This window comes from Variovorax sp. 160MFSha2.1, from assembly GCF_048305075.1.
Classification (GTDB): domain Bacteria; phylum Pseudomonadota; class Gammaproteobacteria; order Burkholderiales; family Burkholderiaceae_C; genus Variovorax; species Variovorax guangxiensis.
Window position 1 is genome coordinate 3,504,289 of the sequence record NZ_CP157624.1, and the last position, 450,280, is coordinate 3,954,568.

General features: G+C 67.8%; 417 protein-coding genes, 8 tRNA genes, 1 pseudogene and 2 riboswitches (2 of these 428 running past the window's edge). Of the genes and pseudogenes, 193 read left to right on the plus strand and 233 right to left on the minus strand.

Annotation, left to right across the window (positions count from 1 at the left end):
- The 3 genes from ABL838_RS15835 to ABL838_RS15845 form a co-directional block, all read left to right on the plus strand.
- On the plus strand, positions 1–1,774 hold the 3' portion of the coding sequence (locus tag ABL838_RS15835; protein ID WP_418121126.1) for a M48 family metallopeptidase. It extends 86 nt beyond the left edge of the window; 1,774 of the gene's 1,860 nt are visible here — the last part of the coding sequence; its start codon lies beyond the left edge, outside the window; the stop codon is at positions 1,772–1,774.
- Positions 1,775–1,852: 78 nt separating this feature from the next.
- Positions 1,853–3,151, plus strand: a complete 1,299-nt coding sequence (locus ABL838_RS15840; RefSeq protein WP_369662263.1) for an MFS transporter — start codon at positions 1,853–1,855, stop codon at positions 3,149–3,151.
- A gap of 166 nt (positions 3,152–3,317) precedes the next feature.
- Complete coding sequence (locus ABL838_RS15845) at positions 3,318–3,479, plus strand: HHHH-motif protein (RefSeq protein ID WP_165909549.1); 162 nt, start codon at positions 3,318–3,320, stop codon at positions 3,477–3,479.
- Between the two features lie 70 nt (positions 3,480–3,549).
- Here the strand turns inward: ABL838_RS15845 and ABL838_RS15850 are convergent, their stop codons facing one another.
- The gene (locus tag ABL838_RS15850) at positions 3,550–4,170 is read right to left on the minus strand and encodes a pyridoxamine 5'-phosphate oxidase family protein (protein ID WP_418121127.1); all 621 of its coding nucleotides are present in this window, start codon (positions 4,168–4,170) and stop codon (positions 3,550–3,552) included.
- Positions 4,167–5,333: an MFS transporter gene (locus ABL838_RS15855; protein WP_418121128.1), complete on the minus strand. Its 1,167-nt coding sequence runs from the start codon at positions 5,331–5,333 to the stop codon at positions 4,167–4,169. The genes ABL838_RS15850 and ABL838_RS15855 overlap by 4 nt, the downstream gene beginning before the upstream one ends.
- 77 nt (positions 5,334–5,410) lie before the next feature.
- Between ABL838_RS15855 and ABL838_RS15860 the strand changes: the two genes are divergently transcribed.
- Positions 5,411–6,301 carry a LysR substrate-binding domain-containing protein gene (locus tag ABL838_RS15860; RefSeq protein ID WP_184637767.1) on the plus strand — a complete coding sequence of 297 codons (891 nt, stop codon included), beginning with the start codon at positions 5,411–5,413 and terminating at the stop codon, positions 6,299–6,301.
- Here ABL838_RS15860 and ABL838_RS15865 read toward each other — a convergent pair.
- Positions 6,298–7,155, minus strand: a complete 858-nt coding sequence (locus ABL838_RS15865) for an NmrA family NAD(P)-binding protein (RefSeq protein ID WP_369662261.1) — start codon at positions 7,153–7,155, stop codon at positions 6,298–6,300. The two genes, ABL838_RS15860 and ABL838_RS15865, sit on opposite strands and share 4 nt — an antisense overlap.
- 131 nt (positions 7,156–7,286) lie before the next feature.
- Between ABL838_RS15865 and ABL838_RS15870 the strand changes: the two genes are divergently transcribed.
- Both ABL838_RS15870 and ABL838_RS15875 read left to right on the plus strand, forming a co-directional pair.
- Positions 7,287–8,222: a LysR substrate-binding domain-containing protein gene (locus tag ABL838_RS15870; RefSeq protein WP_418121129.1), complete on the plus strand. Its 936-nt coding sequence runs from the start codon at positions 7,287–7,289 to the stop codon at positions 8,220–8,222.
- Between the two features lie 57 nt (positions 8,223–8,279).
- Positions 8,280–9,506 carry an MFS transporter gene (locus ABL838_RS15875; RefSeq protein WP_418121130.1) on the plus strand — a complete coding sequence of 409 codons (1,227 nt, stop codon included), beginning with the start codon at positions 8,280–8,282 and terminating at the stop codon, positions 9,504–9,506.
- Here the strand turns inward: ABL838_RS15875 and ABL838_RS15880 are convergent.
- From ABL838_RS15880 to ABL838_RS15895, 4 genes are all read right to left on the minus strand, one after another.
- Positions 9,503–10,039, minus strand: coding sequence for a methylated-DNA--[protein]-cysteine S-methyltransferase (locus tag ABL838_RS15880; RefSeq protein WP_418121131.1), 537 nt, complete (start codon positions 10,037–10,039; stop codon positions 9,503–9,505). The two genes, ABL838_RS15875 and ABL838_RS15880, sit on opposite strands and share 4 nt — an antisense overlap.
- A complete protein-coding gene (locus tag ABL838_RS15885; RefSeq protein WP_418121132.1) occupies positions 10,036–11,274 on the minus strand; it encodes a YbfB/YjiJ family MFS transporter in 1,239 nt (412 codons plus the stop codon). Before ABL838_RS15885 ends, ABL838_RS15880 begins: the two co-directional genes overlap by 4 nt.
- Positions 11,275–11,340: 66 nt before the next feature.
- Entirely contained in the window at positions 11,341–14,421 is a 3,081-nt protein-coding gene (locus tag ABL838_RS15890) for an FAD-binding and (Fe-S)-binding domain-containing protein (RefSeq protein ID WP_418121133.1), read from the minus strand.
- A 5-nt stretch (positions 14,422–14,426) separates the two neighbouring features.
- Positions 14,427–15,146, minus strand: a complete 720-nt coding sequence (locus tag ABL838_RS15895) for a GntR family transcriptional regulator (protein ID WP_418121134.1) — start codon at positions 15,144–15,146, stop codon at positions 14,427–14,429.
- Positions 15,147–15,266: 120 nt separating this feature from the next.
- Between ABL838_RS15895 and ABL838_RS15900 the strand changes: the two genes are divergently transcribed.
- The 3 genes from ABL838_RS15900 (at position 15,267) to ABL838_RS15910 (ending at position 18,370) form a co-directional block, all read left to right on the plus strand.
- Positions 15,267–16,508: a pyridoxal-phosphate-dependent aminotransferase family protein gene (locus ABL838_RS15900; RefSeq protein ID WP_418121135.1), complete on the plus strand. Its 1,242-nt coding sequence runs from the start codon at positions 15,267–15,269 to the stop codon at positions 16,506–16,508.
- An 83-nt stretch (positions 16,509–16,591) separates the two neighbouring features.
- Positions 16,592–17,569, plus strand: coding sequence for a Bug family tripartite tricarboxylate transporter substrate binding protein (locus ABL838_RS15905; protein ID WP_126020094.1), 978 nt, complete (start codon positions 16,592–16,594; stop codon positions 17,567–17,569).
- Between the two features lie 30 nt (positions 17,570–17,599).
- Entirely contained in the window at positions 17,600–18,370 is a 771-nt protein-coding gene (locus ABL838_RS15910) for a fumarylacetoacetate hydrolase family protein (RefSeq protein ID WP_418121136.1), read from the plus strand.
- On the opposite strand, the gene ABL838_RS15915 is transcribed toward ABL838_RS15910, so the two are convergent.
- Positions 18,319–19,281 carry a LysR substrate-binding domain-containing protein gene (locus ABL838_RS15915; RefSeq protein WP_418121137.1) on the minus strand — a complete coding sequence of 321 codons (963 nt, stop codon included), beginning with the start codon at positions 19,279–19,281 and terminating at the stop codon, positions 18,319–18,321. The genes ABL838_RS15910 and ABL838_RS15915 overlap by 52 nt on opposite strands.
- Positions 19,282–19,374: 93 nt before the next feature.
- On the opposite strand from ABL838_RS15915, the gene ABL838_RS15920 reads away from it, so the two are divergent.
- Both ABL838_RS15920 and ABL838_RS15925 read left to right on the plus strand, forming a co-directional pair.
- Entirely contained in the window at positions 19,375–20,565 is a 1,191-nt protein-coding gene (locus tag ABL838_RS15920) for an MFS transporter (RefSeq protein WP_418121138.1), read from the plus strand.
- Positions 20,566–20,608: 43 nt separating this feature from the next.
- Positions 20,609–21,133 (plus strand): N-acetyltransferase family protein, encoded by a 525-nt coding sequence (locus ABL838_RS15925; protein WP_418121139.1) that lies wholly within the window; start codon positions 20,609–20,611, stop codon positions 21,131–21,133.
- A 10-nt stretch (positions 21,134–21,143) separates the two neighbouring features.
- Here ABL838_RS15925 and ABL838_RS15930 read toward each other — a convergent pair whose 3' ends face one another.
- Both ABL838_RS15930 and ABL838_RS15935 read right to left on the minus strand, forming a co-directional pair.
- Positions 21,144–23,909: a diguanylate cyclase domain-containing protein gene (locus ABL838_RS15930; protein WP_418121140.1), complete on the minus strand. Its 2,766-nt coding sequence runs from the start codon at positions 23,907–23,909 to the stop codon at positions 21,144–21,146.
- A 154-nt stretch (positions 23,910–24,063) separates the two neighbouring features.
- The gene (locus ABL838_RS15935) at positions 24,064–25,509 is read right to left on the minus strand and encodes a PLP-dependent aminotransferase family protein (RefSeq protein WP_418121141.1); all 1,446 of its coding nucleotides are present in this window, start codon (positions 25,507–25,509) and stop codon (positions 24,064–24,066) included.
- Between the two features lie 108 nt (positions 25,510–25,617).
- On the opposite strand from ABL838_RS15935, the gene ABL838_RS15940 reads away from it, so the two are divergent.
- Positions 25,618–26,058, plus strand: a complete 441-nt coding sequence (locus ABL838_RS15940) for a carboxymuconolactone decarboxylase family protein (RefSeq protein ID WP_184637741.1) — start codon at positions 25,618–25,620, stop codon at positions 26,056–26,058.
- A 6-nt stretch (positions 26,059–26,064) separates the two neighbouring features.
- On the opposite strand, the gene ABL838_RS15945 is transcribed toward ABL838_RS15940, so the two are convergent.
- A complete protein-coding gene (locus ABL838_RS15945; RefSeq protein WP_418121142.1) occupies positions 26,065–26,475 on the minus strand; it encodes a PaaI family thioesterase in 411 nt (136 codons plus the stop codon).
- Positions 26,476–26,506: 31 nt separating this feature from the next.
- Positions 26,507–27,220, minus strand: a complete 714-nt coding sequence (locus ABL838_RS15950; RefSeq protein WP_418121143.1) for an FMN-dependent NADH-azoreductase — start codon at positions 27,218–27,220, stop codon at positions 26,507–26,509.
- A 99-nt stretch (positions 27,221–27,319) separates the two neighbouring features.
- Here ABL838_RS15950 and ABL838_RS15955 point away from each other — a divergent pair, with 99 nt between their 5' ends.
- Positions 27,320–28,246 (plus strand): LysR substrate-binding domain-containing protein, encoded by a 927-nt coding sequence (locus tag ABL838_RS15955; protein WP_418121144.1) that lies wholly within the window; start codon positions 27,320–27,322, stop codon positions 28,244–28,246.
- Positions 28,247–28,378: 132 nt separating this feature from the next.
- On the plus strand, positions 28,379–29,902 hold the full coding sequence (locus tag ABL838_RS15960; RefSeq protein WP_418121145.1) for a serine hydrolase domain-containing protein: 1,524 nt from the start codon (positions 28,379–28,381) through the stop codon (positions 29,900–29,902).
- Between the two features lie 57 nt (positions 29,903–29,959).
- Here the strand turns inward: ABL838_RS15960 and ABL838_RS15965 are convergent, their stop codons facing one another.
- Positions 29,960–30,160, minus strand: a complete 201-nt coding sequence (locus ABL838_RS15965; RefSeq protein WP_126020114.1) for a hypothetical protein — start codon at positions 30,158–30,160, stop codon at positions 29,960–29,962.
- A 189-nt stretch (positions 30,161–30,349) separates the two neighbouring features.
- On the opposite strand from ABL838_RS15965, the gene ABL838_RS15970 reads away from it, so the two are divergent.
- A complete protein-coding gene (locus ABL838_RS15970; protein WP_418121146.1) occupies positions 30,350–31,066 on the plus strand; it encodes a hypothetical protein in 717 nt (238 codons plus the stop codon).
- A gap of 10 nt (positions 31,067–31,076) precedes the next feature.
- On the opposite strand, the gene ABL838_RS15975 is transcribed toward ABL838_RS15970, so the two are convergent.
- The 3 genes from ABL838_RS15975 to ABL838_RS15985 all read right to left on the minus strand — a co-directional run bounded on the left by ABL838_RS15975 (position 31,077) and on the right by ABL838_RS15985 (position 32,825).
- Complete coding sequence (locus tag ABL838_RS15975) at positions 31,077–31,349, minus strand: general secretion pathway protein GspL (protein WP_240650500.1); 273 nt, start codon at positions 31,347–31,349, stop codon at positions 31,077–31,079.
- 21 nt (positions 31,350–31,370) lie between these two features.
- Positions 31,371–31,619: a hypothetical protein gene (locus ABL838_RS15980; protein ID WP_126020122.1), complete on the minus strand. Its 249-nt coding sequence runs from the start codon at positions 31,617–31,619 to the stop codon at positions 31,371–31,373.
- A 303-nt stretch (positions 31,620–31,922) separates the two neighbouring features.
- Positions 31,923–32,825, minus strand: coding sequence for a LysR substrate-binding domain-containing protein (locus tag ABL838_RS15985; RefSeq protein WP_418121147.1), 903 nt, complete (start codon positions 32,823–32,825; stop codon positions 31,923–31,925).
- A 135-nt stretch (positions 32,826–32,960) separates the two neighbouring features.
- On the opposite strand from ABL838_RS15985, the gene ABL838_RS15990 reads away from it, so the two are divergent.
- Complete coding sequence (locus ABL838_RS15990) at positions 32,961–33,629, plus strand: FMN-dependent NADH-azoreductase (protein ID WP_418121148.1); 669 nt, start codon at positions 32,961–32,963, stop codon at positions 33,627–33,629.
- Between the two features lie 10 nt (positions 33,630–33,639).
- Here the strand turns inward: ABL838_RS15990 and ABL838_RS15995 are convergent, their stop codons facing one another.
- From ABL838_RS15995 to ABL838_RS16090, 20 genes are all read right to left on the minus strand, one after another.
- Positions 33,640–34,545, minus strand: a complete 906-nt coding sequence (locus ABL838_RS15995; RefSeq protein ID WP_126020128.1) for an SDR family oxidoreductase — start codon at positions 34,543–34,545, stop codon at positions 33,640–33,642.
- An 81-nt stretch (positions 34,546–34,626) separates the two neighbouring features.
- Positions 34,627–35,565 (minus strand): glutathione S-transferase family protein, encoded by a 939-nt coding sequence (locus ABL838_RS16000; RefSeq protein WP_369662239.1) that lies wholly within the window; start codon positions 35,563–35,565, stop codon positions 34,627–34,629.
- A gap of 32 nt (positions 35,566–35,597) precedes the next feature.
- Positions 35,598–37,241, minus strand: coding sequence for an isovaleryl-CoA dehydrogenase (locus tag ABL838_RS16005; protein ID WP_418121149.1), 1,644 nt, complete (start codon positions 37,239–37,241; stop codon positions 35,598–35,600).
- A 103-nt stretch (positions 37,242–37,344) separates the two neighbouring features.
- Positions 37,345–38,361: an NADP-dependent oxidoreductase gene (locus ABL838_RS16010; RefSeq protein ID WP_418121150.1), complete on the minus strand. Its 1,017-nt coding sequence runs from the start codon at positions 38,359–38,361 to the stop codon at positions 37,345–37,347.
- Positions 38,362–38,391: 30 nt separating this feature from the next.
- Entirely contained in the window at positions 38,392–38,853 is a 462-nt protein-coding gene (locus ABL838_RS16015) for a PaaI family thioesterase (protein WP_184637720.1), read from the minus strand.
- Between the two features lie 138 nt (positions 38,854–38,991).
- The gene (locus tag ABL838_RS16020; RefSeq protein ID WP_418121151.1) at positions 38,992–39,789 is read right to left on the minus strand and encodes an SDR family oxidoreductase; all 798 of its coding nucleotides are present in this window, start codon (positions 39,787–39,789) and stop codon (positions 38,992–38,994) included.
- A 28-nt stretch (positions 39,790–39,817) separates the two neighbouring features.
- Complete coding sequence (locus ABL838_RS16025; RefSeq protein ID WP_019652558.1) at positions 39,818–40,120, minus strand: Dabb family protein; 303 nt, start codon at positions 40,118–40,120, stop codon at positions 39,818–39,820.
- 11 nt (positions 40,121–40,131) lie between these two features.
- Entirely contained in the window at positions 40,132–40,395 is a 264-nt protein-coding gene (locus tag ABL838_RS16030) for a hypothetical protein (protein WP_184637718.1), read from the minus strand.
- The gene (locus ABL838_RS16035) at positions 40,395–42,248 is read right to left on the minus strand and encodes an acyl-CoA dehydrogenase (protein WP_418121152.1); all 1,854 of its coding nucleotides are present in this window, start codon (positions 42,246–42,248) and stop codon (positions 40,395–40,397) included. Before ABL838_RS16035 ends, ABL838_RS16030 begins: the two co-directional genes overlap by 1 nt.
- A 170-nt stretch (positions 42,249–42,418) precedes the next feature.
- A complete protein-coding gene (locus tag ABL838_RS16040) occupies positions 42,419–43,594 on the minus strand; it encodes an acetyl-CoA C-acyltransferase (RefSeq protein WP_369662235.1) in 1,176 nt (391 codons plus the stop codon).
- A 55-nt stretch (positions 43,595–43,649) separates the two neighbouring features.
- A complete protein-coding gene (locus tag ABL838_RS16045; RefSeq protein ID WP_418121153.1) occupies positions 43,650–45,125 on the minus strand; it encodes a M20 family peptidase in 1,476 nt (491 codons plus the stop codon).
- 39 nt (positions 45,126–45,164) lie between these two features.
- Positions 45,165–47,270, minus strand: coding sequence for a 3-hydroxyacyl-CoA dehydrogenase NAD-binding domain-containing protein (locus tag ABL838_RS16050; protein ID WP_126020152.1), 2,106 nt, complete (start codon positions 47,268–47,270; stop codon positions 45,165–45,167).
- Between the two features lie 266 nt (positions 47,271–47,536).
- Entirely contained in the window at positions 47,537–48,232 is a 696-nt protein-coding gene (locus tag ABL838_RS16055; protein ID WP_126020154.1) for an ABC transporter ATP-binding protein, read from the minus strand.
- A 1-nt stretch (position 48,233) separates the two neighbouring features.
- Entirely contained in the window at positions 48,234–49,004 is a 771-nt protein-coding gene (locus ABL838_RS16060; RefSeq protein WP_369662233.1) for an ABC transporter ATP-binding protein, read from the minus strand.
- Positions 49,001–50,329 (minus strand): branched-chain amino acid ABC transporter permease, encoded by a 1,329-nt coding sequence (locus ABL838_RS16065; protein ID WP_418116496.1) that lies wholly within the window; start codon positions 50,327–50,329, stop codon positions 49,001–49,003. The genes ABL838_RS16060 and ABL838_RS16065 overlap by 4 nt, the downstream gene beginning before the upstream one ends.
- A gap of 4 nt (positions 50,330–50,333) precedes the next feature.
- A complete protein-coding gene (locus ABL838_RS16070) occupies positions 50,334–51,287 on the minus strand; it encodes a branched-chain amino acid ABC transporter permease (RefSeq protein WP_126020162.1) in 954 nt (317 codons plus the stop codon).
- 79 nt (positions 51,288–51,366) lie between these two features.
- Complete coding sequence (locus ABL838_RS16075) at positions 51,367–52,599, minus strand: branched-chain amino acid ABC transporter substrate-binding protein (RefSeq protein ID WP_126020164.1); 1,233 nt, start codon at positions 52,597–52,599, stop codon at positions 51,367–51,369.
- 199 nt (positions 52,600–52,798) lie between these two features.
- Positions 52,799–54,028: a branched-chain amino acid ABC transporter substrate-binding protein gene (locus ABL838_RS16080; RefSeq protein ID WP_369662231.1), complete on the minus strand. Its 1,230-nt coding sequence runs from the start codon at positions 54,026–54,028 to the stop codon at positions 52,799–52,801.
- Positions 54,029–54,171: 143 nt separating this feature from the next.
- Complete coding sequence (locus tag ABL838_RS16085) at positions 54,172–55,815, minus strand: 3-(methylthio)propionyl-CoA ligase (protein WP_418121154.1); 1,644 nt, start codon at positions 55,813–55,815, stop codon at positions 54,172–54,174.
- A gap of 114 nt (positions 55,816–55,929) precedes the next feature.
- Positions 55,930–57,687 (minus strand): carboxylesterase/lipase family protein, encoded by a 1,758-nt coding sequence (locus ABL838_RS16090; protein ID WP_418125870.1) that lies wholly within the window; start codon positions 57,685–57,687, stop codon positions 55,930–55,932.
- 279 nt (positions 57,688–57,966) lie between these two features.
- Here ABL838_RS16090 and ABL838_RS16095 point away from each other — a divergent pair, with 279 nt between their 5' ends.
- The 6 genes from ABL838_RS16095 (at position 57,967) to ABL838_RS16120 (ending at position 62,726) form a co-directional block, all read left to right on the plus strand.
- Entirely contained in the window at positions 57,967–59,004 is a 1,038-nt protein-coding gene (locus ABL838_RS16095; protein ID WP_126020449.1) for an AraC family transcriptional regulator, read from the plus strand.
- Positions 59,005–59,067: 63 nt separating this feature from the next.
- Positions 59,068–60,549: a protein adenylyltransferase SelO gene (locus ABL838_RS16100; protein ID WP_418121155.1), complete on the plus strand. Its 1,482-nt coding sequence runs from the start codon at positions 59,068–59,070 to the stop codon at positions 60,547–60,549.
- Positions 60,546–60,956, plus strand: coding sequence for a peptide-methionine (R)-S-oxide reductase MsrB (gene msrB, locus ABL838_RS16105; RefSeq protein WP_126020174.1), 411 nt, complete (start codon positions 60,546–60,548; stop codon positions 60,954–60,956). Before ABL838_RS16100 ends, msrB begins: the two co-directional genes overlap by 4 nt.
- Before the next feature lie 26 nt (positions 60,957–60,982).
- Positions 60,983–61,528 (plus strand): septation protein A, encoded by a 546-nt coding sequence (locus tag ABL838_RS16110; protein WP_019652541.1) that lies wholly within the window; start codon positions 60,983–60,985, stop codon positions 61,526–61,528.
- Positions 61,525–61,803, plus strand: a complete 279-nt coding sequence (locus ABL838_RS16115; protein ID WP_369662227.1) for a BolA family protein — start codon at positions 61,525–61,527, stop codon at positions 61,801–61,803. The genes ABL838_RS16110 and ABL838_RS16115 overlap by 4 nt, the downstream gene beginning before the upstream one ends.
- Before the next feature lie 137 nt (positions 61,804–61,940).
- Positions 61,941–62,726, plus strand: a complete 786-nt coding sequence (locus tag ABL838_RS16120; protein ID WP_184637698.1) for a peptidylprolyl isomerase — start codon at positions 61,941–61,943, stop codon at positions 62,724–62,726.
- A gap of 118 nt (positions 62,727–62,844) precedes the next feature.
- Here the strand turns inward: ABL838_RS16120 and purL are convergent, their stop codons facing one another.
- Positions 62,845–66,816, minus strand: a complete 3,972-nt coding sequence (gene purL, locus ABL838_RS16125) for a phosphoribosylformylglycinamidine synthase (protein WP_418125871.1) — start codon at positions 66,814–66,816, stop codon at positions 62,845–62,847.
- Positions 66,817–66,972: 156 nt separating this feature from the next.
- Between purL and map the strand changes: the two genes are divergently transcribed.
- From map to ABL838_RS16175, 10 genes are all read left to right on the plus strand, one after another.
- Positions 66,973–67,797, plus strand: a complete 825-nt coding sequence (map, locus tag ABL838_RS16130) for a type I methionyl aminopeptidase (RefSeq protein ID WP_093195007.1) — start codon at positions 66,973–66,975, stop codon at positions 67,795–67,797.
- A 22-nt stretch (positions 67,798–67,819) separates the two neighbouring features.
- Complete coding sequence (locus tag ABL838_RS16135; RefSeq protein ID WP_418121156.1) at positions 67,820–70,426, plus strand: [protein-PII] uridylyltransferase; 2,607 nt, start codon at positions 67,820–67,822, stop codon at positions 70,424–70,426.
- Between the two features lie 28 nt (positions 70,427–70,454).
- Positions 70,455–71,492: a sensor domain-containing diguanylate cyclase gene (locus tag ABL838_RS16140; RefSeq protein ID WP_126020186.1), complete on the plus strand. Its 1,038-nt coding sequence runs from the start codon at positions 70,455–70,457 to the stop codon at positions 71,490–71,492.
- A gap of 257 nt (positions 71,493–71,749) precedes the next feature.
- A complete protein-coding gene (gene bcsD / locus ABL838_RS16145) occupies positions 71,750–72,223 on the plus strand; it encodes a cellulose biosynthesis protein BcsD (RefSeq protein WP_418121157.1) in 474 nt (157 codons plus the stop codon).
- Positions 72,220–72,669, plus strand: coding sequence for a hypothetical protein (locus ABL838_RS16150; protein WP_418121158.1), 450 nt, complete (start codon positions 72,220–72,222; stop codon positions 72,667–72,669). Before bcsD ends, ABL838_RS16150 begins: the two co-directional genes overlap by 4 nt.
- A gap of 2 nt (positions 72,670–72,671) precedes the next feature.
- The gene (gene bcsQ / locus ABL838_RS16155) at positions 72,672–73,484 is read left to right on the plus strand and encodes a cellulose biosynthesis protein BcsQ (protein ID WP_184637691.1); all 813 of its coding nucleotides are present in this window, start codon (positions 72,672–72,674) and stop codon (positions 73,482–73,484) included.
- The gene (gene bcsA / locus ABL838_RS16160) at positions 73,481–75,649 is read left to right on the plus strand and encodes a UDP-forming cellulose synthase catalytic subunit (protein ID WP_184637689.1); all 2,169 of its coding nucleotides are present in this window, start codon (positions 73,481–73,483) and stop codon (positions 75,647–75,649) included. Before bcsQ ends, bcsA begins: the two co-directional genes overlap by 4 nt.
- The gene (gene bcsB, locus ABL838_RS16165) at positions 75,646–78,009 is read left to right on the plus strand and encodes a cellulose biosynthesis cyclic di-GMP-binding regulatory protein BcsB (RefSeq protein ID WP_418121159.1); all 2,364 of its coding nucleotides are present in this window, start codon (positions 75,646–75,648) and stop codon (positions 78,007–78,009) included. The genes bcsA and bcsB overlap by 4 nt, the downstream gene beginning before the upstream one ends.
- Positions 78,010–78,016: 7 nt before the next feature.
- Positions 78,017–79,279: a cellulose synthase complex periplasmic endoglucanase BcsZ gene (gene bcsZ, locus ABL838_RS16170; protein WP_418121160.1), complete on the plus strand. Its 1,263-nt coding sequence runs from the start codon at positions 78,017–78,019 to the stop codon at positions 79,277–79,279.
- The gene (locus tag ABL838_RS16175; RefSeq protein WP_418121161.1) at positions 79,255–83,655 is read left to right on the plus strand and encodes a cellulose synthase subunit BcsC-related outer membrane protein; all 4,401 of its coding nucleotides are present in this window, start codon (positions 79,255–79,257) and stop codon (positions 83,653–83,655) included. Before bcsZ ends, ABL838_RS16175 begins: the two co-directional genes overlap by 25 nt.
- A gap of 177 nt (positions 83,656–83,832) precedes the next feature.
- Here the strand turns inward: ABL838_RS16175 and ABL838_RS16180 are convergent, their stop codons facing one another.
- Together ABL838_RS16180 and ABL838_RS16185 are read right to left on the minus strand one after the other, a co-directional pair.
- Positions 83,833–85,188 (minus strand): putative bifunctional diguanylate cyclase/phosphodiesterase, encoded by a 1,356-nt coding sequence (locus tag ABL838_RS16180; protein WP_418121162.1) that lies wholly within the window; start codon positions 85,186–85,188, stop codon positions 83,833–83,835.
- A 142-nt stretch (positions 85,189–85,330) separates the two neighbouring features.
- Entirely contained in the window at positions 85,331–85,678 is a 348-nt protein-coding gene (locus ABL838_RS16185) for a hypothetical protein (protein WP_126020453.1), read from the minus strand.
- Positions 85,679–85,875: 197 nt separating this feature from the next.
- On the opposite strand from ABL838_RS16185, the gene ABL838_RS16190 reads away from it, so the two are divergent.
- From ABL838_RS16190 to ABL838_RS16200, 3 genes are read left to right on the plus strand one after another with little or no spacing between them, the layout of a single operon-like run.
- Positions 85,876–86,553 (plus strand): HAD family hydrolase, encoded by a 678-nt coding sequence (locus ABL838_RS16190; RefSeq protein WP_418121163.1) that lies wholly within the window; start codon positions 85,876–85,878, stop codon positions 86,551–86,553.
- A complete protein-coding gene (pgm, locus tag ABL838_RS16195) occupies positions 86,550–88,205 on the plus strand; it encodes a phosphoglucomutase (alpha-D-glucose-1,6-bisphosphate-dependent) (RefSeq protein WP_418121164.1) in 1,656 nt (551 codons plus the stop codon). Before ABL838_RS16190 ends, pgm begins: the two co-directional genes overlap by 4 nt.
- 6 nt (positions 88,206–88,211) lie before the next feature.
- Positions 88,212–88,631, plus strand: coding sequence for a PPC domain-containing DNA-binding protein (locus tag ABL838_RS16200; protein ID WP_418121165.1), 420 nt, complete (start codon positions 88,212–88,214; stop codon positions 88,629–88,631).
- Here ABL838_RS16200 and ABL838_RS16205 read toward each other — a convergent pair.
- The 4 genes from ABL838_RS16205 to ABL838_RS16220 form a co-directional block, all read right to left on the minus strand.
- Positions 88,597–89,958 carry a homoserine dehydrogenase gene (locus tag ABL838_RS16205; RefSeq protein WP_418121166.1) on the minus strand — a complete coding sequence of 454 codons (1,362 nt, stop codon included), beginning with the start codon at positions 89,956–89,958 and terminating at the stop codon, positions 88,597–88,599. The genes ABL838_RS16200 and ABL838_RS16205 overlap by 35 nt on opposite strands.
- Before the next feature lie 270 nt (positions 89,959–90,228).
- Complete coding sequence (locus ABL838_RS16210; RefSeq protein WP_418121167.1) at positions 90,229–91,284, minus strand: amino acid ABC transporter permease; 1,056 nt, start codon at positions 91,282–91,284, stop codon at positions 90,229–90,231.
- Positions 91,281–92,270: an amino acid ABC transporter permease gene (locus ABL838_RS16215; protein ID WP_418121168.1), complete on the minus strand. Its 990-nt coding sequence runs from the start codon at positions 92,268–92,270 to the stop codon at positions 91,281–91,283. The genes ABL838_RS16210 and ABL838_RS16215 overlap by 4 nt, the downstream gene beginning before the upstream one ends.
- Positions 92,267–93,301, minus strand: a complete 1,035-nt coding sequence (locus tag ABL838_RS16220) for an amino acid ABC transporter substrate-binding protein (RefSeq protein WP_418125872.1) — start codon at positions 93,299–93,301, stop codon at positions 92,267–92,269. Before ABL838_RS16220 ends, ABL838_RS16215 begins: the two co-directional genes overlap by 4 nt.
- A gap of 170 nt (positions 93,302–93,471) precedes the next feature.
- On the opposite strand from ABL838_RS16220, the gene ABL838_RS16225 reads away from it, so the two are divergent.
- Entirely contained in the window at positions 93,472–93,867 is a 396-nt protein-coding gene (locus tag ABL838_RS16225) for a DoxX family protein (RefSeq protein ID WP_126020222.1), read from the plus strand.
- An 11-nt stretch (positions 93,868–93,878) separates the two neighbouring features.
- Here the strand turns inward: ABL838_RS16225 and def are convergent, their stop codons facing one another.
- The 5 genes from def to smc form a co-directional block, all read right to left on the minus strand.
- Positions 93,879–94,418, minus strand: a complete 540-nt coding sequence (gene def / locus ABL838_RS16230) for a peptide deformylase (RefSeq protein ID WP_369662212.1) — start codon at positions 94,416–94,418, stop codon at positions 93,879–93,881.
- A gap of 46 nt (positions 94,419–94,464) precedes the next feature.
- Positions 94,465–94,869: a hypothetical protein gene (locus ABL838_RS16235; protein ID WP_184637664.1), complete on the minus strand. Its 405-nt coding sequence runs from the start codon at positions 94,867–94,869 to the stop codon at positions 94,465–94,467.
- Between the two features lie 127 nt (positions 94,870–94,996).
- On the minus strand, positions 94,997–97,084 hold the full coding sequence (ligA, locus tag ABL838_RS16240) for an NAD-dependent DNA ligase LigA (protein WP_418121169.1): 2,088 nt from the start codon (positions 97,082–97,084) through the stop codon (positions 94,997–94,999).
- A gap of 24 nt (positions 97,085–97,108) precedes the next feature.
- The gene (locus tag ABL838_RS16245; protein ID WP_126020229.1) at positions 97,109–98,212 is read right to left on the minus strand and encodes a cell division protein ZipA C-terminal FtsZ-binding domain-containing protein; all 1,104 of its coding nucleotides are present in this window, start codon (positions 98,210–98,212) and stop codon (positions 97,109–97,111) included.
- Between the two features lie 18 nt (positions 98,213–98,230).
- Positions 98,231–101,746 carry a chromosome segregation protein SMC gene (gene smc / locus ABL838_RS16250; protein ID WP_418121170.1) on the minus strand — a complete coding sequence of 1,172 codons (3,516 nt, stop codon included), beginning with the start codon at positions 101,744–101,746 and terminating at the stop codon, positions 98,231–98,233.
- Between the two features lie 171 nt (positions 101,747–101,917).
- On the opposite strand from smc, the gene ABL838_RS16255 reads away from it, so the two are divergent.
- The 5 genes from ABL838_RS16255 (at position 101,918) to ABL838_RS16275 (ending at position 105,879) form a co-directional block, all read left to right on the plus strand.
- Positions 101,918–102,643, plus strand: a complete 726-nt coding sequence (locus tag ABL838_RS16255) for a hypothetical protein (RefSeq protein ID WP_369662209.1) — start codon at positions 101,918–101,920, stop codon at positions 102,641–102,643.
- Between the two features lie 62 nt (positions 102,644–102,705).
- Positions 102,706–103,032, plus strand: coding sequence for a helix-turn-helix domain-containing protein (locus ABL838_RS16260; RefSeq protein WP_418121171.1), 327 nt, complete (start codon positions 102,706–102,708; stop codon positions 103,030–103,032).
- Entirely contained in the window at positions 103,029–104,342 is a 1,314-nt protein-coding gene (locus tag ABL838_RS16265; protein ID WP_184637656.1) for a type II toxin-antitoxin system HipA family toxin, read from the plus strand. Before ABL838_RS16260 ends, ABL838_RS16265 begins: the two co-directional genes overlap by 4 nt.
- Positions 104,343–104,396: 54 nt before the next feature.
- Positions 104,397–105,089 carry a mobilization protein gene (locus tag ABL838_RS16270; RefSeq protein WP_126020235.1) on the plus strand — a complete coding sequence of 231 codons (693 nt, stop codon included), beginning with the start codon at positions 104,397–104,399 and terminating at the stop codon, positions 105,087–105,089.
- A gap of 79 nt (positions 105,090–105,168) precedes the next feature.
- A complete protein-coding gene (locus tag ABL838_RS16275; RefSeq protein WP_369662208.1) occupies positions 105,169–105,879 on the plus strand; it encodes a DUF4339 domain-containing protein in 711 nt (236 codons plus the stop codon).
- A 28-nt stretch (positions 105,880–105,907) separates the two neighbouring features.
- On the opposite strand, the gene fabG is transcribed toward ABL838_RS16275, so the two are convergent.
- From fabG to ABL838_RS16325, 10 genes are read right to left on the minus strand one after another with little or no spacing between them, the layout of a single operon-like run.
- Complete coding sequence (gene fabG, locus ABL838_RS16280) at positions 105,908–106,639, minus strand: 3-oxoacyl-ACP reductase FabG (protein ID WP_184637652.1); 732 nt, start codon at positions 106,637–106,639, stop codon at positions 105,908–105,910.
- The gene (locus ABL838_RS16285) at positions 106,636–107,118 is read right to left on the minus strand and encodes a hydroxymyristoyl-ACP dehydratase (RefSeq protein ID WP_418121172.1); all 483 of its coding nucleotides are present in this window, start codon (positions 107,116–107,118) and stop codon (positions 106,636–106,638) included. The genes fabG and ABL838_RS16285 overlap by 4 nt, the downstream gene beginning before the upstream one ends.
- Positions 107,115–107,885, minus strand: a complete 771-nt coding sequence (locus ABL838_RS16290; RefSeq protein WP_369662205.1) for a class I SAM-dependent methyltransferase — start codon at positions 107,883–107,885, stop codon at positions 107,115–107,117. Before ABL838_RS16290 ends, ABL838_RS16285 begins: the two co-directional genes overlap by 4 nt.
- Positions 107,882–108,706: a polysaccharide deacetylase family protein gene (locus tag ABL838_RS16295; RefSeq protein WP_206169447.1), complete on the minus strand. Its 825-nt coding sequence runs from the start codon at positions 108,704–108,706 to the stop codon at positions 107,882–107,884. The genes ABL838_RS16290 and ABL838_RS16295 overlap by 4 nt, the downstream gene beginning before the upstream one ends.
- 17 nt (positions 108,707–108,723) lie before the next feature.
- Positions 108,724–111,138 carry an MMPL family transporter gene (locus tag ABL838_RS16300; protein ID WP_418121173.1) on the minus strand — a complete coding sequence of 805 codons (2,415 nt, stop codon included), beginning with the start codon at positions 111,136–111,138 and terminating at the stop codon, positions 108,724–108,726.
- A complete protein-coding gene (locus tag ABL838_RS16305) occupies positions 111,138–111,782 on the minus strand; it encodes a LolA-related protein (protein ID WP_418116538.1) in 645 nt (214 codons plus the stop codon). The genes ABL838_RS16300 and ABL838_RS16305 overlap by 1 nt, the downstream gene beginning before the upstream one ends.
- Complete coding sequence (locus tag ABL838_RS16310; RefSeq protein ID WP_418121174.1) at positions 111,754–112,776, minus strand: acyl-CoA synthetase; 1,023 nt, start codon at positions 112,774–112,776, stop codon at positions 111,754–111,756. The genes ABL838_RS16305 and ABL838_RS16310 overlap by 29 nt, the downstream gene beginning before the upstream one ends.
- Entirely contained in the window at positions 112,776–114,488 is a 1,713-nt protein-coding gene (locus tag ABL838_RS16315) for an AMP-binding protein (RefSeq protein WP_418121175.1), read from the minus strand. The genes ABL838_RS16310 and ABL838_RS16315 overlap by 1 nt, the downstream gene beginning before the upstream one ends.
- Before the next feature lie 28 nt (positions 114,489–114,516).
- On the minus strand, positions 114,517–115,161 hold the full coding sequence (locus ABL838_RS16320; RefSeq protein ID WP_126020253.1) for a hypothetical protein: 645 nt from the start codon (positions 115,159–115,161) through the stop codon (positions 114,517–114,519).
- Between the two features lie 4 nt (positions 115,162–115,165).
- Positions 115,166–115,477, minus strand: a complete 312-nt coding sequence (locus ABL838_RS16325) for a phosphopantetheine-binding protein (protein WP_093194980.1) — start codon at positions 115,475–115,477, stop codon at positions 115,166–115,168.
- A 100-nt stretch (positions 115,478–115,577) separates the two neighbouring features.
- Here ABL838_RS16325 and ABL838_RS16330 point away from each other — a divergent pair, with 100 nt between their 5' ends.
- A complete protein-coding gene (locus ABL838_RS16330) occupies positions 115,578–117,104 on the plus strand; it encodes a helicase HerA-like domain-containing protein (protein WP_418121176.1) in 1,527 nt (508 codons plus the stop codon).
- A gap of 31 nt (positions 117,105–117,135) precedes the next feature.
- Here the strand turns inward: ABL838_RS16330 and ABL838_RS16335 are convergent, their stop codons facing one another.
- The 3 genes from ABL838_RS16335 to ABL838_RS16345 all read right to left on the minus strand — a co-directional run bounded on the left by ABL838_RS16335 (position 117,136) and on the right by ABL838_RS16345 (position 118,749).
- Complete coding sequence (locus ABL838_RS16335; RefSeq protein WP_418121177.1) at positions 117,136–117,777, minus strand: NrsF family protein; 642 nt, start codon at positions 117,775–117,777, stop codon at positions 117,136–117,138.
- Positions 117,774–118,364: a sigma-70 family RNA polymerase sigma factor gene (locus ABL838_RS16340; protein ID WP_418121178.1), complete on the minus strand. Its 591-nt coding sequence runs from the start codon at positions 118,362–118,364 to the stop codon at positions 117,774–117,776. Before ABL838_RS16340 ends, ABL838_RS16335 begins: the two co-directional genes overlap by 4 nt.
- Before the next feature lie 76 nt (positions 118,365–118,440).
- Positions 118,441–118,749 (minus strand): hypothetical protein, encoded by a 309-nt coding sequence (locus ABL838_RS16345; RefSeq protein WP_184637634.1) that lies wholly within the window; start codon positions 118,747–118,749, stop codon positions 118,441–118,443.
- A gap of 135 nt (positions 118,750–118,884) precedes the next feature.
- On the opposite strand from ABL838_RS16345, the gene ABL838_RS16350 reads away from it, so the two are divergent.
- From ABL838_RS16350 to ABL838_RS16405, 12 genes are all read left to right on the plus strand, one after another.
- Positions 118,885–120,204, plus strand: coding sequence for a GTP cyclohydrolase II (locus tag ABL838_RS16350; protein ID WP_206169448.1), 1,320 nt, complete (start codon positions 118,885–118,887; stop codon positions 120,202–120,204).
- The gene (locus ABL838_RS16355) at positions 120,201–121,616 is read left to right on the plus strand and encodes a URC4/urg3 family protein (protein WP_418121179.1); all 1,416 of its coding nucleotides are present in this window, start codon (positions 120,201–120,203) and stop codon (positions 121,614–121,616) included. The genes ABL838_RS16350 and ABL838_RS16355 overlap by 4 nt, the downstream gene beginning before the upstream one ends.
- Positions 121,617–121,660: 44 nt before the next feature.
- A complete protein-coding gene (gene upp / locus ABL838_RS16360; protein WP_093194973.1) occupies positions 121,661–122,293 on the plus strand; it encodes a uracil phosphoribosyltransferase in 633 nt (210 codons plus the stop codon).
- A 95-nt stretch (positions 122,294–122,388) separates the two neighbouring features.
- The gene (locus ABL838_RS16365; protein WP_418121180.1) at positions 122,389–123,393 is read left to right on the plus strand and encodes a BMP family protein; all 1,005 of its coding nucleotides are present in this window, start codon (positions 122,389–122,391) and stop codon (positions 123,391–123,393) included.
- 155 nt (positions 123,394–123,548) lie between these two features.
- The gene (locus tag ABL838_RS16370) at positions 123,549–124,433 is read left to right on the plus strand and encodes a 5'-methylthioadenosine/S-adenosylhomocysteine nucleosidase (protein ID WP_418121181.1); all 885 of its coding nucleotides are present in this window, start codon (positions 123,549–123,551) and stop codon (positions 124,431–124,433) included.
- The gene (locus tag ABL838_RS16375) at positions 124,424–126,073 is read left to right on the plus strand and encodes an ABC transporter ATP-binding protein (RefSeq protein WP_418121182.1); all 1,650 of its coding nucleotides are present in this window, start codon (positions 124,424–124,426) and stop codon (positions 126,071–126,073) included. The genes ABL838_RS16370 and ABL838_RS16375 overlap by 10 nt, the downstream gene beginning before the upstream one ends.
- Positions 126,073–127,137, plus strand: coding sequence for an ABC transporter permease (locus ABL838_RS16380; RefSeq protein WP_418125873.1), 1,065 nt, complete (start codon positions 126,073–126,075; stop codon positions 127,135–127,137). The genes ABL838_RS16375 and ABL838_RS16380 overlap by 1 nt, the downstream gene beginning before the upstream one ends.
- Positions 127,134–128,057 carry an ABC transporter permease gene (locus tag ABL838_RS16385; protein WP_418121183.1) on the plus strand — a complete coding sequence of 308 codons (924 nt, stop codon included), beginning with the start codon at positions 127,134–127,136 and terminating at the stop codon, positions 128,055–128,057. Before ABL838_RS16380 ends, ABL838_RS16385 begins: the two co-directional genes overlap by 4 nt.
- Complete coding sequence (locus tag ABL838_RS16390; protein ID WP_418121184.1) at positions 128,057–128,527, plus strand: hypothetical protein; 471 nt, start codon at positions 128,057–128,059, stop codon at positions 128,525–128,527. The genes ABL838_RS16385 and ABL838_RS16390 overlap by 1 nt, the downstream gene beginning before the upstream one ends.
- A gap of 23 nt (positions 128,528–128,550) precedes the next feature.
- A complete protein-coding gene (locus tag ABL838_RS16395; RefSeq protein WP_418121185.1) occupies positions 128,551–129,006 on the plus strand; it encodes a hypothetical protein in 456 nt (151 codons plus the stop codon).
- 30 nt (positions 129,007–129,036) lie between these two features.
- The gene (locus tag ABL838_RS16400) at positions 129,037–130,323 is read left to right on the plus strand and encodes an amidohydrolase family protein (RefSeq protein ID WP_418121186.1); all 1,287 of its coding nucleotides are present in this window, start codon (positions 129,037–129,039) and stop codon (positions 130,321–130,323) included.
- Positions 130,324–130,396: 73 nt separating this feature from the next.
- Positions 130,397–131,281: an alpha/beta hydrolase gene (locus tag ABL838_RS16405; RefSeq protein WP_418121187.1), complete on the plus strand. Its 885-nt coding sequence runs from the start codon at positions 130,397–130,399 to the stop codon at positions 131,279–131,281.
- Here the strand turns inward: ABL838_RS16405 and ABL838_RS16410 are convergent.
- Complete coding sequence (locus ABL838_RS16410) at positions 131,278–132,102, minus strand: NAD-dependent protein deacetylase (RefSeq protein ID WP_260319259.1); 825 nt, start codon at positions 132,100–132,102, stop codon at positions 131,278–131,280. The genes ABL838_RS16405 and ABL838_RS16410 overlap by 4 nt on opposite strands.
- A 122-nt stretch (positions 132,103–132,224) precedes the next feature.
- On the opposite strand from ABL838_RS16410, the gene ABL838_RS16415 reads away from it, so the two are divergent.
- Positions 132,225–132,647, plus strand: coding sequence for a GFA family protein (locus ABL838_RS16415; protein WP_418116559.1), 423 nt, complete (start codon positions 132,225–132,227; stop codon positions 132,645–132,647).
- Between the two features lie 13 nt (positions 132,648–132,660).
- Here ABL838_RS16415 and ABL838_RS16420 read toward each other — a convergent pair whose 3' ends face one another.
- The 8 genes from ABL838_RS16420 to icd form a co-directional block, all read right to left on the minus strand.
- On the minus strand, positions 132,661–133,224 hold the full coding sequence (locus tag ABL838_RS16420; RefSeq protein ID WP_240650511.1) for a GNAT family N-acetyltransferase: 564 nt from the start codon (positions 133,222–133,224) through the stop codon (positions 132,661–132,663).
- The gene (locus ABL838_RS16425; protein WP_418121188.1) at positions 133,211–133,666 is read right to left on the minus strand and encodes a DUF3574 domain-containing protein; all 456 of its coding nucleotides are present in this window, start codon (positions 133,664–133,666) and stop codon (positions 133,211–133,213) included. The genes ABL838_RS16420 and ABL838_RS16425 overlap by 14 nt, the downstream gene beginning before the upstream one ends.
- Before the next feature lie 27 nt (positions 133,667–133,693).
- A complete protein-coding gene (locus tag ABL838_RS16430; protein ID WP_418121189.1) occupies positions 133,694–134,428 on the minus strand; it encodes a CatB-related O-acetyltransferase in 735 nt (244 codons plus the stop codon).
- A 24-nt stretch (positions 134,429–134,452) separates the two neighbouring features.
- On the minus strand, positions 134,453–135,892 hold the full coding sequence (gene sbcB, locus ABL838_RS16435) for an exodeoxyribonuclease I (protein ID WP_418121190.1): 1,440 nt from the start codon (positions 135,890–135,892) through the stop codon (positions 134,453–134,455).
- The gene (gene cls / locus ABL838_RS16440) at positions 135,893–137,338 is read right to left on the minus strand and encodes a cardiolipin synthase (RefSeq protein ID WP_418121191.1); all 1,446 of its coding nucleotides are present in this window, start codon (positions 137,336–137,338) and stop codon (positions 135,893–135,895) included.
- Positions 137,339–137,452: 114 nt separating this feature from the next.
- Positions 137,453–139,774: an ATP-dependent Clp protease ATP-binding subunit ClpA gene (gene clpA, locus ABL838_RS16445; RefSeq protein WP_126020299.1), complete on the minus strand. Its 2,322-nt coding sequence runs from the start codon at positions 139,772–139,774 to the stop codon at positions 137,453–137,455.
- 67 nt (positions 139,775–139,841) lie between these two features.
- Positions 139,842–140,201, minus strand: coding sequence for an ATP-dependent Clp protease adapter ClpS (gene clpS / locus ABL838_RS16450; protein WP_126020469.1), 360 nt, complete (start codon positions 140,199–140,201; stop codon positions 139,842–139,844).
- Positions 140,202–140,450: 249 nt separating this feature from the next.
- Positions 140,451–141,710, minus strand: coding sequence for an NADP-dependent isocitrate dehydrogenase (gene icd, locus ABL838_RS16455; RefSeq protein ID WP_126020302.1), 1,260 nt, complete (start codon positions 141,708–141,710; stop codon positions 140,451–140,453).
- Between the two features lie 219 nt (positions 141,711–141,929).
- On the opposite strand from icd, the gene ABL838_RS16460 reads away from it, so the two are divergent.
- From ABL838_RS16460 to ABL838_RS16470, 3 genes are all read left to right on the plus strand, one after another.
- Complete coding sequence (locus ABL838_RS16460; RefSeq protein ID WP_126020304.1) at positions 141,930–142,253, plus strand: cell envelope biogenesis protein TolA; 324 nt, start codon at positions 141,930–141,932, stop codon at positions 142,251–142,253.
- A gap of 152 nt (positions 142,254–142,405) precedes the next feature.
- Entirely contained in the window at positions 142,406–142,606 is a 201-nt protein-coding gene (locus ABL838_RS16465; protein ID WP_184637613.1) for a hypothetical protein, read from the plus strand.
- A 98-nt stretch (positions 142,607–142,704) separates the two neighbouring features.
- Positions 142,705–143,172: a DUF192 domain-containing protein gene (locus ABL838_RS16470; RefSeq protein ID WP_418121192.1), complete on the plus strand. Its 468-nt coding sequence runs from the start codon at positions 142,705–142,707 to the stop codon at positions 143,170–143,172.
- Between the two features lie 82 nt (positions 143,173–143,254).
- Here ABL838_RS16470 and ABL838_RS16475 read toward each other — a convergent pair whose 3' ends face one another.
- Together ABL838_RS16475 and xseA are read right to left on the minus strand one after the other, a co-directional pair.
- The gene (locus ABL838_RS16475) at positions 143,255–143,836 is read right to left on the minus strand and encodes a superoxide dismutase (protein ID WP_019652466.1); all 582 of its coding nucleotides are present in this window, start codon (positions 143,834–143,836) and stop codon (positions 143,255–143,257) included.
- A gap of 49 nt (positions 143,837–143,885) precedes the next feature.
- Positions 143,886–145,199, minus strand: a complete 1,314-nt coding sequence (gene xseA, locus ABL838_RS16480) for an exodeoxyribonuclease VII large subunit (protein ID WP_369662440.1) — start codon at positions 145,197–145,199, stop codon at positions 143,886–143,888.
- 313 nt (positions 145,200–145,512) lie between these two features.
- On the opposite strand from xseA, the gene ABL838_RS16485 reads away from it, so the two are divergent.
- From ABL838_RS16485 to adk, 6 genes are all read left to right on the plus strand, one after another.
- Positions 145,513–146,145, plus strand: a complete 633-nt coding sequence (locus ABL838_RS16485) for a MotA/TolQ/ExbB proton channel family protein (RefSeq protein WP_126024055.1) — start codon at positions 145,513–145,515, stop codon at positions 146,143–146,145.
- Positions 146,146–146,156: 11 nt separating this feature from the next.
- Complete coding sequence (locus ABL838_RS16490) at positions 146,157–146,582, plus strand: ExbD/TolR family protein (RefSeq protein WP_371287180.1); 426 nt, start codon at positions 146,157–146,159, stop codon at positions 146,580–146,582.
- An 84-nt stretch (positions 146,583–146,666) separates the two neighbouring features.
- Positions 146,667–147,605 (plus strand): tetraacyldisaccharide 4'-kinase, encoded by a 939-nt coding sequence (lpxK, locus tag ABL838_RS16495; RefSeq protein ID WP_418125874.1) that lies wholly within the window; start codon positions 146,667–146,669, stop codon positions 147,603–147,605.
- Positions 147,586–147,768, plus strand: coding sequence for a Trm112 family protein (locus ABL838_RS16500; RefSeq protein ID WP_007836935.1), 183 nt, complete (start codon positions 147,586–147,588; stop codon positions 147,766–147,768). The genes lpxK and ABL838_RS16500 overlap by 20 nt, the downstream gene beginning before the upstream one ends.
- Positions 147,765–148,538 carry a 3-deoxy-manno-octulosonate cytidylyltransferase gene (gene kdsB / locus ABL838_RS16505; RefSeq protein ID WP_369662185.1) on the plus strand — a complete coding sequence of 258 codons (774 nt, stop codon included), beginning with the start codon at positions 147,765–147,767 and terminating at the stop codon, positions 148,536–148,538. Before ABL838_RS16500 ends, kdsB begins: the two co-directional genes overlap by 4 nt.
- Before the next feature lie 137 nt (positions 148,539–148,675).
- A complete protein-coding gene (gene adk / locus ABL838_RS16510; RefSeq protein ID WP_418121193.1) occupies positions 148,676–149,332 on the plus strand; it encodes an adenylate kinase in 657 nt (218 codons plus the stop codon).
- Positions 149,333–149,395: 63 nt separating this feature from the next.
- Here the strand turns inward: adk and ABL838_RS16515 are convergent, their stop codons facing one another.
- The gene (locus ABL838_RS16515) at positions 149,396–150,361 is read right to left on the minus strand and encodes an asparaginase (RefSeq protein ID WP_418121194.1); all 966 of its coding nucleotides are present in this window, start codon (positions 150,359–150,361) and stop codon (positions 149,396–149,398) included.
- Between the two features lie 73 nt (positions 150,362–150,434).
- Between ABL838_RS16515 and lexA the strand changes: the two genes are divergently transcribed.
- The 9 genes from lexA to ABL838_RS16560 all read left to right on the plus strand — a co-directional run bounded on the left by lexA (position 150,435) and on the right by ABL838_RS16560 (position 159,672).
- On the plus strand, positions 150,435–151,118 hold the full coding sequence (lexA, locus tag ABL838_RS16520; RefSeq protein WP_126024049.1) for a transcriptional repressor LexA: 684 nt from the start codon (positions 150,435–150,437) through the stop codon (positions 151,116–151,118).
- Positions 151,119–151,266: 148 nt separating this feature from the next.
- Positions 151,267–151,644, plus strand: a complete 378-nt coding sequence (locus ABL838_RS16525) for a hypothetical protein (protein WP_418121195.1) — start codon at positions 151,267–151,269, stop codon at positions 151,642–151,644.
- 124 nt (positions 151,645–151,768) lie between these two features.
- On the plus strand, positions 151,769–152,776 hold the full coding sequence (locus tag ABL838_RS16530) for a D-2-hydroxyacid dehydrogenase family protein (protein WP_093202278.1): 1,008 nt from the start codon (positions 151,769–151,771) through the stop codon (positions 152,774–152,776).
- Positions 152,773–153,930, plus strand: coding sequence for an MFS transporter (locus ABL838_RS16535; RefSeq protein WP_418121196.1), 1,158 nt, complete (start codon positions 152,773–152,775; stop codon positions 153,928–153,930). Before ABL838_RS16530 ends, ABL838_RS16535 begins: the two co-directional genes overlap by 4 nt.
- Positions 153,931–154,080: 150 nt before the next feature.
- A complete protein-coding gene (locus tag ABL838_RS16540; RefSeq protein ID WP_418121197.1) occupies positions 154,081–155,601 on the plus strand; it encodes a 3-hydroxyacyl-CoA dehydrogenase in 1,521 nt (506 codons plus the stop codon).
- A gap of 33 nt (positions 155,602–155,634) precedes the next feature.
- A complete protein-coding gene (locus ABL838_RS16545; RefSeq protein WP_126024045.1) occupies positions 155,635–156,417 on the plus strand; it encodes an oxepin-CoA hydrolase, alternative type in 783 nt (260 codons plus the stop codon).
- Between the two features lie 77 nt (positions 156,418–156,494).
- Complete coding sequence (locus ABL838_RS16550; protein WP_093202289.1) at positions 156,495–157,214, plus strand: Crp/Fnr family transcriptional regulator; 720 nt, start codon at positions 156,495–156,497, stop codon at positions 157,212–157,214.
- A 50-nt stretch (positions 157,215–157,264) separates the two neighbouring features.
- Positions 157,265–158,371 (plus strand): phosphotransferase, encoded by a 1,107-nt coding sequence (locus ABL838_RS16555; RefSeq protein WP_418121198.1) that lies wholly within the window; start codon positions 157,265–157,267, stop codon positions 158,369–158,371.
- Positions 158,372–158,400: 29 nt separating this feature from the next.
- Positions 158,401–159,672 (plus strand): acyl-CoA dehydrogenase family protein, encoded by a 1,272-nt coding sequence (locus ABL838_RS16560; RefSeq protein WP_019652449.1) that lies wholly within the window; start codon positions 158,401–158,403, stop codon positions 159,670–159,672.
- 70 nt (positions 159,673–159,742) lie between these two features.
- On the opposite strand, the gene ABL838_RS16565 is transcribed toward ABL838_RS16560, so the two are convergent.
- From ABL838_RS16565 to ABL838_RS16585, 5 genes are all read right to left on the minus strand, one after another.
- Positions 159,743–160,246 (minus strand): GNAT family N-acetyltransferase, encoded by a 504-nt coding sequence (locus ABL838_RS16565; RefSeq protein ID WP_184637594.1) that lies wholly within the window; start codon positions 160,244–160,246, stop codon positions 159,743–159,745.
- A complete protein-coding gene (gene glmM, locus ABL838_RS16570; protein ID WP_184637592.1) occupies positions 160,243–161,580 on the minus strand; it encodes a phosphoglucosamine mutase in 1,338 nt (445 codons plus the stop codon). The genes ABL838_RS16565 and glmM overlap by 4 nt, the downstream gene beginning before the upstream one ends.
- On the minus strand, positions 161,577–162,398 hold the full coding sequence (gene folP, locus ABL838_RS16575; RefSeq protein WP_418125875.1) for a dihydropteroate synthase: 822 nt from the start codon (positions 162,396–162,398) through the stop codon (positions 161,577–161,579). Before folP ends, glmM begins: the two co-directional genes overlap by 4 nt.
- Before the next feature lie 125 nt (positions 162,399–162,523).
- Positions 162,524–164,443 (minus strand): ATP-dependent zinc metalloprotease FtsH, encoded by a 1,920-nt coding sequence (ftsH, locus tag ABL838_RS16580; protein ID WP_019652445.1) that lies wholly within the window; start codon positions 164,441–164,443, stop codon positions 162,524–162,526.
- A 166-nt stretch (positions 164,444–164,609) separates the two neighbouring features.
- The gene (locus tag ABL838_RS16585) at positions 164,610–165,278 is read right to left on the minus strand and encodes an RlmE family RNA methyltransferase (RefSeq protein WP_418121199.1); all 669 of its coding nucleotides are present in this window, start codon (positions 165,276–165,278) and stop codon (positions 164,610–164,612) included.
- 34 nt (positions 165,279–165,312) lie between these two features.
- On the opposite strand from ABL838_RS16585, the gene ABL838_RS16590 reads away from it, so the two are divergent.
- Together ABL838_RS16590 and ABL838_RS16595 are read left to right on the plus strand one after the other, a co-directional pair.
- Positions 165,313–165,792: a YhbY family RNA-binding protein gene (locus tag ABL838_RS16590; protein WP_093202307.1), complete on the plus strand. Its 480-nt coding sequence runs from the start codon at positions 165,313–165,315 to the stop codon at positions 165,790–165,792.
- Between the two features lie 41 nt (positions 165,793–165,833).
- Positions 165,834–166,553: a glycosyltransferase gene (locus ABL838_RS16595; RefSeq protein WP_418121200.1), complete on the plus strand. Its 720-nt coding sequence runs from the start codon at positions 165,834–165,836 to the stop codon at positions 166,551–166,553.
- Between the two features lie 79 nt (positions 166,554–166,632).
- Here the strand turns inward: ABL838_RS16595 and ABL838_RS16600 are convergent, their stop codons facing one another.
- From ABL838_RS16600 to rpsB, 21 genes are all read right to left on the minus strand, one after another.
- A complete protein-coding gene (locus tag ABL838_RS16600; protein WP_418121201.1) occupies positions 166,633–167,058 on the minus strand; it encodes a DUF4149 domain-containing protein in 426 nt (141 codons plus the stop codon).
- Between the two features lie 11 nt (positions 167,059–167,069).
- On the minus strand, positions 167,070–167,546 hold the full coding sequence (gene greA / locus ABL838_RS16605; RefSeq protein WP_019652440.1) for a transcription elongation factor GreA: 477 nt from the start codon (positions 167,544–167,546) through the stop codon (positions 167,070–167,072).
- Positions 167,547–167,614: 68 nt separating this feature from the next.
- Positions 167,615–168,484 (minus strand): Kdo hydroxylase family protein, encoded by an 870-nt coding sequence (locus ABL838_RS16610; RefSeq protein ID WP_418121202.1) that lies wholly within the window; start codon positions 168,482–168,484, stop codon positions 167,615–167,617.
- A 14-nt stretch (positions 168,485–168,498) separates the two neighbouring features.
- Entirely contained in the window at positions 168,499–171,747 is a 3,249-nt protein-coding gene (carB, locus tag ABL838_RS16615; RefSeq protein WP_418121203.1) for a carbamoyl-phosphate synthase large subunit, read from the minus strand.
- Entirely contained in the window at positions 171,740–172,933 is a 1,194-nt protein-coding gene (gene carA / locus ABL838_RS16620; RefSeq protein WP_184637582.1) for a glutamine-hydrolyzing carbamoyl-phosphate synthase small subunit, read from the minus strand. Before carA ends, carB begins: the two co-directional genes overlap by 8 nt.
- A 142-nt stretch (positions 172,934–173,075) precedes the next feature.
- Positions 173,076–173,861, minus strand: a complete 786-nt coding sequence (locus tag ABL838_RS16625; RefSeq protein WP_369662174.1) for a TrmH family RNA methyltransferase — start codon at positions 173,859–173,861, stop codon at positions 173,076–173,078.
- Between the two features lie 10 nt (positions 173,862–173,871).
- Positions 173,872–174,597: a ribonuclease HII gene (gene rnhB, locus ABL838_RS16630; protein WP_260319257.1), complete on the minus strand. Its 726-nt coding sequence runs from the start codon at positions 174,595–174,597 to the stop codon at positions 173,872–173,874.
- A complete protein-coding gene (gene lpxB, locus ABL838_RS16635) occupies positions 174,569–175,717 on the minus strand; it encodes a lipid-A-disaccharide synthase (RefSeq protein ID WP_126024032.1) in 1,149 nt (382 codons plus the stop codon). The genes rnhB and lpxB overlap by 29 nt, the downstream gene beginning before the upstream one ends.
- A gap of 10 nt (positions 175,718–175,727) precedes the next feature.
- The gene (gene lpxA, locus ABL838_RS16640) at positions 175,728–176,516 is read right to left on the minus strand and encodes an acyl-ACP--UDP-N-acetylglucosamine O-acyltransferase (protein WP_418121204.1); all 789 of its coding nucleotides are present in this window, start codon (positions 176,514–176,516) and stop codon (positions 175,728–175,730) included.
- Positions 176,517–176,550: 34 nt separating this feature from the next.
- Entirely contained in the window at positions 176,551–177,024 is a 474-nt protein-coding gene (fabZ, locus tag ABL838_RS16645; protein ID WP_184637576.1) for a 3-hydroxyacyl-ACP dehydratase FabZ, read from the minus strand.
- Positions 177,021–177,998 (minus strand): UDP-3-O-(3-hydroxymyristoyl)glucosamine N-acyltransferase, encoded by a 978-nt coding sequence (lpxD, locus tag ABL838_RS16650; protein ID WP_418121205.1) that lies wholly within the window; start codon positions 177,996–177,998, stop codon positions 177,021–177,023. Before lpxD ends, fabZ begins: the two co-directional genes overlap by 4 nt.
- A 14-nt stretch (positions 177,999–178,012) precedes the next feature.
- Complete coding sequence (locus ABL838_RS16655) at positions 178,013–178,564, minus strand: OmpH family outer membrane protein (protein ID WP_126024027.1); 552 nt, start codon at positions 178,562–178,564, stop codon at positions 178,013–178,015.
- Positions 178,565–180,997 (minus strand): outer membrane protein assembly factor BamA, encoded by a 2,433-nt coding sequence (gene bamA / locus ABL838_RS16660; RefSeq protein WP_126024025.1) that lies wholly within the window; start codon positions 180,995–180,997, stop codon positions 178,565–178,567.
- A gap of 38 nt (positions 180,998–181,035) precedes the next feature.
- Complete coding sequence (gene rseP, locus ABL838_RS16665; protein WP_418121206.1) at positions 181,036–182,409, minus strand: RIP metalloprotease RseP; 1,374 nt, start codon at positions 182,407–182,409, stop codon at positions 181,036–181,038.
- A gap of 27 nt (positions 182,410–182,436) precedes the next feature.
- Positions 182,437–183,627 (minus strand): 1-deoxy-D-xylulose-5-phosphate reductoisomerase, encoded by a 1,191-nt coding sequence (ispC, locus tag ABL838_RS16670; protein ID WP_184637569.1) that lies wholly within the window; start codon positions 183,625–183,627, stop codon positions 182,437–182,439.
- Positions 183,624–184,469: a phosphatidate cytidylyltransferase gene (locus ABL838_RS16675; protein WP_418121207.1), complete on the minus strand. Its 846-nt coding sequence runs from the start codon at positions 184,467–184,469 to the stop codon at positions 183,624–183,626. The genes ispC and ABL838_RS16675 overlap by 4 nt, the downstream gene beginning before the upstream one ends.
- A gap of 18 nt (positions 184,470–184,487) precedes the next feature.
- The gene (gene uppS, locus ABL838_RS16680; protein ID WP_418121208.1) at positions 184,488–185,210 is read right to left on the minus strand and encodes a polyprenyl diphosphate synthase; all 723 of its coding nucleotides are present in this window, start codon (positions 185,208–185,210) and stop codon (positions 184,488–184,490) included.
- An 8-nt stretch (positions 185,211–185,218) separates the two neighbouring features.
- Positions 185,219–185,779: a ribosome recycling factor gene (gene frr, locus ABL838_RS16685; RefSeq protein ID WP_126024017.1), complete on the minus strand. Its 561-nt coding sequence runs from the start codon at positions 185,777–185,779 to the stop codon at positions 185,219–185,221.
- 11 nt (positions 185,780–185,790) lie between these two features.
- A complete protein-coding gene (pyrH, locus tag ABL838_RS16690) occupies positions 185,791–186,513 on the minus strand; it encodes a UMP kinase (protein ID WP_093202350.1) in 723 nt (240 codons plus the stop codon).
- Between the two features lie 96 nt (positions 186,514–186,609).
- Positions 186,610–187,533: a translation elongation factor Ts gene (tsf, locus tag ABL838_RS16695; protein ID WP_418116585.1), complete on the minus strand. Its 924-nt coding sequence runs from the start codon at positions 187,531–187,533 to the stop codon at positions 186,610–186,612.
- An 80-nt stretch (positions 187,534–187,613) separates the two neighbouring features.
- Positions 187,614–188,366 (minus strand): 30S ribosomal protein S2, encoded by a 753-nt coding sequence (gene rpsB / locus ABL838_RS16700; RefSeq protein ID WP_126024014.1) that lies wholly within the window; start codon positions 188,364–188,366, stop codon positions 187,614–187,616.
- Positions 188,367–188,572: 206 nt separating this feature from the next.
- On the opposite strand from rpsB, the gene ABL838_RS16705 reads away from it, so the two are divergent.
- Positions 188,573–189,895 (plus strand): amidase, encoded by a 1,323-nt coding sequence (locus ABL838_RS16705; RefSeq protein WP_418121209.1) that lies wholly within the window; start codon positions 188,573–188,575, stop codon positions 189,893–189,895.
- Positions 189,896–189,951: 56 nt separating this feature from the next.
- On the plus strand, positions 189,952–191,205 hold the full coding sequence (locus ABL838_RS16710) for a D-amino acid dehydrogenase (protein ID WP_418121210.1): 1,254 nt from the start codon (positions 189,952–189,954) through the stop codon (positions 191,203–191,205).
- Here the strand turns inward: ABL838_RS16710 and ABL838_RS16715 are convergent.
- Positions 191,195–191,623, minus strand: coding sequence for a hypothetical protein (locus ABL838_RS16715; RefSeq protein WP_418121211.1), 429 nt, complete (start codon positions 191,621–191,623; stop codon positions 191,195–191,197). The genes ABL838_RS16710 and ABL838_RS16715 overlap by 11 nt on opposite strands.
- A gap of 54 nt (positions 191,624–191,677) precedes the next feature.
- Between ABL838_RS16715 and ABL838_RS16720 the strand changes: the two genes are divergently transcribed.
- A complete protein-coding gene (locus ABL838_RS16720) occupies positions 191,678–193,138 on the plus strand; it encodes an NAD(P)H-hydrate dehydratase (protein ID WP_418121212.1) in 1,461 nt (486 codons plus the stop codon).
- A 6-nt stretch (positions 193,139–193,144) separates the two neighbouring features.
- On the opposite strand, the gene ABL838_RS16725 is transcribed toward ABL838_RS16720, so the two are convergent.
- Together ABL838_RS16725 and rnr are read right to left on the minus strand one after the other, a co-directional pair.
- Complete coding sequence (locus ABL838_RS16725) at positions 193,145–193,909, minus strand: SDR family oxidoreductase (protein WP_126024007.1); 765 nt, start codon at positions 193,907–193,909, stop codon at positions 193,145–193,147.
- Between the two features lie 57 nt (positions 193,910–193,966).
- Entirely contained in the window at positions 193,967–196,237 is a 2,271-nt protein-coding gene (rnr, locus tag ABL838_RS16730; RefSeq protein WP_418125876.1) for a ribonuclease R, read from the minus strand.
- A gap of 81 nt (positions 196,238–196,318) precedes the next feature.
- Between rnr and ABL838_RS16735 the strand changes: the two genes are divergently transcribed.
- A tRNA-Leu gene (locus ABL838_RS16735) sits at positions 196,319–196,403 on the plus strand.
- A 209-nt stretch (positions 196,404–196,612) separates the two neighbouring features.
- Positions 196,613–196,697, plus strand: a tRNA-Leu gene (locus ABL838_RS16740).
- 81 nt (positions 196,698–196,778) lie between these two features.
- Here ABL838_RS16740 and rimO read toward each other — a convergent pair.
- From rimO to ABL838_RS16770, 6 genes are all read right to left on the minus strand, one after another.
- Entirely contained in the window at positions 196,779–198,185 is a 1,407-nt protein-coding gene (gene rimO / locus ABL838_RS16745) for a 30S ribosomal protein S12 methylthiotransferase RimO (RefSeq protein ID WP_126024005.1), read from the minus strand.
- Positions 198,186–198,251: 66 nt separating this feature from the next.
- The gene (gene phaR, locus ABL838_RS16750; RefSeq protein ID WP_019652414.1) at positions 198,252–198,812 is read right to left on the minus strand and encodes a polyhydroxyalkanoate synthesis repressor PhaR; all 561 of its coding nucleotides are present in this window, start codon (positions 198,810–198,812) and stop codon (positions 198,252–198,254) included.
- 74 nt (positions 198,813–198,886) lie between these two features.
- Positions 198,887–199,255 (minus strand): hypothetical protein, encoded by a 369-nt coding sequence (locus tag ABL838_RS16755; protein ID WP_126024001.1) that lies wholly within the window; start codon positions 199,253–199,255, stop codon positions 198,887–198,889.
- A 168-nt stretch (positions 199,256–199,423) separates the two neighbouring features.
- Positions 199,424–199,500, minus strand: a tRNA-Val gene (locus tag ABL838_RS16760).
- 48 nt (positions 199,501–199,548) lie between these two features.
- A complete protein-coding gene (locus ABL838_RS16765; RefSeq protein WP_221297509.1) occupies positions 199,549–201,738 on the minus strand; it encodes a RelA/SpoT family protein in 2,190 nt (729 codons plus the stop codon).
- 74 nt (positions 201,739–201,812) lie between these two features.
- A complete protein-coding gene (locus ABL838_RS16770) occupies positions 201,813–202,808 on the minus strand; it encodes an alpha/beta fold hydrolase (protein WP_418116591.1) in 996 nt (331 codons plus the stop codon).
- 26 nt (positions 202,809–202,834) lie between these two features.
- Here ABL838_RS16770 and ABL838_RS16775 point away from each other — a divergent pair, with 26 nt between their 5' ends.
- Positions 202,835–203,605 carry a 3-hydroxybutyrate dehydrogenase gene (locus ABL838_RS16775; protein WP_184637550.1) on the plus strand — a complete coding sequence of 257 codons (771 nt, stop codon included), beginning with the start codon at positions 202,835–202,837 and terminating at the stop codon, positions 203,603–203,605.
- Positions 203,606–203,667: 62 nt separating this feature from the next.
- On the opposite strand, the gene ABL838_RS16780 is transcribed toward ABL838_RS16775, so the two are convergent.
- On the minus strand, positions 203,668–204,378 hold the full coding sequence (locus tag ABL838_RS16780; RefSeq protein WP_418116593.1) for an SIMPL domain-containing protein: 711 nt from the start codon (positions 204,376–204,378) through the stop codon (positions 203,668–203,670).
- Positions 204,379–204,455: 77 nt separating this feature from the next.
- Positions 204,456–204,851 carry a hypothetical protein gene (locus ABL838_RS16785; protein ID WP_418116594.1) on the minus strand — a complete coding sequence of 132 codons (396 nt, stop codon included), beginning with the start codon at positions 204,849–204,851 and terminating at the stop codon, positions 204,456–204,458.
- Between the two features lie 137 nt (positions 204,852–204,988).
- Between ABL838_RS16785 and ompR the strand changes: the two genes are divergently transcribed.
- Positions 204,989–205,720, plus strand: a complete 732-nt coding sequence (ompR, locus tag ABL838_RS16790; RefSeq protein ID WP_007837017.1) for a two-component system response regulator OmpR — start codon at positions 204,989–204,991, stop codon at positions 205,718–205,720.
- A 74-nt stretch (positions 205,721–205,794) separates the two neighbouring features.
- Positions 205,795–207,219, plus strand: coding sequence for a sensor histidine kinase (locus ABL838_RS16795; RefSeq protein WP_126023995.1), 1,425 nt, complete (start codon positions 205,795–205,797; stop codon positions 207,217–207,219).
- A 21-nt stretch (positions 207,220–207,240) separates the two neighbouring features.
- Here the strand turns inward: ABL838_RS16795 and ispF are convergent, their stop codons facing one another.
- Together ispF and ispD are read right to left on the minus strand one after the other, a co-directional pair.
- Positions 207,241–207,732: a 2-C-methyl-D-erythritol 2,4-cyclodiphosphate synthase gene (ispF, locus tag ABL838_RS16800; protein ID WP_418121213.1), complete on the minus strand. Its 492-nt coding sequence runs from the start codon at positions 207,730–207,732 to the stop codon at positions 207,241–207,243.
- The gene (gene ispD / locus ABL838_RS16805) at positions 207,729–208,451 is read right to left on the minus strand and encodes a 2-C-methyl-D-erythritol 4-phosphate cytidylyltransferase (protein WP_369662102.1); all 723 of its coding nucleotides are present in this window, start codon (positions 208,449–208,451) and stop codon (positions 207,729–207,731) included. Before ispD ends, ispF begins: the two co-directional genes overlap by 4 nt.
- Positions 208,452–208,570: 119 nt before the next feature.
- On the opposite strand from ispD, the gene mfd reads away from it, so the two are divergent.
- Genes mfd through ABL838_RS16820 form a run of 3 tightly spaced genes read left to right on the plus strand, consistent with a single transcriptional unit; the run spans position 208,571 to position 213,839 of the window.
- Entirely contained in the window at positions 208,571–212,053 is a 3,483-nt protein-coding gene (gene mfd / locus ABL838_RS16810) for a transcription-repair coupling factor (protein ID WP_418121214.1), read from the plus strand.
- Entirely contained in the window at positions 212,050–212,760 is a 711-nt protein-coding gene (gene serB / locus ABL838_RS16815; protein ID WP_369662100.1) for a phosphoserine phosphatase SerB, read from the plus strand. Before mfd ends, serB begins: the two co-directional genes overlap by 4 nt.
- Positions 212,757–213,839, plus strand: a complete 1,083-nt coding sequence (locus ABL838_RS16820) for an Ldh family oxidoreductase (RefSeq protein WP_418121215.1) — start codon at positions 212,757–212,759, stop codon at positions 213,837–213,839. Before serB ends, ABL838_RS16820 begins: the two co-directional genes overlap by 4 nt.
- 7 nt (positions 213,840–213,846) lie before the next feature.
- Here the strand turns inward: ABL838_RS16820 and ABL838_RS16825 are convergent, their stop codons facing one another.
- Positions 213,847–214,170: a DUF6172 family protein gene (locus ABL838_RS16825; RefSeq protein WP_126023987.1), complete on the minus strand. Its 324-nt coding sequence runs from the start codon at positions 214,168–214,170 to the stop codon at positions 213,847–213,849.
- A 62-nt stretch (positions 214,171–214,232) separates the two neighbouring features.
- On the opposite strand from ABL838_RS16825, the gene ABL838_RS16830 reads away from it, so the two are divergent.
- Positions 214,233–214,460: a hypothetical protein gene (locus ABL838_RS16830; protein ID WP_126023986.1), complete on the plus strand. Its 228-nt coding sequence runs from the start codon at positions 214,233–214,235 to the stop codon at positions 214,458–214,460.
- 15 nt (positions 214,461–214,475) lie between these two features.
- Here the strand turns inward: ABL838_RS16830 and ABL838_RS16835 are convergent, their stop codons facing one another.
- Positions 214,476–215,663, minus strand: a complete 1,188-nt coding sequence (locus ABL838_RS16835) for a PLP-dependent aminotransferase family protein (RefSeq protein ID WP_418121216.1) — start codon at positions 215,661–215,663, stop codon at positions 214,476–214,478.
- 120 nt (positions 215,664–215,783) lie between these two features.
- Between ABL838_RS16835 and nth the strand changes: the two genes are divergently transcribed.
- Together nth and ABL838_RS16845 are read left to right on the plus strand one after the other, a co-directional pair.
- The gene (gene nth / locus ABL838_RS16840) at positions 215,784–216,431 is read left to right on the plus strand and encodes an endonuclease III (protein ID WP_369662097.1); all 648 of its coding nucleotides are present in this window, start codon (positions 215,784–215,786) and stop codon (positions 216,429–216,431) included.
- Between the two features lie 19 nt (positions 216,432–216,450).
- Complete coding sequence (locus ABL838_RS16845) at positions 216,451–217,308, plus strand: Ivy family c-type lysozyme inhibitor (RefSeq protein ID WP_418121217.1); 858 nt, start codon at positions 216,451–216,453, stop codon at positions 217,306–217,308.
- A gap of 20 nt (positions 217,309–217,328) precedes the next feature.
- On the opposite strand, the gene ABL838_RS16850 is transcribed toward ABL838_RS16845, so the two are convergent.
- A complete protein-coding gene (locus ABL838_RS16850; protein WP_126023980.1) occupies positions 217,329–218,891 on the minus strand; it encodes a methyl-accepting chemotaxis protein in 1,563 nt (520 codons plus the stop codon).
- 149 nt (positions 218,892–219,040) lie between these two features.
- On the opposite strand from ABL838_RS16850, the gene ABL838_RS16855 reads away from it, so the two are divergent.
- Positions 219,041–221,803, plus strand: a complete 2,763-nt coding sequence (locus tag ABL838_RS16855; protein WP_418121218.1) for a LuxR C-terminal-related transcriptional regulator — start codon at positions 219,041–219,043, stop codon at positions 221,801–221,803.
- 18 nt (positions 221,804–221,821) lie between these two features.
- Here the strand turns inward: ABL838_RS16855 and ABL838_RS16860 are convergent, their stop codons facing one another.
- The 4 genes from ABL838_RS16860 to ABL838_RS16875 all read right to left on the minus strand — a co-directional run bounded on the left by ABL838_RS16860 (position 221,822) and on the right by ABL838_RS16875 (position 225,729).
- Entirely contained in the window at positions 221,822–222,379 is a 558-nt protein-coding gene (locus ABL838_RS16860; protein WP_418121219.1) for a histidine phosphatase family protein, read from the minus strand.
- Positions 222,376–223,170 carry an adenosylcobinamide-GDP ribazoletransferase gene (locus ABL838_RS16865; protein ID WP_418121220.1) on the minus strand — a complete coding sequence of 265 codons (795 nt, stop codon included), beginning with the start codon at positions 223,168–223,170 and terminating at the stop codon, positions 222,376–222,378. The genes ABL838_RS16860 and ABL838_RS16865 overlap by 4 nt, the downstream gene beginning before the upstream one ends.
- 61 nt (positions 223,171–223,231) lie before the next feature.
- Positions 223,232–224,272, minus strand: a complete 1,041-nt coding sequence (gene cobT / locus ABL838_RS16870) for a nicotinate-nucleotide--dimethylbenzimidazole phosphoribosyltransferase (protein WP_418121221.1) — start codon at positions 224,270–224,272, stop codon at positions 223,232–223,234.
- Positions 224,269–225,729 carry a cobyric acid synthase gene (locus ABL838_RS16875; RefSeq protein ID WP_418121222.1) on the minus strand — a complete coding sequence of 487 codons (1,461 nt, stop codon included), beginning with the start codon at positions 225,727–225,729 and terminating at the stop codon, positions 224,269–224,271. Before ABL838_RS16875 ends, cobT begins: the two co-directional genes overlap by 4 nt.
- Between ABL838_RS16875 and ABL838_RS16880 the strand changes: the two genes are divergently transcribed.
- Entirely contained in the window at positions 225,689–226,111 is a 423-nt protein-coding gene (locus tag ABL838_RS16880; protein ID WP_260319256.1) for a hypothetical protein, read from the plus strand. The genes ABL838_RS16875 and ABL838_RS16880 overlap by 41 nt on opposite strands.
- 61 nt (positions 226,112–226,172) lie before the next feature.
- Here ABL838_RS16880 and ABL838_RS16885 read toward each other — a convergent pair whose 3' ends face one another.
- The 4 genes from ABL838_RS16885 to ABL838_RS16900 all read right to left on the minus strand — a co-directional run bounded on the left by ABL838_RS16885 (position 226,173) and on the right by ABL838_RS16900 (position 233,439).
- Entirely contained in the window at positions 226,173–227,678 is a 1,506-nt protein-coding gene (locus tag ABL838_RS16885; protein WP_418121223.1) for an efflux transporter outer membrane subunit, read from the minus strand.
- A 32-nt stretch (positions 227,679–227,710) separates the two neighbouring features.
- Positions 227,711–230,989, minus strand: coding sequence for an efflux RND transporter permease subunit (locus ABL838_RS16890; RefSeq protein ID WP_418121224.1), 3,279 nt, complete (start codon positions 230,987–230,989; stop codon positions 227,711–227,713).
- Positions 230,990–231,155: 166 nt separating this feature from the next.
- Positions 231,156–232,406: an efflux RND transporter periplasmic adaptor subunit gene (locus ABL838_RS16895; RefSeq protein ID WP_418121225.1), complete on the minus strand. Its 1,251-nt coding sequence runs from the start codon at positions 232,404–232,406 to the stop codon at positions 231,156–231,158.
- Positions 232,407–232,554: 148 nt separating this feature from the next.
- On the minus strand, positions 232,555–233,439 hold the full coding sequence (locus ABL838_RS16900) for an alpha/beta hydrolase (RefSeq protein WP_184637512.1): 885 nt from the start codon (positions 233,437–233,439) through the stop codon (positions 232,555–232,557).
- A 204-nt stretch (positions 233,440–233,643) separates the two neighbouring features.
- Here ABL838_RS16900 and ABL838_RS16905 point away from each other — a divergent pair, with 204 nt between their 5' ends.
- Positions 233,644–234,558: a LysR family transcriptional regulator gene (locus ABL838_RS16905; RefSeq protein ID WP_126023969.1), complete on the plus strand. Its 915-nt coding sequence runs from the start codon at positions 233,644–233,646 to the stop codon at positions 234,556–234,558.
- 199 nt (positions 234,559–234,757) lie between these two features.
- Positions 234,758–235,495: a flagellar brake protein gene (locus ABL838_RS16910; protein WP_418121226.1), complete on the plus strand. Its 738-nt coding sequence runs from the start codon at positions 234,758–234,760 to the stop codon at positions 235,493–235,495.
- A gap of 15 nt (positions 235,496–235,510) precedes the next feature.
- On the opposite strand, the gene ABL838_RS16915 is transcribed toward ABL838_RS16910, so the two are convergent.
- From ABL838_RS16915 to ABL838_RS16995, 17 genes are all read right to left on the minus strand, one after another.
- Entirely contained in the window at positions 235,511–235,975 is a 465-nt protein-coding gene (locus ABL838_RS16915; RefSeq protein WP_126023967.1) for an OsmC family protein, read from the minus strand.
- A gap of 53 nt (positions 235,976–236,028) precedes the next feature.
- Positions 236,029–236,583, minus strand: a complete 555-nt coding sequence (locus ABL838_RS16920; protein ID WP_418121227.1) for a GNAT family N-acetyltransferase — start codon at positions 236,581–236,583, stop codon at positions 236,029–236,031.
- A gap of 36 nt (positions 236,584–236,619) precedes the next feature.
- Positions 236,620–237,348, minus strand: a complete 729-nt coding sequence (locus ABL838_RS16925; RefSeq protein ID WP_184637503.1) for an LrgB family protein — start codon at positions 237,346–237,348, stop codon at positions 236,620–236,622.
- Entirely contained in the window at positions 237,349–237,702 is a 354-nt protein-coding gene (locus ABL838_RS16930) for a CidA/LrgA family protein (RefSeq protein ID WP_418121228.1), read from the minus strand.
- 40 nt (positions 237,703–237,742) lie between these two features.
- Positions 237,743–238,759: an aminotransferase class I/II-fold pyridoxal phosphate-dependent enzyme gene (locus ABL838_RS16935; protein ID WP_418121229.1), complete on the minus strand. Its 1,017-nt coding sequence runs from the start codon at positions 238,757–238,759 to the stop codon at positions 237,743–237,745.
- Positions 238,756–239,724, minus strand: a complete 969-nt coding sequence (gene cbiB / locus ABL838_RS16940) for an adenosylcobinamide-phosphate synthase CbiB (protein ID WP_418121230.1) — start codon at positions 239,722–239,724, stop codon at positions 238,756–238,758. Before cbiB ends, ABL838_RS16935 begins: the two co-directional genes overlap by 4 nt.
- Before the next feature lie 21 nt (positions 239,725–239,745).
- A complete protein-coding gene (cobN, locus tag ABL838_RS16945; RefSeq protein ID WP_418121231.1) occupies positions 239,746–243,717 on the minus strand; it encodes a cobaltochelatase subunit CobN in 3,972 nt (1,323 codons plus the stop codon).
- A 38-nt stretch (positions 243,718–243,755) separates the two neighbouring features.
- Positions 243,756–244,112, minus strand: coding sequence for a DUF2149 domain-containing protein (locus ABL838_RS16950; protein ID WP_418121232.1), 357 nt, complete (start codon positions 244,110–244,112; stop codon positions 243,756–243,758).
- A complete protein-coding gene (locus ABL838_RS16955) occupies positions 244,109–244,582 on the minus strand; it encodes a MotA/TolQ/ExbB proton channel family protein (protein WP_418121233.1) in 474 nt (157 codons plus the stop codon). Before ABL838_RS16955 ends, ABL838_RS16950 begins: the two co-directional genes overlap by 4 nt.
- The gene (gene bluB, locus ABL838_RS16960) at positions 244,582–245,265 is read right to left on the minus strand and encodes a 5,6-dimethylbenzimidazole synthase (RefSeq protein WP_418121234.1); all 684 of its coding nucleotides are present in this window, start codon (positions 245,263–245,265) and stop codon (positions 244,582–244,584) included. The genes ABL838_RS16955 and bluB overlap by 1 nt, the downstream gene beginning before the upstream one ends.
- Positions 245,266–245,273: 8 nt before the next feature.
- Positions 245,274–245,843: a cob(I)yrinic acid a,c-diamide adenosyltransferase gene (cobO, locus tag ABL838_RS16965; protein WP_019652373.1), complete on the minus strand. Its 570-nt coding sequence runs from the start codon at positions 245,841–245,843 to the stop codon at positions 245,274–245,276.
- A gap of 169 nt (positions 245,844–246,012) precedes the next feature.
- On the minus strand, positions 246,013–246,798 hold the full coding sequence (locus ABL838_RS16970; RefSeq protein WP_418121235.1) for an ABC transporter ATP-binding protein: 786 nt from the start codon (positions 246,796–246,798) through the stop codon (positions 246,013–246,015).
- The gene (locus ABL838_RS16975) at positions 246,795–247,823 is read right to left on the minus strand and encodes a FecCD family ABC transporter permease (protein ID WP_418121236.1); all 1,029 of its coding nucleotides are present in this window, start codon (positions 247,821–247,823) and stop codon (positions 246,795–246,797) included. Before ABL838_RS16975 ends, ABL838_RS16970 begins: the two co-directional genes overlap by 4 nt.
- Entirely contained in the window at positions 247,820–248,689 is an 870-nt protein-coding gene (locus ABL838_RS16980; protein ID WP_418121237.1) for an ABC transporter substrate-binding protein, read from the minus strand. The genes ABL838_RS16975 and ABL838_RS16980 overlap by 4 nt, the downstream gene beginning before the upstream one ends.
- The gene (locus ABL838_RS16985; protein WP_418121238.1) at positions 248,686–249,285 is read right to left on the minus strand and encodes a bifunctional adenosylcobinamide kinase/adenosylcobinamide-phosphate guanylyltransferase; all 600 of its coding nucleotides are present in this window, start codon (positions 249,283–249,285) and stop codon (positions 248,686–248,688) included. The genes ABL838_RS16980 and ABL838_RS16985 overlap by 4 nt, the downstream gene beginning before the upstream one ends.
- Positions 249,263–250,684 (minus strand): cobyrinate a,c-diamide synthase, encoded by a 1,422-nt coding sequence (locus ABL838_RS16990; protein WP_418121239.1) that lies wholly within the window; start codon positions 250,682–250,684, stop codon positions 249,263–249,265. Before ABL838_RS16990 ends, ABL838_RS16985 begins: the two co-directional genes overlap by 23 nt.
- Complete coding sequence (locus ABL838_RS16995; RefSeq protein WP_418121240.1) at positions 250,669–252,585, minus strand: TonB-dependent receptor domain-containing protein; 1,917 nt, start codon at positions 252,583–252,585, stop codon at positions 250,669–250,671. Before ABL838_RS16995 ends, ABL838_RS16990 begins: the two co-directional genes overlap by 16 nt.
- Positions 252,586–252,681: 96 nt before the next feature.
- Positions 252,682–252,938, minus strand: a riboswitch (cobalamin riboswitch).
- Between the two features lie 54 nt (positions 252,939–252,992).
- Between ABL838_RS16995 and ABL838_RS17000 the strand changes: the two genes are divergently transcribed.
- The 5 genes from ABL838_RS17000 to ABL838_RS17020 all read left to right on the plus strand — a co-directional run bounded on the left by ABL838_RS17000 (position 252,993) and on the right by ABL838_RS17020 (position 256,990).
- The gene (locus ABL838_RS17000) at positions 252,993–254,714 is read left to right on the plus strand and encodes a ClcB-like voltage-gated chloride channel protein (protein ID WP_418121241.1); all 1,722 of its coding nucleotides are present in this window, start codon (positions 252,993–252,995) and stop codon (positions 254,712–254,714) included.
- Between the two features lie 115 nt (positions 254,715–254,829).
- Positions 254,830–255,054 (plus strand): DUF904 domain-containing protein, encoded by a 225-nt coding sequence (locus ABL838_RS17005; RefSeq protein ID WP_418121242.1) that lies wholly within the window; start codon positions 254,830–254,832, stop codon positions 255,052–255,054.
- The gene (locus tag ABL838_RS17010; RefSeq protein ID WP_126023951.1) at positions 255,051–255,377 is read left to right on the plus strand and encodes a cell division protein ZapA; all 327 of its coding nucleotides are present in this window, start codon (positions 255,051–255,053) and stop codon (positions 255,375–255,377) included. Before ABL838_RS17005 ends, ABL838_RS17010 begins: the two co-directional genes overlap by 4 nt.
- A 281-nt stretch (positions 255,378–255,658) precedes the next feature.
- Positions 255,659–256,486, plus strand: coding sequence for a sulfite exporter TauE/SafE family protein (locus ABL838_RS17015; protein ID WP_126023950.1), 828 nt, complete (start codon positions 255,659–255,661; stop codon positions 256,484–256,486).
- Positions 256,487–256,564: 78 nt separating this feature from the next.
- Positions 256,565–256,990 (plus strand): universal stress protein, encoded by a 426-nt coding sequence (locus ABL838_RS17020; RefSeq protein ID WP_126023949.1) that lies wholly within the window; start codon positions 256,565–256,567, stop codon positions 256,988–256,990.
- 17 nt (positions 256,991–257,007) lie between these two features.
- Here the strand turns inward: ABL838_RS17020 and ABL838_RS17025 are convergent, their stop codons facing one another.
- Complete coding sequence (locus ABL838_RS17025; protein ID WP_418121243.1) at positions 257,008–257,979, minus strand: helix-turn-helix domain-containing protein; 972 nt, start codon at positions 257,977–257,979, stop codon at positions 257,008–257,010.
- Positions 257,980–258,167: 188 nt separating this feature from the next.
- On the opposite strand from ABL838_RS17025, the gene ABL838_RS17030 reads away from it, so the two are divergent.
- Positions 258,168–259,178, plus strand: coding sequence for a carbon-nitrogen hydrolase family protein (locus tag ABL838_RS17030; protein WP_418121244.1), 1,011 nt, complete (start codon positions 258,168–258,170; stop codon positions 259,176–259,178).
- 17 nt (positions 259,179–259,195) lie between these two features.
- Positions 259,196–260,269 (plus strand): phenylacetaldoxime dehydratase family protein, encoded by a 1,074-nt coding sequence (locus ABL838_RS17035; protein ID WP_418121245.1) that lies wholly within the window; start codon positions 259,196–259,198, stop codon positions 260,267–260,269.
- A gap of 6 nt (positions 260,270–260,275) precedes the next feature.
- Here ABL838_RS17035 and ABL838_RS17040 read toward each other — a convergent pair whose 3' ends face one another.
- The 8 genes from ABL838_RS17040 to ABL838_RS17075 form a co-directional block, all read right to left on the minus strand.
- The gene (locus ABL838_RS17040) at positions 260,276–261,814 is read right to left on the minus strand and encodes a malonate--CoA ligase (RefSeq protein ID WP_418121246.1); all 1,539 of its coding nucleotides are present in this window, start codon (positions 261,812–261,814) and stop codon (positions 260,276–260,278) included.
- 23 nt (positions 261,815–261,837) lie between these two features.
- The gene (locus tag ABL838_RS17045) at positions 261,838–262,626 is read right to left on the minus strand and encodes an enoyl-CoA hydratase/isomerase family protein (RefSeq protein ID WP_126023944.1); all 789 of its coding nucleotides are present in this window, start codon (positions 262,624–262,626) and stop codon (positions 261,838–261,840) included.
- Positions 262,623–263,609 (minus strand): Bug family tripartite tricarboxylate transporter substrate binding protein, encoded by a 987-nt coding sequence (locus ABL838_RS17050; protein WP_126023943.1) that lies wholly within the window; start codon positions 263,607–263,609, stop codon positions 262,623–262,625. The genes ABL838_RS17045 and ABL838_RS17050 overlap by 4 nt, the downstream gene beginning before the upstream one ends.
- Positions 263,610–263,714: 105 nt before the next feature.
- Positions 263,715–265,181: a malonyl-CoA decarboxylase gene (locus ABL838_RS17055; RefSeq protein WP_184637462.1), complete on the minus strand. Its 1,467-nt coding sequence runs from the start codon at positions 265,179–265,181 to the stop codon at positions 263,715–263,717.
- A 28-nt stretch (positions 265,182–265,209) separates the two neighbouring features.
- Entirely contained in the window at positions 265,210–265,878 is a 669-nt protein-coding gene (locus tag ABL838_RS17060; RefSeq protein WP_184637460.1) for a GntR family transcriptional regulator, read from the minus strand.
- Between the two features lie 138 nt (positions 265,879–266,016).
- Entirely contained in the window at positions 266,017–266,850 is an 834-nt protein-coding gene (lgt, locus tag ABL838_RS17065; protein WP_126023940.1) for a prolipoprotein diacylglyceryl transferase, read from the minus strand.
- Between the two features lie 56 nt (positions 266,851–266,906).
- Complete coding sequence (locus ABL838_RS17070; protein ID WP_126023939.1) at positions 266,907–267,176, minus strand: hypothetical protein; 270 nt, start codon at positions 267,174–267,176, stop codon at positions 266,907–266,909.
- Positions 267,177–267,208: 32 nt separating this feature from the next.
- Positions 267,209–267,982, minus strand: a complete 774-nt coding sequence (locus ABL838_RS17075; protein ID WP_418121247.1) for an SDR family oxidoreductase — start codon at positions 267,980–267,982, stop codon at positions 267,209–267,211.
- A 129-nt stretch (positions 267,983–268,111) separates the two neighbouring features.
- On the opposite strand from ABL838_RS17075, the gene ABL838_RS17080 reads away from it, so the two are divergent.
- Entirely contained in the window at positions 268,112–269,053 is a 942-nt protein-coding gene (locus ABL838_RS17080; RefSeq protein ID WP_418121248.1) for a LysR family transcriptional regulator, read from the plus strand.
- Here ABL838_RS17080 and ABL838_RS17085 read toward each other — a convergent pair.
- Positions 269,050–270,009: a LysR family transcriptional regulator gene (locus ABL838_RS17085; protein ID WP_184637454.1), complete on the minus strand. Its 960-nt coding sequence runs from the start codon at positions 270,007–270,009 to the stop codon at positions 269,050–269,052. The two genes, ABL838_RS17080 and ABL838_RS17085, sit on opposite strands and share 4 nt — an antisense overlap.
- Before the next feature lie 103 nt (positions 270,010–270,112).
- Between ABL838_RS17085 and ilvD the strand changes: the two genes are divergently transcribed.
- Entirely contained in the window at positions 270,113–271,807 is a 1,695-nt protein-coding gene (gene ilvD, locus ABL838_RS17090) for a dihydroxy-acid dehydratase (protein ID WP_418121249.1), read from the plus strand.
- Between the two features lie 10 nt (positions 271,808–271,817).
- On the opposite strand, the gene ABL838_RS17095 is transcribed toward ilvD, so the two are convergent.
- Together ABL838_RS17095 and ABL838_RS17100 are read right to left on the minus strand one after the other, a co-directional pair.
- On the minus strand, positions 271,818–272,651 hold the full coding sequence (locus ABL838_RS17095; RefSeq protein ID WP_418121250.1) for a DUF3592 domain-containing protein: 834 nt from the start codon (positions 272,649–272,651) through the stop codon (positions 271,818–271,820).
- Positions 272,652–272,709: 58 nt separating this feature from the next.
- On the minus strand, positions 272,710–272,964 hold the full coding sequence (locus tag ABL838_RS17100; RefSeq protein ID WP_126023933.1) for a TIGR04438 family Trp-rich protein: 255 nt from the start codon (positions 272,962–272,964) through the stop codon (positions 272,710–272,712).
- 105 nt (positions 272,965–273,069) lie between these two features.
- On the opposite strand from ABL838_RS17100, the gene ABL838_RS17105 reads away from it, so the two are divergent.
- Positions 273,070–273,384 (plus strand): c-type cytochrome, encoded by a 315-nt coding sequence (locus ABL838_RS17105; RefSeq protein WP_126023932.1) that lies wholly within the window; start codon positions 273,070–273,072, stop codon positions 273,382–273,384.
- A 12-nt stretch (positions 273,385–273,396) separates the two neighbouring features.
- Here the strand turns inward: ABL838_RS17105 and ABL838_RS17110 are convergent, their stop codons facing one another.
- Entirely contained in the window at positions 273,397–273,897 is a 501-nt protein-coding gene (locus ABL838_RS17110; protein WP_126023931.1) for a LapA family protein, read from the minus strand.
- A 149-nt stretch (positions 273,898–274,046) separates the two neighbouring features.
- Positions 274,047–276,047, minus strand: coding sequence for an acetate--CoA ligase (acs, locus tag ABL838_RS17115; RefSeq protein WP_418121251.1), 2,001 nt, complete (start codon positions 276,045–276,047; stop codon positions 274,047–274,049).
- Between the two features lie 163 nt (positions 276,048–276,210).
- On the opposite strand from acs, the gene ABL838_RS17120 reads away from it, so the two are divergent.
- Positions 276,211–276,846, plus strand: coding sequence for a YqhA family protein (locus ABL838_RS17120; protein WP_418121252.1), 636 nt, complete (start codon positions 276,211–276,213; stop codon positions 276,844–276,846).
- A 6-nt stretch (positions 276,847–276,852) separates the two neighbouring features.
- Here ABL838_RS17120 and ABL838_RS17125 read toward each other — a convergent pair whose 3' ends face one another.
- The gene (locus ABL838_RS17125; RefSeq protein WP_184637444.1) at positions 276,853–277,785 is read right to left on the minus strand and encodes a LysR family transcriptional regulator; all 933 of its coding nucleotides are present in this window, start codon (positions 277,783–277,785) and stop codon (positions 276,853–276,855) included.
- Between the two features lie 122 nt (positions 277,786–277,907).
- Between ABL838_RS17125 and ABL838_RS17130 the strand changes: the two genes are divergently transcribed.
- Positions 277,908–278,525 carry an NAD(P)-dependent oxidoreductase gene (locus ABL838_RS17130; protein WP_418116653.1) on the plus strand — a complete coding sequence of 206 codons (618 nt, stop codon included), beginning with the start codon at positions 277,908–277,910 and terminating at the stop codon, positions 278,523–278,525.
- Positions 278,526–278,645: 120 nt separating this feature from the next.
- On the opposite strand, the gene fumC is transcribed toward ABL838_RS17130, so the two are convergent.
- The gene (gene fumC, locus ABL838_RS17135) at positions 278,646–280,043 is read right to left on the minus strand and encodes a class II fumarate hydratase (protein WP_126023926.1); all 1,398 of its coding nucleotides are present in this window, start codon (positions 280,041–280,043) and stop codon (positions 278,646–278,648) included.
- Positions 280,044–280,554: 511 nt separating this feature from the next.
- Here fumC and proV point away from each other — a divergent pair.
- The 7 genes from proV to ABL838_RS17170 all read left to right on the plus strand — a co-directional run bounded on the left by proV (position 280,555) and on the right by ABL838_RS17170 (position 289,562).
- Complete coding sequence (gene proV / locus ABL838_RS17140) at positions 280,555–281,817, plus strand: glycine betaine/L-proline ABC transporter ATP-binding protein ProV (RefSeq protein ID WP_418121253.1); 1,263 nt, start codon at positions 280,555–280,557, stop codon at positions 281,815–281,817.
- Positions 281,818–281,838: 21 nt separating this feature from the next.
- Positions 281,839–283,020, plus strand: coding sequence for a glycine betaine/L-proline ABC transporter permease ProW (proW, locus tag ABL838_RS17145; protein ID WP_418121254.1), 1,182 nt, complete (start codon positions 281,839–281,841; stop codon positions 283,018–283,020).
- A 17-nt stretch (positions 283,021–283,037) separates the two neighbouring features.
- Entirely contained in the window at positions 283,038–284,060 is a 1,023-nt protein-coding gene (gene proX, locus ABL838_RS17150) for a glycine betaine/L-proline ABC transporter substrate-binding protein ProX (RefSeq protein WP_418121255.1), read from the plus strand.
- Between the two features lie 64 nt (positions 284,061–284,124).
- Complete coding sequence (locus ABL838_RS17155; protein WP_418121256.1) at positions 284,125–285,678, plus strand: fumarate hydratase; 1,554 nt, start codon at positions 284,125–284,127, stop codon at positions 285,676–285,678.
- A 1-nt stretch (position 285,679) separates the two neighbouring features.
- Positions 285,680–286,474: a glutamate racemase gene (gene murI, locus ABL838_RS17160; RefSeq protein ID WP_418121257.1), complete on the plus strand. Its 795-nt coding sequence runs from the start codon at positions 285,680–285,682 to the stop codon at positions 286,472–286,474.
- An 8-nt stretch (positions 286,475–286,482) separates the two neighbouring features.
- On the plus strand, positions 286,483–287,268 hold the full coding sequence (locus ABL838_RS17165; RefSeq protein ID WP_418121258.1) for a hypothetical protein: 786 nt from the start codon (positions 286,483–286,485) through the stop codon (positions 287,266–287,268).
- An 89-nt stretch (positions 287,269–287,357) separates the two neighbouring features.
- The gene (locus ABL838_RS17170) at positions 287,358–289,562 is read left to right on the plus strand and encodes an Ig-like domain-containing protein (RefSeq protein ID WP_418121259.1); all 2,205 of its coding nucleotides are present in this window, start codon (positions 287,358–287,360) and stop codon (positions 289,560–289,562) included.
- Between the two features lie 10 nt (positions 289,563–289,572).
- Here the strand turns inward: ABL838_RS17170 and ABL838_RS17175 are convergent, their stop codons facing one another.
- From ABL838_RS17175 to tig, 9 genes are all read right to left on the minus strand, one after another.
- Positions 289,573–290,877, minus strand: a complete 1,305-nt coding sequence (locus tag ABL838_RS17175; RefSeq protein WP_418121260.1) for an MFS transporter — start codon at positions 290,875–290,877, stop codon at positions 289,573–289,575.
- Between the two features lie 41 nt (positions 290,878–290,918).
- Positions 290,919–291,560, minus strand: a complete 642-nt coding sequence (locus ABL838_RS17180; RefSeq protein WP_126023918.1) for a DUF6806 family protein — start codon at positions 291,558–291,560, stop codon at positions 290,919–290,921.
- 19 nt (positions 291,561–291,579) lie between these two features.
- A tRNA-Leu gene (locus ABL838_RS17185) sits at positions 291,580–291,671 on the minus strand.
- 100 nt (positions 291,672–291,771) lie between these two features.
- Positions 291,772–291,845, minus strand: a tRNA-Cys gene (locus ABL838_RS17190).
- Between the two features lie 63 nt (positions 291,846–291,908).
- A tRNA-Gly gene (locus ABL838_RS17195) sits at positions 291,909–291,984 on the minus strand.
- 61 nt (positions 291,985–292,045) lie between these two features.
- Complete coding sequence (gene lon, locus ABL838_RS17200) at positions 292,046–294,487, minus strand: endopeptidase La (RefSeq protein ID WP_184637425.1); 2,442 nt, start codon at positions 294,485–294,487, stop codon at positions 292,046–292,048.
- Positions 294,488–294,510: 23 nt separating this feature from the next.
- A complete protein-coding gene (gene clpX / locus ABL838_RS17205) occupies positions 294,511–295,776 on the minus strand; it encodes an ATP-dependent Clp protease ATP-binding subunit ClpX (RefSeq protein ID WP_126023916.1) in 1,266 nt (421 codons plus the stop codon).
- A 107-nt stretch (positions 295,777–295,883) separates the two neighbouring features.
- Positions 295,884–296,492 carry an ATP-dependent Clp endopeptidase proteolytic subunit ClpP gene (gene clpP / locus ABL838_RS17210; RefSeq protein WP_126023915.1) on the minus strand — a complete coding sequence of 203 codons (609 nt, stop codon included), beginning with the start codon at positions 296,490–296,492 and terminating at the stop codon, positions 295,884–295,886.
- 115 nt (positions 296,493–296,607) lie between these two features.
- On the minus strand, positions 296,608–297,924 hold the full coding sequence (tig, locus tag ABL838_RS17215) for a trigger factor (protein ID WP_184637423.1): 1,317 nt from the start codon (positions 297,922–297,924) through the stop codon (positions 296,608–296,610).
- Between the two features lie 270 nt (positions 297,925–298,194).
- On the opposite strand from tig, the gene ABL838_RS17220 reads away from it, so the two are divergent.
- Positions 298,195–299,205, plus strand: a complete 1,011-nt coding sequence (locus ABL838_RS17220; RefSeq protein WP_418121261.1) for a tetratricopeptide repeat protein — start codon at positions 298,195–298,197, stop codon at positions 299,203–299,205.
- A 79-nt stretch (positions 299,206–299,284) separates the two neighbouring features.
- On the opposite strand, the gene ABL838_RS17225 is transcribed toward ABL838_RS17220, so the two are convergent.
- The 4 genes from ABL838_RS17225 to ABL838_RS17240 form a co-directional block, all read right to left on the minus strand.
- A tRNA-Leu gene (locus ABL838_RS17225) sits at positions 299,285–299,371 on the minus strand.
- Between the two features lie 104 nt (positions 299,372–299,475).
- On the minus strand, positions 299,476–302,634 hold the full coding sequence (locus ABL838_RS17230; RefSeq protein ID WP_369661998.1) for an efflux RND transporter permease subunit: 3,159 nt from the start codon (positions 302,632–302,634) through the stop codon (positions 299,476–299,478).
- Entirely contained in the window at positions 302,631–303,830 is a 1,200-nt protein-coding gene (locus ABL838_RS17235; protein ID WP_126023911.1) for an efflux RND transporter periplasmic adaptor subunit, read from the minus strand. The genes ABL838_RS17230 and ABL838_RS17235 overlap by 4 nt, the downstream gene beginning before the upstream one ends.
- Positions 303,831–303,947: 117 nt before the next feature.
- Positions 303,948–305,792 (minus strand): potassium transporter Kup, encoded by a 1,845-nt coding sequence (locus tag ABL838_RS17240; RefSeq protein WP_418125877.1) that lies wholly within the window; start codon positions 305,790–305,792, stop codon positions 303,948–303,950.
- Positions 305,793–305,943: 151 nt separating this feature from the next.
- Here ABL838_RS17240 and hpnC point away from each other — a divergent pair, with 151 nt between their 5' ends.
- The 4 genes from hpnC to ABL838_RS17260 are packed head-to-tail and all read left to right on the plus strand — an operon-like array spanning position 305,944 to position 309,277.
- On the plus strand, positions 305,944–306,858 hold the full coding sequence (gene hpnC / locus ABL838_RS17245) for a squalene synthase HpnC (RefSeq protein WP_418121262.1): 915 nt from the start codon (positions 305,944–305,946) through the stop codon (positions 306,856–306,858).
- Positions 306,855–307,694 (plus strand): presqualene diphosphate synthase HpnD, encoded by an 840-nt coding sequence (gene hpnD / locus ABL838_RS17250; RefSeq protein WP_126023909.1) that lies wholly within the window; start codon positions 306,855–306,857, stop codon positions 307,692–307,694. The genes hpnC and hpnD overlap by 4 nt, the downstream gene beginning before the upstream one ends.
- A 2-nt stretch (positions 307,695–307,696) precedes the next feature.
- Positions 307,697–308,959, plus strand: a complete 1,263-nt coding sequence (gene hpnE / locus ABL838_RS17255; protein ID WP_418121263.1) for a hydroxysqualene dehydroxylase HpnE — start codon at positions 307,697–307,699, stop codon at positions 308,957–308,959.
- A 9-nt stretch (positions 308,960–308,968) separates the two neighbouring features.
- The gene (locus ABL838_RS17260; RefSeq protein WP_184637411.1) at positions 308,969–309,277 is read left to right on the plus strand and encodes a hypothetical protein; all 309 of its coding nucleotides are present in this window, start codon (positions 308,969–308,971) and stop codon (positions 309,275–309,277) included.
- 12 nt (positions 309,278–309,289) lie between these two features.
- Here the strand turns inward: ABL838_RS17260 and ABL838_RS17265 are convergent, their stop codons facing one another.
- Positions 309,290–309,931, minus strand: coding sequence for a LysE family translocator (locus ABL838_RS17265; protein ID WP_418116667.1), 642 nt, complete (start codon positions 309,929–309,931; stop codon positions 309,290–309,292).
- A 130-nt stretch (positions 309,932–310,061) separates the two neighbouring features.
- On the opposite strand from ABL838_RS17265, the gene ABL838_RS17270 reads away from it, so the two are divergent.
- Positions 310,062–310,367 (plus strand): NIPSNAP family protein, encoded by a 306-nt coding sequence (locus tag ABL838_RS17270; RefSeq protein ID WP_126023905.1) that lies wholly within the window; start codon positions 310,062–310,064, stop codon positions 310,365–310,367.
- 3 nt (positions 310,368–310,370) lie between these two features.
- Here the strand turns inward: ABL838_RS17270 and ABL838_RS17275 are convergent, their stop codons facing one another.
- A complete protein-coding gene (locus tag ABL838_RS17275; RefSeq protein ID WP_418121264.1) occupies positions 310,371–311,102 on the minus strand; it encodes an HAD family hydrolase in 732 nt (243 codons plus the stop codon).
- Between the two features lie 15 nt (positions 311,103–311,117).
- Between ABL838_RS17275 and hemH the strand changes: the two genes are divergently transcribed.
- From hemH to ABL838_RS17290, 3 genes are read left to right on the plus strand one after another with little or no spacing between them, the layout of a single operon-like run.
- On the plus strand, positions 311,118–312,155 hold the full coding sequence (gene hemH / locus ABL838_RS17280; RefSeq protein WP_418121265.1) for a ferrochelatase: 1,038 nt from the start codon (positions 311,118–311,120) through the stop codon (positions 312,153–312,155).
- Complete coding sequence (locus tag ABL838_RS17285; protein ID WP_418121266.1) at positions 312,152–313,000, plus strand: class I SAM-dependent methyltransferase; 849 nt, start codon at positions 312,152–312,154, stop codon at positions 312,998–313,000. Before hemH ends, ABL838_RS17285 begins: the two co-directional genes overlap by 4 nt.
- Positions 312,997–314,100, plus strand: a complete 1,104-nt coding sequence (locus ABL838_RS17290) for a hypothetical protein (RefSeq protein WP_418121267.1) — start codon at positions 312,997–312,999, stop codon at positions 314,098–314,100. The genes ABL838_RS17285 and ABL838_RS17290 overlap by 4 nt, the downstream gene beginning before the upstream one ends.
- Positions 314,101–314,107: 7 nt before the next feature.
- On the opposite strand, the gene ABL838_RS17295 is transcribed toward ABL838_RS17290, so the two are convergent.
- The 12 genes from ABL838_RS17295 to ABL838_RS17350 all read right to left on the minus strand — a co-directional run bounded on the left by ABL838_RS17295 (position 314,108) and on the right by ABL838_RS17350 (position 325,200).
- Entirely contained in the window at positions 314,108–314,671 is a 564-nt protein-coding gene (locus tag ABL838_RS17295) for a thioredoxin family protein (RefSeq protein ID WP_369662432.1), read from the minus strand.
- Positions 314,672–314,804: 133 nt separating this feature from the next.
- Positions 314,805–315,311: a DUF1993 domain-containing protein gene (locus ABL838_RS17300; protein WP_418121268.1), complete on the minus strand. Its 507-nt coding sequence runs from the start codon at positions 315,309–315,311 to the stop codon at positions 314,805–314,807.
- A gap of 65 nt (positions 315,312–315,376) precedes the next feature.
- Positions 315,377–316,267, minus strand: coding sequence for an alpha/beta fold hydrolase (locus tag ABL838_RS17305; protein ID WP_418121269.1), 891 nt, complete (start codon positions 316,265–316,267; stop codon positions 315,377–315,379).
- A complete protein-coding gene (locus ABL838_RS17310; protein WP_126023899.1) occupies positions 316,264–317,331 on the minus strand; it encodes a branched-chain amino acid ABC transporter permease in 1,068 nt (355 codons plus the stop codon). The genes ABL838_RS17305 and ABL838_RS17310 overlap by 4 nt, the downstream gene beginning before the upstream one ends.
- Positions 317,332–317,347: 16 nt before the next feature.
- Positions 317,348–318,331 (minus strand): branched-chain amino acid ABC transporter permease, encoded by a 984-nt coding sequence (locus ABL838_RS17315; RefSeq protein ID WP_126023898.1) that lies wholly within the window; start codon positions 318,329–318,331, stop codon positions 317,348–317,350.
- Between the two features lie 154 nt (positions 318,332–318,485).
- Positions 318,486–319,214, minus strand: coding sequence for an ABC transporter ATP-binding protein (locus ABL838_RS17320; RefSeq protein ID WP_184637393.1), 729 nt, complete (start codon positions 319,212–319,214; stop codon positions 318,486–318,488).
- Positions 319,211–319,975, minus strand: a complete 765-nt coding sequence (locus ABL838_RS17325; RefSeq protein ID WP_184637390.1) for an ABC transporter ATP-binding protein — start codon at positions 319,973–319,975, stop codon at positions 319,211–319,213. The genes ABL838_RS17320 and ABL838_RS17325 overlap by 4 nt, the downstream gene beginning before the upstream one ends.
- Before the next feature lie 49 nt (positions 319,976–320,024).
- Positions 320,025–321,476 (minus strand): fibronectin type III domain-containing protein, encoded by a 1,452-nt coding sequence (locus ABL838_RS17330; RefSeq protein WP_418121270.1) that lies wholly within the window; start codon positions 321,474–321,476, stop codon positions 320,025–320,027.
- Positions 321,477–321,670: 194 nt separating this feature from the next.
- Positions 321,671–322,861 carry a substrate-binding domain-containing protein gene (locus ABL838_RS17335; RefSeq protein WP_126023894.1) on the minus strand — a complete coding sequence of 397 codons (1,191 nt, stop codon included), beginning with the start codon at positions 322,859–322,861 and terminating at the stop codon, positions 321,671–321,673.
- 132 nt (positions 322,862–322,993) lie between these two features.
- Positions 322,994–323,281 carry a hypothetical protein gene (locus ABL838_RS17340; protein ID WP_418121271.1) on the minus strand — a complete coding sequence of 96 codons (288 nt, stop codon included), beginning with the start codon at positions 323,279–323,281 and terminating at the stop codon, positions 322,994–322,996.
- On the minus strand, positions 323,278–323,613 hold the full coding sequence (locus ABL838_RS17345; protein WP_184637382.1) for a hypothetical protein: 336 nt from the start codon (positions 323,611–323,613) through the stop codon (positions 323,278–323,280). The genes ABL838_RS17340 and ABL838_RS17345 overlap by 4 nt, the downstream gene beginning before the upstream one ends.
- Before the next feature lie 54 nt (positions 323,614–323,667).
- Positions 323,668–325,200, minus strand: a complete 1,533-nt coding sequence (locus ABL838_RS17350; RefSeq protein WP_184637380.1) for a sigma-54 interaction domain-containing protein — start codon at positions 325,198–325,200, stop codon at positions 323,668–323,670.
- 135 nt (positions 325,201–325,335) lie between these two features.
- Between ABL838_RS17350 and ABL838_RS17355 the strand changes: the two genes are divergently transcribed.
- Genes ABL838_RS17355 through ABL838_RS17370 form a run of 4 tightly spaced genes read left to right on the plus strand, consistent with a single transcriptional unit; the run spans position 325,336 to position 331,893 of the window.
- Positions 325,336–326,034 carry a TetR/AcrR family transcriptional regulator gene (locus ABL838_RS17355; RefSeq protein WP_240650744.1) on the plus strand — a complete coding sequence of 233 codons (699 nt, stop codon included), beginning with the start codon at positions 325,336–325,338 and terminating at the stop codon, positions 326,032–326,034.
- On the plus strand, positions 326,031–327,551 hold the full coding sequence (locus ABL838_RS17360; protein ID WP_184637378.1) for an efflux transporter outer membrane subunit: 1,521 nt from the start codon (positions 326,031–326,033) through the stop codon (positions 327,549–327,551). The genes ABL838_RS17355 and ABL838_RS17360 overlap by 4 nt, the downstream gene beginning before the upstream one ends.
- On the plus strand, positions 327,548–328,756 hold the full coding sequence (locus ABL838_RS17365) for an efflux RND transporter periplasmic adaptor subunit (RefSeq protein WP_418121272.1): 1,209 nt from the start codon (positions 327,548–327,550) through the stop codon (positions 328,754–328,756). The genes ABL838_RS17360 and ABL838_RS17365 overlap by 4 nt, the downstream gene beginning before the upstream one ends.
- A 20-nt stretch (positions 328,757–328,776) precedes the next feature.
- Positions 328,777–331,893, plus strand: a complete 3,117-nt coding sequence (locus ABL838_RS17370) for an efflux RND transporter permease subunit (protein ID WP_184637374.1) — start codon at positions 328,777–328,779, stop codon at positions 331,891–331,893.
- A gap of 84 nt (positions 331,894–331,977) precedes the next feature.
- On the opposite strand, the gene ABL838_RS17375 is transcribed toward ABL838_RS17370, so the two are convergent.
- From ABL838_RS17375 to ABL838_RS17385, 3 genes are all read right to left on the minus strand, one after another.
- Positions 331,978–333,501, minus strand: a complete 1,524-nt coding sequence (locus ABL838_RS17375; RefSeq protein WP_126023886.1) for a tripartite tricarboxylate transporter permease — start codon at positions 333,499–333,501, stop codon at positions 331,978–331,980.
- Positions 333,502–333,590: 89 nt separating this feature from the next.
- Entirely contained in the window at positions 333,591–334,127 is a 537-nt protein-coding gene (locus ABL838_RS17380) for a tripartite tricarboxylate transporter TctB family protein (protein WP_184637372.1), read from the minus strand.
- 106 nt (positions 334,128–334,233) lie between these two features.
- The gene (locus ABL838_RS17385) at positions 334,234–335,193 is read right to left on the minus strand and encodes a Bug family tripartite tricarboxylate transporter substrate binding protein (RefSeq protein ID WP_126023884.1); all 960 of its coding nucleotides are present in this window, start codon (positions 335,191–335,193) and stop codon (positions 334,234–334,236) included.
- 136 nt (positions 335,194–335,329) lie between these two features.
- Here ABL838_RS17385 and ABL838_RS17390 point away from each other — a divergent pair, with 136 nt between their 5' ends.
- The 4 genes from ABL838_RS17390 to ABL838_RS17405 are packed head-to-tail and all read left to right on the plus strand — an operon-like array spanning position 335,330 to position 338,768.
- Entirely contained in the window at positions 335,330–336,013 is a 684-nt protein-coding gene (locus ABL838_RS17390; protein WP_126023883.1) for a response regulator transcription factor, read from the plus strand.
- On the plus strand, positions 336,010–337,452 hold the full coding sequence (locus tag ABL838_RS17395) for a sensor histidine kinase (protein ID WP_418121273.1): 1,443 nt from the start codon (positions 336,010–336,012) through the stop codon (positions 337,450–337,452). Before ABL838_RS17390 ends, ABL838_RS17395 begins: the two co-directional genes overlap by 4 nt.
- A 19-nt stretch (positions 337,453–337,471) precedes the next feature.
- Positions 337,472–337,909 carry an RNA-binding S4 domain-containing protein gene (locus ABL838_RS17400; RefSeq protein WP_126023881.1) on the plus strand — a complete coding sequence of 146 codons (438 nt, stop codon included), beginning with the start codon at positions 337,472–337,474 and terminating at the stop codon, positions 337,907–337,909.
- A gap of 52 nt (positions 337,910–337,961) precedes the next feature.
- Positions 337,962–338,768: a PPK2 family polyphosphate kinase gene (locus ABL838_RS17405; protein ID WP_126023880.1), complete on the plus strand. Its 807-nt coding sequence runs from the start codon at positions 337,962–337,964 to the stop codon at positions 338,766–338,768.
- 53 nt (positions 338,769–338,821) lie between these two features.
- On the opposite strand, the gene ABL838_RS17410 is transcribed toward ABL838_RS17405, so the two are convergent.
- Positions 338,822–339,490: a hypothetical protein gene (locus tag ABL838_RS17410; protein WP_418121274.1), complete on the minus strand. Its 669-nt coding sequence runs from the start codon at positions 339,488–339,490 to the stop codon at positions 338,822–338,824.
- 141 nt (positions 339,491–339,631) lie between these two features.
- Here ABL838_RS17410 and ABL838_RS17415 point away from each other — a divergent pair, with 141 nt between their 5' ends.
- Together ABL838_RS17415 and ABL838_RS17420 are read left to right on the plus strand one after the other, a co-directional pair.
- Positions 339,632–339,976, plus strand: a complete 345-nt coding sequence (locus tag ABL838_RS17415) for a c-type cytochrome (RefSeq protein WP_126023878.1) — start codon at positions 339,632–339,634, stop codon at positions 339,974–339,976.
- A gap of 102 nt (positions 339,977–340,078) precedes the next feature.
- Positions 340,079–342,022: an ATP-binding protein gene (locus ABL838_RS17420; protein WP_418121275.1), complete on the plus strand. Its 1,944-nt coding sequence runs from the start codon at positions 340,079–340,081 to the stop codon at positions 342,020–342,022.
- Here the strand turns inward: ABL838_RS17420 and ABL838_RS17425 are convergent.
- Complete coding sequence (locus tag ABL838_RS17425) at positions 342,010–343,734, minus strand: acyl-CoA dehydrogenase family protein (protein ID WP_418121276.1); 1,725 nt, start codon at positions 343,732–343,734, stop codon at positions 342,010–342,012. The two genes, ABL838_RS17420 and ABL838_RS17425, sit on opposite strands and share 13 nt — an antisense overlap.
- A 281-nt stretch (positions 343,735–344,015) precedes the next feature.
- Between ABL838_RS17425 and ABL838_RS17430 the strand changes: the two genes are divergently transcribed.
- Positions 344,016–344,855: an AraC family transcriptional regulator gene (locus ABL838_RS17430; RefSeq protein ID WP_126023875.1), complete on the plus strand. Its 840-nt coding sequence runs from the start codon at positions 344,016–344,018 to the stop codon at positions 344,853–344,855.
- Here ABL838_RS17430 and ABL838_RS17435 read toward each other — a convergent pair.
- Positions 344,848–345,042, minus strand: a complete 195-nt coding sequence (locus tag ABL838_RS17435) for a hypothetical protein (RefSeq protein WP_418116681.1) — start codon at positions 345,040–345,042, stop codon at positions 344,848–344,850. The genes ABL838_RS17430 and ABL838_RS17435 overlap by 8 nt on opposite strands.
- An 83-nt stretch (positions 345,043–345,125) precedes the next feature.
- Between ABL838_RS17435 and ABL838_RS17440 the strand changes: the two genes are divergently transcribed.
- The 10 genes and pseudogenes from ABL838_RS17440 to ABL838_RS17485 form a co-directional block, all read left to right on the plus strand.
- Entirely contained in the window at positions 345,126–346,118 is a 993-nt protein-coding gene (locus ABL838_RS17440; RefSeq protein ID WP_418121277.1) for a class I SAM-dependent methyltransferase, read from the plus strand.
- A 67-nt stretch (positions 346,119–346,185) separates the two neighbouring features.
- Positions 346,186–347,001 carry a hypothetical protein gene (locus ABL838_RS17445; protein WP_126023873.1) on the plus strand — a complete coding sequence of 272 codons (816 nt, stop codon included), beginning with the start codon at positions 346,186–346,188 and terminating at the stop codon, positions 346,999–347,001.
- A gap of 35 nt (positions 347,002–347,036) precedes the next feature.
- Complete coding sequence (locus ABL838_RS17450; RefSeq protein ID WP_126023872.1) at positions 347,037–347,342, plus strand: DUF1330 domain-containing protein; 306 nt, start codon at positions 347,037–347,039, stop codon at positions 347,340–347,342.
- A 97-nt stretch (positions 347,343–347,439) separates the two neighbouring features.
- Positions 347,440–348,360, plus strand: a complete 921-nt coding sequence (locus ABL838_RS17455; RefSeq protein ID WP_126023871.1) for a DMT family transporter — start codon at positions 347,440–347,442, stop codon at positions 348,358–348,360.
- A gap of 51 nt (positions 348,361–348,411) precedes the next feature.
- Complete coding sequence (locus ABL838_RS17460) at positions 348,412–349,137, plus strand: alanyl-tRNA editing protein (protein WP_418121278.1); 726 nt, start codon at positions 348,412–348,414, stop codon at positions 349,135–349,137.
- Positions 349,138–349,167: 30 nt separating this feature from the next.
- Positions 349,168–349,785 carry a Rieske 2Fe-2S domain-containing protein gene (locus ABL838_RS17465; RefSeq protein WP_418121280.1) on the plus strand — a complete coding sequence of 206 codons (618 nt, stop codon included), beginning with the start codon at positions 349,168–349,170 and terminating at the stop codon, positions 349,783–349,785.
- A 278-nt stretch (positions 349,786–350,063) separates the two neighbouring features.
- A complete protein-coding gene (locus tag ABL838_RS17470; RefSeq protein WP_418121282.1) occupies positions 350,064–351,170 on the plus strand; it encodes a Leu/Phe/Val dehydrogenase in 1,107 nt (368 codons plus the stop codon).
- Positions 351,167–352,309 carry an acetylornithine deacetylase gene (gene argE, locus ABL838_RS17475; RefSeq protein WP_184637353.1) on the plus strand — a complete coding sequence of 381 codons (1,143 nt, stop codon included), beginning with the start codon at positions 351,167–351,169 and terminating at the stop codon, positions 352,307–352,309. Before ABL838_RS17470 ends, argE begins: the two co-directional genes overlap by 4 nt.
- Positions 352,306–353,661, plus strand: coding sequence for an MFS transporter (locus tag ABL838_RS17480; RefSeq protein ID WP_418121284.1), 1,356 nt, complete (start codon positions 352,306–352,308; stop codon positions 353,659–353,661). Before argE ends, ABL838_RS17480 begins: the two co-directional genes overlap by 4 nt.
- Positions 353,662–353,708: 47 nt before the next feature.
- A pseudogene (locus ABL838_RS17485) lies at positions 353,709–354,131 on the plus strand (class I tRNA ligase family protein); the annotation flags it as partial.
- Positions 354,132–354,384: 253 nt separating this feature from the next.
- Here the strand turns inward: ABL838_RS17485 and ABL838_RS17490 are convergent.
- Positions 354,385–354,975: a recombinase family protein gene (locus ABL838_RS17490; RefSeq protein WP_418121285.1), complete on the minus strand. Its 591-nt coding sequence runs from the start codon at positions 354,973–354,975 to the stop codon at positions 354,385–354,387.
- A gap of 131 nt (positions 354,976–355,106) precedes the next feature.
- Between ABL838_RS17490 and ABL838_RS17495 the strand changes: the two genes are divergently transcribed.
- Positions 355,107–355,358, plus strand: a complete 252-nt coding sequence (locus ABL838_RS17495; protein ID WP_418121287.1) for a hypothetical protein — start codon at positions 355,107–355,109, stop codon at positions 355,356–355,358.
- Here ABL838_RS17495 and ABL838_RS17500 read toward each other — a convergent pair.
- The 9 genes from ABL838_RS17500 to ABL838_RS17540 all read right to left on the minus strand — a co-directional run bounded on the left by ABL838_RS17500 (position 355,355) and on the right by ABL838_RS17540 (position 361,394).
- Positions 355,355–356,248, minus strand: a complete 894-nt coding sequence (locus ABL838_RS17500) for a rolling circle replication-associated protein (protein WP_418121289.1) — start codon at positions 356,246–356,248, stop codon at positions 355,355–355,357. The two genes, ABL838_RS17495 and ABL838_RS17500, sit on opposite strands and share 4 nt — an antisense overlap.
- A gap of 637 nt (positions 356,249–356,885) precedes the next feature.
- Positions 356,886–358,082: a zonular occludens toxin domain-containing protein gene (locus tag ABL838_RS17505; RefSeq protein ID WP_418121291.1), complete on the minus strand. Its 1,197-nt coding sequence runs from the start codon at positions 358,080–358,082 to the stop codon at positions 356,886–356,888.
- Positions 358,083–358,092: 10 nt separating this feature from the next.
- Positions 358,093–358,416 carry a DUF2523 domain-containing protein gene (locus tag ABL838_RS17510; protein ID WP_418121293.1) on the minus strand — a complete coding sequence of 108 codons (324 nt, stop codon included), beginning with the start codon at positions 358,414–358,416 and terminating at the stop codon, positions 358,093–358,095.
- A gap of 6 nt (positions 358,417–358,422) precedes the next feature.
- Positions 358,423–360,033: a virulence factor TspB C-terminal domain-related protein gene (locus ABL838_RS17515; RefSeq protein ID WP_418121295.1), complete on the minus strand. Its 1,611-nt coding sequence runs from the start codon at positions 360,031–360,033 to the stop codon at positions 358,423–358,425.
- Between the two features lie 2 nt (positions 360,034–360,035).
- A complete protein-coding gene (locus ABL838_RS17520) occupies positions 360,036–360,254 on the minus strand; it encodes a major capsid protein (RefSeq protein WP_418121297.1) in 219 nt (72 codons plus the stop codon).
- A gap of 1 nt (position 360,255) precedes the next feature.
- A complete protein-coding gene (locus ABL838_RS17525) occupies positions 360,256–360,462 on the minus strand; it encodes a hypothetical protein (protein WP_418121298.1) in 207 nt (68 codons plus the stop codon).
- Positions 360,455–360,652, minus strand: a complete 198-nt coding sequence (locus tag ABL838_RS17530; protein WP_418121299.1) for a hypothetical protein — start codon at positions 360,650–360,652, stop codon at positions 360,455–360,457. The genes ABL838_RS17525 and ABL838_RS17530 overlap by 8 nt, the downstream gene beginning before the upstream one ends.
- Positions 360,652–360,957: a hypothetical protein gene (locus tag ABL838_RS17535; RefSeq protein ID WP_418121300.1), complete on the minus strand. Its 306-nt coding sequence runs from the start codon at positions 360,955–360,957 to the stop codon at positions 360,652–360,654. Before ABL838_RS17535 ends, ABL838_RS17530 begins: the two co-directional genes overlap by 1 nt.
- A gap of 89 nt (positions 360,958–361,046) precedes the next feature.
- Positions 361,047–361,394: a hypothetical protein gene (locus ABL838_RS17540; protein ID WP_418121301.1), complete on the minus strand. Its 348-nt coding sequence runs from the start codon at positions 361,392–361,394 to the stop codon at positions 361,047–361,049.
- 65 nt (positions 361,395–361,459) lie between these two features.
- Here ABL838_RS17540 and ABL838_RS17545 point away from each other — a divergent pair, with 65 nt between their 5' ends.
- Positions 361,460–361,840 carry a hypothetical protein gene (locus tag ABL838_RS17545; RefSeq protein ID WP_418121302.1) on the plus strand — a complete coding sequence of 127 codons (381 nt, stop codon included), beginning with the start codon at positions 361,460–361,462 and terminating at the stop codon, positions 361,838–361,840.
- Here the strand turns inward: ABL838_RS17545 and ABL838_RS17550 are convergent.
- The 6 genes from ABL838_RS17550 to cysS form a co-directional block, all read right to left on the minus strand.
- Positions 361,808–361,900 (minus strand) — tRNA-Ser (locus tag ABL838_RS17550). The two genes, ABL838_RS17545 and ABL838_RS17550, sit on opposite strands and share 33 nt — an antisense overlap.
- 27 nt (positions 361,901–361,927) lie before the next feature.
- On the minus strand, positions 361,928–363,196 hold the full coding sequence (locus ABL838_RS17555; protein ID WP_418121303.1) for an aspartate kinase: 1,269 nt from the start codon (positions 363,194–363,196) through the stop codon (positions 361,928–361,930).
- Positions 363,197–363,251: 55 nt separating this feature from the next.
- Positions 363,252–364,229, minus strand: a complete 978-nt coding sequence (gene tilS / locus ABL838_RS17560) for a tRNA lysidine(34) synthetase TilS (RefSeq protein ID WP_418121304.1) — start codon at positions 364,227–364,229, stop codon at positions 363,252–363,254.
- A 15-nt stretch (positions 364,230–364,244) separates the two neighbouring features.
- The gene (locus ABL838_RS17565) at positions 364,245–365,228 is read right to left on the minus strand and encodes an acetyl-CoA carboxylase carboxyltransferase subunit alpha (RefSeq protein ID WP_418121305.1); all 984 of its coding nucleotides are present in this window, start codon (positions 365,226–365,228) and stop codon (positions 364,245–364,247) included.
- Positions 365,229–365,379: 151 nt separating this feature from the next.
- Positions 365,380–366,030, minus strand: coding sequence for a DNA-3-methyladenine glycosylase family protein (locus ABL838_RS17570; protein WP_176666692.1), 651 nt, complete (start codon positions 366,028–366,030; stop codon positions 365,380–365,382).
- A gap of 17 nt (positions 366,031–366,047) precedes the next feature.
- The gene (gene cysS / locus ABL838_RS17575; protein WP_418121306.1) at positions 366,048–367,424 is read right to left on the minus strand and encodes a cysteine--tRNA ligase; all 1,377 of its coding nucleotides are present in this window, start codon (positions 367,422–367,424) and stop codon (positions 366,048–366,050) included.
- Positions 367,425–367,640: 216 nt separating this feature from the next.
- Here cysS and ABL838_RS17580 point away from each other — a divergent pair, with 216 nt between their 5' ends.
- From ABL838_RS17580 to ABL838_RS17605, 6 genes are all read left to right on the plus strand, one after another.
- Positions 367,641–368,231, plus strand: a complete 591-nt coding sequence (locus ABL838_RS17580; RefSeq protein WP_126023859.1) for a tetratricopeptide repeat protein — start codon at positions 367,641–367,643, stop codon at positions 368,229–368,231.
- 76 nt (positions 368,232–368,307) lie between these two features.
- The gene (locus ABL838_RS17585; protein ID WP_418121308.1) at positions 368,308–368,901 is read left to right on the plus strand and encodes a peptidylprolyl isomerase; all 594 of its coding nucleotides are present in this window, start codon (positions 368,308–368,310) and stop codon (positions 368,899–368,901) included.
- 50 nt (positions 368,902–368,951) lie between these two features.
- Positions 368,952–369,464, plus strand: coding sequence for a peptidylprolyl isomerase (locus ABL838_RS17590; RefSeq protein WP_184637337.1), 513 nt, complete (start codon positions 368,952–368,954; stop codon positions 369,462–369,464).
- Between the two features lie 40 nt (positions 369,465–369,504).
- Positions 369,505–370,281 carry a UDP-2,3-diacylglucosamine diphosphatase gene (locus tag ABL838_RS17595; protein WP_418121309.1) on the plus strand — a complete coding sequence of 259 codons (777 nt, stop codon included), beginning with the start codon at positions 369,505–369,507 and terminating at the stop codon, positions 370,279–370,281.
- 17 nt (positions 370,282–370,298) lie between these two features.
- On the plus strand, positions 370,299–371,090 hold the full coding sequence (locus tag ABL838_RS17600) for a zinc-dependent peptidase (protein WP_184637333.1): 792 nt from the start codon (positions 370,299–370,301) through the stop codon (positions 371,088–371,090).
- A gap of 94 nt (positions 371,091–371,184) precedes the next feature.
- Positions 371,185–371,781: a hypothetical protein gene (locus ABL838_RS17605; RefSeq protein ID WP_418121310.1), complete on the plus strand. Its 597-nt coding sequence runs from the start codon at positions 371,185–371,187 to the stop codon at positions 371,779–371,781.
- Between the two features lie 88 nt (positions 371,782–371,869).
- On the opposite strand, the gene ABL838_RS17610 is transcribed toward ABL838_RS17605, so the two are convergent.
- Together ABL838_RS17610 and ABL838_RS17615 are read right to left on the minus strand one after the other, a co-directional pair.
- On the minus strand, positions 371,870–374,725 hold the full coding sequence (locus ABL838_RS17610) for a DUF349 domain-containing protein (protein WP_418121311.1): 2,856 nt from the start codon (positions 374,723–374,725) through the stop codon (positions 371,870–371,872).
- Between the two features lie 223 nt (positions 374,726–374,948).
- Positions 374,949–378,776, minus strand: a complete 3,828-nt coding sequence (locus ABL838_RS17615) for a DUF748 domain-containing protein (RefSeq protein ID WP_418121312.1) — start codon at positions 378,774–378,776, stop codon at positions 374,949–374,951.
- A gap of 670 nt (positions 378,777–379,446) precedes the next feature.
- Here ABL838_RS17615 and ABL838_RS17620 point away from each other — a divergent pair.
- The 3 genes from ABL838_RS17620 (at position 379,447) to nrdR (ending at position 382,220) form a co-directional block, all read left to right on the plus strand.
- Positions 379,447–380,283: a lytic transglycosylase domain-containing protein gene (locus tag ABL838_RS17620; RefSeq protein ID WP_126023851.1), complete on the plus strand. Its 837-nt coding sequence runs from the start codon at positions 379,447–379,449 to the stop codon at positions 380,281–380,283.
- A 41-nt stretch (positions 380,284–380,324) separates the two neighbouring features.
- A riboswitch (ZMP/ZTP riboswitch) is annotated at positions 380,325–380,448 on the plus strand.
- Between the two features lie 41 nt (positions 380,449–380,489).
- Positions 380,490–381,734, plus strand: coding sequence for a serine hydroxymethyltransferase (gene glyA / locus ABL838_RS17625; protein WP_126023850.1), 1,245 nt, complete (start codon positions 380,490–380,492; stop codon positions 381,732–381,734).
- Between the two features lie 42 nt (positions 381,735–381,776).
- Entirely contained in the window at positions 381,777–382,220 is a 444-nt protein-coding gene (nrdR, locus tag ABL838_RS17630) for a transcriptional regulator NrdR (protein WP_007836918.1), read from the plus strand.
- A 30-nt stretch (positions 382,221–382,250) separates the two neighbouring features.
- On the opposite strand, the gene ABL838_RS17635 is transcribed toward nrdR, so the two are convergent.
- From ABL838_RS17635 to ABL838_RS17660, 6 genes are read right to left on the minus strand one after another with little or no spacing between them, the layout of a single operon-like run.
- Positions 382,251–382,712 carry a type IV pilin protein gene (locus tag ABL838_RS17635; protein ID WP_418121313.1) on the minus strand — a complete coding sequence of 154 codons (462 nt, stop codon included), beginning with the start codon at positions 382,710–382,712 and terminating at the stop codon, positions 382,251–382,253.
- A gap of 10 nt (positions 382,713–382,722) precedes the next feature.
- Positions 382,723–385,863, minus strand: a complete 3,141-nt coding sequence (locus ABL838_RS17640; protein WP_418121314.1) for a pilus assembly protein — start codon at positions 385,861–385,863, stop codon at positions 382,723–382,725.
- Positions 385,864–385,914: 51 nt separating this feature from the next.
- Positions 385,915–386,622, minus strand: a complete 708-nt coding sequence (locus tag ABL838_RS17645; RefSeq protein ID WP_126023847.1) for a pilus assembly PilX family protein — start codon at positions 386,620–386,622, stop codon at positions 385,915–385,917.
- Positions 386,619–387,428: a PilW family protein gene (locus ABL838_RS17650; RefSeq protein ID WP_418121315.1), complete on the minus strand. Its 810-nt coding sequence runs from the start codon at positions 387,426–387,428 to the stop codon at positions 386,619–386,621. The genes ABL838_RS17645 and ABL838_RS17650 overlap by 4 nt, the downstream gene beginning before the upstream one ends.
- A complete protein-coding gene (gene pilV / locus ABL838_RS17655; protein WP_418121316.1) occupies positions 387,425–387,967 on the minus strand; it encodes a type IV pilus modification protein PilV in 543 nt (180 codons plus the stop codon). Before pilV ends, ABL838_RS17650 begins: the two co-directional genes overlap by 4 nt.
- Complete coding sequence (locus ABL838_RS17660) at positions 387,964–388,467, minus strand: GspH/FimT family pseudopilin (protein ID WP_418121317.1); 504 nt, start codon at positions 388,465–388,467, stop codon at positions 387,964–387,966. Before ABL838_RS17660 ends, pilV begins: the two co-directional genes overlap by 4 nt.
- Positions 388,468–388,674: 207 nt before the next feature.
- Between ABL838_RS17660 and ribD the strand changes: the two genes are divergently transcribed.
- From ribD to ABL838_RS17715, 11 genes are all read left to right on the plus strand, one after another.
- Positions 388,675–389,796 (plus strand): bifunctional diaminohydroxyphosphoribosylaminopyrimidine deaminase/5-amino-6-(5-phosphoribosylamino)uracil reductase RibD, encoded by a 1,122-nt coding sequence (gene ribD, locus ABL838_RS17665; RefSeq protein ID WP_418121318.1) that lies wholly within the window; start codon positions 388,675–388,677, stop codon positions 389,794–389,796.
- A gap of 44 nt (positions 389,797–389,840) precedes the next feature.
- Entirely contained in the window at positions 389,841–390,494 is a 654-nt protein-coding gene (locus tag ABL838_RS17670; protein ID WP_184637311.1) for a riboflavin synthase, read from the plus strand.
- Complete coding sequence (ribBA, locus tag ABL838_RS17675) at positions 390,491–391,648, plus strand: bifunctional 3,4-dihydroxy-2-butanone-4-phosphate synthase/GTP cyclohydrolase II (protein ID WP_126023841.1); 1,158 nt, start codon at positions 390,491–390,493, stop codon at positions 391,646–391,648. Before ABL838_RS17670 ends, ribBA begins: the two co-directional genes overlap by 4 nt.
- A 4-nt stretch (positions 391,649–391,652) precedes the next feature.
- Positions 391,653–392,120: a 6,7-dimethyl-8-ribityllumazine synthase gene (gene ribH / locus ABL838_RS17680; protein WP_126023840.1), complete on the plus strand. Its 468-nt coding sequence runs from the start codon at positions 391,653–391,655 to the stop codon at positions 392,118–392,120.
- On the plus strand, positions 392,117–392,671 hold the full coding sequence (gene nusB / locus ABL838_RS17685) for a transcription antitermination factor NusB (RefSeq protein ID WP_418116701.1): 555 nt from the start codon (positions 392,117–392,119) through the stop codon (positions 392,669–392,671). Before ribH ends, nusB begins: the two co-directional genes overlap by 4 nt.
- Before the next feature lie 52 nt (positions 392,672–392,723).
- Positions 392,724–393,920 carry a pyridoxal phosphate-dependent aminotransferase gene (locus ABL838_RS17690; RefSeq protein ID WP_418121319.1) on the plus strand — a complete coding sequence of 399 codons (1,197 nt, stop codon included), beginning with the start codon at positions 392,724–392,726 and terminating at the stop codon, positions 393,918–393,920.
- Positions 393,917–394,375: a YbgC/FadM family acyl-CoA thioesterase gene (locus tag ABL838_RS17695; protein WP_126023838.1), complete on the plus strand. Its 459-nt coding sequence runs from the start codon at positions 393,917–393,919 to the stop codon at positions 394,373–394,375. The genes ABL838_RS17690 and ABL838_RS17695 overlap by 4 nt, the downstream gene beginning before the upstream one ends.
- Positions 394,372–395,094 (plus strand): protein TolQ, encoded by a 723-nt coding sequence (tolQ, locus tag ABL838_RS17700; protein WP_126023837.1) that lies wholly within the window; start codon positions 394,372–394,374, stop codon positions 395,092–395,094. Before ABL838_RS17695 ends, tolQ begins: the two co-directional genes overlap by 4 nt.
- A gap of 15 nt (positions 395,095–395,109) precedes the next feature.
- Positions 395,110–395,547 carry an ExbD/TolR family protein gene (locus ABL838_RS17705; protein WP_184637307.1) on the plus strand — a complete coding sequence of 146 codons (438 nt, stop codon included), beginning with the start codon at positions 395,110–395,112 and terminating at the stop codon, positions 395,545–395,547.
- A 3-nt stretch (positions 395,548–395,550) separates the two neighbouring features.
- A complete protein-coding gene (locus tag ABL838_RS17710; protein WP_126023835.1) occupies positions 395,551–396,468 on the plus strand; it encodes a cell envelope integrity protein TolA in 918 nt (305 codons plus the stop codon).
- A gap of 87 nt (positions 396,469–396,555) precedes the next feature.
- On the plus strand, positions 396,556–398,286 hold the full coding sequence (locus ABL838_RS17715) for a peptidoglycan D,D-transpeptidase FtsI family protein (protein WP_126023834.1): 1,731 nt from the start codon (positions 396,556–396,558) through the stop codon (positions 398,284–398,286).
- A gap of 16 nt (positions 398,287–398,302) precedes the next feature.
- On the opposite strand, the gene ABL838_RS17720 is transcribed toward ABL838_RS17715, so the two are convergent.
- The 3 genes from ABL838_RS17720 to dnaE all read right to left on the minus strand — a co-directional run bounded on the left by ABL838_RS17720 (position 398,303) and on the right by dnaE (position 403,472).
- Positions 398,303–399,259: an IS110 family transposase gene (locus ABL838_RS17720; RefSeq protein WP_418121320.1), complete on the minus strand. Its 957-nt coding sequence runs from the start codon at positions 399,257–399,259 to the stop codon at positions 398,303–398,305.
- Positions 399,260–399,448: 189 nt separating this feature from the next.
- Positions 399,449–399,850 (minus strand): YgiW/YdeI family stress tolerance OB fold protein, encoded by a 402-nt coding sequence (locus ABL838_RS17725; protein ID WP_418121321.1) that lies wholly within the window; start codon positions 399,848–399,850, stop codon positions 399,449–399,451.
- Between the two features lie 103 nt (positions 399,851–399,953).
- Positions 399,954–403,472 (minus strand): DNA polymerase III subunit alpha, encoded by a 3,519-nt coding sequence (gene dnaE, locus ABL838_RS17730; protein ID WP_126023832.1) that lies wholly within the window; start codon positions 403,470–403,472, stop codon positions 399,954–399,956.
- A gap of 112 nt (positions 403,473–403,584) precedes the next feature.
- On the opposite strand from dnaE, the gene ABL838_RS17735 reads away from it, so the two are divergent.
- From ABL838_RS17735 to ABL838_RS17755, 5 genes are all read left to right on the plus strand, one after another.
- On the plus strand, positions 403,585–404,370 hold the full coding sequence (locus ABL838_RS17735) for a sulfurtransferase (RefSeq protein ID WP_126023831.1): 786 nt from the start codon (positions 403,585–403,587) through the stop codon (positions 404,368–404,370).
- Between the two features lie 36 nt (positions 404,371–404,406).
- Complete coding sequence (locus ABL838_RS17740; protein ID WP_418121322.1) at positions 404,407–405,123, plus strand: response regulator; 717 nt, start codon at positions 404,407–404,409, stop codon at positions 405,121–405,123.
- The gene (locus ABL838_RS17745; RefSeq protein WP_418121323.1) at positions 405,074–406,663 is read left to right on the plus strand and encodes a sensor histidine kinase; all 1,590 of its coding nucleotides are present in this window, start codon (positions 405,074–405,076) and stop codon (positions 406,661–406,663) included. The genes ABL838_RS17740 and ABL838_RS17745 overlap by 50 nt, the downstream gene beginning before the upstream one ends.
- A 154-nt stretch (positions 406,664–406,817) precedes the next feature.
- On the plus strand, positions 406,818–407,348 hold the full coding sequence (locus ABL838_RS17750) for a tripartite tricarboxylate transporter TctB family protein (protein WP_418121324.1): 531 nt from the start codon (positions 406,818–406,820) through the stop codon (positions 407,346–407,348).
- A 4-nt stretch (positions 407,349–407,352) separates the two neighbouring features.
- Positions 407,353–408,921 carry a tripartite tricarboxylate transporter permease gene (locus tag ABL838_RS17755; protein WP_418121325.1) on the plus strand — a complete coding sequence of 523 codons (1,569 nt, stop codon included), beginning with the start codon at positions 407,353–407,355 and terminating at the stop codon, positions 408,919–408,921.
- 89 nt (positions 408,922–409,010) lie between these two features.
- Here the strand turns inward: ABL838_RS17755 and ABL838_RS17760 are convergent, their stop codons facing one another.
- From ABL838_RS17760 to ABL838_RS17775, 4 genes are all read right to left on the minus strand, one after another.
- Positions 409,011–409,934, minus strand: coding sequence for a pirin family protein (locus tag ABL838_RS17760; protein WP_418121326.1), 924 nt, complete (start codon positions 409,932–409,934; stop codon positions 409,011–409,013).
- Positions 409,935–409,957: 23 nt separating this feature from the next.
- Complete coding sequence (locus ABL838_RS17765; RefSeq protein ID WP_184637280.1) at positions 409,958–410,509, minus strand: flavodoxin family protein; 552 nt, start codon at positions 410,507–410,509, stop codon at positions 409,958–409,960.
- Between the two features lie 36 nt (positions 410,510–410,545).
- Positions 410,546–410,965 carry a DoxX family protein gene (locus tag ABL838_RS17770; RefSeq protein ID WP_184637278.1) on the minus strand — a complete coding sequence of 140 codons (420 nt, stop codon included), beginning with the start codon at positions 410,963–410,965 and terminating at the stop codon, positions 410,546–410,548.
- Between the two features lie 111 nt (positions 410,966–411,076).
- Positions 411,077–411,778 (minus strand): pirin family protein, encoded by a 702-nt coding sequence (locus ABL838_RS17775; protein ID WP_126023823.1) that lies wholly within the window; start codon positions 411,776–411,778, stop codon positions 411,077–411,079.
- Positions 411,779–411,938: 160 nt separating this feature from the next.
- Between ABL838_RS17775 and ABL838_RS17780 the strand changes: the two genes are divergently transcribed.
- The 8 genes from ABL838_RS17780 to ABL838_RS17815 all read left to right on the plus strand — a co-directional run bounded on the left by ABL838_RS17780 (position 411,939) and on the right by ABL838_RS17815 (position 420,577).
- Complete coding sequence (locus ABL838_RS17780) at positions 411,939–412,892, plus strand: LysR substrate-binding domain-containing protein (RefSeq protein ID WP_418121327.1); 954 nt, start codon at positions 411,939–411,941, stop codon at positions 412,890–412,892.
- Positions 412,893–413,032: 140 nt separating this feature from the next.
- Positions 413,033–414,151: an NAD(P)/FAD-dependent oxidoreductase gene (locus ABL838_RS17785; protein WP_418121328.1), complete on the plus strand. Its 1,119-nt coding sequence runs from the start codon at positions 413,033–413,035 to the stop codon at positions 414,149–414,151.
- A gap of 17 nt (positions 414,152–414,168) precedes the next feature.
- Complete coding sequence (gene gluQRS / locus ABL838_RS17790) at positions 414,169–415,140, plus strand: tRNA glutamyl-Q(34) synthetase GluQRS (RefSeq protein ID WP_418121329.1); 972 nt, start codon at positions 414,169–414,171, stop codon at positions 415,138–415,140.
- A complete protein-coding gene (gene trmB / locus ABL838_RS17795; protein WP_418121330.1) occupies positions 415,140–415,907 on the plus strand; it encodes a tRNA (guanosine(46)-N7)-methyltransferase TrmB in 768 nt (255 codons plus the stop codon). The genes gluQRS and trmB overlap by 1 nt, the downstream gene beginning before the upstream one ends.
- 45 nt (positions 415,908–415,952) lie before the next feature.
- On the plus strand, positions 415,953–416,414 hold the full coding sequence (locus ABL838_RS17800) for a helix-turn-helix transcriptional regulator (protein ID WP_126022129.1): 462 nt from the start codon (positions 415,953–415,955) through the stop codon (positions 416,412–416,414).
- 34 nt (positions 416,415–416,448) lie between these two features.
- The gene (locus tag ABL838_RS17805) at positions 416,449–416,859 is read left to right on the plus strand and encodes a VOC family protein (protein WP_126022128.1); all 411 of its coding nucleotides are present in this window, start codon (positions 416,449–416,451) and stop codon (positions 416,857–416,859) included.
- A 17-nt stretch (positions 416,860–416,876) separates the two neighbouring features.
- A complete protein-coding gene (locus ABL838_RS17810) occupies positions 416,877–419,318 on the plus strand; it encodes an ATP-binding cassette domain-containing protein (RefSeq protein ID WP_418121331.1) in 2,442 nt (813 codons plus the stop codon).
- An 86-nt stretch (positions 419,319–419,404) separates the two neighbouring features.
- Positions 419,405–420,577 carry an ABC transporter substrate-binding protein gene (locus ABL838_RS17815; RefSeq protein ID WP_418121332.1) on the plus strand — a complete coding sequence of 391 codons (1,173 nt, stop codon included), beginning with the start codon at positions 419,405–419,407 and terminating at the stop codon, positions 420,575–420,577.
- Positions 420,578–420,593: 16 nt separating this feature from the next.
- On the opposite strand, the gene ABL838_RS17820 is transcribed toward ABL838_RS17815, so the two are convergent.
- Complete coding sequence (locus tag ABL838_RS17820; protein ID WP_418121333.1) at positions 420,594–421,316, minus strand: Crp/Fnr family transcriptional regulator; 723 nt, start codon at positions 421,314–421,316, stop codon at positions 420,594–420,596.
- A gap of 128 nt (positions 421,317–421,444) precedes the next feature.
- On the opposite strand from ABL838_RS17820, the gene ABL838_RS17825 reads away from it, so the two are divergent.
- The 10 genes from ABL838_RS17825 to ABL838_RS17870 all read left to right on the plus strand — a co-directional run bounded on the left by ABL838_RS17825 (position 421,445) and on the right by ABL838_RS17870 (position 432,915).
- On the plus strand, positions 421,445–422,038 hold the full coding sequence (locus ABL838_RS17825) for an HD domain-containing protein (RefSeq protein ID WP_369661929.1): 594 nt from the start codon (positions 421,445–421,447) through the stop codon (positions 422,036–422,038).
- A 158-nt stretch (positions 422,039–422,196) separates the two neighbouring features.
- The gene (locus tag ABL838_RS17830) at positions 422,197–422,964 is read left to right on the plus strand and encodes a class II aldolase/adducin family protein (protein WP_126022123.1); all 768 of its coding nucleotides are present in this window, start codon (positions 422,197–422,199) and stop codon (positions 422,962–422,964) included.
- 129 nt (positions 422,965–423,093) lie between these two features.
- A complete protein-coding gene (locus ABL838_RS17835) occupies positions 423,094–423,972 on the plus strand; it encodes a bile acid:sodium symporter family protein (RefSeq protein WP_418121334.1) in 879 nt (292 codons plus the stop codon).
- A 7-nt stretch (positions 423,973–423,979) separates the two neighbouring features.
- A complete protein-coding gene (locus tag ABL838_RS17840; RefSeq protein WP_418121335.1) occupies positions 423,980–424,906 on the plus strand; it encodes a LysR substrate-binding domain-containing protein in 927 nt (308 codons plus the stop codon).
- 77 nt (positions 424,907–424,983) lie between these two features.
- On the plus strand, positions 424,984–426,411 hold the full coding sequence (gene tcuA / locus ABL838_RS17845) for an FAD-dependent tricarballylate dehydrogenase TcuA (protein WP_418121336.1): 1,428 nt from the start codon (positions 424,984–424,986) through the stop codon (positions 426,409–426,411).
- A complete protein-coding gene (gene tcuB / locus ABL838_RS17850; RefSeq protein ID WP_418121337.1) occupies positions 426,395–427,621 on the plus strand; it encodes a tricarballylate utilization 4Fe-4S protein TcuB in 1,227 nt (408 codons plus the stop codon). Before tcuA ends, tcuB begins: the two co-directional genes overlap by 17 nt.
- Before the next feature lie 26 nt (positions 427,622–427,647).
- Positions 427,648–428,439 carry a class II aldolase/adducin family protein gene (locus ABL838_RS17855; protein WP_418121338.1) on the plus strand — a complete coding sequence of 264 codons (792 nt, stop codon included), beginning with the start codon at positions 427,648–427,650 and terminating at the stop codon, positions 428,437–428,439.
- Positions 428,440–428,479: 40 nt separating this feature from the next.
- Positions 428,480–429,472, plus strand: a complete 993-nt coding sequence (locus ABL838_RS17860; RefSeq protein WP_418116728.1) for a Bug family tripartite tricarboxylate transporter substrate binding protein — start codon at positions 428,480–428,482, stop codon at positions 429,470–429,472.
- A 7-nt stretch (positions 429,473–429,479) separates the two neighbouring features.
- Positions 429,480–430,463 carry a D-2-hydroxyacid dehydrogenase gene (locus ABL838_RS17865; RefSeq protein ID WP_418121339.1) on the plus strand — a complete coding sequence of 328 codons (984 nt, stop codon included), beginning with the start codon at positions 429,480–429,482 and terminating at the stop codon, positions 430,461–430,463.
- Between the two features lie 124 nt (positions 430,464–430,587).
- A complete protein-coding gene (locus ABL838_RS17870; protein ID WP_418121340.1) occupies positions 430,588–432,915 on the plus strand; it encodes a glycoside hydrolase family 3 N-terminal domain-containing protein in 2,328 nt (775 codons plus the stop codon).
- A 32-nt stretch (positions 432,916–432,947) separates the two neighbouring features.
- Here ABL838_RS17870 and ABL838_RS17875 read toward each other — a convergent pair whose 3' ends face one another.
- The 10 genes from ABL838_RS17875 to urtA all read right to left on the minus strand — a co-directional run bounded on the left by ABL838_RS17875 (position 432,948) and on the right by urtA (position 441,990).
- On the minus strand, positions 432,948–433,307 hold the full coding sequence (locus ABL838_RS17875; protein ID WP_369661921.1) for a hypothetical protein: 360 nt from the start codon (positions 433,305–433,307) through the stop codon (positions 432,948–432,950).
- Positions 433,308–433,492: 185 nt separating this feature from the next.
- Complete coding sequence (locus ABL838_RS17880) at positions 433,493–434,788, minus strand: aspartate carbamoyltransferase (RefSeq protein ID WP_418121341.1); 1,296 nt, start codon at positions 434,786–434,788, stop codon at positions 433,493–433,495.
- Positions 434,789–434,922: 134 nt separating this feature from the next.
- A complete protein-coding gene (locus ABL838_RS17885; RefSeq protein WP_126022109.1) occupies positions 434,923–435,273 on the minus strand; it encodes an alpha/beta hydrolase in 351 nt (116 codons plus the stop codon).
- A gap of 152 nt (positions 435,274–435,425) precedes the next feature.
- Positions 435,426–435,770 carry a zinc ribbon domain-containing protein gene (locus tag ABL838_RS17890; protein WP_126022108.1) on the minus strand — a complete coding sequence of 115 codons (345 nt, stop codon included), beginning with the start codon at positions 435,768–435,770 and terminating at the stop codon, positions 435,426–435,428.
- A gap of 20 nt (positions 435,771–435,790) precedes the next feature.
- Positions 435,791–437,023, minus strand: coding sequence for a formamidase (gene fmdA / locus ABL838_RS17895; protein WP_369661917.1), 1,233 nt, complete (start codon positions 437,021–437,023; stop codon positions 435,791–435,793).
- A 24-nt stretch (positions 437,024–437,047) separates the two neighbouring features.
- Positions 437,048–437,749, minus strand: coding sequence for an urea ABC transporter ATP-binding subunit UrtE (gene urtE / locus ABL838_RS17900; protein ID WP_126022106.1), 702 nt, complete (start codon positions 437,747–437,749; stop codon positions 437,048–437,050).
- A 1-nt stretch (position 437,750) separates the two neighbouring features.
- On the minus strand, positions 437,751–438,494 hold the full coding sequence (gene urtD, locus ABL838_RS17905; protein WP_126022105.1) for an urea ABC transporter ATP-binding protein UrtD: 744 nt from the start codon (positions 438,492–438,494) through the stop codon (positions 437,751–437,753).
- Between the two features lie 19 nt (positions 438,495–438,513).
- On the minus strand, positions 438,514–439,704 hold the full coding sequence (urtC, locus tag ABL838_RS17910) for an urea ABC transporter permease subunit UrtC (RefSeq protein WP_418121342.1): 1,191 nt from the start codon (positions 439,702–439,704) through the stop codon (positions 438,514–438,516).
- 28 nt (positions 439,705–439,732) lie between these two features.
- On the minus strand, positions 439,733–440,647 hold the full coding sequence (gene urtB, locus ABL838_RS17915; RefSeq protein WP_418121343.1) for an urea ABC transporter permease subunit UrtB: 915 nt from the start codon (positions 440,645–440,647) through the stop codon (positions 439,733–439,735).
- Between the two features lie 77 nt (positions 440,648–440,724).
- Positions 440,725–441,990, minus strand: coding sequence for an urea ABC transporter substrate-binding protein (urtA, locus tag ABL838_RS17920; RefSeq protein WP_369661914.1), 1,266 nt, complete (start codon positions 441,988–441,990; stop codon positions 440,725–440,727).
- A 253-nt stretch (positions 441,991–442,243) separates the two neighbouring features.
- Here urtA and ABL838_RS17925 point away from each other — a divergent pair, with 253 nt between their 5' ends.
- From ABL838_RS17925 to ABL838_RS17935, 3 genes are all read left to right on the plus strand, one after another.
- Positions 442,244–445,645: an ATP-binding protein gene (locus tag ABL838_RS17925; RefSeq protein WP_418121344.1), complete on the plus strand. Its 3,402-nt coding sequence runs from the start codon at positions 442,244–442,246 to the stop codon at positions 445,643–445,645.
- Positions 445,623–446,519, plus strand: a complete 897-nt coding sequence (locus ABL838_RS17930; protein WP_369661912.1) for a response regulator — start codon at positions 445,623–445,625, stop codon at positions 446,517–446,519. The genes ABL838_RS17925 and ABL838_RS17930 overlap by 23 nt, the downstream gene beginning before the upstream one ends.
- 90 nt (positions 446,520–446,609) lie before the next feature.
- Positions 446,610–447,380 carry a TIGR04325 family methyltransferase gene (locus ABL838_RS17935; RefSeq protein WP_369661911.1) on the plus strand — a complete coding sequence of 257 codons (771 nt, stop codon included), beginning with the start codon at positions 446,610–446,612 and terminating at the stop codon, positions 447,378–447,380.
- 15 nt (positions 447,381–447,395) lie between these two features.
- Here ABL838_RS17935 and ABL838_RS17940 read toward each other — a convergent pair whose 3' ends face one another.
- Positions 447,396–447,917: a hypothetical protein gene (locus ABL838_RS17940; RefSeq protein ID WP_418121345.1), complete on the minus strand. Its 522-nt coding sequence runs from the start codon at positions 447,915–447,917 to the stop codon at positions 447,396–447,398.
- 75 nt (positions 447,918–447,992) lie between these two features.
- Here ABL838_RS17940 and ABL838_RS17945 point away from each other — a divergent pair, with 75 nt between their 5' ends.
- The 3 genes from ABL838_RS17945 (at position 447,993) to ABL838_RS17955 (ending at position 450,071) form a co-directional block, all read left to right on the plus strand.
- Positions 447,993–448,892, plus strand: a complete 900-nt coding sequence (locus ABL838_RS17945) for an SPFH domain-containing protein (RefSeq protein WP_418121346.1) — start codon at positions 447,993–447,995, stop codon at positions 448,890–448,892.
- A 39-nt stretch (positions 448,893–448,931) separates the two neighbouring features.
- Positions 448,932–449,138 (plus strand): hypothetical protein, encoded by a 207-nt coding sequence (locus ABL838_RS17950; protein ID WP_126022096.1) that lies wholly within the window; start codon positions 448,932–448,934, stop codon positions 449,136–449,138.
- Positions 449,139–449,219: 81 nt separating this feature from the next.
- Positions 449,220–450,071 (plus strand): substrate-binding domain-containing protein, encoded by an 852-nt coding sequence (locus ABL838_RS17955; protein ID WP_418121347.1) that lies wholly within the window; start codon positions 449,220–449,222, stop codon positions 450,069–450,071.
- 10 nt (positions 450,072–450,081) lie between these two features.
- Here the strand turns inward: ABL838_RS17955 and ABL838_RS17960 are convergent, their stop codons facing one another.
- Positions 450,082–450,280, minus strand: the 3' end of a protein-coding gene (locus tag ABL838_RS17960; RefSeq protein WP_418121348.1) for an alpha/beta fold hydrolase. Its footprint extends 698 nt past the window's final position; the window shows 199 of its 897 coding nt (coding positions 699–897); its start codon lies beyond the right edge, outside the window; it ends in the stop codon at positions 450,082–450,084.

A 450,280-nucleotide genomic window follows, 5' to 3' on the forward strand; every position in this document is an offset into this window, starting at 1 on the left:
GCTCGCTTTCACCGAATACGCGCTGCGCTCGCAGGACGCGGAGTTCCTGCAGGCGATGGAAAACCGCATCGCCAAGGATGCACGGCTGTCCGCCGCCGACAAGGCCGAAGCCACCGCGTTCTACCGCACCCACCAGCTCTCCAGGGCCTGCGACGCCACCGCCCCCGAAGACAGGAACTTCCACGACAAGGTGTGCAGCCCCTATTCGATGCAGTGGCAGTTCCACTGGGCCGACCGCGCCGCCATCTGGACCATCGTGCTCGGCGCCGCGCTGCTCGCCGCGGCGCTGGTGCTGGGCGCACTGGCCTTCGCCAACCGGGGCCTGCGCTACGCCAGCTTCGTCGCGGGCTGGCGGCTCATGACGGTGTCGTGCGCGGTCGAGGTGGTGCTGCAGAGCGCGATGCTGGTATGGCTGTCGTTCTGGCTCACCGCGTACTTCTGGCACAGCTACTACGTCAAGCTCATCGCGCTGGCGGGCATCGCAGCGGGCGCGGCGGTGTTCTATGCGATCTACACGCTGTTCAAGAAGCTGCCTTCGGGCAACGAGATCGAGGGCGAGCTGGTCTCGCAGGCCGACGCGCCGCGCCTGTGGGAGCGCATCCGCCAGCTCGCCGGCCGCGTGAAGACGGCACCGCCCGACCAGATCGTGGCCGGCATCGACACCAACTTCTTCGTGACCGAGGCTCCCTGCGAAGTCAAGGGCCGCACGCTGCATGGGCGCACGCTCTTCGTGAGCCTGCCGCTCTTGCGCGTGCTCGACCAGACCGAGGCCGACGCGGTGCTCGCGCACGAGCTCGCCCACCTCGGCGGCGGCGACACCCGCAGCAGCGCGGCGCTGGGCCCCAAGCTGCTGCAGTTCGACCAGTACACCTGGAAGATGCGAAGCGGCGGCCTCACCATCGTGGCGCACTACCTGCTGCGGCTGTACCGCATGATCTTCGCCTTCGCGCTGGCCCGCGACAGCCGCGAGCGCGAGTACAGGGCCGACCGCGTGGCCGCCGGCCTCACGGCGCCGCACGCGATCGTGCAGTCGCTCATCAAGATCTCGGCCTACGCGAGCTACCGCAACGACGTGGAGCAGAAGCTCTTCGAGCAGGACCGCGAGCACGACGGCGCGCTCGGCATCGCCCGCTTCGTCGCCGACGGCCTGCCGCCCTACGCCAACTCCGAAGCATTCATCGAGGCGATGAAGACGGCCGGCGTGCCGCACCCCTACGACAGCCACCCGCCGCTGCTGGAGCGCATGCGCAACGTCGGCCACCACGTGCCCGAGAGCGCCTACGGCGGCATCGTCGCGACCGCGCCGCAGACCTCGTGGGCCGACGAGATCGAGACCGCCGGCGCCATCGAGCAGCGCCTGTGGAGCGAGTACGAGCAGCGCTTCGTGCAGAACCACGAGCTGAGCCTGGCCTACCGCTACGAGCCGGCGACGGAGGAAGAACGCGCCGTGGTGCTGCGCCACTTCCCGCCTGTGGGCTTCGAACTGAAGAACGGCGAGCGCGTCGACATCAGCTACGAGGGCATGCACCCCAGCGCGGACGGCGGTTCCACCATTTCGTGGGACGAGGTCAAGAGCCTGACCTACAAGGACGGCAGCTTCGGCGACACCCTCATCGTCACCCACCACGACAAGGGCATGCTGGGCGCCCGCACCACCAAGGTGAAGCTATCGGGCCTCGGCAAGCAGAAAGAGAACTTCAAGGGCGTCGTCGGCCACTACTGGCGGCGCCACCAGATCATGAGGGCCCAGCAACAGCAGCAACAACAAGCGTGACGCCGGCGGCCGCGGCCGCTCCCCCCTTTCCTCCGACCAGCCTCCACAAAACCATCCAACACAGGAGACAAACCAACCATGAATCCCGTCGAACAGAGAACCATCTCGAAGATCAGCTGGCGACTGCTGCCGCTTCTGATGGTGAGCTACTTCATCGCCTACCTCGACCGCGTGAACCTCGGCTTCGCCGGCGCGGCCATGTCCAAGGACCTGGGCTTCACCGCCGCCGTGTTCGGCAGCGCGGCCGGCATCTTCTTCCTGGCCTACTTCCTCTTCGAGGTGCCGAGCAACATGGCGCTGGAGCGCTTCGGCGCGCGCCGCTGGATCGCCCGCATCATGTTCAGCTGGGGCATCCTCTCGGCCGCGCAGGCCTGGGTGGGCGGCTCGACCAGCTTCAATGTCGTGCGTTTCCTGCTGGGCATCGCCGAGGCCGGCTTCTTCCCTGGCGTGATCTTCTACATCACGCTGTGGTTTCCGGCGGCGTACCGGGCGCGCATCGTGGGCTGGTTCATGTTCGCCATACCCATCTCCACCGTGATCGGCTCACCCATCTCGGGCTACATCCTCAACATGGACGGCATCGGCGGCATGCACGGCTGGCAGTGGCTGTTCATCCTGGAGGCGGTGCCCTCGCTGGTGCTGACCTTCTTCGTGCTGATGTACCTGCCCGACGGCCCGAAGGACGCCAAGTGGCTCACCGACGAGGAGCGCAACTGGCTGCAGCGCACGCTGGACGCCGAGCGCGCCAACCGCGAGTCGATCAACAAGATCTCGTGGAAGCAGTCGCTGCTGAACCCGCGCGTGATCGGCCTGGGCTTCGTTTACATGGGCATCACGGTGCCGCTGTACGGCCTGAGCTTCTTCCTGCCGCAGATCATCAAGGGCTTCGGCGGGCTGGGCAACGTGGAGATCGGCTTCATCAATGCCTTCCCGTACCTGGTGGGCGCCATTGCCATGCTGTTCTGGACGCGGGCATCGGATGCGCGCAAGGAGCGCAAGTGGTTCCTGCTGATTCCGCTGGCCTGCATCTTCCTGGGCCTGGTGCTGGCCGCCCAGACCTCCGCGCCGGTGCCGAAGATGGCCGCCGTGACGCTGGCCGCCTTCGGCATCTTCAGCGCCCTGCCCACCTTCTGGACGCTGCCCACCGCCATCCTCAGCGGTACCGCCGCCGCGGCGGGCATCGCGTGGATCAACTCCATCGGCAACCTGGGCGGCTACATCGGCCCGACCATCTTCGGCACGCTGAAGGACAGGACGGGCAACGACTTCTACGCGGTGCTCTTCCTGGCGATGCTGTCGGCGGTGGCCGTCGGGCTGGTGCTGATCATCGGGCACGACGCGCGCACCGAACAGGCGGCATCGCCTGGAAGGGCCTGATCGAACAACGCTGCCCGGGCGCTATTCCATGTGCCGCAGTTGGTGAGGTTTTTCACGCGCCGCGCAGCACAAACGTCATCTGAATGTTGCCCACAGCCGTTTTGCAAGGGCGCCCATTCAGCGACGCATTTCCCGTCCATCGATGTCATTGCCTAGAAAGAACGCCATGAAGACCAAGCATTTCATCCTCTCCAGCATCCTCGCTTTCGCAGGCCTCGCCCTGCTGGCACCGGCCGCCTCCGCCGCGCCGTACCACCATCCCAAGAAGCACAAGGTGTGCAAGTGGGACGCGCGCCATCACCACCGCGTCTGCCACTGGGTGCGCTGATCCGCCCCATCGGTCCACGGACCGCAGGAAAGAGCCCGCTTCCGCGGGCTTTTTTCGTCATGGCGCCGGCTCAGTAGAGCGTCGCTCGCTGCCGCGCCGGCAGCTCCCGGTCGTAGGCTTCCCCGTCGAAGGCGGATTCGGTCAGCGCCGACAGGATCGCGCCCGGCGTCGGCACCTCTCGCCTTGCATCCGTCGGCAGCGGCGCCCACAGCTTCGAACGCTGGATCGCCCGCGCGCAGTGGAAGAACACCGTCTCCACCGTCACGCGGATCACGCATTGCGGCAGCTTGCCTTCCATGGCGAAGCGCTCCAGCAGCGCCGGCTCGACCGAGATCTGCGCCCTGCCGTTCACCCGCAGCGTCTCGCCCACGCCCGGGATCAGGAAAAGCAGCGCCACGCGCGGGTCGGCCACGATGTTGCGCAGGCTGTCGATGCGGTTGTTGCCGCGCCGCTCGGGCATCAGCAGCGTCTTCTCGTCCTGTACCACGACGAACCCCGGCGGGTCGCCGCGCGGAGAGGCATCGAGCCCGCCCGGGCCGATGGTGGCGAGCACCGCGAAGGGCGAAGCGGCGATCAGCGCCTGGTAGTTCGGGTGCAGGTACGGCACCTGCTTCTTGAGTGAGGCGTCGCCGGGCACCCCGAAAAGTGCTTCGAGCTGGGAGACGGTTCCGATGGTGTGAGAGGTCGTCATGCACTTCCTTGCTGGATGTTGGTCGATTGTGTCGACGCGCCCCAGCCGCAGGCCAGCGCCGCGAGCGCAAGCAGCAAGGCGGCCACGCCGTAGATCCAGGGCGGCGAGGCGACCGGCAGCAGCAGCCCTGCGATCAGCGGCCCGGCACCGGCGCCGATGTCGCGCCATACCGAGCGCGCCGCCAGCGCCTGCACGCGCTCCGGCCCCGGCGTGCGTCGCGCCACGATGGGCGGCAACAGCGGCAGTTGCAAGGCGCGCAGCACCACGATCAGCGCCGCGCAGCTCCATAGCCAGCCGAGGCCGAAGCCCATGAGCGCGATGGCGGTGACCAGCGACAGGCTCACCAGCAGGCGCTCGGCGCCGAAATGCTCGGCCATGCGCCCGCCGACCGGGCTCAGCAGGATCTCCGCGAGATAGCGCAGCGCCATCAGCACGCCGGCCACGATCACAGCGCCGCCCGGCAGCAGGTCCTTGCCCAGGTAAGAGAGACCGACGATGAAGAGCCCGTCGAGCGCCAGCCCTTCCATGAACGACCAGCCGTCGAGGCTGTTGGGCAGCTTGAAGCGCTTCACCGGCTTGGCCACTGGATGCGGCGCCGACGGCAGCCGCCGCGTGACGAAGCACGCCAGCAGCGAGAACACCGCGAGGACGCCGAAGATCGCGCGCGGCCCTGTCCACTGCGCCAGCAGCGCCCCCAGAGGCAGCGCGAGCACCGGCCCCATCGCGATGAAGGCGCGAGAACGCCCGTTGCGCCGCGCGGCGCCCACCGGATCGGCCGTGGCCAGCGCCTGCGTCGACAGGTTCAGCGCCGCGAAGCACAGGCCCCACATCAGCCGCAGCGGCAGCAGCGCCCAGAAGCCCGAGAGCGTGGCGTAGCCCAGGCCGCACGCAGCAGCAGCCACCACCGCGATGGTGCAGGTCAGCCGGTCGCCGTTGCGGGCATAGAAGCGGGCGACGAAGCCGTAACCGGCGATGCGCACCAGCCGGTTGGCCGCGAGCAGCATGCCGGCCTCGGCCAGCGTCACGCCGAACTCCCTGGCGTACATCGGCAGCAGCAGGTAGAGCACCACGTCGGCCGGCAGCGAGAGGCCGAGGGCCATCGCCGCATGGCGGGAATTCAGGTCGGTTGGGGAAGTCTGGGGAGCGGGTGCGGAGCGTGACATCGAGCCTCGATGGTGAGGCGGCGGCCGCCCGCCGACAAACGACATTAACGACCGTCATGCGTGAGAAAATCGCACGCATGCCGCTTCGAGAGCCTCCCCTGAACGCCGTGCGCGCCTTCGCCGCCGCGGCACGCCACCTCAGCTTCACGCGCGCGGCGCTCGAACTGCACGTCACGCACAGCGCCGTGAGCCGGCAGATCAAGAGCCTCGAGGAGTTCCTGGGCATCGCGCTCTTCGAGCGGCGCATCCGGCAGGTGGCTCTCACGGCCGAGGGCCAGCAGTTCTTCGCCGAGGTGCAGCCGGCGCTCGCGCAGATCAACGCCGCCGCGCGGGCGCTGCAGTCGCAGGGACCGGCGCGCGCCGTGCGCATCAACGTGCGGCCCTCCTTCGCGGTGCGCTGGCTCATTCCGCGCCTGCCCTCCTTCGTCGAGCGCTTTCCGGAGATCGAGCCGCAGGTCGTCACCAGCACCGTCATGCCCGAGGAGGCCATCGGCAGCTTCGACATCGCGGTGCGCCGGGGCCTGGAAGGCTGGCCCTCGTCGATGGAGGTGCAGCCCTTTCTCGAAGATGAAGTGCTGGTGGTCGGGGCCCCTGCGCTCTTCAAGACCCACCCGCTGCCGGACCTGCGCGCCCTCGCCTCGCACGTGCTGCTTTCGGCCCGCACGCGCAAGGACGACTGGGACGCCTGGAAGAAGCAGGTCGGCGCCCCCCGCGCCCGCCCGGCGGGCCGGCTGCAGTTCGACCACCTGCACTTCGTGCTGCAGGCGGCGGTCGACGGACTGGGCATCGCGCTGGCGCCGACATCGCTGGTGTCGCACGACCTCGCCTCGGGCCGCCTGCAGTCGCCGCTGCCCACGCTGCGCATGACGCTGGAGCGCTACTACTACGGCCTCGCGCCCGATGCTGCGCCGGAAGCGGGCTATGTGGCCGAGTGGTTCGAAGAGATGCAGGCGCGGCAGGCTGCCTAGCCGGCAAGGGAGCGGATCACCTCCGCCACGCCCACCCTGCCCTTGCGCACGCTCGCATCGTTGCTCTCGAAGCGGATCCATCCCTCATTGAAGCCATCGAGCATCTGGATGCGCGGCACCGGGTCGCGCATGCCCTGAGCGCGGAAGATCGCGCCCCAGTTCTCGCGCGGCACCGCTTCGGCGTGCACCGGACGGCCCAGCACCTGCGTGAGCGCGGCGGCAATGTCGTGCTGAGTCAGCCGCTGGGGGCCTTCGAGCTCGACCACACGCGGCAGTTCGCCCTCGTGCAGCAGCAGTTCGGCGGCGACGCGGCCCACGTCGGCCGTCGCCACCATCGGCACAGCACGGTCGAGCGGCTGCAGGTAGCTGGAAAGCAGGCCCTGCTCGCGGGCCTGCGCGATGTCCCAGCGCAGGTTCTCCAGGAACCACGCGGGCCGCAGGAAGGTGACGGCGAAGGGCAGCGTGCGCAGCGCCTCTTCCAGCAATGTGCGCTGGCTCAGCAGATTGGGCTGCGCGGCCTGCGCACCGACGGTCGACAGGCACACCACGCGCGGCGGCCGCGCGGTTTCCAGCGCCTCGCGTATCGCCGCGTTCTCGGCCCTGACCTCGGGAAAGCCCGGCTCGGGGTCGAAGTTCGGCGGCGGCAGCACGAAGACGCCGGCCGTGCCGGCGAAGGCGCGCGCCAGTGCGGCGGCATCGTTCATCTCGGCGACGGCCACTTCGCAGCCGAGCCCGGCCCAGACAAGGCCCTTGCCTTCGTCGCGCACGACCGCGCGAACGCGCTGGCCCTCTGCCAGCAAGGCACGCGCGACGGCGCCGCCGACCTGTCCGGTGATTCCGGTGATTGCGTACATGGGATTTCCTTTTCTTCACTTGATCGATTGATTGGCTGACGCATGCGACGGCACGATCGTAGGAAGAACCGATCTTTGAGTGAAGCGACCTCAGTGCATATCATTCATGACACCTGATCACGAATAAGAAGATGACTCTCGACGGACGCCTCCTCTCCAACGTCAGCGTGCTGGCCGCCGTGGTCGAAGGCGGCAGCTTCGCCAGCGCCGCCAACGCGCTCGGCCTGACTCCTTCGGGCGTGAGCCGCGCCATCGCCCGGCTCGAAGGCCGCGTCGGCATACGGTTGTTCGACCGCACCACCCGCTCACTGAGCCTCACGGACGAAGGCCGGCAGCTCTACGCCAACATCAATCCGCTGGTGCTCGGCATCGAGGACGCGGTGACGATCGCTTCGGGTGCGTCCGGCGCGGTGCGCGGGCGCCTTCGCGTGAACACCGATGCATTCACGTCCCGCCTGCTGCTGGCGCGGCACCTGCCGCGCTTTCTCGCGCGCCATCCCGACCTCACGCTGGAGCTGATCGCACGCGACCAGCTCGGCGATCTCGTCGCCGAAGGCTTCGACATCGCGGTGCGCTTCGGCGAGCCGCCGTCGTCGTCGCTGGTGGCCCGCAAGCTGATGGATTCGCGCGTGGTCACCGCCGCAACGCCGGCCTACCTCGCGCAACACGGGCGCCCCGCGAAGCCGACGGACCTTGCCGACCATGCCTGCCTGCAGGTGCGCAACCCGGTCACCGGTCAACCCTACGCCTGGGAGTTCCAGCGCGGGCGCAAGCTCCTGAAGGTGCCGACCACCGGAAGGCTGCTGCTCACCGATCCAGGCACGGTGCTCGAAACCGTTCTCGCCGGCATCTGCGTCGCGCAGATCAAGGCGGTGGGCATCCAGCCGCAGCTCGACCGGGGCGAGCTGGTCGATCTGTTTCCAGACTGGCCCGACGAGCGGCTCCCGCTCTACGCGCTTTATCCGTCGCGCCACTTGCCGGCCGCGAAGGTCCGGGCCTTCATCGATTTCGTGATGGAGGTTGTCTCGCCAGCTTCCGAGCCAGCTGCGAAGAAGCCGCGGCGTTGACGCTCGCGCGTCCGGAAACGGCCAGCCGCGAAGGCCCGCCGCCAGCACGATGAGGGCATGACTCGAACAACGCCCCTCCCCCACGCATTTCAAAACCTCGCCTGGTCCAACCTAGCCGCGCAGTCCGCCGAACAGCTGAGCCTCGCGGCGGTGCCGCTGGTGGCGGTGCTCGCGCTAGGCGCGGGGCCTGGCGAGATCGGCTTCCTCGCGGCCGTGCAGACCCTGCCCTTCCTGCTGGTCTCGATGCCCATGGGCCTGCTCGCGGACCGCATGTCGCGGCGGCGGCTGATGGTCTGGGCCGAGGGGCTGCGGGCGGTGTCGCTTCTCGTGTTGCTGGCGATGGTGTTCGCGTCGAAGCTGAGCATCGGCTGGCTGGCGGTGCTGGGATTTCTGGGCGCAGTCGGCACCGTGGGTTTCAGCGTCGCGGCACCCGCGCTGGTGCCGGCGCTCGTGCCGAGGGACGCACTGGCAACGGCCAACGGGCGGCTGGAACTGGCGCGCAGCGCGGCCTTCACCGCCGGACCTGCGCTCGCGGGTGCCCTCGTGGCCTGGGCCGGCGCGTCGGCCGCGTTCGTGCTGGCAGCAGTGCTTTCGGCGGCTGCCGTGGCCCTGCTGCTGCGCCTCGCCGAGGCACCGCGTGCCCCTTGCGCCAGCCGGCATCCGCTGCTCGAAGTACGCGACGGCGCGCGCTTCGTCTGGCAGCACGAGATGCTGCGCCCGATGCTGCTGACCGGCGCGGTCTTCAACATCTCGTGGTTCGTGCTGCAGGCGGGCTACGTGCCCTACGCCGTGCGCGTGCTCGGCCTCGGCGCGCAGGCGGTGGGCTTCACACTGGCGATGTACGGCGCAGGCATGGTCGTCGGAGCGCTGCTGACTCCTCGCGTGGTGGCGTGCCTGCCCTTCGGCCGCGCGATACAGGTCGGCCCCTCGGTCGCGGTGTTGGCTGCAGCAGCAATGGCGGCCACGCTCGTCGTGCCGACCGCGACGCTGGCGGCGCTCTCGTTCTTCCTGTTCGGCGCGGGGCCGATGGTCTGGGTCATCACATCGACCACGCTGCGCCAGAGCGTGACGGCAGCCACGATGCTGGGCCGGGTGTCGGCCGTGTTCCTCACGATCAACGCCGGCGCCCGGCCGATAGGCGCGGCGCTGGGCGGCATGGTCGGCGCCGCATGGGGCGAGCCGGCCTGCCTGCTGCTGGCGCTCGCGGGATTCGGGCTGCAGGCGGCGATCATCTTCGCGTCGCGCATCGCGACGCTGCACCGGCTGCCGGTGCCTGCTGCCTAGAAAAGCGACGCCATTCCGTTCGGCCGCGCATCCTCGATGTCGAGCATGCGCAGCTTGGTCAGCGCGCCGCCGCCGGCCGAGAAACCGCCCGGCTTGTTGCCCGCCGCCAGCACGCGGTGGCACGGCACCACGGGCGCGAAGGGGTTGTGGCCCATGGCCTGGCCCACGGCGCGCGACAGGCCCTTGTCGCCCAGTTCCTCGGCAATCTCGCCGTAGGTGCGGGTCTGGCCCGGTGGAATGCGCCGCGCGATCGCGTAGATGCGCTGGTGGAATTCGGAGACGCCGCTCATGTCCAGCTCGATGTGGCTCAGGTCGTCGTGCACGCCGCGCAGAAGGCCCTGGATGGCGTCGACGGCACGCTGCGCCATTTCGTTCGGCGGGCCTTCCTGCAGATCGGGAAATCGCTGCCGCATGCGCGCGCGCGTGGCGGGCTCTCCGTTGTCGGCGGGCAGCTGCACGCCGACCAGCCCGTGCGGGCCCCATGCCAGCGCGCACATGCCGATGGAAGTTTCGAACAAGGCAAAGCCGCTCATCGCGATGTCTCCCTTTGCAGCGAATGCTGGCGCGATGCGAGTACCGCGCCGAGCCACAGGGCCGTTGCCGAAGCCACGAGCCCGCGCGCCAGTCCGCCCGGACCGTCCGAGATCCAGCCCGTGACTGTCGGCCCGACGATCTGCCCCAGCGCGAAGATGATGGTGAAGGCGCTGATGCCCTGCGCCCAGCGCGAAGACGGCAGGTTGTGGCGCACCAGCGCGGTGGTCGAGGCCACCACCGACAGGAACACCGCGCCAAAGAGCACGCCCGAGATCAGCGCCACCGGCGCCGACGAACTCAGCACCGGCAGCAGCGTCGCCACGCCCAGAAGCCCGTTGAGCAGTGCCTGCGGCTGCCCCCCGTGATACCGGTCGAGCAGCCCTGCCCACAGCCTGGAAGACGCCACGCATGCGATGCCCAGCAAGGCATAGAACAGCGTGACGAAGCCTGCGCTGGCGCCCTGCTCGCGCAACAGCGCGATCACGAAGGTCATGTAGCCGATATAGCCCATGCCGAACAGGGCATAGCCGGCAAGCGCCCAGCCGAAGCGATGCAGCGCGACGGGCGGTGCCGAGCCCGCCGCGGCGGCGGGCGCCGCGGGCGCAGCAGACTGCTGTTCCGGCATCGCACGCCCCGCCCAGGCCAGCAGGCAGGTGGCCGCCGCGCTCGCAACCGCCAGCGCCCACCACGCCCAGGCCCATCCGTGAGGCACGCCGGCCGCCGCGCGCAGCACCTGCGGCACGAGCAAGGCCGACAGCAGGATGCCGAAGCCGGTGCCCCCGTAGTAGATGCCCAGCAGCAGACCTCCGCGCGCGGAGCCCGCATCGCTGAGCCGGGCCGCGAGCAGCCCGCCCGCAACGAACACCCAGGCGCTGGCCACGCCCGCCAGCAGCCGTTGCAGCAGCAGGGCCGACGCATCGGTGACGAAGCCGCTGCCCGCCATGAACACGCTGGCCAGCACCGCACCGAACACCAGCAGCCGTGTCGCGCCGAAGCGCCGCATCAGCGCCGGCGTGCCCAGCGCACCGACGAGATAGCCGACCGCGTTGGCCGTGTTCATGCCCCCAGCCAGCGCGTAGCTCCAGCCCAGGTCCGCGCGCATGGGCGGCAGCAGCAGCGCGTAGGCGAAGCGCGTGATGCCGAGCGACACAGCCGCGCCCATCGACAGCGCGAAGGCAAGCCGCAGCGTGGGCTGGGCGGAGATGGGGGATGGAGAAGCGAGCGTCGTCGGCATTGGCGTGGCGGGCGGCAGGCGGGCCTATTCTGCGGCAGCCGCCGCGAGCCTGCAGGCGCCGGCCGCTCAACCCGCTTCGGCCGCCGGGTCTGTATGCAGCAGGTGCCGCTCCAGCAGCACCGCCACGTGCACCGCCTCGCGCTGCGCCCCGTCGCCGATCTGGTGGCGGCAGCTGGTGCCGTCGGCCACCACGATGGCACCCGGCTTCGCGCGGATGGCGGGCAGCAGGCTGGCCTCGGCCATCTTCATCGACACCTCGAAATGGCTGGCCTCGTAGCCGAAGCTGCCGGCCATGCCGCAGCAGGAGCTTTCGATGAGCTCGGGCTGTGCGCCGGGAATGAGCTTGAGTACCTCCATCACCGGGCTCACCGCGCCGAAGGCCTTCTGGTGGCAGTGGCCGTGCAGCAGGATGGGCGCCTCGGCGGGCTTCAGCGGCAGCTCGAAGCGGCCCTGCTTCCGCTCACGGGCGATGAATTCCTCGAACAGCAGCGCATGCTTCGCCACCAGCTCGGCCTTCTCGCCGAAGCCCATCACCAGCGCCTCGTCGCGCAGCGTGAGCAGGCACGAAGGCTCGAGTCCGACGATGGGCACGCCCGCGCGCGCCAGCGGCAGCAGCGCGTCGATCAGCGCCTCGGCCTTGCTCTTGGCCTCGTCGACCATGCCGCTGGCCAGGAAGGTCCGGCCGCAGCAGTGATGCCCGCCTCTGCCCTTCTCGACCGTGTACAGCACATAGCCCGCCGCCTGCAGCACGCGCGCGGCCGCGAACGCGTTCTCGCTCTCGAAGGTGCCGTTGAAGGTGTCGACGAACAGCACCGCCGCCTTGCCGCCGCGCCGCGCGATCGACAGCGCCACCTCGCGTTCGACGAACAGGCCCGGCTCGTTGGCACGCGCACGCCAGAAGGTGTCGCCGCGCCACTCGGGCAGCGAGCGCTTCGCCGAGAAGCCCAGCAGCTTCTCGCCCAGCCATGCGGCGCCGGGTACGCTGTTGCGCAGGTTCAGCAGCCAGGGAAAGCGGCTGGCCTTGTGGGCGTAGTCGGGCAGGTTCGCCACGAGCCTGTCTTTCAGCGTGTGGCCGTGGCGCTTCTTGTAGTGGTCGAGGAACTCGACCTTCATCTTCGCCATGTCCACGCCGGTCGGGCAGTCGCGCTTGCAGCCCTTGCAGCCCACGCACAGGTCCATGGTTTCGTGCATGGCCTCGCTGGTGAAGGCGTCGGGGCCGAGTTGGCCCGACAGCGCCAGCCGCAGCGTGTTGGCCCGGCCGCGCGTGAGGTGCTGCTCGTCGCGCGTCACGCGGTAGCTGGGGCACATGGTGCCGGCGTCGAACTTGCGGCAGTGGCCGTTGTTGTTGCACATCTCCACGGCCTTGGCCAGGCCGCCGGTGCTGTCGCCGCCGGTGCCGGGCGCCGTGGTCTCCTCGGTCACGGGGTCGGCGTCGACGTTCCATGCGGACCAGTCGAGCACGGGCTTGAGCTCGATGCGGCGGTACGGCTTGGGCGCGGTGGGCGGCGCGAAGCGGAACAGCGCGCCGTCGTCCATGCGCGGCGGGTCGATGATCTTGCCGGGGTTGAACAGGTCGATCGGGTCGAGCTTGCGCTTGATCGCGCGGAAGGCCTCGTTGATGGCCGGGCCGAACTGCCATTCGATCCACTCGCCGCGGCACAGGCCGTCGCCGTGCTCGCCGCTGAAGGCGCCCTTGTACTTGCGCACCAGCTCGCTCGCCTCCTCGGCGATGGCGCGCATCTTCGCGGCGCCGTCGGTGCGCATGTCGAGGATCGGCCGCACGTGCAGCGTGCCGACCGAGGCATGCGCGTACCAGGTGCCACGGCTGCCGTACTTGGCGAACACCTCGGTCAGCGCGTCGGTGTACTCGGCCAGGTGCTCCAGCGGCACGGCGCAGTCTTCGATGAAGCTCACCGGCTTTCCGTCGCCCTTGAGGCTCATCATGATGTTGAGGCCGGCCTTGCGCACTTCCCAGAGGTTCTTCTGCCGCGCCTCGTCGGGCATCTCGACCACGCTGCCGGGCAGGCCGAGGTCGCCCATCAGCTCGACGAGCCGCTTCAGCTGCGCGAGCAGCGAGGCCTTGTCGGCGCCCGAGAACTCCACCAGCAGGATGGCCGCCGGCTTGCCGATCAGCGCAGTCTCGACCGTCGGCTTGAAGGCCGGGTTGGCCAGGCTCAGCTCGATCATCGTGCGGTCGACCAGCTCCACCGCCGTGGGCCCGAGCTTCACGATGTGCTGGGCCGAGTCCATGGCCGCATGGAAGGTCGGGAAGTTGACGATGCCCAGCACCTTGGCGCACGGCAGCGGCGCGAGCTTGAGCTTCAGGCTGCGGGTGTAGGCCAGCGTGCCTTCGGAGCCGATCAGCAGGTGAGCGAGGTTCACGCTGCCGTCGGCCGTGTAGGGCCGCTCGCTCTGGTTGTCGAAGATGTCGAGGTTGTAGCCCGCCACGCGCCGCATGACCTTGGGCCAGTTCTCGGCAATCGCCTCGCGGTGCTGCCGCGCGAGGCTGCGCACGAACTGCGCGATGCCCGCCGCGCGCACGCCCAGCGACCCGACGGTGCCGAACTCGACCAGCTCGCCGTTCGACAGCCACGCGCTCGCGCCGAGCACGTTGTGCACCATGTTCCCGTAGGCGATGGAGCGCGAGCCGCAGGAGTTGTTGCCCGCCATGCCGCCCAGCGTGGCCTGCGCGCTGGTCGATACGTCCACCGGATACCAGAGCCCGTGCGGCTTGAGTTGCGCGTTCAGGTGGTCGAGCACCAGGCCCGGCTCGACGGTGGCCGTGCCCTCCTCCACGTTGACGTCGAGCACGCGGCGAAAGTGCTTGCTGTTGTCGATCACCAGCGCGGCACCGGTGGTCTGCCCGCACTGGCTCGTGCCGCCGCCGCGCGCGAGCACGGGCACCTTCAGGTCGCGGGCAATGTCGATGGCGGTCGCGATGTCGCGCTCGTTCGTGGGCACGAAGGCGCCGACAGGTGTGATCTGGTAGATCGACGCGTCGGTGGCGTAGCGGCCCCGCGAGGCGTCGTCGAACAGCACCTCGCCCTGAGTCTGCGAGCGCAGGCGGCGCGCGAGCAGCTCGCAGGTGTCGTTGGGCGGAAGAACGGTTCCGGCTGGCTGCATGTGGCTGGCGGGGTCGATGCGCATGGTGATCAGGTCGCTTTGGCAGGCTTGGCCGATCTGGCCGGCTTGGTGGGTGGATAGATCTCGCCTGCGCGCAGCAGCTCCAGCACGGTGTCGCGCTTGCGCAGCACGTGCGACACCAGCACCTTGCGCATGGCCTCGGCGTCGCGCTTCGAGAGCGCGTCGATCATCTGCTCGTGCTCCTCGACCGCATGCTTCCACTTCGCCTCGTTCTGGTTGGTGCGAAAGCGCAGCGACTGCACGCGGGCGTTGATGGAGCGGTAGGTGTTCGACAGCACCGGGTTCGCGGCGGCTTCGTTGATCGCCGTGTGGATGCGCGCATTGAGCCGGTAGTAGCCCGAGAGATCGCGCCGCGAGAAGCAGGCCAGCATCTCGTAGTGCAGCGCGCGCACCTCGGCCAGTTCCTCGTCGGTGATGCGCCGGGCGGCCAGTTCGCCCGACATGCCCTCGAGCATGGCGAGCACCTCGAAGGTGTCGAGCACATCGGCCTCGGTGAGCTTCACGGCCACCGCGCCCCGGTTGGGCAGCAGATCGACCAGCCCTTCGGCCGCGAGCAGCTTGATGGCCTCGCGCAGCGGCGTGCGCGACACGTTCAGCTGCAGGCACAGCTCGCGTTCGTTGAGCTTGGCCCCGGGCGCGATGAGCCCTTCGACCAGCATGGTGCGCAGGCGCGCGGCCACCTGGTCATGCAGCGCGAGCCTGGAGATCTCGATGATTTCGGCGGTCATGGTTTTGTCCCTTGAATGCATTTTGAATGCAAAAAAGACGACCTACAACTCGGGTTAATCAGGGTAAACCATCAAGAGAAAATGAATTTTGAATGCAAAACTGGATGCAAAGGAGAGTCCATGCTGCAACTCGACATCCATCCCACCGGCCGCCACTTCCTCCAGATCCCCGGTCCAAGCCCGGTGCCCGACCGCATCCTGCGGGCCATGAGCCTGCCCACCATCGACCACCGCGGGCCCGAGTTCGGCACGCTGGGCCTGAAGGTGCTGGGCGGCATCCGGCAGATCTTCAAGACGAGGCACCCGGTCGCGATCTATCCCGCCTCGGGCACCGGCGCCTGGGAGGCCGCGCTCGCCAACACGATGAGCCCCGGCGATCACGTGCTGATGTACGAGACCGGTCACTTCGCCTCGCTGTGGCAGAAGATGGCCACGCGCCTGGGCCTTTCCACCGAATTCCTCGCCTGGCAGGGCACCGACGCGCAACTGCCCCACGCACCGAGCTGGCGCCGCGGCGTGCAGGCCGACCTCATCGAGGCCCGCCTGCGCAAGGACACCGAGAAGAAGATCAAGGCCGTGTGCGTGGTGCACAACGAGACCTCCACCGGCGTCACCTCCGACATCGCCTCGGTGCGCAAGGCCATCGACGCGGCGGGCCACCCCGCCCTGCTGATGGTCGACAGCATCTCGGGCCTGGCCAGCGCCGACTACCGCCATGACGAATGGGGCGTGGACGTGTGCGTCAGCGGCTCGCAGAAGGGCCTGATGCTGCCGCCGGGCATCAGTTTCAACGCGCTGTCGCCGCGCGCGCTCGAAGCCGCGAAGGCCGCGAAGCTGCCCAAGGCCTTCTGGGCCTGGGACGAGATCATCGAGATGAACAAGGACGGCTACTGGCCCTACACGCCCAACACCAACCTGCTCTACGGCCTCTCGGAGTCGCTGGACATGATCCTCGGCGAAGGCCTGGACAACGTGTTCGCGCGCCACCAGCGCTGGGCCGCCGGTGTGCGCGCGGCCGTCAACGCCTGGGGCCTGCCGGTCCAGTGCGCCGACCCGGCCGTGTATTCGCCCGTGCTCACCGGCGTGATCACGCCAGAGGGCGTGGACGCCGACGCGCTGCGCCGGCTGATCCACCAGCGCTTCGATCTCTCGCTGGGCACCGGCCTGGGCAAGCTCAAGGGCCGCATGTTCCGCATGGGCCACCTGGGCGACAGCAACGACCTGACGCTGGTGGCCATGGTCGCCGGTGTCGAAATGGGCATGAAGCTCGCGGGCATCAAGCTGGCAGGCAGCGGCGTGCAGGCCGCCATGGACCACTTCTCGAGCCACACGGCACCGGCCGCGCTGCAGAAGGCCGCATAGGCACGCAGCGCCATCGGCGCTGCACAGGTATACGGCGCGGCCGGCGCGCATCGGATTCCCCACCCACGACGGAGACAAGGAAGATGCAGAGACGTTCGTTGATCCAGGCTGCGGGCGCCGCGGCCGCCACGCTGGGCGTGCCCCGGCTCTTCGCGCAGGAGTGGCCCACGGGGCCGGTGCGCATCGTTGTCGGCTTTCCGCCCGGCGGCGGCACCGACGCGCTGGCCCGCGTGGTCGCGCAGAAGCTCACCACGATGTGGGGCCAGCAGGTGATCGTCGAGAACAAGGGCGGCGTGGCCGGCGTGCTCGCGGCCGACTACGTGGCGCAGCAGCCCAGCGACGGCAGCACGCTGCTGATGGCCCACATCAACAGCCACGCGCTCGCGCCCAGCCTGCAGCCCAAGCTGCGCTACAACGTAGAGCGCGACTTCGTGCCCATCGTGCTGGTGGGCGTCACGCCCAACCTGCTGATCGCCAACCCGGCGCAGAAGGCGCTCTCGGTGAAGGACATCGTCGCCGCCTGCAAGGCCGCGCCCGGCACGCTGAGCTTCGGCTCGGCCGGCGCAGGCTCGGCGCAGCACCTGGCGCTGGAAATGTTCAAGCTGCAAGGCGGCGTCGATGCGCTGCACGTGCCCTACAAGGGCAGCGGCCCGCTGCTGGCAGACCTGATGGGCGGGCAGATCCAGTACAGCTTCGAGACCATGACCGCCGCCACGCCACACGTGAAGAACGGCCGCGTGCTCGCCGTGGCGCAGACGCGCACCAAGCGCGCCAAGGGCCACCCCAACGTGCCGACCATGCAGGAGCAAGGCTTCCAGGGCTTCGAGGCAACCACCTGGTACGGCCTCGCCGGCCCGGGCAAGCTGCCCGCGTCCATCGCGCAGAAGGTGAACCGCGACGTGAACACCGTGCTGGCCATGCCCGACGTGCAGGAGCGGCTGGACACCTACGGCGCGGAGGACGGCGGCGGCTCGCAGGACAAGTTCAGGCAGTTCATCAGCACGGAGATTGCCAAGTGGGCGAAGGTGGTGAAGGACGGCAACGTGCACGTCGAGACCTGAAGGGCCTGCTTTGCTGAGAAGATCCGGAAGATGAATCCATCCCAGACCGCCCTCACCGATGCACTCGTAGCCGCGCGCCGCGGCAACCGCACCCTCGACGCCACGCCCTGGCTCGACACACTCGAAACCGCGGCACAGGCCTATGAAGTGCAGGACGCCGTTGCGTCGGCGCTCGGCTGGTTCGAGAGCCAGCCCGTGCCCCGCGCATGGAAGTCGGGCGGCGGCTCGCGAAGCGCGACGCTCACGCATGCGCCGCTGCCGCCTGAAGGCGTACGGCAGAGCCCGGCGGATTTCAGCGACCTCGTCTTCCACACGCCCGGCATCGAGGCCGAGATCGCCCTGCGGCTCGGCCACGACGTGACGCCCGCGCGAGCTGCGACGCTCGACCACGAAAACTCGGCAGCGCTGATCGACGCCATGGCGGTTTCAGTGGAAATCGTCGATGCACGCTGGCAGGACCTCCCCTCCACGCCCGCCCTGCTGCGCCTGGCCGACTCGCAGGTGCACGGCGCGCTCGTGCTCGGCGAGTGGAAACCTTTCGCCGCCGTCGACTGGGCCTCGCAGCGCTGCGAGACGAAGATTGGCAATGCCGAAGTGGTAGTGCGCGAAGGCACGCACCCCCTGGCCGATCCGGCGTGGCTGCTGCCGATCTGGCTGCGCCACATCACGCGCAACGGCCGGACGGCACCGGCCGGCACCGTCGTCACCACGGGCTCATGGGTGGGCGTGCTGCCCTGCCGGCGCGGCGATCAGGTGACGGCCGAGTTCCCCGGCATCGGCGCCGTGCGCTTGATCGTGTAGCGCCCGCCTCCCACGCCCGAGCAGGCCACCAGGAAGTCGAGCACCGCCCGCACCCGCGCGGGCAGCGTGCCGGCCTTGCCGATGTAGACCGCGTGGATCGGCTCCACCTCGGCCGGATTGAATTCCTCCAGCAGCGGCACCAGCCGGCCAGCGTCGATGTCGTGCTGTATGTGATACAGCGACAGCCGCGCCACGCCCGCCCCGGCGATGGCCAGCTGGCGCAGCGTTTCGCCGTCGCCCGCGCGCACCGGGCCGGCAACGGGCAGCCACTGCATGCGGCCGTCCACGCGCAGCGGCCAGTCGGGCGTGTTGCGGCGGTAGCTCCAGCCAAGGCGGTTGTGCGCCTGCAGCTCCTGCGGCGTGCGCGGCGTGCCGTACTTGGCGAGGTAGTCAGGTGCGGCGACGATGGCCTGGCTGGTTTCACCCAGCCTGCGCGCCACAAGGTCCGACGCCGGCAGCTGGCCCCAGCGGATCGCGATGTCTGCGCGCTCGTCCATCAGGTCGACGATGCGGTCGGTCAGCGCGATGTCGAGCGTGATCTGCGGGTGCATCTCGAGCAGCCGCGGCACCAGAGGCACCAGCTTGTGGTGGCCGAACGAGACGCTGGCGTTGATGCTCACCCGCCCGCGAGGCGCGGCGCCGGCCGAGGCGCAGCGCTCGGCCTCGTCCATGTCGGCCAGCACGCGCAGGCTGCGCTCGTAGAACTCCGTGCCCTCGGGCGTGAGCTGCAGCTTGCGCGTCGAGCGGTGCACCAGCTGTATGCCCAGGCGCAGCTCGAGCCGCGCCACCAGCTTGCTCACGGCCGAAGGCGTCATGCCCAGCAGGCGCGCGGCGGACGAGAAGCCGCCCGACTCCACCACCTGCACGAAGGCTTCCATTTCGCCGGAGCGGTTGACCTCGATGCGCGGCATGGCTCCTCCTCAGTTCTGTGACTTCAAGTCACAAGTCTATGTAGCCGTGGCATTCTAGTCATCGATGGCATTCGTCCTCACAGTACAGCCATCATGCCAATCGCTCTACTTGCCCTCACCGCTGGTGCCTTCGGAATAGGCACTACCGAGTTCGTCATCATGGGCCTGCTGATGCAGGTCTCGACGGATCTTCACGTCTCCATCACGGCCGCCGGCCTGCTGATCTCGGGCTACGCCCTAGGGGTCGCGGTCGGCGCTCCCGTACTCACCATCGCCACCCGCAAGCTGCCGCGCAAGACGGTGCTGCTCGCGCTGATGGCGATCTTCACGCTCGGCAACCTCGCCTGTGCCCTCGCGCCCAACTACGAAATGCTGATGGCCGCGCGCGTCATCACCTCGCTGGCGCACGGCACCTTCTTCGGCGTCGGCTCGGTGGTCGCCACCGGGCTGGTGGCGCCGGAACGCCGCGCCTCGGCCATCGCGATCATGTTCACCGGCCTGACTGCCGCCACGCTGCTCGGCGTGCCCGCCGGTGCATGGCTGGGGCTGCATTTCGGCTGGCGCTCTACCTTCTGGGCCGTGACGGCGATCGGCGTGCTGGCCTTCGCGGTGCTCTCGGTGTTCGTTCCCCGCGTCAAGGAAGAGGCCAAGGCCGCGCCGCTGCGCGAGGAGCTGGGCGTGCTTGCGCGTCCGCAGGTGCTGCTCGGCCTGGCGATGACGGTGCTCGGCTTCGCTGGTGTGTTCGTGGTCTACACCTACATCCAGCCGCTACTCACCCAAGTCACCGGCCTGTCGGAATCGGCCGTGTCGCCGATCCTGCTGGTGTTCGGGGGCGGCCTCGCGGTCGGCAACCTGCTCGGCGGCAAGCTGGCCGACCGGGCGCCGATGGCCGCCGTGTTCGGCACGCTGGTGGCGCTGGCGGTGGTGCTCGGCGCAATGCAGTTCACCATCGGCACGCCTTTCACCGCAGTGGTGTTCGTCGGACTGCTGGGCGTGGCCTCCTTCGCCACCGTGGCGCCGATGCAGCTGCGGGTGCTGGAGAAGGCTTCGGGCGCCGGTCAGAACCTGGCTTCGAGCCTGAACATCGCGGCCTTCAATCTCGGCAACGCACTTGGTGCCTGGGTCGGCGGCGTGGTGATCGACCATGGCCCCGGCCTGCGCGCGCTGGGCTGGGTGGCCGCGCTGCTCACGCTGGTGGGCCTGGCCATCGCGCTGTGGAGCCGCGCGCTCGACAGGCGCGAGCCGCGCGACGCGCTGGCCGACTGCGCTTCGGCCCGGGCCTGAGCTCTTCTTCTGGGGGAGCGCGAGAGCACAATCGCGCGGCCCCATGCCCCGCAGCACTCGCCTCCACATCCGCCCCGCCATCGCCGCCGACGCTCCCGCGCTGGCGGCTTTGTCCATCCAGGTCTGGCTAAGCACCTATGCGACCGAAGGCGTGAATGAGCTGCTCGCGCGCTACGTGCTGGACGAGTTCACGCCGGCCGCGTTCGCCGCACGGATGAACGATTCGGACAACGCCTTGCTCGTCGCCGAGGCCGGTGGCCATCTCGCCGGCTACGCCCAACTGCGCTTCGGCGCGCCGCAGGAGCTGTTCCCCGCCGCCAGCACCGAGCTCTGCACTCTCTACGTGCAGGAGCCCTTCACCCGCTCGGGCGTAGGCTCCGCCCTGTTGCTCGAGGCCCGCGCCACGGTGCGCAGCCGCACGGGCAGCGATGCACTCTGGCTCACGGTCAACGTCCGCAACCGCCGCGCCTGCGCCTTCTACGAGAAGCACGGTTTCACCCGCAAGGGCACGGCCTGGTTCACGCTGGGCGACGGTCGCCACGAGAACCACGTGCTGGGCGTCTCCTGAATCCTGCCGGTCAGTGCTCCAGCCGCGTCGGCGAGCCGCTGTGCGAGCCGCCGGACTGCATGAAGAACGCGAACCTGTCGCGCCCCGCCGCCTTGGCGTTGTAGAGCGCGACGTCCGCGCGTGCCAGCAGTTCCTCGGCCGTGGCCGACGAGCCGCTCGCGCGGTGGAAGGCGATGCCGATGCTGGTCGTCACGTCGACGCGCTGGCCGTCCACCACGAAGGGCGGCGTGTGGACGCGGTCCACGATCTTCTCCGCGACGATGGCGGCCGCCTCCGGCGTGCCCAGCCCCTCCAGCACCAGCACGAATTCGTCGCCGGCCAGCCGCGCGACCATGTCTGTGCCGCGCACGCAGCCTTGCAGCCGCCGCGCGTATTCGGAAAGCACGGCGTCACCCACCGCGTGGCCCATGGTGTCGTTGATGGCCTTGAAGTGGTCGATGTCGAGGAACATCAGGGCCATCGCATGGCCGGTGAGCTGGCTGCGCAGCACCGCGTCGGGCAGGTACTCGTTGAAGGCCAGCCGGTTGGGCAGGCCGGTGAGCGTGTCCAGCCGCGCCAGTTCGATGAGCTTGTGCTCCACCACCTTCAGCGCCGTGATGTCCAGCGCCAGCGAGAAGATGCCGTGCGTCACGCCGTCGGTGCGCACGTCGGGCACGTAGATGACCTGCGTGATGCGCTCGCTGCCGGCGCGCTGCATGCGCGCCTCGAACTCCACCCGCTCGCCCGCCAGCGCGCGCGCCAGCATCGGCTGGCGCGACACGTACACCTCGCGACCCGACACCTCCTGCACGTGGCGCCCCAGCACCTGCGCCGGATCGAGCCCGAGCCACTCGCGGCTGGTGGCGTTGGCGAAGGTGATCTTCTCCTCGCGGTCGATGTAGGTGATGAGCGCCGGCATGTTGTCGGTGATGGCGCGCAGCCGCAGCTCGCTCTCGGCCTGGCGCAGCTCTGCTTCCTTCAGCGCCGTGATGTTGAAGGACATCAGGTAGAAGCCCACCACTTCGCCGCGCAGGTTCTTGTCGGGAATCAGGTTGACCTGGAAATAGCCCTGGCGGCCGTGCAGCGGCGCGCGCACCGGAAAGCGCACCTTCTTGCCCGAGAACATGACCGGAAGGTACGGTTTGAGCTGGGAATAGATCGTCCTGCCCAGGGCCGAGCGCAGCGTGGTGCCCTGCAGCGCCGACTTCTCGCCCAGGCCGGCCATCTGCCGCGCGCGGATGTTCGCGAAATGGCAGTTCTGCTGGCGGTCGAAGTAGCCGACCAGCGCCGGGATGCTGTCGGTCACGTCGCGCAGGCGGGTTTCCTGTTCGCTCAGCGCGCGGCGGATGTTGACCTCCTCGGTGATGTCGAAGGTCATCGAGAACACGCCGCACACCCTGCCCTGGGCGTCGAGGTCGGGAATGTAGTGCGCCTTGAAGGTGCGGTCGCCGATGCCCAGCGCCGGGTCGCCCGATTTCTCTAGGATCACGGTCTCGCCGGCCAGCGCGCGCATGAAGTGCGGCTCCACGACCGCGAAGTCGGCCGGGCCGCGCACGTCGGGCATCAGGCGGCCGACGAGCGGCCCGTTGCCGCGGTGCAGCGCCCGCACGTGTGCATTGACGAAGGTGTAGCGCAGCGACGCGTCGACGTGCGACACCATCGCCGGAATGCTGTCGGCAATGATGCGGACCTGCGCCTCGCTGTGGGCCAGGCTGCGCTCGATGGCGCGCCGCTGCTCCATCAGCTCGTCGAAGGTGCGCGAGAGGTCGCCGATCTCGTCGGCGGCGTAGCGCCGCTGCGCCACGGGCGTCCCTTCGTCCCCGCCGGAGGGCGCCTGCTGGGTGGACTGCATGTGACGGTGCAGTTCCGCCAGCGGGGTGAGCTGCCGGCGCACCACGGCCAGCGTCAGCGCGCCGGCGCACAGCGCGAGCGCGAGCGCGCCGATCCAGGCACCGCGCTCGATGGCGTTGATGCTCGCGAAGGCCTCGCTGCGCGGATACATCGCCCCGACGATCCAGTTCGCCTGCACCATGCGGTCGAAGGCGTAGAGGCTGGGCACCCCGGCCTCGTTGACGCCTTCGCTGGAGCCCTGGAAGCCGGCCATCGCGCGGAGGATCTGGGCGTCGCCGCCGCTGCCGTTGGGCTGGACGTGATTCAGGATGCGCGAGGCGTTCGGGTGGTCGACCACGATGCCGTCCACCGTGGTCACGAACAGGTAGCCGGTCTTGCCGAACTTCACGTCGGCGAGCGTGCCCAGCACGCTGCGGTCCTTCAGGTTGATGGCGCCGGAGATCACGAAGCGCACCTGCCCGGTGCTGTCGAACACGGGCTCGGTGATGGCCACCTGCGCCAGTCCGTTGAGCCGGTTGCGGTAGGGCTCGGACACCAGGCCCGTCCTGGAGGCGACCGTCTGCTGGAAATAGGGCCTGTCCTTGACGTTCACCTTGCCGATCGCCTGCGCGCCGTTGAGGTTGGCCACGAGGTTGCCGTCCATGTCGAGGAAGGCGACGTTGTCGAAGGCCTGGCGCAGCGAGGGATGCTTCTCCACGAAGGTCTGCAGCGCCGCCGTGCCCTGGAAGTCCTGGGCCTCGACGCTGCCGCTGAAGGTCTGCAGCAGGATGCGGCGGCTGCCGAATTTCTGGTCGATCGCGTCGGCGATGGCGTCCACCCGGGCGAACTCCTCGGACGCGATCGAGGCGCGCATGCTGCTCTTGACAAAGTGCAGGGCGAAGGTGGCGATCGCGAAGGTGGCCAGCAGGACCACCGCCGCCACGCCCAGGCTCAGGCGTGTGTGCAATCCGAACCGGAATTTCGAGGGACCTGTTTGATTCATTGAACTTGCTCGGGGCCGGTACGTTGCCGGCGGCGCGAATGTTTCCCGTCTCTGAGTATCGGTGGGTTCGGGTTGCGGCGGAAGATACCGGGTTTACGCGGCGCGGGCGCCGCCGGATTCATTCCATTTGCAACAGCACGTCTCGTACCCGGTCCAGCGACGGGTCGATGTCGGCCTCGCCGATGGCGCCGAACCCCAGCATCAGCCCCGCCCGAGGGGGCGAGAAATGGAAGAACGGCGCCAGCGGATACAGCCCCACGTCGACCCGGCGCGCCAGCCGCACCAGCTGGTCCATGTCGATCCGGTCCCCTTTTTCGGGCCTGCACAGCGCCGCCATGTGGATTCCGGCCGAGATCGGCACCAGCTCGAACCACGGCGAAAGATCTTCCGCGAAGCGCCGCACGATGCGCTCGCGTCGCGGTGCATAGGCTGCGTGGCAGCGCCGGATGTGCCTGTTGAGGTCGCCGTCGGCGATGAACTTCGCCAGTGCCGACTGCGCCGGCGTCGCGGTGTGGCAGTCGCTCAGGTACTTGGCCGTGGCGGCTGCCTCCAGCACGTCGGGCGGCGCGAGCAGGTAGCCTAGCCGAAGATCGGGCGCCAGCGTCTTCGAGAAGGTGCCGACGAAGACCACGCGGCCGTTGGCATCCATGCCGTGCAGCGAGTCGGCCGGGCGGCCCTCGTAGCGGAATTCGCTGTCGTAGTCGTCCTCGATGACGATGGCGCCCAGTTCGTCGGCCCGCTTCAGCAGTGCCTTGCGGCGCGCCTCGCTCATCGGCATGCCCAGCGGGAACTGGTGCGCGGGCGTCACGTAGATCAGCCGCGTTCCGTCGGGAATGCGCTCAACCACCAGCCCTTCGCCATCGACCGGTATGCCCACCACCTTCGCGCCCTGCCCGGCCAGCAGCAGCCGTGCCGGCGGATAGCCCGGCTCCTCCATCGCGACCGTGCTCCCCGGCTCGACCAGCACCCGCGCGACCAGGTCCAGCGCCTGCTGCGCGCCGTTGGTCACGAGGATGTCGGCCGCGACGCAGCGCACGCCCCTGGAAAAGCTCGCGTGCCGCGCGATGGCGTCGCGCAGCTCCGGCAGGCCCTCGGCCTCGCCGTACAGCCCGCGCGAGCGGGCGCCCTGCCGCAGCGCATGCAGCATGCAGCGGCGCCAGTCCGCATGCGGAAAAAGATCGCGCGCCGGCGCACCGCCGATGTATTCGTAGCGCGCGCTGCCAGCCGGCGCGGGGTGCCGCAGCGGTGTGCTCATGCCGCGCCAGTGCTCGACCATGGCGCCCCCGGCCAGCGCCCGCGTGGCTGCCGCGCCCGGCTTGCGCGCCGCGTCCCGGGCCACGAAGGTGCCGCTGCCGACGCGGCCCGTGAGCAGCTTTTCGAAGCTCAGGCGGGCGTAGGCCTCCGACACCGTCTTGCGCGACAACCCCAACTGCTGGGCGAACAGCCGCGACGGCGGCAGCTTCTCGCCCGCCGCAAGCCGGCCGCTGCGAATGGCCTCCTTCAACTGCCGGTACAGCTGGCCGGCCAGGCCCTTGTCGCCTTCGATGACGACGTGCAACTCCATGGGATTGGTCTCCTGCGAATGCCCCGGATTGGCCGCCTGCGGCGACGCCCCTCGCTCCTAGCATCGAGGCTGCATTGAACCACTCAACCCATTGAAGGAGCCCGCGCCATGCAATCCCGCCTCGACTTCTACAAGGCTTCTCCCGACGCGCTCAAGGCCATGATCGGCTTCGAAGCGGCCATCGGCAAACTCGGCCTGGAGCCGAAGCTGCTCGACCTGGTCAAGCTGCGCGCTTCGCAGATCAACGGCTGCGCCTACTGCATCGACCTGCACTCGGCCGACCTGCGCAAGGCCGGCGAAACCGAACGCCGCCTGGCCACCCTGTGCGTGTGGCACGAAACGCCGCTCTTCACCGGGCGCGAGCGCGCAGCGCTGGCCTGGACCGAAGCGCTGACGCAGGTGTCGCTCACCCACGCGCCCGACGAGGCCTACGAAGCGCTGGCCGCCCATTTCAGCGAGGCGGAACGTGTCAACCTGACGATGGCGATCAACGCCATCAACAGCTGGAACCGGCTGTCGATCGGCTTCCGCAAGCAGCTGGCGGACTGAGCGGGATCAGCCCTTCACGATGCGCGCGCTGGCCGTGGAACGCGCCACAATACGGCCGTCGGCATCGCTCAACCGGGCTTCGAGAAAGGCGATCGTCCTGCCCCGCTGTACCACGCGGCCCTCGCCGTACAGCAGGCCGGGCTTCGCGGCAGCGAGGAAGGACACGCTGAGGTCGATGGTGACCGAGCAGGTCTCCTCGCCGTTCAGCACCCACAGCGCCGGCCCCATCGTGTCGTCGAGCATCGCGGCCAGGATGCCGCCCTGCACCGCGCCCGCGGGGTTGAGGAAGGCGTCGGTGGCGACGAAGCTCAGGCGGATCGAGCCCTCGGCTCTGTCGAAATCCAGCACGCGCTGGCTGAAGAGTTCGGCGGTGGGTGGACGCGGAAAGCGCTCCAACCGGGGGGCGTCGGGCACCATTTTTTTCGCTCCGGAAGTGGAGCGAGAAATCCTAGGCCGTGGCTGCTGACAGCGTGGTGTCAGCAGACTCCAGCAGCGCATCCACCAGAGCGTCCACCCGTTGCTCCGCGCGCCGAATCGACTGGGCGAGCTGCTCGCCGCCGAACTCGTCGGACTCCACCGCTGCCTCGTATACCTCCGTGATGCCGATGTAGCCCAGCGCCGAGCGCACGCTGTTCTCGGTGTGGTTGAGATGCGCGATGCGCCCGCCCGCGTCGTAGCCGTGGTCGCCGCGCGCGCCCAGCAGCACCACGCGCTTGCCCGCGTCCGCCAGCATCGGCCAGTACGGCACCGCGCCGCGCGAGCGGTCGAATCCGAAGGTGCGGCCCACGCGCACGATGTTGTCGATCCACGCCTTGAACTGCGCGGGCGCGCTGAAGTTGTACATGGGAAGGCCCACCACGATCAGGTCGGCCGCGACGAGCTGGTCGACCAGCCGGTCGCTCTCGGCGAGCACCTGCGCCATCCAGGGCTCGCGCGCGGCGGGCGGCGTGAAGGCCGCGTGGATCCAGCGGCCGCTGACGTGCGCGGGCGGCTGCTGGCCCACGTCGAGGTAATCGACGCGGTCGCCGGGCCGCGCCTCGAGCCAGCGTTCGACGAAGCGCGCGGAAAGGCGGCGCGTGTGCGAGCCGTGCAGGTCGGTGTCGGAACGGCCCGGCCGGGCGCTGGCGTCGATGTGGAGGATGTTCATGGTCGCGTTCGTCATGGATGAGTTTCCTTCTTTCGTTTCGCGCTGCCAGAATGGAGCGCAGGCCTTGAATCTAGGTTTCAAGAGCCAGCTTCACAAACGATCATTTCTCCACCGATGAACGAGATTGGCTCACCTGTCCGCACGCCGCGCCGTCTGCCTGCGCTGCTCTCGCTGCGCGCCTTCGAGGCCGCGGCCGCACACCTGAGCTTCCAGCGGGCTGCGCAGGAGCTCTCGGTGACGCCATCGGCCATCAGCCACCAGGTGCGCGCGCTCGAAGACGCGCTGGGCCAGCCGCTTTTTCGCCGCCTCACGCGCCAGCTTGCGCTGACGCCTCCTGGCCAGCGCCTCTTCGACGACCTGCGCACAGGCTTCGACCTGCTGGAGGCCGGTGTCGACAGGCTGCGCCGCCCTTCCGCCTCGCAGGCCGTGACCCTGAGCACCAACACCGCCTTCGCCGCGCGCTGGGTACTGCCGCGCATGGATGCCTTCCGCAAGGCCTGCCCCGGTGTGGAACTGCGGCTGCATGCGAGCGACACGCTGGTCGACCTGGCGCGCGGCGAGGCGGACATCGCGGTGCGCTCCGGCAACGGCAACTGGCCGGGGCTGGTGTCGCGCGAGCTGATGCCCGAGCGCTACGCGCCGCTGTGCAGCCCGATGCTCGGCCTGAAGGACGCGGCCGATCTGCCGAAGCACCGGCTGATCCACTGCGACTGGCAGCCGCAGGCGCTCGCCCCAGCCGTGTGGCCGCGCTGGTTCCGCGAAGCCGGCATCACGCCGCCGAGGGGGCGCGCGATGAAGGCATCGGGCCTGTCGTTCTCCGACGAGACGCACGCCATGCTGGCCGCGCTCGCCGGGCACGGCGTGGCGCTACTGAGCCTCACGCTCTCGGCCGAGGAACTCCGCAGCGGCGCGCTGGTGCAGCCCTTCGGGCCTGTGCTGGACACGGGCAGCTACTTTCTTGCCGTTGCGAACGGCAGGGAAGACGAGCCGGCGTTACGCGCCGTGTGGGAGTGGATCGCATCGCAGGCCACCGCAGCCTGAGCGGAATCTGAAGACCGGGCTTGCAGTCTGTTACCGGTTTCGCGCAGACTCCGGCAACAACTAAGCGAGGAGCCCCCTATGAAGAGGTTTGCCGGCGTGCCCGTTGCCATTGCGACAGGCGCGCTTCTTGTAATGGTTTTGGCCTCATGCGGAGGCGGCGGTGGGGGCGGCGGCGGAGGTGGAGGAATAGGCATAGGACTGGGCACCGGCGGCACCACGCCGCCCGCCACGAACACACCCGAACTGCCGGCGCGTGAAGCCCTCATCGCGCGCGCCAGGAGCTACGAACTCGACACGCCGTACGTGCCGCCGCCGGGCGATCCGCTGGAGCACAACACCTCGGGTTACGCCAAGGCGATGTGCTCGGCGGCCTTCATCACCGGGCTCGACCCCGCCGTCGCGGCCGAGAGCGTGGGCTACTTCACCGGCCCTTACGCGCAGCGCAAGAAGGTCGGCACGCCGGTGGTCGACCGCGCGAAGAAGGAAGTCCGCATCACCATTCCCAACGGCCCGACGCTGACGGCCCGCTACTACGGCTCGCAGGGCTGCATCACGCTGCCGCCGGGCAGGGACGACGTGTTCTTCACGCCGGTGGCGGTCAAGAGCGCCCTGCCCGACGCGTCGACCCAGGCATGGCCCATGGGCGACGTCATGCCTGGCGGCACTCCGCCCGGCATCGACACCGCGAAGGTGAGCCAGGCGGTCGACGCGGCCTTCGAGCTGCCCGAGGCCCACACGGCGGCTTTCGTGGTCACGCACAAGGGGCGCATCGTCGGCGAGCGCTACATGAACGGCATCGGCCCGGGCACGCCGCTGGAGTCGTGGTCGATGGGCAAGAGCGTGACCGCGACCATGATGGGCGTGCTGATGAAACAGGGCGAATACCAGCTCGACCAGCGCGCGCCCATTCCGGAATGGCAAGGCGCGGACGACAAGCGCAAGGAAATCAGGATCTCCGACATCCTCCACATGTCGAGCGGCCTGCGCATCAAGGCGCCCGACGATCCGGACTTCGACCCCAACGGCACCTACCCCGACCACGTCTACTTCTACACGGGCCGCATCAACATCTTCAACTACGCCGCCACGCGGCCGCAGCAATGGCCGCCCAACACCATCGGCCGCTATCGCAACACCGACCCGGTGCTGGCGAACTACCTGATCCGGCTGGCCGTGGAAAAACGCGGCGAGGAATATCTGTCGTTCCCGCAAAGAAACCTGTTCGACAAGATCGGCATCCGCACGATGACGCTGGAGACCGACCCCTACGGCAACTTCATGGGCCAGGGCTACGACTTCATGTCGGCACGTGACTGGTCGCGCCTGGCCAACCTGTACCTGCAGGACGGCGTGTGGAACGGCGAGCGCATCCTGCCCGAGGGCTACGTCAGGTTCGTGAGCACGCTCGCGCCGACGTGGGCGGCCGACAAGCGCCCGATTTACGGCGGCTTCTTCTGGCTCAACGGAACGAGCACATGGCCGGTGCCGACCTCGGCCTACTACATGCTCGGCGCCGGCGGGCAGGTGGTGCTGATCGTTCCCTCGCACGACCTCGTCGTGGTGCGCCTGGGTTTCGACAAGGGCGAAAGCTCGTCGGTCCCGAGCCTGCGCAAGGCGCTGTCGCTGCTGATGCAGGCGGTGCCCGCGTCGTCGTGAAATGAAGAAAGGCCTCCCGAAGGAGGCCTGCAACTCGAGCTGGTGTCCGGCTTCGTCTCAGCGCGTCTTGCTCAGCAGCGTCGGCACCACATAGCCATCACGGTAGACGGCCTCGATGGTTCCGTTGACCGTGTCGGACGGATGCGCGGTCACGAACTTTTCCTCCGTCACGCGGTAGACCACCATGGTGCAGGACGAGTGCTTGCTCAGGGTGCGGGCCACGCCTGTGGCCTGCCTCAGGGTCGGATACGTCTCCATGGGGTGCTGCCTCCTCGTCTGCTTGATGTTGCTCCAAATGTTAACTCTTTGGTACTCAAATATTCCTAAGGGTATTTTCCGAGCGCCAACAACGCGGATTTTCCTCATGGCGTCCTCCGGGGGAACCGGATGATCCCGTCATTGACAGTCCAGGCGACAGGCGCGACGTGCTTACTACACTGCCCACCGATGAACCAGGCGCTGATCTCCTTCTTCCACAGCGGCGGCGACCGCCTCCGCAGCCGCAGCGTGAGCGAGGTGGTGCTGACCGGCATGGTGGACGTGCCCATGCCTCCCGCTCGCCTGCTCGCCGACTGGGACCGGGAGATTTCCTCGCAACTCGCGCTGGAGCTCGGAGACGTGGAGCCCCTGCCCCTCGCACGGGCCCGCGCGCGCTGGCCGGACTACCGGCTCTGCGTCCAGGCCGCGTCCGACTGGGCGCAGGCGCAGAGCCTGCCCGGGGTGCTGGCCTCCAGCGACATCGCCCTGATGGCCTGCCGCGGTGCGAAGTACCACCACGACGGCACCCGGTACGGCTTCGCGGCGTTCTGCAATCTCTTCATGAGCGAGGACAAGGGACTGGACCTGCACTTTCCCTTCGCGGACCGGCGCATCCCGCTGAGGCGAGGCACGGTGGTGATCTTCGACACCGGCCAGCCTCATGCCGTGATCCGGCGCGGCAGCAGCGGCTTCGACGCGGCCGACTTCGCGGAGGGCACGGATTGCAACCTGGTCTTCCTGACATGGGAGCTGCCCATCGAGGATGCCTCCGTGGCGAAGGCGCTGCGGATCGAGTTCGACGTGGCCGCACAGAACGCGGCGCAACCCGACGAGGAGTCGCTCATGCTGGGCGGCAAGCCCGCCGTCGTGCACCCGGCTTCCGGCCAGTGGATGAGCAACGACTGACCGGCTTCGCTCAGCGCTCCTGCGGACGAGCGGCAGCGCCGGCGGCAAGCTCGGCCAGGCATTCCCTGACCGCCTGAAGCGGCGTCCTCTCATGGCAGCGTGCCGCGGCCTCGCGCGCGACGGCTTCGCTCAGGCGCCGCTCCTGCGCGGCCTCGACCTGCAGTTCGACAATCCATTTCATGAGCACGGCCAGCACGATCAGCAGCCCGATCGCAGCGCCGATGAAGGTCAGGCGCCAGCTGCCGATGCGAAGGATGGGAGCCGTGCCAGGCTTGCCGGCCATGGTTTCTTCCCGCCCGGGCATCTAGCGCGGCAGGCCCGGAAAGACCCACATGCTCAGGCCGAGGATCAGCCCGATCCCAAGGAACACGATGGCGGCCGTGGTGAACACCGATGCCGCCACGATGTTCTGGACGAACAGCGCCATCAGCACGAACCCCACTGCGGCGGCGAAGCACATCACGACCGGCAGCAGCGCCCTGAGCGCCGCGCCGCGCCCGGGCACCGAGGTTGGTTCGTCCGGGCTGCCTTCGCGCAGGAACGGGGTTCGCATGACTGTCCTCCTCTTCGCGATATCTCGCGTATATGCATGGGGTCCGCTGAAGAAGGCCGGCTGCTTCGGGGCAACCTTTTCTGACCTTCATCAAAGAAAGTGTCCGAAGGTTAAGGAAAGGATCCGGCCGGGCTAAGGGATTACTGCGCGAACCTCGCGCGCGAGAAGAGGCCCGGCGAACAAAGCTCGACGGCCTGCGTAATAGTTAACAACCGGTACACCGCAAGGCATCGCCCGATCCTCGCGCAGACTCTAGAAGCCCGGACCGGCCGCCACCAGTGTCGAAAGTCATTGCACGCGAAGTCAGCTATTCGCGCCGGGCGGCTGAAGCTCCCTCACCCACTCGAACACCGCCGCCACGGCGGGTTCGTCGCGCCGGGCCTGGGGGCAGACGAGATGGAACGGCAACCCCGGCAGTTCCGGGCCGAAGGGCTGCACGAGATTGCCCGCGCGCAGTTCGTCCGCGATCAGCGCCAGGCTCATCAGCGCGACGCCCTGCCCCTGCAGCGCGGCCCACACCGTGTGCGTCTCGTCGGAGAACACCGGCCCCGCCGATACGTCGAGGCCCGGCACCTGCGCTTCCTGCTGCCACGCGGCCCATGTGCCGGGCTGGCTCTTGCTGCCGGGCACCGTGAAGTGCAGCAGCGTGTGCCGCGCCAGCTCGTCGGGCCGGCGCAGCTTGAGCGCGGGGCTGCACGCGGGCGCGAAGACGTTATCGAACAGCTTTTCAGACACCATGCCCGGCCACTGCCCGCGTCCGTAGCGGATCGCGAGGTCGGCCGTGACGCCATCGAGCGCCACCGCGTCGTGCGACGCGTGAATGCGCAGGTCGAGCCGCGGATGCAGCGCGCGCAGCGTGCTCACGCGCGGCAGCAGCCATCGCGCCGCGACCGCCGGGGTGGTCGACAGCGTGATGGCCATGCGCTCAGGTGGCGCTCGCAGCCGTGCGACGGCGTTCGCCATCGCGTTGAACGCTTCGCCGAGCACCGCCTGAAGTTCCCTGCCCTGCGGCGTGAGCACCAGTTGCCTCGGCTGGCGGATGAAGAGCGCCACGCCCAGCGAATCCTCCAGTTGGCGCACCTGGTGGCTGATGGCCGTGGGCGTCACCGAGAGCTCGTTGGCCGCGAGCTTGGCGCTGCAATGCCGCGCCGCGGCTTCGAAGGCGCGCAGCGCCGCCAGCGGAGGGAGTTGGCGAAGGTTGGCCATGGATGAATTTATTTTTCAGCAACGCAAAGAAATCATCGTTTGTCGCCTTAGCGGTGCGCCGATAAATTTCTCTCCATGCCAGGCAGACAGCTGAATTCTCTTCATCCAACCTTTCATGTCAAAGAGGACTGCACCATGACCACACTGCTCCACATCGACGCCAGCGCCCGCCCCGGCCGTTCGGGCACGCATGTCCACGGCTCGCATTCGCGCCGCCTCAGCCATCACTTCGTGACGACCTGGCGGGCAGCCCGTCCGGACGACGAAGTGATCTACCGCGACATCGGCGCCGCGCCGCCCGGCAACGTCACGGGCGAGTGGATCGCCTCGGGCTATACGCCGGCCGGGCAGCGTGAGCCGTGGATGCACGCGGTGCTCGCCGAAAGCGACGCACTGATCGACGAGCTCCGCCGCGCCGACGTGCTGGTGATCGGCGCGCCCATGTACAACTTCGGAATGCCCGCGCCGCTGAAGTCGTGGATCGACAACATCGTGCGCATCGGCTCGACCTTCGACTTCGACCGCGCCCGCGAGAACCCGTACGTGCCGTTGCTGGCCGAGCGACACCGCCGCACGGTGTTGCTCACCTCGTGCGGCAGCAGCGGCTACGGCCCGGGTGGATTCCAGGCGCAGATGGACCTGCTCACGCCGGGCATCGCGAGCCCGCTGGCGCTGCTCGGGCTCAACGAAGTGCACAGCGTGGCGATCGAGCACGCTGAAGACCACGGCAACCTGCTCGACCGCTCCATCGCCAGCGCGCTTGCCCGTGTCGAAGCGCTCGTGGCCGAACTGCAGGCCGGCTGAACGCCCCGGCTCAGGCCGAGCGCAACTGCTCGCGCAGCTTCTGGCCGATTTCGGGCCGCTCCAGGAACGGGTCGGCCGGATTGGTGATGGAGACGATGTTCTCCATGCGGCTGCGCACGTTGCCCAGCGCCTTCGGATGGCTGAACACGTAGAACTGGTTGTCGCTGATGGCTTCGAACACCTTGGCGGCCACTTCGGCAGCCGTGATCTTGCCGCTGCTCACAGCCTTGTTGCTCATCGCCTGGCCGATCAGCTGGCTCTTGGTGAGCTCGCTTTCCTTCGGCGCGTTCGGACGGTTGCGCTCGCTGCTGGTGATGCCGGTGGGCACGAAGTACGGGCACAGCAGGCTCGCGCCGATCTGGTCGGTGACGAGGTTCAGGTCCTGGTACATCGTCTCGGTAAGGCTCACCACCGCGGCTTTCGCGGCGTTGTAGATGCCCATGTTGGGCGGCGTGAGCAGGCCGGCCATGCTGGCCGTGTTGGTCACGTGGCCGCGGTAGGACGGGTCCTTGGCCGCAGCCTCCAGCATCATCGGCACGAACAGGCGTACGCCATGGATCACGCCCCACAGGTCCACGCCCAGCACCCATTCCCAGTCGGCCACGGTGTTCTCCCACACCAGGCCGCCGGCGCCCACGCCCGCGTTGTTGAAGACGAAGTGCGGCGCACCGAAGCGCTCCTTCACGGCAGCGGCCAATGCCTCCATCTGGGCCGCGTCCGACACATCGACCTTGCGCGCCAGCACCTGCACGCCGGCCGCTTCCATCTCGGCCTGGGCCTTGTCGAGCGCATCCTGCTGCACATCGACCAGCACGAGGTTCATGCCGCGGGCGGCGCCGATGCGCGCGCACTCCAGGCCGAAGCCCGAACCCGCGCCGGTGAGAACGGCGGTCTTGCCCTTGAAGTCCTGAATCATTGGGTGCTTTCCTTTGGTTGACTCTGTGCCGTCTATTGGACCGCTTCAAGCGGAGAACGGCTGTCGTTCGCGTGACGCGAGTCAGCCCTCGGCCTTCTTCAGCACATACCCGATCCGAGGAAAGTGCACATGCACCGTGCCCGCGCGCTCGCTGCTGCGCTCCAGCGTGTAGTGCGTGCGCGTGGCGGCCACGAGCGTGCCGGGCGTCTCTTCGAGGCCGAAGCTCTCGGCGCGGATGGTGACTGCGGTGCCCAGCGGAATGCCGTGGTCGTCCTGGAAGGTGCTGTCGGTCAGCAGTGAATGCGGCGTCGAGGCCTTCGCCACCGCGATGGCTTCTTCGCTCGAGAACTTCTCGGGCACGTCGTGGCCGATGGCGGCCATGCGGTCCATCCAGTCGATCACCGCGGGCGTGAGGTCGAGGATGGTGCGGACCGACTCTATGCGCCGCGTGTACCACAGCGGGTGGTAGGCCGAGAAGTCGGCGATGCTGGGCACCTCGCCGAGCAGATAGGGCTTCTCGTCGAGCATGTCCGACAGGCGGCGCAGGTACGACTTGTAGGCGCTGGTGGCGTCGGCCGGGCGCAGGCGGGTCATGTTGCCCGCGCTCATCTTGCCGCGGTCCTCGCCGAAGGCCTTCGCGGCTTCGGGCGGCGCCTTGGCAAACACTTCCGCCGCGCCCCTGGGCTGCAGGTTCCAGGCCATGGCGGCCCAGAAGAGCGTGGTGTCGGCCCACTGCGCGAGGATGCGCGACATGCCTTTTTCAGGCTCCGGATAGAGCGTGGGTTCGGGCCGCAGATGCTCGAGCACGTCGGCGATGAGCGCGCTGTCGCAATAGATGTCGGCGCCGATCTGCAGGAACGGCGTCTTGCGGTAGCCGCCGGTGAGCACCTCCACGTCGGGCTTGGGCATGATCGGCGGGATGAAGACCGACTTCCACGGCAGCTTCTTGGCGCCGAGGATGAGGCGCACCTTCTCCGAGAACGGCGAGGTGAGGTAGTGATGGAGGATCAGGTCGGCCATGGTGTTTCCCGTGGGTTGTCGTTCGTGTTGCGTCAGCGCGGCTGTGCGCGCTGGATGATGGCGTCGAAATCTGTGCCTGCGCCCAGCGTGCCGAAGGCATTGCCCCAGTCGCCGGCCAGGCGCGATGCGCAGAACGCGCCGGCCACTGCAGCCGGCGCCGTCTGCACCAGCAGCGCGGCCTGCACGGCCAGCGCCACGTCCTGCGCGAGACGGCGGGCCTCGGCTTCCGAAGCCATCGCCTCGATGCGCGCCGGCAGCGCATCGGCCAGCCGGTCGAGCGCGGCGTGATGTCCGCGCGCAGGTGCGAGTTCCTTCGCCAGCGTGGCCACCGCGTCGCCCTTGCGCAGGCCGCGCAGCAGGTCGAGCGCCATGATGTTGCCCGCGCCTTCCCAGATGGAGTTGAGCGGCATCTCGCGGTAGATGCGGGCCATGATGCCTTCGCCGCCCTCCTCCACGTAGCCGTTGCCGCCCAGGCATTCCATGGCTTCCTGCGCGAAGGCGCTGCCGCGCTTGCAGATCCAGAACTTGGCGACCGGCGTGAGCAGCCGGGCCATCAGGCGCTCGTGCTCGTCGGACTGGTTGTCGAAGGCCCTCGCGAGGCGGATGGCGAGCGCGGTGGCGGCCTCGCTCTCCAGTGCGAGGTCGGCCAGCACGTTCTTCATCAGCGGCTGTTCGATCAGCGCCTTGCCGAAGGCCATGCGCTGCGTGGCGTGATTGAGCGCGATGGCCAGCGACTGGCGCATCAGCCCGCTGGTGCCCAGCGCGCAGTCGAGCCGCGTCATCGTGCCCATCTCGAGGATCTGCGGGATGCCGCGCCCCTCCTCGCCCACGAGCCATGCGATGGCGCCATGGAACTCCACCTCGGAGCTCGCATTGGCCTTGTTGCCCAGCTTGTCCTTCAGCCGCTGGATGCGGATGGCGTTGCGCGAGCCGTCGGGCAGCACGCGCGGCAGGAAGAAGCACGAGAGCCCGGCGGGCGCCTGGGCCAGCACCAGGAAGGCATCGCACATCGGCGCCGAGAAGAACCACTTGTGGCCGGTGATGGCGTAACGCTCGCCCCAGGCGTCGCCGGTGCCGTCGCGCACGGCCTGCGTGGTGTTGGCCCGCACGTCGGAGCCGCCCTGCTTCTCGGTCATGCCCATGCCCATGGTCACGCCGGGCTTGTCGCTGAAGGGCTTGAGCGCCGGGTCGTACCAGAGGCTGCCGAGCTTCGGCGCCCAGTCGGCATGCACCGCCGCGTTGCCGCGCAGCGCGGGTGCAACGGCATATGTCATGGAGACGGGGCAGAGAATCGACGGCTCCAGCTCGGTGAAGAGCATGAAGCCAGCCGCGCGCAGCACGTGCGGCGAGGCCGATGTGCCGGTCCACGGCGTGCCGTGCAGCCCGGCGCCCACCGCGGCGCTCATCAGCGCGTGATAGCTCGGATGGAACTCCACCTCGTCGATGCGCCGCCCGAAGCGGTCATGCGTGTGCAGCTCGGGCGTGTGGATGTTGGCGAGCCGTGCATGCGCCTGCATGCCGGCCGAGCCGAGGGTTGCGCCCAGTTCGTGCAGCTGCGCGGTCTGCAGCGCGGGCGCGTTGAACTTCAGCGCATCGCGCAGGGGCCGGTTGGTGTCGAAGAGGTTGTAGTCCACCAGCGGCGTGGGCTGGTTGAAGACCTCGTGCGTCGAGTCCATTCGAATACCTCCGTGCTCTGCACTGCGGTGCGCGCTGGCTTGGGGCGGCCCGGCGCGGCGCGCATGGCCGGCCTCCTTGCCGTGCGTTCAGCTCATTGATGCATCAGATCAGCTTAACCAGTTGCTTGCCGAAGTTCTTGCCCTTGAGCAAGCCCAGGAATGCCTCGGGCGCAGATTCGATGCCCTGCGCGATCGACTCGCGCGGCTTGAGCTTGCCAGTGGCCACCAGCGTGCCCAGCTCGGCCAGCGCCTCGGGCCACACTTCCATGTGCTCGCTGACGATGAAGCCTTCGATCTTCATGCGGTTGATGAGGATCAGCGCCGGGTTGGCCAGCGGCAGCGGCTGGCCGTCATAGCCCGCGATCATTCCGCACAGCGCCACGCGGGCGAAGGCGTTGGCGCGCAGCAGCACCGCGTCGAAGATGTAGCCGCCGACGTTTTCGAAGTAGCCGTCGATGCCCTTCGGGCAGGCTTCCTTGAGCGCGGTGCTCATCGACTTCACATCGGGGTGCTGGCGGTAGTCGATGCAGGCGTCGAAGCCCAGTTCGTCCGTCACGTACCTGCACTTGTCGGCGCCACCCGCGATGCCGACCACGCGGCAGCCGCGCGCCTTGGCCAGCGCGCCGAAGGCACTGCCCACCGCGCCGCTGGCGGCTGTGACGACCAGCGTTTCGCCGGCCTTGGGCGCGATGATCTTCACCAGCCCGTACCAGGCGGTCACGCCCGGCATGCCGACGGCGCCGAGGTAGTGCGACAGCGGCACGTGCGTGGTGTCGACCTTCTTCAGCGCGCCGGGCTGCGAGGCATCGACCACGCTGTATTCCTGCCAGCCGCCGAAGCCCACCACCTTGTCGCCCACGGCGTACTTGGGGTGCTTGCTTTCCACCACTTCACCGACCGTGCCGCCCTGCATCGTCTCGCCCAGCGGCTGCGGCTGCGCGTAGCTCTTGGAATCGTTCATGCGCCCGCGCATGTACGGGTCGAGGCTCATGTAGTGGTGGCGCACCAGGACCTGGTTGTCCTTGAGTTCGGGGGTCTGGGCCGTGACGAGCTTGAAGTTGCTGGCGATGGCCTCGCCCTCGGGGCGGTTGTCGAGGTGGATCTGCTTGTTGGTGGGCATGGAAGGCTCCGGGGGAGAAATAGGGTCGGGTCAGTCGGTCGAGGGCGGGCGCATCTCGTTGGCGCTGGCCGGGCCGGTCGGCAGCCGGCGCTTCACGTACTTGAAGGTACCGGTGGCGTGGGCGCACACGCGCTCCTGCTCGTCGTAGATTCTGGCCTCGGTGAAAGCCAGCGTCGCCGTCCTGTGAATGAGCGTGCCGCGCGCGTGCAGCGGGCCGACCGAGGGCTGCATGAAGCTGGTCTTCATCTCGATGGTGACCACGCCCATCTCGGGCGCGATGCTGCGCGCGGCAGCGGCCATGGTGATGTCCAGCAGCGTCATGCAGGCGCCGCCGTGCGTCACGTCGAAGGTGTTCAAGTGCTCGGGCTTGGCGGTGTAGAGGATCTCCGATTCGCCGTTCTCGAACTTCGTCAGCTCGAAGCCCAGGTGGCGCGCGAAAGGGATGCGGCTCGTGTACGAGCGGAAATTGATGTCGTCGGTTTGATCGGTCATTTCAGTTTGCCAGCCTCCTGCACCTCTGCGCGGCCCGTTCGCGGGCTCCCGCGGAACCGGCTTCGCCGGGCCGCAGGGTGCGCCCCCTCGAGGGGGTGTCCGAGCCACACGAAGTGGGCGAGGCTGGGGGTGGTCATTTCAAGCTGCGCCGAGCACCACGCTCACGCCGCCGTCCACCGCCAGCCACTGGCCGGTGACGTGCTTGCCGGCGTCGCTCGCGAACAGCAGCGTCGGGCCCTTCAGGTCCTCCTCGTCGCCCAGGCGGCCCAGAGGCGCCTGCGCGGCCATCTTCTCCTCGCCCAGCGACTTGATGAGGCCGGCGGCCATCTTCGTCATGAAGAAGCCCGGGCAGATGGCGTTCACGTTGATGTTGTACTTGCCCCATTCGGCAGCCAGCGTGCGGGTGAAGCCGATGACCGCGGTCTTGGAGGTGTTGTAGGCCAGCGTCTGCATCTCGGGCGGGTTGCCATTGAGGCCGGCGATGGAGGCGATGTTGATGATGCGGCCCGATTTCTTCGGGATCATGTAGCCGTTGGCGATCTGCTGCGACAGGATGAAGTAGCCCCGCACGTTGAGGTTCATCACCTTGTCCCAGGCCTCGACCGGGTGGCTTTCGGCCGGAGAACCCCAGCTGGCGCCCGCGTTGTTCACAAGGATGTCGACCGCGCCCATGCGCTGCAGGGTCTCGTCGGCCAGGCGGCGGGTGTCTTCCTCCTTCGAGCAGTCGGCGGCGATCCAGCGCGCGTCGATGCCGGCGGCCTGCAGCTCGGCGGCCGCCTGCTCCAGGTCGTCGGCCTTGCGCGAACTCAGCATGATCTTCGCGCCGGCCTCGCCCAGCGCGTGGGCCATCTGCAGGCCCAGGCCGCGCGAGCCGCCGGTGACGAGGGCGGTCTTGCCGGTGAGGTCGAAGAGTTTCTGGACGGTGCGTGCGGTCATGGCTTGTCTCCGGGGTTCGGGTTGTGTTTCAGATCGTGTAGTCCATGCACTGGCGGGCTTCGCGGACCGCGCCGATGAATGGCTTCAGGGCCACGTGCTGCGGATGGTCGGCATAGGCCGCCAGGGCGGCGGCGTCGGTGAATTCCGAGTACAGGACCAGGTCGTAGGTGGCTTCCAGTCCGGGCTGGGCGATCGCCACCTCGAAGCGCAGCGTGCCGGGCGACAGCTTCGCGCAGGCGTCGAGCAGCGCCTTGGCCTTGAGCAGGTTGGTGGCCTTGTCGGCGCCCTCGGCGTGCTCCTTGAACTTCCACATCACGATGTGCTTGAGCATGGCGGGCCTCGTTACTTGCTTGAAGGGGTGTTGGGAAGGCGCGAGCGCACGTAGATCAGCACGAAGCCAACCAGCGCCACGATGCCGCCGGGAACGGAGATGGACCAGCCCAGCGCGGCATCGGTGCGGCCGGTGGCGATGCCCAGGATCACGACGAACAGGCCGCCGTAGATCAGGATCCAGATCCATTTCTCCAGCCGCGCATGCGGCTTCGGCGGCTTGGCGGCGGGGGTGTTGCTGCTGGGGGTGGGGTTCGGCGAATCGGTGGTGGCCATCAGAAGGCGTCCTCGGGCAAAGCTGTACAGGTCGGATCACGGGTTTCGACCACGTTGAGCCATGCGCCGATTTTCGGCAGCTCGTAGTGGAAGAAATAGTCCGTGGCGCCGATCTTGCCAGCTGTTACCGCCCTCGCCTTTTCCGCGTCGGTTTGCAGGGCCTTGCCCGCGACGTCGAGCCAGATCCAGGCCAGCACCGTGTGGCCGAAGGCCTGCATGTACGGCACCGCATTGGCCAGCGCGTCGGCCGGGTCGCCGGTGGACCAGGCGGCCTCGGTGGCGCTGCCGATGCGCTGCAGCGCGGCGCCCAGCGCCTTGGCGTGGCCAGCCAGCGCCGGCACCTTGGCCGCGCGGCCGATGGTGTCGGTCATGCGCGCGGCCAGCAGCTGCAGGCCGCGGCCCTTCTCCATCAGCACCTTGCGGCCGAGCAGGTCGGCCGCCTGGATGCCGTGGGTGCCCTCGTGGATCATGTTCAGGCGGTTGTCGCGCCAGTACTGCTCCACCGGAAAGTCGCGCGTGTAGCCGTAGCCGCCGTGCACCTGGATGGCCAGCGAATTCGCCTCCAGGCACCACTCGCTGGGCCAGCTCTTGGCGATGGGCGTGAGCACCTCCAGCAGCAGCCGCGCGTCGTCGGCGGCGTGCGCGTCGCCGGTCTTCTGCTCGTCGACCAGCCGGGCGCAGTACAGCTCCAGCGCCAGCGCGCCCTCGCAGTACGCCTTCTGGGCCAGCAGCATGCGGCGCACGTCGGCGTGTTCGATGATGCGCACCTGCGGCGCGGCCGAATCCTTGGCGACCGCCGTGCCGGCGGCTTCGGGTTTCTTCACCAGCCGGCCCTGCGGGCGGCTCTTCGCGTATTCGAGCGAGGCGTGGTAGCCGGCCATGCCGAGCATGGTGGCCGCCGTGCCGACGCCGATGCGCGCCTCGTTCATCATGTGGAACATGCAGTGCAGGCCCTTGCCGGGCTCGCCGACCAGGTAACCCACCGCGCCGGCCTTGCCGTCGACCGGGTACCTGCCCTCGCCGAAGTTCAGCAGCGTGTTGGTGGTGCCGCGCCAGCCCAGCTTGTGGTTGAGGCCCGCGAGCGCTACGTCGTTGCGCTGGCCCGTGAGATTGCCCTGGGTATCGACCATGCGCTTGGGCACGATGAAGAGCGATATGCCCCGCGTGCCGGGCACCAGCCTGCCGTTCTCGTCGGGAATCTTCGCCAGCACGATGTGCACGATGTTCTCGGTCAGCTCGTGGTCGCCCGCCGAGATCCACATCTTGTTGCCCGTGAGGCGGTAGCGCGGACCCAGCGGATCGTTCTGGAAGTCGTCGCCGTCGGGCACCGCGCGCGTGGCCACGTCGCTCAGCGACGAACCCGCCTGCGGCTCCGACAGGCACATGGTGCCCGCCCAGCGGCCCGAGAACTCGTTCTTGGCGAAGACCTCTTTCTGCATCTCGGTGCCATGCACCATCAGCAGGTTGGCGTTGCCGCTGGTGAGCATGTTCGAGCCGATGCTCACCGAGGCCATCGCGAAGAAGCTGTTGGCCGCGGCCTGCAGCGTGTAGGGCAGCTGCATGCCGCCGATGTCGTAGTCCTGTGCCGCGCTCATCATTCCCGACTCGACGAAGGCCTTGTGCGCATCGTGCGTGGCCTGCGGCAGCACGACCTTCTCGCCGTCGAAATGCGGCTCCTGCGTGTCGACCGTGCGGTTGAACGGCGCGTACTTCTCGCGCGCGATGCGCTCGCAGGTGTCGAGCACCGCGTCGAAGGTCTCGCGCGAATGGTCGGCGAAACGCTCGCGCTGGTTGAGGGATTCGGCGTCGAGCCAGTCGTAGAGCAGGAAGTCGAGGGTGGGACGAAGGCTCATGAAATTCTCCAGGGGGTCGGGATCGGACAGCCGAACGCAGAACAGGTACAAAAAATACGCAGAAGTCGCAGAGAAAAACCAATCAAATTCTGGTTTCTCTTCTGCGACTTCTGCGTAACCTTCGCGACCTCTGCGTTCGGAAGTCCGAATTCAGCGGCTCAGGTGGAAGCTCAGAGCACCTCGAACACGCCCGCGGCGCCCATGCCGCCGCCGATGCACATCGTGACCACGACCTTCTTCGCGCCGCGGCGCTTGCCTTCGATCAGCGCGTGGCCCGTCAGGCGCTGGCCGCTCACGCCATAGGGGTGGCCCACGGCGATGGCGCCGCCGTTCACGTTCAGGCGGTCGGCCGGAATGCCCAGCTTGTCGCGGCAGTAGATCACCTGCACGGCGAAGGCTTCGTTCAGCTCCCACAGGTCGATGTCGTTCACCGTGAGGCCCAGGCGCTTGAGCACCTTCGGAATGGCGAAGACGGGGCCGATGCCCATCTCGTCGGGTTCGCAGCCGGCCACTGCGAAGCCGAGGAAGCGGCCCATGGGCTTCAGGCCCTTCTGCTGCGCGTACTTCTCGTCGACCACCACGCAGGCGCCGGCGCCGTCGGAGAACTGGCTGGCGTTGCCGGCCGAGATCAGGCCGCCGGGCAGCGCCGGGCGAATGCCGCTGATGCCTTCCTTGGTGGTGCCTGGGCGGATGCCTTCGTCGTTCTCGACGGTGACTTCCTTGGTACGCAGGCCCATCACGGGGTCGGCTACGCCGGCCAGCACGGTGATGGGGGCGATCTCGTCCTTGAACTTGCCGGCTTCCAGCGCGGCGGTGGCGCGCTGCTGGCTCTGCGCGCCGTATTCGTCCATGGCGTCGCGGCCGATGTTGTAGCGCTTGGCGACCTGCTCGGCCGTCTGCAGCATGTTCCAGTAGATCTCGGGCTTGTTCTTCACCAGCCACGGGTCGGCCAGCATGTGCTTGTTGGCTTCGTTCTGCACGCACGAGATGCTCTCGACGCCGCCGGCCACGTAGACCTCGCCTTCGCCCGCGATGATGCGCTGGGCTGCGGTGGCGATGGTCTGCAGGCCCGAGGAGCAGAAGCGGTTGATGGTCATGCCCGAGGTGGTGATCGGCAGGCCGGCGCGCAGCGCGATCTGGCGCGCGATGTTGGAGCCGGTGGCGCCTTCGGGCGTTGCGCAGCCCATGAGGACGTCGTCGACCGATGCGGGGTCGATGCCGGCGCGCTGCACGGCGTGCTGCACCGCGTGGCCGCCCAGCGTGGCGCCGTGCGTCATGTTGAAGGCACCCTTCCAGCTCTTCGCGAGCGGCGTGCGGGCAGTGGAAACGATGACGGCGCTGGTCATGGTGAGGTCCTTTGAAGCAGATGGAAGGGAAAAGAGGTTGCGTAAGCAGGTGTCGTCATTGCGCCGGAGCAGCGTTGGCGTTGCTCAGGAGCTGGCGGTAGAAGCCGATCATCTCGCCATAGTTCGAGATGGCCAGGCGTTCGTTGTTGCCGTGGAAGCGCGCGAGGTCTTCGTTCTTCATGCGGAACGGCGAGAAGCGGAAGACGGCGTCGCTCACGATGCTGAAGTGGCGCGAGTCGGTGGCCGCGGTCATGAGGCCCGGGGCCACCACCGCATCGGGAAAGCTCTGGCGCACGGCCTGTTCGATCGCGCGGTAGCCGGTGCTGTCGGTCGACGACACCGGTGACGGCTCGGAGTTGCCCGGGTAGGCCTTGATCTTGATGTCGTCGTTGCCCAGCGCCTTGCGCAGATGCGCCTCGGTGCTGGCGATGGTGTCGCCCGGCAGGATGCGGAAGTTGACGGCAGCCTCGGCGCGGCCGGGCAGCACGTTGTCCTTGTTGCCCGCGCGCACGATGGTCAGCGCGGTGGTGGTGCGCAGCATGGCGTTGCTGCTGGGGCTCTTCTCGAGGACGCCGCGCACCAGCGGCTCGGTGAGCCACAGGTTGGAAAGCATCACGCGGTTGACGCCGCTCATCTCGGGCGCGAGCGCGCCGAACATCTGGCCGGCCACGCCCTTGATGCCCCCGGGCATCGGGTTGGCTTCGAGCCGCGCCAGCGCCGCGCTCATGCTGCCGATGGCGCTGTGCTGCGGCGGCATCGACGAATGGCCGGGCGCGGTGTCGAGCGAGAGGAAGAAGGTGGCGTAGCCCTTCTCCGCCAGGCCGATGAGCGCCGCCGGCTGCTTCAGGCCCGGCAGCACGCCGTCGAGCACCAGAAGGCCCTCGTCGAGCACCCAGTCGAGGCGCACGTTGCGCGACTTGAGCAGTTCGGCGATGGGCAGCGCGCCGCGCAGGCCGCTCACCTCCTCGTCGTCGCCCATCACGAGGTAGACGGTCTGCCTAGGCTTGAAGCCGCTGCCGATGAGCAGTTCGATGGCCTCCATCTGCGCAAACAGGTTGCTCTTGTTGTCGAGCGTGCCGCGACCCCAGATGAAGCCGTCCTTGATCTCGCCGGAGAACGGATCGACCGTCCATGCCTTCTCGGTACCGGGCGCGATGGGCACCATGTCCTGGTGCGCCATGAGCGCTACGGGCCTGGCCTGCGGATCGGTGCCGGCCCAGGTGTAGAGCAGCGCCTTGTTGCCCACCACTTCCTTCTTCAGGGTGGCGTGCACCTTCGGGAACTGCTGCTCCAGGTAGGCGTGCAGCTTGTCGAACTCGGCCGCGTTGGCGGCCGGGTCGTCGAGGCCCGATACCGTGCGGAACGTGATCGCCGTGGACAGCCGCCTGGCGGCCGCCTGCAGGTCGATGTCCAGCTTGGGCGCGGGCGCCACCGCCAGCTGGCGCGACGGCGTGGTCCAGGTCTTGACCGCCACGGCGGCCGCAAGCAGCACAACTGCCAGCAGCAGCCCGAGGAAGATGCGTTTCAACATTGGCGGTCTTGGTCCCGGCTCAGGTTCTGCGCGTCGTCATCAGCCGAAGGACTTGCCTTCTGCCACCAGCTTCTGGATCAGCGGCGCGGGCTGCCAGAACTCGGCATCGTCGCGCGGATTCTTGGCGAAGCGCTTCATCGTCTCGGCCACGTTGTACAGGCCGACCTGCGACGCGTAGTGCATGGGGCCGCCGCGGTAGATCGGGAAGCCGTAGCCGGTGAGGTACACCATGTCGATGTCGCCCGACTTGGAGGCGATGCCGTCTTCCAGGATGTGTGCGCCTTCGTTGACCAGCGCATACACCAGGCGCTGCACGATTTCTTCGTCGGAGATCTTGCGCGGCGTGATGCCCAGCTCCTTGCGGTGGTCCTCGATCATCTTGTTGACCAGCTCCGACGGGATGGCGTCGCGCTTGCCGGCCTGGTAGTCGTACCACCCTGCCCCGGTCTTCTGGCCGAAGCGGCCCAGTTCGCAGAGCTTGTCGGCCGTGCGGCTGTACTTCATGTCGGCGCGCTCGACGGCGCGGCGCTTGCGGATCGCCCAGCCGATATCGTTGCCGGCCAGGTCGCCCATGCGGAACGGGCCCATGGCGAAGCCGAACTTCTCGATGGCCTTGTCCACCTGCTGCGGCGTGGCGCCTTCGTCCAGCAGGAAGCCGGCCTGGCGGCTGTACTGCTCGATCATGCGGTTGCCGATGAAGCCGTCGCAAACGCCCGAGACCACGGCCGTCTTCTTGATCTTCTTGCCGATGGCCATGACGGTGGCCAGCACGTCCTTGGCGGTGGCCTTGCCGCGCACCACTTCCAGCAGCTTCATCACGTTGGCGGGGCTGAAGAAGTGCATGCCGACCACGTCCTGCGGACGCTCGGTGAACGACGCGATCTTGTCGACGTCGAGCGTGGAGGTGTTCGATGCCAGGATCGCGCCCTTCTTGGCGACGCGGTCGAGCTCCTTGAACACCTTCTCCTTCACGCCGATTTCCTCGAACACGGCCTCGATGATGAGGTCGGCGTCCTTCAGCTCGTCGTAGCTGAGCGTGGTGCTCAAGAGGGCCATGCGCTGCTCGTACTTGTCCTGCTTGAGCTTGCCCTTCTTGACCTGGGCTTCGTAGTTCTTGCGGATGGTTGCGATGCCGCGGTCGAGCGCTTCCTGTTTCATCTCGAGGATGGTCACGGGAATGCCCGCGTTCAGGAAGTTCATCGAGATGCCGCCGCCCATGGTGCCGGCGCCGATCACGCCGACCGACTTGATCTCGCGCTTGGGGGTGTCCTCGGGCACGTCGGGGATCTTGCTCGCGGCGCGCTCGGCCATGAACAGGTGGCGCAACGCCAGCGACTCGGGCGTGAACATCAGCGAGGTGAAGATGCGGCGCTCTTCGGCCATGCCGGCGTCGAACTTCATCTTGGTGGCGGCCTGCACGGCATCGACGCACTGCAGCGGCGCGGGGTAGTTCTTCGACATGCCGCCAACCATGTTCTTCGCAAACTGGAAGTAAGCATCGCCCTGCGGGTGCTTGCACGGCAGGTTGCGCACCAGGGGCAGCTCATCGCCCGTCTTGCCGGCCACGCTCTTGGCGAAGGCCACGGCCTCGTCGAACACCGATTCGGCCGAGGCGGCCAGCTTGTCGAACAGCTTCTGGCCGGGCACCGATGCGAGCAGTTCGCTCTTGACCGGTTCGCCGCTGACGATCATGTTCAGGGCCGTCTCCACGCCCAGAACGCGCGGCAGGCGCTGTGTGCCGCCCGCGCCGGGGATCAGGCCCAGCTTGACTTCGGGCAGCGCGACGTTGGTGCCGGGAGCGGCCACGCGGTAGTGGCAGCCCAGGGCCAGTTCGAGGCCGCCGCCCATGCACACCGAGTGGATGGCAGCGACGATGGGCTTGGGAGAAGCTTCGAGCGCAAGGATCACGCTCAGCAGGTTGGGCTCCTGCAGCGCCTTGGGCGTACCGAACTCCTTGATGTCCGCGCCGCCCGAGAACGCCTTGCCGGCGCCGGTGATGACGATGGCCTTGACGGCGTCGTCGGCATTGGCCTTGGACAGGCCGTCGGTGATGCCGATGCGCGTCGAGAAACCGAGACCGTTGACCGGAGGATTGGTCATGGTGATCACGGCGATATCGCCGAGCACTTTGTATTCAGCCGTCATGCTGCGTTCCTTGGTGTGTGAAGAAAAAGAAGAAAAAGCACGAGTGTTCTTTTTCGGGGGATTCTAGGCGTTTCGCGCGGCCCAACAATGGCACGCAGTCGCTGTAGAGACAAGGGCCGTGGATGCGGGAACGGGTACCGAACGCAGAAGACGCAAAGATTTCGCAAAGGACGCGAAAGGGAAAGCAGATCATTTTTTCTGACTTGCTTTCGCGTCCTTCGCGAAACCTTCGCGCCCTCTGCGTCCGGAAATCCGCATCCAGCGGCCTAGACCTCCAGCCACTCCTTTCGGGTGGTGGCGTCGGCGCGCAGGCCGGCGGGGGTGCCGTCGAAGACGATGCTGCCGTGGCCCATGACGAGCGCACGGTCGGAGATTTCCATCGCGATGGTGAGCTTCTGCTCGATCAGCAGCACCGAGATGCCCTTGTCCTTGAGCGTGCGCAGGTACTGCCCCACCAGCTCGACGATCTTGGGCGCGAGGCCCTCGGTGGGCTCGTCGATGATGATCAGGTCGGGGTCGCCCATCAGCGTGCGGCACAGCGTGAGCATCTGCTGCTCGCCGCCCGAGAGCACGCCGGCCTCGGTGTGCTGGCGCTCCTTCAGGCGCGGGAACATGCCGTACATGTCGTCGAATGACCAGCGGCTGCCCTTGCCCGAGCCCTTCTGCCCCAGCAGCAGGTTCTGGTGCACCGTGAGCTTGGGGAAGATGTCGCGGTTCTCCGGCACGTAGCCGATGCCGCAGTGCGCGATCTCGTAGGCCTTTCGGCGCAGGATGTCCTGGCCCTTCCAGTGCAGGCCGCCCTCGGCATGCACCAGGCCCATGATGGCCTTGGCGGTGGTCGAGCGCCCCGAGCCGTTGCGGCCCAGCAGCGCGACGATCTCGCCCGGGTTCACGTCGAAGGAAACACCATGCAGCACATGGCTCTTGCCGTAGTAGGCGTGGATGTCTTGAAGCTTCAGCATTTCAGTGTCCAGCCCCTTGTGCATCGGCGACGGCGGAGCCCAGGTAAGCCTCCTGCACGCGCGCATTGGCGCGGACGGCAGCCGGCGTGTCGAAGGCGATCACCTCGCCATACACCACCACCGCGATCTTGTCGGCCAGCCCGAAGACCACGCCCATGTCGTGCTCCACCGTCAGCAGCGTCTTGCCGACGGTGACGTGCTTGATGAGCGAGATGAAGTGCGAAGTCTCCGTCTTGCTCATGCCGGCCGTGGGCTCGTCCAGCAGGATCACGCTGGCGCCGCCCGCGATGGTCACGCCGATCTCCAGCGCGCGCTGCTCGGCGTAGGTGAGGTTCACCGCGTGCACGTCGCGCTTCTTCTCCAGGCCGATCTGGCGGATGAGTTCTTCCGTGCGCTCGTTGGCGTCGTCGAGGTTCGAGAGAAAGCGCAGGAAGGTGTACTTGTAGCCCAGGCTCCACAGTACGCCGCAGCGCAGGTTCTCGAAGACGGTGAGCTTCGGGAAGATGTTGGTGATCTGGAAGCTGCGCGACAGCCCCATGCGGTTGATCTCGTACGGCTTCATGCCGTCGACGCGCGTGCCGTTGAGCAGCACCTCGCCGCTGCTGGGCGCGAGCCGCCCGCTGATCAGGTTGAAGAGCGTCGACTTGCCCGCGCCGTTCGGCCCGATGATGGCGATGCGCTCGCCGGCCTTCACGGCCAGGTCGACGCCTCGGATGATGTCGGTCTTGCCGAAGCTCTTGCGCAGGTTCTTGAGTTCGAGTGAATAGGTCATGCCGTCTCCCGCCGCTTGATCTCGGCTTCGATTTCTTCCTGCGCATGGCCCCAGACCTTCGCGAAGCGCCGGCGCACCACTTCGAACACGCCCAGGCCGACAGCGAACAGGACCACGGCGACCACCCAGGCCATGGCCGAGGATGTGTCGAGCTGCAGGCCGGCGAACGGCACCACCGGCCCGAGCGCCGCGTTGAGCTGCATGTGATAGATCATCTCGACGATGGCCGCCGCACCCGCGAGCATGATGGCCGCGCCGACGAGAAGGCCCACGTACAGCAGGTAGAAGCGCTTGATCTTGCCGAACAGCGCCACGCGCACGTTCATCATGATCAGGCTGGCCACGCCACCGGGCGCGAACATCACCATCAGCAGGAACACCAGGCCCACGTACAGCAGCCAGGCCTTGCTGAGCTCCGACAGCAGCACCAGCGCGAACACCAGCAGCGCCGCGCCGATGATGGGCCCGAAGAAGAAGGTCGCGCCGCCGAGGAAGGTGAACAGCAGGTAGCTGCCCGAGCGCAGCCCGTTGAGGCTGTCGGCCGCGTTCACGATCTCGAAGTTGATGGCCGCCAGCCCGCCGCCGATACCGGCGAAGAAGCCAGCGATGATGAAGGCGTAGTAGCGCACGCGCTGCGTGTTGTAGCCGATGAACTCCACACGCTCCGGGTTGTCGCGCACCGCGTTCAGCATGCGCCCGAGCGGCGTGCCGGTGAAGGCGAACATCAGCCCGGTGCAGATGAAGCAGTAGACGGCGATCAGGTAGTACACCTGGTTCTGCGGACCGAAGTTGAGCCCGAAGAACGAGGCGCCGTACACGCGGTTGGTGGTGATGCCGCCCTCGCCGCCGAAGAAGCTGGGGAACATCAGCGCCATGGCTGCCACCAGCTCGCCCAGGCCCAGCGTGATCATCGCGAAGGTGGTGCCCGACTTCTTGGTCGACACGTAGCCGAAGAGCGCGGCGAAGAACATGCCGCCCAGCCCGCCCACGAGCGGAATGAGCACCAGCGGAACCGGCAGCTTGCCCGCGCCGGCCAGGTTCATGGCGTGGATGGCGATGAACGAGCCCATGCCCACGTACACCGCATGCCCGAAGCTGAGCATGCCACCCTGCCCCAGCAGCATGTTGTAGCTCAGGCAGATGATGATGAGATAGCCGATCTGCGACAGCATGGTCAGCGCCAGGCTGCTGGTGAAGATCATCGGCGCCACGATCAGCAGCAGCGCGAAGAAGGACCAGATCAGGATGCGGCCGATGTTCAGCGGCTTGAACCGGTAGTAGCGCACCGGCGTGGAGGTCGAAGCGGTTGTCGTTGCGGTGTTCATCGCGTCAGTCCTCCCGCGTTCCGAGAAGACCCTTGGGCCTGAAGATGAGGATCAGCACCAGGAAGAGGTACGGAAGGATCGGCGCGACCTGCGAGATCGTCAGCCTGAGCAGCTCGTAGCCGAAGGTCTGGTCGGTCACCGCCACGCCGAAGGCCTGCAGGCCGGTGGCGAGCGACTGGTCCATGGCCACGGCGAAGGTCTGCACCACGCCGATGATCAGCGAGGCCAGGAAGGCACCGGCCAGCGAGCCCATGCCGCCGACCACCACCACCACGAAGATGATGGAACCCACCGACGCGGCCATGGCCGGCTCGGTGACGTAGGTGTTGCCGCCGACCACGCCGGCCAGCCCCGCCAGCGCGGCGCCGCCGCCGAACACCAGCATGAAGACGCGCGGCACGTTGTGGCCCAGCGCCTCGACCATCTCGGGGTGCTTCAGCGCCGCCTGGATCACCAGGCCGATGCGCGTGCGCGTGAGCAGCAGCCACACCGACACCAGCATCAGCACCGCCACCAGCATGATGAACGAGCGCGACTTGGGGAACTGCGTGCCGTAGAGCGTGAAAAGCGGCCCCTGCAGCGCCGACGGGAGGCCGTACGGCACCGTGGAGCGGCCCCACACCAGCTGCACGACTTCGAGGATCAGGTACGAAAGACCGAAGGTCACCAGCAGCTCGGGCACATGGCCGAACTTGTGGACGCGGCGCAGGCAGTAGCGCTCGAAGGCGGCACCCAGCGCGAACACCAGCACCGGCGCGATGACCAGCGCAGGCCAGAAGCCGACGATGCCCGACAGCGTGTAGGCGAAGTAGGCGCCCAGCATGTAGAAGCTCGCGTGCGCGAAGTTGAGCACGCCCATCATGCTGAAGATCAGCGTGAGGCCTGAGCTCAGCATGAACAACAGCAGGCCGTAGCTCACGCCGTTGAGCAGCGAGATGACGAAGAATTCGACGTTCATCGGTCTTTCGTGTCAGTTGAAAAAGAAAAAGGCCCGAGTGTTGAAGTCGGGCCTCGACCGCGTTGGCGCGTTCCCGGAATCAGGAGGGACGCTTCATCTGGCAGGAGGTGGGCGTGCTCGCCACGTAGGCGTCGTAGAACTTCACCGGCACCAGCGTGTAGCCGGTGTTCTCGGGGCTGTAGGGGTACTTGGCGGTGGCCTTCTCCCAGCGGGTGATGTACAGGCCCTGCTGCGCCTGGTGGTCGGTCTTGCGCAGCTCGATGTCGCCGTTGAAGCTCTTGAACTTCAGGCCTTCCATCGCGGCCGCGACCTTCACCGGGTCGGTCGACTTGGTCTTCACGAAGGCCTCGGTGAGCGCCTGGAACACCGTGTAGATGTCGGTGGTGTAGAGGTCGTCGTTGAACTTCTTCTTGAAGTCGTCGGCGTACTTCTGCATGTCGCCGCCCATGTTGTAGTGGGCGTAGCCGACCTGGTAGACCTTGCCGTCCGAAGCCGCGCCCATGGCGGTCGGCGTGCCGGTGGTCACGGCGTAGTAGGTGTAGAACTTGACGTTCAGGCCCGCATCGTTGGCCGCCTTGATCAGCAGCGCCAGGTCGGAGCCCCAGTTGCCGGTGATGACGGTGTCGGCGCCCGAGGCCTTGATCTTGGCGATGTACGGCGCGAAGTCGCGCACCTGGGCCAGCGGATGCAGGTCGTCGCCCACGATCTGGATGTCGGGACGCTTGTGCTTGAGGTCTTCCTTCGCGAACTTGGAGACCTGCTGGCCGTGCGAGTAGTTCTGGCCGATGATGTAGACCTTCTTGATCTCCGGCTGGTCCTTCATGTAGGTGGTCAGCGCCTCCATCTTCATCGACGTGTCGGCGTCGAAGCGGTACTGCCAGTAGCTGCACTTGCTGTTGGTCAGGTCGGGGTCGACGGCGGCGTAGTTCAGGTAGAGCGCCTCCTTGCCCGGGTTGCGCGCGTTGTTCTTCTCGAGCGCATCGATGATGGCGAGCGCCGGGCCGGAGCCGTTGCCCTGCACGATGTAGCGCGCGCCCTGGTCGAGGGCCGAGCGCAGCGCGCTGGTGGTCTCCTGCGGGCTGAGCTTGTTGTCGATGCCGATGATCTCGAACTTCACGCCCGCCGCGTTCTTCTTGTTGAACTCCTCGGCGAAGAACTGGAAGGTCTTGAGCTGGTTGGTTCCGACCGCGGCCATGAGGCCCGACAGCGGATCGAGCCATGCGATCTTGACGGTTTCGCCCTTCTGGGCAAAGGCACCGGTGGCGGTGGCAGCGATGACGGCTGCGGCGGCGATTTTCAGAGCGAACTTCAATCTATATCTCCTGGTCAAACCGATTCAAAACGCCGCACGAGAGTACAAGCGTTTGCAGCCCCTCCCCTCAGGGAATGCCCGTAAGAGGGGTGCCGCAAAGGCCCGTTTCTATCGCGCATGCGACACCGCGTTTCTCCAATTTGCTACCCGCCGGTAGACAGCTGCTACCGATGGGTAGGAAACGCGTTCACAAAGACGCCTAGGGGCGCTTCATCTGGCACGACGTGGGCGTGCTCGCCACGTACGATTCGAAGTACTTCACGGGAACGTTGGTGTAGCCGGTGTTCTCCGCGTCGTACGGGTACTTCGCGCTCGCCTTCTCCCACCTCGCGATGTAGAGGCCCTGCTGCAACTGGTGGTCGGACTTGCGCATCTCGACCTCGCCGTTGAAGCTCTTGATCTTCATGCCCTCCAGGGCCGCCGCCACCTTCACCGGGTCGGTCGACCTGGTCTTGACGAAGGCGGCATCGAGCAGCGCGAACACGTGATAGATCGACGACTGGGTGAGGTCGTCGTTCATGCGCTTCTTGTAGCCCGCGAGCAGCTGCTGGATCTCGCCGCCCATGTTGTAGTGGGCATAGGCCACGGTGTAGACCTTGCCTTCCGAAGTGGCGCCCATCGCCGTGGGCGTGCCCGCGCCCGGCGCGTAGTAGGTCAGGAACTTGACGTTCAGCCCCGAGTCGTTGGCTGCCTTGATGAGCAGCGAGAGGTCGGAGCCCCAGTTGCCGGTGATGACGGTGTCTGCGCCAGATGCCTTGATCTTCGCGATGTAGGGAGAGAAGTCGCGCACCTGCGCCAGCGGATGCAGGTCGTCGCCCACGATCTGGATGTCGGGACGCTTCACCTTCAGGTCTTCCTTGGCGTACTTCGACACCTGCACGCCGTGCGCGTAGTTCTGCCCGAGGATGTAGACCTTCTTGATGTCGGGCTGGTCCTTCATCCAGGTGGTCAGCGCCTCCATCTTCATCGACGTGTCGGCGTCGAGCCGGAAGTGCCAGTAGCTGCACTTGCTGTTGGTCAGGTCGGGGTCGACCGCCGCGTAGTTCATGTACAGCAGCTCCTTGCCCGGGTTGCGCGCGTTGTTCTTCTCGATGGCGTCGATGATCGCGAGCGCGGGGCCGGAGCCGTTGCCCTGCATGATGTAGCGCGCGCCCTGGTCCTGCGCGGAACGCAGGGCCGCGGTGGTCTCCTGCGTGCTGAGCTTGTTGTCGATCGCGATGATCTCGAACTTCACGCCCGACTGGTTCTTCTTGTTGAACTCTTCGGCAAGGAACTGCGTGGTCTTCAGCTGATTGGTGCCCACCGCCGCCATCAGGCCCGACAGCGGGTCGAGCCAGGCGATCTTGACGGTCTCGCCCTTCTGGGCGAACGCCGCGGCAGCGCTCACCAGCATTGCACAGGCAGCTACAGACTTGATGGCAAATTGCATGAAGAGTCTCCAGTGTGAAAGGCGGACCGCCAGCGTACAAGCGGCCTTTTTTTCGCCGCACAGGGATTGCCCGCAAGCAGGGCCGCCGGGGCCGCCTTGCTATCGCGTATGCGACAGCGCGGCGCTCGCGGCGGGCCCGGCGGTCATGCCGTGGGCAGCTTGTAGTCCTTGAGCAGCTCCCGCAGCTTCGTCTTGAGGATCTTGCCGGTGGCGCCCAGCGGGATGGCCTCGACGAACACCACGTCGTCGGGGATCTGCCACTTGGCGGTCTTGCCCTCGTAGAACTTCAGCAGCTCCTCGCGCGTGACCTCCGCGTTGGGCTTCTTCACGACGGCGATGATCGGCCGCTCGTCCCACTTCGGGTGGAACACGCCGATGCACGCGGCCATGGCCACGCCCGGGTGCGCGACGGCGATGTTCTCGATGTCGATGGAGCTGATCCACTCGCCGCCGGACTTGATCACGTCCTTGCTGCGGTCGGTGATCTGCAGGTAGCCCTCGGCGTCGATGGTGGCCACGTCGCCCGTGGGGAACCAGCCGCGGTTGCGTTCATCTGGAATGAGCGGATCGCCGCCCTCGCCCTTGAAGTACTCCTTGACGATCCACGGGCCCTTGACCAGCAGGTCGCCGTAGGCCTTGCCATCCCAGGGCAGCTCCTTGCCGTCGCCGTCGACGATCTTCATGTCGACGCCGAAGATGGCGCGGCCCTGCTTCATGCGGATCTGCAGCTGCGCGTCGGCCGGCAGCGACAGGTGCTTGTTCTTGAGCGTGCACAGCGTGCCCAGCGGGCTCATCTCGGTCATGCCCCAGGCGTGCAGCACCTCCACGTTGTAGATGTCCTGGAACGCCTTGATCATGGCCGGCGGGCAGGCCGAGCCGCCGATCACCGTGCGGTTGAGCTTGCTGAACTTCAGGCCGCCCGCCTGCATGTGGCCCAGCAGCATCTGCCACACGGTGGGCACGCCGGCGGCGAAGGTCACGCCCTCGGCCTCGATGAGCTCGTACACCGACTTGCCGTCGAGCGCCGCGCCGGGGAACACCAGCTTGCAGCCCACCAGCGCCGCCGAGTACGGAATGCCCCACGCGTTGACGTGGAACATCGGTACCACCGGCAGCACCGAGTCGCGCGCCGACAGGCGCATCACGTCAGGCAGTGCAGCGGCATACGCATGCAGCATCGTCGAGCGATGGCTGTAGAGCGCGGCCTTCGGGTTGCCCGTGGTGCCGCTCGTGTAGCACATGCTCGAGGCGGAGTTCTCGTCGAAGCTGGGCCATTCGTAGTCGGTCGGCTGCGAGCCCATCCAGCTTTCGTAGCTCACGAGGTTGGGCACGCCGCTGTCGGCCGGCAGCTTGTCGGCATCACACAGTGCAACCCATTTCCGGATCGTGGGACACCGCGCATGCACCGCCTGCACCAGCGGCAGGAACGTGAGGTCGAAGCACAGGATCTGGTCTTCGGCATGGTTGGCGATCCACGCGATCTGGTCGGGATGCAGCCGCGGGTTGATGGTGTGCAGCACGCGGCCGCTGCCGCTCACGCCGTAGTACAGCTCCAGGTGGCGATAGCCGTTCCAGGCCAGGGTGGCGATGCGGTCGCTGAACAGCAGCTGCTCGCCATCCAGCGCGTTGGCCACCTGCCTGGCGCGCGATGCGATGTCGCGCCACGTGCAGCGGTGGATATCGCCTTCGACACGGCGCGAGACGATCTCGCCGTCGCCGTTGTGGCGCTCGGCGAACTCGATCAGCGACGAGATCAGAAGCGGTTGGTCTTGCATCAAACCCAGCATCTACGGACTCCTATGTGAAATGACTTCTTCAAAGCTCGGGAACAACGCATTCACGCAAGCTTCGGCCATTTGCACAATGACACAAACCCGCACTGCACGATTGAACGAAGCGGCTCATTGCATGAGCGTGATCTTGGTGGCCGTGGGAGTGGCGTCGAGCAGCAGCTGCGAGGGCCAGGGCGCCCAGGTTGCACCAAGTTCGGGCGTGTTCGGGTCGCCCGTTCGCATGAAGGCGCCCACGCTGGCCATGACCGCGTTCGACAGCGCCAGCCGCCCCTTTTCGTTGGCCTTGCCGCGGATCACATTCGACAGCACCGAGGGACCGAAATTGCCGAACACGAAAGGCAGGTCGAAGGCGTGTGCCGCGCCGTAGACGTCGTTCCAGGGGGAGGCTTCCTGGGCCCAGTCGAGGCGGTAGTGCCAGATGTTCGACTGGCGCGTCTTCATCGTGTCGAGCAGGTTGTCGCGGTTGGCTTCGAACAGGCCCTTGGTGATGAGCGCGGTGGCCGCGTTGTAGCCGGTGCCGGCCTTGTCCACCGGAAGGTAGAACGGGTCGATGATGTCTTCCACCTTGAGCGTGGGCGCCGCATCGGGGTCGAAGCTGAACATCATCGAGAAGCGCTGGGCGTCGTTGACGATCCACCCCGGCTTCGGGAAGCCGATGGTGCCCAGCAGCGACGCGAACAGCTTGCCCTCGTCGCGCGTGTTGCCCGAGAGCATCGGCACCTTCGCGTACTGGTCGGCGGCGATGGCGCCGATGGGGTCGGTCGGGATCACCGTGCCGTCGGGAATGGGCCCGACCGCGCCGAGGCCGGCGGCGACCACGGTGGTCAGCAGCCTGCCGCCGTCCTGAGCGCGCAGGTACTCGGCGATCTGCGCCGGCGTGCGGGTGGCGATGTAGTTCTTGGCGGCCGTCGCATCGGCCGCGGTGCCGTCGGCGACGAGCAGCTTCTCGAGGATGGATTCGCCCTGCGCCAGCGAAGCAGATGCCGGCGACAGCGAAGGCAAGGTGCCCGGCGGCAGGTTGCTCGCGAGCGAGATGCCGCCGCTCATCTCGAAGGCCTTGTGGAACAGGCCCTTGGCCATCGGCGAAGTCATCACCGACAGCAGGTTGGTGGCGCCTGCCGATTCGCCCGAGAGCGTGACGTTGCCCGGGTCGCCCCCGAAGCTGGCGACGTTGTCGCGGATGAAGCGCAGCGCCGCCATGTTGTCGAGCAGCGCGAAGTTGCCCGAATCGTCGCCCTCGCTGCCGCCCGGACGCAGCTGCGGCACGTTCAGGAAGCCCAGGATGCCCAACCGGTAGCTGGCGGTGATGACCACCGCGTTGGCGGCCTTGGCCAGCGCGGCGCCGTCGTACAGCGGGTCTGCCGTGTAGCCCGAGATGTTGCTGCCGCCGTGAATGAAGAGCAGCACCGGCAGGTTCTTCTCTTCCGTGGCCGGGCGCCAGATGTTGACGAACAGGCAGTCCTCGCTGCCCGAGGGCTTGCCCAGCATGGTGCCGATGGTCTCGTCGTAGGTGTTGTTGGCGCCGGGGCTGAAGATGCGGCCGATCTGCAGGCAGGCATTGCCGAACTTTGAGGCCGGGCGGATGCCGCTCCAGGGCTCGGGCGCCGCAGGCGCGCGCCAGCGCAGTGCGCCGACTGGCGGCTTGGCGAACGGAATGCCTTTCCAGAACCAGGTGCCGGTCCTGGCGCTGTCGTCCACGCCCTCGACCTTGCCGGCAACGGTCTGGCGGACCATGGGGCCATCCGCCGCGGGCGGGGCCGGCGCCGGAGCCGGTGCGGGCGGCGGGCCCGGAAGGAAGGCGAAGCCGGACGAGCCGGAGCCGCCACCGCCGCAGGCCGAAAGAGCCGCCAGGGCGGCCGCGGCCATCGCCAGGGCGACGGCCCTGGCCGTTGCCGTCTTCTTTACCGCCGCCGGACCCTGCCGGTCGCGTGCGTTCGTCTCTGTCTCCATGTTTCTTGTCTCCACACCGGGTTAATCGGAATTCCTGGTCTGACGCGCCGCGCCCATACTCCGGGGCCGCCGAACGCGTAAAAAAATTCTAGAAACCGGCACGGTTTTCATCGCTATCGCAACAAAGCCAAACGAATGACTTCAGGAGCCTCCACGCCACTGCGCCAACGCGGCACCCAGCGCCGGCCGGGCTGCATGCCGCAGCCGGAGCTGCGCACCAGTTCGGCCGCGTGGCTCGAGGGCGTCCTGTCGATGTTCGAGGCCGAAGGACTGGATGTGCCCTCGCTGCTGTGCGAAGCCGGCTTCGACCCCGACTCGCTGCACCGGCAGAACGCGCGCATCCCGGTCGATGAGATCTCGGTGCTCTGGCAGCTCGCGGTGGCCCGCGCCGGCCGGCCCACGCTGGGCCTGCACCGAGACCTGGCTTCCACACACAGCAAGCTGGGCACGGTGGGGCATGCGATGTCGTGCAGCTCCAGCCTCGAATCGGCGCTGGTGCGGCTCACGCGCTACATGGCCGTTATTTCGGACGCCACCGCCTTCTCTCTGCACCCCGATCCGCGCGGCTGCTGGATGGTGATGCGACACACCGGCGGCAGCCTGCCCATTCCGCGCCAGCGCGTCGAATACGCCCTGCTGACCGTGCTCATGCAGTGCCAATGGCTCACGCGGCGCGAGCTGCAGCCGCTGGCGATGGAGTTCGTCTACCCCGCCCCGGCCGACGACCGCCTGCACCGCGAGGCCTTCGGCTGCGAGATCCGGTTCAACGCCGAGGCCAACCGCCTGCTGCTGTCGGCCGCCGACATGGCCACGCCGCTGCCCACCTTCCACGAAACGCTGGGCGAGATGCAGGAGCATCTGCTGGACGATCAGCTCGATCTGCTGGGCCAGACCACCACCAGCACGCTGGTGTGCGCCGAGATCGCGCGCCGCCTGCAGCACGGCGAACCGCGCCGGCAGGACGTGGCCTCCGGCCTCGGGCTGGCCGAGCGCACGCTGCAGCGGCGGCTGCAGGAGGAGTCGGTGTCCTTCCAGTCGCTGCTCGACCGCACCCGCCGCGAGCTGGCCAAGCAGTACCTGGCCGAAGACCGCCACACGCTGACCGACGTGGCCGACATGCTGGGCTTCGTCGATACCAGCAACTTCTTCCGCGCCTGCAAGCGCTGGTTCGGCGTGCCGCCGGCGCAGTACCGGGCCCGCCTCTGGGACACCCCCGCCGCCCTCGCGGCCTGACACCGGCCGGCCCCCGATGGCCCGCCCGGCCAGGGGTTACGCGCGGTGCCGGACAATCCGGGCATGAGCTTGCTTGCTGAAGACACCGAGGCCGCGGACCTGGGCTTGCGCTGGAAACCGGGTTTCGCCGCCCTTGGACCGGCCTTCCTCACCGAACTGCGCCCCACGCCCCTGCCCGATCCCTATTGGGTAGGCCGCAGCGAAACCGTCGCCCGCCAGCTCGGGCTGCCGGCCGGCTGGCACGAATCCGGCGCCACGCTGGCGGCCCTCACCGGCAGCCTGCCCGTTACAGGCACCCGCCCCTTCGCCACCGTCTACAGCGGCCACCAGTTCGGCGTGTGGGCCGGGCAGCTCGGCGACGGGCGCGCCATCATGCTCGGCGAGACCGAAGGTGGTCTCGAAGTGCAGCTCAAGGGCGCCGGGCGCACGCCCTATTCGCGCGGCGGCGACGGCCGCGCGGTGCTGCGCTCGAGCATCCGCGAATTCCTCTGCAGCGAGGCCATGCACGGCCTGGGCATCCCGACCACCCGGGCGCTGTGCGTGACCGGCTCCGATGCCCCCGTGTACCGTGAGGAGATCGAAAGCGCCGCCGTCGTCACCCGCGTGGCGCCCAGCTTCGTGCGCTTCGGCCACTTCGAGCATTTCGCGGCCAACCAGCGCAACGACGAACTGCGCGCTCTGGCCGATTACGTCATCGACCGCTACTACCCCGCCTGCCGCACCACCGAGCGCTTCGGCGGCAACGCCTACGCCGCCTTCCTCGAAGCCGTGAGCGAGCGCACCGCCGCCCTGCTCGCCCAATGGCAGGCCGTGGGCTTCTGCCACGGGGTGATGAACACCGACAACATGAGCATCCTCGGGCTCACCATCGACTACGGCCCGTTCCAGTTCCTCGACGGCTTCGACCCGCGCCACATCTGCAACCACAGCGACACCAGCGGGCGCTACGCCTTCAACCAGCAGCCCAACGTCGCCTACTGGAACCTCTTCTGCCTGGCGCAGGCGCTCCTGCCGCTGATCGGCGACCAGGAAGTGGCCGTGGCCGCCCTGGAGTCTTACAAGACGGTGTTCCCGAACGAGTTCGAAGGCCGCATGCGCGCCAAACTGGGCCTTCCTGAAGCAGCCGAGGGCGACCGCGCGCTGATCGAAGGCGTGCTCAAGCTGCTGGCCGCCGGCAAGGTCGACTACACCATCTTCTGGCGCCGGCTCTCCAACTACATGGCCGACGGCAACCTGGAGCCGGTGCGCGACCTCTTCCTGGATCGCCCGGGCTTCGACGCCTGGCTGCTATCGTTTTCGCAGCGCCATGCCGCCGCCGACAGGGCCCGGGCCGCGGAACTGATGCGCCGCTCCAACCCGAAGTTCGTGCTGCGGAACCACCTGGGACAGCAGGCCATCGAAGCGAGTCAGCAAAAGGACCACTCGGGTGTGGCAGTCTTGCTGGCTCTGCTGCAGACCCCATTTGAAGAACATCCCGGCGCCGACGCGTATGCCGGGTTCCCGCCCGACTGGGCCTCCACGATCGAAATCAGCTGCTCATCATGACCACTCCCGTACAGAAAACCGACGCCGAATGGAAAGCCCTGCTCGCTGAAAAAGGCGCCGAGCCCGCGGCCTTCGAGGTGACGCGCCACGCGGCCACCGAACGCCCCTTCACCGGCAAGTACGAGGCGCACTGGGAAGACGGCACCTACCACTGCATCTGCTGCGGCGCCAAGCTCTTCGAGTCGGCGACCAAGTTCGACGCCGGCTGCGGCTGGCCCAGCTTCTCGCAGGAAGCCGTGCCGGGCGCCATCCGCAACATCATCGACCGCTCGCACGGCATGGTGCGCACCGAGAATGTCTGCGCCAATTGCGGCGCCCACCTGGGCCACGTGTTCCCCGACGGCCCGACCGAAACCGGCCTGCGCTACTGCATGAACTCGGCGTCGCTCGACTTCCAGAAGAAATAAGAGAAAAGAAACAGGCAACCCGCTCGATGAAACTGATCCTCGACTTCTTCCCGATCCTGCTCTTCTTCATTGCCTACAAGATGGGCAACATCTACACCGCCACCGGCGTGCTCATGGCCGCCACGGTGGTGCAGATGGCGATCATCTACGCCACCGAGCGCAAGCTGCAGGCAATGCAGAAAGCCACGCTGGTGCTGATCCTGCTGTTCGGCACGCTCACGCTGGCGCTGCACGACGATCGCTTCATCAAGTGGAAGCCGACGGTGCTCTATGGCGCCATGGCGCTGGCGCTCGCGGTGGCGCTGTGGGCGCTGAAGAAGAACTTCCTGAAGATGCTGCTGGGCTCGCAGCTGGAGCTGCCCGACCGCATCTGGGGCCGGCTCAACGTGGCCTGGATCGGCTACTGCGTCTTCATGGCCGTCATCAACGGCTACGTGGCGGCGTACTTCACGACCGAGGCCTGGGTCAACTTCAAGCTCTGGGGCTACGTGTTCCCCATCGTCTTCCTGGTGGCGCAGGGCCTGTACATCGCGCCGCACCTGAAGAACGAAGAAGACAAGCCCGCGGCATGACGAGCACGGCCGCCCCCCTTCCCACCACGGCCGAACTCGAGGCGGCGCTGCGCAAGGCGCTCGCGCCGACCGCGCTCGAGGTGATCGACGAAAGCGCCGCCCACGCGGGGCACGCCGGTGCCAACGCCGAGGGCCGGGGCACCCATTTCAGGGTGCGCATCGCCTCCCCCCTGTTCGACGGGAAGCCGCGCGTGGCGCGGCATCGGCTTGTGTATGATGCCCTCCACGTTTTCATCGCACAGGGTCTGCACGCCATCGCCATCGAGGTGCTCTGAGTCAGTCGTCCAACGCATCGCTCGCACGCCGCGCCCGCACCGGCAGCTGCTTTCTCCCTTTCTTCCCTCAATCCCCTGCTTTCATTACCGCGCAACTCCTACACGCGCATTTCCTTCCCAGCTCGACCATTCATTCCATGAAAAAACAAATCTTGCAGGCCGTCGCGGCCGCAGCGCTGCTCGGTGCCATCCCCATGGCGGCCCTGGCGCAGAACGCAGCCATCGTGAACGGCAAGCCGGTGCCCAAGGCCCGCATGGACGTCCTGGCCCAGCAGCTGGCAGCCGCCGGCCGCCCGGTGACGCCCGAGATGCAAGGCCAGCTGCGCGAGGAAATCGTGGCGCGCGAAGTGTTCATGCAGGAAGCCCAGAAGCAGGGCCTGGATGCCACCGAGGACTACAAGAACCAGCTCGAACTCGCCCGCCAGGCCATCCTGATCCGCGCCCTGTTCGAGAACTACCGTAAGACCAACCCGGTCGCCGACGCCGACGTGAAGGCCGAGTACGACAAGTTCGTCGCTGCCAACGGCGGCAAGGAATACAAGGCCCGCCACATCCTGGTCGAGACCGAAGACCAGGCCAAGAAGATCATGGCCGACCTGAAGAAGGGCGCGAAGTTCGAGGACATCGCCAAGAAGCAGAGCAAGGACCCGGGTTCGGGCGCCAACGGCGGCGACCTCGACTGGGCCAACCCCGCGAGCTTCGTGCCCGAGTTCTCGGAAGCCATGATCAAGCTCAAGAAGGGCGAGACCACCCCTGCCCCGATCAAGACCCAGTTCGGCTGGCACATCATCCGCGTCGACGACATCCGCCAGGCTCAACTGCCGAAGCTGGAAGAAGTGAAGCCGCAGATCACGCAGCAGCTGCAGCAGCAGCGCCTGCAGAAGTACCAGGAAGACCTGCGCGCCAAGGCGAAAGTGGAATAACCCCCAGGCCCTGCGGCCCGGCAACGCCGGTTCCGCGGTGTTCTGAAAATGAAAAAGCGGCCTTCGGGCCGCTTTTTCGTGGGCGCCCGGAGCGCCCGGGGTGGCGAAGAGCCAGGCCTCAGCCCACCCAGCGGCGCGCATTGCGCCAGATCTGCATCCAGGGGCTCAGCTCGCTCTTGTCGCCCGAGGTCCAGCTCATCTGGATGTTGCGGAACACGCGCTCCGGATGCGGCATCACTGCGGTGAAGCGGCCGTCCGGCGTGGTCACGGAGGTCAGGCCGTCGGCGCTGCCGTTCGGGTTGAACGGGTACTGCTCGGTCGGCTTGCCGTGGTTGTCGACGAAGCGCATGGCGGCGATGGCCTTGTCGGCGTCGCCGCGGTACTTGAAGTTGGCATAGCCCTCGCCGTGCGCCACCGCGATCGGCAGGCGGCTGCCGGCCATGCCCGCGAAGAAGATGCTGGGCGACTCGAGCACCTCGACCATCGACAGGCGCGCCTCGAAGCGCTCGCTCTGGTTGGTGGTGAAACGCGGCCAGGCCTCGGCGCCCGGGATGATGTCGGCCAGCTCGGCGAACATCTGGCAGCCGTTGCACACGCCCAGGCCGAAGGTGTCGGCGCGGCCGAAGAAGGTCTTGAACTGCTCGGCCAGCTTCGGGTTGAAGGTGATGCTGCGGGCCCAGCCGATGCCGGCGCCCAGCGTGTCGCCGTAGCTGAAGCCGCCGCAGGCGACCACGCCCTTGAAGTCGGCGAGGTCCGCCCTGCCCGTCTGCAGGTCGGTCATGTGCACGTCGAAGGCTTCGAAGCCGGCCTTGGTGAAGGCGTAGGCCATCTCGACGTGCGAGTTGACGCCCTGCTCGCGCAGGATCGCGACCTTGGGGCGCGACTGCAGGATGGCCGGGGCAACGGGTTGTTGCGCGTTCGGCAGGAACACGTGCATGCCCGGGTCGGCCGGATCGCCGGCCGCGGCGTGTTCGGCATCGGCGCAGGCGGGGTTGTCGCGCTCGCGGGCGATCTTCCAGCTGACCGAGTCCCACACCTGCTGCAGGTCGTGCAGGCTCGCGCTGAACACGGACTTGGCGTCACGCCAGACTTCGATCTTGCCCTTGCCCGCGTCCATGGTGGAGCTGGCCGGACGGGTCTTGCCGACGAAGTGGCTGTGGGTGCTCAGGCCGTGGGCGCGCAGCACCTGCATGACGTCGTTGCGCTCGGCGGTGCGCACCTGCAGCACCATGCCCAGCTCCTCGTTGAACAGCGCCTTGAGCGTGAGCTCCTCGCGGCGCGCGCTGACCTGCTGCGCCCAGTTCTTGGCGTCGCCGGTCTCCATGCGGCTGTCGGAGATGCCGTCGCCTTCGGTAACCAGCATGTCGACATTGAGCGCCACGCCGACGTGGCCGGCAAAGGCCATCTCGCAGGCGGTGGCAAACAGGCCGCCGTCGCTTCGGTCGTGCATCGCGAGGATCTTGCCGTCCGCGCGCAGCGCGTTCACGGCATTCACCAGCGCCACGAGTTGCGCCGGGTCGTCGAGGTCGGGCACCGTGTCGCCGCTCTGGTCGAGTGTCTGCGCGAGGATGCTGCCGGCCATGCGGTGCTTGCCCTGGCCCAGGTCGATCAGCACGAGGGTGGTGTCGGCCTCTTCGGCGTCGAGCTGCGGCGTGAGCGTGCCGCGCACGTCAGGCAGCGTGGCGAAGGCGCTGACGATCAGGCTCACGGGCGAGGTGACCTTCTTCGCTTCGCCGCCGTCCTTCCACTGCGTGCGCATCGACAGCGAATCCTTGCCCACCGGAATCGACACGCCCAGCGCCGGGCACAGTTCCATGCCGACGGCCTTGACGGTCTCGTACAGGGCGGCGTCTTCACCGGGCTCGCCGCAGGCGGCCATCCAGTTGGCCGAGAGCTTCACGCGCGAGAGTTCGATGGGCGCGGCCAGCAGGTTGGTGATGGCCTCGGCCACCGCCATGCGGCCGGAGGCCGGCGCGTCGAGCGCGGCCAGCGGCGTGCGCTCGCCCATGCTCATGGCTTCGCCTGCGAAGCCCTTGTAGTCGGCCAGCGTCACGGCGCAGTCGGCCACGGGCACCTGCCACGGGCCGATCATCTGGTCGCGGTGGCTCATGCCGCCCACGGTGCGATCGCCGATGGTCACGAGGAAGCGCTTGGAAGCCACCGTCGGGTGCGAGAGCACGTCGATGGCCGCCTTCTGCAGGTCGACGCCGGTGAGGTCGAGCGGCTTGAAGCTGCGCGCCACGGTCTTCACGTCGCGGTGCATCTTCGGCGGCTTGCCGAGCAGCACGTCCATGGGCATGTCGACGGGCTGCACCTCGGCGCCTTCATCGGCCACCAGCAGCTGGCGCTCTTCGGTCGCCACGCCGACCACCGAGAACGGGCAGCGCTCGCGCTCGCAGAAGGCCTTGAACTGTTCGAGCGATTCGGGCGCGATGGCCAGCACGTAGCGCTCCTGGCTTTCGTTGCACCAGATTTCCTTCGGCGCCATGCCCGACTCCTCGAGCGGCACTGCGCGCAGGTCGAAGCGCGCGCCGCGGCCGGCGTCGTTGGTGAGCTCGGGGAAGGCGTTGCTCAGGCCACCCGCACCCACGTCGTGGATCGCGAGGATGGGGTTGGCCGCGCCCTGCTGCCAGCAGTGGTTGATGACCTCCTGCGCGCGTCGCTCGATCTCGGGGTTGCCGCGCTGCACGGAGTCGAAGTCGAGCTCGGCCGCGTTGGCGCCGGTGGCCATCGAGCTGGCGGCGCTGCCGCCCATGCCGATGCGCATGCCGGGGCCGCCGAGCTGGATCAGCAGCGAGCCGGCGGGGAACTGGATCTTCTTGGTCTGCGCCGCATCGATGCTGCCGAGCCCGCCCGCGATCATGATGGGCTTGTGATAGCCGCGCTGCACGGTGTCGACGTCGCTCGCCACGGTCTGCTCGTACTCGCGGAAGTAGCCCAGCAGGTTGGGGCGGCCGAATTCGTTGTTGAACGCGGCGCCGCCCAGCGGGCCCTCGGTCATGATCTGCAGCGGGCTGGCGATGTGCTCGGGCTTGCCGTAGCTGCCCTCTTCCGGCCAGAGCTTCGAGACGGTGAAGCCGGTCAGGCCGGCCTTGGGCCTGGAACCACGGCCGGTGGCGCCCTCGTCGCGGATCTCGCCGCCCGCGCCGGTCGAGGCACCCGGGAACGGCGAGATGGCCGTGGGGTGGTTGTGCGTCTCGACCTTCATCAGCACATGGCTCAGGGCGCTATCTTTTTGATAGCTCTGCGAGCCGCTGGCGGGCACGAAGCGCTCGATGGCTGTGCCTTCCATGATCGAGGCGTTGTCGGCGTAGGCCACCACCGTGTGCTGCGGGTTCAGCTTCTCGGTGTTGCGGATCATCGAGAACAGGCTCTGCGGCTGGGCCTGTCCGTCGATGGTGAAGTTGGCGTTGAAGATCTTGTGGCGGCAGTGCTCGCTGTTGGCCTGCGCGAACATCATGAGCTCGACGTCGCTGGGGTTGCGGCCCAGGCGGGTGAAGGCGTCGACCAGGTAGTCGATCTCGTCCTCGGCCAGCGCCAGGCCGAAGCCGGTGTTGGCCGCCACCAGCGCGGCGCGGCCGCCGCCCTGCACGTCGACCTGCGCCATCGGCTGGGCCGGCAGCTCGCTGAAGAGGCTGGCGGCCTGCTCGACCGTGGCCAGCACCGATTCGGTCATGCGGTCGTGCAGCGGGACGGCCACGGCCGCCAGCTGGTCGCCGTCGAGCACGGGGGCCTTGCCGATCAGCGGGGCCTTGAGCTTCAGGTGGTACTGGGTGACGCGCTCGACGCGCCGCAGGGCCAGCCCGCAGTTGTGGGCGATGTCGGTGGCCTTGGAGGCCCAGGGCGACACGGTACCCAGGCGCGGCGTGACCACCACGCTGGTGCCCGCCTTGGCCGGCGCCTCGAAGGGGTCGCCGTAGGTCAGCAGCGCGGCGAAACGCTCGCGGTCGGCCTGGCCGAGCGCCGCGTCTGTCACCACGAGGTGCACGAAACGGGCCGAGATGCCCTCGATGCGCGGCTCGATGGCCTGCAGCTTCGGCAGGAGTTGGCGTGCGCGGAAGTCGCTGAGTGCGCTGCCGCCCTCGAACATGGTTACGACAGGAAGGGCTTGAGGTGCGGGCTGCGTCACGGTCGATGGGGCCTCGGGGGCCGCGTTGGGAAATCAAGGAATCGAGGCGGATGGCCGCTGACTGGGGTCATCCGCGTTAACCCGGGATTTTAGCCGGGCCAATGGGATAATTCGGCCATGAGCATTAACTACAAAGACGCTGCAGGCATCGAAGCCATGCGGGTCGCATGCCGCCTGGCCTCCGAGGTGCTGGACTACCTCACTCCCCTCATCAAGCCCGGCATCACGACCAACGATGTCGACCGGCTGGCTGCCGAGTACATGGTCAAGCAGGGCACCACCTCCGCCACGGTGGGCTACATGGGCGCGAGCAGCGTCCCGTTCCCGAAGTCGCTGTGCACCTCGGTGAACCACGTGGTGTGCCACGGCATCCCGAACGACAAGCCCCTGAAAAAGGGCGACATCATGAATGTCGACGTCACCGTCATCAAGGACGGCTGGTTCGGCGACAACAGCCGCATGTACGTGATCGGCGACGCCTCCATCGCGGCGAAGCGCCTGTGCAACATCACCTTCGAGGCCATGTGGCACGGCATCCTGCAGGTGCGCCCCGGCGCGCACCTGGGCGACGTGGGCCATGCGATCCAGAAGTTCGCCGAGGGCCAGGGTTTCTCGGTGGTGCGCGAGTTCTGCGGCCACGGCGTGGGCCAGCGCTTCCATGAAGAGCCCCAGGTGCTGCACTACGGCCGCCCGGGCACCATGGAAGAACTCAAGCCCGGCATGATCTTCACCATCGAGCCGATGATCAACGCCGGCAAGCGCGACGTGAAGGAAGACTTCAAGGGCGGCCAGTACGACGGCTGGACCATCGTCACGCGCGACCATTCGCTGTCGGCCCAGTGGGAGCACACCGTGCTCGTCACCGAGACCGGCTACGAGGTGCTGACGCTGTCGGCCGGAAGCCCGCCGCTGCCCTCTTTCGTCACCGCCACCAAGACCTGACGCGCAGACGCACCCCCTCGCCGTGATCGAAGCAGCCAACATCGACGTGGCGACGCTGCGCGAAGCCTATCGCGCGAAAAAGCTCGCCCTGTTCGACACCCTGCGCTTCGCGCGCGCCCCGACCCGCAGCGTCCACACGGTGCTGCGCCAGCTCTCGGCGCTGGCCGACGAAACGCTGTGCACCCTATGGCGCGACGCTGGCTTCGGCGACTCGCTCACGCTGGCGGCCGTGGGCGGCTTCGGGCGCGGGGAGCTGTTTCCGTATTCCGACGTCGACGTGCTGCTGCTGCTGCCGCCCGAGGGCGAGGCCGACGGCATCGAGCCGGCCCGCATCGAGGCCTTCATCGGCCAGTGCTGGGACGCCGGCCTGGAGATCGGCTCCAGCGTGCGCACCGTCGAAGAATGCCTGGCGGAGGCCGAGAAGGACGTCACCGTGCAGACCTCGCTGCTCGAGGCGCGCCTGATCGCCGGCAACAAGAAGCTCTTCACCGCCTTCCGCCGCCGCTTCTCGCGCGCCATCGACCCGCAGGCCTTCTTCGTGGCCAAGTCGCAGGAAATGCGGCACCGCCACCAGAAGTTCGACAACACGCCCTACGCGCTGGAGCCCAACTGCAAGGAATCGCCCGGCGGCCTGCGCGACCTGCAGACCATCCTCTGGATGACCAAGGCCGCCGGCTACGGCAGCCGCTGGGACGACCTGGCCAAGAATGGCCTGGCCACGTCCTTCGAGGCGCAACAGATCAAGCGCAACGAGGCACTGCTTTCGCTGATCCGCGCCCGGCTGCACGTGATCGCCAACCGGCGCGAGGACCGCCTGGTGTTCGACCTGCAGACCGCTGTGGCCGCCAGCTTCGGCTACGAGAGCGAATCACAGCGCAAGTCGAGCGAGGCGCTCATGCGGCGCTACTACTGGGCCGCCAAGGCGGTGTCGCAGCTCAACCAGATCCTGCTGCTCAACATCTCCGAGCGGCTGCAGCCCAGCGACGAGCAGCACACGCCGATCAACGAGCGCTTCTACGAACGCGCCGGCCTGATCGAGATCGCCAGCGACGACCTCTACGAGCGCGAGCCGCACGCGGTGCTCGAGACCTTCCTGCTCTACCAGAAGACCATCGGCGTGAAGGGCCTGTCGGCGCGCACGCTGCGCGCGCTCTACAACGCGCGCCACGTGATGGACAGCAAGTTCCGCAACGACCCGGTCAACCACCAGACCTTCATGCGGATCGTGCTGCAGCCCTACGGCATCACGCACGCCTTCAGGCTGATGAACCAGACCTCGGTGCTGGGGCGCTACCTGCGGGTGTTCCGCAGCATCGTGGGGCAGATGCAGCACGACCTGTTCCACGTCTACACGGTGGACCAGCACATCCTGATGGTGCTGCGCAACGTGCGGCGCTTCTTCATCGCCGAGCACGCCCACGAGTACCCGTTCTGCTCGCAGCTCGCGGCCGGCTGGGACAAGCCCTGGATCCTGTACGTGGCCGCCCTCTTCCACGACATCGCCAAGGGCCGCGGCGGCGACCACTCCACGCTGGGCGCGCGCGACGTGCAGCGCTTCTGTAAGCAGCACGGCATCGCCCGCGAGGACGCGAAGCTCATCGAATTCCTCGTGGCCGAGCACCTGGTGATGAGCCAGGTCGCCCAGAAGCAGGACCTGAGCGATCCGGAGGTGATCGGCGCCTTCGCCAAACGCGTGGGCAACGAGCGCTACCTGACCGCGCTCTACCTGCTGACGGTGGCCGACATCCGCGGCACCTCGCCGCGCGTGTGGAACGCCTGGAAGGGCAAGCTGCTGGAAGACCTGTACCGCTACACCCTGCGCGCGCTGGGCGGGCGCATGCCCGACCCCGATGCGGAAGTCGAGTCGCGCAAGCGCGAGGCCCTGGTGCAGCTCGCCCTGCATGCCCAGCGTTTCGAGGCGCACAAGGCCCTGTGGGACACGCTCGACGTCGGCTACTTCATGCGCCACGACGCCGGCGAGATCGCCTGGCACGCCAAGCAGCTCTCGCGCTTCGTGCCGCCGCCGAACGTGCCGGCCGACCCCAAGGCAGCACCCATCGTCAGGGCGCGCCTGTCCCCGGTGGGCGAAGGCCTGCAGGTGGTCGTGTACACGCCCGACCAGCCCGACCTGTTCGCGCGCATCTGCGGCTACTTCGACCAGGCCTCCTTCAGCATCCTGGACGCCAAGGTACACACCACGAGCAACGGCTACGCGCTCGACACCTTCCAGGTGGTGACCACCTTCCTGCCGGACCACTACCGCGACCTGATCAGCATGGTCGAGTCGGGCCTGGCGCAAACGCTTACCGAGGCCGGCGCGCTGCCGCCGCCCAGCATGGGCCGGGTGTCGCGCCGGGTGCGCAGCTTTCCGATCAAGCCGCGCATCAGCCTGCTGCCGGACGACAAGGCGCAGCGCTGGCTGCTCAGCATTTCGGCCAGCGACCGCGCGGGCCTGCTGTATTCGGTGGCGCGGGTGCTGGCGCGCCATCACCTGAACCTGCAGCTCGCCAAGGTCACGACGCTGGGCGAGCGGGTGGAAGACACCTTCCTGATCAGCGGCCCCGAACTACAGGGCCAGAAGACGCAACTGGCCATCGAAACAGAATTGATGGAAGCACTGGCCTCCTGACACCCCGGGAGCCCTCAGAATGTCGGCCATGGAATTCCTGATCGAACAGCTATCCGAAACCGTCTCCTCGGCCACGACGCTGGAAGACCTCGCGCGCCCGATGCTCGAAATGCTCGAGGCGGCAACCGGCCTTGAATCGGCCTACCTCACGGTCATCGAGCCCGACAAGGCCCGCCAGCACATCCTCTTCGCCCACAACGCGGGCGAGCTGACCATTCCCGAAGGCGCCTACGTTCCCTGGGGCGACACGCTGTGTCGCCATGCGCTGGAAGAAGACCGCATCTACGCCGACGATGCCGGCGGCTGCTGGGGCGATGCCGATGCGGCCCGCGAACTGGGCATCCAGACCTGCGCGAGCGCACCCGTCAGGCTCGACGGCGGCGGCCTGCATGGCGCGCTGTGCGCCGCCAGCGCCCGGCAGATGCCCCTGCCGGCCATCGCCGAGCCGGTACTTCGCCTGTTCGCAAAGCTGATCGCCCAGCAGGTGGACCGCGAGCAGATGGTCGCCAGGCTCGACAAGGCCGGCATCGAACTCTCGGCCAATGCAGCGACCGACGTACTTACCGGCCTGCCGAACCGCCGCGCCCTGGTCGACGCGCTGCAGCGCATGCTGGCGCAGGGTGCGCGCAGCGCCCAGAGCGTGCTGGTCGGCTTCATCGACATGGACGACTTCAAGAAGATCAACGACGCGCACGGCCACGCGGTCGGCGACGAGTTCCTGGCGGCCATGGCGAAGCAGCTGTCGAACTGCGTGCGCGCGAGCGACATGCTGGCGCGATTCGGCTCCGACGAGTTCGTGGTGATCGGCCTGGGCCCCGGCCTCGGCGAATCGCCGCGTACCGGCGCGATGGCGCTGGGCGACCGGCTTGCGGAAAACACCAAGGGCGAACTGCGGCTCAGGAACCTGACCATCGACTACGCGGGCGCCAGCGTCGGCGTGGTGGCGGTCGATCCGCGCACCACCTCCGCCGAGGAGGCCCTGCGGCAGGCCGATGCCGCCATGTACGCGGTAAAGCACGGCCGCCGCACCATGTTCCAGCACGCGGGCGAAGCCCTCTCGGACTGACCCCGGGCCGAGTCGCGACGCGGGCGCACGGCAGCGTCGTCCGCGCCTGTCTCCGATGACGGCGGGGACGAAAGCGCACTTCACCAGAAACTTGAATCCGATCGCGCCCGCGCGACGTATGGAAGTCGACCCGACGAAGGTCGCGGTTCGAGCTCGTCCCCGAATTCAGACAGTTGGCCAGCTCAAATTCAGTTCTTTCGTACTAATTAGTTCACATTCATTGTCAATAGTTAACTGATCCAAGAGAATGCCTCGGCATGGAAACTGGTGCGACGTTTATTGACTATTACGAAAAGAAATCCTGCAGCGCCCAATGGTTGGAATTCAACCGCGGCATGGCCGCCGAGCTGAGCGCCGGGTTGCCTCCGGAAGATCTGAGGCAGCTTTTCTTTCGCATCGGCCAGCGTCTCGCGCAGGCCCTGCCGATCCCCCGCTGCCACACGCTCGAGGAGTTGCAGGACCAGTTCAACGCCCGCTGGGACGGCATCGACTGGGGCTTCGCCGTGCTGAACGAGGAAGCCGACGGCGTCGCCATCACCCACGCCTGCAGCCCTGTGGCCGCCGCCTTCGGGCCCGGATCGACCGACTGGAGCGTCGGTTTCTTCGAAGGTGCCTACCAGACCTGGTTCGAGGCGCAGCACATGCCCTCCACACTGCGCGTGCAAGCGTTGCAGCCCGAGGTCCAGGCCGGGCCGCGCATCGATCTGCGCCTGTCGAGGGCAGGCGCATGAGCACCGAGGAACACATGCCCGAGGACATCGCCGGCCTGTTCGGCAAGTTCGGCGGCAACGGCAACGGCTACAAGGAATTCGCGCCGCCCGACGCCGAGGCGCCGCGCGTGTGGCCACTGCTGTCGGGCGAGAAGATCACCCATCCGCCGGCGGTCACGGCTGCCGCCCCGGTCGCTGCGCCCGCACTGGCGCCCGCTCCAGTTCCGGTCGGCGCGGCAACGCCCCTGCACGCGCCCTCGCCCGCACCGTTGGTCGCCGCTCCAGTCGCCCATGCACCAGCCGCGGTCCCGGTCTTCGCACCCGAGCCCGCACCGGCTCTGGGCGCCATCGCCTCCGGCCCGGGTTCCGCTGCGACACCGCTCGAGCAACTTTTCGCACGTCTGGCCGCGCCGCAGAAGGCAGCCGTGGCGCAGGGTCCCATGTCACGCTGGCGAAGGCCGACGTGACGATGGTTGTCATCCCCGTAATCTCCTCCAAGGGCGGCGTAGGCAAGACGACGATTGCCGCCAACCTCTGCACCGCGCTCGCGCAGCGCGGCAGGCAGGTGCTGGCCATCGATCTCGATCCGCAGAACGCGCTGCGTTTCCACATCGCCAACGAGCCGCAGGCCTGCGACAGCGGCCTGGTCGAGGCTGCCACCGGCCTGATGCCGTGGGCCCGCGCCATCCGTCCCGCGCACGGCGGCGTGATGCTGCTGCCCTTCGGCGACGTCGACGACGAACGCCAGATCGCGTTCGAGCAGCAGCTGGCCCGGTCGCCCGGCTGGCTCGGCGACACGCTGGAACGCTTCGGCCTGCCCGCCGGGACGCTGGTGGTGCTCGACACCCCGCCCGGCCCCTCGGTCTACCTGCAGCAGGCGCTGCGCGCGGCCAGCTTCGGCGTGGTCGCGGTGCTGGCCGATGCGGGCTCCTTCGCCACGCTGCCCATCGTCGAGCGCATGCTCGACAAGTACGCCCGCCCGCGCGGCGGCTACCTCGGCACCGGCTACGTGGTGAACCAGATCGACCCGGGCAAGCGGCTCAACCACGATGTCTTCGAACTTCTGCGCCAGCGGCTGCGCCCCGAGCTGCTGGGCATGCTGCACCTGGACCAGGCGGTGCCAGAGGCGCTGGCCTCGGCCGCGCCGGTGCAGCGCTACGCGCCCATGAGCCAGGCGACGCAGGACATCGACGCCTGCGCCGAGCGCCTGCTCGAACGCCTAGACACCGCGCGCCAGGCGGCGTCCTTCCCGACCCTGCGGACCACGGAAACGAACCGATGAAACACGCCCAGTCCGCCGCGCCGGCCCAGCCGGAGCCCCGTCCGGCGCCGGCCATCCTGAAGCTGCTGCCGGTGCGCATCCTCGGCTGGATCGTGGCGCTCACGATGCTGCCCGCGCTGATCATCGCGCCGATGACCTTCGAGCAGCAGATCGTGCTGTCCGTGGGCATCTTCGTGGCGGCGCTCGTCACCAACCGCTTCCGCGGGCGCTTCGCCAGCCTGGTTCTGATCTTCCTGTCGGTGGTGGTGTCCTCTCGCTACACCTACTGGCGGGTGACCGAGACCATGTTCATGGACAACCTGCTCGACCTGGTGCTGGGCGTCGGCCTGCTGATGGCCGAGCTCTACGCCTTCGTGGTGCTGCTGCTGGGCTACGTACAGACCGCCTGGCCGCTGGAGCGCAAGCCGGTGCCGCTGCCGGAGGACCCGGCCGAGTGGCCGACCATCGACCTGTTCATTCCGACCTACAACGAATCGCTGTCGGTGGTTCGCTCCACGGTGCTGGCCGCGCAGCTGATCGACTGGCCGCGCGACAAGATCAAGATCTTCGTGCTCGACGACGGCCGGCGCGAGGAATTCCGCGTGTTCTGCGAACAGGTCGGCGTGACCCACGTCACGCGCGACAACAACCGCCATGCCAAGGCCGGCAACATCAACGCCGCGCTGAAGAACACCACCGGCGAGTTCGTCGCGATCTTCGACTGCGACCACATCCCCACGCGCTCGTTCATGCAGATCGCCATGGGCTGGTTCGGACGCGACCCCAAGCTGGGCATGGTCCAGCTGCCCCACTACTTCTTCTCGGCCGACCCCTTCGAGCGCAACCTCGACACCTTCGGCACGGTGCCCAACGAGGGCGAGCTTTTCTACGGCCTGATCCAGGACGGCAACGACCTCTGGAACGCCACCTTCTTCTGCGGCTCCTGCGCGGTGCTGCGCCGGACCATCGTGGAAGAAGTGGGCGGCATCGCGGTCGAGACCGTCACCGAAGACGCCCACACCGCGCTGAAGATGCACCGCCTGGGCTACAACACCGCCTACCTCGCGCTGCCGCAGGCCGCGGGCCTGGCAACTGAAAGCCTCTCGGGCCACGTGGGCCAGCGCATCCGCTGGGCGCGCGGCATGGCGCAGATCTTCCGCATCGACAACCCGCTGTTCGGGCGCGGGCTGCACTGGGCGCAGCGCCTGTGCTACGTGAACGCGATGCTGCACTTCCTGTACGGGCTGCCGCGGCTCATCTACCTGACGGCGCCGCTGGCCTACCTGTACTTCGGCGCGAGCGTGATCCACGCCTCGGCCTCGATGATCTTCGCCTTCGCGCTGCCGCACATCCTGCACGCCAACCTGACCAACAGCCGGATACAGGGGCGATTCCGCTACCTGCTGTGGAACGAGGTCTACGAGGCGGTGCTGGCCTGGTACATCTTCCGCCCGACGCTGGTGGCGCTCATCAACCCCAAGCTGGGCAGCTTCAACGTGACGGCCAAGGGCGGCCTGATCCAGGAAGAGTATTTCGACAGCACCATCGCCAAGGCCAGCCTGGTGCTGCTCGCGCTGAACTTCGTGGGCGTGTGCCTGGGCGTGTGGCGGCTGACCTGGGTCGACTCGCAGCACATCGCCACCGTGTGGCTGAATCTCGCCTGGACGGTCTACAACCTGATGATCCTGGGAGCCTGCGTGGCCGCGGCCAACGAGTCGCGCCAGCTGCGCGGATCGCACCGCGTCGAACTCAACCTGCCGGCCACGCTGTACTTCACCGATGGCCGCTCCCTGCGCTGCAACACCTTCGATTTCTCCAGCGGCGGCCTGGGCCTCGAGCTCCCGCAGGACCTGAAGCTGGACCTCGAAACGCCGGTAGAGGTGGCGCTGTACCGCAACGACCAGGAATCGCGCTTCGCCTCCACCGTGCGCTTCAGCAGCGGCAAGCGCCTGGGCCTGAGCTTCGTGCCGATGAGCTTCGCGCAGGAACGCGCGCTGGTGCAGTGCACCACCGCCCGCGCCGACATCTGGGCCGCGCGCTGGGGCAACCACCCGCGCGTGCCGATCCACCGCGTGCTCGGCCACATCATCAGCATCAGCGGCACCGGTTTCCGAGACATGTTCAGCCATTACTACCGTGCGGCCGCCTCGCGGCTGCGTCCCGTCAAAGCGAAGGAATCCACGTGACGACCCACGTGACGCCCAACCAGCGTGCGCATCGCCGCGCCGAGCATCCCGTCAGCGTGGCTTCGTCCCCGTTCGTCTCCCGCGCCGTGGCCCTCGCCGTGGCCCTCGCCGCCACCGGCACGGCCTTCGCCCAGCCCCGGCCGGCCGAGCCCCAGGCTGCGGCCGCCGCTGCCGCCCCGCAGGCGGCGCCGGCTCCCATTGCTGCCGCGGCACCTGCCGGCGGCGCGGTGCGCGAACTCAACCTCACGCAACTCGGCATCGACTACGCGGTTCAGCTGCGCGGCATCAGCGGCACCGTGGGCATCCCGTTCAACGTGCGCGCCGACGAGCTGGTGACGGCCGCCTCGTTCAGGCTGAACTACGCCTACTCGCCCTCGCTGATCCCGGAGCTCTCGCACCTGAAGGTCACGGTGAACGACGTGCTGGTGGCCACGCTGCCGGTGCCCACCGCGGGCGCGGGCCGGCCGCAGACGGCCGACATCCCGATCGACCGGCGCCTGATCACCGAGTTCAACCGCATCAACGTCGAGCTCATCGGCCACTACACCCGCGAGTGCGAGGACCCGGCGCACACCAGCCTGTGGGCGCGTATCGACGCCACCAGCACGCTGAAGCTGACGGTGGCGCCGCTGAAGCTGGTCAACGACCTGGCCGCCCTGCCGCAGCCCTTCTTCGACCGCCGCGACGTGCGCCGCGCGCGCATTCCCTTCGTGTTCGGCACCGCCGCCTCGGGCCCGGTGCTGGAGGCCGCGGGCGTGGTGTCGTCGTGGTTCGGCGCGCTGGCCGACTACCGCGGCGCGACCTTCCCGGTGTCCGGCGGTGACCTGCCCACCGGCCACGCGGTGGTGTTCGTCACGCCCGATTCGAGCATTCCGGGCCTCACGCTGCCGGCCATCCGCGGACCGGGCCTGGCGATCGTCGACAACCCGCGCGACGCCAACGGCAAGCTGCTGCTGGTGATGGGCAGCACGCCCGCCGACCTGCGCACCGCCGCCGCCGCGCTGGCGCTCAACGCCAAGGCCTTCGCGGGCGCGACCGCATCGATCACCGCCTTCCAGGAGCCGCCCGCGCGCAAGCCCTACGACGCGCCGCGCTGGGTGCCGAGCGACCGTCCGCTGCAGCTGGGCGAACTGGCCACGGCGGCCGACCTCTCGGTGTCGGGCTACAACCCCGACGTGGTCCGCGTGAACCTGCAGCTGCCGCCCGACCTGTTCACCTGGCGCAGCCGCGGCATTCCGCTCGACCTGCAATACCGCTACACGCCGCGCGTGCGACCCGACCAGTCGACGCTGAACGTCAACGTCAACGAGAACTTCGTGGGCGGCCTGCCGCTGCGCTCGGCCAACCCGGCCGGCGACCGCTGGTGGAACCCGCTGGCGGTGAAGCTGATGCCCGACGGCACGCTGGCCGAACGCAAGGAAATCATCCTGCCGCCGCTGGCCATGGGCCCGCGCAGCCAGTTGAGGCTGCACTACTACTTCGAGCCGGTGGGCGGGCGCTGCGTGCCGCAGCTGGACAACGTGCGCGGCTCGATCGACCCGACTTCGAAGATCGACGTGTCGGGCTTCCCGCACTTCATCGCGATGCCCGAGCTTGCCGCCTACGCCAACGGCGGCTTCCCGTTCTCGCGCATGGCCGACCTGTCGGACACCGCCGTCATCCTGCCCGACCAGCCCAGCAGCAGCGACACCGAAATGTTCCTCGGCCTGCTCGGCCAGATCGGCCGCTCCACCGGCTACCCCGCGCTGCGCGTGAAGGTGGGCCGCTCGGGCGAGGCGCCGCAGTGGGCCGACAAGGACCTGCTGGTCATTGGCAACCTGCAGAACCAGCCGCTGTTCTCCCAATGGGCCGACCGGATGCCGCTCAAGCGCAACGGCACCGCGCCCGAGCTGAAGCTCAACAGCTGGATCGACAACGCCATCGACTTCGTGATCGGCGCACGCACCCGCGAGGACCTGCCGGGCTCGATGCAGATCTCGGTGAGCGCCGACGGCCGCGACGCGGTGCTGGCCGGCTTCCAGTCGCCGCTGCAAAGCGGCCGCAGCGTGGTCGCCGCCATCACCAACAGCGAGTCGAAGGACGCGCTGCTCAACGCGCTGATGACGCCCGAGCTGCTCAAGAGCGTGCAGGGCAGCATGACCATCGTGCGCGACACGCAGGTCAACAGCGTGCTGGGCCAGGACACGTATTACGTCGGCCGCCTGCCGCCCGTCGCCTGGGTGCAGTGGCACCTCTCGCGCAGCCCGCTGATGCTGGCCGGGCTGGTGATCGTGCTGGCGCTGCTGGGCGCGGCCGTGTCGTACGCGGGCCTGCAGCTGCGCGCGCGCCGCCGGCTGTCGGTGAAGGCCAAGGGGAAGTAAGGAACTCATGCGACGCTCGAACACGGCGCCCCCACCCGAGCGGCTTGCGAGCCGGCGTGCCCTGCTGGGCGCGGCCGGGCTGGCGCTGGCGCTGCCTCGGCTGGCCGCTGCAGCGCCCACCGCAGCGCCCCCGGCGCCTGCCGCTCCTCCAGCAGCCGCGCCTGCCTGCCACCCCGCCACCGACTGGGCCGCCTTCGCCGCGCGCCACATACAGCCCGACGGCCGGGTGATCGACTTCAACACGCCGCAGCAGCAGTCGACCTCCGAAGGCCAGTCCTACGGCCTGTTCTTCTCGCTGATCCACAACGACCGCGCCACCTTCTCGCGCGTGCTGGCGTGGACCGAGGCCAACCTCGCGGGCGGCAGCCTCGCAAAGCAGCTGCCGGCCTGGCAATGGGGCCGCAAGCCCAGCGGCGGATGGGGCGTGCTCGACGCCAACGCCGCATCCGACGCCGACCTGTGGATCGCCTATTCGCTGATGGAAGCCGGCCGCCTCTGGAACGATGCCGCCTATCGCACGCTCGGCCGCGAGGTGCTGGCGCTGGCGGTGCGCGAGGAGATCATCAACGTGCCGGGCCTCGGGCGCATGCTGTTGCCCTGGCCCAAGTCGGTGGCGAGCGGGCCGCTGTGGCGCCTCAACCCGAGCTATGCGCCGCTGCAGCTGCTGCGCTACTTCCAGCAGGCCGACGCGGCAGGCCCGTGGAACGAGGTCATCGACAACACGCTGCGCATGTTCGGCGCCGTCACGCCCAAGGGCTTCGCGCCCGACTGGTGCGCCTGGTCGCAGGATTCGCGCTCTTTCGTTGCCGATCCACAGAAGGGCGTCACCGGCAGCTATGACGCCATCCGCGTTTACCTCTGGGTGGGCATGCTTTCCGAGCGCGACCCGGCGCGCAAGATGCTGCTGCTGAGCCTGCGCGGCCCGCGCCAGGCACTCGCCGAGAACCACGCGGTGCCCGAGTACGTCGACACCGTCACCGGCCAGGTCCGCGGCATGGCGCCGCTGGGCTTCTCGGGCGCAATGCTGCCCTACCTCAAGGCGCTGGACGCCGCCGACGCCCTGGCCGACCAGGTCGCCCGTGTGCCCGGCGGCCGTGCGGCGCCTCCCGCACCCAACGCAACGACGCCACCCGTGGCGCCCTTGCCGTACTACGAACAGTGTCTGTTGCTTTTCGGACAGGCGTGGCTCGACGGCCGCTATGAATTCGGCCGCAACGGCCAGCTGCAAACCTCATGGAGAACGCTATGCCGTCCCAATCGACCGGCCTGAAGCCCCGGCGCTCGCTCGGCGTCGCCCCCGGCTCGCGTCCTTTCCCGAGCCCTTTTTCGCTCTCGCCGCAATCCCGTCAATGGACGGCCTGCCTCGGCATGCTCGTCGCGCTGTGCGCCGCCAACCCCGCTCACGCGCAGGCAGACGCCAGCGCCGCGCTGATCGAGCAAGGCAACTACTGGCAGGCCCAGGGCCGTGCCGATCTCGCCGAGGAAAGCTGGAAGAAGCTGCTGAGCGTGCAGCCCCAGTCGACCGACGCGATGTACGGCATGGCGCAGGTCGAGCTCTCGCGCGGCAACTCCGAGGCCGCGCGCGGCTGGATCGCCAGGCTGCGCACCGCGAACCCGAACGACAGCCGCCTCGCCCGCCTGCAGCAGCAGTCGCAGCAGCCTGCCGGCGCGCAGAGCACGCTGCAGCGCGCCCGCACCGCCGCGCGTGCCGGCCGTGCCGCCGAGGCGGTGGAGTTGTACCGCAGCCAGTTCGACAACCGCCCGCCGCCCGAGGCGCTGGCACTCGAGTACTACCAGGTGCTGGCCAGCACGCCCCAGGGCGCCGACGAAGGCCGCCGGGGCCTCGAACAGCTGGTGAAGGATCACCCGGAAAACACCAGCTACAAGCTCGCGCTGGCGCAGCAGAAGACATACAGCGAATCGACGCGCCGCGCCGGTATCCGTGAGCTGGTCGAGCTGACCAGGCAGCCAGCCGTTGCCGGCGCCGCGCGCGCCGCGTGGCGGCAGGCGCTGATCTGGCTCGACGCCCGCCAGCCCGACGTTCCGCTCTACCAGGAATACCTGAGCAACAACCAGACCGACGCAGCCGTGGCCGCGCGGCTGGAAAGCCTCACCACCGCCAAGGCCGCGGCCACCAGCTCGCCCGGCGTTCCGGTGGGCGAAGGCTTCAAGGCGCTGGACCGCGGCGATGCGAGCACCGCCGAGCAGCGCTTCCAGCAGGCGCTTCGCACCAAGGCCGACGACACCGAGGCGCTGGGCGGACTGGGCCTGGTGCGCCTGCGCCAGGAGCGTTTCGCCGAGGCGCAGGAGCTGCTGGAGCGCGCGGTGCGCGGCGGCGGCAGCAAATGGAATTCGGCGCTGCAGAGCGCCAGCTACTGGGTGCTGGTCGGGCAGGCCAGGGCCGCCCAGGGCAAGAACGACCTGCGGGGCGCGCAGTCGCTCTACGAACGCGCGGTGCGCATCGATCCGCGCGAACCCGTGGGCCAGAACGCACTGGCCGACCTGCGCGCCGCCGCGGGTGACTACGCGCAGGCCGAACAGGGCTACAAGCGCGTGCTCGAAAGCCGTCCGCAGAACACGCAGGCGCTGCGCGGGCTGATCTCGGTCTACGGCCAGACCGGCCGCCCCGACGAGGCGCTGGCCCTGTCGCGCCGCCTCACGCCCGAGCAGGCCACGCAGCTGGGCGGATTGCGCGACATCCAGGTCGAGCAGGCGCGCAACCGCGCCCGCCAGCAGGCCGATGCTGGCGATACGGCCGGCGCGCAGCGCACGCTGGAAGACGCGATGCTCGCCGCGCCCGACAGCCCCTGGGTGCGGCTGGACCTCGCCAATCTCTACCGCAAGCGCGGCATGGTGTCCGAAGCGCGCGGCGTGATGGAGGGCCTGCTGATGTCGCAGCCCGACATGCCCGACGCGCTCTACGCCAGCGCCCTGCTCGCCTCCGAGACCGGCGACGCGGCAGCGGGCATCCAGTACCTCGAACGCATTCCCGCCGGCTCGCGCACGCGCGACATGGCGGCACTGCAGCGCCGCCTCTGGGCGCAGCAGCAGGCGGCACGCGCGCAGGCGCTGGCACGCCAGGGCCAGGTGGATGCAGCACGCGGCGTGCTCGCGCAGGCAGAGTCGGCGCTCAGCGCCGACATGCCGGCCGAGCTCTGGGGCCAGCTCGCGGGCGCCTATGCCGAGATCGGCGACGCGCCGCGCGCCCTGGCCATGAGCCGCCAGCTGCTGGCGCGCTCGCCCACGCCGAGCACCGGCGACCGGCTGCTGTACGCCTCGGTGCTGCTCAAGACCAGGCAGGACATCGAGCTGTCGGCCGTGCTGCGCCAGCTGGCCACCACCAACATGACGGCCAGCCAGCGCGCCGACTTCGACAACCTGCGCATCGCCTTCGCGCTGCGCCAGACGGATTCGCTGCGCGAGGCCGGCAACCTCGAAGCGGCCTACAACGCGATGGCGCCGGTGCTCGCCGAGCGCCCGGACGATCCGCAGGCGCTGGCCGCGCTGGCCCGCCTGTACTCGGCGGCGCGCGACGAAGGCCAGGCGCTCGCGCTCTACCAGCGCGTGCTTCAGCGCAACCCGACCGATCTCGACACCCTGCTCGCCGCCGCGGCCAGCGCCAGCGCACAGCGCGACCACAGCTCGGCCGAGAACTACGTGATGGCCGCGCTCAAGCAGGCCCCCGACCAGTCGCGCGTGCTCGCGGCGGCCGGCCGCGTCTACCGCAACGCGGGCGAGAGCCGCAAGGCCGAGCAGTACCTGCGCGCGGCGGTCGAGGCCGAGCGGCAGGTGGCGTCGGGCGGCTTCGCGCCCGGCGGCATGGCGGCCTCGCCGTTGCCGCCGGCCAATCCCTTTGCGGGCATGACGGGCGGCGCACCGAGCGCGGCCGTGCCGGCCAGCTATCCGGCAGCCAACGGCAATCCATTCACTCAGGCGCGCATGCAACCGGCGTCCTATCAGGCATCTCCGGTGCCGGCGGGTTACCCGGTCGCGCAGGCCTATCCGGCGGCGAACCAGGCGTATCCGGCCTATCCCGCGGCTGCGGCACCGAATGCCTATCCGCCTGGCGCCCTGCCTTGGAATCCCGGCGCTGCGGCGTCGAACGCCAAGGGCCGCACGACGGCGGCCAAGTCGTCGTCGACGCGCACGGCGCGCAATGCCGCGGCGAATCCGAACAACGTGCCACAGGCCTCCGCGTACATCGCGCAGCCGGCGCAGCAGCCCCTGCCGCAGTACCCGGTGCCCGGCACGCAGCAGGTCGCGCCGGTCTACATTCCGCCGGCGCAGCAGCCCGGCGGCTATCCGGCTCCCGGCTATCCGCAGGCGAATGCCGCGTATGCGCAGGCCAACACGCCGCGCGCGGACACCGGCTGGAATGCGCCGCCGCGCAGCGCGCCCGCGGCGAGTTCGGTGGCCGCCGAGCTGCAGGAGCTCGAATCGCAGCGCGCCGTGAGCCTCACGGCGGGCACGGTGTACCGCAACCGCGCCGGCGAGGCGGGGCTGAGCCGGCTGTCGGACTTCCAGCTGCCGATACAGGCGCGCTTCCCGGCGGGTGAAGGCAAGATCGTCGTGGGCGTGACGCCCACCGTGCTCGATGCCGGCACGCCCGCGAGCGACTACGCCACCGGCAGCCGCTTCGGCGGCGGCCCCAGCGCCGCCCTGAACTCGCTGAGCACCGGCGCCACGCCCGGCCAGCAGAACGCGGCCGGCGTCGGCCTCAACGTGGGCTACGAGGGCAAGAACATCGATGCCGGCATCGGGACCACGCCGCTGGGCTTTCCCACCACCAACGTGGTCGGCAACGTGACCTTCAAGGGCAGCATCGGCGACTCGTGGAACTACAAGGCCGATCTCTCCCGCCGCGCCGTGACCGACAGCGTGCTGTCGTTCGCGGGCGCCAAGGACGAGCGCACCAATGAGCGCTGGGGCGGCGTGGTCGCCACCGGCGTGCGCGGCGACATCGGCTACGACGACGGCACCTACGGCGTGTACAGCTACCTCGCGGCGCACGGCATCACCGGGCGGAACGTTCAGAGCAACTCGCGCGTGGAGACCGGCGGCGGCGCCTACCTGCACCTGCTGAACAACCCGGGCTCCAAGCTGACCGTGGGCATGAACATCGGCCTGATGGGCTACCAGAAGAACCTGAGCTACTACACCTACGGGCAAGGCGGCTACTTCAGCCCGCAGAGCTTCGTGAGCGTGGCCTTCCCGGTCGACTGGAGCGGGCGCAGCGACAGGCTCTCGTGGCGCCTGAACGCCTCGCTGGGTGTGCAGTCGTTCACCCAGAAGTCGTCGCCCTACTTCCCGACGGACCCGTCGCGCAATGCGGCCGCATCGAGCGCCGCCTACCAGGCGCTGGCGCTGGGGCTGAGCAGCTCGGCCTACAACAACACCTACGCCAGCAGCTCCAAGACCGGCCTGGCCTACAACCTGGCCGCGGTGGTGGAGTACCAGCTGGCGCCGAAGATGTTCCTGGGCGGGGCGCTGGGGTTCAACAATGCACAGAACTACCGGCAGTTCACCGGCAGCGTCTACCTGCGCTATGTGTTCGGCGGCTCCAGCAGCATCGGCGTGCCCGGCTACGGCACCGGAAGCGGCACCACGCTGAGCCCGATGACATCGCCCTACACGCCGCTGCTCTAGGGCCTGTTCACACTATTTCCGGGCTCGCGTTGGTGCTCCAACCCTGCGGGAAGGGCCGCCAGGGCGGGCCACTCGGCGTTGCGCTCCTAGCGTGTGCGCATGCACACACGTCGTCGCGCGCCTTGATTGGCCCGCCCTGGCGGCCCTTCGCGACCCCGGAAATAGTGTGAACAGGCCCTAACCGGGGAGGCCCAGGGTGGGCCACCCGTCGCGGCCCCACAGCGGGGCGCGCTCGTATTGGGTCACCCACGGCGCCACGTCCTTGGCCGCCATCGGCTTGCTGATGCCGAAGCCCTGTCCCAGCGTGCAGCCCATGGCCAGCAGCGCCTCGCCCTGCTTCACCGTCTCGACGCCCTCGGCCACGGCCGTGAGGCCCAGCGCGTGAAGCAGCGCGATGATGCCCTGCACGATGGCCCGGTCCTGGCTGTTGTCGAGCATGCCGCGCACGAAGGACTGGTCGATCTTCACCGTCGACACCGGCAGCTGGCGCAGGTAGGTCAGCGACGAGTACCCGGTGCCGAAGTCGTCGATGGTGACGCCCACGCCGAGCAGCTTGCAAGCTTCGACGAACAAGGCGACGTTCGCGAACTGGCTGATGGCCGTGGTCTCGAGGATCTCGAGTTCGAGCATGCCCTCGCCCTGCTTCGGAAACTGCGCGAGGTGCCGTGCGAGGCGCTCGACGAAGTCCCAGCGCATCATGTGGCGCGGCGCCACGTTCACGCTCACCGAGATCTGCAGGCCCGCGAGGCGCCACTGGTGCGCCTGCCACAGCGCGGTGGCGATGGCCCAGTCGCCGACCTGCTCGACCAGCGCGTCGTCTTCGATCAGCGGAACGAACTGCGAGGGCGGCATCAGGCCGCGTTCGGGGTGCTGCCAGCGGATCAGCGCCTCGACGCCGACCACCACGCCGCGCAGCATGTCGACCTTGGGCTGGTAGACAAGGAAGAACTCGCCCTGCAGCAGCCCTTCCTGGATGCGCTGGCGCTCGCGCACCACCTGCTCGTCGGCGCGTGCCTGCGGGGCGTCGAAGTAGTGCACCTTGCCGTCGGCCGCGCGCTTGGCGAAGAAGGCCGCGTGCTGCGCCTGGCGCAGCGCCGTCTCGGGGGGCGGGCCGTTGCTGTCGAGCAGCATGGCGCCGATGCTCGCGTCGATGCTGGCCGACTGGCCGCGCCAGTCCCAGGGCTCGGCGAGCGATGCCTGGATGCGCTCCAGCACCTGCGCGCACTGCGAGGTGCCGAGGCCGGCGAACAGGGCCGCGAACTCGTCGCCGCCCACGCGCGCCATCACGCTCTCGCGCGGCAGCTCGGCCTTGATACGGCGGGCCACTTCCTCCAGGGCCGCATTGCCCGCGACCATGCCCAGGCGCGAATTCAGCTCGGCGAAGCGGTCGACATCGATGTAGCAGACCGCGGCCAGCCGCTTGCCGGCCCGGGCCCAGTCCGCCATCAGCGGGCGCAGCACCTCATCCGGCGGGAGGCGGGCCGATCCGTCGTAATACGACGGCAACGAGACTGTGGGTTGCTGGTTCGACAAAAGACTGGAGCTCCGGAAGTCGCGGGCTATTGTTCTCCCAATTGGGACTGATCCACCCTTTGCAGCGAAGATTTGTTACCGGTACGTGTTTGCACCACAACACCTTCGTATACATCACGGTGGCGTGGTCCGGCGAAGTCCGCTAGCCGCAGTACGCGCCGACCACCCGGCCGGTGGGCTCGACCTGCACGTTGAGCCGCATCATGTCCTGCGCCGGGTCGGCCGGCTCGGTCGCGAGCACGCTGCGCGCCATGCGGGCGCCGGCGCGCTGGCGCATTTCCTCCAGCAGCTGCTGGGTGATGCGCAGCCCCAGTCCGAAGCGCACGGAGGCCGCCTGGCAGGTCTCGGGCGGCGTGACGAAGCTCGGGGGTTCGGGCACTTCCGAAGTCAGGGGCCGGTCGGCGGGGGGCGCCTGGCAGGCGGCCAGGGCGAGGCAGAGGCCCAGGGCAGCCATGCCGGGCAGGTGTCGACCGTTCGCGTGGATGCGCATCTTTCTTGCTCCTTCGTCGTTCTTCATGCTGTGCGGAAGCTTATTCAACTCCGGGGGCGGCCCTGTGGCACAGGTTAAGCCAGCGGGCCTCGATGCATCAACTAAATCACGGGGGCGCGGCCCGGCGTCGCATTCGAGGGGTATGCTGAAAGCAACGCGCGCAGCCCATTGCAGTCAAGGCCCTCGGGCACGAACCCATGACACAAACCCCTGCCACGGTCTTCCTGATCGACGTCGACAACACCCTGCTCGACAACGACCGCTTCATCGCCGATCTCCATGCCCGCCTCGACGAGGCTTTCGGCGCCGAGGTCGCCAACCGCTACTGGACGGGCTTCGAGAAGCTGCGCGACGAACTCGGCTACGTCGACTACCTCGGCGCGCTGCAGCTCTTTCGCGCCGGCGCGGGCCGCAGCGGCATGAGCGACCCGCAGCTGCTGCGGATGTCCGGGTTCGTGGTCGACTACCCCTTCGCCGACAGGCTCTACCCCGGCGCGCTCGAAACGCTGAAGCACCTGCGCCGCCACGGCCCCACCGTGATCCTCTCGGACGGCGACGTGGTCCTGCAGCCGCGCAAGGTGCAGCGCTCGGGCCTGTGGGAGGCCACCGAGGGCCGCGTGCTGATCTACGTGCACAAGGAGGAGATGCTCGACGCCGTCGAGCAGCACCACCCCGCGCGGCACTACGTGATGATCGACGACAAGCTGCGCATCCTCTCGGCCATGAAAGCCATCTGGGGACCGCGTCTTACAACCGTCTTCGTGCGGCAAGGGCACTATGCGCTCGACGCCGGGGCCAACGCGGCCTACGCACCCGCCGACATCACCGTCGAGCGCATCTCGGATCTCATCAACTTCGACTTCCCGTCCACATGAGCCAAGCAAGCAACCCTCTCGCGGGCAAGCCCGCCCCCATCGAACTGCTGGTCGACGTGCCGCGACTCGTCTCGGCCTACTACACCGGCCGGCCCGATCCGGCGGTGCCTTCGCAGCGCGTGGCCTTCGGCACTTCGGGGCACCGGGGCTCTTCCTTCGACGATGCCTTCAACGAGTGGCACGTGCTCGCGATCAGCCAGGCCATCTGCGATTACCGCAGGCAGAAAGGCATCGACGGGCCGCTCTTCCTCGGCATCGACACGCATGCGCTCTCCACTCCGGCCTTCGGCAGCGCGGTCGAGGTACTGGCGGCCAACGGCGTGGAGCTGATGATCTCGAAGGACGACGAGTACACGCCGACCCCTGCCGTGTCGCACGCGATCCTGGTCTACAACCGCGGCCGCACCTCGGGGCTGGCCGACGGCATCGTCATCACTCCCTCGCACAACCCGCCCGAGAGCGGCGGCTTCAAGTACAACCCGCCCAACGGCGGCCCGGCCGGCACCGACATCACCTCGGCCGTGGAGGCCGCGGCCAACAGGATGCTGGCGAACGGCCTGGAAGGCGTGAAGCGCATGCCGCTCGCGCAGGCGCTGCGCGCATCGACCACGCACCGCCACGACTACCTGAACAGCTACGTCGAAGACCTGGCGCAGGTGCTCGACATGGAAGCGATACGCGACGTGAACATCGACCTGGGCGTCGATCCGCTGGGCGGCGCCGGCGTGCGCTACTGGCCCGCCATCGCCGAGCGCTACAAGCTCAAGCGCCTGAACGTGCTCAGCCGCGAGGTCGACCCGACCTTCCGCTTCATGTCGCTCGACTGGGACGGCCGCATCCGCATGGACCCGTCGTCGCCCGACGCGATGCACAAGCTGATCGAGCTGAAGGACCGCTTCGGCATCGCCTTCGCCTGCGACACCGACCACGACCGTCACGGCGTCGTCGCCGGCAGCACCGGGCTGATGCAGCCCAACAGCTACCTCGCGGTGATGATCGACTACCTCTACACGCACCGCCCGAACTGGCCCGCGCAGGCGGCCATCGGCAAGACGGTGGTGAGCAGCCAGATGATCGACCGCGTCGCCACCCGGCTCGGGCGAAGGCTGCACGAAGTGCCGGTGGGCTTCAAGTGGTTCGTCGACGGGCTGGTCGATGCCTCACTGGCCTTCGGCGGCGAGGAAAGCGCCGGCGCGACCTTCCTGCGCAGGGACGGCTCGGTGTGGACCACCGACAAGGACGGCATGGTGCCAGCCCTGCTGTCGGCCGAGATCGCCGCGCGCACCGGACGCGACCCCGGCGAGCGCTATGCCGAGCTGACGCAGGCACTGGGCAAGCCGGTGTCGAACCGGGTGGACGCGCCGGCCACGGTCGAGCAGAAGAAGCGGCTGTCGAGCCTGTCGCCGCAGCAGATTCGCTCCACCGAGCTGGCAGGCGACAGGATCGTCGAGGTGCTGAGCCATGCGCCGGGCAACGGCGCGGCCATCGGCGGCGTGAAGGTCGTGACCGCCAACGGCTGGTTCGCCGCGCGGCCCTCGGGCACGGAGAACATCTACAAGATCTATGGCGAGAGCTTCAAGGGCGAGGAGCATCTCGCGCGCATCCTCGAGGAGGCGCAGCAGGTCGTGGACGGCGCGCTCTCCGGAAACTGAAGCCGCATGCGAACGCTGGTGCTGCGGCTGAGCCCGGGCGACGACCTGCGCGCTTCGCTCGATTCGGCGCTGGGCCGAAGCGGGAGCGATGCGGCCTTCGTCGTCTCGGGCATCGGCAGCCTGAGCGGCGCGAGCATCCGGTTCGCGGGTGCGCCGACGCCGGCCCGCATCGAGGGCGACCTGGAAATCCTCACGCTGGCGGGCAGCCTGTCGCCGGACGGATCGCATCTGCACATCAGCGTGTCGGATGCCGAGGGCCGTGTCTCCGGCGGGCATGCGGCGCCGGGGTGCGTCGTGCGGACCACGGCCGAGATCCTCGTCGCCGTGCTGCCCGACTGGCGATTCGCGCGAACGCTCGATCCGCTCACCGGCTATGCCGAGCTGAGCCCGCTCAGCCTTCCAGCGACTCCACGCGCAGGGTCGTGACCGCGCCCGCCACCTCGGCGCGCGCCTGCAGCGCATGCACGGCCAGGTCGAGCGTGCCCTGCTCCACCGGGCCGGTCAGCACCAGCACCTGAGACCCCGTGCCGGGCCGCTCGGCCGCCAGCGCGACCTGGCGCACCGGCACTTTCTGCTCCGCGAGACTGGCCGCGACGGCCTGGATCTGATTGACCGCATGCACCGGCACGCGCAGGTAGTGCGATGTGTGGACGGCTGCGCGCGGCAGCACGGCCAGCGCGTTGGTCGCATGCGCATGGACGCCAAGGTGCGGCACGTGCTGAGCGGCATGGACGCCATCGAGACGCGCCACGTCGACCAGGTCGGCGATCACGGCGGAAGCCGTCTGCTCCGAGCCGGCGCCCGCGCCGTAATACATCGTGAGGCCGGCTGCGTCGCTCTTCACCATGACGGCGTTCATCGAGCCATTCACCTGCGCCATCAGGTGCGTGGCCGGCACGAGCACCGGCTGCACGCGCAACTCGACGCCGGCCGCCTGCCGGCGCGCGACGCCGAGCAGCTTGATGCGGTAGCCCAGCTGCTCGGCGCAGGCCACATCCACGCCCTGCAGCGCGGTGATGCCCTCGACCTGCGCGTCGGCAAAGCGAAGCGGCATGCCGAAGGCGTTGGCCGCCAGCAGGGTCAGCTTGTGGGCCGCGTCGATGCCCTCGATGTCGAAGCTGGGGTCGGCCTCGGCATAGCCCAGCGCCTGGGCCTGCGCGAGCGCGGCGGCGAAGTCCAGGCCCTCGTCGCGCATCTTGCTCAGGATGAAGTTGGTGGTGCCGTTGATGATGCCGGCCACCCATTCGATGCGGTTGGCGGCAAGGCCTTCGCGCAGCGCCTTGATGATGGGGATGCTGACGGCCACGGCGCCTTCGTAGGCCACGATCACGCCCTTCTCGCGCGCGGCGGCGAAGATTTCGGCGCCGTGCACGGCCAGCAGCGCCTTGTTGGCCGTGACCACGTGCTTGCCGTGCGCGATGGCGGCCAGCACCCAGTCGCGCGCCGGGCCGGTGCCGCCGGCCACTTCGACCACCACGTCGACGTCGGGATGCGTTGCGACCTGCATCGCGTCGGCCGTCAATGCGACGCTGTCTCCCACGATGCCGGCGGCGCGCTCCAGGTTGCGCGCGGCGACCATCACCAGCTCGATGGACCGACCCGCACGCGCGGCGATCTCGGCCCGGTTGCGCGCCAGCACGCGGAAGGTGCCCGAGCCCACGGTGCCGATGCCGATCATCCCCACGCGCAGGGTACGAATGGCCGCATGGCGGTGGTGCAAGGGCTCTAGGGATTCAACGGGATCGCGGTACATGGACAACTCCTGACGAAAAAACAAAACCCAGCTGCCAGAGCTGGGTTCATTCGTTCGGGGAGAGAGCGATACACCAGGTGGCTGCCGGAACGGCCACCTGCGCGTGCTCAGGTGGCCGCGGTGGTAATGGTGGTAATCATTCGGGCAACGACCATCGCCTGCGCGGAGGCAGGCAGCATCATGCGGCCCATGGGGGCTGCGAAGGATGCGAAGGGGAAACGTTGGCTCGACATGAAGCCACGAGTGTACAGGAGCCGGCGGCGCCACCGGTCAGGGCGCGGCCGACAGCCGCTTTTCGAGCCACACGCTGTAGCGCGAGAGCCCGAAACACAGCAACCAGTAGACCGCCGCGATGAAGAGATAGCCCTCGAGGTAAAACGGCCGCCAGGTCGGGTCGCCGCCCAGCGCCAGCCCCAGCGCACCCGTGAGCTCGAAGAGCCCGACCACGGTGACCAGCGAAGTGTCCTTCAGCGTGCCGACCACGTTGTTGGTCAGCGCGGGCACGACGAGCCGCAGCGCCTGCGGCAGCACGATGTCGCGCTGCACCGGCCAGCGGCCGAAGCCCAGCGCCATCGCCACTTCGGTCTGCCCGCGCGGCACCGCCTGCAGGCCGCCCCGGATGATCTCCGCAAGGTACGCGGCCACGAAGAGCGCCAGGCCCGCGAGCACACGCACCAGCACGTCGGGCTGCCATCCGGCCGGCCACAGCAGCGGCAGCAGGAACGAGGCCATGAACAGCACCGAGATCAGCGGCACGCCGCGCACCAGCTCGATGTAGCTCGCGCTCAGCGTGCGCACCACCGGCCAGCCGGAGCGCCGCCCCAGTGCCAGCAGCAGCGCGAGTGGAAAGGCCAGCGCCAGCCCCACCACGGCGAGCCCGATGGTCAGCGGCAGGCCGCCCCAGCGTCCGGTGGGCACATGGCTCAGGCCCAGTACGCCGCCGCGCATCAGCAGCACGAAGAGCAGCAGCGCGACGACCCACAGCGGCACCAGCCACCAGCGCCAGCTGCGCGGCCAGGCGCTGAGCATCGTCACGGCCGACAGCACGATCACCGCGACGGCGGGACGCCACTGTTCCTCGTACGGAAAACGCCCGAACAGCATCGGCCGCCACTTCTCGGCCACCACGCCCCAGCAGGCGCCATGCTGCACGGCGCGGCAAGCTTCGGCATCGGGCCGGAACACCGCGTGCACGATGCCCCATTCGACGGCGTGCAAGCCGATCCAGGCGAAGAGCGCCACCAGCAGCAGCGTCGCAACCGCGCGCAGCGGCGAACCCCAGAGTTCGCTGCGCCATGCGATGGGCTCCCGCGCGGCATTCCTCATCGCCAGCCCCGCAATGCGACGCGCGCGTTGTAGCGGTTCATGCCCAAGGAGATCACCAGCGACAGCAGCAGGTAGACCGCCATGATGATCGCGATGCACTCGAAGGCCCGGCCGTTCGTGCCGATGGTGGTGTTGGCCACCGATACAAGTTCCGGATAGCCCACCGCCACCGCCAGCGACGAGTTCTTGGTGAGGCTCAGGATCTGGTTGGTGAGCGAAGGCACGATCACCCGCAGGGCCTGCGGCAGCACGACGATGCGCAGCTGCTGCACCGGCGACAGCCCCAGCGCCTGCCCCGCCAGCACCTGCCCCTGGGGCACCGACAGGATGCCCGCGCGCACGATCTCGGCCACGAAGGCGGCCGAATAGAGGCTCAGGCCGGCCACGATGGTCACGTATTCCGGGCTCAGCGCCGCGCCACCGCTCACGCCGAAATCACCGCGCTCTGGAAGCTCGAAATGCAGGCCGCCCTCGCCCATCATCGGCCACGGCACGCTGAGGCCGCCCTTGCTCAGCCATACGCCCGGGAGCAGCCGTACCGGCTCCGTCGGATCGGGCAGCAGGTTTGCCATCGCGAAAGCCAGCATCAGCAGCTGCACCAAGAGCGGCACGTTTCGCACCAGCTCGACATACGCGGTACAGATGCCGCGCAGCAGCACATGCGGGGCCAGCCGGCCGATGCCGATCAGCGTGCCCAGCACCACCGAGAAGATGGCCGCCGGCACCGCCGCGCGCACCGTGTTGATCAGCCCCGCGAGGAAGGCGCGCCAGAATGGCTGGCTGGCATCGAAGTCGAGCCAGCCTTCGCTGATGGAAAAGCCAGTGGGCTCGGTCAGGAAGTCGAAGCCCGATCGCACGCCGCGGGCACGCAGCACTTCGAGCGCGTGGTGCACCACCCAGACGGCACCGGCCACCACGGCCAGCACCAGCAGGGCCTGGACGGCCCAGGCCAGCCAGACCCCGCGGCGCGAGGCCCGGTCGTTCATCGAACGGGGGGTGCGTAGATCAGGCCGCCCTTGCTCCACAGGTTGTTGGAGCCGCGCGGCAGCTTCAGCACCGACTTGGGCCCGACGTTGCGCTCGAAGATCTCGCCGTAGTTGCCCACGGCCTTGATGGCGCGGAAGGACCAGTCCTTGTCCAGGCCCAGCAGCTTGCCGAGGTCTTCACCGCTGCCCAGCAGGCGCTGCTGTGCCGGGTCCTTGCTGCTGGCCTTGAGCTCGTCGGCGTTGGCCTGGGTGATGCCGAACTCCTCCGCCTCGATGAGCGCGTTCGGCACCCACTTGGCGATGGCGAACCACTCGTCGTCGCCGCGGCGCACCAGCGGCGCCAGCGGCTCCTTGGAGATCAGCTCGGGCAGGATGATGTAGTCGTCGGGGTTGGTCGCTTCCTTGTTGCGCAGGCCGGCCAGCGCCGAGGCGTCCGTCGTGAAGGCCTGGCAGCGGCCCGAGAAGAAGGCCTTGAACGAGGCCTCGAAGCTCTCGAACACCACGGTCTTGACCGGAATGCCCAGCGCGCGGAAGTAGTCCGACACGTTCTTCTCGTTGGTGGTGCCCGACTGGGTGCAGATGGTGGCGTTCTTCAGCTGCCTGGCGCTCGTCACCTTGAGCTTCTTCGGCACCAGGAAGCCCTGGCCGTCGTAGTAGGTGATGGTGGTGAAGTTGAAGCCGAGCGAGGCGTCGCGCGTGAGCGTCCAGGTGGTGTTGCGCGCGAGGATGTCGATCTCGCCGGCCTGCAGGGCCGAGAAGCGCTGCTGAGAGTTGAGCGGCACGAAGTCGACCTTCTTGCCGTCGCCGAGCACTGCCGCCGCGATGGCGCGGCAGGTGTCGACATCCAGCCCCGACCAGTTGCCCTGCGTGTCGGGCGCCGAGAAACCGGCAACGCCGTTGGTCACGCCGCACTTGACGGTGCCGCGCTGCTTGACCGCGTCGAGCGTCTTGCCGGCAAAGGCCGGAGCAGCGAAGGCCATGGCGGCGATGCAGGCGCCTGCGAGCAGTGCCGGGCGGAATCGTTTGTTCATCATTGGTGTTCTCCTCAACAACGGTAAGCAAAAGGCAGTGTACGGGCCGACGCCGGACTCTGCCAAAGAACTCCGGGTTGGATGCATATGCGCCGCACAAGGCTGGATCGACAGGCCCAGGGTTCACTACCATACGGCCCTTCAACAACCACTCAATGGGAATCCACACAATGGTCAAATCCGACGACACCGGCAAGTTCATCCTGCGCGTTTCGCTTGGCGTGCTGATCCTGCTGCATGGCATCGCCAAGCTCCAAGGCGGCGTCGGCTTCATCTCCGGCATGCTGGCCCAGCACGGGCTGCCGGGCGCATTGGCCTACCTGGTCTACGTCGGGGAAGTGGTGGCGCCGGTGCTGCTGATCGTCGGCCTCTACACGCGGCCTGCGGCCTGGATCGTGGCCATCAACATGGTGGTGGCGATCGCGCTGGTCCATACGAAGGAACTGGGCGCACTCGGCAAGCAAGGCGGCTGGGCGCTCGAACTGCAGGGCATGTTCCTGGCCGCGGCCCTCGGCCTCGCTTTCATGGGTGGCGGCCGCTTCGCACTGAGCAGCAAGTACAACTGAGCCGACCCGGCTCAATCGTCGTCGGCAGCATCGAGGCCCGGGAACAGCACCTCGGTGTAGCCGAAGCGCGAGAAATCGCGCACCCGCATCGGGTAGAGCTTGCCCAGGAGATGGTCGACTTCATGCTGCACCACGCGCGCATGAAAACCGGTGGCGACCCGCTCGATCGGATCGCCATACGGGTCGAACCCGGAGTAGCGGATGTTGGCGAAGCGCGGCACCACGCCGCGCAGGCCCGGCACCGACAGGCACCCTTCCCAGCCCTCCTCTTCATCGTCGTTCAGCGGCGTGATGATGGGGTTCAGCAGCACGGTGCGCGGCACCGGTGGCGCATCGGGATAGCGCGGATTCACGACGTCGGTGCCGAAGATCACTAGCTGCTGGTCGACGCCGATCTGCGGCGCGGCAAGGCCGGCGCCATTGACAGCATGCATGGTCTCGAACATGTCGCGCACCAGCATGTGCAGCTCGTCGGTATCGAAGGCGGCGACCGGCTGCGCGATGCGCAGCAGCCGGGGGTCGCCCATTTTCAGGATTTCGCGGATGGCCATGGCGGGATTATCGCGATGGCTCCGGTTCTCCACTCCCGACGGGGAATCAGGGAGGGGTCTGAGTCTTGGAGTCGGGAGAAGTCCACAGTCGCGCGTTGCCGCGCGGTGGTGTGGGGATCGAACCCGGACCGCCACCAGCGATCGGCGGCCGGGGCGGCACCACCACCGGCGGAGCTACCGGCCGGCCACCGCCACCCCAGACCGGCGGGCGTGCCGGATAGCCCGGACGGTCGTAGTAAGGCCTGTCGTAGTAGCGCGGACGCCGCTCGTAGTAGGCCCCGCCGTTGATGTAGACCGGTGCCGGCACCACCACAGGCGCGGGCTCGCTGTAGTAAGGCCCCGACGAATAGCCCCCGCCGTAGTAGGGATCGGCGGGCACGCCCACGCAGCCCGACAGCAGCACGACGCCGCCGACTGCAGCAAGAGCACCGAGAACTCGAATTTTTTTCATGAGGGACTCTCCTTGTGGCCTTCAATTAGCTTTCAACGCCAGGTTTTAGACCCTGTTGACTGCGCTCCGATGAAGTCGCGTAACGGCCGGTAAAGAGGACTGGCCGCCTTTGCCGACTGCACCCCGTTCAGGCCGCCAAAACGCCATTGGCGAGGATCTCCAGCATACGCGCCTCGTCGATGATCTCCACGCCGGCTTCGCGCGCCTTCTCGAGCTTGCTCCCGGCCTCTTCGCCGGCCACCAGGTAGTGGGTCTTCTTGCTGACCGAGCCGGACACCTTGGCGCCGGCCGCCTCCAATTTATCCTTCGCTTCGTCGCGGCTCAGCGTAGGAAGGGTGCCGGTGATGACGAAGGTCAGTCCCGCCAGCGGCTTCGGCGCCCTGGCGGCCGGCTCGCCCTCTTCCCAGGCCAGTCCGCAGGCGCGCAGTTGCTCGACCACCTCGCGGTTGTGCGGCTGGTCGAAGAAGGTGCGCAGGCTCTGCGCGACCACCGGGCCGACGTCGTTCACCTCGAGCAGCTGTTCTTCGGTCGCGTCCATGATCGAATCCAGCTTGCCGAAATGCTTGGCCAGGTCCTTCGCGGTCGACTCGCCCACGTGCCGGATGCCCAGCCCGAACAGGAAGCGCGGCAGCGTGGTCTTCTTCGAGGCTTCGAGGGCATCGACGAGGTTCTTCGCCGACTTCTCCGCCATTCGATCCAGTCCCGCCAGCGTGGTGAAACCCAGCTTGTAGAGGTCGGGCAAGGTGCGGATCAGGTTCGAATCCACGAGCTGTTCGACCAGCTTGTCGCCCAGCCCGTCGACGTCCACTGCGCGGCGCGCCGCAAAGTGCAGGACGGCCTCCTTGCGCTGCGCCGCGCAGAACAGGCCGCCGGTGCAGCGGTAATCGACCTCGCCCTCCTCGCGCACGGCTTCCGAGCCGCACACGGGGCACTTGTGCGGCATCGTGAAGACGGCGCCGCGCTGCTCTTGCGGCTTGGCCAGGCTGTCCGGTGCCACGCCGACCACCTCGGGAATCACGTCCCCCGCGCGGCGCACGATCACCGTGTCGCCCACGCGCACGTCCTTGCGGCGGGCCTCGTCCTCGTTGTGCAGCGTCGCGTTGGTCACGGTCACGCCGCCGACGAACACCGGCGCCAGCTTGGCCACCGGCGTGAGCTTGCCGGTGCGCCCGACCTGGATCTCGATGCCGACCACCTCGGTCAGTTGCTCCTGCGCCGGGTACTTGTGGGCCACGGCCCAGCGCGGCTCGCGAGAGACGAAGCCCAGCTGCCGCTGCAGCTCGATGCTGTCCACCTTGTAGACCACGCCGTCGATGTCATAGGGCAAGGCGTCGCGCTGGCGTCCGATGTTCTCGTGAAACGCTATGAGTTCGATAGCACCGGTAGCCCGAGCAGTCTGCGTAGCCACGGGGAAGCCCCATTCATGGAACTGCTGCAGCCAGTCGAATTGCGTCGGCCAGTCGGGCCCGCCCTCGGCCACCGGCGTGACCTCGCCCAACCCATACGCAAAGAAGCTCAGGGGCCGCGCCGCCGCGATCGCCGGATCGAGCTGGCGCACCGCACCGGCCGCCGCATTGCGCGGATTGACGAACACCTTCTCGTTCTTCTGCCCCTCGGCGATCTTCTGGCGCTGGCGTTCGTTCAGCGCGTCGAAATCCGCGCGCTTCATGTAGACCTCGCCGCGCACCTCGACCACCGGCGGCGCCTTGCCGTTGAGGCGCAAGGGAATCTCGCGCACCGTGCGGATGTTCTGCGTGACCTCCTCGCCCACCTCGCCGTCGCCGCGCGTCGCGGCCTGCACCAGCACGCCGTTCTCGTAGCGCAGGTTCATGGCCAGCCCGTCGAACTTCAGCTCGCAGACGTAGCTCACCTGCGGGCCGTCCTCGGCCAGGCCAAGCTCGCGGCGCACGCGCGCATCGAAGGCGCTGGCGCCGCCGGGCGTGATGTCGGTTTCGGTGCGGATCGACAGCATCGGCACCTTGTGGCGCACCTTGACGAAGCCGTCGAGCACCTTGCCGCCCACGCGCTGGGTCGGCGAATCGGGCGTGCGCAGATCGGGAAACTCGGCTTCGATGGCCTGCAGGCGCTGGAAGAGCTTGTCGTACTCCGCGTCCGGCAGCTCGGGCGCGTCGAGCACGTAGTAGAGATGGGCGTGCCTGTGGAGCTGTTCGCTCAGTGCGGCGGCTTCGCGTGCCGCTTCGTCGCGCGTCGTCATGGTGTCTCCCGGGGAGGAATCGGATTAGCTGAAGAGCCGCCGCGCCAGCGGAGAGCCCGCCGCAAGGTCGCGCCCGTCGAGCGTGTCGTAGAGCTGTTCGAGGTCGGCGCCGATCACGTCCATGGTCTCGTCGCGCAGCAGCTGGCCGTCGCTGTCGGTGACCACGCCGTCCATCTCGCGCGCCAGCGTGGCGGCGGCTTCGCGCATGCGGCGGAAGGGTTCCTCGGCACGGTCGACCTGCGGCACGTCCAGGCTCAGGCTGAGTTCGCGGATGGCCGACTGGGCCGGATCGTCGGCCAGCGCGGCCTGGGTGTCGAAGGCCAGCCCGAGGATCGGCGGCAGGCCCGCCTCGCTGGTCGGCAGCACCATGCGGCCCGGGATGATGCCGGCCACGAAACCGAGGCGCGCGGCGTTCTGCTGCACGTAGCCCGGGCTCCAGGCCGCATGCAGCGCGCGCAGCACGAAGCCCAGCTGCGCATCGTGCGCGCTGGCGAACTGGTCGAGCTCGCGGGCGCGCGCCACCTCGTCGAGCATCTCGGGAAACTCGGGCGCGCCGTTGACGGCATCGGCAAAGGCCTGGGCCTTGACCACGAACTCGGAGTACTCGATCTCGTTGAGCGCCCCGGTGCGGTTGGCCAGCTGCACGCCGACCTGGAAGGCGCTGTAGCGCTGGCCGGGCACGGGCGGCTCCCACTGGCCGGTGTGTTCGTTCAGGCCCTCGATGGCCACCGGCTTGCTGCCCGCGCGGCGCGTGGGCGGCATGGCGGCGATGGCGGCGTCGCCCGAGGCCAGGCCATCGAGCGAGATCGGCGCGATCACGTCGATCAGCGGATCGAGCCCGCCGCGGCGCTCGGCCGCGGGCGCTGGCACGCCGCTGGGCGCAGGAAGATCGGGGTCGAACAGCGGCTCATGCCGGTCAGAGCCCTGCACCTTGTTCGGATCGGCGTGCAGCACCGGCTCCACGCCGTCATCGCCAGCGGCCAGCGCGCGCTCGGCCTCGTCGAGCGCAACGTCGACTGCATCGGGTTGGCGGGGCGCGTTGCGGCGCGACATCATGGCCTCGTAGCCGACAACGGCCGCGAGAACGAGGCCGCCGAAGATTGCCAGGGCGAGTGTGAGATTGCTCATGGATCGTTGCCGCCCGGCTTATGCGGCTTCGACCATCGAGACCGCCGACTCCATGTCGACAGCCACGATGCGCGACACGCCCTGCTCCTGCATCGTCACGCCGATCAGCTGTTCGGCCATTTCCATGGCGATCTTGTTGTGGCTGATGAAGAGGAACTGGGTTTCGCGGCTCATGGCGGAGACGAGTTTGGCATAGCGCTCGGTGTTGGCGTCGTCCAGCGGCGCGTCCACTTCGTCGAGCAGGCAGAAAGGCGCCGGGTTCAGCTGGAAGATAGCGAACACGAGCGCAATGGCCGTGAGCGCCTTCTCGCCGCCCGACAGCAGGTGAATGGTCTGGTTCTTCTTGCCCGGGGGCTGCGCCATCACCTGCACGCCGGAATCGAGGATCTCGTCGCCGGTCATCATGAGCTTGGCGTTGCCGCCGCCGAAGAGCTCGGGGAACATGCGGCTGAAGTGCTCGTTGACGATCTTGAAGGTGCCGCCCAGCAGGTCGCGCGTCTCGGCGTCGATCTTGCGGATGGCGTCTTCCAGCGTGCCGATGGCTTCGTTCAGGTCGGCAGACTGGGCGTCGAGGAAGGTCTTGCGCTCGCTGGCAATGGCCAGTTCGTCCAGCGCCGCCAGGTTCACCGCGCCGAGCGCGACCACCTCGCGGTTGAGGCGGTCGATTTCGCTCTGCAGGCCGGTGAGCTTCACCTTGTCGGCTTCGATCGACTGCTCGACGGCTTCGAGATCGGCACCGGCGTCGTCCAGCAGCTGCTGGTATTGCTCGACGCCCAGGCGCGCGGCCTGCTCCTTGAGCTGGAACTCGGTGATGCGCTGGCGCAGCGGATCGAGCTCGCGCTCCAGCTGCAGGCGGCGTTCGTCGCTGGCGCGCAGCTTGAGCGTGAGGTCGTCGTACTGGCTGCGCGCCGAGCCCAGTGCGGCTTCGCGTTCGAGCTTGAGCGACAGCGCGTCCTGCAGGCCGGCCTGCGCGGCGGCGTCGGACAGGCGGCTCAGCTCGGCGCGGGCGCGCTCGTCCTCGTCGGTCAGCGCGACGGTCTGCTGCGCGGCGGTCTCGATGGAGCGGTTGAGTTCGGCACGGCGTGCTTCGAGTGTGCGCTGCGAGAAGGTGGCCTCCTGCGCCTGGCGCTCGAGGCTGCGGTGCTGCTCGCGGCTGGCGGCCAGCGCGCGGGTGGCCTCGATCACGCGTTCGTCGAGCTCGGCATGGCGTTCCTGGCTGTCGGCCAGCTGCATGTCGAGTTCCTCGAAGCGGCCTTCGGCGGCAATGCGCCTTTCCTGCAGCTCCTCGAGTTGCGCATCGACTTCGCCGATGTCGGAAGCCAGTTGCTGGCTGCGGGCGCGGGTCTGCTCGGCCAGCTGCGTCATGCGCAGCGTCTCGACCTGCAGCTCGTGCGCGCGCGACTGGGTTTCGGCGGCTTCGCGCCGTGCCGTGACGAGGCGCGAGGCGGCATCGGCATACGCGGCTTCGGCGCGGACCAGCGCGGTACGCGCTTCCTCGGTGATGAGTGTCTGGGCGCGCAGCTGGCGCTCCAGATTCTCCATTTCCTGCTGGCGGGCCAGCAGGCCTGCCTGCTCGGAATCGGGCGCGTAGAAATTGACGCTGTGCGCCGACACGGCATGGCCGCTGCGCACATAGATGACCTCGCCCGGCTGCAGCGAGCCGCGCTGGGCCAGCGCTTCCTCGAAGCTCGCGGCGGTGTAGCAGCCGTGCAGCCAGTCGTTCAGCAGGGCCTGCTGGCCTGCATCGTTCAGGCGCAGCAGGCTCGACAGGCGCGGCAGCGCGGCCGAGCCCTCGGGCGTGCTGGCGGCCGGCGGGCTGTAGAAGGCCAGCTTGGCTGGCGGCGCGTCGTTGCCGAAGGCGCGGACCATTTCCAGCCTGCTGACCTCGAGCGCACCCAGGCGCTCGCGCAGTGCCGCTTCGAGCGCGTTCTCCCAGCCCTGCTCGATGTGGATGCGGCTCCACAGGCCCTGCAGGCCGTCGAGGCCGTGCTTGGTGAGCCAGGGGGCCAGCTTGCCGTCGGTCTTGACCTTTTCCTGCAGCGCGCGCAGCGCCTCCAGGCGGGCCGAGAACTCGGCGTGGCGGGCGCCCTCGGTGTTGACGGCCTGTTGCTTCGTGCGGCGATCGTCGTCGAGCTGCGGCACGGCTTCGAGCAGCTCCTGCAGGCGCGCATCGGATTCGCTCGCCGCCTCCTGCGCCATCGCGTACTGCTCCTGCATGTCGAGCAGGCGGGCCTCGTCGGGCGCGGCCAGTGCGTTCTGGTCGGCGCGCAGGCGTTCGCTGCGCTGCATGAGCTGGCGGCTCTGTTCCTCGATGTTGCGCTGGTCGGCGGCCAGCACCTGGATCTGCTGCTGCACCTGCGACACGGTCGTGCGCTGGGCGTTGGCTTCGTCCTGCGCGCGCTGCACGGCCTCTTCGAGCTCGGGCATGCGCGCATCGTGTTCCTCGAGCTGTGCGGCCAGCATGACGGCCTGCTCCTCGGCATCGACGCCCGCGCCGGCCAGGGTCTCGATCTCGGCTTCGGCTTCCTCGCGGCGGCGGCCCCATTGGCCCATCTGCTCGCGCAACTGGACGAGGCGCTGCTCGACGCGCTGGCGGCCCTCGACCACGAAACGGATCTCGCCTTCGAGCCGGCCAACTTCGGCGCTGGCCTCATAGAGCTTGCCTTGCGCCTGGTTGACCTGGTCGCCGGCGCCGTAGTGGGCCTGGCGCACGGTTTCGAGCTCGGCCTCGATGTGGCGCAGGTCGGCCGTGCGCGATTCGAGGTCGTTGATCGCGCGCTCGGAATCGGCCTTGATCTTCGCCTGGTCGGCGTTGCTCTCGCTGCGCTTGAGGAACCACAGCTGATGCTGCTTCTTCGTGGCATCGCCCTGCAGCGCGTTGTAGCGGGCGGCCACCTCGGCCTGCTTCTCGAGCTTCTCGAGGTTGGCATTGAGTTCGCGAAGAATGTCTTCCACTCGCGTGAGGTTCTCGCGCGTGTCGCCCAGGCGGTTCTCGGTTTCGCGGCGGCGCTCCTTGTACTTGGAGACGCCGGCGGCCTCCTCGAGGAAGAGGCGCAGCTCCTCGGGCTTGGATTCGATGATCCGGCTGATCGTGCCCTGCCCGATGATGGCGTAGGCGCGCGGGCCGAGGCCGGTGCCCAGGAACACGTCCTGCACGTCGCGGCGACGCACCGGCTGGTTGTTGATGTAGTAGCTGCTGGTGCCGTCGCGGGTCAACACCCGGCGCACCGCAATTTCGCCGAACTGGTTCCACTGGCCGCCGGCGCGGTGGTCGGCGTTGTCGAACACCAGTTCCACGCTCGAACGGCTGGCCTGCTTGCGGGTCGTCGTGCCGTTGAAGATCACGTCCTGCATCGACTCGCCGCGAAGCTCCGAGGCGCGCGATTCGCCGAGCACCCAGCGCACCGCATCCATGATGTTCGACTTGCCGCAGCCGTTGGGCCCGACGACGCCCACCAGTTGGCCCGGCAGCATGAAGTTGGTGGGTTCGGCGAACGACTTGAAGCCCGATAGCTTGATGGAATTAAGACGCACGACTTGTCGGCCTGCCTTGGCTGTAGAGCCAAGGTATTGATTTGTAAGGAAAATTGCACGGGCCCGCAGCTTGCAGCAGGCCGCCGCCCCAGCCGTGGATGATAACGTCAGGGCATGCACGATTCCCCGGTTTCACCCCTCGCCGCACGATGGGCCCGCCGCCCGGCACGCATGGCCACCCGGCTTGCCGTTCTGCTCGCCGCTCTGGTCGGCATGGCCGGCTGTTCGTCGATGCGCGACACCGAGCGCGCCGAGCCCTACACCAATCAGGAATGGCTGCAGTCCGGCGCCAACCGCATCGCCAACCTCTCGCTGCGCGACAACCTGCAGTCGGTGCGGCGGGTGCAGAGCACGCTCTACAAGCGCAACCCACGCGAATGGCGCAAGTCGGCCGCCAGCATGGACGAAGCCACCCAGCGCGCCTGGGACGCCGTGCTCAAGGGCCCGCCGCTGCCCGAACTCAAGGGCGCCAGCGGCATCGACGCCATCCGCATGGCCTTCGACACCACGCCGCAGGGCTACCAGGGCGACCGCGTCGCGGCGCTGGTCTACGGCTGGGCCACCATGCTCAAGCAGGCCAACGGCGACACCTGGGACCAGACCATGCTCGACGGCGTCAACGCCGAAAACAGCTTCCGGGCCGCGCGCAACTTCGAGATCTCGCTGTGGCTGATCTCCTCCAAGACCGGCCCCGACGGCCAGCCACTGCTGCTGGCCACCGAGATCAGCGACCGCGGCCGCAATCTCGTGGCCGACCGCGAACTGTCGAAGGTGGTGGCGCGCCTCGACCTCATGGCTGCACAGGCGGACGAGAAATACCGCCGGGCCGCGCTCGACTTCGGGCAGAACTGGGTGATGGGGGTGGTCATGCCCCTGTTCACGCTGGTGCCCAAGTAGCGTGATGATGGTCATTCCCGGAAACATATTTCCCAAAATATGATTTACGGTAATATGTTTCCATGAACAAGCAGGACCTCGTCAACGCACTCATCGCTCGTCGAGAGACTTCCGGAGTCTCGAACGCCGAAATCGCCCAGCGCAGCGGCCTGACCGAGCGCTCGGTGCGCAATGCGCTGAGCCTGCATGGCAATCCGCAGCTCTCGTCCCTGCTCGCGCTGGTCGATGCATTGGGTCTAGAACTCCAACTTGCGCCCAGGGGCTTTGGCCAGGCGGTCGCGGCTGATCCCGGTTATCGCCCCGTGGCCACCCGCATCGGCCACGCAGTGGCCAAGGTACCGCCTGAATCGGCCTCGGCGAAAGCCAGGCCCCGGGGGCGGCGGCCATGAACGTCAAGATCCTTGAGATCTCGCTCGGTGCGCGCCGGTTCGGAAAGCTGTTCCAGTACGCCGATCTTTGCCGGTTCGTCGCGGAACCCGAGATCGTGGTCGATCCGCCTGCCGAGATCCTTTCGCTTTCGATGCTCGCGAGCGATCCTGCCGCCCAGTCAGCCCTGTGGAGCGACGTCAAGAATCCGCTGTTCAATGCCCAGGGCGGACAACTGCCCAGCTTCTTCCAGAACCTGCTGCCCGAGGGCGTGCTGCGCAGCCACATCGCGCAGCTGCGCGGCTGCCTTGAAAGCGATCATTTCGAACTGCTGGCAGCCTGCGGCGGCGACCTACCCGGCGCCGTCAGCGCGAGGCCGGTGTCCGTGGACCGAAGCACGCTGCAGCGGCTCGTCACACAGGACCAGGACGCGCTGGAGATGTCCGTGGTCGAGTTGCCGATGCCGCAAGGCATTTCGGTGTCGGGCGTGCAGCCCAAGCTGGGCCTGCGCCGCCAGGGCGGCCGCTACGTCGCCCGCACGCGGGCCGGCGCGAGCACCCGTGTCATCGCCAAGCTGCCGGTGGCGGGCAGGCCGCACATGCCGCAGCTCGAAATGCTGTCGCTGCAGATGGCCGGCGCTGCGGGCGTCGAGGTCTGCCATGCCGAACTCGCCCCTCTTTCGGCCATCTCGGCCGAACACAGCTACGCGCTGCCCGACGAGCCCGAGTTCCTGGCGGTCACGCGGTTCGACCGCGACGGCGCCCGCCGCATCCATTTCGAAGACTTCGCGCAGGTGCTCGCCATCGACCCGATGCACAAGTACGGCGCGAGCTATCTCGACATGGCACTGGCGATGCGCGCCTTTGCGTCTCTGGGCGACGAAGCGGTGCTCGAACTCGTGCGGCGCCTTGTGGTGAACGACCTGCTGGGCAACCCCGACGCGCATCTGAAGAACTTCGGCGTGCTGTACGCAGACGCCGTCGCCCCGAGCTTCGCGCCGGCCTACGACATCGTCGCCTACGCGGCGATACAGGGCGTCGAAGGGCATGCGCTGCCGCTGCTGCCTCCTGCTGCGGGCGCAGCCGCCAGGCGATCTGCCATGTTCACGCCTTCGAGCGTGCGCGCATTCTGCTTTTCCAGCGGAATGCACGAGCCACTGGTCCGGCGCACGATCGCCGACACGACACGGCTGGCGCGCGACGCATGGCCCGCGATGATCGAGGCTTCCGCGCTTCCGGCCGCCTGGAAGAAGCGGCTGGCGCAGCGTCTGCAGGCGCACCCCTTGCTTGAGGCCGTTGCAAAAGGTGGCAGATCGAAAAAGACAGCCCCCTAGAATGGCCCGGCCCTCCCCCTCTCTTCCTCAACCCATGCGAGGCAGCAGCAACTCATGAGCTCCATCAACTTCATCGGCGGCGAAAAAGGCGGTGTAGGCAAGTCGGTCACCGCGCGGGTGCTGGCCCAGTACTTCATCGACCACAGCCGGCCCTTCACCGGCTTCGACACCGACCGCTCGCACAGCTCGTTCACCCGCTTCTACGAAGGCTTCGCCTCGCCGGTGGTGGTCGACAGCTTCGAGGGCCTGGACACGGTCGTCAACGGCTTCGAGACCAACCCGCAGCAGAGCGTGATCGTCGATCTCGCGGCGCAGACGCTGGCGCCGCTGGCGCGCTGGATCAAGGAATCGGACCTCTTCGACGTGTTCGCCGAGATCGGCGTCACCGTCAACTTCTGGCACGTGCTGGACGACGGCAAGGACTCGACCGACCTGCTCGGCACGCTGATCGACACCTTCGGCAACCGCCCCAACTACATCGTGGTGCAGAACTACGGACGCGGCAGCGACTTCGGCATGCTGCTGGGCTCGCAGTCGCTGTCGAAGGCCACCGCGAACGGCGCCCGCGTGATCGCCCTGCCGCGCCTGCACGACGCGAGCATGCGCAAGATCGACGCGCAGAACACCAGCTTCTGGAAGGCCGTGAACGACCGCGACGGCCCGCATGCGCTGGGCCTGCTGGAGCGCCAGCGGGTGAAGTCGTGGCTGGCCACGGCCTACGCGGCCTTCGACACGCTGCCCCTTTGAGCCTTCGCCCGGTCGGTCGAGGCTGCGCGCGCTCGGACAGACCTTGCATCCCATAAGAACAGAAAGAGGGAGATTCGCCTTGCACATCCACGTCAACCGGAACGGCCAGGCCTTCGGCCCCTACGAAGAGAGCGAGGCCAGGGCGCTCTATGCCCGGGGCAACATCGCCGCCACGGACATGGTCTGGCGCGAGGGCATGGCCGAATGGCAGACGGCCCTGCAGATGTTCGGCGAACGGGCGACGCAGCCCGGTGCGCCTGCCGCCGTCTCGCCACCTCCCTTGCCGCCGCAGCAGGTGCCCGCGGTGCCGGGCTACGCCGCGCCGCCGTCCTCCTACGGAAAGCAGACCGTGGTCCCGCGACAGGACCTGCCGCCCAGGCTGCATTGGGCGCTGGTCCTGTTGTTCACGGTGCTGAGCTTCGGCATCTTTGCCCTCGTCTGGCCGTTCATCCAGTCGACCTGGGTGCGCAAGATCGATCCTCGATCCAATGCGACCCTGTACCTGATCGGCTACATGATCCTGGCGGTCATCGGGGGCCTGATGGACAGCGCCTCCGACTCCTCGGGCAACCAAGGGCGTGACCTGCTGCTGCAGATCCTGTCGTACGTGCTCTTCTATTGCGGGTGCTACTCGATGAGGCGCTCGATGATCGAGCACTACAACAATGTCGAGCCGATCGGACTCAGGCTCTCCGCAGCCATGACCTTCTTCTTCGCCATCTTCTACCTGCAGTACCACATGACGCGGATCGCCAGGTGGAAGGCGACCGGAGACATCACGCCGCAGTAGCCGCCGCCGTGTTCCGGAGCAGGGTCCCTTAGATCATCCCGCCGTTGATCGAGATCACCTGCCCCGTGATGTAGCCCGCATCCTCGCTCGCGAGGAACGAGGCCAGCGCCGCCACTTCCTGCGGCGTCCCGGCGCGCTTCACCGGCACCATCTGGTTGATGACGGCGGGGTCGAACACCGCATCGGCCATCGGCGACGAGATGATCCCCGGCGCGATGGCGTTCACCGTCACGCCGCGCGAGGCCACTTCGAGCGACAGCGCCTTGGTCGCGCTGTTCAGCGCGCCCTTGGCCGCGGCGTAGTTGACCTGCCCCCTGTTGCCTGCGATGGCCGCCACCGACGAGATGTTCAGGATTCGCCCCCAGCGCGTGCGCATCATCGGCAGCAGCAGCGGCTGCGTGACGCGGAAGAAGCCGTTGAGCGACACGTCGATCACCTTGTGCCACTGGTCGGCGCGCATGCCGGGCAGCACGGCGTCGTCGTGCACGCCCGCGTTGTTGACGAGGATCTGCACCGGCCCGCCTTCGAGGATGCGCGCGCAGGCGGCTGCCGAAGCCTCGTCGCTGCACAGGTCGAAGACGTGGCATTCGGCCTTGCCGCCCGCGGCCGCGATCGATGCCGCCAGTTGCTCGACCGCCTCGGGCCGCGAATTGGCGTGCAGCAGCACCGTGGCGCCGTCGCGCGCCAGGCGCTCGGCCATGGCGGCGCCGAGCGCGCCGCTGGCGCCCGTGATCAGTGCGCGTTTTCCTTCGAGGCTCATGGAGACGGCGTGCTTTCTTGTGCTGCCGCGGCGAGCGGCGTGTTCAGGACCACCACGGCGCGGCCTTCGGCCAGCATGCGGCCGTCCTCGGCCGCAACCGTGAATTCATAGAGGATCTGCCGGTCGTCGCCCGACAGGCGCCGGGCCCCGACTTGCAGGGCGCCGGCCACGTCGTCCAGCCGCGCCACCGCCAGCTTCACGTTGCGCGCGCTCGCGAGAAAGCCGGCCGACGGCGCGCTGCCCTCCTCTGCCAGCAGGCCGCCATGCAGGGCCATGGCCTGTGCGGCGTATTCGATGGCGTTCGGCGCCAGCAGCCCGCTTTCGGTGCGCAGAGGGTTGTCTGCCTGCGCGTGGGTGGTGGTGGTACAGCGGATGGAGTCGGTGTCCCAGCCTTCGAGCCGCTCCAGCAGGCACATGCTGCCGCTGTGCGGAATGCGCAGGGCGATGCCCGCGCGGTCGAGCGTCTGTGGCGCGGTCAAGCGGCCGGCTCCAGGTCGGCCACCAGTAGCACGTTGGCGAAGGGAGTGCCTTCGCTCATCGGAATGCTCTGCACGCGGAAGCCCAGGCGGTCCAGCACAGCCGTCCACTCGGCCAGCGGACGGCCCCAGGTCGGCGAGACCTTGTGGCCGCGGATGCGCGTGACCGTACGGTCCACCCACTGGCTGATGGCGAAGCCGCGCCGGCTGGACGCATCGCCCACGCGCAGCAGCAGCCGCGCGTGCGGGTTGCCGCCACGGCGCAGTGCGTCGCGCACGCGCAGCAGCACGCCCTCCTGCGCTTCGAGGTTGACGTAGTGCAGCACGTCGAGGATCACGACGAGGTCGCACTCGGGCAGATCGGCCTTGCACATGTCGGCGCAGACCAGCCGGGGCGTGGGCTCCAAGTGGCCGATGGAGGCCTCGGCGCGCGCCACGTCCTTGGGCATGAGCTCGATGCCGGTGTAGTCTGCGCCGTGCGGCGTGGCGTCCCACGACGAGGGCCAGCGGCCCTGCTTCTGCATCGCGCTCATCGAGGCCAGCAGGCTCGCGAAAAGGCCCTGGCCGCAGCCGATGTCGACCACGCGCTGGTGCTGCGCGCCGAAGAGCCGGCGTTCGAGGAGCCCGCGGAACACCGGGTCGCGTCCCAGCTTGCCGCGCGCGAAGTGCCAGGCGAAGTTGCCACCCTTCTTGTACGGAATGGTGGCGGCCTCGTGCAGTTCGCGCCACGCGACCTCGGTCGAAAGCGAAGGCGACATCGTGGCGTTCATGGTTTCAGCCCTTCCGGCAGGGTCACGGAGCGCAGTCCATCGGCGCGCAGGCGTTCGAGCAACAAGGGCAATACCTCCAGCAAAACAGGTTGTCCCGCAGCGGTGCGCGCGGCGTTGCCGTCATGCAGCAACAGGATGTCGCGCGCCTGCAGGTTGCGGCTCAGGCGCGCCATCACCTTGGCGGCGTCGCCCTCGCGGGTGTCGAAGCCGCGCCGCGTCCAGCTCACGAGCGAGAGGCCGAGGCGGTGCAGCACGGGTTCCAGGAACGGGTTGCGCAGGCCGGCCGGCGCGCGGAAACAGGTCGGGCGCTGGCCGGTGACCTCGGCGAGGATGTCCTGCGCCCGCGCGATTTCGGCCGCGAACCCGCGCGGCCCGAGAAACGAGAAGTTGTGCCGGTGCCGCGCCGTGTGGTTCTGGATGCTGTGGCCACGCGCGACGATCTCGCGCGCCAGCGCCGGCTGCGCCAGCACGCGCTCGGCGATGCAGAAGAAGGTGGCGCGCTGGCCGTGCGCATCGAGCAGGTCGAGCACGCGTGGCGTGACCTCGGGCTCGGGGCCGTCGTCGATGGTGATGGCGACTTCGCGCCGCGCCGCGGCCGCCTCTGGCAGCCGGGTGACGTTCGGGCCCAGCAGGCTGCTGCGCGGCGTGAGGCCGGCGCCGGTGATCAGCGCGTGGTTCAGCACGATCGCGCCCACGGCCCACGGCAAGGCGCCCGGCACCAGCACGCCCGCGCCGATGGCTGCCACGTGCCAGGCCGCGCTGGCGCGGATGGCCGGCGGCCAGGGCCAGGATTCGTTGGTGGATGCGGGAGCGGAAGACATGGCGCCGGATTTTCCCCTCATGCGCCGCGCGAAGCCTTCGAAGGCCCCACTCGCCGCGCGAAAGCCGCCGACAGCAGCAGCGCCAGCAGCGCCCCCGGAGCGACCACCCGGCCGATGGACGACAGCGCCGGAATGTCGGAGATCGCGATCAGCCCGAAGGACACCACGGTCGTCAGGTTGGCCAGCATCAGCGAGGCCAGCGTGTCTTCGTCGGCCCTGCCGGTCGTGCGCAGTTGGTCGAAGAAGAGCGCGTAGTTCGAGCCCACCGCCACGATCAGCAGCAGCCCCACCAGGTGCAGGATGCCCAGCGCCGCCTGCAGCACGGCCATGCCGCCCAGCGTGAGCACCACCGCGAACAGCAGCGGCTGGCACACGGCCAGCAGCCGGCGCCACGAGCGCAGGTAGATGCCGAGCAGCACCACCACCGCCAGCGCGCCGAGCAGCACCTGCACGAAGGCCTCGTGCAGGTAGCGCTGGTACAGGCTGGCCAGCTCGCGCCCCACGTCGACCACCTGCACTTCGGGCAGACCCGCCAGCGCCGCTTCGAGGCGGCCCTGGTCGAACTTCGCGCCGGGGTGCAGCACAACCAGCGTGCCCCAGCCGCCGCCAGGGCGCTGGTACATCAGCGTGTTCAGGACCGGCCCCAGCGGCCCCTCGGCCAGTTCGGCGCGCTGCACCGGCGGCAGCTTGCGCGCGGCCTCGATGTCGGCCAGGAAGGGCTCGAGCCGCGAGGCCGGCAGCGGCAGGCCCTTGGTGGCCTCGGCCAGATTGGCGCGCAGGGTCGCGGCATCGGGCAGGCCCGCGATGCGCGCGAGCTGCACTTCCATGCTCGGCAGCACGCGGGTGACGGTCTCGTAGCCGACCAGTTCGCCGCTGTCGACCAATGCATCCAGCTTCGCGGCGGCCGCCTCGGTGTGGCGCAGCGCGGCCTGCTCGTCGTCGCCGAAGGCGACCACCAGCACGCCGCCGTCGCTGGCGCCGATGTCGTTGCGCAGCATTTCGTCGAGCTGCTGGGAAGCCTTGGGCACCGGGCTCATGGCGCCAAGGTCCGCGCGCCACAGGTGGCCGCCCTGCCACAGCACCAGCGCCAGCGCCGCCACGCCCAGCGCTGCCAGCGGCCATCGCAGGCGCGGCAGGCCGCGTACCAGCGCGCCTGCCAGCTGCGCCATGTAGCGGCGCATGCCCATGCCGGTGGCGCCATCGGGCGCCAGCACCGGCAGCACGTAGCGCGTGGCCAACGCGGCCGAGACGAGCCCGGCGATGGAGAACACGCCCAGTTGCGCCAGCCCCGGGAAGCCCGAGAACACCAGCGCCGCGAAGCCGCACACCGAGGTCAGCAGCCCCAGCCGCACGGTGGGCCAGTTCAGGTCGCGCCAGCGCTGCCAGCCGGTACCGGCCACCGCGCCCGCGCCGACCTGGCGCGCCTGGATCAGGTAGTAGATGGCGTAGTCGACCGTCTCGCCGATCAGGGTGCTGCCGAAGCCCAGCGTAAGGCCGTGCACCGAGCCGAACACCAGGCTCACGCTCGCGGTGCCGATCACCACGCCGGTGGCCACCGGCAGGAAGGCGATGACCAGCGCGCGCGGCGAGGCGAAAGCCAGAAGCAGCAGCCCGCCCATGACGATGCCGCCCACCACGGCGAGATGGATCGCCTCGGTCTTGATCTTGTCGCGGCTCATCACCGAGAACACCGGCGGGCCGCTCAGCAGCAGCTTGGGAGCCTCGGCGCCCATGCCGCGCGTCGCAGCCTCGTAGGCCGAGTGCACGCGGGCGATGGCGACGGCCTGCGCATCGAGGTCGCTGCCGGCGGCGCGCGTGGTGGCGATCATCAGCGCGCGCGGCGCGGTGCGCGACATCCACACGCCGTCCTCGCTGCGCGGCGAGCTGGCCGGCACCAGTTCCATGGCGATGCGCTGCGTCTCGCCGGTCGGGTCGCGGTCGAGGAAGGGCTTGATCACGTTGCCGGCCGGCGTGCCCAGCATCGACAGAGTCTCGTTGATCGCGTCGCGCAGGCCCTCGACGGTGAAATGCCCCGGGTTCATGCCCGGCGAGAGCTGGTAGCGGTGCTGGAACACCCAGGTGCCGCTGTCGCTCCAGTCGCTCACGTCGCCGTTCTGCACCAGCTCGAAGAGCTTGCTCTCGCGCATTTCCTTCGCAACCGCGCGCGACACGGTGGCCCGCTGCGCCGAGCTGCCGCCTTCGATGCCCAGCATCAGCGTGCGCGAGGCGACGCCGCTTTGCAGCTGCTCGATCAGCACGCGCTGGCGCACGTCGGGGCTCTTGGGCAGGAAGGCCGAGAGATCGGCGCCGATCTGCGTGCGCGCGATGACCACCACGCCGCACAGCAGCACCAGCAGCCATGCCAGCAGCACGGCCGCCCTGCGCCTCCAGGCCGGCGGACCGCCCGCCTGCTGCAGCTGCCCCGGCTGCATCACGGCGTGGTGCGTCCGGGAGCGCCGGCCGGCGCTGGAGCCGGCCCGGGGCCGGCGGCGCCCGGCGTGATGTTCATGACCGAACGGTCGCCGCCGACGAATTCCATCTCGAGCCCCAGCACGTCGCTCGCGCGGCCGCTGATGCGCATGCTGCGCACCTGGGCGGCAAGGCGGCTGTCCAGCGGCGCGAGGTCGAGCGTCCACCTGGCGGCGGAGCCCGACACGGTGCTGCGGAAGTAGCGTTGCAGCGTGGCGCCGTCGCCCGTCAGCGTGCCGCGCATCGCTTCGACCAGGCCGAGCAGCTCGGGCATGCTGTCGAGCGCCAGCGTGCGGTTGCGACCGCCGCGCGACAGCGTGAGCGTGTTGCCTTCGACCGCCATCGTCTCGACGCGCGGCGACAGCGTGCGGCGCACCAGCTTGTCGGGCGCGTCGAAGCTCAGCGTGCCGCTGGCGTCCAGCGGGCCTTCGAGGCCGTGCACAAAGCGCTGCTCGGTGAAGCGGGCCTCCCCGCTCTTCTGCTTGGCCAGCAGCGTCATCAGTTCGGGCAGGTCGAAGGCCGCCCAGGCCGGCACGGCGCAGAAGGCCAGCGCGAGCACGAATGCCCTGCAGAGCCGGTCAAGCCGCATCTTCGAGCCAGAAATCATGGAAATTGAACCAGTTGTAGGGGTACGCACGGCACATCGCCTCCAGGCGCGCCACGTAGGCTTCGACCGCCGCGCGGATGCGCTGCTCGCGCTCCGCCGGGCTGGCTGCCCGCTCGCCGAAATCGGCCAGCGGATCGAACCGGACATCGTAGCGCGCGCCGCCGTCGTAGAGACCCGCCATGAAGAACACCTTGCGGCGCAGCAGCGCGGCCAGGCGGAAGGGACCGTCGTTGAAGACGGCGGGCTGCCCGAGAAAAGGCAGCACGATGTTGTTGCCGCGCTGGTGCGCGGGCTGTTCCTCGCCGCCGGGCAGCGTGCGGTCGGCCAGCATGCCGCCCATGCCGCCGCTGTCGAGCCAGTCGCGAAGCTCCAGCATCGAATGCGGCCGGCCCAGCGCGATGACGTGGGGGCGCAGCTCGGGCACCGCGATGGCGTTGAGGATGCCGGTGATGCGCCGCGCGTTGTCGGGGTACATCAGCATCGCGACGCGCAAGTGGCGCTGGTGCGTCTGCTGCTTGCAGGCGCCCAGCGCCTCGAAGCTGCCGACGTGGGCGCCGAGCAGGAAGGCGCCCCGCCCGTTCGCCATCTCAAGGTCGAGCGGCTCGTTGCCCCGGATCTTCACCTTGAACAGGTCCATGCGCCCGCGCAGGAAATACACGCGGTCGAGCACCGTCGAGGCAAAGGCATGCAGCAGCCGGAAGCCGTCGACCCAACCCGCCTGCGGCCCGATGGCGCGGAACAGGTAGCGCTTGATGTGCCGGCGCTGCGCCGGCGCGAACAGCAGGAAGTACAGGGCAATGGGCGGCAGCAGCAGCCGCGTGATGTGCCGGCCGAACACCAGCGCCATCATCACGATGAAGCGCAGCGCGAGCATGTTGCTGCGCTCCGGCGCGCGTGCCCAGTCGCCGCCCTCGCCACGCTCCCCCTTGGGTTCCGCCTGGCCGTTGCGGGAAGCCTCGTCCAGGGCGCGCCTCTCGACGTCGGTGTGCTTCATCAGTCCGACTCTTGCACGCCGGTCCAGCGGCCGGTGACAGCCACCACGCCGTCGCAGCGAACGTCGAATCGCACGCCGTGGGAGGCGCCGGCCTCAGGGTTCAGTTCGATGGAGAGCACGGCGCCGGGCCGCACGGGCGCGAGGAACTTGGCCGCGGCCAGCGTGGGATGCCCGCCCAGCCGAGTGACCAGCGCCGGCACGCGGCGGATGGCCTCCATCACCTCGGCCAGCACCAGCGCGCCGGGCAGCAGCGGCTGGCCCGGAAAATGGCCGGCGAACACGGGGTGATCGGCCGGCACCGCATGGGCCATCTGCACCGGCGTATCGTCTTCCGCGAGCTGCGCCAGCGCGAATTCGCGCAGTGCCCGCACGGTGAGCTTGCCCGTGCCCTCGCGCGGGAAGGACTTCACCTGCACCACGCGGCGCGGCACGAAAACCGCCTCCAGCCGCTGGCGCAGCGCGGCGATGATCTCGCCCGCCGACAGCGTGGGCGCGACCACGAAGGCCACCGGCCGCACCACGCCGTCGGCCACCTCGTCGGGCAGCCAGAAGGCGCCGTCGTCCACGCCGGGGATGCTGTTGAGGTGGAAATTCAGGTGCGCGAGCGAACTGCGCCGGCCCGCCACGTGGATCAGGTCATTGGCGCGGCCGAAGAGCCGGAAGCGGCGCTCGTCCAGCAGCTCGAGCACGTCGGCCATGGGCGTGGGCTCGGGCATGAAGTCGCCGCTGAAGATGAAGCGCTCGGGCCCGCCGTCGGCCGAAGGCTCGGCATGCACGCGGATCTCGCCGAAGGTTTCCCAGATCTCGTTGTCGGTGGTGCGGCGCGTGGCGACCTGGCCCGACTCGGTGCTGCCGTAGATCTCGAGCAGCACGCCGCCCATCGCCTGTTCGGCCTGCTGCGCGAGCTGCGGGGACAGCGGCGCGGTGGCCGACAGGATCAGGTCGACCGGCGGCAGCTCGATGCCCGAGAGCAGCAGCGTCTTGAGGTGGAACGGCGTGGTCACCAGCGCGCGCGGGCGCGGCACCGAGGCCAGCGTCTTCGCGACGTCGGCCGGGAAGAACGGCCGGCCGCTCTCGAAGGCCGCGCCCCCCAGCATCGCCAGCAGCACCGACGACTCCAGGCCGTAGCTGTGCTGCACCGGCACCGTGGCGACCAGGGTCAGGCCTTCGAGCGTCGGGCGCTCCAGCACCCGGCACAGGCGCTTGACAGCCACGGCCACGTCGCCCACCAGCGTGCGCCAGGTCTTGGCGTGCGGCTGGGGGACGCCGGTAGAGCCCGAAGTCAGCAGGCTCGCGGCGTGCATGCCCGCGTCGATGCGCGGCACGTCCACGGGGGCATCATCCGCGGGGCCGGCCAGTCCTTCGAGCAGCAGGCGCTCGATACCCGGCGTCTGAATGTGCGAGGCGTCGGTGTGCGCGAAAAGCGGCGAGCCGTGCGATTCGAGCAGCCGCGAGATCGTGTCGGGCCGCGCGTCGGGCGGCAGCATGCTCGCGCGGCCGCGCACCAGCGCCGCGCCGAGGCTCACCGCGAAGGCATAGCGGTCGCCGCAGAGATTGACGGCATCGCCCTCCGCGGGGAGCGTGGGAGCGAAGCGGGCCACGTCGGCCAGGAACTGGCGCGCGCTCACGGGAACGCCCGCGCGCCATGCGAGGGGTGCGTCGGGGTCGCGGTTCGCGAGCAGTGGCAGGAATCGGTTGTCGTCTGTCGTCACGCGGGCGGGGCCTGTGTCAAGGCCTGTTTCATTGGCCGCCGGGGCTGCTGTCAACCGACGACGTGCCATAGAACGCGCGCACCGCGTCCACGAGGCGCGTGCGTTCGAATTCGGGATGCAGCCGGTAGCGCACCAGGTGCTCGCCCACGAAGAGCAGCGTCACCATCACCGGCGACAGCACGTTGGCGAACAGCGACCAGTCGGAGAACGGCCGTGTCAGGTAGATGATGACCGAGGCCAGCACCATCACGGCGAAGAAGCCGGTCCAGATGCGCGTGAGCTGCGTGGTGTAGGAAAGCATGTGGCCGCGCAGCGGATGCACGCGCTGCGCGAACTGCGTGATCAGGGGCAATCCCTTGCCGCGCAGCGTGGAGCCGAACCAGCCGCACAGCGCGCCGTTGATGGCCACGTGCTGCATCACGTACAGCCGGTTGGGGTCGCCCGCCTCGCCGAGGAAGACGAGCGAGAAGCCGCCGATGCCCACTGCAGCAGCAATGGCGACGCCCCAGCGGCCGAACCAGCTGCCGGCCAGGCCCATGGCTGCGAGCCACAGCGGACCGAGCAGCACGACCACCGCCCACGGCTGGGTCGCGTGGAACAGCGTCATCCAGTGGGAGAGGCCGGCATATGCGACCCCCACCACCAGCAGGAGCGCTATTCGCCATCGGGACATGGGATCAGGTGGCTACGCGATGCTGGGCCACGTGTGCCGCGAGCGTGCGCAGCGACTGGAAGATCTGCTGGTTGCGTTCGTCGTCGGAACGCAGCTGGAAGCCGTAGCGGCGCGAGACTTCGAGCGCCACTTCGAGGATGTCGATGGAGTCGAGGCCGAGACCTTCGCCGTACAGCGGTTCGGTCGGCACGATGTCCTCGGGAGCGACCTCGAGATTCAGCGCGTTCACGAGCAGCACGGCCAGCTCTTTTTCGATCGGCGACTGTTCGGAGGCGTCGCCGTTGGCGGGAATGGGGGGCTGGGCAGTCGATGACAAAAAAACCTCCTAAAACTTTTTCCTGAACCACCGTGCGGGCCGTGGATTATAGGAGTGCCGGTTGATTAGACTGCCCGCTTCCCATACGACGGAGCGCCCCATGGCCGACCCTCTTCTGATCGCACGGCACGACACCATCGAGTGCAACCTCCTGCCCGGCCTGGCCAACCGCCATGGCCTCATCACCGGCGCCACCGGCACCGGCAAGACCGTCACGCTGCAGACCATCGCGCAGAAGCTTTCCTCCATCGGCGTGCCGGTGTTCATGGCCGACGTCAAGGGCGACCTGACCGGCATCAGCCAGAAGGGCAGCATCGGCGACAAGCTGGCCGCCACGCTGAAGGAACGCGGCATCGAGCTGCCCGAGCCCGCGGCCTGCCCTGTCACGCTCTGGGACGTGTTCGGCGAACAGGGCCACCCGGTGCGCGCCACGGTCTCCGACATGGGCCCGCTGCTGCTGGGCCGCATGCTCGACGTGAACGAAACGCAGGCCGGCGTGCTGAACCTGGTGTTCAAGATCGCCGACGACAACGGCCTGCTGCTGCTCGACCTGAAGGACCTGCGCGCGATGCTGCAGTACGTGGGCGAGAACGCGAGCCAGTTCACCACCCAGTACGGCAACATCAGCGCCGCCAGCGTGGGCGCCATCCAGCGCGGGCTGCTGCAGATCGAGACCCAGGGCGGCAACAAATTCTTCGGCGAGCCGATGCTCAACATCGCCGACTTCATGCAGACCGTGGGCGGCAAGGGCGTGGTCAACGTGCTCGCGGCCGACAAGCTCATGAATTCGCCGCGGCTGTACGCCACCTTCCTGCTGTGGATGCTGTCGGAGCTCTTCGAGCAGCTGCCCGAGGTCGGCGACCCCGAGCAGCCCAAGCTGGCCTTCTTCTTCGACGAGGCCCACCTGCTGTTCAACGAGGCGCCCAAGGCGCTGGTGGAGCGCATCGAGCTCGTGGTGCGGCTGGTGCGCTCCAAGGGCGTGGGCGTGTATTTCGTTACGCAGAACCCGCTGGACATTCCCGACACCGTGCTGGCCCAGCTCGGCAACCGCGTGCAGCACGCGCTGCGCGCCTTCACCCCGCGCGACCAGAAGGCCGTGAAGGCGGCCGCCAGCACCATGCGCCAGAAGCCGGGCCTGGACATCGAGACCGCCATCACCGAACTCGCGGTCGGCGAGGCGCTGGTGAGCCTGCTCGACGAAAAGGGCCGCCCCAGCGTGACCGAGCGCGTGTTCGTGCTGCCGCCGGCCAGCCAGCTCGGCCCGATCACGCCCGAGCAGCGCAAGGCGCTGATCGACGGCTCGCTGGTCGCGGGCATCTACGAGAAGTCGGTGGACCGCGAATCGGCCTACGAAAAGCTAAAGGGCCGCGCCGAAAGCGCGCCGGACGCCCCTGCCCCTGCCCCTGCCGCGCCGGGCGCCGCCAAGGGCACCGCCGAATCCTCGGGTTCGGGCATGGGCGGCATGCTCAACGACATGCTTTTCGGCACCACCGGCCCGCGCGGCGCCAAGCACGACGGGCTGGTGCAGACCATGGCCAAGTCGGCGGTGCGCACCATGGGCACCTCGGTGGGCAAGGAGATCCTGCGCGGCGTGCTGGGCGGGATCTTCGGCAGCAAGAAGCGCTGAGAGCCCAGGAACCGGCCCGCCTGACTGCTGCCTACCAGCGCAGCAGGCGCGGCCCCAGCAGCGCCCCCACCAGCACGGGCACCGCGATCCCGCTCACGTACCACACGGCGAGGAACGGCGCGGTCAGCTCCATGCAGTGCAGCGCATAGACCGAGGCTCCCACGCCACCTGCCAGCGCGCCGACCGCCGCGCCCGCCAGCGCGGGCCGCGTGGGCGCCATGCCCTTGAGCGCGAACAGGGCGGCCGCGAACACCGGCAGCGCCATCAGCCCGATGCTCGCCGCGCAGATGCGCCACGACTGCCCCATCAGCGCCGGCATGCGATCGTCGGCCGGCATGGTGAACCAGGCTATCGCCGCCAGCAGCCACACCCCGAGCACCGGCAGCACCGCGCCCATCCAGGCATGCCGGGGCTTCACGCCCGGCCGCGCGAGCCGTTCGGCGGCCACGAAGCCGGCGGCCGCGATGCACAGCGGAAACAGCACCTTGACCCAGAACATCGGCCAGAACATGGCCTGCACGATGTCGTGCCGCACGCCGTAGCCGGAGAGCAGGATCGCGAACGAGAACGGAAGCCCCAGCAGCACCGCCAGCCAGATGCGCGAACTGGCGCGCCGGCGCGAGACGGCCACCTCGCCGTTGGCCAGCATCGAGACGAGGTCGTCGGTCTTCATGCCGCAGCCCCCCAGCCATTTCCGAAGCGGGCGGCCAGCGCCTTCAGCCCCCTGTGGATGCCGACCTTGACGGCCGATTCCGACATGCCGGTCAGGCTCGCGGCCTCGGCCACCGAGCGGCCCTCGATCTTGACGTGCACGATCGGCAGGCGCTGGCGATCCGGCAGGGTCTCGAGCAGGCCGCCGAGGTCGCGCTTCGCGTCACTGGCCTCCTGCGCCGATTCGGCGAACACGGCCAGGTCGTCGTCCAGCGGCTCATGCAAATCTTCGCGGGCCGACTTGGCGCGCAGCAGATCGATCATCTTGTAGCGCGCGATGGCGTGCACCCAGGCCGTCAGCGGCTGGTCGCTCTGGTAGGTATGGCGCTGGTTGTGCATGGCGAGCAGGCATTCCTGGACGAGGTCTTCCACTTCATCGGGCCAGCCAAAGAGGCGCTTGCCCAGAAAGGCGCGCAAATGCGCGCTGAGCTGCAGCAGGAAGTCGCGGTAGGCCTTCGCGTCGCCGTCGAGGCCGCGGAGGAACAGGCCACGCAGCGCCGCTTCCACGTCGCCGGGGTTCTTCCTGCTGCCTACGGTGTTTCGTTCCATCGGGCTGGCTGGTTACAGCCTTGTCGAAAAAGTTCCGGCCGATTGTGCCGGGGCCGGCGGCGCCGGCAGGGCTGCTTCAGGGTTGCTTCAAGCACTGCTGGATGATCGGGCCGATTCGCGCCCCGACCTTTTCCTGGTCCTGCAGGTCGGCCACGGAGGTGTCCTTCATGACGCTGTCGGCCGCGCAGGTGCACAGCTTCTTACGCTCTTCCTCCGACTTGTTCCCGCGCTCGCCCGCGCTCTTGACGCAGCTGCCGATGAAGCTCTCCCGGAAACTGGCCCTGAAGGCGGTATCGAAGCCTTCGGAGAAACCCTCCTTGGCCTTGTCGCAGCCGCTCAGGCCGAGCAGGCCCAGGGCGAGAAATACGCAGGGAAGCACACGCATCGTTCTTTCCTCCATCGCATCCGGTCCATCCGCCGTCCCCGCGCATTGTTCCCCATTCGCGCCGCGGCTCGCGCGTGGCCCGTTGCTTGCAAGCCGCACGCCTGATCGGTACATTGCATTTTTTGAGGGCCACCAATGTCTGCTGACAGCACAACGATCCCTTCCGTCCCCGGCGGCGCCACCGGCGCGATGCCCCTCCCCCCGCTGCACCCCTCCACGTCGACCGGCCACATCCGGCTGACCTCGCACGCCGGCGGCTTCGGCGCGCTGCCCATCCGCTGGGGCGCAGCCACGGCAGCGGAGCGGGGGCCGGTGGTCGGCACCACCACCAAGCGGGCGCACCGCAACGTGATCGGCACGCACAGCGGCTCCTACAGCGTCTACCGGGCGCTCGCGGTGGCGGCCGGCGCGCTCAAGCGCGAGCACAAGGCCGACCTGACCAACACCGCGCCCACCGACACGATCGGCCCCTATCCGCAATGGAGCGAGCCGGGGCGCATCGTGTCGCTGGACCCCTGGGGCGCGCAGGTGGCCGAGGTGTTCGCCACTGAACTGGCGGCAGGCTACGACATCCGCCCGACCATCGCGATCACCAAGGCGCACGTGATCCTGCCGGAGGTGATCGAGGCGCTGCAGAAGGGCCGCCTCAAGGCCGACGGCAAGTTCCTCACCGCAGGCGGCGCCGCGATGGTGACCAAGGCCGCCATCGAGCCCGTGTGGTACCTGCCCGAGGTGGCGCGCCGCTTCGGCTGCTCCGAAACCGACCTGCGCCGCACGCTCTTCGAGGAAACCGGCGGCATGTACCCCGAGCTGGTCACGCGCTCCGACCTCGAGGTGTTCCTGCCGCCCATCGGCGGGCAGACGCTCTACATCTTCGGCAACCCGCGCGACCTGGCCAACCCCGAGGTCGAGCTCACCGCGCGCATCCACGACGAGTGCAACGGCTCGGACGTGTTCGGCTCCGACATCTGCACCTGCCGGCCTTACCTCACGCACGCCATCGAGGAATGCATCCAGGGCGCGCAGCGCGGCGGCGTCGGCCTCATCGCCTACTCGCGCAAGGAAGGTCGGGCGCTGGGCGAGGTGACCAAGTTCCTGGTCTACAACGCGCGCAAGCGCCAGGTGGGCGGCGACACGGCCGACCAGTACTTCGCGCGCACCGAGTGCGTGGCCGGCGTGCAGGACATGCGCTTCCAGGAGCTGATGCCCGACGTCTTCCACTGGCTCGGCATCAGGAAGATCCATCGGCTGGTGTCGATGAGCAACCTGAAGTTCGACGCGATCACCGGCTCGGGCATAGAGATCGGCGAGCGCGTGAACATTCCCGATGAACTGATTCCCGCGGACGCCCGCGTCGAGATGGACGCCAAGATGGCGGCGGGCTATTTCACGCCCGGCCCGGTGCCGGACGCCGAGGAACTCAAGAAGGCCAAGGGCCGGGGATTGAGCGAATGAGCAAGAACAGCAACAGCAGCAACGACGACCCCAACCTGCCGGTCGACGGCTCCGGCAGCCTGCCGCCCGGCGGCGCGGGCGAGGTCGATCCGTCCATCGAATTCAACGCCGACACCGCCCACCCATCGGGCGCGGCCACGCTGCTGCGCACCACCGCGGCCATCCGCCAGCGCGCGAACGCCCTGCTGGCGCGCGCGCGGCGCGGCGAATCGCAGTGGTTCCGCATCGGCGGCGACGACGCGCTCGAGGACGCGGCGCGCACTGTGGCCGAGGTCACGCGCGAGCGCTATCCGTGGGACACCATCCCGTACCACAGCCGCTGGCGCCACTTCGAGGCCGGCGGCGTGAACCGGGTCGAGGAACTCGACAGGCTGCTCGGCAAGGTCGACGCACGCCAGCGCGCCAGCGCGCACATCGACCTGGTGCTGGTGAGCGTGCTGCTCGACGCCGGTGCCGGCGCCGGCTGGCACTACACCGAATCGGCCACCGGCCAGCGCTTCACGCGCTCCGAGGGGCTGGGCGTGGCGAGCTTCCACGCGTTCACGAGCGGTCTCTTCTCGTCCGACCCCGACCGGCCTTTCCAGGTCGACGCGGCCGGCCTGCGCGGCCTGGTCACCGAGCGGCTGGGCGACGCCTTCCAGGTGAGCGAGGTCAATCCGCTGGTCGGCCTCGCGGGCCGCGCTGTGTTGCTGCGCCGGCTCGGCGAGGCGATGAGCGAGCAGCCCGAGACCTTCGGCGACGAAGGCCGGCCCGCCGGCATGTTCGATGCACTGGTGGCGCCTTTCGGCGCGGCCACGCCGCCCACCGCCGAGATCACGGCGCACCAGATCCTTTCGCTGCTGCTGGAGACGCTCTCGCGGATCTGGCCAGCGGCCAACGCGGTCGACAGCATCGCGGCCGACGGCAGCGACAACGCGGGCGGCATCGGCTCGGGCGACCCGGCGTTGGCGCTCGGCGACTGCTGGCGCCACAGCGCCGTGCGCGGCCCCGGCCTCACCAATGGCTGGATGCCCTTTCACAAGCTCTCGCAGTGGCTCACGTACTCGCTGCTCGAACCCTTCGAGTGGGCCGGCGTGAAGGTGCGCCACCTCGACGCGCTCACCGCCCTGCCCGAGTACCGCAACGGCGGCCTGCTGATCGACAGCGGCGTGATCGTGCCGAAGGACCCGGCCTTCCTCTCCCGCACCTGGAAGGTGGGCGACGAATTCATCGTCGAATGGCGCGCGCTCACCGTGGCGCTGCTCGACGAGGTGGCGCCGCGCGTACGCAAGGTGCTCGACCGCACCGAGGAGGAGCTTCCGCTGGCCTGTGTGCTCGAAGGCGGCACCTGGGCTGCGGGCCGCGCGCTGGCACAGCGCTTGCGTGACGGTGCTCCGCCCCTGCTGATCGAGAGCGACGGCACCGTCTTTTAGACTCTCGGGTTCCCTGTCTTTCAGCAACGCCACAAAGAACTCCAATGAGCAGCAACGTCCACCTCCTCGACCACCCCCTCATCCAGCACAAGCTCACGCTGATGCGCCGCAAGGATGCCTCCACCAACAGCTTCCGCCGGCTCCTCAACGAAATCAGCATGCTGATGGCCTATGAGGTCACGCGCGACATGCCGATGCAGGACATCGAGGTCGAGACCCCGCTCGAAACGATGCAGGCCAAGGTCATCGACGGCAAGAAACTTGTGCTGGTGTCCATCCTGCGTGCCGGCACCGGCATCCTGGACGGCATGCTCACCGTGGTGCCCGGCGCGCGCGTCGGCCACATCGGCCTGTACCGCGACCCCAAGACGCTGACGGCCGTGGAGTACTACTTCAAGATGCCCGGCGAGATGGAGAACCGCGACGTGATCGTGGTCGACCCGATGCTGGCCACCGGCAACTCGGCCGTGGCGGCGGTCGAGCGGCTGAAGGAGCTCAACCCCAAGTCGATCAAGTTCGTCTGCCTGCTGACCTGCCCCGAGGGCGTGGCGACGATGCAGAAGGCGCACCCGGACGTGGCGATCTACACCGCAGCGATCGACCGCGAGCTAAACAGCCATGGGTACATCCTCCCTGGCCTCGGTGACGCCGGCGACCGCATCTTCGGCACCAAGTAACCCCGCCCTCCAGCGCACACGCCATCGTCCGGTGGCCGCGGGCTGCCGGTGAGGCGGCCCCACAAGAAGATTTCCATACCTCGAGGAGAAGTACCGTGACCGCACGCCGTCAATTGATCGTCCGTTCCGTCGCCGTTGCCGCAGCGCTTGCCGCGGTTGGTGCCCCGGGCCTCGCGCTCGCGCAGGCCAAGCTGAAGGTGGCGGCGGTGTACACCGTGCCCTTCGAGCAGCAATGGGTGGGCCGCATCCACAAGGCGCTGAAGGCGGCCGAGGCGCGTGGAGAGATCGAGTACAAGGCCACCGAGAACGTGAGCAACGCCGACTATGAGCGCGTGATGCGCGAGTACGCCACCGGCGGCAACCAGCTGATCCTGGGCGAGGTGTTCGGCGTGGAGGCCGCGGCGCGCAAGGTGGCGAAGGACTTCCCCAAGGTCGCCTTCCTGATGGGTTCGTCGCTCAAGCCGCAGGCGCCCAACTTCAGCGTGTTCGACAACTACATCCAGGAGCCCGCCTACCTCAGCGGCATGGTGGCCGGCGGCATGACCAAGAGCAACCGCATCGGCATGGTCGGCGGCTTCCCGATTCCGGAGGTCAACCGGCTGATGAACGCCTTCATGGCCGGCGCGAAGGAGACGAACCCGAAGGTGGAATTCAGCGTGAGCTTCATCAACAGCTGGTTCGACCCGCCGAAGGCCAAGGAAGCGGCCTTCGCCATGATCGACAAGGGTGCCGACGTGATGTACGCGGAGCGTTTCGGAGTCTCGGATGCCGCCAAGGAAAAGGGCAAGCTCGCCATCGGCAACGTGATCGACACCCAGAGCCAGTACCCCGACACGGTGGTGGCATCGGCCCTGTGGAACTTCGAGCCGGCCGCCGACCGAGCGATCAAGCTCGTGAAGGAAGGCAAGTTCGCCGCCGAGGACTACGGCATCTACGCGCAGATGAAATACAAGGGCTCCGAACTCGCGCCGCTGGGCACCTTCGAGAAGAAGGTTCCGGCCGACATCGTCGCGAAGGTGAAGGCCAAGCAAGCCGACATCCTCTCGGGCAAGTTCACCGTGAAAGTGGACGACTCGCAGCCGAAGTCCACCGCAAAATGAAGTACACCCCCAGGCTCTGCGCACTTCGTGTCGCCTCTCCTACCCCCTTGCAGGGGGCAACACCTGCGGCCCGGCAAAGCCGGTTCCGCGGTGTTCCCCGAACAGTCAGAGGCGTTCTTGCCGCCGCGGTACTCGGTATTTCGCTGACCGGCTGTGTGGGTGTCTACAAGGGCGGCGCCGTCGCCATCAACAGCAGCACCCGGCTCGACGATACGCCGCGCATCGCGGTGCTGTCGGCCTTCGAGCCGGAACTGAAACTGCTGCTCACGCGCCTGCAGGGGCCGGCGAAGCACAGTGTGAACGGGGTGGAGTTCACCACCGGCACGCTGGAAGGCAAGCCGGTCGTGCTGTTCCTCTCGGGCATCAGCATGACCAACGCCACGATGAACACGCAGCTGGTGCTCAACCGCTTTCACGTGACCAACATCGTGTTCAGCGGCATCGCCGGTGGCGTGAACCCGTCGCTGCACGTGGGCGACGTCACCGTGCCGGCGCAATGGGGCCAGTACCTCGAGGTGCTGATGGCCCGCGAAACCGCGCCCGGCAAGTACAGCGCGCCACCCTTCATCACCGACGCCACGCTGCCCAACTTCGGCATGATGTTCCCGCGCCCGGTCGAGGTTCGCTCGGCGGCGCACCCCGAGATCCAGCGCAAGTTCTGGTTCGAGGCCGACCCGAAGATGCTGGAAGTGGCACGCAGCATCCGCAACGTCGATCTGGCCAACTGCAGCGCCGGCAAGTGCCTGCCGCGCAAGCCGCAGCTGGTGGTAGGCGGCAACGGCGTCTCGGGCCAGGCCTTCATGGACAACAAGGCCTACCGCGAATACACCTACAAGACCTTCCAGGCCAACGTGCTCGACATGGAGACCGCCGCCGTGGGCATGGTCGCCTACAGCAACGGCGTGCCCTTCATCGCCTTCCGCTCGCTCAGCGACCTCGCGGGCGGCGGCGACGGCGAGAACGAGATGGGCACCTTCATGGGCATCGCGGCGGACAACTCCGCCAAGGTCATGCTGGCCTTCCTGGCCGCGTGGAAGTGACGGCACCTGCGTCGCCGCTCCCTCCGGCGGGGGGAGCAAGTGCCACCGTCCTGCGCCTGCAGGGCATCACCAAGCGCTTCGGCAGCCTCGTCGCCAACGACGCGGTCTCGCTCGACCTGAAGACCGGCGAAGTGCTCGCGCTGCTTGGCGAGAACGGCGCGGGCAAATCCACGCTGATGTCCATTCTTTTCGGCCACTACGTCGCCGACGAGGGCGGCATCGAGGTCTTCGGCTCGCCGCTGCCGCCGGGCAACCCCAAGGCCGCGCTGGCGGCCGGCGTGGGCATGGTGCACCAGCACTTCACGCTGGCCGACAACCTGAGCGTGCTCGACAACGTGATGATGGGCACCGAGCCGCTGTGGCGCCCGGTGTCGCGCCGCGCCGCCGCGCGCGAGCGGCTGCTCGACGTGGCGAGGCGCTTCGGCCTGCCGGTGCAGCCCGACGCGCTGGTAGGAAGCCTCTCGGTCGGCGAGCGCCAGCGCGTGGAGATTCTCAAGGCGCTGTACCGCGGAGCGCGCATCCTCATCCTCGACGAGCCCACCGCCGTGCTCACGCCGCAGGAGGGCGAGGCGCTCTTCGCCACGCTCGCGCAGATGGTGGCGCAGGGGTTGTCGGTGATCTTCATCAGCCACAAGCTCGACGAGGTGCTGCGCGTGTCGCACCGCATCGCCGTGCTGCGCGGCGGCAAGCTGGTGGCCGAGGCACGCACGGCCGACACCACGCAGGCGCAGCTCGCGCTGTGGATGGTCGGGCATGCGGTCGAGGCGCCGCAGCGCCGGCCCGCGAAATCGGTGGGCGATGCCGTCTGCGTGCTCGACCACGTGAGCACCGCGGCCTCCGCCAAGGGCGACGGGCGCGACCGGCTGCGCGAGGTATCGCTGACGCTGCGCGCCGGAGAGATCACCGCCATCGCCGGCGTTTCCGGCAACGGACAGGTCGCGCTGGCCGAGCTGCTCTGCGGCACGCGCCGTGCAAGCTCGGGCACGGCGCAGCTGATGGGCCGAGCGTTGCCGCCCTCGCCTGCCCGGCTGGTGCAGCGCGGCGTCGCACGCATCCCCGAAGACCGCCATGCGGTCGGCGTGGTCGGCGACCTGCCGGTATGGGAGAACGCGGTGTCGGAGCGGCTGCGCAGCCCCGTGTTCTCGCGCTGGTCGTGGATCGTGAAACGCGCCGCCGCCCGCCTCCATGCGCGGCGCATCGAAAAGGCCTTCGACGTGCGCGGTGCCGGCCTCATGGCGCCGGCTCGCTCGCTCTCGGGCGGGAACATGCAGAAACTGATTCTTGGACGCGCACTGCTGGCGCCCGAACAACCCGAGCTGGACTCCAGCCAGGACAAGGCCGACAGGAAGCATCCGAACCGCGCGCCGCGCCTGATCGTCGCCCACCAGCCCACCTGGGGCCTGGACATCGGCGCTGTCGCCTACGTGCAGCAGCAGCTGATCGCCGCGCGCGACGCAGGCGCCGCCGTGCTGGTGATTTCCGACGACCTCGACGAAGTACTCGCGCTGGGCGACCGTGTGGCCGTGATGCACGGCGGCCGCCTGGGCGAAGCGCGCCCGGCCTCGGCCTGGACGCGCGAGGCGATCGGGCTGGCCATGGCCGGTGCGACAGCAGCTCCCGCCAAGGGAGCCCCGTCATGATGCGGCTCGAACGACGCCACGAAACCTCGCGCACGGCGCTGGTGCTCGCCCCCATTGGCGCGATCGTCTTCACGATGGCGATCAGCGCGCTGCTGGTGCGGTGGGCCGGCGCGCCGGTCGGCCGCACCTACGCGCTGCTGCTGCAGGGCGGCTTCGGCTCGGTGTTCGCGTGGAGCGAGACGCTGACGCGCGCGATCCCGCTGATCCTTACCGGGCTGGCGGCCACCGTCGCTTTCAAGGCGCGGCTCTTCAACATCGGCGCCGAGGGGCAGCTCTACGCGGGCGCGCTGGCTGCCGTGGCAGTGGGCGGCATGCACGGCGGCACCGGCTTCGAGCTGTCGCCGTGGCTGCTGTTTCCCTTGATGATGCTGGCCGCCGCCATCGCGGGCGCGCTGATGCTGCTGGGCCCGGCGCTCATGAAGAACAGGCTGGGCGTGGACGAGGTCGTGACCACGCTCTTGATCAACTTCATCGTGCTGCTGGGCGTGTCGGCGCTGCTCGACGGGCCGATGAAAGACCCGAGCGCCATGGGCTGGCCGCAGAGCGTGTCGCTGCAGTCCGACCTGGAGCTCGGCAAGCTCGTCGCGCAGACGCGGGTGCACACCGGCCTGCTGTGGGCGGTGTCGCTGGCGGTGATGGTGTGGGCCATCTTCAAGTACACGGTGCTGGGCTTCGACATCCGCGCCGTGGGCGCGAACGCGCGCGCCGCCGCCTTTGCGGGGGTGCCGGTGACGCGCACGGTGGTGATGGTGGCGCTGCTCTCGGGCGCGCTGGCTGGGCTGGCGGGCGCCATAGAGGTGGCGGGCCGCACCAGCTACGTCACGCTCGACATGTCACCGGGCTATGGCTACACCGGCATCGTCATCGCGATGCTGGCGGGGCTGCATCCGCTGGGCGTGATCGCAGCCGCCGTATTCGTGGCGGGCGTGCTGGTCGGCGCCGACACCATGAGCCGCGCGGTGGGCGTACCGACCTACATCGCCGACGTGATCGTGGCGGCCTCGCTGATCGCGGTGCTGGTGGCGACGCTGCTCACGCAGTACCGGGTGAGGATGACGAAATGAGCGACCTCCTCGACATTCTTTCCAACGCCGCATTCTGGGTCGCGGTGCTGCGCATCGCCACGCCGCTCATCCTCGGCACGCTGGGCGTGCTGCTGTGCGAGCGCGCGGGCGTGCTCAACCTCGGCATCGAGGGGATCATGGTCGCGGGCGCCTTCACCGGCTGGCTCGCGGTGTACGCGGGCGCGCCGCTGTGGGTGGGCGTGGGCGTGGCCGCGCTCGCGGGCATGGTGTTCGGGCTGCTGCACGCCTTCCTGACCGTGGGGCTGGCGCTATCGCAGCACGTCTCGGGGCTGGGCATCACGCTGCTGGCGACCGCGCTGAGCTACTTCGGCTATCGCGTGAGCTTTCCGAAGGTGAACACGCCGCCCACCATCACGCCCTTCTCGCCGATGGACTGGCTGCCCATCCCGATCCTGAACGCGCAGACCGCGCTCACCCTGTTCGCGCTGCTGCTGGTGCCGGTGGTGGGCTGGGTGCTGTACCGCACGCCGCTGGGCCTGGCGCTGCGCATGGCCGGCGAGAACCCGCAGGCAGCCGAGAGCCAGGGCGTCTCGGTCGCGGCCACGCGCACCGGCGCCATCGTCGCGGGCTCGGCGCTGATGGGCATGGCGGGCTCCTTTCTCACACTGTCGGCCTTCAACGCCTTCTTCTTCAACATGGTGAACGGACGCGGCTGGATCTGCGTGGCGCTGGTGGTGTTCGCGTCGTGGCGGCCGGGCAAGGCCCTGCTGGGCGCGCTGCTGTTCGCCTTCTTCGATGCGCTCCAGCTGCGGCTGCAACAATCCGGCGACGCCGTGCTGCCCTACCAGATCTACCTGATGCTGCCCTACCTGCTGTCGATCCTGGCGCTGGTGCTGGTGGCACGCAAGGCGAGCTACCCGCAGGCGCTGATGAAACCGTACCGCAAGGGGGAACGCTGATGACGACCACCCGGACCGCCACCGCCGCGCGAGGCGCCGTGTTCGCGGCACTGCTGGCGCTGGGCGGCACGAACGCCGCCCGCGCACTGGGCATGAACTACGGTTACGAGGCTTTCAGCACGGCCGACGCGGTGACCTGGGTGCAGATGTGCGGCACCTGGGGCAAGGACCACCAGGGCACCTACCGCGTGGTGCACGCCGAGCAGTACGCCCAGTCGTTCCTCTACGTGCAGTGGATGAGCCGCGACGCCAACGGCAGCCTGCGCGCAGAGCACACGGTCGCCATCGCCGAGCTGGACAACGACCACGCGGAAATCTCCCTGTCCGACCTCACCTGCCGCGCCACGCCGCGCGGCATCGTCGTCACGGCAAAGGCGGATTCGGGCCACGACGAGAAACTGCGCCGCGTGACCATCGAGGTCGGGCCTGCGCCAGGGCAGTACCGGTACCGGGCGCAGAACACGCGCTGAGACGCTGGCATCCGGGCGGTGAGGTGAACACGGCACTCCATCTGGACACGACGAACGGCTGTCTCTCGGCGGCCGGCGTCGTTGCCTGTACCGACACCCGCGCCGACAGCCTGCCAGACTCTTTCGCACGGACGGCCCAGGCCGTGCTTGTCGAAGGCCGGCTCGTCGACTGCGTCTTCGCAAGCGCAACCACGACATCCGGCGACATGGCCGTGCAGCTCATGTTGCGTTTCGAAGAACTGCTGTTGGTCAGTTGCTCCCTCACTCTCACGACGCCCGCCCTGCGCAAGCTCGAGGAAGCCGACTTCTACGGCAGCGTAGACCAGCGCTATCGCTTCCACGAGCGCTGGCTGGCCTCCATGGGCGTTTCCGGCAACCCGGCGGCATTTCCCTGGGGCCGTGCCGGCGTCGCCCGCGACCGCAGCGACAACGTGTACATCTACATCCACAACCGGAACAACCGCTGGGCTCTCCGATAGCCTCGCGAGGAACAGGAAAAGGCCCCCACGATGCTCGACCTCCTCATCACCAACGCCACCCTCCCCGACGGCCGCACCGGCATGTCGGTCGCCGTGCAGGGCGGACGCATCGCCGAAATCACTCAGGGCCTGGATGCGCCGGCACACGAAACGCTCGACGCGCAGGGCCTGCTGCTCGCGCCCCACTTCGTCGACCCTCATTTCCACATGGACGCCACGCTGAGCTACGGCCTGCCGCGCGTCAACCAGAGCGGCACTCTGCTCGAGGGCATCGCGCTATGGGGCGAACTCAAGCCGCTGCTGACGGCAGACGCGCTGATCGAGCGCGCACTGGCGTACTGCGACTGGGCGGTGGCCAAGGGATTGCTGGCCGTGCGCTCGCACGTGGACACCAGCGACCCAAGCCTGCTGGCAGTCGATGCGCTGCTCGATGTCAAGCGCAAGGTTGCGCCGTATCTCGACCTGCAGCTGGTCGCCTTTCCGCAGGACGGCGTGCTGCGCTCGCCCGGCGGCGTCGAGAACCTGGAGCGCGCGCTCGACAAGGGCGTGGACGTGGTCGGCGGCATTCCGCATTTCGAGCGCACCATGGCCGAGGGAGCGGCGAGCGTGAAGCTGCTGTGCGAGATCGCCGCGGCGCGCGGCAAGCTGGTCGACATGCACTGCGACGAGTCGGACGACCCGCTTTCGCGCCACATCGAGACGCTGGCCTTCGAAACCCAGCGCCTCGCGCTGCAGGGCCGCGTGACCGGCTCGCACTGCACCTCGATGCACTCGATGGACAACTACTACGTGAGCAAGCTGCTGCCGCTGATCGCGCAGAGCGGCGTGTCGGTGGTGTCCAACCCGCTCATCAACATCACTCTGCAGGGCCGCCACGACACCTACCCCAAGCGCCGCGGCATGACGCGCGTGCCCGAACTCATGGCGGCCGGCGTGAACGTCGCCTTCGGCCACGACTGCGTGATGGACCCCTGGTACGGCATGGGCTCGGGCGACATGCTCGAAGTGGCGCACATGGGCCTGCACGTGGCGCAGATGACGAGCCAGGACGGCATCCGCCAGTGCTTCGAGGCGGTGACGACCAACGCGGCGCGTGTGATGCACCTGGAGAACTACGGCCTCGAGGCCGGCCGCGACGCCAGCTTCGTGCTGCTGCAGGCGCGCGACCCGGTCGAGGCGATCCGCCTGCGCGCCGCGCGGCTCAAGGTGTTCCGCAAGGGCCGCCTGCTGGCCGAGACGCCGGCCGCCACGGCCAGCCTGCACCTTCCGGGCCGGGGCGCCTCGACGAGCTGGATGGCGCCGAAGCACGCCGGTTGAACCCTAGGGCCAGCCCTGCTACAGGGCCGGCGCGCGAAAATCCTGCCCTCATCGGTCCACCGGGAGCCTTTTCATGAAGCGTCTTGCACGGATCTGCGCGACCTGGCTGCTGGCGCTGGCGTTCGCGCCGGCCAACGCGCAGCAGCCCGGCGGCGAAACGGCCGCGCCGCCCGCCGGGGTGCGCCTGCTGGCAGACCAGCCCTACGGCCCCGATCCGCGCCAGCGCATGGACGTCTACCTGCCGCAGAAGGCGCAGCAAGGCGCGCCGGTGCTCGTGATGGTCCACGGCGGGGCCTGGATGTTCGGCGACAAGGCAGCCGCATCCGTGGTCAACCGGAAGATCGGGCACTGGGTGCGCGAGCAGGGCTTCATCCTCGTTTCGGTGAGCTACCGCTTCGTGCCGCAGGTCGACGTGATGCAGCAGGCGCAGGACGTGGCGCGTGCCGTCGCCACCGCGCAGGCGAATGCACCGTCGTGGGGCGGCGACGCCGGCCGCTTCGTGCTCATGGGCCATTCGGCTGGCGCGCACCTCGTCGCGCTGCTCAGCGCATCGCCTTCCATCGCGCGGCAGCAAGGCGCCCGCCCTTGGCTCGGCACCGTGGCGCTCGACAGCGCGGCGCTGGACACGGCCGCGCTGATGCAGCGCCGGCACATGCCCTTCTACGACCGCGTGTTCGGCAGCGACCCCGCCTTCTGGCGCAGCGTGTCGCCCTCCGACGCGCTCGCACCTGGCGCGCCGCCGATGCTGCTGGTGTGCTCCACGCAGCGCCGCGATGGCTCGTGCACGCAGGCGCGGCAGTTCGCGGCACGCATCGGGGCAACGGGTGGCCGTGCGGAGGTGGTGCCGGAAGATCTTTCGCACGCGCAGATCAACGACGAACTGGGGCAGCCCGGCGCATACACCTCGGCGGTGGATGCCTTCGTCCGCTCGCTGACCGGGACGCCCGGCCGGAGCTAGGCCAGCTGCCGCGCGAGCGTCGTCAGCGCCTCGCCGACAGGCTGCTCGACCTTCAGCGAAAGCAGCGCATCGGCCCGCGTGCGCCCCAGGTTCACCGCCGCCACCGGCTTGCCTGCCGCGGCGGCCGCCTGCACGAAGCGGAAGCCCGAATAGACCATCAGCGAAGAGCCGGCCACGAGCACCGCATCGGCCTCTTCGAGCGCGGCGAAGGCGGCTGCGACGCGCTCCTTCGGCACGCTCTCTCCGAAGAACACCACGTCGGGCTTGAGCAGGCCACCGCAGTGCGGGCAGGCGGGCACGTCGAAAGTGGAGAAATCGCGGCCTTCGAGGTCGGCGTCGCCGTCGGGTGCGGCGCGGGCTTCCAGCTCGGCCCAGCGCGGGTTGCGCCGCCGCAGTTCGAGCTGCAGTTCGGAGCGCGGCGTGCGCCGCTCGCAGCCCATGCAGCGCACGGTGTCGATGCGCCCGTGCAGGTCGACGGTGCCGCGGCTGCCGGCCGCGTCGTGCAGGCCGTCGACGTTCTGCGTGAGCAGCAGGCCGACGCGCCCCGCGTCGCCCAGCTTCGCCAGCGCGCGGTGCGCGGCGCCGGGCCGTGCGCCCGCCATGGTCGGCCAGCCGATCAGGCTGCGCGCCCAGTAGCGCTTGCGCGTGGATTCCTCGCCCATGAAGGCCTGGTAGGTGACGGGCGACGGGCGCTTCCACTCGCCGTCGAGGTCGCGGTAGTCGGGAATGCCCGATTCGGTGCTGCAGCCTGCGCCGGTGAGCACGAAGAGCTTGCGGTGGCGCGTGGCGAAGTCGGCCAGCGCGGCGGAATTGGCGTCCATGCGGGCGAGCATACGTGGGCGCGCCGTGGGCCGCTCGCGCCGGGGATTGGCGGCAGCCGGCATTGCGTACGGCAGCCTGCGTTCCTAGGATGGCGGTCTTTCCCTCGAAGGAGCCAGTTCGCATGATGAAAGTACAGGGCGCCTGCCATTGCGGCCGGATCAGCTACGAAGCCGAGGTCGATCCCGAGAAGGTCGGGCTGTGCAACTGCACCGACTGCCAGGTGCTCTCGGGCACGGCGTATCGCGTGTCGGTGACGGTGCCCGCCGCCGGCTTCAGGCTGCTGAGCGGCAAGCCCCGCGGCTACGTGAAGACGGCCGACAGCGGCGTGCTGCGCCGGCAGAGCTTCTGCGAGAACTGCGGTACGCCGGTCTGGGCCAGCGCCGACAGCGACACGCCTCCCAGCTACACGCTTCGCATCGGCCCGCTGGCGCAGCGCGCACTGCTGGCCCCGCGCCACCGGATATGGTGCCGCTCGGCGCTGGCGTGGTCCGAGAACCTGAGCGGGCTGCCTGCGGCGGACGCGGAACCCGCGCCATCGGCCTGACAAGCTCCAAGGGTCAGGCCCGGCCCTCGCCGAGGTCGCACCACATGTGCACCTTTCCAAGCAAGGCACCACCGAGCGCAATGGCCATCGGCTCGACGCCGAAGCTGCGGAAGCCGCAGTCCTCGTAGAGTTTCTGCGCGGCTTCGTTGCCCTCGGTGACCGTGAGTTGCACCACCCGCAGGCCGGCGCGCGCCCGCGCGTGGTCGAGCAAGGCTAGCACCAGCCGGCGGCCGAAGCCCACGCGTCGCGCAGAGGCCTTCACCGACATGCCGAACAGCGTGGCCTTGTGGCTGGCTCGCTCGCGCGTCTCGAAGCTCAGGCCAGCCGCGCCGACCAGCGCGCCGCTGTCGTCGAATGCGCCGTAGACCACGCTGTCGCCGCTCGCACCATCTGCGGCCCCGAGGCGCTCCATCCACCAGCTCAGCGGCAAGGCGGCACGCTCCTCCACCGTGGAGGTGAAGGCGCTGGGGTGCCTGGCGTAGGCGTCGAGCATCACGGCGCGATAGGCCTCGGCGTCGGCCGCGCTCAGGCGGCGGACGACGTTGCGATCGCGCGGCAAGGCCTCAGAAACGGACACAGACAGCCTGCCTCTCCTGCAGCACGGCTTCCTGCGCGAACCTCTGGCGGTACGCGCCGATGATGGCGGCGATGGCGGCGTCGTCCTTCTCGCTGCGCGCATGCAGCAGCACGACCAGCTTGGAGCGCTCGCGCACCACCTCGCCCGACACGCCTCGCCACTGGCCCGCCGCATCGATCACCGTCAGGCCCTGCGGGAACGCGGGTGTCACGGTGCCGTCGAGGAAGGCGGTCCACTCGGCGTCCGACACCTGGCCGCCCGAGGGAATGGCACGGCCGAAAAACAGGGTGTCGCGCTCGAAGGTCTCGAAGCCGCTCCCGCAGGCCCTTGCGCCGCCAGCCCCCGGGGGCGGCAAGGTGCCGCAGCCGACCAGCGCCAGGGTGGCCCCGGCGGCCGCAAGCGCGACGCGGACAGCAGACAGGGTCGCTCTTCTGGTTGTCATGCGCGCACCTCCTTGCATCGTCGTTGTTCAGCCCGGCAGAAAGACCAGCGGCGCGGGCTGGCCCTCGGCGGGCGGCTGGCCGCGGTCGAGCAGCCGCCAGCCGGGATTCCAGCGCGAAAGGCGGTTTTCGGCAACGGCCTCCTCCAGCATCGACTGGGCGGCTTCGGGGCGCCGCCAGTCCAGCGCCAGAGTGCGCAGGTCCCAGTCCCACCAGGGGCAGGCGCGGATGCGCTCGACCAGTGCGTCGGGAAAGCGCTGGCGGATCACCTTGGCAGGCACGCCGCCCACCACGGTGAAGGGCGCCACGTCGCGCGTCACCACCGCGCCCGCGCCGATCACCGCGCCGTCGCCGACGGTGATGCCACTCTTGAGGCTGACGCGCGAGCCGATCCACACGTCGTTGCCGATGGTCACCGGCGAGTGCGACGGAAACTGGCCGACCGACTGGTGGCGGTACGGCTCGGGGAAATTCGGCGCATAGGCCAGCATGTGCGTGGTGAACCAGTCGGCCGGATGGTCCGACAGGGTCTGCACGCCGTCGCCGATGGAGCAATAGCGCCCCATGCGCACGTCGACGAGCAGCGCGCCGGGCGAGATGCTCGTATACGCACCCACGGAGCAACTCGCATGCAGCTGGGCCGAGTGCCAGATGCGCACCGGAGTCTCGAAGCGGAACGGCGTCGGCAGAAGGCAGCCGTCGGACAGGAAGAGCCCGTAGCTTTCGAGCCCCTTCGACAGTTCGGCGTTGATCGTCAGGCTCATGGGCTGGGCGCTCGGTTGCGTTGCTCAGGCCTCGGGCGCGATGGCCTCGGCGTATTCGTAGAGCGCGCCGAGGATCTCTTCTCCACGCTCGTCGGCGTTCTCGGAGAGCGCGTCGACTTCGCTGAACAGCATTTCGATGGTGCGCGCCCCGCCCTCGCCCTTGAAGAGCTTCGCGACACGCAGCGATTCCCAGCGCTCGGTCTCGTCCTCGTTCAGCAGTTGCGGCCAGTTGCGCGCGCGATAGCGGAAGAGGACCTCTTCCAGACGGCCATCGTCGAAGCCCGTGCGATCCTTGGCCAGCTCCTCTGGCGACAAGCCGCGCAGCTGGTTCAGGCGCCGCCGGTCGGCGTTGCCGACGAAGCCGCCGTACAGGTCTTCATCGACATCGGGCGTGGCCTCCTTGGGCCGGGCGTAGACCTGCGACCAGATCGCGCTCATGTCGGGCAGGTCGCGCGCAATGGCCGCGTGGCGCATCGCCGCTTCGAGATCGACGCCCCAGCGCTCGGCCATGGGCGCCGCGAGCGTGCGCAGGTTGCCGACCACCATCGGCGACTTGTTGAGGTGCACGCCCTTGATCGGCAGGCGCACCACGCCCTCGGGCAGGTCGGCCGTGCGGGTAAAGAGGCGCAGCCGCAGCGTCTCGACGTCGATGTCGCGCAGCTCGCTGGGGTCGTGGGCCAGGTCCCAGGCCAGCAGTTCGTTCTTGTTGGTGGGGTGGCTGGCCAGCGGCCACATCACTGCAAGGCAGCCGCGCTCGACCGGGAACATGCCCGAGACGTGCAGGAAGGGCTTGGCGGTCTCGCGCGTCGCGGGCAGGCCCAGCTCGGTGGCGACGCGGTCCTTCCTGTGCAGGCCGAAGGCGAAGTCGAACAGCTTGGGCTGCTTGCTGCGGATGAGGCGCGCCAGCGCGATGGTGGCGCGCACGTCCGACAGCGCATCGTGCGCCGATTCGTGCAGCAGGCCGTTGGCGCGTGCCAGGTCTTCGAGCTTGAAGCTGGGCTTGCCGTCCTCCTTCTTCGGCCACTCGATGCCCTCTGGGCGCAGCGCATAAGTGAGGCGCACCACGTCCAGCAGGTCCCAGCGGCCGCATTCGTTCTGCCATTCGCGCGCGTACGGGTCGATCAGGTTGCGCCAGAACAGGAAGCGCGTGACCTCGTCGTCGAAGCGGATGGTGTTGTAGCCCACGCCGATGGTGCCGGGCTGCGAGAACGCCTTCTCGATACGGGCGGCGAACTCATGCTCGGGAATGCCGCGCTCCAGGCACAGCTGCGGCGTGATGCCGGTGATGAGGCAGGCCTCGGGGCTGGGCAGGTAGTCCGGCGCGGGCTTGCAGTAGATCATCAGCGGCTCGCCGACTTCGTTGAGCTCGGCGTCCGTGCGGATGGCCGCGAACTGCGAGGGACGGTCGCGGCGCGGCACCGCGCCGAAGGTTTCGTAGTCGTGCCAGAGAAAGGTGTGGTTCATTCAGAGCAAGGGTGAAAACAGGCGTGCGATCGCGTCGCCGAGGCGGCGCCAGAAACCCTGGCGCCGGTTGGCGCGCACCGCGCCGCAGCTGTGCAGGTCGGTCTCGAACTGCGCCGCCAGCGGGCGGGTCAGCTCGGGGCCGTAGACCACCGCGCAGACCTCGAAGTTGAGGCGGAAGCTGCGGTTGTCGAAATTGGCGGTGCCGATCATCGCGCAATGGTCGTCCACCACCAGGGTCTTGGAATGGAGCATGCGCGCCTTGTACTCCCAGACCTTCACGCCGGCGGCGATCAGCTCGTCGAAGTACGAACGCGCGGCGGCGCTCACGACGGCCGAGTCGCTTCGGCGCGGCACCAGCAGGCGCACATCGACACCGCGCAGCGCGGCGCTCGTGAGCGCCATCAGCGCCGGCTCGCCGGGCACGAAGTACGGCGTGGTGAGCCAGGCGCGGTGCGTGGCCGAATGGATGGCCTCGACGTGCATGCGGTGGATGGCTTCCATCGGGCTGTCGGGGCCGCTGGTGACGATCTGCACCGGGATGTCGCCGGCCTCCAGCTGCGGCAGCATGGCGTTCAGCGCGTCGTCCATGCCGCGCGGATCTTCGCCTGTGGCGTAGGTCCAGTCTTCCAAGAAGGTGGTCTGCAGCCAGCGCACCGCGCTGCCTTCGACGCGCAGGTGCACGTCGTGATACGCGTCGGGGTTGGTGCGCTTGTCTTCCTCGTCGGTGATGTTCACGCCGCCGGTGAAGCCCACGCGGCCGTCGCACACAACGATCTTGCGGTGGGTGCGGTAGTTGGTCACAGGGCGCAGGCGGCGTCCGATCTTGGTGTCGTGGAACAGCGCCACCTTGACGCCCGCGTCGAGCATCGGCGCCATGAACTTGCGGCCTATGCGCTTGGAGCCCAGCGCGTCGATCAGCAGGCGCACCGCCACGCCCTCCTTCGCGCGTTCGATCAGAAGGTCGCGCAGCGCGGTGCCGATGCGGTCGGGCTCGAAGATGTAGTACTCGAGGTGGATGTGGTTCCGCGCGGCGCGCACGGCGTCGAAGATCGCGTCGAAGGTGCGCGCGCCGCCGGAGAGCAGTTCGACATCGAGCGCGCTGGACACCGGCAGGCCGCAGGTCGCGGTGCCCAGCTTGGCCATCTGTTGCAGCGCTGGAGGAGCGTCGCGCGCCGCGTCGCGCAGCCGCGCCACGTCGGCCTGGGCGAAGGCACTGGCGCGGCTGCGCAGGCGCTTCAGGCGCTGCTTCTTCAGCCGCTGCGGCCCGAGGAAGTAGTAGACGACGAAGCCCGCGAACGGCAGCAGCGCCAGCGAGAGGATCCAGCTCATCGTCGAGACCGGCGCGCGCTTCTGCATCACGATCCAGACCGACAACACCGCGATGTAGCCGCTCCATGCCAGGGAGAGGCCGGTTTTCCATTCGTGGCTGAGTTCGGGGAGGATCAAGGTGGAAAAACGGTTGGTGCTGGTGCGCGGTTCGATATGCGTGGCCGCAAAGAAAAAGGCCGGTAGCGATGCTACCGGCCTTTGACTTCATTGCAGAAACCGCTGCGGGCTCATTCAGCCTGCCGCTGCTTCTTCTGCTTCGGGTTTCTGCTTGCCTTCCTTCTTCGGAAGGGGCTGGATGTCGAGCAGCACTTCGTCCTTGTCGTCGAGGTCGACTTCGAGGCGGCCACCGTCGGTCAGGCGTCCGAACAGCAGCTCGTCGGCCAGCGCACGACGGATCGTGTCCTGGATCAGGCGCTGCATCGGGCGTGCGCCCATCAGCGGATCGAAGCCCTTCTTCGCCAGGTGCTTGCGCAGCTTGTCGCTGAAGGTGACTTCCACCTTCTTCTCGCCGAGCTGGGTTTCCAGCTGCAGCAGGAACTTGTCGACCACGCGCAGGATGACCTGTTCGTCGAGCGCCTTGAAGTTGACGATGGCGTCCAGCCGGTTGCGGAACTCGGGCGAGAACAGGCGCTTGATGTCGCCCATTTCGTCGCCGGCCTGCCTCGGGTTGGTGAAGCCGATGGTCGCCTTGTTCATGGTCTCGGCACCCGCGTTCGTCGTCATGATGATGATGACGTTGCGGAAGTCGGCCTTGCGCCCGTTGTTATCGGTCAGCGTGCCATGGTCCATGACCTGCAGCAGCACGTTGAAGATGTCCGGGTGCGCCTTCTCGATTTCGTCGAGCAGCAGCACCGCGTGCGGCTTCTTCGTGATGGCCTCGGTCAGCAGGCCGCCCTGGTCGAAACCGACGTAGCCCGGAGGCGCGCCGATCAGGCGGCTCACCGCATGGCGTTCCATGTATTCCGACATGTCGAAGCGGATCAGCTCGATGCCCATGATGTAGGCAAGCTGCTTCGCGGCTTCGGTCTTGCCCACACCGGTGGGGCCGGAGAACAGGAACGAGCCGATCGGCTTGTCGCCCTTGCCCAGGCCGGAACGCGCCATCTTGACCGCCGAGGCGAGCACTTCGAGAGCCTTGTCCTGGCCGAACACCACGCTCTTGAGGTCGCGCTCGATGGTCTGCAGCTTGCTGCGGTCGTCGTTGCTGACGTTGGCCGGGGGAATGCGCGCGATCTTCGCGACGATTTCCTCGACCTCGGTCTTGCTGATGGTCTTCTTGCGCTTGCTCGGCGGCAGGATGCGCTGGGCGGCGCCGGCTTCGTCGATGACGTCGATCGCCTTGTCGGGCAGGTGACGGTCATTGATGTACTTCGCGCTGAGCTCGGCCGCGGCCTGCAGGGCCGCCACGGCGTACTTCACGCCATGGTGCTCCTCGAAGCGCGACTTCAGGCCCTTCAGGATGTCAACGGTTTCCTGCACCGACGGCTCGACCACGTCGACCTTCTGGAAACGGCGCGACAGGGCCGCGTCCTTCTCGAAGATGCCGCGGTATTCGGTGAAGGTGGTCGCGCCGATGCACTTGAGCTGGCCGCTGGAAAGCGCCGGCTTGAGCAGGTTGGACGCGTCGAGCGTGCCGCCCGAGGCTGCGCCCGCACCGATCAGGGTGTGGATCTCGTCGATGAAGAGGATGGCGTTCGGCTTGTCCTTGAGCGACTTGAGCACGCCCTTCAGGCGCTGCTCGAAATCGCCGCGGTACTTGGTGCCGGCCAGCAGCGCGCCCATGTCGAGCGAGAACACGTTCGACTCGGCCAGGATCTCCGGCACGTCGCCCTGCGTGATGCGCCATGCGAGGCCCTCGGCGATGGCGGTCTTGCCCACGCCGGCTTCGCCCACCAGCAGCGGGTTGTTCTTGCGCCGGCGGCACAGGATCTGGATGACGCGCTCGACCTCGTACTCGCGGCCGATCAGCGGGTCGATCTTGCCGTCCTTGGCCATCTGGTTGAGGTTCTGGGTGAACTGCTCGAGCGGCGAAGCCTTCTCGTTGCGCTCGCCGCCGCCCTCTTCACCTTCGCCCGAGGGAGCTTCGCCGCTGCCCTTGACGGCTTCCGGCGGATCGCTCTTCTTGATGCCGTGGGCGATGAAGTTGACCACGTCGAGGCGGGTGACGCCCTGCTGGTGCAGGTAGTACACGGCGTGCGAGTCCTTCTCGCCGAAGATCGCGACCAGCACGTTGGCGCCGGTGACTTCCTTCTTGCCGTTGCCGGTGGACTGCACATGCATGATGGCGCGCTGGATCACGCGCTGGAAACCCAGGGTGGGCTGGGTGTCGACATCGTCGGTACCCGCCACCTGGGGCGTGTTGTCCTTGATGAAGTTGGTGAGCGACGCCCGCAGGTCGTCGACGTTGGCCGAGCAGGCGCGCAGAACTTCCGCGGCGCTCGGGTTGTCCAGCAAAGCGAGCAGCAGATGTTCCACGGTGATGAACTCGTGGCGTTGCTGCCGGGCCTCTACGAAGGCCATGTGCAAGCTGACTTCCAGTTCCTGGGCAATCATGTGATTTCCTTTTGCCTTGCTGTAAATAAGTTCTCAGATGGGTTGGAGCTTGCGCAATTCAACTGGTTCATGCAACAGGTTCACTGACGCACTGGAGTGGATGCCCCGCCTGCTGGGCGGCTTCCATTACCTGGTTGACCTTGGTGGCCGCCATGTCGCGGGAATAGACCCCACAGACGCCCCGGCCATCGAGGTGGATCTTGAGCATGATCTGGGTCGCGGTTTCGCGATCCTTGCTGAAATATTCCTGGAGCACGACGATCACGAACTCCATGGGCGTGTAGTCGTCGTTCAGCATCACCACCTGGTACATCTGGGGCGGCGCGGTTTTCTGCGGCCGGCGCTCCAGGACGACCGAATCCCCGTCGTCCCCAGCCGGTTTCTGGGCCGGTGGAGCGCTGGGAGTTTTTGGAATTCTCGTTGCCATGAAAATCATTCTATAGAGCGTGCCAGCGCCGTGCCGAGCGAAAAAAACGTGGTGGCGCGTATCCGACAATTCAAGGGGTTTGCGGCCGTTGCGACAGTATTTCCGCAACGGTGCCCCAGGCAGGAGTTTTAGGCAAAAAAGTCCGCAGCAATTGACTGAAGAAGCAGCAAAAAGCCCTTGAATTCCTTCCGGAAAGTTCAAGGGCTCCTCGTTTACCGCAACGCCGCCATGGACGTCGAAGCGCAGCAATTACATGTTGTCGATCATCACCTGACCGAAGCCCGAGCAGCTCACCTGCGTAGCGCCGTCCATCAGGCGGGCGAAGTCGTAGGTGACCTTCTTGCTGGCGATGGATTTTTCCATCGAGCTGATGATCAGGTCGGCGGCCTCCTTCCAGCCCATGTGACGCAGCATCATCTCGGCCGAGAGGATCTCGGAGCCGGGGTTCACATAGTCCTTGCCAGCGTACTTGGGGGCCGTGCCGTGGGTGGCCTCGAACATGGCGACGGTGTCGCTCAGGTTCGCGCCCGGGGCGATGCCGATGCCGCCTACCTGCGCAGCCAGGGCGTCGGAAACGTAGTCGCCGTTGAGGTTGAGCGTGGCGATCACGCTGTATTCGGCGGGACGCAGCAGGATCTGCTGCAGGAATGCATCGGCGATGCTGTCCTTGACGGTGATCTCCTTGCCCGTCTTCGGGTTCTTGAATTTCATCCACGGGCCGCCGTCGATCAGTTCGGCACCGAACTCCTTGGCCGCGAGGCCGTAGCCCCAGTCACGGAAGCCACCTTCGGTGAACTTCATGATGTTGCCCTTGTGAACCAGGGTGACGCTGGGCTTGTCGTTGTCGATTGCGTACTGCAGCGCCTTGCGCACGAGGCGCTCGGTGCCTTCCCGCGATACGGGCTTGACGCCGATGCCCGAGGTGTTCGGGAAGCGGATCTTCTTGACGCCCATCTCGTCCTGCAGGAACTTGATGAGCTTCTTCGCCTTCTCGCTTTCGGCCTCGAACTCGATGCCGGCGTAGATGTCTTCCGAGTTCTCGCGAAAGATCACCATGTTGGTCTTGTGCGGCTCGCGCACCGGGCTGGGAACGCCCTCGAAGTACTGGATGGGGCGCAGGCAGACGTAGAGGTCGAGCTCCTGCCGCAGCGCGACGTTCAGGGAGCGGATGCCGCCGCCGACCGGCGTGGTCAGCGGGCCCTTGATGGAAACAACGTAGTCGCGCACGGCGTGCAGCGTTTCCTCGGGAAGCCAGACGTCGGGGCCGTAGACCTTGGTCGACTTCTCGCCGGCGTAGACCTCCATCCAGTGGATCTTCTTCTTGCCGCCGTAGGCCTTGGCCACGGCGGCGTCCACCACTTTCAGCATCACCGGGGTGATATCCAGTCCGGTACCGTCGCCCTCGATGAAGGGGATGATCGGTTGGTCAGGCACATTGAGGGAGTTGTCGGCGTTGACCGTGATCTTCTGGCCTTCGGTCGGGACTTTGATGTGCTGATAACTGGTCATGAGAGGGGACGGCTCCGGGATTGACGTACTTTTGACGACTGTCAGCGAATTCAGACACGGCGCGTATTCAGCTGTACAGCCGGCGAACAAATCGCTGTACATTTTAGACGCAACCCATCAGCAAGCGTTTGTCAACCGGCGGCCCGACGGCGTCGTTAGTGGCTGACCTTCTGCTCGCCGGGAGGCGTTTCCAACCAATTCTCGATAGAGGAATCATCAATGAGCAAAATTCTCGCAGTCATGATCGCCGGCCTGTTCGCCGCTGGCGCCTACGCCCAGAACCCGGCCGGTACGACGCCCGAGCAAGGCAACGCCACCAACAGCAAGTCGCAGCAACGCGCCGAAGCCAAGAAGGCTGCCAAGCCCGCTGGCCAGGTCAAGGCCCCGGCTGGCGACGAAGCCAAGACCCCCGAAGGCGGCGCCATCGGTGCCGACAAGGCTGCTGCCTCTGGCGAGAAGCGTGCCGAAACCCGCGACCAGCGTCGTCGCAACAAGGACGGCAGCGTCAAGCGCAAGTCGACCCAAGGCGGCACCCCGAAGTAATTCGGCTGCCCCGCAAAAAAAGCGCTCTTCGGAGCGCTTTTTTTTCGCCTGAGGCTCCCTCGTTGCTGTCAACCGGGTGCAGTGGCCTCCGTTGAATGTCTACCTTCCGCAGGGAGGGCAATCCAGATCAACGAATTTCAAAGGATATGTTCATGAACAAGCTGCTCGCAGCCCTGGTCGCCGGTCTCTTCGCAGTCGGCGCTTTCGCTCAACAAGCCGAACCCGCTCCGGCTGCTCCCGCTCCCGCCGCCAAGGCTGCCAAGCACGCTTCGGCCAAGAAGCACGCAGCCGCCAAGAAGCACAAGGTTCGCCACGTGGCCAAGGCCCACACGGCCGCTGCCAAGAAGGTGTAAGCTTCCACGCTCACCGGCAATGCCCGCATCAGCGGGCATTTTTATTGGTATTTTTAAATCCAGGCCGGGCCCTGGCCCCGCCCTGAAAGAGTCGTCCGATGCTCAAGCGCCTCGCCGCCCTGCTCCCCCTGCTCCTTGCATCCGCGTCGTTCATGATGCCGGCGCATGCCCAGCAGCAACCCCAGAACGATCTGTCGCGCACGCAGCTGTCGATCGGGCTGTACAAGATCGACGCGCAGGTCGCGCAAACCCCTCTGCAACGTGAAATCGGCCTGATGTTCCGCAAGGAAATGCCACAGGCCGAGGGCATGATCTTCGTGTTCGAGCAACCCGCCACGCAGTGCTTCTGGATGCGCAACACGATCCTGCCGCTGACGGCCGCCTTCGTTGCCGACGACGGCCGCATCGTCAACCTCGCGGACATGCAGCCCATGACCGAGAACACGCATTGCTCGCAGGAGCCGGTGCGCTACGTGCTCGAGATGAACCAGGGATGGTTCGCCAAGAAGAACATCAAGAAGGGTGCGAAGCTCGGCGGCGAGCTGTTCGCGGCCGGCAAACGATGAGCACCTGCCGTCCATAGCCAGCAAAAAGCCAAAAAAAGAGCCGACCCATGGTCGGCTTTTTCGTTTTCGGCAGAACGCGGGATCAGCCGAAGTTTTTGGCTGCGAAGTCCCAGTTGACCAGCTTGGCCAGGAAGGTCTCGACGAACTTCGGGCGCAGATTGCGGTAATCGATGTAGTAGGCGTGCTCCCAGACGTCCACCGTCAGCAACGCGGTGTCGGCGGTGGTCAGCGGCGTGCCGGCTGCGCCCGTGTTCACGATGTCCACCGAGCCGTCGGCCTTCTTCACCAGCCAGGTCCAGCCCGAGCCGAAGTTGCCCACGGCCGACTTCACGAAGGCTTCCTTGAAGGCGTCGTAGCTGCCCCACTTGGCTTCGATGGCCTTGGCCAGCGCACCGGTGGGAGCACCGCCGCCTTGCGGCTTCATGCAGTTCCAGAAGAAGGTGTGGTTCCAGATCTGGGCGGCGTTGTTGTAGATGCCGCCGCTGGACTTCTTGACGATCTCCTCGAGCGTCATCGACTCGAACTCGGTGCCCTTCTGCAGGTTGTTGAGGTTCACCACGTAGGCGTTGTGGTGCTTGCCGTAGTGGTACTCGAGGGTTTCCTTCGAATACTCGGGCGCCAGTGCGTCGAGTGCATACGGCAGGGGTGGGAGCACATGTTCCATGGTTTTTTCTCGTGAGTTGGTTGTGGGAATGAAGGATTCTAGGAAGTAATTATTGGGGCGACGTCGGACGCGTTCCCGTCGCGCCGCCCGGTGCGACGGTCAGGTCGACTTCACCGTCGGCCAATCGCGCCTTCACTGCATCGCCAGGCGCAAGTTGCTTCGCGCTGACGATCGCATGACCGTCTGTATCGGTCAGCCATGCATAGCCGCGCTGCAAGACCAGTGCCGGATCGAGCAGCCGCATACGAAGAGCCACACGTTCCAGCCGATCTCGCCGCTGCACAACCGCGCGGCCCAGCTTCTGCGGAAAGTCGGCGGCAATCAGGCGCGGCGCCTGCGTGAGGCGCTCCCTTCTGGCCAGCACCATGTAGCGAAGACGCTGCGCATGGTGTGCCAGGCGCAGTTGTTGCCGATTCACGAGGCCCGAAGGCCGGCCAAGGCGCCCCGCAGCCTGGTCCAGACGTTGCCCGAGCACATCGAGGCGTCCGCCCAGCGCCTCGCCCAGCCGCTCCTCGATCAGATCGAGCGCGCCCAGCCACACGTCGCGTGGCGCGCTCACCAACTCCGCTGCGGCAGTCGGCGTGGGTGCGCGCAGGTCGGCGCAGAAGTCGGCGATGGTGAAGTCGGTTTCGTGCCCCACGCCGCTGACCAGCGGCACCGGGCTCTGCACGATGGTGCGCGCCAGCGCCTCGTCGTTGAAGGCCCAGAGGTCCTCGATGGAGCCGCCTCCGCGCACCAGAAGAATCACGTCGACGGCAGGCGTGAGCTCATACAGCGACTGCAACGCCCGTACCAGTTCACCCGGTGCATTGACTCCCTGCACAGCCGCGGGGGCCAGTACGACCGGAATGTGTGGAACACGCCTTCGCAGCGCGGTGACTACGTCGTGCAATGCGGCGGCGCCGAGCGAAGTGACGATGCCGATCGAGCGCGGCATGGTCGGCAGCGCCCGCTTGCGCGCAGGATCGAAGAGGCCTTCGGCTTCCAGGCGCGCCTTGCGCTGCAGGAACTGCTCGAACAGGGCCCCCTGCCCAGCCCGGCGCAGGCTTTCGACCACCAGTTGCAGATCGCCGCGCGGCTCGTACACCGCAAGTCGCCCGCGCACCTCGACCTGGTCGCCATCGCGCGGCGAAAAATCGAGAAGGCCGGCGGCCCGGCGGAACATCGCGCAGCGCAGCTGGCCCGACTCGTCCTTGAGCGCGAAGTAACAATGTCCACTTGAGGCGCGCGAAAAGCCGGAGATCTCGCCACGCACGGACACCGGATTGAAGCGCGCGTCGAGCGCGTCGGCCACCGCCCGGCACAAGGCGCCGACGGCCCAGACGCGCGGCCCCGGCGCGGAATTCTGTTCACGCACGCTCACAAAATGCACGCTCGGCCAGATGCCACTCTTCCACAACACGCGGCAAGGCCCCGGCCCTGGCCCCCCGAGGCAAGACAGGCGCACGGTTTCTCGTGCAACCCATTGATTTCATTGAAAAAAGTGCTGCTCAAAATTCAGTCGATCCAGCGAAAAGGCCGTCCCATGCGGGTCCGGACGCGTTGCGCAGCAGGTTAATCACAAAGTTATCCACAGAATCTGTGCGTCCTTGCTGACACAAAAACAAGGCGCGTGACGATGGTGACCTCAGTGGATAATCGCCGCGCATTTGCAGTCTACGGGCCGGAGGATTTTCTTGTTTTCCATCATAGTTGCCGCGGGTTGGCCGATCTGGCCCTTGCTTGCTTGTTCGATCATTGCGCTCGCGCTGGTTATAGAACGTTTCACGAGTCTCAAGACCGTGAGGGTACTTCCGCCGAAGCTGCTCGATGAAACCATCACCGCGTCGCACGGAGCCATTCCCGGTCCGGATGTCGTGACCAAACTCGAACGCAACTCGATGCTCGGCCAGGTCCTGGCCGCCGGCCTGCGCGCGCTGAACGCCAATCCGCGCTGCACCGAAGACGACCTGCGCGCCGCCATGGAAGCCTCGGGCCGCACCGTCGCCCACAAGCTCGAGCGCTACCTGCCCGCGCTGGCCACCATCGCATCGGCCGCCCCGCTGCTGGGCCTTCTGGGCACCGTGATCGGCATGATCGAGATCTTCGGCTCGCAGTCGCCCGGTAGCGGCGCGGTGGGCTCGGGCAACCCGGCGCAGCTGGCGCACGGCATCTCGATCGCGCTCTACAACACCGCCTTCGGCCTGATCGTGGCCATCCCGACGCTGATCTTCTGGCGCTACTTCCGCAGCCGGGTCGACGAGTACCTGCTGAACCTCGAACTCTCCGGCGAGCGCTTCGCCCGCCATCTCAACGCACTGCGCAAATGAGCCGCGCCCGCATGCAGTTCCGCCACGGCGCGCGCGACGAGCCGGAGATCAACCTGATCCCGTTCATCGACGTGCTGCTGGTGATCCTGATCTTCCTGATGCTGTCGACCACCTACAGCAAGTTCACCGAGATGCAGCTGCGGCTGCCCACGGCTGACGTCGACGCCCAGCGCGACTATCCGAAGGAAGTGATCGTGGCGGTGTCGGCCGACGGCCGCTATTCGGTCAACAAGAATGCCGTGGCCGACCGCAGCGTGGAAACCGTGACGGCCGCCCTCGCCGCCGCGGCCACCGGGGGCAAGGACAGCGTGGTGATCATCAGCGCCGACGCGACGAGCCCGCACCAGGCCGTGGTGACGGTGATGGAAGCCGCGCGCCGCGCCGGCCTGATGCAGATCACCTTCGCGGCCCAGTCGACGGCGCAAGCCGGGCACTGAGTGCCTTCGGACGGCGGCAGCAACAGCGGCAACCCGGGTTCGCGCCTGCAGGAGGCCTGGCTGCACCGCGGCCTCCTGGCCTGCATGCTGTGGCCGCTGTCGCTCGTCTACGCCGCGCTGTTCGCCGTGCGCGGCTTGTTCTATCGCATGGGATGGCTGCGGACCGAACGCGTGCGCGTACCTGTGATCGTGGTCGGCAACGTGATCGCTGGCGGCGCGGGCAAGACGCCGGTCGTGATGGCCGTCGTGCGCCACCTGCAGGCGCGGGGCATTCGGGTCGGCGTGGTGTCGCGCGGCTATGGCCGCCGTACCGATGACTGCCGCGAAGTGCTCGGCGACAGCGATCCGCAGGATGTGGGCGACGAGCCGGCACTGATCCACCATGCGACCGGGGTCCCGGTGTTCGTGGCGCGCCAGCGCATCGATGCGGCCCGCGCGCTGCTCGAGCGGCATCCGGCCACGCAGGTCATCGTCAGCGACGACGGGCTTCAGCACCTGGCATTGGCGCGCGACATCGAGATCTGCGTATTCGACGACCGGGGAATCGGAAACGGCTGGCGGTTGCCTGCCGGCCCGCTGCGCGAAGCCTGGCCGCGCCGTTGCGATCTGGTGCTGCACAGCGGATCGCGGCCGGCCTTCGCGGGCGGCCATACCGCCACGCGGACCCTCGCGAACGAGGCCCTGGGCAGCGACGGAAACCGCGTGTCGTTGGCATCCCTCGCAGGCAAGCCCTTGACCGCGCTGGCGGCGATCGCTCGGCCCGACGCCTTCTTCGAAATGCTGCGCGCCCGCGGCCTGACGCTCGCCGACGTCATCGCCCTGCCCGATCACTTCGATTTCGAGAGCTGGCAACGCCCGTCCGGCAAGGAGCAGATCCTCGTCTGCACCGAAAAGGACGCCGTCAAGCTGTGGCGCAAGGCGCCCGATGCGCTGGCCGTGCCGCTGGAGTTCGTGCCGTCCGCGGAATTCTTCGCCGCACTCGACGCAAAGCTATCATCGCTCGATGGATACCAAGCTGCTTGAACTGCTCGTCTGCCCCGTCACCAAGGGGCCGCTGACCTGGAACCCCGAGAAGCAGGAGCTGTGCTCGCGCAGCGCCCGCCTGGCGTATCCGGTGCGCGACGGCATTCCGGTGCTGCTCGAGAACGAGGCACGCACGCTTTCCGACGAAGAGCTCGGGCTGTGAGCTTCACCGTTCTGGTTCCGGCGCGGCTCGCGTCGACACGGCTTCCCAACAAACCCCTGGCCGATATCGCCGGCGTGCCCATGGTGGTGCGCGTGGCGCAGCGCGCCAGCGAGTCGGGCGCTGCACGCGTGGTGGTCGCCGGCGACGATCCATCCATCGTCGAAGCCTGCAAGGCGCATGGCGTCGAGGTTGTGCTCACGCGGCAGGATCACCCCAGCGGCACCGACCGGCTGGCCGAAGCCTGCGAGCAACTGGGCCTGGATGGTGAGGACATCGTCGTCAACGTACAGGGCGATGAGCCGCTGATCGACCCCGCGCTGATCGACGCCGTGGCGTCCACGCTCGCCACGCACGCCGAGGCGGCGATGAGCACCGCCGCCCACGAGATCGACTCGGTCGGCGACTTCATGAATCCCAATGTCGTGAAGGTCGTGCTCGATGCGCAGGACAACGCGATGTACTTCAGCCGCGCGCCGATCCCTTGGTGGCGCGACGGCTCCGCCAATGGCGCCGCACCTGCGATGCTGCCTGCCACCCCCGCGGCACTGCGCCACATCGGAATCTATGGCTACCGCGCCGGCTTCGTACGGCGATTTCCTTCGCTGCCCCCTGCGCCCGTCGAGTCGACGGAGGCACTCGAACAGCTGCGCGCGCTGTGGCACGGGCATCGCATCGCGGTGCATGTGAGCCATGTGGCGCCGGGGCCCGGCATCGACACGCCGGAAGACCTGGCGCGCGTGCGAGCCGTCTTCGCGGCGGCCGGCGCCTGAGCCTGCGCGTCTCCACGGCCACCGACAGCGGGATTTCCCGAAGGGCACGCATGCTATCCTCGAAGCAACTCCGCCCAGCCCAGCCATGGGGCCGACGCTCGGCGCGACACAAAATCTAAGAACCGTCCGAGGACACCATGAGACTAATTTTGCTGGGCGCGCCCGGGGCGGGCAAAGGCACGCAAGCGGCCTTCATTTGCCAGAAATACAGCATTCCCCAGATTTCGACCGGCGACATGCTGCGCGCAGCCGTCAAGGCCGGCACGCCCCTCGGGCTGCAGGCCAAGGCCGTCATGGACGCCGGCGCACTGGTCAGCGACGACCTGATCATCAATCTCGTGAAGGAACGCATCGCGCAGCCCGACTGCGCTAGCGGCTTCCTGTTCGACGGCTTCCCCCGCACCATTCCGCAGGCCGACGCCATGAAGGCGGCAGGCGTCAAGCTCGACTACGTGCTCGAGATCGACGTGCCCTTCGGCGACATCATCGAGCGCATGAGCGGCCGCCGCTCGCATCCGGCTTCGGGCCGCACCTACCACGTCAAGTTCAACCCGCCCAAGGTGGAAGGCAAGGACGACGTGACCGGCGAGGACCTCATCCAGCGCGAGGACGACAAGGAAGAAACCGTGCGCAAGCGGCTCGACGTGTACAGCCAGCAGACGCGTCCGCTGGTCGACTACTACTCCGCCTGGGCCAAGGCCGATCCGACCGCCGCGCCTAAGTACCGCGCCATCAAGGGCGTGGGCACGGTCGACGAGATCACCCAGCGCGCCTTGGCCGCGCTGAGCAGCTGATCGAAAGATCGACCGATCATCCGACTCGCAGCAAACCGCCCCTCCAGAGGGGCGGTTCTGCTTTCAGCCCAGCAATTCGAGCATCAGGGCGATGCGGGCCTTCGCGGGCGTCAGCGAGCCCGCATCGCGAAGCGGATCCCCCGCCTTCGGCAGGATGCGCCCGTTCGAGCAGCGGGTGGCTCGGAGCACCTCGATGCCGGCGTCCCGGGCCTTGAGCGCGGCAGCTTCCAGCGCATGGTGCAAGGTGCCGTTGCCGGTGGTGGCAAGCACCAGTCCGCGCAGAGGATCCACTCCGCCCGCCTGAAGCAGCGCCTCGATCACCGCACCGCTGGCACCGGCGTGGCTCATCACGATCTCCACGCGCGGCCACTGCACCTCGGTAGCACCGAAGAGCTTCACTACCGGCAGCGTTCCGCCTTGCGGCCACGACCGGACAAGGCGTACCTCGCCCTCCTCCACATAGCCCACGGGGCCCGCATCGCCCGAAGCAAAGGCGTCCAGCCGATAGGTATGGACCTTCTGGATGTCGACGCCGGCATGGATCGCCCCCGCGCACACCACGGTGACTCCGTGCGCACCCCGTGAGGCGGCGACGCTGATCGCATCACGAACGTTCTGCGGACCGTCCGGCGACAGCGCAGTGGCTGGGCGCATCGCGCAGGTCAGCACGACGGGCTTGGACGGCACCAGCACAGAATGCAGGAAGAACGCGGTTTCCTCGATCGTGTCGGTGCCGTGCGTGATCACCACACCCGCCACATCGGCCTGCGCCAGCCAGTGCGCGCAGCGCCGGGCCAACTGCTGCCAGATGGCGAAGGACATGTCCTTGCTGTCGACCTGAGCCACCTGCTCGGCCTCCAGCATCACGCCGTCGGGTGCCTCGATGCCACCCAGCAGGTCGGCCACGCCCACCTGCGCGGCGGTGTAGCCGATGTTGTCGCCGCTGCTGGCGGCCCGGCCCGCGATGGTGCCGCCGGTGCCCAGAACCACCACGCGGCGCGGCAGTTCGGGCGAAGAGGAATTGACCATGGCTTGTCAACTTCTAAAAACTGGTTAAAAATACAGGCACTGGATATCCAACCAGTGCCGCAAGGAACCACACATGCAGTTCGCCGTGAAGCTTACAGCCCGCCAGCAGCAGATCCTGGACCTCATCCAGAGCGCCATCGCACGCACCGGTGCGCCACCCACGCGCGCCGAAATCGCCAATGAACTCGGATTCAAATCGGCCAATGCCGCCGAAGAGCACCTGCAGGCACTGGCGCGCAAGGGCGTCATCGAGCTGGTCAGCGGCACCTCGCGTGGCATCCGCCTCAAGGGCGACGCGCTGCGCTCGCTCAACGAAACGCGCCATCGCGAGGGTGGACAGTTCTCCCTCTCGCTGCCCGGCATGGCCCAGCTGGCGCTGCCGCTCATCGGCCGTGTCGCAGCCGGCTCGCCAATCCTGGCTCAAGAGCACGTCGACCAGACCTTCTACGTCGAGAACACGCTGTTCCAGCGCCAGCCCGACTACCTGCTCAAGGTGCGCGGCATGTCGATGCGCGACGCCGGCATCATGGACGGCGACCTGCTCGCGGTGCAGGCCACCAAGGAAGCACGCAACGGCCAGATCGTTGTCGCGCGCCTGGGCGACGAAGTGACCGTCAAGCGCCTGAAGCGCAACAAACAGGTCATCGAGCTGCACGCCGAGAACCCCGATTACCCGACCATCATCGTGCAGCCCGGCGAGCCTTTCGAAATCGAAGGCCTCGCGGTCGGCCTCATCCGCAACACCATGCTGATGTAGGCCGCGGCGGCCTGCTTTCCAGAGCAACAGCACCCCATCCGGCAGCGACAGGTGGCGGGCGTATGGCGAAGCTTCTTCGCCATCACCCTGTCGCGGCCGATTCAAGAAATCCTGCCTGTGTTCAACCTCATACTTTTTTGGAGTTCACATGGGAATCGCCCTCCTCGCCATCGCCGACATCTGGATGCCGCTGCAATCGCTGGCCAACCGGCTGATGCCGGCACGCCGCCCCTCCCATCGCAGGGATCATCTCGATTCCGCAGAGTCCTCCGCTGGACTGCGCTACGTGGCCGTGCGCCCCGCCTGTGCAGCCCGCACCGGCGGCACCGCCCCTTCTGAAAAAGCCGCTGCGGCACGCCCGCTGCGCGTGGTCCGCGTGGTCGACGGCAAGGGCCAGCAGCGCAACAGCAACCGGGTGCTGATCTCCGGCCGCATGGCCGACGTCTGCGCCGAACTCGACCGCCTGGCCGCTCTGGAAGCCGCCGAAACCATGGCTGCGGCCCCTCGCTCGACGCGTCTGCATTGAACCTGCACTGAGCCCGGCATCGGGTCCTGTACGGGGCCCGAACCGCTCTACAAGCGGCTGCAGGGCGGGTATCCAAACGTTCGCCGGCGCGACATTCCAATGCTGCGAGGCACAATGGCACGCCATGAACATTGTGATCCTCGACGATTACCAGGACGCCGTACGCAAGCTGCGCTGCGCTTCCAAGCTGGACGCATACGCGGCCAAGGTCTATACCAACACGGTCAAAGGCATTGGGCAGTTGTCGGTCCGACTCAAGGACGCCGACGTGATCGTGCTGATCCGCGAACGCACCCAGATCTCGCGCCAGCTCATCGAGAAGCTACCCAAGCTCAAGCTCATTTCCCAGACCGGGCGCGTCGCCGGACACATCGACGTCGCGGCCTGCACCGAGCGCGGCGTGGCCGTGGCAGAGGGTTCCGGCTCTCCCCAGGCGCCCGCCGAGCTCACCTGGGCGCTCATCATGGCCGCCATGCGCCGGCTGCCGCAGTACATCAGCAACCTCAAGCACGGAGCTTGGCAGCAGTCCGGGCTCAAGTCGGCCTCGATGCCGCCCAACTTCGGCATCGGCTCCGTACTCAAGGGCAAGACTCTGTGCATCTGGGGCTACGGGCGCATCGGCCAGCTGGTGGCGCGCTACGGGCAGGCCTTCGGCATGCAGGTCGTGATCTGGGGCCGTGAAGCCAGCTGCGCCAAGGCGCGCTCCGACGGCTTCCAGGTGGCCCAGAACCGCCATGAGTTCTTCGCCGCGGCCGACGTGCTGTCGGTGCACCTGCGGCTCAACGAAGAGACCAACGGCCTCATCACCCTCGAGGACCTCTCGCGCATGAAGCCGACCGCCCTGTTCGTGAACACCTCGCGCGCGGAGCTGGTCGAGGCCGATGCCCTGCTCGCGGCCCTCAACCGCGGCCGCCCCGGGCTGGCGGCCGTCGACGTGTTCGAGAGCGAACCGCCGCTGCAGGGCCACGCGCTGCTGCGCCTCGAGAACTGCATCTGCACGCCGCACATCGGCTACGTCGAGCAGGAAAGCTACGAGAGCTACTTCGGCCAGGCCTTCGACAACGTCGTGAGCTACATCAACGGCAACCCCACGAACATCGTGAATCCCGGCGCGCTGCAGGTCCGTCGGTGAGCCAGCCGGCGCCACGGAGGGCGCTCTGTGCGCTGCTTGCCGGCAATTTCGTGATCGGAACGGGCGTGATGGTCGTGCCCGGCACGCTCAACGAGATCAGCGCCTCGCTCTCGGTCACGGCCGCCACGGCGGGGCAGCTCATCACTGCCGCCGCGGCGGTCATGTGCGTAGGCGCACCGTTGCTGGCCGCCGCAGTGGCCGGATGGGACCGCCGCCAGCTTCTCGCCCTCACCCTCCTCTGGTACGCCATCGGCCACGTTCTCTGCGCGCTCATGCCCACCTTCGGCACCCTGCTGCCGGTGCGCATGCTCACGGTGATCGCGCCCGCGATCTTCACGCCCCAGGCCGCCGCCTGTGCCGGCCTGCTTGTGCCGCCGGAGCATCGCGGGCGGGCCGTGACCTTCGTCTTTCTCGGCTGGTCGATGGCCTCTGTGCTGGGCCTGCCCATCGGCGCGCTGATCGGCGGGCACCTGGGCTGGCGCATGGCTTTTGCGGCGATTGCGGCGCTCAGTGTCGCGAGCGCGACATCGGTGTGGCTCACCTTGCCCAACGGCATCCGCCCCGCCGCGCTGACGGCCGCCGCATGGTCGCGCGTGCTGCGCAGCCCGGTGCTGATGGGCATTGTCTCGGTCACGGCGCTGCAGGGCGCGGGCCAGTTCGTGCTGTTCAGCTATTTCGGCCCGATCCTCAAGCAGAGCTTCGGCGCCGACGCCACCACGCTGAGCGTGATGTGGGCGCTGTTCGGTGCCTGCGGGCTGGTCGGCAACATGGTGGTCAGCCGCTTCATCGACCGCGTGGGCGCCGGGCGCATGGTGCTCGTCACCACGGTGCTGATCGCCTCCAGCCTGCTGCTGTGGCCGCTGGCCTCCACGCTGGCGTGGCTGGCGGTGGTGCTCGTTCCCTGGGGACTGGGCTGCTTCGCGACCAACTCGGCGCAGCAGGCCCGCCTGGTGGGCCTGGCGCCCGCGCTGGCGCCGGGCTCGGTGGCGCTCAACAGTTCCGGCATCTACACCGGGCAAGCCGTGGGCGCAGCGCTGGGTGGCTGGCTGCTCGCCAACGATGCGGGCGCATGGATGAGCTGGGTCGGCCTCGGCCTGCTGATGGTCGCCATCTCGCTGAGCGTGGCCATCGACCGCAGCCGTCGTGCGCCCTGAAAGCGCGCCCCCGCGTAAAACCCGTCACGCCCCGCCCGCGCGGGGCTGCAAAATCGAAGACTTCGACAGCAGTGTCGATGCGTACGGCACCTGTGTCGACGCCTGCCCCGCAGGTCCGGATACCACCCAACCAGTGAAAATCTCCAGCAAATGACAGTGAACTACTCCCGAATCGGCGTCGTCGGCGCCGGCGCCATGGGTCGCGGCATCGCGCAGATCGCGGCGCAGGCAGGCAGCGACGTGCTGCTGCTCGACAGCTTTGCGGGCGCCGCCGAGCGCGGGCGCGAAGCCCTCAGTGCCCAATGGAACAAGCTGCACGAGAAGAACAAGATCGACGCCGCCATGCGCGACGCGTACATCGCCCGCGTAAAGGCTGTCGATTCAATCCAGGCGCTGGCCGGCTGCGACCTGATCGTCGAAGCCATCGTCGAAGACCTGGAAGTCAAGCGCAAGCTCTTCAGCGAGCTCGAAGGCGTGGTGGCGGAGACTGCCACGCTGGTCACCAACACCTCATCCCTCTCGGTGACGGCCATCGCAGCCGGCCTGAAGCATCCGGCGCGCGTCGCGGGCTTCCACTTCTTCAACCCGGTGCCGTTGATGAAGGTGGTCGAGGTGGTCGCGGGCTTCAAGACCGCACCCGAAGTCTGCAAGCAGCTCGCCGGCTACGCCACGCAGATGGGCCACAGCGCAGTGCAGGCGCAGGACACGCCCGGCTTCATCGTCAACCATGCAGGCCGCGGCTACGGCACCGAGGCGCTGCGCATCGTCGGTGAAGGCGTGGCCGATTTCGCAACCGTCGACCGCATCCTCAAGGACCAGGCCGGCTTCCGCCTCGGCCCCTTCGAGCTGCTGGACCTGACGGCGCTCGACGTGTCGCACCCGGTGATGGAGTCGATCTATCACCAGTACTTCGAGGAGCCGCGCTTCCGCCCCAGCGTGATCACCGCGCAGCGCCTTGCCGCCGGCGCGCTGGGCCGCAAGACCGGTGAAGGCTTCTACCGCTACGACGACGGCGTGATGCAGCAGGTGCCCGAGGCGCCCGCGCCGGTGGTCGAAGGCACGCCTTCGGTGTGGGTGTCGCCGCGCGCGGCACGCCGTGCCGAGCTGCTGCGCCTGGTGAACACGCTGGGTGCGCAGATCGACAGCGGCGCCACCGCCGCGCCGCATTCGCTGATCCTGGTGGCGCCGCTGGGCTTCGACGTGACGACGGTGGCCGCGGTCGAGCGCCTGGACGCCACGCGCACCGTCGGCATCGACATGCTGATCGACGACGCGGCCACCAAGCGCCGCGTGCTCGCCACCAACCCGGCCACGCGCCGAGACATCCGCGATGCAGCGCACGCGCTCTTCGCACGCGACGGCAAGGCCGTGAGCGTGATCCGCGACAGCGGCGGCTTCGTCACGCAGCGCGTGATCGGCACCATCGTCAACATCGCCGCCGACATGTGCCAGCAGCGCGTGTGCACGCCGGCCGACCTCGAGACCGCCGTGCAGCTGGGCCTGGGCTATCCGCGCGGCCCGCTGGCCATGGGCAACCTCTACGGACCGACCAACATGCTCGAGGTGCTGTTCAACCTGCAGACGGTGTATGGCGACCCGCGCTATCGCCCGAGCCCATGGCTGCGCCGCCGCGGCGCGCTGGGCCTGAGCCTGCTGCACGAGGAAGAATGATCACGAAATGAACGAGGAGCACGGAAGCGAGCCATGAGCACCGCAGAACTCAAGAGCACGAGCGAGGGCAGCACCATGGTGCTGACGATCTCCAACCCGAGCCAGCGCAACGCGCTGGGCCCCGACATCTACGCAGCGGGCATCGAGGCGCTCAACGGCGCCGAGAACAGCGCGGAGATCCGCAGCGTGGTCATCGTGGGCGAAGGCTCATGGTTCTGCGCCGGCGGCTCGCTGCAGCGGCTGCTGGCCAACCGGCAGCTCGACCGCTCGGTTCAGGCCGAGAGCATCGAGGGCCTGCACAACTGGATCGATTCGATCCGCACCTTTCCCAAGCCGGTCATCGCCGCCGTCGAGGGCGCGGCTGCCGGCGCGGGCTTCTCGCTCGCGCTGGCCTGCGACTTCGTGGTGTCGGCGCGCGATGCGGTCTTCGCAGCCTCCTACAGCAACGTGGCGCTGTCGCCCGACGGCGGCCTGAGCTGGCACCTGGGCCGGCAGCTGCCGCGCCAGCTTGCGAGCGAATGGTTGATGAACGGCGAGCGCATCGAGGCTTCGCGCCTGCATGCGCTGGGCCTCGTCAACGAGCTCACCGAAAGCGGCCAGGCCCTCGCGGGCGCGCTGGCGCTGGCGGGCCGGCTCAATGCGCGCGCACCGAACTCGCTGGCCAGCATCAAGGAGTTGCTGAGCGAGGCCCGGGGCGCCACGCTGGCATCGCAGCTCGCGCAGGAGCGAGACCATTTCGTGCGCAACCTGCACCACGCGAACGCAGGCATCGGCATCGCCGCGTTCCTCGAGAAGAAACCGCCGCAGTACGAATAGCCGAGTAACCGAGCAACGCCGCATAGCGTCGCTCCCGTGACACCCACCAGCCTTCCAGTCGCCGAGAGGACAGACCAATGGACGACCCCATTCTTACCATCGAAGAACGTGAAGCGATCAACAGTGGTCGCTGGTTTTCTTCCCTTTCTCCATCGCTGCGGCACGACATCCTCCGATGCGCCTTCGTCAAACGCTACAAGGACGGCGACCTGATCGCTGCCCGCGGCGATCCGCCCGAACACTGGATCGCCTGCGCCAAGGGCGCGGTGCGGGTGAGTTCGACGGCCGTCTCGGGCAAGCAGGTGACGCTGACCTACGTGGAGCCGGGCATCTGGTTCGGCGACGTGGCGATGTTCGACGGGGACCGGCGCACGCACGACACCTACTCGCATGGCGACACCACGATCCTGTGCGTGGCACGCGCCGACTTCCAGAAGATCCTGGCCTCGCACGTGGAGCTGTACGAGGCGCTGATGCGGCTGCAGGCGCGGCGCATCCGCACGCTCTTCGGGCTGGTGGAAGACCTCAACACCCTGCCGCTGCGCGCGCGGCTGGCCAAGCAGCTCATCCACCTGGTGCGCAGCTACGGCGTGCCCAACCTGGAAGACGGCAGCCAGATGCGCATCGGCTTGCAGCTCGCGCAGGAAGAACTGGCGCAGCTGCTGGGTGCGTCGCGCCAGCGGGTCAACCAGGAGCTCAAGACCATGGAGCGCGAGGGCACCATCCGCATCGAGCCGGGCGGCCTCGTGGTGCTCGACCGCTCGGCGCTGATGCGCGTCTCGGAAGCTGAAAGCTAGAGCGACAAATACAAGCAGAACAACAACCACAGGCAGACAAACATACCGACATGAGCCAGGACTTCTCCTCCTTCATCGGCACCCGTGCCGTCTCGCAACAGCACGCCTTCGACGTCGACGCGCTCGCGGCCTGGCTCGGGAAGAACCTCGACGGTTTCAAGGGCCCGCTGACGGTCGAGATGTTCAAGGGCGGCCAGTCGAACCCGACCTACAAGCTGGTCACGCCCACGCAGAGCTACGTGATGCGCGCCAAGCCGGGCCCGGTCGCGAAGCTGCTGCCCTCGGCCCACGCGGTGGAGCGCGAGTACAAGGTGATGAGCGGCCTGGCGGGCACCGATGTGCCCGTGCCGCGCATGTACTGCCTGTGCGAGGACGATAGCGTCATCGGCCGCGCCTTCTACGTCATGGAGTTCATGCAGGGACGCGTGCTGTGGGACCAGTCGCTGCCCGGCATGAGCAATGCCGAGCGCGCCGCCCACTACGACGAGATGAACCGCGTGATCGCCGCGCTGCACACCGTCGACTTCGCCGCCCGCGGCCTGGCCGACTACGGCAAGCCCGGCAACTACTTCGAGCGCCAGATCGGCCGCTGGAGCAAGCAGTACAAGGCATCGGCCGACGGCGCGGGCGAGCTCTCGCAGCCCATCGAGGCCATGGAGCGGCTGATCGACTGGCTGCCCGCGCACATGCCCGCGAGCGCGCGCGACGAGAGCAAGGTGTCGATCGTCCATGGCGACTATCGCCTCGACAACGTGATGTTCCATGCCACCGAGCCGCGCATCATCGCGGTGCTCGACTGGGAACTGTCGACGCTCGGCCACCCGCTGGCCGACTTCAGCTACCACTGCATGTCGTGGCACATGCCCCCGACCACCGGGCGCGGCATCGGCGGCGTCGACGTCGCCTCGCTGGGCATTCCCACCGAGAGCGAATACATCCGCCGCTACTGCGAGCGCACCCGCATCAGCACGCCCGAGGCGCTGGCGCCGGACTGGAACTTCTACCAGGCCTACAACCTGTTCCGCATGGCCGCGATCCTGCAAGGCATTGCCAAGCGGGTCGAGGCCGGCACCGCGTCGAGCGAGCAAGCCGTGGCTTCGGCCCGCGGCGCCCGCCCCATGGCCGACATGGCCTGGCAGTTTGCCCAAAAGGCATAAGCCGCCCCACCCCACCAGGAGAGACAAAGATGGACTTCGAATACTCGGCCAAGACCAAGGACCTGCAAAAGCGCGTGCAGGCATTCATGGACGACCACATCTATCCGGCCGAAGCCGAGTACGCCGCCGAGCTGGCCGCGAACACCGCCGCCGGCAAGCGCTGGACGGCGCTCAAGACGGTCGAGAAGCTCAAGGAGAAGGCCAAGGCGCAGGGCCTGTGGAACCTGTTCCTGCCGGTCGACAGCGCTGCCGCCTCGGGCTATGACGGCGCGGGCCTGACCAACCAGGAATACGCACCGCTGGCCGAGATCATGGGTCGCGTGCCATGGGCTTCGGAAGCCTTCAACTGCTCGGCGCCCGACACGGGCAACATGGAGACCATCGCCCGCTACGGCTCCGAAGAGATCAAGGCCCGCTGGCTCAAGCCGCTGCTCGAAGGCCAGATCCGCTCTGCCTTCGCCATGACCGAGCCTGAAGTGGCCTCGAGCGACGCCACCAACATCTCCACGCGCATCGAGCGCCAGGGCGACGAGTACGTCATCAACGGCCACAAGTGGTGGATCTCGGGCGCGGCCGACCCGCGTTGCGCGGTCTTCATCACCATGGGCAAGAGCGACCCCGAGGCGCCGCGCCACTCGCAGCAGAGCATGATCGTGGTGCCGGCCGACGCCAAGGGCATCCGCATCGTGCGCCCGCTGAACGTGATGGGCTATGACGACGCGCCGCACGGCCACGTCGAGATGTACTTCGAGAACGTGCGCGTGCCCGCCAGCAACATGCTGCTGGGCGAAGGCCGCGGCTTCGAGATCGCCCAGGGCCGCCTCGGCCCGGGACGCATCCACCACTGCATGCGCCTGATCGGCCTGGCCGAGCGCGCGCTGGAGTTGATGTGCAAGCGCGCCTCCTCGCGCGTGGCCTTCGGCAAGACCGTGGCCTCGCAGACCGTGACGCAGGAACGCATCGCCGAGGCCCGCTGCAAGATCGACATGGCACGCCTGCTCACGCTGAAGGCTGCGTGGCTGATGGACGTGGCCGGCAACAAGGTCGCAAAGAACGAGATCGCCATGATCAAGGTCGTCGCGCCGTCGATGGCCTGCCAGGTGATCGACTGGGCCATGCAGGTCCACGGCGGCGGCGGCATGTGCGACGACTTCCCGCTGGCTTCGGCCTACGCCGGCGCGCGCACGCTGCGCTTCGCGGACGGTCCGGACGAAGTGCACCGCAATGCGATCGCCAAGTGGGAACTGGGCAAGTACGCGCCGGGCAAGGCCGACGCCGAAATGCCGGTGACGCGCTTCTGATCTGGCGGTAGAGAACAAAGGGCCGGTGGCGAACGATTCGCCCCGGCCCTTTTCCTTTGGTGGTTTGCCCTCAGAGCTTCTTCTGCAGGAAGACTGCGGTGCCGAATGCCGGATCGAGCTGGTAGCCCGCGAAGCCTTCGCGCTCGTAGGCGCGCAGCGCGGGCGTGTTGCCCGAAAGCACCTCCAGCGTGAGCTTGCACGCGCCGCGGCGACGAGCTTCTTCCTCTACCAGCGAGAACATCTTCTGCGCCACGCGCTGCCCGCGATGGCTGGGCAGCACGACCACGTCGTGCACGTTCACCAGCGGCTTGCAGGCGAAGGTCGAGAAGCCTTCGATGCAGTTGATCAGGCCCACAGGCTGCCCGCCGTCGTAAGCCAGCACGGTGAAGGCCTGGGGGCGCGCGGCCAGCGCCGAGGGCAAGTCTGCGAGCACCGCGGGATCGAGCGGTGCGCCGCCGCCGGCCGGGTCACCGGCATAGGCGTCGAGCAGACCGACCAGGGCGGTCGCGTGGGCGGCGTTGCGGTAGTCGGCGATGAAGACTTCGATCGGCTGCGCGCCGGCCGCTGCTGTCATCGCGCAGGCTCCAGCGTGGCCGCGAGGCGCCTGGCGCACGACTCGGCCTGCTTCGCATCGCGAGCCTCGACCATCACCCGAACCAGCGGCTCGGTGCCGCTCGCGCGGATCAGCACGCGGCCCGAATCGCCGAGCTCGGCCTCGATGCGCGTGGTTTCGCTGGCCAGCGCCTTGTTGGCCTTCCAGTCCTGGTCGGGCGAGATGCGCACGTTGATCAGCGTCTGCGGGAACAGCGTGACGCCTTCGAGCAGCTGCGCTACCGCCTTGCCGCTGCGCACGCAGGCCTGCAGCACCTGCAGCGCGCTCACGATGCCGTCGCCGGTGGTGTGGCGGTCCAGCGCCAGCAGGTGGCCGGAACCCTCACCGCCCAGCAGCCAGCCGCGCTTGTCGAGCTCTTCGAGCACATAGCGGTCGCCGACCTTCGCGCGCACGAATTCGATGCCCTGCCCGCGCAGGGCGACTTCGACGGCCTTGTTGGTCATGAGCGTGCCGACCACCCCCACCGGCTTGTCGCCGCGCGCGATGCGCTCGGACACCATCAGGTAGAGCAGTTCGTCGCCGTTGAACAGGCGCCCGCTCGCGTCGACCAGCTGCAGGCGGTCGGCGTCGCCGTCGAGTGCGATGCCGTAGTCGGCCTTCTGCGCCGTCACCGCGGCGATCAACGCCTCGGGGTGCGTGGCGCCGAAGCCCTTGTTGATGTTCAGCCCGTCGGGCGCGACGCCGATGCTCGTAACTTCCGCGCCCAGCTCGTGGAACACGTTGGGCGCCACCTGGTAGGCCGCGCCGTGTGCCGCGTCGACCACCAGCTTCATGTCGCGCAGCGTCAGGTCGTTGGCGAAGGTGCTCTTGCAGAACTCGATGTAGCGGCCGGGCGCGTCGTTGAGGCGGCGCGCCTTGCCGAGGTTGGCGGAATCGACCCAGACCGGGTCTTCCTCCAGCGCGGCCTCGACGGCCAGCTCCCAGGCGTCGTCGAGCTTGGTGCCCTGCGCGCTGAAGAACTTGATACCGTTGTCCGGATAGGCGTTGTGGCTCGCGCTGATCACCACGCCGAGGCTCGCGCGCTGCGCGCGGGTGAGGTACGCCACGCCGGGCGTCGGCAGCGGGCCGAGCAGCACCACGTCGACACCGGCCGAATTGAAGCCCGATTCGAGCGCGGATTCGAGCATGTAGCCCGAGATGCGCGTGTCCTTGCCGATCAGCACCGTGGGGCGAGACTGCGTCTTCTTGAGCACGCGGCCCACGGCGTGCGCGAGGCGCAGGACGAAGTCGGGAGTGATGGGCGCCTTGCCCACGGTGCCACGGATGCCATCGGTGCCGAAATATTTGCGGGTCATGGTGTGGGTGCCTGTCCTTGTGGTTGTAGTTGTGACTTTTCCTGAGCCTTCATTGCGCGCCATACCGCGAGCGAGGCGACCGTGTCGCGCACGTCGTGCACGCGCACCACGGCAGCGCCCCGATCCGCCGCCAGCACGGCAGCAGCAACGCTGGGCACGATGCGCTCGCCCGCCATCTCGATGCCGGTGACGGCGCCGATCGACGACTTGCGCGACCAGCCCAGCAGCAGCGGATGACCCGCCGCGAGCAGTTCGCGCTGGCGCGCGAGCAAGGCGAAGTTCTGCGCCACCGTCTTGCCGAAGCCCACGCCGGGGTCGAGCGTGATGCGCGCAGCGTCGACGCCGAGGTCGTAAAGAAGCTGCGCCTGCTCCCGCAGGAAAGAAAGGACTTCCGGAACGATGTCGCCCGCCATGGGCACGGCCTGCATGGTCTGCGGATCGCGGTGCATGTGCATCAGGCAGATGCCGCAGGAAGGATGCGCCGCGACCGCCTCGCGCGCGCCCGGCTGGCGCAGCGCCCAGATGTCGTTGACGATGTCCGCGCCCAGGTCGAGCACGGCGCGCATGACCTCGGGCTTGTAGGTGTCGATGGAGATAGGCGCATTGAGCTTCACCGCCTCGCGCACCACCGGCACCACACGCGCCAGTTCGGCTTCGAGCGGCACCGCCGGGCTGCCGGGGCGGGTCGATTCGCCGCCGATGTCGAGGATGTCTGCGCCCTCCTTCAGCAACTGCTCGCAGTGCCGGAGGGCCGTCTCGGTGGAGTCGTGGGCGCCGCCGTCCGAAAAGGAATCGGGTGTGACGTTGACGATGCCCATCACGCGCGGCTGCGCGAGGTCGATGCGGAAGCGGGAGGTCTGCCAGAAAGCGCTGCCGGCCGCCGCGTGCTCGCCATCGAAAACGGGGCCAGAGGCCCCGTTGTGGTTTGACGCCGGATTCGCGCTCACGCTGCGTTGGGAGCCGGGTCGGTCGTCACGGCCGGCGTGCCGCCGCTGCCGCCACCGCTGCCCGAAGGCGGGATGCGCGGCGTCCAGTCCTTGGGCGGACGGGGCGCGCGGCCGGCCATGATGTCGTCGAGCTGCTCGGTGTCGATGGTTTCCCATTCGAGCAGCGCCTTGGCCATGGCGTGCATCTTGTCGCTGTTCTCCTCGATCAGGCGGCGCGCCAGGGCGTACTGCTCGTCGATGATGCGGCGAACTTCGGAGTCGACCTTCTCCATGGTCTGCTCGCTCATGTTCGTGGTCTTGGTGACCGAACGGCCCAGGAACACTTCGCCTTCGTTCTCGGCGTAGACCATCGGCCCAAGGGCATCGCTCATGCCGTACTTCATGACCATGTCGCGCGCCAGGTTGGTCGCACGCTCGAAGTCGTTGCTGGCACCGGTGGTCATCTGGTGCATGAACACTTCCTCGGCGATGCGGCCGCCGAACAGCATGCTGATCTGGTTCAGCATGTACTCGCGGTCGTAGCTGTAGCGGTCCTGCGAGGGCAGGCTCATGGTCACGCCGAGGGCGCGGCCGCGCGGAATGATCGTGACCTTGTGGACCGGGTCGCACTTGGGCAGCAGCTTGCCGATGAGGGCATGGCCGGACTCGTGGTAGGCCGTGTTGCGGCGCTCTTCCTCGGGCATGACCATGCTCTTGCGCTCGGGGCCCATGAAGATCTTGTCCTTGGCCTTTTCGAAGTCCTGCATCTCGACCACGCGCGCATTGCGGCGGGCGGCCATCAGGGCAGCTTCGTTGCAGAGGTTGGCCAGGTCTGCGCCCGACATGCCGGGCGTACCGCGGGCGATCACGCTCGGGTTCACGTCCTGGCCCAGCGGGACCTTGCGCATGTGCACGCCAAGGATCTGCTCGCGGCCGCGGATGTCGGGCAGCGTGACGTAGACCTGGCGGTCGAAACGGCCGGGGCGCAGCAGCGCGGCGTCCAGGATGTCCGGGCGGTTGGTGGCAGCCACCACGATCACGCCGAGGTTGGTTTCGAAGCCGTCCATCTCGACCAGCATCTGGTTGAGCGTCTGCTCGCGTTCGTCGTTGCCGCCGCCGAGGCCGGCACCGCGCTGGCGGCCCACCGCGTCGATTTCGTCGATGAAGATGATGCAGGGAGCGTTCTTCTTGGCGTTCTCGAACATGTCGCGGACGCGGGCAGCGCCCACGCCGACGAACATTTCGACGAAGTCGGAACCGGAGATCGAGAAGAAAGGCACCTTGGCCTCGCCGGCGATCGACTTGGCCAGCAGCGTCTTGCCGGTGCCCGGAGGGCCGACCAGCAGCAGGCCTCGAGGAATGCGGCCGCCGAGCTTCTGGAAGCGCTGCGGGTCCTTCAGGAAGTCGACCACTTCACGGACTTCTTCCTTGGCCTCGTCGCAGCCCGCGACGTCGGCGAAGGTGACCGTGTTGTTGTTCTCGTCCATCATGCGGGCCTTGCTCTTGCCGAAGCTGAACGCCCCGCCCTTGCCGCCGCCCTGCATCTGCCGCATGAAGTAGATCCACACGCCGATCAGCAGCAGCATCGGCCCCCAGCTGACCAGCAGGGTCATGAGCAGGGAGCTTTCTTCGCGCGGCTTGACGTCGAACTTGACGTTGTGGTCGATCAGGTCGCCCACGAGGCCGCGGTCGAGCACGGTTGCAGTCGTGCGGATCTTGCGGTCGTCGTTCGTGACAGCGACGATCTCGCCGCCTGCGGCGCCTTCAGGAATGACGGCGCTCTTGATCTGGTTGTTGCGGACCTGGTCCAGAAACTCGGAGTAGCTGACTGTCCCCGAGCCGACGCCGCCGCGGGTGTCGAACTGCTTGAAGACAGTGAACAACACCATGGCGATGACGAGCCACACGGCAACTTTGGAAAACCACTGATTGTTCAAACGAAGCTCCAGGCTAAAGCGCGTGACAGGTGAATGAAAAAACGCGCTGTGGGTACGCAATTGCGCCCCATTTTAGGCTTTTCAAGCTGCGAAAAGCTGGCATTTCCCTAATGCGGCCATAGCCTGACATGGGTTTGCGCCGCAAAGGATGTTGCTCGGGCCGGTATCAAGGCGTATCCACGGCCTTCAGTCCTACCCCGACCAGGAAGGTCTCGGCCGATTTGTCCCGGGACGCCTTGGGTTTGAAGGGTTTCACGACACGGAAATTGGCCTTGAAAAGCTTCACTAGCTCGTCGTAGCCGCTGCCATGGAAAACCTTGGCCACCAGCGCGCCCTCGGGCTTCAGGTGGTTCCGGGCGAAGTCGATGGCGAGCTCGATCAGGTGCGAAACGCGGGCTGCGTCGGCCGAATGGATGCCCGACAGGTTGGGCGCCATGTCCGAAACCACAAGATCGGCCTTGCGCCCGGCCAGCACGCCCAGCAGTTGCTGCAGCAACTCGTCTTCGCGGAAATCCCCCTGCAGGAAGATCACGCCCTCGATGGGCTCCATCGGCAGCAGGTCGAGCGAGACGATGGTGCCGTTCAGTTCACCGGCCGCGGCTCCGCCCGGCGACATGCGCCGGCGCAGGTACTGGCTCCATGCGCCCGGGGCGGAGCCGAGGTCCACCACCAGCTGGCCTGGCTTGACCAGGCCGAGGGATTCGTCGATCTCCTTGAGCTTGTAGGCGGCGCGAGCCCGGTAGCCCTCCTTCGTGGCGAGCTTCACGTAGGGGTCGTTGATATGGTCGTGCAGCCACGCCTTGTTGACTTTCTTGCTTTTGGCTTTGGTGCTCATGGGGGGTCTTCGTGTACGGGTCGATAATACGGGGATGCCCGCCATTCAACTTACCCCTGCCGAGCGCAAGGTGCATCGCGCCGAAGCTCACCACCTGGATCCGATCGTCATGGTCGGTGGAGACGGGCTCACCCCTGCCGTGAAGAAGGAAGCCGACGCGGCGCTCAAGGCCCACGGCCTGATCAAGATCCGAGTCTTCTCCGACGACCGCCTGGCCCGCGACGCCATGCTGCGCGAACTGGCCGAAGAACTCGACGCCGCCCCCATCCAGCACATCGGCAAGCTGCTCGTGCTGTGGCGCCCCAAGGCCGAGAAGGAGCGCGTGGTCGACGAAGATCGCATGCCCGGCCCACGCGACGTGAAGATCGTCAAGTACAGCAAGCGCGGCGGCCAGCGCCCTGAAATCAAGACCCTGCGCGTGCTCGGCAACCAGCGCCTCACCCCTGGCGGCACCATCAAGCGCGCCAAGGCGAAACGGCCCCTGTCGGTCAAGAAACGCAACCAGGCGGATTGAACTTGGCGCCAGCGCAAGGCGCCCAGCGCCATATCCTCTGCATGAAGTGGGGCACGAAGTACGGCCCCGAGTACGTCAACCGGCTCTACGCGATGGTCCGCCGCCACCTGAGCTGCGACTTCAAGTTCGTCTGTCTGACCGACGACGGCAACGGCGTGCGTCCCGAGGTGACCTGCCTGCCGATTCCGCCGCTGAACCTGCACCTGGCCCCCGGCCAGCGCGATGGCGCCTGGAAGAAGCTCACCACCTTCGAGAAGGACCTGCACGGCCTGCGCGGCCCCGCCCTCTTCCTCGACCTCGACGTGGTCGTCGTGGGCAGCCTGGACGCCTTCTTCGAGCAGCCGGGCGAGTTCCTGATCATCCACGACTACGACCGTCCCTGGCGGCGCGGCCGGATCACGGGCAACTCCTCGGTTTATCGCTTCGAGCTCGGCGCCCATGCCGACGTGCTGGCCTATTTCCGCGCCAACATGGACAAGGTCCAGGCCGAGTACCGCAACGAGCAGACCTACCTGTCGGACGTGCTCCACAAGCAGGGCAAGCTGTCCTACTGGCCCGACGGCTGGTGCCCCAGCTTCAAGTACCACGGCATCCCGACCTGGCCGACCAACTATTGGGAAGAGCCCTTCGTGCCCGAAGGCGCGCGGATCATGGTGTTCCACGGCGAATGCAACCCGCCCGACGCGCTGGCTGGCCGCCGCAACCGCGCCTTCCGGTTCATCAAGCCGGCGCGCTGGGTCGCGAAATACTGGAAAGAGTAGCAGCGCCCTGCAGAAACAGAAAAGAGAAAAGGCGGCCCGCGAGCCGCCTTTTTCTTTGCCGTGCGTTCCGTCGTTGCCTTCAGCCCGCCGTGCGGCCTCCCACGCGCCACAGCACCACGCCGGCACAGAGCCACTGCACGAAGTACATGCCCGTTCCCATGGCATGCCACAGTTTCAGGTTCTCCCGCGCCACAATGCGCGGCGCCACCGCGTACTGCTGCAGCAGCGCCAGCAGCAACGCGCCCAGGATGAAGAAGATGGTCGTCATCGCCGGCCCGCTCATGCGCTCGTCGGCCTTCGAGCGGAAGTGGATCAGCAGAATCACCCCGCAGGCGATGGCGATCCAGCTCTGTGCCTCGAACAGCTGCGCCGCGAAATTGCCCGCCACCGCCGGGTTGCCCAGCTTCGCGAACAGCATCGGCACGACGAGAAAGCCGATCGTCGTCAGGCTGCCCCACCAGAAGGCGGCCAGAATCAGCGCAATACGGTCCTTCAGGTCCTTCATGCGCGCCGCGATCAGACGTAACTGACCGCCACGATCTCGTAGCGCTTGAGGCCGCCGGGCGTCTGCACTTCGGCGGTGTCGCCCTCTTCCTTGCCGATCAGCGCGCGGGCGATCGGGCTGGACACGTTGATCAGGCCCTGTTTCAGGTCGGCCTCGTCCTCACCCACGATCTGGTACTTGACGGCATCGCCGCTGTCTTCCTCCTCGAGTTCGACGGTGGAGCCGAAAACCACCTTGCCGCCGGCGTCGAGCTCGCTGGGATCGATCACCTGCGATGCGGAAAGCTTGCCCTCGATCTCCAGGATGCGGCCTTCGATGAAGCCCTGGCGATCCTTGGCGGATTCATATTCGGCGTTCTCGCTGATGTCACCCTGCGCGCGCGCTTCGGCGATCGCATTGATGACAGCAGGACGGTCCACCGACTTGAGCCGGCGCAGTTCTTCGCGCAGCTTCTCCGCGCCGCGCTTGGTGATGGGGATGGTCGCCATGTCTAGTTTTCTCTCCATAAAGCGAAACCGCCGAACGCTGCCGTTCGGCGGTCGATGGGGGACTGCGCTCAGACGAGCGTCCGTCCTGTCAGCCGGCTCAGGATGGCGAGCGGGCTCGAAGCGGGATTGTATTGCTTGGAAGCGTCCAGGTGGAGGGTCTGCTCGAGCATGTACTGGCCCGCCATCACGGCGTGCGAAGTCTGGTCGGAGAAGCAGACCCACACCGAACCCGGCGGGAACTTCGCAGTTTCCTGCGGCGAGTTCTCCTGATAGGCCATGTCCGACTTCATGCCGTCGTGCAGCTGCAGCATGAGGTGGTCGTACTCGCTGCGGAACGACTTGGTCACATGCAGCGCCTGCAGCAGCTTGGCCTGCCAGCGCGAGTAAGGCTTGGCGCGCGGCAGGAAGCGCTTCGCGATGTCCTCGAAGGGTTCGCCCACGCGCCACACGCGCGGCGCGCCGTCGGGATTCACGTTGGTGAAGACGCGCAGGATGCGCTCGCCGTAGTTCGGCCGCGACGGGAATGCATCGACATGCAGGCGCCGGTCGTCGGCGCGCCACGACTGCACCCGCGTCTCGACCTGCGCAGGACGGTAGCTGGTCGGCGCCAGCCGCAGCGCCGGCGCGTAGTGCGGCAGCAGCCCGTGGATGAGCTGCGTGGCCTGCGCCCTGAAGCGCCCCACCATCGCGGCAGCCGTCCGCTGTACCGCCTCGTCGCCCACGGCGCCCTTGAGCTTGCCGTTGGCGTCGAGGCTGATGTTGCGCACATCGGGCGACAGCAGGCCGGGCGTGAGCAGGCTGCGCTCTTCGGGCAGCAGCTCGAAACCCAGGCGCGGAAAGTACAGCACCTTGCCCGCTTCCAGCTCCGCGATCCACGCCTCGTTGGGCGTGGCCGCGTTCCAGTCGGTCAGGCCGAGTTCGACGAGCTGCGTTTCCATGATCGCGATGACGCTCAGGCCGCGGCCAGTTGCGCGTGCATTTCCTGCACCGAGATCACGCCGAGCTCGTCCATGAAGCCCATGCCCTCGACCGCGGCTTCGGCGCCGAAGATCGTGGTGAAGGTGGTCACGCGCGCCTGCAGCGCCGAGGTGCGGATCTGGCGCGAGTCGGTGATCGCGTTGCGGCGCTCTTCGACCGTGTTGATGACCAGGGCGATCTCGTTGTTCTTGATCATGTCCACGATGTGCGGGCGGCCTTCCGTCACCTTGTTCACCGTCGCGCACTCGACGCCGGCAGCGTTGATGGCGGCGGCCGTTCCCTTGGTCGCGATCAGCTCGAAGCCCAGCTTGGCCAGGCCGCGAGCCACTTCGACCGCGCGCGCCTTGTCGTTGTTCTTCACCGAGATGAAGACCTTGCCCGACTTCGGCAGGTGCGTACCGGCACCCAGCTGCGACTTCACGAAAGCTTCGCCGAAGGTCTTGCCCACGCCCATGACTTCGCCGGTCGACTTCATCTCGGGGCCGAGGATGGTGTCCACGCCCGGGAACTTGACGAACGGGAACACGGCTTCCTTCACGCTGAAGTACGGCGGCGTCACTTCCTTCTCGATGCCTTGCGACTTCAGCGACTGGCCGGCCATGCAGCGGGCCGCCACCTTGGCGAGCTGGATGCCGGTGGCCTTGCTCACGTAGGGCACGGTGCGCGAGGCGCGCGGGTTCACTTCGAGCACGTAGATGACGTCCTTGCCGTCCTTCTGCTGGATGGCGAACTGCACGTTCATCAGGCCGACCACGTTCAGTGCGGCCGCCATGGCGGCGCTCTGGCGCTTGAGTTCGGCCACCGTTTCGGCGCCCAGGCTGTAGGGCGGCAGCGAGCAGGCGGAGTCGCCCGAGTGCACGCCGGCCTGTTCGATGTGCTCCATCACGCCGCCGATGAGCGTCTGGCCCTCCGCGTCGCGCAGGCAGTCGACGTCGCACTCGACGGCATCGTTCAGGAAGCGGTCGAGCAGCACCGGCGAATCGTTGCTGACCTTGACGGCTTCGCGCATGTAGCGCTCCAGATCGCGCTGCTCATGCACGATTTCCATCGCGCGGCCGCCCAGCACGTAGCTCGGGCGCACCACCAGCGGGTAGCCCAGTTCGGAGGCCTTCTCGAGCGCCTCGGCTTCGGTGCGCGCGGTGGCGTTCGGCGGCTGCAGCAGCTTGAGCTCGTGCAGCAGCTTCTGGAAGCGCTCGCGGTCTTCGGCAGCGTCGATCATGTCGGGCGAGGTGCCGATGATCGGCACGCCGTTGGCTTCCAGGTCGAGGGCGAGTTTCAGCGGCGTCTGGCCGCCGTACTGCACGATCACGCCCAGCGGCTTTTCCTTGTCGACGATCTCGAGCACGTCTTCCAGCGTCAGCGGCTCGAAGTACAGGCGGTCCGAGGTGTCGTAGTCGGTCGACACGGTCTCGGGGTTGCAGTTGACCATGATGGTCTCGTAGCCGTCCTCGCGCATGGCGAGCGCGGCGTGCACGCAGCAGTAGTCGAACTCGATGCCCTGGCCGATGCGGTTGGGACCGCCGCCGAGCACCATGATCTTCTTCTTGTCGCTCGGGTCGGCCTCGCACTCGTCCTCGTAGGTCGAGTACATGTAGGCCGTGTTGGTGGCGAACTCGGCCGCGCAGGTGTCCACGCGCTTGTAGACCGGGCGCACGCCCAGGGCGCGACGCTTCTCGCGGATGGCGGTGTCGGTGGTGCGCAGCTGCTTGGCCAGGCGGCGGTCGGAGAAGCCCTTCTGCTTCAGCAGGCGCAGCGTGGCGGCGTCGATGTCGTCGAGCGACTTGGTCTCCAGCTCGAGCTCGATCTTCACGATCTCCTCGATCTGCACCAGGAACCACGGGTCGATCTTCGTGAGCGCGAACACTTCATCGACGCTCATGCCCTGGGCGAAGGCATCGCCCACGTACCAGATGCGCTCGGGGCCGGGCTCGCCCAGTTCCTTCTCGAGCACTTCGCGGTCCTGCGTCTTCTCGTTCATGCCGTCGACGCCGACTTCGAGGCCGCGCAGCGCCTTCTGGAACGATTCCTGGAAAGTGCGGCCCATGGCCATCACCTCGCCCACCGACTTCATCTGCGTCGTCAGGCGCGAATCTGCCTGCGGGAACTTCTCGAACGCGAAGCGCGGGATCTTGGTGACGACGTAGTCGATCGAGGGCTCGAACGACGCCGGCGTCGCGCCGCCGGTGATCTCGTTGCGCAGCTCGTCGAGCGTGTAGCCCACGGCCAGCTTGGCCGCGACCTTGGCGATCGGGAAGCCCGTGGCCTTGGAGGCCAGCGCCGACGAACGAGACACGCGCGGGTTCATCTCGATGACGACCATGCGGCCGTCCTTCGGGTTGATGGAGAACTGCACGTTCGAGCCGCCGGTGTCCACGCCGATCTCGCGCAGCACGGCCAGCGAGGCGTTGCGCAGGATCTGGTATTCCTTATCGGACAGCGTCTGCGCGGGCGCCACGGTGATCGAGTCGCCGGTGTGCACGCCCATCGGGTCGAGGTTCTCGATGGAGCAGACGATGATGCAGTTGTCGGCCTTGTCGCGCACGACTTCCATCTCGTACTCCTTCCAGCCGAGCAGCGACTCTTCGATCAGCAGCTCGTTGGTCGGCGAGGCTTCGATGCCGCGCTTGCAGATGGTCTCGAACTCTTCCGGGTTGTAGGCGATGCCGCCGCCGGTGCCGCCGAGCGTGAAGCTGGGGCGGATCACGGTCGGGAAGCCGACGTGCTTCTGCACCGCCCACGCCTCCTCCATCGAGTGCGCGATGCCGGAACGGGCCGAGCCCAGTCCGATCTTGGTCATCGCGTCCTTGAACTTCAGGCGGTCTTCGGCCTTGTCGATGGCCTCGGGCGTGGCGCCGATCAGCTCGACGGGCCTGTTGGTGGCAGCGCCCGTGTACTTGTCGAGCACGCCGTTGCGCCACAGGTCGAGCGCGCAGTTCAGCGCGGTCTGGCCGCCCATGGTCGGCAGGATCGCGTCGGGGCGTTCCTTGGCGATGATCTTCTCGACCGTCTGCCAGGTGATGGGCTCGATGTAGGTGACGTCGGCCGTGGCCGGGTCGGTCATGATCGTCGCGGGGTTGCTGTTGATCAGGATGACCTTGTAGCCCTCTTCGCGCAGCGCCTTGCAGGCCTGCACGCCGGAGTAGTCGAACTCGCAGGCCTGGCCGATGATGATCGGGCCGGCGCCGATGATGAGGATCGATTTGAGGTCTGTGCGCTTAGGCATTCTCTTTCTCCGTCTTTTCCGTCTTGTTCTTTTCCATGAGTGCCGTGAAGCGATCGAACAGGTAGCCGATGTCGTGCGGGCCCGGCGAGGCTTCAGGGTGGCCCTGGAAGCAGAACGCGGGCTTGTCGGTGCGAGCCAGGCCCTGCAGCGTGTTGTCGAACAGGCTGATGTGGGTGGGACGCAGGTTGGCCGGCAGCGACTTCTCGTCGACCGCGAAGCCGTGGTTCTGGCTGGTGATGCTCACGCGGCCGTTGTCGAGGTCCTTCACCGGATGGTTCGCGCCGTGGTGGCCGAACTTCATCTTGAAGGTCTTGGCGCCGGAGGCCAGCGCCATGATCTGGTGGCCCAGGCAGATGCCGAAGGTGGGAATGCCGGTCTCGATCAGCTCCTTGACGGCGCTGATGGCGTAGTCGCAGGGCTCTGGGTCGCCAGGGCCGTTGGCCAGGAAGATGCCGTCCGGCTTCAACTTGAGCACGTCGGCCGCGGGCGTCTGCGCCGGCACCACGGTGATGCGCGCGCCACGCTGGGCGATCATGCGCAGGATGTTCTTCTTGACGCCGTAGTCGAAGGCCACGACGTGGAACTTCGGCGTGATCTGCACGCCATAGCCCGAGCCCAGCTTCCACTCGGTCTCGGTCCATTCGTAGGTCTGCTTGACCGACACCACCTTGGCGAGGTCGAGGCCCGCCATGCTCGGCGCGGCCTTGGCGGAGGCGATGGCCTTGTCGATCAGCGCCTGCGTCACGGTCTCGCCCGCGGCAAGGCCCAGGATGCAGCCGTTCTGGGCGCCGTTGGTGCGCAGGTGGCGGGTGAGCTTGCGGGTGTCGATGTTCGCGATGGCCACGGTGTTGCCGGACACGAGGTACTCGGTCAGCGTGGCGGTCTTGCGGAAGTTGGAGGCGACGAGGGGCAGGTCCTTGATGATCAGGCCCGCGGCATGGATCTTGTCGGCTTCGATGTCCTCGCCGTTGACGCCGTAGTTGCCGATGTGCGGATACGTGAGCGTCACGATCTGCTGGCAGTAGCTCGGGTCGGTGAGGATTTCCTGGTAACCGGTCATGGCGGTGTTGAACACCACTTCACCGGTCGTGGAGCCGGTGGCTCCGATCGAGTTGCCGAGAAAGACCGTGCCGTCTGCGAGCGCCAGGATGGCGGGCGGGAAACTTCCCTTGAGAGACAAAAGCACTGGGTTCTCCGGATGGTTACGGTCGCCCGGAGCCTCAGGCGTATAGCCTGGGGACTGCTGCTTAAGGGGAAGATGGCGTTGTAGGCGGCCGGGCGACGCTGATTTGCGAGTAAGCCCCCGATTGTAGCCCGGACTGGGTGTGTTATTCGGCCAGCAGGGCTGCTCCGCTCGCATGCAGGCAGATCGCGGCGGCCGCGGCCACGTTCAGCGACTCCTCTCCGCCCGGCTGCGCGATGCGGATATGGTGCGAGGCCCGGGCTTCCAGCGCCGCCGAAACGCCCTGCCCCTCGTGCCCCATAAGCCAGGCGCAGGGATGCGGCAGATCGGCCTTGTGCAGCCAGTCGCCGCGGTGCGAGCTGGTCGCCACCAGGGGCACTCTCAGGCTGTCGAGCACATCTGCGTCCACACCTTCGATCAGCCGCAGGCCGAAATGCGCCCCCATACCGGCGCGCAGCACCTTGGGCGCCCACAGCGCGGCCGTGCCCTTGAGCGCGATCACCTGCGCGAAGCCGAATGCGGCGGCGCTGCGCAGGATGGAGCCGGCATTGCCGGCGTCCTGCAGACGGTCGAGCACGACGCTCGGGGCATCAGGCAGCAATTCGGGGCGGGCCGGTACGTCGAGCACGAAGCCCATCGGCGCTGGCGACTCGAGGCCGCTGACGTCGCGCAGCAGGCTGTCCGCGACAACTACGGTTTTGATAGCACCGATCGACCACTCCGCCGGCGCTTTCGGCCAGAACGACTCCGAGAACACGGCAATGGAGGGCTTCACGCTCCGCGCCAGCGCCGCCCGGCACAGATGGTCGCCCTCGAGCCAGATGCGGCCCAGCTTGCGATAGGCGCCCGGATCCTGGGCAAGCTTGCGCAAGTCCTTGAGCAGGGGGTTGTCGCGCGAGCTGATGTGGCTGGCGCCGGTATCGGAAGTCATCGGGCCGGGTTCAGGGAGCAGCGCGAAGCTCGGACCGCGCGACCTCGATGGCACCGATGCCCATCGCCGGCTGCCCATCGGATTCGGCCGGAAGCATCACGTTCAGGACGCCGCCGGTGCGGAGGAGCGCCGCCGCCACCGGGCTGAAGGACTTCCGGTGATGCACGCAGGCACCGTGGCGCTGCAGCGCCTCCAGATGCTCCGGCGTGCCGTAGCCCTTGTGGCCCGCAAAGCCGTAGTGCGGAAACTCGACGTGCAGTTGCTCGCACAGGCGGTCGCGGTGCACCTTCGCCAGGATCGACGCGGCGGAAATCGCCTTGACCCGGGCGTCGCCCTTCACGATGGCCTCGGCGAGCACGTCCAGCGTGGGCAGGCGGTTGCCGTCGACCAGCACCTTCACCGGCTTGAGCCGCAGCCCCTCGACGGCCCGGCGCATCGCCAGCATGGTCGCCTGCAGGATGTTGTGGGTGTCGATTTCCTCGACGGTAGCCTGCGCGATGGAGCAGCACAGCGCCTTGGCGAGGATCTGGTCGTGCAGGCGTTCGCGCTGCAGCGCGGTCAGCGTCTTGGAGTCCGCGAGACCGCGGATGGGCCGCATGTCGTCGAGGATCACGGCTGCAGCCACCACGGGCCCGGCCAGGGGCCCGCGACCCGCCTCGTCGACGCCCGCGATCAGGCCGGGTGCGTCCCACACCAGCGGGGCCTGCTCAGCCTTCAAGAACTTTCTGGATCGCATCGGCGCAGAGTGTGGGCGTATCGCGCTGCAATTGCACATGCAGCTCTGAAAATCTTTGTTGCAGCGCCCGGGTCTTTTCAGGCGCGTCCAGCCAGTCGAGCGTGGCCCGGGCCAGCGCCTCGGGGGTGGCCGCCTCCTGCAGCAGCTCGGGCACCACGAAATCGCGGCACAGGATGTTGGGCAATCCCACCCAGGGCTGCAGCTGCTTGCGCCGCATGAGGCGCCACGAAAGCGCGTTCATGTTGTAGGCGATGACCATCGGCCGCTTGAACAGGGCCGCCTCGAGCGTGGCGGTGCCGCTGGCGATCAGCGTGGCGTCGCAGGCGGCCAGCACCGCATGCGACTGGCCGTCGAGCAGCCTGACGCGCCCGGCCATGCCGCTGGCCTGCAGCAAGGCTTCGACTTCGGCGCGAAGGCCCGGAATGATGGGCGCCACGAACTGCAGTTCCGGCCGCGCCTTGTGCATCAGCGCCGCGGCGGCGAAGAAACGGGCGGCCAGGTAGCGGATCTCGGAACGGCGGCTGCCCGGCAGCAGCGCGACGACAGGCGCATCGGGCGCCAGGCCCAGCGCGGCGCGTGCACCAGCCTGGTCGGGCACCATCGGGATCACGTTCGCGACGGGATGGCCCACATAGCTCGCGGCCACGCCCTTCTCCGCCAGCAAGGCGGGTTCGAACGGGAAGATGCACAGCACGTGGTCGGCGGCTGCCCGGATCTTCTCGATACGCTCAGGCCGCCAGGCCCAGATCGACGGGCAGACGAAGTGCACCGTCTTCATGCCCTGGCTGCGCAGGCCGGCTTCGAGGTCGAGGTTGAAATCGGGTGCGTCGACGCCGATGAAGAGCTGGGGCCGCTCCTGCAGCAGCCGCGCCTTGAGCTGGCGGCGGATGCCGGCAATTTCGGCGTAGTGCCGCAGCACCTCGATGTAGCCGCGCACCGCGAGCTTTTCCTGCGGCCACCAGCTCTGGAAGCCGTGGGCCAGCATGCGGGGCCCGCCGATGCCGACGGTCTGGAGATCGGGCCAGCGCGCCAGCAGGCCGTCGAGCAGCAGGCCGGCGAGCAGGTCGCCGGACGCTTCGCCTGCGACCAGCGCGAAGCGTCGCTGTCCGTCGTTCTGCATGGCCGTCACTTCAGCGCGCGATGCCGCGCGTCGAATTGGCCAGGAAGGATTCCATCAGCGCGACGTCGCGGGCCGCCTCGGGCATTTCGGTGGCCAGCGCGGCGATGCCTGCGCGCGCCTCGTCGAGCGTCTTGCCCTGGCGGTACAGCAGGCGATGCATCTGCTTCACCGCTGCGAGCCGCTGCGCGGAGAAATCGCGCCGGCGCAGGCCGACGATGTTGAAGCCGCGCACCGCCAGCGGATTGCCGTCGACCAGCATGAAAGGCGGCACGTCCTGCGTGACCGCGCTCGCGAAGCCGAGCATGGCGTGGGCTCCGATGGAGACGAACTGGTGGATGCCCGTGAGCCCGCCGACCGTCACCCAGTCGGCAAGGTGCACATGCCCGGCCAGCGTGGTGTTGTTGGCGAGCGTGGTGTGGTCGTCGACGCGGCAGTCGTGGGCGATGTGCGTGTACGCCATGATCCAGTTGTCGTTGCCGACACGCGTGACGCCCCCTGCCCCCGGCACGCCGAGGTTGAAGGTGCAGAACTCGCGGATCACGTTGCGGTCGCCGATGACGAGCTCGGTAGGCTCGCCGGCGTATTTCTTGTCCTGCGGAACGGCGCCGAGGGACGAAAACTGGAAGATCCTGTTGTCGCGCCCGATGGTGGTGCGGCCCTCGATCACGCAGTGCGCGCCGATGGTGGTGCCCGCGCCTATGCGCACGTGCGGGCCGATCACGGTATAGGGCCCGACCGACACCGAGGCGTCGAGCTGTGCCTGGGGGTCGACGACGGCCGTCGAATGAACCTGGGTCATGCCTTGTGAAGAAGCAACTGGCTGCGGCCGGCCATCAGTTGATCTGGCGCATGGCGCACATCAGCGACGCCTCGCAGGCGAGCTCGGTGCCCACCAGGGCCCGGCCCTTGAACTTGGAGATGCCCGCCTTCATGCGCTCGATCTCGACTTCGAGGGTGAGTTGGTCGCCCGGCTCCACCGGACGCTTGAAGCGGGCGCCGTCGATGGCAGCGAAGTAGTAGACGGTGTTGTCGTCCGGCACGATGTCCAGCGAATGGAAGGACAGCAGCGCCGCCGCCTGGGCCATCGCTTCGAGCATCAGCACGCCCGGCATCACAGGGCGGTGCGGGAAGTGGCCGTTGAAGAACGGCTCGTTCATCGTCACGTTCTTGAGCGCCGTGATGCGCTTGCCCTTTTCCATGTCCAGCACGCGGTCCACCAGCAGGAACGGGTAGCGGTGAGGCAGCAGCTTGAGGATTTGATGGATATCGAGCGTCGTCATGATTTTCTGTTCCTGCATCGTCGTCATTTTTTCGAGGGAGCCTTCTCCAGCGCCTTCAGTCGTTCGCGCAGGCTGTGCAACTGCTTGAGCGTTGCCGCATTCTTTTCCCAGTTCGCATTGTCATCGATGGGAAACATGCCGGTGTATTGGCCGGCCTTGTGGATGGACCGGGTGACCACGGTCGCGGCCGACACATGCACGCCGTCGGCGACCGTCAGGTGCCCCAGCACGATGGCGCCGCCACCGAAGGTGCAGCCGGCCCCGATGATGGCGCTCCCGGCCACACCGACGCAGCCCGCCATGGCCGTGTTCTTGCCGACCCGGACGTTGTGGCCGATCTGGATCAGGTTGTCGAGCTTCACGCCGTCTTCGATGACGGTGTCGTCCAGCGCGCCGCGGTCGATGCAGGTGTTGGCACCGATCTCGACGTCGTTGCCGATGCGCACCGCGCCGAGCTGCTCGATCTTGACCCAGCGCCCCTCGTGCGGGGCGAGCCCGAAGCCGTCGGCGCCGATCACCACGCCGGGATGCAGCAGGCAGCGCTCGCCGATGACGCAGTCCTCGCTGACCGTCACGCGCGACTTCAGCACGGTGCCCGCGCCGATGCGGGCGCCCCGCTCCACCACGCACAGCGCGCCGATGCGCGCCGTGGCGTCGAGCAGCGCTTCAGGATGGATCACCGCGCTGGGATGGACGCGGTCGGCCTCCGGGCGCACATGGTGCGCCTTCCACAGCTGCGTGAGACGGGCGAAGTAGAGGTACGGATCGGGCGTGACGATGTAGGCGCCACGCGCAGCTGCTGCCTCGCGCATGGCGGGCGACACGATCACGCAGGCGGCCTTCGAAGCCGCCAGTTCCTGCTGGTATTTGGGATGGCTCAGGAAGCTGAGCGCATCGGGCTGTGCATTCTGGAGAGGCGCGAGCCGCTCGATGGACAGCGCCGCATCGCCATGAAGCTCGCCCCCGAGGGCGTCAACAATGGCTCCGAGCTGCAGTGACACGCCGGTTCGCGGCGTTACTTGCCGGCCGCGGGCGCAGGAGAAGCGACGGACGCGTTCAGCGCCTTGATCACCTTGTCGGTGATGTCGTGCTTCGGATTGATGTAGATCGCTTCCTGCAGGATGGCGTCGTACTTCTCGGCCTCGGCCACCTGCTTCACCACGCGGTTGGCGCGCTCGTAGACCTGCTGGAGCTCTTCGTTCTTGCGCGCGTTCAGGTCTTCCTGGAACTCGCGGCGCTTGCGCTGGAAGTCGCGGTCCTGATCGACCAGGGCGCGCTGGCGGGCAACGCGCTGGGTTTCAGACAGGGTGGGAGCCTCGCGCTCGAACTTCTCGGAAGCAGCCTTCAGGGCATCGCCCTGCGCGGTCAGGTCTTTCTCGCGCTTCAGGAACTCCGCCTCGAGCTTTGCCTGGGCAGTCTTCGCGGGCTGCGCTTCACGCAGCACGCGGTCCGGGTTCACAAAGCCGATGCGAAAAGTTTCCTGCGCCTGTGCCTGGGCAGGTGCCGTGGCAAGTGCGAAAGCGGGAATCAACAACGCGCCGGCCGCGGCGCGGATCAAATGCTTCATTTAGAAAGACGTTCCGATCTGGAATTGGAGGCGCTGAATTCTATCCTTCGGGATATAGCCTGCCGTGAACGGTTGCCCCACTTCCTTCTGGGACTTGATCGGGAAGGCGTAGGCAAGGCGCAGCGGGCCCAGCGGCGAGATCCAGCTGACGCCAAGGCCGACCGAGGCGCGCAGCTTCTTCTCGGCCTTCCATTGCTCGTCGGTCACGCCGGCGGCACGGGTGCCGAAGACGTTGCCGACGTCGAAGAAGCCGTACAGACGCAGGGTGCGGTCGTTGCCGGCGCCGGGGAACGGCGTGCTCAGCTCCGCATTGAAGATCGCCTTCTTCGTACCCCCGATGGCCGCGCCTTCGCTCTGCAGGAACAGCGGCGCATCACGCGGACCCAGCGAGTTCTGCTCGAAGCCGCGCACCGAACCCAGGCCACCCGCGTAGAAGTTCTTGAAGATCGGATAGACCTTGTTGCCGAAGGCCTTGGCGTAGCCGACCTCGCCGTTGATCGAGAAGGTGTACTGCTTGTTGATTGCGAAGAACTGTTGGTACTGGTAGTTCGTCTTGACGTACTTCATGTCGCCGGCGGCACCCACCTCGAGGTTGGCGCGTTGCAGGCGGCCGGTGGTCGGGATCAGCGCGCTGTCGCGGCTGTCGCGGCCCCAGCCGACGCTCAGCGGAATGCCCCAGACGCTCTTCTGGTCGCAGCCGGTGACCAGCAGGCCCGTCGGGTCCTTCTTGCACTGGAAGTAGTTGAGGTACGACGGCGGCGTGTACAGGCCGGAGAAGGCGGTCGAGCTGTTGGGATCGAACGCATAGCGCTCGATGCCGACGCCGAAGAAGACGGTGTCGACCTCGCTGAACGGCACACCGAAGCGCACTGATGCGCCCTGGTTCACCAGCTTGTAGTCGCCGTCGGTCGAGGTCTGGTACGGACGCGTCGTGGTGTGGTAGATGCTGAAAGTACGCGAGATGCCGTCGGCCGTGAAGTACGGGTCGGTAGCCGTCAGCGACAGCGTGCGGTTGTACTTGCTGGTGTTGACCTGCACGCCCAGGAAGTTGCCCGAGCCGAACACGTTCTCCTGCGAGATGCCGAAGGTCAGCGCGACCTTTTCCGCGCTGGAGTAGCCCGCGCCGAGCTGCAGGCTGCCAGTGGGCTTCTCAACCACGCTGACGGTCAGGTCCACCTGGTCCGGCGAGCCGGGCACTTCCTGCGTATCGACGTTCACTTCGGTGAAGAAGCCCAGGCGGTCCACGCGGTCGCGCGAGAGCTTGATCTTGTCCCCGTCGTACCAGGAGGCCTCGTACTGGCGGAACTCGCGACGGATCACCTCGTCGCGGGTCTTGTTGTTGCCGCCGACCGAAACGCGGCGCACGTACACGCGGCGCGAGGGCTCGGCCTGTAGCGTGAGGGCCACGCGGTTGTTGACGCGGTCGATCTCGGGGCGTGCCTGTACGCGCGCAAAGGCGTAGCCGAAGGTGCCGAAGTAGTCGTTGAACGCCTTGGTGGTCTCCGTGACCTGCTCGCCGTTGTAGGGCTCGCCCGGCTTGATGGTGATGAGCGACTTGAACTCGTCGTCGCGGCCGAGGTAGTTGCCATCGAGCTTGACGCTCGACACCACGAACTTCTCGCCTTCGGTGATGTTCACCGTCACCGTCAGGTCCTTGCGGTCCGGGGAGATCGCGACCTGCGTCGAGTCGATGCGGAACTCGAGATAGCCGCGCGTGATGTAGTACGAGCGCAGGGTTTCGAGGTCGGCGTTGAGCTTGGCGCGCGAATACTGATTCGACTTCGTGTACCAGCTCATGAAGCCGCCGCTGTCCTGGTCGAACAGGCTCAGCAGCGTCGATTCGCTGAAGGCCTTGTTGCCCACCACGCGCACTTCGCGGATGCGGGCCGACTCGCCTTCGGTCACGGTGAAGGTCAGGTTGACGCGGTTGCGCTCGATGGGCGTGACGGTGGTCACGACCTGCGCGTTGTAGAGGCTGCGGCTCACGTATTGGCGCTTGAGCTCCTGCTCCGCACGGTCGGCCAGAGCCTTGTCGTAGGGGCGGCCATCGGCCAGGCCCACTTCGCGCAGCGCCTTCTGCAGCGCGGCCTTGTCGAATTCCTTGGTGCCGACGAAGTCGACATCGGCGATGGTCGGACGCTCTTCCACGATGACCACCAGCACGTTGCCGTTCACGTCGATGCGCACGTCCTTGAACAACCCCAGATCGAACAGCGCGCGAATCGCGGCGGAGCCGCGCTCGTCGCTGTAGGTATCGCCCACGCGAAGCGGCAGCGACGCGAAGACCGTACCGGCCTCGACGCGTTGCAGGCCTTCGACGCGGATGTCGCGCACCGTGAAAGGTTCGACTGCCCAGGCGGCCGAAGCCGCAAGCGCACTGGCAACCACCGCGACAACGCTACGCAGGCGAAAGCGACTGAAGTTTTTGTTCATCTGTGAATTGAGCCGGCACGGAAAGGGCCGGCAGAAAGTTAACCAAAGAGCCGCGTGACGTCGTTGAAGAGTGCGACCGACATCATGACCAGCAGCAGGGCCACACCCCCGCGCTGAAGCCGTTCCATCCAGGCGTCAGAGACGCTCTTGCCGGTCAGGCCCTCCCAAAGATAATACATCAGGTGTCCTCCATCGAGGACCGGCAGCGGCATGAGATTGAGCACCCCGAGGCTCACGCTGATGAGCGCCAGGAAGACCAGGTACTGGGTGAAACCGAGGCTTGCGGACTTGCCCGCGTAGTCCGCGATGGTGAGCGGACCACTGAGATTCTTGATCGACGCCTCGCCGATGACCATCTTGCCCATCATGCGCACGGTCAGCGCCGAAACCTCCCAGGTACGCACCACACCGCGCCAGATGCCGTCGACCACGCCCTGGCGCACGGTCACCATTTCGGGCGGCGCGCCAACATAGGCGCCCACGCGCCCCACCTTGGCGCCGCCCTCTTCCCGCACTTCGGGCTTCACGTCGATGGTGAGCGCCCGGCCGCCGCGCTCGATCTGCCATGCCTGCGTGCGCGGCTGGCCACCGTCGACCGACGCCCGGATCGCCTCGCGCAGCTGCTGCCCGTCGATGATCGGCGTGCCGCCGATGGCGCGCACCACGTCGCCGTCGAGCAGGCCCGCCGCTTCGGCCGCGCTGCCCTTCATGACTTCGCCGATCTCGGGGCGCGTCAGGGGCGCCAGCACGCCGATCTTGCGGAACATCTGCGGATCGGCATCCTTGGTCTCCATGCGGCTGAGCGGGAGCACCAACTCGCGCGCGGGCCGACCGCCCTCGCCCGCGACCTCGAGCTTCAGGTCACGACCATCGAGCGCTCCGCGCGTCATGCGCCAGCGCAGGTCCTCGAAGGACTGGACCGGCGTCAGCTCGCCATCGAACCCAGCCCGGGATATGTGCTCGCCGCCCTTCAGGCCCGCCGACTCGGCAAGGGAGCCTGCCACCGGCCGCGCCAATGTGGCGACCGGCTCCTGCACGCCGATCCAGTTGACTGCCGTATAGAGCGCCACCGCCAGCAGCAGATTGGCGATCGGCCCCGCGGCCACGATGGCCGCGCGCGAACGCAGCGGCTGCGTGTTGAAGGCGCGGTGGCGTTCCTCGGGTGCCACGGGGCCTTCACGCTCGTCGAGCATCTTGACGTAGCCGCCGAAGGGAAATGCGCCGATGACGAACTCGGTCTGCTGGCCCGGATGCTGGCGCCTGGGCTGCCAACGGAAAAGCGCCTTGCCGAAACCGACGGAGAAGCGCTCCACCTTGACGCCGCAGGCCACCGCCACACGATAGTGGCCGTATTCGTGCACCGCGATCAGGACACCGAGCGCAACCACAAAGGCTATGACAGTAAGCAGCATCGGAGTCCTTGCTTTACGAGGGAGGCGTCAGGCAGCGAATCGCAGCGCCGCGGCATTGGCTGCCGCCCGGGCGCTGGCGTCGATCGCCAGCAGGTCGGCCAGCGATGCCGGCTTGGAGGGGGCGACTCTTTCCAAAGTTTCCATGTTGACCGCGTGTATGCAATCGAAACGCAGGCGGCGGTTGAGGAATGCTTCAACTGCGACCTCGTTGGCGGCATTGAGCACAGCCGTCGTACCGGGCGCGGCGCGCAGCGCGTGCCATGCAAGGCCCAGCCCGGGGAAAAGCGCCGCATCGGGCGATTCGAAGGTCAGCGAGCCCATCTGCCGGAAGTCGAGCCGCGCGGCGCCGCTTTCGATGCGCTCGGGCCAGGCCAGGCCCACCGCGATCGGCACCCGCATGTCGGGCGTGCCGAGTTGGGCGATGACCGACGCGTCGGTGAACTGCACCATCGAGTGCACCACGCTCTGCGGATGGATGACCACCTCGATCTGCTCGGGCGAGACGCCGAAGAGATGGCGCGCCTCGATCACCTCGAGCGCCTTGTTCATCATCGTGGCCGAATCGACCGAAATCTTGCGGCCCATGACCCAGTTCGGATGGGCGCAGGCCTGCTCGGGCGTCACCGCGCCCAGGGTTTCCGGCGCACGGGTGCGGAACGGGCCACCCGAGGCGGTCAGGATGATCTTGTCGATGCGCCGCGCCCAGGTGGACGGGTCTTCGGGCAGCGACTGGAAGATGGCGGAATGCTCGCTGTCGATGGGCAGCAGCGTCGCCCCGCCCTCGCGCACGGTGCGCATGAAGAGTTCGCCACCGACGACGAGCGCCTCCTTGTTGGCCAGCAGCAGGCGCTTGCCGGCGCGCGCGGCAGCCAGGCATGGCCCCAGGCCGGCGGCACCGACGATGGCGGCCATCACGGAATCGACCTCGTCGTGCGACGCTATCGTTTCGAGAGCATCGCCCTCCATCAACACGACCGTCTTCAGGCCATTCTGCTGGAGCTTCTCGGCCAGCAGCGCGGCGTGCGGCGCGCTGGCCATCACGGCGAACCTGGGCGTGAACTGGGCGCACTGCGCCAGCAACTCGTCGACCTTGGTGGCCGCGGAAAGCGCGAAAACCTCGAAGCGCTCGGGGTGGCGCGAAATGACGTCGAGCGTGCTCACGCCGACCGAACCGGTCGAGCCGAGCACCGTGACGCGTTGTCTTCTAGGTGAATTCACAGGAAAGCCAGCATCATGGCAATGGGAAGCACCGGCAAGAGGGCATCCACGCGGTCGAGGACGCCGCCGTGGCCGGGCAGCAGCCTGCTACTGTCCTTGGCGCCGGCGCTGCGCTTGATGAGAGATTCGACGAGGTCGCCCACGACGCTCATGGCCGCGAGGAACAGCGCGGCCAGCAGCAGCAGCCACCAGCCACGCTCGGCGAGACGGGTATACAGGCTAGCCACCGTGGCGCCCGCGGCCTTGTCGGCCCAGACCCAGGCGAAAGCCAGCACCACCACGCCGACCATGCCGCCCCACACGCCTTCCCAGCTCTTGCCGGGACTGATCGCCGGAGCGAGCTTGTTGCGGGTGAACTTGAGGCCGAAGGCCCGGCCGGCGAAATAGGCGAATACGTCGGCCACCCACACCAGCACGAGGATCGACAGCAGGAAGTTGATGCCGATCATGCGCGCCTGCACCGCGGCCAGCCACGCTACCCACAGCGCCAGCAGGCCACCGACCAGCCGCAGCCCTCGCGGAATGCGGGGCCAGCCCGGCACTGCCACGCGCAGCAAAGCCGCGCCGCCCAGCACCCAGGCAGCGCTCGCCAGGGTCCACATCACGACCAGGGGTTGCTCCAGCAGCCCGAGCCACCAGGAGAGCCCGCACAGCACCACCGTCTCGGCACCGAGGAACAGCGACACCCCCTGCCCATAGCCGTTCAGACGCCCCCACTCCCAGGCGGCGGCGCCGATCAGCACCAGCATGACGCAGCCGAAGGGGATATAGCTTGGGTAGAACAGCGCCGGCAGCAGGATCGCGAGGAGCACGATCGCCGTGATGATGCGTTGCTTGAGCATGCGGAGGCTGCCTGGCCGTCAGGCCGCGGCGGTGGAAGAGACTTGCGCCGAGGTCTGTCCGAAACGCCGCTCGCGGCCCTGGAACGCGGCAACGGCCTCGTCCAGCGCTGCCTCGTCGAACTCGGGCCACAGCTTGTCGCTGAAGAAAAGCTCGGCGTAGGCACTCTGCCAGAGCAGGAAGTTGGAGAGACGCTGCTCGCCGCCGGTGCGGATGAACAGGTCGGGGTCGGGCACGTGGGCCAGGGCCATGGCGCGATCGAGGCTGAGCTCGGTGATCGCTTCGCCCTGTGCTGCAAGCTTGGCTGCAGCCTGTGCGATGTCCCAGCGGCCGCCATAGTTGAAGCAGACGTTGAGCACAAGCCGGGTGTTGTGCGCCGTGGCGGCTTCGGCGTCGAGCAGGCCGCTCACCATCTTGGGCGACAGACCGGCGCGCTCGCCGACGAAATGCAGCCGCACGCCGTCGGCGCCGAGCTTGGGCACCTCGCGAGCAAGCGCACCGACCATCAGTTCCATCAGCCCGGAAACCTCCTCGACGGGACGGTTCCAGTTCTCGGACGAGAACGCGAACACGGTGAGCACACCCACGCCGCGCTCGGCGCAGGCCTTGACGCAGCGGCGCAGCGATTCGACGCCCTGCTTGTGCCCCGCGATGCGTGGAAGAAAGCGCCGCGTCGCCCAGCGGCCGTTGCCGTCCATGACGATGGCAACGTGGTGGGGAATGCGCGGCGCCGACGAGGCCATGGCGGGCCTCAAACGGCCATGATCTCCGCTTCCTTGGCCGCGACCAGGCGGTCGATTTCCGCGATATGGCGGTCGGTGACCTTCTGGATCTCGGCTTCGGCGCGCTTCTGGTCGTCTTCCGACGCCAGCTTTTCCTTGACCAGCTTCTTGACCGCTTCGTTCGCATCACGGCGCAGGTTGCGCGTGGCGATCTTGGCGCTCTCGCCTTCGTTGCGGACGAGCTTTGTCATTTCCTTGCGGCGCTCTTCGCTCATGGCCGGCAGTGGCACGCGGATCAGGTCGCCCATCGAAGCGGGGTTGAGGCCCAGGTCGCTTTCGCGGATGGCCTTCTCGATCTTGGCGCCCATGCCCTTTTCCCAGGGCTGCACGCTGAGCGTGCGCGAATCGAGCACCGACACGTTGGCCACCTGGCTCAGCGGCACCTGCGAGCCGTAGTACTCGACGTGGATTGCGTCGAGCAGCGCCGAGTTGGCGCGGCCGGTACGGATCTTGGTGAGGTTGTTCTGGAATGCGGCGATCGACTGGTTCATCTTCGCGTCGGTCGCACTGCGGATGTCTGCAATGGTCATCTCAAATACTCCTAGGCATGCACCAGCGTGCCTTCGTCCTCGCCCATGACGACGCGCTTGAGCGCGCCATTCTTGAAGATCGAGAACACCTTGATCGGCAGCTTCTGGTCGCGGCACAGCGCGAAGGCCGTGGCGTCCATGATGCCGAGGTTCTTCGCAATCGCCTCGTCGAAGGTCAGCGTGGCGTAGCGGGTCGCGTCGGGGTTGGTCTTGGGGTCGGCGGTATAGACGCCGTCGACCTTGGTCGCCTTGAGCACCAGCTCGGCGCCGATCTCGGCACCGCGCAGCGCGGCGGCCGTGTCGGTGGTGAAGAACGGGTTGCCCGTGCCGGCCGCGAACACCACGACCTTGCCCTCTTCGAGGTACTGCAGCGCCTTGGGGCGCACATAGGGCTCGACCACCTGCTCGATGGCGATGGCGGACATCACGCGGGCCACGAGGCCCTGCTTGTCCATCGCATCGGCCAGGGCCAGCGAGTTCATGACCGTGGCCAGCATGCCCATGTAGTCGGCGGTTGCGCGGTCCATGCCGACGGAACCGCCCGCTACGCCGCGGAAGATGTTGCCGCCGCCGATCACGACCGCCACCTCGACACCCATGTTCACGACCTCGGCCACCTCCTGCACCATGCGCACGATGGTCGCACGGTTGATGCCGAAGGCGTCGTCACCCATCAATGCCTCTCCCGACAGCTTCAACAAGATTCGCTTGTGGGCTGGGCGGGCATCAGACATGGGCAATTTCCTTTGGTTGGGTCGGGACGAGTGTAAAACGTGGCGATGAAAAAACGACGGTGCGCGCGAACGCACCGTCGCTGGAGCCGTAAAGGCTTAAGCGGCAGCCTTGGCTGCGGCGACTTGGGCTGCGACTTCAGCGGCGAAGTCGTCAACTTTCTTCTCAATGCCTTCGCCGACCACGTACAGGGTGAAGCCCTTGATCGTGGTGTTGACGGCCTTGAGCATCTGCTCGACGGTCTGCTTGTCGTTCTTCACGAAGGGCTGGTTGTGCAGCGAAACTTCCTTGAGGAACTTCTGCACGCCGCCTTCGATGCGCTTGGCGACGATGTCGGCCGGCTGGGGCTTCTTGCCTTCGGCTTCGGCCGTCTTGCGGTCTTCCTCGGCCTTGCCGGCGGCAACTGCGCGTTCCTTCTCGATCAGCTCGGCGGGTACGTCCGAAGCGGCAACCGACACGGGCTTCATGGCGGCAATGTGCATCGCGACGTCCTTGGCAGCGGTGTCGTCGCCCTCGAACTCCACCATCACGCCGATGCGCGTGCCGTGCAGGTAGGAGGCCAGCTTGCCGTTGCCGGCGAAGCGCTTGAAGCGGCGGAACGTCATGTTCTCGCCGATCTTGCCGATCAGGCCCTTGCGCACGTCCTCGAGCGTGGGGCCGAAGCCGTCCTGCTCGTAGGCCAGGGCGCCCAGCGCGGCGATGTCGGCGGGGTTCTTCTCGGCGACCAGCTTGGCGGCGGCATTGACCAGGGCCAGGAAGCTGTCGTTCTTCGAGACGAAGTCGGTTTCGCAGTTGACTTCGATCATCGCGCCGGCGTCACCGCCAACGTATGCGGCCACCACGCCTTCGGCGGTGATGCGGCTCGAGGCCTTGCCAGCCTTGTTACCGAGCTTGATGCGCAGCAGCTCTTCGGCCTTTTCCATGTTGCCGTCGGCCTCGGTCAGGGCCTTCTTGCATTCCATCATCGGCGCGTCGGTCTTTGCGCGCAGTTCGCCCACCATGCTTGCGGTGATTGCAGCCATTTCGTATCTCCGTGAATTCAAAAATCAGGTTAAAAAAAAGGGGCACCAAAGCCCCTTCTTCAGGCTCGCGGGCGCGCCAATCAGGCCGAGGCGCCCTCTTCGACTTCGACGAATTCGTCATTGCCTTCGGCGATGGCCTTGACCACGTCGCCGGTGGCGCTGTTGCGGCCTTCGATGATCGCATCGGCGATGCCGCGGGCATACAGCGTGACAGCCTTCGACGAGTCGTCGTTGCCGGGGATCACGTAGTCGATGCCTTCGGGCGAGTGGTTGGAGTCCACCACGCCGATCAGCGGAATGCCGAGCTTCTTGGCTTCGGCCACGGCGATCTTGTGGAAGCCCACGTCGATCACGAAGATGGCGTCGGGCAAAGCGGTCATGTCCTGGATGCCGCCGATGTCCTTCTCGAGCTTCTCGATTTCGCGCGTGAAGGTCAGCTGCTCCTTCTTGCTCAGGCTGTCGAGGCCGGCTTCCTGCTGAGCCTTCATGTCCTTCAGACGCTTGATCGAGGTCTTGACGGTCTTGAAGTTGGTCAGCATGCCGCCGAGCCAGCGGGTGTCGACGAAGGGCACGCCGGCGCGGCGGGCTTCCGCCGCCACGATCTCACGGGCCTGGCGCTTCGTGCCGACCATCAGGATCGTGCCGCGGTTGGCGGTGAGTTGCTTGGCGTACTTCATCGCCTCCTGGAACATCGGGAGCGACTTTTCCAGGTTGATGATGTGGATCTTGTTGCGATGGCCGAAGATGTACGGAGCCATCTTGGGGTTCCAGAAGCGGGTTTGGTGACCGAAATGGACGCCTGCTTCCAGCATTTCGCGCATGGTGGTGGACATTGAAATTACTCCAAAGGTTGGGTCTAAAATCCAGCCCGTTTTGCGCTCTTTGAATCGAGTCACAACACCTTGATTGGGCCGGTTTGCGGATGTGTCTGGCTGGATGCAACGGGAGCCGTTGCCCGACCAGCGAAACCCAAAGAGTATAGCACGGCCGTCGCCCCTCCCTCTGAACCCGAGCCGCCCCGGCGGCACCCGCAGCTTCCATGAACGACCTTCACGCCACCCGTCTCGACCTTCTGGCAGGTGGCACCGATGCACGCACCGAAATGGAGCGCGCCATCGACATCTCCAGGTCCGCGGTCTGCCAGCACGTCTTCACCCGCACGATGTTCGACGAGGCCCTGCAGTCCGCCTCCACGTCGGACCCGGCCAGCCGCCTGGCCGGCCTCGCCTTCACCGCCAAAGACCTTTTCGACGTCGAGGGTCAGGCCACGCCCGCCGGCTCCGCCGTCCTGGCGCACGCCCCGGCCGCCAAGGCCGACTCCCCCGCCGTGGCCCGGCTGCGCGCCGCCGGCGGCGTACTGACCGGCCGGACCAACATGACGGAATTCGCCTTTTCAGGCGTTGGCGTCAATCCGCATCATGGAACGCCAGCCAACGCCAGCGACCCCGCGGTACCGCGCATCCCGGGCGGTTCGTCTTCCGGCGCAGCGGTTTCGGTCGCCAGCGGCGCCGCCTTCATCGGCCTGGGCTCCGACACCGGCGGCTCGATCCGCATTCCGGCAGCGCTCAACGGCATCGTCGGCTTCAAGAATACGGCCCGGCTGACGCCCACCGCCGGCGCGCTGCCGCTCTCGACCACCCTTGATACCGCCTGCGCCATGACCCGCTCGGTGCGCGACGCCATCACCGCGCACGAGATCCTCGCCGCCCGTCGCGTGACCGCCGGCAACGCCCCGCTCGCCGCCTACAGGCTCGCCGTGGTGAAGAACGTGTTCTTCGACGGCATCGAGCCCGCCGTGGCCAACGCCTTCGAACGCTCGCTGAAGACGCTTCGCGCCGCTGGCGCCCGCATCGTCGAAATCGACCTGCCCCAGCTCGCCGAGCTGGGCGCCATCAACGCCACCGGCGGCTTCTCGGCCGCCGAGTCGTACGCCTGGCACCGCCTGCTGCTGGAACGCAGCGGCGCGGGCTACGACCCGCGCGTGGCCCAGCGCATCCTGCGCGGCGCCACGATGAAGGCGCACGAGTACATCGACCTGATCAACGCCCGCCGCGACTGGATCGCCCGCGTCGAAGCCGTGCTCGCGCCCTTCGACGCCGTGCTGTCGCCGACGGTGCCGATCACCGCGCCGTCCATCGCCAGCGTGGCGCCGGGCGCGGAGCGCGACGAAGAATTCTTCCGCGTCAATGCGCTGCTCCTGCGCAATCCGTCGATCGTCAACATGCTCGACGGCTGCGCCATCTCGCTGCCCTGCCAGGCTCCAGGCGAACTGCCGGTGGGCCTGATGCTGTGGCACGCGGCGCTGCGCGACGACGCCGTGCTCGCGGTGGCGCTCCAGACCGAGCGCGCGCTGCAAGAATAACGGCCGACGGCGCCCGTCCCGCGGGCGTCAGCCATCTCTCTCATCCTGAACACTCAATGAAAATCGCGATCGTGGGCGCCGGCATCATCGGCGTCACCACCGCCTGGGAACTGGTTTCCGACGGCCATGAAGTGACCGTCTTCGAGCGCCGCGGCGCCGCCGCCGAGGAAGCCAGCTTCGCCAACGCCGGCGTGGTCGCTCCCGGATACGTCACGCCGTGGGCCGGCCCCGGCATGCGCGGCAAGGTGCTGCGCTCCCTGCTCTCCTCTCACGGTGCCATCAAGCTGCGCTGGCCCCTGGGCTCGCGCGACCTCGGCTGGCTCTCCCGCTGGCAGAAGGCCTGCAAGCTCGACACCTACCTGGCCAACCGCGCCCGCATGCAGCGCCTGGCCTTCTACAGCCGCAACCGGCTGCACGAAGTGACCGAGTCGCGCGAACTCAGCTATGAGCGCAGCGACGGTTATCTCGTGCTGCTTCGCTCCAAGCGCGAGAAGAAGCTGGTGCAGCCCGGGCTCGACGTGCTGCGCGCGGCTGGCAGCGTCTTCAAGGAAGTCGACGCCGACGAAGCGCGGCTCATCGAACCCGCCCTGAACCCCGACACCCCGCTGGCAGGCGCCATCCACCTGCCCGAGGACGAAGTGGCCAACTGCCGCCAGTTCGCGCTGCTGCTCAAGTGGGAGGCCGAGTCGTTCGGTGCGCAGTTCCATTTCAACTGCGACATCGCGCCGCTGAGCCGCGCGGCCCCCACCTCGCTGTCGCTGGCGAGCGGCTCCGACCCGGTGCGCTACGACGCCGTCGTGGTCTGCGCCGGACTGGAATCGGCCTCGCTGCTGCGGCCGCTGGGCCTGCGCATTCCGATGGCGCCGGTCTACGGCCATTCCGTGAGCGCGCCGATCCGCGAGCCGCTCAATGCGCCCCGCAGCGCGGTGATGGACGAGCGCTTCAAGGTCGCCATCTCCCGGCTGGGCCAACGCGTGCGCGTGGCCGGCAGCGCCGAAATCGGCGGCTCGCTGGACACGATGAACCCAGCCGCGGTGCAGACGCTCTACAAGGTGCTGCACGACTGGTTTCCGGGCGCCGCCACGCTGCAGTCCGGCATCCAGCAATGGAAAGGCGCGCGGCCGATGCTGCCCGACGGCCCGCCGGTGCTGGGCGCGAGCGGCATTCCGGGCGTGTGGCTCAACCTCGGGCATGGGTCGAGCGGCTGGGCGCTCTCGTGTGGCAGCGCGCGCGTGCTGGGCGACCTGATCGCCGGACGCGAGCCGGACATCGACCTCGAAGGGCTCGGGGTCGAACGGCTCAGTCTTTAGGGCCCCACCGGCGCAAGGCTTCGGGGCTTGCGGGCTTCTCGACGGGAAGCCCCGGCTCGGGCGGAGGCCGCAGCCTTCCAACGCCCCAGGCCAGCAAGCCGGGGCAGATCAACGCGAAGAAGATCAGGCACAGCACACCGGCGCCCAGCAGCGCCAGCCGCGTCAGGCCGGAGGCACCCTCGGCCGGCAGGTCGAACCAGCGGATCACGCTGATGCCGAAACCGACATTGGCGGCCCAGGCCACATCTCGCAGAGGCACCCATCGCCTGAACTCCGCCAGCAGGAAGACGCCCCACACGAGGCACAACACGCCCAGCACCCACCCGAATCCCGCGATCCACGCCATCGTCGCGGCCACGAACGAAACAAGCGCCGCGAGAAGCAGGACAAGCAGCCAGCCGACGCCTTTGAAGTTCATCCCCCGGATGATAGGGAGGCAAGCAGCGAGCCGGGCCAACGGCACAATGCGCCGATGCAACGCATCACCTCCGCCACTGCTGCCGACCTGTTCGACATCGCCGCCACGCGCCGCATCGAGCAGGCAGCGTCGGCCGCCCTGCCCGCCCACACGCTGATGCGACGCGCAGGCCTTGCGGTGGCGAAGCTCGCGATGGCAATCGCGCCGCACGCGCGCACGATATGGGTGGCTTGCGGGCCGGGCAACAACGGTGGCGACGGGTTCGAGGCTGCCGCCCAGTTGCGGCACCGGGGCTTCTTTCCGGTGGTCACGTCCATCGGCGATGAAGGCATGCTGCCGCCGGACGCCAAGGCATCGCTGCAACGAGCGCGCGATGCGGGCGTCACCTTCGCATCGACGCCCCCTTCGGACTACGAACTGGCGATCGACGCATTGCTCGGCATCGGCTCGACGCGGCCACCCGAAGGCGCGATGGCCGACTGGCTGGAGAAGATGCACGCCAGCGGCCAGCCCGTGCTGTGCGTCGACGTGCCATCGGGCCTGAACGCGGATACCGGCACGCTGGCCCAAGGCGTCAGCCCTGCGCAGGCGTCGACTCGCACCTGCATCACCTTCCTCACGCTGAAGCCCGGCCTGTTCACCGCGCAGGGCCGAGACGCCGCGGGCACCGTCTGGTTCGACGACCTGGGGTGCGGCGCCTTCAAGGACCAGCCCACGGCACGGATCGCAGGAGCACCCGAAGCGCAGCCGCGCAACCACGCCTCGCACAAGGGCAGCTATGGCGACGTCGCGGTGATCGGCGGGGCCGCCGGCATGGCTGGCGCTGCCTTGCTGGCTGGCTCAGCGGCGCTGCACGCGGGCGCGGGGCGCGTATTCGTCGGCTTGCTCGATCCGAGCGCGGCGCCTGTCGACACCGCGCAACCCGAGCTGATGCTGCGCGACGCCCAAACGCTCGATCTCTCGAACATGACGGCAGTCTGCGGGTGCGGCGGAGGAGAAGCCGTGAACGAACTGTTGCCGCGCGTGCTTTCGACGGCGGCCGCCCTGGTGCTCGATGCCGATGCGCTCAACGCCATCGCTGCCGACGGCGCGCTGCAAGCCCAGCTGGCATCACGCGGAAAAAGCGGCTCGCCCACGGTGATCACGCCCCACCCGCTGGAGGCAGCTCGCCTGCTGGATCGATCGGTCGGTGAAGTTCAGGCCGACAGGCTGGCCGCAGCCCGCGGACTCGCCGCGCGCTTCGGCGTGGTCGCGGTACTCAAGGGATCCGGCACCGTCATCGCCAGCCCTGGCGAAGCGCCACCGATCATCAACCTGAGCGGCAACGCCCGCCTCGCAACCGCCGGAACCGGCGACGTGCTGGCCGGAATGATCGGCGCGGCGCTGGCCGCGGGCCGCCCCGCCTTCGAAGCCGCGCGCGAAGCCGTCTGGCAACACGGCCACATCGCAGACACCTGGCCGGCCGACGCAGCCCCGCTCACGGCTGGCACGCTGGCCCGCCGCGCGCCGGTCTGAAGCGCCTCAGCCGCGCCCGACGAAGGGCATCTTCGTCGCCATGATGGTGTGGAAGAGCACGTTGGCTTCCAGCGGAAGGTTCGCCATGTAGAGCACCGACTGGCCGACGATCTTCACGTCGATCAGCGGCTCGATGGCCAGTTCGCCGTTGGCCTGCGGCACGCCCTTGGCCATGCGCGCCGCCAGCTCGGTCATGGCGTTGCCCACGTCCACCTGCCCCACGGCGATGTCGTACTTGCGGCCATCGAGGGACGCCGTCTTGGTGAGTCCCTCGACCGCGTGCTTCGTCGCGGTGTACGCAGCCGAGTTCGGACGCGGCGCCGTGGCCGAAATGGAGCCGTTGTTGATGATGCGCCCGCCCATCGGCTTCTGCGCCTTCATCGTGCGGAAGGCCTGCTGGATGCAGAAGAACATGCCTGTCAGGTTGATGTCGACCACGCCCTGCCACTGCTCGGGCGTCCAGTCCTCGAACGGGCCCGGCGGGTTGCCGACGCCAGCGTTGTTGAACAGCAGGTCGACGCGGCCGAAGCGCTCGACGGTGGCAGCGAACAGGGCTTGCACCGAGGCCGCGTTCGATACGTCGGTAGGCACCGCGAAGGCGCGCGCGCCGGCGCCCGACTCTTCCGCCACCTGCTCCAGCGGCTCCAGGCGGCGGCCCGCCAGTGCCACGCTCCAGCCGTCGCCCAGCAGCGCCAGCGCGGCGGCGCGGCCGATGCCGGAGCCGGCACCCGTGACGATGGCGATACGGCCCTTGTTGTCTTCAGCGCTCATGCTGTCTGTCTCTTTCTTTTCGGTTGTCGATGGTTCGTTCGATGGCGTGAGGCCCGGTCAACGGCGCGGCTTGCGCCCCTTGCCCTTCATCTTGCTGGCGGCTTTCTTCACCGCCGACTTGAAGGCCTGCATCGCCGACTGCGCCCCGGCCGTGGCCGAGGCGGGCCGCTCGCCACGCGGCTCGGCCTTGCCGGCTTCCGCCTTGTTGCGCGTGCTGCGCTTGGCCGAGGCCTTCAAGGGCACGCCCGATGATGCCGCACCCTTGTCCTTCATGGCCCGCGTCGTCAGCTCCTCGCCTTCGCGCACGAGGCGGAAGTCGATCTTGCGGCCGTCCAGATCGACGCGGCTCACCTGCACCCGCACTCGCGTGCCGATGGCATAGCGGATGCCGGTGCGTTCGCCGCGCAGCTCCTGGCGCATCTCGTCGAACTTGAAGTACTCGCCGCCGAGCTCGGTGATGTGCACTAGGCCCTCGACGTACATCGCATCGAGCGTGACGAAGATGCCGAAGGTGGTGGCCGCGGTGACCACGCCGCCGTATTCCTCGCCGAGATGCTCGCGCATGTACTTGCACTTGAGCCAGGCCTCGACGTCACGGCTGGCTTCGTCGGCGCGGCGCTCGTTGGCGCTGCAGTGCAGGCCCGCGGCCTCCCACGCCATGACTTCCTTGCTGGGCGCGACGGTGGCCTTCTGCGGCTTCGCCGTGGGCGCCTTCACGCGCGAGGCGAGGCGCTTGGCCAGCTTGGCATGCGCCTCACCAGGGGTGGGCAGCATCGGCAGCTGATAGCGCGTCTTGCCGAGAATCGCCTTGATCACGCGGTGCACCAGCAGGTCCGGATAGCGCCGGATCGGACTGGTGAAGTGCGTGTAGGCCTCGTAGGCCAGGCCGAAGTGGCCGCTGTTGATCGGCGTGTAGATCGCCTGCTGCATCGAGCGCAGCAGCATGGTGTGGATCTGCTGTGCGTCGGGGCGGTCCTTGGTGGCTTCGGCGATCGCCTGGAATTCACCGGGCCTGGGGTCGTCGGTGATGCTCAGGCCGACACCCATGGCCTTCAGGTAGCCGCGCAGGATCTCCTTCTTTTCGGGCGTGGGGCCTTCGTGCACGCGGTACAGGCCCGGGTGCTTGCCCTCGGCGATGAAGTCGGCGCTGCAGACGTTGGCGGCGAGCATCGCTTCTTCGATCAGGCGGTGCGCCTCGTTGCGCGTGCGCGGCACGATCTTTTCGATGCGGCCTGCGTCGTCGCAGATGATCTGCGTCTCGGTGGTCTCGAAGTCGACGGCGCCGCGCTTGCCGCGCTGCTTGAGCAATGCCTTGTATACGTCGGCGAGGTTCAGCAGGTCCTTGACGCAGTCCTTGCGCTTCGCGGCCTCGGGCCCGCGCGTGTTGCCGAGGATGGCCGCCACCTCGGTGTACGTGAAGCGCGCGTGGCTGAACATCACGGCCGGATAGAACTGGTAGGCGTAGATCTCGCCGTCGGCGGCGACCAGCATGTCGCACACCATGCACAGGCGCTCGACCTCGGGGTTGAGCGAGCACAGGCCGTTCGAGAGCTTCTCCGGCAGCATCGGAATCACGCGGCGCGGGAAGTAGACGCTGGTGGCGCGGTCGTAGGCGTCAATGTCGATGGGCGAGCCGGTCTGCACATAGGCGCTGACGTCGGCAATGGCCACCAGCAGGCGCCAGCCCTTGCCGCGGCCCACCTTCGCGGGCTCGCAGTAGACGGCATCGTCGAAGTCGCGCGCATCTTCGCCGTCGATGGTGACGAGCGGGATGTCGGTGAGGTCGACACGGCCTTTCTTGTCGGCGGGGCGGACCTTCTCGGGCAGCGCCTTGGACGCCGCCAGGCACTCCGCGGAAAACTCATGCGGCACGCCGTACTTGCGCACGGCGATCTCGATCTCCATGCCGGGGTCGTCGATCTCGCCCAGCACTTCCTTCACACGGCCCACGGGCTGGCCGAACAGGGCCGGCGGCTCGGTGAGCTGCACGACGACGACCTGCCCCACCTTCGCGGGGCCGGTGGCGCCCTTGGGAATCAGGACGTCCTGGCCGTAGCGCTTGTCTTCCGGCGCGACGAGCCAGATGCCGCCTTCGTGCAGCAGGCGGCCGATGATGGGCTGCTCGGGGCGCTCGACGATCTCCACCACGCGCCCCTCAGGGCGGCCACGGCGGTCCTGGCGGACGATGCGCGCCTTGACGCGGTCCTTGTGCAGCACCGCGCGCATTTCGTTCGGGGGCAAATAGATGTCGGCTTCGCCATCGTCGCGCTGCACGAAGCCGTGCCCGTCGCGATGTCCTTGGACAGTTCCTTCGATTTCATCCAGCAGTCCGCTGGAAGTGACGTTATTTTTGATATGATCTCCTTCTTTCCTGAAATTCAAAACGCAGTTGCTTCTGCAACTACGTGGGCCCAGATGGCGGAATTGGTAGACGCACTAGTTTCAGGTACTAGCGAGTAACATCGTGGAGGTTCGAGTCCTCTTCTGGGCACCAAGTTTAAACAGACCTTTACCAGGTCATTCGATTCAAGCCACCGGTCTCCGGTGGCTTTTTTCATTGCCGATCGAATCCGCATCGAACGGTCGGCGCAACCGGACAGGCAAGAGCCGGACCAGCGCCAAATTTCTTGCGCGCGACCCGTTTTTTTCAGGCCGTCGCGGCAAATTGTGTATACTCGCAGTCTTTGCTGAAAAGCAGAGTCAGCCCAGATGGCGGAATTGGTAGACGCACTAGTTTCAGGTACTAGCGAGTAACATCGTGGAGGTTCGAGTCCTCTTCTGGGCACCAGATCCAAATTGACCCCCGCCAGGTCATCCGAAACAAGCCACCGGTCTCCGGTGGCTTTTTTCATGGTCGATCGGATCCGCATCAAACGGGCAGCGCGATCAGATCGTGGCCCTCTGCACCCACGATGCGCGCGCGGGTGAACTCACCTACCTTCAGCGTCTTGCTGATCTTCTCGGGCGGCAGCAGACGGACCGTGCCGTCGATCTCCGGTGCATCGGCATACGTGCGCCCCACTCCGCCCTTGCGGCCCATGGCGGGCGCCGAATCGACCAGCACCTGCATCGTCGAGCCGATGCGCCTTTGCAGCTTGGCGATCGACACAGCCTCCGCCACTTCCATGAAGCGCGCACGGCGCGCCTCGCGCTCCGCCTCGGGCAGCATGCCGGGAATGTCGTTGGCGGTGGCGCCTTCGACCGGGCTGTAGGCAAAGCAGCCGGCGCGATCGATCTCGGCCTCGCGGATGAAGTCGAGCAGATGCTCGAACTCCTGCTCCGTCTCGCCAGGGAAGCCCGCGATGAAGGTGCTGCGGATCACGAGCTCGGGACACACCTCGCGCCAACGCGCCAGCCGCTCCAGGTTCTTCTCACCACTGGCCGGGCGCTTCATGCGTTTCAGTACATCCGGGTGGCTGTGCTGCAAGGGCACATCGAGATACGGCAGCACCTGCCCGCTCGCCATCAGCGGAATGATCTCGTCCACGCTCGGATACGGGTACACGTAGTGCAGGCGAACCCACGCGCCATACGGCTCGGCGATTTCACCCAGCGTGCGCACCAGCTCGAGCATGCGCGTCTTGACCGGCTTGCCGTCCCAGAAACCGGTGCGGTACTTCACGTCGACTCCATAGGCCGAGGTGTCCTGGCTGATCACCAGCAGCTCCTTCACGCCACCTTCGAACAGGGCCTTGGCCTCGCTCAGCACATCGCCGACCGGCCGTGACACGAGGTCGCCGCGCATCGAGGGAATGATGCAGAAGGTGCAGCGATGGTTGCAGCCCTCGCTGATCTTCAGATAGGCATAGTGGCGCGGCGTCAGCTTGAGACCCGCGACGCCGAATGTGTTGGGCACGAGATCGATGAATGGGTCGTGCGGCTTCGGCAGATTGGCATGCACCGCATCCATCACCTCCTGCGTGGCATGCGGGCCGGTCACGGCAAGCACGCTCGGGTGCATCTGGCGCACCAGGTTCCCGCCCTGGTCGCCGGTCTTGGCACCAAGACAACCGGTGACGATCACGCGGCCGTTCTCGGCCAGGGCTTCGCCGATGGTGTCCAGACTTTCCTTCACGGCATCGTCGATGAAGCCGCAGGTGTTGACGATCACCAGATCGGCGCCTTCGAAGGTCTTTGCGGTCTGATAACCCTCGGCGCTCAGCTGGGTCAGGATCAATTCGGAATCGGTAAGGGCCTTGGGGCAGCCCAGGCTCACGAAACCGACCTTGGGGGCGGTCGACGTGGCCGTACGTTCGGGGGAGGCAACTTCGCTCATATGCCTCTATTGTCCCAGCTATCGGAGACGGCGGGGCAACCACCGCTTGCGGGCACCCGCTTCAGATCAGGAACGCTTGATGCCAAAGGCCCCCAGCACCTGCTCGGTGTTCTTCTGCATCTGCTCCTGCATCTGCAGGAAGACGTTCTTCGATTGCTCGACGTAGCTGCCCATCAGCCCCTGCAACATCGGCGACTGCATGGTCATGAAGCGAGCCCACATCTCGGGCGTCAGGCCTTCGGCCTTTTCGGCGAGCTGCGCCTGCACCTCGGTCATGGCCTGGATGTTCTTCTCGAGATATGGCCCCATGTAGCCCTGCATCGCCTGCCCGTAGAAACGGATGATGTTGGCCAGCACCTGTTCGGTGAACATCGGCGCGCCACCCGCCTCCTCTTCAAGGATGATCTGCAGCAGGATGCTGCGCGTGAGGTCGTCACCGGTCTTGGCATCGCGCACCACGAACTGGGCGTTCTGGATGACCAGCTGCTTCACCTCGGTCAGCGTGATGTACGTGGATGTCTCGGTGTCGTAGAGCCTTCGGTTCGGGTACTTCTTGATCACACGCTGTACCGGCTTGACCCCGGACTTCTTGCTCTGCACTGCGGACTCCTTCACATGGACGCCCATGTCGTCGGATGATTCTAGGGAGCGGTTTTGCTGCGCCGCGACAAGGTTTACCCTGACCGGAACGGGCACTTTCCTCAATCCGACGATGTCGCGTACTCCGCGCCGCAGATATGGCAGGCCGCCACCTCCGGCCGCTCTTCGTCGGCCTCGCGAAATCGCAACGGCGTCTTGTGACCGTAGACCACCCAGCAACGCGGGCAGTGCTCCTGTCCGACGGTCGGCAGATAGGCGCGAGCACGCTGCTCGGCACGCTCTTCGGTCAAAGGCATGCCCTGGCGTTGGGCGCGCACCACTTCGCGCGCAGCCATGGTGTCGGTGCGCCCGCTCGCGTAATCGTTGATGCCGTAGACAGCACGCGCAAACTCGATGGGAGCCTGCTTGAGCAATGCGGCCAGGCGCTTGTCGGCATGAGCCCGATCAACCAGTGTTGATCGCGTATTCATCGGATCGCTTATCAAGAAAAATGGAATGTAGTTGCAGAGCGACCAAGGTAGCACAAGAACGTGGCCAAGGCTTTTGCCTGCATCACTACAAGGGACGATATACACACCGGAGAACCCGGTGCATGATCTGTTCGACTGATCCGGTGGTTGGCCGGGCGAAACAGAAATTGGTAGGCGCGATTGGACTCGAACCAACGACCCCCACCATGTCAAGGTGGTGCTCTAACCAGCTGAGCTACGCGCCTAAGGATGTGTCCGAGAAGCAGTTATTGTAGCAGGAGAAATCGCGTTTTTCAGCGGCGACGTGCAGATCGCACACCAATAACTGCAGTGACCAGTCCAAGGACCTGCGTGAGCCTCGCCGCATCGGCGATTTCCACGGTGAACGTCATCCACGCCGTGCCCTTGATCGACTGCGTCTGCACGCCGATCACGTTCATCTTCTCGCGCGCGAACACATCGGAGATGTCGCGCAGCAGTCCCTGGCGGTCGGCCGCTTCGACGGCCACGTCCACCGCATATACAGGTGCATCGGTGCCCTTCTTCGCTACGCCCCACTCCACGTCGATGACGCGCTCGCCATCCTTCGCGGCCATCGTGCGGAAGTTGCTGCAATCGCTGCGATGCACGCTCACGCCATGGCCTCGCGTGACGAAGCCGCGAATCGCATCGGGCGGCGCAGGCTTGCAGCACTTGGCGAGCTGCGTCATCAGCGAAGACACGCCCACCACCAGCACGCCGCCCTTGCCCGACTTCTCGCTGCCGCGCGCCTTCTTGATGAGCACGCCATCGTCCGGCCCCTGCGCAGGCTCCGGCGGACGCAGCAGCGTCTCGATGTTGCGCAGCGAGAACTCGTCCTTGCCCACCACTTCGAAGAGATGGTCCGCCGACTTGAAGCCAAGCTGGGAGGCCAGGTCTTCGAGGCGAATGGCCGTCTTGCCTTCGCGCTGCAGCAGCTTCTCGACCGCCTCTCGTCCGCGCGCCACGGTCTCGTGGGTGATCTGTGCGTTGAACCATGCACGCACCTTCGCGCGCGCACGGTGGCTGGCCAGATAGCCCAGCTCCGCATTGAGCCAGTCGCGCGAAGGCCCGCCTTCCTTGGCCGCGATGATCTCCACCGTCTGCCCGTTCGACAGCGGCGTGTTCAGCGGCACCATCGCGCCATCGACACGCGCCCCGCGGCAGCGATGGCCGAGCGTGGTGTGCACCGTGTAGGCAAAATCGACCGGCGTCGCGCCCTGCGGGAGCTCGACGATCGCGGCGTCCGGCGTCAGCACATAGATGCGGTCGTCGAAAAGGCCCTGCCCCTGCAGGCCACCCGAGAGATCGCGCTCCCAGGCCAGCAGCTGCCGCAGCACAGCGATCTTCGCGTCGTACTCGCCGCTGGCCCACACGCCCGCGTAGCCCTTGTGGCCCGCTTCCTTGTACGCCCAGTGCGCAGCCACGCCATGCTCGGCGTGGTCGTGCATTTCTTCAGTACGGATCTGGATCTCGATCGGCTTGCCCGCCTTGCCGTCCACCAGTTCGCGCACCACCGTGTGCAGCGACTGGTATCCGTTGGGCTTGGGCCGCGCGATGTAGTCGTCGAATTCCTCGTCGATGGGCTGGAAGTGCGAGTGCACCCAGGCCAGCGCCGCATAGCAGTCCTTCACATCGGGCACCACCACGCGCAGCGCGAGGATGTCGAAGACCTGCGCGAAGTCGAGCGACTTGCCGCGCATCTTCTTCACGATGCTGTAGATGTTCTTGGGTCGCCCCTGCACCACAGCCTTGACGCCCTCGGCCTGCAACTCGCGCTCCAGCTTCGAGCGCAATTGCTCCACATGCCCTTCGCGCTCGATGCGCTTCTCGTCGAGCAGGCGCGCGATCAGCTTGTAGGTCTCGGGCTCGAGGAAACGGAACGAGAGATCCTCGATCTCCCACTTCACCTGCCAGATGCCCAGCCGGTTGGCCAGCGGCGCGAACACCTGCAGCGACTCGCGCGCCACGCCCTCGGGCGCCGGCTGCTTGCTGGCGGCGGCATGCCGCAGGGTCTGCAGCCGGGAGGCCAGCCGCAGCATCACCACGCGCAGGTCGCGCGAGAACGCCAGCAGCATCTTGCGCACGTTCTCCGTCTGGGCGCCGGCGTTTTCCGCGTGATGTCCCTGCGAAGCGGAGCGGGCCTGCTCCTGCACGCGCACCAGCTTGGTCGTCTCGACCGCCAGCGCCGCGAAGTTGTCGCCGAACACCTTGGCGATCACCTCCTGCGGCCGGTTCAGGTGCTGGCACGAATAGACCAGGTAGCTCGCCGCCTGCATCGCCTCGGAGCCACCCATCTTCGCGACGATGGCGGCAACGGCGTCGGCATGCGCGAGCGTGTTCTCACCGGTGTCGAGCTTCTCGTCGGCAATCAGGGGTTCGGCGAAGGCACGGGCGCGCGCCAGCATGTTCTCCATCACCGGGGTGCGCTCGGCCGTTGCCGCGGACAGCGGGTAGTCGACCATGACCGCGTCGGACGCGGTCGCCGTCTGGAGACTCGAAGAATCGCGCTTCACGCTTCGCTCACTCAATCGCTCGATCAGTCGAAAAGGAAGTTGGTGACGGCTGCGATCTGCGCGGGGTCGACGAAAGTCGGCGCATGGCCCACGCCCTCGAATTCGACCAGCGTCGCATGCGGACCGCGCTGCGTCATGGCGAGCGCGGTTTCGCGCGACAGCAGATCCGACTCGGCACCGCGCGTGAGCAGCGTGCGCGCCTCGATGGCGTCGTACAGGCCCCACATGATCGCGCCCCCCTGCGCCGCGGCCTCAGGAGTGATGGCACGGAGCGCAACGCCGATGGCCGGGTCGTAGTGAAGAAGCCAGGCCTCCTTGTCGCCGACCACTGTCGATTCGAGCTTCGCCGAGCCGTCGGCCGTGCGCTGCGAGGCAGGCACCACCATGTGCCGCGACAGCGCCAGCCACTGCTGCGGCGTATGCGGTCCGAAGGTGGTCGACAAAGCCCACATCGCATCGGCCGCCGCCTGCACGCTTTCATAGCTGCCATTCTTTCCGACGTAGGCACCGATGCGCTGCAGCGCGACCGGTTCGATGGTCGGACCGACGTCGTTCGCGACGAAGCGTCGAATGGGTCGCGCCAACGGCAGCTCCTTGTGGCCCGCCAGCACGAAGCCGATCAGGCCGCCCATGCTGGTGCCGAGGTAATCGAGCGTGCCGATCGCCTGCTCGCGCTGCAGCTGCGCGATCAACGCGACCATGTCGGCCGCGTACACCGGCACCTGATAAAGAGAAGGGTCGCGCAGCCAGTCGCTGCGCCCGCGGCCCACCACGTCAGGGCAGACCACGCGAACTTCGCCGCCCGCACGCTCCACGATGGCCTGGGCCAGCAAGTCGAAATCGCGCCCCTGTCGGGTCAAGCCGTGCACGCAGATCACGACATGCGCGCTGTGCGCGTCGCCCCATTGCCAATAGGCCATGCGGTGGCCGCCCTGGGCGTCATCGCACGCCACGTAATGAAGCGTCGGTTCGGTCATGGAAACGATGGTGTCCTGGTGCGGATAATTGTCTCGTCGCATCCTAATTCATCCGGAGATTGATCTTCATGCTCAAAGGCAAAACCGCGCTTGTCACGGGGTCCACCAGTGGCATTGGCCTCGCCATCGCCAAGTCTCTCGCCCAGCAGGGCGCCAACATCGTGCTCAACGGCTTCGGCGATTCCGCCGCTCCGAAGGCCGAGGTCGAAGCCCTCGGCGTGCGCGCCGAATACCACGGCGCCGACATGAGCAAGCCCGAGCAGATCGAGGACATGATGAAGTTCGCCGCGTCCAGGTTCGGCCGCGTCGACATCCTGGTCAACAACGCCGGCATCCAGCATGTCGCGAAGGTGGAAGACTTTCCCACCGAACGCTGGGACGCCATCATCGCGATCAACCTCACCAGCGCCTTCCACACCACGCGGCTGGCGATCCCGGCGATGCGCGAAGCCAACTGGGGCCGCGTCATCAACATCGCCTCGGCGCACGGGCTGGTGGCGTCGGCGCAGAAGTCGGCCTACGTGGCGGCCAAGCATGGCGTCGTCGGCCTGACCAAGGCGGTCGCGCTGGAAACCGCGACCACGGGCGTTACCGTCAATGCGATCTGCCCCGGCTGGGTGCTGACGGCGCTGGTACAGAAGCAGATCGACGACCGCGCAGCGCGCGAAGGCATCACGGTCGCGCAAGCTCAAAACGATCTGCTGGGCGAAAAGCAGCCTTCGCTGCAGTTCACCACCGTGGAGCAACTGGGCGGCCTGGCGGTCTTCCTCTGCTCGCCGGCCGCCGACCAGGTCCGTGGCCAGGCATGGGCCATGGACGGCGGCTGGACTGCCCAATAAGACTGCCCAGTAGTGGGTAGCCCCGCGGTACGCGCCTCTTTCTTATATGAGCACGGACCGCTCTACTTGAGCTGCACGGAGCCCGAGACGGTGACCATCACGGCGGTCTTGCCGGCTTCGACCGGCACCGCCGAATCCGCCGACGAGTACGACTTGGCCTGCACCGCCATCATGCGCGGGCGGATCGGGCCGTTGTCGCTCGCATTCACCGACACCTCGCGCAGCGTGTAGCCGCCGAAGCCGAAGCCCTTGGCCAGCTCATTGGCCTTCTGCTTGAAGTTGTCGATGGCGATGTTCTGCGCCTCGGTCTCGGTCTTGGCCCGCTGCTCGCGGCTCAGGCCGAAGCCCACGTTGCCCACGCTGAGCGTGCTGATGCGCCCTGCCGTCTGGGTGATGCGCGGGAAGTCGCGGCCTTCGAGCACCAGTTCGGTCGAGCCCTGCCAGCCGTTGATCTTGCCGTCCTTGGTGTAGCGCGGCGACAGGCTGAAGTTGCCGGTACGCACGTCGAGCTGGCCTGCCTGCGCGTTCTTCTTCGCTTCGGCCAGCGCGGCGTCGAGCGCGGCCTTCAGCTGCGTCTGCACGGTGGCGGCGTCGGTCGCGTCGCGGGTGGTCACGAGGGTCATGCTCAGCATGTCCTGCTGGACTTCGACCGTGCCCGATGCCGTCAGCTGCAGCACGTTCTGGGGAGCCGGCGTGGCGGCGTTCTGGGCCAGCGCATTGCCGGCGGCGGCCAGGGCAGCGCAGGCCGCGAGCAGTTTGATCTTTTTCTTCATGGCGAAGTACTCCCGTTGTTGGTATGAAAAGACAGGCAGCCGAGCCTGCACCGGCAGGCCGGACGCACCCGCGCAGATCAGCGGCGCTGGCTGCGCGGCGCGAGCGGCAATGCACTTGCCGCGGCCGGCGGCACCGGCACGATGCGCTCGGCCGGCTGCGATTCTGCCGAATTGAGCAAAGCACCCGTCGAAGGCGGGGTCCATTGGCCGCGGACCTGCTGGCGCAGCTCGAACAGCTCAGCAGGAGTCAGGCGCCGACCGGCAATGGCTTCTCCGCGCTTCATTTCCTCACGCTGCGCGGCCCGGTGGGCGGCGACCGCATCGCGGACTTCGCTGCGGCGCGTTTCACCCACCCTGAAGAAGTCGCCAGACACCGCCAGCGAGGGGCCGCAGGCGAAAACGAGGATGAGCGGCAGTGCGGAAAAAGGACGTCTCATTGAGGCGAAAGTCATCGGTAGACGCGACTTTGCCATTGCCGGACTAACGTCGGATGACCAGACCGCGAGCGTCCGCAAGTTTTGTAACTTAGTGTCAAACCATAAGCAAATCCGGCTCAACCGGACCGCAACGCCTTCAGAATCGGCCCTGTTACAAATTCGACGTTGTAGAAATGACTCAAGTTCCCGCTCGCACTGACAAGATCGTGATCGTCGACGACGACGCCCGCATCCGCGACCTCCTGCGCCGCTACCTGACGCAGGAAGGCTTCGAAGTGATCGTGGCCGAGGACGGCAAGGCGCTCAACCGCATCCTGTTGCGCGACACGGTCGACCTGATCGTGCTCGACCTGATGATGCCCGGCGAAGACGGCCTGTCCGTCTGCCGCCGCCTGCGTGCCGCCAACGACCGCACGCCGATCATCATGCTCACCGCCAAGGGTGAGGACGTGGACCGCATCGTCGGCCTCGAAGTCGGCGCCGACGACTACCTCGGCAAGCCCTTCAACCCGCGCGAACTGCTGGCCCGCGTGCACGCCGTTCTGCGCCGCCGTCCGCCGCTGGAAGCGCCGGGCGCCCCCTCCACCGAGAACGAAACCGTCACCTTCGGCCCCTTCGCCTTCGACCTCGGCTCGCGCACCCTCAAGAAAGACGGCGAAGAACTCTCGCTGACCACCGGCGAGTTCGCCATGCTGAAGGCGCTGGTGCGCCATCCGCGCCAGCCGCTGTCTCGCGAAAAGCTGGCCCAGCTGGCCCGCGGCCGCGAGTTCGAGCCCTTCGACCGCAGCCTGGACGTGCAGATCTCGCGCCTGCGCAAGCTCGTCGAGTCCGACGCCGCTGCGCCCCGCTACATCCAGACCGTCTGGGGCGTGGGCTACGTGTTCGTGCCGGACGGCACGGCCTGACGCCACGTTGAAAGGTGGCCGTCGGCCAACCCCCCGGACCAGGCGCAGCCCAGGAGGACGGCGCGCAGGTCACGATGCCGAGCCCGCTCGAAGCGAGCGCGCAGCGTGACCGCCGCCCCGGCCTCAAGCTGGGCTTCAGCCTTTTCTGGCGCACCTTCTTCCTGCTCGCACTGCTGCTGATCGGCTGTACGGTCGCCTGGCTGCAGACTTTCCGCTCGCTCGAATACGAGCCGCGCGCCATTCAAACGGCGCACCAGATCGCCTCTCTCGTGAACCTCACGCGGGCGGCGCTGGTGTACTCCGACGCCATCACCCGGGTGTCGCTGATCAAGACGCTGGCCGACCAGGAGGGCGTGCGCATCCTGCCGCGCGAGCCCAACGACCGCTTCCAGCCCTACACCAGCGGCGCGCTCGACCTGCGCGTGACCGAGGAACTCATCGACCAGCTCGGCGAAGGCACCACGGTGGCGAGCCGCGTGAACGACGAGGCCGGCCTGTGGATCGGCTTCACCATCGAGAGCGACACCTACTGGCTGCTGCTCGATCCCACCCGATTCAGCCGCGTGGGCGGCCGTACCTGGCTGGTGTGGCTGAGCACCGCCATGGCGCTGTCGCTGGCGGGCGCCGCGCTGATCACGCGGCTCATCAACCTGCCGCTCAAGCAGCTGTCGCGCGCGACCATGCAGGTGCGCGAGGGCGAGTACGAGGCGCACCGGCTCGACGAGCGCGCCCGCACCAACGAGATCCGCGCGGTCAACATCGGCTTCAACCGCATGGCCGACCAGCTCGCCAAGATCGAGCAGGACCGCGCCATCATGCTGGCCGGCATCTCGCACGACCTGCGCACGCCGCTGGCCCGGCTGCGGCTGGAAACCGAGATGAGCGTGGCCGACGAGGACGCGCGCGACCACATGGCGGCCGACATCGCCCAGCTCGACGCGATCATCGACAAGTTCCTCGACTACGCCCGCCCCGACCACGTCGACCCCAAGCCGGTGCTGCTGCGCGACGTGGTCGATGCCTGCACCTACGCCGTGCAGGACTACGAGGAGATGAACATCAAGGTCGAGGTGCCCCCCGACCTGCGCGTGATGGGCGACGAGGTCGAGCTCACCCGCGTCATTTCCAACCTGGTCGAGAACGCGCGCCGCTACGGCAAGACGCCTGCCACCGGCGTGGCCGACGTGACGATCCAGGCGCAGGCCAACAACGACGCGGTGCTCATCAAGGTGCGTGACCACGGCGCGGGCGTCGAGCCGGCCCTGCTCGCGCAGCTGACCAAGCCCTTCTTCCGCGGCGACGCGGCGCGCACATCCGCAGCCGGCGCGGGGCTGGGCCTGTCGATCGTGGCGAAGAACATCGAGCGCATGGGCGGCACCTTCGCGCTGACCAGCACACCGGGCCGCGGCCTGGCGGCGCACATCCGGATGCCGCGCGCGATGCCGGCGGGAATGGTCAGGCCGGGCGAGCCTCAGGGCAGCGGCAAGAAGCCAGCCTGAACAAAGCCGGCCGCGCCGGCGTCAGCGATGCAGCAGAACGGCCGCGCGAGCTTCCATCGCGCGGCCTTCGCCCACCGGGCCCAGCTTCTCGGCCGTCTTTGCCTTCACATTCACCTGCTCCAGCGCCACGCCCAGCATGTCGGCGATGCGCTGGCACATGAGCGGAATGTGCGGCGCGAGCTTGGGCGCCTGCGCAATCACCGTGCTGTCGACGTTGCCGATCTCCCAGCCCGCGGCACGCACCCGGCGCGCCGCCTCGGCCAGCAGCACCGCCGAATCGGCACCGCGGAACTGGGGATCGGTGTCCGGAAAGTGCCGGCCGATGTCGCCCAGCCCCGCGCCGCCCAGCAGCGCATCGGTGATGGCGTGCAGCAGCACATCGGCATCTGAATGGCCCAGCAGGCCGGTGGTGTGCGGCACCTCGACGCCGCCGAGAATCAGTTTGCGCCCCGCCACCAGTTGGTGGACGTCCCAGCCCTCGCCGATGCGGATGTTGAAAGGCGCGGCGGTCATGCCAGCTCCTTCCTGCGGCCGAGCAGCACGGCCTCGGCCAGGGCGAAGTCTTCCGGGAAGGTGACCTTGAAGTTCTGGGCGCTTCCGGGCACCAGCAGCGGCGAAAGGCCGACGGCCTCGATCGCGCTGGCCTCGTCCGTAACGGCATCGCCAGCGCGCTCCAGCGCGTCGAGCAGCATGCCGATGCGGAACATCTGCGGGGTCTGCGCCAGCCACTTGTCGGCGCGCGGCAGGGTCTGGGCCACCCGGCTCTCGGCGGTGGACGACTTCAGCGTGTCCGCCAGCCGCTGAGCCAGCAGGCCGCCGACGGCGTCGTGCTCGCAGGCGGCGATCAGCGCCTCGATCTGGCTGGAAGTGACGAGGCAGCGCGCCGCGTCGTGGACCAGCACCCAGTCGTGCGCGCCGGCGCCCTTCTGCCGCAGCGCCACGAGGCCGTTGCGCACCGTGGCCGCGCGGGTCACGCCGCCCACGCGCAGCAGGTATTCGTTCTCCGAGGGAAAGCGCGGCAGCACCGCATCCACGTCCCGGTCGTCCGGCGACACCACCAGCGCCAGCCCGGCGAAGCGCCCCGACATCGCGCGGAAGGCCTCCAGCGTGTGGGCCACCATCGGCAGCCCGGCCAGGCGCCGGTACTGCTTGGGCTGCGTGGACTGCGCATGTCCCGCGCGATGGCCGGAGCCGGCGCATGGGATCAGCACGAAGAGTCGGGAAGAGGACATGAGGGCCCAGCGTCGGCCGTGGCCGACAAGCGGATAAAGGGCCGCCATTCTAGAATTGACCGCTACGCACACCCCTCGCCAGCCGGCGCGGGGTGTTGTGCATTTCCATCAAGCGTTCCATGGACCTCCCCCACCTCACGGCGGGCAAGCGATTCACGCTGCCGCGTCCTCCCTTGTCGGCAGATGCCTTGCTGCTGGCGCAACTGGCCATGCGCGAGAAGGCCGCCGAGCGCGCCACCGCGATGTTCACGGCCGATGCCAACGACGCCCAGCGCCTGATCGACGAGATCGCCTTCTTCGCCCCCGAGCTGCGCTGCGCCCTCTTCCCCGACTGGGAGACGCTGCCCTACGACAGCTTCTCGCCCCACCAGGACCTGATCAGCGAACGCCTGGCCACCCTCTGGCGCATCAGCCAGAAGGAGGCCGACGTGGTGCTGGTGCCCGCCACCACCGCGCTCTACCGGCTGGCACCGCCGTCCTTCCTGGCCGGCTACACCTTCCACTTCAAGGCCAAGCAGAAGCTGGAGGAGTCGAAGCTCAAGGCCCAGCTCACTCTTGCCGGCTACACCCATGTGACGCAGGTGGTGAGCCCCGGCGAATACGCGGTGCGCGGCGGCCTGATCGACCTGTTCCCCATGGGCTCGCCGGTGCCCTTCCGCGTCGACCTGTTCGACGACGAGATCGACACCATCCGCACCTTCGACCCCGACACCCAGCGCAGCCTCTACCCGGTGCCCGAGGTGCGGCTGCTGCCTGGCCGCGAGTTCCCGATGGACGACGACGCGCGCGGGCGCTTCCGCAGCCGCTGGCGCGAACTGCTCGAAGGCGACCCGACCAAGAGCCGCATCTACAAGGACATGGGCAACGGCGTGGCCACCGCCGGCATCGAGTACTACCTGCCGCTGTTCTTCGACGAGACGGCCACGGTGTTCGACTACCTGGGGCCGGACGCCACCGTGGTGCTGCACGGCGACCTGGAACCCGCCTTCCAGCACTTCTGGCAGGACACCAACGAGCGCTACCGCCTCGTGCGCGGCGACCCCGAGCGCCCCGCCCTGCCGCCCGAGGCGCTGTTCCTGAACGCCGAGCAGTTCTACCAGCGTGCCAAGCCGCACGCGCAGCTGGCCATCCGCGGCGACGTGGACACCGACGCGCCCTACGCCGAGTTCGACCGGTTGCCGCCCTTCGCCGTGGTGCGCGGCGCCGAAGACCCGCTGGTCGGCCTGAAGGCGCACATCGCGAAGACACCGCACCGCGTACTGCTGATCGCCGAGAGCGAGGGCCGCCGCGAGAGCCTGCTCGACTTCCTGCGCGCCAGCGGCGTGAACCCGCCGGCCTTCGACTCGCTGGCCGAGTTCGAGTCTTCCGGCGACGAGAAGATCGGCATCGCCACCGCCGCGCTGGCCTCGGGTTTCGCGTGGCGCGAGCAGGCCATCGACTTCGTCACCGAGACCGAGCTCTTCGCCACAGCGCCCACCACGCGCCGGCGCAACAAGAAGCAGGAGCAGGTCAGCGACGTCGAGGCGCTCATCAAGGACCTGTCGGAGCTCAACGTGGGCGATCCGGTGGTCCACAGTGCGCACGGCATCGGCCGCTACCGCGGCCTGATCCACATGGACCTGGGCCAGGGCAACGGCCCCGACGGCAAGCCGCTGATGCAGGAGATGCTGCACCTGGAGTACGCCGACAAGGCCACGCTCTACGTGCCCGTGAGCCAGCTGCACCAGATCAGCCGCTACACCGGCGTCAGCGCTGACGAGGCCCCGCTGCACAAGCTGGGCTCCGGCCAGTGGGAAAAGGCCAAGCGCAAGGCCGCCGAGCAGGTGCGCGACTCGGCCGCCGAGCTGCTGAACATCTACGCTCGCCGCGCGGCACGCGAGGGCCATGCCTTCCGCTACTCGCCGGCCGACTACGAAGTGTTCGCCAACGACTTCGGCTTCCAGGAAACCGCCGACCAGAAGGCGGCCATCCACGCCGTGGTGCAGGACATGATCTCGCCCCAGCCCATGGACCGCCTCGTGTGCGGAGACGTGGGCTTCGGCAAGACCGAGGTGGCGCTGCGCGCCGCCTTCATCGCCGTTACCGGCGGCAAGCAGGTGGCATTCCTTGCGCCCACCACGCTGCTGGCGGAGCAGCACTACCAGACGCTGGTCGACCGCTTCGCCAAGTGGCCGGTGAAGGTGGCCGAGATGAGCCGCTTCCGCTCGGCCAAGGAAATCACCGCCGCCGCCAAGGGGCTGGCCGACGGGCAGGTCGACATCGTCGTCGGCACGCACAAGCTGCTTTCGCAGTCGGTCAAGTTCAAGAACCTGGGCCTGCTCATCATCGACGAGGAGCACCGCTTCGGCGTACGCCACAAGGAGGCGATGAAGGCCATGCGCGCCGAAGTCGACGTGCTCACGCTCACCGCCACGCCAATCCCGCGCACGCTGGGCATGGCGCTGGAAGGCCTGCGCGACCTGAGCGTGATCGCCACCGCGCCGCAGCGGCGCCTGGCCATCAAGACCTTCGTGCGCAACGAGGGCACCGGCGTGATCCGCGAGGCCGTGCTGCGCGAGTTGAAGCGCGGCGGGCAGGTCTACTTCCTGCACAACGAGGTCGAGACCATCGAGAACCGCCGCCAGAAGCTGGAAGAGATACTGCCCGAGGCTCGCATCGCCGTGGCCCACGGCCAGATGCCCGAGCGCGAACTGGAGCGCGTGATGCGCGACTTCGTGGCGCAGCGCTACAACCTGCTGCTGTGCTCGACCATCATCGAGACCGGCATCGACGTGCCGACGGCAAACACCATCGTGATCAGCCGCGCCGACAAGTTCGGCCTGGCGCAGCTGCACCAGCTGCGCGGGCGCGTCGGCCGCTCGCACCACCAGGCGTATGCCTACCTCATGGTGCCCGACACCGAGGGCCTGACCAAGCAGGCGGCGCAGCGGCTGGACGCCATCCAGCAGATGGAAGAGCTGGGCTCCGGTTTCTACCTGGCCATGCACGACCTGGAGATTCGCGGCACCGGCGAGGTGCTGGGCGAGAACCAGAGCGGCAACATGATGGAGATCGGCTTCCAGCTCTACAACGAGATGCTGAGCGAGGCGGTGCGCGCGCTGAAGGCCGGGCAAGAGCCCGACCTGCTGTCGCCGCTGTCGGTCACGACCGAGATCAACCTGCACGCCCCCGCCCTGCTTCCCGACGACTACTGCGGCGACGTGCACCTGCGGCTGTCGTTCTACAAGAAACTGGCCACGGCGAAGACGCCCGACCAGATCGACACGCTGCTGGAGGAGATCGTCGACCGCTTCGGCAAGCTGCCGCCACAGGCGCAGACGCTGATCGACACCCATCGCCTGCGCGTGCTCGCGCGGCCCTATGGCGTGGTGAAGGTCGATGCGGCGCCGGGCATCATCAACATCACCTTCAAGAAGGATCCGCCGGTGGATGGCATGGCCATCATCCAGCTGATCCAGAAGAACAGGCACATCAAGCTCGCCGGCAACGAGAAGCTGCGCATCGAGCGCGAACTGAAAGAACCCAAGGACCGGGCCCAGATGGTGCGCGACGTGCTGCGCAGCCTGGGCCAGCCCACCGTCAAGGAAGCCGCCACCGCATGAGCGCTACTGAAATCTCCCCCGGCCTCGTCATCCAGCGCGTGAAGCCGCCGCTGAAGCTCGCCGACTTCAAGCTGATCGCCTTCGACATGGATTCGACGCTGATCAGCATCGAGTGCATCGACGAGATCGCCGATGCCGTCGGCAAGAAGGCGGAGGTGGCCGCGATCACCGAAGCCACCATGCGCGGCGAGATCAAGGACTTCAAGGAGAGCCTGCGCCGCCGCGTGGCGCTGCTCAAGGGCGTGCCGGCCGGGGCGCTGCAGCAGGTATACGACGAGCGCCTGAAGCTCAACCCCGGCGCGGCCGAGCTGGTTGCGGCCTGCAAGGCGGCCGGCCTCAAGGTGCTGCTGGTGTCGGGCGGCTTCACCTTCTTCGCGAACCGGGTGAAGGACCGCCTGGGCATCGACTTCGCGCGTTCCAACCTGCTCGACGAGGCCGACGGCAAGCTCACCGGCGAGGTGGTCACGCAGAGCTGGGGCGACATCTGCGACGGCGCCGAGAAGCGCCGCACACTGCTGGAGGTGGCCTCGCTCATGGGCATCTCGCCGCAGGAGACCATCGCCGTGGGCGACGGCGCCAACGACCTGCCGATGATGGGCGAGGCCGGGCTCTCGGTGGCCTATCACGCCAAGCCCAAGGTGCGCGAACAGGCCATGGTGGCCATCAACGAAGGCGGCCTCGACCGCGTGCTGGAAATCCTGAAATGACCGACGCCACCGCGCCTGCTCCATCGGCTCCCCTGTATCGCGCCGATGCGCTCGTCGAGTATGCGGATGCCCTGCTGCAGAAGGCCGGCCTTGCCGCGCCCAAGGCCGCCGTGGTCGCGCGCACGCTGGTCGAAGGCGACCTGCTGGGCCACGACACCCACGGCCTCGCGCTGCTGGCGGGGTACGTCAAGGAGCTGGAATCGGGCGGCATGACGCGCGACGGCGCGCCCGAGGTGCTGTCCGACCGCCCCGCCGCCGTGCTGTGGGACGGCAGGCGCCTGCCCGGCCCGTGGCTCATGGACCAGGGCATGAACCTGCTGGTGCCGCGTGCGCGCGAGCTGGGCACGGCCTCGCTGGTCATCCGCCGCAGCCACCACATCGCCTGCCTGGCCGTCTACATGCTGCGCGCGCTGCAGGAAGACATGCTGATGCTGCTGGCCTGCTCCGACCCCAACGCCGCCAGCGTCGCGCCCTTCGGCGGCACGCAGGCGGTGTTCACGCCGAATCCGCTGGCGATGGGCTTTCCGCTGTCGCAGGGCGGCGTGATGGTCGACATCTCGGCCTCCATCACCACCAACGGCATGAGCAATCGCAAGCGCGCGGCCGGCGAGACCTTCGCCGAAGAGTGGCTGATCGACGCCGCCGGCAAGCCTTCGAACGACCCGCAGGTGCTGTTCGACCAGCCGCCCGGCACGCTGCTGCCGGTGGGCGGGCTGAGCCACGGGCACAAGGGCTACGGCATGGCGCTGCTGGTGGAGACGCTCACGGCCGGCCTCGCGGGCCATGGCCGCGCCGATCCGCCCGAGGGCTGGGGCGCAACGGTGCACGTCACGCTGCACGACCTGAACGCCTTCGGCGGCAAGGAAGCCTTCCTGCGCCAGATGGACCACGTGGCCGAACGCTGCCGCGCCAATGCGCCCATCGACCCGGCGAAGCCTGTGCGACTGCCGGGCGAAGGCGGATTGAAGCGTCGGGAATCGCAGTCGAAGAACGGGGTGCGGCTGCATCCGTCGATCGCGCGCTCGCTGCAGGATACGGAGCAGCGCCACGGCCTGCGGCTTGCGCAGGCGCTGGCCTGAGCGGGGCTCAGCCTTCCTCGGGCGGTTCGGATTCCGGCGAGCCGGCCGGGCGCGCCTTGCGCTGCGCCGGCTTGGCCAGGATCTCGATGTAGAACTGCTTGCCGCCCTCCTTCGCCACGCCGTCGATCAGGCCGGTGATGGCGGAAAGGTGGATGACCTCGGCAGATTCCTTCGAGGCGCCGAAGCGGCAGTCGAAGTCCCAGTAGTCCATGCCCTCGGGCAGTTCGCGGCGCCGCTCGCGCTTGATGTACTTGCGGATCTCGTGCTTGATGGCTTCGAGTAGACGGTCGGGGTGCTTGCCCTCGACCTGAAGCTGGAAGGTTTTTCTCATGGGTGATCCTAACCCGCTGTGTACAGTCGCCTCATTCCACGGACAACAGGACAGGTGACGACATGGCGCGCGCGAACGACTGGGCAAGCAAGGTGATGGCACTGATCAACGGCGGCAACCCGACCGCGGCCATCGCGCAGATCAAGGTCGCGCCCTCGGTCAAGGACCTGAAGGCGCTGCAGACGATCATGACGCTGTCGAAGATGAAAGGCCGCTATCCGAACGTGGATGCGGCTATCACGGACAACCTGGACCTGCTCGCGGCGCCCCGGCTGCACCGGTCGCCCTGAGCCTTCACAAATCCTTCAGAGCGCCTGACCCAGGCGCTTCACACCCTCTTCGATCTTCGCCACGTCGGCCGTGGCAAAGCTCAGGCGCAGCGTGGCGACGTCGGGCTTTTCCGCGAAGAACGGCGCGCCGGGCACGAAGGCCACCAGCTTTTCGATGGCGCGCTTGGCCAGTTCGTTCGCGTCGGCCAGCTTGCCGTTGGCGCCCGTCAGGCGGGCCCAGAAGAACAGGCCGCCGTTGGGCTGGGTGAAGTTCACCGCGTCGCCCAGCTCGCGCTTGAGCGCCGCGCCCATGGCCTGCGCGCGCTGGCCGTACACCTCGCGCACATGCGCCAGCGTGGCGGGCATGCGTCCGCTCTTGAGGTATTGCGCGGCCGTGGCCTGCGAGAAGGTGCTGGTGTGGGCGTCGCTGAACTGCTTGCACATGGTGGCCTTGGCCAGCAGTTCGGGCGGCGCGATCATCCAGCCGATGCGCAGGCCGGGGCTCAGCACCTTGCTCAGGCTGCCGCAGTGCGCGAGCAGTTCGCGGCTGCCGGGCACGTCCTTGCTCAGCGACATGATCGAAGGCGGCGGGGCCTCGCCGAAGTAGAGGTCGCCATAGGGGTCGTCCTCGACGATCAGCGTCTGGTATTTCACGGCCAGCTCCAGCACCTTCTTGCGGCGCTCCAGGCTCAGCATGGCGCCGCTGGGGTTGCCGAAGGTGGGAATCAGGTAGACGAACTTGGGCTTGTGCTCGGCGATGAGCTTCTCGAGCTCGTCGGTCTTCACGCCGTTGGCGTCGATGGGCGCACTGATGAGCTGCGCGCCGTAGAGGCGGAAGCACTGGATGGTGGCCAGGAAGGTCGGGCCCTCGACGATGACCTTGTCGCCGGGCGAGATCATGGTCTTGCCCAGCAGGTCCAGCGCCTGCTGGCTGCCGGTGGTGACGATCAGGCCGCTGGGGTCGACGTCGACGCCCTTGGTCTTCATGAAGGAGCTGAGCTGCGTGCGCAGGGGTTCGTAGCCTTCGGTGGCGCCGTATTGCAGCGCGCCGCCGGGTTCCTCGGTGAGTGCCTTCTGGCTCGCCTCCTTGAGGCCTTCGACGTCGAACATGGCGCTGTCGGGGAAGCCGCCCGCGAAGCTGATGATGCCTGGCTTGCCCAGCAGCTTGAAGAGTTCGCGGATGGCGGAGGTCTCGACGTTGTCGAGGCGGGAGGCGAATTGCATGGTCAGTCTCTCTTTCTGGGGTGGCATTGTCGCCAAAGCGCGGGCAATAAAGCTGCGTAAGGCTATCTGCTTTCGACGATATATTGCGGCTGCCGCCCTTGCCTGCCCTTCCGAAGCCCCATGAAAAAAGACAACATCCCCCTCTTCTTCGCCACCCTGCAGGCGGCCAACCCCGAGCCCGAGACCGAACTGGAGTACAGCACCCCCTTCGAGCTGCTGGCCGCCGTGCTGCTGTCGGCCCAGGCCACCGACGTGGGCGTGAACAAGGCCACCCGCAAGCTCTTTCCGGTGGCGAACACGCCGCAGGCCATCCTCGATCTGGGCGTGGAGGGGCTGGAGGAATACATCAAGACCATCGGCCTGTACCGCAGCAAGGCCAGGCACCTGATCGAGGCCTGCCGCATGCTGGTGGAACAGCACGGAGGCGAGGTGCCGCGCACCCGCGCCGAGCTGGAGGCCCTGCCAGGCGTCGGCCGCAAGACGGCGAACGTGGTGCTGAACGTGGCCTTCGGCGAGGCGACGATTGCGGTCGACACGCACATCTTCCGCGTGGGTAACCGCACCGGGCTGGCTCCGGGCAAGACGCCGCTGGAGGTGGAACTCAAGCTCGAGAAGCGCGTCCCACTGGAGTACCGGCTGCATGCCCACCACTGGCTGATCCTGCATGGCCGCTACATCTGCGTGGCGCGCAAGCCGCGCTGCTGGGAATGCGCGGTGGCCACCTTCTGCTCCTACAAGCCCAAGACGCCCGCGCCCAGATCGGCCTGAAACAAGACAACCACGACGAATGACGAGAAGCAAGACCACAGCGACGACCACCGACCACTCCCGGACCCTGCTGCGCACCGCCATGCTGGCCGCGCTGCTGCCGGCTGCCGCCTGGTCGCAACAGGGCGGCCAGCAGCTTCCCAACTACATCGCCCAGTACACCGGCCGCTGGTCCGCCGACTGCGCGGACAACTCGGCCGCCGCGCTGCAGGTGCGGCAGGATTCGCTGATCGCCGAGAGCGGCAAGCGCCGCATGGTCACACGCGAGCCGCAGACGGTCCACAGCCTCTTCGGCAACAGCCCGCCGCCCGCGGGCTTCGACGTGGCGCTGGTGGGCGACACGGGCAAGGCCGGCGCCCTCACCTTCCTGGTCTACCGCAGCTCGCGCGGCCAGTACGCCACGCTCGATGCCGACAAGCCCCTGGCCGGCCAGCTCGGCCCCGAGATGATGAAGCTGCGCTACTGGCGCTGCAACGGCGCCGCCCGCGCGCTGCCGCCTCCGCCCGAGCCTGCCGCCAAGGTACCGCCGCCGCCCACCGGGAGCCCCGCCGCGCTGGCGCAGGGCCCCGCCATGCAGAAGGCCTGGCGCGCCGCGCTGGGCACGCGCGAGAACGAGCGCTGGCTGGTGCGCCGCGAAGGCCCGGCGCCCGAACCGCAATGGGTGACGGTCGATGGCACGCGCTACCTGCTGCATGCCTTCTGCAAGCCGCACGACTGCTACGACAACAACGCCATCGCGCTGTACGACCAGGGCTCCGGCCGCATCTACGGCCTGGTGCAGCGCAACGGCGGCAACCGCCTGCTGGGCTCGCCGCCCGCCGCGCTCGCGCCGCAGCTCGACAAGCTCTGGCGCGAGCAGTGGCGCAAGTCGAACTGACCGGCCGCTGAAGGGCGGATTCAGGCCAGCTTGAACATCCGCACCGCGTGCACCAGCCCCGCGGCCTGGTCGTTCATCGACTGCGCGGCGGCCGAGGCCTCTTCGACCAGCGCCGCGTTCTGCTGGGTGGTGCGGTCCATCTGCTTGATGGCGTCGTTGACCTGGCCGATGCCGGCCGCCTGCTCCTGGCTGGCCGCCGTGATCTCCGCCATGATGTCCGTCACCCGCCGCACACTGCCCATGATCTCCTCCATGGTCTTGCCGGCCTCGTTGACCAGGGTGCTGCCGGCCTCCACCTCGCCCACCGAGTCGCCGATCAGCGTCTTGATTTCCTTGGCCGCCGCGGCCGAACGCTGCGCCAGGCTGCGCACCTCCGAGGCCACCACCGCGAAGCCGCGGCCCTGCTCGCCGGCGCGGGCCGCCTCCACGGCGGCGTTCAGCGCGAGGATGTTGGTCTGGAACGAGATGCCGTCGATCACGCCGATGATCTCCACCACCTTCCTCGAGGAGGCGTTGATGGACGCCATCTTCTCCACCACCTGATCGACCACCGCGCCGCCGCGCGAGGCCACCTGCGAGGCCGAGTCGGCGAGCTGGTTGGCCAGGCGCGCGTTGTCGGCGTTCTGCCTGACGGTGCCGGTGAGCTCCTGCATGGCGGCGGCCGTCTGCTCCAGCGAGCTGGCCTGCGCCTCGGTGCGCGACGACAGGTCGCGGTTGCCCGAGGCGATCTGGCCCGAGGCCGAGGCGATGGAATCGGTGCCGTCGCGCACCTGCCCCACCACCTTGGCGAGCTCGTCGTTCATCGAGCGCAGCGCGCGCATCAGCATGCCCGACTCCGAGGCGTCGGCCACCTCGATGCGCGCCGTCAGGTCGCCCGAGGCCACCTGCTGCGCCACGGTCACCGCCTGACCCAGCGGCCGCGTGATGGAGCGGGTCATGCGGTATGCCAGCAACACCCCGCCGGCCAGCGAAGCGCAGCTGATCCACAGGATCATCCACTTGGCGCGCTGGTACGCCGCCTGGGTCGAGCCGGTGCTTTCGTCGGCGCTCTTTCGCAGCATCGCCTGGAAGGCCGAGACATGCGCCAGCACCTGGTTGAGCAGCGGCATGCATTCCTGCGTCAGCACCTTCACGGCCGCGTCGGTCTGGCGCGAAGTGGCCAGGCCGACGACGTTCTTCGCGATGGGCAGGTACTGCGCCTCGAGCGCGCGCAGCTTCTCGAGCATCCTGCGCTCCTCGGGGGTGGAGGCGTCCGGCGCGGCCATCACGGCGGCGAGGTTCTGCAGGCCGGCGTCGATCTCGCGCTGCGAGCTGCCGACGAGGTCGATGTCGCCCTTCTGCGCCGCCGGATCGGACACCAGCGCCAGGTTGCGCGCCGCGATGGCCCGCTTGCCGATGGCCGACTGCACGTTGTTGAGTTCGTCGAGCTTGCGCTGGCCCACTTCGGTCGCGAAGGCGACGCTCTGCGAGAGGCGCGCCATCTCGCGCAGGCCGATGCCGGTGATGACAAGCTGCAACAGCAGCAACAGTGCAAAACCCAGCCCGAGGCGGGCTCCGATCTTGAGATTCGAGAGATCGAACATGAGGCTTTCTCCAGTGGACTTGTTGTTGAGGGCTGCGCTGCCTCATCGGCAGCGCGGCCGCGCGCCACCCCACCCTCGAAGGGTGGGGAGGGGCAAACCCTCGAATATGGGATCCGATCCGCGCGCGGGATGACTCAGAATCCGCAGCGATGCAACCCGCCCCAATCCCCGGTACGCCCGCTCTGCGCACGCGAAGCCGCCGCCTGCTGGTTCGTCAAGGCCTGCTCGAGAGGCTCGACGGTCCGGACACCCGGCGCTGCGTTGTGCTGCGCGCACCCGCCGGCTTCGGCAAGAGCTCGCTGCTGCTGACCTGGCAGCGCGAGCTGGTCTCGTCGGACGCCGGCATCGCCTGGCTCAGGCTCGCCGACCTTCCCGAGGGCGACCTGCACTTCATGACCGGCCTGATGTCGGCCCTCGCAGGCATCGACACCGCCATTCCCGGGCAGGCCATGGCGCACGCCGTTCCCGATGCGCTCTCGACGGAGCGGCTGGTCATCGCGCTGGTGCGCGGCATCGCGGCGCATGGCCGCAGGGTGGTGCTGATCGTGGACGACGTGCAGTGCGCCCAGAGCGGCAACGTGCTGCACGCGCTGCAGCTGCTCGTCGAATACGCGCCGCCGAACCTGCTGTGCGTGTTCGCCAGCCAGGACGAACTGCCGATGACGCTGGCGCACTCCCCCGCCTCCAAGACGGTGCTGGAGCTGCGCAACGACGACCTGCGCTTCAGCCTGCCGGAATCGATCGACTATCTCGGCATGCGGCTGCCCCACCTCGACGAGCGCGCGGCCGCGACGATCCACCGGTTGACCGAGGGGTGGCCGGCCCTGCTGCGGCTGGCCAGCGCCGACGTGCGCCGCCGGCGCGGCGTGCAGTCGCCGCTGCTGCACGGCGAGCCCGACCCGGAGCCTTTCGCGGCCTACTTCCACGCGCACGTCTTCCCTCGCCTGTCGGAAACGCAGCTGCGCCTGCTCACGTGCTGCGCCGCCACCACGCGCTTCAGCGCGCCGCTGTGCGCCGACCTGGCCGGCGACGGCTACACGCCGGCCCTGTGCGCCGAGCTGCTGGAGCCGCTGGTGCGCGAGGGCCTGCTGTCGCTCGTGGTGGAAACGTCCGAGACAGCCACCCACGAGCGCTGGTGGCACATGCATCCGCTGCTGCGCAGCGTGCTGCTGGTGCGCTTCGCGGCCTGGCCCGAAGCTTCGCGCCTGCGGGTGCATGCCACGGCCTGCCACGCCTTCGCGACCCGCGGCATGCACCACCAGGCCGTGCGGCACGCGCTCGCGGCCAACAACCACGAAACGGCAGGCCGGCTGGCCGAGCGCGGCGCGGAGGCGCTCTTCACCCGGGGCAAGATGAGCGAGGTGATCGCGCTGCTGCGCCAGCTCGACGCCCGGACGGTCGGCGACAACGCCAATCTCGGTCTCTGGATTGGCTGGGTCGAACTGGCCGACTACCGGCTGGACGACTGCGCCCGCAGCATCGAGCGCCTGCGCGCCAGGCCCGGCGCGCTCGACCCGGCCATGCGCTACCGGCTGACGCTGCTGGGCTGCCTGTTCGCCATCCGCAACGACGACGACGACGCCCTCTCCTGGCTGCTGCCCGAGCTGCTGGCCCCGCCGCCCGCGGCCGACGAGTTCGCGGTGGCCGGCAGGCGCAACGTGCTGACCTGGCTGCACCTGCATCGCGGCGAGTTCGAGGAGGCGCGCCGCATCCAGCGCGACGAGCCGGCGCCCCGCATCGACGGCGAGCCGGTCGCCGGCACCCTCTTCGGCTCGCTGGTGGGCCAGTGCCTGGTCGGGCTGTCGTACGCCATCGAAGGCCAGATGCACCGGGCGGAGCGCATCTACCGCCAGGTGCTGGACGAGGCGCAGGAGCGCGGCGCACGCTGCGGCGAGGCGGCGCGGCTCACTGCCCAGCTGCTGGTCGAGGTTCTGTACGAACAGCAGGGCCCGCTGGTGGCGGCGCGCTTCATGCAGGAGCAGCTGGGCACGCACGACGGGCTGATTCCCGACACCACGCTGCGCATGATCATCGTGGCCAACCGCGCGCAGCAGGCCGCCGGCCGCCTGCGCGAGGCGCTCGAGCACCTCGCGCAGGCCGGCTGCTTCCTGCGGCGCTACGGCATGGACCGCGCGCTGGCCTGCGTGCTGCTGGAGCAGCTCGGTGTCCAGCTCGCGAACGGCGACGCCGGCGCCGCGCGCGAATCGCTGCAGGAACTGGAGGCGCTGCACGCCCGGCATCCCGCCGTCGGCCACGGCACGCTGCGGCGCATCGCCGACGTCGTGGAGCGCGCGCGCATCCGGATGGCGATGCACGACGGCGACCAGCCCTCCACGCTGGAAAGAATCGAACACCTGTCGCGGCACTACGAAAAACTCGGTCAGGTCGGCCTCGTCGCCGCCCTGCAGCTGCAGGCGGCCGAGGTCGAACGCAGGCTGGGCCACGCCGAGGCGTCCAGGGCGCGCGTGTGCGCGGCCCTGCGCCTGGGCCATCGGCTCGGGCTGCTGCAGACCCTGCTGGGCGCGCACGACAACGTCCTGCCGCTGATCCGCACGGCGGCGTCCATCCCCAACCTCGACCCGGTGCTGGGCTTCTTCATCGAGCGCATCGAGGCGCAGGCCCGTTCGCAGCTCGACGCGCGCACCGAGCCTGCGCCGGTGCCGCGCCTGCGCGACGACCGGCGCCTGACGCGGCTGCTCACGCTGCGCGAGGCCGAGATCGCCGAGCTGCTGCTGCAGTCGCTGCCCAACAAGAAGATCGCGCTCACGCTCGGCCTGTCGCTGGACACGGTCAAGTGGCACCTCAAGAACATCTACCTGAAGCTGGACGCCCACGGGCGCAGCGCGGTCGCCGAGCGGATGCGGCGGGAGCTGGCGCGCAACGACGAAGGCAGCGGCGCGGGCGGCAAGTAGCGCGCGGCCGCTGTCCGGTCAGGGTTTTTTATCGAAAACCAGCCAATTGCCGAAGGGCATCTCGCCGGACGGCCAGTCACTCGCCAAAACCGGGCAGCGGATGCCGCGTTGCAGCAGGGTCACGGCGCGCAGCACGCCCGCATGCGTGACCCAGAGCGTGTCGCGCGGCCGAGCCAGCCATTCGTCGTGCGCCTCGGCGATGCGCGACATGAAGGCGCGCACGCTCTCGCCGCGGGTGCCGGCGCGCAGATCGGCGAAGTCGGCCGTCCAGGCGTCGAAGTCCTCGCGCGGGATGTCGGCCCAGGGCCGGCCTTCCCACGCGCCGAAATCCATCTCGGCCAGCCGCACGTCGCGCCGGACCGACAAATCCGGCCGCAGCGCGGCGATGGCTTCGGCCAGCGCGACGCAGCGCCTCAGCGGAGAGCTGCACAGCGTCACGCCCGCCGGCAGCAGGGGCGCGATGCGGCCGGCGGCAGCCAGCGTGGCGTCGGCATGGGCTTCGAGGTCCGTCGCCCCGTAGCAGAGGCCGGGCTGGGCCACGACCGGCGCATGGCGCTGGAGCCAGAGCGTGCTCATGCCTTCCAGGCCAGCGCGAGGTAGATGGCGAGCTCGCAGACCTGTTGCGTCGCGCCCAGCCCGTCGCCCGTGAAGCCCCGCAGCCGCCGCACGAAGAGCTGCGCCATCCAGCCCGCCGCGAGCGTGGCCGCGAGCACCGCCGCCGCGACATGAACCGCATCGTGTGCCTGCAGAAGCAACACCACGGCAGGCACCGTCCAGACGATGGCGATGAGCAGCGCGCCCGGGCTGATCGCATCCGCCAGCGGTTTGGCCTTGCTCGCGCCGCTGTCGCCCACATAGGGCAGCCAGCGGATCAGGAACAGCGGCATCAGCCGCGACAGCACATGCGCGCCGACGATGGCGATCGCCGCCGCCTGCAGCCCCCGCCCCGCAAGCGCGGCGAGCAGCGCGAACTTGAGCCCGAGCGCCAGCACCAGCGCCACGGCCCCGAAGGCGCCGATACGCGAGTCCTTCATGATCTCCAGTGCCCGCTCGCGACTCGCCGATCCGCCCAGGCCGTCGGCCACGTCGGCCAGCCCGTCTTCATGGAAAGCCCCGGTGAGCATCACCGTGGCGACCGTGCTGATCACCGCAGCGGCCAATGCTCCCGCCGTACCCTGCAAGCCCCAGGCCACGCCCGCGAACACCAGCGCCGCCATCCCGCCCACCAGCCAGCCGATGCCGGGCAGATGAGCAGCGCTCGCGCGCAGCATCTGCGGGCTGAAGCCAACCCACTCGGCCAGCGAGCCCGTCACCGGCACCCGGGTGAAAAACTGCAGCGCGAGCAGGAAATGGCGGATGCCGCTCACAGGAATACCTTCGTGCTTCGCACTGCGGTGCGAGCTTGCTTGGGGCGGCCCGGCGCGGCGTTCATGCTTCCTTTCGAGACACGCCGGCCGATTCGAAGCTCGCCATCTCGCGCAGGATGCGGCAGGCGGATTCGAGCAGCGGCCATGCCAGCGCGCCGCCCGAGCCCTCGCCCAGGCGCAGGTCGAGCAGCAGCAGCGGCTCCAACCCCAGCCGCTCCAGCAGCAACGCATGCCCCGGCTCGGCCGAGCGGTGCGCGGCCACGCAGCGCTGCACCACGTGCGGCTGCAGCGCCTGCGCCACCAGCACCGCGGCGCTGGCGATGTAGCCGTCGACCACGATCACCCGCCGCTCGCTGGCCGCCTGGAGTACCGCGCCCGCCAGTGTCGCCAGCTCGAAGCCGCCGAGTGCCGCGAGCGCTTCCAGCGGTGCCGTCGCGCCGGCGTGCAGCGCGAGCACCTGCCGCAGCACCTCGCGCTTGCGCGCCAGGCCGGCCGCGTCGAGGCCTGTGCCGATGCCGATGCAGGCGTCGATGTCCAGCCCGCCCAGGCGCGACAGCAGAAGCGCGGCCGACGAGCTGTTGCCGATGCCCATCTCGCCGAGCAGCAGCGCGTTGCCGGGCAGCGCGCGCACCACCTCGCGGCCGTTGGCAATCGCCTGCGCGCATTGTTCGGCGCTCATCGCCGGCGCCACCGAAGCGTCGGCCGTGCCGGGGGCGATGCGGCGAGACACCAGACCCGGGCGCGCCTGGAAGTCGCGGCGCACGCCGCAGTCCACCACCGTCAGCGCCAGGCCGTGCTGGCGCGCGAGCACGCTCACGGCGGCGCCGCCGGCCAGGAAGTTCTCGACCATCTGCCAGGTCACCTCGCTCGGGTAGGCCGAGACGCCGCGCGCCGCCAGCCCGTGGTCGGCGGCGCAGACCAGCATCTGCGGCGCCTCCAGCACGGGCTTGTCGGTGCCGAGGATGCTTCCGATGCGCAGCGCCAGCGCCTCCAGCCGGCCGAGCGCGCCAAGCGGCTTGGTCTTGTTGTCGAGCGCGGCCTGCAGGCGTGCGGCGAGCGCGGCGTCGGAAATGTCGGGGATCGTGGGAACGAATTCGGTCATGCAATCAGTCCGGCGAGCACGCCGGTGTCGAAGTGGGTGTCGATGAAATCGGCCAGGCCGTCGAAGGTGGATTCCAGCGTGGGCGCCGAGGCGCCGAAGAGCGCATGCAGCGCGCCCGGGTCCTCGAACAGGCCGTGAAGATAGATGCCGAGCACGTTGCCCCGCGCGTTCTGCCAGGCCAGCCCCTCGGGCATCACAGCCCTGCCGTCATGCGCGAGTTGCGGGTGCTCGGCGGTCTGGCCGTGATGGATCTCGTAGCCGCCAACCGGCACGTCCGACAGCGCGCTCCAGGCCCCGGTCAGCTCGCCGAAGCCGGCCGTGCGATGCCGCACCGTCTTCTCGCGCTCGAACACCGTCACCAGCGGCAGCAGGCCGAGCCCCGGGGCATTGCCGTCGATGCCGTGCGGATCCACCAGCGCCTCGCCCAGCATCTGCAGGCCGCCGCAGATGCCCAGCACCGCGCCGCCGCGTTCGGCATGCGCGGCCACGGCGCGGTCCAGCCCCTGCGCGCGCAGCCAGGCCAGGTCGCCGCTGGTGTTCTTGGAGCCGGGCAGCACGATCCAGTCGGCGCCGGCCACGTCGGCGGGCGCACGGGCCCAGACCAGCCGCACGCCGGGCACGTTCTTCAGCGCCTGGAATTCGTCGAGGTTGCTGATGCGCGGATAGGCGACGACCGCCACCGTGCGCGTGACGGTGCCGCTGGAGCGGCTGCGGTCGTCGAACACGCCGTCTTCCTCGGGCAGGCCGTGCTGCCACCACATGGGCAGCGTCGCCACGGTGGGCACGCCGGTCAGCTCCCGCAGCTGCTGCGGGGCCGGCGCGAGCAGCGCGGCATCGCCCCGGAACTTGTTGAGCACGAAGCCGCGCAGCAGTGCCCGGTCGGCCTCGGGCAGCAGCGCCCAGGTGCCGTACAGGTGGGCGAAGGCGCCGCCGCGGTCGATGTCGGTCGCGAGCAGGCAGCGCGCCTGCGCGTGGCGGGCGATGCGCATGTTGACGATGTCGCTGGCCATCAGGTTGATCTCGGCCGGCGAGCCGGCGCCTTCGATCACGACCACGTCGTTCTCGGCGCGCAGCTCGTCGAGCGCCTGCGCGATCCGCGGCCAGACGCGCTCGCTGCGGCCGCGCCAGGGCAAGGCAGAGAGCGCCTCGCTCACCTGCCCCATCAGCACCACCTGGCTGTGGGTGTCGCGCTCGGGCTTGAGCAGCAGCGGGTTCATGCGAACGTCGGGCACCGCATTCGCGGCCAGGGCCTGGAAATACTGGGCGCTGCCGATCTCGCCGCCGTCGACCACCCGGGCGTTGTTGCTCATGTTCTGCGCCTTGAAGGGCGCCACCTTCAGGCCCCGGCGGGCATACCAGCGGCACAGCGCGGTGGCCAGCCAGCTCTTGCCGGCGCCGCTGGTGGTGCCCAGGACCATGACGCAGCGCGCCGGTCCGCTATTCGCCTTTGAACTCATCGGCGGATTGTCGTTGAGCGCCGCGGCCCTCTCGCCGGACTGCGACATCTTTCACACACCGGCGCTGCAAATGCGGCCCATGAATCCGGGCGGCGCTTTCCTGCGTACACCCGGCGTCGCACACTGTCACAACAACACACCCCAGGGAACCATGCCAGCCTTGAACGATTTGGCGCTGACCGTCGAGGAACCCGAGCCGGGCCAGTTCTTCTGGACCCTGCTCGAGGCCCACCACGCCGACGAAGCCTCCGAAACCCTGGACTACCGGGTCTGCCGCAGGGCCGTCCGGCCGCAGGCCAGCTATTCGAACGCCCTGGCCATGGGCGTGCTGGAGTTGCAAAAAATAAGCGCCGCCGAAAGCCCCGCCGGCGAAACCGGCTGAGCCCCCGACGGCGCAAGACCGCCTTGCGGCGTTCAGGCTGTCAATTTCTTTCCCGAGCGATTCAGCGCGCGGCCACCGTGGTCTGCGCGGTGCCGGCCGCAGCCACCGGCGCCGGCACGTCCCAGCCTCCGCCGATGGCGCGGATCAGACCCACGGCCGCCTGGTACTGGGCCGACTTCACCTGCAGCGCCTGGCGGCGGTTGCGCAACTCGCTGCGGCGGGCGTCCAGCAGATCGAGCTGGCTGATGTAGCCGTTGCGGTAGCGCGTGTCCGACAGGCTGGTCGCGCGGGCCGCCGAGGTGACGGCCTGCGCCTGCACCACCGACTGCTCCTGCAGCGTGCGGATGGCGGCCAGCTGGTCTTCCACCTCCTGGAAGGCGACCAGCACCTGCGTGCGGTAGCTCGCGAGCGCGCCGTCGAGTTGGGCGTTGGCGCCCTGCACGCCGGCCTCGCGGCGGCCGCCGTCGAAGATCGGCAGCGACAGCAGCGCACCCACGCCCCACGAGCGGGCCGACCACTTGAAGAGGTCGCCGATCTCGGGCGAGGCGTAGCCGGCGGCGCCGGTCAGCGAGATGTCGGGGAACCACGCGGCCTGCGCCACGCCGACGCGGGCCTGCGCCGCGAGCACGGCGCTCTGCGCGGCCGACACGTCGGGGCGGCGGGTGAGCACCGTGGCCGGCACGCCCGGTGGAATGCTCGGCAGCGTGGTCGACCAGTCGGCGCCGCTCAGGCCGAAGCTGGAGGCCGAATCGCCCACCAGCACCGCAAGCGCATGTTCCACCTGGGCGCGCTGGCGGTCGAGCGCGAGTGCGTCCGATTCGGTGGACGACACCTCGGTCTGCACGCGCGCCACGTCGAGCTCGGCGATGTCGCCGGCCTGCTCGCGGCGCTGCGACAGGCGCAGCGTGTCGCGGTAGGCCTCGACCTGCTCGCGCACCAGCGCGCGCTCCGCATCGAGTGCGCGAAGCTGCAGATAGGTCTGCGCCACCTCGGCCTGCACCGCCAGGCGCGTGCTCTGCAGCAGCGCCTCGCGGCCGGCCGCGTCCAGGTTCGCGGCCTTGCTCGCGCCCGAGAGCCGGCCGAACAGGTCGACCTCGTACGAGAAGGTGGCGCCGATGTTGGTCATCGTGGCCGGGCGCGTGCTGGCGGTGGCCTTGTCAAGGCCCGCGCCGCGGTTGGCGCCGGCGCCCAGGCCGATCTGCGGCAGGCGGTCGGCGTTGGCGCTGCGCGCCAGCGCGCGGGCCTCGGCCAGCCGCGCGGCAGCGGCCTGGATGTTGCCGTTGTTCACGTCGGCCTTCTCGACCAGCGAATTGAGCACCGGGTCGTTGAACGCCAGCCACCAGGCGCCGCGCGGCTGTGCCTCGGCGGGCACGGCGCGCGTGAAGCCGGCGGGCGGCGTGGCGCCTTGTTGCTGCGGCTCCTTGCCCTGCTCCTTGAACTGGGCGGTGGTCTGGATCTCGGGCAGGCCCGAGGGCACGGTGGCACAGCCGGCCAGGACCAGGGCGGCCATCAGCGGCAGCAAGGCAGTCCGCACGGGCTTCACCAAGGGTTGTACTGAGAATTTCATGATCAGCTTTCTGTTTTCTTCTTTCCGATCGGTCAGTCGTGCGAGCCGTGCGAGGGGCGCGGCGACGCAGGCATCGGGTTCAGACCGCCGCCGCCCGAGCCGCCGTGCGATGCAGGCGCCGCGGGATGGCCGGCCGACACGAAGTCCTCGCCATGCGGCACTTCGCCATGCAGCTTCAGCGGCCGGTTGCCCGCGAGGCGGCGCAGCAGCACGTAGAACACCGGAGTGAGGAACAGGCCGAAGGCCGTCACGCCGATCATCCCGGCGAACACCGCCACGCCCATGGCCTTGCGCATCTCCGAGCCCGCGCCGGTCGACAGCACGAGGGGCAGCACGCCCATCACGAAGGCCAGCGAGGTCATGAGAATCGGGCGCAGGCGCAGCCGGCTGGCTTCGATGGCCGCCTGCACGGGCGTGCGGCCTGCGAATTCGAGCTCCCGTGCGAACTCCACGATCAGGATCGCGTTCTTCGCACTCAGCCCCACAAGCACTATGAGCCCGATCTGCGTGAAGACGTTGTTGTCGCCCCCCGATATCCACACGCCGGTCATCGCGGCCAGGATGCCCATCGGCACGATCAGGATGATCGCGATCGGCAGCGTCAGGCTCTCGTACTGCGCGGCCAGCACCAGGAACACCAGCAGGATCGCCAGCGGGAACACCAGGAAGGCGGAGTTGCCGGCCAGGATCTCCTGGTAGGTCAGCTCGGTCCACTCGAAGCTCACGCCCTTGGGCAGCGTCTCGGCGGCGATCTTCACGATCGCGTCCTGCGCCTGGCCCGACGAATAGCCCGGCGCCGGGCCGCCGTTGATGTCGGCGGCGAGGTAGCCGTTGTAGCGCATGGCGCGCTCAGGCCCGAAGGTCGAATTCACCTTCATCAGCGCCGACAGCGGCACCATCTCGCCCGAGGTCGAGCGCACCTTCAACAGGCCCACGTCCTCGGCACGGGCGCGGTAAGGCGCATCGGCCTGGACGCGCACGGAGTACGTGCGGCCGAACTTGTTGAAGTCGTTGGCGTACAGGCTGCCCAGGTAGATCTGCATGGTGTCGAAGATGTCCGTCACCGGCACGCCGAGCTGGCGGGCCTTGGTGCGGTCGATGTCGGCATACAGCTGCGGCACGTTGACCTGCCAGCTGGTGAACATGCCGGCCAGCTCGGGCGCCTGCTGTGCCTTGGCCATGAAGGCCTTCACCGCCGCGTCCATCTGGTCGTAGCCCACCGAGCCGCGGTCTTCCAGCTGCAGCTTGAAGCCGCCCGTGGTGCCCAGGCCCGCCACCGGCGGCGGCGGGAACATCACGATGAAGGCGTCCTGGATGCTCGAGAACGCGCCGTTGAGCTGGCCCGCCACCGCGCCGCCGCTCTGGTCGGGGCGCTTGCGCTGGTCGAAGGGCTTGAGCGTGGCGAACACGATGCCCGAGTTGGAGCTGTTGGTGAAGCCGTTGATCGACAGGCCCGGGAAGGCGATGGCGTCTTCCACGTTCGGGTTCTTCTTCATGATCTCGCCCATGCGCTGGATCACCTCGTCGGTGCGGTCCAGCGTGGCGCCGTCGGGCAGTTGCGCAAAACCGATCAGGTATTGCTTGTCCTGCGCCGGCACGAAGCCGCCGGGCACCGCCTTGAACAGGCCGAAGGTCACCGCGATGAGCGCGACGTAGATCCCCAGCATCAGCGCCTTGCGCGAAATCACGCGCTTGACGCCGCCGCTGTAGGCCTCGGAGCCGCGATGGAAGAAGCGGTTGAAGCCGCGGAACAGCCAGCCGAAGACGCGGTCCATGCCGCGCGTCAGCGCGTCCTTGGGCTCGTCGTGGCCGCGCAGCAGCAAGGCGGCGAGCGCGGGCGACAGCGTCAGCGAGTTGATGGCCGAGATCACCGTAGAGATCGCGATGGTCACCGCGAACTGGCGGTAGAACTGGCCCGTGAGGCCGCTGATGAAGGCCAGCGGCACGAACACGGCCACCAGCACCAGCGCGATCGCGATGATCGGGCCCGACACTTCGCGCATGGCGCGGTACGTGGCCTCACGCGGCGTCAGGCCGGCTTCGATGTTCCGCTCGACGTTCTCCACCACGACGATGGCGTCGTCCACCACGATGCCGATGGCCAGCACCAGCCCGAACAGGCTCAGCGCGTTGATCGAGAAACCGAGGATGTGCAGCACCGCGAAGGTACCGATCACCGACACCGGCACGGCCAGCAGCGGGATGATGGAAGCGCGCCAGGTCTGCAGGAACAGGATCACGACCAGCACCACCAGCATGATGGCTTCGAGCAGCGTGTGGATCACCGACTCGATGGACGCGCGCACGAACTGCGTCGGGTCGTAGGCGATGCGGTATTCCAGGCCCTCGGGCATGTTCTTGTTGAGCTCTTCCATCGTCTTGCGGACGTTGGCAGAGATGTCGAGCGCGTTGGAGCCCGGCGCCTGGAACACGCCCATGCCGACGGCCGGGTCGTTGTTCAGCAGCGAGCGCAGCGAGTAGTCGGCGGCGCCCATCTCGAGGCGGCCGATGTCGCGAAGACGCGTGACGGCGCCGTCGGTGCCGCTCTTGACGATGATGTCGCCGAACTCTTCCTCGCTCTGCAGGCGGCCCTGCGCGTTGATCGACAGCTGCATGTCCACGCCCGACAGGCCCGGCGAAGCGCCGACCACGCCGGCCGCGGCCTGCACGTTCTGGCCGCGGATGGCGGCCACCACGTCGGAAGCCGACAGGCCGCGCTGCGCGACCTTCTGCGGGTCGAGCCACACGCGCATGGAGTAATCGCCGCCGCCGAAGATCTGGACCTGGCCCACGCCTTCGATGCGCGCCAGCGGGTCCTTCACGTTCAGCACCGCGTAGTTGCGCAGGTAGTTGATGTCGTAGCGGTTGTTCGGCGAGACGAGGTGGACCACCATCGTCAGGTCGGGCGCGCTCTTGACGGTCGTGATGCCGAGACGGCGCACTTCCTCGGGCAGGCGCGGCTCGGCTTGGGAGACGCGGTTCTGCACCAGCTGCTGTGCCTTGTCGGGATCGGTGCCGAGGCGGAAGGTGACGGTGAGCGTCAGCACGCCGTCGGTGGTCGCCTGGCTGCCCATGTAGAGCATGCCTTCGACGCCGTTGATCTGCTCTTCCAGCGGGGTGGCCACCGTCTCGGCGATCACCTTCGGATTCGCACCGGGGTACTGGGCACGCACCACCACCGAGGGCGGCGCGACTTCCGGGTACTCCGAGATCGGCAGACCGCGCAACGCGATCAGGCCCGCTATCAGCATCAACAGCGACAGCACGCCGGCAAAGATCGGCCGGTCGATGAAGAATTTTGAGAGATTCATGTTCGTTTACTCCACCGCGTCGTGCGCGGTCCACGCCGCGTGCAAGCACGCAGCATCCAAGTGGCTCCCATTTCAGGAACACCGCGGAACCGGCTTTGCCGGGCCGCTGGTGTTGCCCCCGTGAGGGGGTTGGCGGCTACACGAAGTGAGCAAGCCTGGGGGTGGTTCAAGATCTGGCGGCCTCTGCCACGCGTTCCGGTTGTTGTTGCTTCGTATCGGCCTTCGCGTCCATCGTCACCTGCTGCGGCGCCACCACCGCACCCGGGCGGATGTGCTGCAGGCCGTTGACGATCACGCGGTCGCCCGCCTTCAGGCCCTTGCTCACGACACGCAGGCCGTTGATGGAGGCCCCGAGCGTCACTTCGCGGTAGACGGCCTTGCTGTCGTCACCCACGACCATCACGAACTTCTTGTTCTGGTCGGTGCCGATGGCGCGTTCGCTCACCAGCAGCGCGGTGTCGTTGCGGGCCTGGCCCATGCGGATGCGGGCGAACTGGCCGGGAATGAGCGCGCCGTCCTTGTTGTCGAACGAGGCACGAACGCGCACGGTGCCGCTGCGGGCATCGACCTGGTTGTCGATCAGCTGCAGCTTGCCGGTGAAAGGCGTGCCGTCCATGCCGGCGGTGCCCATCTGCACGGGGATGCTCTCGATCTGGCCGCGGGCGCTGGAGCCGCTGGGCAGCTCCTTCAGCGCGCGGGTGATGACCTGTTCGTCGGCATCGAAGCTCGCGTAGATCGGGCTCACCGACACCAGCGTGGTCAGCACCGGAGCGCCCGGACCGGCCGCCACCAGGTTGCCCACCGTCACCTCGATGCGGCCGATGCGGCCCGACACCGGGGCACGCACCTGGGTGTAGCCCAGGTTCAGGCGCGCCGACTGCAGCGAAGCTTGCGCCGCGCGCAGGTTGGCTTCGGCTTCGCGGCCGGCGTTCACACGCTCGTCATACTCGCGCTGGGCGATGGCCTTGTCGTCCCACAGGCGCTTGGCGCGCTCCTGCTCGCTGCGGCTGAAGGACTGGCGGGCCTGCGCGGAAGCCACCTGCGCCTCGGCACGCTCGACCTCGGCCGCGTAAGGCGCGGGGTCGATGGTGACCAGCAGGTCGCCCTGCTTCACCAGCGCGCCTTCGCGGAAGTGCACCGCCTGCACGGCACCCGCCACGCGGGAGCGCACGTCGACGCGCTGCACGGCTTCGAGCCGGCCCGAGAACTCGTCCCAGGCGTTGATCTCGCTCGCCGCCACCGTGGCGACCGACACCGGCGTGGCCTGCGGCGCCGCCGGTGCGTTGTTGGCTTCGGCCTTGAAGCTGTACATGCCCACCACCGCCGCGGCCACGGCCAGCAGCGCGGTGAGGCCGGTCACGGCAGGCCAGAGGCCCTTGCGGGCGGCGGAAGACAGCTTTTTCTCGTTGTTCGACATGATGTTCAGTCCTTCTCGATGACTTTTGGGATGCAACAAGCCACCCCGGCGCTTTTGGCACCAGGAGGCGGGATTTCAGGGAAAAAGGGGCCCCGGCACGCGGCCGCGCTGGCAGCGTGTCGATCAGGCAGCCGGTGACCGGCGGGAACTAGCTGGGGTGGTTGGCCGTCGCGGGCGGCGGCGTCGTCGCGCTGAAGAACTCACGGAAGTGCTGCTGCACCGCCGCTTCACAGGCTACGCAGCCCGTGTTCTCGGTGTCGTACAGCGCCTTGGGCCAGTTGGCCGCGCTGGGCAGCACGCTGCTCGTGACCTCGATGCCGGCCGCGCGCAGGCGGTTGGCGAAGGTCATTGCCTCGTCGTGCATGGCGTCGTCGGCACCCACCAGCACCAGCGCGGGCGCCAGTGCCGACAGCCGCAGCGAACCGCTGGGCACTGCGTAGGGGTGCATCGCGTTCGAGGGGCAGCTCAGGTACTTCTCCCAGCCGCTGGCCCAGCGGCATTCGGCCGCGTCGTTGGTGGCGTTGCGCAGCGAGGCGGTGCCGGCGCAGGGGTCAAGCATGGGCGACAGCAGGATCTGGCCCGCGATCGGCGGATGGGCCCGGTCGCGGGCGATCAGCGCCACGGCCGCCGCCAGGTTGCCGCCGGCCTCCTCGCCGGCCAGATAGACCTGGGAGCCCTTGCCGCCGAGCTTGGTGCGCTGCTTGTAGAGCCATTCGAGGGCCGCATAGCCCACTTCGATGGGCTCCGGGAACGGAGACTGAGGCGCCAGCGGGTAGGCCAGCGAAACCACCACCGCGCCCGCCCCCGCCAGCAGCCGCGCCACGTTGCGGCCGTTGTCCAGGCCGCCGCAGACGAAGGTGCCGCCGTGGAAATGCAGCACCAGCGGCGCCACATCGCCCTTGGCGCGCTGGCCGTACACACGGGCACCGACCGGTTCGCGGCCGGGCAGCTCGATCGAAAGATCGGCTTCCACGCCTTGTGCCGCAGCGCGGGCGGCGGCTTCGGCAGAACGGGACGATGGAACGGGTGACATGGGCGACCTCGGGGATTTGGGCGATGGTTGAAATATAAGTCGGCCGATCTGTCCATAAACAGGGTCGGCCGACCCCACTCTGTTTCCAAACGGACAACAATCAGCACAGACCGGGGCAACAGGCGCTGCCACCGGAGGGAATTGTCTCCTTGTGTGAGAATCCGCCTCCCCCGGTGTGGGCCGGGTACCCAGAACAGGCATTCGATGGATCAAATCCAGGCCATGCGGATCTTCGTCCGCGTCGTGGAAGCCGGCACCTTCACCCGGGCAGCGGACTCGCTGGCCCTCCCCAAGGGCACGGTCACCAAGCAGATTCAGGCGCTCGAATCGCGCCTGCGCGTGAAGCTGCTCAACCGCACCACGCGCCGCGTCACGGTCACGCCCGACGGCGCGGCCTACTTCGAGCGGGCGGCGCGCCTGCTCAACGACTTCGACGACATGGAAGCCAGCATGACGAATGCGCAGGCCAACCCCACGGGGCGGCTGCGCATCGACGTCGGCACATCGGTGGCGAGGCTGATCATCCTGCCCGCGCTGGCCACCTTCTGCGACCGCTACCCCGACATCCAGGTCGACCTGGGCGTGAGCGACCGCACCGTCGACCTCATCAGCGACAACGTCGACTGCGTGATCCGCGCGGGCGAACTCAGCGACCAGTCGCTGGTGGCCCGGCGCATCGGCACGCTGGATTTCGTCACCGTGGCGTCGCCGGCCTATGTAAAGCGCTACGGCATCCCGCAGCATCCGAACGACATCGAGAAGCGCCATCACGTGGTCAGCTACTTCTCGGGCACCACGCGGCGCGTGTATCCGCACGAGTTCAAGAAGGGCGACGAGGTGATCGAGCTGAACGGCCCCTACCGCGTGGCCGTGAACGAGAGCAACGCGCACATCACGGCGGTGCTCGGCGGCTTCGGCATTTCGCAGTGCATCACCTTCATGGCCGAGCCGCTGCTGGAAAGCGGTGAGCTGGTGCAGATACTGCCCGACTGGCAGCGCGACCCGCTGCCCATCCACGTGGTCTATCCGCCCAACCGCCACCTGAGTGCGAAGGTGCGCGCCTTCGTGGACTGGGCCGCCGAGCTGTTCGCCAAGAACCCGAGGCTGCAGCGCCGCTGACCGCGGGGATTGCCGCTGCAGGGGGCCGATCGGGCGGCGATCTGCCTGCAGATCGCCGCGCAGCCCTAAATTCCGGCCGGCAAATGCCGTTAATCACTTCGGCTGCCTGCCGGAAACCCGTCCCGACACCCTCCACCCGGCATCCGGCCCCGGGAGCCAGCCCGCCCATGCGCGCGCCGGAAAACAGACACACAAGCTCATGGATACAGAACAGTCGAATGCAGCCGAGCACACCAGCGGATTCGGCCGCCGCACGCCGGCGGAGATCGGCGTCCACCTGCGCAACCTCGCCGGCCGCCGCGACAACCTCACCGTGCAATACGCGGGCGGCCATCTGGTGACGCAGCTGCTCGACGTGGACACCCGCGCCCGCGTCTTCATCTTCGACTGGGGCGCCTCGCCCGAGCAGAACCAGGGCCTGCTGGCGGCGCCGCGCTGCCACTTCGAGGCCCAGCAGGACGGCGTGCGCATCGAGTTCTCCATCGCCTCGCCGCGCGAGATCCGCTACGAGGGCATGCCGGCGTTCGAGGCCGACTTTCCGGAGATGCTCGTCTACCTGCAGCGGCGCGAGTACTTCCGTGTGGACGCGCCGATCGCCGATTCGTACACCTGCTCCGGCATCCTGCCCAACCGCGAGGCCTTCTCCTTCGAGGTGCAGGACCTGTCGCTGGGCGGCGTAGGCCTGCGCACCCGCGACGAACGCGCGGCCGCGTTGCCAGTCGGCACCTTCCTGCGGGACTGCGAACTTTCGCTGGGAGCGCTCGGGCGCCTCACGCTCGACCTGGAACTGGTGTCGCTGCGCCCCGGCACGCAGCCCAACGGCACGCCGCGCTACCAGTTGGGCTTCCGCTTCCTGGCGCTGCCGCCGGGCGCCGAAAGCGCGCTGCAGCGCCTCGTTACCCGGCTCGAGATGAAGAGCCGTTCGCTCGTCGGCTGACCCCGCGCGGCCGGGTCAGAACACCGGCTCGCAGCGCACCTCGGTCTTCACCGAGTTGGCGATGAAGCATTCCTCGTGCGCCCGGTGGTGCATCTGCCCGATCTGCTCGCGCGTGGGCAGGTTCTCGCCCGAGAAGATCACCTCGGGCCGCAACGTGACCACCGTCATCGCCATCTTGCCCTCGGCGTTCTTCTCCATCACGCCGACGGCCGCATCGAAATACCGGTCGACCACGAACCTGCGCTTCACCGCCATCGTGAGGAACCACAGCATGTGGCAGTTCGACAGCGAGGCCACGAACATCTCCTCCGGATCGACCGCCGATGCATCCGACATCGGCAGCGGCACCACGTGCGGCGAGGAAGACGCGGCCACTTCGGCACCGCCATCGAAGCGCAGCGAGTGCCGCCTGCTGTAGGTGTTCGCGAGGAAGTCCTGCTCGCCACGCAGCCAGAGGACTTCCGCTGTGTACTGGGCCATGAAATTCTTCTCCGGCTCGGTTTGCGGGAGTGAGATTCTGCGCCAGCCGCGATTCAGACAAGCGCGATGCGGTAGCGCAGCTTCGTCAGGCTCCCCTGGCTCGGCAGGGTGATGAAAGTCTCGACCAGCTCGCCGCCGTTCGCCACGATCACCTTCTGCGAAGCGAAGTTGTCGGGGCTGGTGGTGATCTCCACGCGCTTGAGGCCCTCTCCGGCCGCGAGCTTGAGCATCGCGCCGAGCGCGCGCGTGGCGTAGCCCTTGCGCTGCTTCCAGGGCACGACGTTGTAGCCGATGTGGCCCAGGCAGTAGAGCGGCAAGGCGTCGGTGCCGGGCTGCCAGCGCAGGTCGATGCTGCCGCAGAACTCGCCGTCCCACATCCAGCACTTGTAGCCTGGCAGGCGCCGGACCTTGGAGCCGTCGGGCATGACGATGCGGCCGCCCTTCGCCTCGCGGTCGACCAGGCTCGCAAGAAAGCGGTCGGCGTTCGCCTTGATGGCGGCGCGGTCCTCGGCGCCCGATTCGGGCCGCGTCTCGTCGCGCGCCCAGCCGCGGTTGAGCGCGGAGACGTAGCTTGGCAGATAGGCCTTGGAAGGCCAGACCAGCTCCATCTGACGCGGTTCCGCAGCGGGCTTCGCCATGCCGTTCTAGGCCCCCATCAGCTTCACGATCAGCGGCACCAGCAGCGCGGTCGCGATGCCGTTGAGCCCCATCGCCAGCGCCGAGAACGCGCCCGCCGTCTCGTTCACCTGGATGGCGCGCGCCGTGCCGATGCCGTGCGCCGCCATGCCGACCGCGAAGCCGCGCACCGCCGGCTCCCTGATGCGCAGCAGGTTCAGCAGGCCGGTGGCCATGATCGCGCCTGAGATACCCGCGACGGCAGCCGCCACAGCCGCCAGCGAAGGCAGCCCGCCTATCTTCTCGGCCACGCCCATCGCGATGGGCATGGTGGCCGACTTGGGCGCGAGCGACATCATCAGCTCGTGCGAACCGCCCAGCACCCAGGCGATGCCCACGGCCGAGACGATGGCTGCCACCGAACCGACGACCAGCGCCACGCCGATGGGCAGCCACAGCCGCCGCAGCCGGTCGATCTGCCCGTAGAGCGGCACGGCCAGCGCCACCGTGGCGGGGCCGATCAGGAAGTGCACGAACTTCGCGCCCTCGAAATACGTGTCGTAGGGCGTGCGCGTGAGCAGCAGCACGGTGACGATCACGATCACCGAGATCAGCACCGGGTTGACCATCGGGTTGCGCCCGCTGCGTGTGTGCAGCCACAGCGCCCCCAGGTACGCCAGCAGCGTGAGCGACAGCCACAGCAGCGGCGACTGGGCCAGGAACACCCAGATTTCGAAGAGCCTGGCGGGCGCGGTCATCTATTGGGCGTCCTTGCCGGTGATGCGGATCATCCAGCGGAAGGTGAGCGCGGTGACCGTCATGGTGAAGGCTGCCCCCACGATGCCGGCGGCGAGAAAAGGCAGCCACTCGCGCCCCACCCGCTCGAAATGCAGCATCACGCCGGTGACGGCCGGAATGAACAGCAGCATCAGGTTGCGCAGCAGATGGCCCGATGTTTCGTTCAGCACCTGCGGAACGCTGCCGCGCACCAGCAGGCCGACAAACAGGAAGACCATGCCGATCAGCGGTCCGGGAATGGGCAGCCCCAGCCACTGCACGAGCAGTTCGCCGGCAAGCTGGCACAGAAAGAGCGTGGTGATGGCGTAGAGCATCTTTTCTTCTGGTCTTCGGTCAGGGTGGGTATGTATGCGTTCAGGCCGCGCTTGTCCAGGCTTCTTTCAGCGCCTGCTGGCTGGCTGGCGGCAGCACGCCCATGCGCACGTGGCCCGGCAGGCCAAAGGAAGTGCAGTCGCGCAGCTTGATGCCGGCCGCGCGCAGCCGCTTCAGCAGAGCTGCGAAATCGTCGGCGCCGGGCTTGGCGACATGGAAGTTGGCGTCGCTCGGCCAGACTTGCCAGCCCATCTCGCTGCACAAGGCCGTCTGCGACGCCTTCCACGCACGCAGGGTGACGAGGCTGTCGCGCAGCCACTGCTGCACACCCGGCTGTGTCCAGGCCGAAAGCATCGCCACGCCATCCGCGCCCACCGGCCACGAGGCTGCAAGGCGCAACAGCGTGCGCACCGCGTCCTGCGCATCAGCCGGTGCGATCGCATAGGCCGCGCGCACGCCCGTCATGCCGAGCGCCTTGTTGGGCGACCACATCTGCCAGACGCGGTCCAGCTGCCGCTGGTTCAGTGCGAGACGGCCTTCCAGCCGCAGAGGCTCGTAGGCGCGGTCGAGCACGCATGGCACGCCTTCGGGCAGGGCATCGACGGTTTCGCCGATGCCCTGCTGCGCCTGGCCCAGCGGCGCAGAGGGATCGCAGCACCAGGCCAGCCAGGGCCGCCGCGCCGCATGCGGTGCGCGCACCACCTGCAACCCGAGCGCCCGAGCGCTCGCGGCGTAGTCGCCGTATGACATGGCCGGCAGCGCTGCCTCGCCATGCCCGTTCCGGTTTTCGAGCGCCACCCAGGTCGTGATGCGCCGGATGAATTCGCTGGCCCCGGCCGCGAGCACGATGCGCCACGCGTCCACGCCGTGCATGGCTGCGAGTTGCTCGCGCAGCGCCGTGTAGGCCGGATCGGGATAGCGGGACAGGTCGGCCGCACGCACCAGCTCCATCGCCTCGGGGCTCGGGCCGCATGCGTTGGCGTTGGTGGAGAAGTCGTGCGCGGGCGCGCCGAGCGCGTCCGGGCCGCCGTGGGTGAACAGGGAGTCGGCGTCGGTCATGGCACCAAGAACAGTAGCGCGGCGGCCAGCAACAGGACGCCGCTCGCCAGCAGCAGCACGCCGCGCTGGCCAAGCTGCGCGGCACGGCCGGTATCCGCCGGCGTCGGGGCGGCTCCCTCGGCATTCAGCGCATACACGCCCGGCTTCGCCAGCCGCACGCCGAGCAGCAGGGCCACCGTCGCCATCGGCCAGCCGCTGTTGGGCGACGGCGTGCGGCGGGCTTCTTCAGACAGCCCCGAAGGCCAGCGCCATGCGGCAAGTACGAGTAGTGCCACGGTGATGCGAGCAGGAATCCACGAGAGCACGTCGTCGGCGCGCGCGGCCCATTTGCCGAACCAGGTCCAGTCGCGGCCGTTGCGCTCGCCTCGATAACCCCACATCGCATCGGCGGTGTTGGCGAAGCGGTAGAGCGCCGCGCCCGGCAGGCCCAGCAGCACGAACCAGAAGACGGGCGCCACCAGCGAATCGTTGAGGTTCTCGGCGAGCGATTCGATGGCGCTCTCGCGCACCTCGCGCTCGCTGAGACGCTCGACGTCACGGCTCACAAGGCGCGCCAGCTGAGCGCGCCCAGCATCGAGCGAAACGCCCAGCGCCGCCTCGACCGCGAGCACCTCGTCGCGCAGCATGCGCCAGGCGAAGAGCGGCTTGAGCAGCAGGCCCAGCACCAGCGCCACCGCCCATACGGGCAGATGCAGCACCGCCAGCGTCTGCAGGGCCATCGCGATGCCCCAGACGCACATCGCCCCCACGCACCACACCAGCGCGCCGCAGAAAAACATCGGCAGATCGACCGTCTTGGCCTCATGCATGCGCGGCGCGATGCGCGACCCCGTGCCCAGATAGCGCCCCATCCACACGACCGGATGCAGCGGCGCTGGCGGCTCGCCCAGCCAGCGATCGACGGCCAGCGCTATCCACAGCGCGGCGGCGAAGGCGATGGCGTATTCGGAACTCGGCGAGGGCATGGAAGCCGCCATTCTCGCGAATCAGGCGGCCGCCCTGCCCCGGCGCCATTGCATCGCCGCGCCGAACGCCAGAAGCAGCGCGGCGCCCAGCGCCATCCAGAGCCGCAGGACGGCGGCTTCGTCGACCTTGGGCGGCGGTGCATCCGCTGGCGTCTGCTCCAGCCTCAGGCCGAAGACGGGCCGCGGGCCGTCCGGCGCGGGAGCAGGTTGAGAGGCCGCTGCCGGCGCGGGCGCCTGCACGACCACGGGAGTGACGGCCGGCTGCGGCCTGGGCGAAACCGGAGCCGGTGCCAGTTCGGCCTGCACGAAGCGCTGCACACCCGCATTCGGCTCGCGCAGCCCCGTCGCCCGCACCGCCTGCGCATAGGCCTGCGCCAGCTCTCGCCGCGTGGCGGCATCGGGCTTCCAATAATTCAGCCGCACCGCATCGAGCATGCGCTCCAGCGTCTGCGCGAAGGCCGCGCGGTTGTCGCCTTCCAGCCATTCGCGCGTGCCCAGCCGGTACCGGTCGCGCACGTACACGTCGTGCAGCGACTGCCACTGATCCTGCCGCACTGCCTGCGGCGCGGTCACCTGCCAGCCCCAGAGGAACTGCGCGGTCTTCAGCACCTGCAGCGTGCCACTGTAGCCCTCGGCCTTCTGGGCTTCGATCCATTGCGGGTGAAGGTAGCGCGTCTGCATCTCGCGCGCGATGGCGCCGGCCGCGGTGTCGGTGCGCACCTCGGCGCCGTCGCGCAGGTTCTGCACGTACAGCGCCGGGTCCTTGCCGGTGAGATGCCGCACCGCCTGCGCGATGCCGCCCAGGTACTGGAACGGGTCGTCGTTGGTGAGCACGCCGTACAGGTTGGAGCTGCGCGCCATCAACGCCGCATCGACCTGCACGAGGTTGCCCGCGTAGGCGCCTGGCCGCATGGCGCCGTCCAGGCCCTTGCCGTAGGCGTGGCCCATGCGATCCACGTAGAGCTGCGCCATCTGCGCGTCGCCGCCGCCGCGCTGCTGGTTCTTCCACACATCGCTCGCGAGCGCGGCTTCCTCCAGCCCGGCGCCGTAGCTGCCCTGCTCGTTGGAGAACACGCGGGCGGTGGACCAGCGTTGCGCCTCATCCGCCGCCGAACCTTCAGCGCGCAGCTTGCGCGCCATGGCCTCGCTGTGCAGGGCGACGGCGTTACCGGGCTCGCGCAGCGCCGCCACCTGCTGCACCGCTTCGTCGAGCCAGCGCATCACGGCCGGGAACTGGTCGCGGTAGGAGCCCGTGACGCTGACCAGCACGTCGATGCGCGGTCGCTTCAGCTGCGACGCCGGAATGATCTCGATGCCCGCCATGCGCCCGCCCTCGTCCCAGCGCGGCCTCACGCCCATGGCATAGAAGGCCTGGCTCTCCAGCACGCCCTGGTGTCGCGAGGCCTCACCGGCCCAGAGGGTGAAGGCGATCTTCTCGGGCGGCCTGCCGGCATGCGTCTTCGCGTGCTGCGCGATCCATGCATCCATCGCGGCGACACCCGTTTCCCAGGCCGTGCGAGTGGGCACTCGGCTCGGGTCGAAGCCGTAGAGGTTGCGTCCGGTCGGCAAGCTGTCGGGGTTGCGCACCGGGTCGCCGCCGTAGCTGGACTTGAGATAGCGGCCGTCGAGCGCCGTCAGCAGCCCTTCGATTTCCTCGTTGTGCGCGAGCACGTCATCGAGCTTGCGGGCGCGCGCGGCCAGCTCCAGCAGCTTCTGCCGGTCGGCCGCCGTCTTGCCCATGGCGCTCGCGGCCTGCGCGTCGGCGAGCGCCTGTTCCACCCAGCGCGCAGGGCGCGAGCCGGCGACGTTCTTCGCGTCGATCAGGAAGGCTTCGTCGATGTCCTCACCAAGCGCTTCGACCAGCGGCTTGCCGAGGATCTGCAGGATGGTCATGCGCCTGCGCTGCGCATCGGGCGCCTGCCCGAAGGTCGCGAGGCCCAGCGGCTGCGCGGTCTGCGCGAGCTCGTCGAGGTACGGATGCAGCACCGCGACGAAGCCCGCGAAGTCGGCGCGGATGCGCGCGGGCGTCCAGCCCAGGTCGCGGTCGTAGCGCTGCTCGGCGAACTCCGCCGCGAGCCGCTTTTCCAGCGCCGTCTTCACCGGGCCGGGCGAAAGCGTCTCCCACTCGTGCATGCGCTCATGCATCTCCTGCACGCCGGGGCGGAAGCCCGCCGGCGCGAACATGGGCGTCGAATGGCTCACCATGGTCGCGCGGCCGCGCCGCTTGGCGGTTGTGGCTTCGCCGAGGTTGTCCATGATGTACGGGTACACGTTGGGCAGGTCGCCCAGCGCGAGCAGCGGGTCATCCTGCACCGACAGCCCGCGCTCCTTGCCCGCCGACCACTCGACCGTGCCGTGCGTGCCCACGTGCACCACGGCACCGGCGCCGAAGCGGGTGCGCAGCCAGAGGTAGGTGGCGAGGTAGCCGTGGCTCAGCGGAACGGCCGAGCGGTGGTAGACCTGCTCGGCCTTGCCCACCACCTGCGTGCCGGGCTCGAAGCGCGGCGGCTGGCGCAGCACGACCACGTTGCCGAAGCTCACGCGCGGAATCACGAAAGCCGGCCCGCCCGACACGGTGCGCAGCATGGTCGATTGCTCGGGCGGGCCCCAGTAGCGCTCGATGCGTCGCTGCGTTTCCTGCGGCAGCGCGCGGAACCACGCGAGGTAGTCCGGCAGCGGCATCGTGTCGGCAAGGCCCTTGTCGAGCAGCGGCTGCAGCTCGTCGCCCTGGCCCGTCGGGTAGTAGGCGCGCATCGTCGCCTGCACCTGCGCGATGAGCGCGTCGGTGCCCGGCAGCTCGGCGACGTAGCCGGCCGACTTCATAGCAGCCAGCATGTTGTTGACGCTGCGCGGCACGTTCAGGAACGAGGCGCCGAAATTGGCCTCGCCCGGCGGGTAGTTGTAGACCAGCATCGCCACGCGCCGCTCGGCCGGCGGCGTGCGCTGCAGCCGCAGCAGTGCTGCCGCCTTGGCGGCCACAGCCTCGATCTGCGCGGGCAGCGGCTGCAGCGTACCGCTGGCCGCGTCGCGGGCGCTGACGAGCATCGGGTCGGTCATGCCGGCCAGCTCGCTCGGGCTGTAGTAGGCGGCGATGTCGGTCTGCGCAAGGCCGTCCCTGCTCTGTTCCCATTGCGTGGCATCCATCGCCAGCGAGGGCAGCGTCTGCAGCACCGGCACGCCGATGCGCTCCAGTTCGGCCTTGCGCTCGTTGGGGCTGAAGACCAGCGAGGCGTTGACGATGGCGTCGGCCACGCGACGTTCGCCTTCATCGTGCGTCATGCGGAAGAACAGGTCCTTCTGCTGGCGCGGTCCGTAGAAGGCATAGGCGCGCAGACCGCGGGCTTCCAGCGATGCGATCAGCGCATCGAGCCAGCCGGTGTCGTCGCCCGTCACGGTGGCGCTGTTGACGGCGATGGCGACGGTGCCGTTGCCTGGCAGCCTTTCGACGGCTGCCATGTCCGTTTCGACGCGCGGCCAGCCTGGGTGATAGATGCCGGCGAGCGGAAGCGGCACGGAATCGGGCAGCCCGTCCAGCCTGCCGGGCTGGCGCAGTGCCTTCATCGACGCCCCCAGGTTGGCCGCGCCCGCAAAGCGCCAGAACTCGCGCAGCCGCTGCGCCCAGGCGGCATCGACGCCGCGCTCGGCCGCGAGAGGTGCAGCGGCCGTCGTCTGAGCCTTGGCCACCAGCGCGAATTCACCGACGAGCACGTAGGGCACCGCACTGCGCGAGATCGCGTCGCCGAAGCGCGCAGCCGCCGCCTGCGCCACGCTGATGTGCGGCGCGTCGATCACGAGCAGGCCCGCTCCGTCGATCGCGGCGGCCAGTGCCTCTGGCGAGTCCTGCGAAGCCGACAGCACCTGCAAGGGCAGCCCCGCCTCGCGCGCCGCAGCCTGAAGCCGCACCACGCGCGCCGGCGATACCAGCGAGGTGCTGAGCACCACGACGCGTGCAGGCCGCTGCTGCTGCGCGTGCGCCGGCTGGAGCAGTCCCAACCCGGCAAGAAAGAACCAGGCTGAAAAAAGAAGCCGCGTCACTTCCCGCCCGGCCCGGCCGGCTCCGCATCCGCCGGCACGTAGACCATCGTCCCGTCCTTCAGCCGCCAGGCGGTGCCGGCCTTCTCGCCGTCGCCCTGCCCCGTCGCGCCGCTGGCCTTGAAGCGGGTGATCTTGCGGCCCTCGCGCGTGATGATCTCCATGTCGGGCTGACCCTCGTTGCGGATGATCGTCACCTTGTCATGCGCGAAGGGGTTCATCGGGTTGTTGATGACCGCGATCATCAGCATGCCGATCACTACCATGAACACGTCGATCAGGTTGATGGTCGAGAGCACCGGATCGTCGTCGTCGCTGTCCAGGCTGCTCAATATCGAGAACTGGCGCCGGCTCATGAGAGGCGGTCCCGCGCGTCGAGTACCGTCACCAGCTCGCGCATCAGCCAGCGGCGGCGCACGGTGTAGACCACGAAGGTGATGGAAGCCGAGGCCAGCGCCACGATCACGCTCGCGAAGGCCGGCGCCAGGCTCTGCGCCACGCCCTGCGATTCGCCGGAGGCCACGGCCACCAGCGCGGGGCCCATGGGGATCATGGTGGCGATCAGCCCCAGCATCGGCGCCACGCGGCTGCACAGGCGCACGCCTTCGAGCTGCTTGAGCACCACCAGCTCCATCTGCTCCTGGCTGGCCTGCGCGTGGCCCTGCAGCACCAGCGCGCGTGACGGATCGCGGCGGCGCTGCACGTACTCGAAGCCGAACGCGCCCAGGCAGTACACGGCATAGACGAAGGACAGCAGCACGCCCAGCGTAACCGGCCAGAGGAAGAGGCGCGCAAGCTCGAAGAGAACGGAGTCGAAGGCCAGCATCAGGTGCGTTCCAGGGCGGTCGGTTGATCGAAGAGGTCCGAAGGCCGGCCCCAGCCCTCGTCGAACACCAGCGATGCGAGCGGCTCGCGCTTGGCCCAGCGTTCGCGCTGCAGCATCGGCTCTTCGTAGAAATCGGCCACGGGGCCCAGGCACAGCAAGGCGATGGGCTCGGCGCCCTCGGGCAGGCCCAGCAGCGCAGCCACTTCGACCGGATCGAAGAGCGACACCCAGCCCATGCCCAGCCCCTCGGCGCGCGCTGCGAGCCAGAGGTTCTGGATGGCGCAGGAGGCCGATGCCAGGTCCATCTGCGGCAGCGTGCGGCGGCCGAACACGTGCTTCTCGCGGCCGTTGGCAAGCGTCACCGCCAGCAGCTCGGCGGCATCGAGCAGGCCCTGCACCTTCAGGCGCATGAACTCGTCCTCGCGCTCGCCGAGGGCGCGCGCCGTCAGCACGCGTTCCTGCTCGACCATGCGGTGCAACTGCTGCCGCAGCGCCTCGCCGCGAATGCGGATGAAGCGCCACGGCTGCATGAAGCCCACGCTGGGCGCGTGGTGCGCCGCGTCGAGCAGCCGGCGCAGCACCTCGGGCTCGACGCGGCCACCCGCGAAGTGGCGCATGTCGCGCCGCTCGTGGATGGCGCGGTACACCGCCCTCGCCTCGCCGGCCTCGAACGCGTGTGCCATGAGCGCCTTCAGTCCTCGATGCCGCGCTGGGCGGGAATGCCGGCCTTGAAGGCGTGCTTGACCAGCGTCATCTCGGTCACCGTGTCGGCCAGCTCGATGATCTCCGGCGGGCAGCGCCGGCCGGTGAGCGCCACATGCACATGCTTCGGCCGCGCACGCAGGGTTTCGAGTACGCCTTCGAGCGGCAGCCAGCCGTAGATCAGCGGATAGGTGATCTCGTCGAGCACCACGAGGAAGAACTCGCCCGACAGGATCGCCGCCTTCGCCTTCTCCCAGCCGTCGCGCGCGAGCTGGCCCGAGCGTTCGAGATCCTGGCTCTTCCAGCTGAAGCCGTCGCCCAGCCCTTCGATGGGAATGCCGATCTGCTCGAACATGCGGTGCTCGCCGAAGCGCGCGGTGGGCACCTTCATGAACTGGTAGATCTTCACGGCCTTGCCGCGGCCGTGCGCGCGCAGCGCGAGGCCGAAGGCGGCCGTGCTCTTGCCCTTGCCGTCGCCGGTGTTGACGATGACGATGCCGCGGCGCTCGCCTTCGGGCTTCTCGTAGGGCTTTTCGCTGGGTGGGGTCTCTATTTGCATCTATGCCTTTTCAAGCTGTCTCAAATGCGGACTTGACCGGGAACGCAGAAGTCGCAAAGGTTTCGCGAAAGTCCCAAAAGGAATATCGAGAAATTCTGTATTCACTTCTGCGACCTCTGCGAATCCTTCGCGCCCTCTGCGTTCGGCTGTCCGATCCCGCATTTCGATTTCATCTGGGTAACGCAATCCACTGCTCAGCCACGCGGTGCACGCGGATGCGGTGGTCGAAGACCTGCTCCAGCGCGGCATGGGTGGCCGGGTCGTCGCAGCTGCCGTGGTGCACGACGCGGCCTTGGTCCATCACCACCATCTCGTCGGCGGCCAGGGCCATCGGCAGTTCGTGCAGCACGCTGACCACCGTGCGGCCTTCTGCGACGAGGGTGCGCACGATCTGCATCCAGTCGGACTGGTGGGGCGGGTCTAGGTTGGCCAGCGGCTCGTCCATCAGCAGCGCCTCGGCTTCGACGGCGAGCGCGCGCGCCAGCAGCACGCGCTGGCGTTCGCCGCCGGAAAGCTGCCCCAGCGGGCGGTCGCGCCAGTCCCAGGCCTGGGTGCTGCGCAGTGCGCGTTCGACAGCCTCGCGGTCGGCGACGCCGGGCGTGGCGAGCCAGCGCTGGTGGGGCAGGCGGCCGAGCATGGCGACGTCGTAGACCATCAGGTCGTCGGCGCTGCCCTCGCCCGTGCCGCTCTGGCCCAGCCACGAAAGGCGGCGGGCGCGAACGCGGGCGGGCACCTTGTCCTGCGCCTCGCCGAACAGGCGCACCTCGCCGCGATGCGCAAGCAGCCCCGCCAGCGCCTTCAGCAGCGTCGACTTGCCCGCGCCGTTCGGGCCGACGATGCTGGTCCAGCGCGCCGCCCGCAGCTTCAGGTCGATGCTGTGCAGCACCTCGGTGGAACCGAGCGTGGCGCTCAGCTGGCGCGCCTCGAGCGCGGCGGGAGCGTCGTTGCGGCTCATGCCACGCCGCTCCGCGCGCTGCGCCTGTGCATCAGCCACAGCAGGTAGCTGCCGCCCAGCACGGCCGTGAGCACGCCCACGGGCAGCTCCTGCGGCGCAATCAGCCAGCGCGCCAGCAGGTCGGCCGCCATCAGCAGCAGGCCGCCCATCAGCGCCGACAGCACGATCAGCCGCGCATGCGTGGTCTTGACCACCGAGCGCACCAGATGCGGCGCCGCGAGTCCGACGAAGGCGATCAGCCCGGTCTGCGCCACGGCCGCGCCGGTGGCCAGCGCCAGCACCACGACCAGCGCCGCGCGCATCGCGCCCAGCGGCAGGCCCAGGCTGCGCGCGGTGGCCTCGCCGAGCGCGAGTCCGTCGAGCACCGGCGCCAGCGCCCAGCCCGCGAGCAGGCAGGCCGCGCCGACCATGGCCATCACCGCGCAGGCGCTCCAGCCGACGAGGCCGGTGCTGCCGAGGATGAAACCCTGTATGGCTTGAAGGATGTCCGCCGAGGCGATGGTGATGAGGTCTTTGGCCGCGCCAAGCACCACGCCCACGATCACGCCGGCCAGCAGCAGCCGCAGCGTCTGCTGCACGCCGCGCGCCAGCATCAGCGTGAGCATCACGGCCAGCACTGCGCCCAGGAAGGCCGCGCCGGTGAGCCCGAGCCGCATCACCCACTGCGTGCTCGCAGCCGAGCCGCCGAACATCAGCAGCGCCACCGCCACGCCGAGCGAGGCGCCCGAAGCACTGCCGAGCAGGTACGGATCGGCCAGCGGATTGCGAAAAAGCCCCTGCGCCACCGCGCCGGCCAGCCCCAGCAGCGCACCAGCCAGCCAGGCACCCAGCGTGCGGGGCAGCCGGATGTCCCACACGATCTGCAACGCCACCGGGTCGTGGCGCGCGGCGAACAGGCTCTCGAAGCCTGTGCTGCCGATGCCCAGGCCCAGCAGCATCAGCCCCGTGCCCAGCACCAGCAGGCCGGCGCCGAGCAGCAGTACGCGGCGCAGATGGGCCGTGTGCCTGAAGGCGGCCGCGTTCATCGCTTGCCGCCCTTTTCAACGATGCACTGCGCCATCAGCCGCGCGGCCTCGTCCATGCGCGGGCCGGGGCGCACGAGCACGTCGGACTGCTCGGCGCTGAAGCGGCAGATGCGGCCCTCGCGCACCGCGCGGATGCCGGCCCAGCCGGGCCGCTGCTCCAGCCCCTGCGCGCTGCGTACGCTGACCATGATGAGGTCAGGGTTCGCGCGCACCACGTACTCGGGGTTGAGCTTGGGGAACGGGCCGAGCGATGCCGGCACGATGTTCTTCATGCCGAGCCGCGAAAGCGTCTCGCCGATGAAGGACGACTCGCCCGCCGCGTACGGCGCGCTGTTGACCTCGAAGTACACGCGCATGCCCTTCGCCCCCGCGGGCACCGACTGCGCGGCGGCCGAGACGCTGGCGTCGATCACGCGCCAGACCTTCGGCGCCTCGTGCGTGCCCAGCACCTGGTCGAGCTTGTCGAGCACGCGGCGCACGTCGGCATGGCTCTTGGGCTCGAGCACCAGCACCTTCATACCCAGCGCCTCCAGCCGCTGCGTGACGCGCGACGACTTGGCCAGCAGCACCGCGTCGGGCTTGAGCGCGACGATGGCCTCCACGTTCGGATCGATGCCGCCACCGAGCTGCGGCAGCGCCTTCACCTGTTCGGGCGAGTTGGAGTAACGGTCCACGCCCACCAGCCGGTCGCAGGCGCCGAGCGCGCAGACCGACTCGGTGAGCGACGGCAGCAGCGAGACGATGCGCTGCGGCGGCTGCGGCAGGTCGACGGAAACGCCGCGCTCGTCGACCACGTCGAGCGCATGCGCGGCCAGCGCGAAAAGAGCGAGGCCGAGCGAAGCCAGCGAGATGCGGATCTTCTTCATGCAGCAGGCGCCTTCAGACTCAGCGGCAATCCGGCCGCCATCAGCGTGACGCGCCCGCAGGCGGCGGCCACGTCCTGGTTGAGCCGGCCCAGCGCATCGACGAAGGCGCGCGTCTCGCGGCCCATCGGGATCACGCCCAGCCCGATCTCGTTGCCGACCAGCACCACCGGCCCCGGCGCATCGCGCAGCGCGACCAGCAGCATCGCGATGTGCGTGGCCGGCGTGCGTGTCACCGGGCGGGCGTCCTCGGTGGGCATGGGCATCAGCAGGTTGGTGAGCCACATGGTGAGGCAGTCGACCACCACCAGCGTCTCGGGCGTGCTCTGCGTGACGATGGCGCGCGCGAGCTCGACGGGTTCCTCGATGGTCCGCATGCCGGGCACGCGCTCGGCGCGGTCGGCCTGGTGGCGCACGATGCGCTCCAGCATCTCGTCGTCATAGGCCTGGGCGGTCGCGATCAGCACGGCGCGGCGGGGCCGGGAGCCAGATGCGAGCCAGTCGATGGCGCGCTGCTCGGCACGGCGCGACTTGCCGCTCTTCTGGCCACCCAGGATGAACTCGTGCACCACGGCTTCAGGCTTGGTCGAATGCGGCATGGCTCTCCAACTCGATGGACATGGCGCCGAAAAGGCGGGCAGTGGCTTGCGGACTGGACGCGAACCACGCATGGAAGTAGCTCGCGCGCACCGGGCCGTGCACGTACAGCGCTTCGCCGGCGCGCGTGCCCACGGCCTGCGGGGCGCCGGGCCGGGCGGTGCGGGCGACCGGCTCCAGCGGCGTTTCGCAGCTCGAATAGTGGAAGGTGTGGCCGCGCAGCACATGGCTGCCCAGCGAGAGCTGCTGCGGCCCGAGGCCCGCGAGCCGCTTCTGCATGGTCACGCGGCCGGGCAGCAGGCCCCAGAGGCGGTGGACTGGCTCACCGTCCTGCAGGGCCAGCTCGTCGAACAGCGCCATCATTCCGCCGCACTCGGCCCAGACCGGCTTGCCCGCTGCAGCATGCGCGGCAAGCGATTCACGCATCGCCGTGCAAGCCGACAGCGCCTGCGCGTGCAGCTCCGGATAGCCGCCGGGCAGCCAGACGGCATCGCAGGCCGGCAAGGCGTCGCCCGCGAGCGGCGAGAAGAAGCTCAGCTTCGCGCCCAGTGCCGTGAGCACGTCGAGGTTCGCGGGGTAGATGAACGAGAAGGCGGCGTCGCGCGCGATGGCGATGGTGCGGCCGGCCAGCAATGGGGCCATGGCTTGCGGCTCGTCGGATGCAGCCTCGAAGCGCACCTGTGGCAGGTTGGCAACGGACATCCGACCCAGCGGCGTGCCGGCCAGCACGTCGGCTGCCGCGTCCAGCCGGGCCAACGCGTCGCCGAGTTCGGTGGCGGCCACGAGGCCCAGATGACGCTCGGGCAGCGCGAAACGGGAATCGCGCGGCAAGGCACCGAGCCATTGCGAAGGGTCGCGCAACGCTTGCTGAAGCATGGCGCCGTGCCGTTCGCTCGCCACGCGGTTCGCCAGCACGCCGGCCCACGGCAGGCCGTCGCGGAAGCTCTGCAGCCCGTAGGCCAGCGCCCCGAAGGTGCCGGCCATGGCGTGCGCGTCGATCACCGCCAGCACCGGCAGGCCGAAGCGCTGTGCCAGGTCGGCGGCGCTGGGCGTGCCGTCGAAGAGGCCCATCACGCCTTCGACGACCAGCAGGTCGCATTCGGCCGCTGCCGCGTGCAGGCGCGCGCGGCAGTCGGCTTCGCCGGTCATCCAGAGGTCCAGCGAATGCACCGGCGCGCCGGTGGCCAGCGCCAGCCAGTGCGGGTCGAGGAAGTCGGGCCCGCACTTGAAGGCGCGCACTCGCCTGCCCTGGCGCGCATGCAGCCGGGCCAGCGCGGCAGCGACCGTGGTCTTGCCCTGCCCCGAGGCCGGGGCGGCCACCAGCACGGCGGCGCAGGTGGCCGCCGCGGCACCGGCGGTGCCGCCCGGCTGGGATGCTTGGCTGCTTAGTGAGGCGTCCACTTGAGACCGACGTAGGCGGTACGGCCGGCATTGGCGTACAGCCGCGCGAACTGGTAGTCCTTGTTGCCCACATTGTCGACGCGCGCGACGAGGTTGATGTCGCGCGTGATCTGCGTGGTGGCCGACAGGTTCAGCACGGTGTAGCCGCCGAGCTTCACGCTGTTGGCCGCATCGTCGTAGCGGCGGCTGGAAGTCTGCACCTCGGCGCCCAGCGTCCAGCCCGCGATGCGCCAGTCGGCGCCCAGGGTGGCGTGGCGCTGCGCGCGGCGCGCGAGCAGGTTGTGGGTGGCGAGGTCGCGCGGGTCCTGGAAGTCGAAGGAGCCGCGCAGCGTGACGTCGCCGATGCGGTGGCTGCCCGAGAGCGTGACGCCCTGGTAGCGCGCGCGGGCGGTGCTGGCGTAGCAGCCGAAGGACGATGCGCAGCCCTTGGCCGAGCCGTCGAACACGATCAGGTTCTGCACGCGGTTGGCGTACGCCACGATGCCCATCTGCGTCGCGCCCTCGGTGTACTGCAGGCCCAGCTCGAGGTTGCGGCTCGATTCGGGCTTGAGCGTGGCCAGGCCGTATTCGCTGAAGCGCTGGTACAGCGTGGGCACGCGGAAGGCGGTGCCGGCCGACGCCGTGAAGCGCAGCGTGGGCGTGATGGCGTAGCCGTAGGCCGCGCTGCCGGTGGTCTTGCCGCCGAATTCGCTGTCCTTGTCGTGGCGCACGTGCAGCTGCAGCGAGTGCGGGCCCTTCACGAAGCCGTAGCCCAGCGAGACGGCGTCCTGCGAGCGGTCGCGCGAGAGCAGCTTCGAGGTGGTTGTGGGAGCGTTTTCCAGGGCGTCCTCGCGGCGCTCGAGCGTGGCGGTGACGAGGTGCGGGCCGAAGCGGAATTCGTTCTGGAAGAGGTAGCCGCGCAGCTTCGTCTCGGTGCGGTAGAACGAGGGCTGGGTCTTGTAGACCTGCTGCGAGTCGGTCACCTGCACGCGGGTGCTGTAGACGTCGTTCCACTTTGCCGACCAGCTCAGGCCGGCGGTCTGCAGCGTGTTGCTCGAGATGTCGTTGGCGAACAGGAACGGCAGCCTGGTCCTGTAGGACACCGTGGCGTCGTAGCCGGCCTTGATGTCGCTGGAAAGCAGCGTGGCCTCGATGCGCTGGTCGGGCGTGATCTGGAAGCCCAGCTTCGCGTTGCCCGAGGTGCTGTTGTAGCCGTCGCGGTCGGGGCTGGTGAAGCCGTCCTTGGTCACGTTGCGCTTGCTCACGGGCTGCACGTTGTAGCCCTTGCTCTCTTCATGCGCCACGCCGAAGGAATAGTCGAAGAGGCCCGACTTGCCGCTCACGCCGCCTTCGATCCTGCGCAGTCCCTTGCTGCCGAAGCCGATGCCTGCGTAGGGGGACACGCCCTCCTCGCCGCGCCTGGTGAAGAGCTGGATCACGCCGCCCACGGCGTCGGAGCCGTAGACCGCGGCGGCCGGGCCGCGCAGCACCTCGATGCGGTCGATCTGCGACAGCGGGATGCCCTCCCAGCCGGCGCCGCCGGTCGATTGCGAGTCGATGCGCACACCATCGAGATACACGGCGGTGAAGCGCGTCTCGGCGCCGCGGATGAAGAGGCTGGTGGTGTTGCCCACGCCGCCCGAGCGCGAGATCTCGATGCCGGGCACGCGCGAGAGCAGGTCGGCCACGCCGGTCGCGCCGCTGCGCTCGATGGCGTTGCTGTCGACGATGGAGACGTCTCCCACGAGCTCCGACAACGCCTGCGGGGTGCGGTTGGCGGTGACCACCGTCTCGCGCAGGGTGGAAGCCTCCTGCGCATGGGCCAGCCCGCCGAAGGCGGAAACCAGCGCCAGCGGCAGGCAGGCGTGGCGGAAGCGGCGCGCAGGAGCGCGGCCGCGGAAAGAGCAAACACGGGAAATCATGGATCAAGCGAACGAACGTCAATACCCCTGGCCGGCCTCCCCGCCGGCGCCTGGGCGCAATGGCCGCGCATGCGTTCGTCATTCATCTTCGACGCATGCGGCAGCCGCCTTGTTGGCCGGTATCCGGGCTGGCAGAGCGACTCCTTGCCGCCTTCCCAGACGCCTGTTTCAGGGCATCCAGTGGCTTCGATGGAAAGGGGTTGGCGCCTTGCGGCACCGTCTGCTTGACCGTTGCGGGGGCAGCGCAGGCGGCTTCGGCCTTGTTCCGGCAAGAACCGGGGCGTTCACTCCTGCTTCCCGTTGAACTGCGCCGTGCGAACCACGGCGCGAGCACCAACGGCGGTGATTTTATGCGCTGGCCAACGGGGCTTAAGTCGAAAGTTGCGGCACCGCTAACATCGACGGCCATGATGCAGCCCGCCTCGGTCTTCCTGAATCTGCGTTCGGCGCTGCAGCGTCTCTTCGGTGTGTCGGGCTGGCAGTCGATGCTGCTGTGGTCCATCGTGGCGGGGCTGCTGGGGACGCTGGCGACCGAATTCTTCCGCGCGGCGCTGCTGGCCTTCGAGCACCTGGTGCTGGGGCCTGGCGAAGGGCTCGTGGCAATGGCCAGGCAACTGCCATGGTGGGCACGCATCGCCTGCCCCACGCTCGGCGGTCTGGTGGCGGGGCTGCTGCTGGTGCTGGCCAGGCGCGTGGCTTCGCGCAGCGCCACGTCGGACTACATGGAAGCCATCGTCCTCGGCGACGGGCGCATCCCGGTGGCGCAGACGCTGGCGCGCAGCGCGTCGTCGCTGGTGAGCATCGGCACCGGCGGCTCCATCGGGCGCGAGGGCTCGATGGTGCAGTTGGCGGCGCTGGCTTCCTCGCTGCTCGGGAGGGTGTTCCGCTTTCCGGCCGAACGGCTGCGGCTGCTGGTGGCCTGCGGCGCGGCGGCCGGCCTCACTGCAGCCTACAACGCGCCCATCGCGGGCGCCTTCTTCGTCGCGGAGATCGTGCTGGGCTCCATCGCGATGGAGAGCGTGGGACCGATCATCATCGCCTCGGTGGTCGCCAACGTCGCGATGCGGGCGCTTCCGGGCTACCAGCCGCCTTACAGGATGCCGCCGTTCCCGGAGATCCACGGCACCGAGGTCGTGCTGTTCTGCGTGCTCGGCGTGCTGCTGGGCTTCGCGGCGGTGGGCTTCCTGCGTGCGCTGCAGGGCAGCCGGGCGCTGTTCTCGCGGCTGCCGCTCGCGCTGCCGTGGCGGCTGGCGCTGGGCGGGCTCGTCATGGGCGCGGTGTCGGTGCCGATGCCGGAGGTCTGGGGCAACGGCTACAGCGTGGTCAATTCGGTGCTGCATACGCCGTGGGCATGGACGCTGATCGCGATGGTGCTGCTCGCCAAGGCGGTCGCCACCATGGCAACGGCGGGCTCGGGCGCGGTGGGCGGCGTGTTCACGCCCGCGCTCTTCTTCGGCTGCATGATCGGCGCGCTCTTCGGCCAGGGCGTGCAGGCGCTGTGGCCAGCGGCGAGCTCGGCGCCTTTCGCCTACGCCATCGTCGGCATGGGCGCGTTCCTGGCGGGCGCCACGCAGGCGCCGCTGATGGCGATATTGGTGATCTTCGAGATGACGCTGAGCTACCAGGTCATGCTGCCGCTGATGGCCGCGAGCGTCATCGCGTATTTCGTGGCGCGCTCGGCCAACGCGGGCTCGATGTACGAGATCACGCTGCATCGCAACGCACAGCGCGACGACCAGATGCGCCTGCGAGGCCTGCACATGCGCGACCTGGTGCAGCCGGCCGAAACGGTGGTCGGCCCGCAGGCGGACCGCGAGGCGATGAGCAGGCTCTTTCTGCAGTACCCCGTGAAGTACCTGTACGTGGTGGACGCGGACAACCGCTATCTCGGCGTGGTGCCGCTCTCGTCGCTCGGCACGGCGCCGCAGGAGACGACGGCCGGCGCCCTGCTCTCGCAGGCGATCCTGCCGATCACCGCCGACACCGGGCTGGGCGAGGCGCTGCAGCGCTTCCTCGACCACCTGGGCGAGCGGCTGCCGCTGATAGAGAGCGCCGCCAACCCGGTGCTGCTGGGCGTAGTCGCCAAGAGCGCGCTGCTGGCCACCTACGTGCGGCTGAGCGAAGCCTGAAACACCTGATCGGGGGTTTGATCGGCGGGCGGCAAAGCCGCAGAATCCCGGGCACGCCGGGCGCCGCGTCCGGCCTCGGCGGGACCGCCTCCCCGGGAAACTACAATCGCCAACCATGCCCGCCTCCAGCCCCATCGACCAGATCGCCGAGCGCGTCGAACGACTGCTCGTGCGTCACGAAGAGGTGCAGCGCACCAACGCGCTGCTGCAGGAACAGGTCGATGCGCTCACGCGCGAACGCGACGCCCTGAAGTCGCGGCTCGTCGCGGCCCGCACGCGCCTCGACGCCCTGCTCGAACGGTTGCCGGCCGACCCACCTTCCGAAGATTCCCCCGCATGAAGCAGATTGAAGTACAGATCATGGGACAGAGCTATCTGCTCGGCTGTCCCGACGGCGGCGAGGCGCAGCTGCGCGAAGCCGTCGACCGCGTGGATGCCGCCATGTGCAAGATCCGCGACGCGGGAAAAGTCAAGGCCCGCGACCGCATCGCGGTGCTGGCATCGCTGAACCTGGCATTCGACCTCGCCGCACAGCAGGCCGCCGCCACCGCGGCACCCGCGCCTGCTGCCGCAGCAGCCGATACCACAGAGACCGACCCGAAGGCCGCCCAGCTCATTCAAAGACTCGATCAGGCCCTGGCGGGCGATGGACATTTGCTCTGAGCGGGTTCCGCCGGCAGGGCTGCAGCGGTAAAATCCGAACTGTCTGCGGTGCGCGTTGGGCTTTATATGTCCTTGTTCCAATGCTCTACGGAGCCGGGCTTGGTAAATCGCTCGACGGGTGTGATCATCTCGCGTCAGATGAACCCGAAGTCCTGCTGCCCTCGCCCACCTGAACCCCGGTTCAGGATGCGAGTCCGGCGCCCACTTGCAGACACCTAATTCCGCCACGGCCCCCTGCACAAACTGCTCGGGGCCGTTGCTTTTTGCGATACAGAATTTCCGTGAACGTCTCTAGCCTGCTCGACCCCATCCTCATCGCCGAACTCGCCGCCCTCGGGCTCGGCACCGGTTTCCTCGCAGGCCTGCTGGGCATCGGCGGCGGCATGCTGATGGTGCCGTTCATCACGATCATCATGGGCCACCGCGGCGCGCCAGCCGATCTCTCGGTGAAGATGGCCATCGCGACCTCGATGGCGACCATCATCTTCACCTCGGTGTCGAGCGTGCGCGCGCACCACAAGCGCGGCGCGGTGCGCTGGGACATCGTGCGCCGGCTCGCGCCCGGCATCGTCATCGGCAGCCTGGTGGGCAGCCTGGGCGTGTTCTCGCTGCTCAAGGGAACGGCGCTGGCGATCTTCTTCGCGCTCTTCGTGGGCTTCTCGGCCACGCAGATGTTCCTCGACAAGAAGCCCGCGGCTTCGCGGCAGATGCCGGGCACGGGCGGCCAGCTTGCGGCGGGCGGCGCCATCGGCTTCATCTCGGGCCTGGTGGGCGCCGGCGGCGGCTTCATCAGCGTGCCGTTCATGACGTGGTGCAACATCTCCATCCACAACGCGGTGGCCACCAGCGCGGCGCTGGGCTTTCCGATCGCGGTGGCGAACGTGCTGGGCTATGCGGTGAGCGGACAGTCGGTGCAGGGCCTGCCGGCCGGCTCCTTCGGCTACATCTGGCTGCCCGCGCTGGCGGTGATCGCCCTGTGCAGCGTGTTGACCGCGCCACTGGGCGCGAAGGCGGCGCACAGCCTGCCGGTGAAGAAGCTCAAGCGCGTGTTCGCGAGCATCCTCTACATGCTGGCCGCCTACATGCTCTGGAAGGGCCTGCACGGCTGATTCCCTTCGGGCGCAAGGCCCTTGCGCGAGAGGTGCGACTCGTTGCCGCCCGCGCGGCACGCGCCGTATAACGGGGCCATGAAAATCCTCATCGCAGTCGACGGCAGCGCCTACACGCAGAAGGCGCTGGCTTATCTGGTTGCCAACCGCGCGATGTTCGTGGACGGCCACGAACTGGTCATCGTGCACGTGTGCACCGGCATCTCGGGCCACGTCACGCGCCACCTCAGCAAGGAGATCGTCTCCGACTACTACGCCGAGGAAAGCGCCAAGGTGATCGACCCCGTGAAGGCGCAGCTCGCGGCACAGGGCATCGCCAACTACACGGTCGATGCGCGCCACGGCCACATCGCCGAGGAGATTCTCAAGTCGGCCGCCGCCGCGCAGGCGGGGCTGATCGTGCTGGGCACGCACGGCCACGGCATCCTCGGCCGAGCGCTGATGGGCTCCGTCGCCACCAAGGTGATCGCCGAGACGAACACCACGGTGCTGCTGGTTCAGTAAGCCGATCCTTCGATCCGTTACTGCATGCGCTGCTGCCGCCACTCGCGTGGCGAGCAGCCGAATCGCTCCCTGAACGCGCGGCTGAAGTGCGCCGCGTCATTGAATCCCCTGCCGTAGGCGATATCGGCCACGGGACGGCCTGCCAGGCGCGGCTCCAGCAGGTCGCGGCTGCATGCCTGCAGCCTGCGCTCCCAGATGTATTGCGACGGCGTGAGCGGCTCGCTCTTGAACACGCGATGGATGTGGCTCACCGAGACGCCCAGCCCGGTCGCCAGCGTGCTCACCGAGAGTGACGGATCGGCCAACTGCTCGTCGATGCGCCGCTTCACGCGCGCGAGGTGGTAAGCCGCCAGATTGCTCAGCGAAGGCGCGCTCGCCGCCGGCAGCGTCTGCAGCCCCGCCACCAGGATGTTCTGCACGCCGTTGGCCACCGCGAGGGCCGAGGCCGGCTGCAGCGTGTCGATGTCCTCGCGCAGCGTGCGGATCATGCCCAGCAGCAGGTGTCCCGCGCCTTCGCGCCCCGACACGGTGGTGGCCGTCAGCGCCTCGGTGTCGCGCAACTCGCTGCGCAGGCGTTCGCCGGGCAGCTTGAGCACGATCTGCTCGAATGATTCGTCGAACAGCAGCTGGTAGGGCCGCGTGCTGTCGTACAGAGCGAAATCGCCGGCCGACAGCACCGCGTCGCGGCCGTCCTGCCGCACCACGCCCTGGCCGCGCGCCTGGATGCTCACGAGGAAGTAGTCGTCGCTGGAATGCGAGATGTGCCCCGGCGTGCGCATCACCTTCTGCGGGCTCGAGGTGACAACCGACACGTCGAGCCCGGGCAACGTGTGCTGGCGGATGCTTCCCTCGAAATCGCCCGGGTCGCCCGAATCGCCGCCGTGCACCGGGTCGCAGCCCAGCTGCACGTAGACGTTGCAGATCATGTCGGTCCAGTAGGCGAGCCGCTGGTTGCGCGAAACGGCATCGGTGCTGAGCAGCTGGGTCATCGGATTCCTCGGAAAGCCTGGGCAACGAACGGATGCAACGCTGGAACAAGAACGCCGCCAAACCGGGTCAAGGCGTTCCGGCGGCGCGAATCTACGCTTCAAGCAACCCGCATGCCACAGCGCAAACCCGGTGCCTGCGGACCGAAGCATTCACGCCCCGTCACTTTCATTGCATCTGGAGAACTCTCATGCCGACCACCGTCCACCCCAAGCTGCGCGTCGCCGCAGTGCAGGCCGCCCCCGTGTTCCTCGACCTCGACGGCACCATCGACAAGACCATCGACCTGATGGCGCAGGCCGCGAAACAGGGCGTGAAGCTCATCGCCTTTCCCGAGACCTGGGTGCCCGGCTACCCGTGGTGGATCTGGCTCGATTCGCCGGCCTGGGGCATGCAGTTCGTGCAGCGGTACCACGACAACTCGCTGGTCGTCGGCTCGGCCGAGTTCGAGCGCGTCGCGCAGGCGGCGCGCAGGCTCGGAATCTGGGTCTCGCTTGGCTACAGCGAGAAGGCCGCGGGCAGCCTCTACATCGCGCAGGCGCTCATCGACGACCAGGGCGAGACGGTGCAGACGCGGCGCAAGCTCAAGCCCACGCACGTCGAGCGCACGGTGTTCGGCGAAGGCGACGGCTCCGACCTCGCCGTGATCCGCACGCCGCTGGGCAACATCGGCTCACTCTCGTGCTGGGAGCACCTGCAGCCGCTGAGCAAGTACGCGATGTACTCGCAGAACGAGCAGATCCACTGCGGCGCATGGCCGAGCTTCTCTCTCTACCGCGGCGCGGCCTACGCGCTGGGGCCCGAGGTCAACAACGCCGCGAGCCAGGTGTACGCGGCCGAGGGCCAGTGCTTCGTGATCGCGCCCTGCGCCACCGTGTCGAAGGCCATGAGCGAGCTGATGTGCACCGACGCCGGCAAGCAGCAGATGCTGCGCACCGGCGGTGGCTACGCGCGCATCTACGCACCCGACGGCTCGCCACTGGGCACGCCTTTGGCGGAAGACGAGGAAGGCCTGGTCGTCGCCGACATCGACCTCGGCATGATCTCGCTCGCCAAGGCCGCAGCCGACCCGAGCGGCCACTACTCGCGGCCCGATGTCACGCAGCTGCTGCTCAACAAGACGCGCCGCGAACCGGTCGTGGTGCAGCAGGCGACGTCGCCGGAGCCTGAAGTCAGCACGCCAGAACCGGTCGCGGCCTGAAGCAACGGAGGCGCACCATGGAATCCGCCATCGACGAGCACCTGAAGTGCCCCCGCACGCGCCACCGCCGCGTGGAAGACGACTACGTGCCGCCCTACCCCGTGTGGTCGGCCCGCGCACCGGTCGCGGTGAGGCAGGTCGTGATGGGCTACTTCGGCGTGCAGTCGCGCGGCGCCGAAATGCAGGGCCGCGCCTGTGCCGCGCTGATGAAGATCGCGCGCGACTTCGCCCTGCCCGACGGCCCCGGCCATCACGACCTCACGCACTACGTCGACGCGCAAGGCTTCGACAACATGATCGCCATCGCCTACTGGAACGACCCCGCCGCCTACGCGCGCTGGTGCGCGACGCCCGCTGTCGACGCCTGGTGGCGCTCCGACGAACGGCTCACGGAAGGCCTCGGCTACTTCCGCGAGATCGCCTCGCCCCGCGTCGAGCACTTCGAGACCATGTTCAACACGCCCGACCGCTTCGAAGGCGTCGGCGTGGTGATGGGCGGGGTCAGCGGCGAGCTGCAGGAGCACGGGTACTGGGGTTCAATGCGCGACCGCATTCCGCTGTCGCAGACCGACGCGATGGCGCCTTCGGGCTCGCGCGCGGTGATCGCAGGCGTGCCGGCGCCGGGGCAGCGCGTGCGCATCGCGGGCCACGAGAACGTCGCGATGATCCGCTCCGGCCAGGAATGGACCGACACCACCGGCCAGGAGCGCACGCTCTACCTGCAGGACATGGAACCGGTGCTGCGCGAGGGCATGGACTTCCTGCGCGACCAGGGGCTGGGCATCGGCTGCTACAGCAACCGCTACATGCGCCACCTCGACGCGCAGGGCGCGCCGCTGCAGAAGTCGTTCGGGCTGAGCTACTGGCGCTCGCTGGCCGACATGGAACGCTGGGCCGAGTCGCACCCCACGCACGTCGCGATCTTCGGCAGCTTCATGCGCTACGTGCAGGCGCTGAACTTCCAGCTGCAGCTGCGCGTGTATCACGAGGTGTCGGTGCTCAAGGCCGACGAGCAGAGCTACGAGTACGTCAACTGCCACGCGGGCAGCGGGCTGATGAACGGACTCGCGCCAGCAGCAGTCGGGGCTTGAACCGGCTCAGGTCGCGAACAGTCCCTTGTGCTCGGTGCGCAGCAGCGCCTTCTGCACCTTGCCCATGGCATTGCGCGGCAGCTCGGGCACCACGAAGCAGCGCTTGGGAATCTTGAAGTTGGCCAGCTTCGACTTCAGCTCCGCCACGATGGCGTCACCATCGAGCGCTGCACCCGCCTTGGGAATGACGATGGCCACGCCCACCTCGCCGAAGTCGGGGTGCGGCACGCCGACCACGGCGCTCTCGGCCACGCCGGCCATCTCGTTGATGTAGCCCTCGATCTCGGCTGGGTACACGTTGTAGCCCCCGCTGATGATCAGGTCCTTGCTGCGCCCGACGATGGTGATGTAGCCCCGGCCGTCGATCTTGCCCACGTCGCCGGTCTTGAAGAAGCCGTCGGCGGTGAACTCCTCCTTCGTCTTCTCGGGCATGCGCCAGTAGCCCGCGAACACGTTGGGGCCGCTGACCTCGATGTTGCCAATCTCGTCGGTGGTGCAGTCACGGCCGCTGTCGTCGCGCACGCGCAGCTGCACGCCAGGCAGCGCGAAGCCGACGGTGCCGCCGCGGCGCTCGCCCTGCTCCGGCCGGTAGGGGTTGGAGGTGAGCATGACCGTCTCGCTCATGCCGTAGCGCTCGAGAATGGTGTGCCCGGTGCGCTCGCGCCATTCGTCGAAGGTCTCGATGAGCAGCGGCGCCGAGCCCGCGACGAACAGGCGCATGTTGCGCACCGCCTCGCGCGTGAGGCCCGGCTCGGCCAGGAGGCGCACGTACAGCGTGGGCACGCCCATGAACACCGTGGCTTCGGGCAGCTTCTGCGCGACGCGCTTCGGGTCGAACTTGGCGAACCACAGGATCTTGCTGCCGTTGAGCAGCGCGCCGTGCAGCGCGACGAACAGGCCGTGCACGTGGAAGATGGGCAGCGCGTGGATCAGCACGTCGCCCTCGGTCCAGCCCCAGTAGTCCTTCAGCACCTCGGCGTTCGACAGCAGGTTGCCGTGCGTGAGCATCGCGCCCTTGCTGCGGCCGGTGGTGCCGCTGGTGTAGAGGATGGCGGCCATGTCGTCGGCCTTGCGCTGCGCCGGCACGTGCTGGTCGCTGCACCGGGCGGCCACGTCGAGCAGCGAGCCGGTTCGGTCGTCGTCCAGCGTGAAGACGTGCTTCGTGCCCGCCGCGGTGGCGATGGGCGCGACCCACGACGCGTTGCGGCTGGTGCACACCACCACGGCCGGCTCGGCGTTGCCGATGAAGTATTCGATCTCGGCGCTCTGGTAGGCGGTGTTCAGCGGCAGGAACACATAGCCCGCGCGCAGCGTGGCGAGATACAGCAGCATGGCCTCGACCGACTTCTCGACTTGCACCGCGATGCGCGCGCCCTTCTCCAGCCCGAGGGCGTCGAGCAGGTTGGCGATCATGGCGCTGGCGCGTTCGAGGTCGCGCCAGGAATAGAACAGGCCGCTGTCGGTTTCGACGGCGATGGCGTCGAGGTCGGCGGGAAAGGCCGCGCGCAGGGCGGCGAACAGGTTGGCGTTGGCGGACTTCTTCATTCGGACGATTGCTTGGCTTGGCTTCAGAAATTCGGGGTGCGCTTGGCAAGGAAGGCGGCGATGCCCTCGCGGTGCTCCACGGAATCGGCGTAATCGTAGGCGGTGGCCAGCAGGCCGTGGGCCGAGGGAGCGCCGGCACGCAGCACGGCGAAGGTGGCCTTGTGCAGGCGCGCGGCCTGCGGGGAGAGTGCTGCGATGCGCGCGGCGTGCGACTGGGCGGCGAGCGGCACTTCGTTGTCGGGCAGCACCTGCAGCAGGAAGCCCGCGTCGTACAGGCGCTGCGCGCCATGCACGCCGGCGGCCAGCAGCATGTCGCGCGCGAGCACGTCGCCGATGGCGCCATGCACCAGCGCGGCTTCGCGCGGCGCCATCGGGAAACCGAGCTTGGCGATGGGCGCGCCGAACCTCGCGGAGGCGCCGGCCAGGCGGATGTCGCAGCAGCTCGCGATCTCGATGCCCGCGCCCATGCAGGCGCCCTCGATCTGCGCAACCAGCGGCAGCGGGCAGTCGAGCATCGCCTGCAGCGCAGCCCAGACCTCGTTCTCGTGGAACTCGCGCAGGCTGGGCTCGCTGAAGCGGAACGACGGGTACTCCGAAATGTCGCCGCCCGCGCAGAAGGCACCGCCCTCGCCGCGCACGATCACGCAGCGCAGGGCGCTGTCGCTGTCGCCATCGCTGCGCAGGCCGTCGAACACCGCGCGCAGTTCACGCCACATGGCGCGCGTCATGGCGTTGAGGCGCCCCGCGTTCGACAGCGTGACGATCGCGATGGCGCCGTCGCGGCGCAGGGAGATGGCGCTTCCAGCGGTCATTCGAGCTTGGCGCCCGAGGCCTTCACCACCGCGGCCCAGCGCTTGATCTCGGCATTGACGAAGCTGCCGTAGGCGGTGGTGGTGAGGTTCGGGATCTCGGAACCGTTCTGGGCCCAGATGCCCTTGAGGTCGTCGGTGGCCAGCGATTTCTTCATGTCGTCGATGGCGCGCGTCTGCGTGTCGGCCGGCGTGCCCTTGGGCGCCCACAGGCCGTACCAGGTGGTCACGGTGTACTCGGGCAGGCCCACCTCGGCGGCGCAGGGCACGTCGGGGAAGGCCGGGTTGCGCTTGGTGCCGGCCACCATCAGCGCCTTGATGCGGCCGCTCTTGATGTGCTGCGCCGAGGAACCCAGGCCGTCGAACATCAGGTCGACGTTGCCCGAGATCAGGTCCGACAGCGCCGGGCCCGCGCCGCGGTACGGAATGTGGGTGATGAAAGTGCCGGTCTGGATCTTGAAGAGCTCGCCCGCGAGGTGGTGCGAGGTGCCCGAGCCGGCCGAGCCGTAGTTGAACTTGCCGGGGTTGCGCTTCACCAGGGCAATGAACTCCTGGATGGTGTTGGCCTGCACCCGCTTGGGGTTGATGACCACCACCTGCGGCACGTTGGCCAGCAGCATCAGCGGCACGAAGTCCTTTTCGATGTCGTAGTCGAGCTTCGGATAGATGGACGGTGCGATCGCATGGTGCACCGCGCCCATGAAGAGTGTGTAGCCGTCGGCCGGCGCCTTGGCGGCGATGCTCGCGCCCAGCGTGCCCCCTGCCCCGCCGCGGTTGTCGATGACCAGCGTCTGGCCCGCCACGCGCGAGAACTGCCCCGACAGCGGCCGAGCGAAGGCATCAGTGCCGCCACCGGCCGGGAACGGCACGATCATCGTCACGGGCTTCGTCGGCCAGCCCTGCTGGGCCCGCGCGGCGCCGCACAGTACGGCCGCACCGGCGGCGGCCACGCGCAGTACGTCGCGGCGCTGAAAGCTTGGGTTCATTTGTCTCATCTCCTGTGTGTCGTTGTGGATCTTGCCGCCCCGTGCGGCTGCCGGCCTTGGGTGCACCGGCTCCTTGCTCTGCTTCGACTTTCTCTTTTGCGGACTTCAGCCTTTTTTGAAATACAGGCTTTCGACGTCTCCCGATACGGCCACCTTGCCCTCGGCCAGCCAGGTGCGGTGCTTGTCCAGGCGCTTGAGGTCATAGAGGTAGTTGACCATGAGTCCGTAGGACTGCTTCTGTCCCTTGGCCGACGGATCGCCCGCCCAGTTCAGGCGCTCGACGCGCGCGCCGTTGCCCAGGTGGAAGCGCGCCACCGGATCGGCCGGCGTGCCGTCGACCAGCGCGCGGCCCAGGTACTCGGCGGCGGCCTGCATCAGCCACTGGCGCAGCGGCGACTTGGCGTCGAGGCTCGCGGCGCCGTCCACCGCGGCGAGCAGGCGCTCCGCCGTGGGCGGCACCGAGCCGACGAGGCGGCCCAGCTCGGCCTCGCGCTTTTCGTCCAGGCGCGGCAGCAGGTCGCCGGCGTTCTTCGCGAGCCAGGTGCGAAAGCCCGGAATCGGCGAGAGCGTGGCGAAGGTCTTCAGGCGCGGAAGCTCGTCCTGCAGCGTCTCGACAACGCGCTTGATGAGCGAATCGCCGAAGCTCACGCCGCGCAGGCCGTTCTGCGTGTTGCTGATCGAATAGAAGATGGCGGTGGTGGCCCGTGCGGCAGGCACCGGCACGGCGGTTTCGTCGAGCAGCGGCGTGATGCCGGCGCTGATGCGGTCGACCAGCGCCACCTCGACGAAGATGAGCGGCTCGTTGGGCAGGCGCGGATGGAAGAAGCCGTAGCAGCGGCGGTCGCTGTCGTCGAGCCGGTTCTTCACGTCGGACCAGCTCTTGATGTCGTGCACCGCTTCGTAGCGAATGAGCTTCTCGATCAGCGAGGCCGGCGAATCCCAGTCGATGCGGCGCAGTTCGAGGAAGGCGACGTCGAACCAGGTGGAGAAGAGCTGTTCGAGCTCGGCGTCGAGCGCGAGCAGGCGCTTGTCGGCCTTCAGGCAAGGCAGCAGGTCGGCGCGCAGGTCCACGAGAAAGCGCATGCCCTCGGGCTCCACCGCGAAGCGCTGCAGCAGGCGCATGCGCGGCGACACCAGCGCGCGACGCAGGCGCAGTTCGGCCTGGCCCTCGTCGGGCGTACCGACGGCCGCCTGGTGCTGGTCGCGCGCGGTCTTGAGCTTTTGCGCGTCGGCGGCGAAATGCTCGCTCATGAGCGCCCAGTAGTCGCGGCGCTCGTCGGGCGTGGCGGCTCGGTAGGCGTCGGCAATGGCATGGGCGCGGCGGCCGCCCTCGACCTCGCTCACGCGCGGGTCGATCACCGCCTGCAGGTCGGCCAGCACGCGGCGCAGCGCACGCGGCGACAGGGCCTCGTCGGCCTTGCGCAGCGTGGCCTGCAGGCGCTCGGCGGTCGGGCGGGCGCTGGGCTTGGGCGCGTTCTTCGATGCGCTCTTCGCCGCGCCTTCGGGCGCTACCGGCACTTTGGACTTCTCGCCAGAACGCAGCCGCGCCTGGAACCATTCGGTCGCACTCATCGGGGCACTCCAATGCTCGTAAGGATCGTCACGACATCACCCTGGACTTCTGCTGGCGCGCGACCTCGCGCAGCGCCTCGCGCTGGCGTGTCAGGTGCGTGCGCATGGCGGCGTCGGCGCCTTCGCTGTCGCGCGCCTTCAGCGCCGCGAACACGGCCAGGTGCTCCGACAGGCTCTGGTCGAGCCGCCCGGGCGCATGCAGTTGCTGCAGGCGCGCGAGCTTGAGGATCTTGCGCAGGTCGCCGATCACCTGCGCCAGCCACTTGTTGTCGGCCAGCTTGATGATCGCCTCGTGGATGATGTGATTGGTGGCGTAGTAGTCGTTGATGCGCTTGGCCCTGGCGTGGCGCACGAGGCGCTCGTGCAGCGCGTCGAGCTCCTGCAGCTCGGCGTCGCTGGCGTTGCGGGCCGCCTCGTAGGCGCAGCGGCCTTCGAGCAGCGCGATGACGGGGAAGATTTCGTCGAGATCGCGCTCGGTCACCTCGTTGACGAAGCAGCCGCGCCGCGGCTCGTGGCGCAGCAGGCCTTCGGCGGTGAGCACCTTGAGCGCTTCGCGCAGCGGCGTGCGGGAGATCGAGAGCCGCTCGCACAGCGCCGTTTCGTCGACGAAGCTGCCGGGGGCCAGGGAGCCGTCGAAGATCTGCTCGCGCAGCGTGGCGGCGACTTCGTCGTGCAGGGAGTTGGGAACCAGGCGCATGGGATCAGGACCGCATAATTTCCTGTAATTACGCGTAATTCTGAGCCCGACATCCGCCCGGCGCAAGTGCCGCGCGTCGAATGTGCGGCGGGTAGTTACCCTTAAGACAAAGGGCCCGAAGGGCCCCTTGGTGAAAGCTCAGGCCCGCGCGGCGCTGGCCGCTTTGCCACCGGTGCGGCCGAACCAGAACCAAAGCGCGATGCCCGCAACGATCATCGGGATGCTCAGCCACTGCCCCTGGCTCAGGTCGAGCGCACGCAGGCCGAGGAAGTCGTCGGGCTCGCGGAAATACTCGGCCACGAAGCGCAGCACGCCGTAGCCGATGAGGAACACCGAGGCCACCTGCCCCTGCTTGCGCTCCTTGCGCGCGTAGAGCCACATCACGACGAAAAGCAGCAGTCCCTCCAGCAGGAACTGGTAGACCTGCGAGGGATGGCGCGGCAGCATCGACCCGCTCTGCGGAAACACCATGCCCCAGGGCAGATCGGGGCTGCTGAAGCGCCCCCACAACTCGCCATTGATGAAGTTGCCCACGCGGCCGGCCGCGAGGCCCGTCGGCACGCAGGGCGAGACGAAGTCCATCACCTGCCAGAACGGCCGCTTGCGCGAGTGCGAGAACCACACCATCGCGCCGATCACGCCGAGCAGACCGCCGTGGAAGCTCATGCCGCCCTGCCACACGTACAGAATTTCGAGCGGGTGCGTGAGATAGAACTCGGGCTTGTAAAACAGGCAGTAGCCCAGCCGCCCGCCGACGATGACGCCCATCACGCCGAGGAAAAGAATGTCCTCGATGTCCCGGCGTTGCCACACGCCGGCATCCACCAGCCTGCGGAACGGCTCGTGCCGGAGGCGGCGCGTGCCGAGGAAGTAGAACAGCGCAAACGCGGCCAGGTAGGTCAGGCCGTACCAGTGGATGGCCACCGGCCCGATTTGCAGCGCGATGGGGTCGATATGCGGATACATGAGCATCCGCGGATTGTGCCCCGGCCCGATGTCACGGCCGGGTCGGGGCTATTCGGGCCGGGCTAGCGCCCGAACTTCCACCATACGAGCGCCGCCACCACGGCCGGCACCGCGAAGATCAGCAGGAAGATCGGCAGCTCCTCGGCCACCGAATACCCGGCCTTGATCACGCCCACGGCCATGTTGATGCCCGCGCCGACGAACCACGCCGGAATGAACCACTTGGCCGCGACGGCCAGCGCCGCCGGGGAGCCGTCGCCCAGCAGGCGCCCGGCCAGCAGGAACACCACCAGCAGCACGAAGCCGCCGCCCATCACCATGATCGTGTGCATGTCGTTTTTCCTCCTGGCGGCATCTTGCCCGGTCAACGCGTGGTGTAGCCGCCGTTCGCGAAGATCGTCTGCCCGGTGATCCACCAGCCCTCGGTGACCAGGAAGCGCACGATGGGCGCGATGTCCTCGATGTCGGTCAGGCCCTTCTTCGAGAACTTGCTGAGCGCGGCGGCGCTGCTGTGGTACTCCACGGCCTCCTTGCTCTCCTGGCCGTAGAAGAACGGCGTGTCCATGGGCCCGGGGCCGATGGCGTTGACCGAGATGCCGCGCTCGCCGAACTCCTTCGACGCGGCACGCGTGTAGTGCTCCACGGCCGCCTTCGAGCCCGGATAGATCGCATAGAACGGCGTGTAGGCCGCCAGCAGCGAGCTCACCAGCGTGACGATGCTGCCGCCGTCCGCCATCGCGCGGCCGGCCTGCTGGATGAAGAAGAAGGCAGCCTTGGCGTTGGCGTCGAAGCTCTTGTCGTAGTCGGCCTCGGTGACCTCGAGGATCGGCTTCTTGATGACCACGCCGGCCGTATTGATGGCGATGTCGACCTGGCCGAAGTGCTTCACCGCCTTGTCGAACAGGCCGACGCAGTTCTCGACCACCGAGAGGTCGCCCTGCACCAGCAGCGTGTCGACGCCCTTCGCCTTGAGCTCGGCGGCGGTCTTCTCCGCATCGGCGCGCGAGGCGTCGCTGTTGTAGTGGATGGCGATGCCCCGGGCGCCGCCGTCGACCAGCTGGTGGCCGATGAGGGCGCCGAGGTTCTTGCCGCCGCCGGCGATGACGGCGACCTTGTTCTTGAGCGTACGTGCGGACATGGATGGACTCCTTGGTTGAAGCGTGGATGTGTGACTGGAGCGGCCAGTCTATTGATCGGCTTCGAACTGATAAATAGGCCATCCGAGGCTAGACTGTTCATGATTTCACGAACAATTCGTTCTTCTTCCATGGACCGCATCGACCTCCTCCAGGTCTTCGTTCGCGTGGCCGAAACCGGCAGCTTCACGCGCGCCGCCGACCGCCTGGGCCTGCCGCGCGCCAGCGTCTCCACGGCGGTGCAGCAGCTCGAAACCCGCCTCGGCTCGCGCCTGCTGCACCGGACCACGCGCCGCGTCGGCCTCACGCCCGATGGTGAGGTGATGCTGGAGCGCGCCCGTGCGCTGGTGGCCGACATGGAGGACATGGAGCAGCAGTTCCTGCCCGCGCGCGGCCAGGTCAGCGGACGCCTGAAGGTCGACGTGCCCAGCCGCATCGCGCGGCGCCTGATCGCACCGGCGCTGCCGGACTTCTTCGCGCTCCATCCGGCCATCGAGCTCGAACTCGGCTCCAGCGACCGCGCCGTCGATCTCGTGCTCGAAGGCATCGACTGCGCGCTGCGCGTCGGCCCGCTGGCCAACAGCAGCCTCGTGGCGCGGCCACTGGGGCACTTCACGCTCATCAACTGCGCGAGCCCCGCCTACCTGCAGCGCCACGGCACGCCGCGCACGCCGGCCGACCTGCCGGAGCACGTGGCCGTCAACTACGCCTCGCCGACCAGCGGCCGGGCCGCGCCATGGGAATGGCTGCGCGACGGCGAGACCTCCACCCTGCGCATGCGCAGTCAGGTGGCGGCGAACAACGCCGAAACCTACATCGCCTGCGCGCTGGCGGGGCTGGGCCTGATCCAGATCCCGGCCTACGACGTGCGCGAACACCTGGCGGCCGGCGAACTGGTCGAAGTGCTGCCCGACGCGCGCGCCGAGCCGCTGCCCGTGCAGCTGGTGTACCCGCACCGGCGCAACCTGTCGCGGCGCATGCAGGCTTTCGTGGGTTGGCTCGAAACGGTGCTGGCCGATGCGCTCGACAAGCCGGCCCAACCCACCGGCGGACGCGCACGCAAGACCCGCTAGACCTCGTCGCGCCGCTTCGACCCCGCTCCCCGCTCGCGCACGAAGGCGACGAAGCGTTCGAGCGCCGGGTTGGCCGCGCCCTCGGGCCACACCAGGCTGGTTTCGCACCCGGGCAACTCCGGCGCGCTGCGCCGCCGCGCGGCCGGCGCGAACTCCTCGGCGCGGCGATACACCACGCCCGCCCGACGGAACTGCGTGACGCTCTCCGGCACCCAGGCCACGCCGATGCCGCCCGAGACGAGGTTCACGATGGTCTGCATCTGTATCGCCTCCTGCCCGAGCTGCGGCGTGCGGCCGGCCGCGTGGTAAAGGTCGAAGATGGCATCGTGCAGCGAAGGCACGATGCGGCGCGGAAAGATCACCAGGGGCTCGGCGAGCACGTCGGCCAGCAGCAGCCGGTCGGTGCGCGCCAGCGGGTGACGCTCGGGCAGCGCCAGCACCAGCGGCTCCTGCGACACGGCGAGGCGCGCCAGCCCTGGAGGCGCCGCGCCGGGCGAATGCAGCATCAGGCCGGCGTCGATCTCGCCGCGCGCGAAGGCCTCGAGCTGCACGTCGCCGGTGGCCTCGACCAGCTCCAGCGCCACCTCGGGGCACAGCACGCGGAATTCGCGCACCCAGGCGGGGAGTTGCTCGAAGCCCACCGTCGAGACGAAGCCGATGCGCACGCGCCCGACCTGCCCCGCCGCCGCGGCACGGGCCCTTGCGGGCAGCGCTGCGGCGCGCGCCAGCAGCTCCCGCACGTCGGGCAGCAGCGCCTCGCCCGCCGGCGTGAGCGCCACGCGCCGGCGGGTGCGGTCGAACAGCACCACGCCGAGCGTCTTCTCGAGCTGCGCGATGGCCTGCGTGACCGGCGGCTGCGTCATGTGCAGCCGCTGCGCGGCGCGGCCGAAGTGCAGCTCTTCGGCCACGGCGACGAACTGGCGCCAGGCGCGCAGGTCGATGAGGGCTTCATTCATATGCCGAGCATATCAATCTGCAATTGAAAATGGATTGGAAGCAATCAATCAGAAGTCCGATACTTGGACCCCCACCCGATCTCCCCACGACAGAAGAGACACCATGGACACCAAGCCAATCCAGATCAACCGCCGCAGCGCCAACATCGTCGAAGGCAAGAGCCGCGCCCCCAACCGCTCGATGTTCTACGCCATGGGCTACGAGGAAGGCGACTTCAAGAAGCCGATGGTCGGCGTCGCCAACGGCCACAGCACCATCACGCCCTGCAACTCGGGCCTGCAGAAGCTGGCCGACGCGGCCATCGCCGGTATCGAGGAAGCCGGCGGCAACGCGCAGGTGTTCGGCACCCCCACCATCTCCGACGGCATGGCCATGGGCACCGAGGGCATGAAGTACTCGCTGGTGAGCCGCGAAGTCATCTCCGACTGCATCGAGACCTGCGTGGGCGGCCAGTGGATGGACGGCGTGCTGGTGGTCGGCGGCTGCGACAAGAACATGCCCGGCGGCATGATGGGCATGCTGCGCGCCAACGTGCCCGCCATCTACGTCTACGGCGGCACCATCCTCCCCGGCAAGTACAAGGGCCAGGACCTCAACATCGTCAGCGTGTTCGAGGCCGTGGGCCAGAACGCCGCCGGCAACATGAGCGACGAGGACCTGAAGGAAATCGAGAAGCGCGCCATTCCCGGCACCGGCTCGTGCGGCGGCATGTACACCGCCAACACCATGTCGAGCGCCTTCGAGGCGCTGGGCATGTCGCTGCCCTACTCGTCGACCATGGCGAACCCGCATGACGAGAAGCAGAACTCGGCCAAGGAATCGGCCAAGGTGCTGATCGAGGCGATCAGGAAGGACCTGAAGCCGCGCGACATCGTGACCAAGAAGGCCATCGAGAACGCCGTGGCCGTCATCATGGCCACGGGCGGCTCGACCAACGCGGTGCTGCATTTCCTGGCAATCGCGCATGCGGCGGGCGTGGACTGGTCCATCGACGACTTCGAGCGCATGCGCAAGAAGGTCCCGGTGATCTGCGACCTGAAGCCCTCGGGCAAGTACCTCGCGGTCGACCTGCACCAGGCCGGTGGCATTCCGCAGGTGATGAAGGTGCTGCTGAACGCGGGCCTGCTGCACGGCGACTGCATCACCATCAGCGGCCAGACCATCGCCGAGGTGCTGAAGGACGTGCCGGACGTGCCGCGCGCCGACCAGGACGTGATCCGCACCATCGACAACCCGATGTACGAAGAAGGCCACCTCGCGATCCTGAAGGGCAACCTGTCGCCCGAGGGCGCGGTCGCCAAGATCACCGGCCTGAAGAACCCGGTCATCACCGGCCCGGCGCGGGTGTTCGACGACGAGCAGTCGGCGCTCAAGGCGATTCTCGACGGCAAGATCAAGGCCGGCGACGTGATGGTGCTGCGCTACCTCGGCCCCAAGGGCGGCCCGGGCATGCCAGAGATGCTGGCGCCGACCGGCGCGCTGATCGGCGCGGGCCTCGGCGAGAGCGTCGGCCTCATCACCGACGGCCGCTTCTCCGGCGGCACCTGGGGCATGGTGGTGGGCCACGTCGCGCCCGAAGCGGCTGCCGGCGGCACCATCGCCTTCGTGAACGAGGGCGACTCGATCACCATCGACGCGCACCAGCTCAAGCTCGAACTAAACGTGCCCGAGGCCGAGATCGCCAAGCGCCGCGAAGGCTGGAAGGCACCGGCTCCGCGCTACACGCGCGGCGTGCAGGCGAAATTCGCGTTCAACGCATCGAGCGCCAGCTCGGGCGCAGTGCTCGACAAGTTCTGAGATCGCTCGCTCAAGCAGCCATCATCCACGCGCCGTAGCCGAAGGCCAGAAAGCCCAGGCCCACGATGGCGAGGATGCTGCGCGACTGGAAATCCATCGCCGGCGGCAGGCTCTGCACCAGAAAGTGCAGGATCGCGCCGGCGCCGATGGTGATGAAGCCGGCGCCGAACTGCTTCATCGGGCTCGGGTCCGGATAGAGGAACACGAGCGCGAAGCCGGCCAGGAAGACCAGGTTGGCGAGCACGGTGCCGCGCGTACGCCAGCGCTTCTGGCCAGGGGTGGGTTCGCGCAACTCCGGCCGCACGTAAGCGCCCTGTTTCTCGCGCGCCTCCCTGCGCGCCATGCCGATGAAGAACAGGCCGAACATCATGGGAAAGGCACCGAAGATGCCGAGCCCCCAGACGCCGCCCCACATGTTCTGAAAATCGGCCACCAGTGCCTGCGCGGGGTCGGCCACGCGGTAGCGCACTTCGACCGGGTCGCCCCATTCCTTGTCCGCAAGGCCGCCGCCAAGGCCCTTGACGCGGCGCTTCTGGCCATCGGGCGTGACGTATTCGACGACCGGCGCGCGCGACACCGTGACGCGGCCCTTGCTGTCCTTGCTCTGCTCGTCCACGAACTCGACGAGGCTGCCCTGCACACTGGCGGTGCCGGCGATCGACTGGTAGCGGCTCCAGCCCAGCGAAGCCGCGCCGTAAAGGCCCGCGCAGCCGATGAGCAAGGCGCCCACGCCCACACCCCAGAAGAAGTTCCTGCGCCACCCCACGAGCCCGCCGATGGCCGGGCCGAGCAGCAGCGAAAGTCCGAAGACGATCAGCGCGCGGGTGGTGGCTTCCTCGTCCATGGCACTTCAGCGCGGTGCATGCGGTGCGGGGACTTCGGCAGATGGCGAAGGAAAAGGCTCAGCGGCGCGGGCGCTGCCCGTTGCTGGTCTTCATGCCCATGTTGGTCTTCTGCCGGTCGATGCGCTCCTGCCGGCGCCGGTTTTCACGTTCGACGACCTTGCGCTTGGTATAGCCCGACGAATCGGCCCAGGCCCACCATGCCACGGCCATCGCGAACGGCGACAGCACGATCCACCAGCTCCATGTGGCGACCATGCCGATCTCGAAATACTTGAGGGCCAGAGCAAGCAGGCCCAATCCCAGAAACCACATCGCGAATCCCTCAGGGTTGTATTGGCAACGCTTCCGGCGCCGTGCACGGCGCTACCTACAATCGCGTTGAGTCGAATGTAACTCAGCCTTTAACAATTACACCCCATGAAAAGAGTCTTGCTGCCGGCAGTCCTGGGCCTCGGCCTCACCGCACTCGCCGCGCCCGCCTTCGCCGACCTGGCGCTGGCGACCTCGAAGAACTGCATGAGCTGCCACGCGGTCGAGCGCAAGGTGCTCGGCCCCTCGTTCAAGGACGTGGCCGCCAAGTACAAGGACGACAAGGGTGCCGTCGACACCCTCGCCAGCAAGATCATGAAGGGCGGCTCCGGCGTGTGGGGACCGGTGCCGATGCCGGCGAACAACCAGGTCAGCGAAGCCGACGCGAAGAAGCTCGCGGCCTGGGTGCTGTCGACGAAGTAAGCCCCGGAAAGCTCAGGCCTGCGGATTGATGTCCGCGGGCACCGGCCGGCGCTCGATGCGGTCCTCGAGCTGGCCGATGTGGGCGGCCAGCGTGTTGTCGGTCTGGTCCGAGCGCAGCCGGATCGCCGTCTCGAGCTGCTCCAGCCGCGCCAGGATCGCCGTCTGGCGATCGGCGTTCTGCGCCATGTGCTTGTTCTCCTGCGCCTCCAGGAAGTTGCGCAGCTCGGTGAAGCGCGAAGCTTCCGCCTTGTCGGCCAGGTCGCGCTGGACTTGCATTTCCTTGGTGTGGCGCTTGGCGTCGATCAGCACCGAGCTGTGCAGGTACAGCACATAGACGAGGAAGAAGGCCGCCAGCACTGCGGTCAGCCCCAGCATGATGAGGCCCAGCGGGGCCGAGACGGTCATGAAGCCCAGCCACACGTCGGTGGGCGTGGACAGCGTGCCCCAGTTGAGCGCGGCGAGCGCCACGATGAGCAGCACGACGACGAAAAGAAAAGCGGATCTCACGCCCATTTGGGGCCTCCTTCGGAAAGATCGAACACGTCGGAACCCGTGCGCATCGAGGCGCGCGGTGATCCGATGGTTTTACCTCAGCGAAGAGCCACGTTCGGCGCAAATGGCCGCATAAACGGCCATGTCCTACAGCACTAATGCACTGCTGGTCAGTTCGTCTGCGACAACTGCTCCAGGATCGCCGGATTCTCAAGCGTGGACGTGTCCTGCGTGATCGCCTCGCCCTTGGCGATGCTGCGCAACAGGCGGCGCATGATCTTGCCGCTGCGGGTCTTGGGCAGGTTGTCGCCGAAGCGGATGTCCTTGGGCTTGGCGATCGGGCCGATTTCCTTGGCGACCCAGTTGCGCAGCTCGTTGGCGATCTGCTTGGCTTCCTCGCCGGTCGGGCGTGCGCGCTTGAGCACGACGAAGGCGCAGACGGCCTCGCCGGTCACGTCGTCGGGGCGGCCCACCACGGCGGCTTCTGCCACCAGGTCGGTCTTGGCGACCAGCGCCGATTCGATCTCCATCGTGCCCAGGCGGTGGCCCGACACGTTCAGCACATCGTCGATGCGGCCGGTGATGCGGAAGTAGCCGCGGTCGGCGCTGCGCACCGCGCCGTCGCCGGCGAGGTAGATCGTGCCGCCCATCTCCTCGGGGAAGTAGCTCTTCTTGAAGCGCTCGGGGTCGTTCCAGATCGTGCGGATCATCGAAGGCCAGGGCCGCTTGATGACCAGCATGCCGCCCGCGCCGTTGGGCAGGTCCTTGCCCGTCTCGTCGACGATGGCGGACATGATGCCCGGCAGCGGCAGCGTGCACGAGCCCGGCACCAGCGGCGTGGCGCCCGGCAGGGGCGTGATGACGTGGCCGCCGGTCTCGGTCTGCCAGAAGGTGTCGACGATGGGGCAGCGCTCGCCGCCCACGTTGCGGTGGTACCACATCCAGGCTTCGGGATTGATCGGCTCGCCGACCGAGCCGAGGATGCGCAGGCTGGTGAGGTCCCAGTTCTTCGGATGCACCTTCTCGTCACCGTCGGCCGCCTTGATGAGCGAGCGGATCGCGGTGGGCGCCGTGTAGAACACGCTGACCTTGTGCTTCTCGATCATCTGCCAGAAGCGGCCCGCGTGCGGGAAGGTCGGGATGCCCTCGAACACCACCTGCGTGGCGCCGGCCGCGAGCGGGCCGTAGGCGACGTAGGTGTGGCCGGTGATCCAGCCGATGTCGGCGGTGCACCAGAACACGTCTTCGGGGCGGATGTCGAAGGTCCAGTCCATCGTGAGCTTCGCCCACAGCAGGTAGCCACCGGTGGCGTGCTGCACGCCCTTGGGCTTGCCGGTGGAGCCCGAGGTGTAGAGGATGAAGAGCGGATGCTCGGCGTTGACCGGCACGGGCGCGCATTCGGTGCCCTGCCCCTTCAGCGCCTCGGCGAATGTGATGTCGCGGCCCTCGACGCGGTTCCACGCGGTGGGCGTGCGCTCGTACACGAACACGGTCTTGATCGACTCGCAGCCACCCAGCGCGATGCCGTCGTCCACGATGGCCTTCAGCGGCAGTTCCTTGCCGCCGCGCAGTTGGTAGTTGGCCGTGATGACGGCCACCGCGCCCGCGTCGATGATGCGCTCCTGCAGCGCCTTGGCCGAGAAGCCGCCGAACACCACGCTGTGGGTGGCGCCGATGCGCGCGCAGGCCTGCATGGCGACGACGCCCTCGATGGTCATCGGCATGTAGACGATGACGCGGTCGCCCTTCTTGATGCCGCGAGCCTTCAGCGCGTTGGCGAACTGGCTCACGCGGGCGAGCAGTTCCTTGTAGGTGACCTTGGTGACGGTGCCGTCGTCGGCCTCGAAGACGATGGCGGTCTTGTTCTCGACCGGGGTGCCGATGTGCCTGTCGAGGCAGTTGGCGCTGGCGTTGAGCTCGCCGTCGCCGAACCACTGGTAGAACGGCGCGTTCGATTCGTCGAGCGTCTTCGTGAAGGGCTTGGTCCAGTTCAGGTTGTCCTTTGCCAGGCGGGTCCAGAAACCTTCGAAGTCCTGCTCGGCTTCCTTGCACAGGGCCTCGTAGGCGGCCATGCCGGAAATGCGCGCGCCCTGCGTGGCGCGGGCGTCCGGCGGGAAGACGCGGTTCTCGACCAGGACGGATTCAATGTTCTTCGATGCGCTGCTGCTCATGCTCTTTGTCTCCAGGATGGGTGCGGCCGTAATGTCGGCGGGCCCACTTACGGGCCACTGACGGTCGCCATGTTAGAGCCTGTTCGATGGCCCTCTCGGGGTTATCACGAGTGCGTCACCGGGACGCCCCTAGAATTCCCGGTCCTCCACAACCGCACTGCAGATGTCTGCTCCCGACCCTTTCGACACCCGGAACTCGCCCGTACCGCGCCGTGGTTCGCCGCTTCGCCCCCTGCCCAAGCTGATCTTCGCGAGCCGCTGGCTGCAGCTGCCGCTGTACCTGGGCCTGATCGTGGCGCAGGCGGTGTACGTGGTGCACTTCCTGGTCGAGCTGCTGCACCTGGTGGAGGCCGCCTTCGGCTCCAAGGAGGCGCTGCAGGCGCTGATCACCAGCATCGGCTACAAGACCACGGCCCCCGTGGGCACGCTCAACGAGACGGTCATCATGCTCGTGGTGCTCGCGCTCATCGACGTGGTGATGATCTCCAACCTGCTCATCATGGTGATCGTTGGCGGCTACGAGACCTTTGTGAGCCGCATGGACCTCGAAGGCCACCGCGACCAGCCCGAGTGGCTGAGCCACGTGAACGCCTCGGTGCTCAAGGTGAAGCTGGCCACGGCCATCATCGGCATCAGTTCGATCCACCTGCTGAAGACCTTCATCAACGCCGACAACTACACCGACCGCGTGCTGATCGCGCAGACCGTGATCCACATCGCGTTCCTGTTCTCGGCGATGGCCATCGCCTACACCGACCGGTTGATGGCGCCCGCCCATCCGCCGGCAGACCCGCACTGACCTCTTCTAGCCCCGGCCCTGGCCTGCCTGCGATGCAATGTCCCAGGCGGGCGGGTCGGTGAAGCGCTCGGCAAGAAAGTCGAGCATCGTGCGCAGCGTGGCCGGCATGTGCTTGCGCGAGGCGTAGACCGCGTACATGCCCACCACCTGCGGCTCGAAATCGGGAAAGAGCGGCACCAGTTCCCCGCCATTCACCCGCTCCGCGGTCAGGTAGGTCGGCAGCATCGCGATGCCCGCGCCGGCGGCTGCCAGCGACATCAGACTGACCGCGTCGTTGGCCGACACGTTCCCATCGACTGCGACCGACACCGGCTCGCCGTCGCTCTTTCGCGTGAAGTTCCAGAGGCTGCGGCCGAAGTAGGAATGCGTGAGGCAGTTGCGCTGCGCCAGCTCGTCCACGCGCTGCGGATGCCCGTGCCGGGCCAGATAGACCGGCGAGGCGCACACCACGGAGCGGCAGGTCGTGAGCCGACGGGCGATGAGGTTGGGATCGATCTCGGCCGCCGTGCGGATCGCCAGGTCGATGCGCTCGTCGACGAGGTTCACGGTGCGGTCGAGCAGCACCAGGTCGACCATCACGGCCGGATAGAGCCGCACGTAATCCGCGATCGCATCGGCAAGCTGCGCCTGCGCGAACGATGTGCCGGTGGTGATTCGAAGCTGCCCGCGCGGTGCCTCGGCCGGATGGCGCACCGCGGCCTGCATGTCGCCGGTGAGCTCGAGAACCTGGCGGCAGCGCGGCAGCAGTTCCTCGCCGGCCGCCGTAAGGCTCAGGCGGCGCGTCGTGCGATGCAGCAGCCGGGCACCGGTCCATTGCTCCAGTTCGGCCACGTAGCGCGTGACCACCGGGCGGGACATGTCGAGCTTCTCGGCCGCGGCCGAAAGACTGCCCGAATCGACCACCGCCACGAACACGCGCATTGCATTCAATCGATCCATTCGAACGATTTTAGGAATAAACAAGCGCGCAAATCGAGGTATTTCTTTCGAAACCAGAAACCTAAGATTCGCTTCATCCCAACCCGATCTATCGATCCTTCCGATCTTTCACAGGAGTCACCATGAGCCACATCGCCATCATCGGCGCCACCGGACGCGCCGGCAGCCAGCTTCTCGAAGAGGCCCTGCGCCGCGGCCATACCGTCACCGCCATCGCGCGCAAGGCCAGCGCCAAGCTGGCGGGCCGCGCCAACGTGAAGGCCGTCGACCTCGACGTGCTCGACGGCGCTGCGCTGGAGAAGGCCCTGGCCGGCCACGACGCCGTGTTCAGCGCCGCGCATTTCGCCACCGTGCCGCCCGCGGCCATCATCGAGCCGACAAAGCGCGCCGGCGTGAAGCGCCTGCTGGTGGTCGGCGGCGCGGGCAGTCTGTTCGCGGCGCCCGGGCTGAAGGTCATCGACACGCCGAACTTCCCCGATGCGTACCGTGCCGAAGCGTCGGCCGGCGGCGTGTTCCTCGACACGCTGCGCAACGAGAAGGACCTGGACTGGACCTTCCTCTCGCCCTCCGCCGAGTTCGTCGAAGGCGAGCGCACCGGCAAGTTCCGCCTGGGCAAGGACGACCTGCTCGTGAGCGCCGAAGGCCGCAGCTGGATCAGCTTCGCGGACTACGCGATCGCGTTCATCGACGAGCTGGAAAAGCCCGCTCATTCCCGCCAGCGCTACACCATTGGGTACTAAAAGCTCGCCCCCAGGCTGCGCGCACTTCGTGTCGCTTCGCCAACCCCCTACCGGGGGCGGGCCGGCCGCTTCGGGCGGCCGTGCGCGGCGGCCCCCACGAAAGACCGGCCCAATGGCGGATCAGCGGCCGGTCATGTTCTCCGGCACCACCCACTGGTCGAACTGCTCGGCCGTCAGGTGGCCCGATGCGATCGCCGCCTCGCGCAGGCTGGTGCCCTCCTTGTGCGCCTTCTTGGCGATGAAGGCGGCCTTGTCGTAGCCGATGTGGGTGTTGAGCGCCGTCACCAGCATCAGCGAACGCTGCACCAGCTCGGTGATGCGTTCGCGGTTGGGCTCGATGCCCACGGCGCAGTGGTCGTTGAAGCTCACCATGCCGTCGGCCAGCAGGCGCACGCTCTGAAGGAAGTTGTGCGCCACCATCGGACGGAACACGTTCAGCTCGAAGTTCCCCGAGGCGCCGCCGATGTTGATGGCCACGTCGTTGCCGAACACCTGCGCGGCCAGCATCGTCACGGCCTCGCTCTGTGTCGGGTTGACCTTGCCCGGCATGATCGACGAGCCGGGTTCGTTCTCGGGAATGCTCAGTTCGCCGATGCCGCTGCGCGGGCCGCTGGCGAGCCAGCGCACGTCGTTGGCGATCTTGTTCATGCTGGCGGCCAGCGTCTTCAGCGCGCCGTGCGCATGCACCAGCGCATCGACGCTGGCCATGGCCTCGAACTTGTTGGGCGCGGTCACGAAAGGCAGGCCGGTGAGCTTCGCCAGCTCTGCCGCCACCTGTTCCGCGTAACCCTTGGGCGCGTTGAGGCCGGTGCCGACGGCCGTGCCGCCCAGCGCCAGTTCGCACAGGTGCGGCAGCGCGGCGCGCACATGCGCCTCGCCGTGCGCGAGCTGCGCCACGTAGCCCGAGAACTCCTGGCCCAGCGTGAGCGGCGTGGCGTCCTGCAGGTGGGTGCGGCCGATCTTCACGATGTCGGCGAAGTCCTTGGACTTCTGCTCCAGCGTGCCGCGCAGCTTGGCGATGGCCGGCAGCAGCTTGTGGGTGATGGCCTCGACGGCCGCCACGTGCATCGCCGTGGGGAACACGTCGTTGCTCGACTGGCTGCGGTTCACGTCGTCGTTGGGATGAACGAGGCGGCCTTCGCCGCGCTCGCCGCCGAGGATCTCGCTGGCGCGGTTGGCCAGCACCTCGTTGACGTTCATGTTGGTCTGCGTGCCCGAGCCGGTCTGCCAGACCACCAGCGGGAACTCGCCCGGGTGCTTGCCGGCGATGACTTCGTCAGCCGCGGCCACGATGGCGTTCGTCTTCTTCTCGTCCTGCAGGCCCAGCGCGTGGTTGACCACGGCGGAAGCGCGCTTGACCTGGGCCAACGCCTTGATGATCTCGCGCGGCTGCTGCTCGCCGGAGATGTCGAAGTTCTGCAGCGAGCGCTGGGTCTGCGCGCCCCACAGCTTGTCGGCCGGCACGTCGATCGGTCCGAAGGTATCGCGCTCGGCACGGGTCTTGGGGGAAGTCGTCATGAGAAAAAGCTCCGCAGGATCATGAAAAGTCGCGCCGCTTTCCGGCGCCTTCGCAGTATCGCCCCAATGAGAGTGGCTCTCATCTGACGTGGTCATTGCATCGCCTCCGACGGCGCCGCATCGCCTCCGAGGTTGACCGCATCATGTCGAAAAGTTATAATCGATAGCTTCTGACGACCAACAAGTCATGATGATGACGGCGTTGGTCAAGCCTTCACTACTCGCGGATCTCCGAATCCCGTCGCGGTGCAAGGTGCTCCCGCCGGGCCATGCCCGGCAAACCGGCCGGATCTTTCCGGCTCCATTGCCACGTCACGCTCTTCCAGTCGGCGCCCCTCGACCAGGCCCGTCGCGCTGCGAATGAAGCATCCGGCGGGCACTGGCTTCGTCGCCCTGTCGTCTTCAGTGCCTGCCGGCCGCCCATCGATGCGATGGGCCGGGACGTGGCTGCGCCGCTCCTTCGGGACGGCCAACCCACAGTCAACCCTTCACCCAAGGAGAGCCCCGACGTATGGCCAAAGGAATTCTCATCGACCATGTCTTCAAGGTGTTCGGCGACGAGCCCGAACAAGCACTGGAGCTGGTCCGGCAAGGACTTTCGAAGAAGGAGATCCTGGCGCGCACCGGCCAGTCGATCGGCGTGTTCGACGCCACCTTCGAGATCCAGGCCGGAGAAATCTTCGTCATCATGGGCCTCTCGGGCTCGGGCAAGTCGACGCTGGTGCGCCTGCTGAACCGGCTGATCGAGCCGACCGCCGGGCGCATCGTGATCGACGGCGCCGACATCAACGAGCACTCCGACGCCCGCCTGCGCGCGCTGCGCCGCAAGGACATCAGCATGGTGTTCCAGTCGTTCGCGCTGATGCCGCACATGACGGTGCGCGAGAACACCGCCTTCGGCCTCGAACTCTCGGGCACCGGCAAGAAGGAGCGCCTCGCGCAGGCCGACAAGGCGCTCGCGCAGGTGGGCCTGGCGGGCTGGGGCGACAGCTACCCCGACGAGCTCTCCGGCGGCATGCAGCAGCGCGTGGGCCTGGCGCGCGCCCTGGCCTCCGATCCGTCGATCCTGCTGATGGACGAGGCCTTCTCGGCGCTCGACCCGATCATCCGCACCGAGATGCAGTCGGAGCTGCTGCGCCTGCAGCAGGAGCAGCGCCGCACCATCGTCTTCATCTCGCACGACCTCGACGAGGCCATGCGCATCGGCGACCGCATCGCGATCATGAAGGACGGCCAGGTGATCCAGGTCGGCACGCCCGATGAGATCCTGCGCAGCCCCGCCAACGACTACGTGCGCAGCTTCGTGCGCGGCGTGGACGCGGCGGCCGTGTTCAAGGCCGGCGACATCGCGCGCAAGCAGCTCACCGTGGTCTGCGAGCACCCCGAGCGCGGTGCGCGCGCGGCGCTCAAGCAGCTGGAAGACCAGGACCGCGACTTCGCCTACGTGACCAGCCCCAACAGGCGCTACCTGGGCACGGTGTCGGCCGACACGCTGCGCGCCGCGCTCGACGGCCATTCCGGCCCGCTGGGCCTGCGCCACGCCTTCCTGAACGACCTCGGCACCATCGACGCCGATGCGCCCGTGGCCGGCCTCTTCGGCCAAGTGGCCCAGGCGCCCTGCGCGATGCCGGTGGTGGCGGCCGACGGCCGCTTCTGCGGCGCGATCAGCAAGACGACGCTGCTGAAGTTCCTCGACCGCGACACGCCGCCTATCGACCCGGCGCACCAGCCCCAGCAACCCGTGGCCGCCGCAACCGCAGCGACGGCCGCCTGAACGATTTCGAAGGAACAACCGATGAACGACACCGCACTGCCCTCCGAACTCGCACCGCTGAACGACGCTGCGACCGTGCTGGCGACGCCTGCACCCGCGCCTGCCCCGGTCGATCCGTGGGAAGCCCTCTCCGCCGCGCCCGACGCTTCCGCGACCAGCGCCTGGCTCGACGCCCCCGCGCAGCTCGACAGCGCCCACCAGCTGGTCGGCCACGCCGACGCCGCCACCGGCGGCTTCCAGCTCCACCGCCTCTGGGACGGCTCGCTGCCCGTCGAGTCCTGGATCAACAGCGGCCTGGGCTGGGTGGTCGAGCACTTCCGTCCCTTCTTCCAGACCGTGCGCCTGCCCATCGACAGCACGCTGAACTCGGTGCAGAGCCTGCTCACCGGCCTGCCCACGCTGGCGATGATCGCGCTGATCGGCCTTTTGGCCTGGCAGTTCGCCGGCCGCGCGCTGGCCATCGGCACCACGGTGGCGCTGCTGCTGGTGGCCATGCTGGGCATCTGGCCCGAGGCGATGGTCACGCTGTCGCTGGTGCTGACCTCGCTGGTCTTCTGCATGGTGATCGGCCTGCCGCTGGGCGTGCTGCTGGCCAGCAGCGACCGGGCGCAGCGCGTCATGCGCCCGGTGCTAGACGCGATGCAGACCACGCCGGCCTTCGTGTACCTGGTGCCGGTGGTGATGCTGTTCGGCATCGGCAACGTGCCGGGCGTGATCGTGACGATCGTCTTCGCGCTGGCGCCGCTGGTGCGCCTGACCAACCTCGGCCTGCGCCAGGTGCGCCCCGACCTCATCGAGGCCGCGCGCGCCTACGGCGCCTCGCCCTGGCAGATGCTGGTGAAGGTGCAGCTGCCGCTGGCCATGCCCTCGATCATGGCGGGCATCAACCAGGCGCTGATGCTGTCGCTGTCGATGGTGGTCATCGCCTCGATGATCGCCGTGGGCGGCCTGGGCCAGATGGTGCTGCGCGGCATCGGCCGGCTCGACATGGGCCTGGCGACCGTGGGCGGCCTGGGCATCGTGCTGCTGGCGATCTCGCTGGACCGCCTGACGCAGGCCATGGGCAAGTCGCGCCGCAGCGCCGGTCGCCGCTGGTGGCACACCGGCCCGGTGGGCCTTGCGCTGCGCATGCTGCAACGCGCCGTGGCACCGGGCCGCACCGATGCCGAACCCGCCCCCGCCCTTTCCGCACAGGCGCGATGAACGGAGGAACCCGCCACATGAACTTCGTCAGGAACAAGACCGGATTCATCGCCCGCGGCCTGCTCGCCCTCGCCTTCGCGGCCTCGGGCGTGGCCGCCCAGGCCTCCAGCGATCTGCCCGGCAAGGGCGTCACCGTGCAGCCGCTGAAGAGCTCGCTCGCGGAAGAAGCTTTCCAGACGCTGCTGGTGATGCGCGGCCTGGAGAAGCTCGGCTACAAGGTCGAGCCCATGAAGGACCTGGAGCCCGCCACCGAGCACCTGGCCATCGCCAACGGCGACGCCACCTTCATGGCCCACCACTGGAGCCTGCTGCACGCCGACTTCTACAAGAACAGCGGCGGCGACGCCAAGCTGTGGCGCAAGGGCGTGTATTCCGAAGGCGCGGTGCAGGGCTACCTGATCGACCGCAAGACGGCCGAGCAGTACGGCATCACGAACATCGCGCAGCTGAAGGACCCGGCCATCGCGAAGCTGTTCGACATCGACGGCGACGGCAAGGCCGACCTCACGGGCTGCAACCCCGGCTGGGGCTGCGAGCTCGCCATCGAGAACCACCTCACGGCCTACCAGCTGCGCGACACAGTCAGCCACCGGCAAGGCAGCTACGCCGCGCTGATGGCCGACACCATCGCGCGATTCAGGCAGGACAAGCCGGTGCTCTACTACACGTGGACGCCGTACTGGGTCAGCGCCGTGCTGCGCCCCGGCAAGGACGTGGTGTGGCTGCAGGTGCCGTTCTCGTCCTCGCAAGGCGACGGCGGCAACGTCGACACGCAGCTGCCCAACGGCAGGAACTACGGCTTCCAGGCCAACGATGAGCGGATCGTCGCCAACCGCGCCTTCGTCGAGAAGAACCCGGCCGCCGCGAAGCTGTTTGAGGTGATGAAGCTGCCGATCGGCGACATCAACGCCCAGAACCTGCGCATGAGCCAGGGCGCCAACACGCAGCAGGACGTGGAGCGCCATGCCGACGGGTGGATCCGGGCGCACCGGCAGCTCTTCGACGGCTGGGTGGATCAGGCCCGGGAAGCGGCACGGTAAGCGGGGCAGGCGCGGCGGCTGAGATAATCGGGGGGCGTTTCACATTCCTAAAAAGCCCCCCACCATGACGACCACGATCCAGCAGGCCGACCTGATCGAATCGATCAGCGCCGCGCTGCAGTACATCAGCTACTACCACCCCGCCGACTACATCGCCCACCTGGCCCGCGCCTACGAGCGCGAGCAGAGCCCCGCTGCCAAGGACGCGATCGCGCAGATCCTGACCAACAGCAAGATGAGCGCGACCGGCCAGCGCCCGATCTGCCAGGACACCGGCATCGTCAACGTGTTCCTCAAGGTGGGCATGGACGTGCGCTGGGGCAGCTTCACCGGCAGCCTGGACGACGCCATCAACGAAGGCGTGCGCCGCGGCTACAACCACCCCGACAACACGCTGCGCGCCTCGGTCGTGGCCGACCCGCAGTTCGACCGCAAGAACACCAGGGACAACACGCCCGCGGTGATCTTCACGGAGATCGTGCCGGGCGACAAACTTGAAGTCACCGTGGCCGCCAAGGGCGGCGGCAGCGAGAACAAGAGCAAGCTGGTCATGCTGAACCCCGGCGACAGCGTGGTCGACTGGGTGCTCAAGACCGTGCCCACCATGGGCGCCGGCTGGTGCCCGCCGGGCATGCTGGGCATCGGCATCGGCGGCACGGCCGAGAAGGCGGCGCTGATGGCCAAGGAAAGCCTGATGGACGACCTCGACATGCACGAGCTGCTGGCCAAGAAGAACTCCGGCGCCGAACTGAGCAAGGTCGAGGCGCTGCGCGTCGAGCTGTACGAGAAGGTGAATGCGCTGGGCATCGGCGCACAGGGCCTGGGCGGCCTGGCCACCGTGCTGGACGTCAAGATCCAGATGTACCCCACGCACGCGGCGAGCAAGCCCGTGGCGATGATCCCCAACTGCGCGGCCACGCGCCACGCGCACTTCACGATGGACGGCAGCGGCCCGGTCTACCTCGAGGCGCCCTCGCTCGACCTTTGGCCTGAGGTGAACTGGGCTCCCGACGAGAAGAAGAGCAAGCGCGTCGACCTCGACAAGCTCACGCCCGCCGAAGTGGCGAGCTGGAAGCCGGGCGACACGCTGCTGCTCAACGGCAAGATGCTCACCGGCCGCGACGCCGCGCACAAGCGCATCCAGGGCATGCTGGCCAAGGGCGAGAAGCTGCCGGTGGATTTCACCAACCGCGTCATCTACTACGTCGGCCCGGTCGATCCGGTGAAGGACGAGGCCGTCGGCCCCGCAGGCCCGACCACCGCCACCCGCATGGACGGCTTCACCGAGATGATGCTGGCGCAGACGGGCCTGATCGCCATGATCGGCAAGGCCGAGCGCGGCCCTGTCGCCATCGAGGCCATCAAGAAGCACAAGAGCGCCTACCTCATGGCCGTGGGCGGCGCCGCCTACCTGGTCAGCAAGGCCATCAAGACCGCCAAGGTGGTGGGCTTCGAGGACCTGGGCATGGAAGCCATCTATGAATTCGACGTGGTCGACATGCCCGTGACGGTGGCGGTCGACGCCGGCGGCACCAGCGCGCACATCACCGGCCCGGCCGAGTGGCAGAAGCGCATCGCCACGGGTGAGTTCAAGACCATCATGATGGAAGAAGCCTGAGTTGAGCCCGGTAGGCGTCTTCGACAGCGGAGTCGGCGGGCTCAGCGTGCTGGCCGCGCTGAGGGCCGAGCTGCCGCACGAGAACTTCGTCTACTTCGCCGACACGGCCTATGCGCCCTACGGCGAACGCGGGGACGCCTACGTGATCGAGCGCTCGCGCGCGGTGGTCGAACACCTGCTGCGCGAGCACGGAATCAAGGCGTTGGTGGTGGCTTGCAACACGGCCACCACCGCCGCCATCCACCTGCTTCGGGCCGACCACCCCGACCTGCCGATCGTCGGGCTGGAGCCCGGCCTCAAGCCTGCCGTGGCTTCGAGCCGCACGGGGCACATCTCGGTGCTGGCCACGCGGGGCACCCTGGCCAGCGCCAAGTACGCGAACCTGCGCGCTTCCTTCGCGGGATCGGCCGACGTCCGGCCCGTGCCCTGCGACGGCCTCGTGAAGGCGATCGAGGGCTTCGACTCGGCCGGCATCGCGGCGCTGAGCGAGCGCTACATGGCCGAGGCCGGCCCCTTCGGCGACGGGCCCGGCGAGGTCGACACGGTGGTGCTCGGCTGCACCCACTATCCGCTGGTGAAGGAAGAACTGGGCAAGCATGCGCCGGCGACGCTGCGCTTCATCGACACGGGGGTGCCGGTCGCGCAGCAGACGCGGCGCCTGCTCGCATCGGCGGGGCGGCTCGCCGACGGCACCGGAGTCACGGGAAGCCTCTTGCTGCAGAGCAGCGGCGACGTCGCCGTGCTCGAAGCCGCGGCCGCCAAATGGCTCGGACTTTCCACAGTCGCCACGGCCTGAACCGATCCATGCGCCTGTTGCTGCGCCACGCCGCCCTCTTCCTCCTGGGCCTTTCGGCCGCCGGCCTGAGCCACGCGGCCTGCGAAAGCGGCCTTGCCGAGCGCATGCATGCAAAGCTGCACCCCCACCGCCAGCTCGACGAGCGGCTCGCGGCCTGCAAGGTGTGGCCGGCCTTTCCGGGGCGCAGCATCGTGGTGCTGCCGATGCCGCGCGAAACCACCGACCGGGGCGCCAAGGTCTTCGATCTCGAGATCCTGCTGATCCAGCGCCCCGACAACGGCAACACCGACCGCGACACCGTCATCGGCCGGCTGCTGCAGCCCGAGGCGCTCGACGAGGACGCCACCACGTCGATCCAGGACATCCGCATCGACACCTCGCGCTATGTGCTGTCGTCGGAGGCGCGCGCCTTCGGCCTGCGCGTGCGCTACAGGGGCAGCAACGGGCCCGGCAGCCCGCTGGCGAGCGAAACCGTGCGGCTGTACGTGCACCACGGCAAGCAGCTGCGCCAGGTGCTGCAGGAGATCGAGCTCGATCACGACCACGGCGGATGGGATTCGACCTGCACCGGGCACTTCGAGAAGCTGCGCACCATGCTCTCGGTCGGCAAGGGCAGCAGCAACGGCCTCGCCGACCTGCAGTTGTCGCGCACGCTGCTGCAAAGCCGCGCACAGGAGCAGGAAGACCAGAGCTGCGTCGAGAAGTCCCTGCCTCCGAAATTCAACACCATCACGCTGCGCTACGACGGCGAGCGCTTCAAGGTGCCCAAGTCGCTCCAGCAGCAAGTCCCCTGACGGGAACCTGATTCGAGCCCGCTTTTTCACCGGGCCGTCACACAAAAGTACCAGCATGCGCGGTTTGTCAAAAAGTATTGCCGCGCACAATGAACTATCTTCCCCAAGCCCGCATTCCCTTCAAGCCCCTGATGCTCGCCGGTGCGCTCGCGCTGGCACTGAGTGCCTGCGGAGGCGGCGGTGGCGGCTCCGGTCCGATCGGTTTCCTTCCGCCCGCGAGCACCACGCCGCCGGCCACGCAGCCGCCGGCACAACCGCCCACAGCGCAGCCTGAGCCCGACCAGCTCGTCTCCAAGGCGCGATTCACGCCCAATGCAGGCACCACCGAAGGTTCTTCCGACGCATCGACCGCCCTCGCCCTGCCCGGCAACTTCATGATCGTGGCGGACGACGAGTCGAACGTGCTGCGCGTCTACCCGCGCGGCGGCGGCGCCGCGGTGAAGGAATGGAGCTACGAGCTCGAAGGCCCCAGGCTCACCAAGGAGCTCGATCTTGAGGCCGGCACCCGCGTCGGCGACACGCTGTACTTCACCGGCTCCAACAGCAACAAGAAGGACGGCGCCGATGCGGCGGCCGACCGCTCGCATCTGTTCGCGGTCAAGGTCACCGGCACGGGTGCCGACACCGCATTCAGCTATGTCGGCCAGTTCTCGCTGCTCGAAGCGCAGCTCGTCGCCTGGGACTCCGGCAACGCGCACGGCCTCGGCGCCAACCACTTCGGCTTTGCGGTGTCGGCCGCGGCGGGCATCGTGCCCGAGCGCGTCGACGGCTTCTCCATCGAAGGCATGACCAGCTCGCCGGGCGACACCGCGCTGTGGCTCGGCTTCCGCGCCCCGCAGACGGGCACCACGGTGCGCTCCAAGGCGCTGATCGTGCCGGTGCAGAACTACGCCGCGCTGGTCGCGGGCACCGCCACGCAGGCCAACTTCGGCGCGCCCATCGAGCTCGAACTGGGCGGCCGCGGAATCCGCTCGATCGACAAGGGCACCGACGGCAACTACCTGATCGTCGCCGGCCCCGCGGGTGCCGCAAGCCCAGACGTGGATCGCAACTTTGCGCTCTTCGCGTGGGACGGCAACCCGAACAGCGCGCCGGTCGAGCTGTCGAACAACCTCGATGCACTGGCCAAGGACACCGGCGGCAGCTTCGAATCCGCAGTCGAGGTGCCGGGCCCCGTGAAGCCCGGCACGGAAGTCCAGCTGCTGCAGGACAACGGCGACACCAAGTGGGACGGCAGCACCGCCTCGAAGGACCTGCCTCCCGCCGACCAGAAGTTCGACGGCTTCGTGGTGCGCCTGGGCTCGCCGCTGGTGGACACCACCGCGCCGAAGCTGAAAAAGGCATCGTTGGCCGGCCTCGTGGGCGTGAATCTCGACGCTTCGATCGCGCTGTCGTTCAACGAAGCCGTGCGCCTGGGCTCGGGCAGCATCATTCTGCACAAGGCCGACGGCAGCGTGGTCGAGACCTTCCACGCCAACAGCCCGACCAGCCGCCTGCAGGTGGCCTTCAACAAGCTGAAGCTGGTGCCGTCGGCACCGCTTGCGGCCAGCAGCGGCTACTACGTCACCATCGACGCCAACGCGATCACCGATCCCGCCGGCAACGCCTTCGCCGGCATCAGCGACGCGACGCAGCTGAGCTTCACCACGACCGACGGCGCCACGGCGCTCGCCGCCGGCGACCTGCTCTTCATGGCCGCCAACGCCGAGGCGCCCGACGCTTACGCCTTCGTGCTGCTGAAGGCGGTGAACGGCGGCACGAAGGTGCTCTTCACCGACCGCGACCGCAAATCGGGCACGACCGAGTTCACCGGCATCACCAACGAGACGGCCTTCTTCTGGACCGCCGACCGCAACCTGCCGGCCGGCACCATCGTGACCATCCAGACCGACGTGACGGGCAATCCGGTCGCGGACAAGGGCTTCACGCTCGGGTCGCCGGGCGGCATCGGCAAGTCGGAGACGGTCTATGCCATCGCGGGAGGCAGCGTCGCCGGCCTGGGCGACGGCGTGGCCGGGCAAATCACCGCCGTCGGCGACTACCTCGCGACCATCACGCTGGGTGGCACCGCCGGCACCATTCCCGATGCAGTCACGACGGCCGGCACCGCCTTCAGCTTCACGGCGAGCCCCGCCAACCAGACCAACGCGATCTACACCGGCTCGCTGGACCGTTCGGACCTGGCGGCCTTCGCGGCCCGCGTGAAGAACCCGGCGAACTGGACGGTGCGCTACGCACCGGAAGTCGGCTGGCCGCTGACCAACGGCAGCCTGTTCGGCGACAAGCTGCCCTGATTGCCGGCAGTCAGGAGGAGGCGCGCAGCGCGGCCTGGCGGCCGCGCTGCATGTCGATAGGGAGCAGCAGCAACAGCCCCGCCACGAACAGCACCGTGGTCGAAAGAATCGCGATTCGCTGGTTGCCGCCGGTCATCCAGGTGATGGCGCCGAAGCTCAGCGGACCGACGATGCTCGCCAGCCGCGTGGCGAAGGTCCAGAGCCCGAAGAACTCGGCGAGCTGCTTCGGCGGCGCCAGGTAGCCCGTCATCGCGCGACCGGCCGACTGGCTCGATCCCATGGCCAGCCCCGCGATGGTCGCGGCCCACCAGAAGCCGCCCTTGGTGGTGACCAGCGCTGCGATCACGCAGACAGCGATCCAGGCGACGAGCGTGCCGGCCAGCGAGACCTTGTGGCCGATGCGGTCCTGCACATAGCCGAAGCCGAAGGCACCGAGTGAAGCCGCGATGTTGAGCACGAAGATCAGCACCATGGTCTCGCTTGCCACGAAGCCGATCACCTGCTCCGCGTAGATGGCGGCAAGCGTGATGGCCACCGCCACGCCGCCCTGGTAGCAGACGGTGCAGGCCAGCAGCCACATGAAGTCGCGATATGCGCGCGCCTGACGGTAGGTGGCGAGCAGCTGCTGCCAGGCGCCCTGCTCGTTGCCGGCGGCGCGGGGCTGTGCGCGCTCGGGCAGCAGTGCGAAGGTGGCGCAGGCGGCGAAGCCATAGATGGCTGCGGTGATCAGCATCGTGACCGGCACGAAGTGCGCCGCCGGCAGCCCCTTGGATTGGGACCACAAAACGTAAGCCAGACAGATGCCCAGCGCCAGCATGCCGCCCACATAGCCGAAGGCCCAGCCCCATCCGCTCACCTTGCCCATGCCCTCGGCCGTCGCCAGCTCGGGCAGGAAGGCACCCGTGAGGGACTCGCCGTAGGAATAGAAGGCGTTGGAGACGATGATCAGCGCCATCGCGAGCGCGACGCCGCCGGTGCCGGAGAAGCTGGGCGTGACGGCGAGCGCAGCCGTCGCGAGGACGCAGCCCAGGGTCGCGAGAACCAGCACGCGCTTCTTTGCCGCGCGCATGTCGGCCCATGCGCCAATGGCGGGCATCGTGAGCATCACGATGGCATAGGAGGTACTGAGCGCCGCCGTCCACGCGAAGGCGGCCCATGGTGCGCCTTTGGCGATGCCGCCCACGAAGTAGGCGGCGAACACAGCAGTGATGACGACGGTGGTGTAGCCCGAGTTGGCGAAGTCATACATCGCCCAGCCGAACACCTCGCGCTTGCGCACGCCCGGCTGCAGCGCGGAGGCGGGGAACAGGGCCATGCGCGGGTTGCGGCGAGCGGTGCCGGGAGCCAGTCAGGCAGTCAGTGCAGGTGGCGCGGACGGCGGCCGCCGCCGTGGCCACCACCGCTGCCCCCGCTGCCCGGTCCACCGGTGCCGCGCGGGCGCTTTCCAATTTCGAGCGAGTTCACGAGCGCGTCGAAACGGTCGCTGAAGAGGCGATCGATTTCGGCGACCACACCACCCAGCTCGGAGCCGTCGAAGTGGCGTTCCATGAGGTTGACGACGTCTTCGACGAGCAGGTCGCGCTGCACCTGCATGATGGCGGCCGGATTGGGGCCGACGAAGAGCATCAGGAAGTCGTCGCGCGACTCCTCTTCGGGGTCGCCCTCTTCCTCGTCGAAGTCGGTGTCGTAGAAGGTGACCTCGATGGCCGCGCCGCGTTCGGAGAGCTCGTTCAGGCCCATGCACATCTCGTCGAGCGCCTGGCGGAAGTCTTCATCGCCGGCCACGGTCCAGCACATCTGGAGCATGTGGTCCTTCTGCTCGTAGCGGATGCCGGGTTCTTCTTCGTAGGAGCTGGTGGCGCCATCGGCCAGCGACTTGGCACCGGCGTATTTCCACAGCGGCTTGAGAGCCTCCTGGATCTGCTCGAAGGTGACGTCCGAACGCAGCGGCACGTCGCCGTGCACATGAATTTCAAATGGAGCGTTGTAGCGAGGCATCTGATGCTCCCTTGTAAGTTGGTACCCGGAACGGGGGTCGAACCCGTATGCCCCGATTAAGGAAGCGGCGGATTTTAAGTCCGATGTGTCTACCAATTTCACCATCCGGGCGTCAGGTTGGACATCGACGATAACCCAAACAAAACAAGCCCCGGCAACGTCGGTTGGCGGGGCTTGGCGTTCGGGGTCGAATCTGTTTGAACCGAGAGAGTGGAGGCGCGATCCGGAGTCGAACCGGACTAGACGGATTTGCAATCCGTTGCATAACCGCTTTGCTATCGCGCCACGCAGAAATACGAAATCGAACTAGCGAAAAAAAGGGAAGCTGGAGCTTCCCTTTTTCAAAACTGGAGCGGGAAAAGAGTCTCGAACTCTCGACCTCAACCTTGGCAAGGTTGCGCTCTACCAACTGAGCTATTCCCGCGTTTCGAGCCTTGAAGTATATACCAATTTTTCAAGGTCCCGCAACTTTTGCGATCGTTCGATCAGTGTTTGACCGAACCTTCGGAAGCCGGAGCCGGCGTGCGCTGCTTGGCCAGTTCGGCCATGGCGGCGGCGGACGCAGCGACCTCTTCATCGGACAGCGGCTCAGGCGATTTCTCGAGAGCGATCTCGAGCACCTTGTCGATCCATTTCACCGGCACGATCTCGAGACCGTTCTTCACGTTCTCGGGAATGTCCTGCAGGTCCTTGGCGTTCTCTTCCGGAATCAGCACGGTCTTGATGCCGCCACGCAAGGCTGCCAGCAGCTTTTCCTTGAGGCCGCCGATGGCCGTGACCTCGCCTCGCAGCGTGATCTCGCCCGTCATCGCGACGTCGCTGCGCACCGGGATGCCCGTGAGCGCCGACACGAAGGCCGTCGTCATCGCGGCGCCCGCACTCGGGCCGTCCTTCGGCGTGGCGCCATCGGGCACGTGGATGTGGATGTCGCGCTTCTCGAACACCTCGTCCTTGATACCGAGGCGGCGCGAGCGGCTGCGCACCACGGTGCGCGCGGCCTCGACCGACTCCTTCATCACGTCGCCCAGCGAACCGGTGCGGCTGATCACGCCCTTGCCGGGCATGGTGACCGCCTCGATCGTCAGCAGGTCGCCGCCGACTTCGGTCCACGCGAGGCCGACCACCTGGCCGACCTGGTTCTGCTTCTCGGCCAGGCCGAAAGTGAACTTGCGCACGCCGAGGAAGTCGTTGAGGTTCGCGCCGGTGACCGTGACCTGCGGCGTGAGCTGCTTGAGCAGCAGGCCCTTCACCACCTTGCGGCAGATCTTCGACAGCTCGCGCTCGAGCGAACGAACGCCGGCTTCACGCGTGTAGTAGCGCACGATGTCGCGCACCGCTTCCTCGGTGACGGCGAGCTCGTCGTCCTTCACGCCGTTGTTCTTCATCTGCTTGGGTAGCAGGTACTTGATCGCGATGTTGGTCTTCTCGTCCTCGGTGTAGCCCGAGAGGCGGATGACTTCCATGCGATCCAGCAGCGCCGGCGGGATGTTCATCGAGTTCGAGGTGGCGACGAACATCACGTCGCTCAGGTCGAAGTCGACTTCCACGTAGTGGTCGCCGAAGGTGTGGTTCTGCTCGGGGTCGAGCACTTCGAGCAGAGCGCTCGACGGGTCGCCGCGGAAGTCCGTGCCCAGCTTGTCGATCTCGTCGAGCAGGAACAGCGGGTTGCGCGTGCCGATCTTGCTCAGGCCCTGCAGCACCTTGCCCGGCAGCGCGCCGATGTAGGTACGGCGATGGCCGCGGATCTCGGCTTCGTCGCGCATGCCGCCCAGCGCCATGCGGGTGTACTTGCGGCCGGTCGCCTTGGCGATCGACTGCCCCAGCGAGGTCTTGCCCACGCCCGGAGGCCCCACGAGGCACAGGATGGGCGCCTTGACCTTGTCCACGCGCTGCTGCACCGCGAGGTACTCGAGGATGCGGTCCTTGACCTTCTCCAGGCCGTAGTGGTCGGCGTTGAGCACCGCCTCGGCGTTGGCCAGGTCGTGCTTGATCTTGGTCTTCTTGCTCCAGGGCAGGCCGACCAGCACGTCGATGTAATTGCGCACCACCGTGGCCTCAGCCGACATGGGCGACATGAGCTTGAGCTTCTTGAGCTCGCCCTCGGCCTTCTTCAGGCCTTCCTTGGACATCTTCGCGAGCTTGATCTTCTTCTCGATCTCCTCGATGTCCGCGCCCTCTTCGCCTTCGCCGAGCTCCTTCTGGATGGCCTTGACCTGCTCGTTGAGGTAGAAGTCGCGCTGGTTCTTCTCCATCTGGCGCTTCACGCGCCCGCGAATCTTCTTGTCGACGTTGAGGATGTCGACCTCGCGCTCGAGCTGGCCGAACAGGTTCTCCAGGCGCGACTTGACGTCGTCCAGGTCGAGCACGGCCTGCTTGTTGTCGAGCTTGAGCGGCAGGTGGGCGGCGATGGTGTCCGCGAGGCGGCCCGGATCGTCGATGCTCGAGATCGAGGTGAGGATCTCGGGCGGAATCTTCTTGTTCAGCTTGACGTACTGGTCGAACTGCTGCATCACCGCGCGGCGCAGCGCCTCGACCTCGGTGCCCTTCTCGCCGCCTTCGGGCGCCTCCACGGGCGTCACGTTGGCCGAGAAGTGGGTCTCGCCGTCATCGATGCGGTTCACGCGGGCACGCTGCTGGCCCTCGACCAGCACCTTCACCGTGCCGTCGGGCAGCTTGAGCATCTGCAGGATGGTCGAGACGCAGCCGACCTCGAACATGTCCTCGACGGAGGGCTCGTCCTTGGCCGCGGCCTTCTGGGCCACCAGCATGATGCGGCGCTCGGCCTCCATGGCCAGCTCGAGAGCCTTGATGCTCTTGGGGCGACCCACGAACAGCGGAATCACCATGTGAGGAAACACAACGACGTCGCGCAGCGGCAGCAGCGGCAGGTCGAGGGCTTCGGGGGGCAAGGGGGTGTGGCCAGACATGCAAATCCTTCGCGTCTTTGGCTTTAAGCCTTTTTCGCCGCTTCGCGGTACACGAGCAGCGGGGGCTTGTTTTCGTCGATGGTCGATTCCTCGACCACCACCTTGTCGACATTGGTCGCGTTCGGCAACTCGAACATGGTGTCGATCAGCGACTGTTCAAGGATCGAGCGCAAACCGCGCGCACCGGTCTTGCGGGCCAGCGCCTTGCGGGCGATGGCCTTGAGTGCCGCCGGACGGATCTCGAGGTCCACGCCTTCCATCTGCAGCAGCTTGGTGAACTGCTTGACCACCGCGTTCTTCGGCTCGGTGAGGATCTGCACCAGCGCGTCCTCGCTGAGCTCGGCGAGCGAGGCGACCACGGGCATGCGGCCCACGAGTTCGGGGATCAGGCCGAACTTGATCAGGTCCTCGGGCTCCACTTCGCGGAACACTTCCGTGAGGCTACGCTGCTGCTTGCTCTTGACCGAAGCGCCGAAGCCAATGCCCGAGGCCTCGGTGCGGTTTTCGATGACCTTCTCCAGGCCCGCGAACGCGCCGCCGCAGATGAACAGGATGTTGGTCGTGTCGATCTGCAGGAAGTCCTGGTTCGGGTGCTTGCGCCCGCCCTGGGGCGGCACGCTGGCCATGGTGCCTTCGATCAGCTTCAGCAGCGCCTGCTGCACGCCCTCTCCCGACACGTCGCGCGTGATGGAAGGGTTGTCGGACTTGCGCGAGATCTTGTCGATTTCGTCGATGTAGACGATGCCGCGCTGCGCGCGCTCCACTTCGTAGTTGCAGCTCTGCAGCAGCTTCTGGATGATGTTCTCGACGTCCTCGCCGACATAGCCGGCCTCGGTCAGCGTGGTGGCGTCGGCCATCACGAAGGGCACGTCGAGCATGCGCGCCAGCGTCTGCGCCAGCAGCGTCTTGCCCGAACCCGTGGGGCCGATCAGCAGGATGTTGCTCTTGCTGAGCTCCACGTCGTCGCCCTTGGCCTTTTCCTTGTGGCGCAGGCGCTTGTAGTGGTTGTAGACGGCCACCGACAGCATGCGCTTGGCCGGCTCCTGGCCGATCACGTAGTTGTCGAGGTTGGCCTTGATCTCCAGCGGCGTCGGCAGGTCGCTACGCGCCTCGCGCGCTTCCTCACCCGCCGGGAGTTCGTCGCGGATGATCTCGTTGCAAAGGTCGATGCACTCGTCGCAGATGAAGACCGAAGGGCCCGCGATCAGCTTCTTGACCTCGTGCTGGCTCTTGCCGCAGAACGAGCAATAAAGCGTTTTTTCGCTGGAGGAGCCTTTTTTATCGGCCATGGACATTTGCCTCGTTACAGGGTAGGGACAATGATAACTAAACAAAAACGGCGTTTCCCGTGTGGAAAACGCCGTTTCTTGCCATTTGGCGCCCTCGGCGCCGGCGTTCAACCGCGCTTGGCGACGACCTGGTCCACCAGGCCGTAGTCCTTGGCCTCGTCGGCCGTCAGGAAATAGTCTCGTTCGGTGTCGGCCTTGACCTTTTCCAGCGGCTGGCCGGTGCGTTCGGCCAGGATGCGGTTCATCTGGTCCTTGGTGCGCAGGATGTCGCGCGCGTGGATCTCGATGTCGGTCGCCTGGCCGCGTGCGCCGCCGAGCACTTGGTGGATCATGATCTTCGAATTGGGCAGCGAGAAGCGCTTGCCCTTTTCACCCGCCGCCAGCAGGAAGGCGCCCATGCTGGCCGCGAAGCCCAGGCACATGGTCGACACGTCGGGCTTGATGAACTGCATGGTGTCGTAGATCGCCATGCCGGCGCTCACGCTGCCGCCCGGGGAGTTGATGTAGAAGGAAATGTCCTTGTCCGGGTTCTCGCTCTCGAGGAACAGCAGTTGGGCCACCACGAGGTTGGCGGTTTGGTCATTGACCTCGCCCACCAGGAAAATGATGCGCTCCTTGAGAAGGCGCGAGTAGATGTCGTAAGACCGCTCGCCGCGGCCCGACTGCTCGATGACCATCGGGATCATGCCGAGGGCCTGGGTTTCCTGTGCGCTCATGAATTTGCTCTCCGAGAAATGGGATCGTTCGCTGTGTCTGAACTGTACGCCTGAGTGAAATGGGGCTCGTGCCGCAAAGCACAAGCCCCATCGGCGTAGCGGGCGGCTTGGGAGATCAGCCTTGCTGCTGAGCCATCAGTTCGTCGAACGAAACCGACTTTTCGTTGACCTTGGCCTTGCCCAGCACGAAATCGGTCACGTTGTTCTCGATGACCACGGCTTCGACCTCGGCCAGGCGGTTGTTGTCGCTGAAGTACCAGCGCACCACGTCGGCCGGCTTTTCGTAGCTGGCGGCCAGCTCGTCGATGTGGGCCTTGATCTGCTCGGGCTTGGCCTGCAGGTTGTTGGCACGCACCAGTTCGGCCACCACAAGGCCCAGGCGCACGCGGCGCTCGGCTTGCGGACGGAACACTTCGTCGGGGATCGGAGCCTTGTCGGCGTCCTTGATGCCGCGCTGCTTCAGCTCGGCGCGGGCGCCTTCGACCATGCGGCTGACTTCCGACTGCACGCTGGCGTTGGGCAGGTCGAGCTCGGCGTTGGCCACCAGGGCGTCCATCACGGCGTTCTTGTTGCGCGCCAGCAGGCGGAACTTCACTTCGCGCTCGAGGTTGCGCTTGATGTCGGCGCGCAGACCTTCGACGGTGGCTTCGGCGATGCCGAGCGACTTGGCCAATTGCTCGTTGACTTCGGGCAGGTGCGAGGCTTCGATCTTCTTCACGGTGACCAGGAAGTCGGCCTGCTTGCCGGCCACGTCCTTGCCGTGGTAGTCGGCCGGGAACGACAGCGGGAAGGTGCGGCTGTCGCCCGACTTCATGCCGCGCACGGCATCTTCGAATTCCTTGAGCATCTGGCCTTCGCCGACGACGAACTGGAAGTCTTCGGCCTTGCCGCCCTGGAAGGGCTCGCCGTCGATCTTGCCTTCGAAGTCGACCGTCACGCGGTCACCGTCCTGGGCCACGGCGTCTTGCGCGCGCTGGGCGAAGGTACGGCGCTGCTTGCGCAGGATGTCCAGGGTCTTGTCGATGGCGTCTTCGCCGACTTCGGCCGACAGCTTCTCGACTTCGGCGCCCGACAGGTCGTTGATCTTGACGTCGGGGAACACTTCGAAGACGGCGTCGAAGGCCAGTTCGCCTTCGGGTGCGTCTTCCTTCTCGGTGATGCGGGGCTGGCCGGCGACACGCAGCTTGGCCTCGTTGGCGGCTTGCGAGAAGGCTTCGCCGACCTTGTCGTTCATGACTTCGTAGTGCACCGAGTAGCCATAGCGCTGGGCCACGACGTTCATCGGCACCTTGCCGGGACGGAAACCGTCCATCTTGACGGTGCGCGCAAGCTTCTTGAGGCGCGAATCGACTTCGGACTGGATGGTGCCGACCGGCAGGGTCAGCGTGATCTTGCGTTCGAGCTTCTCGAGAGTTTCAACGGTCACGGTCATGATGTCTTCCTGGTAAGGGGGCTGTTGCGCGGGGCCTGCGTCTTTTTACCGATACAGATCAAGGACTTGCACGCGCTAGCGGGATTTATGCGGAGGCACACGCGTGCCGCCTGCAAAACTGGGCAACCCATGATTCTAATCGGCTGGAAGCACCGGTTTTGGCGGGGCCGCACCCGGCAGCGGTGGAGATTGCATGCCGCGCCCCGATCCGCGGCCGATTTCGCCCTTACAGTGGCTGCGATTCGACATTTCCCTCAGGAGCGAATACCCATGCTCTTCCAGCGACTGCTTGCCGCCCTCACCCTCAGCTTCAGCCTGCTTCTTGCGTTCGGCGCGCCCTCGCCCGCGCTGGCCAAGACCGCCGCAGCGCCGGCGGCGACCAAGGAGCCGACGATCCAGCAGATCTACGAAGCGGCAAGCAACGGCCGGATGGCCGATGCCGAAGCGATGATCGCGAAGGTGCTGAAGAACCATCCGAAGAGCGCGAAGGCCCACTACGTGCACGCCGAGCTTCTCGCGATGAAGGGCAAGCTCGACGATGCCAGGGACGAACTGGCGCTGGCCAAGGAGCTCTCGCCGGGACTCAAGTTCGCGAAGGCCGAATCGGTCGCGAAGCTCGAACGCAAGCTGGAGAAGCCGGCCGAGGTGAAGGCCGAGCCACCGCCGCCCGCCCCCAGCCCGGCTGCGGCGCCTGCCCCGTCGGCATCCGACAGGACAGACAACGGCGCGTCATCCGGCTCGATCCCTTGGGGTCCGATCGGCATAGTGGCCCTGTTCGTCGTCGCGTACGTGGCCTTCCAGCAGCGCCGCCGCGCCACCACCTTCGACGTGCCTGCCGCCGCCGGGGGCAGCTCCACCAGGTTCTCCAGGCCCACGAGCGATTCGTCGATGGGCTACGGCAGGATGGATGACAGCAGGGACTACAACACCCCTCCTCCCGCTCCCAGCCAGGGGCCGGGCATCGGCGGCGCACTGGCCGCCGGGGCGGCTGCCGGCGTTGGCGCGGTGGTCATCGGCGAGCTGCTGCGCCACATGAACGACCGCTCCGACGAGCACCGGGGCAACACGATCAACATCTTCAACAACCACCGCAGCCACGACAGCGGCAACGATCGAATGGGCAGCAGCCTCTGGCCTTCGTCCGACCCGGAGCCCGACCGGCAGGTCGACCGCAGCTTCGTGGACAACAACTTCGGCATCAGCGACACGAGTTCGTGGGACGACTCGAGCAGCAGCTCGGACAGCGGAAGCAGCGACAGCAGTAGCAGCAGCGACTGGTGAAGAGAGAAAAAGAAAAAGCCCCGTTCCTTGCGAAACGGGGCTTCATCACTGCTCGATAGATCAGGCTACATAGCAGGGCTGGTGCGCGGGGCCGGACTCGAACCGGCACGTTCTTGCGAACGTCAGGACCTAAACCTGGTGCGTCTACCAATTTCGCCACCCGCGCGATGCCAATCTTTTTTCAGGTGAATGCAAAAGCGGACGGGCTTTTCGCACCACGGATTCCCGTGGGCCAAAGACCATCCGCTTGAAATCGGTTAGCCAGCGATTTTAAACGCTAATTGGGGCCGCTTCCGGCTCGCGCTTCACACGGAATGCGGCGGCATACATCGCCGGCAACGCCAGCAGGGTCAATACCGTTGCCACGATCAGCCCGCCCATGATGGCGACGGCCATCGGCCCCCAGAACACGCTGCGCGACAGCGGGATCATCGCCAGTACCGCCGCGGCCGCGGTCAGCACGATGGGCCGCAGGCGGCGTACAGCCGACTCCACGATCGCGTCCCACGCCGGCACGCCCGCCGCGCGGTCGAGCTCGATCTGGTCGATCAGGATCACCGCGTTGCGCTGGATCATGCCCATCAGCGCGATCACACCAAGCAGTGCGACGAAGCCGAAGGGCCGGTTCAGCACCAGCAGCGCGCCCGCCACGCCGGCGATGCCCATCGGGCCGGTAATGAACACCAGCAGCGAGCGGCTGAAGCTGTGCAGCTGCAGCATCAGCAGCGTGAACACCAGGAACAGCATGATCGGCACGCCCGCCACGATGGAGGCCGAGCCCTTGCTGCTTTCCTCCACCGCCCCGGCTACCTCGATGCGGTAGGCGCCCTGCCCGGCCGCGACCCAGCCGGCTTCCAGCTCGCGCAGCTTCGGCAGCAGCTGATCGGTCACGGTCGCGCCCTGCAGGCCCTCGACCACGTCGCCCTGCACGGTGATGGCGTAGTCGCGGTTCTCGCGCCACATCACGCCCGGCTCCCAGGTGAACACCGGCTTGGCGATCTGCGTGAGCGGGATCGAGCGACCCGAGGCCGTCGGTATGTAGGCGTTGCCGATGTCCGAGATGGCCTGGCGCTCGTCGGGCGCCTGGCGCAGCACGATGTCGATCAGCAGGTCGTTCTCGCGGTACTGGCCCACGGTGGTGCCGCTGAACATGGTCTTGGAAGCCTGCGCGATGGCCTGGCTGGTCACGCCGAGCGCGCGCGCCTTGGCCTGGTCGATCTCGAGGCGGATCACCTTCACCGATTCGTTCCAGTTGTCGTTCACGCCGCGCATGTTGGCGTTGTCGCGCAGCACGGCCTTCACCTCGTCCGCATGGCCGCGCAGCAGCGCCGGGTCGGGGCCGATCACGCGGAACTGCACCGGGTACGGCACCGGCGGCCCGTTGGGCAGCAGCTTGACGCGGCCGCGCACCTCGGGGAATTCCTGCGCCAGCACCTGGGGCAACTTGATGCGCAGGGTCTCGCGCACCTTCAGGTCCTTGGCCAGCACGATCAGCTGCGAGACGTTGGTCTGCGGAAACACCTGGTCCAGCGGCAGGTAGAAGCGCGGCACGCCGGAGCCGATCCAGGTGCTGACGGTGCTCACGCCGGCCTCCTGCATCACACGCTTCTCGACGCGCCTGGCCACTTCCTCGTTCGCGGTGAACGAGGTGCCCTCGGGGAACCAGAGGTCGACCAGGATTTCCGGCCGGCTCGAATCCGGGAAGAACTGCTGCTGCACCTTGCCCATGCCGACGATGCCCAGCGCGAAGATCAGCACCGTGGCGCCGATGGTCATCCAGCGGTGCTGCACGCACCAGTTCACCGAGCGGCGGAAGGCGTTGTAGAACGGCGTGTCGAAGAGCTCGTGCGGCGGCGCGTTCGCGTCGTGCGGCTTCACCTTGAGCAGCAGCGTGCCGAGATAGGGCACGAAGTACACCGAGACGATCCACGACAGCACCAGCGCGATCACCGTCACCGCGAAGATGGCGAAGGTGTACTCGCCCGTCACCGACTTGGCGATGCCGATCGGCAGGAAGCCCGCCGCGGTGATGAGCGTGCCCGTGAGCATCGGCTTGGCCGTCACGTCGTAGGCGAAGGTGGCGGCGCGGACCTTGTCGTAGCCCTCCTCCATCTTCCGCACCATCATCTCGACCGCGATGATGGCGTCGTCCACCAGCAGGCCCAGCGCGATGATGAGCGAGCCCAGCGATATCTTGTGCAGCCCGATGCCGAAGTAGTTCATCGCCAGGAAGGTCACGGCCAGCACCAGCGGAATGGTGATGGCCACCACCAGGCCCGGGCGCATGTCGATGTACCAGCCGAAGCGCCCGCCCTTGTGCAGCCCGAGCGAGATGATGCTCACGGCCAGCACGATGGCCACGGCCTCGATCAGCACGCCCACGAACTCGTTCACCGAACTCGCCACCGCCACCGGCTGGTCCTGCACCTGCGCCAGCTTCACGCCGGCCGGCAGCCGCTGCCCGATGGTCACGGCGGTCGCCTTCAGCGCCTTGCCCAGTGCGATGATGTCGCCGCCCTTGGCCATCGACACGCCCAGGCCGATCACTTCCTTGCCCTGGTGATGCATCTTGACCGAGGGCGGATCGACATAGCCGCGATGGATGTCGGCGATGTCGCCGAGCTTGAGCTGGTTGCCCGAGCTGCCGCGGATGGGCATCTCGCGCAGCTGGTCTACGCTGGTGAACTGGCCGGCCACGCGCACTTGCACCACGTCGAGCGGCGACTGGATGGTGCCCGCGCTCTCGATGGCGTTCTGCGAGCCGAGCTGCGAGAGCACCGCGTTGAAATCGAGCCCCAGCTGCGCCAGGCGCTTCTGCGAGATCTCGATGTAGACCTTCTCGTCCTGCACACCAAACTGGTCGACCTTGGCCACGTCCTTCACGCGCAGCAGCTGCTGGCGCACGTCGTCGGCCAGCGTCTTGAGCTCGGCATAGCTGAAGCCGTCGCTCTCCAGCGCGTAGATCACGCCGTAGACGTCGCCGAAGTCGTCATTGAAGAACGGTCCCTGCACGCCGGCGGGCAGCGTGGCACGCATGTCGCCGATCTTCTTGCGCACCGTGTACCAGACGTTGGCCACCTCGGTGGACTTCGACGAATCCTTGATGTTGAAGATGATCTGAGACTCGCCGGGCTTCGAGTAGCTGCGGATCTTGTCGGCGTACGGGGCCTCCTGCAGCGTGCGCTCGAGCTTGTCGGTGACCTGCTCGGCCACCTGCTGCGCGGTGGCGCCGGGCCAGTAGGTGCGCACCACCATCGCGCGGAAGGTGAACGGCGGGTCCTCGTCCTGCCCGAGCTGGAAGTACGCGAACGCGCCCAGCACCATCAGCACCACCATCAGGTAGCGCGTGAGGGGCGCGTGGTCCAGCGCCCATTTGGAGAGATTGAAGCCGGAGGGCTTGTCGTTGGGGTTCGCCGCGCCGCCGCTCATTTGGCGGCACCCGCTGCGATCTCTTTGTTCGTCGCCGCGACAGCCGTGACGGGCTGGGCCGACTCCTTGGCACCTGCGTTGGCGGCGGCCGCGGCCGCCTCGCGAGACTGGTAGATGGTGACCTTCTGCCCCGGCGACAGCACATGCACGCCGGCGGCCACGACCATCATGCCGGGCGAGATGCCGCCGGCGATCACGGCTTCATTGCCGTCGGCGGTGGCCACCTGCACGGGCTGCGAGCGCACCGTCATCGTCGACTTGTCGAGCACCCACACCGACGTGCCCTTGCCTTCCTGGCGCAGCGCGCTGGTCGGCAGCTTCATCACCGTGGCACCCGCGTGCGCCAGCGCCTGGGGACGCGCATAGACCGTGGCGCCCAGAGGGGGCGCGGTAGCGGCGTCGATGGAAACCTTGACCGAGTAGGTGCGCGTGACGGCATCGGCGCTGGCCGCCACCTCTCGCACCTGGCCCTGCAGTTCATTGCCGCCGGACCAGCCGCGCACCGTGACGGGCGAGCCGGTCTTGATCAGCGTGGCGCGGTCTTCAGGCACCGCGAACACCACGTCGCGCGCGCCGTCCTGGGCGATGCGCACGACCGGTGTGCCGGCCTGCACGACCTGGCCGGGCTCGGCCTCGATGGCGGTGACGATGCCGGCCACGTCGGCCACCAGCGTCGTGTAGTTGGCCTGGTTGCCCTGCGAGGCCAGTTGCGCCTGCGCCTGCTCGAGCTGGGCCTGCGCGGCCTTCCAGGTGGTTTCGCGGCGCTCCAGCTCGGCGCCGCTGATGAAGTTCTGCGACCGCAGTTCGGTGTAGCGCTTGAGGTCTGCAGCCGCGAGGTCACGATTGGTCAGCGCCGCGGCCTGCTGGGCCCGTGCGGCTTCGGCGGCAAGGCGGTAGTCCTGCGGATCGAGCTGGGCCAGAACCTGCCCGGCCTGCACATGCTGGCCGAGTTCGGCCTGACGCTTGGTGATCTTGCCCCCTACGCGAAAGCCCAGGCGCGATTCGACGCGAGCTCGCACCTCGGCCGAGAACTCGGGCTGGGCATCGAATTCGCTAGTCCCCACGGTCACGAATTTGACCGCGCGCACCGGGTCTTCGGCCGCAGGCTTTGGAGAGCAGCCGGCCAGCAGCACGGCGGGAAGCAGCAGCCAGGCGGCGCTGCGCACACGGAACGGAGAGACGGTGGAGGCGGTCATGAGACACCCTGGTAGGACGAACCCGGGCCATTACTGACCCACTGGTTAGTAATCTAGGGTAAACGTGAACCAGTGTCAATGACCCGTTGGTCACTAGGGCGGCCGGCCGCCGAAAAACTAGGTGCGCTGGCCCATCTCCACGAGACGGTTGTCGGGCAGTTCAAAGTAGTCGGATGCCCGGCCTGCGTTGCGCTGCAGCCAGCCGAAGAGCGCCCGCCGGATCGGGTTCATGCCCGGCAGGTTCTCCTCGCCCACCGAGGCGCGCGAGACGAAGTACGAGGTCTTCATCGAATCGATCGCCAGCGTCTTCTGGTAGGCCAGGATGCGGATGAATTCCGGCACGTCGGGCCGCTCCATGAAACCGTGGCGCGCCGTGACCATCCAGATGCCCTCCATCAGCTGCTCGGCCTCGATGCGGATGCGCGCGTCGACGCGCGGCGTGTCGCAGGCCAGCACGCGCAGCACGATCACCTGCTCGTGCAGCACCTGGTTGTGCTTGAGGTTGTGCAGCAGCGCATGCGGCACCGCCGTGGCATCGGGGTTCAGGAACACGGCCGTTCCGCTCACCCGGTGCGGCATGTGCTGCGCCAGCGACTCGACGAAGGGCCGCAGCGGCAGGCTCTCGGCCGCGGCAGCCTCCAGCCCCAGCCGGCGCCCCTTCGACCAGGTGGTGAAGAGCACCATCACCACGGCCGCCACCGCCAGCGTGAGCCAGCCGCCCTCGGCCACCTTCAGGCTGTTGGCGATCACGAAGGTCAGGTCGACCACCGCGAAGGCCGTCACGCCGATCACCACCGCCACCTTGTTCCAGCGCCACAGGCCCCAGGCCACGATGCCGGCCAGAAGCGTCGTCGTCACCATCGTGATCGACACCGCGATGCCGTATGCCGCCGACAGCGCCCCCGAACTGCGAAAGCCCAGCACCAGCAGCAGCACGCCCACCATCAGCAGCCAGTTGACCGCCGGCACGTAGATCTGCCCGATGGCCGCGCCCGAAGTCTGAATCACCCGCATGCGAGGCAGGTAGCCCATGCGCATGGCATGCGCCGTGAGCGAGAACGCGCCCGAAATCACCGCCTGCGAGGCGATCACCGTCGCCATCGCGGCCAGCACCACCATCGGCAGCACGCCCCACGAGGGAAAGAGCCGGAAGAACGGGTTGTCGATGGCCGCCGGGTTCGCCAGCACCAGCGCGCCCTGCCCGAAGTAGTTCAGCACCAGCCCCGGCAGCGCGATGAAGAGCCACGCCAGCCGGATCGGCTTCGCGCCGAAATGCCCCATGTCGGCATAAAGCGCCTCGCCGCCCGTGAAAGCCAGGAACACCGCTCCGAGCACCGCCAGCGACTGCGCCCGGTGCTCGATCAGGAAGCCGAAGGCGCGCCGCGGATCAAGCGCCGCCAGCACCTGCGGCTGCTGCAGCACCTGCCACGCGCCGGCCACCGCCAGCACGATGAACCACAGCAGCATGACCGGCCCGAATATCTTGCCCACCGTGCCGGTGCCCTTCTTCTGCACCATGAAAAGCGCGATCAGGATCGCCACCGTGATCGGCAGCACCGCGCGCTGCAGCACCGGCGCCTGCACCTCCAGCCCCTCGACCGCCGACAGCACCGAGATGGCCGGCGTGATCAGGCTGTCGCCGTAGAACATGGCCGCACCCACCAGGCCCAGCAGCCCGATGGCGTTCCACACCCATGGCTTCGTCTTCGGCCCCGCGACGGCGCTGCGCGCCAAGGCCTGCAGCGCCAGGATGCCGCCCTCGCCATCGTGGTCGGCGCGCAGCACGAACACCACGTACTTCAGCGTGACCACGAACATCAGCCCCCAGAAGATCAGCGAGAGCAGCCCCAGAACCGAATCGGGCGTGAACGGCACGCCGTGCTCGGGGTTCATCGTTTCCTTGAAGGCGTACAGCGGCGAGGTGCCGATGTCGCCGAACACGACGCCCAGCGCCGCCACCATGAGCGCCGGGCCCGTCGGGTGCGCCGCCTCCCCGTACGCAGAAACCTGGGACCCGGAAGCCGGAGCGGATGCTTTCATGAAGCGGGGAGTTCGTAGTGGCGACGCTGCGAGCATAGTGCGGGGGCATTGCGCCGTCGCGGACAATCGTGGCGTGTCCGCCACTCCCCAACATGCCGCGCCGCCTGCGCACTACGAGAACTTCCCCGTAGCCTCGTGGCTGTGCCCGCCGCATCTGCGCCCGCCGATCGCGGCGATCTACCACTTCGCGCGCACTGCCGACGACATCGCCGACGAAGGCAGCGCCTCGCCCGCCGAGCGCCTGGCCGACCTGCGCGCCTATCGCACAGAACTCGCCTCGGCTGCCCGCGGCGAAGTGCTGCCCAGATCGCGCTGGCCCCAGGTCTTCGGTCCGCTGGCCCACAGCATCGCCCGCCACGGCCTGCCCGAAGACCTGCTCGCCGACCTGCTGAGCGCCTTCATGCAGGACATCGAGAAAACCCGCGACCGCGGCACCTACGCCGACCGCGCCGAACTGCTCGACTACTGCCGCCGCTCCGCCAACCCCGTCGGGCGCCTGCTGCTGCATCTCTACGGCGTGCACGACGCCGAGGCCCTGGCGCAGAGCGACGCGATCTGCAGCGCGCTGCAGCTCATCAACTTCTGGCAGGACCCGAGCGTCGACCTTCCGCGCGGCCGCTTCTACTTTCCGCTGACCGACTGCGACCGGCGCGGCCTCTCGCCCGAGCACTTCAAGGTCTTCGCGCCGCTCTCGCGCGCGGAGCCTCCGCAGGAAGCTATCAATCTGATAGCAGTCGTGTCTTACTGGGCGCGCGAACTCATGAACGAGGGCGCCCCCCTCGTGCACCGCCTGCCCGGCCGCGCCGGCTGGGAGCTGCGCCTCGTGGTGCAGGGTGGCCTGCGCATCCTCGACAAGATCCAGGACCTGGGCTTCGACACCTTCACGCAGCGCCCCGCCATCGGCAAGCTCGACGCGCCGGTGCTGCTCTGGAAGGCCGTGCGGATGCGGAGACAATCACGCCCCATGAAAGCAGCGCCTCCCCGATGACCCCCGAGCAATACGTGCAAGACAAGGCCGCCGCCTCGGGCAGCAGTTTCTATTACGCCTTCCTGTTCCTTCCCAAGCCGCGCCGCGCCGCGATCACCGCCTTCTATGCCTTCTGCCGGGAAGTCGACGACGTGGTCGACGAGGTCAGCGACCCCGGCGTGGCCGCCACCAAGCTCGCCTGGTGGCGCACCGAGGTCTCGCAGTCCTTCGCGGGCACGCCACGCCATCCGGTGATGCAGGCGCTGATGCCGCATGCCGCGGCCTATGGCATCGAGGCACGCCAGCTCAACGAGGTGATCGACGGCTGCCAGATGGACCTCGAACAGACGCGCTACCTCGACTTCCAGGGCCTCTCTCGCTATTGCCACCTCGTGGCCGGCGTGGTCGGCGAGGTCGCTGCCCGCATCTTCGGCCAGACCGACGCCCAGACCACTGCCTACGCCCACAAGCTGGGCCTGGCGCTGCAGCTCACCAACATCCTGCGCGACGTGGGCGAGGACGCCCTGCGCGGCCGCATCTACCTGCCGGTCAACGAGTTGCAGAAGTTCGACGTGAAGGCGCACGAGATCCTGAACCGCGTGCACTCCGAGCGTTTCGTCGAACTCATGAAGTTCCAGGCCGCCCGCGCCCACGCCGCCTACGACGAAGCGCTCGCCCTGCTCCCCCTGGCCGACCGCCGCTCGCAGAAGCCCGGCCTGATGATGGCCAGCATCTACCGCACCCTGCTGCGGGAGATCGAACGCGACAACTTCCAGGTGCTGAACCAGCGCGTGAGCCTGACGCCGGTGCGCAAGTTCTGGCTGGCGTGGAAGGTTCAGGCCCTCGGACGAATCTGAGCTTGACCAGGAAGAAGACCGCCGTCATCGGCGCAGGCTGGGCCGGCCTCGCCTGCGCGGTGGAGGCCACGCGGCTCGGCCATGCCGTCACGCTGTTCGAGGCAGCGCACATGCCGGGCGGCCGGGCGCGGCGGGTCGACAACATGCACGGGCTGGCGCTGGACAACGGCCAGCACATCCTGATCGGTGCGTACACCGCCACGCTGCAGCTGATGCGCGACGTCGGCGTCGATGTCGAAGGCGCGCTGCTGCGGCTGCCTCTTTCGCTGCGCTTTGCCGATGGCGGCGGGCTGAAGCTGCCTCGGCTGCCTGCGCCGCTCGACCTGCTGGCCGGCATCTTCACGGCGCGGGGCTGGACGTGGCGCGACAAGTCGTCGTTGCTGCGCACCGCCATCGGCTGGAGGCTTTCGGGCTTTCGCTGTGCCGGCGGCACGACGGTTGCCGATCTGTGCGCCGGGCTCACTCCGCGCGTGATGCGGGAGCTGATCGAACCGCTGTGCGTTTCGGCGCTCAACACGCCCGTGGCGCAGTCGAGCGGCGAAGTCTTCCTGCGCGTGCTGAAGGACGCGCTCTTCAGCGGAAGCGGCGGCGCCGACCTGTTGCTGCCGCGCGCCGACCTGGGCGCGCTGCTGCCCGATGCCGCGATCCGCTGGCTGACACGGCAAGGCGCCACGGTGCGCATCGGCACGCGCGTGCGTGCCATCGCATCCGAAGCCGGGCAGTGGCTGGTCGACGGCGAAGCCTTCGATCAGGTCGTGCTGGCCTGCGCTCCGTGGGATGCGGCACGGCTGGTCCGCGCCTCGGGCCTGCCGGCGAATCGCTGGTGCGAGACCACCGAGGCGCTGCGCTTCGAGGCCATCGCCACTGTCTATGTGCGCGGCGCCACGCCGCTTGCCGAGCCGATGCTCGCGCTGCGCAGCCATCCAGCCACGGCGCCGGCCCAGTTCGTTTTCGACAGGAGCCAGTTCGGCGGCCTGCAGGGCGTGCTCGCGATGGTCGTGAGCGCGAACGAGGCATCGCGCGAGGTGCTGGAAGAAAAGGTCATCGCGCAAGCCGCCGCGCAGCTGGGCCAATCGAACCTGCAACTGGTGCAGACCGTGGTCGAGAAGCGCGCCACCTTCGCCTGCACGCCCGGCCTCGCGCGGCCGTCATCGTCCATCGCACCGGGCCTGCAGGCCTGCGGCGACTACATCGAAGGCCCCTACCCCGCCACGCTCGAAGGCGCGGTGCTCAGCGGGCTCGCCGCCGCCAGATCATTGAACTGAATCGACGCCATGACGACCGGACTGCGCTATCTCGACTTCGACTACAGCGAAGACACCGAAGGCCACGGCACCTTCGACGCCATGGCATCGACCTCGCCCGACAAGACGCCCGAAGTACGGGCCGAAGTCGCCCGCGTACTGGCCTGGGCCGAGGCCGCCTTTCCGGATGCACGCGGCGCCCTCGACGAACGCGGCCTGTGGGACTACGACCTGCAGGAATCGAGCGAGGACGATCCGCGCTACGACACTATTACCCTGTCGATCAGCGGCACCGCCGACTTCTGCACGGCGCTGCGCGAGCGCTTCGGGTTCGACTGAGAAAAGGCGAGATCAGGCCGCCTTGTTGCGCAGCCGAAGCAGGCTAAGCCCCAGCAGCACGAAGGCCCCGCCCGACACCTTGTTGAAGATGCGCGTGCGACGCGGATCGGAGAGTTGCCTGCGCAACAGGCGCGCCAGCAGCACATAGAACGAGTGGGCGACCACCGAGGCAGCGGCGAAGGTGCCGGTCAGCACCGCGAACTGCGTGAGGATGGGTGCGTCCTGCGTCAGGAACTGCGGGAACAGGGCCGAGAAGAAAAGGATGCCCTTGGGATTGGTCAGCGCGACCGTCATCCCGTGGCCGAAGAGGCGCCAGCTCGAACGCGGAGTGCCGGCGGACGGACCGCCCTGCACGTCGGCGAACACGCTGCCCTGGCTGCGCCATTGCTTGATGCCCAGGTAGATCAGGTAGGCCGCACCGGCCAGCTTCAGCACCATGAAGGCATGGGCCGAGGTGGAGAGCACCACGCCCAACCCCGCCATCGCGGCGGCCGACACCATGAAAAGCCCGGCAGCGTTGCCCAGCGAACTGATCATTGCCCGTCGCGGGCCGACGCTCATCGAGTTCGAGACCGCGAGCAGCACGGCCGGCCCGGGTGTGAAGACGACGAGCAGCGTGACGCCGCAAAACAGAAGCCAGTTGGAGAGATGCACTTCGGGGTTCCTGTCCGGCGCAAGGCCGCGGAGGTTGGGGACAACAGCCCGGAAACTATAGTCAGCCCCGCGCGCGGCTGCAGACGCCGCGCCAATACCCCTCTACCCCCATCCCGAAAGACGGACTCCCATGGTCACCTGCTACCTGCGCTACATCGTCGACGCCTACAAGCTCAAGGAATTCGAGCACTACGGCAAGCTCTGGATTCCGCTGGTCGAGAAGTTCGGCGGCAAGCACCACGGCTACTTCCTGCCCTCGGAGGGCACGAACAACGTGGCGCTGGCGATGTTCACCTTCCCGAGCCTGGCCGCCTACGAGAAGTACCGCGCCGACTCGATGCAGGACCCGGAATGCCAGGCCGCATTCAAGTACGCGGAGGAAACCCGCTGCATCGTGAGCTACGAGCGCAGCTTCTTCAGACCAGTCTTCGCCTAGCCCTCAGCCGCCCAGCGCCACGCACAGCGCGTGCAGGTTGGGCACGATCAGCTGCGGCCGCGCGCCGTGCACCCAGGGCCGCTCGTCGCGCACCAGCCAGGCGGCCTGCATGCCGGCGTTGAGCGCGCCGACCACGTCCAGCTCGGCATCATCGCCCACGTGCAGCACGTCCCTGGGCAGCAGGCCGACCGATGCGGCCGCGGCGCGGAAGATCGGCGCGTGCGGCTTGCCGCTGCCGAAGGCGCGCGCGTTGAAGGCGGTGCGGAACCAGCGGCCCACGCCGGTCTTCTGGATGTCGGCGTTGCCGTTGGAGATGGCCACCAGCGGATAGCGCTCGCTGAGCCACTTCAGCGCCGGAAGCGCGTCGTCGTAGAGCGTCACGCGCTGGCGCTCGGCAAAGAAGGCGTCGAAGGCCGGGTCGGCCAGCGCCGGGTCTTCGCCCGCGCGGGTGAGCGCGGTGCGGATCGACTCGCGGCGCAGCGCGCTCAGGTCATGCGCGAGATCCGAACGCTCCTTGGCGGTGGCTTCGCGCAGCTCACGCAGGATGCCCGGCGTCATCAGCAGGCTGGCCGTCTTGGGCGCCTCGCGCAGCAGCCACGCATGCAGCACGGCCTCGGCGCGTTCGATGGTCGGCCAGATCGGCCAGAGGGTGTCGTCGAGGTCCAGCGAGATCGCCGAAATACGCTTGAGATCGAGAGGCGCGGCGCCCGCGGGCGCCGGGGAAGCGGAAGTCATGCCCGAGAATATCGCATGCCTTCGACTCACGAGAACGCTCCCCCGAGTACCCCGCGCACCGCAGTGCTCTGGTGCAACCTCGGCTCACCTGATGCCCCCACAGCAGCAGCCGTGCGCCCCTACCTCGCCGACTTCCTGGGCGACCCCCGCGTGGTAGAGATCCCCAGGCTGCTCTGGGCGCCGATCCTGCACGGCATCATTCTTCGCACGCGGCCTGTCAAGTCAGCCGCCAAGTACGCGAGCATCTGGATGCGCGAAGGCTCGCCGCTGAAAGTGTGGACGCAGAAGCAGGCCACGCTGCTGGCCGGCTGGCTAGGCGAGCGCAGCCACCATGTGGTGGTGCGCGACGCGATGCGCTACGCCAGCCCCTCCATCGCCTCCCGGCTCGACGCGCTGCAGGCCGAAGGCGCCGCCCGCGTGCTGGTGCTGCAGGCCTACCCCCAGTATTCGGGCACCACCACCGCGAGCGTGATCGATGCGGTGAACGCGTGGAGCCGCAAGCAGCGCCGCGTGCCCGAGTTCCGCTTCGTCAACGACTACCACGACGACCCGGCCTACATCGAGGCGCTCGCGCAGAGCATCGAGAAGCACTGGAAAACCGAAGGCCGCGGCGAGGTGCTGCTGATGAGCTTCCACGGCATTCCCGCGCGCAACATCGCGCTGGGCGATCCGTACCAGGCGCAGTGCACCGAAACCGCACGCCTGCTCGCAGCGCGGCTGGGCCTTTCGAGTGCCCAGTACCGCGTGACCTTCCAGTCGCGCTTCGGCAAGGCCAAATGGCTGGAACCCTACACCGAGCCCACGCTGCGCGAACTCGGCGCCTCCGGCGTGAAGCGCGTCGACGTGGTCTGCCCGGGCTTCCCGGCCGACTGCCTCGAGACACTCGAAGAAATCGCCATGGAAGGCCGCGAAGCCTTCGTGCACGCGGGCGGCGAAGCCTTCAGCTACATCCCCTGCCTGAACGACAGCCCGGCATGGATCACCGCGCTCGCGGGCATCGCCGAGCGCAACCTGGCGGGCTGGCCCACGCAAAGAACGAACACCACCCCATGAAACAGTATCTGCACGAAGCCAACCGGCTCTCGTGGAACGCGGCCACCGTCGCACACAACAGCCACAAGGGCGATCAGGCCGCCTTCTTCCGCAAGGGCGGCTCCACCCTCTTCCCCGAAGAAGCCCGCCTGCTCGGTGACTTGAAAGGCCTGTCTGTGCTGCACCTGCAGTGCAACGCCGGACAGGACAGCCTGAGCATCGCGCGCCTCGGCGCCGAGGTGACGGGCGTGGACATCTCCGACGAGGCCGTCGACTTCGCGACCCGGCTCTCGCAGCAGTCGGGCATCGCGGCGCGCTTCGTGCGCTCGGATGTCTACGACTACTTCCGCGGCGCGCAGGCACGCGGCGAGAAGCACGACATCGTCTTCTGCTCGTACGGCACGCTGTGCTGGCTCTCCGACATCGCCGCCTGGGCGCGCGGAGTGGCGCAGATGCTCAAGCCCGGCGGCCGCTTCGTCTTCGTCGAGTTCCACCCTTTCGCGCTGGTGTTCGACCCGGCCTGGAAGTTCCACTACGACTACTTCAACGAAGCCCCCGTGCCCGAGGAAGGCGTGGGCGACTACGTGGCCGATTCCGGCGACGGCCTGGTGCGCGAAGGCTACGAGCGCGGCGTGGAGAACTTCAGCAACCCGCACCCCAGCTTCGAGTTCACTTGGGGCGTGGGCCAGGTGACGACCGCGCTGTCGCAGGCCGGCCTCGTCATCGAACGGCTCGACGAATACCCGTACGCCAACGGCTGGAAGCCCTTCGAAGGCATGCGCGACATCGGCGGGCGCCGCATGGCACCGCCCGAGGGCATGCCGCGCATTCCGCTCATGTATTCGATCTCCGCACGCAAGCCATGAAACCTCTTCACGCCCTCGGTGGCCTTTTTCTGCTGGTGCCCTTCATGGCCCGCGCAGCCGGAACCGCCGAAGTGCCCAAGGGCGTGTGGGAAGGCACGCTCGGCACCAAGGCCATCGTGGCCTGCTTCAACGCCGAGTTCCCGAGCGGCAGCTACTTCTACAAGCAGTACAAGAAGGCGATCCCGCTGAGCCGCGTCGAGAAAGACAGCTTCTGGCATGAAGCCGGCGACACCGGCCTGTGGTCGCTCGACCCCGCCAAGGGCAACACGCTGACCGGCACCTGGAAGAGCGTGAAGGGCGTGCCCGTGACGCTGCCCATCCGGCTCGACCTGTCCGACGCCACGGGTGGCGACAAGGCCTGCGGCAGCGACGGCTATGCGGGCCTGCTCGAAGCACCGCCGAAGATCGAGACCGGGAAGAAAGAAGAATTCGCGCCCGGCCGCAGCTTCCGCCGCCTGCGCTTCGCCGGCCAGGAAACCATCGAACTCTCCGGCCCCGAGCCCACGCTGGCAGCCATCAACCGCGAGCTGCGCCGCGACTTCGACACCAGCAAGGACACGATCAAGGAGTACTTCGACAAGCGCCGCGAGTTCCTCGGGCGGGTCGGCGTACCGGCGGAAGACGAGAACACCGCCGATCCTTCGTACTGGAGCTCGCAGTGGCTCAGCATCCGCAACTACACCTGGGCGGCCGGCATGGGCCGCAACGGGATCTCCTGGTTCCATCGCACCTGGGACCTGCAGACGGGCAAGCAGGTCGACCCATGGTCCTGGTTCGGCCTGCGCTCGCTGTCGAAGTCGCGTCCGGCCGAGGGACGGCTATCCGGCACCGGAGGCGGCTCGATGACGCCGAAGCTGCGCCGCTTCCTGTTCCGCTACGCGGGCATCGACGCGTCGAAGGCCGAGGACAACTGCCGCTCCAACTACGAAGAAGGCGCCTACTACGACCTGACGCTGGAAGCCAAGGGCATGCGCTTCGCCCAGCCCGCCTACGGCAACGGCTGCGAGATCGAGATCGAAGTGCCCTACGCCGAGCTCGGCCCGGTGCTCACGCCAGCGGGCAAGGCGGCGGTGCGGCGCATCCTCGAATCGGCAAATTGATCCTGGCTCAGGCTGCCGGCCTGCGTGCCAGCAGCGCCTGGATCGCAGCCTCCATCTCGGCGTACTCCCCTTCGCCGAAATGCTGCCGCATCACCTGCCCGCTGCTGTCGGCCAGGTAGAACGCGGGCCAGTACTGGTTGCTGTAGGCCCGCCAGGTGGCGAATCCGTTGTCCTGCGCCACCGGGTAGCGGATGTTGAAGCGCTCGATCGCGTCCTGCACGTTGCGCGTGAGCTTCTCGTAGGCGAACTCGGGCGAATGCACGCCCACCACGGTGAAGCCCCTGTCCTTGTACGTCTCGTACCAGCGCACCACGTGCGGCAGCGTGCGAATGCAGTTGATGCAGGAATAAGTCCAGAAGTCGACCAGCACCACCTTGCCGGACAGCCCCTTCATGGTGAGCGGCTCGGAGTTGAGCCACTTGTCGATACCAGTGAATTCGGGGGCCTTGCCGTAGTCGCGCAGCCCCGGCGAGGCGGCCAGCGCGCTGCGTGCCGGCCAGGCGCCACCCGCGGCTGCCGCCAGGGCGGAGGCACCTGCGGCGAGCCCCGAGAACGCCCTTCTGGACATCATGTTCATGATCGCAAACCTCGCTCGTGTGTCAGACCGACAGCGGTCAGGCGCGATTGTTCGCGGCGCACGCGCTGCGTGCGCATGTGTCACGGCAATTTGAACTTTGTCCCGGCGGCGTGATGGGCCGCCCAGGTCAGAACTTGCCCAGGTAGTCCATCTTGCCGATGGGCATGCCCTTGTGGCGCAGCACGTCGTAGGCCGTGGTCACGTGGAAGAAGAAATTGGGCACTGCGAACTGCAGCAGGTAGCGCTGCGCCGTGAAGGTCGCCTCGCCTTCGCGGGTCTTGATGGTCACCGCGCGGTCTTCGTGGCCGTCGATCAGCGCGCGGTCGACCGTTACCAGGAAGTCCTGCGTCTTCGCGATGCGCGCGACCAGGTCGTCCCAGGTCTTTTCCTCGTCGGGGAAGCTCGGCGCGGTAACGCCGGCGATGCGGGCCGTGCCGAGCTTGGAGGCATCGCTGGCGCGCTGGATCTGGCCTGCCAGCGTGAGCATGTCGGGCGCGAGGCGTGCATCGACCAGCTCGGCCGGGTCGATGCCGTTGGCCTTCGCATGCGCGAGGCTCTTGTCGAGGATATGGGTGAGCTGGCCGAGTCCGCGCGTGAAGACGGGCACGGACAGGTCGTACATCGAGAGCGCCATGGTGTTCGAGGCCTGTGGTCGGCCTTGTGGTTGAGGTGGGCGGCGATTGTCACGCCGCCGCTGCCTCAGCGGCCGGCGGCGCGGATAAACCCCTCGATGGGATCAAGTTGTTCCGGCACGTTCAGCGCGGGCGCGTGACCGCAGGCAGGAACTTCGATCACCCGCAGCCGGCCGGCCGCACCGGGACCGCGCCGCTTCATCTCCTCGACCACGCCGGGCAGCACCAGGTCGGACTCGGCTCCGCGCAAGCAAAGCACCGGCACCTCGATGGCGTCGTAGTGCGGCCAGATCAGGTAGTCGTTGTCGTGCGCGCTGAACTGCCGGACCATGGCAGGGTCGTAGTGCGGCGTCACGCGGCCGTCGGGCAGCCGGCGCGTGGAGGTCTCGGTCAGCCGGCGCCATTGCGCGTCGCTGAGCCAGCCGTAGGGCTTGTAGACCGTGCGGAAGAAGGCTTCGAGTTCGGCCACCGTGTCGAAGGCCGGCGGCTCGCCCGCATAGGCGCGGATGCGCTCGACGGCCGGTTGCGCCAGCTCGGGCGCGTTGTCGTTGAGCACCAGGCTCGCGATGCGCGCCTTCATGCGCGGCTCGAACAGGCCCGAGGCGCAGACGGTGCCGATGGCCCCGCCCATCGAGGTGCCGACCCAGTGCACGCGCCCCAGCCGCAGTTCGTCGCACAGCGCATTGGCGATGCGCGCGTAGAACGAGAGCTTGTATTCCTCGTCCGGCAGCGGGCTCCACTGGCTCAGGCCGCGGCCGATGGTGTCGGGGCAGATCACGCGGAAGCCGCGCGAGGCGAAGTGCTGCGCCAGCTCGTCCATGTCGCGGCCGGTACGCGCCAGGCCGTGCCAGGCGATGACCACGGGCGCCTCGGGCGAGCCCCATTCGAGCCAATGGATCTCGCGGCCGGCGAGCTGCGCGTAGCGGGAAAGTGGAATCAGATTGTTGTTGTCGCTCATCGCGCAGCCCTTGCACGCAGTTTTCCGACGATGCCAGTCGGGAAGTAATAGACGGACAGCACGAACAGCACGCCCAGCCACAGCAGCCAGCGGTCGGGCGACAGCAGCGCGGCCAGCCATGGCAGGCCGCTGGCGGCCTCGTTGCCGATGCGCAGCAGGTCCTGCAGATAACTCTGCGCCACCACGAACAGCACCGCGCCGATGGCCGCGCCGTAGATGGTGCCCATGCCGCCGATCACCACGATCAGCAGCACGTCGATCATGATCTCGAAGCTCAGCGAGGTATCCGGCCCGTTGTAGCGCAGCCAGATCGCGAGCATCGCGCCAGCCAGCGTGGCGAAGAGCGCCGACAGCACGGCGGCCGTGGTGCGGTAGACCACCACGCGGTAGCCGATGGCCTCGGCGCGGAACTCGTTCTCGCGGATGGCCTGCAGCACGCGGCCGAAGGGCGAGTTCACGATGCGCAGCAGCGCCAGCACCAGCACCACCGCCGCCACGAACAGCAGGTAGTAGCAAAGCAGCCTGCCGTCGAGCGAAACGCCGAGGAAAGGCTCTTCCGCGAACTCGAAGCTCGGCGAGATCAGCTCGGGTAGCTTGAAGGTCAGGCCATCCTCGCCGCCGGTGAAGTCGGAAAGCTGCGAAGCCAGCGTCTGGAAGGCCGAAGCCACGGCCAACGTGATCATCGCGAAGAAGATCGCGCGCACCCGCAGCGAGAAGAGGCCGATGGCGAACGACAGCACCAGCGAGATCGCCAGCGACGCGCCCAGCCCGACCAGCACCGCGCCCCAGTTCGGCCCGAGTCGCGAGGCCGAAATGGCGATGCCGTAGGCCCCGATGCCGAAGAACATGGTGTGCGCGAAGCTCACGATGCCGGTGTAGCCCAGCAGCAGATCGAAGCTGGCCACCAGCACCACGAACACCAGGATTTTGGCCGCGACACTCAGCGCCTTCACGCCGGGGAAGATGAATGGCGCGAAGGCCAGCGCGATGAACACCGCCAGCAGCAGCACGGCGAGCAGCCGGCTGCGGGGCATGTCGTTGGAGAGGAGTCGCTTCAGGAACATGTTTTCGTCCTCCTCTTCAGCGGTTCGCCACCGGGTACACGCCCTGCGGGCGCCACAGCAGCACCGCCACCATCAGGAAGATGCTCGCGAACTGCGTGAGCGTGGGCAGCAGGAAGCCCACGTAGTTGGTCATCAGCCCCACCAGCAGCGCGCCGATGAGCGCCCCACCCGTCGAGCCCAGCCCGCCGATGATGATGACGATGAAGATCAGCACGTTGACCTGCGCACCCATCTGCGGCACCAGGTTCTGCTGGAAGAGGCCCCACATCACGCCGCCCAGTCCGGCCAGCGCGCTGCCGACCACGAACACGCCGACGAAGAGCCGCCCGATGCGGTAGCCCAGCGACTCGACCATTTCACGGTCTTGCACGCCCGCGCGGATGAGCAGGCCGATCTTGGTGCGCCCCAGTGTCCATGCGAGCACGCCGAACACGACAACGCCCACGGCCACCGCGAGCAGACGGTACTTGCTGATGGCCGCGTCGCCCACCAGCAGCGAGCCGCGCAGCGCCTCGGGCAGCGGCAGCGGAATCTGCGCCGGGCCCCAGATCACCTTGATGAGTTCCTCGCCGATGATCATGCCGCCCATCGTGATGAGGATCTGCTTCAGGTGCTGGCCGTACACCGGCCGCACGATGAAGCGCTCGAAGGCCAGCCCTACCGCACCGGCCACCGCCATCGCGACCAGCATCGCCGGGAACACGGCGACGAGGTTGCGCCACAGCTCGCCCGAGCCGGTCCAGTCGCCCATGAGGCCGAGCACGCTGCTGGCCACGAAGGCGCCGAGCGCGATGAACACGCCATGGCCGAAGTTCAGCACGTCCATGAGGCCGAACACCAGCGTGAGGCCCGAGGCGATGATGAAGATGATCATGCCCATAGCCAGCCCCGCCACGGTGAGCGTGAGCCAGGTCGAGAACGAGCCGGTGAGCGGCAACGCGGCGAGCGCCAGCACCGGGGCCAGGAGCAGCGGGCGCCAGTCGAAGTCGAGGGCTTTCATTGCTGCGCCTCCTCTTGCCCCCTCTCCCGCTTGCGGGAGAGGGTTGGGGTGAGGGCCGACGGCGACGAAACGAGGTCATGGCCGTTGCACAGGCCGCCTGCCCTCACCCTAGCCCTCTCCCGCACGCGGGAGAGGGAACAAGACACGGAAATCGTCATAGCGCGAGGCCCAAGAGAGATTGCTGAAGTTGCGCGTCGGCGGAGAACTCCGCCATGGAGCCGGCGTGCACCACCCGGCCGTTGTCCATCACCGCGACGGTGTCGCCCAGCCGCTGGGCGAAGTTGATGTTCTGCTCCACCAGCAGGATCGTCACGCCGCTGCGCTTGAGCTCGGCGAAGGCGTCGATCATGTTGTTGATCATCACGGGCGCGAGGCCCTTGCTGGGCTCGTCGATGATGAGAAGCTCGCGCGGCTCCACGATGGCGCGCGAGACGGCCAGCATCTGCTTCTGCCCGCCCGAGAGCTTGCCGGCCGGGTGGTTCCAGAACTTCTCGACCGCGGGAAAGAGCTTGAAGATCCACTTCAGCCGCGTGTCGTCGATCTGCTGGGCATTCTTGGCGCCGCGCGCGGCCAGCAGCATGTTCTCCTTCACCGTGAGGTCGGAGAAGATGCCCATGTTTTCCGGCACGTAGGCGATGCCCAGGCCGGCGATCTGCGGCGTGTGCTGCGTGGTGATTTCCTTGTCACCGAAGCGCACCCTGCCCTGCGACGCATGCCACAGGCCCATGATGGTGCGCAGCGTGGTCGTCTTGCCCGCGCCGTTGCGGCCCAGCAGCATGGTGAGCTGGCCGCGCGGCACGGCGAGGTCGACGCCGTGGAGGATGTGGTAGGCCCCGATGTGCGTGTGCACGCCCTCGAGGGTCAGCAGATTGTTGGTGCTCATGCGGCCTCCTTCGCGACGCCCAGGTAGGCCTCCTGCACCACCGGCGAGGCGATCACCTCGGCGGGTTCGCCATCGGCCACCAGCGTGCCGTTGTGCAGCACGATGATGCGGTCCGCCAACTCGCGCACCACGTCCATCTTGTGCTCGACCAGCAGGATGGTCTTGCTCTTGTCCTTCTTGAGCTTGCGGATCAGGTCGAGGATGACGGGCGCCTCGGCCGCGTTCATGCCCGCCGTGGGCTCGTCGAACATGAAGACCTTGGGCTCCAGCGCCATCAGCAGCGCCACCTCCAGCTTTCGCTGGTCGCCGTGCGGCAGGCTCGCCACCGTGGCGTGCTCGCGCGACTTGAGCGCGACGTCGGCCAGGATCTGGTCGGCGCGCTCGGTCAGCGCCTTGTGGTCGCTCCAGATGCTCCACAGGTTGAGACCGCGCCGGTGCGCGCCCTCGCGCGTGGCCTGCACCGCGAGGCGCACGTTCTCCAGCACCGTGAGGTTGGGAAACAGGTTGGTGAGCTGAAAGGCCCGCCCCAGCCCCGCGTGCGTGCGCGCGGAGGGGGACAGGCCCGACAACGAATGCCCGTCGAGCGACACGGTGCCCGCGCTCGCCTTGAGCTGGCCCGAGATCAGGTTGAAGTAGGTGGTCTTGCCCGCGCCGTTGGGGCCGACGATGGCCGTCAGCGTGCCCGGCGCGAAGGCGCAGCTCACGCTGTTGACGGCCACGTGCCCGCCGAAGCGGATGGTCAGATCTCGGGTCTCAAGCATCGTCGTTGGTCATTGCGAATCGGAAAACAGGAAGGACGACCGGCCAGCCTCAACAGGTGCCGATCACGTAGTAGTTGGGGCCCGTCTGCTTCAGCGTGGTCGTCACGTAGATGTTCCACAGGCCCATGGACTGGTTGGAGCCATAGGCATAAGTGAAGCCGTACAGGGCATAGGCGCGCCCGGCAATGGTGTGCGTGTAGTTGCTGGCGGTATAGCAGGTGCCGCCGCTGCCGCCGCCGGTGGTGGTGCCGGTCGCGGCCGACGACATGGCGCCCTCCACATTGCTCGCGTTCAGCGCGGCCACGGTCCAGCTGTAGGTGGTCGAGGCGGCCAGGCCGGTGTCGGTGTAGCTGGTGGCGGCCACCGGCGAGGCGTTGACCTTGCTGCCGCCGCGGTACACGTTGTAGCCGCTGGCGCCGCTCACGGCGTTCCAGGCGATCACCATGCTGCTGGCGGTGGCGCCCGATGTGCCCACGCCGGTGGGCGCTGGCAGGCCGCTGCCGCCCGAGGAACCGGTGACGCGGTCGATCATGGCCTTCATCGCGGCCATCTGCGGGCCCGACTTCTTCGCGTAGTTGGCGTTGTCGTAGCCCCACCAGTCCCAGCAGCTGTTGGTGGCGGCGGTGCTGGTCTGCGGATAGATCAGCACGATGTTGTTGGTGTCGGCCCAGCGGTTGTAGCCGGTCTTGCGCACGTACTGGTCGCTCACGTCGGTGTAGTTCTGCTTGCAGCCGTGCAGCACCAGGTGCACGCGGCACGAGGCGGTGGTGCAGGCCTGCGGCACGTAGATCCAGCCGGTGGCCGCCATGCCGTGTCCGCTGATGAACTCCGACTGGTTGAACTCGGTGAAGGTGCCGCCCAGCGTGCCGTTGTTGCGCGGGTTCAGCGGGCCGTACAGTTGCGTGAGGATTTCGCCCGCGAGGTCGAAGCCGCAGTTGTTGATGTAGGGGGCTGCGGTGGTGCTGCAGGCGCTGCCGTAGTCGTCGGTGACCATCGCGTGGCCCGCGCCGATGTTGTTCTTGTAGACCACGTTGGCCGAGGGCACGAAGCTCTGGTAGTAGGTCTTGAGGTCGTCCATCACCGCCTGCTTGACGGTGTTGTCCGAGGTGCCCGAGAACATGTAGACCTTGGAATTGCTCATGTTCGACACCGGGTCGATCGCACCGCTGGAAGCCCAGCTGTTGGTGGTACTCACCAGCGACGCCACCGGGATGCTGGTGCTGTGCGTCATGCAGCGCCCCGTGGCGTTGAGCACCGAACCCTCGGCGCAGTAGTACGGACCGCCCGCCACCACGCCCGCGCCACGCTTGAAGGTGGCCGAGTACGCCACGTGGAGTTGCACCGCCATGAAGCCGCCGGCCGACAGGCCCGACACGCTCACCTCCGCCGGGTTGGCGCCGAGCGCCGGAAGCGGCACCGCCGCCTGAGCGGCATGCGCCGCCACCGTCATCGCCGCGGCCGCGGCGAGTCCCTTCCAGTTCTTCCATTTCATCGCTGGCATCGCTGTCTCCTTCTGTTGTGGGTATCGAACGTTTGCTTTGCTGACTGACGAATCGAATCGGCCGTGGGAACTTCACGCCGCCGCGAAGAAAAAGGCGCAGGCTGGCGCTTCGCCCGGCGGCCATCCGGGGCGAAAACGGGGCGGCGCTCCTCGGGCGCCGCGCGGGTCAGGGGGAACGATCTACGCCGTGGCGCTCAGCGTTTATTTTTGATGGGGATGTCCATCTCTTCAGGCTTGATCTCGTGCACCAGCTCCGGCACGCCCCAGGCGAACGCCGGGTCGACCTTGATCTTGAAGTGGTACATCGACTGCATCGCCTGATGGTCTTCCTTGCGGAAGGTCATCTTGCCCTTGGGCGTGTCGAAGCTCATGCCTTCCATCGTGCTGATGAGCTTGTTGGTGCTGGTGTCGCCGTTGGTCTTCTTCAGCGCCGTCACCACGGCCATCGCGGCGGAGAAGCCGCCGGCGGTGAAGAAGTCGGGCGGCGTCTTGAATTCCTTGTAGTGGGCCGACACCATCGCCTCGTTCACCGGGTTCTTCGGAATGCCGAAGTAGTAATAGGCCGCGCCTTCCATGCCCGGCAGCGCCTTGTAGGCAGCCATGGCCGGCAGGATGTTGCCGCCCGTTGCGATCTCGATGCCGTAACGCTTGAGGTCGAGGTCGACGATCTTGAACGGGTTGCCCGCGCCGGCCCAGACGATCCAGATGATCTTGCGGCCCGGCTGGTCCTTGAGCTTGTCGATCAGGCGCTGCGCGCCGGCGGTGAAGTCGGTGGTGGCGGGCGGCAGGTATTCCTCGTGGACCAGCTTGGCCTTCTTGAGCGCCGAGCCGAAGGCCTTCACGCCGTCACGGCCGAAGGCGTTGTCCTGCGCCAGCGTGGCCACGGTCACTCCGGGCTTGTCGACGGCCACGGCGTTGGAGATCGCGTCCTGGCTCGAATTGCGGCCGGTACGGAAGATGTACTTGTTCCACTTGTCGCCGGTGATCGAGTCGGCAACGGCGGGCTCGACCAGCAGGATCTTCTTGTATTCCTCGGCCACCGGCAACATGGCCAGCGCCACGCCCGATGCCGTCGGGCCGATGGCCAGCGCTGCCTTGTCGTCCGAGTAGGCGGCCGCCAGCAGCGACTTGCCCAGGTCCGGCTTGCCCTGGTCGTCCTTCTCGATGACCACCAGCTTCTTGCCGTTGACCATCATCGTGCCGCCGGTGGCGTAGTTCAGGCCCATCATCAGGCCGGTCTGTGTCTGCTTGCCGTAGGCTTCCAGCGCGCCGGTCTTGCTGTAGATATGGGCGATGCGGATTTCATTGGACTGCGCCCAGGCGGGAGCGGCGGCCGAGGCGCAGGCGGCGAGCGCGGCCAGGGCGACGAGGTGGCGACGGTTCATTCTTTGTCTCCTGAAAAAGGTGACTGAATATTGCACAGTTCGTGCCACCCGCTAAGCCATTGATAACAAACGTTTCTTCACTCGGGAGAAACGCCTTCCGGCTGAATTCAGAACACTCGCGATGTCTGAATTTCAGTCGAGTGTCTGATTTTCAGTCAGGGTTTTCGCGGAGGCCTTGCGCTCGGCGATCCACTGTTCGAACTGGCGCTCGGCCTGCATCCGGAACTCGTTGCGCGCATGGTTGCAGGCCGCGTGCGCGAGCCGCCGGTGCTTCGACGAGCGCACGCCGCCGAAGGTCGAGTCCACCAGATGCTCGATGGTGGCCGACTCCGGCCGGCCCGCGGGCTCGCCGAAGTCCATGGGCAGCCCGCACCAATGGCAGTTCGGCCCGAAGGTGGAACGCAGCGCCTTGACGCTCACAGGTTCGCGTACTCCAGGATCTCCTGGCCCATCAGCGTGCAGTCGTTGCCCGACACGAAATAGATGAGCCGCATCCGGTACTCCCCCTTGTAGATGCTGCCCCAGACCTCGAGCACCTTGAACTGCTGCTTCTTGTTGGCCGGGTTGCGGATCGGCGGCAGCTCCTTCACCTCGGGGCTGATGCGGATGCGGTCGTCCTCGCCGAAATGAAAGGTCAGCAGCTTCTTGGCACGGGAGACGGCTTCGCCGGAGCATTGAGGCGCGGCACCGGCGATGCCGGCGGCGGCGCAGAGCGCGAGACAGGCGGTGGTACGGGCAAGAGCCTTCTTCATCGGGTGTGGCGTAGGGGTTGTGTGCAGGGGCGGGAGTATCGCTCGGGCACAGGCTCACTGTTCCTGGCTCGTCATCCGCTCATACAGGGTCGCCCGCGAAATACCGAGCAACCGCGCCGTCGCCAGCTTGTTGCCACCGGTCGACGCCAGCGCCGCCGCAATCGCCTTGCGCTCCAGTTCGGCCACCTGCTGGGACAGCGGGCGCAGCAGCGCGGCCTGCTCGTCGGCGTCGTGGCTGCTCTGCAGGGTGGCGGGCAGTTCGATCTGTTCCAGGCCGGCTTCGCGCAGGATGCGTTCGAGCTGCACCGCATCGATGCGCTGCGAATCGCTTCGCATCGTCACCTGCTCCAGCACGTTGCGCAACTCGCGTATGTTGCCGCGCCAGTGCTGGCCGGCGAGCAGCGCGAGCGCGTCGGGCGTGAGCTCGGGCGGCGCTTCGCCGCTGCGCAGCGCCATGTCTTCTCCCAGCGCCTCGACGAGCGCGGGAATGTCGGCACGCCGCTCGCGCAGCGGGGGCACGCGCAGCGGGAGCACGTTGAGGCGGTAGTACAGGTCTTCGCGGAACTGGCCGCGCCGCACGAGCTCGGGCAGGTCGCGCGAGGTGGCGGCGATCACGCGGGCGTCGAAGGGCACGAGCTTGTTGGAGCCCAGCGGCTCGATCTCGCCCTCCTGCAGCGCGCGCAGCAGCTTGGCCTGCAGGCCCAGCGGCATGTCGCCGATTTCGTCGAGGAACAGGCTGCCGCCGTCGGCCAGCTTGAACTTGCCCTCGCGGCCCTTGCGGTCGGCGCCGGTGAAGGCGCCGGGGGCGAAGCCGAAGAATTCGGCTTCGAGCAGCGTGTCGGGCACCGCCGCGATGTTCACACTGACGAACTGGCCCTTGGCCCGCGCGGAGGAGGCATGAATGGCGTGCGCCAGCAGCTCCTTGCCGGTGCCGGTCTCGCCCAGCAACAGCACCGGGCTCGTCGACTGCGCCGCGCGCCGCGCATGCCGCTTCACCTCCACCGCAGCCGGGCTGCTGCCGATGAAGCTCGCGAAGGTGTACTTGGAGCGCCGCTGTCCGTCGCCAGAGTGCTGGTAGAGCGGGTTGTTGCGCTGGCTCGCGAGTTCGCGGCGCGCATCGTCTAGGTCGCGCTGCAGCAGCGCGAACTTGCTGATGAGCGGCTGCAGCGTGGTCTCGGGCTGGTCGAACAGCACGATGCCGATCGCGCCGATGACCTTGCCCATGCCGCCCTCCCCGCCTTCGCGCTCTTCGCGAAGCGGAATGCGGCTGACGACGAAAGTACCAGCCTTGTTGGTCAGCAGGTCGACCAGGATGGGCTCGCCGGTTTCGAGCACGCGGCGCATCTGGGTGTTCGGGATCACGTCCTCCACCATGTGGCCCATGAACTCGTCGATGGACGAGAAGCCCAGCGCGGGCAGGAAGCGCCGGTAGCCTTCGTTCACCCACACGATGCGCCCGGTGCTGTCGACCAGGAACATGCCCTGGCTGATGCTCGAAAACAAATGAAACATCGAGCGCGCGGCGAGCGCGAGAATGCCCTCGGCATCGAGAGGCAGCGAGGGTGTTGCGGTGGAGGCTGCTGGCATGGCGGGATCGTAGCGCGGGCCGGATCCGCACCTTAAGTCTTAAGGATTCGCTTCGGTGAGAACGGGCCGGCAAAGACCTTCAGGAAGCCTTAAGTTAATCAATCGTTTGATTTCGTGCGTGGTGTAATGCCGGTCATGAACGCGAGAGATCCGATCACCCAGGCACCTCGCCGCGCACCGCGCGCAGACGGTGCCGAGGCACGCCACCGGCTGCTCCACACTGCCCTGCGGCTGTTCGCGCAGAAGGGCTTCGCCAAGACTTCCACGCGCGAGATCGCCCGCGAGGCCGAGGTCAACATCTCGGCCATCAGCTACTACTTCGGCGACAAGGAGGGGCTCTATGCGGCCACCTTCAGCGAGCCGATGGGCGGCGACTCCAGCGACCTCGTCGCCGCCTGCAACGTCCCCGGCCAACCGCTCGAAGCCACGCTGCGCATGTGCATGGTGTCGATGATCGATCCGCTCAAGCAGGGCGAGATCGTGCGGCAGTGCATCCAGCTGCACATGCGCGAGATGCTGGAGCCCACGAGCCGCTGGGCCGAGGAGCTGGAGCGCGACATCAAGGGCCCGCACCGTGCCATCGCCGAGCTGCTGTGCCGCCACCTGAAGGTGGATCGGCCCGACGACGACATCCACCGCCTGACATTCGCGATCACCGGGCTGTCGATGCAGCTCTACGTGAGCCAGGATTTCATCGAGGCCATCCGCCCTTCGCTGCTGCGCACGCCGCGCGCCATCGACGCCTGGGCCGACCGCCTCACGGGCTATGCGCTGGCGCTGGTCGAGGCCGAGGCGGCGCGCCGCCGTGCCGAGAGAAAGCAGAAGAAACAATGAGAAAACTCCGATTCAAACTGACGGCCGCCGTGTGCCTCGGCATCGGCCTCTCCGGTTGCTCGCTCACGCGCCCGCCCGCGCAGGTCGAGGCGCCCGTGCCCACGCAATGGCACGCCCCCCTGCCCCATGGCGGCTCGCTGGCCTCGTTGGCGAACTGGTGGAGCCAGCTCGACGATCCGTTGCTGGTCGAACTTATCGCCGCCGCCGAGGCCGCGAGCCCGAACGTCGCGAGCGCCGCCGCGCGCGTGGCCGAGGCGCGCTTCACGCGCGTGCAGGCCGGCGCGGCGCTGCTGCCCAGCCTGGACGGCACCGCGTCGGCGAGCCGCGGGCCGGTGGGGCTTTCGAGCGGCGGCTCGGGCACGAGCAGCGGTGGCGGTAGCAGCGGCAGCAGTCTTTCGTCCAGCACGCCGATCACCACGCTGCAGGCAGGCCTGCAATCGAAATGGGAGATCGACCTGTTCGGCCGCCTGCGCGCCGACCGCGACGCCGCCGAGGCCAAGCAGAGCAGCGCCAACGCCAAGTGGCACGACGCCCGCGTGGCGGTGGCGGCCGAGACGGCCAACGCCTATTTCGCCGAACGCGCATGCCAGCAGCAGCTGCGCGTGTCCGAATCGGATGCACGCTCGCGCGCCGAGACCTCGCGGCTCACCGACTTGTCCGCCAAGGCCGGCTTCACCGCGCCCGCCGATGCGGCGCTCGCCCGCGCCAGCGCTTCCGACGCCTCGGGCCGGCTCACGCAGCAGCGCGCCCAGTGCGCGGTGCAGCGCAAGGCGCTGGTCTCGCTCAGCGGCATCGACGAAACGACGCTCGAGCAGAAGCTCGCGGCCGCGCCGGCACAGCGCCCGCTGCCCGCCGTGGGCAGCATCGCCAGCGTGCCGGCCGAGGCGATCTCGCAGCGCCCTGACGTGTACGCAGCCGAGCTGGGCGTGGCATCGGCCAGCGCCGACGTGGGCTCGGCCGAGGCGGAGCGCTATCCCAAGCTCACGGTGTCGGGCTCGATCGGCCGCTCGCAGTACCGCGTGAGCGGCGTGCACCAGTCGCTCGAAACCTGGACGGTGGGGCCGATCTCGCTGACCGTGCCGCTGCTCGACGGCGGCTCTCGCAAGGCCAACGCCGATGCAGCCAAGGCGCGCTATGCCGAGGCCGTGTCGCTCTACCGCGCCAATGTGCGGCAGGCGGTGCGCGAGGTCGAGGAGGCGCTGGTCAACCTCGACGCCACCAACGCCCGCACCACCGACGCGGACGCCGCGGTGAAGAACTACCAGGCCTCCTTCGATGCCACGCAGGCACGCTACAGCAGCGGCCTCGCGAGCCTGTTCGAGCTGGAGGATTCGCGCCGCACGCTGTTCTCGGCGCAGACCGCGCGCGTCTCGCTGCAGCGCGAGCGCACCGAGGCATGGGTGGCGCTGTACCGCTCGATGGGCGGCGGCTGGAATCGACAGACAGCCCAGGGCCCCTCTTCCGAATCGTCCTCAATGACCGCATCCCCGGCCGCCAAGGTCGCGACGTCGCCATGAAAACAATGAAGCGTTCCACTCTCGCCATTGCGCTGATCGCGCTGGTCGTCGCCATCGCGGCGATCTTCTTCATGATGGGCGGCAAGCCCTCGGACAAGGCCGGCGATCACGCCGTGGCTGCCAAGGGCAAGGACGGCGCCGCGTCGCCCAGGCCCGCGCTGACCGTCACCGTGGCCAGGCCCGAAGCCACCGAGCTGATGCTCACGCTCGCGGCCAACGGCAACGTGGCCGCGTGGCAGGAGGCCGTGGTCGGCTCCGAGTCCAACGGCCTGAAGCTGGCCGAAGTGCGCGTGAACGTGGGCGATACGGTGAAGAAGGGCCAGGTGCTCGCGGTGTTCTCGCCCGAGACGGTGCAGGCCGACATCGCGCAGGCTCGCGCCTCTCTGGCCGAGGCCCGCGCCACCGCGGCCGACGCCGCCGGCAACGCGGCGCGCGCGCGCACGCTGCAGGCCACGGGCGCACTGAGCCAGCAGCAGATCAACCAGTACCAGACCACCGAGCAGACCGCCAGGGCGCGCGTGGAGGCGGCCGAGGCCGTGCTGGCCGCGCAGCAGGTACGCGGGCGCAACACGCAGGTGCTGGCGCCCGACGACGGCGTGATCTCGGCGCGCACGGCCACCGTGGGCAGCGTGGTCGCGGCAGGCACCGAGCTGTTCCGGCTGATCCGCCAGGGCCGCCTCGAATGGCGCGCCGAGGTGACCTCGGCCGAGCTCAGCCGCGTCTCGGTCGGCACCACCGCCTTCGTGGTCAGCGCCAGCGGCGCGCAGGTGCGCGGCAAGGTGCGCAGCATCGCGCCCACGGTCGATCCGCAGACGCGCGCGGCGCTGGTGTATGTCGACCTGCCCAACGTGCAGCAGAACACCGGCGTCAAGGCCGGCATGTTCGCGCGCGGCGACTTCGAGCTGGGCCGCAGCACGGCGCCGACGGTGCCGCAGGCCGCCGTGGTGCCGCGCGACGGCTTCAACAACGTGTTCATCCTGAAGCCCGACAACAAGGTGTCGCAGCTGAAGGTGCAGGTCGGCCGGCGCCTGAACGACCGCATCGAGATCACGAGCGCGCTGCCCGACGGCGCCCGGATCGTGGTGCAGGGCGCAGGCTTCCTCAACGACGGCGACCTGGTGCGCGTGGTCGATGCGCCCGCACCCTCTTCGTCCGCCGCCGCCCAGCCCCCCAAGCCGGCCGCATCCGCCGCCGCGGCGAAGTAAGCAATGCAAAGGACACGCCCATGAACGTTTCCGCCTGGTCCATACGCAACCCGATTCCGGCGGTGATGCTGTTCGTGCTGCTCACCTTCGGGGGGCTGCTGTCGTTCAACGCGATGAAGGTGCAGAACTTTCCGGACATCGACCTGCCGACCGTGACGGTCTCGGCCTCGCTGCCCGGCGCCGCGCCTTCGCAGCTGGAGACCGACGTCGCGCGCAAGCTCGAGAACTCCATCGCCACGGTGCAGGGCCTGAAGCACATCACCACCAAGGTGCAGGACGGCGCCGCCACGCTGATCGTCGAGTTCCGCCTCGAGAAGCCGGTGCAGGAGGCCGTGGACGACGTGCGCTCCGCGGTGCAGCGCGTGCGCGCCGACCTGCCGGCCGACGTGCGCGACCCTGTGGTCACCAAGCTCGACTTCGCGGCGCAGCCGGTGCTGGCCTTCACCATCGCTTCTTCGGCCATGGACGCCGAGGCGCTGAGCTGGTACGTCGACAACGACGTCACCAAGAAGCTGCTCGCGCTGCCCGGAGTGGGCGCGGTGAACCGCGTGGGCGGCGTCACGCGCCAGGTGCACATCGATCTCGACCCGTCCAGGCTGCAGGCGCTGGGCGCCTCGGCAGCCGACATCTCTCGCCAGCTGCGCCAGGTGCAGACCGAGAGCGCGGGCGGCCGCTTCGACCTGGGCGGCAGCGAGCAGCCGGTGCGCACCATGGCCACGGTGAAGTCGGCCGACCAGCTCGCCGACATGCAGATCGTGCTGAGCGACGGCCGCCGCATCCGCCTGGATCAGGTGGCGCGCGTGAGCGACACCATCGCCGAGCCGCGCGCGGCCGCGTTGCTCAACGGCAAGCCGGTGGTCGGCTTCGAGGTGGCACGCAGCCGCGGCGCCAGCGAAGTCGAGGTGGGCCACGCGGTGATGAAGGCGCTGGACGACATGCGCGCCGCGCGCCCCGACATCGAGCTGACCGAAGCCTTCAACTTCGTCGACCCGGTGGAAGAGGAATACAACGGCTCGCTGCACCTGCTGTACGAGGGCGCCATCCTCGCGGTGGTGGTGGTGTGGCTCTTCCTGCGCGACTGGCGCGCCACTTTCGTCTCGGCCATCGCGCTGCCGATGTCGGTGATTCCGGCCTTCATCGGCATGCACCTGCTGGGCTTCTCGGTGAACGTGATCTCGCTGCTGGCGCTGTCGCTGGTGGTCGGCATATTGGTGGACGACGCCATCGTGGAGGTCGAGAACATCGTGCGCCACCTGCGCATGGGCAAGACGCCCTACCAGGCGGCGATGGAGGCGGCCGACGAGATCGGGCTGGCGGTGATCGCCACCACCTTCACGCTGATCGCGGTGTTCCTGCCCACCGCCTTCATGAGCGGCGTGGCCGGCAAGTTCTTCAAGCAGTTCGGCTGGACGGCATCGCTGGCGGTGTTCGCCTCGCTGGTGGTCGCGCGGGTGCTCACGCCGATGATGGCGGCCTACATGCTCAAGCCGGTGGTCGGTGCCGAGAAGGAGCCGGGCTGGCTGCGCTGGTACATGCGCGCGGTGGAGTGGAGCACGCACAACCGCTTCAAGACGATGGTGCTCGCCACCCTCTTCTTCTTCGGCTCGCTGGCGATGATCCCGTTGCTCAAGACGGGCTTCATTCCGCCCGACGACAACTCGCAGACGCAGATCTACCTGTCGCTGCCGCCTGGCTCCACGCTGGCGCAGACCACGGCCGCGGCGGAAGAAACGCGCAACCGCGTGATGAAGATCCGGCACGTGAAGAGCGTCTACACCACGGTGGCCGGTGGCAGCGCGGGCGGCGACCCCTTCGCGAACTTCGGCACGCCCGAGACGCGCAAGGCCACGCTCACCATCAAGCTCGACCCGCGCGGCGACCGGCCGCGCAAGCAGGTGATCGAGAACGAGATCCGCGCGGCGCTCGAAACCCTGCCTGGCGTGCGCAGCACGGTGGGCCTGGGCGGCTCGGGCGAGAAATACATCCTGGCGCTCACGGGCGAGGACCCGGTGGCGCTGTCGAGTGCGGCGAGCGCGGTCGAGAAGGACCTGCGCACCATCCCCGGCCTGGGCAACATCACCTCCACCGCGAGCCTGATCCGCCCCGAGATCGCCGTGCGCCCCGACTTCGCGCGCGCCGCCGACCTGGGCGTGACCAGCGCCGCCATCGCCGAGACGCTGCGCGTGGCCACGCTGGGCGACTACGACCAGTCGCTGGCCAAGCTCAACCTCGCGCAGCGACAGGTGCCCATCGTGGTGAAGCTGGAAGACTCGGCCCGCAAGGACATCGACCTGCTCGGGCGCCTGTCGGTGCCGGGCACGCGTGGGCCGGTCATGCTGAACCAGGTGGCCTCGCTGAGCATGGAAGGTGGCCCGGCCGTCATCGACCGCTACGACCGCTCGCGCAACGTGAACTTCGAGATCGAGCTCTCGGGCGTCGGCCTGGGCGACGCGAAGGACGCGGTGCAGAAGCTGCCCTCGATCCAGAAACTGCCGCCGGGCGTGCGCATCGCCGAGGTGGGCGACGCCGAAGTCATGACCGAGCTGTTCGCCAGCTTCGGCCTGGCCATGCTCACCGGCGTGCTGTGCATCTACATCGTGCTGGTGCTGCTGTTCAAGGACTTCCTGCACCCGGTGACCATCCTGTGCGCGCTGCCGCTCGCGCTGGGCGGTGCCTTCGTGGGCCTGCTGATCGGGCAGAAGGCGCTGTCGATGCCCTCGCTGATCGGCCTGATCATGCTGATGGGCATCGCGACGAAGAACTCCATTCTTCTGGTGGAATACGCCATCGTGGCGCGCCGCGACCACGGCATGAACCGCTGGGACGCCCTGCGCGACGCCTGCCACAAGCGCGCCCGCCCCATCATCATGACCACGCTGGCCATGGGCGCGGGCATGCTGCCCATCGCGGTCGGCTTCGGCGCGGCCGACTCCAGCTTCCGCTCGCCGATGGCGATGGCGGTGATCGGCGGCCTCATCACCTCCACCGTGCTGAGCCTGCTGGTGGTGCCTGCAGTCTTCACCTACATCGACGACATCGAGCACTGGATCAAGCGCACCGTGCGCAAGTTGCGCGGGCAGCCGGCGGACCCGCACATCGACGACGATCTGGTCGAAACGCCCGCGCCTGGGCGGTAAGCAAAACCTTCCGGCACAAACAAAAAAGCTGCGGCAAATGCCGCAGCTTTTTTTTGGCCTGCCCCCGGACGGGCCCGGGAAGAATCAGGCGTCCATCTGCGCCAGCTTCGCCAGCTTGCGTTCGCTCATGCGCTTTGCCAGGCGCGGGAGGATGAGCACGGCCACCACGATGACGATCAGCACGATCGACATCGGGCGCTGGAAGAACACCGCCGCGCTGCCCTCGCCGATCGACATGGCGTTGCGCAGCTGCGCTTCGGCCAGTGGGCCGAGGATCATGCCGACCACCACGGGAGCGGTCGGGAAGTCGAAGCGGCGCATCACCACGCCCAGGATGCCGATGGCGTACAGCAGGAACAGGTCGAAAGCGCTCTGGCGCATGCCGTAGGCACCCACCGTCGCGAAGATCAGGATGCCGGCGTAGAGCTGGGGCTTCGGAATCTTCAGCAGCTTGACCCACAGGCCCACCATCGGCAGGTTCAGCACCAGCAGCATCACGTTGCCGATGTAGAGCGACGCGATCAGCGCCCACACCAGCGCGGCCGAGGTGGTGAAGAGCTGCGGCCCCGGCTGGATGCCGTAGTTCTGGAACGCACCCAGCAGGATGGCGGTGGTGTTCGAGGTGGGAATGCCCAGCGTGAGCAGCGGGATCAGCGCGGCCGTCACCGTAGCGTTGTTGGCGGCCTCGGGGCCGGCCACGCCTTCGATGGCGCCGCTGGTGCCGAACTCGGCCTTGGCTTCCGCGTCCTTGGCCAGCTTCTTCTCGGTGGCGTAGCTCAGGAAGGTCGGGATCTCCGTGCCGCCGGCCGGAATGCAGCCGAAGGGCGTGCCGATGGCGGTACCGCGCAGCCAGGCAGGAATGGAGCGCTTCCAGTCGCGCTTGGTCATGTGCACGCGGCTGAGCTTGTTCTGGCCCTCGACCACGCGGCCTTCGTACAGCACGGCGTACAGCACCTCGGCCACGGCGAACAGGCCCACGGCCACCAGCACGATCTCGATGCCGTCGAGCAGCTCGGGAATGCCGCCGGTGTAGCGGCCCTGGCCCGAGATCTGGTCGAGGCCGATGCAGCCTGCCGCGAGGCCGACGAACAGCGCCGTCATGCCGCGCAGCGTGCTCTTGCCGAGCACCGCGCTCACGGTGGTGAAGGCCAGCAGCATCAGCAGGAAGTATTCCGGCGGGCCGAGCTTGACGGCGAAGTCGGCCACGAAGGGCGCGAACAGCGTGACGACGACGGTGGCAATGGTGCCGGCCACGAAGGAGCCGATGGCCGCCGTGGCGAGCGCCGCGCCTGCCCGGCCGCTCTTGGCCATCTTGTTGCCCTCCATCGCCGTCACCATGCTGGCGGTCTCGCCGGGCGTGTTCAGCAGGATGGAAGTGGTCGAGCCGCCGTACATGGCGCCGTAGTAGATGCCCGAGAAGAAGATCATCGAGGCCGTGATGTCGACCTTGCCGGTGATCGGCAGCAGCATGGCCACCGCCACCGCAGGGCCGATGCCGGGCAGCACGCCGACGGCCGTGCCCAGCGCACAGCCGACCAGGCACCAGAGGAGATTGACGGGGGTGATGGCGGCTGCGAAGCCGGCCATGAGGGCGTTGAAGATTTCCATGTCAGGCCTCCCGCCGGGCCGCCCCAAGGGAGGCCTGCGCCCCCTCGGGGGGCAGCGAATACACGAAGTGATGAGCGTTGGGGGTCATATCAAATCCACCCGGTGTTGGTGAGGCCAGGCAGGTTGATGGCCAGGAATTGCGTGAACATCCAGAACACCGGGGCGGAGATCACCGCGCCGGTGATGAAGTCGGTCGCCCAGGTCCGCGGCGAATTGACACCGGCCTGCCCGCTCGCGCGGCGCAGCCCCTGCACGGCCAGCAGGTAGCACAGCGTGCAGCTCAGGATGAAGCCCAGCGTGGTGATGAGCGCCGCATTGAGCAGCAGCCCCGCCGACACCCAGATGAAGCCGGGCCAGTAGGCGTGCTCGGCGCCCGAGGGTGCATCGAGCTCGCGGAAGCCGCCGGTGCGCGCCTCCCAGAGGATCCAGGCGCCGCACAGCGTGAGCACCACGGACACCAGCCAGGGCAGGAAATTGGGGCCGACGCCGCCGTAGCCGGCGTCGGAAGAAATGCCGATGGCGCCGAAGGCCAGCGCCACGCCGGTCAGCAGCACGCCGGCGCCGACCAGGGTTTGCGGCCACGTGGCCGCGGGTTGCGGCGGGGCCGAGGAGTCTGGAGTTGTCATTTTTTCTCCCGGGAATGTGGAGCTGGATTTGAAAACGGCACGCTGTCGTCTCTTGCGAGGACAGCGCGCCGTGGGGCGGGCCAGTAGCAGTGCAAGCGCCGCGGGGTCAGACCATGCCGGACTTCGTCATGATGGCCCGCAGGCTCGCGAAGTCGTCGTCGACGAACTTGGCGAAGGCATCGCCCGAGAGCACGGCCGGGGTCCAGTCGTTCTTCTTGAGCGATTCGGCCCACGAGGAGCTCTTCATGGCGGCCAGCACCATGTCGGTCAGTGCCTTGCGCTGCTCGGCCGAGATGCCGGGGGCACCGTAGACGCCGCGCCAGTTGCCGATTTCCACGTCGATGCCCTGCTCCTTCAGCGTGGGCACGTTCACGCCCGGCAGGCGCTGGGCCGAGGTGACGGCGATGGGTTTCATCTTGCCGGCGGCGATGTATTCGGCGAACTCGCTGTAGCCGCTGCCGCCGACGGTGACGTTGCCGCCCAGGATGGCGGCGGTGGCCTCGCCGCCCCCGCGGAAGGCGACGTAGTTGATCTTGGACGGATCGGCGCCGACCTTCTGCGCGATCATGGCCGCGGCGATGTGCTCGGTGGAGCCGCGCGAACCGCCGCCCCACTTGACGCTGCCCGGGTCCTTCTTGAGCTGCTCGACCACGTCCTTCATGGTCTTGAACGGCGAGTTGGCCGGCAGCACGAACACGTTGTATTCGGTGGTCAGGCGCGCGATGGGCGTGGCCTGCGACAGGTTGACCGGCGGCTTGCCGGTGATGATGCCGCCCAGCATGACCGAGCCCATGACCATCAGCGCGTTGGCGTCGCCCTTGGAGCCGTTGACGAACTGGGCCAGGCCCAGCGCGCCGGCAGCGCCGCCCTTGTTGTCGTAGGTGACGGTGTCGGCCACCTTGGCGTCGGTCAGCGCCTTGCCCAGGGCACGGCCGGTGGTGTCCCAGCCGCCGCCCGGGTTGGCCGGGATCATCATCTTGACGTTGGCGGCCGCGCGAGCCGACAGTGGCAGGGCTCCGACGGCGGCCATGGCGGCCAGTGACTTCAGAAAGGTGTCGCGACGCATGCTGGGGTCTCCTGATTGGAAGGAACTTGAAAGGAAGCTGACTTGTAGCTGAGCGCTATCATGCGCCGCCCCGCTGTCAGTTGGCTGTCCGCCAGACTGGGGAAAACACCAAAGTACGCCCTCCCGACGCCAACGTATGAAGCTGCTGCTGGTCGAAGACGACCCCACGATGCAAATCACCCTGCAGCGCACCCTGGGACGCCGCCGCATCGACGTGCGCGTGTGCGGCGACGGCGCCGAGGCCGTCACGCAGTGGCGCGCCATCGAGCCCGACGTGGTCGCCCTCGACCTGAGCCTGCCCAACCTCGACGGCCTGCAGGTGCTGGCCCAGGCCCGCGCCGAGGGCCTGCGCACGCCGGTGCTGCTGCTGACGGCGCGCGGCACGGTGGGCGACCGCATCGTCGGCCTGAACGCCGGCGCCGACGACTACCTGCCCAAGCCCTTCGACCTCGACGAACTGGAAGCCCGCATCCGCGCGCTGCGCCGGCGCAGCCACGGCGTTGCCGGACAGGACGCGGGGCTGAACCCGCAGGAGATCGGTGGGCTGCGCTTCGAGCCCGACAACGGCGCCATCTACAACCGCGCCGAGCTGCTCGAGCTCACCCCGCGCGAACTGGCCCTGCTGAAGGCGCTGATGATGAAGCCCGGCCACGCCGTGACCAAGGAGCGCCTCTTCGAGCTGGTGTTTCCGGGCGAGACCGACGTGCAGTACGAGGCCATCGAGGTGGTGGTGTACCGGCTGCGCAAGAAGCTGGTGGGCACCGGCGCCGTGCTGATGACGATGCGCGGCCTGGGCTACCTGCTGCGACCCGAGGCATGACCCGCATCTCCTCGCTTCGCGCGCGGCTGCTGCTCGGCATCCTCGCGCCGGTGGCGGTGTTCATCGTGATCAACAGCGTGAGCCTGTACCGCCAGAGCCTGGCGGCCGCCACCACGGCCTACGACCGCACGCTGCTGGCGTCGGCCAAGACCATCGGCGAGCAGCTCGACGTCGAGGGCTACGACGACATGGCGCGGCTGCGCGCCATCGTGCCGTACTCCGCGCTGGAGGCCTTCGAGGCCGACAACCGCAGCCGGCTCTTCTACCGGGTCTCGGCGCTCGACGGCGAGATGATCTCGGGCTTTGCCGAGCTGCCCTTCTGGCACGGCCGCATTCCGGACCGGGGTGCGTATTCGGCGCTGGTCGACTTCTACGACGCGCAATTCCGCAACCAGCCGGTGCGCGTGGCGGTGCTGCTGCAGCCGGTGGCCAGCGCCACCGGCCGCGGCATGGCCGTGGTGCAGGTGGCCGAGACGCTGGAGCTGCGCGAAACGCTGGTGCGCAAGCTTCTCATCGACACGCTGTGGCGCCAGCTGCTGCTGATGGGTGTGATCGCGCTGGTCACGGTGTTCGTGGTGCAGCGCGCCACGCGGCCGGTTCGCGAGCTGGGCGAAGCCATCGAGCGGCGCCAGGCCGACGACCTCTCGCCCATCGACGCGCCCGACGCGCCGCGCGAATTGCGCCCGCTGATCGATGCCACCACCCAGGTCATGGGCCGGCTGCAGCGGCTGCTGGACCACCAGAAGCGCTTCGTGCGCGACAGCGCCCACCAGCTGCGAACGCCGCTGGCGGTGCTCAAGGCGCAGGTGCAGTCCGCCCAGCGCGGCGATGTGGCGCCCGGGCAGGCGCTGGACGAGATCAGCGGCACCGTCGAGCGCGCGACCATGCTGGCCAACCAGATGCTGTCGCTCGCCAAGGTGGAACAACTGCGCCAGCAGCCGGAATCGGTGACGCTGGACTTCGGCGAGGTGGCGCGCAACATCGCGCTCGACCTCTCGCCGCTGGTGGCCGACAAGGCGCTCGACTTCGAGCTCGCCATCGACGAGCCCGTGCCGGTGCGCGCCCACCAGTGGATGCTGCAGGAGCTCACGCGCAACCTGCTGCACAACGCGATCAAGCAGAGCCCGCCGGGCGCCGCGCTGTCGGTGGCGGTGCGCCCCGAAGGCGCCGACGCGGTGCTGGTGGTGCGAGACGGCGGCCCCGGCATCTCGCCCGAGCTGCGCCAGCGCCTCTTCGCGCCCTTCGCGGCGGGCAGCACCTCCAGCGGATCGGGGCTGGGGCTGGCGATCTGCCGCGAGATCGTGCTGGCGCTGGGCGGGCGCATCAGCCTGGACAACCGCACCGCCCCCGACGGCAGCGGACGGGTCGTCGGGCTGGACGCCGTCGTGCACCTTCCGCTCGCGTCGCCGCAGAAGGCGCTGTCGCGGCAAAATGCCTGACCTCCACTCCTCGACTTTCATGGACCGTCTGCGCATCGACAAATGGCTCTGGGCCGCCCGCTTCTTCAAGACGCGCTCGCTGGCCGCGGAGGAAATCGGCAAGAACCGCGTGCAGGTGAACGGAGACATCGCCAAGGCCTCGCGCGAAGTGAAGGCGGGCGACACCGTCGCCATGCGAATGGGCCCGCTGACACGGACGGTGACGGTGCGCGGCCTCAGCGGCCAGCGCGGGCCGGCGCCGGTGGCGCAGCAGCTCTATGAAGAAACAGCCGAGAGCCTGGCGGCGCAGGCCGCCTTTCGCGAGATGCGCCGCGCGGGCATCGAGCCGGCCCTGGCCATCGAACAGGGCCGCCCCACCAAGCGCGACCGGCGCGAACTCGACGGCGCGGTGCGCCAGCATGCCGAATGGGACAACCGCTGGAGCGCATCGCTGCCCGCGGACGACGAGGAGTCCTGACCGATCGCTTACGCTGTGGGCTTCGTTGTTCTTCACCACGGAGTCCCGCTACATGGCCAGCTTCAAGAAATACCGCGTAGGCGGCAAGTTCAAGCTCTCCCACATCGACCCCGACGACACACCCTTCTGCGAGGGCGACGAGAACGCGCAGCGCACCGAGCTCGATGCCCTCGCCGTGGAACTCGACGAGCTGCAGGACCTGCTGAACGCCGAGGGCAAGCGCAAGCTGCTGCTGGTGCTGCAGGGCATGGACACCAGCGGCAAGGACGGCACCGTGCGCTGGGTGTTCTCGCGCACCTCGCCGCTGGGCGTGCGCGTGACGGCCTTCAAGGCCCCCACCGTGGACGAACGCGCGCGCGACTACCTCTGGCGCTGCCACGCGGTGGTGCCGCGCACCGGCGAAATCATGGTATGGAACCGCAGCCACTACGAGGACGTGCTGGTGCCCGTGGTCGAGGGATGGATCGACAAGGCCGAGGCGAAGCGCCGCTACGCGCAGATCAACGACTTCGAACGCCTGCTCACCGAAACCGGCACGGTGGTGGTCAAGTGCATGCTGCACATCGACAAGGACGAGCAGCGCGAGCGCCTGCAGGCGCGCATCGACACGCCCGGCAAGCAATGGAAGTTCAGCATGGACGACCTGGAGGTGCGCACCAAGTGGAGCGCCTACCAGCAGGCCTACCAGAACGCGCTGGTCGCCACCTCGACCGATCACGCGCCGTGGCACGTGGTGCCCGCCAACAGCAAGCGTCACCGCAACGTGATGATCGCGCAGCTGCTGGTGAAGACGATGCGGCAGATGAAGCTCAAGCCGCCGCCGCCGGATCCTGCCCTCAAGGGAATGATCGTCAAGTAGGAAGAAAAACGGGCCCGCATCGCGGGCCCGTTTCTTCATCAAGCCGCAGGATTTCAGGACCGGCGCATTGCCGCCTGCGCCAGCACGCGGCACTTGCCGAACTCGCAGCGCACCGCCCAGGTTCCGCCGTTGTCGCAAGGCACGTTGTAGGTTTCGTAGCCGGGGCCCTTGGCCGTGAGCTCGGCGCGCGGCTGCAGGTTGCAGCGGCCGGCCTTGGCCAGCGTTTCGACGTTGTAGGTGTCGACGCCGGTGCGGCGCGGCTTGACGATCACGCCCGGGTCGAAGGTGTTGCCGTAGAAGGTGTCGCGCACGTTCGGGTCGAGGTTGCGGTAGCCGCGCTTGGCCATGCAATGCACGATGGCGATCTGCTGGTGCTCGGCGATCAGCTCCGAACTGGGGCGGCCGTTCCAGTCGATGATGGCCGCGGTGATGCCGGTGTACGAAGCCGCGGCGACGATGCCCTGCCCGTGCACGGTGATCAGGCCCAGGCCCAGCGCGCCCCACATGGCGTCGCCGGTTTCGCTGCGTGCGGTGATGCGGTTGGCGGCGGTGCGGCACTCGGCCACGTCGTTGTCGTAGCGCACCTTGTCCACGCCTTCCATGGCCACCATCGGCACATAGGAGGTGCCCCTGCCCGTTCCGGGTTCGATGGGGGTGGTCGGAGCGCTGGCGCAACCGGCCAGGGCCACGGCGGCAAACGCAATGCTCAGCAACAGCTTCATGCAATCCCTCGTCTTCTTCGCGATAGTTGCGCGGATTTAACCATACATATAGTTACTCTTGAATCGTCTTGTCGTGAATGCACGACGGCCGGCCCCATGGAAGCGGCATGCGACGATGCTTGGCACAGGCACCTCCCACAAATGACGATCCAGACTCCCGGCAAGCTCCTTCTCCCTTTCCTCACCGGCTGCGTGATGGCCATTCACTCCCTCTGTGCCGCGGCACAGACGCCCGCCGACCTGGCCCGCAGGAACGCCTGCATGGCCTGCCACGGCCTGGTGCACAAGCAGGTCGGCCCGGGTTTCGCGCAGATCGCCGAGCGCTATCGAGGCGACGCCGAGGCGGCCGCCCGGCTGGCCGGAAAGATCCGCGACGGCAGCGTGGGCACCTGGGGCCGCGTGATCATGCCCAGGCAGCCCCAGGTCTCGCAGGCCGATGCGCAGCTGCTGTCGCAGTGGATCCTGTCGCAGCCCACACCGCGCTGAGGCCCATCAGGGGGTTCGGCCTCGCCCGATCGGTAACAAAGTGAGAAAATAGGTTACATAAACCTCCACGCCGGCTTCGGCCGCGGCACTTTCCAGCATCCCTTGAACTACCGCCCCGCACCCTTCTTCGCCAATGTGGTGCTCGTTCTCTCGATCGCACTGCTGGGCATCATCGGCGCCTACCTGGTCGGGGCAACCGGCGTGCGGCAGACCGACGCGCTGCTGCACATGACGCACGCCGACTGGCAGGTCGAGGACGCGTCGGGCTACACCGCGCCGCCCCTCAGGCAGGACGGCAGCGCCCTGCCGCACGACTGGAAGAAGGTCGAGCTGCCGCTGGCCCTGCCCATCGCGCTTTTGAGCCAGGCCGAAAACACTTCCACCAGCACCACCCGCACCACCTGGATCAGGCTCGGCACCCGCGGCCTGCCGGCCAGTTCCGGCCCGCTGGCGCTGTACGGCGCGCGCATCAAGACCGACGGCACCATCGCCGTCTATGCCGACGGCCACCTGGTCCACCGCGCGCAGCAGTCGGGCCCGCTGTGGAACAGCACCCGCACGCCGCTGTGGGTGCCGCTCGACGACCGCGGCGCCGCCGGCAACGCCCCGCCCGCCGAGATCCTCCTGCGCCTGGAGCACACGCGCAGCGCCCAGGTGGCGCTGTCCTCGCTGTGGATCGGCCCGGTCGACGCGCTCAGGGGCCGCCACGGCATGCGCCAGTGGCTGCAGCAGGAACTGCCCGCGATGCTGGGCGCGGCCTTCATGGCGGTGGGCGTGTTCGCCCTCTTCGTCTGGTTCAGGCGCCGCGACGAGACCGGCTACCTGCTCTTCTTCAATCTCTCGGCCACTTCCTTCATGCGGGGGCTGCACTTCTACGTGAGCCTGCCGGTGCTCAACGACTGGTTCGCGTGGCTGACCGTCAACTCGCTCTTCTGGCTGGTGATGGTCGTGCACTTCTTCCTGCGCCAGCTGCATGGGCGGCAGCTCGTGTGGCTCACCCGCGGCGTGGTCGCGACGACGGCGGCCATCGGCATCGTCACGATCCCCGGCCTCGCCATCGTGCAGAACACGCCGCAGGTCACGCCGCTGATCTACGCGGTGGCCGCGATGATGGGCACCGCCGTGTGCCTCGTGGGTGGCGTCAGCGCATGGCGCCGCTCCAACGAGGGCCGGCTGGTGGCGGTCGGCATCGGCATCTGCGTGCTGCTCGGCGTGACCGACTGGCTGCTGCAGAACAACTTCATCAGCCCCGAAGGCTGGTACCTCGGCGCGTACACCAACGCCGTCACCTTCAGCGTTTTCGGCGTGCTGATGTACCGCCGCTACGTGCACGCCATCGGCGAAGTCGAGGAGCTCAACGCGAGCCTCGCGCACCGCCTGCAGGCGCGCGAGGCCGAGCTCGAACTCAGCCACCGCCGCCTGCGCGAAGTCGAGCGCCTGCAGACCATCAGCGACGAGCGCCAGCGGCTGATGCAGGACATGCACGACGGCCTGGGCTCCTCTCTGATCAGCGCCATCCGCTCGGTCGAGGGCGGCGGCATGAGCGACGACAGGGTCTCGCAGATCCTCAAGAGCTGCCTGGACGACCTGAAGCTCACGCTCGATTCGCTGGAGCCCATCGAGGCCGACCTGCTCCTGCTGCTGGCCACCCTGCGCTACCGGCTCGAACCACGCCTCGAAGGCACCGGGGTCTCGCTGCGCTGGGAAGTGCAGGAGCTGCCCGCGCTGGAGTGGCTGGACCCGTCGAGCGCGCTGCACATCCTGCGCATCGTGCAGGAGAGCATCTCGAACATCCTTCGCCACACGCGCGCGACCGAGATCCGCGTCGGAACCTCGCTCGACGGCGCGGGCGTGCGCGTGACCATCGAGGACAACGGACAGGGCTTCGACGTAGACAAGGCCATGGCCTCGTCATCGGGCCGGGGCCTGCAGAACCAGCGCCGGCGCGCTCGCTCGATCCACGGCACCGTGAGCTGGGAAGCGCTCTCGACGGGAACGCGCTTCGTGCTGTGGCTGCCGCTGCGGCGGCAGGCTCAGGCGGCCTGACGGACGGCAGCGACTTCCGCGCGCGAGACGATCCCGCGCAGATCCGCTCCGGCGGCCAGAGTGCCCATCACTCCAGCGTGCCGACCACCAAGGCGCGATTCGATGAAGCGCTGCGCGATCGCGCCATCGCTGTGCTTGCACATCTCGCTCGCCTGCAGCGCGAGCGCCATGCGTGTCACGATCGCGCGCGAGTTGCCTTCATCGATCGCACCCGCAGCAAGGTCGTCACGCAGGCTCGCGATGAACTTCGCGTGCGCCGCATTGCCCGCCGCTTCCGGCACCGAGACCTCGTCGAGGAAGACTTCGAGCGAGCCCTTCTCGCGCCCGAGCGCACGCACCACGTCCATGCACATCATGTTCGTCGTGCCTTCCCAGATCGAATTGAGCGGCGCCTCGCGATAGAGGCGCGCGATGGGGTTCTCCATGATGAAGCCGTTGCCGCCATGGACCTGCAGCGCCTCGTAGACGAAGTACGTTGCGCGTTGGCAGTTCCAGTACTTCACCACCGGCGTCGCCACGCGCGCCAGAAGCCGCTCGCGCTCATTCGTCGCCATGCCGTCGGTGGCGCGCGCCACGCGCATCGCCGAGAGCATCGCGGCTTCGCTTTCGATTGCGAGGTCCGCCAGCACATTGGTCTGCATGGGCAGGTCGGCCATGCGGCGGCCGAAGCCGTCGCGCGTCGATGCGTGGCCGATCGCCAGCGTCAGCGCCTGCCGCATCAGGCCGGCCGAGCCGACCGCGAAGTCCAGCCGCGTCAGGTGCGCGTGCGAGAGGATCTCGCGGATGCCTCGGCCCTCTTCGCCGACCAGCATCGCCCAGGTCCTGTTGAACTCGACCTCGCTCGATGCGTTGGAGCGGTTGCCGCACTTGTCCTTCAGGCGCTGCACCGCGACGCGGTTGGCGCTGCCGTCGGGCAAGAAGCGCGGCACGAAGAGGCAGCTCACGCCCGACTTCGTCTGGGCCAGCGTGTAGAAGCCGTCGGAGGTGGGCACCGAGAAGAACCACTTGTGGCCGGTGACGCTGTAGACCTGCACCCCGTTCTTCTCGGTTCCGACGAAGGTGGCAGTGGTCTGCGTCTGGCGCAGGTCGGAACCGCCTTGCTTCTCGGTCATGGCGTAGCCGATCACCGCGCCCGTCTTCTGTGAAAGGGGCACGCGTCGCGGGTCGTACTTGCCGGAGAGCGTCTTCTCTCTCCACTGCGCGAACTCGGGCCTGCCTTCGAAGCCGGCGCACGCGGCGTACGCCATGCCGGTGGGGCAGCCGGTGCCGTTCTCGACCTGGTTCCACAGGTAGCTGAGCACGGCACGCGCGAAGTGACCGGCGCTTTCGCTGGTGGTCCACGCAAGGCCGGGTACGCCATGCGCAAAGGCCAGGCTCATGAGCTGGTGCCATGCGGGATGGAACTCGACCCAGTCGAGCCGGTTGCCGAAGCGGTCGTGCGTGCGCAACTGCGGGTTGTGCTCGTTGGCCAGTCGCGCGAGGTCCTGCACCTGCTCGTCGCCTGCGAGTGCACCGACGGCCGTCGCATGCGGAATGCTCCACGGTGCGTGACGCTCGACGAGCTCCCGTAGCGCCACGTCGCCGGTGAATGCGTTGTGGCCGATGCATGGCTCGGCCTGGTTGAATACCTTGTGCGTTTCGACGCCCGTTTCGACGCCATTGGCGAGCGAAAACTGGAACGCCAGTTCGGTGCTCTCGAGAGGCATGTTCATGAAGATCTCCAATGAGTGGCGGCAAGGTGGCTGCGCCACGGAGCATGGTGAATCATTCCTCGCCGTTCGTGAATCTGATCTTTCCCGGGCCCTTTCGTGAGCCGCCGAATGGCACAGCCTTTGCTTGACCGGGACGTCGAGGCCGGAGGCTTCCCGCTTCCACCAAGATCGCGCTGTAATCACCGGAACAAGGCGGCCTTGCTCACCATTCAGGTGCCATCGATCGGCTGGACGACGCTGGATGGATGCGTGGCAATCGCCGATGCAAACGGAGGTTTTCGTTGGCCAAGCTGGACCCTCTGAACACGTCGCGCTACTGGCATGCGCCCGGCCTGCCGGGCATGGACATGCTGCACGCGGACTTCACCACGCACGAGTACGCGCCTCACGTGCACCACTCCTTCGTGATCGCCGTCACCGAAGTCGGCGGCGCGGAGTTCAAGAGCCGCGGCCGCACCGGCGCGGCACACCAGCAGGCGCTGCTGGTCTTCAACCCGGCCGAGCCGCACTCGGGGCGCATGGGCGGCAGCCCGCGATGGCGCTACCGCTCCTTCTACCTGGCCGACCCGGGCATCCGGCACCTGATGACGACGCTGGGCATGGACCAGGCCCGCTACTTCGACTCGAACGTCTATTGCGACGAGGAACTGATCGGCTGCTTCCTCGAACTGCATCGCGCCTTCGATGAGGACGGCGGCCAGTGCGATCCGCTGCGGCAGCAGGAGCTCTTCGTGCACACCTTCGGCACGCTCTTCCAGCGGCATGCGCAGCAGGGGCACCGCGTGCTGCCGGTGCCCGCCGACACCAGCGTGCTCGCGCCTGTGCTGGAGTTGCTGCGCGATGCCTTCGCCGAACGGCTGACGCTGGAAGCGATGGCCGAGGCCGCGGACCTCACGCCCTTCCAGCTGATCGGCGCGTTCAACCGCGCGATCGGCCTGACGCCGCACATGTACCTCACGCAGCTGCGGCTCAGGGCGGCGATCAGCCATCTCACCGCGGGCAGGCCGCTCATCGAGGCCGCCGTGGCGAGCGGCTTCTACGACCAGAGCGCCCTCACCCGGCATTTCAAGCGCACCTTCGGGATGACGCCGCTCCAGTACGTCCGCGCACGGATCAACTGACGCGCCGGCGCTCTTTCCGGGCGCTTCTTTCCGCATCTTTTTTCTCGCCGGCTCGCGCGGAATGCACCGCGCGGGGCCGGCTTTGCCGCGTGCGCGCCGCAATAGAAACCTTCTTCTGAATTCGGCCGAATCTCTTTTTGCCGCAATCACCCGGCGCCGCAATTTTTACCAATACGGCCTTCTGCACGCTGTCTATCGTGCAACCAAATGGCCTCGGCTATGGCGAAGTAATCAGTTGGTTTTCAATGGCGTTTAACAAACAGGTGCCCCATGCAAAACGTTGATCGCGGTATTACTGGCTCTTCCCTCGCAGGCTCCGCAATCCTGCTCGAAATCGGTGCGGAGTACGGAGTCATCGAATTTCTCCAGAATTCGGAGGTCGTGGACGCCGCGGCGGCGTCGCGATCCTGCGGAATAAAGGAGTCGGTGATCTCCGCCTATCTCGACTCCCTGAGCAAGGCGGGAATCATCGAAGTGCTGAGCCCCGCGGCTCCTGCCACCTACAAGGTCGGCAGCAACTTCGAGGAGCTGATCAACGAGGTCGGCTACCTCTCGTGGGCACTGCGCGCCTGCGCGCCCCTGATCAACAACGCGAAGGAGTTCTCGGAGCACAACGAGGAGGCGCAGGCCAAGTACCCGCGCAGCGGCGGGCTGGTGGCGCGCACCTCGAAGTGGATGGGCGAGAAGTCCTTCTATCCGCAGCCCGAGAACGCCATCGTCGCGATGGCACCAAGGAAAATCGTGGATCTTGGATCGGGCTCCGGCGGCTTCCTGATCCGCATGCTGCGCAAGATCCCGGGCTCCACCGGCGTGGGCATCGACCTGAGCGCATCGGCCACCGAGCAGGCCGTGAACGCGGCCTCCGAGGCCGGCATGAGCGACCGGCTCCAGTTCGTGACGGCCCCCATCCAGGTGCTGGTGGAAGACGCGTCGCTGATCAAGGACGCCGACATCATCCACGCGGGCTTCGTGATGCACGACCTTCTTCCGGCGGAAGAGGAAACGCTCGACGCATTGCTGCGCGCCTGCTGCACCCACGCGATCAAGGGCACGCTGATCATCGTCGACGCAATTCCGGTGGCCCAGTCGAATTGGGAAAAGCCGTTCGCCGCGGCATTCAACCACCTGCACAACCATTTCATGTCCAGAAGGCTCCTGAGCGAGGAGGAATGGACCGAAAAGCTTTTCCGCGCGGGATTCTCGAACGTGCGGATCGAGGTACTCGACCACCCTGGAGGGCGCATGTTGATGGCAAGCAAGTAAGCACACCACCGTTAATCGAATTCTCCCCTTGGCATTTTTTTCAACCCACTGTGATTAGGAGCAAGAAATGAGCGTAACCATTTCCGATCTGGTTGATAGAGTCAAAAGTCACCGGTGCTATTCACACCCGATTTTCAAGAATTGGGCAAGGGTGGAACCGGAACCGCCCGTCGTCGGTGCCCTGTTCCACCAGATCCAGAGCTTCTGCGCCTCGACGCGTCCGGGCTGGAGTTTTCCCGACGCGCTGAAGAAGCACGGCCTGCACAAGCAGAGCGAGTTGCTCGAGGAGATCGTCGAGAGCGAATCGGGCCACGGCCCCGAACTCGCGACGATGGCGGGCTTCATCGTCAACCAGTCGGCCGAGGCGCCGGTGTTCGCCGACCTCTACAACCAGGAGAAGGTCGAGGCGAAGCTCAAGGCCTTCTCCGACCAGTTGCTCGGCTCCCTGCCCGGCTACGACATGGAGACCGGCCTGACCACGCAGGTGCGCAAGGCCATCGGCGTTTTCGATCACCGCAAGCTGACGGACATCGAGAACACCTACCGCAACCTGGGCACCACGCTGGCGCTCGAAATGATCTCCAACCAGCAGCTGATTCCGGGCGAGAAGTACTGCCTGGTCGACAGCGGCATCTACAACGCCGATCTGGAGAAGCCCGAGATGCACTACCTGCTGGAACACTGGGGTGAAGTCGGCGCCGAACAGCATCACGAGCAGAACGCGCGCACCGCGGTCGAGCTGGCGCTGAAGACGGAATACGCCCACCTCGTCATCGAAGGCGCGGACGACTTCCTCGACTCGCTGACCGGCCTGTGGGACGTGCTGGACGCGGCGCTGCTGCAATCCGGCGTCGCGACGCAGAAGAAGGTCGCCTACGTCTGACGGCACGAGCGGCCGAGCCTCCACGGGAACGCCAGATGGTCGCCTATCTGATCGGCCGGATGTCCATCGTGAATCCGGACCAGTACAACCAATACAAGCAACTCACGCCCGGCATCGTCGAGAAGTTCGGCGGCAGGTTCCTGACGCGGGGAGGCGAGCGCATGCACCTGGAAGGCGCTCACGACGACAGGCGAGTGGTTCTCGTGGAGTTCAAGACCGCGGACGCGGCGAGGAAGTTCTACGAGTCGCCCGAATACACCCACGCAAGAGGGTTGCGAAAGGACGCCGCGGTCGACATGCAGCTCATGGTGATCGAGGGGTTCGAGGAGCCGCCGGCCTAGCCTGGCAGATCTTCGGCACCACGTCCTCTTCCTGAAGATTCATTCACAACAAATCACCCGATACGACCGATGGAGACTCGGTCGTGTCATACCGAACATGACGACAACCATTGCCCTGCCGGCTGCTTCGAAGAGCAGCTTCTTCTCATTCGTCGCGCTACTACTGGGCGCGGCGGCGTTGGCGCTGGGCGGCGTTTTCCTGCGCCACAGCGAGCTACCGCCGACCGCGAGCGCCGTCTACCGGGTTGCGCTGGCGATCCCGATCTTCTTCCTGCTCGACATGCTCGCGGCGAGGTCCGAGCCGGTACCCGCGGGGGCGCAGCAAGCCGGCCAGCAACCCACGCCGCGCATTCCCTTCAAGCTCATCCTCGTTGGCTTCATCTTCTCGGGCAACCTCGCGCTCTATCACTGGTCGATGACGCTGACCACGCTGGCCAACTCCAACCTGCTCGCGAATCTCGCTCCCATCTTCGTGGTGCTCGGCTCCAACATCTTTCTCGGAAAGAGGTTCAAGCGGGGCTTCCTGTTCGGCATGCTGTTCGCGCTGACCGGCGCGTTCATCCTCATAGGCCACCGGCTCGACTTCGGCTCTAACTACATGGCCGGCAACCTGCTCGGCCTGCTGACCGCCGTGTTCTACGGCTCCTACCTGCTGGCGGTGAGCCTCGTGCGCTCCAACTACCGCACCATGACCGTCATGGCCTGGAGCAGCGTGGGCACGTTCATCATCCTTTTGCCGATCACGCTGCTGCGCGGCGAGTCGCTGGTGCCGCACACGATGCATGGCGTGCTGATGCTGGTGGCGCTGGCGGTGGTGTCGCACGTGGGCGGCCAGGGCCTCATCGCCTATGCGCTGGCCAAGCTGCCGGCGGCCATGTCGTCGATCACTCTGCTGATACAGCCCGTCATCGCGACCGTGTTCGGTGCGTACCTGTTCCACGAGTACCTGAGCGCCACCGAATTCGTCGGGGCCGTGGTCATCCTGGCCGGCATCGTGACGGCCAGGCGCTTCTCCTGAGCAAGAAGCAACCCGCAAGAAATCAAGCATCCCGCACAACCCGAGGAATACATGTCTCCGTATCTCTGCCACATCGAACCCGAGCGCTTCGAATTCGAGGCCGACGTCATCGCGCGCCGGCCGAATGCAGTTCTTCTCGACAAGTCCTACTTCTATCCGGGCGGCGGCGGACAGCTGGCGGACCGCGGCGTGCTGCATTGGAACGGCAGCCAGCTCAGGATCGACCGCATCGAGATGGAGGGCAGGAACGCCTGGCACTACTTCGACGAGGCGGACATCGGCAAGGTGCCGGGCGACAAGGTCATCGCCAGCGTCGACCAGGATTTCCGCTCGATGATGTGCCAGCTGCACACCGGCCTGCACATCCTGAACGCCCTCGTCTACCAGCGCTTCGAAGGCTCCCTGGTCACCGGCGTGCAGATGGCGGCCGACGGCACGGCCCGCATCGACTTCGACCTGCCCACGGTCGACAACAACGAGCTGCGCAAGCTCGAGCCCGAACTCAACAGCCTGATCTCCGACGGCCTGCAGGTGAACGCGGTGTATCTCGATTCGGCCGCGCTCGCGCGCGAGCCCGGCGTGCTGCGCAGCCGCTCGGTCGCGCCGCCGGCCCAGGACGACGGCACCACCCGCATCATCGAGATCGTGGGCCTCGACCGGCAGGCCTGCGGCGGCACCCATCTCTCGAAGACTTCGCAGTCGGCGCCGCTTCGCATCATGAAGATCGAGAACAAGGGGCAGCACAACCGGAGGATCCGGATCGGACTGGTCAAGTAGACCGATCCAGCACACCGAGGAAGGCAAGACATGACGGTCGAAGCGGCTCTTCCACGTCCCTTGCCCGAGGGCTTCCTGCCTTCCGGCTGCAGCTATGCGCAGCAGGACTGGCCCGTGCTCGCGCGGCAGTGGTTTCCGCTCGTGCGCGCCGACGATCCGCTTGCGAAGCCGAGGCAGGTCGTGCTGCTGAACCTGCGGCTCGCCGTCTACCGCATGCCCGACGGCATGCGCATCGGCCGCGACATGTGCCCGCACCGCGGGCTGCCGCTGAGCAGCGGGCGCATCGAGGGAGAAGAGCTGGTCTGCGCCTACCACGGCCTGCGCTTCGGCTCCGATGGGCAATGCCGGCTGGTGCCGGAGAAGCTCGCGCCCAAGACGGCGGATTGCTTCAGGATCACGGCGTTTCCGGCGGTCGAGCGGCATGGGCTTATCTGGACCTGCCTGATTCCCGAGGACGAGACCTGGATGCCTTCCATTCCCTCTTCGGAGGGGACATCACCGCTGGATGGCGCGGTATCTATCTTCAAACTTTCAATCGAACCTCTGGGCGATTCACAGAAAGAGCTCGCGCTTAACGAGCTGCACAGACTTCTCAAGGAGATGGCCTTCGGCGGAATTCCGGACGCCCTTCTCTCCTCTGGCGCCTGAATTTTCTCCGCCAGAAATTTTCGCCAATATCACGGCGACTCTTCCTGTCATGCTTGACCTCAAAGCGAGGCCAACACATGACGCAATCATTCCGCCAGGCAAGCACTGAAGTCCTGCCGCTATGCGGCTCGCAGCCCGATGTCCGTCCGGTGGAGCTGCTTCTATACCTGCGCCGCCTGCTGCTGTACCTAACTTCCTCTTGCAGGCATTGACAAGGCGGCCTTCCACAGTTCGAAGCAGCTCCGCACTCGTTCACCCGAACTCGAAAAAAGAACCAGATGACAGTCTTCTCCACCGAGTCTTTCGCGGACCACGAACAGGTCGTCTTCATATCCGATGACCGGGTCGGGCTCCGGGCCATCATCGCCGTCCACAGCACCAAGCTCGGCCCCGCGCTGGGCGGCTGCCGGATGTATCCGTACGCCGACGAGGCTTCCGCCCTGCGCGATGTGCTCCGGCTCTCGCGCGGCATGACCTTCAAGGCCGCTGCCGCGGGGCTGGGCCTGGGCGGCGGCAAGTCGGTGATCCTCGGCGATCCGCGCAAGAGCAAGACGCCCGACCTGCTGCGGGCGATGGGCGTGGCGGTCAACCGCCTGGGCGGGCGCTACATCACGGCCGAAGATGTCGGCACCACGGTCGACGACTTCGCCTGGGTACGGCAGAGCACGCGGCATGTGGTCGGCCTGCCGGAGGCACTGGGCGGCACCGGCGACCCATCGCCGACCACGGCGCTGGGGGTCTACCACGGCATCGTGGCCGGCGTCGCGCACCGGCTGGGCCGCGACCTGCGCGGGCTGACGGTGGCCGTGCAGGGCCTGGGCAACGTCGGCTGGAGCCTGTGCCGGCTGCTCGCCGAGGCAGGAGCGCACCTGGTGGTGTGCGACATCGATCCGGTACTCGCGGGCAAGGCCGCAGCCGAGTTCGGCGCCAAGATCGTCGAGCCCGACGCGATCTACGCCGTGCACGCCGAGGTGTTCGCTCCCTGCGCGATGGGCGCCGTCGTCAACGACAAGACACTGCCGCAGATGCGCTTTCGCGTGATCGCGGGCGGCGCCAACAACCAGCTCGCGCGCGACGAGCACGGCCGGCAGCTGCGCGAGAGGGAGATCCTCTACGCGCCGGATTTCGTCATCAACGCGGGCGGCCTGATCCGCGTGGCGTCGGAGCACGAAGGCTTCAACCGCGCGAAGGTCGATTCGCAGGTGGGAGGCATCGGTGCCACGCTGCGCCGCATCTTCGAGCTGGCCGACCGCGAGGGTACGCCGACCCAGTCGGCCGCGATGCGGCTCGTGCAGGAGCGGCTGGGCGGCAGCGGCAAGCCGGGCGGCACCGCCACAGGCACCGGCAACACAAACGAGCGGCCCCTTGCCGAGCGCGTCGCATGAACACCATCGACATCCTGCGCGCCCTGGTGGCATTCGACACGACCTCGCATCGTTCCAACCTCGAGCTGATCCACTGGATCGCCGACTACCTCGCGGGGCACGGCGTGAAGGTGCAGCTCGTGCACAGCGAAGACAGGCGCAAGGCCAACCTGCTGGCCAGCATCGGCCCCGACACCGCCGGCGGCATGGTGCTCTCGGGGCACAGCGACGTGGTGCCCGTGACCGGCCAGAACTGGAGCGCCAGCCCCTTCACGCTGGTCGAGCGCAACGGCCGCCTGCACGGGCGCGGCGCGGCGGACATGAAGGGCTTCATCGCCGCGTGCCTGTCGGCCGTGCCCTCGTGGCGGCGGCAGCCGCTGCGCCGGCCGATCCACCTGGCCTTTTCCTATGACGAGGAGATCGGCTGCCTGGGCGTTCCGCAGTTGGTGGAGCGACTGAAGGCGCAGGTGGAAGAACCCGCGCTGGCCATCGTCGGCGAGCCGACCGAGATGCGCGTCGGCGTGCGGCATCGCGGCTTCTTCGGGCACCGTGCGCTCTTCACCGGGCTGCCCGCGCATTCGAGCGACCCGTCGCTGGGCGCCAGCGCGATCGAGCCCGCGGCCTATCTCGTCACCCGGCTCGCCGGGCTTCGGCGCAACCTTGCGGGGCGCGGCGGCGAGGCCACCATCAACATCGGCCAGATCAACGGCGGCACCGCGATCAACATCGTGCCGGGCTGCTGCGAGGTGCTGTGGGAGTTCCGGCCGCAGGACGAGGCCACGGCCCGGCTCGTGCGCGACGCGGTCCGCGATGCGCTGGCCGACCTCCCCGCCGGCGTGACCGTCGAAGCCAGCCAGGTTGCCGGCGTGCCGGCGCTTTCGGCGCGCGACAACGACACGGCCGTCTCCGTGGCACGCGAACTCGGCGCGCTCTGGCCCGAGGCGGAACTGCCCTTCGGCACCGAGGCCGGCTTCTTCCAGCAGGTCGGCATTTCGACGGTGGTCTGCGGCCCCGGCTCCATCGCGCAGGCGCACCAGCCCGACGAATGGATCGCCGCAAGCCAGCTGCAGGCGGCCGACCGCTTCATGCAATCGGCCGGCGCTTGGGCCCTTTCCAGGTCCGCCACCCGTTCAACGACTCCAACTCTCAAGACAGCATGAAAAACATTGACGCTGCCGCGCTGGCGGACGCCACGAGCAACCTCGCTCCCCTTTCCTCTTCCCACGAAGTTCCCGTGCAGGCCGTACGAACACAGGATGCGACGCGCCGCACAATCCTCGCCGCCGTCATCGGCAACACGCTGGAGTGGTTCGACTTCGCGGTCTACGGCTTCTTCGCGCTCACGATCTCGCGCCTCTTCTTTCCCACAGGCGACGAGACCTCCTCGCTTCTGCTGACAGTAGCGACCTTCGGCGTGGGTTTCGTGATGCGGCCGGTCGGTGCGGTGGTCCTGGGCGCGCTCGGCGACTCGCGCGGGCGCAAGGCGGCGCTGTCCACCACGATCATGCTGATGGCGCTGGGCACGGCCATGATCGGCTTTGCGCCGACGTATGCCGACGCGGGCCTCTGGGCGCCCGCCTGGATCGTGCTGGCGCGGCTGATACAGGGCTTCTCCGCCGGCGGCGAGGTCGGCGGCGCGACGGCCTTCCTGGTCGAGCACGCGCCCAAGGGCCGACGAGGCTACTTCGCGAGCTGGCAGCAGGCGAGCCAGGCCGGCGCGCTGCTGCTGGGTTCGGTCTTCGGCGCGACGCTGACCGATGTGCTCACGCCGGAGCAGCTCCAGGCGTGGGGGTGGCGAGTGCCCTTCCTGTTCGGGCTGATCATCGGGCCGGTGGGCTGGTACATCCGCACCCGCACGCAGGAGCCCGAGAGCTTCCGGCAGGCCACGGCGGCCGGCCGGCAGGCGTCGCCCCTCAGGCAGGCGCTGGGGTCCTATCGCAGGGAAATCATCGCCGGCTTCGGCGTGACCATCGTGTGGACGGTGTGCACGTATTTCTTCCTGGTCTACATGCCGACGTATGCGGTGCGCACGCTGAAGCTGCCGCAGAGCGTGTCGCTGTGGGCCAATGGCGCGGGGCTGATGGTGCTGGTGGTGCTGGCGCCCTTCTTCGGCGCGCTGTCGGATCGCGTCGGGCGCAGGCCGCTGTTGATCGGCTTCGCCACCGCGATCCTGGTGCTGGCCTATCCAGCGCTGTGGCTTCTCACGGCCGTGCCCAACCCGTCGACGCTGACCATCGTGCTGCTGGTCTTCGCGGTGCTGATCGCCGGCTTCACCGGGCCCGCGCCCGCCGCCATGGCCGAGCTCTATCCGCCGCAGGTGCGGTCCACGGGTCTTTCCATTGCCTACAACTTCGCTGTCACGATCTTCGGGGGCTTCGCGCCCTTCATTGCAACGGCGCTGATCGCGCGGACGGGGAATCCGCTCGCTCCCGCCTGGTACGTGGTGTTCGCGGCGGCGGCCAGCCTCGTCGCGCTGCTGGCGGCCGGCTCGGCCTTGCGCAACAGGGACTGACCGACAACAACGCAACCGACCGCTCTCCCGAAAAAAGAAAACACCGCATGCCAGACCTGAAAGACACCCTGAACCTGCTGAAGACACCGTTCCCGATGAAGGGCGACCTGCCGAAGCGCGAGCCCGCACTGGTCGAGCGCTGGGCGCAGCAGCGCATCTACGGGCGGATGCGCGAAACGGCCGCCGGGCGCCCGCCGTTCGTGCTGCACGACGGCCCGCCGTACGCGAACGGCGACATCCATATCGGGCACGCGGTGAACAAGGTGCTCAAGGACATGGTCTTCAAGAGCCGCTTCTTCGACGGCTTCGACTCGCAATGGATTCCGGGCTGGGATTGCCACGGCATGCCCATCGAGCACCGCATCGAGCAGATGAACGGCCGGGGCCTGCCGACCGAGCAGGTGCAGAAGCTGTGCCGCGACTACGCCATGCAGCAGACGCTGAGCCAGAAGAAGGTCCTGAGGGTCGGCAGCAAGGTCGACGTGAGGGTCAGGCAGACCTCGTTCCTGCGCTGCAGGAGGTGCTGGCGGCACGACGACACCGTGGTGGACGAGGAAGGCGAGCAAGGAATGCTCTGCGAGCGGTGCCGGACAGTGCTCGCCGGACTTCCCGAACTGCACGGCGCCTGATGGCTCCGTCGCCGGATGGAGCCGGCAAAGAAAAAACCCCTGTAGCTGGAGAGCTACAGGGGTCGCATCTTGGCGGAACCGGATGTTTTCGACTCTAGTCCTTAGGCTTCTTCCAGTAGTCCGCGCCCTTCGTCACACGATAGACCGCCCGCTTAACGACGGAGGCCGACACGCCATGTGCATAGCCTAACTCGCGATACGTCACCCCTCCAGCTCGATACAGCGCCACTACCTTCGCTTCAACATCGGGCTCCAAATTCCGACCCCGCCCCGGCTCTCTGCCGCGCTCCCGCGCAGCAATCTGCCCAGCCATTGAACGTTCCCGAATCATCGACCTCTCAAGCTGGGCAACCGCACCCAGTATCTGCACGACGAACACGCCCATGCTATTCGTTGTGTCCAAGGGCTCGGTGACACTCTTTATTGTTGCACCGACGCGCTCCAGACGCCGCAAGATATCGAGCAGGTCGAAAAGGCTTCTCGCGATGCGGTCGATCTTGTAGACAACCAACACGTCGCCACGCTTCAACGACGACAGGCACCGCGCTAGCTCAGGCCTCCCCCTCTGAGAAGCGCCGCTAGCCTTCTCGTGAAAGATCACGTCGCACCCAGCCTTATTGAGCGCATCAAACTGGAGATGTGTTTCTTGTTCGCGCGTGGATACGCGCGCATAACCTACGAGCATCTGATCCTCCAAATGTAAGACGCCCAAAGGCGTGATGCATTTGGCCGGACACAGTCAACACCAAAGGCGATGACACAAGCCATCCCATAAATGTAAGCAGTTGTAGACTCTCGAAAAAGGAGAGATTCAGCATGGACCCGCAATTCCAACGCCACCTCGACCAGATGGTCCGCAACGCACAGCGACAAGCCGATCAAGACCTATTCATCCTCTTCATCATCGGAGTCGTATCGACTGCCATCACGATCTGGGCGCTGTACTGGATCATCCGCTTCGCCGTCAGAGACGGCATGCGAGACGCACAAGAAGGCCGCAGAAGCACCAGACCGCCGAACCGGCACCCAGCTCGCGCAGAACACATCCCAGACATGCGCGCCGACTAGCAAGGCGCCTCCTGCCCTATCAATTCAGTACACAGGTAGTAGCTGTCGCGCCACCGACCGATGTGGTGCGTCACGATGACTTCGCCATCTTCGAGCCAGAAACAGCGCGGGATCAGCTCCAGCAGGCTCACTCCCGTGAACCTCGTGGCCACCGACTTCGGCAGCGGCTGATCACCCTTCGAATGCGTATATCGCTGCTTACCCTCAGGGAAGAGCTCCGCGTGCTTCAGGATGTACTTCGAGACGTAGGCCGCCATCTTGGCCAGCGATGACGTAAGCCCCCTGCCGGCCTTCTTCCCACCAACGAAGCACAGCCCGTTGTCCTTTCCGACGATGGCACGCCACACCATCGTGCCGACGTGCTTCGCGGGCACCTTACGCTCAATGAAGCCGCCTTCGACCTTTGCAGGGAAACGCACCTTGACGAACTCCGGGAGCTTGTACACGGCCGCGTGAACGTGCCATGCGCCCCGCTGCTGCGGCTCATAGCCCGCGCAATAGCCGAAGCCAGGAATAAGCTGCGACATACGGCGAAAGAAAGCCCGCGCGTGCTTCTTGCACAGCGCCTCGTCCGTCTGATTCTCGCGATAGGTGAGGGTCAACAGTTCATTGAAGCCCATCGACTTGATGAACCTCCTGCAGGTGGTCTTCGCCCGCGATGCATTGCGCTTACGCGCTGCCTCTTTGCGCTCCGCTGCATCAGCCTCTTCACGCTCCGGGTCCTTCTCGCCGAGGATCGACTCCCAGTCGGGAGCCGGACCTATCTCGTGCCACTCGATCACGCGCTGGGCCGAAATCTCCCGATGGCCGTTGCACTCCCACACCCGAACGTCATAGGCGTCATCCACGTATTTGCCTTCGTAGGCAATCCCATCCACAATTCGCTGCATCGCTGTTTCCCCAAGATAAGGCAGTGATCACGACCCGGGCGGCTGGCAGGCTGCGCCGGGTCTTTCTTTTGGCTGACCAGCGCAGGCTGGCCAAGACGAAACCGATAAATCAGGCTCTCTTCGCTGGAGCTTGTCGTGAAGTGAGTTAGTAATAAATTGGCCGCGCTGCGCGCGGCCTCGGATGGTGCTACGCACCCATCCTTCAGCCTCCCGCGCGCGACCGCAATCGCCATCAGCACATCCACCGACAAGGGGCTACGGCAGCAGCGCCCCTCCGGGCACTCGCACTGCGGCCGCTCGCACTGCGCCTGCTCGCACACCCCTCGCACTCGCATTCCGCTTTGCTGCATGTCTACGTGTCTACGGGGTGTGTCTACGCAGGCTCCGTGTCTACGCGCCCTCCGTGTCTCCGTGCCCTGCGTGTCGCCGCCGCCTTCGCATTGAGTTCCGGAGCCCGCAGCCGCGGGCGTCTTTCTGGCCGGCCAGAGACAAGGCAGGGGCACGTAACCCACGCGGCACCAGAGAGAAGATGCCTCCGCCACAAGGGCTCCGGCGCTTTGCTTTGCAGTAGCGCGAGCGCTGGCGCAGGGGCACGTAATACCCACGTGCTCGAGCAAGGGCATTCCAGCAGCCCGACTCACTGAGCGCCGGTCTGAAACGACCACTTTGAACCCGGCTGCACGCGCGGCTGCGGGTCTTGGGCCACAGGAGCCGCTACAGGGCCTGCAGCGGCCTTAGGCGGGTCACCTATCACCACCAAGCCGGACGGGGCCGCTGCGGCCGTCTCCGGGGCTACACGACGGGGTTCCAGGCGAGACGCTTCCTTCGTCTCACCCTCCGGCGCGAACGCGAGGAAGACGCCATGCCGCGCTATCGACTCGCACAGCCCCTGATCGACCGGATACGGCGTCGCATCCTGCGTGTAGCACTTGCACCCCTTCGACGCCATCGAGACGCAGGCAGCGGGCACAGGAACCCGCTTGGGCCGCGTCAATTCATCGTAAGCCGGCGCGCTATGCATCAACCCAGGCACCCGAGGCTGATAGCTGGCGATGTACTCAGTCGGCGTCTTAGGCCTCGCTGACCCTTCGCCGCCGCGTGCGCCCGAAGAAGCAGCCGCCACTTCCTTCTCATCGGACCCCTTCGCCTTCGACTTGTTGAACAGCCCGGAGACGCCTAGCCAGATCAAGAGCGGCACCAGCACCATGCACGCGATCACCACATACACCGCCTTCGGAATGCGCGTCTTACCGGTGTGAACATAAGCCGAGTCGTACCAGTCGTACACCTCGCGCGGAAACGGCCGTGTCTTCACGTCCGCCGTCTTGCCCGAGCCAAACTGCTCGCACTGCAGGTTGACGGCATCCCACTGCAGAAAATTTGATACCGCCGCTGCACCCGCCAGCCGCTTCACGTGCTGATGCCAACCCGGCGCCTGCACGAGGTTGCGCACGAAGCTATCGATGTTCTTCGGGTGCTGAGTCAGCAAGAAGAAATCAAAGCCATACGAACGATGCTCAGTCAGGCGCGCGATGTGCGGCGGCTCCTTCAGACTGGCCGGCCGTTTCGGCAAATCGTAGTGGCACTCATCAACCAAGAAGATCGCACCTGGCTCGACGGACTCCCATTCGTGAAACCGAAAGGGCTTCCACCCGAATTCATCGATGGTCGATTGCTTGAGGTTGCAATAAGGCTGATTCGGCTTCTTCGGATCGTTCTCAGGCCGGATGTTGAAGTAGACCGGGCGACCACTCTCCAACTGCAGCTTACGAACGTCCTGCAGCGTGAACAGCGTCTTACCGGAACCATTGCCACCCGTGCGGAGATAGAACATCGACGCGCCCTCAGAGCTTCATGAAGCGCTTGATGGCCAGCGCGCCTGCAGCTGTGCGAACAGCAGTCATCGCGAACCGCCCGGTGTACGCCGCGACGATCACACCGATGCACTTCCCGAGCTTCATGTAGCCCATCAGCCCAAGCAGCTCTGCAGGCAAACCGCCCAGTGTCTGCACCGAACGCTGCATCACGTAATCGAACGTGGCGTCGATGCCGGTGTACGTCACGACACCAATGCCGAGGCCCACAAGGACCTGCACGGCAAGACTGCCGGCGACATACCGGAGGCCACCAACCAGAAGGGCAATCGCCCACGGAATAAATGCAGGCATGTTGCGTTACCCCTTCACGACGATTCGACCAGCAACGAAGTACGAGCACGCGAGCAACACGATGCCCATGTACTCCAGCCAAGGACAGATGACGGAGAACGGAATGCGCACGGTCTGACCCATCACCGTCACCGTCTTGTCAGCAATGCAGGCAGACACGCCGATCACGTCCTGCCCCTCGAAATCAGACGGATTCATGTTGATCGTGCGCTTGCTACCGTCCGGTAGGTCCCCGGTCTGATCGCCGCCTTGCTTGCCCTTCGCCACCATGGCGTCATAGGCCTTCGTCTCGTCCGTGGGATCGGGCTTCTTCTCAAAGAACTGGCAATTCCGCTTGTACTGCTCTAGCGCCATAGCGTTGAGGATCGGGTCTTCACCCTTCACCGTGAAGCCGGCTTCGCACGAGCCGCTAAAGCCAGCGCCGCCATCAGCACCGCCGCCCCCCGTCGTCGCGCATACCTTGTTGCCCGGGTCCTTGTTGCACGTCTCGCCGATGGACTCTTTCTTTTCGTCAATCTTCGTACCGACGATGGTGCCCGCGCTATCGCGTGTCGTCGTCGTTGTTGTCGTCGTGCACACACCACCGTCGCACTTGATTTCCTTCTTCGTGTCGGTCGACGTGCCGTCCGGGTTCTTGACGGTGCTGGTCTCCGTGCCTTCGATGGTGCCATTGGGATCGCTGTAGGCGCACACGATCTGCCCGTTAACACCCTTCACCAACCCATAGGGGCACTGATCGTTCTTGCCCTCGGATTCCTGCGTGGTGCCCTCAGGTGCATCCCCAGGCACCGGCACGCCAGTACCAACACAGGTCTCGCCGGTGACGCGGCCAAGGCCCTTGGTGACCCACTCCTTAGTGTCAGGATCAAGCGCCGAGGTCTTACTGCCGTCATCAACGAAACGCACCTGACAGCCGAACGAATCGGGCAAGCCACCCGTATCGCCCTCGATAGGCGAATTCACGTTGTTGATTTCGGTCTGACAACCGCCAGGCTGATTCTTGCCAGAGGACTGAAAGTTGTAGCGCTTGCCGGCATTGGCTTCGCAGGCTTTCTCCCAGCGCGACTTCGACGGCACGCAGGACTTGCCATCCGGCGAGTCCTCATAGTTCGCGTTGCACGAGCACATCCCAGAGCTAGAAATCAGCGAGCTATTCGTCGGACACACATTGCCGCTGTTCATGTACAGCGTTGCACGCGCGGGATAACGCGGAGACCCGTCAGGATGCATGTACGACCCTTGACAGTACCCGGATGCGGTAGGCGTGGGCACCTGACCAACCACCACGGTGAAGCCTGAGACACCGGACGCGGTGTATTGAGTGATGAACGCAGGAAGCAGCGCCGCACACACGTCAGAGGCACTAGCGCCCGTCGCAGCAGGGCTTGGAAGGCCCCAACCCCACTGCCCGGATATCTGCGGCACCGGGGGGATGAGCGCCTGCGCCATCAACGACACAGACAGGAGCACCAGGGCGAGCGCTACTCGGAGAACATGAGCCATGCCGCCCCCAGGATTGCGATGATGACGAACAGACCCATGCTTCACCTCTACGAAGGACTCGACGCGAGCCCTTTGAAGAAGCCCCCGGGTGATCAGGCCGAGGACCGAAGCCACGATCAGTGGATGGCGCGACGCACCCACTTGAACGCGGCGATGCCGACCACGACCAGCAACACGGCCGCGCCGATGGTGCCGATCGGGGTGAGCGTGCCGTTGATTTCGGTCACGACGGCGGCGACGTCGACGGCAGCGTGAGCGGGTGCGACAGCACCGACACCAGCAGCGGCCAGCAGGCCCAGCGCAACGGCCTTGTTCAGGCGGTTCTTGAGTTCCATGTCAGTCTTCCTTTTCAGTTGAAGGTCCGGAGGTTTGAATAAGCCTTGTCAGCTGCCGGACACCCCAGCCAACGGCCCATACGACGAGCACCGCCACTGCGATCTGAGCGCCTTCCTCAGGCGTCAACTGCAGCGGGGGCAGAGAGAGTTCGTGCACCACGGTGACGGTGCACGCGGACGCACATTCGATGACCGTGGGGTCAGCCATGGATCGAAGGCACCTTGCTGTGATCGCGGTTGCGCGCAGCGTTGATGCGGTCGCGACGCTCGATGAGGTACAGAACGAAGTCGATACCCTTGTCCAGCAGCCGCGAGCAGAAGAAGCCCGCCATGCACCCGATAAGGATCGCGTGCAGGGCCAGATCAACAATGATCTGTACAGCCTCGGGCGGGAGCATCACTGCGGCCTCGGTGCTGCTGCGGGAGGTTGCTTGCCGGCGGGCGTGAGGCCCGTCAGCACTGCGCCTATCTTGCGATCCTTCGGCGAGGGCTTCAGCGAGAACTTCGCGCTGTAGGTGCCCACCGTGGGGGCCTTGTCGCCGCGCATCTGATCGCCCAGGCGCAAGACGCCGACCGCTTCGGGCGTGCCGTCGTCGTTGATCAGGATGCACTCGCACTCTTGGACTTGGTACGAGCGGCCTTCGAAGGTCTTGTTCTGCAGTTCGCCGACCTTGATGATTTGAATAAGAGAGGTGTGGTTCATGAGAGCTTTCTGTGCCGCTATTTCAGGCTTGAGGTTTGCGGGCGACATGCCAGCCGGAAGCCCTCGCACGAGGGCTACGAGCTAGCGAGTCACGGGCGATACCCGGCATACCCATCGGCATAAACCTGACTGCCACTGAGATACGCGACGTGCCCACCAGACGGAAACAAATCGGGCGCATCCAGCGACGACCCATGCACTTGCCAGTCAGCCCACCAATCGCTATCCCAGCCACCCTGCATGTGCCGGATGTTGGAACCACGACGCGGGAGAAAGGGACCGATATACGAGGGTGTGCCCGCCTGCTGGCCGGAGGCCGAGGGAGCGGCCAAGCTCGGCGCAGCCTCGTTTACCTCTTGCGAGGCACCAGCAGGGGGGCACTCGGATTGCTGCTGCGCCGACTGGGCGAACAGCGAGAAGGAAATTTGTGAAAGCATGGCCGCTCCTAAAATGAGCAATCTGCAACCTATAGCAAACTGCAACACCCCGAGCATATACAACCATGTCGCAACTTGCAACACCCCTTACCGTCGCCGAGCTGATTGAGGCGGCAGCAGTTGTCGCCGGCAGCCAAGTCAAGCTAGCCGCACTGCTAGACACGACCGCGCCGACGCTGATACAGATGAAACAGGGGAAGCGCCCGTGTAACTGGCGCGTGAGAGGAAAGCTAAGAGCCGTGCTTGGAGAGGACCCTGCTCATGCCTTCATGGCGGCCATGGCAGAAGACCTAGCCCTGTCCGACAACGCAGACGAGCAACAAGCCGCCGCGAGCTTCCGAGTAATGCTGGACGCTTTGCCGGCCAATGAAAAAAGCCCCGTCAATCCGAAGATCAACGAGGCTTCATCAACTTGGCGGAACCGGAGGGATTCGAACCCTCGATGAGGCTCTACACCCCATACTCCCTTAGCAGGGGAGCACCTTCGGCCACTCGGTCACAGTTCCTGAAAGAAGCTGAGATTATGCCACTACTTAGGCGCCCGGCTGATCCAGATCGAAGGCTTTGTGCAATGCGCGCACTGCCAATTCCATATATTTTTCGTCGATCACGACCGAAGTCTTGATTTCGCTCGTCGAGATCATCTGGATGTTGATACCTTCTTCGGCCAGCACGCGGAACATCTTGCTCGCCACGCCCACGTGGCTGCGCATGCCGATGCCCACGATGCTGACCTTGCAGATCTTGGTGTCGCCGACCACTTCGGTCGCGCCCAGCGAGGGCATCACCTTCGACTGCAGCAGGTCGATCGTCTTCGCGTACTCGTTGCGGTGAACGGTGAAGCTGAAGTCGGTCTTTCCGTCCTTGCTGAGGTTCTGGATGATCACGTCGACTTCGATGTTGGCGTCGGCCACCGCACCGAGGATGTGATACGCGATGCCCGGCTTGTCGGGCACGCCGAGCACCGAGATCTTGGCTTCGTCGCGGTTGAATGCGATGCCGGATACGACGGCTTGTTCCATGTTTTCGTCTTCCTCGAAAGTGATCAGCGTGCCGGACTTGGCCTCTTCATTGATGTCGATGTCCCACGGCGTGAAGCTCGAAAGCACACGCAGCGGCACCTTGTACTTGCCGGCGAATTCCACCGAGCGGATCTGCAGCACCTTGGAGCCCAGGCTCGCCATTTCGAGCATTTCCTCGAAGCTCACGGTCGTCAGGCGGCGCGCATCGGGCTCGACGCGCGGGTCGGTCGTGTAGACGCCGTCCACGTCGGTGTAGATCAGGCACTCGTTGGCCTTCATCGCCGCTGCAATGGCCACGGCCGAGGTGTCGCTGCCGCCGCGGCCCAGCGTGGTGATGTTGCCGTCGTCGTCCACGCCCTGGAAGCCGGTGATGACCACCACCTTGCCGGCATTGAGGTCGGACATGACGCGCTCGCTGTCGATGCTCTCGATGCGGGCCTTGGTGTAGGAGTTGTCGGTGCGCACCGAAACCTGCCAGCCCGCGTAGCTCACGGACTCGACGCCCTCGGCCTGCAGCGCGATGGCCAGCAGTGCCGACGAAGCCTGCTCGCCTGTGGAGGCCAGCATGTCGAGCTCGCGGTTGTGGGCCACGCCGGGTTTGCTGGGCGCCAGTTCCTTGGCTAGGCCGAGCAGGCGGTTGGTCTCGCCGCTCATGGCACTCGGAACCACGATCATCTGGTGGCCTGCGCGCGCCCACTTGGCGACACGCTTGGCGACATTCTTGATGCGCTCGGTCGAGCCCATCGACGTACCGCCGTATTTGTGAACGATCAATGCCATGGGTGAAATCAGAGAAAAGGAAAGGGCCGCTTGATGGGCGGCGCCCTGCAAGCGGTCAGAGCGAAGTCTTCGGCGAGGGCGCAACATTGTACCAATGCAGCAAGTCGCCCCTGCGTTCGACGAAACCGGCGCCCACCTTGAGGTGGATGCGATGGCCGCGCGTGGTGCAGGCACGGACCTGATCGAGCAGCTGTTCCAACTGCGCCGCGCTGGGCCCGCAGCCGTGCGAGCGCATCAGCCAGTGGCGCAGCACGTTGGCCTGGCGCGCGCGCGACAGTGCCTGCAGCGTGGCGATGCGCGGCGGGCTGCCCACGCTTTCCAGGTCCTGCGCCGCCAGTTCGTTCAGCAGTTGCTGAGCCTGCGCGGCGTGGCCCACGCTGCGCGCGAAGGTGGAGCGGAACTGCGGAAAGGCCTGCTCCAGCGCGGGCAGCAGCACGGAGCGGATCCTGTTGCGGGTGTAGCGCGCGTCCTCGTTGGTCGGGTCCTCGATCCACGGCAGCTCGCGGCCGGCCAGCCATTCGCGAACCTCGGCGCCCGCCACCGCGAGCAGCGGACGGTAGATGTCGAGCCCGTTGCGCTGCGCATGCGCCGGCATGGCCGCCAGCCCCGGCAGCCCCGCGCCGCGCGACAGCGCCAGCAGCAGGGTCTCGACCTGGTCGTCGGCGTGGTGCCCCAGCACGACGGACCTGATCGCTCCCCTGGCCTCGTCCGCACGCGCCATCTCGGCGAATGCCGCGTAGCGGGCACGGCGGGCGGCGTCTTCAGGGCTTTCGCCCGTCGCATGCCGCGCATCGACGCGATGGACGACCAGCGGCACGCCCAGGCGCTCGCACATCGAACGGCAATGCTGCTCGAATCCGTCGGCCGCAGCCTGCAGCCCGTGATGCACATGGAAGGCGACCACCTGCCCCGGCCAGCGCGCTGCGCAGGCGGCCAGCAAGGCGGTCGAATCGGCGCCGCCGCTGAACCCCACCGCCAGCGGCCAATGCGCCGGCTCGAACGCGGCAATGGCGCGTTCGAAAGTGGAGTTCATGACGGCGCCTGTGAGTTACCTGCCGCCGCTGTCGGCCTTGGTGTCGTTGAAGCGGCCGTAGCTCTGCAGGCGCTCGTAGCGGCGCTCCAGCAGTTCCTTCGGCTTGAGGTCGCTGACCTGGCGGAAGGCGTCGTTGAGAGCGCGCTTGAGGAAGGCAGCCATCTGGCGATGGTCGCGGTGCGCGCCGCCCACGGGCTCGTTCACGATCTTGTCGACCAGGCCCAGCGCCTTGAGGCGGTGCGCGGTAATGCCCAGCGCGTCGGCGGCTTCCTGAGCCTTCTCGCCGGTCTTCCAGAGGATGGAAGCGCAGCCCTCGGGGCTGATCACGGAATAAATGGAGTACTGCAGCATCAGCAACTGGTCGCCGACCGAGATCGCCAGCGCGCCGCCGGAGCCGCCCTCGCCGATGATGGTGACGATGATCGGCACCTCGAGCTGCGCCATCTCGAAGATGTTGCGGCCGATGGCTTCCGACTGGCCGCGCTCCTCGGCGTCGATGCCGGGGTATGCGCCGGGGGTGTCCACGAAGGTGAAGACCGGCAGCTTGAACTTCTCGGCCGTCTTCATCAGGCGCAGCGCCTTGCGGTAGCCCTCGGGCTTGCTCATGCCGAAGTTGCGCGCGGTGCGCTCCTTGGTGTCGCGGCCCTTCTGGTGGCCGATGACCATGCAAGGCACGCCGTTGAAGCGGGCCAGGCCGCCCACGATCGACAGGTCGTCCGAGAAATGGCGGTCGCCGTGCAGTTCGACGAAGTCGGTGAAGATCTCGTTGACGTAGTCCAGCGTGTACGGGCGCTCCGGATGCCGTGCGATCTTGGTGATCTGCCAGGGCATCAGGTCGCTGTAGATGTCCTTGGTGAGCTGCTGGCTCTTCTTGCCGAGCTGATCGATCTCTTCAGAAATGTCGACCGCGGATTCGGTCTGCACATAGCGCAATTCTTCGATCTTTGTTTCGAGCTCGGCAATCGGCTGCTCGAAGTCGAGGAAGGTTCGTTTCGCCAACGTCTTCTCCTGTTTATTTCAATTTGCTGCCCGCGAGCCCGTCGCATCCCATTCCAGGAACACCGCGGAACCGGCTTTGCCGGGCCGCAGGTGTTGCCCCCTCGAGGGGGTTGGCGAAGCGACACGAAGTGCGCGCAGCCTGGGGGTGTTGCTAATACGTTACTGGAGCGGGATCCAGCGATCGCCAAATATACCAAGTCGCCACGCTGCAATAAGGCGCCCAGGCCACGGCGACATCGCGGGCATCGCTGCGGCTGACCGGGTCGCCCGAGAAGTAGTTGACGCTGATGCCGTTGAGCAGCCCCAGGTCGTCCACGGGCAGCACGTTCGGGCGCATGAGGTGGAAGATGAGGAACATCTCGGCCGTCCAGCGGCCGATGCCGCGGATGGCCACGAGTTCCTCGATGATCTGCTCGTCGTCCATGTCCTTCCATGCATCGACGTGCACCAGGCCCGAGTCGAAATGCAGCGCCAGGTCGACGAGGTACTCGATCTTGCGTGCCGAGAGCCCCGCGCCGCGCATGTCGTCGACCTTGAGCTTGAGCACGTTGGCCGGCGTCAGCTTGCGCGGCAGCGCGGCGAACTTGTCCCAGACCGACTGCGCGGCCTTGACCGAGATCTGCTGGCCGACCACGCTGCGCGCGAGCGTGGTGAACGCATCGCCGCGCGACTCCAGGCAGGCGTCGCCGAACTTCGGGATCAGCCGCTTCATCACGCGGTCCTTGCGCGAGAGGTGCTTGCACGCCTCCTCCCAATAGTCCGGCGTGTATATCTTGACGCTGGGCTTCCTTGGGGCGGGCATGGGGTTCGTCGTTCCGTTCACTGCGCAGCCGCCCAGGTCGTGCCCGTGGGCGAATCCTTGAGCACGATGCCCTGCTCGAGGAGTTCCTGGCGGATGCGGTCGGCTTCGGCGAAGTTCTTCGCGGCCTTGGCGGCGGCGCGGGCGTCGATCTTCGCCTGGATGGTGGCGTCGTCGAGCGTGCTGCCGGCCTGCAGGAAGGCCCGCGGATCGCCCTGCAGGATGCCCAGCGAAGCCGCCAGCGCCTTCAGCAGCCCGGCGGTTTCGGGGGACTTGGTACGGTTCACCTCACCGGCCAGCTCGAACAGCACGGCGATGGCCTCCGGCGTGCCGAAGTCCTCGTCCATGGCGGCCTTGAAGCGCGCGGCATGGGGCTGGGCCCAGTCGATGGCCACCTCGGCCGGCACGACCAGGTCGAGGGCGGTGTACAGGCGCTTCAGCGAATTGCGCGCGTCGTCGAGATGCGCGTCGCTGTAGTTGAGCGCGCTGCGGTAATGCGTGCGCACCAGGAAGAAACGCAGGGTCTCGGCATCGTACTTCTGCAGCACCTCTCGGATGGTGAAGAAGTTGCCCAGGCTCTTGGACATCTTCTCGTTGTCCACGCGCACGAAACCGTTGTGCACCCAGAAGCGCGACAGCGGCTTGCCGTTGGCACCCTCGCTCTGCGCGATCTCGTTCTCGTGGTGCGGGAACTGCAGGTCGGCACCGCCGCCGTGGATGTCGAAGGTCTCGCCGAGGGTGGCGCAGCTCATGGCCGAGCATTCGATGTGCCAGCCCGGGCGGCCGGCGCCATAGGCGCTTTCCCATTTCGCGTCGGCGGGCTCGGTCGGCTTGGCGGCCTTCCAGAGCACGAAGTCGAGCGGGTCCTGCTTGCCATCGAGCACGGCGACGCGTTCGCCCGCATGCAGTTCGTCGAGCGACTTGCCGGAGAGCTTGCCGTAGCCCGGGAACTTGCGCACCGCGTAGTTCACGTCGCCGTTGTCGGAGCGGTAGGCCAGGCCCTTCTGCTCGAGCTTCTCGATGATGCCGAGCATCTGCGGCACGTATTCGGTGGCGCGCGGCTCGACGGTGGGCGGCTCGATGCCGAGCGCGCCGATGTCCTCGTGCATGGCCGCGATCACTTCGTCGGTCAGCTCGCGAATGGTGATGCCGCGCTGCACCGAGCGGGCGATGATCTTGTCGTCGATGTCGGTGATGTTGCGCACGTAGGTCACGGCGTAGTCGCTGGCGCGCAGCCAGCGCTGCACCACGTCGAACGCCATCATCATGCGGGCGTGACCGATATGGCAGAAGTCGTAGACCGTCATGCCGCAGACGTACATGCGCACCTGTCCCGGTTGCAATGGGGAGAATTCCTCCAATTCACGCGACAGCGTGTTGTAGATGCGCAGACTCATGAGATTCGGAAAACGTCATTTCGCGCGCGTGCGGCACGGGCGAAAGACGGTGTTTTTCAGGGGTGACTGGGACTGTGTTCGCGAGGGGGTCGACATGGCCCCTCGGTTACAATCCGGTCAAGTATAAACGGCCGCCATCGGGTAGCGTCCGGGTGTTCCCCAAGCCCGCGCCCCCGAGTTCGTTCCCCGCATCTCCCCCAAATCCGTCGAGGCTTCATGAAGCACTCCGCTTTCTCCAGACTCTCCATTGCCTTCGCACTGCTGTTCAGCCTCTGGGGCTCCGCGGCGCATGCGAACGAATACGACGACGTGAACGCGCTGCTGCGCCAGGGCAAGTCGAACGAGGCGCTCGCCAAGGCCGACACCTACATCGCCGGCAAGCCACGCGACCCGCAGATGCGCTTCCTGCGCGGCGTGATCCTCACCGAGCAGAACAAGCAGGCCGAGGCCATCATCGCCTTCACCCAGCTCACGCAGGACTTTCCCGAGCTCTCCGAGCCCTACAACAACCTCGCCGCGCTCTACGCGTCGCAAAGCAAGTTCGACCAGGCGCGCGCCGCGCTCGAACAGGCCATCAAGCTCAACCCGAACTACGCCACGGCCCACGAGAACCTCGGTGACGTGTACGCCCGCCTCGCGGCGCAGGAATACGTGCGCGCCCAGCAGTTCGCCAGCACCAACCCCAGCGTCGCGCCCAAGCTCGCGCTGATCCGCCAGATCTTCACCTCGAAGACCGAAGCCGAGGCGGCCGCCCTGCCCGCCGCACCTGTGGTCATCCGCAAGCCGGTCGGCCGCGCCAGCAAATAATCTGTCGCCGCTGTCGCGGCACCGCCATGGTGTCGACGGCGCGGCACCGTTCCTCCATCCGCACACGGAGTCTCATTTGACGATCAACTCCTTCTCCCGTTTCAGCCGCCGCGGCGCCCTCGTGCTGGCCGCCGCATTCGCGTTCGCCGCCAGCGCCCATGCGCTAGCGGCCACGCCGCGCGTCAAGCTCGCCACGTCGGCGGGCGACATCGTGGTCGAACTCGACGAGGCAAAGGCGCCCAAGACGGTCGAGAACTTCCTGCAGTACGTCAAGGACAAGCACTACGACGGCACGGTGTTCCACCGCGTGATCGACGGCTTCATGATCCAGGGCGGCGGCTTCACGGCCGACCTGCAGCAAAAGCCCACGCGCGCGCCCATTCCGCTGGAAGCGAGCAACGGCCTGAAGAACGACAAGTACACGATCGCCATGGCCCGCACCGGCAACCCCAATTCGGCGACCTCGCAGTTCTTCATCAACGTGAAGAACAACGACTCGCTCAACGCGCCCAACCCCGACGGCTACGGCTACACCGTGTTCGGCAAGGTCGTCGCCGGCACCGACGTGGTCGACAAGATCCGCGCGGTGGCCACCGGCAACAAGAACGGCATGCAGAACGTGCCGCTCGAGGCCGTCACCATCAAGTCCGCCACCGTCGTGGCGAAGTAATCGGATCGGTTTTCGAATCGGTTTTTCCCTTCCCAAGCAGGAGCCCAATCATGAGCAACCCCCAAGTCGAACTGCACATCAAGAACCTCGGCGTGATCACGCTCGAGCTCGACGCCGCCAAGGCGCCGAAGTCGGTCGAGAACTTCGTCGCGTACGTGAAGAAGGGCCACTACGACAACACGGTGTTCCACCGCGTGATCCCCGGCTTCATGGTGCAAGGCGGGGGCTTCGAACCCGGCATGAAGCAAAAGCCCACCGACGCCGAGATCCAGAACGAAGCCAACAACGGCCTGAAGAACGACACCTACACCGTGGCCATGGCCCGCACCAGCGCGCCCCACTCGGCCACCGCCCAGTTCTTCATCAACGTGGCCGACAACGGCTTCCTGAACCACACCGCTCCCTCGGCCCAGGGCTGGGGCTATGCAGTGTTCGGCAAGGTCATCGCCGGCACCGAAGTGGTCGACAAGATCAAGGCCGTGAAGACCGGTCGCAAGGGCTTCCATGACGACGTGCCGCTCGAGGACGTCGTGATCGAAAAGGCCGTCGTCACCGCGGAATGACCCGCAACCGGCGCAACGCACTCGCGGCAGCGACAGCAGCATGAGCACGGCGGCGAGCCCAGCCTTCCCGGAGCTGGTGGCGCCGCCCGCGTGGCGCACGGTCGACCTCATCTCCGACCTGCACCTGCAGGCCGGCGAACCCGCCACCTTCGAGGCCTGGCAGGGCTATCTGCAGACCACGCCGGCGGACGCGCTCATCATCCTGGGCGACCTGTTCGAGGTGTGGGTGGGCGACGATTCCGCCGCGCAGCCAGGCTTCGAGGCCCAGTGCGCCGAACTCCTGCGCCGCACCGCGCAGCGCATGCCCGTGTTCTTCATGCACGGCAACCGCGACTTCCTCGTCGGCCCCGCGTTCGCCGCGCAATGCGGGCTCACGTTGCTCGACGACCCGACCGTGCTGGTGCTGCACGGCCAGCGCTGGCTGCTGAGCCACGGCGACATCCTTTGCCTCGAGGACACCGAGTACCTGAAATTCCGCGCGCAGGTGCGCACGCCCGAATGGCAGGCCGCGTTCCTCGCCCGGCCGCTTGAAGAGCGCCGCGCGCTCGCGCGCTCCATGCGCGTGCAGAGCGAAGACCGCAAGCGCAATCCGTCGATGGTCTGGGCAGATGTCGATACGCCGGCCGCGCGCGACTGGCTGCGGCAGGCCAACGCCCACGCGCTGGTGCACGGCCACACGCACCGCCCGGCCGACCACGACCTGGGCAGCGGCCTGCGCCGCATCGTGCTGAGCGACTGGGATGCCGCCGCGCACCCGCCGCGCGCGCAGTTGCTGTGCCTCTCGGCTGCCGGCGCGCAGCGCGTCGACCTGCGCTAGCCGCGCCGCCGCCAGCAATGTTCAAGTGGCTGCGCCGCCTGCGCGCCCTGCCCCCGATCCCCGAAGCCGCGTGGCAGGCCACGCTCCGGCGCTACGCCTTCCTCGGCGCGCTGCCCGAAGCCGACCGGCAGCGGCTGCGCTCGCTCACCGCCGGGTTCCTGCGCGACAAGGAATTCCACGGCGCCAAGGGCTTCACCATCACCAACGAGGTGGCGCTGGCCATCGCGGCGCAGGCCGTGCTGCCGGTGCTGCACCTCAAGGGCGGGCTGAATTGGTACGACGATTTCGTCGGCATCGTCGTGCACCGCTCCGAGGTGGTGGCGCGGCGCAAGGTGATCGACGAGGCGCAGGTGGTGCACGAGTACGGCGAAGTCGTGGCCGGCGAGGCCATGGAGCGCGGCCCCGTCATGCTGAGCTGGGACGACGTGCTGGCCAGCAGCATCACCAGCGAGCGCGGCTACAACGTGGTGATCCACGAGTTCGCCCACAAGATCGACATGCGCAGCGGCGACGCCAACGGCTGCCCGCCCCTGCCGCCGGGCTTCGCCGGCCAGCGCAGTTCGCGCGCGGCCCGTGAGGCGTGGCTGGCCGTCCTGCAGCCCGCGTACGACCACTTCCGCGAGCAGACCATCAAGGCCGAGCGCTTCGGCACTGAAGCACCGTGGCTCGATGCCTATGGCGCCACCTCGATCAGCGAGTTCTTCGCGGTGGCCTGCGAGGCCTACTTCGTGAACCGCCCGAACTTCGCGCGCGACTTCCCCGGAGTGCTCGCGATCTTCGATGAATTCTTTCTGCCTAAAAGGCCCTGAACGCACGTCCAGCCTCAGTTGTCAGCTATCTATTTGATAGCAATTCAACCCTTAACATCGACGGGTTATCAACTCGTCCAAAAAGGCACACAACATGAGGGATTGGTTCTATCAGCTCACGGGCAAGGCGTGGATCGCGCTGGTGTTCGGCATCGGCATCCTGGGCTGGGCAGCGTATGCACAGTTCAAGGCCAGCGCGGACACGCACGGCACCGCCGTCGAAGACCTGGTCGCGAAGAGCGGCACGATCGTCAGCGGCAGCGAAGTCACCGAAACAACCAAGCGCCGCCGCGGCGGCAGCAGCACGCGCCGCTACTTCGTGCTCGACGCCAGGCTGTCCGACGGCAACACCGAGAAGTGGCGCGTCGATTACGCAGTCGGCCGCAGCAAGCTGGAGCCGCTGATCGACGAAGCCGTCGAAGTGCGCGTCGATCCCTCGGACAACAACCTGGTCTACGAAGTGAAGCTCAAGGGCAAGCCCGTGGTGTCGCTGGCCGACGTTCAGAAGATCATGGAGGTCAAGGACAAGGCCGCGGCATCGAGCGCCACCGACAAGGGCACGCTGATCGTCGGCGCCCTCGCCCTGCTGCTGGGCATCGGCGGGCTGCTGATCCGCCGCAAGATCCGCGACGGCTATCTGGCCGAGCAGGCTGCGGCAGTGCAGACGCCAGCCATTGGCGAGAAGGTCTGAACCCGGCTGCAAGGCTCTTGCGCAACTGCACCAAAGAAGAAGGCGCCCCGCGGGGCGCCTTTTTCGTGGCCGGAAAGCCGCTTGCTCCCTACTTGCGCAGCAGCGCCTTCAGCGCGTTCTGCAGGCGCCGCGCGCTGGCGGCGTCGTGCGCCGCGGCGAGCACCTTGCCGGCATCCTGGCCCCAGGTCTGGGCGGGCGCCGGGTCGCCGCGCTTCGTCAGCAGCTTGAGCTGCAGGGCACGGCGCGCTTCGAGTTGCTCGGCGGGCGTCGGCACTTCGGCGGCCATTTCGAGGCGCAGCAGCGCTTCGGCGGCGTCGTTCGCGGCAGCCGAGGGCGCGGAGCCGATGGCTTGCGACCAGCCGCTGCGCACTGCCGGCGTGACCGCGCGGCCCAGCTCCTGGATGCTCGGCAGACGGCTGGCGTCGCGCTGCTCCCAGGCGCCCAGCACCTGCGTCAGGGCTTCGCCGTGCGCCTGCGCGGCAAGCTTGCGCAGCGCCATGTCGGCGCGCTCGAGTGCCTCGCGTTGCGCGCGGAAGGCTGCATCGCCCAGGCGCGGTCCGCGATCTTCGCGCGGCGGGCGGTCGCCGAAACGGCCGCCGGGCGCGCCACGGTCGCCACCACGAGGGGCTCCACGGTCACCGCGATCGCCACGATCACCACCAGGACGCCCCGGGCCCCCGGCACCGGGGCGGCCGCCATCGCGACGGTCGCCGAAGCGGCCGCCGGCACCGCCGCGCGCGGCAGGTGCCGGCTCGGCCTTCTTGCTGCTCGGGCGGTCGTCGCCGCGCATCGCCACGACGGGCTTGGGCGCGGCCTTCGGCGCTGTGGCCGGCGCTTCGACTGCTGCGGCTTCGCCGGCGTCGTGCGCCGCGCCATCGGTGCGGGCCGAAGCGTCGGCGCCGTCGGCGGGTGCAACGAGGTCAGCCGAAGCCGCAGGAGCTGCGGCCTCGGCGGGCGTGCCGGGCGATGCTTCCGCGTCGCTCGGGCTCGGCGCCTGTTCGGCGCTTTCGCTGAATTCGGCGGCCGCCTGCCCCGGCGCCACGACTTCGGTCGCGCCGACCGACGGACCGTCGGCCTTGGGCGCGGGCGGCGGCGCCTCGCCACGCAGCGCGCCTTCGAGGCGAGCGATGGCGGCGCGGATCTTCTGCGCATCGCCGCCGGCATTGGCCGCGTCGAGCGCCTTGGACGCCTCCAGCACGTTGCGGTCGTGCTCGTTCATCGCAGCCGAGGCCTTTTCACGCTCGGCGGTCTTGCGGTTGAAGGCTTCGTCGATGGGGGCACGGAAGGCGTCCCACAGCTTCTGTTCCTGGCGGCGGTCGAGCGGCACGGTCTGCGCCTCGGCCTGCCAGCGCTGCTGCAGCGCCTTTACGGCGTCGATGCGCAGCACCGGCTGCGCGCCGAGTTCGGTCGCCTCGGCGATCATGGCCTGGCGGCGCTCGATGCTGGCCTTCTGCGCGGTCTCGAACGGCGCACGGGCGGCGCCGAAGGCTTCGTTCCACAGCGGCTGGAGCTCGGCGAACACCTTCTCGCCCACGTGGCCGGCATCGCGCCAGCGGTCGGCGAACTGGTGCAGCGCGCGGTTGTGTGCCTTCAGGTCGGTGGCGCCGGCATGCTCGGCGGCCCAGGCCTTGACCTCCTCGATCAGCGCGACGCGCAGCGCGCGGTGCTCGGCCGCGTCGGCGCGGACCTTCTCGAGCCAGGCCTCGACCACCTTGTGGGCTTCGTTGCAGGCTTCGTCGAAGCGCTTCCACAGCGCGTGGTTCGGCACGCCGCCCTGGTCGGCCTGCTTCCACTGGTCGCGCAGCGAGCGCAGCGTTTCCTGCATCTTGCGGCCGCCGAGGGCCTGGCCTTCAGGGCGCTTGAGCAGGCCCTCGGCCTTGGCGACCAGGTCTTCGCGCACCTTGTCGGCGCTCCAGCGCTGCCAGCCTTCGAGTTCGCCGGCGGCGACCAGCGCGGCATGCACGCGGGCCTCGAGCGGTGCGTCGACCAGCTTGCCGTGCTCCTTGAGCACGGCGCGCAGCGCGGCGGCCGCGCCGGCGCTGGCCTTGCCGTGGCCTTCGGCAGTTTCCTGCTCGAGCTTGGCGAGCGCGGCCTGCACGGCTTCCTGGGCGGCGGCGCGCACGGCCGGGTCGACCTTGGGCGCAGCCGGACGAGCGGGAGCAGCGGGCTTGGGCGCCACGACTTCACCGCGCGCGGCGCGCAGCTCGTCGGCCCACACGGGCACAGGCGGCAGCGGCGCGGCGGCATCCGCGGCGGCGGCAACGGCCTGGGCCAGCGCGCTGTGGAAGGCGTCGGACACCACCAGCAGTTGCGACCTGGACGATTCGAGCTGCGGCGCGAACTTGGCGTCGAGGCTGTTCCAGTTGGCATCGGCCACGATCTCGGCGGCCTGCTGCTGCCAGTGCGTGACGTCGGCGCGCAGCGATTCCTCGGCGACCTGGGCATCTTGCCAGCCCTTGGTGGACAGCACCTCGAAGCGCTGCGCCAGCAGCACTGCGGCTTCGCGATGCACCTGCGCACGGTGCTGCAGGTCTTCGATGCCCTTGACGCGCTCCGACAGCTTGAGCTTCAGGCCGGCCAGCGGCTCGCGCGACAGCGGAGCCCCGGCCTTGGCGGCATCGCGCTGCCAGGCGAGCGCGTCGGCGATGTTGAGCTTGGACTGGGCGAGCAGCGCTTGCGCCTTCTGGGCCCATTCGGCGGCGATCGCCTCCTGGCCCTTGGCGCGCTTGAGCTCGTCGAGTTTTTCGCGCAGCAGGCGCGCGGCGCCCTTGTCACGCCCGCTCAGCTCCTTGAAGACTTCCTGCATCTGCTCGGGCGCGGGGTTGCCCGCGAGCCAGTCGCGGATGCGCGCGGCGCGCTCGCCGGAGGTCGGCGCGGTGAAGGCGCCGCCGGTCAGCGTGTCGAGGGCCTGAATGTCGTGTGGCTTGGAAGGAGTAGAGGTCACTGCGCGAAATCGTTGTCTTGGTAGAGAAAGCGAAGGCGCCGGCAAAGGCCGGCGCACGTCGACATTTTCACCCACTTGCGGCCGGCCACTGAATTCCGTCGTGAAACGGAGGTGCTCGGCGGGGTCGTGGGCGGGGAAGCTGGCGGACTACATATATAGCAAGCCTTGGGAAAAAACCAAGTCGGCGCAACGGATCGGGCCGCCGCGCCGTGCCTGTTCAGCCCTACTTCATGGTCAGGCTGAGCTCGGCGCCCGGCTTCCAGTCGCTGCCGCTGGCGCTGGTGCGCACCGCGCCCAGGAAGAGCCGCTCGCTCGGCAGCTTCTTCGCAAGCAGGTAGTCGCGCACCGCCGCGCCGCGCTCCACGGCGAGCTGGCGCATCGACTCCTCGTCGACGGGCACGCTGGCGAACAGCAGCTTTTCCATGTCCTGCAGCGGCAGGTCCTTCGCCAGGCCGACGATGTTGCGCGGCTTCGTGATGTCGGCGCGCTTGTACACGGCGGTCAGCAGCTCGGGGTATTCGGCGTCGGTGACGGGCGGCACGTCGGTGCCGGTCTGGCCGCCGCGCACCGCGACGCGGCGCTTCTCCGCATAGGCAAGCTGGCGCACCCGCTGGCGCTGGTAGGCATCGCGCTCCTTCTCGAGGCTGGAGGTGCCCACCACCGTCATCTGCAGCGTGGGCCGGTCGGTCAGCGCCTTGGCGACCTTGTCCAGGCTTTCCCTGGCGGAGGCGCTCAATTCGGAACTGCCGGGTTCGAAGGTGATGGCGCTCGATTCGCCGCTGCCGCCGCCCAGGCCGCCCGTGAGCAGGCTGAACGGCGCCGTCACCGCCTTCACGACCAGGTTGACCACGGCCTTCCAGATCAGCGGGCCGACGCTGAACTGCGGGTCGTTGAGCGAGCCGCTGAGCGGCAGGTCGACGTCGATCACGCCGTTGCGGTCGGCCAGCAGCGCCACGGCGAGCTTCACCGGCAGGCTGTTGGTGGACCCCGCCACCTCGTCGCCGAACTGCAGCTGGTTGAGCACCAGCTTGTTGGTGGCCGTGAGCTGGCCGTCCGGCGCGACCTTGTAGTTGACGTCCATGCTCATCTTGCCGCGCTCGATGCCGTGGCCGGCGTAGCGCACCGAGTATGGCGACAGCGGCGCCAGGTCGAGGTCGCGCATCCTGGCGGTGATGTCGAGTTCGAGCGGCTTGGCCAGCGGGTTGAGCTTGCCGGTGATTTCCAGCGCCGCGGTCTGCTGCGCCTTGCCGCGCAGCTCGAGGTCGGCGAGCGCGGGCCGGCCGCTCTCGCCCTTGGGCGGGTTCGACGAGAACGAGCTGAGCTTGCCAGTCAGCTCGCTCAGGTCGGCCGAGTAGTTGGGCTTGACGAACAGGTCGGTGAAGTCGATCTTTCCGTTGACCAGGCTCATCGGGCCGAAGTTGATGACCGGCGCCGGCCCCGAATCGGCTGGGGCCGCCGGCGCGGCAGCGGTTGCCGCCGCCGCCGGCTTGGCGGGTTCGGGAGCCGCGCCGACCATTTCCTCGGCCGACATCGGCCTGCCGCCGGCGGCCTTCGGCGCCGAGGCCTTGGCTGCCGTGGTGGTGGTCGTGCCGCCCGGGCCCTTGCGGGTGCTGGCCTCGCCAGCTGCCGCGGCGGCAGCGGCCGCTTCGGCCTCGCCCTTCTTGGTCAGGCTCAGCAGGTTCAGCCGGCCGGTGGGGTCGACGATCACGCGGGCAAAGAAGTCGGTCAGCGTGGTTTCGCGCACGTCCACGTTCGGCGGGGCGTTGGGCGCGAGGCTGACCTGCAGGCCGCGCAGGCTCAGCGTCTTCCAGCTCAGCAGCTGGTTGTTGTTGCGGTCGAAGCCGGGCGACTGGGTCAGCGAGACGCTGTTGGCGCGGAAGTCGTCCAGCGCGGTGTCGCCGGCCAGCTTGACGCTCATGCCCGCCGGCGACGTCGCGTAGCGCACCGTGCCGCGATAGCTCGCGAAGGCGCGGCGGATGTCGACATTGAGGGAATCGGCGTAATAGGCCTTGAAGGCGTGCGCGGGGAAGGACGCGATCTCCACCCTGCCCTCGGCCGCCAGCGGCTTGAGCACGATGTTGCCCTTGTAGTCGAAGCGGCCGGGGTCGGAACGCCCGGAGCCGATGCGGCCCGAAACCTCCAGCGGCGAAGTCGTATTGGTTTCGGGCGCGAGCTTCTGGGCGTGCAGCTTGAAGGCCGTGACCTCGACCGTCACCGGCGTTGCGCCTGCCTTGTCTGAATAAGAGAGCGCGCCGTTGTCGACCGCCAGCGTGCCGACGGTCAGCGCCCAGGGCTTGGTGTTGGCACCGGGCTGCGGCGTTTGGGCGGCCGCGGGCTTGGGTGCGGCGACCTTGGCTTCGGCCTCTTTCGTGCTGCCACTGGCGGGCGTCTTGAGCCAGCGCTCGAACATCCAGCGCTTCTCGCTGTCACGCTCCACGCGGATCTTGGGGTTGGTCGCGGTGAACGAAGCCACGTTCAGCGTGTGCTTCGTCATGTCGGCCTCGGCGTCGACCAGCTCGAAGCGCCCGACACTGGCCAGCGCGGTCTTGCCCTGGGTCAGCGCCAGGCCGTCGGCAGCAACGCGGCGCGCCTTGAACTTCAGGTCGGGCTGGGCCCAGGCGATGTCGATCTGGCCGCTGAGCTTGCCGTCGAGCGTGGGCTCGAGGCTCTGTGCCAGATAGGGGGCGGCCAGCGACAGCGGCAGCGCGTCGACCTCGGTCTGCACGTCGGCCACCTTGTCGGTGGCGCTGCCCTTGAACTTGAGCGAGGCGCCGGCGACGGCAGTGCTGCCGCTGAACTCGGCCGGCTTCTCCATCGGCCAGGTGACGCCCGCGACGTCGATGCCGAGGTCGGTCAGGTCGACGGCCGCGGCGGGGTTGACGGTTTCGTCGCGCCAGCCGATGCGACCGCCGTTCAGGGCCACCTTGTCCACCTGCACCTTCAGCGCCGGCTTCGGCGCGGGCTTGCCTGCCGCCGGCGCGCTAGCCGCCGCGGCGGGCGGCGGGGCGACCTTCTCCGCCGCACCGGTCGCCGGGTCGGTCGCGAGCAGGTTGAGCCTGCCGGCCGCGTCGCGGGCCACGGCGAGCTGAGGGTTGGCCAGGGCCACCTCGCTCAGATGGAACACCGACTCCAGCGGACGCACGTCGGCCAGCCCCAGCTTGAGCGACTCGAAGGCCAGCAGGTCGCGCCCGCGCGCGTCGGCGACCTTGGTGGTGTGGGCCTCGACCGTGCCGGTGATCTTCAGCCCGGTAGTGGCGGCCTGCTCGAAGCCGATCTTCAGGTCGGCGTCCAGGCTGCCCGCCTGCAGCTTCACCGGCAGGCCGCCCGGGATGTAGCCGAGGTACGGCACCAGGTCGAGCCCCTTGAACTGCACGTGGGCGTCGGTCTTGCGGCTGTCGGCGAAGGGCGTGGTGAAGGCGGCCGAGTCGAACTTGCTGCCGTTGAGCGCGAAGGCGAGCTTGGGCTCGGTGTTGATGTCGCGCTTGGAGTCGAGGTTGCTCAGGAAAGGCACCTTGAGCACGAAGTCGCGCAGCTCGTGCTTGCGCTTGACGGTCTGGTCGTCGAAGTCGACCGAGCCGCCATTGATCGCGATGTTGTAGATGGCGAAGCGCGCGGGCTTGGCGTTCGGGTCGGGCGGCGGGCCGGCCGCGAGCCTGGCCAGGATGTCGTCGATGTCGTACTTGCCGTCGGCCAGGTGGGTGAGCAGGATGGCCGGGCCGTCGATGGTGACGGCGTCGATCACCGGCGCGAGGCGGAAGATCGACTGCAACTCGGCGTCGGCATAGATGCGGTTGACCGCCACCTGCGGCTTGCTGCCATCGGCGGTGGCAATGCGCAGGTCGTCCAGGGTGAGTTCGAGGGTCCAGGGCTTGAAGTCGATCTTGCCGACGGTGACCTGGCGGCCGAGCTTCTCGCTCGCGATCTTCTGGAGCTGGCTCTTCGCGATCGGCGGCACTGCCAGCCAGGCGATGACCCAGATGGCCAGCAACGAAAGCAACGCGACGATCCCACGCCGCACCCATTTGTTCTGTTTGATCGAAGCTACGTCCATCGCTGGAGTGTGCCGCAAACATGCGCCGACGCTAGGTACGCAGAAAGGACGCAGGCCTCGTCCCGGAAGAATTACCGAAGAAAGGTCTTCATCGGCTCTCCCAGATGAAGAAAGCCCGGTGAGTCGACGGAATGTCTAGTCACCGGGCTTGATGGCGGGCCCAAAACCCATGCCATCGATTCGCGCGACGGGAAGTCAATGGTTCCCGCCGTGCTGGCAGCAAGAGATTGCCACCGTGGCTCCTCGACCGCCGAACCCTCGGACTTGCACCTCGGGTTTCCCGGGCCTCGGAAGAACGCCTGAAAAGCCAGGCCCGTCCAGATTAGGCGTCGCTCCCTCCGATTGCAAACGTGTTTTACAAAGGGATTTCCCCTAAGCCGAAACGCCTCGGTGAGAGCCATTTTTTAAACAACTATTAGCATAAAAAAACAAATACTTATACTTGACCGGGTATTTAGCCACGCTAGAATCCGCGCTGCCCTGACTGCCCGACGCAGAGGGGCCACCTGAATCCGCTGCCGAATTCCCCCGGCTTGATCAGGCCGCCGCGCTCCCAACCAACCCCACACTCCTTGCGCGGAGCCTGATTCGTACCAATCCAAGCGCCGCTGCCTTCATCCCTCGCCTTCGATGGCGTTGCGAATCGGGTGCCGCACAGAAAGGAAGAGCGATGAACAAGGCGTTTGATGTCACGGCCCGCGGGCTACGGACTTTCCTGTCCGATGTGGCAGACGGCTTTTTTGAAATCACCCACAACGGGTTTGCACTGGTCGGTCTGGCCATCGTGTTCGCGGCCCTCGCCCTGGTGGCACGGCCCGACCTGCGCAAGACCGGCGAAGAGGAACTGATGGGCTGGCTGCAGTCGCGCAAGCCCGCGCCCGAAGCCACCGACCTCGAGCCGACCGCCATCGAGCGCACCACGGCCGCGAGCCCCGCCGACCTGCCCAAGCAGCAGGCGGCCGTGGCCTACTGGCTGAGCAAGAAGTACCGCGTGGCCGCCGAGCCGCTGAGCGTGCTGGTGGCCGAGGCCTACGGCATCGGCAAGCGCACGAAGATCGACCCGACCCTGATCCTCGCGATCATGGCCGTCGAATCCAGCTTCAATCCCTTCGCCCAAAGCCAGGTCGGTGCCCAGGGCCTGATGCAAGTCATGACCCGCGTGCACGGCGACAAGTATGAAAGCGCGGGCGGCACGCTCACCGCGTTCGACCCGGTCACCAACATGCGCGTCGGCGTGAAGGTGCTGCAGGAATGCATCGCCCGCGCCGGCTCCCTGGAAGGCGGCCTGCGCTACTACGTGGGCGCGGCCAACCTCGAGGACGACGGCGGCTACGCCGCCAAGGTGATGGCCGAGCACGAGCGCCTGCTGCAGGTCGCCAACGGCCGCGCGCCGTCGACGATCACGCCGACCGTGCGTCCGCAGCCGATCCCGGTGGCGGCGCCTCCCGCCAAGCGCGAGGAAGGCAGCGAGCCGGCGAAGGTGGCCCTGCTCTCCTCCGTTTCCTGAAGGAGTTTTCGCCGCGCGGGTACAGCCTCCTGAGCTACACTCGCCCGGTACGCGACTGGCGATAGGCGCAGCACTCTGCAAGGTGCCCCGCGCTGACGTGGAATACCACTGGGAAGCGTACCGCCTGGTCACACAGGCGTTCAGCCGTTCGCCTGGGCAGCCCTTGTTTGGTTGAAGAACAAGGACCTCGTCTTCAAAGGACTGCCATGTACCAACGCAATATCCTGGTCGAACAGACCGACCCCGAAATCTGGGCCGCGATTCAAGCCGAGAACGCACGCCAGGAACACCACATCGAGCTGATCGCCAGCGAGAACTACGCCTCCCCGGCCGTCATGGCCGCACAGGGCTCGCAGCTCACCAATAAATACGCCGAAGGCTACCCGGGCAAGCGCTACTACGGCGGTTGCGAGCACGTCGACGTGGCCGAGCAGCTGGCCATCGACCGCGTCAAGCAGATCTTCGGCGCCGACGCCGCCAATGTGCAGCCGCACTGCGGCGCCTCGGCCAACGAAGCCGTGATGCTCGCCTTCCTGAAGCCCGGCGACACCATCATGGGCATGAGCCTGGCCGAAGGCGGCCACCTGACCCACGGCATGCCCCTCAATATGAGCGGCAAGTGGTTCAACGTCGTGAGCTACGGCCTGAACGACAAGGAAGAGATCGACTACGACGCGATGGAGCGCAAGGCGCATGAGCACATGCCCAAGCTGATCATCGCGGGCGCCTCGGCCTACTCGCTGCGCATCGATTTCGAGCGCTTCGCCAAGGTGGCCAAGGACGTCGGCGCGATCTTCATGGTCGACATCGCCCACTACGCCGGCCTCGTGGCTGCGGGCGTGTACCCCAACCCGGTGCCGCACGCCGACATCGTCACCTCCACCACCCACAAGAGCCTGCGCGGCCCGCGCGGCGGCATCATCCTGATGAAGTCGCAGCACGAGAAGGCCATCAACAGCGCGATCTTCCCGGGCCTCCAAGGCGGCCCGCTGATGCACGTGATCGCCGCCAAGGCCGTCGCGTTCAAGGAAGCCATGTCGCCCGAGTTCAAGGCCTACCAGCAGCAGGTGGTCAAGAACGCCCAGATCGTGGCCGAGACCCTCACCCAGCGCGGCCTGCGCATCGTGAGCGGACGCACCGAAAGCCACGTGATGCTGGTCGACCTGCGCGCCAAGGGCATCACCGGCAAGGAAGCCGAAGCCGTGCTGGGCAGCGCCCACATGACGATCAACAAGAACGCGATCCCCAACGACCCCGAAAAGCCGATGGTCACCAGCGGCGTGCGCATCGGCACCCCCGCCATGACCACCCGCGGCTTCAAGGACGAAGAGGCCCGCATCACCGCCAACCTGGTTGCCGACGTGCTCGAGAACCCGCGCGACGCGGCGAACATCGAAGCCGTGCGCGCCAAGGTTCACGCCCTGACCAGCCGGTTCCCGGTCTACCGCTGATCTGTTGTCGGCCCGTAGAAAGAAGAAAGAAGTCCTGGCCGCATGAAATGCCCGTTTTGCGGCCATCTTGAAACGCAGGTCGTCGAGACCCGGGTTTCGGAAGACGCCGACTTCGTCCGCAGGCGCCGCCAGTGCAGCGCCTGCGACAAGCGCTTCACCACCTACGAGCGGCCCGACGTCAACTTTCCCGTGGTCGTGAAGAAGGACGGCAGTCGCGCCGACTTCGACTCGACCAAGGTGCGCGCCTCCATGATGCTGGCGCTGCGCAAGCGCCCCGTGAGCATCGAGCAGATCGACAACGCGCTGCTGCGCATCGAGCAGAAGCTGCTGGCCAGCGGCCTGCGAGAGATCGACTCGACCAAGGTCGGCGAGCTCGTCATGCGCGAACTCAAGAAGCTCGACAAGGTCGCCTACGTTCGCTTCGCCTCGGTGTACCGCAGCTTCGAGGACGTGGACGAGTTCCGGCAGCTGCTGCGCGACATCTGATCGGCGCTGCCGCCCTTGCCCGGCCGGCCCTCAGCGGGTCCAACAGAGCTGAACCAGCGAATCCGCGACGCTCGTGCGTCCTCCGGCCAGCTTGGCTCCTTGATGGTTCACCGTGAGCGTGCCGCACTCGTCTGCGGCTGAAGCGCCCTGAGGTACGGCCTTCAGGGTGTAGCTGCTCTCGCTCCTGTCGACATAGCCGATGTCGTAGCTGGCCGAGCCGGACGACGGCGACTGCTTCAGCCCGGCCGGCAACGCAACGCTGGTGGGCGGATATCTGCCGTTGGCCGTCAGGTAGCGCTCGTTCCATTGCGCCGCCTGCAACAGTTGCTGCTTCGCATCGGCACGCTTGGCCCGCAGCACATAACGCGTATAGCTGGGATATGCGATGGCGGCGAGGATACCGATCACCGCCGTCACGATCATGAGTTCGATCAGCGTGAAGCCGCGCGAACGAGTTTGCCGGCTGGCTTGTGCTCCGGGATGGTTGTCCATGGCTTTCGTTTCAGTTGCTCGAGATCAGGCTGCGCCAGCCGAAGCGGCGCACGTTGTCCGGCCGGGTGACTGACTTGCAGTCGCCCGCGGCATTGCAGATCACCTCCGTGCCCTTCTGCCGGTTCTGCGGCTGCAGGACGAGGTCGCTTCGGCCGGAGCGGTTTCGGAACCCCGCGTAGGCGCCCACCGCGCCGGCCGTGGTGTACGAAATGCCCGCCGGCGCGGAGCCGCTGAAGAAGTCGATCAGCAGCGACCACCCGTCGTCGCCCGTTCCCGCCGTGCAGTCGACAGAGTTGCTGCTCGATCCGGGGATGGTTGTCGAGAACAGGCCGATGCCGCTGCCCAATGCTTGGCCGGGATAGACGACGCGCTCGCCCGCCGTCGGCAGCTTCAGATACCAGCCGCGCCGGGCCTGCGAACCGCCGAAGCTCACGCCGTTGCGGGAGACGGTGCGCAATTCGGTATCGCCTTCGTGGACGGGGGTATCCCCGATGGTCTGCGCCACCAGGTCGGTGGAGGCCGCGGTGCCGGAGCTCCCGTTGGCCGGGTCACGGATGCCGTAAAGGTATTGGTCCGCAGTGGAGCTTTCGTCGCCCGAGGCGAACAGCCGTCCGGTGCCGAACACCACCATGTAGCCTCCTCGAGGATGCCCGACCACGAGGGGCGCTGCCGTGATCGGCTGGCCCGCGCCTGCCGCGAACAACGGCTTGTCGTCGAGGCCGGAGGCAGACTCCGAACCGGCCGCGCGGCGCTTGTCGAAGGGCCCGATGGTGGCCGTCCACCGGCGGCTGTCGGTGCTGCTGAGGTCGAACTTCCAGAGATTGCCGAGCAGGTCGCCGGCGTAGACGAGATCGACCTTGCCGTCGCCATCATGGTCCACCGGACGTGGCGCGGACAGCCCGTTGCCCGTGTCTTTCCCCTGCGTGGCCGGGGCGGGAATCTTGAGGATCTCCTTGTCGCCATCGAGATACTGGATCCACAGCACGGCTTTCTCGCTCTTGCTGTTGTAGCCGTTGCCCAGGATCAGGGCCTTCCGGTCGTTGCTCAACTGCGCGACCTGAAGCGCCCGCCCCGAGAAGGAATCGAGCGCGGGCTGCTGGAACTGATGGCCCAGGTCGTCATCCGCAAGCGCGGTCGTGTCGATCAGCGCGATGCTGGCGGCCTTGCGCTCGTCGACGTTCTCGGGCCTGGTGACGTCGAGCACGAAGTAGCCCTTGCCACCCGCGCCCAGCGTGCCGACCAGCAAGGACTTCCAGTTCGCCGCCTTCTGCTCGTCGGTCGTCCTGGCCGGGGATTTCTGCCCCATGTAGATGTCGGCGACGAAGGGACTGCCGTCGACGTAGTACCGATGGGTGTAGCCGGCTTCGCTGAGCCGATTGAGATTCGGCGCCGCCGCCGTGCCGTAGAGGCCTTCGGGCACGTAGGCGAACGCCTCCTTGCCGGTGCTCGCGTTGAACGCATGCAGCATGCCGTCGTTGGCGCCGACATAGAGCATCGGCGCGCGGGAGATGGCAGCGAACGCCGCATAGGCCTCGCCGGTGAAGCCGCTCTTGGGCTGTCCCTCGTACCAGACGCTGGAGCCCACGATGTCGCCGAGCACATGGCCGCGCTTGCGGAACTGGCGGCCGGCGCCCTCGTTGCTGCGATCGCCGCGCAGGAAGTCGAGCACGGCCCGGCCGAGGGCGGTGCTCTCGGTGTCGGTGTCGGTGCTGGCCTTGAGCGCGGCCCTCTGCGCGTCGCTCAAGTCGGCCCACCTGAACGGCACGCCCGCGCCGGTGGTCGCTGCGCGGCCCGCAGACGCAGCCGTGGTGCCGGAGAAGCTGAGCACAACGCGGTCCCGGTCGTGTGCGCCAGTGCTTGCCATGCGGGTATCGAGCAGGTCGCGCGCCGACCAGTCGGCTTTGGCAGCGAGCTTGCCGTCGGTGCCGAACTTCGTGGCGCTGAGTCTGCCGGACCAGTCGGCCGTGTCGTAGCCGGCCTGATAGACGGAAGTGCCTGTCGAGACCCTGGAAGCGCTTGCCGAGATGGATGTCAGCGGTGTGCTGGAGTTGACCAGAACCTGTCCGAGGATCGATCTGAATGCGCTGCTCAGGGCTTTGGCATTGGAAGCCGGCGTGAACGTGCCGCGGCTGTTCAGGGCGGCATGCCAGAGGTCCATTCGAGCATTGCCGTTGAACGGATCAAGCCATTGGATCGAGCCATCGACCACGCCGGCATAGTCTTCGCTGTAGGTAGGCTGCGAGGCCGTCGTCGAGATTTTCGGTCGAGACCACCAGGTGCCCGCGGCACCGAACCCGATGAAGTGGGTCGTCAGGTGCTGCCAGGTGGCCGGATCGTTCTTGGGGTTCCAGTACTCGGAGACCTTGGCGCGCCCCACTGTCACGTCGCCAGGCTCGGCAATGATCTTCTTCAGGTTGTTCGGCACGCCGGGTTGCAGGTCACGGGCCCAGTACTCGAAGGCCAAGTCGGCGAGCGTCGGGCGCTTCATCCTCCCGAAGTTGTCGGCATAGGGTGGGCGCGGCGCATAGAGGGTGCCGTCGGGGAGCGAGCGGTGCGTGCCATCTTCGTTGGCGACGATGGGCATGAAGCTCTCCAACCCCGAGGGCGGCCAGTAGTCGCCATCGGTCATGAAGATGTGGAACGACCTGCGGCAACCCGATTGCGAGGCTCCGGCCACACCCGGATCATCCGAGAAGGGGCTGTGCTGGCCAGTGGTCTGCATGTACTCGCCCGCACGGGCCATCATTTCGTGAAGAGGCGTGCCTCCCGTCGCCTGGATGGCGTTGACCCAGGCCATGAAATTGGCGCGGTGCGTCCGGTCCAGCGAACGCATCAGGTTTGCGTTGACGCGTCCGCCGATCCTGCAAGGAAGCGCGGCGCTTCTGAATGCAGCGCAGTTGCGATCGCTGCGATCGTCGTTCAGCGCCTGCCAGGCGAGGCGGATGCGGTGATCGGGAATATTGGCCTCCGAGAAGTTCTCCCTGAGAGCAGCCTGCAGGGCAGCCATGCCGCTGCCGTACATGCTTCCGGAGTTGTCGACGGAAACGATCACGTTCGGCGCCGGCTCCGCGACCGCGGAATTTCGCGGCACCTGCGCCAGCGGATACTGCGCGGCGTGCACGACGGTCTGTGCCAACACCAGGCTGGACACGACGGCGCGTCCTGGCAGCTTCCTGATCCTCATCTCTTTCTCTCCCAATATTCAGTTCACCCCGGAGACCGGGTCCGGATCGAAGGACACCTGCAGCTCGACCTTCGTCGCATCCCCTTTGCCGTTGCCGCTGCGCGCTCCCGTGGCAGTCGCCGTGATGCGATACAGCGGGTATTTGCTGTTCCGTCGGTCGATCACCTCGATCCAGTACCTGGCGCCGTCCAGCGCCGGGCTGCCGGCCTTGGGCGCTCCGGTGAACTCGCCGTACCTGGCGGACTTGGCCTTGTAGGCATCGCCGCGCCAGAAGCGGTAGGCCTCGCTGCCGTCGGCGGCGGCGACCGAATCGGGTTCGGAGAAATAGCAGATGCCCCGCTCGCAGCTGTTGGGGCCGGCGTTCATGTAGGCGGTGACCCAGCCCGTATCCCGGTCGGGAAAGACGCGGCCGTCTTCTGCCTTGCGGCAGCGCGCCGTGGCGAGTGCCGAACACGCCACGTAGGTCTTGCTCGCGGAATCGAAGGCCAGTTGCCGGATGTCGCGCTCCGCATCCAGCAGCGCTGCCTCGGCAGCCTCGAAGGCGCGCTGGTATTCGCGCTGGTTACCCGCCATCGACTCGAGAAGCACCGCGGTGCGCGCCCCGCCGATCAGCAGCAGGGCCGAAAGCAGCAGCATGATCATCACGATGAACAGCGTGAAGCCATGCTGCGCCGGCAGTTTGCTGGCCAGCCTGTGGGCGGGACCTGTCGCCTTCGCCGTGCTCACAACGCCCCCAGGTCGTTTCGCAGCGAGAACACTGCCGTATAGACACGCCGCAGCTTGCCGTCGCCGCTCGTCTTCGAGACCCCGTCGCAGTCGACGTAGCTGCCTGCAGGGTTGCTCCTCGAGGTGCCCGCGAGCTGCAGGCAGATGCGTACCGTCCGGACGTCGCGAAAGCCCTCATCGACGTCGTCGGCCTTCACGTAGCGCACCACCTGCCGGCTTCCGGACATGGCGCTGACCCCGTACATGACGTCGAAACGCTCCACGCCGTCGATGACCGGCTGCGGAATCGCGTTGCCGCTTCCCTGGCACCTGAGCGTGTAGTTCGACACATAGAACTCGCTGGTGATGAGCCGCGCGTTGCCCTGCGCTTCGGGGGCGGTACGGTCGTATTCGCCGCCCGAAGACCGCCCTGGCTCCTGACCCAGGCAGTCCTTGAAATAGTCGGGGTTCGGCGCGTAGCCCAGCTTCAGCTTGTCGTTGCCGGAGCCGCTCTCGGACTCCACGCCCTTGATCGCGAAGAAGGCGGGCTCGTCTGTCAGGTTGGTGTCCCGGCCGGCGGTGGTGTTGAAGTAGTAGAGCGGCTCGGTGGGATCGATGGGGATGTAGCCGGCCTGCCGTATCTGCTGGCCCAGCAGCCTGAAAGCCAGCGCCGAGGACTGGTTGAGCGTGTTGACGTCGTCGCCGGTCATGGCGGTACTGCGCGTGCCGAGCATGGCCGCGATGGCGGCCAGCACGATCAGCATGCCGACGACCAGCGCGACGAGGAACTCGACCAGCGTGAAGCCGGATGGCGTTCGGCGCTTCATGGCTGCGGCACCGCGACGGCGACTTCGAGGCAGGCCTTGCCCGTGGGGCACTGCCAGTCCGGGTCGGGCGCGATCGGGTCGAGCACTGCCGGCTCGTCCCAGGCGACATGCAAGAACAGCATGCCGCCCGCCGTCGCGCTGGCCTTCACGTCGGCCACCCCGCCGGGCAAGGCAGCAGCTACCGCGCGCTTCCAGCCCCAGATATCGTGCGCCGCCAGTTCGGCGGCATTGCATGCAGCCCTGGCTCCCTCGCAGGACGGCTTGGGGCCGCTGGCTGCTGCGGCCGACCAGTCTGTCACGTACTTGCTGGGCGTCGTCGCCGCTGCTGCGGGATTGGCGCGGATGCGATCGGCCATGTCGCCGGCGAGTTGCATCGCGAGGTTCTGGTTGCTCGCGCCGACGCTGTCGACCAGCACGCGAACCTGGAAGCCGGCCAGCGCCAGCAGGCCCAGCGATAGCACGAGCAGCGCGACGAGCGCCTCGATCATCGAGAAGCCCCGCTGCACCTGTTGCACCCGGCGAAAGCAAAAGCGCTTCATGAGCACGGGCCGTCCCCCTTCACCAGCCGCATGCGCCCGCCGAGCGCGAGGCATACCGCGACGATGTTGGATGAATCGGCGCTGCCGGCCGGACGAAGGCGAAAACGGCCCGGACCGGTCGAGTAGCCCATGGGGTCGAACGACATGGCGCCAGCCGCGCCCTTCTCGATGGAGACACGGCCGTCGGGGTCCTGGCGCTTGAGGAATTCGGCGGCGTCGCCGCTTCCGACCAGCGTCTCCCAGCCGCAGCTCCAGTCCCGGCCCTGGCACCCCGTGCGCTGCTGCATGGTCACCTTCACCCCTCGGCGAGCCGCCTCGGCGCGGGCATCGGCGATGCTTGCCATCAGCGCCTTGGCCATGGCTTCGACCCGATACCGTTCGACGAGGCCGTTGAAACTCGGCAGCGCCAGTCCCAGCATCACGGCCATCAGTACGATCACGACCATCATCTCGATGAGCGTGAAGCCTCGTTCGGACGCGCAGAATCCGTTGTTGTCCATGTCTTGCCGCCCGCCGCCTTGCACCTGCGTACCGGACGGGCGCTCCTCCCTGATTTCGATGGGCGCGAATTCTATTTATCCGATTTACCGCTGGCCGGCCAATAACGCCAATTGCGCGACAGGCGGTCAGAACAAATGGACTGGCGGCAAATTGTTTTCGATGGATTTCGAAATTGACATTTGCAATTCAATTGATTTAACAAAAGAATGACAAAACAAAATCCGAATTTCATGATCCAGGCCCTGGATCTCGCACGCCAGGCCGGCCCCGAGACCGATCCGAACCCCCGCGTCGGCTGCGTGCTGGTGGCCCCCGACGGCGCGGTGATCGGCCAGGGCCATACCCAGCAGGTCGGTGGTCCGCATGCGGAGGTGATGGCGCTGCGCGATGCGGCGGCACGGGGCAATTCAGTCGTTGGCGCGACGGCCTGGGTCACGCTGGAGCCCTGCTCCCACCACGGCCGCACCGGCCCGTGCTGCGATGCGCTGGTGGCGGCCGGCGTGGGCCGGGTGGTGGCGGCGATGGCCGACCCCAATCCGCTGGTCGCCGGCCAAGGCTTCGAGCGGCTGCGCGCCGCCGGGGTCGAAGTCGAGGTCGGGCCCGGCGCCGACGACGCACGGGAGCTCAACCTCGGCTTCTTCAGCCGCATGGTCCGCAAGACGCCGTGGGTGCGGCTCAAGGTCGCGGCCTCGCTCGATGGCAAGACCGGCCTGCACAACGGCGTGAGCCAGTGGATCACGTCCGAGCCCGCACGCGCCGACGGCCACGCCTGGCGGGCGCGCGCGAGCGCGGTGCTGACCGGCGTGGGCACCGTGATCGAGGACGACCCCAGGCTCGACGTTCGCCTCGTGCAGACCACGCGGCAGCCGCGCGTGGTGGTGGTCGACAGCCAGCTCCAGACCCCCCCGGGCGCGAAGCTCTTCATGCCCGGCCGCCCAGTCTGGATCTACGCGGCGGTGCAGGATGAACGGAAAGCCGCCGCCCTCGAGGCGCGCGGCGCCACGGTCACCTGCCTGCCCAATGCGCAGGGCAAGGTCGACCTGGTGGCGATGCTGAAGGATCTTGCCCGCCGCGAGGTCAATGAATTGCACGTCGAGTCCGGCCACAAGCTCAATGGCTCGCTGCTTCGCGAAGGCCTGGTCGACGAATTGCTGGTCTATCTGGCGCCGAAATTGATCGGCGACGGACTGGATATCGCCTCCGGCATTCACGCCGGCGGCCCGCTGACTGAATTGGCGGGCGCCCTGCCCCTCGAATTCCGAAACTTCGAGCAGATCGGCCCCGACCTGCGCATCGTCGCCAGGATTGCCGGACGGGATACCTTCTAGCCCGGCCGCCGCGTAGCCCCTTCGTTCTCTGCGAAAATGCCGGGATGTTCACCGGAATCATCACCGGCGTGGGGCGCATCGCCGCCATCCACGACCTCGGCACCACCTCCTCCCATGGCAAGAGACTCAGCATCGAGGTGCCCGCGGGCTACCTCGACGACGTCGGTCTCGGCGACAGCATCGCGCTCAATGGCGCCTGCATGACGGTCACCACGCTCGCTCCCGAGCGCCAGCAGTTCACCATCGACATTTCCGCCGAATCCCTCGACAAGACCGCGGGCCTGACCGACGAGGGCAGCCGCATCAACCTCGAGAAGGCCCTGCGCGCGAGCGACCGCCTTGGCGGCCACATCGTGTCGGGCCACGTGGACGGCATCGGCAGCGTCAGCCGGTTCGAGCCGGTCGGCGAAAGCTGGGAACTGCGCGTGGTCGCGCCCGTCGCGCTGGCCCGCTTCCTCGCCTACAAGGGCTCGATCACCATCAACGGCGTGAGCCTCACAGTCAACAGCGTGAGCGACATCGCCGACGGCGCGGAGATCAGCATCAACCTGATCCCGCACACCGTCGAGAACACTTCCCTCGGCGGCCTGAAGGCCGGCTCGAAGGTCAACCTCGAAATCGACACCGTGGCGCGCTACGTGGAGCGCATGCTTCAAGCCGGCATGCTCACGACCACACCCAAGGACACTTCCAGATGAACGCCTCCGTCACGCCGATCGGCGCCGCCCCCAGCGCCGCGCGCGCACCAGCCCCGATCTCGTCGGTCGAGGAGATCGTGGCCGAGCTCGCCGCCGGCCGCATGGTGATCCTGGTCGACGAGGAAGACCGCGAGAACGAAGGCGACATCGTCATCGCGGCCGACCACATCACGCCCGAGGCGATCAACTTCATGGCCCGCCATGCGCGCGGCCTGATCTGCCTGACGCTCTCGCGCGAGATGTGCGAGCGGCTGCAGCTGCCGCCGATGGTCCAGCGCAACGGCGCCAAGCATTCGACCGCCTTCACCGTCTCCATCGAGGCGGCCGAGGGCGTGACCACCGGCATCTCCGCCGCCGACCGCGCGCGCACCGTGCAGGCCGCCGTGGCACCCAACGCCGTGGCCGCCGACCTGGTGCAGCCCGGCCACATCTTCCCGCTGCAGGCTGTGGACGGCGGCGTGCTGATGCGCGCCGGCCATACCGAAGCCGGTTGCGACCTCGCCGCGATGGCCGGCTGCTCGCCCGCTTCGGTGATCTGCGAGGTGATGAACGAGGACGGCACCATGGCCCGCCTGCCCGACCTGCAGGTGTTCGCGGCGGAGCACGGCCTGAAGATCGGCACGATCGCCGCGCTCATCGAGCACCGCAGCCGCGTCGAGTCGCTGGTCGAGAAAGTCGGCTGCCGCGAGATCCAGACCGCCTGGGGCAGCTTCACCGCCCACGCGTTCGTCGACAAGCCCAGCCGCGGCGTGCACCTGGCGCTGGTGCGCGGCAAGTGGGCGCCCGAAGAGACCGTGTCAGTGCGCGTGCACGAGCCGCTGTCGGTGCTCGACGCGCTCGAAATCAATCGCTCGCTGCACTCCTGGAGCCTGGACGCCAGCCTCTCGCACATCGCGAACGAGGACAAGGGCGTGGCCGTGCTGCTGAACTGCGGCGAAACCGCGAGCGAGCTGCTCGCGCAGTTCGACGGCACCGCGCGCCCCGCGCAGGCGCCCGAGCGCGGCCGCATGGACCTGCGCAGCTACGGCATCGGCGCGCAAATCCTGCGCGAATGCGGCGTGCACAAGATGAACCTGCTGGGTACGCCGCGGCGCATGCCCAGCATGGCAGCGGGCTACGGCCTCGAGATCGCCGGCTACCTCACGAAAGACTGAAACCATGCAAGGTGCAAACAAGGGAGCGGAATCGAAGCCGCTGAACGGAAAGGGCCTGCGCATCGGCATCGTGCAGGCGCGCTTCAACGCCGACATCACCGACGCGCTGGCCTCGGCCTGCCTCTCGGAGCTCGAGGCGCTGGGCGTGGCTGCCAGCGACATCCACCATGTGCAGGTGCCGGGCGCGCTGGAAGTGCCCGTGGCGCTGCAGGCGCTCGCCGAGCGCGGCGGCTACCACGCGCTGGTGGCGCTGGGCTGCATCATCCGCGGCGAGACCTATCACTTCGAACTCGTGGCCAACGAATCGGGCGCCAGCGTGAGCCGCGTGGCCCTCGACTACCGCCTGCCCATCGCCAACGCGATCCTCACCACCGAAAACCTCGAGCAGGCCGTCGCCCGCCAGACCGACAAGGGCCGCGACGCTGCCCGCGTGGCTGTCGAGATGGCACAACTGCTGGCCACCCTTTCATGACCGAAGACAGCTCCAAGTCCCTCAAGGCCCTGAAGGCCGCCGGCGAAAAGCCCAGGCAGTCGCGCGTGGGCCTCACCAGCACCGGTGCGCGCAAGGCCTCGGCCAAGTCGAACCGCACCCGTGCGCGCGAGTTCGCGCTGCAGGCGCTCTACCAGCACCTGGTGGGCCGCAACGACCCGACCGACATCGACCACTTCACGCGCGACCTCGCCGGCTTCCACAAGGCCGACGCGCTGCACTACGACGCGCTGCTGCACGGCTCCATCGAAGGCGCCGAGCAGCTCGACGCGCTGATCCGCCCGCTGCTGGACCGCAAGTTCGAGGAAATCTCGCCCATCGAGCACGCCGTGATGTGGATCGGCGTCTACGAGTTCCAGAACTGCCCCGACGTGCCCTGGCGCGTGGTGCTCAACGAGTGCATCGAGCTCGCCAAGGAATTCGGCGGCACCGACGGCCACAAGTACGTGAATGCCGTGCTCAACGGCCTGGCGCCACAGCTTCGCCCGCTCGAGGTCGAAGCCGACCGGGCTTCGGGAAAAGCAAGGGCATGAGCGGCAACGCTCGGCCGACCGAGGGCGCATGGCGCCGCAGCCAGGGGGTGCGATGAGAATTTCCACGCGCGCGCAGCGCATCGAGCCCTTCTACGTGATGGAAGTGGCCAAGGCAGCGGGCGTGCTGGCCCGCGAGGTCGCCCACACCGACCGGCCGATGATCTTCCTGAACATCGGCGAGCCCGACTTCACCGCCCCGCCGCTGGTGCAGGAAGCCGCCGCCCGCGCGGTGCGTGCCGGCGCCACGCAGTACACGCAGGCCACCGGCCTCGATCACCTGCGCGAGCGCATCAGCGCCTGGTACCGCCAGCGCTTCAACATCGACGTGCCGGCGCGCCGCATCGTCGTCACCGCCGGTGCCTCGGCCGCGCTGCAGCTGGCCTGCCTGGCGCTGATCGAATCGGGCGACGAGATCCTGATGCCCGATCCGAGCTATCCGTGCAACCGCCACTTCGTGAGCGCTGCCGAGGGCAAGGCGGTGCTGATTCCGACCACGGCCGAGGAGCGCTTCCAGCTCACCGCCGCCAAGGTCGAGGCCGCATGGACGGACAAGACACGCGGCGTGCTGCTGGCATCGCCCTCGAACCCGACCGGTACCTCGATTGCGCCCGACGAGCTGCGCCGCATCCATGAAGCGGTGTCGAAGCGCGGCGGCATCACGCTGATCGACGAGATCTACCTGGGCCTGTCCTACGACGATGCCTTCGGGCAGACGGCGCTGGCCATCGACGAGAACGTCATCAGCATCAACAGCTTCAGCAAGTACTTCAACATGACCGGCTGGCGCCTCGGCTGGCTTGTGGTGCCCGAGGCGCTGGTGCCGGTGGTCGAACGACTGGCGCAGAACCTCTTCATCTGCGCGAGCACGGTGTCGCAGTACGCGGCGCTCGCCTGCTTCGAGGACGAGAGCATCGCCGAGTACGAGCGCCGCCGCGCCGAGTTCAAGGCGCGCCGCGACTGGTTCATTCCGCAGCTGAACGCGCTGGGCCTGAACGTGCCCGTGGTGCCCGACGGTGCCTTCTACGCCTGGGCGGACTGCACCGCCTTCGCCGAGAAGCTCGGCATCTCGGGCAGCTGGGACTTCGCCTTCGAGACCATGAAGCGCGCGCACGTGGCTGTCACGCCCGGTCGCGACTTCGGCACCGCCGAGACCGCGAAGTTCGTCCGCTTCTCCACCGCCAGCTCGATGGCGCACCTGCGGGAATCCATCGAGCGCCTGCGGGCGATGGCCGAGAACAAGGACCGATGAGCTACGCGTTCCCGATCCGCGTCTACTGGGAAGACACCGACGCCGGCGGCATCGTGTTCTACGCCAACTACCTGAAGTTCATGGAGCGCGGCCGAACCGAGTGGCTGCGTTCATTGGGCGTGGAGCAGCGCAAGCTGCGCGAGGAAACGGGCGGCCAGTTCGTGGTGAGCGAAACCCGGCTCAAATACCATCGGCCCTCGCGGCTGGACGACGAGTTGCTCGTGACTGCCGATCTCGAACAATTGGGCACGGCGTCGTTGATAATCGGACAGCGCGTGCTATCGAAAACAGAGCAAGAGCGAACCGGGGCCCCGGCACCCGTCTTGCTGTGCGAGGGCACGATCCGCATCGGATGGGTGGACGCCGCCACGCTGCGGCCCGCACGCATCCCGAAACAGGTGACGGGAACCCTGGAGCGCTACAGCGGCTCCATGACTCAAACTTTCAAGCCATGAACCAAGACCTTTCCATCATCAATCTCCTGCTCCATGCGAGCTTCGTGGTGCAACTGGTGGTGGCGCTGCTCGTGATCGTCTCGATCGCCAGCTGGGCCGCGATCATCCGCAAGTACTTCGCGCTGCGTCGCATGCGCGCCCTCAACGAGGACTTCGAGCGCGAGTTCTGGTCGGGCACCAGCCTCAACGAGCTGTTCGCCTCCGCCGCTCAGAACGCCAAGTTCGCCGGCCCCATGGAACGCATCTTCGCTTCCGGCATGCGCGAGTACCAGAAGCTGCGCGAGCGCCATGTCACCGATGCCGGCACCCTGCTCGACGGCGCCCGCCGCGCGATGCGCGCGAGCTTCCAGCGCGAGCTGGATGCGGCCGAGCAGAATCTCTCATTCCTGGCCACCGTCGGCTCCGTCTCTCCGTACGTCGGCCTGTTCGGCACCGTCTGGGGCATCATGCACGCCTTCACCGGCCTGGCCGCCCTGGCGCAGGTGACGCTGGCCACCGTGGCCCCCGGCATCGCCGAGGCGCTGGTTGCCACGGCCATCGGCCTGTTCGCCGCCATCCCGGCGGTCGTGGGCTACAACCGCTTCGCCCGCGAGATCGACAAGATCGCCATCGCCCTCGAGACCTACATCGAGGAGTTCTCCAACATCCTGCAGCGCAACCTGTCGGCCAACCCGGCTGCCGGCGGCGCGGGCTCCTCGGTGGCTCCGGCCAACCGCTGAACGGAGGCGCAGCGCATGCCCGCCGTTTCATCCCGGGGCCGCGGCCGCCGGACGATCAACGAGATCAACATGGTCCCGTTCATCGACGTGATGCTGGTGCTGCTGATCATCTTCATGGTCACCGCGCCGCTCATCACGCCGAGCGTGATCAACCTGCCCTCGGTCGACCGCGCCAGCAAGCAGCCCGACAAGCCCATCGAGATCGTCATCAAGAGCGAGGACGAAGTGCAGATCAAGAAGGACCCGTCCACCGGCACGGGCGGCACCTCGATCCCCATGACCCAGATCGGCTCGGCCGCGAAACAGGCGCAGGGTGGCGACGACCAGCGCCCGGTGGTCATCAGCGCCGACAAGGCCGTGAAGTACGAGACCGTCGTGAAGGCGATGAACCAGCTCAAGCGCAGCGGCATCGAGCGCGTGGGCCTGTCCGTCACGACCACGGGCGGCAAGTAAGGCATGTCGCTCGCACTGGATCGCCCCGAGTTCGCACCGCCGCCGCAGCGCGGCACCGGGCGTGCACTGGTACTGGCGCTCATTGCCCACGGGCTGCTGATCGCGGCGCTGACGTGGGGCGTGCGCTGGCGCAGCGACGCCGACGAGGGCGCTGTGGACGCGGAGCTGTGGTCGTCCACGGTGCAGCAGGCGGCGCCTCGCCTGCAGGCGCCGCCGGCGCCCACCCCAGTTCCCGCGCCGCCGCCGCCCGCCCCTGCTCCGCCGCCGCCTCCGGCAGCGAAGGCGCCGGAGCCCGCTCCCGCGCCCAAGGCCCCTGACATCGCGCTCGAGCGCGAGAAGAAGCTCAAGGAACAGAAGGAGCAGCAGGAGCGCGAACTCGAGCGCCAGCAACAGCAGAAGAAGAAAGAGCTGGAAGCCAGGCAGCGCGCCGAGGAAGAGGCCGAGCGCAAGAAGGAACAGCAGAAGAAGCTGGCCGAGCAGAAGAAGCAGCAGGAAGCCGAAGCCAAGCAGGCGGAGCAGAAGAAGGCCGAGGCCGCCGCGAAGCAGGCAGCCGCCGACCGCGCCGCCGCGCTCAAGCGCATGCAGGGCCTTGCGAACGCCACCGGCAGCGACGATTCGCGCGGCACGGCCCAGCGTACGTCCGGTCCTTCCAGCGGCTATGCCGGCCGCATCGCAGCCGCGGTGCGCCCGAACATCACCTTCCCGGATGCCGACACCGTGAACGGCAACCCGGCGGCGGAGTTCGAGGTGAGCCTGGCGCCCGACGGCACCATCGTCGGCGTGAAGCTCAGCAAATCGAGCGGCCTGCCGGGCTGGGACGACGCCGCAGAGCGCGGCCTGCGCAAGACCGACAAGCTGCCTCGCGACACCGACGGGCGCATCTTCCCGTCGCTGATCGTCACGCTGCGGCCCAAGCGCTGATTTGCAGCCTGCGCCTAACGCGCAGCTAAGAAAACGGGCCCTTTCCGGGTGACTTTCATGTCACCCGGAACTCGATAATCAGGGCTCATGACCCCCAACGGCCGCATCCGCTACGGCAGCAGTCCCCTGCTCGCCAGCCCCACTCCCGTGTGGCGCAGCAAGTTCATCGTGGCCAGCGTCGCCTTCGGCTTCCTGCTGCTGGCCGGGCGCGCAGCCTACGTCCAGATCTTCGCCAACGACTTCTTCCAGCACCAGGGCGAGGTGCGCTACCAGCGCACGCTGGAGCTGCCGGCCAACCGCGGCCGCATCCTCGACCGGCACGGCCTGATCCTGGCCTCCGACATCCCCGCCCCCAGCATCTGGGCCATTCCCGAGGACATCGAGCGCGACGACCCTGCCACGCTGGAAAAGCTCAAGCAAGCAGCCAAGCTGCTCGGCATGCCGCAGAAGGACTTCGACAAGAAGCTGGAGGACGAGGACAAGAGCTTCGTCTGGATCAAGCGCCAGGTCGACGAGCCCATCGCGAAGCAGGTGGCCGCGCTCAACATCAAGGGCGTCTACCTGCGCCGCGACTACCGCCGCCAGTACCCCGAGGGCGAGGCGGCGGCGCATCTGGCGGGCTTCACCAACGTGGAAGACGTGGGCCAGGAGGGCATCGAGCTCGCCTTCGACCACGACCTGGCCGGCAAGGCCGGCTCGCGCCACGTGCTGAAGGACCGGCTGGGCCACATCATCGAGGACACCGAAGACCAGGTGCCTCCCACGCCAGGCCACGACATCCAGCTGAGCATCGACGACCAGGTGCAGTTCGTCGCCTACGAGAAGATCCGCGACGCCGTGGTCGCCAACAAGGCACGCGCCGGCAGCGTGGTGGTGGTCGACGCGCAGACCGGCGAGCTGCTGGCCATGGCCAACTACCCGAGCTACGACCCCAACGACCGCCGCAACCTCACAGGCGAGCAGCTGCGCAACCGCGCGATGACCGACGTGTTCGAGCCGGGCTCGACCATGAAGCCCATCACCATCGCCACCGCGCTGCAGCTGGGCCGCGTCACGCCCAAGACCATCATCGACACCAACCCGGGGCGCATCACCGTCTCTGGCGCGACCATCCACGACGACGAGAACTTCGGCGTGCTCACGGTCGAGGGCGTGATCCAGAAGTCGAGCAACGTCGGCGCCACCAAGATCTCGCAGCGCATGTCGGCGCAGGAGATGTGGAACTCGCTCACCGCCGTGGGCCTGGGCCAGAAGCCGCAGACGCCCTTTCCCGGCGCGGTCACGGGCAGGCTGCGGCCGTGGAAGTCGTGGCGCCCCATCGAGCAGGCCACCATGTCGTACGGCTACGGCCTGTCGGCGTCGCTCTTCCAGATCGCGCATGCCTACACGGCCTTCGCGCACGACGGGGAGGTGATCCCCATCAGCCTGCTGAAGAACCACGGCGAGGAACCGCCCGGCGTGCAGGTGTTCTCGCCGCTGGTGGCCAGCGAGGTGCGACAGATGATGCACATGGCCGCCGCGCCCGGCGGCACCGCGCCGCTGGCCCAGACGGTGGGCTACTCGGTGGGTGGCAAGACCGGCACCGCGCACAAGCAGGTCGGCAAGGGCTACGCGAGCAACAAGTACCGCGCCTGGTACACGGGCATGTCGCCCATCGACAAGCCGCGCATCATCGTCGCGGTGATGGTCGACGAGCCCAGCGCCGGCAAGTACTTCGGCGGCCTGGTGGCCGCGCCGGTGTTCAGCCAGGTGGTGCAGCAGACGCTGCGCATCATGAACGTGGTGCCCGACCTCGCCGTGGCATCGATGGCGCACTGAGCAACCGTCTTGTCAGTCAAGCGATATGCATCGTCGGATCCCATGTGGTGCCGTGTTTGGCGATGGCATTGAGCATGGTCAGCAGCTTGCGCATGCAGGCCACGAGAGCGACCTTCTTGCGCTTTCCTGCCGCCAGCAGGCGCTCATAGCAGGCCTTAAGCGCCGGGTTATGTCGCACCGCCGTCAGCGTGGCCATGTACAGGGTTCGCCGCACATCGGCGCGCCCACCCCAAATGCAGCGCTGACCACGCATCTGGCCGGAGTCGCGGTTCAAGGGCGCAACGCCCACCAGCGCAGCGATGCGGCGCCGGTCGAGCTTGCCGAGTTCGGGGAGTTCGGCCAGCAGCACTGCAACGCTGGCAGCGCCGATGCCCGGCACGCTGGCCAGCGCCTGGGCCAATCGGGCGTGATGGCGCTGCACATGCGCAGCCACCTCGGCTTCGCTGTCGCCGAGTTCCTGCTTCAAGAATTCAATGACTCGCTCGATGCTCGGGCGCGCCGCCGCGTGCGCCAGGCGCAGGCGCTGCCGCTCGGAGGTCAGCATCTGCACCAACTGGCGCCGACGCAGCACCAAGGCCTGCAGTTGCTGCAACTCGGCATCAGCCAGCGGCTTGACGAAGCGCTCGCGCTCGGGGTGTTGGTGCAGCACGCGGGCGAAGGCCGCCAGCATGCGCGCATCCAGCGCATCGGTCTTGGCCAGCGCGCCCATCGAGCGGGCGAAGTCGCGCGCGGTGCGCGGGTTGACCACCGCCACCGCCAAGCCCGCGGCTTGCAACGCGCAGGCCGCTTCGAACTCGTAGCCGCCCGTGGCCTCCAGCACAACCAGCGCGGGCGCCAAAGCCGATGCCTGGTTGACCAGTTGCTCGATGCCAGCCACGTCATTGGCGAGCTGCCAAGTCTTGCCCTGATCGCTGCTGGCGATCTCCAGGGTCTGGCTGGAGACATCAATACCGATAAAAACAGAGTCGGACACGTCCTCTCACTCCCATCCTTGTCTATACGAACTTCAAGTTCCTACAACCGTTCGGGCTGCAGAGAAGGACGGTCCGGCTCGGGCGCCCAGTGCTCAGAGGCGGGCTTCAACAAATGGCCCGGAGGCCGCTCGGGCTACCCGAGCCGGTCCGAGGCTTAAAGATACAAGGCCGCAAGGCCGGGCCGGGGCTCAGCGCAGCACGGCGAGGCGCTTCACGTCGAGCTCGACCTTGCTGCCGATCAGGTCCTTGTCGAACTCGCCCGTGATCTCGACGCGCACCTTGTCGTCGATCTTCACGCCCGGAGGGAAGTGCCTGGCGTCGATCTCCACCTTGATGCGGCCGGTGTCGTCGGCGAAGGTGTAGTGCTCGCCGCCATCGTGCGACACGATGAAGCCGCGCAGCGTGGCGTGCTGGTCGTCCTTGCCGGTGTCGATCAGCTGCTTGATGGTCATGGTCGGCACGGTGCTCGGGCCGGCGTAGGGCGTGCCCGCGGCCGCGTTCTGCGGGGTCGTGCTCGGGCCGGTGTATTGAGCCGAAGCAGCAAAAGGCAATGCCAGGGCAAACGCGAGGACGAGGGACGATTTCTTCATGCGGAGTTCCTCCTGAACTTCTTGGTTGAAAGACGGGAGGAATCCTAGCCAGCAGCCCAAAGAGCCCACGCCCGCCGGGCACTTGCAGTGGCGCAGGAAGAAATCAGTCGTAGACGATCAGCGCCTTGCCCGCCTCGGCCTGCGCGGTCCAGCTGGCCAGCGCCGCGTCGGTCGGGAAGAACTTGGCGCGGTCGCCCAGCTGCAGCTCGACCTGCGCGCCCGCGCGCGCCATCGACAGCCGCACCGGCAGGCCCTGTATCAGGTCGCCCACCTCGGTCTGCTCGGTGCGCGGCGGAAAGTCTTTCAGCAGGCGCGCGATGTCGGGCGCCTTGCCGTTGACCGCCACGCGCAGGAACTTGCCGAAGCGGCAGCGCGCCGAGGCCAGGTCCCACACCTGCTGCACCTGGAAGCGGGCCTCGAAGCCGCCGCGCGCGGGCTGCAGCCGGCCGCTGACGATGACGAGCTCGTCGTCCTTCAGCGTGTTGCGGTTCGCGTTGATGAGCGCCTCGTCGGCCGTGGCCTCGATGGAATCGGACTTGTCGTCGAGCTTGAAGATCGCCAGCCGGCCCCGCTGGCCGTTGATGACGCGGAAGTCGCTCACGATACCGGCGATGACCTGCTGGTCGCGGCTGTCGAGCAGGTCGGTGATCTCGCGCTTGCAGAAGCGCCGCACCTCGTGCGAGACCTCGTCGAACAGGTGGCCCGAGAGATAGAAGCCGATGGCGGTCTTTTCGAGCGTCAGGCGCTCCTTCACGCCCCAGGGCGTGGCGTCGACGAGGTCGGGCTCGGCGGTGGCGGATCCGTGGTCGCAGTCGCCGAAGATGTCGGCCTGCGAGGCGTTGGCCGCCGTGGCATTGGCGAATTCGAAGGCGCGGTCGAGCGAGGCGACCAGCGCCGCGCGGTTCTGCTGGATGGCGTCGAAGGCGCCGGCCTTGATCAGCGCTTCCACCGTGCGCTTGTTGATGCGCTGGCGGTCGATGCGCACGCAGAAGTCGTACAGGCTCTTGAACGGCCCGCCCTCCTCGCGCGCGCGCACCACGGCCTCGACCGCGAGCTGGCCGGTGCCCTTGACGGCGCCCAGGCCGTAGCGGATCACCTTGTTGGTGACCGGCTCGAAGCGGTAGTTGCCGCGGTTCACGTCCGGCGGCTCGAAGGTGATGCCGAAGTTCTTCTGGGCGTCCTCGAACAGCAGCTTGAGCTTGTCCGTGTCGTCCATTTCCACGGTCATGTTGGCGCAGAAGAACTCGGCCGTGTAGTGGACCTTGAGCCAGCCCGTGTGGTACGCCAGCAGCGAGTAGGCGGCGGCGTGCGACTTGTTGAAGCCGTAGCCCGCGAACTTCTCCATCAAGTCGAAGATCTCGTCGGCCTTGTCCTGCTCGATGCCGTGTGTGGCGAGCGCGCCCGCGCGGAATTTCTCGCGGTGCTCGGCCATCTCCTCGAGCTTTTTCTTGCCCATCGCGCGGCGCAGCAGGTCGGCGCCGCCGAGCGAGTAGCCGCCCAGGATCTGCGCGGTCTGCATCACCTGCTCCTGGTAGACCATGATCCCGTAGGTCTCGGAGAGCATCTCGGCCACGGCCGGGTGCGGGTACTCCACGTCCTCGCGGCCGTGCTTTCGCGCCACGAAGCTGGGAATCAGGTCCATCGGGCCCGGGCGGTACAGCGCGTTCAGCGCGATCAGGTCTTCCAGGCGGGTCGGTCGCGCGTCCTTCAGCATGCCCTGCATGCCGCGGCTTTCAAACTGGAATACGGCTTCGGTCTTGCCGTCGGAGAAGAGCCGGTAGGTCGCGCCGTCGTTCAGCGGGATGTTCTCGAACGCGAAGTTCTCCTGGCCCTTGTGGCGCTTCATGATGAACTCGCGCGCGATCTCCAGGATCGTGAGCGTGGCCAGGCCCAGGAAGTCGAACTTCACGAGGCCGATGGCCTCCACGTCGTCCTTGTCGTACTGGCTCACGGCCGATTCGCTGCCGGGCTGCTGGTAGAGCGGGCAGAAGTCGGTGAGCTTGCCCGGCGCGATGAGCACGCCGCCGGCGTGCATGCCGATGTTGCGGGTCATGCCTTCGAGCTTCTGCGCGAGCTCGACCAGCATCTTCACTTCTTCTTCCTTCTCGATGCGCTCCGCGAGCTGCGGCTCCATCTCGATGGCGTAGTTGTTCTTGTCGCCCTCGATCTTCTTCTCGGGCGGGTACTGCAGCGTGACCGACATGCCCGGCTTGTTCGGAATCAGCTTGCTGATGCCGTCGCAGAACATGTAGCTCATGTCGAGCACGCGGCCCACGTCGCGGATGGCCGCGCGCGCGGCCATGGTGCCGAAGGTGGCGATCTGGCTCACGGCGTTGCGGCCGTACTTGTCCTTCACGTAGTCGATCACGCGGTCGCGGTTGCCCTGGCAGAAGTCGATGTCGAAGTCGGGCATCGAGACGCGCTCGGGGTTCAGGAAGCGTTCGAACAGCAGCTTGTATTCGAGCGGGTCGAGGTCGGTGATCTTCAGCGCGTAGGCCACCAGCGAGCCGGCACCCGAGCCCCGGCCGGGGCCCACCGGGCAGCCATTGTTCTTGGCCCACTGGATGAAGTCGCCCACGATCAGGAAGTAGCCCGGGAACCCCATCTTCAGGATGGTGTTGATCTCGAACTCCAGCCGCTCCACGTAGCGCGGACGCTCGGCGTCGCGCCTGGCCTCGTCGGGGTAGAGGTGCTTCAGGCGCAGCTCCAGGCCGTAGAACGATTCCTGGCGGAAGAAGTCGTCGATGGGCATGCGCACGCCCTCGGCGATGAAAGGCGTCGGAAAGTCCGGCAGCTGCGGCTTGCCCAGCACCAGCGTCAGGTTGCAGCGCTTGGCGATCTCGACCGTGTTGGCCAGCGCGCTGGGCACGTCGGCGAAGAGCGCCTGCATCTCGGCGCTCGACTTGAAATACTGCTCCTCGGTGAAGCGGCGCACCCGGCGCGGGTTGCCCAGGATTTCGCCTTCGGAGATGCACACGCGCGCCTCGTGCGCCTCGTAGTCCTCGCGGGTGGCGAACTGCACCGGGTGCGTGGCGACAACCGGCAGGTGCAGCCGGGCCGCCAGCTGCACGGCGGCAACGACGTGCGGCTCGTCCTCAGGCCGGCCCGCGCGCTGCAGCTCGATATAGAAGCGGTGCGGGAAGATGCCCGCCAGCTGCAGCGCAAGCTCGGCCGCGCGCTCGCCCTGCCCCTGCAGCAGCGGCTGCCCCAGCGGCCCGGCCTGCGCGCCCGAGAGCGCGATCAGCCCGCCCGAGAGCTCCTGCAGCCACTCGAGCTTGCAGGCCGCCTGCGACTGGCCCCGGCCCACGTTCTGCGTCCATGCCCGCGCGAGCAGCTCCGACAGATTGAGGTAGCCCTCCATGTTCTGCACCAGCAGCACGATGCGGGTGAGAGCGCCGGGCTCCTTGCCCAGCCCGTCCACGAAGGCTTCGGCGCCGACGATGGGCTTGACGCCCTTGCCCCGGCCCTGCTTGTAGAACTTGACGGCCCCGAACAGGTTGTTCAGGTCGGTGATGGCCAGTGCGGGCTGCTTGTCGGCAGCGGCGGCCTTGACGACGTCGTCGATTCGGTTGGTGCCGTCGACGACGGAAAACTCGGTGTGCAGGCGCAGGTGAACAAACATGCTTCCATTGTAGAAAGCGGGCCCTCCACGATGTGGGTTGGCAATCCCTGAATCACCCCGGCAGAGGCCCTGTACCCGGGCGATATTCCGCCGGCACCTAAAATCCCGCCCCGTGCAAGAGATTTTGAATATCGCGGCCTACAAGTTCGTGGCCATAGACGACAGCCCCGCGCTGCGCGAAGACCTGCGTGCCCGCACCCAGGCCCTGGGGCTGATGGGCACCATCCTGCTGGCACCCGAAGGTATCAACATGTTCCTGGCCGGAACGGCTGAGGGCGTGCGGGCTTTCCTGGCCCATCTGCGCGCCGACGCCCGTTTCGCCGACCTGGAGGCCAAGGAAAGCTGGTCGGCCGCGCAGCCCTTCCGGCGCATGCTGGTGAAGCTCAAGCGCGAGATCATCCGCATGGACCACCCCGCCATCCAGCCCGAGGCCGGCCGCGCGCCCGGCGTGGACGCCGCCACGCTCAAGCGCTGGCTCGACCAAGGCCATGACGACCAGGGCCGCGAGATCGCCCTGCTGGACACCCGAAACGCCTTCGAGGTCGACTACGGCAGCTTCGAAGGCGCCATCGACTGGCGCATCGGCAAGTTCACCGAATTCCCGCCCGCCCTGCGCGCGCACCGCGACGAGTTCAAGGGCAAGACGGTGGTGAGCTTCTGCACCGGCGGCATCCGCTGCGAGAAGGCGGCGATCCTGATGCACGAGGAAGGCGTGGAGAACGTGCTGCAGCTCGAAGGCGGCATCCTCAAGTACTTCGAGGAGGTCGGCGGCGCGCACTACAAGGGCGACTGCTTCGTCTTCGACGGCCGCGAGGCCCTGGCGCCCGACCTGAGCGCGCGTTCGGCACGCGCCAGCGCCCGCGCCTCGGAAGACCCCGACCTCGCCATCAAGCAGTAACGGCAACAACGACGACAACGAGACGCGGCAGGCCCCATGCGCATCCTCCTGGTGGAAGACGAACTGGACATGGCCTCCTGGCTGGTCCGCGCGCTCACCCAAAGCGGCTTCGTGCCCGACCACGCACCCGACGCCCGCACGGCCGAGGCCTTCATGGCCGGCACCGAGTACGACGCGGTGGTGCTCGACCTGCGCCTGCCCGACAAGCACGGCCTGAGCGTGCTGGCCGACATGCGTGCGGCGGACGACCGCACGCCGGTGCTGATCCTCACCGCGCAGGGTGCTCTGCAAGACCGGGTGCGCGGCCTGAACCTGGGCGCCGACGACTTCCTCACCAAGCCCTTCGAACTGGAAGAGCTGGAGGCGCGGCTCTCGGCGCTGGTGCGGCGCAGCCGCGGCAAGCAGCACCCGCGCCTGCAGTGCGCCTCGCTCTCCTACGACAGCCAGAGCCGCGCATTCACGCTGCGCGGCACGCTGCTGTCGCTCACGCCGCGCGAGCAGGCCGCGCTCACCGCCTTGCTGCTGCGCAGCGGCTCACCGGTGGGCAAGTCGCAGCTCTTCGCCAAGGTGTTCACCAACGACAGCACCGCCGGCCCCGATGCCATCGAGGTGGTGCTGCACCGGCTGCGGCGCAAGCTGGCCGACAGCGACGTGCGCATCGTCACCGTGCGCGGCCTGGGCTACATGCTGGAGAGCATTGCCGATGGTTCCTCAGCCCCAGCCCACAGCGACCTCCCCGGCGACGGCGGCTGAACAGCAGCCGCGGCCGCAGCGCTTCGGCATCCGCGCGCGCCTGCTCGCGCTGCTGCTGCCGGGCCTGGTGCTGCTGCTGGCGCTGGACAGCTGGAGCGACTACCGCGCGCTGACCGACTCGCTGGTCGTCGCCTACGACCAGAGCCTGCTGGAGCCCGTGCAGGCGCTGGCCAACGGCATCGTGGTGGCCAGCGACGGCAGCGTGCGCGTGCAGGAGCCCTTCTCGATCCAGGCGATGTTCGAGTCGACCCGGCTGCGCTACAAGTACCTGCACGTCGGAGTGCAGCGCATTCCCAAGGGCGGGACGCTGGATGTGAACTCGCCCGAGACCACGCTCATGGGCGTGCCCGGCCTGCCCCGCCCGGCGCACCGCCCGCCCGACGGCACGCCGGTGTTCTACGACGCGGTCTACCAGCAGCACCCGGTGCGCGTGGCCGCGCTGCGCCAGACTGTGTACGACAACGTCCATCCCGGCGAGGCCTACAGCGTGCTCGTACAAGCGGCCGAGGGCACGGGCCCGCGCACCGAGGCGCAGGCCGAGACGCTGCGCCAGGAGTTCCTGCGCGACACGCGCATGGTGGTGGTGATGGCGCTGCTGGTGTGGCTGGGCGTGGCCTGGACGCTGCGCCCGCTGGAACGCCTGCGCCGCTCGCTGCGCGAGCGCCCGCGCGACGACCTCACGCCGCTGGACGCCAGCGGCGTGCCGCATGAAGTGGCGCCGCTGGTCGATGCGGTCAACCACCACATCGCGGGCCACCGGCGCATGGTGGCGGAGCAGTCGCAGTTCCTGGCCGACGCCTCTCACCAGCTGCGCACGCCGCTGAGCATCCTGTCGATCCAGGCCGGCTACGCAGTGCGCGAGACCGATCCGGCGCGCATGCGCGAATCGCTGCAGGCCATCGTCGTGCAGCTCGCGCGCACCCGCCGCCTGAGCGAGCAGCTGCTGGCGCTGGCCCATGCCACCGCGGGCGACGAAGCCGCGCCGGCAGGGGCTGCAGTGGCCGACCTCAACGCGATCGCGCGCGGCGTGGTGCTGCAATACCTGCCGCTGGCGCGCGAGAACGACCAGGACCTGGGCTGGGTCGACGCGCGCGGCGACATCGGCACGGACGATGCGGAAGGCAGCGATGAATCGAGCGACGACGACGAGGACGACACGCCCGTGCTTCCCGTCGCAGCCAATGCTGCGGAGTTGCACGAGGTGCTTGCCAACCTCGTGCACAACGCCATCAAGTACACGCCGCGCGGCGGCAACATCACCGTGACCGTGCGGCGCGATGCCACGCATGCGCTGGCCGAGGTGTGCGACAGCGGACCGGGCATCGCGCCCGAGCGGCGCGAGAGCGTGTTCGAGCGCTTCAACCGCGACAGCGCCACGGGCACCGCAGCGGCACAAGGCGCGGGCCTCGGCCTCACCATCGCGCGCGGCTATGCGCGGCGCAACGGCGGCGAGATCGAGCTCTCGAATGCCGACACACCCGAGCGTCCCAACGGCGGCGGATTGCGCGCAACGCTGAGGCTGCCGCTGCACGCTTCGTGAGCCGCATCCACGCTCGTTTTTGCAAGGGTTTCACCGGATAGGCCGGTACGTGATTACACGTATTTTGCGGCTCGCAAGGCCGCGAGAGCCCCTGCCGAAAGGGGATTGAAAGTCTCGATTCCTAGACTGCGCTCCTTCCAGACGAAGGAGACTTATGCAGCACCAGCTCGGTGAAGATCCGGCCTCGCACGCGCCCCGGCCCGCTTCGAAATTCAAGAAAGACTACTACGGCGGCGCGCTGCTGATCGTCGTCGGCCTGGCCGCCGTGTATGCCGGTGTCGGCTACCGCGTCGGCGAGCTGGCGCACATGGGCCCGGGCTTCTTCCCCGTCGCGCTCGGAGCGCTGCTGGCACTCACGGGGCTGCTCATCGCGGTCTCCGCGCGCGGCGAAAAATCGGCCGAAGGCGCGAGCGAGGAAGCGGCCTCGCACGGGCACCCGGGCGGCATGCCCGACCTGCGTGGCGGCATCTGCATCATCCTCGGCATCCTCGCCTTCCTGCTCTTCGGCGAATACGGCGGCCTGCTGCCTGCGACCTTCGCGATCGTGTTCATCTCGGCGCTGGGCGACCGCGACAACACGCTGACCGAGGCGCTGCTGCTGTCGCTCGCGATGTGCTTCATCGCGGTGGTGGTGTTCTGGTGGGCGCTGAAGCTTCAGCTGCCCCTGTTCCAGTGGGGAGCCTGAAGCCATGATCGGTCAATCGCTCCACGACCTCTGGTACGGCTTCGGCGTCGCCTTCCAGGGCTCGAATCTGCTGTGGTCCTTCTTCGGCGTGCTGGTGGGCAACCTGATCGGCGTGCTGCCGGGCATGGGTGCGCTGCAGGCCATCTCGATCCTGCTGCCGCTCACCTACGTGATGCATCCGGTGCCCGCCATCCTGATGCTGGCCGGCATCTTCTACGGCTCGCAGTACGGCGGCGCCATCGGCGCCATCCTGATGAACATGCCCTCGCACCCGCCGCATGCGGTGACCTGTCTGGACGGATACCCGATGACCAAGCAGGGCAAGGGAGGCGTTGCGCTCGGGGTGACGATGATCGCCTCGTTCTTCGCGGCCTCGGTCGGCATCATCGTGATGATCTTCGCCTCGCCGCTGCTGGTGCAGATCGCGTTCAAGTTCGGCCCGACCGAGATCTTCTCGATCATGCTGCTGGGCCTGCTGGCCGGCTCCACCATGTCGCGCGGCTCGCCGCTCAAGGGCGTGGCGATGACGCTCTTCGGCCTGCTGTGCGGCGTGGTCGGCACCGACGTGAACAGCGGCAGCTTCCGCTTCGCCTTCGGCCTGCCCGAGCTGAGCGACGGCCTGGAGCTGGTGGCGATCTCGATGGGCCTGTTCGGCGTTGCCGACTTCCTGCTCAACGTGAACCGCATGAAGGCCATCGGCGACACCGGCACGCTCAAGCTCAGCGACATGCGTCCGAGCCGGGAAGAACTCAAGCGCGCCTTCCCCGCGATGATCCGCGGCACGCTGGTGGGCACGGTGTTCGGCGCGATGCCCGGCACGGGCCCGACCATCACCACCTTCATCGCCTACGCGCTGGAGCGCAAGGTGTCGAAGACGCCGAACAAGTTCGGCACCGGCATGATCGAAGGCGTGGCCGGCCCCGAGGCCTCGGCCCACTCGAAGACGCAGGTCGACTTCATCCCGACGATGAGCCTGGGCATTCCGGGCGACGCGGTGATGGCGCTGATCCTCGGCGCGCTGCTGATCCAGGGCATCCAGCCCGGCCCGCAGCTCATCACCGAGCATCCGGACATCTTCTGGGGCCTGATCGCCTCGTTCTGGATCGGCAACGTGATCCTCGTGATCCTGAACGTGCCGATGATCGGCGTGTGGGTGAAGCTGCTGAAGGTGCCCTACAAGTACCTGTTCCCGGCCGCGATGTTCTTCATCGCCACGGGCGTGTACAGCACGCAGAACAGCCTGTTCCAGATCTGGGAAGTGCTGGTCTTCGGCATCGTCGGCGCTGTGCTGATGACGCTGGAGTTCTCGGTCGCGCCGATCCTGCTGGGCTTCGTGCTCGGGCCGATGGTGGAGGAGAACTTCCGCCGCGCCCTGCTGCTCTCGCGCGGCGACATGTCGGTGTTCGTGACGCGGCCGATCAGCGCCACCTTCATCGGCCTGTGCACGCTCCTGCTGCTGGGCGTGAGCTACTCCGCATGGCGCGGCCGCGGCAGCCGCAAGGCCGTGCTCGAGCTGCCGAAGACGCCCGATGGCGCACCGCCTGCGGAGAGCCTGACGATCGGCGGCAAATAACCGGCCCCGACCGCCTCGGCAAGAAGACGAAAGGCCCGCATCGCGGGCCTTTTCTTTGTTCTTTGCCGTTACCGCCGCATGCTGGAGGCTCAGACCGGCGTGGTGCCCGTGTCGGGCTCGCGCACGCCGAAGGGCTTTCCGGGCAGCGGGATGAACTCGGTCTCGCCGGGCACGTGGCCCATGCGCTGCGCCGCCCAGTCGGCGCCGGCTTCGAGGATGCGCTCGCGGCGGCTGGAGACGAAGTTCCAGGTGATGTAGCGCGGGCCGTCGAGCGGCTCGCCGCCGATCACCACGAGGCGCACGGCGGCATCGGCCGTAAGCACGCCGCCCTGCCCGTTCGGCAGCACGGCCATGGTGTGGACCGCGACCGGCTCGCCGTTCACCGCGAGGTCGGCATCGACCGCGTAGACGGCCAGCTCGAGCGCCAGCGGGGGCAGCTCGAAGCGTCCGCCCGCGGGCAGCGCGATGTCGAGGTACACGGTCTGCGAATGCGTCTTGACCGGCGAGCGCGCGCCGAAGGCCTCGCCCACCAGCACGCGCACCGCCGCGCCCTGCTCCACCAGCTCGGGAATCGCGTCGGCAGGCGTGTGCTCGAAGCTGGGCTCGATTTCCTCATGCGCCTGCGGCAGCGCGGCCCAAAGCTGCAGGCCGTGGTTCACGTAGGTGTCGGCCTTCAGGCGCTCGGGCTTGCGCTCGGAGTGCACGATGCCGCGGCCGGCGGTCATCCAGTTGATGGCGCCGGGCAGGATCTCCTGCACGCTGCCCAGGCTGTCGCGATGCATCATCGCGCCCTTGAAGAGATAGGTGACCGTGGAGAGCCCGATGTGCGGATGCGGCCGCACGTCGTGCTCGCTGCCCGGCTGCTCGGTGGCCGGACCGAAATGGTCGAAGAACACGAAAGGCCCGACCGAGCGCTGCTGCGCCGCGGGCAGCAGGCGCCTGACCTGGAAGCCGCCTCCGAGGTCCTTGTCGTGCGGCTTGAGCAGTCGGGTTTCGGGGGCGGTGTCGGTCATCGTGGGTTCTCCTTGGGGTCCGGTTATTTGCGGGATCTTGCCACTTCACCCACGCGTTCGCCGAATGCGCGGGCCGTGTCGAAATCGCCCTTGGACATCTCGGCGGGACTGGCATCCGACGGCGACTGCGTCAGCAGACCGCCGTAGCCGCCCACGTAGTTCATCGCGTCGCGCGTGGCGGCCTTGCTGTTGCTCGGCAGGATGCCCATGCTGACCCAGATGCCGCTGTGCTGCATCGCGAGCGTCCACAGGTAGGTCATGGTCGTGACCTTGTCGCCGTTCATGGTGGCGCTGTTGGTGAAGCCGGCGAAGAGCTTGTCCTTCCAGCCCTGCGTGTACCAGACCTTCGAAGAGGCGTCGGCGAACTTCTTGAACTGCCAGCTCACGCCGCCCATGTAGGTCGGCGAGCCGAAGATGATCGCGTCGGCCGCGGCCAGCAGCTCCCAGCCGCCGTCGGGCAGGTTGCCGTCCGCGTCGATGGCGAGCAGCTGCGCGCCCGCGCCGTCGGCCACGGCCTGCGCCACGCGCTGTGTGTGGCCGTAGCCGGAATGGAAGACGACGACGATGTTTGCCATGTGATGGTGCTCCTGTCGGTGATGGTGATGTCGCGATCAGCGCTTGTCGATGCTGAAGCGGCCGGGGCCGAAGGCGGCCAGAGCCAACAGGCCGCCGGCGATCGCGATGTTCTTGTTGAAGTTGATCTGCTGCATCATTTTCATGGCCTCGGGCGCCGACCAGTACTTGTGGAAGAACAGCGCAGTCGCCACGGTGAAGATCGCCATCACGATCGCGGTCCAGCGGGTCTTGAAGCCCAGCAGCAGCGCGATGCCCAGGCCCAGCTCCACGATGATCGCGATCGCCGCCGCCACCTCGGGCATCGGCAGGCCTGCGGAAGTGATGTAGCCGACGGTACCGCCGAAGCCCATCAGCTTGCCGATGCCGGCGGGAATGAACAGGTAGGCGATAAGGATGCGGCCGACGAGGGCCAGAGTGTCTTGTGCGGGATTCGGTGCGGTGTTTGCGGTTGCCATGGTTGAAAGCTCCTCGGTTTGGCTGGATTGGATAGAGAGAGAGAGAGAGAGAGAGAGAGAGAGAGAAATGAAAAAAGCCGGGCGGCCAGCGCCCGGCAAGGGGGAGAAAGATCAGGCGGCCAGGTCGAACACCAGCACTTCGGCGTCCTTGCCCGCGCCCAGCGTCACCTGCGATTCGCCTTCGAGCATCGCGGCATCGCCGCCTGAGAGCTTCTGGCCGTTCACTTCGAGCTCGCCGCGCACCAGGTGCACATAGCTCTTGCGCTTCGGGTCGAGCGCGAGGCTGGCCTTTTCATCGCCGTCGAAGAGGCCGGCATACAGGCTCGCGTCGGCGTTCACCTTCACCGAGCCTTCGCTGCCCTCGGGCGAAGCCACCAGGCGCAGCTTGCCTCGCTTCTCGGCGTCGCTGAATTTCTTCTGCTCGTAGCCGGGCTCGACGCCGCGCTCCTTCGGCAGGATCCAGATCTGCAGGAAGTGCGTGGTCTGGTCAGCCTTGTGGTTGAACTCGCTGTGCATCACGCCGCGGCCCGCGCTCATGCGCTGGACGTCGCCGGGAGGAATGCTCTCCACGTTGCCCATGCTGTCCTTGTGCGCCAGCTCGCCCGAAAGCACGTAGCTGATGATCTCCATGTCCTTGTGGCCGTGGGTGCCGAAGCCAGCGCCCGCCGCCACGCGGTCTTCGTTGATCACGCGCAGGTTGCCGAAGCCCATGTGGGCCGGGTCGTAGTAGTTGGCAAAGGAAAAGCTGTGGAACGAGCGCAGCCAGCCGTGATCGGCGTAACCGCGTTCCTGGGATTTACGGACTTGCAACATGGTCGGACTCCTTCTGCCCTGCCCCGTCGGGGTGCTCGGGCTTCTTTCGTATGCCGCGCCGGATGCGCAGCGGATGTGAAGAATTTTGGGCCGCCGCCCCCTTCGGAAAGGCGCCGCGGTTTGATGGCACTATTCAAATATTTTGATCAATGGAGCCGCCATGCCCAGCCCCAGAGACGTGCTGACCCCCGACTCCCTCGCCATGCTCCAGACCGTGGCCGCCACCGGCAGCTTCGCCGCCGCCGCCCGGGCGCTGAACCTGGTGCCCAGCGCCCTGAGCTACCGGGTGCGCCAGATCGAGGACGCGCTCGACGTGCTGCTGTTCGACCGCAGCGCCCGCCAGGCCCGCCTGACCGAAGCCGGCGCCGAGCTGCTGCGCGAGGCCGAGCGGCTGCTGGGCGAGATCGACGCGGTGGCCAATCGCGTCAAGCGCGTGGCCACCGGCTGGGAGCCGATGCTGACCATCGCGGTCGACAGCGTGATCGCGCGCGACCCGCTGCTCGACCTGGCCACCGCCTTCTTCGCGCTGGAGCCGCCCACGCGGCTGAAGCTGCGCGACGAGACGCTGATGGGCACCATCGAGGCGCTGACCACCGGCGAGGCCGACCTCGCCATCGGCGCGGTGCTCGACGCCGCGAGCCTGGCCTTCACCACCACCGGCATCCGAAGCCGGCCGATCGGCGAGCTGAGCTTCGTCTACGCGGTGGCGCCGCACCATCCGCTGGCGCGCGCCACGCAGCCGCTGAGCGACGCGGTGATGCGGCAGTACCGGGCGGTGGCAGCGGCCGACTCGGCCCGCCAGGCGCCGGGCCTCACGGTGCACCTCGTGGGTGGGCAGGACGTGCTCACCGTGCCGAGCATGCAGGCCAAGATCGCGGCGCAGTTGCACGGGCTGGGCGGCGGCTTCCTGCCCGAGCCGATGGCGCGGCCGTACATCGAGGCCGGCCACCTGGTCGAGCTGAAGACGGAGCGCAAGCCGCCGCTGGGTTCGCTGCACTGTGCATGGCGGGTGCGCAGCGCCGGCAAGCCGGGGCGCGCGCTCGAATGGTGGCTGGCCCAGTTCGAGCACGAGGGCACGCGGCGCGCGCTGCTCGAACGGCACAGGGGCCGATAGAACTCGATGAAGGAGCCGATCAGTATTGCCGAGGATCGCTCGCCGCCGCTAAGGGTGTGCCCTCAGGCGGAGCGCCTGCCGGACCGATGTAGAGTGCAGACACATCCATCCGCATTCCATCCAGAAGAAGAGAGTCCGTCATGAGCACTCGCGCAACTGCAAAGAAGCCGGCCAAGGCCGCCGCCGACCGTCACCGAACCCCTGCCGGCCCGGGCCAGCCGCGCTCCCCCCGCCATTTCGCCGTTGTCGGCGCCGGCATTGCCGGGGTGGCCTGCGCGAGAACGCTGGTGCAGGCCGGCCACAAGGTCACGCTGTTCGAACGCAGCGACGCCGCCGGCGGGCGCATGGCGAGCGTGGACACCGCCTTCGGCCGCTTCGACAGCGGTGCCCAGTATTTCACCGTGCGCGACCCGCGCTTTGCCCTGGCGCTGGAGAATGCCCCCGGCGTGTGCAAGCGCTGGAGCGCCAACCTCGTGCGCGTGCTCGACGCGCACGGCCGCGTGGCCGAGGCCGCGCTGCCTTCCCTCGAGCCGCACTGGGTGGCCCAGCCCGGCATGGATTCGCTGGTGGCCCGCTGGGCCGCGCCGCTGGGCGACAGCCTCGTCACCGGCACGCGCGTCACGCAGATCGAGCCCGACGCGCTCGACGCGAAGCGCTGGCAACTGCGCTCCGCCGGTTCCGACGATTCGCAGCATGTGTATTCGGGCTTCGACGCCGTGCTGCTGGCCGTGCCGCCGGCCGGCGCCCGCGCGCTGCTGGGCGATGGCGGCAAGCTCTCCGCCACGCTGGCCCGCAAGATCGAATCCGTGACCATCGCGCCCTGCTGGACGCTGATGATCGCCTTCCCCCAGGCCAACCAGCCCGACATGTCGCACCTCGGCCCGCAGTGGAACGCGGCGCGCAGCACCCACCACCGCGTGGCCTGGTTGGCGCGCGAGTCGTCCAAGCCCGGACGCGAGCCCATCGAGCGGTGGACGCTGCAGGCCAGCGCGGCCTGGTCGCAGGAGCACCTGCGCGACGCGCCCTCGCGCGTGGAAGCCAAGCTGCTGCGCGCCTTCGCCGAGATCACCGGCATCCACGCCACGCCCGCGCACGCCCAGGCCATCTGCTGGAACGAAGCGCAGACGCAGGTGCCCGTGGGCACCACCCACCTGTGGGACGCCAAGGCCCGCATCGGCATCGCGGGCGACTGGTGCACCGGCCACCGCGTGGAAGACGCCTTCCTCTCGGGCCTGTCGCTCGCGCTCGACGTGCTCTGAGGCAACGCCACAGGGAGATGAGAGAGACCGGCCGCTTCGCGCCCTCGCCCACCGGCCCGCTGCACGCGGGCTCGCTGGTGGCCGCGCTCGCGAGCTGGCTCGACGTGCGCGCGCGCGGCCCGCAGGCGCGCTGGCTGGTACGTATCGAGGACGCCGACACCGAGCGCTGCCTGCCCGGCATGGGCGAGCACATCCTCCAGCAGCTGGCCGAGTGCGCCCTGCTGCCCGACGAGCCGCCCGTGTGGCAGACCCGGCGCACCGACCGCTACGAGGCCGCGCTGGCCCGGCTCAAGGCGCGCGGCCTGGCTTACCCCTGCGGCTGCTCGCGCAAGGACATCAACGCTGCGCTCGCCCGGCTCGGCCAGCGGCATGAGCGCCACGGCGAGCGCGTGTACCCCGGCACCTGCCGCGACGGGCTGCATGGCAAGCCCGCGCGCGCCTGGCGCTTCGCCACCGAGAAGTTCGAAGCCGACCTTCCGCCCACGCCCGGCGTGCCCTGGGAGGAAAAGGAAGAAGACGGCCACGACGCAGGCACCGGCGGCGAGCTCTGCTTCACCGACCGCCGCCTCGGCCGCCAGTGCCAGAACGTGAGCCGCGAGGTCGGCGACTTCGTGCTGCGCCGCGCCGACGGCCCCTGGGCCTACCAGCTCGCGGTGGTGGTCGACGATGCCGAACAGGGCGTGACCGACGTGGTGCGCGGCGAGGACCTCACCGACAACACCGCGCGCCAGATCCTGCTGCAGCGCGCGCTGGGCTTTCCCACGCCTACCTACCTGCACACGCCGCTGGTGCGCGGCGCCGACGGCGACAAGCTCTCCAAGCAGAACGGCGCCACCTCCATCGACACCGGCTCGCCGGCGGCCGCGCTGGCGGCGCTCGATGCGGCGGCGCGGGTGCTGGGCCTGGGCCCCGCCACGGCCTCGGATTGCCCGGCGGCGCTGGCCGGCTGGGTGCCCGAATGGCGCGCTCTCTACAATTCGCGGCCGTGATGAATCTTTCCGATACCGTGTCCAACGAACTCCCGCCCGGCAATGACGAGGGCACCGACGACGGTGCCAGCGACGGCACCGGCAAGCCCCATCCGCTGCACCGCCGCCTCAAGAGCTTCGTCAAGCGCGGCGGCCGCACCACCGAGGGCCAGGCGCGCGCCTTCTCCGAGCTGGGGCCGCTCTACCTCGTGCCCTACAAGCCCGAGCCGCTCGACCTGACCGCCGCCTTCGGCGGCCGCGCCGGCCCGACGGTGCTGGAAATCGGCTTCGGCATGGGCGAGGCCACCGCGCACATCGCGACGGTGCTGCCCGACACCAATTTCTTCTGCTGCGAGGTGCACGAGCCCGGCGTGGGCGCGCTGCTCAAGCGCATCGGCGAGCAATCCCTGTCAAATATCCGCATCTGCGCGCACGACGCGGTCGACGTGCTCGACCACATGCTGCAGCCCGGCACGCTGGCCGGCGTGCACGTGTTCTTCCCGGACCCGTGGCACAAGAAGCGCCACAACAAGCGCCGCCTGATCCAGCCCGGGTTCGTGACCAAGCTCGCGCAGCACCTGCGCCCCGGCGGCTACATCCACTGCGCCACCGACTGGCAGCCCTACGCCGAGCAGATGCTCGAAGTGCTGTCGGGCGAGCCGCTGCTGCGCAACACCGCCGAGGGCTACGCGCCCAAGCCCGAGTACCGCCCGCTGACCAAGTTCGAGAACCGCGGCATCAAGCTGGGCCACGGGGTGTGGGACCTGGTGTTCGAGCGGACCGCCTGAGCTGCCGGGTTGAGCCTGCCGTTGCGGCATGGCACGATCCCGCGGATGACCAGCAGCAGCAACAAGACCGACGCCGAGCAACTGCACCTGCGCGACCTCGCCCGGCTGCGCCGCGTTCGTGACCGCATCGACCGCGAATACGCACAGCCGCTGGACGTCGAGGCCCTCGCCTTCGGCGTGCACATGTCGGCGGGCCACCTGAGCCGCCAGTTCAAGCTCGCGTACGGCGAGGCTCCCTACTCCTATTTGATGACCCGGCGCATCGAGCGCGCGATGGCGCTGCTGCGCCGGGGCGACCTCAGCGTCACCGAGGTCTGCTTCGAGGTCGGCTGCTCGTCGCTGGGCACCTTCAGCACCCGCTTCACCGAGCTGGTGGGCATGTCGCCCAGCGCCTACAAGCGCGATGCCGCGCAGCAGACCGAGGGCATGCCGTCCTGCGTGGCGAAGCAGGTCACGCGACCGATCAGGAATCGAGAAGCGCCGGCCGCACAGTCGCACCTAGACTGAGCGCTCCTCAAAACAACCGACCGGAGCGATCACGATGAACATCAGCATCCACGCGAGTTTCCTGCCGCACAACGACCCCGAGGCGTCGCTCGCCTTCTACCGCGACCTGCTCGGCTTCGAGGTCCGCAACGACGTGGGATACGGCGGCATGCGCTGGATCACCGTCGGCCCCAAGGGCCAGCCCGCAGTCTCCATCGTGCTCGCGCCGCCGGCAGCCTACCCCGGCATCACCGACGAGGAGCGCCGCACCATTGCCGAGATGATGGCCAAGGGCACCTACGCCGCCATCCTGCTGGCCACGCCCGATCTCGAAGGCACCTTCGCGAAGCTGCAGGCCAGCGACACCGAGATCGTCCAGGAGCCGACCGACCAGCCCTACGGCGTGCGCGACTGCGCGGTCCGCGACCCCGCGGGCAGCCTGATCCGCATCCAGCAGCAGGGCTGAGGCGCAGAGGCGAACCGATGAGCACGAAGGCCGCGAAGAAAACGCCCCCCAAAACGACCGCGAAGACGACCGCAAAAACGACCACGAAAGCGGCACCGTCCACGCAGCACGCCGCAGACAGCCACGACATGATCCGCGTGCACGGCGCGCGCGAGAACAACCTGAAGGACATCAGCATCGAGATACCGAAGCGCAGGCTGACGGTGTTCACCGGCGTCTCGGGTTCGGGCAAGAGTTCGCTGGTGTTCAGCACCATCGCGGCCGAGTCGCAACGGCTCATCAACGAGACCTACAGCGCCTTCGTGCAGGGCTTCATGCCCACGCTGGCGCGGCCGGACGTCGACGTGCTGGACGGGCTGACCACCGCGATCATCGTCGACCAGCAGCGCCTGGGTGCCGACCCGCGCTCCACCGTGGGCACGGTCACCGACGCCAACGCGATGCTGCGCATTCTCTTCAGCCGGCTGGGCAAGCCGCACATCGGGCCGCCGGGTGCCTTCGCCTTCAACGTGCCTTCGGTCAGTGCGGCGGGTGCGATCACCGTCGAGCGCGGCTCGAAGACGAAGACGGTGAAGGAGACCTTCAACCGCATCGGCGGCATGTGCCCGCGCTGCGAGGGCCGCGGTGCCGTCACCGACTTCGACCTGTCGCAGCTCTACGACGACGCCAGGTCGCTCAACGAAGGTGCGCTCACCATTCCCGGCTATAGCATGGAAGGCTGGTACGGCCGCATCTTCCGGGGCTGCGGCTTCTTCGACGCCGACAAGCCCATCCGCAAGTTCACCAAGAACGAGCTGCACGACCTGCTCTACAAGGAGCCGACCAAGATCAAGGTGGACGGCATCAACCTCACCTACGCGGGGCTGATACCGACGCTCCAGAAGTCCTTTCTATCGAAGGACGTGGAAGCGATGCAGCCGCATGTGCGCGCCTTCGTGGAGCGCGTGGTGACCTTCTCCACCTGCCCCGAATGCGAGGGCACGCGGCTCGCCGCGCCGGCGCGCTCCTCGAAGATCAAGGGCATCAACATCGCCGACGCCTGCGCGATGCAGATCAGCGATCTCGCCGCGTGGGTGCGCGGCCTGAAGGAGCCGTCGGTGGCACCGCTGCTCACGGCGCTGGCGGCGAGCCTCGATTCCTTCGTGGAGATCGGGCTGGGGTACCTCTCGCTCGACCGGCCCTCGGGCACGCTGTCGGGCGGCGAGGCGCAGCGCACGAAGATGATCCGCCACCTCGGCTCCTCGCTCACCGACGTGACCTACGTGTTCGACGAGCCCACCACCGGCCTGCATCCGCACGACATACAGCGCATGAACGAGCTGCTGCTGCGGCTGCGCGACAAGGGCAACACGGTGCTGGTGGTCGAGCACAAGCCGGAGGTCATCGCCATCGCCGACCACGTCGTCGACCTCGGGCCGGGCGCGGGCTCGGCCGGCGGCAGCGTGTGCTTCGAGGGCAGCGTCGAGGGGCTGCGCGGCAGCGGCACGGTCACGGGCCGGCACCTGGACGACCGCGCGACGCTGAAGAAGAAGGTTCGCGAGCCGACCGGCAAGCTCGAGATACGCGGCGCGGCCACGCACAACCTGCGCAAGGTGAACGTCGACATTCCGCTCGGCGTACTCGCTGTGGTCACCGGCGTGGCAGGCTCCGGCAAGAGCTCGCTGGTGCATGGCTCGATCCCGCCCGGCGCGGGCGTGGTGAGCATCGACCAGAGCGCGATCCGCGGCTCGCGGCGCAGCAACCCGGCCACCTACACCGGGCTGCTCGACCCGATCCGCAACGCCTTCGCCAAGGCCAACGGCGTGAAGCCGGCGCTCTTCAGCGCCAACTCCGAAGGCGCCTGCCCCACCTGCAACGGCGCGGGCGTGATCTACACCGACCTCGCAATGATGGCCGGCGTGGCCACCCCCTGCGAGGAGTGCGGCGGCAAGCGATTCCAGGCCTCGGTGCTGGAGTACCGCTTCGGCGGGCGCGACATCGCCGAGGTGCTGGCGATGCCGGTGGACGAGGCCCTCGCCTTCTTCGGCGAAGGCAAGGCGCGCACGCCGACCGCGCAGGCCATCCTGCAGCGGCTGGCCGACGTGGGGCTGGGCTACCTGCGGCTCGGGCAGCCGCTCACCACGCTCTCGGGCGGCGAGCGGCAGCGGCTGAAGCTGGCCACGCAGATGGCCGAGAAGGGCGACATCTACGTGCTCGACGAGCCCACCGCCGGCCTGCACCTGGCCGACGTGGCGCAGCTGCTGGGCCTGCTCGACAGGCTGGTGGATTCGGGCAAGTCGGTCATCGTGGTCGAGCACCACCAGGCCGTGATGGCGCATGCCGACTGGCTCATCGACCTCGGCCCCGGCGCGGGACACGAGGGCGGGCGGGTCGTGTTCGAGGGCACGCCCGCGGACCTCGTCGCCAGGCGCGCCACGCTCACCGGCAAGCACCTCGCCAGCTACGTCAAGGGAGGCTGATCCAAAACCCTCCCCCGCGTCAGGCCGCCTTCCACCCTGGCCCCGATATTGCTACACTTTTTTACTAATGTGAAAGAAGGTGTCCAATGAACACGTCACGCAGGGAATGGTTGGGCAAGGCAGGCGCGCTGATGCTGGGTAGCAGCATCGGCATGGTCCATCCCGTCATGGCGCAGACGGCGCGGACGGGGGCGGCGGCAGCCGGGGCGCGCGTCGTGCTGCTGGGGCAGTCGGTGCCGCTGACGGGCAGCGCCTCCGAGATCGGCAATGCCTTCGCCGCCGGCAGCCGCCTCGCGGTGAGCGCCTTCAACGACCGCAACGCGGCCAGCGGCCTGCAGCTCAAGCTGCTGCAGCTCGACGACGGCTACGACGCGGCGCGCGCGGCAGCCAACGCGCGCACCCTTCTGACCAACGACAAGGCCGACATGCTCTTCGGCTTCGTCGGCACGGCCAGCAGCGAGGCCGGCGCCAACGTCGCCACGCAGCAGGGCAGCCTGCTGTTCGCGCCATTCGCGGCCTCCGACACGCTGCGCGGCGCGGAGCACCAGAACGTGTTCCATGTACGCCCCGGCATGATCGACGAGGCCCTGAAGATCGTGAAGCAATGCGCCACCGTCGGGCAGACGCGCGTGGCGCTGGTGGGCGACGACGACGCCATGGGCCGCGCAGGCCTGGCGGCCGTGGAACAGGCCATCAGTGAACTCAAGCTCACGCCGCTGGTCGCGACCGCGCTGGTGCCCGCCAACGGCGACAAGCTCGACGCGGCGCTGAAGGAAGTGCAGAAGCAGTCGCCGCAGGCCATCGTGCTGGTGTCGCTCTCGGGCACCACGGCCAACGCCATTCGCAAGCTGCGCAAGAGCGGCTACGCGGGCAGCTTCATGGCCTTCTCCATCGTCGGTATCGACCCGCTCTACGCCGCGCTCGGCAAGGACATCGGCGGCATCGTGATCTCGCAGGTGGTGCCCTCGCCGCGGCCCTCGGCCATTCCGATCGTCAAGGAGTACCTCGCGGCCGTCGACAACTCCGACCAGACCGCTTCGTACGAGGGCCTGGAGGGCTTCATCGCGGCCAAGGCCGCCGGCGAGGCAGTGAAGCGAGCCGGCCGGGGCTTCAACACGGCCGCCCTCATGCGCGTGATGTCGGGCATGACCGACTACGACGTCGGTGGCTTTCGCATCAACCTGCGCCCGGGCCTGCGCGACAGCGTGCGCAACATCGACCTGATCAGCATCTCGGCCGACGGCCGGGTGCTGAGGTAGCCGGCCGCCTGCCCTCCTAGCCGGTGCTCACGAGCGCGCGCAGCGCGTCGAGCGAACGCAGTTCGATGCGCCCGTAGCCCAGCGAGAGCACACCCTCGGACGCCAGCGCGTTGAGCTCCTTCGATAGGGTCTGGCGCGTCACGCCGAGCATCATGGCCAATGCCTCCTGCGGCAGCTGCAGCTCGTGGCGCAGCTGCACCGACTGCGTGGCATCGCCGCGCGCAAGCACCAGCAGCCGGTGCGCCACGCGGGCACGCAGGCTGCGCAGAGTGGCATCCTCCGCGAGGCCGTAGAGCATGCGCACGCGCGCCGCCAGCATCGCGGCGATGGCGTTGGAGAACACCACGTCGCGCATCAGCACCGCGAAGGCCGCGGGCGGCACCACCAGCAGGTCGAGCGCCTCCAGCGCGGTGGCGTCGTGGGTGCGCGGCGAGCCGTCGATCAGCGTGATCTCGCCGAACCAGTTGCCCGGCTCCAGCACCGCGAGGATGGCCTCGCGCCCGTCCTGGCGCAGCGACGAGACCTTGATGGAGCCCGCCACCAGCCCGTAGAAGCCGCCATCCGTGGCGTGGATGGGATCGCCCTGGCGGAACACCATCGCGCCGCGGCGCACGTGGTGCAGTTCGGCCGCGCCCACCAGCGCCTCGCGTTGCGCGCGCGGCATGCTCAGGAACCACGGGTTGCCCTCCAGCGCGGCGCGGTGGGCGGCGGAAAGGCGCGGTTTCGCAGAAGCGGCCATGACGGGGGAATGACGGTGGAACGGGGGTTTACCAGAACCCTGCATTGTCAAATTCTTGACAGTTCATGGTCAAGCGCAGGCATACAGTGACCAGCTCCCCACAGGACACAAGAACGGAGACTCCGGCGATGAACGCACGCGCAAGTTTCAAGAGCATGCAGGAAAGCACGCGCGAAGACTGGCAGCTGATCGGTGGCGAATTCATGCAGTTCGCGGGCGGCCTGCCCGCACGCGTGATCAGGCACCTGCAGATCCTCGAAGGCGACTACGGCGGCTTCCCGGTCGACCGCTACACCCACTCGCTGCAGACCGCCACCCGCGCGCTGCGCGACGGCCGCGACGAGGAGTACGTGGTGTGCGCGCTGCTGCACGATATCGGCGACACGCTCGGCAGCTTCAACCACCCCGACATCGCCGCGGCCATCCTCAAGCCCTTCGTGAGCGAGGCCAACCACTGGATGGTGCAGAACCACGGCATCTTCCAGGGCCACTACTTCTTCCACCACATCGGCCTGGACCGCGACATGCGCGACAACTTCAAGGGCCATCCGCACTACGAGCGCACGGCCGAGTTCTGCGCGCTCTACGACAACCCCGCCTTCGACCCCAGGGCCGAGACGCTGCCCATCAGCGAGTTCGAACCCATGCTGCGCCGCGTGATGGCGCAGCCGAAGCAGAGCATCTACAAATCGGCGCTGCAGCCTGCTGCAGAGGCCGCCTGAAGTCGGACAGCCGAACGCAGAAGGAAGACAAAAGCTACGCAGAAGTCGCAGAGAAAACCAGAAACCATTTCCTGTTTTCCTTCTGCGACTTCTGCGTAACCTTCGCGACCTCTGCGTTCGGCTGCCCGCTTTCTCCTCCCTCAAAAGGACACCCCAACATGAACGCCTTCGCCCAACCCGAAATCCAGAAGCTCGTCTCCGCCGAGGAGTGGCAGCTTCGCGTCGACCTCGCCGCCTGCTACCGCCTCGTGGCGCTGCACGGCTGGAGCGACCTGGTCTTCACGCACATCAGCGCGCGCATTCCCGGCCCCGAACACCACTTCCTGATCAACCCCTACGGCCTGATGTTCGACGAGATCACCGCGTCGAGCCTGGTGAAGGTCGACCAGCAGTGCAACAAGGTCATCGACTCGCCCTACCCGGTGAACCCGGCGGGCTTCGTGATCCACAGCGCGGTGCACGCGGCGCGCGAAGACATCCAGTGCGTGCTGCACACCCACACCCGCGCCGGCATCGCCGTGAGCGCGCAGAAGAACGGCGTGCTGCCCATCAGCCAGCAATCGACCTTCGTGCTGGCCTCGCTGGCCTATCATGACTACGAGGGCGTGGCCTTCCGCGACGACGAGAAGCCGCGCCTGCAGGCCGACATGGGCAGCGCCAACTTCCTCATGCTGCGCAACCACGGCCTGCTGACCTGCGGCAAGACCATTGCCGACGCCTTTCTTTCGATGTACACCTTCGAGGCCACCTGCCAGATCCAGATCGCGGCGCAATCGGGCGGCGGCGAACTCACGCACGTGGACCCGCGCATCGTGGAAGGCGTGGGCCAGGCCATGAAGGTGCAGACCGGCGGCCTGGGCGGGCAGTTCGTCTGGCCGTCGCTGATCCGCAAGCTCGACCGCATCGACGACAGCTACAAGCAATAAGAGCTTCGTCGCTCCCGGTTTCCACGGCTGCCAGCGCCTGCGCGACAGGTGCCGGTGGCCATTTTTTTGTTCATCGCTCGCACCACGACAACTACAAGAAAAGCAAGAGCCAACGAGGAGACAAACCCCATGGACAGTACCGTCATCGTCACCCGCTTCCTGTTCGGCGCGCTCGCGCTGGTATTGTTCGGGCTCGGCCTCTCGCTTTCGCCCGCCGACTTCAAGAGGCTCTTCAAGCACCCAAAGGCCGTTGCCATAGCGCTCGCGCTGCAGGTGATCGGCCTGCCGCTGGCCTGCTACGCGATCATCGTGGGCTTCGGCCTGCCGCCGGTGTTCGCGGTCGGGCTGATGCTGCTGGCGGCCTCGCCGGGCGGCATCTCGGCCAACCTGTTCTCGCACCTGTTCGGCGGCAACGTGGCGATGAACATCTCGCTCACGGCCGTGAACACGCTGCTTTCCATCGTCACGCTGCCGCTCATCGCGAACTGGGCCATCGGCCATTTCGCGCAGGGCGGCCAGGTGGTGCCGCTGCAGACGCGCAAGCTGGTGGAGGTGATCGCCATCGTGCTGGTGCCGGTGGCGCTCGGCATGTTCGTCGCCTCGCGACGGCCCGGCTTCGCGGCGCGCATGGAAAAGCCCACCAAGATCTTCAGCGGCGTGGTGCTGGCGGTGGTGACGGTGCTGGCCATCGCCAACGAGTGGAAGACCATCACGACCACCTTCGCGCAGATCGGCGTGCCGGTGCTGCTGTTCAACCTGCTGAGCCTGCTGGCGGGCTACTACCTCAGCCGCGCCGCCGGGCTCGACAAGCCGCTGGCCACCGCCATCAGCTACGAGATCGGCATCCACAACTCCACGCTGGCGATCTTCATCGCGGTGAGCGTGCTGGGCAGCTTCCAGCTGGCGCTGCCGGCGGCCATCTACTCGGTGGTGATGTACATCACCGCCCCGCTCTTCGGATGGCTGCTGCTGCGCCGCCCGGCGCCGGCCACCGCGCCTGCGCGATGATCGGCGGATGGAACTCCGGCAACTGCGCTACTTCGTCAAGGTCTGCGAGCTTCGCAGCATGGGCCGCGCCGCGGTCGAACTGGGCGTCGTCACCTCGGCGCTGAGCCAGCAGATCAGCCGGCTCGAGGGCGAGCTGGCCACCCGGCTGCTGCAGCGCAGCTCCAGCGGCGTGGTGCCCACCGACGCCGGCGTGGCCTTCCTGCACCAGGCCCAGCTGGTGCTGCGCCATGCCGACGACGCGGTGCTCGCGGCGCAGCAGGCGCGGCTGTCGGGCCACGTGAGCGTGGGCCTCGCCCCCACCACCGCCACGGTGCTCGGCGTGCCGCTGATGCGAGCCATGCGAGAGCGCTACCCCGACGTACGCCTGCACATGGTCGAAGCGCTCTCGGGCCATCTCACCAGCATGCTGCAGGCCAGGCAGCTCGACCTTGCCGTGCTGTTCCAGACCGACACGCCACGGCGCTGGAGCGTGACGCCGCTCCTGGCCGAGAAGCTCTTCGTCATCGCATCGCCCGCGCTGGCGCAGCGCCCGACCGGGGCCCGCGTGCGGCTCGCGCAGCTGGCCGGGCTGCCGCTGATCCTGCCCAGCGGCAGTCACGGCCTGCGCGCCACGCTGATGGCCGCCTTCGCGCGGGCACGCATCGCGCCGAACATCGTGGCCGAGGTCGACGGTCTCGCGCTGCTGATGGACGCGGTGCGCGCGGGCCACGGCGCCACCATCCAGCCCGGCGCGGCCACCGCGCGGCACGACCGTGACGACCTTCAGCTCACCCAGATCGCCGACGCCCACGTGGGCCGCCGCAACCTGCTCGTGAGCCTGTCGGACGACGAACTCTCCCCCGCCGCGCTGGCCACGCGCGTGGTGGTGGCCGACACGGCACGCGCCCTGGTGCGCGAGGGCCGCTGGGCCGGCGCCAGTCTTCTCGAAACGTGAACACCCGTTGCCCGATCCGGCCTTTCGCGTGAAGGCCTGCGTGCCTAGAGTCTCCCGGTTCCCACGGAGACCCACGATTGACGGATGTTCTAGTTGTTGGCGGCGGCAATGCCGCGCTGTGCGCCGCGCTCATGGCACGCGAGGCTGGCGCATCGGTGCTGCTGCTCGAAGCCTCGCCCAAGGCCTGGCGCGGCGGCAATTCGCAGCACACGCGCAACCTGCGCTGCATGCACGATGCGCCGCAGGACGTGCTGGTCGATGCCTACCCTGAAGAGGAGTACTGGCAGGACCTGCTGAAGGTGACCGGCGGCCTCACCGACGAGCGCCTCGCGCGCCTGGTGATCCGCGCCTCGTCGAACTGCCGCGACTGGATGCGCAGCCACGGCGTGCACTTCCAGCCGCCTCTGTCGGGCGCGCTGCACGTGGCGCGCACCAACGCCTTCTTCATGGGTGGCGGCAAGGCGCTGGTGAACGCCTATTTCCGCAGCGCCGAAAGGCTCGGCGTGCGCATCCGCTACGACACGCCCGTGGCCTCGGTGGAACTCGACGGCGACCGCTTCGTGGCCGTGCGCACCGAAGCCGGCGAACGCATCGAAGCGAAGAGCTGCGTGCTGGCAGCCGGCGGCTTCGAATCGAACCGCGAGTGGCTGCGCGAAGCGTGGGGGCAGAACGAGCGCGGCGAGTGGCCGGCCGACAACTTCCTGATCCGCGGCACGCGCTTCAACCAGGGCGTGCTGCTCAGGCACATGATCGAAGCGGGCGCCGACAGCATCGGCGATCCGTCGCAAGGCCACATGGTAGCCATCGACGCGCGCGCGCCGCTGTACGACGGCGGCATCTGTACGCGCATAGACTGCGTGTCGCTGGGCGTGGTGGTCAACCGCGAAGCCAGGCGCTTCTACGACGAGGGCGAGGACTTCTGGCCCAAGCGCTACGCCATCTGGGGCCGGCTGGTGGCGCAGCAGCCTGGGCAGATCGCCTGGTCGGTCATCGATCAGAAGGCGGTCGGGCGCTTCATGCCACCGGTGTTTCCCGGCACGCAGGCCGCCACGCTCGGCGAGCTGGCGCGCAAGATCGGCCTGGACGAAACCACCTTCGTGCGCACCGTGGAGGACTACAACGCCGCCTGCCGCGTCGGCCGCTTCGACCACACCGCACTGGACGACTGCCACACCGAAGGCCTGGCCCCAGCCAAGACGCACTGGGCGCGCCCTATCGACACGGCACCCTTTCATGCCTATCCGCTGCGACCCGGCATCACCTTCACCTACCTGGGCCTGAAGGTGGACGAAACCGCGGCTGTCCGCTTCGGCGGCAGGCCCAGCCCCAACCTCTTCGTGGCCGGCGAGATGATGGCCGGCAACGTGCTCGGCAAAGGCTACACGGCGGGCGTCGGCATGAGCATCGGAACGGCCTTCGGCCGCATCGCGGGCACGCAGGCGGCGAAAGCCGCGCGGGCCTCCACGAAGAACGACAAGGAGGCCGCGCTTGCAGCAGCTCACTGACCTCGTCGCGCGCGCACGGGCCGATGCCGAGGGCACGCCCGCGCACCGCGTGATCCCCATCGCCCCCGCGCTGCCGCTGACCGCGGGCGAAGGCGAAGTCGCGCGCATCCTGCAGATCTGCAACGCCTGCCGCTATTGCGAAGGCTTCTGCGCCGTGTTCCCGGCCATGACGCGCCGGCTCGACTTCGGCAACAAGGCCGACACGCACTACCTCGCCAACCTCTGCCACAACTGCGGCGCCTGTCTGCATGCCTGCCAGTACGCGCCACCGCACGAGTTCGCGGTGAACGTGCCGCGGGCCATGGCGCAGGTCCGCATGCAAACGTACAGCGACTACGCCTGGCCGCGCGCCATGGGCATGCTGTACCGCAGGGCGGGCCTCACGGTAGCGCTCGCGCTGGCCGGCGGGCTGGCGCTCTTCCTGGTGTTGGCGGTGGCGCTCTCGGGCTCGCTGCTGCACGAGCCGATGGCGGGCGACTTCTACGCGATCTTTCCGCACAACCTGCTCGCGCTGGTGTTCGGGGCGGTGTTCCTCTTCGTGATGCTCGCGCTGGCCATGGGCGTGCGGCGCTTCTGGCGCGAGGTGTCGCCGGCGAACGACTCGCAGAACACGCCGGACCTGCCCGGCGTGCGCGGCCCCGCCGGCGCCGAAGCAGCGCGCGACGCGTTGCGCCTGAAGTATCTCGACGGCGGCCACGGCGAAGGTTGCAACAACGAGAGCGACCGCTTCACCCTGTGGCGCAGGCGCTTCCATCACTTCACCTTCTACGGCTTCATGCTGTGCTTCGCATCGACCTGCGTGGCGACGCTCTATCACTACCTGCTCGGCCTGCATGCGCCCTATGCGCTCACCAGCCTGCCGGTGCTGCTGGGCACGGCCGGCGGCATCGGCCTGCTGATCGGGCCGGCCGGCCTGCTGTGGCTGAACCTGCGGCGCGACCCGGCGCATGGCGACACCGCGCAGCGCCCGATGGACCGGGGCTTCATCGCCCTGCTGCTGCTCACCAGCCTCACCGGCCTCGCGCTGCTGGCCTGGCGCGACACCCGCTTCATGGCGCTGCTGCTGGCGGTGCACCTGGGCGTGGTGATGGCGCTGTTCCTCACGCTGCCCTACGGCAAGTTCGCGCACGGCGTCTTCCGCTGCGCCGCCCTGCTGAAGTTCGCCATCGAGAAACGACTGCCCGGCCGCCTGCGCCTGGGCGCCGACTGAACACCCACCCGCGAAGGAAAAGACCCATGACACAACAACCCGGCGTGCTCCGGATTCCATCGATGAAGGAGCGCTGCTCCGAAGCCGAATGGCAGGCCCGCGTCGACCTCGCCGCCTGCTACCGGCTGGTGGACCTCTACGGCATGTCCGACATGATGGCCAACCACATCTCCTCGCACGTGCCGGGCGAGAAAGGCGCCTTCCTCATCAACCCCTACGGGATGATGTACGAGGAGATCACCGCCTCCTGCCTCATCAAGGTCGACCAGGACGGCAACATCCTGTCGAAGCCCGACTTCGGCGAACTGGACTACGGCATCAACAAGGCCGGCTACGTGATCCACAGCGCGGTGCACGCCGCGCGGCCCGACGTGGCCTGCGTGATCCACACGCACAGCTGGGCGTCGATGGCGGTCTCGTCGCTCGAATGCGGCCTGCTGCCGCTCACGCAGACCGCCATGCGCTTCCTGAAGATCGGCTACCACGACTACCAGGGCGTGGTGCTGAACACCGAGGAGCAGGCCTCGCTGCTGGCCGACCTGGGCGAGAGCGAGGCGGTGATCTTCCGCAACCACGGCGCGCTGGTGGTGGGCCGCAGCGTGGGCGAGGCCTTCAACTGGATGCACCGGCTGGAGCTGGCCTGCCGCGCGCAGATCGGCGCGATGTCGTGCAACACGCCGCTAAAGGCGGTGCCGCAGAACATCCTGGAAGAGACCTGGAACAACTATCAGCCCGGCACGCGCCGGCCCTACGGGCTCATGGAATGGCCTGCGCTGCTGCGCAAGCTCGATCGCATGGACCCGGGCTTCCGCGACTGAGCCGCCACCGCTTCGCCCACTCCCACGAGGACACACAAGAATGACACGAGACAAGCCCCTTTCCTTCCTTTCCCGCAGGGCCGCCTTCGGCGCCGCCGCGCTGCTGTGCGCCGGCATCGGCATGCAGGCCGCCGCGCAATCGCCCTACCCCAGCAAGCCCGTGCGCGTGGTCGTCGCCTTCACGGCCGGCGGCACCACCGACATCCTCGCGCGCGCCGTGACGCAGCAGCTCTCGGAAAAGCTCGGCCAGCCTTTCGTCATCGACAACAAGCCCGGTGGCGGCGGCAACATCGGCACCGAGTTCGTGGTGCGCGCACCTGCCGACGGCTACACGCTGATCGTCAATTCGGTCGGCCCGATGGCCGTCAACCAGACGCTCTACAAGAACCTGCCCTACGACCCGCTCGCCGACCTCGTGCCGGTGGTGCAGATCGCCGACGTGCCCAACGTGCTGGTGGTCAACCCGGCGGTGCCCGCCAGGACGCTGGAGGAATTCATCGCCTACGCCAAGGCCAACCCGGGCAAGCTCAACTACGGCTCGACCGGCATCGGCACCTCCTCTCACCTGTCGAGCTACATGCTCGGCAAGCGCGTGGGCGCCGACATGCTGCATGTGCCCTACAAGGGCGCGAACGCGCTCAACGACCTGCTGGCGGGCCGGGTGCAGTTCATGTTCGCAACCATTCCCTCGGTCATCTCGCACATCAAGGCGGGCAAGCTGCGCGCCATCGCGGTGAGCAGCCAGAAGCGCTCGCGCTCGCTGCCCGACGTGCCGACCGTGGCCGAGAAGGGCTTCGCCGATTTCTCCGCCGGCTCGTGGTTCGGCTTCTTCGCGCCCAAGGGCACACCGGCCCCGGTGATCGCGCTGCTCAACAAGTCGGTGAACGACGCACTGCCGCCGCTGGAGGCGCAGATGATCCGCGAAGGCGCCGACCCGGTGGGCGGCACGCCCGAGCAGTTCGGCAAGTTCACGCGGCAGGAGTACGAGAAATGGAAGGCCATCGTGCGCGAATCGGGCGCGACCGCGGAATAGGCACCGGATGACGAACACCCCGCCACTGCGGATCCTGATGAGCCCGCAAGCCGCGGCGCAGACCGCACCCGGCCTGCAGGCCGCGCTCGACGGGCGCGCGCATCTGCTGGTGAGCCCCGGCGGCGATGCCGACGTCGCCTTCGTCTCGCGCGACGTCACCGGACTTTCGACCAAGCACGAGCTGCTGCCGCACACGCAGGCCTTTCACGACGCACTGCGCAATGCGCCATCGCTGCGCTGGGTGCATGCGCATTCGGCGGGCGCGGACCGGCCTGTGTACGGCGAGTTGCGAGCGCGCGGCGTGGAAGTAACGACCTCCTCCGGCGCCAACGCGAGCGTGGTGGTGCAGACCGCGCTGGCCGGCGTGCTGATGCTGGCGCGGCAGTTTCCGCAGCTGCTGGCCGCGCAGCGCGTGCATGCGTGGTCGCCGCTCCTGGGCAGCGGCCTGCCACGCGATCTTGCGGGGCAGACGGCGGTCATCGTCGGCTGGGGGCCCATCGGGCAAGGGCTGGGCGCGCTGCTTGCGGCGCTGGGCCTGCGCATCGTGTGCGTGCGCGGCAGCGAGGCGCCGGCGGCCGCTCCCGCGCACGAGAGCCTGAGCTACGAGCGGCTGCACACGGTGCTGCCGCGCGCCGATTGGCTGCTGCTCGCATGCCCGCTGAGCGAGCGCACGCGCGGCCTCGTCGGCGCGGCGGCGCTCGCACGCATGCATGCCGGCGCGCGGCTGGTGAATATGTCGCGCGGCGAGGTGGTCGACGAGCCGGCGCTGATCGATGCCTTGCGCGGCGGCGCGCTGTCTGGCGCGTATCTCGACGTGTTCGCGCACGAGCCGCTGTCGGCCGACTCGCCCTTGTGGGATTTGCCGAACGTCATCGTCACGCCCCACACCGCCGGCCATTCGGACGGCAACGAGGCGCGCGTGGCGGGCATCTTCCTCGACAACCTGCAGCGCTGGATGCGCGGCGAGCCGCTGCTCAACCGCGTGGCCTGAAACGGCCGCGATCTACTCCTCCCGGCATTCTGCCGAAGGAGAACCGACGCTCCCGCTCCTTTAGCCGACAGTGCCAAAACCCGCCATGGAAGGGCGGCTACTGTTATCTGCAGAATAGGAGCCCATGCACGTCCGATTCCCGCGCCATCCGGCGCGCTCTCTCGCCCCCGCCTGCGCCCTCCTCTCCCTCGCGCTCCTCCTGCCCTCCGCATCGGCCGCCCCCGATGCGTCAACGGCTGCCACGCCGCAGCCACAACAACAGGAGCAACCGCAGCAAGACGCCGAAGCCCGCATCGAAGTCCTGATCTCCCGCATGACGGTGCAGGAGAAAGCCGGCCAGCTCAGCCTGTACGGCCCGGCGGACATCGACACACCCAACAACCCGCAGGCCGGCTGGCGCAATGCGCAGCAGGAAACGGCAGACGTGCGCGCCGGCCGGCTCACGGGCCTGTTCAACAACGCGGGCCTCGAGGGCAAGCGGCGACTGCAGCAGATCGCGATCAAGGAGTCGCGGCTGGGCATTCCGCTGATCTTCGGCGCCGACGTGATCCACGGCTTTCGCACGATGTTCCCGATGCCGCTGGCCGAGGCTTCGAGCTGGGAGCCCGCGCTGGCCGAGCGCACGGCGCGCGCGGCGGCGGTGGAGGCCACTGCCGACGGCTTCCGCTGGACCTTCGCGCCGATGGTCGACATCGCACGCGATGCGCGCTGGGGCCGCGGCCTCGAAGGCGTGGGCGAGGACGTCTTCCTCGCGAAGCAGTTCGCGGCCGCTCGGGTTCGAGGCTTCCAGGGCACGGATCTTTCCCGGCCCGACTCGATGCTGGCCACGCCCAAGCACTTCGCGGCCTACGGCGCGGCCGAGGGCGGCCTGGACTACAACGTGAGCGACATCTCCGAGCGCACGCTGCGCGAGGTGTACCTGCCGCCGTTCCGCGCGGCGCTGGACGCGGGCGCGCTGTCGGTGATGAGCGCCTTCAACGAGATCGGCGGCGTGCCCTCCACCGCCAACCCGGCGCTGCTCACTGGCGTGCTGCGCGACGAATGGAAATTCCGTGGCTTCGTGGTCTCCGACTACACGGCCGACGAAGAACTGGTGGAGCACGGCTACGCCGCCAATCCGCGCGAGGCCGCCAAGCAGGCCTTCATGGCGGGCACCGACGTGAGCATGCAGAGCGGCCTGTACATGCGCTACCTGCCCGATCTCGTCGCCTCGGGCGAAGTGCCGATGTCGCGGCTCGACGAGGCCGTGCGCCGCGTGCTGCGCGTCAAGCAGAAGCTGGGCCTGTTCGACGACCCCATGCGCGGCCTCGACGGCCTGCCCGCCGCACAGCGCCCCGAGAACCCCGAATTCATCTCGCTGGCCCGCGAGAGCGCACGCCGCTCCATCGTGATGCTGAAGAACGAGCGCATGCTGCTGCCGCTGCCAAAGGCCGGCACGAAGATCGCGCTGATCGGCCCCTTCGCCGAGGGCACCATCGACCTGATGGGCGCCTGGAGCCTGTTCCCCGGACAGTCGGCGCCGGTGGGCATCGACCAGGGCCTGCGCAACGCGCTGGGCCCCAATTCGTCGGTGAACGTGGTGCGCGGCTCGGGCATCGAGTCGGCGCTGCCCGGTGGCATCGACGCGGCGGTGGCGGCCGCGCGCGATGCCGACGTGGTGCTGCTGGCCATCGGCGAGAGCCAGAAGATGTCGGGCGAGGCGCGCTCGCGCAGCGACATCGGCCTGCCGCAGGCGCAGCAGGACCTGGCCGAGGCGGTGGCCGCCACCGGCAAGCCGGTTGTCGTGCTGCTGAGCAACGGCCGCGCGATGGCGCTGAAGGGCGCGGTGCGCAATGCGCGCGCCATCCTCGTCACATGGTTCCTCGGCGTGCAGACCGGCAACGCGATCGCCGATGTCGTGTTCGGCGACTTCAATCCCTCGGGCCGGCTGCCGGTGAGCTTTCCGCAGACGGCCGGGCAGGTGCCTTACTACTATGGCCACAAGCGCACCGGCCGCCCCTCGCCCGAGAGCGCGCCCGGCACGGCCTTCAAGACGCGGTACGTCGACGCGACGAACGAGGCGCTCTACCCCTTCGGCCACGGCATCGGCTTTTCACCGGTGCGCTACGACAGCGTCGAGCTGAGCAGCGAACGCATGCCGCTGGCCGGCACGCTGCGCGTGCGCGCCACCGTCACCAATACCGGCTCGCGCGACGCGGAGGAAGTGGTGCAGCTCTACATCGCCGAGCGCGCCGCCAGCGTGACGCGGCCGGTGCGCGAGCTCAAGGGCTTCCGCAAGCTGGCGATCGCGCCGGGCGCATCGGAAACGGTCGAGTTCACGCTCACGGCCGACGACCTGTCGTTCATCGGCCGCGACATGAAGCCGACCGTGGAGCCCGGCGAGTTCGACCTGTGGGTGGCGCCTTCGGCCGCGGGCGGCATCCGCAAGCGCTTCGTGCTCACGCGGGATTGAAACCCGCCTGCACCGGGCCCCTATTCGCCCATCTATTCGCCCATCGCGTGCGCGACCGGCGAACCCGATGGGTTCGCCGATGCCACGGGCGGTGCCACCTGCGACTCCATCACCTCGGTCGGATGGATGCCGTTGTTCGCGCGAATCGCCTCGGCCTGCACCTGGGCGCGATCGGCCCCCGACACGCTCGGCGCGGGCTGCGATTCGGCGACCTCGGTCGCATGGACTCCGTTGTTCGCACGCGCGGCCTCGTCGGCCACCGCATCGCGCGATTGCGTCGAGTGCGAGATCTGCGGATAGTCCGGATCGGCCCGCCCGCCCGCATGCGCGAGCGATGCCAGCACCAGCGCGGGCCCGGTGGCGATGCACAGGGCAATGGTTCGAACTCTCATGGCTGTCTCCTTGTGAGTGATGACGGTGGATTCACTCTAGGACGCAGTACTTATGTGCCGCTGAGGGTCTGCTTAGGGTGCCGTGAGAGTTCGCTTAGGCGCGGATGAGCGCTTCTACGCGCGATCCGTTCGGCAAGCTGGTCAACATCCTCGCCCACACCTGACGCGCCCGGAGGCAGCGGGCGTCAGTCGAGCCCGTGGAAAGTGCTGTCGTCGGGCCCGATGTGCGAGGGCGGCGTCCACGCGGCGTCGCGCATCGAGCGGCTCACGAGCTTGTCCACGCCCAGCAGCGTGGCGAAGATGGCCATGCGCACCGGGATGCCGTTGTCGGTCTGGCGGAAGATGGCCAGGCGGGGGTCGTTGTTGAGGTCGACGCTGAGATCGTGCGAGCCCGGGCGGCTGTCGCGCGGCAGCGGGTGCATTACCACCACGTCGGGCTTGCACGCCGATTCGACCAGCGCGCGGTTGATCTCGAAGGCGTTGTCGAAGCCTTCCAGCACTTCGTCGTGGGCGAAGCGCTCCTTCTGGATGCGCGTGGCGTAGATGATGTCCGCGCCGGCCAGCCCCTGCGCCGGGGTGGCGGCGATCTCGACCACATGGCCGTTGCGGCTCACCGCATCGACGATCCCGGCGGGCATGGCCAGCGACGGCGGCGAGATCAGCGTGAACTTCAGGCCCTTGTACAGCGCCAGCAGCTTGATGAGCGAATGCACGGTGCGCCCGTATTTCAGGTCGCCGACCATCGCGACGTGCGCACCGTCCACCAGCTTGCCCAGCCGCGAGAACTCGCGCTGGATGGTGTACAGGTCGAGCAGTGCCTGGCTCGGATGTTCGCCCGGCCCGTCGCCGCCGTTGATGACGGGCACGTTGGTGGCGCGCGCGAACTCCGCCACGGAGCCCTGCTCCGGATGCCGCACCACGATGGCGTCGACATACCCGCTGATGACACGGCTGGTGTCGTAGATCGACTCGCCCTTGGCCATCGACGAGAAGGTGAAGCCGGTGGTGTCGCATACCGAGCCGCCCAGCCGGCAGAAAGCCGCGCCGAAGCTCACCCGGGTGCGCGTGCTGGCCTCGAAGAACAGGTTGGCCAGCACGGCCCCTTCGAGCACGCGGCTCACCTTGCGGCGGCGCGCGATGGGCTGCATCACGTCGGCCAGATGGAAGAGCTCGTCGATGGCGTCGCGGTTGAACTGGCTGACCGAGAGCAGGTGCAGCGAGCCCTCGACGGCCATCGACTTGCGCAACGCGCCTTCATGTGCGCTTTGCGTATATTCACCGCGCCGACCATCCGAAGCCAGGATTTCGCTGACGAAGCGCCGCGCGACCTCGGGCATGGCCCTGAATTCGTTGGATTCGTCGGGCAGCAGCCAGGCGTCGAGCGCCCTTCTGCGGCTTCCGATGCGTTCGGCGAAAGCGTCGCGCGTCATGTTGAGCTGACGCATCGCGTCGCGGAGGAGCACCTGTTGCGGCATGTTCATGAGTCGCAAATATATACTCATCGCGTATATTTTAGAAGCCCCAAGGTGAAACATGCGCCCATGAAAAAAGCGGGCCGATCGGCCCGCTTCTCGTCCTTGTCCATGCAGCCGCAGCAGCGGCCGATGTCGCCTGATTACAGGCCAGCCTGGCGCGTGAACGACACGCTGGGCTTCTTGTAGGCTTGCGGCACTTCGTCGCGATAGAACGCGCGGCGATCGAGGCTGGCGAGCGGGTCGTGCGCCTTGGCAACGGCCTCGGCCTGCACGGTCGCACGGTTGGCGGTAGAGGTGAAGCTCTGTGCACCGGCGGCGGAGGCATCGCTGTATTCGTTGCCGGCGCGGGCGGCGGCAGCGGCTTGCGGTGCGACTTCGGCACGGGTCACCGAGGAATTCACGACGTGCACGCCGTCATAGGTTTCTGCTTGTGCTCCGGCAGCAGCCAGGAGCGAGAGAGCAGCAGCGGCGAGGATCTTCGAGGCATTCATTTCAATCTCCTTCAGGGCAAACGGGTTGGTTGGTGAGGAGAAGTTTGATCCTGAATCGCCCCGAAAAACGCGTGCAAAAAGAACCGCGGCGTTCACGGGATTGAAACAATGCGGGCCTTGAAAAAGCGTCCCGCCGATACGGTCCGACGCCCTCAGTGGCTGATCATCCAGGGCCTTCGCGACGGTGCCGACTTCGCGCCATTGGGCGCGGTCATCGTTGCGCCGCGCTTCGACGAAGAGCCGCAGCAGCCGCACCCCGCGGGATGCCGCAGCCGCGCATAGTCGCGCGAACTCGTCGGCTCGTGCCGGGCGCGCTCGTTGGTTTCCATTGCGCGGCGCGTGCCCGTGGCCATCAGCGCGAGCCGGGGCGCGGCCGACAGCACGCGAGGCGACGCGCTGCCGCAGTCGGGGCATGCGGCCGGCTCGTCGCGCAGGCCCGAGGGCCGCAGCGCCTCGAAGCCGCCGCAATGCCCGCAGGCGTAGTCGTAGGTGGGCATGGCGGGTCTTTCTTCAATGTTCAGCGCAGGTCTGGCGACAGCGGCATGTCGATGCTGCCGTCGATGAACTTCACAGGGCCGGCGGCGCTGGGGTTGATGTCGAAGTCGAAGATGCCGGTAGGCAGCCACAGCGTGGCGCACGAGTTGGGCACGTCGACCACGCCACTGATGTGCCCCTGCACCGGCGCGGTGCCGAGGATCGAGTAGGCCTGCGCGCCCGAGTAGCCGAACTTCTTCAGGTACTCGATGGCGTTCAGGCAGGCCTGGCGGTAGGCCACGTTCACGTCGAGGTAATGCTGCTTGCCGCTCTCGTCGACCGAGATGCCCTCGAAGATCAGGTAGTCGTTGTACTGCGGCGTGATGGGGCTGGGCTTGAAGATCGGGTTCCTGATGCCGTACTTGGCCATGCCGCCCTTGATGAGCGAGACCTTCATGTGCACCCAGCCGGCCATCTCGATGGCGCCGCAGAAGGTGATCTCGCCGTCGCCCTGGCTGAAATGCAGGTCGCCCACGCTCAGGCCGGCGCCGTCCACGTACACCGGAAAGAACACCTTGGAGCCGCGCGACAGGTCCTTGATGTCGCAGTTGCCGCCATGTTCGCGCGGCGGCACGGTGCGCGCGCCTTCGGCCGCGGCCTTCGCCCTCGCCTCGCCGGTCATCTTGCCCATGTGGGCCGTGCCCGCAAAAGGCGGATTGGCCAGGCCGGGCACGCGCTCGGGGTCGGTGGCAATCAGCGCCTTCTCGCGCTCGTTCCACATGTCGAGCATGGGCTTGTCGGGCAGGCAGCCGATCAGGCCTGGGTGGATGAGGCCCGCGAAGTTCACGCCGGGCACGTGGCGCGAGCTGGTGAACATGCCCTTGAAGTCCCAGATCGATTTCTGCGCTTCGGGGAAATGGTCGGTGAGGAAGCCGCCGCCATTCTTCTTCGAGAAGAAGCCGTTGAAGCCCCAGAGGCTGTCCTGCTTGGCGCCGATGTCCAGCAGGTCGACCACCAGCAGGTCGCCGGGCTCGGCACCCTTCACGCCCACCGGGCCGGAGAGGTAGTGCACCGTGCTCAGGTCGATGTCGCGCACGTCGTCGGCGCTGTCGTTGTTCTTGATGAAGCCGCCGGTCCAGTCGAAGGTCTCCAGGATGAAGTCGTCGCCCGGGTTGACCCAGCAGGCCATCGGGATGTCCGGATGCCAGCGGTTGTGGATCATCTCGTTCTCAGTGGGCGGCTTGGTCAGGTCGACCTTGATCAGCGTGTCCGTCATTTGCAGTGGCTCCTGGGGTTGTGGTTAAACAGAGAGGTAGGCTTTGATGCGGTCGACATCGGTCTTGTCGCGCGCCGTCTCGTGCACGAGGCGCCCGCCCTCGATCACGAAGAGCCGGTCGGCCACGTCCATCGCGAAGCTCAGCACCTGCTCGGACACCACGATGGTGATGCCGCGCAGCTTGCGGATCTCGTTGAGCGCCTTCGCGATGTCCTTGATGATCGAAGGCTGGATGCCTTCGGTGGGTTCGTCCAGCAGCAGCACCTTGGGGTCTGTGACGAGCGCGCGCGCAATGGCGAGCTGCTGCTGCTGGCCGCCCGAGAGGTTGCCGCCCTTGCGGCTCTTCATGTCCCACAGCACGGGGAAGAGCGCGTAGATTTCTTCCGGGATGCGCCGTGTCTTCGAGTTCTCCAGGCCGGTCTGGATGTTCTCCTCCACCGTCAGCGTCGGGAAGATCATCCGCCCCTGCGGCACGTAGGCGATTCCCTTGGCCACGCGGCGGAAGCTCTCGTCGCGCGACACGTCCTGCCCCGCCACCTCGATGCGCCCGCTCCTCAGCGGCAGCACGCCCATCAGGCTCTTGAACAGCGTGGTCTTGCCCATGCCGTTGCGGCCCATGATGGCGACGGTCTCGTTGGCATGGCCGTCGAACGAGATGCCGTGCAGCGCCTCGCTCTGGCCGTAGGCGACGTGCAGGTCCTCGACCTTCAGGTTGATGTTGCTCATGTCAGTGGCCCAGGTAGACGTCGATGACCTTCGGGTCGGCCTGCACCTTCTCCATCGGCCCTTCGGCGAGGATCTTTCCCTGGTGCATCACCGTGACCTTGTGCGCGATCTGTTTCACGAAGGCCATGTCGTGCTCGATGACGATCACGGCGCGGTTCTGGCAGATGCGCTTGAGCAGCTCGGCGGTGAGCTCGCGTTCGCGCGCGCTCATGCCGGCGATGGGCTCGTCGAGCATCAGCAGTTCGGGCTCCTGCATCAGCAGCATGCCGATTTCGAGCCACTGCTTCTGGCCGTGGCTCAGCAGGCCGGCCTCGGTGTCGAGCCTGTCGGCCAGGCCGATCTCGCCGGCCACCGCCTGCACCCTGGCCTTGACCTCGTCGTCGCACTTGAAGGCGAGCGCGCCGAACACCGAACGCCCCTTGGGAAACGACACCTCCAGGTTCTGGAACACGCTGAGGTTCTCGTAGATGGAAGGCGTCTGGAACTTGCGTCCGATGCCCAGCCGCACGCGCTTGTGCTCGGCCATCTTCGTGAGTTCGGTGTTCCTGAACTTGATGCTGCCGGCGCTGGCGCGCGTCTTGCCGCAGATCAGGTCCAGCAGCGTGGTCTTGCCCGCGCCGTTGGGGCCGATGATCACGCGCAGCTCGTTGCGGTCGATGTACAGCGTCAGGTCGTCGATGGCCTTGAAACCGTCGAAGGAGACGGTGAGGTCTTCCACTGCGAGCGCGAAGTCGGTATTGCTCATGAGGTTGCTCCGCGTGTGTTCAGGCGCGCTGGCTGCCGATGCCTTCGGGCAGCGCGGGCTCGACGGGCTGTGCTGCGGGCGTTGCCGATACGGTTGGTGCCGGCGGCTTGACGGCCGCGTCGCGCAATGCCTGCCGGCGCGACTTCCACCACGGGCGGATCTTTTCTTCCCACACGCCCGCGAGCCCCATGGGGAAGGCCATGGTCACGCCGATGAAGAGCGCCGCCATCAGGAACAGCCACAGGTCCGGAAAGCTCTCGGAGAACAGCGTCTTGCCCGCATTCACCAGCAGCGCGCCGTAAACCGCCCCCACCAGGCTCATGCGGCCGCCGACCGCGCAGAAGATCACCATCTCGATGGACGGCACGATGCCCACGAAGCTCGGCGACATGAAGCCCACCTGCAGCGCGAACATCGCGCCGCCGATGCCCGAGAGCCCCGCGGCCAGGCAGAAGATGAAGACCTTGAAGTTCGACACGTCGTAGCCCGAGAAGCGCACGCGGTCTTCCTTGTCGCGCATGGCCAGCAGCAGCGTGCCCAGCTTGCTGGTCTGGATCCAGCGGCACAGCAGGATGCTGCCCACCAGCAGGGCCACGCAGACGTAGTAGAGGACGTACTTGGCGCCGTCGGTGCGCGTGTCCCAGCCCAGCAGGGTCTTCAGGTCGGTCATGCCGTTCACGCCGCCGGTGTAGCCCTGCTGGCCGATGATGAGCACCGTGCAGATCAGCGCCACCGCCTGCGTGATGATCGCGAAGTACACCCCGCCCACGCGGCGCTTGAACATCGCGAAGCTGATGAGCCAGGCCAGCGCCATCGGCGCCAGCACCACCAGCGCGAGGCTCAGCGGCAGGCTCTTGAACGGCAGCCACAGCGTGGGCAGCTCGGTGATCTGGTTCCAGTCCATGAAGTCCGGAATGCCCGGCGTGGTCTGGATTTTGGTGGAGACCGGGTCGGAAGCCTCCAGCTTGAGAAACATCGCCATCGCATACCCGCCGATGCCGAAGAACACCCCCTGCCCCAGGCTCAGCACGCCGCCGTAGCCCCACACCATGACGAGGCCCACGGCCACGAAGGCATAGGTGAGGTACTTGCCCACGAGGTTGAGGCGGAAGATGTCGAGCGACAGCGGCAGAACCACCGCGAGCAGCAGCACCAGCAGCAGGAGGCTGCCCAGCTGGTAGCGCTGGATCGAGGCCTTGATGAAATTCATCGGAACGTTCTCCAGGAAGGAATCGGATTCAGCGGCGCACCTTGACTGCAAAAAGTCCTTGGGGGCGCAGCATCAGGATGAAGACGATCAGCGACAGCGTCAGCACCTTGGCCATCGACCCGGTCATGAAGAACTCCGAGACCGACTGCGTCTGCGCGATGCCGAAGGCCGAGACCACCGTGCCGAAGAGGCTGGCCGCGCCGCCGAAGGTGACGACCAGGAAGGCGTCGACGATGTAGAGCGAGCCCGAGGTCGGCCCGGTGGAGCCGATGGTGGTGAAGGCCGCGCCCGCCACGCCGGCAATGCCGCAGCCGATGGCGAAGGTGAGGCGGTCAGTCTTTTTCGTGTCGATGCCGGTGGCATTGGCCATGGTGCGGTTGGCAACGGTGGCGCGCACCCGCAGGCCCCAGCGGCTCTTGTGCAGCGCGACCAGCACGCCACCCGTGACCAGCGCGGTGAGCGCGAGCACGAACAGGCCGTTGATCGGGATGTCCAGGCCTTCGTGCGGCGTCCACGAGCCCATGAGCCATTCGGGCAGCGTCGGGCTCACCTCCTTCGGCCCGATGAAGGTGCGGAAGATCTGCTGCAGCCCCAGGCTCACGCCCCAGGTGGCGAGCAGCGTGTCGAGCGGGCGTTTGTAGAGGTGGCGGATCAACGCCCATTCCACGATCCATCCGGTGACGAAGGCAAAGACGAAAGCCAGCCCGATGGCGATCGGGAAGTAGTACGGCATGAACCCGGGCGCCAGGCTCTCGGTGACGCGCGCGGCCAGGTAGATCGAGTAGGCGCCGATGGTCATGAACTCGCCATGCGCCATGTTGATCACGCCCATCTGGCCGAAGATGATCGCGAGGCCCAGCCCCATCAGCAGCAGCACCGCGAAGAGGCTCAGCCCCGCGAAGCCCTGCATGAGGCCGATGTTCAGCATGTCCGACAAAGTCATGGCGGGAAGTCCGGAAGGTTGGAGTTACCCCCTCTCCCGCTTGCGGGAGAGGGTTGGGGTGAGGGCCGGAGGCCTGCTTACTGGTAGCCCTTCGGGAACGGATCCGGCTTGATCAGTTCGGCCGACTCCGCCACCACCTTGAACGTCCCGTCCGGCTGCCCCTGCCCGATGCGCGCCTTGCTCCACAGATGGTGGTTGGCGTCGAGCTTCACGTAGCCCTCGGGCGCCGTCTTCAGCTCGATGCCCGGCGATGCGGCCACCACCTTGTCCACATCGAAGCTGCCGGCCTTCTCCACCGCGGCCTTCCACAGCCAGGGGCCGAGGTAGCCCGCCTGCGTCACGTCGCCGATGACGGCGTCCTTGCCGTACTTGGCCTTGAAGGCTTCCACGAACTTCTTGTTGTTCGCGTTGTCCAGCGTCTGGAAGTACTTCATCGACGAGTAGAAGCCCGCGAAGTTCTCGCCGCCCACGCCGGTCATCTCGTCCTCGGTCACGGCCAGCGTCAGCAGGAACTGCTTGTCGCCGGTGATGCCCGCGGCCTTCAGCTGCTTGTAGAAGGCCACGTTCGAGCCGCCCACCACGGCCGCGAAGATGCAGTCGGGCTTGGCCACCTTGATCTTGTTGATCAGCGAGTTGAAGTTGGTGTGGCCCAGCGGGTAGTACTCCTCGCCCTTGACCGAGCCCTTCTGGAAGTTCTCGATGTGCTTGCGCGCGATCTTCATCGAGGTGCGCGGCCAGATGTAGTCGGAGCCCACCAGGAAGAAGGTCTTGGCCTTCTTCTCCTTCGCGCCCCAGTCCAGGCCCCAGATGATCTGCTGCGTGGCTTCCTGGCCGGTGTAGATCACGTTCTTGCTCTGCTCCAGGCCTTCGTAGAAGGTGGGGTAGTACAGCAGGCCGTTCTCCTTCTCGAACACCGGAAGCACGGCCTTGCGCGAGGCGCTGGTCCAGCATCCGAACACGGCCGCGACCTTGTCGTTGACCAGCAGCTTCTTCGACTTCTCGGCGAAGGTGGGCCAGTCGGAGGCGCCGTCTTCCTTGATGACCTTGATCTTGCGGCCCAGGATGCCGCCCATGGCGTTGATCTGGTCGATGGCGAGCTGCTCGGCCTGGATGGAGCCGGTCTCCGAGATGGCCATGGTGCCGGTGGACGAATGCAACTGGCCCACCGTGACCTCGGTGTCGGTCACGGCCAGCTTGGTGGTGTTGACCTTGGCCGTGGGGAACTGGCCCTGACCGAAGCTCAGGCCGCTGAGGCCCATCACGGGCAGCGCGGCGGCGCCCTGCAGCAGGCGGCGGCGGCGCAGTGCCATGGCATCGAGGGAAGGATCGGAATCACGCGACATCAGGAAACTCCAGGCAGGTTGTTGGAAAGGAGGGCCGCGCACCATCGAAGTGCATCGGACGGTGCCCCGAGCACCATGGCTGGAACTTTAGAAATCACTGGCGTATGCGCGAATACGTCATTCAACGTAGCGGCCGGAGCCGGCCGTGCCTGCAGACTCGCGAGCCAGAAACCAGTGCAAGCGCGGCGGAAGCACTCAGGGAGCGCTTCTTGCTGTACCCCGCGCCATGCCACCGCCGCCGCGAGAACCCGCCATGCAATCCGTCTCCGGACAGAAGATCTTCCGCATCCGCCGCGACTACAACGCCTGGGTCGCGAACGAGACGCTGGAGGACTACGCGCTTCGCTACACGCCGCGCAGCTTCCGCAAGTGGTCGGAGTTCCGCGTCGCCAACGCGGCCTTCGGGGCCACGTCGTTCCTGGCGCTGGAGGCCATCGGCGGGGCCATCGCGCTGAGCTACGGCTTCTCGAACGCGCTGTGGGCCATCCTGGTGGTCGGGCTCATCACCTTCCTCACGGGCCTGCCGATCTCGTACTACGCAGCGCGCCATGGCGTGGACATGGACCTGCTTACGCGCGGCGCCGGCTTCGGCTACCTGGGCTCCACGCTCACCTCGCTGATCTACGCGAGCTTCACCTTCATCTTCTTCGCGCTGGAGGCGGCCATCCTCGCGCTGGCGCTGCAGATGTACCTCGACTGGCCTCTGTGGCTGCTGTACATGGTGTCGTCGATCGTCATCATTCCGCTGGTGGCGCGGGGCATCACGCTCATTTCGGGGCTGCAGCTGTGGACGCAGCCGATCTGGATCGTGCTGTTCATCTGCCCATTCGTCGCGGTGCTGGTGAAGAAGCCCGAGCTCTACGCCGACTTCGCCGGCCTGGTGGGCCGCACCTCCGACAGCAGCGGCTTCGACCCGCTGATGTTCGGTGCCGCCGCCACCGTGGCCTTCTCGCTGGTGGTGCAGATCGGCGAGCAAGTCGACTACCTGCGCTTCCTGCCCGAGAAGACCGCCGCCAACCGCGTGCGCTGGTGGACGGCGGTGCTGGTCTCGGGGCCGGGCTGGATCGTGCCGGGCATGCTGAAGATGATGGGCGGCGCCTTCCTCGCGTTCCTCGCGCTGCAGCACGAGATACCGGCCAACCACGCGGTCGAGCCCACGCAGATGTACCTCACGGGCTTCTCTTACGTGCTGCGCGACCCGGCCTGGGTGCTCGGCATCACGGTGCTCTTCGTGCTGGTGTCGCAGATGAAGATCAACCTGACGAACGCCTATGCGGGTTCGCTGGCATGGTCGAACTTCTTCGCGCGGCTCACGCACAGCCATCCGGGGCGCGTGGTGTGGCTGGTATTCAACGTGGCCATCGCGATACTGCTGATGGCGCTGGGCGTGTTCGCGGCGCTTGAGCACGTGCTGGGCTTCTACAGCAACATCGCCATCGCCTGGGTCGGCGCGCTGGTGGCCGACCTGGTCATCAACAAGCCGCTGGGCTGGAGCCCGCGCACCATCGAGTTCAAGCGGGCGCACTTGTACGACATCAACCCTGTGGGCCTGGTGTCGATGCTGGCGGCGGCGGCGCTGGCCATGCTGGCCTACTCCGGCACGCTGGGGCAATGGGCGAGGGCTTTTTCGCCCTTCATCGCGCTGGCCACCGCCATGGCGCTGTCGCCGCTGCTGGCCTGGCGCACGCGCGGGCGCTACTACCTCGCGCGCAACGACATCGAACGCTGGAAGCCGGGCCAGGCCGTGAAGTGCTCGGTGTGCGACAACAGCTTCGAGTCGGAGGACATGGCGCACTGCCCGGCCTACAGCGCGCCGATCTGCTCGCTGTGCTGCACGCTCGAGTCGCGCTGCCACGACCGCTGCAAGACAAACTCGCGAGCGGCCGAGCAGATGAGCGGCTGGCTGCAGGCGCTGCTGCCGCCGGCGCTCTCGGCACGCCTGAACTTCCGCGTGGCGCACTACCTGCTGGTGGCGGCATCGCTCATCGCGCTGCTGGCCACCGTGGTGGGGGTGGTGTACGCGCAGGAGGCGCTGGCGGGCACCAGCGACCCGGTCATGGCAACGGCCTTCCTGAAGGTGTTCGCACTGCTGTCGGTGGTGGCCGCCGTGGCCGCGTGGTGGGTGGTGCTGGGCAGCGAGAGCCGGCAGATGGCGCAGGAGGAATCGAACCGGCACAACAACCTGCTGGCGCTCGAGATCGAGGCACACCGCCGCACCGACGCTGCGCTTCAGGCCGCCAAGGAAGCCGCCGAGGCCGCCAACCAGGCCAAGACCCGCTACGTGGCCGGCATGACGCACGAGCTGCGCACGCCGCTCAACAGCATCCTGGGCTACTCGCAGATCCTCCTGAAGGGCGACTCCGTGAAGCCGCCGCGCGAGGCGGTGCAGACCATACACCGCAGCGGCGAGCACATGCTGGGCCTGATCGACGGCCTGCTCGACCTCGCGCGCATCGAGGCCGGCCGGCTGCAACTGGAGCCCGCGCCGCTGGCGCTGCCGGCCTTCCTCGACCAGCTGGTGCACATGGTGCGCCCGCAGGCCGAGAACAAGGGCCTGGCCTTCGTCTACACGCACGCGGGCCGGCTGCCGCCGTGGGTGCATGCCGATGCGAAATGGCTGCGGCAGATCCTCATCAACCTGCTGACGAACGCGGTGCGCTTCACCGACAGCGGCACCGTCACGCTGCACGTGGACGCGCGCCGCGAGGTGCTGCGCTTCGACGTGGCCGACACGGGCATCGGCGTGGCGCCGCAGGACCACCAGCGCATCTTCCTGCCCTTCGAGCGCGGCGCTGCCGGCCGCCGGCGCGGCGAGCCGGGCACGGGGCTGGGCCTGACCATCACCGGGCTGCTCACCTCGCTGATGGGCGGCGAGCTCAAGCTGGCAGCCACTTCCTCGCAGGGCAGCACCTTCAGCGTGCGCGTGTACCTGCGCGAGGTGGCCGACCCCGGCCCGCAGGCCGGCAAGGCGGGCGCCGTGCGCCAGCCCGTGTCGGGCTACATCGGCGAGCGCCGCACGCTGCTGGTGGTGGACGACCAGCCGGTGCAGCGCCAGATGCTCGCAGGCATGCTCGCGCCGCTGGGCTTCGAGGTGCGCGAGGCCGCGAGCGGCACCGAGTGCCTCGACAGCCTGCGCGAGGAGCTGCCCTCGGCCATCCTGCTGGACCTGACGATGGACGACATGGACGGCTGGCAGACCGCCGCCTCGGTGCGCGCATCGGGCTTCGGCGAGATCCCGATCATCATCGTCTCGGCCAACATGTTCGAGAACCAGGCCGAGCGGCTGCGCGCGGCGGGCTGCCAGGCCTTCGTGGGCAAGCCGGTGATCGAGTCGGAGCTCATCGCCACGCTGGAGCGCCACCTGGGCCTCGAATGGCTGGCGGCCGGCGACGCATTGCCGGTCGCGCTCGACGACCTCGAAGCCCTGCCCCCTCGCCCCCGGCAGCTCGATCTTCCGGAAGACGACCGCGCAGAGCTCATGCGCCTCGCCCAGATGGGCCACGTGCGCGGCCTGCACACCGCGCTCGACCGGCTGGCCGCCGCCTCGCCCGCGGCGGCCGCCACATGCACTTGGCTGCGCGGCATGGTCGCGCGCTTCGAACTCGACAAACTCCGCAACGCACTGGCAGAAGATGCAGACACCCTCGCTCCCTGAATCGCCTTCGGCCGATCGCCCCGTGGTGCTGGTGGTGGACGACGCCCCCAGCAGCCTGGGCATGCTGTGCGACACGCTGGAGGCCAGCGGCTACACCGTGCTGGTCGCGGCCGACGGCGAGGCCGCGCTGCAGCGGCTCGAACTGGTCGTGCCAGACGCGATCCTGCTCGACGGCCTGATGCCCGGGCTCTCTGGCTTCGAGACCTGCAGGCGCATCAAGGCCAACCCGGCGCTCGCACACATCCCGGTGCTGTTCATGACGGGCCTGTCGGAGACTTCGCACGTGGTCGAAGGCTTCGAGTGCGGCGGCGTCGACTACGTGGTGAAGCCGATCCGCGCGCAGGAAGTGCTGGCGCGGCTGCACACGCACGCGCGCAACGCGCGCATCACCCGCATGGCGCGCGACGCGGTGGACGTGGCGGGCATGGGCGTGGTCTTCGTCGACACGCGCGGGCGCATCGCGTGGCGCTCGCCGCAGGCCGCGCTGTGGCTGCATGCGCTCGAGGAGCCGGTGGCGCCGGGCCTGCTGCCCGCCTCGCTCGAAGCCGCGCTGGCGCCGGGTGCGGTCATCTCGGTCGGCACGTCCACGGGCATGCGGCTGTCGGTGCGCAACCTCGGCGCGGCAGCGCTGGGCGAGACGATGCTGCTCTTCGCCGTGCAGCGCGAAGGCCCGGCCGCGCGGCTGGCGGACGCGGCCCTCACCCCGCGCGAGACCGAGGTGCTTTCATGGCTCGCCAAGGGCAAGACCAACCGCGACATCGGCGAGATCCTGGGCACCAGCCCGCGCACGGTGAACAAGCACCTGGAGCACATCTTCGAGAAGCTGGGGGTGGAGACGCGGGCTGCGGCGGCAGCGCTGGCGAGCGGTATGTAACCCCCATGGGGTAACTGCCCCAACCGCACTGGGCTATACCCCTGCGCCGCTCCTGTTGCGCCCAGAATGGGGATGCCAACGGAGAACGAGATGCTCAACAGCCTTCTGCAATTTCCTGCCCGCGAGAGTGCGTACAAGCGCAAGTTCCTGAACAACACGGACGAGAACCTGTTCATGGGTTCGTTCGAGAGCTTCGCGGCGGCCGAGGCCGGCGCGCCCTCTTCCAAGGCCGTGGGCTATGCCAACGCCGACGCGGGGGAGCTCTACAGCCCGCAGATCTATTTCTACGACTACCCCGGGCTGTTCTGGCTGGGCCGCTCCATCGACGCGGGCCTCACGCGCGTGTTCGACCTGGGCGGGCACGTCGGCATCAAGTACTACGCCTTCCGGCGCGTGCTGAGCTATCCCTCCACGCTGCGCTGGACGGTGTGCGACGTGCCAGGCGTGGTCGAGAGCGGCCGCGCGATGGCCATCAAGCGCGAGGCCACGGAGCAGTTGGGCTTCACCACCGACTACCACGATGCCAGCGGCTGCGACGTGCTGTACGTATCGGGCAGCCTGCAGTACCTGCCGGTGCGCATGGACACGATCCTCTCGGAGCTTGCGGTGAAGCCCCGGCGCATCGTGATGAACACCACGGCCGTGCACCCGGAGCGCACGATCTACACGCTCAACAGCATCGGCATCGCGGTGTGTCCCTATCGCATTCAACACCACGACGAGCTGCTGGCCGACCTCTCGCGCTCCGGCTACCGGAAGCGCGACGTGTGGCGCAACGAGGGCAAGCCCATCGAGGTGCCTTTCGTCGAGGGTGGCGACAAGCCCTACTACGCGGGCTGCTGCTTCGATCTGGTCGACTGACCGGGCGCGCCTGCTCTACCTCGGTGCCCCCAGCGAGCGCCGGAACTCGCGCAGCGGCATGGCCTGCGTGGTGTCGATGCTGGTCGGGGCGCCGCGGATGAAGCCATGTACCGTGTCGCCTCGGACTTCAAGGATCGAGCCGCACGGGCCGATACCCAGCGCGCCCTCGCCGTTATCCCGTGCCAGCACGATCCATTCGGAGCCCTGCGGCAACGGCTCCTCGCGGCCCGGCGGCGCCGCGTTGAGCATGAAGTGCAGCACGCCGTTGCCCATGAAGCGGCCTGCGGCCTTGCCGGCTGGCCTGCCGTCGAGGAACTCGACCGGCTCGAACATGAAGGAGCGCGGAGGCGGCGTGTAGTCGGGCACGCCCAGGTCGAAGGGCACGACGCGTACGCGAAGCACGCGGGCGCGTGGCTCGCCGCGCGCAGCCGCCACCGAATCGAGGAAAGAGGCGCGGCCGGCGCACGAGGTGGCACCGGCCGGCTCGGCGCCGAACAGGCTCGCAGCCAGCGCGGCGGCAGCGGAAATCCGGAGCATTCGCCGGGACATCGAAAACATCTTGACTGGCCTCAAAAAGATATTAGAGTGATATCACTTTCAACGGAGGCAGCGATGCAAGAGAAGACCCCCAACATCAATCCGCGACCGGTCCGCAGGGAGCGCCCCTACCGGTCGATCAACGGCTACGGCGTGTCCGCGGTGGCGCTGCTGCTCATCGCGGTCGGCGTCTGGGCGATGGTGCAGCGGCTGATGCCGCTGCCCATGAGCATCGTGCTGGTCGTGGTCGGCCTCGTGCTGGTTCCGGGCCTCTACATGCTGCAGCCCAACGAGGGCATCATCCTCACGCTCTTCGGCGAGTACCAGGGCACCGACCGCTCCGAGGGCCTGCGCTGGACCAACCCGCTGCAAAGTGGCCAGAAGATCTCGCTGCGCGCGCGCAACCTCAACACCCCGCCGCTGAAGGTGAACGACAAGCGCGGCAACCCGGTGGAGATCGGCGCGGCGGTGGTCTGGCGGGTCTACGACACGGCGCAGGCCGTGTTCGAGATCGACGACTACAACAAGTTCGTCGCCATCCAGGCAGAGGCGGCCATCCGCCACCTCGCCACCCTCTACGCCTACGACAGCGGCGACGACCTGCCGAGCGACGAGACCACGCTGCGCGCCGGCCTCGACACGGTGGCCGACGCCCTCAGGGACGACCTGAACCGCCGCTTCGCCAGCGCCGGCGTCGAAGTGCTCGACGCCAAGCTCACCCATCTGGCCTACGCCCCCGAAATCGCGCAGGTGATGCTGCGCCGCCAGCAGGCGGTGGCCATCGTGAGCGCCCGGCACCAGATCGTGGCCGGTGCGGTCGGCATGGTCGAGGCTGCCCTCAGGGGCCTGTCGGAGCGCAACCTGGTCGTGCTCGACGACGAGCGCAAGGCATCGATGGTGTCGAACCTGCTGGTGGTGCTGTGCTCCGACCGCGAGACTCAGCCCGTGGTGAACACCGGTACGCTCTACACCTGAGGCGCGAACCGTACGCGCCTTCCGATCCGTATTCACCCGATGGCCAGTCCCGGCAAGAAAGCCTATCCCCTGCGCATCGATCCGGCCCTGTGGGCCGAGATCGAGCGCCTCGCCGCGCAGGAACTTCGCAGCGCGAACGCGCAGGTCGAGTTCCTGCTGCGCGAGGGGCTGGCCCGGCGCGGGCGGCTGCCGGCCGCCGACCCGGGCGGCAGCGCGCCCGGAGACGAGCCCGCCGCGCCTCGGTAGTAACCCCGAATCCGCTGAGGGCGGAATGACAGGTCCGGCTTCTACGATGGCTTCTGCAGCCAACTTCCCCTTGGAGACATCGTGACCAGACCTTTTCTCGGCCGTTTCAGCCCTGCCCTTTCCATCACCCGCCGCGCCGCCCTCCCGCTGATCGCGGCCCTCGCGCTCGCAGGCTGCGGCAGCCTCGGCACCAACAGCAGCAGCACCAGCAAGCCCGTCGCCGGCGCCGACATCCACGTCATGACCTCGGGTGGCTTCACCGCGGCCTACAACGACCTGCGACCCGAGTTCGAGCGCAGCAGCGGCCGCAGCGTCAAGACGGCCTACGGCGCCTCCATGGGCAATGCCGACGATTCCATTCCCAGCCGCTTGGCGCGCAACGAGCCCGCAGACGTCGTGATCCTCGCGCGCCCCGCGCTCGACGCGCTGGTGGCCCAGGGCAAGGTGGTGCCCGGCAGCCAGGTCGACCTGGTGCGCTCTTCCATCGGCTTTGCGGTGCGCAAGGGCGCGCCCAGGCCCGACATCAGCACGGTCGACGCGCTCAAGCGCACGCTGATCGCCGCGCCGTCGATCGCCTACTCGGCCAGCGCGAGCGGCACCTACTACGAGACCGAGCTGCTCAAGAAGCTGGGCATCGAGGACCAGGTTAAGCCCAAGAGCAAGCGCATCCTGAGCGAGCGCGTCGGTTCGGTGGTGGCCCGCGGCGACGCGGCGCTCGGCCTGCAGCAGGTCAGCGAGCTGCTGCCCATCGCCGGTATCGACTACATCGGCCCCCTGCCGGCCGAAGTGCAGCGCGTGACGGTGTTCTCCGCCGGCGTCGCCACCGGCTCGAAGCAGCCCGACGCGGCGCGGCAGCTCATCCGCTATCTCAACTCGCCCGCAGCGGCGCCCACCATCGCCAAGACGGGCCTGGAGCCGCTGCCGGCGCGCTGAGCGCGCACGGTCAGAGCGTCCAGCCGTCGCGCAGGAAGAACTCGACCAGCGCATCGCCAACCTTGTCGGCCTGGTCGAAGGCAATGGCGTGGCCCGCGTCGGGCAGCAACTCGACGCGCACATGCGGCGCCTGCGCCTTCACACGGGCGCGGGCGCGCACCGGGTCGAATAGCACCTCGTCCTCGCCGAGCATCAGCAGCGTGTTCCTG

What these genes read in the sequence shown, in the direction of transcription:
- ABL838_RS15840 (WP_369662263.1), top strand. Translation starts at nt 1,853, where the DNA reads ATGAATCCCGTCGAACAGAGAACCATCTCGAAGATCAGCTGGCGACTG.
- ABL838_RS15845 (WP_165909549.1), top strand. Translation starts at nt 3,318, where the DNA reads ATGAAGACCAAGCATTTCATCCTCTCCAGCATCCTCGCTTTCGCAGGC.
- ABL838_RS15850 (WP_418121127.1), bottom strand. Translation starts at nt 4,170, where the DNA reads ATGACGACCTCTCACACCATCGGAACCGTCTCCCAGCTCGAAGCACTT.
- ABL838_RS15855 (WP_418121128.1), bottom strand. Translation starts at nt 5,333, where the DNA reads ATGTCACGCTCCGCACCCGCTCCCCAGACTTCCCCAACCGACCTGAAT.
- ABL838_RS15860 (WP_184637767.1), top strand. Translation starts at nt 5,411, where the DNA reads ATGCCGCTTCGAGAGCCTCCCCTGAACGCCGTGCGCGCCTTCGCCGCC.
- ABL838_RS15865 (WP_369662261.1), bottom strand. Translation starts at nt 7,155, where the DNA reads ATGTACGCAATCACCGGAATCACCGGACAGGTCGGCGGCGCCGTCGCG.
- ABL838_RS15870 (WP_418121129.1), top strand. Translation starts at nt 7,287, where the DNA reads ATGACTCTCGACGGACGCCTCCTCTCCAACGTCAGCGTGCTGGCCGCC.
- ABL838_RS15875 (WP_418121130.1), top strand. Translation starts at nt 8,280, where the DNA reads ATGACTCGAACAACGCCCCTCCCCCACGCATTTCAAAACCTCGCCTGG.
- ABL838_RS15880 (WP_418121131.1), bottom strand. Translation starts at nt 10,039, where the DNA reads ATGAGCGGCTTTGCCTTGTTCGAAACTTCCATCGGCATGTGCGCGCTG.
- ABL838_RS15885 (WP_418121132.1), bottom strand. Translation starts at nt 11,274, where the DNA reads ATGCCGACGACGCTCGCTTCTCCATCCCCCATCTCCGCCCAGCCCACG.
- ABL838_RS15890 (WP_418121133.1), bottom strand. Translation starts at nt 14,421, where the DNA reads ATGCGCATCGACCCCGCCAGCCACATGCAGCCAGCCGGAACCGTTCTT.
- ABL838_RS15895 (WP_418121134.1), bottom strand. Translation starts at nt 15,146, where the DNA reads ATGACCGCCGAAATCATCGAGATCTCCAGGCTCGCGCTGCATGACCAG.
- ABL838_RS15900 (WP_418121135.1), top strand. Translation starts at nt 15,267, where the DNA reads ATGCTGCAACTCGACATCCATCCCACCGGCCGCCACTTCCTCCAGATC.
- ABL838_RS15905 (WP_126020094.1), top strand. Translation starts at nt 16,592, where the DNA reads ATGCAGAGACGTTCGTTGATCCAGGCTGCGGGCGCCGCGGCCGCCACG.
- ABL838_RS15910 (WP_418121136.1), top strand. Translation starts at nt 17,600, where the DNA reads ATGAATCCATCCCAGACCGCCCTCACCGATGCACTCGTAGCCGCGCGC.
- ABL838_RS15915 (WP_418121137.1), bottom strand. Translation starts at nt 19,281, where the DNA reads ATGCCGCGCATCGAGGTCAACCGCTCCGGCGAAATGGAAGCCTTCGTG.
- ABL838_RS15920 (WP_418121138.1), top strand. Translation starts at nt 19,375, where the DNA reads ATGCCAATCGCTCTACTTGCCCTCACCGCTGGTGCCTTCGGAATAGGC.
- ABL838_RS15925 (WP_418121139.1), top strand. Translation starts at nt 20,609, where the DNA reads ATGCCCCGCAGCACTCGCCTCCACATCCGCCCCGCCATCGCCGCCGAC.
- ABL838_RS15935 (WP_418121141.1), bottom strand. Translation starts at nt 25,509, where the DNA reads ATGGAGTTGCACGTCGTCATCGAAGGCGACAAGGGCCTGGCCGGCCAG.
- ABL838_RS15940 (WP_184637741.1), top strand. Translation starts at nt 25,618, where the DNA reads ATGCAATCCCGCCTCGACTTCTACAAGGCTTCTCCCGACGCGCTCAAG.
- ABL838_RS15945 (WP_418121142.1), bottom strand. Translation starts at nt 26,475, where the DNA reads ATGGTGCCCGACGCCCCCCGGTTGGAGCGCTTTCCGCGTCCACCCACC.
- ABL838_RS15950 (WP_418121143.1), bottom strand. Translation starts at nt 27,220, where the DNA reads ATGACGAACGCGACCATGAACATCCTCCACATCGACGCCAGCGCCCGG.
- ABL838_RS15955 (WP_418121144.1), top strand. Translation starts at nt 27,320, where the DNA reads ATGAACGAGATTGGCTCACCTGTCCGCACGCCGCGCCGTCTGCCTGCG.
- ABL838_RS15960 (WP_418121145.1), top strand. Translation starts at nt 28,379, where the DNA reads ATGGTTTTGGCCTCATGCGGAGGCGGCGGTGGGGGCGGCGGCGGAGGT.
- ABL838_RS15965 (WP_126020114.1), bottom strand. Translation starts at nt 30,160, where the DNA reads ATGGAGACGTATCCGACCCTGAGGCAGGCCACAGGCGTGGCCCGCACC.
- ABL838_RS15970 (WP_418121146.1), top strand. Translation starts at nt 30,350, where the DNA reads ATGAACCAGGCGCTGATCTCCTTCTTCCACAGCGGCGGCGACCGCCTC.
- ABL838_RS15975 (WP_240650500.1), bottom strand. Translation starts at nt 31,349, where the DNA reads ATGGCCGGCAAGCCTGGCACGGCTCCCATCCTTCGCATCGGCAGCTGG.
- ABL838_RS15980 (WP_126020122.1), bottom strand. Translation starts at nt 31,619, where the DNA reads ATGCGAACCCCGTTCCTGCGCGAAGGCAGCCCGGACGAACCAACCTCG.
- ABL838_RS15985 (WP_418121147.1), bottom strand. Translation starts at nt 32,825, where the DNA reads ATGGCCAACCTTCGCCAACTCCCTCCGCTGGCGGCGCTGCGCGCCTTC.
- ABL838_RS15990 (WP_418121148.1), top strand. Translation starts at nt 32,961, where the DNA reads ATGACCACACTGCTCCACATCGACGCCAGCGCCCGCCCCGGCCGTTCG.
- ABL838_RS15995 (WP_126020128.1), bottom strand. Translation starts at nt 34,545, where the DNA reads ATGATTCAGGACTTCAAGGGCAAGACCGCCGTTCTCACCGGCGCGGGT.
- ABL838_RS16000 (WP_369662239.1), bottom strand. Translation starts at nt 35,565, where the DNA reads ATGGCCGACCTGATCCTCCATCACTACCTCACCTCGCCGTTCTCGGAG.
- ABL838_RS16005 (WP_418121149.1), bottom strand. Translation starts at nt 37,241, where the DNA reads ATGGACTCGACGCACGAGGTCTTCAACCAGCCCACGCCGCTGGTGGAC.
- ABL838_RS16010 (WP_418121150.1), bottom strand. Translation starts at nt 38,361, where the DNA reads ATGCCCACCAACAAGCAGATCCACCTCGACAACCGCCCCGAGGGCGAG.
- ABL838_RS16015 (WP_184637720.1), bottom strand. Translation starts at nt 38,853, where the DNA reads ATGACCGATCAAACCGACGACATCAATTTCCGCTCGTACACGAGCCGC.
- ABL838_RS16020 (WP_418121151.1), bottom strand. Translation starts at nt 39,789, where the DNA reads ATGACCGCACGCACCGTCCAGAAACTCTTCGACCTCACCGGCAAGACC.
- ABL838_RS16025 (WP_019652558.1), bottom strand. Translation starts at nt 40,120, where the DNA reads ATGCTCAAGCACATCGTGATGTGGAAGTTCAAGGAGCACGCCGAGGGC.
- ABL838_RS16030 (WP_184637718.1), bottom strand. Translation starts at nt 40,395, where the DNA reads ATGGCCACCACCGATTCGCCGAACCCCACCCCCAGCAGCAACACCCCC.
- ABL838_RS16035 (WP_418121152.1), bottom strand. Translation starts at nt 42,248, where the DNA reads ATGAGCCTTCGTCCCACCCTCGACTTCCTGCTCTACGACTGGCTCGAC.
- ABL838_RS16040 (WP_369662235.1), bottom strand. Translation starts at nt 43,594, where the DNA reads ATGACCAGCGCCGTCATCGTTTCCACTGCCCGCACGCCGCTCGCGAAG.
- ABL838_RS16045 (WP_418121153.1), bottom strand. Translation starts at nt 45,125, where the DNA reads ATGTTGAAACGCATCTTCCTCGGGCTGCTGCTGGCAGTTGTGCTGCTT.
- ABL838_RS16050 (WP_126020152.1), bottom strand. Translation starts at nt 47,270, where the DNA reads ATGACGGCTGAATACAAAGTGCTCGGCGATATCGCCGTGATCACCATG.
- ABL838_RS16055 (WP_126020154.1), bottom strand. Translation starts at nt 48,232, where the DNA reads ATGCTGAAGCTTCAAGACATCCACGCCTACTACGGCAAGAGCCATGTG.
- ABL838_RS16060 (WP_369662233.1), bottom strand. Translation starts at nt 49,004, where the DNA reads ATGACCTATTCACTCGAACTCAAGAACCTGCGCAAGAGCTTCGGCAAG.
- ABL838_RS16065 (WP_418116496.1), bottom strand. Translation starts at nt 50,329, where the DNA reads ATGAACACCGCAACGACAACCGCTTCGACCTCCACGCCGGTGCGCTAC.
- ABL838_RS16070 (WP_126020162.1), bottom strand. Translation starts at nt 51,287, where the DNA reads ATGAACGTCGAATTCTTCGTCATCTCGCTGCTCAACGGCGTGAGCTAC.
- ABL838_RS16080 (WP_369662231.1), bottom strand. Translation starts at nt 54,028, where the DNA reads ATGCAATTTGCCATCAAGTCTGTAGCTGCCTGTGCAATGCTGGTGAGC.
- ABL838_RS16085 (WP_418121154.1), bottom strand. Translation starts at nt 55,815, where the DNA reads ATGCTGGGTTTGATGCAAGACCAACCGCTTCTGATCTCGTCGCTGATC.
- ABL838_RS16090 (WP_418125870.1), bottom strand. Translation starts at nt 57,687, where the DNA reads ATGGCCGCGGCCGCCCTGGCGGCTCTTTCGGCCTGCGGCGGTGGCGGC.
- ABL838_RS16095 (WP_126020449.1), top strand. Translation starts at nt 57,967, where the DNA reads ATGCCGCAGCCGGAGCTGCGCACCAGTTCGGCCGCGTGGCTCGAGGGC.
- ABL838_RS16100 (WP_418121155.1), top strand. Translation starts at nt 59,068, where the DNA reads ATGAGCTTGCTTGCTGAAGACACCGAGGCCGCGGACCTGGGCTTGCGC.
- msrB (WP_126020174.1), top strand. Translation starts at nt 60,546, where the DNA reads ATGACCACTCCCGTACAGAAAACCGACGCCGAATGGAAAGCCCTGCTC.
- ABL838_RS16110 (WP_019652541.1), top strand. Translation starts at nt 60,983, where the DNA reads ATGAAACTGATCCTCGACTTCTTCCCGATCCTGCTCTTCTTCATTGCC.
- ABL838_RS16115 (WP_369662227.1), top strand. Translation starts at nt 61,525, where the DNA reads ATGACGAGCACGGCCGCCCCCCTTCCCACCACGGCCGAACTCGAGGCG.
- ABL838_RS16120 (WP_184637698.1), top strand. Translation starts at nt 61,941, where the DNA reads ATGAAAAAACAAATCTTGCAGGCCGTCGCGGCCGCAGCGCTGCTCGGT.
- purL (WP_418125871.1), bottom strand. Translation starts at nt 66,816, where the DNA reads ATGTTCGAGGGCGGCAGCGCACTCAGCGACTTCCGCGCACGCCAACTC.
- map (WP_093195007.1), top strand. Translation starts at nt 66,973, where the DNA reads ATGAGCATTAACTACAAAGACGCTGCAGGCATCGAAGCCATGCGGGTC.
- ABL838_RS16140 (WP_126020186.1), top strand. Translation starts at nt 70,455, where the DNA reads ATGGAATTCCTGATCGAACAGCTATCCGAAACCGTCTCCTCGGCCACG.
- bcsD (WP_418121157.1), top strand. Translation starts at nt 71,750, where the DNA reads ATGGAAACTGGTGCGACGTTTATTGACTATTACGAAAAGAAATCCTGC.
- ABL838_RS16150 (WP_418121158.1), top strand. Translation starts at nt 72,220, where the DNA reads ATGAGCACCGAGGAACACATGCCCGAGGACATCGCCGGCCTGTTCGGC.
- bcsQ (WP_184637691.1), top strand. Translation starts at nt 72,672, where the DNA reads ATGGTTGTCATCCCCGTAATCTCCTCCAAGGGCGGCGTAGGCAAGACG.
- bcsA (WP_184637689.1), top strand. Translation starts at nt 73,481, where the DNA reads ATGAAACACGCCCAGTCCGCCGCGCCGGCCCAGCCGGAGCCCCGTCCG.
- bcsZ (WP_418121160.1), top strand. Translation starts at nt 78,017, where the DNA reads ATGCGACGCTCGAACACGGCGCCCCCACCCGAGCGGCTTGCGAGCCGG.
- ABL838_RS16175 (WP_418121161.1), top strand. Translation starts at nt 79,255, where the DNA reads ATGCCGTCCCAATCGACCGGCCTGAAGCCCCGGCGCTCGCTCGGCGTC.
- ABL838_RS16185 (WP_126020453.1), bottom strand. Translation starts at nt 85,678, where the DNA reads ATGCGCATCCACGCGAACGGTCGACACCTGCCCGGCATGGCTGCCCTG.
- ABL838_RS16190 (WP_418121163.1), top strand. Translation starts at nt 85,876, where the DNA reads ATGACACAAACCCCTGCCACGGTCTTCCTGATCGACGTCGACAACACC.
- pgm (WP_418121164.1), top strand. Translation starts at nt 86,550, where the DNA reads ATGAGCCAAGCAAGCAACCCTCTCGCGGGCAAGCCCGCCCCCATCGAA.
- ABL838_RS16200 (WP_418121165.1), top strand. Translation starts at nt 88,212, where the DNA reads ATGCGAACGCTGGTGCTGCGGCTGAGCCCGGGCGACGACCTGCGCGCT.
- ABL838_RS16205 (WP_418121166.1), bottom strand. Translation starts at nt 89,958, where the DNA reads ATGTACCGCGATCCCGTTGAATCCCTAGAGCCCTTGCACCACCGCCAT.
- ABL838_RS16210 (WP_418121167.1), bottom strand. Translation starts at nt 91,284, where the DNA reads ATGAGGAATGCCGCGCGGGAGCCCATCGCATGGCGCAGCGAACTCTGG.
- ABL838_RS16215 (WP_418121168.1), bottom strand. Translation starts at nt 92,270, where the DNA reads ATGAACGACCGGGCCTCGCGCCGCGGGGTCTGGCTGGCCTGGGCCGTC.
- ABL838_RS16220 (WP_418125872.1), bottom strand. Translation starts at nt 93,301, where the DNA reads ATGAACAAACGATTCCGCCCGGCACTGCTCGCAGGCGCCTGCATCGCC.
- ABL838_RS16225 (WP_126020222.1), top strand. Translation starts at nt 93,472, where the DNA reads ATGGTCAAATCCGACGACACCGGCAAGTTCATCCTGCGCGTTTCGCTT.
- def (WP_369662212.1), bottom strand. Translation starts at nt 94,418, where the DNA reads ATGGCCATCCGCGAAATCCTGAAAATGGGCGACCCCCGGCTGCTGCGC.
- ABL838_RS16235 (WP_184637664.1), bottom strand. Translation starts at nt 94,869, where the DNA reads ATGAAAAAAATTCGAGTTCTCGGTGCTCTTGCTGCAGTCGGCGGCGTC.
- ligA (WP_418121169.1), bottom strand. Translation starts at nt 97,084, where the DNA reads ATGACGACGCGCGACGAAGCGGCACGCGAAGCCGCCGCACTGAGCGAA.
- ABL838_RS16245 (WP_126020229.1), bottom strand. Translation starts at nt 98,212, where the DNA reads ATGAGCAATCTCACACTCGCCCTGGCAATCTTCGGCGGCCTCGTTCTC.
- ABL838_RS16255 (WP_369662209.1), top strand. Translation starts at nt 101,918, where the DNA reads ATGGCCACCCGGCTTGCCGTTCTGCTCGCCGCTCTGGTCGGCATGGCC.
- ABL838_RS16260 (WP_418121171.1), top strand. Translation starts at nt 102,706, where the DNA reads ATGAACAAGCAGGACCTCGTCAACGCACTCATCGCTCGTCGAGAGACT.
- ABL838_RS16265 (WP_184637656.1), top strand. Translation starts at nt 103,029, where the DNA reads ATGAACGTCAAGATCCTTGAGATCTCGCTCGGTGCGCGCCGGTTCGGA.
- ABL838_RS16270 (WP_126020235.1), top strand. Translation starts at nt 104,397, where the DNA reads ATGAGCTCCATCAACTTCATCGGCGGCGAAAAAGGCGGTGTAGGCAAG.
- fabG (WP_184637652.1), bottom strand. Translation starts at nt 106,639, where the DNA reads ATGAGCCTCGAAGGAAAACGCGCACTGATCACGGGCGCCAGCGGCGCG.
- ABL838_RS16290 (WP_369662205.1), bottom strand. Translation starts at nt 107,885, where the DNA reads ATGAACGCCACGATGTCGCCTTCGCTTTCGACCGAGGTCGCGTGGCGC.
- ABL838_RS16295 (WP_206169447.1), bottom strand. Translation starts at nt 108,706, where the DNA reads ATGTCTTCCGCTCCCGCATCCACCAACGAATCCTGGCCCTGGCCGCCG.
- ABL838_RS16300 (WP_418121173.1), bottom strand. Translation starts at nt 111,138, where the DNA reads ATGCAGCCGGGGCAGCTGCAGCAGGCGGGCGGTCCGCCGGCCTGGAGG.
- ABL838_RS16305 (WP_418116538.1), bottom strand. Translation starts at nt 111,782, where the DNA reads ATGATTTCTGGCTCGAAGATGCGGCTTGACCGGCTCTGCAGGGCATTC.
- ABL838_RS16310 (WP_418121174.1), bottom strand. Translation starts at nt 112,776, where the DNA reads ATGAAGCACACCGACGTCGAGAGGCGCGCCCTGGACGAGGCTTCCCGC.
- ABL838_RS16320 (WP_126020253.1), bottom strand. Translation starts at nt 115,161, where the DNA reads ATGTCCCGATGGCGAATAGCGCTCCTGCTGGTGGTGGGGGTCGCATAT.
- ABL838_RS16330 (WP_418121176.1), top strand. Translation starts at nt 115,578, where the DNA reads ATGGCCGACCCTCTTCTGATCGCACGGCACGACACCATCGAGTGCAAC.
- ABL838_RS16335 (WP_418121177.1), bottom strand. Translation starts at nt 117,777, where the DNA reads ATGAAGACCGACGACCTCGTCTCGATGCTGGCCAACGGCGAGGTGGCC.
- ABL838_RS16340 (WP_418121178.1), bottom strand. Translation starts at nt 118,364, where the DNA reads ATGGAACGAAACACCGTAGGCAGCAGGAAGAACCCCGGCGACGTGGAA.
- ABL838_RS16345 (WP_184637634.1), bottom strand. Translation starts at nt 118,749, where the DNA reads ATGCGTGTGCTTCCCTGCGTATTTCTCGCCCTGGGCCTGCTCGGCCTG.
- ABL838_RS16350 (WP_206169448.1), top strand. Translation starts at nt 118,885, where the DNA reads ATGTCTGCTGACAGCACAACGATCCCTTCCGTCCCCGGCGGCGCCACC.
- ABL838_RS16355 (WP_418121179.1), top strand. Translation starts at nt 120,201, where the DNA reads ATGAGCAAGAACAGCAACAGCAGCAACGACGACCCCAACCTGCCGGTC.
- upp (WP_093194973.1), top strand. Translation starts at nt 121,661, where the DNA reads ATGAGCAGCAACGTCCACCTCCTCGACCACCCCCTCATCCAGCACAAG.
- ABL838_RS16380 (WP_418125873.1), top strand. Translation starts at nt 126,073, where the DNA reads ATGCGGCTCGAACGACGCCACGAAACCTCGCGCACGGCGCTGGTGCTC.
- ABL838_RS16385 (WP_418121183.1), top strand. Translation starts at nt 127,134, where the DNA reads ATGAGCGACCTCCTCGACATTCTTTCCAACGCCGCATTCTGGGTCGCG.
- ABL838_RS16390 (WP_418121184.1), top strand. Translation starts at nt 128,057, where the DNA reads ATGACGACCACCCGGACCGCCACCGCCGCGCGAGGCGCCGTGTTCGCG.
- ABL838_RS16400 (WP_418121186.1), top strand. Translation starts at nt 129,037, where the DNA reads ATGCTCGACCTCCTCATCACCAACGCCACCCTCCCCGACGGCCGCACC.
- ABL838_RS16405 (WP_418121187.1), top strand. Translation starts at nt 130,397, where the DNA reads ATGAAGCGTCTTGCACGGATCTGCGCGACCTGGCTGCTGGCGCTGGCG.
- ABL838_RS16410 (WP_260319259.1), bottom strand. Translation starts at nt 132,102, where the DNA reads ATGGACGCCAATTCCGCCGCGCTGGCCGACTTCGCCACGCGCCACCGC.
- ABL838_RS16415 (WP_418116559.1), top strand. Translation starts at nt 132,225, where the DNA reads ATGATGAAAGTACAGGGCGCCTGCCATTGCGGCCGGATCAGCTACGAA.
- ABL838_RS16425 (WP_418121188.1), bottom strand. Translation starts at nt 133,666, where the DNA reads ATGACAACCAGAAGAGCGACCCTGTCTGCTGTCCGCGTCGCGCTTGCG.
- ABL838_RS16430 (WP_418121189.1), bottom strand. Translation starts at nt 134,428, where the DNA reads ATGAGCCTGACGATCAACGCCGAACTGTCGAAGGGGCTCGAAAGCTAC.
- sbcB (WP_418121190.1), bottom strand. Translation starts at nt 135,892, where the DNA reads ATGAACCACACCTTTCTCTGGCACGACTACGAAACCTTCGGCGCGGTG.
- clpA (WP_126020299.1), bottom strand. Translation starts at nt 139,774, where the DNA reads ATGATTGCCCAGGAACTGGAAGTCAGCTTGCACATGGCCTTCGTAGAG.
- clpS (WP_126020469.1), bottom strand. Translation starts at nt 140,201, where the DNA reads ATGGCAACGAGAATTCCAAAAACTCCCAGCGCTCCACCGGCCCAGAAA.
- icd (WP_126020302.1), bottom strand. Translation starts at nt 141,710, where the DNA reads ATGACCAGTTATCAGCACATCAAAGTCCCGACCGAAGGCCAGAAGATC.
- ABL838_RS16460 (WP_126020304.1), top strand. Translation starts at nt 141,930, where the DNA reads ATGAGCAAAATTCTCGCAGTCATGATCGCCGGCCTGTTCGCCGCTGGC.
- ABL838_RS16465 (WP_184637613.1), top strand. Translation starts at nt 142,406, where the DNA reads ATGAACAAGCTGCTCGCAGCCCTGGTCGCCGGTCTCTTCGCAGTCGGC.
- ABL838_RS16470 (WP_418121192.1), top strand. Translation starts at nt 142,705, where the DNA reads ATGCTCAAGCGCCTCGCCGCCCTGCTCCCCCTGCTCCTTGCATCCGCG.
- ABL838_RS16475 (WP_019652466.1), bottom strand. Translation starts at nt 143,836, where the DNA reads ATGGAACATGTGCTCCCACCCCTGCCGTATGCACTCGACGCACTGGCG.
- ABL838_RS16490 (WP_371287180.1), top strand. Translation starts at nt 146,157, where the DNA reads ATGCAGTTCCGCCACGGCGCGCGCGACGAGCCGGAGATCAACCTGATC.
- lpxK (WP_418125874.1), top strand. Translation starts at nt 146,667, where the DNA reads ATGCTGTGGCCGCTGTCGCTCGTCTACGCCGCGCTGTTCGCCGTGCGC.
- ABL838_RS16500 (WP_007836935.1), top strand. Translation starts at nt 147,586, where the DNA reads ATGGATACCAAGCTGCTTGAACTGCTCGTCTGCCCCGTCACCAAGGGG.
- adk (WP_418121193.1), top strand. Translation starts at nt 148,676, where the DNA reads ATGAGACTAATTTTGCTGGGCGCGCCCGGGGCGGGCAAAGGCACGCAA.
- ABL838_RS16515 (WP_418121194.1), bottom strand. Translation starts at nt 150,361, where the DNA reads ATGGTCAATTCCTCTTCGCCCGAACTGCCGCGCCGCGTGGTGGTTCTG.
- lexA (WP_126024049.1), top strand. Translation starts at nt 150,435, where the DNA reads ATGCAGTTCGCCGTGAAGCTTACAGCCCGCCAGCAGCAGATCCTGGAC.
- ABL838_RS16525 (WP_418121195.1), top strand. Translation starts at nt 151,267, where the DNA reads ATGGGAATCGCCCTCCTCGCCATCGCCGACATCTGGATGCCGCTGCAA.
- ABL838_RS16530 (WP_093202278.1), top strand. Translation starts at nt 151,769, where the DNA reads ATGAACATTGTGATCCTCGACGATTACCAGGACGCCGTACGCAAGCTG.
- ABL838_RS16540 (WP_418121197.1), top strand. Translation starts at nt 154,081, where the DNA reads ATGACAGTGAACTACTCCCGAATCGGCGTCGTCGGCGCCGGCGCCATG.
- ABL838_RS16545 (WP_126024045.1), top strand. Translation starts at nt 155,635, where the DNA reads ATGAGCACCGCAGAACTCAAGAGCACGAGCGAGGGCAGCACCATGGTG.
- ABL838_RS16550 (WP_093202289.1), top strand. Translation starts at nt 156,495, where the DNA reads ATGGACGACCCCATTCTTACCATCGAAGAACGTGAAGCGATCAACAGT.
- ABL838_RS16555 (WP_418121198.1), top strand. Translation starts at nt 157,265, where the DNA reads ATGAGCCAGGACTTCTCCTCCTTCATCGGCACCCGTGCCGTCTCGCAA.
- ABL838_RS16560 (WP_019652449.1), top strand. Translation starts at nt 158,401, where the DNA reads ATGGACTTCGAATACTCGGCCAAGACCAAGGACCTGCAAAAGCGCGTG.
- ABL838_RS16565 (WP_184637594.1), bottom strand. Translation starts at nt 160,246, where the DNA reads ATGACAGCAGCGGCCGGCGCGCAGCCGATCGAAGTCTTCATCGCCGAC.
- glmM (WP_184637592.1), bottom strand. Translation starts at nt 161,580, where the DNA reads ATGACCCGCAAATATTTCGGCACCGATGGCATCCGTGGCACCGTGGGC.
- folP (WP_418125875.1), bottom strand. Translation starts at nt 162,398, where the DNA reads ATGGGCATCGTCAACGTCACACCCGATTCCTTTTCGGACGGCGGCGCC.
- ABL838_RS16585 (WP_418121199.1), bottom strand. Translation starts at nt 165,278, where the DNA reads ATGAGCACCAAAGCCAAAAGCAAGAAAGTCAACAAGGCGTGGCTGCAC.
- ABL838_RS16590 (WP_093202307.1), top strand. Translation starts at nt 165,313, where the DNA reads ATGCCCGCCATTCAACTTACCCCTGCCGAGCGCAAGGTGCATCGCGCC.
- ABL838_RS16595 (WP_418121200.1), top strand. Translation starts at nt 165,834, where the DNA reads ATGAAGTGGGGCACGAAGTACGGCCCCGAGTACGTCAACCGGCTCTAC.
- ABL838_RS16600 (WP_418121201.1), bottom strand. Translation starts at nt 167,058, where the DNA reads ATGAAGGACCTGAAGGACCGTATTGCGCTGATTCTGGCCGCCTTCTGG.
- greA (WP_019652440.1), bottom strand. Translation starts at nt 167,546, where the DNA reads ATGGCGACCATCCCCATCACCAAGCGCGGCGCGGAGAAGCTGCGCGAA.
- ABL838_RS16610 (WP_418121202.1), bottom strand. Translation starts at nt 168,484, where the DNA reads ATGGAAACGCAGCTCGTCGAACTCGGCCTGACCGACTGGAACGCGGCC.
- carB (WP_418121203.1), bottom strand. Translation starts at nt 171,747, where the DNA reads ATGCCTAAGCGCACAGACCTCAAATCGATCCTCATCATCGGCGCCGGC.
- ABL838_RS16625 (WP_369662174.1), bottom strand. Translation starts at nt 173,861, where the DNA reads ATGACTTCCGATACCGGCGCCAGCCACATCAGCTCGCGCGACAACCCC.
- rnhB (WP_260319257.1), bottom strand. Translation starts at nt 174,597, where the DNA reads ATGCGATCCAGAAAGTTCTTGAAGGCTGAGCAGGCCCCGCTGGTGTGG.
- lpxB (WP_126024032.1), bottom strand. Translation starts at nt 175,717, where the DNA reads ATGCAGAACGACGGACAGCGACGCTTCGCGCTGGTCGCAGGCGAAGCG.
- lpxA (WP_418121204.1), bottom strand. Translation starts at nt 176,516, where the DNA reads ATGACCCAGGTTCATTCGACGGCCGTCGTCGACCCCCAGGCACAGCTC.
- fabZ (WP_184637576.1), bottom strand. Translation starts at nt 177,024, where the DNA reads ATGACGACGATGCAGGAACAGAAAATCATGACGACGCTCGATATCCAT.
- ABL838_RS16655 (WP_126024027.1), bottom strand. Translation starts at nt 178,564, where the DNA reads ATGAAGCATTTGATCCGCGCCGCGGCCGGCGCGTTGTTGATTCCCGCT.
- bamA (WP_126024025.1), bottom strand. Translation starts at nt 180,997, where the DNA reads ATGAACAAAAACTTCAGTCGCTTTCGCCTGCGTAGCGTTGTCGCGGTG.
- rseP (WP_418121206.1), bottom strand. Translation starts at nt 182,409, where the DNA reads ATGCTGCTTACTGTCATAGCCTTTGTGGTTGCGCTCGGTGTCCTGATC.
- ABL838_RS16675 (WP_418121207.1), bottom strand. Translation starts at nt 184,469, where the DNA reads ATGCTCAAGCAACGCATCATCACGGCGATCGTGCTCCTCGCGATCCTG.
- uppS (WP_418121208.1), bottom strand. Translation starts at nt 185,210, where the DNA reads ATGGCCTCGTCGGCGCCGCGCATTCCCCACCACGTTGCCATCGTCATG.
- frr (WP_126024017.1), bottom strand. Translation starts at nt 185,779, where the DNA reads ATGACCATTGCAGACATCCGCAGTGCGACCGACGCGAAGATGAACCAG.
- pyrH (WP_093202350.1), bottom strand. Translation starts at nt 186,513, where the DNA reads ATGTCTGATGCCCGCCCAGCCCACAAGCGAATCTTGTTGAAGCTGTCG.
- tsf (WP_418116585.1), bottom strand. Translation starts at nt 187,533, where the DNA reads ATGGCTGCAATCACCGCAAGCATGGTGGGCGAACTGCGCGCAAAGACC.
- rpsB (WP_126024014.1), bottom strand. Translation starts at nt 188,366, where the DNA reads ATGTCCACCACCATGCGCGAAATGCTGGAAGCAGGCGTCCATTTCGGT.
- ABL838_RS16705 (WP_418121209.1), top strand. Translation starts at nt 188,573, where the DNA reads ATGAACGACCTTCACGCCACCCGTCTCGACCTTCTGGCAGGTGGCACC.
- ABL838_RS16710 (WP_418121210.1), top strand. Translation starts at nt 189,952, where the DNA reads ATGAAAATCGCGATCGTGGGCGCCGGCATCATCGGCGTCACCACCGCC.
- ABL838_RS16715 (WP_418121211.1), bottom strand. Translation starts at nt 191,623, where the DNA reads ATGAACTTCAAAGGCGTCGGCTGGCTGCTTGTCCTGCTTCTCGCGGCG.
- ABL838_RS16720 (WP_418121212.1), top strand. Translation starts at nt 191,678, where the DNA reads ATGCAACGCATCACCTCCGCCACTGCTGCCGACCTGTTCGACATCGCC.
- ABL838_RS16725 (WP_126024007.1), bottom strand. Translation starts at nt 193,909, where the DNA reads ATGAGCGCTGAAGACAACAAGGGCCGTATCGCCATCGTCACGGGTGCC.
- rimO (WP_126024005.1), bottom strand. Translation starts at nt 198,185, where the DNA reads ATGAGCGAAGTTGCCTCCCCCGAACGTACGGCCACGTCGACCGCCCCC.
- phaR (WP_019652414.1), bottom strand. Translation starts at nt 198,812, where the DNA reads ATGGGCGTCCATGTGAAGGAGTCCGCAGTGCAGAGCAAGAAGTCCGGG.
- ABL838_RS16755 (WP_126024001.1), bottom strand. Translation starts at nt 199,255, where the DNA reads ATGAATACGCGATCAACACTGGTTGATCGGGCTCATGCCGACAAGCGC.
- ABL838_RS16765 (WP_221297509.1), bottom strand. Translation starts at nt 201,738, where the DNA reads ATGGTCGACTACCCGCTGTCCGCGGCAACGGCCGAGCGCACCCCGGTG.
- ABL838_RS16770 (WP_418116591.1), bottom strand. Translation starts at nt 202,808, where the DNA reads ATGCGACGAGACAATTATCCGCACCAGGACACCATCGTTTCCATGACC.
- ABL838_RS16775 (WP_184637550.1), top strand. Translation starts at nt 202,835, where the DNA reads ATGCTCAAAGGCAAAACCGCGCTTGTCACGGGGTCCACCAGTGGCATT.
- ABL838_RS16780 (WP_418116593.1), bottom strand. Translation starts at nt 204,378, where the DNA reads ATGAAGAAAAAGATCAAACTGCTCGCGGCCTGCGCTGCCCTGGCCGCC.
- ABL838_RS16785 (WP_418116594.1), bottom strand. Translation starts at nt 204,851, where the DNA reads ATGGCAAAGTCGCGTCTACCGATGACTTTCGCCTCAATGAGACGTCCT.
- ompR (WP_007837017.1), top strand. Translation starts at nt 204,989, where the DNA reads ATGACTCAAGTTCCCGCTCGCACTGACAAGATCGTGATCGTCGACGAC.
- ABL838_RS16795 (WP_126023995.1), top strand. Translation starts at nt 205,795, where the DNA reads ATGCCGAGCCCGCTCGAAGCGAGCGCGCAGCGTGACCGCCGCCCCGGC.
- ispF (WP_418121213.1), bottom strand. Translation starts at nt 207,732, where the DNA reads ATGACCGCCGCGCCTTTCAACATCCGCATCGGCGAGGGCTGGGACGTC.
- ispD (WP_369662102.1), bottom strand. Translation starts at nt 208,451, where the DNA reads ATGTCCTCTTCCCGACTCTTCGTGCTGATCCCATGCGCCGGCTCCGGC.
- mfd (WP_418121214.1), top strand. Translation starts at nt 208,571, where the DNA reads ATGGACCTCCCCCACCTCACGGCGGGCAAGCGATTCACGCTGCCGCGT.
- serB (WP_369662100.1), top strand. Translation starts at nt 212,050, where the DNA reads ATGAGCGCTACTGAAATCTCCCCCGGCCTCGTCATCCAGCGCGTGAAG.
- ABL838_RS16820 (WP_418121215.1), top strand. Translation starts at nt 212,757, where the DNA reads ATGACCGACGCCACCGCGCCTGCTCCATCGGCTCCCCTGTATCGCGCC.
- ABL838_RS16825 (WP_126023987.1), bottom strand. Translation starts at nt 214,170, where the DNA reads ATGAGAAAAACCTTCCAGCTTCAGGTCGAGGGCAAGCACCCCGACCGT.
- ABL838_RS16830 (WP_126023986.1), top strand. Translation starts at nt 214,233, where the DNA reads ATGGCGCGCGCGAACGACTGGGCAAGCAAGGTGATGGCACTGATCAAC.
- ABL838_RS16835 (WP_418121216.1), bottom strand. Translation starts at nt 215,663, where the DNA reads ATGCAATTCGCCTCCCGCCTCGACAACGTCGAGACCTCCGCCATCCGC.
- nth (WP_369662097.1), top strand. Translation starts at nt 215,784, where the DNA reads ATGAAAAAAGACAACATCCCCCTCTTCTTCGCCACCCTGCAGGCGGCC.
- ABL838_RS16845 (WP_418121217.1), top strand. Translation starts at nt 216,451, where the DNA reads ATGACGAGAAGCAAGACCACAGCGACGACCACCGACCACTCCCGGACC.
- ABL838_RS16850 (WP_126023980.1), bottom strand. Translation starts at nt 218,891, where the DNA reads ATGTTCGATCTCTCGAATCTCAAGATCGGAGCCCGCCTCGGGCTGGGT.
- ABL838_RS16855 (WP_418121218.1), top strand. Translation starts at nt 219,041, where the DNA reads ATGCAACCCGCCCCAATCCCCGGTACGCCCGCTCTGCGCACGCGAAGC.
- ABL838_RS16860 (WP_418121219.1), bottom strand. Translation starts at nt 222,379, where the DNA reads ATGAGCACGCTCTGGCTCCAGCGCCATGCGCCGGTCGTGGCCCAGCCC.
- cobT (WP_418121221.1), bottom strand. Translation starts at nt 224,272, where the DNA reads ATGACCGAATTCGTTCCCACGATCCCCGACATTTCCGACGCCGCGCTC.
- ABL838_RS16880 (WP_260319256.1), top strand. Translation starts at nt 225,689, where the DNA reads ATGACGCAGCGCGCCGGTCCGCTATTCGCCTTTGAACTCATCGGCGGA.
- ABL838_RS16875 (WP_418121222.1), bottom strand. Translation starts at nt 225,729, where the DNA reads ATGAGTTCAAAGGCGAATAGCGGACCGGCGCGCTGCGTCATGGTCCTG.
- ABL838_RS16885 (WP_418121223.1), bottom strand. Translation starts at nt 227,678, where the DNA reads ATGAAATTCTCAGTACAACCCTTGGTGAAGCCCGTGCGGACTGCCTTG.
- ABL838_RS16890 (WP_418121224.1), bottom strand. Translation starts at nt 230,989, where the DNA reads ATGAATCTCTCAAAATTCTTCATCGACCGGCCGATCTTTGCCGGCGTG.
- ABL838_RS16895 (WP_418121225.1), bottom strand. Translation starts at nt 232,406, where the DNA reads ATGTCGAACAACGAGAAAAAGCTGTCTTCCGCCGCCCGCAAGGGCCTC.
- ABL838_RS16900 (WP_184637512.1), bottom strand. Translation starts at nt 233,439, where the DNA reads ATGTCACCCGTTCCATCGTCCCGTTCTGCCGAAGCCGCCGCCCGCGCT.
- ABL838_RS16905 (WP_126023969.1), top strand. Translation starts at nt 233,644, where the DNA reads ATGGATCAAATCCAGGCCATGCGGATCTTCGTCCGCGTCGTGGAAGCC.
- ABL838_RS16910 (WP_418121226.1), top strand. Translation starts at nt 234,758, where the DNA reads ATGGATACAGAACAGTCGAATGCAGCCGAGCACACCAGCGGATTCGGC.
- ABL838_RS16915 (WP_126023967.1), bottom strand. Translation starts at nt 235,975, where the DNA reads ATGGCCCAGTACACAGCGGAAGTCCTCTGGCTGCGTGGCGAGCAGGAC.
- ABL838_RS16920 (WP_418121227.1), bottom strand. Translation starts at nt 236,583, where the DNA reads ATGGAGCTGGTCTGGCCTTCCAAGGCCTATCTGCCAAGCTACGTCTCC.
- ABL838_RS16925 (WP_184637503.1), bottom strand. Translation starts at nt 237,348, where the DNA reads ATGACCGCGCCCGCCAGGCTCTTCGAAATCTGGGTGTTCCTGGCCCAG.
- ABL838_RS16930 (WP_418121228.1), bottom strand. Translation starts at nt 237,702, where the DNA reads ATGCTCTACGCCATCACCACGCTCTTTCTGTGCCAGCTTGCCGGCGAA.
- ABL838_RS16935 (WP_418121229.1), bottom strand. Translation starts at nt 238,759, where the DNA reads ATGACCGACGCCGACTCCCTGTTCACCCACGGCGGCCCGGACGCGCTC.
- cbiB (WP_418121230.1), bottom strand. Translation starts at nt 239,724, where the DNA reads ATGCCCTCGCCGAGTTCCGAATACGCCATCGCCTTCGCCGCCGCGCTG.
- ABL838_RS16950 (WP_418121232.1), bottom strand. Translation starts at nt 244,112, where the DNA reads ATGAGCCGGCGCCAGTTCTCGATATTGAGCAGCCTGGACAGCGACGAC.
- ABL838_RS16955 (WP_418121233.1), bottom strand. Translation starts at nt 244,582, where the DNA reads ATGCTGGCCTTCGACTCCGTTCTCTTCGAGCTTGCGCGCCTCTTCCTC.
- bluB (WP_418121234.1), bottom strand. Translation starts at nt 245,265, where the DNA reads ATGGCACACGCGTTCGAGGCCGGCGAGGCGAGGGCGGTGTACCGCGCC.
- cobO (WP_019652373.1), bottom strand. Translation starts at nt 245,843, where the DNA reads ATGCAAATAGAGACCCCACCCAGCGAAAAGCCCTACGAGAAGCCCGAA.
- ABL838_RS16970 (WP_418121235.1), bottom strand. Translation starts at nt 246,798, where the DNA reads ATGAGCCGCAACGACGCTCCCGCCGCGCTCGAGGCGCGCCAGCTGAGC.
- ABL838_RS16975 (WP_418121236.1), bottom strand. Translation starts at nt 247,823, where the DNA reads ATGAACGCGGCCGCCTTCAGGCACACGGCCCATCTGCGCCGCGTACTG.
- ABL838_RS16980 (WP_418121237.1), bottom strand. Translation starts at nt 248,689, where the DNA reads ATGAAGAAGATCCGCATCTCGCTGGCTTCGCTCGGCCTCGCTCTTTTC.
- ABL838_RS16985 (WP_418121238.1), bottom strand. Translation starts at nt 249,285, where the DNA reads ATGCCGCATTCGACCAAGCCTGAAGCCGTGGTGCACGAGTTCATCCTG.
- ABL838_RS16995 (WP_418121240.1), bottom strand. Translation starts at nt 252,585, where the DNA reads ATGATTTCCCGTGTTTGCTCTTTCCGCGGCCGCGCTCCTGCGCGCCGC.
- ABL838_RS17000 (WP_418121241.1), top strand. Translation starts at nt 252,993, where the DNA reads ATGATGCAGCCCGCCTCGGTCTTCCTGAATCTGCGTTCGGCGCTGCAG.
- ABL838_RS17005 (WP_418121242.1), top strand. Translation starts at nt 254,830, where the DNA reads ATGCCCGCCTCCAGCCCCATCGACCAGATCGCCGAGCGCGTCGAACGA.
- ABL838_RS17010 (WP_126023951.1), top strand. Translation starts at nt 255,051, where the DNA reads ATGAAGCAGATTGAAGTACAGATCATGGGACAGAGCTATCTGCTCGGC.
- ABL838_RS17020 (WP_126023949.1), top strand. Translation starts at nt 256,565, where the DNA reads ATGAAAATCCTCATCGCAGTCGACGGCAGCGCCTACACGCAGAAGGCG.
- ABL838_RS17025 (WP_418121243.1), bottom strand. Translation starts at nt 257,979, where the DNA reads ATGACCCAGCTGCTCAGCACCGATGCCGTTTCGCGCAACCAGCGGCTC.
- ABL838_RS17030 (WP_418121244.1), top strand. Translation starts at nt 258,168, where the DNA reads ATGCCGACCACCGTCCACCCCAAGCTGCGCGTCGCCGCAGTGCAGGCC.
- ABL838_RS17035 (WP_418121245.1), top strand. Translation starts at nt 259,196, where the DNA reads ATGGAATCCGCCATCGACGAGCACCTGAAGTGCCCCCGCACGCGCCAC.
- ABL838_RS17040 (WP_418121246.1), bottom strand. Translation starts at nt 261,814, where the DNA reads ATGAAGAAGTCCGCCAACGCCAACCTGTTCGCCGCCCTGCGCGCGGCC.
- ABL838_RS17045 (WP_126023944.1), bottom strand. Translation starts at nt 262,626, where the DNA reads ATGACCGCTGGAAGCGCCATCTCCCTGCGCCGCGACGGCGCCATCGCG.
- ABL838_RS17050 (WP_126023943.1), bottom strand. Translation starts at nt 263,609, where the DNA reads ATGAACCCAAGCTTTCAGCGCCGCGACGTACTGCGCGTGGCCGCCGCC.
- ABL838_RS17055 (WP_184637462.1), bottom strand. Translation starts at nt 265,181, where the DNA reads ATGAGTGCGACCGAATGGTTCCAGGCGCGGCTGCGTTCTGGCGAGAAG.
- ABL838_RS17060 (WP_184637460.1), bottom strand. Translation starts at nt 265,878, where the DNA reads ATGCGCCTGGTTCCCAACTCCCTGCACGACGAAGTCGCCGCCACGCTG.
- lgt (WP_126023940.1), bottom strand. Translation starts at nt 266,850, where the DNA reads ATGCTCATGTATCCGCATATCGACCCCATCGCGCTGCAAATCGGGCCG.
- ABL838_RS17070 (WP_126023939.1), bottom strand. Translation starts at nt 267,176, where the DNA reads ATGCACACGATCATGGTGATGGGCGGCGGCTTCGTGCTGCTGGTGGTG.
- ABL838_RS17075 (WP_418121247.1), bottom strand. Translation starts at nt 267,982, where the DNA reads ATGTCCGCACGTACGCTCAAGAACAAGGTCGCCGTCATCGCCGGCGGC.
- ABL838_RS17080 (WP_418121248.1), top strand. Translation starts at nt 268,112, where the DNA reads ATGGACCGCATCGACCTCCTCCAGGTCTTCGTTCGCGTGGCCGAAACC.
- ABL838_RS17085 (WP_184637454.1), bottom strand. Translation starts at nt 270,009, where the DNA reads ATGAATGAAGCCCTCATCGACCTGCGCGCCTGGCGCCAGTTCGTCGCC.
- ilvD (WP_418121249.1), top strand. Translation starts at nt 270,113, where the DNA reads ATGGACACCAAGCCAATCCAGATCAACCGCCGCAGCGCCAACATCGTC.
- ABL838_RS17095 (WP_418121250.1), bottom strand. Translation starts at nt 272,651, where the DNA reads ATGGACGAGGAAGCCACCACCCGCGCGCTGATCGTCTTCGGACTTTCG.
- ABL838_RS17100 (WP_126023933.1), bottom strand. Translation starts at nt 272,964, where the DNA reads ATGTGGTTTCTGGGATTGGGCCTGCTTGCTCTGGCCCTCAAGTATTTC.
- ABL838_RS17105 (WP_126023932.1), top strand. Translation starts at nt 273,070, where the DNA reads ATGAAAAGAGTCTTGCTGCCGGCAGTCCTGGGCCTCGGCCTCACCGCA.
- ABL838_RS17110 (WP_126023931.1), bottom strand. Translation starts at nt 273,897, where the DNA reads ATGGGCGTGAGATCCGCTTTTCTTTTCGTCGTCGTGCTGCTCATCGTG.
- acs (WP_418121251.1), bottom strand. Translation starts at nt 276,047, where the DNA reads ATGAGCAGCAGCGCATCGAAGAACATTGAATCCGTCCTGGTCGAGAAC.
- ABL838_RS17120 (WP_418121252.1), top strand. Translation starts at nt 276,211, where the DNA reads ATGTCTGCTCCCGACCCTTTCGACACCCGGAACTCGCCCGTACCGCGC.
- ABL838_RS17125 (WP_184637444.1), bottom strand. Translation starts at nt 277,785, where the DNA reads ATGGATCGATTGAATGCAATGCGCGTGTTCGTGGCGGTGGTCGATTCG.
- ABL838_RS17130 (WP_418116653.1), top strand. Translation starts at nt 277,908, where the DNA reads ATGAGCCACATCGCCATCATCGGCGCCACCGGACGCGCCGGCAGCCAG.
- fumC (WP_126023926.1), bottom strand. Translation starts at nt 280,043, where the DNA reads ATGACGACTTCCCCCAAGACCCGTGCCGAGCGCGATACCTTCGGACCG.
- proV (WP_418121253.1), top strand. Translation starts at nt 280,555, where the DNA reads ATGGCCAAAGGAATTCTCATCGACCATGTCTTCAAGGTGTTCGGCGAC.
- proW (WP_418121254.1), top strand. Translation starts at nt 281,839, where the DNA reads ATGAACGACACCGCACTGCCCTCCGAACTCGCACCGCTGAACGACGCT.
- proX (WP_418121255.1), top strand. Translation starts at nt 283,038, where the DNA reads ATGAACTTCGTCAGGAACAAGACCGGATTCATCGCCCGCGGCCTGCTC.
- ABL838_RS17155 (WP_418121256.1), top strand. Translation starts at nt 284,125, where the DNA reads ATGACGACCACGATCCAGCAGGCCGACCTGATCGAATCGATCAGCGCC.
- ABL838_RS17165 (WP_418121258.1), top strand. Translation starts at nt 286,483, where the DNA reads ATGCGCCTGTTGCTGCGCCACGCCGCCCTCTTCCTCCTGGGCCTTTCG.
- ABL838_RS17170 (WP_418121259.1), top strand. Translation starts at nt 287,358, where the DNA reads ATGAACTATCTTCCCCAAGCCCGCATTCCCTTCAAGCCCCTGATGCTC.
- ABL838_RS17175 (WP_418121260.1), bottom strand. Translation starts at nt 290,877, where the DNA reads ATGGCCCTGTTCCCCGCCTCCGCGCTGCAGCCGGGCGTGCGCAAGCGC.
- ABL838_RS17180 (WP_126023918.1), bottom strand. Translation starts at nt 291,560, where the DNA reads ATGCCTCGCTACAACGCTCCATTTGAAATTCATGTGCACGGCGACGTG.
- lon (WP_184637425.1), bottom strand. Translation starts at nt 294,487, where the DNA reads ATGTCTGGCCACACCCCCTTGCCCCCCGAAGCCCTCGACCTGCCGCTG.
- clpX (WP_126023916.1), bottom strand. Translation starts at nt 295,776, where the DNA reads ATGGCCGATAAAAAAGGCTCCTCCAGCGAAAAAACGCTTTATTGCTCG.
- clpP (WP_126023915.1), bottom strand. Translation starts at nt 296,492, where the DNA reads ATGAGCGCACAGGAAACCCAGGCCCTCGGCATGATCCCGATGGTCATC.
- tig (WP_184637423.1), bottom strand. Translation starts at nt 297,924, where the DNA reads ATGACCGTGACCGTTGAAACTCTCGAGAAGCTCGAACGCAAGATCACG.
- ABL838_RS17220 (WP_418121261.1), top strand. Translation starts at nt 298,195, where the DNA reads ATGCTCTTCCAGCGACTGCTTGCCGCCCTCACCCTCAGCTTCAGCCTG.
- ABL838_RS17230 (WP_369661998.1), bottom strand. Translation starts at nt 302,634, where the DNA reads ATGAGCGGCGGCGCGGCGAACCCCAACGACAAGCCCTCCGGCTTCAAT.
- ABL838_RS17235 (WP_126023911.1), bottom strand. Translation starts at nt 303,830, where the DNA reads ATGACCGCCTCCACCGTCTCTCCGTTCCGTGTGCGCAGCGCCGCCTGG.
- ABL838_RS17240 (WP_418125877.1), bottom strand. Translation starts at nt 305,792, where the DNA reads ATGGTGGCGGCGCTGGGCGTCGTGTTCGGCGACATCGGCACCTCGCCG.
- hpnD (WP_126023909.1), top strand. Translation starts at nt 306,855, where the DNA reads ATGACCCCCGAGCAATACGTGCAAGACAAGGCCGCCGCCTCGGGCAGC.
- ABL838_RS17260 (WP_184637411.1), top strand. Translation starts at nt 308,969, where the DNA reads ATGACGACCGGACTGCGCTATCTCGACTTCGACTACAGCGAAGACACC.
- ABL838_RS17270 (WP_126023905.1), top strand. Translation starts at nt 310,062, where the DNA reads ATGGTCACCTGCTACCTGCGCTACATCGTCGACGCCTACAAGCTCAAG.
- ABL838_RS17275 (WP_418121264.1), bottom strand. Translation starts at nt 311,102, where the DNA reads ATGACTTCCGCTTCCCCGGCGCCCGCGGGCGCCGCGCCTCTCGATCTC.
- hemH (WP_418121265.1), top strand. Translation starts at nt 311,118, where the DNA reads ATGCCTTCGACTCACGAGAACGCTCCCCCGAGTACCCCGCGCACCGCA.
- ABL838_RS17285 (WP_418121266.1), top strand. Translation starts at nt 312,152, where the DNA reads ATGAAACAGTATCTGCACGAAGCCAACCGGCTCTCGTGGAACGCGGCC.
- ABL838_RS17290 (WP_418121267.1), top strand. Translation starts at nt 312,997, where the DNA reads ATGAAACCTCTTCACGCCCTCGGTGGCCTTTTTCTGCTGGTGCCCTTC.
- ABL838_RS17295 (WP_369662432.1), bottom strand. Translation starts at nt 314,671, where the DNA reads ATGATGTCCAGAAGGGCGTTCTCGGGGCTCGCCGCAGGTGCCTCCGCC.
- ABL838_RS17300 (WP_418121268.1), bottom strand. Translation starts at nt 315,311, where the DNA reads ATGGCGCTCTCGATGTACGACCTGTCCGTGCCCGTCTTCACGCGCGGA.
- ABL838_RS17305 (WP_418121269.1), bottom strand. Translation starts at nt 316,267, where the DNA reads ATGAGCGACAACAACAATCTGATTCCACTTTCCCGCTACGCGCAGCTC.
- ABL838_RS17310 (WP_126023899.1), bottom strand. Translation starts at nt 317,331, where the DNA reads ATGTTCCTGAAGCGACTCCTCTCCAACGACATGCCCCGCAGCCGGCTG.
- ABL838_RS17315 (WP_126023898.1), bottom strand. Translation starts at nt 318,331, where the DNA reads ATGAAAGCCCTCGACTTCGACTGGCGCCCGCTGCTCCTGGCCCCGGTG.
- ABL838_RS17320 (WP_184637393.1), bottom strand. Translation starts at nt 319,214, where the DNA reads ATGAGCACCAACAATCTGCTGACCCTCGAGGGCGTGCACACGCACATC.
- ABL838_RS17325 (WP_184637390.1), bottom strand. Translation starts at nt 319,975, where the DNA reads ATGCTTGAGACCCGAGATCTGACCATCCGCTTCGGCGGGCACGTGGCC.
- ABL838_RS17330 (WP_418121270.1), bottom strand. Translation starts at nt 321,476, where the DNA reads ATGCCAGCGATGAAATGGAAGAACTGGAAGGGACTCGCCGCGGCCGCG.
- ABL838_RS17335 (WP_126023894.1), bottom strand. Translation starts at nt 322,861, where the DNA reads ATGAACCGTCGCCACCTCGTCGCCCTGGCCGCGCTCGCCGCCTGCGCC.
- ABL838_RS17345 (WP_184637382.1), bottom strand. Translation starts at nt 323,613, where the DNA reads ATGAAGAAGGCTCTTGCCCGTACCACCGCCTGTCTCGCGCTCTGCGCC.
- ABL838_RS17350 (WP_184637380.1), bottom strand. Translation starts at nt 325,200, where the DNA reads ATGCCAGCAGCCTCCACCGCAACACCCTCGCTGCCTCTCGATGCCGAG.
- ABL838_RS17355 (WP_240650744.1), top strand. Translation starts at nt 325,336, where the DNA reads ATGAACGCGAGAGATCCGATCACCCAGGCACCTCGCCGCGCACCGCGC.
- ABL838_RS17360 (WP_184637378.1), top strand. Translation starts at nt 326,031, where the DNA reads ATGAGAAAACTCCGATTCAAACTGACGGCCGCCGTGTGCCTCGGCATC.
- ABL838_RS17365 (WP_418121272.1), top strand. Translation starts at nt 327,548, where the DNA reads ATGAAAACAATGAAGCGTTCCACTCTCGCCATTGCGCTGATCGCGCTG.
- ABL838_RS17370 (WP_184637374.1), top strand. Translation starts at nt 328,777, where the DNA reads ATGAACGTTTCCGCCTGGTCCATACGCAACCCGATTCCGGCGGTGATG.
- ABL838_RS17375 (WP_126023886.1), bottom strand. Translation starts at nt 333,501, where the DNA reads ATGGAAATCTTCAACGCCCTCATGGCCGGCTTCGCAGCCGCCATCACC.
- ABL838_RS17380 (WP_184637372.1), bottom strand. Translation starts at nt 334,127, where the DNA reads ATGACAACTCCAGACTCCTCGGCCCCGCCGCAACCCGCGGCCACGTGG.
- ABL838_RS17385 (WP_126023884.1), bottom strand. Translation starts at nt 335,193, where the DNA reads ATGCGTCGCGACACCTTTCTGAAGTCACTGGCCGCCATGGCCGCCGTC.
- ABL838_RS17390 (WP_126023883.1), top strand. Translation starts at nt 335,330, where the DNA reads ATGAAGCTGCTGCTGGTCGAAGACGACCCCACGATGCAAATCACCCTG.
- ABL838_RS17395 (WP_418121273.1), top strand. Translation starts at nt 336,010, where the DNA reads ATGACCCGCATCTCCTCGCTTCGCGCGCGGCTGCTGCTCGGCATCCTC.
- ABL838_RS17400 (WP_126023881.1), top strand. Translation starts at nt 337,472, where the DNA reads ATGGACCGTCTGCGCATCGACAAATGGCTCTGGGCCGCCCGCTTCTTC.
- ABL838_RS17405 (WP_126023880.1), top strand. Translation starts at nt 337,962, where the DNA reads ATGGCCAGCTTCAAGAAATACCGCGTAGGCGGCAAGTTCAAGCTCTCC.
- ABL838_RS17410 (WP_418121274.1), bottom strand. Translation starts at nt 339,490, where the DNA reads ATGAAGCTGTTGCTGAGCATTGCGTTTGCCGCCGTGGCCCTGGCCGGT.
- ABL838_RS17415 (WP_126023878.1), top strand. Translation starts at nt 339,632, where the DNA reads ATGACGATCCAGACTCCCGGCAAGCTCCTTCTCCCTTTCCTCACCGGC.
- ABL838_RS17425 (WP_418121276.1), bottom strand. Translation starts at nt 343,734, where the DNA reads ATGAACATGCCTCTCGAGAGCACCGAACTGGCGTTCCAGTTTTCGCTC.
- ABL838_RS17440 (WP_418121277.1), top strand. Translation starts at nt 345,126, where the DNA reads ATGCAAAACGTTGATCGCGGTATTACTGGCTCTTCCCTCGCAGGCTCC.
- ABL838_RS17445 (WP_126023873.1), top strand. Translation starts at nt 346,186, where the DNA reads ATGAGCGTAACCATTTCCGATCTGGTTGATAGAGTCAAAAGTCACCGG.
- ABL838_RS17450 (WP_126023872.1), top strand. Translation starts at nt 347,037, where the DNA reads ATGGTCGCCTATCTGATCGGCCGGATGTCCATCGTGAATCCGGACCAG.
- ABL838_RS17455 (WP_126023871.1), top strand. Translation starts at nt 347,440, where the DNA reads ATGACGACAACCATTGCCCTGCCGGCTGCTTCGAAGAGCAGCTTCTTC.
- ABL838_RS17460 (WP_418121278.1), top strand. Translation starts at nt 348,412, where the DNA reads ATGTCTCCGTATCTCTGCCACATCGAACCCGAGCGCTTCGAATTCGAG.
- ABL838_RS17465 (WP_418121280.1), top strand. Translation starts at nt 349,168, where the DNA reads ATGACGGTCGAAGCGGCTCTTCCACGTCCCTTGCCCGAGGGCTTCCTG.
- ABL838_RS17470 (WP_418121282.1), top strand. Translation starts at nt 350,064, where the DNA reads ATGACAGTCTTCTCCACCGAGTCTTTCGCGGACCACGAACAGGTCGTC.
- argE (WP_184637353.1), top strand. Translation starts at nt 351,167, where the DNA reads ATGAACACCATCGACATCCTGCGCGCCCTGGTGGCATTCGACACGACC.
- ABL838_RS17480 (WP_418121284.1), top strand. Translation starts at nt 352,306, where the DNA reads ATGAAAAACATTGACGCTGCCGCGCTGGCGGACGCCACGAGCAACCTC.
- ABL838_RS17490 (WP_418121285.1), bottom strand. Translation starts at nt 354,975, where the DNA reads ATGCTCGTAGGTTATGCGCGCGTATCCACGCGCGAACAAGAAACACAT.
- ABL838_RS17495 (WP_418121287.1), top strand. Translation starts at nt 355,107, where the DNA reads ATGGACCCGCAATTCCAACGCCACCTCGACCAGATGGTCCGCAACGCA.
- ABL838_RS17500 (WP_418121289.1), bottom strand. Translation starts at nt 356,248, where the DNA reads ATGCAGCGAATTGTGGATGGGATTGCCTACGAAGGCAAATACGTGGAT.
- ABL838_RS17505 (WP_418121291.1), bottom strand. Translation starts at nt 358,082, where the DNA reads ATGTTCTATCTCCGCACGGGTGGCAATGGTTCCGGTAAGACGCTGTTC.
- ABL838_RS17510 (WP_418121293.1), bottom strand. Translation starts at nt 358,416, where the DNA reads ATGCCTGCATTTATTCCGTGGGCGATTGCCCTTCTGGTTGGTGGCCTC.
- ABL838_RS17520 (WP_418121297.1), bottom strand. Translation starts at nt 360,254, where the DNA reads ATGGAACTCAAGAACCGCCTGAACAAGGCCGTTGCGCTGGGCCTGCTG.
- ABL838_RS17525 (WP_418121298.1), bottom strand. Translation starts at nt 360,462, where the DNA reads ATGGCTGACCCCACGGTCATCGAATGTGCGTCCGCGTGCACCGTCACC.
- ABL838_RS17530 (WP_418121299.1), bottom strand. Translation starts at nt 360,652, where the DNA reads ATGCTCCCGCCCGAGGCTGTACAGATCATTGTTGATCTGGCCCTGCAC.
- ABL838_RS17535 (WP_418121300.1), bottom strand. Translation starts at nt 360,957, where the DNA reads ATGAACCACACCTCTCTTATTCAAATCATCAAGGTCGGCGAACTGCAG.
- ABL838_RS17540 (WP_418121301.1), bottom strand. Translation starts at nt 361,394, where the DNA reads ATGCTTTCACAAATTTCCTTCTCGCTGTTCGCCCAGTCGGCGCAGCAG.
- ABL838_RS17545 (WP_418121302.1), top strand. Translation starts at nt 361,460, where the DNA reads ATGTCGCAACTTGCAACACCCCTTACCGTCGCCGAGCTGATTGAGGCG.
- ABL838_RS17555 (WP_418121303.1), bottom strand. Translation starts at nt 363,196, where the DNA reads ATGGCATTGATCGTTCACAAATACGGCGGTACGTCGATGGGCTCGACC.
- tilS (WP_418121304.1), bottom strand. Translation starts at nt 364,229, where the DNA reads ATGAACTCCACTTTCGAACGCGCCATTGCCGCGTTCGAGCCGGCGCAT.
- ABL838_RS17570 (WP_176666692.1), bottom strand. Translation starts at nt 366,030, where the DNA reads ATGCCCGCCCCAAGGAAGCCCAGCGTCAAGATATACACGCCGGACTAT.
- cysS (WP_418121306.1), bottom strand. Translation starts at nt 367,424, where the DNA reads ATGAGTCTGCGCATCTACAACACGCTGTCGCGTGAATTGGAGGAATTC.
- ABL838_RS17580 (WP_126023859.1), top strand. Translation starts at nt 367,641, where the DNA reads ATGAAGCACTCCGCTTTCTCCAGACTCTCCATTGCCTTCGCACTGCTG.
- ABL838_RS17590 (WP_184637337.1), top strand. Translation starts at nt 368,952, where the DNA reads ATGAGCAACCCCCAAGTCGAACTGCACATCAAGAACCTCGGCGTGATC.
- ABL838_RS17595 (WP_418121309.1), top strand. Translation starts at nt 369,505, where the DNA reads ATGAGCACGGCGGCGAGCCCAGCCTTCCCGGAGCTGGTGGCGCCGCCC.
- ABL838_RS17600 (WP_184637333.1), top strand. Translation starts at nt 370,299, where the DNA reads ATGTTCAAGTGGCTGCGCCGCCTGCGCGCCCTGCCCCCGATCCCCGAA.
- ABL838_RS17605 (WP_418121310.1), top strand. Translation starts at nt 371,185, where the DNA reads ATGAGGGATTGGTTCTATCAGCTCACGGGCAAGGCGTGGATCGCGCTG.
- ABL838_RS17615 (WP_418121312.1), bottom strand. Translation starts at nt 378,776, where the DNA reads ATGGACGTAGCTTCGATCAAACAGAACAAATGGGTGCGGCGTGGGATC.
- ABL838_RS17620 (WP_126023851.1), top strand. Translation starts at nt 379,447, where the DNA reads ATGAACAAGGCGTTTGATGTCACGGCCCGCGGGCTACGGACTTTCCTG.
- glyA (WP_126023850.1), top strand. Translation starts at nt 380,490, where the DNA reads ATGTACCAACGCAATATCCTGGTCGAACAGACCGACCCCGAAATCTGG.
- nrdR (WP_007836918.1), top strand. Translation starts at nt 381,777, where the DNA reads ATGAAATGCCCGTTTTGCGGCCATCTTGAAACGCAGGTCGTCGAGACC.
- ABL838_RS17635 (WP_418121313.1), bottom strand. Translation starts at nt 382,712, where the DNA reads ATGGACAACCATCCCGGAGCACAAGCCAGCCGGCAAACTCGTTCGCGC.
- ABL838_RS17650 (WP_418121315.1), bottom strand. Translation starts at nt 387,428, where the DNA reads ATGAAGCGCCGAACGCCATCCGGCTTCACGCTGGTCGAGTTCCTCGTC.
- pilV (WP_418121316.1), bottom strand. Translation starts at nt 387,967, where the DNA reads ATGAAGCGCTTTTGCTTTCGCCGGGTGCAACAGGTGCAGCGGGGCTTC.
- ABL838_RS17660 (WP_418121317.1), bottom strand. Translation starts at nt 388,467, where the DNA reads ATGGACAACAACGGATTCTGCGCGTCCGAACGAGGCTTCACGCTCATC.
- ribD (WP_418121318.1), top strand. Translation starts at nt 388,675, where the DNA reads ATGACAAAACAAAATCCGAATTTCATGATCCAGGCCCTGGATCTCGCA.
- ABL838_RS17670 (WP_184637311.1), top strand. Translation starts at nt 389,841, where the DNA reads ATGTTCACCGGAATCATCACCGGCGTGGGGCGCATCGCCGCCATCCAC.
- ribBA (WP_126023841.1), top strand. Translation starts at nt 390,491, where the DNA reads ATGAACGCCTCCGTCACGCCGATCGGCGCCGCCCCCAGCGCCGCGCGC.
- ribH (WP_126023840.1), top strand. Translation starts at nt 391,653, where the DNA reads ATGCAAGGTGCAAACAAGGGAGCGGAATCGAAGCCGCTGAACGGAAAG.
- nusB (WP_418116701.1), top strand. Translation starts at nt 392,117, where the DNA reads ATGACCGAAGACAGCTCCAAGTCCCTCAAGGCCCTGAAGGCCGCCGGC.
- ABL838_RS17690 (WP_418121319.1), top strand. Translation starts at nt 392,724, where the DNA reads ATGAGAATTTCCACGCGCGCGCAGCGCATCGAGCCCTTCTACGTGATG.
- ABL838_RS17695 (WP_126023838.1), top strand. Translation starts at nt 393,917, where the DNA reads ATGAGCTACGCGTTCCCGATCCGCGTCTACTGGGAAGACACCGACGCC.
- tolQ (WP_126023837.1), top strand. Translation starts at nt 394,372, where the DNA reads ATGAACCAAGACCTTTCCATCATCAATCTCCTGCTCCATGCGAGCTTC.
- ABL838_RS17705 (WP_184637307.1), top strand. Translation starts at nt 395,110, where the DNA reads ATGCCCGCCGTTTCATCCCGGGGCCGCGGCCGCCGGACGATCAACGAG.
- ABL838_RS17710 (WP_126023835.1), top strand. Translation starts at nt 395,551, where the DNA reads ATGTCGCTCGCACTGGATCGCCCCGAGTTCGCACCGCCGCCGCAGCGC.
- ABL838_RS17715 (WP_126023834.1), top strand. Translation starts at nt 396,556, where the DNA reads ATGACCCCCAACGGCCGCATCCGCTACGGCAGCAGTCCCCTGCTCGCC.
- ABL838_RS17725 (WP_418121321.1), bottom strand. Translation starts at nt 399,850, where the DNA reads ATGAAGAAATCGTCCCTCGTCCTCGCGTTTGCCCTGGCATTGCCTTTT.
- dnaE (WP_126023832.1), bottom strand. Translation starts at nt 403,472, where the DNA reads ATGTTTGTTCACCTGCGCCTGCACACCGAGTTTTCCGTCGTCGACGGC.
- ABL838_RS17740 (WP_418121322.1), top strand. Translation starts at nt 404,407, where the DNA reads ATGCGCATCCTCCTGGTGGAAGACGAACTGGACATGGCCTCCTGGCTG.
- ABL838_RS17745 (WP_418121323.1), top strand. Translation starts at nt 405,074, where the DNA reads ATGGTTCCTCAGCCCCAGCCCACAGCGACCTCCCCGGCGACGGCGGCT.
- ABL838_RS17750 (WP_418121324.1), top strand. Translation starts at nt 406,818, where the DNA reads ATGCAGCACCAGCTCGGTGAAGATCCGGCCTCGCACGCGCCCCGGCCC.
- ABL838_RS17755 (WP_418121325.1), top strand. Translation starts at nt 407,353, where the DNA reads ATGATCGGTCAATCGCTCCACGACCTCTGGTACGGCTTCGGCGTCGCC.
- ABL838_RS17760 (WP_418121326.1), bottom strand. Translation starts at nt 409,934, where the DNA reads ATGACCGACACCGCCCCCGAAACCCGACTGCTCAAGCCGCACGACAAG.
- ABL838_RS17765 (WP_184637280.1), bottom strand. Translation starts at nt 410,509, where the DNA reads ATGGCAAACATCGTCGTCGTCTTCCATTCCGGCTACGGCCACACACAG.
- ABL838_RS17770 (WP_184637278.1), bottom strand. Translation starts at nt 410,965, where the DNA reads ATGGCAACCGCAAACACCGCACCGAATCCCGCACAAGACACTCTGGCC.
- ABL838_RS17775 (WP_126023823.1), bottom strand. Translation starts at nt 411,778, where the DNA reads ATGTTGCAAGTCCGTAAATCCCAGGAACGCGGTTACGCCGATCACGGC.
- ABL838_RS17780 (WP_418121327.1), top strand. Translation starts at nt 411,939, where the DNA reads ATGCCCAGCCCCAGAGACGTGCTGACCCCCGACTCCCTCGCCATGCTC.
- ABL838_RS17785 (WP_418121328.1), top strand. Translation starts at nt 413,033, where the DNA reads ATGAGCACTCGCGCAACTGCAAAGAAGCCGGCCAAGGCCGCCGCCGAC.
- gluQRS (WP_418121329.1), top strand. Translation starts at nt 414,169, where the DNA reads ATGAGAGAGACCGGCCGCTTCGCGCCCTCGCCCACCGGCCCGCTGCAC.
- trmB (WP_418121330.1), top strand. Translation starts at nt 415,140, where the DNA reads ATGAATCTTTCCGATACCGTGTCCAACGAACTCCCGCCCGGCAATGAC.
- ABL838_RS17800 (WP_126022129.1), top strand. Translation starts at nt 415,953, where the DNA reads ATGACCAGCAGCAGCAACAAGACCGACGCCGAGCAACTGCACCTGCGC.
- ABL838_RS17805 (WP_126022128.1), top strand. Translation starts at nt 416,449, where the DNA reads ATGAACATCAGCATCCACGCGAGTTTCCTGCCGCACAACGACCCCGAG.
- ABL838_RS17810 (WP_418121331.1), top strand. Translation starts at nt 416,877, where the DNA reads ATGAGCACGAAGGCCGCGAAGAAAACGCCCCCCAAAACGACCGCGAAG.
- ABL838_RS17815 (WP_418121332.1), top strand. Translation starts at nt 419,405, where the DNA reads ATGAACACGTCACGCAGGGAATGGTTGGGCAAGGCAGGCGCGCTGATG.
- ABL838_RS17820 (WP_418121333.1), bottom strand. Translation starts at nt 421,316, where the DNA reads ATGGCCGCTTCTGCGAAACCGCGCCTTTCCGCCGCCCACCGCGCCGCG.
- ABL838_RS17825 (WP_369661929.1), top strand. Translation starts at nt 421,445, where the DNA reads ATGAACGCACGCGCAAGTTTCAAGAGCATGCAGGAAAGCACGCGCGAA.
- ABL838_RS17830 (WP_126022123.1), top strand. Translation starts at nt 422,197, where the DNA reads ATGAACGCCTTCGCCCAACCCGAAATCCAGAAGCTCGTCTCCGCCGAG.
- ABL838_RS17835 (WP_418121334.1), top strand. Translation starts at nt 423,094, where the DNA reads ATGGACAGTACCGTCATCGTCACCCGCTTCCTGTTCGGCGCGCTCGCG.
- ABL838_RS17840 (WP_418121335.1), top strand. Translation starts at nt 423,980, where the DNA reads ATGGAACTCCGGCAACTGCGCTACTTCGTCAAGGTCTGCGAGCTTCGC.
- ABL838_RS17855 (WP_418121338.1), top strand. Translation starts at nt 427,648, where the DNA reads ATGACACAACAACCCGGCGTGCTCCGGATTCCATCGATGAAGGAGCGC.
- ABL838_RS17860 (WP_418116728.1), top strand. Translation starts at nt 428,480, where the DNA reads ATGACACGAGACAAGCCCCTTTCCTTCCTTTCCCGCAGGGCCGCCTTC.
- ABL838_RS17865 (WP_418121339.1), top strand. Translation starts at nt 429,480, where the DNA reads ATGACGAACACCCCGCCACTGCGGATCCTGATGAGCCCGCAAGCCGCG.
- ABL838_RS17870 (WP_418121340.1), top strand. Translation starts at nt 430,588, where the DNA reads ATGCACGTCCGATTCCCGCGCCATCCGGCGCGCTCTCTCGCCCCCGCC.
- ABL838_RS17875 (WP_369661921.1), bottom strand. Translation starts at nt 433,307, where the DNA reads ATGAGAGTTCGAACCATTGCCCTGTGCATCGCCACCGGGCCCGCGCTG.
- ABL838_RS17880 (WP_418121341.1), bottom strand. Translation starts at nt 434,788, where the DNA reads ATGAACATGCCGCAACAGGTGCTCCTCCGCGACGCGATGCGTCAGCTC.
- ABL838_RS17885 (WP_126022109.1), bottom strand. Translation starts at nt 435,273, where the DNA reads ATGAATGCCTCGAAGATCCTCGCCGCTGCTGCTCTCTCGCTCCTGGCT.
- ABL838_RS17890 (WP_126022108.1), bottom strand. Translation starts at nt 435,770, where the DNA reads ATGCCCACCTACGACTACGCCTGCGGGCATTGCGGCGGCTTCGAGGCG.
- fmdA (WP_369661917.1), bottom strand. Translation starts at nt 437,023, where the DNA reads ATGACGGACACGCTGATCAAGGTCGACCTGACCAAGCCGCCCACTGAG.
- urtE (WP_126022106.1), bottom strand. Translation starts at nt 437,749, where the DNA reads ATGAGCAACATCAACCTGAAGGTCGAGGACCTGCACGTCGCCTACGGC.
- urtD (WP_126022105.1), bottom strand. Translation starts at nt 438,494, where the DNA reads ATGAGCAATACCGACTTCGCGCTCGCAGTGGAAGACCTCACCGTCTCC.
- urtC (WP_418121342.1), bottom strand. Translation starts at nt 439,704, where the DNA reads ATGAATTTCATCAAGGCCTCGATCCAGCGCTACCAGCTGGGCAGCCTC.
- urtB (WP_418121343.1), bottom strand. Translation starts at nt 440,647, where the DNA reads ATGACTTTGTCGGACATGCTGAACATCGGCCTCATGCAGGGCTTCGCG.
- urtA (WP_369661914.1), bottom strand. Translation starts at nt 441,990, where the DNA reads ATGTCGCGTGATTCCGATCCTTCCCTCGATGCCATGGCACTGCGCCGC.
- ABL838_RS17925 (WP_418121344.1), top strand. Translation starts at nt 442,244, where the DNA reads ATGCAATCCGTCTCCGGACAGAAGATCTTCCGCATCCGCCGCGACTAC.
- ABL838_RS17930 (WP_369661912.1), top strand. Translation starts at nt 445,623, where the DNA reads ATGCAGACACCCTCGCTCCCTGAATCGCCTTCGGCCGATCGCCCCGTG.
- ABL838_RS17935 (WP_369661911.1), top strand. Translation starts at nt 446,610, where the DNA reads ATGCTCAACAGCCTTCTGCAATTTCCTGCCCGCGAGAGTGCGTACAAG.
- ABL838_RS17940 (WP_418121345.1), bottom strand. Translation starts at nt 447,917, where the DNA reads ATGCTCCGGATTTCCGCTGCCGCCGCGCTGGCTGCGAGCCTGTTCGGC.
- ABL838_RS17945 (WP_418121346.1), top strand. Translation starts at nt 447,993, where the DNA reads ATGCAAGAGAAGACCCCCAACATCAATCCGCGACCGGTCCGCAGGGAG.
- ABL838_RS17950 (WP_126022096.1), top strand. Translation starts at nt 448,932, where the DNA reads ATGGCCAGTCCCGGCAAGAAAGCCTATCCCCTGCGCATCGATCCGGCC.